Genomic DNA, 461373 nt, shown 5'->3' on the forward strand with positions numbered 1-461373 from the left:
TTCACCGCAACTGCATAAGGCCTCATAACGCCCCATGCCTGAGACCAGTTCTCCCAAACTTTCCACACTGTCAGCATTACCCAGCATCCCGTCGAGCATGGTAGATCCGCTGTGCCCCCGGCCTGCTATGTAGATCCATGCTTTCATTCTTTTCCATCACCTAACTGGAAAATTTTGACTTGTAGTTCTTTTGTCATAGGTATCGCGCGATCCCTTTTCATTCTATACAATAAACTCAAATAACCAATCAGCAAAGAGGCAATAATGAATAAGGGCCGTGCCTTATAAAAATCTCCAGATTTAGAGCCTTCGAGCAATGCCCATAAGTATGCGGCTAAAAAAGCTGCAGGTAAAGGATCCCTTATGATAATGGATTGCGCCCAGGCCTTATAAAAAATTGCCAACGGAATTGATACAACAATCATCAAAAGGATAATGCCAGTAATGCCCCCGTCTATACCTACTTGCAAAAAGAGGTTGTGAGGATAAATGTTTACGACGCTTGCTTCTCCGAGCCCATGGCCAAGAACCGGAGCTTGTAAAATCTTATTGAGGGATTGAGCCCATATCTCTCCACGCCCTCCTGCTTGAATTTCATCTCCTAAAAACAACCTTTGTAATCTGCTGAGAGTCCTTGCCGGAATTAGGGTAAAAACAAAGTAACCAGCTAAGGCCATGGCAATAAGCCTGGCGGCTAAGGAAGAAATAACTTTCTTAATTGTCTTCCTTTGGGGCCAATAGTAAATCATGTATAAAGTTCCTACAAGTCCGCTGAAAAGAAGAGCGCCTCTAGATAATACAGTGATGAGCCCTAAACCATTTATAAATAATATCAAGAGCCAAAGTAACTTTTTTTTCCCGCTATCTGTGAAAACAAACGGCAAAGCTATACAAAATGCAAGTGATATAAACGACCCTAAAGCCAAGTAGCCTAACGCATCTTCGTTAAATAACTTCCGATAATCCCCCTCGGTTTTCATAAATCCGTAAAGAACAATTAGCGACAAGGCCGAACCTGAAAAAATGATAATCCAAGCAATTGTGTGGAAAAACTTTTCAGACCATGACAAACTGCAAAGGATTCCGATGCTTAAACTTGATATTAAAAAACAACCTGCGATTAAAACTTCTCTATAGTTCGTAAAAGGAAAGGAGGTTGCAAGCAAATATATGAACAAAAGAAACAGAAAAAACCACCATGATAACTGCCAAGAATTAACTGACCAGTTTCGATTTGACAGAACAGCAAAATTAAAAAGAGCTATTGCTAAAAAAAAATAAAGGGATTCCGAAAAGCCTAGCAATCCGCGAAGGGCTGGAGCTACAATCAATAAGGCTCCTGCTATTGCTGCTAAGTAATGACCCATAACAGATGGTTTTCGTGATATACTTATGACTTATTGTGCTTCAAAAGATGACATTTACGCCTAAGGCTCAGTGCCGGATAATTGTAATCATATTATTGCTCGGCACTCGAACCAGCTTGGCCAAGAATAGGCAGCGATTTTTTTATTCTGGTGGCTATAAGTGCCACTTTATCCATAACTTCCTGTTTATAATAAAATTCTGTTTATTCCCCAAGCTCAACTATTTTCATTGCGTGACTCAGAGGTTAACACTTTTCCTGGTTTTCGGGACAACCTTGAAAGGGAAAATGTTTCCAGGCCACTAAGCTTCTACTAAAAATGCGTTCTAATTTTTCGATCTGGGGCATAAATTTATCGTACATGTCTTTCAATACATCATTTTTAATTATCGGCTTTTCTAATTTTTGGGTGGAAACAGCACTAGCGACTCGCTTTGCAATGCCAAATGACTTGTATATACCAAAATTTCTTTTTTGTTTTCCCAGAAATTTAATTGCATCAGTTACAAATTTTAAACGTATTCGGCTGCTTACATTTAGAACGGGGAAACTACTTGCTTCAAAACATGGAACATCTAAAAAATCATAAATTTTCTCGTAAAATTTTACAGGATTCTCTTTTAAATCGTCAAAAAGCACTATACAAACTTTATCAGGAGAAACAAGCTGATACAATTTTTCAATCTGATCTCCTAAAGCACACCTATTTTCATACAATAACATTAAATGGCTTGGGCATCTTTTTGGAATATTGAGCCCCATCCTACGATTCTTTTGAAGCTTCCAAGCGATGTTAAAATTATTCTGATTTTCATATCCACCGCGGAGGGCTTGACCATGCAATGAAATAGCCATCTCATAGGGATTCCTGATTGAAACCAAAAATTTCGCATTTGTGGAATATTTTAGTATTTCAGGTACTGCCGTTTGAGAATAAAGGTAACCGGTTGATGCTTCTCCTACAATTATATGATGCTTTTTTGCTTTTGAGAAAAGGGATTCGTAAACTTTTAACGAATTAATTCCCCTTGGTATTTCTTTTTCAAAAAAATGTGGCTCCTTTGGATCTGAAATAAAAATATTAGGGTGCTGAGAAATTTGAAATGCGATAGATGTCGTGCCGCACTTGGGGGCACCTATAAAAAAGAAATTTGGTTTTATCAATCAATCCCTCCAGATAAAAGACCCTTTTCGAATCAGGCTATTTTGGGAAAATACCCAGTAGTCTTGCCGAACTTCAATTTTATATAGCCCAGCGTAGCGATGTTCCAAGTCATAAGGCTGAACATTGCTGCCGTGGCTGCCCCATGAATTCCATAGGAGGGTATGAGCATAAAATTAAGGCCTACATTGGCAAAAGCAGTAGCGAAAACAATATTTCTGAAAACCCTCTGGTTGCCCGTCATGTTCATGAAAAGGCCGGTTGCGCCAGATATGGAATTAACGAACTGCCCTAGTACAACCAGCAAAAGGGCCGGGTAAGCAACAGTAAATTCGGGTCCAAAGGCTATATGCAATACCGGTTTCCCGACAATAACAAGGGACAGCAGAATCGGTGTAGTCGTCCAGAAAATTAGTTTTGCTGATCTCTTAGCTACATAAAATAGCTCATCCGTCTTTCCAGAATGAAAAAGTTCGGAAAATTTTGGTCCAGCCATGGAATTTACTGCAGTTAAGACAAAGGATGTCAAGGTTGCAAGCTTTACAGCAATAGCATAATAGCCCACCTCAGCCTCGCTGCGAAACATGCCCAGCATGATTACTCCGGTCTGGCCGATGACAAATGTCATCGTCGCCGTCATGAGCATAGGAAAAGAGATGGAAAGAATATCAAAGATTGACATGGTCTGAACGGGATCATCCGTATACATCCTTTTCCTGAATGAATAGTCCATAATGATCCAGCCAAGAATCCCGGTCATCGCAAACCCACCAAGCAGAGCATAAACCGGCACATCCCGGGTAGGCAACAATAGGCCTATCGATATGAGTAGCAGGAGGTTAAATCCCTGTGGCAGAATCTGCATGATAGCAAAAGTCTTTATCAGCCGAAGCCCCCGAACGGCCTGGGTGTTTAGCTCTGTCAATGATTTAAAGACCACAAAAATCGCCGCCATGGAAAAATAAGAAGACAGATGAGGCTTGGAAAAAATCCTATCCGAGATAAAGTCTGCGGCAAGTAAAAACAGAGTTGCAGTTAACACAGATGCAGTGATAACGATCCATTGGGTTTTGCGATAGACTTTAAATGCAGAAGTGGGGGAATATTTTACTAAGTGCTCCGGGATTAACCGAAGCAGAGATGTTTTGGTGCCCAAGACAGTAAAAATACTTACAAGCATCAGAAAGGACTGCATAACTGCAACAATTCCCATAACTTCTGCGCCGTAAACTCGGGCAATGATAATGCTGGCAACAAGCCCCAAGGCAGTAGCTGCTACACGGGCTGACAGTGCCCAGACAGATCCGGTCAAGATTTCTGAGAAACGCTGATCAGTTGTGAGGTTATGGAGTGTTTGTTTGAGTATTCTGATCATGTAAAAATCCGATGATAATCTTGTCAAAAACGGCAACCCCAAAAAAAATCTCCCGCGATATTGAATCCGACTGAACCATAAAAAACGATGTCTCCCATTCCGGTAAAAAAACATGCCGCAGTCGAGGTGGAAAATAGACTAATTTTGCCAACCACCCTCACCTCAGGCTCTCACAGCGACTCGACCTATCTGCCCTATGCCACCATCTACAGCATGCACACCGATCAGAAAATCGATGCCGTCTATGCCGGCAAGGGCTATGCGGGCGCCCCGAATCGAAACTTTCCTGCCATGAACGAAATCGCTGACGGCATCATGCGAAAAAACAATATCAACGCTTGCCTTACCGAAACCGAAATTGCCAGAAACAAATCCATCTCCAAAAAACGATACATTGTCGAACAGTACTTTGGCCTGGCTACCCTGTTTGATGATCGCAGTCGGGCACGGTTTACCACCATTTTTAAAAACGCATCGATGCCATGTTCAGACAATTTGCCTTTAACTTGTGCAAAGGGGCCGGCATCCTAAGGCGCTTTCCCGCATAAGCGGTGGAAGAGGTGCGGCCTGGTGCCTTAAAACCAGGTAAATCGGCCCCAGACGGGGTCGATATGAGAGGAAAATGGGCCTCTTCTGATCCACAAAACCCCCTTCCCCGTTCGATGGGATGGGGCTGCAAATCGAAAAATTCTCTCCTGAAATCCAATATCGGCGATATGAGATTTCAATTCAAACCTCTCTTTTTATTATAGCTCCGCTTGGTGGCTTACAAAACCTGTACCCATTCAAAAGGCTGATAGCGTTTACTTACAGGGAAGATGCGGCGAGACAGTCCTAACCAGACAGGTTGATTTCTATGCCTTGCTATCGTTCGACTTTTCCGGCAGCCATTTATCGTTTTTTGAATAGGTTCAATTGATTGCAGCCGATTCTAAATGACCGCTTATTCAACACTTTTTATGTGCGTCTGTCAATAATATGGTTTGGGGAATTGCGATTGTTCGCAGATAGGCTGGGATTCTAAGGAGTAATGGATTGATTTGAAGAGACCGGAAACCCGCCGAACGGGTTTCCGGGGCCGCATGTTTGATCTTTTTCTGCTAAGTGTCTTTTACAACGATCCTGCCTTTGTTGAGTTCGAGTATTCGCTCTCCGATGCCTTTGATCTTCGTCAGGTCTTGGGGATTTTTAAAGGGACCGTTCTTGTCCCGAAATTCGACGATGCGTTGCGCATAGGCCTTGCCAATGCCTTCAAGCGTCATCAGTTTTTCCACATTAGCGGTGTTGATGTTCACGATTCCCAACTCCTCGGAAATGGCTGGAACCGCCCATGACATTACCAAAGCCATCGTCAGCATCGTTGCAAAAATCATGGTCGCTCTTTTCATTCATCCTCCTTTTCTGGTTTTTTCTCTTTCTCGCAGTAATTTTCTTGCGCTTTCCGGACGCACCCTATTGCGCGGACTATTTGGCAATAAAAAATTTCATGGTCAATACTAAAAAATTCGGTATTTTTTGTGGTACTAAATTACGTAGTTTAGTGATAATGATCGATTTTTGGTGGTTTTATAATCCACATTATCAGTATGATATGATTTTTTGTGCGATTTGGTCAAAATATATAACTATATGACATAAGCCTATAATTAGAGGGAGGCCCACTGCGATTTTTTTTGAAAATCCGATGATTGTTTGGCCCCAATGGCACCAACAAGAGCCTTTCCCGCAAAAATTCATTTGCAGGTACCGCTAAAGAAATGATTCATGGCATTTTAAAAAGAGATCCAGGTGCCATGCCGGCGGTCGTCGTCATTCTGACTTTTAAGCGATGCAGGGACTTTTTCGAGTTATCATGCGTTTGGGCTTGCCAAAATTTAGAACGTCGGTTATATGTCATATTTTTTAATCAAATCAATGTAATATGGTTGATTTATGAACGATAAACCCTTGATTGCCATTGTGGGCATGTCGGGCGTATTCCCAAAAGCGACCGGCCTTTCCATGTTTTGGCACAATATCGTGAATAAGGTCGATGCAACGGTCGAGATTCCGGACAACCGTTGGCCGGTTGCAGCGGATTGGACCCTTGATGACACCCCTATTCCGGACAAGGCCTATTCCCGGCGCGCCTGTTTGATCCAAAATTTCAGCTTTGACGCGGACCGTTTTTTCAAGGACGGATGCTCATATGGCGAGTTAGAACCGCTGCATCAGTGGGTGTTGCACGCGGTCGACGATGCCGTCCTCCAATGCAGCCTGGATGCCATCAACAAACAACGGATTGGCACCATCCTCGCGGCCATCGCTTTACCCACGGCAGCCTCATCAGCAATGACCGGACGGTTTTATGGCGATCGATTATTGAATTCGGCGGCACCTGAAATTGAGGATTGCCTAAAAACTCATAGCGGTGCCATGCCGGCGGATGCCTGCATCCAGAATAGATCGAAAGTTATGGATCCCAGCGTTCGCCGGGATGTCGGAGGAGGGTCGCGCATCGTCAGCGCACCGGCGGCCCTGGTCGCCCGTGTCTTTGGGTTCGGAGGTGGGACCTTCACCCTGGATGCGGCCTGCGCCTCATCGATTTTTGCCGTCAAACTGGCCTGCGACGAGTTGCAGGCCTTTCGGGCCGATGCCATGATCGCCGGCGGCGTCTCGGGGGCCGACACGGTATACACGCAGATCGGCTTCAGCCAACTGCGGGCCTTGTCGCGTTCCGGCCGTTGCGCGCCTTTCGATGCTTCGGCCGACGGCCTGCTGGTGGGCGAAGGGGCCGGCATCCTCGTGTTGAAACGGCTGGACGACGCCCTGCGTGACGGCGATACGGTATATGGGGTCATCCACGGCATCGGACTGTCCAACGACATGCGCGGCAACTTACTGGCGCCCGATTCCGAGGGCCAGTTGCGGGCCATGCGCAGCGCCTATGCGGCAGCCGGCTGGCAGCCCTGGGAGGTGGATTACATCGAATGCCATGGCGCAGGCACGCCGGTGGGAGATGCCACGGAGCTCAAGAGCCTGTGCGAGCTATGGCGGGAAGCGCCGGCCGACCACGGTCCATGCGGCATCGGATCTGTGAAATCCATGATCGGACATCTGCTTACCGGGGCCGGCGCGGCCGGCATGATCAAGACCTTGCTGGCACTCCATCACGGCACCCTGCCCCCCTCCCTGAAGTTCGAAAAGCCGGGCGCAAACAGCCCCCTGATCGGTGCACCCTTCCACGTTCAAACCGAACCAGCCGACTGGCCGCTTAACCCTGCGGGTAGACCGCCCCGTGCGGCCGTGAGCGCCTTTGGTTTCGGCGGTATCAACGGGCACGTTCTCTTCGAAAAGTTGGACGCCAAAAGAGCCATCAAATCGTCGCCGAGCCCGGCAAACATTTCTGCCGCGCCATCCATCCGCCACGACATCGATGTGACGGGCGTGGCCCCTGCGCCATGCGATATCGCCATCGTGGGCATTGAGGTCGCTCTCGGCCCCCTCGCCTCGCGAACGGCATTCCAGCAGGCTGTTTTCAATGGCAAACAGGCGTTGATCGACCCTCCTCAAACGCGCTGGCGCATCTCCGAGACGTTTGCCCAACTCAATGGAAAACCGTTGCGGTCCGGCGGCTTTGTCGCTGAGGTCAGTGTGGAATTGGGAGAATTTCAGATTCCCCCGGGTGAAATTCCCGACATTCTACCCCAGCAGCTTTTGATGCTCAAAGTGGCGGCCGGGGCCATGGCAGACGCCGGGCTGCCCTTGCGCCAGCCGCGCGTCCGCATGGGAACGATCATCGGCATCGGATTCGATTACGAGGCCACCAATTTCCACCTGCGCTGGGTCCTGCCCGAGTGGGTGCCTCGGTGGCGGGAAGCATTCGGATTGCGGATCGACGATCGCCTCGATGATCAACGAATAGACGCATGGCTGATCGAGGCCAGGGACACGTGCGGACCGCCGTTGACGCCGACGCGGACCCTGGGGGCATTGGGCGGCATCGTGGCCAGCCGCATCGCACGTGAATTCCGCTTCGGCGGGCCTTCGTTCGTCGTCTCCGCCGAGGAGGCTTCGGGCCTGCGCGCCGTGGAGTTGGCCGTGCGGTTGCTGCAATCCGGCCAAACGGACGCCATGCTGGTGGGCGCCGTGGACCTGAACTGTGACGAACGCAATCTGGCGTCACGGTTCTCTCCCCAATCGCTCAGTGCCGGCGGTCGAATTCATTCTTTTGACCGGAATGCCGACGGCACCCTGCCAGGTGAGGGGGCCGTGGCCCTGGTGCTCAAACGCCTGGCTGACGCCCAGGCCCACGGCGACCGGATCTATGCCGTAATCAAGGGCATTGCCGGCGCGCATGCCGGAGAAGGCGACACGACCGGTGGCCGGACCGCCGCCTACGTCCGCTCGATGTCTCAGGCGCTCTCCGAAGGTGGAGTCTCAGCCTCTCATCTCGGTCTGGTGGAGACCCATGGCAGCGCCATCCCCGAAGAAGATGACGTCGAATCTGCCGCGCTTCATAGTTTATTTGCCGGCCGTCTCAAGGAAAAAGGCTGCGCCATCGCGGTGGGCGCCCTCCAACCCATCGTGGGCCACACCGGGGCCGTGGCTGGTTTGGGCTCTTTGGTCAAAGCCGCTCTCTGCCTGCATCATTGTCTGCTGCCGGCCATGCCCCATTTCCAGGCGCCCCGCAGCGACCTATGGCGCGATGGCCCCTTTCACTTTCCACGGCAGACGGTTTTCTGGACCCGTAACCGCAAGGATGGTCCCCGACATGCCTGCGTCGCGAGCATGACCGCGGACGGCAACTGCATGCAGGTCGTCATGAGCGAAGCCGAAGCACTAGGTCAACCTGCAGAGATGGCAACCTCCCAGGTGAGCCGGCCCATGGGCGCCCTGCCCTATGGTCTCTTCGTGGTCAGGGGCATGGATGCGGCGGATGTACTGCAGCGTCTGGATCTTCTGCATACCCGCGTGGGAGAGTTACACCGACCGGAGAGTCAACCGATCGACGCCATCATGGAAACCTTGGCCCACCAGTGGCACCTCCATCAACCGGCCGCGCCGCATCCCGGGCACGCAGTCGCCATAGTGGCCTCTTCCCCGGACGACTTAATCGACTCCATCCAGGAGGCGCGCTCCGCCCTGCACTCCGGCACACAACGCCAGATGGGCCCGCGCGGCGGTCTCTGCCACTTTCCGGAAGAGCGATTCGTCGGCGGGCGGTTGGCCTTCGTCTTTCCCGGTTCGGGCAACCACGAGGTCGGCATGGGCCGCACTCTTGGGGCCCATTGGCCGGAGGTACTGCAGGCCATGGACGCCGGAACGGACCGGCTGCACGACCAGATGCTGCCCCACCTCTATGATCCCCGCCGCATCGATTGGCCCGATGGCTGGCAGGCTGAAAGCTACCGGGCCATCGCGTCCGATCCCCTGCACATGATCTTCGGCCAGGTGATCTTCGGGGTTCAAATGGCCCGTTTGCTGAAAAAATTTCTTCCCCGGCCCGAGGCCGCCATCGGCTATAGCCTGGGGGAGTCCGCTGCCCTTTTCGGACTGGGCGCCTGGCCCGATCACGGCCAGATGCTCGAACGGCTGGCCGCCTCGGACCTTTTTAAAACCGAACTCTCCGGCCCCTGCCGCGCCCTGCAGCAAGCCTGGGGGCTTACCGGTGATCAACCGGTGGACTGGCGCGTGGCGGTGGTCAACCGGCCGGTCGATCAGGTGGACCGCGCCATCGCCGACACCCCCCATGTGCGCCGCCTGATCATCAATACCCCCAACGAGTGCGTGATCGGAGGTCTGGCCGGCCAGATCCAAAAGGTCGTCGCCACGCTCAAATGCGAGGCGCTCTACCTGGACGGCGTGGTCACCGTCCATTGCGATGCGGCCCGGCCCGTGGCCGACGCCTACCGGGCGCTGCACCATTTCCCCGAGACCAAACCGGTGGATGGGGTGCGATTTTACAGCTGCGCTGGAGCCCAGGCTTATACGGTTACGCCCGATGCGGCCGCCGACGCCATCCTGGCCCAGGCCCTTCACGGCTTCGATTATCCCCGCACCATCGAACAAGCCTATGCCGACGGGGTGCGCATCTTCGTGGAAGCCGGCCCTCAATCCTCCTGCACCCGAATGATCCGGCAGATCCTCGGCGACCGGCCCCACCTGGCCGTCGCCGCCCATGTGCGCGGCGAGCACGAATGCCTGACCCTGCTCAAATGTCTGGGCACCCTGGCGGCAGCCGGAGTGGCGGTCGATCTGGATGCCCTCTATTGCTACCCGGAAGATGATTTCAAGGCCGGGAAAAAGCCGAGCGACACGGCCATACGGGTGACGGTGGGCGGACCGCCCATCACCCTTCCGCCGCTGCCTCGGGTGGCCGACGCCGCCGAACCCCAATCCGTCGCGGTATCCGTTCCGGTGGCCGATCGGACAACGCCCAGGCCTGGTGTTTCCAAGCCTGACGCCCTGGAAGGGGACGCCGCAGATTCGAACGCTTCCATACCATTGCCAAACAACGCCCAGACTCAGGAATTGTCCGGCATGCTCGCCGAGCTCAAAGCCAACGTGGCTGCCATGGCCCGCGCACACCAGGCGTATCTCGATCTCTCTCAAGAGATGACCCGCGAATTCGGCAAGGCCTTCGAGATGCAGAACACGCTCATGCAGGCCCTCGCCGGGCTTCAGGAGGGCGCCTCTGCCTCGACGCCTCCGCCGGAACCTGCAGCGCCCCCTGAGCGTACGCCGGCGCCGGCAGCCTCGCCCGTCGCCTTTGACCGGGATCAGTGCCTGGCCTTTGCCATCGGCTCGGTGGGCGCGGTCCTGGGACCGGAGTTCGACGTGGTGGACACCTACAAGGTGCGCGTGCGGCTGCCCGACGAACCGCTGATGCTGGTGGACCGCATTGTATCGGTCGAAGGGGAAAAATGCAGCCTCGGATCGGGCCGCGTGGTCACCGAGCACGACGTGCTTCCAGGTGCCTGGTACCTGGACGGCGGTCGGGCGCCGGTTTGCATCTCGGTGGAAGCCGGCCAGGCCGACCTCTTCTTGTGCAGCTACCTGGGCATCGATCATCAGGTCAAGGGCGAACGCAGCTATCGCCTGCTCGACGCCAAAATTCGGTTTCACCGGGGCCTGCCGCAGCCAGGCGAAACCATTCGTTACGACATTCACATCGACCGCTTCGTCAAACAGGGGCCCACTTACCTCTTCTTCTTCCGCTATGAAGGTCACATCAGCGATCAGCACCTGATCACCATGACCGACGGGTGCGCCGGGTTTTTCACGGAGGAGGAGGTGCGCAATTCCGGCGGCATCATTCTCACCGACGAGGACCGCAGTCCGGCAGTCCGCGTCGACGGCGAATCGTTCGCCCCGCTGGTGCCCGTGAGCCGAGAATCCTATGATGACCGGCAGGTGGAGGCCCTGCGCACCGGCCGAGCTGAAACCTGTTTCGGGGAGTCATTCAAAGGGATCGGCCTGCCGCCCGCCCTGCGCCTGCCCGGCGGCAGAATGCGCCTGATCGATAGGGTGGTGGCGCTGGATCCCAAAGGCGGCCCCTGGGGGTTGGGTACCATCCGGGCCGAAGCCGACATTCACCCCGACGACTGGTTTCTCACCTGCCATTTCGTGGACGACAAAGTGATGCCCGGCACCTTGATGTACGAATGCTGCGCCCACACCCTGCGCGTGCTGCTGCTCCGCCTGGGCTGGATCACCGACCGCACCGATGCCTGCTACGAGCCGGTCCTCGGCATTCCATGCCGCCTCAAGTGCCGCGGACCGGTGACCCCAAGCACCCGGCAAGTGCACTACGAGCTGGAAATCAAGGAGATCGGCTACAAGCCGGAACCCTATGTGATCGCCGATGCCCACATGTATGCCGACGGCCACAACATCGTCTTTTTCAAGGACATGTCCATGCAGATGAGCGGCGTCTCGGCCCAAGAAATCCGCCGCTTTTGGCAAGCGCGCGCAAAGGGCGCTGCCGCTGGACCGGTCCAGGCCCCATCCAAACCCGCCCTCTACACCCAGGCCCAGATCCTGGCCTTTGCCGTGGGCCGCCCCTCCGAGGCGTTCGGCGACAAGTACCGAATTTTCGACAGCGAACGGCGCATCGCCCGCCTGCCCGGCCCGCCTTACTGCTTCATGGACCGGGTCATCGCGGTGGAGCCGGAACCCTGGATCGTGCGAGCCGGCGGCTGGGTCGAAGCGCAATACGACGTGCCGGCCGACGCCTGGTATTTCGCGGCAGACCGCAGTGGGGTCATGCCCTTTTGTGTGCTGCTCGAAATCGCCCTGCAGCCTTGCGGCTGGTTGGCCGCCTACGCCGGATCGGCCCTGAAGAGCCAAAGGGATCTGAAATTCCGCAACCTGGGCGGACAAGGCACCGTACATGCCAATCTCCTGCCAGGAAATCAGATCCTGACCATGCGCACGCGCATGACCAAGGTCTCCGAAGCGGCCGACATGATCATCGAGCATTTCGATTTCGAGGTATGGAGTGAGCGCGGCAAAGTTTACACGGGCAACACCTATTTCGGCTTTTTCACCGCGCAGGCGCTGGCCCAACAGGTTGGCCTGCGCGAGTCTGTGTTTACACCCGACGCCGCCGATATTGCGACAGCCCAACGGCGACCGTTCCCCGATGAAGCGCCCTTCGTGCCCGACGAGGTGCCCGGAGGTGTGCGCTACCGTCCCGAGGGGTTGGCCCTGCCCGCCAAGAGCCTGCTCATGATCGATGCCATCGAGGTCTTCAATCACAACGGCGGGCCGCATGGCCTGGGGTTTGTGCGCGGGTCCAAGCTGGTCGATCCGTCCGAATGGTTCTTCAAGGCCCATTTTTACCAGGACCCGGTCTGTCCTGGCTCTCTGGGTGTGGAATCCTTCCTGCAACTGGTCAAGTTTGCGGCGATGCGGCGCTGGCCCGAACTCAACGCTACCCACCGGTTCGAAACGCTTTGCGGGCGATCCCACGATTGGCAGTATCGTGGCCAGGTGATTCCCGCCAACAAGATGGTGCAAGTGGACGCGGTCATCACCCGTATTGAGGAGGGGGACGAACCGGTCATCATGGCTGACGGCTGGTTGCATGTGGATGGGATTTGCATATATAAGATGAAGGATTTCGGGATTAGGTTGGCGAGATTGTAATTGGGGTTGGGGGTTTTGGCGGTGTGGGGGCGGGGTTTATCCCCGCCCGTCAATATGAATATTAATTTATCAGGCTAGCGGTATTTATTCATGTTTTACAATAAGGTCAGGATTGCCGGCTTCGGCTATGAACTGGCGCCCAATGTGGTGACCTCCGAGGATTTGGAACACCGGTTGGCGCCTCTGTATGAAAAGCTGCATCTGCAGCCAGGACAGCTCGAAGCGCTCACCGGCATTGCGGAGCGACGCTTCTGGGATGTGGGCTTTCGACTTTCCGAAGGGGCCATCATCGCCGGGCGGAAGGCATTGGCCGCGGCGCAGGTCACCCCCCAACAGGTGGGCATGCTCATCTACGGCGGGGTCTGCCGCGAAAACCTGGAACCCGCCACGGCCTGTGCGGTGGCGGATGGATTGGGCGTCGCACCCGGCACCCAGATTTACGATGTCTCTAATGCTTGCCTGGGCGTGCTCAACGGGATGGTGCAGGTGGCCAACGCCATCGAACTGGGCCAAATCCGGGCCGGCCTGGTGGTCTCCTGCGAAGCGGCCCGCGAGATCGTGGAAAGCACGATACGACGCATGCTGGCGGCGCCGGACATGACGATGTTCAAAGACACCATCGCCACCCTTACCGGCGGATCGGGCGCCGTGGCGGTGGTGCTGAGCGACGCCGACCTGGCGCCGGAAGGCCATCGCCTGCTGGGCGGCGTGACCCGCAGCGCCACCCAGCACCATCGCCTATGCACCTGGGGCCCCACCGGCGGTTTTCCCAGCGGCGGGCCGCTGGTCATGAAGACCGATTCCGTTGGTGTGCTGCAAAACGGCGTCACCCTGGGCATCGAGACCTTTGAGGCCTTTCGGCGGGAACTCTCCCTGCCGCCGGACAAACCGGACAAAGTGGTCTGCCACCAGGTGGGGGCCGCACACCAGCGCACCATCCTGGAGGCCTTCGGCATCGACGAATCCAGGGATTTCACCACCTTTCGCTTTCTGGGCAACATCGGCACCGTATCACTGCCCATCACGGCGGCCATCGCGGACGAGCGCCATTTCTTCGAACGCGGCGATCTGGTGGGGTTTTTGGGGATCGGCAGCGGGTTGAATTGCCTCATGCTGGCAATGGATTGGTAACGGCAGGACACTCTCGATGAATCGAAACGATGTCGCGGATCTCTACCCTTTTGAATCCCATTTCGTGCGCATCGACGGGCTGCGCTACCACTACCTGGACGAAGGTCGAGGCGCGCCGTTGCTGATGCTGCACGGCAATCCGACCTGGTCGTTTTATTTCCGGCGCCTGGTATCGGCCTTCCGGGAGCGCTATCGCGTCATCGTGCCCGACCACATGGGCTGCGGACTGTCCGACAAGCCGGACGAGACCCAATACGATTTCAGGCTGAAAAGCCGCATCAAGGATCTGGATGCGCTGATGACCCGCCTGGCCCCGGATCAAAAGCTCACGCTCGTGGTCCACGACTGGGGTGGTATGATCGGCCTGGGTTGGGCCATGGACCACCTGGAGCGCATCGACCGGCTGATCGTCATGAACACGGCCGGCTTCTTCCCGCCCAGAGGCAAGACGATCCCGCAACGCTTGCGGCTGCTTCGCACGCCCAACCCCATCATGGATCGGGCCGTGCTGCATCTGAACCTGTTCGCCCGCGCCGCGATCCACATGGCCCCCCGGCGTCGACTCGAACCCAAGGTGCGGACCGGTTTGCTGGCGCCTTACGACACGCCCCACAACCGCCTGGCCACGCTGAAATTCGTCCAGGATATCCCCCTGAGCCCCCGGGATCCCAGCGGCCCCATCGTAGAGCGGGTCGATGCCCGACTCGAACGGATTACCCAGCGGCCGGTGCTGCTCATCTGGGGGGCGCATGACTTTGTGTTCGACCGCGCCTACTTCGACGAGTGGCGGCGCCGGGTGCCCCACGCCGAAGCCCATTGGCTGACAGAGGCGGGTCACTACCTGCTCGAAGATGCACCGGATAACATCATCGGCCTAATGCAGAGGTTTTTGCGTCAACCCCCGCAAGGGCAAGCGTAAAGCCAGCCCGACGAACTTTAGACGAACAGATAAATGGACGACATCAAGGAAAATCCCGATCGCCAGCGATCTGAAGCCGATCCCCAAACCGTGAATGTGGCCCTGCATTTGAGAACCATGGCCCGCATTCAGCCCTACCGGCGGGCGGTGGTCTATCCGGCATCGCGCGATTACAACGGCCGGGTGGCCTACAGCCATCTCACCTTCCGGCAGCTCGACCGCGAGTCGGACTGTTTTGCCCATGGCCTGGAGGCGGCCGGCATCCGGCGGGGCACGCGCACCATCCTCATGGTTCGGCCGAGCCTGGAGCTGTTTGCGATCATTTACGCCATGCTAAAGGTGGGGGCCGTCTTCGTGATGGTCGATCCCGGCATGGGGGTGCAACGCATGCTGGCCTGCTTGAAGGAGAGCCGGGCCGAGGCCCTCATCGGCATACCACCGGCCCATGTCCTCAGAACCTTGCAACCCAAATATTTCAAGGGCATCCGAAAAGTGGTGACCATCGGCCGCCGCTGGTTCTGGGGTGGATTGACCTTGAAGGATATCCGCCGGTTGCCGTGGCAACCATACACCATCGCCGATACCCGACGGGACGAAACGGCCGCCATCCTCTTCACCACCGGCTCCACGGGCGCAGCCAAGGGCGCCATCTACACCCACGGCATTTTCGATGCCCAGGTACGGCTGATCAAGTCCCAGTTCGGCATCTCCCCGGACGAGATCGATTTGCCGACCTTTCCGCTCTTCTCTCTGTTCGACGCGGCCCTGGGCATGACCGCCGTCATTCCGGACATGGATCCCACCCGGCCGGCGCACGTGAACCCCGACAAAATCATCGAGGCCGTTCTCAACCATGGTGTCACCAACATGTTCGCATCTCCGGCCCTGCTCAACCGGGTCGGGCGTTACGGTCAGGAGAACAACATCAAGTTGCCTTCCCTGAAGCGCATCATCACCTCCGGGGCGCCAGTCTCGCCTGACAACCTGGCCCGTTTTACGACCCTGCTGGAGGAGGATGCCGAAATCCACACCGGGTACGGCGCCACCGAGGCCATGCCGGTTTCGTCGTTCGGCAGCAAGCAGATCCTCGGTGAAACCGCACAGTTGACCGAACAGGGGTTCGGTATGTGCGTAGGCCCGCCGATCCAGTCCCTGGCCGTGCAGATCATCACAATTACGGATACGCCCATCGAATCCTGGTCCGACAACCTGCTGATGCCCGACGGCGAAATCGGTGAAATTGCGGTTTACGGCGATATCGTCACCCAGGGCTATTTCGATCGGCCGTTGGACGACAAGCATTCCAAAATCGAGGACGGCCAGCGTTTCTGGCATCGCATGGGCGATCTGGCCTGGAAGGACAAAAAGGGTCGCATCTGGTATTGCGGCCGCAAGACACACCGCGTGATCACGCCTTACGGGACATTGTTCACCATTCCCTGCGAGGCGATTTTCAACAACCACCCTGCCGTGTTCCGCAGCGCACTGGTGGGCGTGGGACAGGCGCCTAGACACCGCGCGGTCATCTGCATCGAACTCGAGCCCGAGCATCGGCATGCCGACCGGCAAACGATGATTAAAGAGCTGCAGGAAATGGCCGCGGCCAATCCCCAGACCGAAAAGATCGACACCTTCCTTTTTCACCCGGGTTTTCCCGTGGATATCCGGCACAATTCCAAGATATTCCGAGAGAAGCTGGCGGATTGGGCGCGCAACAAGTTGGGATGATTGAGCTGAGTGGATGGATATGGAATCGAATAAGACGGTTTTGGTTACCGGCGGGGGCGGATTCCTGGGTAATGCTATCGTGCGGATGCTCGTTGACCGTGGCGACCGTGTGTGCAGCTTCTCGCGGCAACGCTATCCGGAATTGGATCGGCTGGGCGTTTTCCAGCATACCGGGGATCTGGGCGATGCGGATGCGGTCCGGCGCGCCTGCCGGGGCGTGGCGGCGGTCTTTCATGTGGCGGCCAAACCCGGGGTCTGGGGCCCCTACGAGGCCTATTACCAGGCCAATGTCCAAGGGACGCTCAACGTCATCGCGGCATGCCGGGCGGAAGGGGTCCGGCGCCTGATCTATACCAGTTCACCCAGCGCGGTCTTCGACGGCCGGGACATGGAAGGGGTCGACGAATCGGTGCCCTATCCGGCCCGCTACGAGGCCCACTATCCCAGGACCAAGGCATTGGCCGAGCAGGCCGTGCTCGATGCGGCCCGGAACGGGTTGCCGGCCATCGTTCTGCGGCCCCACCTCATTTGGGGCCCCGGCGACAATCATCTCGCGCCCCGGCTCCTGGCGCGGGCCGCGAAGCTGAGGCGGGTCGGTACCGGCGACAACAAGGTTGACACCATTTACGTCGACAACGCGGCCAGGGCGCATGTGCTGGCCGAGCGGCGATTGGCTGAAAGCCCGGAGCTCTCCGGCCGCATCTATTTCATCAGTCAGGATGATCCCATCCCGTTGTGGGAGATGGTCGATCACATTCTGGCCGCCGGCGGACTGCCGCCAGTCCGGAAAAAAATCTCCCCGGCCCTGGCCCGATTCGCCGGCACGCTGTGCGAGGCCCTATTTCATCTGTTTCGGATCAAAAGCGAGCCGCCCATGACCCGCTTCGTGGCCAACGAATTGGCCACGGCCCACTGGTTCGACATTTCGGCGGCCAAACGGGATCTGGGGTATCGGGTCGAGGTGAGCACCGAGCAGGGGTTGCGGCGGCTGGCCGAATGGTTGAAAACGCACCAGACGCAAGCAGAGGTTCAGATAGTACCCATCCAAAAATAGGCAAATTGGGTCGAGATCAAGGCGCACGAAAAATTTAACCGCAGGCATATGACGAATATTCCGAAGGTTAAATTTTCGCGCAACGCCGATATCAGGCCAATTGGCCATTTGTGGATGGGTACTATGTATCAATCGGGCAGCAGGTCGTAGAAATAGCACATCACATCCGATCGGGTCACGATGCCGATCAGGCGGTCGTCCTCCACGATGGGCAGCCGGCCGATATCCTGGCGGATCATGATTCGGGCGGCCTGCAAGGGGCTCACGCCCGGGTGGATGGTCTCCACCGGATAACGCATGTAGGCCTTTACCGGAGACTTCATCCGGTTTTCTCCCCGCACCTTCTGAAAGTCGCGGCGTGAAATCATTCCCACCAATCGGTCCCCTTCGGTCACCGGCAAGCCGGTGCACCCCTTGGATCGCATGATTTTAGCGGCCTCCTCCATCGTGGCGGTGGGCTCCACCGTGACCACCGGAAAGGACATCAAATCGCTGATTTGCACCGACGCCTGCTGGTTGCCTTCCACCAGGCTGGAGATCATTTCGATGATGGTATCCGGGTTGACTTGCTTCAGCATGGCCGATCCGGCCCCGGGATGTCCGCCGCCGCCCATGCTTCGCATGATGTCGCCGATGTTGAGGCTTTCCACATCGCTGCGGCCGATCACCATGCAGCGTTCGTTGTCCGGCAGGCAAAAAATGCCGAATGCGGCATCCACGTTCATGATGTCACGGTACATGTTCACCACCAGCGCCAGACCGCTCACATGGCCTTCTATGGGCAGCTTGCTGATGCTGATTCTGTGACCGTTGATTTTCTGGCGCCGCGCCGACTGGAGCATCTCGAACAGGATATCTTTCTGTTTTTCGCCGTAGGCCGGGCGAAGAAACTTGCTCAAAATTTTCAGGTCCGCGCCTTGGGTGAGAAGGTCACCGGCCGCATGGGCATCCTCGGCCGTGGTGTTCGTAAATGTGAGGTGTCCGGTATCTTCGTATAATCCGGCCAGGAAAAGGGTGGCCTGGATCGGTGTCAATCCAATCCCCTTCTCGTTAAGATAGCGCATCATCAGAGTGATATTGGCGCCTACCGGTTCGATGCATTGCCAATCGGATCGAATCGGTTCGCTCGATGCATGGTGATCCCAGACCCGGACCTCCAGGTCCTTCATTTTTTGAAGGGCCTTGGCGCTGGGGATCCGGTGCCATTCGGCCGTATCGACCACGATCAATCGGCTGGCGTCCTCGACGGACGGCGCCGGTTTTTCGCTCCAGGGGAAAACGTCCTTGTGAAGCGACAGAAACGCCTTCACATTGGGGTTGAGAGGTTTGGGGATCAGCGGCGAGGCGTCGGGATAGAGCAGCAACGCGGCCGTTACCGAAGCCACGCCATCGAAATCGGTGTTTTTGTGGGTCGTGATCAGTGTGGCCATGAATCCCATGAAAGGAAAATCGGTTAACGGAAAAATACCTTCAACCACGTAAGACTTACATCGACCGTCAGCGGTCAGACTTTAAGAGACCATGAACGATCCATGTGCGCATCGATCCTGCCACATGCCGATTGACAGGTGCCCGGATTTCCTCCATATAGACACTTTATGGCCGCGCCTGTCAACTGCAACCGGCGTCATTGCCGCGTATATCAAGAGCACGGGGATGTCACCCGATGAAAAAATTCATCATTTCGGTTTTGGGAAAGGACCGGCCGGGCATCATCGCCGCGGTCACCCGGGTCCTGTTTGAAAACGAGTTCAATATCGAGGACGTCAGCCAGACCATCCTTCAGTCCCAATTTTCCGGCATCTTCATCGTCACCGGGCCCGACGCCACCGATCCTGGGAGGTTGTGCGGCGCGTTGCAGGAAGGCACCAGTGGCATGCAGATGCATTACCATGTCAGGGAAATGGACCCCGCGCCCTTCACCTGGACCGCGTGCGCCTGTGAATCTTTCGTGATCACCACGCGGGGGCCGGACCGCAAGGGCCTGGTGGCCCAGATCACGGCCGTGCTGGCCAGGCACAACGTCAATGTCACCCAGCTCGAGGCCGTGTTCAGGGGCGGCAGCGAACCCGGCAAAAACATGATGATTTATGAGGTGGATATTCCCCTGGACATCGACCTGCAACAACTTCGCGCCGACCTCAAAGACAAGGGTGCGGAATTGCAGCTCGAGGTCAACATTCAACACAAGAACATCTTCGAGGCCATGAACCGGATATAAACAGAGGATCTTTGTGCCATGCTCAGCCATAGTGAAATTTTGTCGGTTCTGGAAATGTTGCGCGACGAACACCTCGATCTGCGCACCGTGACCCTGGGCGTCAGCCTGTTGAATTGCGCCAGCGATGACCTGAAGCGTTTCAATGACAAGATCTACGATCGTATCGTGCACAAGGCCGAACATCTGGTTCGCACGTGCGACCTGATCGGGGAAAAATACGGCATTCCGGTGGTCAACAAGCGGGTTTCCATCAGCCCGATCGCCGTTGCCGCAGCCCCCTTCTCCAGCGAGCAGATGGTGGCCGTGGCCCAGACCCTGGATCGCGCCGCACACACGGTGAATGTCGATTTCATCGGCGGGTTTTCTGCCTTGGTTGAAAAGGGCATCGCGGCCGGGGACCGGGCCCTGATCGATGCCCTGCCCCAGGCCCTGACCCACACCGAGCGAGTGTGCGCATCGATCAACGTGGCCTCGACCCGGGCCGGCATCAACATGGATGCCATTCTGCTGATGGGCCGCCGGATCAAGGAAGCCGCCGAAATGAGTGCGGCAAAGGATGGCATCGCCTGCGCCAAGCTGTGCGTTTTCGCCAATATCCCCCAAGACATCCCCTTCATGGCCGGCGCTTATCTAGGCATCGGCGAGCCGGATGCGGTCATCAATGTGGGAGTCAGCGGACCGGGAGTGGTCAAAAAGGCCATCGACCGGGCGTTGGAAGGATCGCCGGCGCTGGATTTGCAGCAGCTTTCGGAACTGATCAAGCGCACGGCCTACAAGGTGACGCGGGCCGGCGAACTGATCGGGCGCGAGGTCGCCGAACGACTGGGCGTGCCTTTCGGCGTGGTTGACCTTTCCCTGGCCCCCACACCCAACGTGGGCGACAGCGTGGGAGAAATATTTCAAAGCCTGGGCATCGTCAATATCGGCATGCCCGGCAGCACGGCTGCCCTGGCCCTGCTCAACGACGCTGTCAAAAAGGGGGGCGCATTTGCCAGCTCCAACGTCGGGGGCCTGAGCGGCGCTTTCATTCCGGTGAGCGAGGACTTGAATATTTCCGAATCGGCCCGCGCCGGCCACCTGTGCCTTGAAAAGCTCGAAGCCATGACCAGTGTCTGCTCGGTGGGATTGGATATGGTCGCCCTGCCGGGAGATACTTCGGCCGAAACCCTGGCCGCGATCATCGCCGATGAGATGGCTATCGGGGTCATCAATCGCAAGACCACGGCCGCGCGTCTCATTCCCGTGCCAGGCAAACGGGCGGGCGACAACGCCTATTTCGGCGGATTGCTGGGTGAATCGGTCATCATGCCGGTCAATAATGCATCCGGCGCCAACCTGTTTGTGAAACGCGGGGGTTTGATTCCATCGCCGATTCAGAGCCTCACCAATTAGCGTCCATCCACAAATGGCCAATTGGCAATTTGTGGATGGACGCTAAATAAAAAAACCACCTGCAGTCCACAGGTGGTTTTTTTTGTATGTAACTCTATCGGTTTTATTTTACGGTGATCACCGGGCAGTGGGCATTTAAAATCAGGTATTGGGCCGTGGAACCGAAAATCAGTTTGCCCACTTTGGAGCGTTTGCGAATGCCGATGGCGATCTCGTCGATCCCCTGCTCTTTGGCGTAGGCGACCAGATCTTCGTCGGGGGTCATGCCGCGCACCAGCAAGTGGGTTTCGCAGGCGATGCCCTCTTTTTCCAACTTCTCCTTGGCATTTTTCAATTCCAGTTCGAGCTGCTGGATCACCTTCTGCTCATCTTCGGTGCCCTTTTCCATGGAGGCCACCAGATAGACCTTTGCATCCAAGGCCTTGGCGTGTTTGATGGCCACCCGCAATGCGGATCGCGATGCGCCGGAACCGTCGTAACAAACCATGATCTTCATGTTCGTTTCTCCTTTAACTTTATTTGACTAACTGTTTTATATGATAGCAAAGATTTTATGAATCCTGGAACGATTCGTTATCGTAACCATCCGGCAGGGGAACGCGTTTGGCAATAGAGCTTTAATATCATATTCCCGGCCGCTTGCATAGCAGTGGATTGGCACTACTTGTTCCATGAAAAAAGCAATGCACCCACCGACAGAAACAGAAGGGTAAAACCGGCGAGCACCATCAGTTCCAGTTGCACTTCCGCCAATCCTGCACCGTCGTTCATGATTTTGCGCACGCCGGTTAACAAATGGGTCAGGGGCAACGCTTCGGATGCCATTCTGAGCCATCGGGGAGCGCCTTCCAGAGAGAACCACACTTCGGATAAAAACATCATTGGCCAGGTCATGAAATTGAGCAAACCGTTGGCGAACTCCTCGCTCGTACCCCGGGAGGCGATGATCAGACCCAGGGCGGTCAAGCTCAGGTTGCCCAGCATGAACACGATGGCCAGATCGAGGTAGGACCCCTCCACGTGAAAATCGAAGATGAGATCGCATCCGATCCACAGAATGGTGAGCGAGAAGGCGATGACGAAAATACGCGAGAGCATCTGGGCGCTCAGATACTCGAAGGCGGTCAGCGGGGTGGCTTTGAGCCGTTTGAGTACGCCGTTCTTACGATAGCGCACCACTACGAAGCCGACACCGTAAAGGGCCGAAAACATGATGTTCATGCCGATGACACCGGGAAAAAACCAGTCGATGTAGCGAATGGGTCGGTCCGCAACCGATGCCTGGCGGGCCAGAAGATCGGCGGTGACGGGGTTCAAGTGGCCGGCGATCATCTTCTCCACAATGTAGCCTTTGGGCGCGGTATCGCTGACCCAATAGCGCAGCGGATCGGATCCCCCCTGAATCAGCATATCGATCTTGTGGTATTTGAGCCGTTGCAGCCCCTCTTCCTGGTTTTGAAACCCGATGAATTGAATGGGTTTGATGCCTTGCAGGGCAGGCGGCACGCAGCTGTCGATCTGGCCGGTTTCGCCCGGAGGGCAAGGAAAAATCCCAACCTTGAACTCCTTGCGGTCGTCGCCGCCGAAAATGACGGCAAAACCGGCGAGCAGCAGGAAAGGGAAGAGCAGGTTCCAGCCGAAGGCCGCTTTGTCTCGAAAAAACTCCCGGTTGCGCGATACGAAGATGGCCCACATGCGTTTGAAGTTCATGATCAATCTCTCAATTGCCGGCCGGTCAGATTTAAAAAGACGGTTTCCAGGGTCGGGTTCTGGACCTGCATGTCGGTGAGATCGATCCGTCGCTGCAGAAACGTCTCGATGGCCGTGTTCATGTTCTTGACTTGGATCGCCAGGCGCCCGTCCATGGGCTCTGTTTCAAGGGCAATACCGGCCAGCTTGTCCTGAACGGCTGCTTCCGGCAGGATCACGCGAACCCCCTGGGCATGATGCGTGATCAGTTCCTGGGGGGTGCCCTGGGCGATGATCTTGCCTTTGTCCACGACGGCCACGATGTCGCACAACTGCTGGGCCTCTTCCATGTAATGGGTGGTCAGGATGATCGTCTTGCCATCCTGTTTGACCCGATCGACGATGTCCCACAGATTGCGTCGCGCCTGGGGGTCCAGACCGGTGCTCGGTTCATCCAGGAAAAGCAGTTGCGGCTGATTGATCAATGCCAGAGCCAGCAACAATCGTTGACGCTGGCCGCCGGAAATTCTATCGTTAAGCTGTTTGCGGATGTCATCCAGGTGGCACAGGTCGATCAGCGCTTCGATGTCATGGGCGTAGTGGTAAAGCGCGTGGAAGGTCTTCAGCGTCTCCTGCACGGTCATGAACCCCATCAGGGCCGTCTGCTGAAACATGATGCCGATCTCTTCACGGAACGAGGCGGCGCGGGGTTTGCCCCGATAGCGCACCTCGCCGGAGCTGGGAGGGATGATATCCTCGATGATCTCGATGAGCGTGGTTTTGCCTGCACCGTTGGGGCCGAGCAGTCCGAAACAGACGCCGGCCGGGACCGACATGTCGAGGTGGTCCACGGCGGTTAAAGATCCGTAATGTTTCGAAACGTCGATCGCTTCAATGATAGGGGGACCGCTCATAAGACGCCAGTGCATTTTAGGGTTGCAATACGTTCACATCGATCTTGATGGATTCGTCAAAAAACTTTTGCCGAACGGCGCCGTAAGAAGTTTAAGGTCAAGGCGTGCGAAATTCCGTGTCCTGAGTCGAACTTGTCGTACGCCGCAAGGACCGCGGGATGAGCGCAACGCAGATATTGGGCTTCTTACGGTGCCGTAAATCCTGTCACAGGAGGTAAGCCACATGAGCCAAACCTTGTTCCGCGCCATGGTCGTGGAAGAAACCGCCGACCATCGTTATACCAGCAGCATCCAGTCCCGAGCGGTGTCTGATTTACCCAAAGGAGAGGTATTAATCAAGGTGCATTATTCATCGCTGAACTACAAAGATGCCCTCTCCGCCAACGGCAACAAGGGCGTCACGCGGCGATATCCGCACACCCCGGGAATCGATGCGGCCGGCGAGGTGGCCGACAGCACGAGTGACGACTTTGCCATCGGCGAACCGGTCTTAGTCACCGGGTACGACTTGGGCATGAACACCTCCGGCGGGTTGGCGGAGTATATCCGCGTGCCGGCCAGTTGGGTGGTCCGCTTGCCCGAGGGCATGACCCTGAAACAGAGCATGATATATGGAACGGCGGGGTTTACGGCCGCCCTGAGCCTGCTCAAACTCGAAGAGAGCGGCATTACCCCCCAAAGCGGCGACATCCTGGTCACCGGTGCCAGCGGCGGGGTGGGCAGCCTGGCCGTGGGCATTTTGGCCACAGCCGGCTATTCGGTGGTGGCCGCTTCGGGTAAGGCGGCGGCCGCCGATTTGCTCACCCGCATGGGCGCCAAGGAGATCCTGGGACGCAGCTCGGTCATCGACACTTCGGGCAAGCCGTTGTTGCGCACGCGATTTGCCGGGGCCATCGATACGGTGGGCGGTGATATCCTTTCGTTCGCCCTGCGATCGGTCCAATACGGCGGCGCTGTCACCTGCTGCGGCAACGTGGCTTCTCCCGAACTGCACCTCACGGTCTACCCGTTCATCCTGAGAAGCATCAGCCTGTTTGGCATCGATTCGGCCGAATGTCCCATGCCCCTGCGCAAAGCCGTTTGGGAACGCCTGGCCGGCGACTGGCATTTGAGCGCCTTGGACAACCTGACGACGGAGATCACCCTGGAGGCGGTCCCCGAGCATTTCGATGCCATGCTCAAGGGGCAACACATGGGGCGTTGCGTCGTGAAATTTCAACCGTGATGAACGCTAAAGGCGGTGCCAGGTCACGCACGCCCACGTGTCTGAAAGGAGCTTTGCGACTCATGCGTTGGAGTTTTTCTATCCGGTGGGACTGGTGGGCGCTCCGGACGGCCCGGAAACTCGCATGCGCTCAAACAGTCCGGGCCGCTTTTCCTCCGCTGCACCCGACCGGCACCAACACGACATGCGAACGAGGGAGCAGATCGCCCACCAGTCCCACCTCCTCCTTTGAAGGATTCGACATCAGGCCGTTATGCCGTGATAGTGATCATTTTGTTGCATAGAAATTCACGCGGGACCATGACGATGGCAAACGTCGGGAGCAAAAACTAATTTTAAATACTTGATTCCGCGTGAAGTTCACATCGGGGTATCAGTTCTATTTGAATGTGACTCACCCAGAAGGGCATGCTTTCCAGAGGTTGATTGATGAAAAAATTCGCTTGGCAATGTTTATGGCAGGCCTGGGTGGGGCAGGTGGCCAGGGCCACGTGAGCCATGCGGTTTAGTGCCGCTTGAATGCAAACGGCGGACAAGTGGCCCAGACTGTTTGAGCGCAGCGAGTTTCTGGGCCGCCCGCCGTGCATTTTACCGGCACTTGACCGCTTGGCGGGTGGCATCGGTCACCTGCCCCACCCAGGCCGGATTTAATGAATAGTGATCATTTAAACATTTAAACTAGATATATTAATTTATCATACTGATATGTTTGACTTTGAAACCGTCATCGACAGGTCGAACTCGGACAGCCACAAGTGGCAAAAGTACAGTGGCCGGGACGTCATCCCCATGTGGGTGGCCGATATGGATTTTCCATCGCCACCGGCCATCGTCGATGCACTCCGCCGCAGAATCGATCACGCCATATTCGGATATGGCAGCCCTTCACCGCAACTCAAGGAGGCCGTCATTGCCTATCTCCATGAGAGCTATTCCTGGGATGTCTCCGGGGATTGGATCGTGTGGCTTCCCGGCTTGGTGACGGGCCTGAATGTGGCCTGTCGCAGCTGGGGCCGGCCGGGCGCCGGCATAATGACCGCCCTGCCCGTCTACCCGCCTTTTTTGACGGCACCAGGACTTGCAGGCAAGCGACTGCGGACAACCCGGCTTTCTTTCGAAGACCAACACTGGCAATTCGATTGGGATGCGCTGCAAAATACCATCGACGCCCGGACCGCCATGTTTCTCCTCTGTTCGCCGCACAATCCCACGGGCAGGGTGTGGACCCGCGCCGAGCTTGAAACCCTGTCCGCCATGTGCCTGAAATCGGGAATGGTGATCTGCTCGGATGAGATCCACTGCGACCTGGTGCTGGAACCGGGATGCCGCCACATTCCCACCGCCACCATCGATCCTGAGGTGGCCGATCGTACGATTACATTGATGGCACCGAGCAAGACCTATAACATTCCAGGACTCGGATGCGCCTTTGCCATCGTCTCCAACCCTAAACTGCGCATGCGGTTCAAGCGGGCCATGGCCGGCATCGTGCCCCACGTCAATGTATTGGGCTTCGTGGCTGCCCAGGCCGCTTATCAGCACGGCAAACCTTGGCTGGCGGCCGTCATCGACTATTTGCGGCGGAATCGGGACCAGGTCGTCGATCGGGTACGCCAATGGCCGGGCGTCACAATGGGGCCGGTCGAGGCGACTTACCTGGCCTGGATGGACATGCGGGCCCTGGGTGGAAAAAATGTCGCTGAGCGATTCGAAGAAGCGGGAGTCGGGCTGTCCGATGGCGCGGCATTCGGCGCGCCGGGCTTCGTTCGGCTGAACTTCGGCTGTTCCCGCAACTTGCTGGTCGAGGCCCTGGCCCGTATGACCCGTGCCATCGAGAAGTGGGATATCCCATGTTCCGCCATCGACAGCAATTTTGACTGAATGTGATTCGCCTTGAAGGGCATGGATGACAGAAGTTGTTTGATAAAAAATTCGCATCGAAACGGCCATGGCAGGCGTGTGTGGGGCAGGTGGCCAGGGCCACGTGAGCCAGAGGTCGTAGAGCCAGTTGAATGCAGACGGCGGACAAGCGGCCCAGACTGTTTGAGCGCAGCGAGTTTCTGGGCCGCCCGCCGTGCATTTTACTGGCTCTTGACCGCTTGGCGTGTGGCATCGGCCACCTGTTCCACACACGCCGGGTTTAATGAATTGCATTCAGATAGAATAGCTGGCCCATCGACAAGGTTGTTGACAACTGACTTGAAATAATCGAAAAAATAATTCCGTAAGCAGGTAACGGGGTCCCGCGTCCTTGCCGGCGCAGGTCAATAGGACTTAGGATAAATTGCGACGAGAGAGGCAGTGTCATGTATTTCATAGGCAATTTTCAGTACTTGTCCAATCAGCAGAGCGAGTCCGAAACCGAACGGCGACACGGCGTTTTTTCGATGATGGTCCAGGCCGGCACCTCGCGGGAGGCGCTTGAAAAGTTCCGCGATCGATTGACCGCCTTTCGTCAATCCTCTTCTTTTTTCGAAGGCAGCTGCAATATTTTCATCAGCCAGCTCCTGGAATTCGACCAGGTGCCGAGAGATCATGCGACCATGTTGAACTTCCGATCCTATGCCGGTGACCCGATGATGCCGTTTATCGGTTGTATCGTGCCCACAGAGGCAAACAACTCGTGCACAATTCACGAATGGAAAGAGGATCACCCCACCACGGAGGGGCGTGCGGACAATCTCTTCCTGACTTTCGAGGCATAACCCGAAGGGAAGTCCCGCTCTTCGATGGCAAAGACAAGATGAGCCAACCCGCATACATTCAACTCGGCGACGACAATCTGCGAGCCAAAGCGCAGAAGGCGGCACAGGCCATGTCGTGCTGCACCCTGTGCCCCCGCGAGTGTCGGGTCAATCGCAATGAGGGCGAGACTGGTTTCTGCCGGACCGGAAAACTGGCCCTGGTTTCCAGCTATAACGCCCATTTCGGTGAAGAGGCCCCCCTGGTCGGCCAGAACGGATCGGGCACCATCTTCTTCACGCACTGCAACCTGCGCTGCAATTTCTGTCAGAACTTCGAAATCAGTCACCTGGGACAAGGGGTGGAGGTGACCGGTCGGCAGCTGGCCGACATCATGCTCCATCTCCAGGAGGAGGGGTGCCACAACATCAATTTCGTCACCCCGAGCCATGTGGTTCCCCAGATTTTGGCCGCCACCCTGCTCGCAGCCAGAAACGGCCTTTCGATTCCCCTGGTTTACAACACGGGCGGTTACGACAAGGTGGAAACATTGGCGCTGCTCGACGGGGTGATCGATATCTACATGCCGGATTTCAAATTCTGGGACAATGCCGTCGCTGAAAAGACTTGCCAGGCGCCCGACTATCGTGAGGTGGCCTGCGCTGCGCTTCGGGAGATGTATCGCCAGGTCGGGGATCTCGAGATGGACGAAAACAACCTCGCGCGCCGGGGCCTTCTGGTGCGCCATCTCGTGCTGCCCGGCGGCCTGGCCGGCACCCGTGAAGTGATGCGCTTTATCGCCCAAGAAATCTCCAAGCGCACCTATGTCAACATCATGCCCCAATACAGACCATGCGGCCTTGCCGGCCAGGTGGCGGAGTTGGCCAGGTCGCTGTCTCCCAACACATTCCGGGCGGCGGTACAGGCCGCCATCGAGGAGGGCGTCACCCGCCTGGACAACCGCAGGCCCATATTTTTTAAAAAATGAAAATAAGGAGCGTATCATGACCGCGATCATCAAGTGGCTTATGGCCATCGTCCTGTTGACGATCACCACTGCCGATGCTCAAACCGAAACACCACGGGTGCGTATGGAAACTTCCAAGGGCGCTATTGTCATTGCCCTGGATCCCCAAGCGGCTCCGAAGACCGTTGCCAATTTTCTTGCCTATGTGGAGAGCGGGTTTTACGACAACACCATTTTTCATCGGGTCATCAAAGGCTTCATGATCCAGGGCGGCGGATTTGAGGCGGATATGCGCCAGAAGCGCACCCAGGCGGCCATCGTGAATGAAGCCGACAACCGCCTGAAGAACTTGGCCGGCACCATCGCCATGGCCCGCACGTCGGCACCCCACTCCGCCACCTCCCAATTTTTCATCAACACCGTGGACAACGCCTTTCTCGACTTCAAAAGAAAAACCAACAGAGAGTATGGCTATTGCGTGTTCGGCCGAGTCGTAGAAGGCATGGAGGTCGTAAAAGCCATCGAAAATGTGGCCACCGCCATGAGGGGCGGCCACCGGGACGTGCCCGTCGAACCGGTCATCATCCAGAAAACGGCATTGGTTACCCAGCAACTTCAACCCAGTCAGCCGGAAGAACCGACACAGAAAAAAGAATAACCGCCCAAAACCATAAAGCCCATGCACACATTAAAAGCTTGACACGGCGTGCATCCGGAGATTAGTTTTGTCATATATAAACACCATCGATTCCCACAGTGATATAGCTGCTGAGCGCACCTCTAAACTACGCCACAAACGCGTCATCCGAAACCGAGCATCGGTTGATGCGTATCCTGTTTGAGCTAAAAATTTCCTTTGAGTTCTGCTCAGAACAGAGAACCGCCTGCACGGGCACGGAAATCAACACAGGTCCCACCGGGACCAGACGGTCAACGCCATGGAAAAAGACCGACGCCGACATAAACGCTATTCGCTCAACCATCGCGTATTCGCGATCGTCCGATCCGATGCGCACGCACTTGAGCGCATCGACGACATGAGCAAAGGCAAGCTCGGTATGGCGATCATCAAATCGAACCCGATGCGTATGGGCGAGATCCTGGATATCAGCCGCAGCGGGCTCTCTTTTCGCTACATCGCCACGAGTCGCATCCTGACCAGCCCCTGTGAAATGGACATTCTCTGCAGCGACGGCCATTACCACCTGAGCCGGCTTCCGATCCAGACCGTGAAAGACACCTTCATCGCACCGGAGTCGCCTTTCGAAGTTTTGAAAATGAAACGCCTGACCGTCAAATTCGGCGGGCTGACGAATCGACAAAAAAACAAGCTGAATCAACTCCTCGAGAACATTTCAACAGGGAGACGGGGAAAAATTGGGGCAAACAAGCGCGGGGTAGCAGGACCGATCAGCACCAACATGTAGCTTCCACTATCCCATGGCCTTCTGGCGATCGCCATATCCACCGAAACCATCCGGTGGTCACGGCCGGAGGGAAAGGCCGTGAATCTTTCATGTTGTTGGCTCAAAATGGCTGCTACCCCACGCTTGTTCCTATTTCGTGTCCGTCCACTACCCAGCATCAATTTCCCAATCGATCTTGCCGCTGCGTTGCATCTTCGAATAAATCTTCTGGCGGGCCAGGGCCGCAGCCTTCAACGGCGCCACCTGCCCGTCCACATAATCGTAGACCTTGGCGCGTTCAACCCCTTCCGATGGCCTCAACACGCGACCCAGATACTGAATGATACGGCCGCTGAAACGCACCGGAGTGGCCAGAAAGAGGGTCGACAGCCGGGGGCAGTCGAACCCTTCCCCAATCAGCTGGCCTGTGGCAACGAGCACCTGGATATCACCGGCATTCAGCCTCTGGAGGACGGCATCACGCTGCTCGGTGGACAGGTCCCCGGTCAACGCCTCGACGCGGATATGATATTTGTGCTGCAGGAGGGCTTTAAGCACCTGGCAATGGTGTTTGCGGTCCGACAATACGAGGCTGACGCCCGGTCGGTTTTCCACTTGCACCGCTCGATGCACGTCGGCAACGATCAACCGGTTGCGCTCGTCATGCTGGGTCAGTTCCGACAGCATTTTACTGTATTCACTGACCGGGTCGGCGTACGATGCGAAGGGGGTGGTTCTGAACACCACATCGATATCGAGCAGATGCCCCGCTGCCACCAGGTCCCCGGCCTTGACCTCATGGTGAACGTCGCCCAGGTGGCAGAAGATCAATTTAGAAAGACCGTCGCGGCGCCAGGGCGTAGCTGACAATCCCAGCATATAGTGGGCATCAAAGGCAGTGACCGCTTCGGTAAAGGTCCGGCTCGGGGCGCGGTGACACTCATCCACCACGAGATGACCGATGGCGGGCGCCACATGCTCGGCGCACTTGTAGAGCGACTGAACCATCGCCACGGTGACGGATGCCCCCAACCGCTGTTTTCCCCCACCGATAAACCCGATGTGCTCCGGCGGGATACCCAGATGCATCTCGATTCTCTCGATCCACTGCTTGGCGAGTTCATTGGAATGAACGACGATCAGTGTCGTTTGCCTGCGCCGGGCGATCATCCACAAGGCCATGATGGTCTTGCCACTACCCGTGGGGGCACTCAGGGTACCAAAATCCCTGGCCAGCATGCGGGTAACGGCGAGCTTTTGAAACGGCCGCAACGCACCCTTGAAATCGAAGGCCACCTCATCCACTTTCCGCCTGCGATCATCGATATCCACGGGCTCGTCGTGTTCCCTGGCCAAAAGAATCAACTGCCGCATCAGGCCCCGCGGAACGACCAGACCATTGGGACCCCTGCGCCTGAAAAACTGGAGTGTCTTGGGCACCCCCCTGTTCCAACGGCCCATGCGTTCGTTTTCGACCCACTTGGGATTGAGAAATTGCAGCCTGGAGACCAACTCGGCACGAATCGCCTCCGGCACCGCGGTGAGGTGCAACTGATTGGTGATACGAATGTTCATCCAGAATATTCCGAGGAAAGAAATGAGGACACCTTTTATCACATTTTTCGTGATTCCAATACCCGGTGAACTCGCAAATAGTCGATTTCGGACGGCGCCGTTAATACTTCAGGCGGGCATAGAGGCTTTTCTGAGAGGCCTGACTGGCTTCCTGGAAGGTGTGGATGCCTTGGGCCGCCAGCAGTGGAATCAGGCGCAGGAAAATTTCACCGGTCGCAATGGCGTCTCCGAGGGCGGTATGTCTTCCCATGATACGGATTCCCAATCGTTCGGCAACCGCCTGGAGACTGTGTTTGGGGTGGGCGGGATGGACCACATCAGAAAGCAGCATGGTGTCGAGAATCGGGTTGGTAAAACAGATGTGGGTCTGATTCTCTTTCATCTGCAGCATGCGCATGTCGAAGGCCACGTTATGGCCTACCAGCACGGTGTCCCGGACAAAGGCGTGAAAACGCGGCAGGACCTTGTCGATGGTGGGTTGATTGACCAGCATTTCCGGCCGGATGCCGTGAAATTTAACCGAGGCCCAAGGCAGCGAGCGCCCGGGGTTGACCAGTTGCTCGAATTTCTCGCCTTGCAGCAATCGGCCGTTGACGATGCGAACGGCACCGATGGATATGATTTCATCGCCGCCCTGGGGATCGAGACCGGTCGTTTCCGTATCGAACACTGTGAAGGTCAATTCGGTCAACAGGCGATCGTTAAAATCGGTGAATTGCAGATTGCCCTTGAATAAATCGAAATCATAAAATTCGGGACGCGAATCGGGCAGCACGGTCGTCAATCCATCCACCATGACGATATCCGCACTGTCGAGCATGGGGATCAAAAAGCGCAAACCGGATTTGCCCGGAGCCTGATCCTCGGAAAGAACCCAGAGTTTGGCGCCGTGGACCACCAGCATTTCCGTCAGCGGTATGGTGGTTTCACTCCCCTGAATTTTCGAAACCCCCTGCTTCCATCGCGCGAGGAGGTCCGGATCGATAGCGGTCCCTTCCCAACCCAGGTCGAGGTAGATCCAACTTCCTTTGGCATACAGGACACCATCGATGCAGGTCACATTCACCGTTTGCTGGACATTGGCCAGCACATAGAGCAAGGCACACGTCAAGTGGTGCATGTCCACGCTCACCTGGCCGACCTGATCCACACCCCCGACCGTTTCGAGACGCACTTTCAACTGCAGCACATGCTCGGCACGAAACGCGAGAAATCGCGCCCATTCCATGGCATCGACCGGGGTCAGAGGCAACGGCTGATCCGGCGACCACCGATTGGTGATGTCCTGTCGCGACAACAGGGCCGCGGCCAGGTTGGCTTGTTTGTCCACCAGCTGAATCAGCATTCGGATTTGATCCGACACGCCCTCCGATTCGTCCACGAGCAATTCCGCCGTCGATTTGATCACCGATACGGCCTGGGTCAGCTCATGTTGCCATGAGAGCAATAGGGTGGAAAGCTCCCTCTCCTTTTTCAGTTGCTCCACCTGGTCTTCGATATAGAGAATAAATCCGGATAAATGGTGCTGGCTGTCGAGCACGGGAAGAATCTGGGCCGGTAGCAACGCCTTGGACTGGGTCTCCAGTAAAAATCTTTCGCTGACCGCTGAGTGGCCGAGGGACAGCTTTTCGGCGATGCGGTCGAGGGCCGGGAGAACCAATCCCTTGTCCAGGAAGGTGTACACCGAACGACCGAGTCCGATCAGGCCGATTTCACCCGGTAAAGATTGCGATTCGGCCAACTGGTGCTGTCGGAAGAGGACACTGATTTTTCGATTATAAAAAACAATATGCCCTTCCATATTACAGACCAGAATGCCTTGGGGCAGGTCCTCCAGCATGGCGGCCAGAACGTTTCGTTCGGCTTCGCTGCCGGCTCGCGCCTTTCTCAGTTGTTCCTGGACATTATTACGAAATTCAACCTGTGCGATGGCGTTTTCGTTGATGATGGCCGCCAGACGCATCACATCGTAGCTGCCGTCCACATCGATTTTATGGGAGGGATTGACCGTATAGAGCAATCGGGTCTCATCGGCCAGTTGGTTGACCGGGATAATGTAGAATCGAAATATCCAGTCGAGGAGAAAACCCAGGAATGTAAAAAAAAGAAACAGGATGGTGAACAGGTAAGCAAAATATCTTTTGAAAATTTTGAGGATGAGCGTCTTCTCTTCAGGCGACAATTGCTGCCAGAACAGAACGCTGATGGTCAACAGAACCATGGCCGTCGCCGTCAACGCCACGACAACGAACCACCAGAATTTATTTTGCGTCTTCAAGCCTCTGCCCTCCTCGCCGTTCCCTGGCGCACAAGGTTTCGACGGCCTGAGTGATGCGGTGCAAAGGCAGGACCGGCACGTGCTGTCGGCGCATCGACGCGCTACTGCATGGAAAGAAGCGGCGAGGCGATCATTTCGACGAAAAGATAGGCGATGAACATCAGGACCATGGCCATCACGCCGATCATATAAATGTTGTTGATCTTGTAACGCCGCTGATCGCTGTCATGATAGAAAACGGGTCGGCAGCACTTCTCACACCATGACTTGGCCCGGCTGGACTCGAAGGTGTGGCCGCATTGACAGGTCACCATTTTGGGTACAAGCACAGCCTTCATTTCATTTCTCCTTTGAGTGCCGCCGGCGGCAAAGGGCAGGACACGCTTTGCCACCGGCGGCGTTAGTGGATTCCACCAGGGGTTCTTATCCGAAGAGCCCCCATCCAAACGATGCCGTCCAAAGCACGCAGAAGGCAACGATACCGATCATCCAATAATCTTCCTGTTTCATGGCATGATCCTCCTTGGTAAAAGGTTAGGCTTCTTTGACCACGATCATGGTCTCTTTTTCCGCCCGGTCGATCTGGGTGGCCGTGGTGGTGGCCATCTCGGCCTTGAAGCAAAGCCCCCACATCATGATGATACCCAGGATCCACCAGGCGATCTGCCAGGACCACAGCGGCGGGAAGCCGGCGAACGAGAAGGCGTTGTTGCCGAGAATACAGGCCGGGCCGATGGCGAAGAAGTACCACAGGGGAACGATGATCTTCATGGCGTTGCGCCACTTCTGGCCGGTTTCCGAGGGTGCGTCGATGTCGTCGAGGAAGGCGCGCACCTCCGCCTGGCGCTTGATCGTCTCCTCTTTGTCTTTGATGCCCAGTCCGCGGCACAGGTAGGCCACGACCAGACCGATGAAAGTTCCCCAGAAGGCGCTATGCATGGAGAGCGGGTTGGGCCAGACATAATAGGTCAGGAAGACCGATGCCATGCCGGCCAGCACACCCAGCACCGCGCCGACGCTGGGGAAACGGAACCCCCAGATCACGCCCATGAGGAGCACGTACATGACGAAGCCGAAGGCTGTGGCCAGGGCTCCCAGAATAACCAGCGCGGCCTTGGAGTTGAGCCCCACGACCAGAGCTGCAACGGTCACCAGGGTGGCCAGCAGCCGGTTCATCCAGATCTGCTCGGCATGTCCGGCCTTCTCGTGGCGGATGTACTTATAGTAGATGTCGCGCAGCAGAATGGACCCGCCAGTGCCGATGTAAGGCGCGGCCGTGGAGTGAATGGCGGCGATGGCGCCCATAAAGACCAACCCCAACGCAAGCCCAGGCAGGTACTTGGTCATCAGGAGCGGCACCACATCCGAATCCTTGGCGAATTGCATGATCCCCTTAACTTCCATGATCTTGGCACCCATGCCCTGGAAAGCGGTGAAGAAGAACAGGGCGAAGCCGACCACGAAGGTGGACATGAAGGCCTGCTGCCAGGCCAAGGGTTTGGGCGACTTGATGCCGAAGGTCCACATGGTGAAGGCCGGCGACGACTGGATGCCCATCAGGGCGAACATGTAGGTCAGCACCATAACACCAGTCCAGGCGACCTCACCCTTGGCACCGCCCAGCCCGAAGTTGATGACGCGCGGCACTTCGAGTTGTCTGGCCGGCAATTCGGCGACACGTGCCGAAAATTCGGTCCAGCCGGTCCAGGCATCGGGGGGCGCGATCATGTAGGCGCCCAGGAGAATGATGCCGCCGACCAGCAGGATGAACTGGATGACGCCGACCCAGGTACTGGCCTTGAGGCCGCCGGTACACACGTAGAACCAGACGATGAAGGCCATGAAGATGGCGCCGAAGGTGACCGGCACGCCGGCGACGTAGTGAAACAGTGCCGCCGAGGCCATCAGTTGCACCGCGGAGTAGAACATGGAATAGAGAAATGCGGTGAAGACTACCAGAAAACGGATGGCTTCCGAGTTGAAGTAGTAGGCGTACATGTCGCCCGGTGTGATGAAGCCGTAACGTTTGCCCAGCAACCACGTTCTCTTGGAGAAGAAGGTGCCGGTGATCGGAATGGTCAATACGTAGAACGAGGCAAATGCATACGACAAACCGTCGCGCCAGATCAGTCCCGGATGGCCGATGAAGGTCCACCCGCTGAACGACGCGGCCGTAGCAGCCATTAGGAAGGCGAAAAATGGAATCGAACGCCCGGCGATGGCATAGCCCGAAGATGTTTTTTCAGTAAAATAACCTTTTAACCCCCAATAAAAGCAATAGATGATGTAAACTCCCAAAAAGATATAGACCCATGTGGTGTTATGCATGGTCCTTTCCTCCTGTGCCCGGAATCAAGAGTCCGACCGACCGTCCAAGGCGGTCAGCCACCATTGTTCGGCCCCTCCCCCATCGATCACCCCCCTTCACTCGCTTGCAATGTGTTTTTGAAAACATCGTTCCCTGCCTTTCCATGAGCTTCAGCAAGGTTGCCCCTCGGTTCCGGCTGCCGCCCGACTTGCTGCAGGCGGCAGCCCCTCAAACGCACCCTGTTCGCTTTTACTTCACCATTTGCTGGATCTCTTCGACCACGTCCGGATTGGCCAGGGTGGTCACGTCGCCCACATCTTTCCGGTTGGAGATGGCCCCGAGCACACGCCGCATGATCTTACCCGATCGGGTCTTGGGCATGTCGCGCACGATCCAGACCTTGCGAGGCTTGGCGATCTTTCCGATTTCGTTGCATATCGCATCGGAAATCTTCTTGGCCAGAGCGTCGGATGCACTAAAGCCCGGTTTCAATGCAATATAGAGGTCGGGTTCGCGCCCCTTGATCTCGTGAGCCACCGGCACCACGGCCGCCTCCGCGACTTCCGGCACCACCAATGCCGCCGATTCGATCTCCTTGGTACCGAGACGGTGGCCGGAAACATTGATGACGTCGTCGATGCGGCCCAGGATGCGGTAGTAGCCGTCCTTGGCCTCGACCGCCGCGTCACCGGTCAGATAGGGCCAGTCGCGCCAATCCTTGCTGTCCGGGTTCTTGCAGTAACGGGCATAGTAATTGGTCACAAAACGATTGCGATCGCCCCAGATGGTCTGAAAGGCACCCGGCCAGGGGTTCTGAATGCAGATATTGCCCGCCTTACCGGCGCCCTGGGGAAGGATATTCCCGTCTTCATCGAAGATAATTGGATGGATGCCCGGCATGCCTGGGCCGGCGCTGCCCGGTTTCATCGGGGTGAGGGCGGGCAGCGTGCTGCAGAGGAATCCTCCGGTTTCGGTCTGCCACCAGGTATCCACGATGATCGCTTCGCCTTTGCCGACCTCCTTGTGGTACCATTTCCATACCTCGGGTTCGATGGGCTCGCCGACTGTGGTCATGTGTTTGAAATGATAATTGTATTTGGCTGGTTCGTCCGGTCCGATTTTCCGCAGGGCACGAATGGCGGTGGGAGCGGTGTGGAAGATATTCACGTCCAGATCCTGAGCGATGCGCCACGGCCGTCCCGCATCCGGGAACGTGGGCACGCCTTCGTAAATCACGCTCGAGGCGCAAATGGCCAACGGTCCGTAAACGATGTAGGAGTGTCCGGTGATCCAGCCGATGTCTGCCATGCACCAGTAGACATCTTCGGGATGGATATCCTGCACATACTTTGAAGTGCCGGCCACATAGGCGAGGTAACCTCCGGTGCTGTGCTGGCACCCCTTGGGTTTGCCGGTGGTCCCACTGGTGTACATCAGGAACAATGGCGCTTCAGCCGGCATCGGGACCGGTTCCACGCGCGCGCCGTAGAAATCCTTGAGTACCCCGTTGACGAAATAATCACGCCCTTCCACCATCGTAGTCGGAGAGGAGTTTTTGCCGGGATAGCGTTGCCACACCAGAACCTTATCCACCTTTTGCCCGGCCTTGGCGGCATGTTCGACGGCCACATCCGCGTTCTTTTTATGATCGATCAGGCTGCCGCTACGATAGTAGGCATCCATGGTGATCAGGACATGGCTGCCCGAATCGATGATACGGTCGGCGCACGCCGTTCCGCTGAATCCGCCGAAAACCTGGGAATGGATTACGCCGAGACGCGCACAGGCCAGCATGGTGATGGGCAACTCCGGAACCATGGGCATATGCAAAGTGACCCGGTCGCCTGCCTTCAGGCCGCAAAAATCCCTGAGCAGGGCAGCGAACTCATTCACCCGCACAAACAGATCCTGGTAGGTAATATGCTCGTATTTTTCCTCGATGGGTTCCGGCACGAAATGGATAGCGGTCTTGTTTTTGTTTTTCGCCAGATGTCGATCGATACAGTTGTAGCTGGCGTTGATCTTGCCACCCACAAACCACTTCCAACACGGCGCATCGCTGGTGTCGAGCATGGTGTGCCAATACTCGTACCAGTCCAGCATATCGGCGTACTCCTTGAAGCAGTTTGGAAAATTATCCAGGCTGAAACGTTGGTAAATCGATGGATCGGTCATGTTGGCTTGGGCAATGAACTGCGGGGAAGGATGGTAATAGTCTTCCTCCTGCCAATGTACGGCAATTTCGGCCTCCGAAGTTTCGACGATTTCCTTTTCTGTCATGTTGCACACCCCTTGATTCAAATTATTGATTTAAAATTGGGCCACTGCCATCCACGGGTGAAAAAACAGTGCGTTGATTGCATCACCAGGCATGACCACCGCCCCTGACAGCACCGAATTGAATGAAGTCTTATCGCCTCCTTTCCCAATTGCGCCATTGGCTGAATTATTGCTGTTCTAATCTACATAAGGATCGTATGGACGTGGAACGGAAGTGCAGTTGTAGATCTGTTATCGAGGAAGAGAGCTGCCAGGCCTGTGAGAAGAGAGCTTACTGCCGGCCTTTGATGTGTTCGGCACAAAAGCCTTCCTCGTTCATCTACGAATACCTCGTTCAAAAACCTGAAAGGCACGATCGACCAAGGGACCGAGCTGGACGACATCCGGCTCGCTTCCGGTCGTACCCTTTTCCCAAAGCACGATGCCATAAAACGTCGACCAGATCGTTTTGGCCAAACCTTCCGGAGACCAGTCCATGCAGGTTCCCTCTTCGATGGCCTTTTCGAATATCGATGAAATTTTGCCCAAGGCCGTACCACTCAATTTGTCTATCTCAGCCTTGAGTTCCGGACTCAGCGCGTTAATCGTGTCATTGGATTGCAAATAAAACAAATTGGTAAGAATCGATGGATCAAATTCGTACACATCTAACAGGGCTTTTTTCAGTTGCACAATTTTTTCGAATGGTGTCAATTGCTTGTCGTCGTTCAAATGTTCCATTCGGATCAACAGGTATTCGAGCACGCGCAACGAGAGCGAAACGCACAGTTCATCCTTGCTTCTGAAATAGAGATACAGGGTGCCAGGGCTGAGCTCGGCCTCGTTGGCAATATCTTCCATGGTGGCGCGTCCGAACCCCTTGTTTGCAAAAATCCGCTTGGCCGCCACCATGATCTGTTGCCTGCGGCGCTCTTTTTCGCGCTCTTTTCGCTCTTGAATGCCCATTTTATGAATCTCATTTATTTCATATTTTTGTTTTATTTTCTTTATCATTATTTTGTCAACATCTTTTTCTTCATTTTTTTATTTCCAACCATTTTATGTTGTTATGAACATCCCATCCTTCTGCAACGGCTTTGTTAGCCTGTCCGTCCATTGAAAATGCTGGTTTTCGGACCACTCGAAGTTCTGGGTCAATCGCAGCCAGGATCCTGTATTTTGTGAAATTTTGGTTTCAATTTCTTTAACTTGCTCAGGGATTACGGGCGGGCATAAAGCCCACCCCTACGAAGTTGGGCTGTAATGCAGGCATTTTTCATAGACGGGCGTCGTAGGGGCGGAATTTAACCCCGCCCATATGGAAACCTGATCGCCATAGGCTAGTGCCCATCCACAAATGACCAATTGGCCCGATATCGGCGTTGCGCGAAAAATTCAATCCTCGGAATATCGACCATATGCCTGCGGTTAAATTTCCCGCGCGCCTTGATCTCGACCCAATTTGCCTATTTGTGGACGGACACTATGCTAACGGATTGAATTTTATATACCAACAAACAGAGGCGGATCAGTCTTGTTTGATAATTGGTTCCAGAAGTGACGCCATGGTGTTAGATTCAGCCAGTCTATGGGCACTCTTGAGTCTTTCCTTTAAATCGTCGAGCGTCGTGAAATTGATGTGTAAGCTATAGGATGGATGTTCGAAGTGTGGTGACGGATGGAGTTGGATGCCGTTGGGGACCTTCAGGGCTTTGATGGATTGGGCATAACGTTGCTCATAAGCGCTGATTGCCGGATAACGCCGCCGCCTTAAGAATTGACGGATCTGATTGGACACCTTGGGGCGGTCGCATTCGATATCGTCCATTCGATGCCCGGCAAGCACATCCGTCAGCAGCTGGGATATGTCGGTTCTTTCTCGATGAACAATGGCCTGAACCCACTCCAGCACCTCGCGCTGACGGCTCAGGCTCAGCTGCATTTTCAAAAAAAATTCAGCCAGCGCTTGAGCACCGTCGTTATCCCCCATTTCGTGAAGTTCGATGGCCGTAGGGAGTGCGATGGTTCCTTCGATCAGCCCGCGCTGCAATCTCTCATTCATGCAACCCACTCTGTTAAGTTTGCCTACAAGGTCATCATTGAGTTTGAAGCCGATCGACGCCAGCAGATCAAAGGTCTCCGTGCGGCCGGCATCCGTTCGTTCAACCAAGGCAGCAGCGCGGGCCATTTCGACCACGTTCAGGGGGCGGTGGAGATTGTCGGCTATGGCCATCACGGTACAGCGATGGACCGGCGCATCGGGTGGCAGGCAATGTGCCTGGATCACATCCCAACCCAGTTCCTGGCAGGCCTCGACACGCGCAAAACCGCTCACAATGACGAATCGGGGCGTATTTGATGCCAAGACGGGTGAAGCATCGGTTTTTGAAAGTAACAGAGGCGGGTGCAACAGGCCTATCTGCCGGATGGAGGCCTTTAACCGATCGGTCAGGCTGTCCGTGCTGATTCGAAACGTCGAATCAGCACGGTCGATTTGAGCCAGTTCGATGCACCTGCATTCAAATCCCATAGGTCGTGCCGGTGATGGCCTGCAATGCTTCCAAATACTTTTTGCGGGTATTGGCAATCACATCCTCGGGAAGATGCGGCGCTGGCGGTTGTTTGTTCCATTTTATGGAATCGAGGTAGTCCCGCAAATACTGCTTGTCGAAGCTGGGCTGAGGACCACCGGGGGCATACTGGTTGCTCGGCCAGAAACGGCTCGAATCGGGTGTCAGCACTTCGTCGATCAAGATGAGGTTCCCGTCGACGATGCCGAATTCAAATTTCGTGTCGGCAATGATGATGCCTTTTTCAAGAGCCAATCGGGCCCCCTTTTTATAGATGGCGAGCGATACGTCGCGGACCTTTTCGGCCATTGATCTGCCCACCCGCCGGGCGGCCTCTTCGAAATCGATGTTGATATCGTGAACCCCTACCTCCTCCTTGGTGGAGGGCGTAAAAATAGGTTCGGGCAGTCGGTCGGACTCCTTGAGGCCGGCAGGCAGTCCTATCCCACAAACGCTCTGCTCTTTCTGGTATGATTTCCAGCCAGAACCGGAAATATATCCCCGTACCACGCACTCGATGGGCAATGGTTCACACTTTTTCACCAACATGGATCGCCCGGCCAAAAGGTCGGCATAGGGACGGCAACTCTCTGGGAATGCTTTAACATCGCCCGTTATCACATGGTTGGGCACCAGGTCGGACATGATATCGAACCAATAAAGGGAGATCAGGTTCAAAATTTTGCCCTTGTCCGGAACGATTTCCGGCATGACCACATCGAATGCCGAAATGCGGTCCGAGGCGACCATCAACAGGGCGTCGCCCAGGTCGAAAATATCTCTCACTTTTCCCCGCTTGACCAGATTCAGCGTCTTTATTTCCGTTTCCATGACCATTGGATAAACATTTCCTTTTTTCTCAATAGATGGCCCGATACTTAAGGATCAGGGCTGAGAATTCTCGTTGAATGCCTCGATATATTTCTTCAAGACAATGTTGGCCGACTGGTCTATATCGAAGAACTCGATGCCGGATTCGAACATGTTGTTTTCCATTTTTCTCATGTAAACCACCTTGCCCTTGATATCGACCACGTCCTCCTTGAAACCGATGGTCAGAGAAACCGTTCGCCGGGCATCCATAGGGCTATGCGTTTCCAGCAGAATTCCGGACTCCGAGACATTGAGCGTTCGCCCCATGCCCTGGTTTTCCTCTTCCTCGTTTTCGTCGAAATAGACATAGTTGAGCAGATTGACGGAATCGATACGAGAATGCTTCCTCTTTTCTTCGTTTGTCATAATGTATTCACCTGATTGAGTTATCCATTCGATTCAATAGCTATTTCTTCAGGCCATATTTTTGATAGTAGTTGCAGACAACCCTCGTACTGACGGATATGCAGGACGATACATTGTCGATGAAATTTTTGAAGGTCGTGGATAGATTGTTGTACTCCTTCTGGAGCTGCGATAGTTCGGCCTTGCGGACTTTCAGATCTTTGTTGGCCAGAACCGATGCAAACTCGGGTTCGTGCCCGAGATCCAGAAACGGGATGCTTCCGAAATAGTCTCCCTTGAAGAGCTGGACGAGTGGAATCTGGCCGATATCGTCATTGCGCACGATGGAGCCGCTGCCTTCACGAATGACGTACAGATCTTCTTCGGTTGTGCCCTGCTTCATCACCGGCTTTTTATTGTCCACGTAAGCTTCGGGGCTCAACTTCTTTTGGCGCAACTCGATGACGCGCTCATTGAGCTGCTTCAACCGCTTGTCCAGGCTGATGAGCAACCCCCTGAATTCCGGGGTCAACTTCGCGAACTCCTGAGCCAGCCTCTGGGAATCGAGCACGCCCAGTTGGACGTTACCGACCGCCACGGCCGTCGCGGTGCGGATGTGTCCCTGAATCAAAAAAGAAGCCAGACTGCCGATGAATGAGCCATCCCCCAACCGCACAATCGGCAGCTGCCCCTCGGGTGTCTCCCTGACGATCTCCACGACCCCCTCGAGAATGACCCAAATCCAGCTCCCGTGCTTGCCCTCTTCGACGATATACTCTCCGTCGAAGAAATCTTCTTCATCGGCAACATACATGTAATCGACCATTGGCCCCTTGACGATGGGAATCGCATCCGCTGAACCTCCGGCCGACTGTTTGCGAACTGCCGCGCCTGGCCCCACTCTTTTAATTTGACCGTCATCGACCATTTTTAAGCCCTCTAAAATGATACCCATGCGGCTTTTGGTAATCACCCGTTGGGTCAGTACATTTTCTTTGTTGAATTCGAATTCTCCATCGGTCCAGCCGAATAATTCGAACACGGCTTCCAACCCGGTCGTCGAGCCACAGGCGGCGTTGATTGGATTCCCGTTTTCAAAATAGATGAATCCGGGTTCGGCGGCATACCTGCTGATCAAGCGCAATACCCCTGTGCTGCCGTTGGCTCCCAGCAACTGCATGATGTCGCCCAAGGCGAGAAAACTGAGGCTTCCTGCCAGTACAACGCTATCCCGCATGGTTCTATCTTACTGCGCCCATTTAAATTCCCTTTGGAGCGATTGAAGGGTCAACTTTAAACACTCCTTCAGCGTTACCCCCACACCATCACCTTTAACGGCACTCCCCTCAAAGGCAGGCACTTGCAGCTGGCGGTTGAGATCTTTTTGCATCTGTTCGACCGACATCAGCGGGATGCCTTGCTCCGCCAAGTCTCTCTTGTTGAACTGCATGACAAGCGGCACTTTGAAAATGCTCTTGCCATATTCTTTCAAATTACTCTGAAGGTCCTTCAACGACAGCATGTTTTTTTCACGCCGCACTTCAAGAGAATCGGCGACAAAGACGATACCGTCCACTCCTCGTAACACGAGCTTTCGGGTGGAACTGTACTTTACCTGCCCGGGGACCGTGTATAATTGAACGCGCACATCGCACCCCCTGATCTGGCCGAGGCCAATGGGCAGAAAATCGAAAAACAGGGTCCGATCCCCCTCTGTGTTGATGGAAACCATCTCCCCCTTGACCTGCTTTTTATAGGCTCCGAATATATATTCCAGATTCGTCGTCTTGCCGCACCGACCCGGTCCGTAGTACACAACCTTGCACTCAATTTCTCGCTTCTTCAAATTAAAAATCGCCATAACTCAAGGCCCCCAGGAAAAACTCGGATAAAATTTCGTGACGCCGCATTTATGTGCTCACGATACGAATATCGACGCAGTAATCACCCTGTTTCGGTCCAGTCTTAATTTTGGTTTTCGACGCAACCATGCCGGCACCGTTAAAGATGGCGATGGGCGAAAAAAACTGAACATCTTTCAGCTCCATGCGCTCTTCTAGTGTTTCGATCAATTCACTCTCTTGTTTGGAAATGATCAGGCTCAACATGTTTCCAGACTGGAAATTTACATCGAACTCGACCATCTTCCCTTTTCGTGGGCCCGCATCGAAAGTAATCCCGATGGAGGTAATATCCAGAAACTCCTCTTCAACTTCGGCTTGAGGTTGTACTTCCACCACCGATTCTTCGAGCTGCGGGTCGATGGTCTCCAGCAGGGAAGGCAGGTTAGCTTCGACGCCTTTTTTGGCCAGAACCTCTTCGAGAAAGGTCCTCACGGCCTCAAGCTGGTTGGCGTGAAAAATATCGCCGGTGTACCACTGTTGGTATTGGTTGATCGCCTCATCGGCGCCGGCCGACGCCAGATGGCATTGGAGGATGTTCTTGGCGGCTTCGACGCGAACCTTTTCCTTTTTCAGCAACCCATTGAGTTCGGTGAGCGCACGATCGAACTGTCCGAACTTGGCCAATGCCACGGCGCCTTCCAATGCGGCGCTATCCTGGTCCGTGCTTTCCGAAAACGCGAACAGGTTCTTGATCAGATCCTGGGCCTTCTGGGAAAGCTCAGGGGTCGTGGGCCCCTTTTCAACCTTTTCTTTGGTCGTCCTCAAGGCGTTGATTTTTTCTGAAATCGCCTTGATGAGACTCTCCTTGTTTTTCAGCTTTTCGATGGAATTGACGATATTTACCGCATCCTTGTATTTGCTCTGCGCTTCGGAGATCAATCCTTGGGAACGATAAATTTCAGCTTCTTGCAGCACCGCCTTAAGTCGCTGTTTAATGTCCATTAAAGCCCCCATCCGAGTCAAACCGTATCGCCATTGCCGGCCACCATCTTCCGCGTCTGATTGTATGTTGCCTATCCCTGTACAAAGGCCCGACTCTCGTGCATGAGTGACGCACGTGGCCATTCGTTGGGTGCGTACAGAAATATACTTTTATCGCGCTTGCCGCTTAAAAGTCAATATTTAATAGTTATTTAAATAAGCTATAACCACACGGGATTAAGTTCGGCCAAATCGCGAATGGGTTTAGTACATTTTTTAGAATGCACCAAACCCATTCTTTTCATGGCCGTGCTGCCCGACCTGCCACACGAGCCGTCCCAACCAGATGAAAAACGGCTATCGCCCTCTAAAACAAAGCGGAAACAGCGGCTCTCTCGTCCAAAAGTTCCTTTTCGGTGAGCTTCATACGTTCACGGCTGAAATCACCGACCTTCAGTCCGGGGACCTCTTGCCATTTGCCGTTCTCGCAGACGATGGGAAACGAATAGATGATGTCGCCATCAATGCCGTAGGAATTACCGGAACTGTAAACGCCCATGCTGACCCATTTGCCGTTGGTGCCCAACGCCCAATCGTGCATGTGGTCGATGGCCGCCGATGCGGCCGATGCCGCGCTGGAAGCGCCACGGGCTTTGATAACGGCAGCGCCGCGCTGTTGGATGGTCGGGATGAATTCCTTTACGTACCACTCCTGGTCGACTTTCCCAGCGATGGCCTGGCCATCGACCATGGCATAACTGATGTCCGGATACTGGGTGGCCGAATGGTTGCCCCAGACCACCATTTTTTCGATGTTTGTCGTGTGACTTCCGAGTTTGTCGGCCAACTGGGAAAGCGAACGGTTGTGGTCCAGACGCATCATGGCCGTAATGTTGCGTGGATTTAAACTAGGGGCGTTTTTCAATGTAATCAGAGCATTGGTATTGGCCGGGTTTCCCACTACCAGCACCTTGACGTCGCGATTGGCATGTTTGTCGAGGGCCTTGCCCTGCACCGAAAAAATCTCGGCATTCACTTTGAGCAGGTCCGATCGTTCCATGCCCGCACTTCGTGGACGAGCGCCGACCAAAAACGCATAATCCGCATCCTTGAAGGCCACGTTGGGGTCGTCGGTGGGGACCATGTCGGACAACAGCGGAAAGGCGCAATCCTGCAGTTCCATCACGACACCCTTCAGGGCATTCATCGCCGGTGGGATTTCCAGCAATTGCAGAATGACAGGCTGGTCCGGGCCCAGCAAATCGCCGTGGGCGATACGGAAAATGAGTGAATAGCTGATTTGTCCAGCTGCTCCAGTGATGGTGACGCGTACAGGGCTTTTCATGTTTGCTCTCCATTCAGGGTTTTAAGGTTGTCACTTGGTTGAGGTTTTTTTTGATACTTTCAGCTACTTTCATTGAAATACCCTCGACCGATTGCAGCTCCTCCAAGCTTGCGGCCCGTATCTGCTCTATGCCTCCAAATCGCTTCAGGAGCAACGCTTTTCGCTTCGAGCCGACTCCTTGAATACCATCCAGCATCGATTGCATCGCACTTGTCTGTCTGCGTCGACGCTGAAAGGTCACCGCGCAGCGATGCGCCTCGTCCCGGACGTGCTGCAATAATAAGAGTGCCTCTTGGTCCCGACCGAACTGGACGGCGTTGGTGCGTCCCGGCAGGTAGATCTTATCCTGTGTCTGGCCGGCGGCCGGGTCCTTTTTGGCGATGCCCGCCAGATCGAAGGCATCGGCCAGTCCCAGCTGCATCAAAACGGCCTGGGCCGCGCCGATTTGCCCCTTGCCGCCATCGACCAGCAACAGGTCCGGCCATGGTCGGCTCGCCTCGCCTTTTTCGAATCGCCGCCGGATCACTTCGGCCATATGGGCATAGTCGTCCGGTTTGTCTCCGGATCGGATCTTATAGCGACGATAGGCCGACGGCAAGGGCTTTCCATTCTCAAAAACCACCATGGCGGCCACCGGGTCCGAGCCGAAGAGGTTCGAGTTGTCGAAACACTCGATGCGCCGCGGCAGTCGCTTGAGATGCATGCATCGACCCAGCGCCTCGAGCAATTCAAAACGCGTATCCTTGAGCTGGCGATGCTCGATCAACGCCTGTCTGGCGTTCTGGAACGCCATCTGGACCAGCTTTTCCTTGTCACCGCGCTGTGGCGCGCTGACGATCACCCTGCCCCCCCGGCTGTGGCTCAGCCGCTTTTCGACCCCATCTTTTTCCATCGGCAGGTGGCTGACCAGGATTTCCCTGGGAACCGATGTCGCGGTTTGATAGTACTGACCCAGGAAGCTGCCCATTTGTTCTTCGGGCGTCCCGATGGCCTCTTCGAATGCAAAGTTACGGCCACCCAGCAGAAATCCACCCCGGACGCGCAGCAAGGCGATGGCGGAAAGTTGCTGCTCCTCGACCAGGGCGAACACATCGCGGTCCTTATGATCGGCCGTCACGGAAACCTGCTTTTCGAGGGTCTTTTCCAGGGCGAATATTTTGTCCCGCAATGCGGCCGCTTTTTCGAACGCCTGGTTGGCCGCGGCGGCCAGCATCTGCTTTTTGAGCCTGCGGATCAGGGCCGGCGTTCGCCCTCTTAAAAATGCGACCACCTCCTTGACCGCTTCCTGGTAGGCCTCGGGTGCCACCTCCAACACGCAAGGCCCCATGCATAAACCCATTTGATAATTCAGGCAAGGGCGTGTTCTTTTTTTTTGCTGTTCACATCGACATTTGCATAATTTAAAGGTCTTGTTGATGAACTTCAAAGCCTGGCGCACCGCCCCGGCCGATCCGTAAGGGCCGAAATAGATCGCGCCGTCATCTTTTATTTTGCGAACGATACTCAAATTGGGATATTTTTCGGTGATGTCCAGCCGCAATGAGGGATAGCGTTTGTCATCCTTCAATACCACGTTATACCGGGGCCGGTGGCGTTTGATCAGGTTGGATTCGAGTATCAGCGCCTCATTTTCCGTATGGGTGATGATCGTCTCGAAATCCATTACCTTGCCCAGCAGCAGCCGGGTCTTGGGGTCATGGGGGCGATGCCTCTGAAAATAGGACTGCAGCCGTTTTTTCAAGTTGCGCGCCTTGCCGACATAGAGCACCTTGCCCTGGGGATCGCGCATGATATACACCCCGGGATCGGTCGAGACGTGCGTCACCTGTTCGGTCAATCGATCGAAGGCTTCCGAAGCTGATTGGCTGTTTTCCGTATGAAAATCCACCATATCATCAAGACTCGAACATCATCTTGGTTTTCAACAATTTGATTCTGTCCCGCAGTTCCGCGGCCCGTTCGAATTCGAGCTCGCCGGCCGCCGCATGCATCCGCTTTTCGAGATCTTCGATGGTCTCGGTCAGCTGCTCGACACTCTGATAGCCTGCCATAGCCTCCCGGACCTCTCTGGCGCCGGTGTCGGCGCCTTCGCAGGCCACATCAAAACCGGCACCGATCCCTTTCCGAATGCTCTGGGGCACAATGCCGTGTCGGACATTGTATTGGGACTGAATGGTTCGCCGGCGGTTCGTCTCCCCGATAGCCTGACGCATGGCGTCGGTTTCCTTGTCTGCGTATAAAATAACGGTACCATTCACGTTGCGGGCGGCGCGTCCGAAGGTCTGGATCAACGAGCGGGCCGACCGCAGGAAACCCTCCTTGTCCGCATCCAATATGGCCACCAGGCTGACTTCCGGTATGTCGAGTCCCTCGCGCAGCAGGTTGATGCCCACCAGCACATCGAACTTGCCCATGCGTAATTCCCGTATAATCTCCATGCGTTCCAGGGTGGTGATGTCCGAGTGCAGGTAGCGTACGGCAATCCCCAGGTCCGCATAATATTCGGACAGGTCCTCGGCCATGCGCTTGGTCAAGGTGGTGATCAGCACCCGCTCGTTGCGCTCTTTGCACTGCACGATCTCACCGAAGAGGTCATCCACCTGGTGTTGCGCGGGCCGGATCACGATTTGCGGATCCACCAGTCCGGTGGGGCGCACGATCTGCTCGACCACCGCCCCCCGGGCCATTTCGTTTTCATATTCGGCCGGTGTGGCCGACACATAGATCACCTGGCCCACCCTTTGGCGCCACTCTTCGAAGGTCAACGGCCGGTTGTCCAGGGCCGACGGCAGCCGGAAGCCGTAGTTGACAAGGGTCTCCTTGCGCGAGCGGTCCCCCCGATACATGGCCCGCAATTGGGGAATGGCGATATGACTCTCGTCGATGAACATCAAATAGTCGTCCGGGAAATAGTCAAGCAGGGTCGGCGGCGGTTCGCCGGCCCGGCGGCCGGTCAGATGACGGGAATAGTTTTCGATGCCGTTGCAATAGCCCAACTCCTGGATCATCTCCAGGTCGAACCGGGTGCGCTCCTCCACGCGCTGGGATTCGATGAATTTTTTTTCTTCGCGGAAATATTCGACCCGGAGTTTAAGCTCTGCCATTATAGTTTCGACGGCACGTTTGAGGGTCTGCCGGGAGGTCACATAGTGGCTGGCCGGGAAAATGGTGGCCTTGTCCAGCTTTCGCAGGGTGACACCGCGTAGGGGATCGACTTGGGCGATGCTCTCGATGGTGTCTCCGAAGAAATCGATGCGCAGGGACTGGCTCTCCTCGTAAGCCGGGAAAATCTCGACGCGATCTCCCCGCACCCGAAACGTGCCGCGATGAAAATCGATATCGTTGCGTTCATAATGCATGGCCACCAGATCGCGCAGGAGTTTGTCCCTGGGAAAATCAAGGTCGCTCGCCACATCCACGCGCATACCCAGATAGTCCTCGGGTGCGCCCAGGCCGAATATGCACGAAACGCTGGCTACCACGACGACATCGCGCCGGGAGAGCACCGATCGGGTGGCCGAATGGCGCATCTTGTCGATCATGTCATTGATCGAAGAGTCTTTCTGGATATAGGTATCCGAGCTCGGGATGTAGGCTTCGGGTTGGTAGTAATCGTAATAACTGACGAAATATTCGACTGCGTTTTCCGGAAAAAGCTGCTTGAATTCCTGATACAACTGGGCAGCCAGGGTCTTGTTGGGAGCGATGACGATGGTCGGACGGTTAACTGCCGCGATCACATTGGCCATCGTGAAGGTTTTTCCGGAACCGGTCACGCCCAGCAACACCTGGTCGGTCAACTGTCGGTCGAGCCCTGCACGGAGCTGCTCGATGGCCGCAGGTTGATCCCCCTTGGGGCTCATGTCTGAAATCAGATTAAAATCCATGTCGTTAACTCACGAGGATGTTCCGGGCGGGCATAAAGCCCGCCCCTACGAGATTCGGGTGGTAATACGGGACGTTGCCATAATCCGGCGATGTAGGGGCGGGGTTTATCCCCGCCCGTATGGAAACCTTAAAATTTTAATTTAACGACAATACGTTTAAAGTCCATGAAACCAATCCTATTCAATCAGGACGATGCACATGGCGGCAATACCCTCGCCCGCTCCGATGTAACCCAGCCGCTCGGTGGTCGTGGCCTTGACGCTGATTTGGGTGATGTTGCATTCGAGTGCCGCGGCCAGGGTCTGACGCATGCGCTCTTTGTAGGGCGATAACTTCGGCGCCTGGGCCATCACGGTGGCATCGAGATTGACCAAAATGTATCCCTCGGCCCTGACCAGCCTCAAACAATGCTTCAACAATTCGATGCTATCTATACCTTTATATTTAGTATCCGTATCAGGAAAGTGTTGTCCGATATCCCCCAACGCGGCCGCCCCCAGCAGGGCATCGCATATCGCGTGAGTAAGTGCGTCCGCATCGGAATGCCCCAGCAACCCCTTTTCAAAAGGTATATCGACGCCTCCCAGAATCAGCCGCCGCCCGTCGACCAGGCGGTGCACGTCATATCCCATACCGATACGCATTCCTCCTCCTGAGTGTCCATCCAGAAATGGCCAATTGGCCCGATATCTGCGTTATGCTCAAAATTTTATCCTCGTAATATTCACCATATGCCTGCAGTAAAATTTTTCGCAGGCCTTGATCTCGACCCAATTAGCCTATTTCTGGATCGACACTAAATATTGCGCGCATTTTACGAAAAGGAAGGGCTTCAGGTCAAACTGGTTGTTGGCTGGCGTCCTGTTGAGCTTCCGAAGCGCTCTTTTTCAATCCCAATACGGAATAAGCCTTGATCGGCAGATCTTTGCCCTTTGCGATCACGGCCTTTCGGGGTCTGACCTGAAAAAGATGCTGAACGAGATGTTGGGTATATTCCGACAAGACGATTTCGCCCGGCATGGCCGCGGCACAAAGCCGGGAGGCGATATTGACCGTGTCGCCGACGACCGAGTAACTCATGGTGCGGCTCGATCCCAGATAGCCGGCCACCACTTCTCCGGTGTTGATGCCGATGCCCACCTTGATCGGCGGCTTGTCAAGAGAAGCACGGTCGAAGTTGAACGCCTCCAACGCTCTTTGGATATCCAATGCCGCACGGACCGCGCGTGCGGGGTCATCCTCGTGGGTAACCGGCGCGCCCCACAGAACCATCATGCCGTCGCCGATGAACTTGTCCACCGTTCCCACGTGACGGAACACGATTTCGACCAAAATTTCGTAATAGTCATTGAGCATCTGCAATATTTCAGGTGCCTCCGCCTCGCTGCTCAATTGCGTGAAGCCCCGGATATCCGCGAACATGACCGTGACCAAGCGGACCTCGCCCCCCTGCTTCACCGCCAGTTGCCCATTGACCACCATTTCCGCCACATCGGGAGAGAGCAACCGCCTGAATCTTTCGCGCGTGGCCGCGTCCCGTTCCATTTTCTCGGCGGCCTTCTTGCGCTCGTTCATCGTGAACTGGGCGTGAGAGCCGAATACGGCGAACAGGCACAATACGATAATCCGGCCCCACACATTGTCCAACTCGACACCGGTCATTTTTTCCAAGAAATTGTCGTAAGCTAAAAACAGGGAGAGAAACGAGTCGAGCAGCCAATAGATCACGGCCAGGGCAAAACCGATCAACACCATGTGATCGGTCACGATGGATCGTCGGCTGTCGTTTTCCGAGGTTGTTTTATTCGAAGCCATTTCAGGGACTGGAAAGCAGACCACAACATTGCAAACAAATGTCGTCCACGCGTCCGGCGGGTTCATTTTTTGAACAGCCGTCTGCGGTAACGTTGACAATCTTTTAAGTACACTGCAAAGCGCCTTTTTTCAAGCCGGTAGTTTCTTGGCCGGTGAATCTGATCGAAGGGAATTTCCCGGTGCTTTTGATAGTGTAATATAGCTTGACAAAACAGGTACTTTGTGGACAAAAAACAATTACACCCAACTTATCGCCCATCCGGAAATGGACCGGGGGTTGCCGACGTTGAGCTGCATTGACCTGTACGTCGCCAGGAGGAGATTTAATTTGACCAAGCCCAACGACATCCATTCCACCGAAAAACTCCTCGAATTGATTCGCAGTCCAAACCCGGACGCGCCGCCGGATGTAAGCCCCAACGAAACCGAAAAGCCTTCCAACACTCTTACATCGGTTCTCAAACCGTCGCTCCCCCTGAAGAGAAAACATATTGTCGGGGTGGACATCGGGCACACTTATATCAAAATCGCAAAAACGGTCTGTTTGAAAGACAAGAGCTACGAGTTGCTGGATTACCTCAACATCCCCTTCAATGCGCAGATATCCTTCAACGATCCGTCGTTCAGCGAACGCCTGAAGGAGGGACTCGATCGAATTTGCTCGGAACGCACCAATTGCGATATCTGGAGCACGATTCCCTCGGCCAAGGTCGAAACCCGCCGGTTGCGAATTCCCAAACTGCCTCGCAAACAAATCGCCAACGCCGTGTACTGGACCTTCACCAACAAGGTCGAGTTCAATGAAAGCGATGAGATTCTGGATTACGAAGTGTTGGGGGACATTACCGAAGGCGGTATCAAAAAAACCGATGTCATGGCCTTCAAAACCCCAAAAGCGGAAGTCGTTCAGCTCAAACAGGTGTTCAACCAAATCGGTTATCCGCTCAAAGGCATTTCCATCGTACCGTTTGCCATCCAGAATCTATTCCGATCCCGGATCATCAGCCAACCGGAACAGGACGTGTGCGCCCTCTTCATAGGACGTGACTGGTCACGTATCGCCATATACAGCGACGGGGACCTGGTGCTCTCCAGGGGGATCAAAGCCGGCATGCGCAGTATGGTCGAGGCGATCCATCTCTCCATGAAGGACCAGCAGGAATCCTTTGACAATGGCGCACAACGGGATCAGGAGGCCGCTACTCAGGGCAGCGAGCCATCCGATACGATCCCACCCGAAGCCCAAAAACTCTTTTTTGATTTTCTGCACCAGAAACTGAGGCCCTCCCAATCATCGAACGGCAATGGAGGGCCGGTTGCCCGCGACGTTTTTCAAATGATCCTGCCGGCCATGGAGCGACTGATCCGTCAAGTCGAACGCACCTTCGAGCACTATCTGCTCAACTTTCAAGGCAATGGGGTCAAGCGCATCTATCTTTCCGGCCAGGTTACGGCCAATCCGATGATCGTCGACCATATCGGTCATCAGCTGGACATGGCCATCGAGGTGATGAATCCCTTTCCCAAAGGGTCTGCATTCATTCGCCAGGTCAATGTGCCCGAGACCCAGGCCGAGCGGGAGAGCTACCTGCCGGCCATCGGCCTGGCGCTTTCCAACAATCGCACGACGCCCAATGTGCTCTTTACCCACAAAGATAAAGACCGGCTGGAAAGCATTCGCGCCTTCAATCAACGCGTGCTGATCGGCACCATGATCGGCCTGCTGTTCATGATCGGCCTCTTTTCATGGCAGGAGCGTCAACTGGACGACAGACGGGAGCAAATCAACAAGCTCAACCACAAATTACTCTCTTTCAATCCGGTCGCAGAAAAGCAGACCCTGCTGACCCTCTTTTCTCAGACCAAGCAAAAACGCCAGGGATTCGAAAGAATCGTTCACCGTTACGCGCCGGTCGCGGTGATCAACGAACTGTCCCAGATCACGCCTGCAAACATTCGTCTGCTCGAGATCGATGGCATGTTCACGGAGGGTTCGGCCGGAAAGACGCCCGCCCAGAAAGCGATCATCGTAAGCGGCATCGTCTTTGCCGATCCGGCCAGCGCCGAGGCCCTGCTGACAGGGTACCTGCTCACTTTGAAAAATTCGCCGCTGTTTAACAAGCCGGCGCTTCAGAACAAGGGAAAAGCTTTTTACAACAACCAGGAGGTGTTGCGTTTCACGGCCAGACTGGAAGTCCTCTAGTCCGGTCATCGGGGCGCGCCTCTTTAACGAATGCGAGCACTGCACATGTCCAAGCTTCATCCCCAAAACCTGGTCTATCTGATCATCTGTGGCGCAGCCATCCTCGTCTTCGGCCTGTTGTTCATCCTGCCCAATGCGACCGCTATGTCCGAAATGGACGCCGAGATAGAGGAGCTTCAGACCAAGATCCAGGAACAGGAACTTCTCAATCCGATTTACCGCGAACTGATCCGGCAGGCGCAGAAAAAGATGCCCGGCGATTTGCCGCTGCCCCAAACCGGCAAAATCGAACAGCGAACGCTGGCCGAGATCAACGATGTGTTCAATGAAATGGCCCGTAAAAGCGGCGTGTTATTCGAAAGTGCGGTACCCGATGCGAGCAGCTATATGGATGAGTCCGGGCAGCTGACCATGAGCGTCACCTTCAGCGGGGACTTCTTCCAGTTCAGGGAGCTGTTGCTGGACGTCTGCAAATTACCCTATCTCAAGTCCATGGACGAATTCAAACTGGTAACGGAAAAAGCCGTCAAACGTTTGCAGCTCAAGTTGCGACTCAACCAGGGATAGCGAAAAATGACGACACGTGAAAAAATCATCGTCGGGGTGATGTGCCTGACCATTGCTTACGGCGCCTACGAGCTCATCGGCCAGAACAACGGCAAAAAGCGCGTGGTCAGCTCCCCCAAAGCCAGTCCGATGGAAGAGCTGCGCGGCTTCGTGGCCGAAGTGACCCAGAAAATGGTGAGGAAAAGATGGCCGACGAGTACCAGCACATGGTCGAACGCGCCGGAACGGCTTGGGTCAAGGACCCGTTCATCCCCTCCAGTGCGCCGCTCAACGAGCAGCCGGCGCCACCGGCCGGCAGGGAACCGTCCGCCGAAGCCCCCTCACAGGGCCCCGAGCTGGCCTACACGGGTTATCTGCAACTGGGCGACCGGCGGCTGGCGGTGATCAACGGGTTGGAGTATATGACCGGAGAGTCCATTGGAACACGCGGGTATTACATCAAAAGCATTCGTCCCGACATGGTGGTAATCGGCCATGTCAGGGAACCGGAGACGATCCAGCTGACCATTGAGGAAATGGAATAACATGATGCGCCGGTTTTTTCACGACAAACCCTGTAAAATGGAAATGGACATGATACCTACCCATCGAAAATTGACTGCCGTGTTGGCCATCGGGCTGGTTATGGGAATTTTTTGGGGATGCGCCAACAGCCGGGAAAAACAGCCGTCGGCCATCGAGCAATGGAAGCAACTGGTCGAACAGAGCAAGGGCTACTCACCCACCGCGCGCGACAGATCATTGGAAGCCATGCCCAAAAAAATCGAAACCATGGGACCGGATGTGCCGGCGGCGACCTCCGGACGAACCCTGCCGAGTCGTAAAATCACCATGAAAATGCACATGACCGACGTGCCGGTCCTGCTGCGCGCGCTGGCGCGCTCCGTGGATCTGAACATCATGATCAACGAAAGCGTGAAGGGCAAGATCAGCATCAACGTCAAGGATGCCCGCTGGGACCAGGTGTTCACCGGCATCTTGAATTCCCAGGGGCTGGCCTACGAGTGGGAAGGCAACATCGTGCGAATCGTCACCATCGAGGACCGCGACCGCAACCTGAAAAACCTCGAAGCCCAGGAAAAAATACTGGTCAAGCAGCGGGAACTCGAGACCCGCGCCCCAATGGTCACCAAAATCATCCCAATCGACTTTGCCAGTGCGGAAAAGCTGAAAGACAACGTTCAAAAGGTGCTGGACGCCAAGAAACAGGATGAATTCACCGGTTCGGTGCTGGTGGACACCCATACCAATTCGCTCATCGTCCAGGCCACCCCCACCGACATCGAACGGATCATTCCCATGATCATGGAGCTGGACCGGCCCACGCCCCAGGTGCTCATCGAGGCGCACATCGTGGAAACCACCACCAGCACGGCGCGTGAACTGGGTGTGCAGTGGGGCGGCGTCTATAACAAGCGCGCTTTCGGTGTCTCGCCTAACGCCATCAGCGATATCAGCGGCGTCGCCTCGGGCGCCTCGGTCGATCCCAAGGCCGGCACCGCCATCAATTTCCCATCCGGTTTCCAGGCCAACACGGACAACGCCGCCCAAACCGCAGGCATGGTCCTCGGATTTCTCACCCAAGGCACCGACGGCATCCTGGCCCTGCAGCTTTCGGCCCTGGAGGAGGAGGGCAAACTCAACATCCTCTCCAGTCCCTCAATCACCACCCTGGACAATGCCAAGGCGGTCATCGAGAGCGGCGACGAAGTGCCCATTCCCGTGTTTCTGAGCGACACCTCTAACGTCATCTACAAGGAGGCCCTGCTGAGCCTGGAAGTGACGCCACACGTGATCCAGAACGACGCCCTCAAACTGGAGATCATCACCACCAAAAACGAAGTCGATTTTTCGCGCACAGTGCAGACCTATCCCACCATCGTTGCCAAAAAAAGCCGAAACCAACGTCATATTGTTCGACGGCGAAACCACGGTCATCGGTGGGCTGAAAAAGAACACGAACCAGGACACCGAGGCCGGCGTGCCCTGGCTACGGAAAATTCCCGTACTCGGTTACTTTTTCAAGAGCGAGGGCCGAAGCGAGGAGATGCAGGAGTTGCTCATATTCATCACGCCGCACATTCTCGGGGCCAAGCCCGCGGCGGCGGCCCAGCCTGCCGCGCCGGCCGCCGGCACCCCTTAAACGGCATCGCTCCGTCTCTTCAGAGATGGCGCCATCACCAGGTCGGCGCTCTCGATGGACCCTTTAATAACAGACGTTCCGGCACACCATGGATTATTTCAAGCTACTGCAGCTAAAGAAGGAACCCTTTTCCAACTCACCGGACCCGGATTTCTTCTACCATTCCAAACAACACGAAGCGTGTGCGCAAAAGCTGGAATTGGCCATACGGCTGCGCCGGGGGCTCAATGTGATCATCGGCGATATCGGCACCGGCAAGACCACGCTTTGCCGTGAGCTGATCCGCCGCTTCGATGACGATGCGGACATCCGCACCCACCTCATCCTCGATCCATCGTTTGGCAGTGCCACCGAATGTCTGAGGCAGCTCTTTTCGATCTTTTGCAGGGAGACGGTGGAGATCCTGGCCACCGACATGGCCCTCAAGGAAGCCATCAAGCAGCACCTCTTTTCCGAAGGCATCGATCACCAGCGCACCACGGTGTTGGTCATCGACGAAGGCCAGAAAATCACCCCCGAGGGCATCGAAATCCTGCGCGAATTGCTCAACTACGAAACCAACAGCTTCAAGCTGCTCCAGATTGTCATCTTCGCCCAACCTGAAATCGAGGACATCCTTAGGGAGCATGCCAACTTCGCCGATCGCATCAACCTGTTGCACTATCTGGCGCCCATGAATTTCGGCGACACGCGCCGGATGATCCATCACCGCCTGAAGCTCTCGAGCCAAACGCCCAAACCGCGCACCATTTTCACGCTGCCGGCGCTATGGGCAATCTACCGTTTCAGCAAGGGCTATCCGCGAAAAATCGTTCATCTGTGCCACCAGAGCGTGCTGACCATGATCATCCAGAATCGGTCCAAAGCCGGCTGGGCCATGATCCGTTCGTGCAAGAACCGCTTGCGGCCCCAACGCCAGTGGCTGCGCAGGAGCCTGCTCTACGGCGGCGCGGCGCTCCTGATCGCCGTGGCGGCGGCTGCGACCGTGGGTCCCTATCGCGGGATCTTACCGTTTAAAAAAGCGCCGGATTTGGTTTTCAAAGTCCCGGCCGAAACGTTCCGTGTCGATGCCGTAACGAAACCAGGACCTTCGCCGACGGCGACGGCAGCCATCCTTTCATCCCCGCCCGTGCCGCCTGTGCAAACGGATGCCCAGCAAGCGGACGCGGGTTTCGCGAAGGCATCGGAGCCGGCGCCGCCGGAGCCGGCTGCGGAATCCACCATCGCCGAATCTGCCCGCCAGGCGGCCATAGCGGTACTGAGCGAACCGGCCGTGGCCGCCCTGCCGGTGGCACCTGCCGAGCCGCCGGAACTGCTTGGCCAAATCAAGGTCAAACCCGGCGACACCCTTTTTAAAATGGTCAGCCACATCTACGGCATCGCCAGCAACCGCAATATGCGCGCCGTGATCGAAGCCAATCCGCACATACGGGACCCCAATGCCATCGACCTGGGCGATGTGATCGCGTTTCCGGTCGTGCGGCACCGCCTGGACCCGTCCAAAGGCACCTGTTACTGGATCGTGGCAGACGAACAATCGCATCTGGAGGCGGCGTTTCAAAGGCTTTATGCAAGCAACACATCGAGGCCGCGCCACATGCGCTTGATTGCTTACTGGCACCCCGATCAGGGGCTGCGTTTCTGGCTGGCTGCCAGAGAATATTTTCAAACAGCGGAAGCGGCCGCGGCCTATCTCGGGGCGCTGCCCAGCGAGATGGCGACCGGAAGTCGGATCGAGTCACAACTACCGGAAGGCGCGACCCTCTTATCATACCCCTACTGACAAGAGATGCAACGGGCCAGACGACGAATCTGCGAGGCAAGAAAGTGAAACACAAAAAACGACTGGGTGAGATGCTGGTGGAAGCCGGCCTGATGACCGAAGATCAGCTCAAACAGGCCATCCTCGACCACAAACGCAACAATATGAAACTGGGCCAGTTCCTGGTGCGCGAAGGCATCGTGGCCGGCGCCCAGATCGCGGACCTGATCTCACGCCAATTGAAAATCCAGAAATACCATCCGGACAATTTTCCCATCGACATGACGCTGACCGAACTGATTCCCGTGGAACTGGCCCAACGGCTGCAGGCCATCCCATTGTCCAAAACCAACTACCTGCTCACCCTGGCCATGACCGATCCCACGGACATCAATGCCCTGGACGCCATCGAGGTTCACACCAACATGGAGGTCGAACCGGTCATCTGCACCTACCAGGAGTGGAACCATCTGCTCGGCAGCCTCTACGGCACTTACTCGAGCATGGGCGGCGTGCTCGAACACATGGAAGAGATGGAGGTCGAGCGGGTCCAGAACGGCGACCGGGAACGCAGCAGCGAGGACCTGGAGGTCAAATCCCTGCACGATATGGCCGAAGAGGCCCCGGTGATCCGGCTGGTCAACTCCATTCTTTCGCAGGCGGTCCGCGACGGGGCCAGCGACGTGCATATCAGCCCGGAAAAGGACCGCGTCCAGGTGCGCTTCCGGGTGGACGGCAAGCTTCACGACGTGCCGGCACCGCCCAAATCCATGCACATGCTGATCGTGTCACGCTTCAAAATCCTGGCCAACATGGACATTTCGCTATCCCGCGTGCCCCAGGACGGCCGATTTACCATCCGCATGGACAACAAGGAAATCAATATCCGCGCCTCGACCATTCCCACGATCCACGGGGAAAACCTGGTGCTGCGCCTGCTCGACACCAGCAGCGGCGTCTTTTCCCTCGAAGAGCTAGGCATGAGCGATACCGACATCCAGAAGCTCGAATCCATGATATACAAGCCTTACGGCATGATCCTGAGCACCGGACCGACCGGCAGTGGAAAAAGCACCACGCTCTATTCGATTCTCAAACGAATCAACCAGCCCGACATCAACATCATCACCCTTGAAGACCCGGTGGAATACCGGGTGAACAAGATCCGGCAGATCCAACTCAACCGCAGGGCAGGCATGACCTTTGCCAGCGGCCTGCGTGCCATCATGCGTCAGGACCCGGATGTCATCATGGTCGGCGAGACGCGCGATGCCGAAACGGCCGGCATTTCCGTCCAGGCGGCCCTTACCGGCCACCGGGTGCTCAGCACGGTGCATACCAACGACGCCGCCGGGGCCATCACACGTTTGATGGACATGGGGGTGGAACCCTTCCTGGTTTCGTCGGTCATGCTCGTCTCCATCGCCCAGCGCCTGGTGCGCAAGGTGTGCCCCTATTGCAGCAAACCCCAGAAACCGCCCAAGGAAGCACTGAAATTCTGGGGGATCGACCGCATCCCGGACGCCCACCTGGTCAAGGGCAGCGGCTGCTTCAACTGCATGGACAAGGGCTATAAAGGACGCACCGGTATCTTTGAAGTCCTGATCATCGATGATATGGTGCAGGACATGATCCTCAAACGTCATTCGGCCCAGGAGATCACCCGCGCCGCCCACCAGGCCGGACGCCTCAGGACCCTGAAGGAGGACGCCGCCGACAAGGTGGCCCGGGGCATCACGACCCTGGACGAGGCCGCTTCGGCGGTCATGATGTAAGAATAGAAGTTTAAAGTGTTAAGTTTAAAGTTTAAAGCTAATGCCATTAATTTAAGGTATATTCCGGGCGGGCGTAAAGCCCGCCCCTACGAGATTCGGGTTGCACAATTCAGGCCGTTGCCATAACCCGGCGGCGTACGGGCGGGGTTTATCCCCGCCCGTGTGGAAACCAAAACGCCTGTATTACATTCCAAACATTGTAGGGGCGGGGTTCATCCCCGCCCGTATAAAAACCTGAACGCCCTGAGTGAACGGCACTGAGTTTAAAGTGTTAAGTGGAAATAGCCATGCCGACCTTTTCCTATCAAGCGATCAATGAGAGTGGGGCGACGATTTCGGGCACCCTGGAGGCCGAATCCCTCGATGCGGCCGCCAGCCTTCTGGTGGGCAACGGCCTGATTCCCAGCAAGGTCAGACCGCGAACAGCGGCCGAACCCATGCTTTGGATGGGGCACCTGCTCAAGTGGATTCATCCGGTCAAAATGCCGGAATTGATCCTGTTCACCAAGCAGTTCCGCACCATGGTGCGCGCGGGTATTCCCATGCTATCCCTGCTCAAGACCCTGGAGTCCCAGACTGAAAACAGGGTGCTGAAAAAAGTGATCCTCAACATGAGTCACGACATCTCCCAGGGATCCAGCATGCACGAGACATTCCGCAAGCACCCGGCCATCTTCTCGTCGCTCTACTGCAGCATGGTGCGCGCCGGGGAGGCCAGCGGCGCCCTGCCCGAAGTGCTCGAACGGCTGATCTACATTCTGGAGCACGAATACAAGATCCGCTCCGAAATCCGTTCCGCACTGCAATATCCGGCCCTGGTATTCGCCTTTTTGATCGTGGCCTTCTTCGTGCTGCTGACCTACGTCATCCCTAAATTTTCCACCATATTCATGAAATCCGGCCTGGAATTGCCCCTGTTGACGCGAATCTGCATCATGATCTACGATGCCATGGTCAATTACTGGTACCTGGTTTTGATCGGCATCGTGGCCATTGTCGGCACCTTGACCGTGTACCTCAGAACCAGCGAGGGACGCCTCGCCCGGGACAAATTATTGCTTCACATGCCCCTCCTGGGCCCCCTCTTTCTCAAGGCCGCCATGGCCCGGTTCGCCAGCATCTTTTCCATTCTGCAATCCAGCGGCGTCGGGGTGATGGATTCCATGCGGATTCTGGCCGATACCGTGAACAACGAGGCCATCGCGCAGGAATTCATAGAGTTGCAGGACCGACTGGAGGAGGGCCGCGGCATCGCCGCGCCACTGCGCCAATCCCAGTATTTCACCCCCATCGTCATCAACATGACCGCCATCGGCGAGGAGACCGGCAACCTGGAGGAGATGCTCGACGACATCGCCGCCCACTACGATTGGGAATTGTCTTACGCCGTGAAACGCTTCAACGATTCCCTTGGGCCGATTCTCATCGTCGGCATGGCCGCCGTTATCGGCTTTTTCGCCCTGGCCATCTATATGCCCATGTGGGATTTGTCGCGCGTTGTGCAATAGGCTTACCGCGTCATGTCCATCCGGAGCCCCATAGAAATCAACATGCGCGACATCCGTTTTCACATCAATCTCTATATTCTGATACCGGTGATCTTCGCCGGCTTCACGACCTTGTCCTTTCTCGTCGCCTATCAGTTGACCAGCTTTTACATCTCCAAGAGTCTGCCGCCCCAATGGCCCCTGGCCTTCTGGGGAGCCCTCCTGGTGATCTTCACTTTTGTGTGCGGCCTGCTGGTGGTCAAGTTCGTCATTTCGCCGGTGGAACGCTTTGTCGACAAGACCCAGACCATGGGGGTCCTCAAGGACATCGATAGCAGCCAAAAAGGATCTGACGTCTCGGTCGGGGAAATCAACCGCTTTTCTCGCGTTTTTGATCAGGTCACCGAAATCCTGAGTAAAATGGAGGCCAGCGCCCTTTTTCCCGAAATCGTGGGACACAGCACCGCCATGCGTGCCGTGCTGAACCAGATCGTCAAGGTGGCCCCCACCGATTCCATGGTGCTGGTGGCCGGTGAAACCGGTACCGGCAAGGAGCTGATCGCCCACGCCATCCACGGCCACAGCCGCCGCCGGAGCCAGCCGTTCCTGGCCTTGAACTGCGCCGCCATCCCGGAAGGATTACTCGAAAGTGAGCTGTTCGGTCATGAAAAAGGGGCCTTCACCGGTGCCGTCAATCGTAAAATCGGAAAGATCGAACAGGCCCACCAAGGCACCCTGTTCCTGGATGAAATCGGAGACATGTCCCTGGAAACCCAGGCCAAACTGCTCAGGGCCCTGGAAGAACGCCAGGTCGTGCGGTTAGGCGGCACGCAGCCGGTCAAGGTGGACGTGCGTTTCATCGCCGCCACCAACAAGAACCTGCCGGAACGCGTGAAAAAAGGGCTTTTCAGGGAAGACCTGTACTATCGGCTCAACGTCTTTCTCATTCACCTGCCCCCCCTGCGGGAGCGCCGCGAGGACATTCCCCTGTTGGCCGAACATTTTCTTAGCACCGTCAACGATACTCAAAAACTATCCACCGCCTGTATCCAGCGCCTCATGGCCCACGACTGGCCGGGCAATGTGCGTGAGCTGCAAAATGCCATCCAATCCGCCGCTGTCATGTCCGGCGCCGACATCGTCGAGCCGGTCCACCTGCCCTCGGCCATCACGAACCACTGGCCGGCAATGCAAAATGAACCGGCCTGTCCGGACACCACCGATGCCACATCGGACGGACAGGATCTCGATCATCAGTTAAGGGAATTTGAAAAGAACATGCTCATCCATGCCCTGTCCCAGAGCCGCGGCATTCAGAAACAGGCCGCCAAGCTGCTCGGCATCAAAGAGCGCAGCCTCTGGCACCGGTTGAAAAAACACGACATCGACGCATCGGCCTATAAGATGTGACCCAACGATCCCAGCTTCGCCACCCCCCAAAAAACAACCCACAATGGCCCTTTAAAAACCATTATTTTTGACGATTTTTCTACATAATTTGGAGTTCAAGACCCCAAACCAACCCGAAGGCGCGATTCGATAAAACCTATTAACCCCACATCCACTTGTAATAAATATAAATTCTTTCTTTAAAAATTATTTGCCTTTGTTTTTCGTTCATGGCATATTAAGTGCACGCTTTTACGCAAGACAAAAACCCATCTCAATGGAGAATTCAATGCATACAGAGCATCAAAATCGCAAAACACGCCCCACCCTCGATGAAGCCGGCTTCACTCTATTGGAGATTATCGCGGTGCTCGTCATCATGAGCATCCTGGCCGTTGTCGCCGTACCCAAGTATTTCGACATTCAGGAGCAGGCGCGCGAGAAGGCCATGGGTATGGGAATTGCCGAAGCAGTGGGGCGGGTCAACGGCTACTTCGCCCAGCAGGTTTTAAATAATCAGCTACCTGGCGACATCGAGTATTCAGATACCACCTTGGGTACGGATTTAGGAGATTTCACCTTAAGTGTCACTGAGACCGGACCAACTGGATCAACAACTCAAACGGGCACCCTTAACCTGACAGTGAGGGGCAAAGATGGCACCCCCGTAGAAAATCTAACGTCCACAATATCAATAGCGAGGCCTGGTCTCTAAAATACTCTTTTTTTTATTGGGATACACGCTGTCTCAATTTGTCGGGCAGCGGTCCATGCAACGGCTACTGAGCACACTGCGAACCAACTGCATATCTGGCAGATACGGCATCATATTTGGATTTTGAACCGTGAGACCGATACAGTCGGCCAATTGATCTCCTCCAACTATTCTGTTTAGCCGGCAGACATAGTCATCCAGCCCTTCCGTATGATTCAATTTCGCATTTATCTCGATAATGGCTATTAAGGCCGCCATGTTGCTGGCGTCGTTCTTGAACAGTGCTTTCCAGCATGATAGTGCCGCCTGGATATCGCCCAACAGTCTGTGGCTTTCGGCCATGATCATCCAGGCGATCTTGTCGTGTTTTGACCGCATCCCCAATAGCCTTCCTGAGAGCTTCAATGCCTCTTTTAATCTTTGCGTTTTTAATAATGAGAGCGCTTTGAGACTGAGAAGATCCGTGTCATCGGGCCATCGTTCCAAGCCCTTTTCAATGATTTCTAGCCCTTTTGAAAAATCGCCCATTTTTACGTTAACCTGTGCCAGTTCATGCCATACCTGGGGATTAATGTCATAAAAAAACCTGGCCTTTTGAAACCAAAATAGCGCTTCTTTCAGATCATGTTGTTTATCCGAGGCATACAACCCTAAATTATAATAAGCTACACCCTTTTGGTGCAGGTTTTCGAAATTGTCATTTTCGGTGGCCTTAAGGTTTAGTTTGTACGAAGCCTCATGTTCCCCTGCTATCCAAAATATCTTGCCAAGGTTTACATAGGGTAGACTTAACATCGGATAAAGCGCTATGGCATGCCGCCATAAATTGTATTCACTGCGAAATATTCGGTTGTAGTTCCAAGTCGTGTGCATAACGGACATGCACCACAGGGTCAGGCCTGCAACCAAGCTGCTTTGCAACCATCTTCGGTAATAGAAATGATCGAGACTTCGAACCGATGCCAAGGCAAGTGGCAAAAATAGCAACATGCTGGGGACATAGTTGCGATGTTCATAAATCAATTCGAGGTTGAGAAATGAGCTTTCAACGGCATGATTCAAAAAGAAAAAAAACCGCAATAGGCGAATAAACGATGTCGGCGTGCCAAGTGGCAAAGGAGGCTAATCATGGCCACCAAACCGATAATAGCGGCAACCGCTGTCCAGGGTGACCACAGAGAATCAGAATAGGCGACATCATGCAGCATGGACATGCGCATGGTCATAGGCAAGACAATCAAGGATAGGTAGAAAAAAAGTACCCGGGGCTGGGTCAACAGGCGCTGGACCATGGTAAATGGTCTGTTTTCGTATGGTTTAAATAAATCCTGCGGGTCGAGATAAAGCAAACTCAAACCGCCTAAAATCATAGTCAGACCCAGACATAACAGAAAGGTCCGTCGCAGGGTGCGCAAATCCATTTTTTGAAAAAAAAACAGATCATAGAGCAAAAGCGCGTAGATCAGCATCACTGCATTTTCCTTGCTGAGCAATGCACCGATGCCACCTAAGACGCACCAAGCATAACCGACCTTACGCGAGCGGCCACTTGATGCACCTCGGCCGACCATGTATCCATACATGGCCGAAACATAGAACATCCCCTCCATGGAAGTCATGCGCTGCACGATATAGGTGACGGCGGTGACCTGAATCGGATGGCAGGCCCAGAACACGGCAGCCAACCAGGCGATGAGTGTCGCTTTAGAGTCATAGCGATGCTGAAAAACAGGCAGGGTCAGGGTGCCGCGAATCCATAGAAACAAAAAGAAAGCGGCCAGCCAGTGAATCGCGAAATTGACCACATGGTAGCCAAAGACATTCAGCTTCCCTACCCGGTAATTGAGGGCAAACGACAGATAGGCCAAGGGTCTGGCGATGACCTGTTTTGGTGGGCCGGCATTGAGTGCCGACATCACCTGCTCGCCATTCACCCGGGTCATGTGAACCCGCTCGTTATGGATAATGTTGGGATAGTCGTCGTATTGCCATGAGGCCTGAAAACTGTTGCCGTAACAAACCAACAGCAGCAAGAGGAGGGACAATGCCGACAGGCAGATCGTGATGTTGCGGGGGGGGCGGTGGACTCCCATAGGGTGGTTTTTCCTATCTGGACCTTCTAAAAAAAAATCTGTGAAAATGCCAAGCCTCCCTAAAACCATGGAACGCTGCCAAATTCAAGCCCGCACGTCTGCAACGGCTTTGTTCTTTATCACGCATCAAGGCTGTTTCTTTCTCGGCAGCCATTTGGTATGAAGGAAAACATGCGGATAAAAATCAACAACAACGACGACGGCTTCACACTGTTGGAGGTCATCCTGGTGCTGATCTTTATCAGCATCTTCGCCACCATTGCCGTCTCCCGCCAGGCCAACCCGGACGTGTCCCTGACGGCAGCCGCGGAAGTGCTCAAGGCCCACATTCGTTACGCCCAGATGCGTGCCATGAACAGCACCATACCCTGGGGAGTCCATGCAGAGGCGGGAACCTCCTACTGGCTGTTTAACGGCACCGACACCGGAAACCGCCAATATTTCCCCGGCGAAAGCGAGGACGAGGTAGACCTCACAGCCGACTACCTCAACATCGCCCCCGAAAGTTTTACCCTTCGATTCGATCAGTGGGGCACACCCTCCGGGATAACCTTTGTTGGGGGAGAGGCGGCGATCAATTTGTGGAGCGGTGCCGAAACCGCCAACATAACGATCATCGAAAACACAGGATTCGTGAGATGAGTGACCCCATCCAATCTGCCATCAGCCCCAATCGCCGAAACGGCCGTGCAGTCCAATCGATCGCTTGCAAGTCATCGCCATTCAATCAAAATCGACAGAAAACCTCAACTTTCATACTTTCATACTTTCATACTTTAAACTTCTTTCCTTATTTCCATCCCCGCCATCCGATCCGCAACCAACGAGGTTTTACACTCCTCGAAATCATCGTCACCATCATCATTTCTGCCGTGCTGGCCACCATCCTGGCCGAAGTGATGTCGGGTCAGACCTGGCGCAGTTATCAACCGGTCCAGGTCATCGAGGAGAACCTGGCCCTGCGGGCTGTGATGGATAACGTCACCTCGGACTACCGTGCTTCATTAAAAGCCCGCAGTGAAGATGCCACTCGATTGATCACCCTTCAGGATCGAATCCGAACGAGCGGGTACTATTGGGACGCGAGTGATCCTTACACCAATGGGGTTTCACTCGAGGCTAAGGCGACCTGTATTGCTTTTGATACGAACAACAATGAAGACCCCACGGCTGCCGAGGAAAATTGTGATTTGGCGGATACGCTGCTCAAGGTGACCCTATCCGTTGCCGGTACGCAGCATCAGTTGACAGCCCTTTTTTCAAGGTAGGATCGCACGGAGTACCGAAAAATGGCATTTCACCCGGGCAGTTGCACCAACCGAAGCCGTCATCTTGGAAACAGCGGTGGGTTTACATTCATAGAGGTGCTCCTGTCCCTTGTTTTAATGGCAATTCTCGCATCTATTTTTGGCATGGGCCTGGTGGCCGCTATGGAAGGGTATGACTTCAGCCGGGCCAACACGAATGTCAGCCAGAAGGGACAATTGGCCATGGCGCGGGTGATACGAGAGTTGACCGAATTGTCCTACATTCATCATATCGTAGGTGAAAACACCATCATCTATCAACGGATCCAGGATAATGCCAGCGGCATTCCCACACCTCGGAACTTTGCCATTCAATTCAGTGCATCGGACCAAACCCTTCGCCTCCATACGGATGTCGAACCCGATATCGAAACACTCATTCCTGATAGTGGGGACATCCTCGTCAATGATGTTCAAAATTTCGCCCTTCAATATCACCAGGGCGAAAACCTTCTGGCCTGGGAGTTCGACTTGAACCTCCTGTCCACCATCCAAATCCGCTTGAACCTCAACCGACCGGATGCACCCGGCCGTACCCAAAATTTCGTTACGCTGGTCCATATGCGCAACACCGACAACCTTGGGGGGGCAGCCCCATGATAACACGCGTTAAAACAATACGCGGCAGCGCCCTGATTGCGATCATCGCCGCTATTCTGATTTTTTCGGTGCTGGCCGCCAGCTTGATTCCCATGATCGGTTCCTCCAGCCGCCAGGCGGCCATCTCCGCATTGGCGGATAGGGCCTACTTTTTAGCCGAATCCGGATATCGTTTCTTAGACGGCCAGTATCGCAATCCCGTGCTAAACGAAGTCGGCCGGAATACCGCCCTGGAAGCCCTGGATGACGAAACATTCACCCTTCGAAATGAGGAGCTTGATCAGGAGGGGCAGTTTCACCTTCGAGTTTACAGCTATTTTTACCCGATCGCCGTCAGTGCACCGGCTGGGCAAACCCAAATCACGACCACCCCCCCTGGCCGTCTGCCACTCAACATCGACGATGACGAAGATGCAATACAGATTCAAAGCGGGGCCATGCTCAATGTCGACGGCACCATACTATCAATAACGGGATTAGGGGGCCCATTGACCCAGGACGGCGACGTGATCTTCACGGTCAATCCGCTTCAAGAGGAGGTTGCCGTTGGTCAAATGGCTTTTCCCGTCGCGTTGTCAGAAGCGGTGACCCTTACCACCGATGGCAACCTGCCATACCAATCCGGGCACGGAGGGATGTTCCCGCTTCGTAACGGCAATGTTTTCGTCGACTACAGCATCAAACTCAATTATCGCTATAACAACAGAGAAGAAAACCGTTTCGAAGGAGTTACTTCCTGAATTTTGCACGCATACGGCCGTAACGGCTCATGCCCGCTAAATTCTCGAGATGGATCAAATCTACCGCGCTCGTCCTCAGGCCGCCGTCAGTACCAATAAAGAGAGCGACCTGAAGTAGAACTGCCCGACAGAATGCGTCGTATGTATTTATAATGAATCATCATATTTCCATGCAAGAAATTTTGTGCATTAACAACAGATCTACCCGCCAGGTGCCTGGAGTATACCGCCAGCCCATGGCCTGGGCTTGAACCTTTTTTCGTCAATGTATTTCAGGAAAGACATCAATGCCGGCGTTCGGCTGTCATGGATAGAATAACGAACCTTATCTCTATTTGAAGCCGTAACCACCTTGGCCGCGATCATTAACAGGCGCAACCGCGCAATGCGCACCGTGTTGGTTTGGATGCCTTCAAATCCATGGCCTCCGGCCGCTTGTCTGGGGTATGCGCTCTGCTCGGCCAATATCTTCAAATAGCGCCAGATATTGTAGGCCAGCATGACGATTTGGAAATAGGCATAGTTGTTTTTAAAGCGAGACGAGGGGATGGCATCCAGACCTTCGCGCTTGGCTTCTCCCACAAGATTTTCGACGTCGGCCCGCTTGTCATACTCGGCGATGACCTTGTGAGCCGCACGGCGTAAATCCGTGCAAAAGATGCGGTACTCATAACGATCAGCCTCAAACAGTTCGTATTGCACGCATCGATCTTTGGCAACATTTTTATCTTTGGGGATTCGCATGGCCACGAATCGAACCGGCATCTGCCATCCCATTGGCTGGTAAACACAGCTGTTGAACTCATAGGCGTTGCGCTTGTGCGGGCGGTACCAGCGCCGTGGATCAAATGGCGGTTCGCACCCTTTGTTGGCGATGATGAAATTGTAACCGGCCTTGATGCATTCATGGATGCTTTCCCAGCTTTGAAACTCGGCATCCGCGCGGATCAACACCTGCCTCACACAGCCGGGAAGGTATTGTTTGATTTTGGCGATAAACGAGGCGGTTTGCTCGCCGCTGATGGTTTCGCCCTTGCGAAGTTTGCCCAGCAGGTACTCACGGCTTTGTTCGATGAAGCATAACACCGGGCGGTATCCCTTTTTGCCCCGATTTCTTGGATTGTGGCCTTTTTTCGCCCCCTGCTGGTTGCCGAAAACCGTTTCCACGGTCGTATCGATATCCAGGCAGATGCGGTAGTACGATAGATCGCAAAGCCGCCAGACCCGCTCACGTAAATGGGCCATCACAGCCAGCAGTGAATTGGCTTGGTTGATACCCAGGCTGTTGACATAGCGCCAAAATGTGCTGGCCACCGGAAGCCGCGTCAGGTTGAAAAATCCGCACAGCATCGCATCCAGCCGCAGGTAGGAAAAATGCCAAATTCGGTTGAACCCTATAAACAGTAGCATCAGCAAGCCTGTCATCATCGAATAATGGCCCAGTTTGGGTTCACGGGCCGGCGCTTTATAGGCGAAGTCAAAAATTTCTCGAAAACCAACCAGATCAAAAAATTTGATCAGCGGCAAAACACCGCCAAATGCGCTCAGCTGCTCGCTGCACGTATCATAAGCGGTTGACGCATTGATTTTCTTGGCCTTCGCGCCATTTGGGCTAAATCCTTTAGGGTTGCGGTTTTTGCTGAAATCTGATTTCTTGGATTTTACCATCTGGGTACCTCCCTGCTTTTATGGGTTGGCTTCGTAACCCCCATTGTAGCAAGGGTTCCCAGATGGTTTCTACCCTTTCTCGCTATTCAGGTGCAAAATTCAGGTACTTACTCGGATGACTATGGCGCAAACCCGGTAATCGACGCCGGCAGCCATATCATCCTGACTAACTATTCACGGGTGCATGCCACCGGTATTTCCGGCGATGCCGAGCGGGAAGTAATCTATTTTAATGCCCTGTCCTCTTCACGTGAGCCTTCCCGGAAAATTGAAAATATCACCTCAGACGACCTTACCCCCGCAGAACCGGATTCAGTAACGATCGCAAATGGTGATCCGGAATCGACCGGCAACCAGGCCATTCAGATCACATCCGCAGATGGCAGTGCCCTCCTTTCGTTGGATCGGCCAAGTACTCAACGGGCTTTCGATTACTACCGCAGCAGGGCTGGTGGATTTTTAAGCTATGATGCTCAGGTGAAAGTTGGATTTCCTGGGAGCACTATTCCATTTAATTCGGCTGCCGGCCTTTCTTTCCGACTGAACAATTTAACGTCCAACCTCAATTACAACGGTTATGGACTTTCATTTGCCCGTGGTGGCGCTGATCTTTTAGGAGGTCTTCTTCCTGTTGAAGTATACAATCATCCGCTCATGGTGCTTTGGTATCAGACGATCGATCCTGACAATAATGTCTCCCGCCAATGGATAGGATATAAGAAATTGATTTCTTATATATATCCAGCACCAGATAACTTTGATGATGTCATCAATAATTGGACGAGCACCTCGGCTTTGTGGAATGTTGCTTCCATATCTAATCGCGACGGTGAGCTCACCCAAGCTTGGAGGTATTATGGGAGTGCCGGAGGCGTACTCACATCACCAGGAATTGTCATCGATTGCCCTACAGATCTGACCTCCTGTGACCAGGGAGCACCAGTAATTCTAAAATTCTGGTGCAATAGACCTTTAGATAGCAGGCGCATATTAAGGGTCTTTTCGAATGGAAGCCCAGTTTATGGAGAATCCCCTACATCCGCTGGAGGATATAATGGTTGGTATTCTTACGTCATAGATCTGACCGGGAGCATTAATTCCGGGGACTCGATCCAAATTGAGTTTGAAAGAACCCCAAGCACCTACCCTTGGGCCGAATGGATTATTGATGATGTGGCTCTGTTTTACGAATGGCCTGCACACAATTCCACCCTCGCAGTTCGCCTACAGGAAGCCGCAGTGGTTAAATTTACTTCGGGTGGAACCGAACCGTTTGAAGTGGGTGACCGCGTCTATGCTCAAACCAGCGGTGTGATTGGAACAATAATCGCAGATCCACTGGTTAATGACCCGAGTTGGTCGACCGGCAATGCCACGGGTGCCATTTTGTTGAACGATCTCTCTTCCAACAACCCCTTTGATCCCGGCGAACGAATTATTTCTATCGGGCACACCAACAGGGGTGCGAATGTTGATTCCCTCTACAGCCCTGCGATTGATGTCGAGCCCTATGATGCCGAGCCCTATAATGTCATCAAAGTGTATTACGCCAGCGAGGCAGGCAATCCACCGCCAGACCCCGACAATCCACCCGATCCCGCCACCCCCCTTGACGCCTATTCGCTCCCCTACCCGAGACGTACAACAAATGAAAGCTTGATATGGCCCGTTCCCGAAGGCGGTGAATGGACAGCGGCACGGGACTATTTTCGCCTCATTCAATGGGATGAAATTAACGAAGATATAAGTACTGGAAATCGTGTTGAACGACTGACCGACCACGCCATTCGTCATTATAATTCCGCCCTGCAGTCCCAACCCCTCACTGCTGGCGCGATCGGTGAGCTCGGTCTGCACGCCTACGGCACCGGCACCACCAACATCTACTTCGATGATTTCGGCCTGAAATTGGTTGCTCCGCCGGCTCGCGGAGGGTTCACCGCTCCGTTCCAGCAATAGCTTCATACGAAACCATTTTTCCATTTCTTTGGTGACCGATCGGCCTGCCTCCCAACAGCCACTACTGACCGAAAAAAAATCTCTTTGACGGGTATACTTTCCCCCCCTTTTTTTAAAAAATTCTCATCGCAACCGGCATGGCAGGCGTGGGTGGGACAGGTGGCCAGGGCCACGTGAGCCGTGCGGTTTAGTGCCGCTTTAATGCAAACGGCGGACAAGCGGCCCAGACTGTTTGAGCGCAGCGAGTTTCTGGGCCGCCCGCCGTGCATTTTAGCGGCACTTGACCGCTTGGCGTGTGGCATCGGCCACCTGTTCCGCCCACGCCGGGTTTAACGAATGGCAGTCAGTTCCGTCCACTGGCATGCCCGTGGCTTATGCTTATTCCTTCGGGATAGAATAGCCCTCCGCCTCCCAATCCCGTTTCATCCCAAGCCAGTTTATGCTATGGAATCGACCCTATCGTTGCCGTTGGATCATTCGGTTTGATTATTCGGTTTTCGGATATGTTTTTGATTTTGGATTTCAATATTCCAGTTCAATCAAAGCGTCAGAGAGGTTTCGTGTGAACCCCCATATCGCCACCCCTCCCCTGCCCCCCGGCCCACTGAACGAGCACGAGGCCAAACGCCTCTTACGCCGATTCGACATCCCGGTGGTCGAAGAAATTGCCGTCGACCATGTCGACCAGGCCGTTTCCGCCGCCGATCGTCTCGGCTACCCGGTGGTGCTCAAGGGGTTGGGGAAATCGCTGCAGCACAAGACAGAGATGGGCCTGGTGCGCCTGCATCTGCACACCGAGGACGATGTGCGTGCGGCCGCCGCGCAAATCACCAAAGCGGGCGGAGAGGCCCTCGAAGGGCTGCTTGTCCAGCCCCAGATTACCGGCCAGCGTGAATTGATGGCCGGTCTGTTCCGCGACCCCCAATTCGGACCGGTGGTCTTGTTCGGCCTGGGCGGCACCCTGACCGAGGCCATCGACGACGTTACCCTGGCGCTGTCCCCCCTGGATCAAAAAGATGTGGAGCGGATGATCAGCGAGGTCCACGCTCAGAAACTGTTCGGTCCGTTCCGTGGCGAACAGCCCGTGGATCGCGACGCACTCGGCCGTATCCTGTCCGGCGTGTCACGCATGGCCGTGGCGCACCCGGAGATCGCCGAAATCGACATCAATCCGCTGCGGGTGACGCCCGATGGCCGCATCGTGGCGGTGGATGCCCTGATCGTGGTGGGGGCGCCGCCCCAAGAACCGGCGCACACACCGCCGGTGCCGGCCCGGGAGATCGGGGCCCTGTTCCACCCCCAATCCATCGCCTTCATCGGCGCATCGAATCAACTGGGCAAATGGGGCAACATGCTGGTGAGCAACACCATTGCCGGTGGTTATGCGGGCAAGATTTTCCTGGTCAATCCCAAAGGGGGAACCATGTTCGGCCGACCGGTCTACGCCCGGGTCAGCGACATCCCCGAGACCGTGGACCTGGCCGTGGTCACGGTGCCGGCGGCGGCCGTGATCGACCTGATCCCCGATTGCCGGGCCAAGGGTATCCGATACATGGTGCTGATCAGCTCGGGCTTCGCCGAGACCGGCGCCGATGGCAAAGACCTCGAAGCGCGCCTGGTCGAGGCCGCCCGCGAAGCCGGAATCCTGGTGCTGGGGCCCAACACCATGGGCATCGCCAATCCCCACATCCGCTTGTTCGCCACCGGCGCCACGGTCACCCCGACCCCGGGGCACAGCGCCATCGTGGCGCAGTCGGGCAATATGGGCAGCCAGTTGCTGGGGTTTGCCGAACAGCAGGGCATCGGCATCCGCGCATTTTCCGGCAGCGGCAACGAGGCCATGATCACCATGGCCGACTATCTCGAAGGTTTGGAGCGCGACGAGACCACCCGCACGGTATTGATCTATGCCGAGGGATTCAAAAACGGCCGCCGCTTTTTCGACAGCGCCCGCCGCATCAGCCGGCAAAAGCCCATCGTCCTGCTCAAGGGCGGTCAGACCCAAGCCGGCCAGAAGGCGGCGGCCAGCCACAGCGGCGCCATGACCACGGACAGCCGGGTCTTCGACGCTCTGTGCCGGCAGGCGGGCATCACCCGTGTCTACCGCCCCATGGATCTGCTCGATCTGGCTGCGGCCTTCGATTCGGTACCTCTGCCCCGCGGCCCGCGGGTCGCCATCATGACCTTCGGCGGTGGCTGGGGTGTGGTGACCACCGACCTGTGTCAGTACCAGGGGCTGACCATTCCGGATCTGGACCCCGGCATCGTGGCCGAAATCGACCGCCTGCTGCCCCCGTACTGGAGCCGGGCCAACCCCGTGGACCTGGTGGGCGATTTCAACCCGGAGATGACCCTCAAGGTATTGGACATGCTCATGCGCTGGGAGGGGTGCGATGCGGTCATCAACCTGGGCATCATGGGCCGTCGCATGTTGATCGAGCGATTGACCGACGCGGTTTCCACAGCCGACCCCGACTATCCCAGGGATTTTCTGGAACCGGTCGGACAGCTGCTCATCCAGTTCGAAAAGGAATTCATGGCCCGCAGCATCGAACTGATGACTGAACTGAAAAAACCGGTGATCGGCGTCAGCCTCCGCGCCGATTCGGATTACCAGACCGTGATGGGGCTGCCCGGCGCTCGTTACAAGGGGGTTTACTACCAGACCCCCGAACGGGCCGTGTTGGCCCTGGCCAAGATGGTGGCCTACCATCGCTATCGAACGGGATAGACAAAAGACTTGTCAACGTTCTTTACCTTGCTTACATAGGACAGATTCATGAGAGGTCGTTGCCGGACAACGACGTAAAAGATACATCGAAAAGGGACCCTATGAACCACCGCAAATTCCATACCCGGCGCGTCATGGACTACGACATCGGCCACCTGGTCAAAAGCCCGTGCCGGGACTGCGCCACCCGCTACCAGTTTCCGCGCTGCAGCGCGACCTGCGACATCCTCGACCGCGTCCAGACCTATCTATCCCAAAGCATCTCCAGTTGCCGCTCGTTTTCTGCCCTGGAACCCTATCTGATTCAACTGGATGAACGGCCGTCGAAATAGGCCACCTCATTTATTGGTCCTCATTTATTGGTTTGGCAAGCGGTTCTCAAATCTGTTACTATCACGGCCATATCATTGGACGAATCCATTCATCATCTCTAAATGGCACCGGAGGATCAATGCCCGACTCCTTGCCACCCGATGCCGATCTATACCATCTGATGGCCGGTCCGGAAGGCGCCATAGGCATTCAACTGCTGGGCCGCATCGACCATCGGGTGGCCGCCCGGTTGCTCAAGCGTCTGCTTGCCGACATCACGTCCAGGGATCCCCGGCAGGTGACCTTCGACCTGAACCGAGTCACCTATTTCGACGATTTCGGCGTCCTGGTGTTGTCTGAGCTGCGGGACCGCCTGCATGCCGACCAGGTTCCTGTCCGCATCGTCCAGCCGCCTCCCAAGGTGGCCGAAATCCTGGCCATGACCCATTTCGATCAACCCGAGCGATGTGCGGCGCTGGTTCCCAAGGGGTCGGGCAACCTGGTCCTCCGCCTGGGCGATGCAGCACTCAAGATGGCCGACAATCTCCGCTTTCTCGTCTCCTTTCTCGGTTCCGTGGCCCTGTGTTCAATTCAGGTGGTGCGTCATCCCCGCAAACTGCGCCTGGGCGACACCATCGTGTTGATGCAGAAAACCGGCGTGGACGCGATTCCCATCGTGGGCATGATCAGTTTTCTGCTGGGTCTGATCATGGCCTTTGTCTCCAGCCTTCAGCTCGAACAATTCGGCGCCAGCGTCTATGTGGCACGCCTGGTGGCGCTGGCCATGGTTTCGGAGTTGGGGCCGATCATGACCGCCATCATCGTGGCCGGCCGATCCGGCTCAGCCTTCGCGGCCGAGATCGGCACCATGAAAATATCCGAAGAGGTCGATGCGCTCTTTACCATGGGGTTTTCGCCCACCTTGTTCCTGGTGATTCCCCGGATGGCCGCCGCCATGCTGGTGGTGCCCCTGCTGACGCTTTTTTCCGATTTTTTCGCCATAATGGGCGGCATGGTGATCAGCGTCTCGATGCTGGATTTGACGGTGAGCACCTATGTGGACCAGACCATCAAGGCCTTGTCGCTCTTCGAATTTTTTTGGGGATTGGCCAAAAGCGTGGTGTTTGCCGCCCTGATCGCCTGGATCGGCTGCCTGCGCGGTTTCGAGGTGCGCGGCGGTTCGGCCGAGGTAGGCAATGCGGCCACATCGGCGGTGGTCAGCGGCATTTTTTTGATCATTCTTTTCGACTCGATTTTCGCGGTCATCCGCAGCTATTGGTAACATGACAGAACAGACGCCCCCAGCCATGATTCAAGTCCGCAACCTCGAGGCGCGTTATGGCGACACGCCGATTCTCGAGGATGTCACTTTCGATGTTCAGCGCAGCGAAATTCTGGCCATCATCGGCGGCAGCGGTTGTGGCAAGACCACCTTGCTGCGTCACCTGGTGGGACTGAGACGCCCCCATAACGGACAGATCGTCATCGCCGGCCACGATATCACCCAAGCCGACGAAGAAAAATTCGGCGAGGCGCAGCGCAGCATCGGAATTCTGTTCCAAGGCGGCGCCCTGTTCGGCTCCATGACCATTGCCGAGAACGTGGCCCTGCCGATCCAGGAGTACACCGATCTGTCGCCACAGGCCGTCTCCGCCCTGGTGCGCATGAAGTTGAGCAGCGTGGATCTGGCCGGTTATGAAAACCACCTGCCTTCGGAACTGAGCGGCGGCATGATCAAGCGCGCGGCACTGGCCAGGGCGCTGGCCCTCAATCCCGAGATCCTCTTTCTGGACGAACCCACGGCCGGACTGGACCCGGTCATATCGGCCGAAATCGAAGAGCTGATCATGCGCATCAACCACAGCATCGGCACGACCATGGTGATCATCACCCACTCGCTCAATATCATCTTTAAGGTTGCGCATCGCATCATAATGCTCGATAAATCGGTGAAAGGCATCCTGGCCGAAGGCGATCCCAACGTACTCAAAGACAAGAGCCCGAACCCGGCGGTTCGCCGGTTCTTCAACCGTCAGGCGACGATTTCGCAACGAAACGTATGGCCACGTTAAAAACGAAATTCAGCGTCGGTTTGTTCCTGATCATAGGGATGGCGATCATCATCGTCGGCGTGGTCTGGCTGGGCATGTCCAACTACCTGGAAAAGGGGCGCATGTTCGTCGCCTACTTCGACGAGTCGGTGCAGGGGCTGGACAAGGATTCTCCGGTCAAATACCGCGGGGTCTACATCGGCCGGGTACATCACATCGGCGTGGCCGACGACGAGCGGCTCATCGAGGTGGTCATGAAAATCGAGTCGGATTTGAGACCCAACGGCCCGGACGGCCGCCAGATCGTGGCCCAGCTCAAATCCGTGGGTATCACCGGCCTGATGTTCATCGAGCTGGAACAAAACAAAGACGACGAACCGCTGATTTTCCCACCGCCCGGCGTGACCCCGCCCTATCCCGTGCTGCCCACCCGGCCGTCGGAGATCAGCAAATTCTTCAAGGGGCTGGAGGACATGTTCGCCATTTTCAGGGCCCTGGACACGCGGACCATCTCCGACGAGCTCACCCAGGCCCTCAAGAAAATCAACAGCGCCATCGACGAGGCACAACTGGATGCCATGGTGGCCGATGTGCGCGGTACCCTGCAGCATTTTCAACGCTTGCTGGCCGCCGAAAAGCTCGAGCGCCTGATAGCTTCCTTTGAACGAACCTCCGGCACCCTGAACCAGATGGGGGACAATGCGGACGGCGGCATCGATGAGATCCGCCGGACGGTCGGCCGCATCGACGCGCTGGTGGCCACCGGCGGCAGCGACCTTCAGGAGGCTGCCGGGGAGCTGAAAGCAGCGGCCCGTGACGTCGGCCATGCCCTTCAAAACGCCGCGGTCATGCTGGGAAACACAGACCGCCATGTGGACAGCGTTCAACGAAATATCAACCAGACGCTGGAACGCATCGAACGCGCCAGCGATACCCTGAACCTGCTCCTCGAACGGCTTGCCGCCGAACCTTCCCGGCTCGTGTTCGGTGGTTCGGTGGAGGAAAAACCATCTGCCCCGTAACGACCGGCATTGGAAAGGAAGACACGCTGCGATGAAACGGCCAAACCACCCGAAGTACTGGCCCTGCCTGCTGATCGCCATGGCCATGCTCACCGGCTGCGCCGCCAGCAGGACGTCCAAGCCGACCTATTACTACACCCTCGATTACCCGCCGCCAGGCATCACTGCGACGGAAAGGCTTCCTTTTGTGCTTCGCGTCGACCGCTTTGCCGTCACGCCGCCGTTTGAAACGCGGCGCATGATCTATGCGGACAAAGGCCTGCATCGTAACGCCTACGCCCATTTCCAGTGGGTGGCCGCCCCGGGAGAGATGCTGTCTTTTTTTCTGGGCCGCGATTTGCGTGAGAGCCAGGCATTCGATGCCGTGTTGCCGCCCGACACCGCCGCACCAGCCACTCACGTGATCAAGGGCTGGATCGATACCTTCCTGGAGGAGGATTTTGCGACCACCGGCCAGGCCAGCCTGGCGCTGAGCATCATTCTGATGGATGCCCGCGAGACCGACGCCACCCGCCGCATCCTCTTTCAACAATCGTATGCCGCCAAAACCGACTGCGCCGCCAAGACGCCGGCAGCCCTGGCCGAGGCCATGAGCCGGGCCGCCTCCAGCGTATCGGCCCGGATGGCACAAGACATTTATGACACCCTCGGACGAATGAAAAAAAACATCAACCAGACAGGAATCAGACCATGACAGCCCCCATCCACACCAAGCGATTGGATCAACTGGATCTTCACAACACCCTGAAGGCACGCGCCGCCGCCATGCAGCGCCCAGAAAACCATTTGAAACGGCTGTTGGCCGAGCCGGATCGCTTCGAGTACTTTTCGGCCAACGGCGGCGGCCTGTTTTTCGATTATGCCCGTCAGCGGCTCGATCAGGAGACCGTCAAAGATCTGGTGAGCCTGGACGGCCGCCTGGGTCTGCGTGAACGCTTCGCCCGGATGTGCGACGGCGCCAAGCTCAACGTGACCGAAAACCGGGCCGTGCTGCACACCGCCACGCGGGAGTTCGGCAACGTCTCCATCCAGGTGGATGGTCGCGATGTGATGCCCGAGATTCGCGACGTCCGCGAACAGATCCGGATCTTCAGCGAGCGGATTCACCAGGGAGAGCTGCGCAGCGCCGGCGGCCGGCCGTTCACGGATGTCGTGGTCATCGGCATCGGCGGCTCCTATCTGGGCACCGAATTCGTCTCCACGGCCCTGGCCGCATTTGCCGACAAGAAGATTCGCCTCCACTATCTGGCCAACGTGGACATTCACAACTTCGGTGCCGTGGCGCGGGCCATCGACCCCCAAAGCACCCTCTGGGTCGTCATTTCCAAGAGCTACACCACGGCCGAAACATCGGCCAACACCCACCTGGCCGAAGAGTTCATGCTCGACAACGGCATCGAACCCGCGCGCCACATGGTCACGGTAACGGCCAAGGGAAGCCCCGGCGACGATCCCGATCGGCCGGTTCTGCGAACGTTCCACATGTTCGACTACATCGGCGGGCGCTACAGCGTGACTTCGGCAGTGGGCGGCGTACCGCTGAGCCTCTACCTCGGATACGATCGCTTCGAGGCGTTTTTAAGAGGTGCGGCCGAAATGGATGCCCATGCCCGCACCGCAACCCCCGAAGAGAACCTGCCCTTGCTTGCGGCCCTCATCTCGGTGTGGAACACCACCTACCTGGGTTACGGCCAGCAAGGCATCATCCCCTATGCGTCTCCCCTGGCCAAACTGGCGCCGCACGTCCAGCAACTCAACATGGAGAGCAACGGCAAGGCGGTGGATACTCAAGGAAAAATGTTACCAGAGCCTGCCGGCGTGGTCATCTTCGGCGAACCGGGCACCAATGCCCAGCACTCGTTCTTTCAGCTCGCCCATCAGGGCAAGGCTTTTCCCATCGATTTCATCGGCGTTCGCCAGCCCCAGTACACCCAGTACACGGTCCGCTCCAAGGGGGTGACCCATCACCAGGAGTTGTGGGCCAACCTGCTGGCCCAGGCCCGTGCCCTGGCCGAGGGGCAGGACAATCCCGACCGGGCGCGCCATTTCGACGGCAATCGGCCTTCATCGATTCTGCTGCTCGACGATCTCGGGCCGATCAACGTGGGGCGTCTGCTTGCCTTCTACGAGGCGCGCACGGTCTACGAAGGCTTTATCTGGGGTATTAACTCGTTCGACCAGTTCGGCGTGGAGTTGGGCAAAAAGGTGGCCGACAGCCTGCGCGCCCAGATCGCCTTGAGAAACGACGATCCGGACCACCGATTCGCTGGGATCGACCCCATCTCCGAAGACTACTTGGAGATGTTGTTCGAGTAAATTCTCGATCATGACGCAAGAGAGAGAGAGGAGGCTGCCATGCTGCCCGTTCGTATGCTTTTGGTGGATGATGAAAAGGATTTCATCGAAACCCTGGCCCAGCGTTTGCTGGGACGAGGGTATCAGGCCGACTATGTGCTGAACGGAACTGAAGCCCTTCGATACCTGGAAACGTACAAGGATGAGATTGACGTCGTTCTGCTGGATCTCAAGATGCCGGGCCTGGATGGCGTCGAAACCCTAAGGCGCATCAAGGCCATGGACCCTCTGATCGAGACCATCATGCTCACCGCTCATGGCACCATTCCCACGGGTGTGGAAGCGATGCGCATCGGCGCCCGCGATTTTCTGGAAAAGCCGTGTGATCTTGAGCAACTGACCGCCAAGGTAGAGGCTGCCGCCAAGCGCAAAAGGGAGCGTGAAAGCAAGATTTGGGATGTACGCACCCGGCCCTATATCACCGATCGTGAAAAGGAGGAGCTGATCGCTGCCATTCTGAATTCATAGAAACCGGCTGGCATCGAGAGGCCGTCTGGTTTCCATTGCATCAGCCTATGCAACATAAAGATCCGAAACATCATTTCGAAATATCTGAGCGAGTACCCTGCCCGACACTCAATTGGGTCGGCACGAGTCCTAACCCACCTAAAAGATGTGAAAAATATTAATTATCCCGATTCCTTGAAAAATCTCATCCAGGCGTTCGATGGCCATCCAACACCAATTCGCTTTGACTCTGTAATCATATTGTGTTTTATAGGAAAGCTTTCGTTGAGCAGTGGACGAGCCCTCCGGGGCCACGCGCTCGTTTGCTTAGGAGATATGCATGTGTTTAATTCTATTTCTGGAGTAGGTACTTACCATGCCTTTTGCACATATCATCGGAACCGGATCGGCCGTTCCGGAACGTGTCCTGACCAATCAAGATCTTGAACAAATTGTCGATACCACCGACGAGTGGATCGTTCGACGCTCGGGTATCAAAGAGAGACGCATTGCCAGGCAAGACAAAAACGAGACCACGACGGAACTCGGCCTCTCCGCAGCGCGCCGAGCCATGCAAACAGCGGGTGTCACTGCCGATCAAATCGATGGTATCATCGCCGCCACCGTAACCGGCGATCGCCTCTTTCCATCGACCGCCTGCATGATTCAAAAAGAACTCGGCGCCGACAATGCCGCCGCCTATGACATTTCTGCCGGTTGTTCCGGTTTTGTTTATGGATTGGAACAGGCCAATAACGGCATCCGTATGGGGGTCTCCAGGACGGTACTGGTCGTGGGCACCGAGCGCTTGTCATCGGTTTTGAATTGGGAGGACCGCAGTACATGCGTCTTGCTGGGCGATGGCGCCGGCGCCGTGCTGCTCCACGGCTCGGACGAGCCGGGGGGCATACTGTCCACGCACATCAAATCGGACGGTCGCCTCTGGGACTTGCTTTATGCCGAGGCAGGCAACAATCCTCCGCCCGCCATGCTCGAAAGTCTGGCCTTCCTTCCGCACCACTTGAAGATGGAGGGCAACCGGCTATTCAAGCAGGCCGTACCCTCCATGGTCAAAATTGCCGAGCAGGCGATCGAACATAACAAATTGAGCCGCGAGGATATCCAATTGATGGTACCCCACCAGGCCAATGTGCGCATTTTACAAGCAGTGGCCGAGCGGCTGCAGATACCGATGGAGAAAGTCTACACCAACCTCCACAAATATGGGAACACATCGTCCGCTTCCATACCCATCGCGTTGGACGAGGCCTATCAGGAAGGTCGGATCAAAAAGGGCGATTATGTGTTGGTGGTTGCCTTTGGCGCAGGACTGACCTGGGGGGCATCGATCATCCAATGGAGCCTCTGACCTGCTGGCTGAACGGGTGGCCGCAGGTCACCAGCAGCAGGTCAATCGATGAATCCCAAATGCTGCCAGAGATCTTCGATCCCCACCCTTTTGAGGCGAAGCCGCAGGAACTCCGAGATGGTGGGCTGGTGGGGTGGGCGCTTGAGAAACATACCGGCTTCCGAAGGCAACCGGTTACCTTTGCGCGTATTACAGATGCGACAACTGCAAACACAATTTTCGAACGTGGTCGAACCGCCTCTCGACCGGGGAATGATGTGGTCGATGGTCATCTTGCCTTTGCCCTCCCCACAATAGCAGCAGCGAAAGCCATCCCGAATGAGCACATTGCGTTTGCTGAAGGGGACCCTGGATCGGTAAACGGACCGAATCAATTTGATCAGCTTCAGGACGGACGGAATCCGCATGACCATCCCGCCGGCCGCTTGGACGATCTGCTCGGAATAGCGCAATACGGTGACCTTGTTGTTGACCACCAGACGCATGGCACGCTTCCAGTGGACCACGTTCATAAAAGAGTAGTCTGCGTTCAATAAAACACACTGTGTCATAGAGGCCGTATTTCCTCCAGGGCTACAGCTGTCGCTGGACTGCCTGTTCAATAGTGCCCATCCACAAATGACCAATTTGCCCGATATCTGCGTTGCGCGAAAAATTTAATCCTCAGGATACCAAATAGATGCCTGCGGTTAAATTTTGCGTGCGCCTTGATCTCGACCAAATTTGCCTATCTGTGGACGGGCACTAAATATGGATGCCAGCCCTTCAGGCCGTCATCCGGAATTGATACGAGTCAAGTTTTGATCCATTGATTGCAGCTATATTGATATGCCTGCCGCCGACCTGTCAACTATTTCCAAGCGAATCCCCGGAAACGAATCGCTCCGCCAGTGGCGAAAGGCCGATGATTCTCTGAACCGCTTATCCTGCCGAAAAGGAGCCACCTTTTGCCAATTCTCGGCAATTTGTGAGACAAACGGCATCGGAAAACAATCATAACTATTTATAATATTTACGTTTTACCACTGAAATAAAATCAGGCACGGATAGTGCAGAGGCAGACGAAAGCAGTGCCGAATAACCGATACTATACCGGGATTGTTAAAAAAACATGAGCCTGGAATCGATGGATAACAGCGTGAAGCAAACCAGAGAAAAAAATGAGAGCCGGATAATCGAATTCAAAGGTACCTATCACCAGGGATCGGACGATAGGTCGATGGTCGTCCTGGTACAGTTTGACGGTGTGTTACTGCATGTCTGGCATCAATCTGATCCATTTTATCGCATCGTGTCATGCGATGTGTTTCAAATCGCGGGATCCCTCACCAAAAGAAGGCGCTGTATCAAACTCTCGAACGGGGATCGAATTCTCACCGATGACATCCCTGCGCTACGGGCCCTATCGCAGTGCCATGCCGGTGCAGACCCATCGAATGACTCCCCTTCCAAATCAGTATGGGTGGCGGCGACATTGGGCTTCATATCGCTGCTGGTGGCCGTCTGGTGGTTCTCCCTCCACACCGCCCAGTTTTGAAATCAATGTCTTACTGATATTCGCGGTCCGTTTTGCCCACGAGGCTCGACCGGATGTTTTTATGAATCTGAAGAAGCGTGTTGGTATCCCCCATGTGGGATTCAATCCATTCCACGGGCACGCCGTATTGATCAGCCAGGGCGTCGAGCGCCTCCTTCAGCGTACCGAATTGAATTCCGGGGTCGATCCAGTATCTCTTTTCACGGCGGGGGTCATAGAATTGCAGGTCGACCGCAATATTCAGGGGCGGCCATTGATCGTGCGGTGTGAAATTTTCCGGTCTTTCCGGTGCCCTTTCGCCGCCGGGAACCGGATCTTCCTCTGCCGCGCCCGGCACGCCGGGCGACGGATTGTCTTTCGGATCGATGAATCGCGTGTTTTCTGAATCCAACGCGGTCAGCAAGCGTGAATGAATCAGGCCCAAGTCATTTTCTTCCCCCATATTGGCTTCGACCCATTCGTTCGATTGGCCATAGATTCCGGCCAACGCCGAGACGGCATCTTTCAAGGCTTTGTGGCGGGAATTACGGCTTGCCCAATACTTTTGAGGCCGATGGGGATCGTAAAAGGTCAATTTCCTGTTTTTTTCAACGATGCCGCGATCGATGGCGATTGGCGCATCCGCCCTCCTGGACGGTGTTTCGATGTCCGATGGGGGCTCTTGCGGAATGGGGGTTACAGGTTTCGGCGCCGACGCCGTATTTCCAGCGGTCGCGGTGGCATTGGGCGGATTCGGACCAGGGCCGGGTTTGGTCCCGCTCTTTTCTATACGGGCCACAATCTCTTTGGCATACCGCACTTCAACGGTTTTCGTGCCGTGAAGAATAAAATGCACGTACTTTTCAGATTCCCAGACCCGCTCCGAGATCTCGATCGTTCCATCTTTCAAAACGATCCGATCACTGCCGACATCACCTGGGAACAGGGCCATCCAGCAGGCCGATATCAAAATGGATATACTTCGAAAATTGTCGGGCATGATCAAATCAATGGAATGGTAATTCGTCCCTAGTTCGTGGTTTGATTTCCAGTCTGAAAGTCAATCTCAACCCGTCGGTTCAGCCGCCTGCCTTCTGCCGTTTCGTTTGAAGCGACAGGATTCTCGGCGCCCATGGCAAAAATCTCGATATTTTCCGGTGGCGCACCTTTTCCCACAAGGTAGGATTTTACGACGCTGGCACGAAAACGCGATACGCTCTCATTATAGCCCGCAGAACCGCTTGCGTCGGTGTAACCGCGAACATGCACCACTTTATCGGGTTGCCGTACCAGGTAGTTGGCGATGCGGTCCAGGACGGCATAGGAACCGTCTTCAATCTCATTGGAATTGATCGTAAAATGAACCATAATCGTCTCGTCCATCAGGGGGAGGGGTTCGATCTCCCCAACACCGCTCGTCGGGTTTTCCTTAACTTTAACTTTAGGCGCTTGGCTTTCTTTGGCGGTCTGCCCCACGCTCGATTCGGCCACATTGCTTTTAGCTGGGGTGGCGGCAACGCCGTTGGCCGCAGATGACGATGGTTTCTCAGCCCCTGCCCCGCCAGCGGCCGTCATGTTTTCCATGCTCTGGCTCAACAACGCCTGCTCCTTTTCCAAGGTCGATCGGTATTGTTGCGGGGTGAGATCTTCGGCATCGTATTTTGGGCGTTCCTTGCTGGTAATCTGGGTGATTGCATATCCTCCAAGCAACACCAGCGCGATGACGATACACGAATAAAAAATCTTCCACAGAGGCGATCTTGCCGTCGCATTCGTCTCCCCTTCTTCGTCTTTTGGGGATGCCGGTGTATCCGTTATCTCTGCCATATCTGCCGGACCAGGAGGCGTCACATGTCCACCGGATTGTCTGGAGGCTGCATTGCCAATCGTTTTAGACTCGATCGTGTTCATGGTGGCGACCATCCCTTTGACACTCGATTTAATCGGAATGCGCAACTCCTGGGCGCACTCTTCAATGATTCGGGCATCGATTGTCTTGGCGTTGCGCGCATATCCGGTCAGTAGCGCGTGGTCGCAAAGAATATTGATCAGTCGGGGAATGCCTCCGGAAAATTGATAAATGCCATCTATCGCCGATGCATTAAAAATCTTCTGGGTCGTACCCGCGACACTTAAACGATGCTGAACATATTCACCGACCTCCTTCTTCTCGAGGGGGGTGATATGGTAACGCACCGTAATCCGCTGCGCCAGGGCCCTGTTCTGTGGCGCTGTGAGAATCGTATTGAATTCCTGCTGGCCGACAAAGAAGATATTGATCAGTTTACGGTCTTGCAGCTCGATATTGGAAAGCACGCGGATATCTTCCATGAGCCGATGATTTAATCGCTGGCTCTCATCAATGATCAACAGGACTTGCTTTTGGTCTGCATAGCTTTTGTGTAAAAAATCACGCAGGTGAAGTAAAAACGCACCCTTGCTGTCAAAGGTGCGATTCATTTTAAACCCGTCGGCGAGAATGTTGTAGAAGTCCATGCTCGTCAGGTCGGGGTCGGGCAAGGTGGCCACTGCCGTGTCCATGTCGAGCATTGAAATCAGGCGGTTGATGAGCAGTGTTTTGCCTGTGCCCACCTCACCGGTGAGAAGCAAAAAGCCCCGATTATCGAGAATCCCGTAACGAAGCGTCGCCAATGCTTCTTTGTGCTTTTCCCCCAACCACAAAAATTTTGGATCGGCAGTGATCTGAAATGGTTTGGTTTTAAGCTGATAATGGTCCAGGTACATGGCGAGTCCGTTTGTTTGGGTATTTAATCCTGATCCGATTTTTTGAAGATAATTCCCCGACTGTAATAAAGATAGATCATGATCCAGAAAACGATAAACAAAACGATATATGCGGTACGCTGTCGAACCAGCTTCTGGCGTTTTTTCTCGATCAGGTTCGCCGAGTTTTTCAGCTCTCGCTTGACCACTTCCAGTTCATCCATGAGGCTTTTGACGTCAGAATTTTCCGTATACCCCATCATACGTTTCAGCTGAGTTTCAAAACTTCGCACATTATAGGCATCAAACAACATGCGTTGCTTTTCGGTGAGACCCGATAAGTCGTGAATCTCCTTGGCCAACTCGATGGCATAAAATTTTCGAAATGGATTCTTTTCCGGCACCTCCCCGAGCTTGGCGAGTCTCTGGGCAATGCCGCCTTCCAGCTCCGCGTTGATCTGTTGAATCAGCAGTTCGCTGTTCTTGATTTCCGTGTTGTTTTTCAACAGATCTTCCCCGGAAAGGGATGAGATGAAAAAAATGAGTGCAATGGCCGTCGCACAGCTGGCCACGATTCTAAAAAGTACAAACACCTCACGTTTGACCAGAAAAATCATATCGCCTTCCTTTTTCAGAAACAGGCACGCTTTGCGTCATCTTGTTCAACAGTTGAATCGGTTAGGTCTAACCCACTTATTTTACAGGGCGGATTAATATTATGGGTGGTAACCCAATTTCTCTCGATTGTCAATAAAACCAACTGGGTACCAAGCCCAAAGGATATTTTCATCCGCTTGCTGAGATACCCGATCCAATTCCTGTCCCGCGGTTACCTGATCGTTCTTTCTTTTTTTATGGTTTCGTATGCGTTTTGAATTTCTCGGAACTTTTCATGAGCCAACTGAATAAATTCATCCGGCAATCCCTTGCTGGCGATTTTATCCGGATGATATTCCTGGACCAGTTTTCGATATCGCTGCTTAATCATGTCATCGCTGTCATCCGGCCGACAGCCGAGAACCTGGTAGGGTACGTCGCCGGTTCCGGCATAAGCAGCCCGTACCTGTTGATATCGCTGCTCGCTCATCCGGAATATGCGCACCGCACCGAGAATCAAGCTCTCCTCGGTGGCATTGAGAGCGCCGTCGGCCACGCTGACCCGCAATAGAATATCGACCATCATCTCGATAAGATGGGGTTGTCCTTGAAAATGATTGTAAAACTGAAGGGCAAAGTCGTTAAAGCTGGCGGGCGATTCGAGCGCCGTGCGAAAAATGTTCAGGGCAACCGACTTGGCTTCGGGAGACAGACGCAAATCTCTGACCGCAAAAGCTTCGATGGTATCCATCTCCTCCGGGCTCACCCGGCCGTCGGATTGCGTTAACTTAGCCAGCATTGAAAATGCGCCCACGAAAAAAGCGAGTTGAGATGCCTCCAGTCCGGAAAAGTGAGGTATCTGGTCCTCCTGCAAATCCCTGGTACTGCTATCGAAGGCGTGTCCGAAAACAGCGCCTGCAATAGCCCCCAACGGACCGCCCAAGGCGAAACCAATCGTACCCCCCAATAATTTGCCGACAATTCCCATATCGCACTCCGAGCCGATGTACGGCGTAAATTCAAAAAAATGTACCTACTGCCCCACCACAAATGGCCAATTTTCCCGATAACTGCGTTCTGCTCAAATTTTATCCTTAGAACATCAATTACATGCCTGCGGCAAAATTTTTCGCACGCCTTGATCTCAACCCAATTTGCCTGTTTGTGGACGGACACTACCTATCATACTTGACCGGCTTTGATAAAGCGCTAACCCGGGCGCCTCGCAACCGTTCCTTCGGCCAGGAATCTTTTTCCGGTCCGTGTCGCCAAGATCGATTCCCAAGGTGGATTGTTTCAATTTAGTCCTTGATAAACATTCAATTCATCGGTATTATTAGTAAATTATATTTATTACGACTCATTGTGGTTAACCTGTTTGAAAGGGAATTCGATGTTTACATGGTGGCAAAATTTAGATTCAGTCATTGTCTTCAACAGTTGGCTGCAATTGATTACCATGATCGGCGCCGCACTGACCACCATCAGCATCCTGCTGCTATGGATCAATGGCAATCGTATGTCCCGATATCTCATCGAACGGGAACAAAGCGCGAGTAAAAAGATCAAGGCCGTTGAAAAAGCGGCCGAAGAAATCCGCAAAGAACTTCTGGCAACCCAGCAGAACCAGGACATTGCCGATCAACGCAGGCGCCTGGCCGAAATGGATGCCGGCTCACTGCGCAAAGAGATGGAAAAAATTCGCAGCCGATATGCCTCGGCGGAAAGTGTCTTAAAAGACCGCATTGACGAACTGAAGGATATGAACATCACCAGCAGCGGCATAACGACCCAAAACATCGAGCCGGCAGCTCAAAAGGGCGCACTCGACAGTGAGCAGAAAAAAATGCTGGCCAAGCTGCTCAATTCCGGTCCCAAGGGAGAAATGGACATCATTTCGGTGTTGGAAGACCCCACCTCACACGAGACCGCCATTGAGCTGAAGGAACTGTTTGACAGCCATGGATGGTCCACCTCGGAAATCATCCAGAGCGCCTTTACCCATCCGCCGGAAGGTTTTGTACTGGTGATCCACAGCAAACAGACCGCTCCATCCTATGCCAAATTCCTTCAACGGAGTTTGACCACCATTGGCCTGCCCGTGTCTGCCCAGGTCAATACCAAATACCGTGAATGGTCCATTTCCCTTATCGTCGGCCAAATCGATCAATGACATCAGGACGCCTGAACACACAACCTTCGGCCATTCAAAACGACCGAACACATCGGTAAAATGAGACAGCAAACGACTCACATTCCATCAACGTCAAAAAGGCACGACGCCATCCAGCGGGTGCCGATGTGGGAGGACGAATGACACGCATCGTTCATACGGCCAAATATATAAAAGAACGCTATCGCAAATTCCAACTGATCGCATTTGCATGTGCGGTGGTCACCGTGGCGGCAGCGCTGCTGGCCGCATTCTCGGGGCTGCAGGTGAACAAGCTTCAAAAGGCCCAGGCCCAAAAGAGTGCCGATACGTCCCCAAACTCTGAAAAGGTCCTCAAGGTCTGGATGGAAAAGGAGATAGAGAGCCTCAAGGCGATACTCACAAAGACCCAAAGTGAACTGGCAAAAGAAAGAGAGGCCGCTGCCACCCAGCAGAAGACCATCGATGATTTGAAACGACAATTGGCGACCATCACCGCAAAGGCACGCGCTCTGGAAGCAGAATTGGAAAAGCCATCGCCGCCGAAAAGCGACACCGGCTCAAAGGGGATCCCCACACCCCCGACGGGCACACCGACGGCCCCTTTATCACAAGAACCCCGGCTAACGCCCGGCGCCGGCACATCGAACGACACGGAACCAAATACCATCCGGGAACCCGAAAGTCAGCCGACGGCTCAACCGCCGGCGCCACAACCTTCGCAGCCCGTCGCCCCAGCAAACGATACGCAATCGGCGCCTGCCCAAAAACCCGATGCAGCGACAACGCCACAACCTCAACCATCGCCCCTGCCCATTACGACGCAGACCTCCACTTCAGGCAATGCCGCAACCCCATCACCGCAGCCCGATAGCGGTGCACAAAGTCAAGGGGCCCTTACGCCTGCGGCCGTTCCCTCGGGCGAAAGCAATGCGGATCGATCCAAGACAATTTCTGAAGAGCCGTTGACGCCCGCCCAACAGCAATAACAGGCTTTATCTGCACTCTCGGTTTGCAGGAAGCATCTCACCAACAAAACAAGCCTCCCCGATTCACACCGCCAGGGAGGCCTGTTGTTTACTCGATATCTCTAAGTTGGTGTCCACCCAGAAATTGACCGTTTGTGGATGGACGGAAGACAAGGGGCGGTCGTCGGTGCCTATCCGCGCCACTCGGTATCATCCACCGTGGTTTTGAAGTCGGGCTTGACGATGTCTGGTGCTTCGAATTCTTCGGCAGCGGCCGCCTCTTCCGGCGTGGGTTTGCCGACAAAAACGAGACGGTGCCGCGGGCATTTTTCACATGCTTTCATCAAATCGGGCATGCATTCGGGTGTATAATGGTCATAATCGATCGTCGAAAGATTGTCTTTTATGGAAATCACCTGTGAAATTCGTGCACACGCCTTGCAGCCGATACAGCCGACATTGCAAACGGCCATGACATCCTTACCCTTGTCCTTGTTCGAGCATGTCACGGCCATGATTCTTTCGGACCGAAACGGCGTCATGGTGATGATGTTTCTCGGGCAGACCTTGGCACATGCACCGCAACCGATGCATTTGTCGTAGTCGACGACCGCCAGACCGTCCACAATATGAATTGCATCGTATTTGCAAGCACGCGTGCAATCACCGAAACCCAGGCAACCATAGGTGCATCCCTGAACGTCGGCCACAAGATTGGCCGCACGACAGCGTTGTTCACCCTCATATGCGGTACGTCCCAGCCGATCCTCCAGGTGGGCGCCGCAATGCACGACGGGGCGGAACGGCAGGGCTTCGCCGATCTCGACACCCATGATCGTGGCCACCTTGGCGGCACACGCCTCCCCGCCCACGGGACATTTATTGACCGGGGCATTGTCAGCAACCACCGCGACAGCGTAATCGCTGCACCCTAAAAATCCGCACCCACCGCAATTGGCACCGGGCAGCGCTTCGAGCACTGCCTCTACTTTGGGGTCGACTTCGACGGCAAACTTCCTGTTTGCCCATCCAAGCACGTAGGATACAATGAACGCCATTGCCAGCATGGTTCCAGCGGCAAGGCCTATAGTCACTTCAATCATGACGACCTTAAACTCCTATCTGCTCCCGTTCACATCAATCGGCGGTGGTGTGGTGTTGACAATCCGCACCCCTTTAGTCCATGGACCCTTATCGAAAGCTTGTTCTCGCGCCAAGCGTCAGCACTTTTTCTCCCCCGATCAATTCTGCCGCATCTCATCGATCCGACTTTGCACATTTCGATCCTGCGCAGATGCGTTCTGTTCCACCTGGGCGACTGGCTGGTCGAATGTAAGCACTTTGCGAAGCCCTGAGTTGACACCGGTAAACCCCATGAAGGCGAAGGCCAGGATACCTCCGACGACCAGTGTGATGGCCGCTCCCCTGAACGGTTTGGGGATATCACACAAATCGAGCTCTTCCCGAATGCCTGCCATCACGACAATGGCGATCGTAAAACCTACCCCGCCGAAAAATGCGAGAGACAAAGCGCGCCCCAGGTCCCAGGCATCGGCCGGGTTTTCGACGCCGCTCACGTGGCTCATGATGGTCAGACATGCAAACAGAATCGCACAATTGGTGGTAATCAAGGGCAGAAACACGCCGAACGATTTGTATAGCGAAGGGAAGAACTTACGCACATACATCTCCACGAACTGCACCGATGAGGCAATGACAAAAATGTAGATAATGTAGCTGAGAATCGTCAGATCGATCTTTTGAGCGGCTTCCGCGGTCATAAAAAATCCGCCGATATAGGCCGAAATCGGCGCCCCGGGAATAAGGACCAGGCTGGTGATGGTCCAACTGACAAAAGCCGCGATGCTCATGACGAAAGTGACGGCACATCCCATACCAAAGGCCATGTCCACGTTCCGGGAAACGCCGATGAACGGACAGATGCCGACAAAATAGTAGAAGATAAAGTTGTTGATGAGCGCGGCGCCGATGGCGATCAACATGATGTCTATGACATAGTTCATAGCGTGTATCCGTTTCTTCTCAAAATACTACCCAACCGATCTAATGATTCCCCTACTCGATGCTTTCAGCCTTTACTTTCGCGTTATTTGGCCCCTCGGCCTGAATACCAGTTCACAGCCCCGAGAAGCAGACCCAGCGTGATAAAAGCACCTGGCGGCAGGACCATGACGGCCCAGTCGGGCCAAGTGGCAGGAAGTACCCGAAAACCAAAAAACATACCGGTCCCCAATATTTCACGCACCCCGGCGACGCTGGCCAAAGCGAGACCGTAGCCCAGGGATTGGCCTGTCGCATCGGAAATGGCAGTAAAAACAGGCTGTTTCGATGCGCACACCTCACAACGACAGATGATCAGGCAGTTGACGATGATCAACGGGATATAAGGTCCCAGCGTCTTGCTCATTTGGTACATGTATGCGGCCAACATTCGATCCGCAATGGTGACAAACGTCGCGATGGTCAGGGTGAAGACGACGATGCGCAGGTGTGGCTTGAGCAGATTGCGAATCAGACTCGTCACCGTGTTGGCGCACAAGAGCACAAAGGCGACGGCTGCCGCCATGGTGATAGCTGCCTTCATGCTGTTGGTCACGGCCAGCGTCGGGCACAGCCCCAGCAATTGACGATACACAGGGTTCTCCGGCAGAATCCCCCGAATAAATCTTTCCAGTGGAGTAGGTTGATCAGCCAAAGCGTTATTCCTTTTGGGTTCGGCCGGCGTCCATTAACGGCTGCCGTAAATCATTGATAGTTTTATTGATGATGGCCACCACACTGTCCGAAGAGATGGTCGCCCCGGTCACGGCGTCAATTTCGTTCGCCGCCTTCGCGCCACCTTTGACTACCTTGAGTTGATCGCCAGTGGATTTGCCGGCAAATTGACCCCGCCAAACGACCTCGATGATTTTGTTACCCAGGCCGGGAGTCTCTTTCTGGTCGAGGATAAAGAGGCCGGTGATGGTTTCGATAGATGGATCCAACCCCATCAAAAGTTCGATTTTATCCGCGTAACCCTGACCGTCCACCTTCGTCACCCATCCGCCGAGACGACCGCCTTCGAATCTCGCCTCGAAAACACTGTAGAATTTTTGGATGCCGTTTTTTTCGACGACGATGGATCTTGGCGTAATCTTGAAGGCTTGGTTCGCTGCCGCCATTTTCTCTGCGGCCTCAGTGCCGAGCAGTAGTTCTGGGACCTTCTCTTTGGTTTCATTGAGCTTGTTTTCGATGATAACCGGGCCAAGCGCCGCTTGAACCGCTGCCAATGAGATACCGAAGATCAGGGCCAGGGAAATACACAGCCAGGCCTGTAGAATATAGTTGTTCTGAAACCGGTTTTTCATTTCCGCTGGATCTTTTTCTGTTTCCGCCATGTCTCTTTATCCTGAATCGGCTTCGCCGGAAATGGGCGCGTTAACGTTTAATATTCACCGAAGGTTCTTGGAATCGTCCATCTATTGATCAACGGCGTCACGGCATTCATCAATAACACGGCAAACATGACGCCTTCCGGGTAACCGCTCAGAAAACGCAGCAGCATCACCAATGCACCAATGCCGATTCCGAAAATGGCTTTTCCGCGGGGTGTTAAAGGGCTGGACACGGGGTCTGTGGCGATGAAAAAAGCGCCGAAAAGCAGTGCGCCGCCAAACAGGTGGTGTAGAATCAACCTTCCGCCATGACCGCCGACCAGATCGACGATGCCCGTAATCACCAGGACGGTGGCAATCATGCCCGCGGGAATTTCCCATGAAGCGGTCCGCCGGTAACACAGGTAAAGCCCTCCCAACAGGCAGGCCAATGCGCTGGTCTCGCCCAGGGAGCCGTTGGTCAACCCCAGAAACATATCGCCGATCGGCGTCAAGGCCCCGGCCTGTTTGAGTGCATTCATGGGTGTGGCCTGTGAGATGGCATCGACCCAACCGGCACCGCTCTCGTAGGCTGCAGCGCCCATGGCGCCGGCGAATGAGATCATGACAAAGGCACGGCCGACCATCGCCGGGTTAAAAATATTCATTCCCAACCCGCCGAAAATGATCTTCCCCAAGCCAATGGCGACGGCCGAAGCGATGACCGAGGCATACCAGGGTGCCGTGGCGGGCATGGAGAGTGCCAGAATAACACCGGTCACCGCAGCCGAAAAATCGTTCAGGGAAATCGATTTGCCACGCATGCGGACGAATAGATACTCCGCAGCCAGGCAGGTGGCAACGCACAGTCCCAAATGAATCAGTGCATACACCCGAAACATGTAAATGGCCATGGCCACCGCAGGCGTCAGCGCGATCAGCACATCGATCATCATTCTTCTGGTGGAGTTGGATGTACTGCCGATATGGGGTGAAGGGGACACGTTAATAGCCGGTGCCGCATCCTTCACACGATTTGTTTCCGTCAGATCAACTTTCGCATTCATCATGTTCGCCAATAGTAGAGTCCTGTCATGCCCTGTTTGGCAATCCACCGCAGTCCGGGCAAATCGAATGATATTATCTTGTGTTTCGTGTGGGCCCTTTTCCTTTTACTTCCTGCTTGCGACAACCATTGCCTTGCCCATTCGGATGAGCTGTACCAGTTTGATATGGGCCGGACAAACGTATGTACAACACCCACACTCAAAACACGCCATGATATTGTATTGGTGTGCCAGGGAGAGATTTCCGTGGCGGGAGGCCATAGCCAGTTTGGTAGGCACCAGTTGCATTGGACAGACGTCCACGCAACGGCCGCAGCGCACGCACGATGTTTCGTTTTCTTTCCGAACATCGTCATGGGTCAAAACGGTAATACCGCTTGTACCTTTTGTGACGGGCATGCTGAGGTTGGAAAAAGCAAATCCCATCATCGGACCGCCGGCAATGATGCGGGCGGCATCCTTGGTCAAACCACCGCAGTAATCGATGGCATCCTGCATGCTCAAGCCGATGGGGACAAGAAGGTTTTTGGGATTGCTCACGCCCCGCCCTGTCACAGTGATCACCCGATGGGTCAAAGGCTTTTCCCTGATCACCCCCCTGGCGATGGCCGCCATGGTGCCCACATTGCTCATGGCCACCCCGACATCCGAGGGCAGACCCCCCAAAGGTACTTCCAGCCCCAGTACTGCTTTTATCAACTGCTTTTCACTGCCCTGCGGATACTTGGTTTTGAGTACCGCAATCTTGATGACCGTGCCTTCGGCTTCTTTTTTCAGCCGTTCGATGGCAGCGGGCTTATTGTCCTCGACACCAATGATAATCTCCCGTGCGGAAACGGCGCGGGCCCCATGCAGTGCTCCGGCGATGATCGCACCCGGCGCCTCCAACATGACCCGATAATCGTTGGTCAAGTAAGGCTCGCATTCGCACCCGTTGATCATGAGGGTATCGATCATTTTGGTGTCGTCGGGTCTGACTTTGACATGTGTCGGAAAAGCCGCCCCACCCAAACCCACGATGCCGGCTTCATGAATCGCTTTGGAAATGGTCGAAGGGTAGTAGATTGCGGGACAGTCCTTGGGCCAAGGCCCGCCCAGCACGTCCTCATACAACGCCTGCCCGGACAACTGCTCTCCCTCGGCTTTAATATATATGGCCGGTAAGTGCCGCCCGTTGGGCAGCGTGCACACACCGGTATTTTCGACGACACCATTAATCGGGCTGTGCAGGTTGGTAGAGATGAATGCTTCCCCCACACCGATCGCTTCACCCGCCACGACCTGTTTTTTGGGCTGGACGATGGACTTTGAGGGTACGCCGATGTTCTGCAGCAGGGGCAAAACGACCCTTTTCGGAGTTGGAACAACCTCTATGGCCGCATCGCGCGATAGCGATTTGTTGTCAGGAGGGTGAATTCCGTGCGAAAAACTGCCTTTACCTGGTAGGTCCTTGCTTTGTAACAATTCCATATGATCACAACGCCATCCTCTGAGTATCTTACCAATGGTGCCGCACTGATGGCCCGGCTTCAAAAAACCAGGGTTTATATTACGAAAACCGAGGAGTCGTCAAGGCAAAATCGAAGCTGGAAAAACCTGAACTGGCAGGGGTGGTTCGGCATTTGGATAGACAACATAACGAGGCGGCACCTCCGGGTGAATCGGTGCGCCGATTCGGCGAATATAGAACGTTGCGGCGCACCTGTTCAGCTGCGCCCAAGGCGAATCAGCTCAGCACCCAGACGGTGAGGTGTTGTGCCTGCTGAAAAATCTTTTCTCCGACACGCCGAGAAACAAAGTCCTGATAAACGCTGAGTCCCCTTCTTCCGATCACGATCGTGTCATATCCATCATGGTTGGCCTTCTCAACGATTCGGGTCGACAGATCCTGCGGGGCGTCGATCATTTCAAAACTGATCTGATTGAAAGACAAGCCCGCATCCACCAGGCACTCCTTGGCCTTGTTGATCATCGGCTCGATGTGCTTGCGCGCGTTATCTTCCTCGGCGGGCGATCGCTTACCCTGAATGACATGATAGAAAGCGATCTTGCAGTCCGATGCGCCGATCAAGGCGCTCATGGACCTTACCGCCCGCATGACCTCCTTGGATCCGTCGAATGAAACCAATATACGGTTCTGACGCACCGCGCCGCCGACGATGATCATCGGAATGCCTTGAATTTTCTTGAGCAGCTTATTGGGAACGCTTCCGAGAAGCATGTCTTTAATCTTGCTCTCGCCCTTTCTCCCGAGCACGACGGCATGATAGCCTTCATGAGATTCCCGAAAGATATCGTTGACTATTCCCAGGTTCTTGGCCTGGATTTTCTTTGAAATGGAATCCGGATCAAAACCCGCTTCGGTCAATATGGATTGGGCTTTTTCCATTGCGGCATTGATGCGCTTGTGCTGGGCAGCGATACAGGCCCTGATGTTGCCGCCGCTGAACCTGAAATCCATATCATGCTCGACTTGCCAAAAGGAGCTGGTCATCCGGGTCTCGATATGAAACAAAACGACTTCCGTGTACTTCGCGGGCATGAGGTTTGCCACATATTTGACTGCTTCCAGCGCTAAATCAGATCCATCAAATGCAATGAGAATTCTCAACCCTCGCCTGCTGTCGTCCCTTTCCTCCATCCGATCCTCCTTGATGAGATTCGTTGAAGCTTGCGTCGGCATCGTCCTTTGTTAATTTTAAAAATATTATAAGGTTGTTCGACCATTATTGACAACAAAAAACGGACGCAACGAGGGACCCGCAAAAAGGAAACACCAAAAGCCTGCAATATAGATCAGAAATTGACCTCTTCGATGAAAGAGAGGATACAGCTGTTCACCAATTCCGGCTGTTCATGGATCACCCAGTGGGTGCCGTCAGGTATACGTTTGACCTCCAATCGCTCCACATACAACCCTAATCCTTCAAGGTTTCCAGGCAACAGGGCCTCGTCCAGTTCACCCCAGATCACCAGTGTCGGCACGCGAACTTCAAACATGGCACGAGGCGCCTCCGCGATTTGTCGTATGATCACCGTTTCCGCTTCAGTGGTTGGAGGATGCAGCGGTGAAATGCGATAGTAGTTCAGACCACCCGTCAAGGCACCCGGCTGCGACCAGGCTGACACATAGTCTTGCATCAGCGCATCGGAGGGGCGCCACCGGGATTGACCTTTCGTCAGTGCATCTTTCAAGTACTGATAATCATTTCTTGACAGGATCTCTTCTGAATCCGGTGACCGAAACAGATTCATGTAGGCGCTGGCATTCTGCTGGGCGGGATTTTCCAAAAGCTCGCGCGCAAAAACTCCTGGATGGGGCGAATTGATGATGACGAGCTTTTCGACCATCTCCGGATAGCGGTTGGCAAAAGCCCAGGCGACCCCTCCCCCCCAATCATGTGCGACCAATATCATCTCCTTTTTGCCAAAATGGTAAACGAGGTTGCGGATATCCTCGACAAGCAACTTGACATGATACTGTTGGGGCAGAGACGGTTTGTCGGAAAGATTGAATCCCCTCAAGTCCGGTGCCACTGCCTGGTATTTGGTGCAGAAGGTGGTTAACTGATGTTCCCAGGCGGCCCAGAATTCGGGAAAACCATGCAGAAAAAGGATGAGTTTTCCTTGTCCCTTGGCGGCATAATGGATTTTGATGTCTTTGGAAACGGCATAGCCATGATCGAATGTATCTTTCATGCTGGGCATTGTCCTCCTCCTTGAGATCTTAGGGGTGGTGGCAAAAATTCGGATCGATTTTCTCCGGTTTCGGCATCATTGACAATAGCACTTTTTTTGAGCGAACGCTCGCTTTTTCTAATTGACAGTTCACCGGCACTTTCTCTATGATAAAAACTTCCATATTGTCTGCTTGGATCCATCATCCAGTGGTGGCAGGATCCGGCACAACTGCATAAAGGAGAGATCATGGGTGAATTGGACGCATTGTTATCGCCGTTTCGCATCAAAAGCATGACCGTACCCAATCGTGCGGTCCTCCCCCCCATGGGCACCGGACTGGCCAACCCAGACGGAACGGTCAGCGATGCCCTCCTGGCCTACATGAAGCGCCAGGCCCAAGGTGGCGTGGGCCTGTTGATTTCCGAAATAACAGGCATCGCGCCCAATGGTGTGGTGCTCAAAAAACAACTCGCCGCCTGGGATGACGCATTTCTTCCCGGGTTGAAGCAATTGGCCGCCGTTATGCACTCAGGTGGGGGCAAGGCGGCCATGCAACTGCACCATAGCGGACGCGAGAGCGCCTACATGCTGAAAAAGGGCATGGCCATCGGTCCGTCTCCCCTGCCCAGTTTGATCTATGGACAGCCCCCCCGGGAGATGACACTTCAAGACATTGACGAAATTGTGGCCGCATATGGTTCTGCAGCCGCCAGGGCCAAGGCCGCCGGCTTTGACGCCGTAGAGATTCACGGCGCACATGGATACCTGATCACTCAGTTTCTTTCCGCTATTTCCAATCAACGGTCCGATGAATTTGGCGGTGATTTCAAGAGCCGCGCACGGTTCCTTTTCGAGGTGGTCCGTTCGGTGAGAAAAAGCGTGGGCGATGATTTTCCCGTTCTGCTTCGAATCTCGGCCGAAGAGTATATCAAAAACGGATACACGGTGGATGACGTTCTCACCATTCTTCCCGATTTGATCGGCAGCGGAGTGGATATCGTCCATGCGTCCGTGGGCACCCATGGCAGTCCGGCAGGCATCACCAGCGCGCCCCCGGAGTTCGATGTGGGATTCAATGTGTGGCGTGCCGAAAAAATCAAAAAAGCCGGCCCGATTCCCGTCATTGCGGTCGGCCGCTTCAACGATCCGCGCCTGGCCAACGACGTGATTGCCCGGGGAGAGGCCGACATGGTGGCATTCGGCCGCCAGGCGCTGTGCGATCCCGATTATCTGTTAAAGGCCAGACAAGGGCGGTACGAGGATATCCGCCGTTGCATCGCATGCAACCAGGGGTGCATCGAAAGAGAGATGTTCGAAGGCAAATCGGTCCGTTGTGCCATCAATCCGGAAACCGGTATGGAGATCGACTGTCCGACGGGTCCGGTGGCCAATCCGCGTAAGGTTTGGATCGTTGGGTCCGGGCCGGCCGGCCTGACGGCCGCAGTCGAAGCCAAACGTCTCGGACATGACGTCACCGTTTTTGAAAAAGAGGCGCACACCGGTGGCAACATCCGTTACGCTTGCAAGGCGCCGCACAAGGAAATCTATCTGGACTGGATTGAATTTTTGGCGAAACAGGCAAAGGACGCCGGGGTTAGGATACAAACGAAGTCCCCGGTAACCGAAGCCATGCTGATCGAAAATCGTCCCGATGCGGTCATCGTTGCGACCGGAGGGGAAAAAATCGTTCCTCGAATCGATGGCATGGATCAGCCCCATGTGTTCGATGCCTGGCAAATCCTCGGGGAAACCGTCAAACCCGCAAAAGCTATCCTCGTGGTGGGCGGTGGGTTGATCGGCATGGAGACCGCATGTTTTGCCGCTGCCCGCGGAAGTGACGTCACCCTCATCGAACAGCTCCCCTCCTCCCCGGTGCCGAAATTTACTTCCCATGGATACAGCTTGCATAAGTACCTGCGCCAAGCCGGCGCACTGTTGCGTTTCGGTTGCGCGCTTAAAAGCATCAACCCCGATGGCGTCATCATAGAATGTGACGGCCGGGAAGAGAGGCTTTCGAGCTTTGATCAGGTCGTCATCGCAGTGGGCATGAAACCCCGAAACGAGCTGAAAACATTCCTGACAGAAAATCACATTCGCCATGTTGTGGTCGGAGATGCCTTGAAGGTCAGAAGAATCATGGAGGCGACCGAAGAAGGCGCCAGGGCTGCCTGGGAACTATAGCCGCAGCCTGCTATCCAGCACATCGCAGCACAACCGGGCGGGCCATGCGGCCAGCCCGGTTGATATTCCTTCCCGCCATCTCAAAAATCGGATGTTGTTTCTATATCGAGGCACCGACAAAGATAGGGGGCCGATTCAGGTCGTTGCCACCTCATGGATGACCGTTCTCAGGATGGCCATCTCATTAATCGAGGCCCTCCCGAATTCAATTCCGAGCCCATCGGCGTCCCTTCGGACAATTTGTCCCCTGATTTGACATCCCTTGCCCAGGCTCTGGCTGTAAAAGGATATCTGGATATCCTTGCCCACGGAAAAGGGACCCTTGGTCGCCAGATAGGCACCACTCAGGCTTATGTTCCAGATCTCACCCTGGTGGGTCCATTCATCATAGACGAAAGAGGCCGGCAAGGCGCATCTGAATCTTCTGTACCTTCGCTTCTCATTTTTCTTTTCAGGACTTTCATCCTTGATTCGACCGCTTTCGAGCAGCAGGCTCATCAAGGGAGCCTCGATGCGCCTGGGCCGCTCGGGCAGACGATATTCGAAGATGATCAACGGGTTTTCCATACCAAGGATTTCAAAGGCGCCCTCCTTGCCGCAATGTTCCCCTATTTCGGCATCGATCAACTCGCCCCGGCGGCAGTAAAGATAGCCTTTCCTGCCCCCCGACAACACTTCGATGGTGCAGGTCTTGTCCTCGAGTTCGATCATTTGAAGAAATGCAGGGATGCTGATGCCGCGCAATTGACCGCCGCTCTCGATGTCGAACTCGGTCAACAGCATGTCGAGCAGCAAATTGACATCCACCGGCAATTCGAACTGGACCTTGTATTCAAAGGCCTTGAACAAATTTGCGATCTTGGATTTCCGTTCCGCCATCACGATGAGCTTGGTCGCCTTGTGTTGCCGCAACCCTTGATCGAGAAGATCCACCTCCTTGGTGGTGATTTTGGTCCCGGCGATCACGATGTCGACCTGGATCCTCTCCAGCAGGTCGATGGCCTCCAATACCGTCCCGGCTGCGATGACTTTGAAGAAGCCTCCGGCACCGCCGAGCAACTTGATCACATTTTCGCGGACATTGGGCCGTTCTTCAATGTAAAGGAGAATCTTCATGTGTGCTTCCACCAAAAAGTCGATATTTTAGTGCTTTTCAGCGCTACACGTCCTGCCCCGCGCGAAACCCCTGGTGAATGGCGTCGATGGCCTGAGCCACCCGGCGGGCATCACCGACGCTGACACAATCGATTCCCTTCTTGGTGACGACGTCGGCCAAGGCGTTGACCGACTTGGAGCCAATGGCCAGCACCACGCTATCGGCGGCCACCATCTGTCTGCCTTCGGGCCCCTCGATCAGGATGCCTTCGGGCGTGATTTCAACCGCCTTGGTCACGGTCAATTTTTTCAAACCCGTTCGATCCATCTCCTGAAACATGCACCACTTGGTCGATCGCCCGATATCCTTTCCAATCTTATCGAGCATTTCGATCAACAAGATCTCTTTCGTGCCCTTAATCGCCAACTCATAAAGGGTTTGCGGGTCCTCTGCACGATTCACCAGAAGAAACTTGACGGCATCGCCCGACAAGGTTCCCTTTTCGGCGAGAAATAATGCGGTTTCCACGCCCACAGCACCGCCGCCGACCACCACCACCCGACGGCCGACATAGACCTTGTTCTGCAGGACGTCCCAGGCCTGAACCACATTGGGTAGGTTGGCCCCCGGTATGGCCGGCTGGATAGGCTCGGCACCCGTGGCCACGATCACGGCATCCGGTCGTTCGGCGTCGATGAGAGCTTCGTCGACCTCCTTCCCGAGGCGCACCGTCACCGGACTTACCGCCACCTGCCGGGCCAGATCTTTCGCCAATTCGCCGAATTCATCGCGTCCCGGAGGCGCCGCTGCGAGATAAAGCTGGCCACCCAGCCGGTTGCTGCGCTCGTAGAGAGTCACCTGGTGACCGCGTTCTGCGGCGGCCAGGGCCGCACTCATGCCGGCAGGGCCGCCACCGACAACCATGATCTTGCGCGGCGTTTTGACCAGGACAGGGCGCGTCTCGGCCTCCCGACCGGCCCTGGGGTTGCACAGGCACTCTACGGGCTTGAGTTTGAACAGATTATCGAAGCATCCCTGGGCGCAGGCGATGCAATGAATGATCTGGTCCTCTTTTCCAGTGCGCGATTTTTCCGGCAGGTAGGGATCCGCAATCAGGCTGCGCCCCATGGCGACCATGTCACACATGCCATCGCCGATCATGTCCCTTGCCGTATAGGGATCGTTGATGCGATGGCTGGCGATGACCGGCACCGACACCCGCTCCTTGATCCCCCTGGCCAAGTATCCGAAGACGCCCCTGGGTACTTCGGTGATGATTTGCGGGACACGCGCCTCGTGCCATCCAACGTTGATACATAGCGCGTCGACACCGGCGTTCTCCACCAGTGCCTGGGCATAGGCCTGCAATTCCAGCCGCCCCTGCCCTTTCGGCATGAAATCGTTACCATTCATCCGGACGATCACCGGAAAATCATCTCCCACTTCGCGGCGAATGGCCTGCATCACCTCCAGACCGAAGCGCATCCGGTTCTCCAGATCCCCGCCATATCGATCGTCGCGGGTATTGGTCAGCGGCGAAAGAAATTCACTGATCAGATAACCGGTGCCGCTGAGGATCTCCACGCCGTCATATCCGGCCTTTTTGACGCGCAGTGCGGCCTGGGCGAAGTGATCGATGACCTGCTCGATCTCTTCAAGCGTCAAGGCCCTGGGCGTCTCCCGGGTCATTCGCGATGCAATGGCCGATGGCGCCACCGGTTGCTTGCCATCCAAGAAGAAAGAAGAATTGTACCGCCCGGCGTGGTTGATCTGGACGGCCGCCCGGGCGCCGTTCTCCCTGATGGCCGACGCGAGCCGGGCGAGACCGGGTATGAATTCATCTTTGTGGGCGCCGATGTTTTGAGTATTGCCGGAGAGCTCATCCACCGTGGCATAGCCGACGACAATCATGCCGGCACCGCCCTTTGCCCGCTCGGCATAAAAATCGACCAACTGGTCGGTCACTTCGAAATTCACGGCCATATTCATGTGCATGGCCGGCATATAAATCCTGTTCTTGACTTCCAGATGGTTGATGACAATCGGCTCAAATAACGGATCCCGCATATCTTCCCCCTTTTTTACCTCATGGCTGGCATTGGAAATGGGTACCGCTTACCCGGTTCGTTTGTATGCCAAATAATTGGAAATCTAAGCTACTGTCAAGTCATTTGCCAAAACAAGCGCGTCTCCGTGCGGCGACCGCCGGCACGGCATCCGATCATCGATCGATGGGTCTACTTCTGCAGCGACGCAATGGTCTCGTCGACGACCGTCAATACAGGCTTCAGGGTTTCCAGTTTCATTCGCTGGATAATGTCGCGTGGTTTGTTCAATGATTTGGCGAAGGCGACCGCCTCTCCGATCAATGTCTCCAAGGTGCAGACGCGCGTGATGATTTGCCGTTCCGCGCACTCCTGGGCCGTCAAACGTCTTGCGCAATACTGCATCTCTTCCAGCAAGGGGACGGGCATCACCTTTTTCGATATGGCCATGAATACCGGTCCCAGAGTCATCCCCAAGTCCACCTCGGGCAGCGATATCCAGCCGCGATCGGCCCGCATGAATCGAAAGTCATGGGAAAAGGCCAGAAATGCGCCGCCGGCGAAAGCGTGGCCGTTGATGGCGGCAACGGTTGGCATCGGCATGGTGAGCAGGCGTTTGAACAACTTGTACATGTTGCAAAGAAAACGATTCATGGACGTTTCGCCCCCGGTTTGAACCTCCGGCAACAGCCAGTCCAGATCGATGCCATTGCACCAGATCTTGGGGTGTGCGCTGGTGACGACCAGGGCATTGGCGCCGCTGTGATCGACAATGTCATCCAATACTTCGCCGAACGCCTGGATCGAAGCGAGATTAAAGCGGTTTTCACCGTTGTTCATGGTCAATACGGCTACGTTGTCATCCATTCGGTACGCGTACATTGTGCTGTGTTCTCCTTTCTTCAGAAGCATTGCGTGCAGAGATGTATTCACTTGAATATTCCATGAGATCCGGGAAGAAAAACAGGAAATCCCTTTCCAGATCTTTGTAACTGGCTAGTATTTCCGTGACTGCCCCCAAAAAACGGTCACCGCGCGTGAGACGTCCGGCAACGCGATCGAGTACAATGGCGATCTTTTCTATATGGCGGTATCCCCCGAGCCAATCGTAAGCCACCATCCGCTTTAACAGCGGTTGAATCACCTCCGTGGATCGACCTTGTTCCGATGCTAATTGACCATACACCCTTTGACAAAAACCGGCCAAGGGTTCCTCGCTGTACCGGTGCCAATGGCGCGCCAGAAAATGATCATAGCAGACATCGATGATCACGCCCGCAAATCGCCGGCGCTGGGGACTGATCCGGGACCGACTGGCACGGGTCACTGCATGGGAATCGGAATAAGCGTCTATTTTTCGATGGAAAGCGATCCCATGTCTGATATCCGGCTCAAATCCCTCTATGGCCCTGCCTTTGACAATGTCTCCCAGCAATTGACCGCTCAGGGAGTCGTTGTTCCTGTCGGCCAGAAACAGGTGGGCTAGAAAATTCACATCGATTATCCTTAGGGCGAAACCGCAGTCATCTGTCGTGCCGCCATTTTCTCTCCTGCGTTTCCACATTGTGGAACCCGGGGCCGTGCGCGATACAGGCCCGGTTCCCAGGGAATTTAGATCTTATGGTGCTTGTATTGCAACCCTTTTCGGCGCATGAAACTGCTTTTGACGTTTAACGCCACAGCCGCTTTGCCGCAAAAGCTGTAATATGTTATGAAGATGGAGAGATCGATTGATGATCGATTGATGATCTGTGCAACCCAGCATCGCGAGGCATGCCATGAAATCCCATAAAATTCATCCCATCGTCATGGGAACAAAACAATTCGACAAGAGCATGATGACCCACCAATATGGCGCCGGAACCCCCTATACGATACCGATCTACAGTTGGTATATCGAGGGCCCGGACCAAATCGTTCTGGTGGATACCGGTGAGATGAATCCCATTCAATCCGAAGATCGCCAGAAGGCCATCAACGGGCGCATCTACACCTTCGAAGAGGGCCTTTCCCGGTGGGGCCTCACGCCCGACGATGTCGACATCGTCATCCACACCCACCTGCATAACGACCATTGCGAAAACGATTATAAATGCAGCCGTGCCAAATTTTACGTTCACGAACTGGAATTGCATCAAATCCACAATCCGCACCCCTTGGATTTCCGTTACCTCGAGGACTACATCCTGGATGTGGAGGAAAAGGGTCAGATGATCACCGTCGATGACGGCACCCAGATCTGCCCGGGAATTCGCGTCCTGCATACCCCGGCGCACACCCCCGGCGGCCTCTCCGTGGAAATCGAGACGGCACAGGGCAAAGCGGTGATTACCGGTTTCTGCATCATCGACGAAAATCTCAATCCGCCCAAGGAGATCAGGGCGATGGAAATGGAGGTCATCCCTCCGGGAACCCACGTCAATGCATACGACGCCTATGATATCCTCATGGATGTCAAGGCCAACGCGGACGTGCTGATTCCCTTGCACGAACCGCGTTTTGCAGCCATCGACACCATCGGATAACAGGGCCGGCCTCTGTCCGAATCGGCACTCCCCTTCTTCACCACCCCTACAGCAAGGAGATCTGCTTCATGAGATCCATCAGAGAGGTGCTGGAATCAAAAAACATCGCTATTTTCGGCGCGTCCCGGGAAGCCGCCAAGCCTGGTTCGCTGCTGATCGCCACCCTTCAGCAGAACGGCTTCAAAGGACGCATCGCCGGCATCAATCCCAAGGGAGGCGATTTCCAGGGCGTTGCGTTTTATCGCACCATCGAAGAGGTCCCCTTTGACGTGGACCTGGTTTCAATGATCATTCCACCTGCGGCGGTGCCCGAAGCACTCCGGTCCTGCGCCCGGAAAGGCGTCAAAGGCGTGGTGATTTCCTCGGAGGGGTTTTCAGAATCCGGTGATGCCGGCCGTGCCATCCAGGAAGAAATCCGGACCATCCTGCGCGAAGCCGATATGCGCGGATTTGGTCCCAACACCCTGGGCCTGGTGAATACCGAAACAGGGATGACGACCTCCTATTTCGCCAACCGGAACATGCTGACTCCCGGGTCCGTGGGATTTGCCGCCCAGTCGGGCATCTTCGTGGGGGCCTTGCTCATGCATATGAGCGCATTTCCAGTCTACCGAATTTCCAAGGGTCTGGGATTGGGAAACAAAGTGGATGTGGATGAAAGCGACGCCTTGGAATATCTCGCCGATGACGAGCAAACCCGAATCATAGGAATGTACCTGGAAGATATTCACGACGGTCAGCGCTTTTTCGAAGTGGCCCGCAATGCGGTCAGGCGCAAGCCCGTGATCCTGGTCAAGGGTGGAAGAAGTGAGGCGGGGGGCATGGCCACCGCGTCCCACACGGCCAGCATGGCCGTAAACGATGTGGTTCTCGATGGAGTCCTTCGTCAGGCCGGCATTTTGCGGGCAAAGACGATAGACCAAATGCTTTCCATGATCATGGGCTTCCAATGGTCGCCTCTCCCTCTGGGCAACCGGATCGCCCTGGTCACCTTCAGCGGTGCGCAGGCCATCATGTCCATTGACCGTGCTTCTGAAGTCGGTCTTGAACTGGCGCGTTTCAGTCCACAAACCCTGGATCGGATAGGCAAGGTGATATCCACGATGCCGAAACGGAAAAACCCCGTGGATACCTACCCGGACATGAACATCCACGGTTTCGAGAAAACATCGCTCACCATTCTGGAAGCCCTCTTTGAAGACGACGGTGTGGACGGCATTTTCTTTATCTCCTTTGCCTCCTATGGCGCGGACACGCTTCGGCCGCTGGCGCAGATGATCAGGGAAAAGGCCAATAAACCCGTCTTTGTTTCGCTGTTGGGAGATCCCGGGCAGGAGGATCTTTGCCGATCATTTCTCATGGAACAGGAAATTCCCTTCTTCAATTACCCCGAAACAGGCATCGAGGTATTCGCCCGCATGTGGCGGTACGCCCAGCACTTAAGAGGGTGTAAATGACGCGGGCAACGAGCGCTGTATGAAGATAACATTTGGCGCACAAGGGAGTTGTCGGGCAACTCGGCCACCTGTGGATGAGCAACAGCGAGTCGTCGTACGACCCCCTAATCCATATAGAAACCGCAAAAACGGAGAGGCTGTAACCTTTAAGGTTACAGCCTCTTGGTTTCATTTGGTGCCGCAGGGGAGATTACTTTAGACCACGTAACCTGTTGTATTTATTATTGTGGAATCTGAGTGGGTGCATGTTTTTTGCCTCTACTTGCAACCTATATGCACCCTTTTTACTCATTTTGCATAGCTCGAGAGACGCCATAAATATTGGCCGAGCGGTTCCGCGAAAATCAGTCCTTAACTCACCCTATATAGCCAATTTCATAGCAATTGCCATCTCACCTACACTGCCCTGCTCAGAACCTGAAACACCATCGCCTTTCTTGATCCTCGGAGTGCGGGAAAGCGATCTTGAGATCGCAGGTGCTTGGCCCCCTTATGATCCAGTTAATCGCCTTTATTTCCGGTAGGTTGGCGAGTGTGGCCCTATGGGGCGGGCGTCTTTCGATCAATTTCACTCGTTATCCTCACCAATGAGTAACCCCTCCTATGGTGAGTAGGAAGGTTGCAGTCTTATTGCCTCACCGCCCTTGCCAGCGCATCCCAAGCTTTAAGGGTGTATGCATGAGTGAAAGCGGCACTGGCCACGGGATGGGAGGATAGCTTAATCACGACCATCTCGGCCGCCGGGTTGATGTGAATCATCTGGCCATGGATGCCTGCTGCCTCAAAGGCGCCATCGGCGTTGTGCAGGATCCACCACTGGCTTCGATAGCTGTAACCCGGTCGAAAGCCCATGCCAGAGGCCTTGAATTTTTCGCGATCACCGCCTTTGCGCAGATCGTCGATCACTGCCTGATCAAAAATACGCTTGCCGTTGAATTCACCGCCACGTCGCACCATTTCACCGAAGCGCGCCAGATCGCGTGCGGTCGCGCACAAGCCGGCGCCTTGCAGGGGGGTGCCCGCCTTATCGATCATCACATATGCATCCGCTTCCATCCCCAATATCTGCCAGATCTGTTCAGACATCAAATCGGCCCAGTGTTCACCCGTGACGCGCGAGATGATCCAGCCCAGCACCTCGGAGTGGACCGTACGGTACACAAAGCCCGCACCGTGCTCGCCCTCTTTATGTAGGGTTTGCAAAAAGCTGTAGATGGTCGATGGACCAGCGTAATTGGGCGGCGGCGGCAGCATGCCCGCGGCAAAGGCGTAGCCGAAAATTTCAGTTGTCGGATCGGTATAGACCTCCCTGAAGCGGACCGCACCGGTCATATCCATCACTTGTCGTACGGTCATGTCGCCCCACGCGCTGTTTGCCAGTTCCGGCACATAACGAGGAACCGTGGCATTGTCATCAAGCCGGCCTTCATGGACCAGTTGCGCGGCCATCAGGCCGGTGACCGATTTTGTCATCGAAAAGAGCAGGTGAGGATTTGTGTCCGCGCCCTCGTTGTGGTAGCGCTCATAGATCAGTTTCCCCTTATGCATTACGATCAACGCATCGGTATAGGTATCGGTCATCCACTTGCCAACGGTGGTGGGCTGGCCCTTATCGTCCTCAAATGCAAAATTGGTCAAATCCCTTTCGGCGACCGGCAAGGGCGATACGGCGGTGTCGCCGCGGCGGATGTTGCGGGTGGGAACCAGCTCCCGTGTGTGCTGGAGGGTCCATCGCAACTGGGGATACTTGTTCTTGTTCTGATTGGTTATGATTTTGTCATCGGCGGGCGGGAATCCTGTCATGTACTTTAAATCGTCGAGCCGCACACTTTCCGGGGGCGGGAGCTGTTGGGCATGAAGGGTGGCGATGGACAGCATGCTAAAACTTAATGATAGTAACAACAGCGCACTAAAAAAACCTTTGTTTGGTTTCATACCTCTGATCTCCTTTGCGAGCAGGTTGTAAAGGGTGGTCTTGAAGATTTTCGATGGGGCGGGTCTGAATACTACTTAGTAACTAATGCTGGATATTTCCAGAGATTGTCAATCGGATTTTTGGCAAGAGGAATGAGGGCGGGAACACACTCGAGCTCTACCGGGGCCTTCCTTTCGCACAGAATTCAGTGGGAGTCCTCAGTGCGAATCTGCTGGATCCGCCGATTCATGTACCTGATCCCGAGGGGCAGCCCGAAACCATGAGGAACCGGTACCACCTCACAAACGGGCCTCACCGCGCCGGCTCTGATGTATCTGTTTCAGCTAAGTTGTAGCTCTTACCAGTGAAAGCGGGGGAAACCAATCCCTGTTTCCCCCATTTTTGCACACAACAAACCTCTGTGGTAATGACTATTTGTGGTAATGACTATTTAATGATCGACTCGCCGCTGACCTTGCTAAGGATTTCGTAGTTGCCGTCCTTGACCTGAATGAGGTATTCGTCAAGCACGATCTGGTTGTTTTCGTCAAAGTAGATTTCTCTTCCCTGCACGCTTTTGTATCGAATTTTGGTCAAGGCTTCTCGCACATCCGCTGGAGCCGAGCTGCCGGCCATCTCAATGGCCTGGCCGATAATTTTCAGGGTTTCATAGCCACTCATCGCGAATTTGTCAGGGTATTGGTTGTTGACTTTGTAATATTCATCGACAAACTTCTTGTTCTCGGGAGTGTCGATGATATGCACATACCTGGTGGGCCCGACCAATCCGTTGGAGTTATCGCCGGTCAGCTTCATGAAGTCCGGATTGAAATATGCGCTGGTCGGGTCCATGAGCCGGGCTTCCTTGGTCATGCCGATCTCAGCCATTTGGTTGGTCGCCACTGAATGTTCCGCAGTATTAGCAATCAACGCAACACCGTCAGGCTTTTTTGCCCTGATCTTGGTCAACAGGGTGTAATAATCCGTTGCGCCCTGGGGGTGGTACTCGACAGCGACCACTTCACCACCCTCTTTTTTTACGAGGGATCCCAAAGATTCAACGCCGCCCCTACCGTAGTCGTCATTTCGGGCAAGAAAAGCCCAGCGTTTGATACCCAACGAATTGACGGCATCCTTGACGAAGGCGCGTGCCATCATGTCGGAGTTATCGCAGTTGCGGAAAATCCATATGTTGCCCTGCTGGGTGATCGGTGGTGCGATGGAAATGGGTGTGATCTGAGGAACCTCATTGCGTTTTGCCACCTCTGCGTCAGCCAGGGTGGAAGTGCTGCAAAAATCACCTATCACTGAAGAGACCTTGTCGCGGGTCATCAATTTTTCGACGGCCGTGACGGACATCCGCGGGTTACAAGTGCTATCCTCCCGGACCAGTTCAATCTGCCGCATTTCATTCTTAACCTTGATGCCCCCACTGGCGTTGATCTGATCCGCCGCGAGCTGAATGCCGCTAAAAGTACGCTGTCCATCGGCCCCCACCGGGCCGGAAAATGGGAGTACCACGCCAATTTTAACCGGCTCTGCTGCCCAGGCTGAAACAGCCAGAAGAACCACACACGCAACAATCAATACTTTTTTCATCGACCTACCTCCTCTTTTATTTTGGCACTTTCCTTTTTAAAGACAAACGCCCCACCAGATTATCCATCCAGCACCGGGCAGTCCGCGAGGCTATGATGCGCGATTATGAGGTTCAGAGGTTCTGCGACATCTCCATAATTCGTCGACTGAGCGGCGTAAGGGGAACAATGTTTGCGTCACGCAGATCAATCTGCCAAGATAAAACCCTTCGATCGCACCCAATTTCCTCGTACTCGTAGGTCACCCGGTAGATGGCCGCTTCGACTTTTTGTGCCTGCCAACCGTAGATCTCGATGCCCCGACTCGACTGTGGTTTCCACTGGCGCATGTTCAACTCGATCAGGCTTCCAATCGTTTCAGCGCCACCGGATGCCTCCCCAAACTGGCAGACGAGCCGACAGGCCAGGGCTTGCGCATCTTCCTCGATGACGTTCTTGTCACCGGCCGTCGCTGGAAAAATGCTGAAAAGCATCATCCAGCATCCCAGCAGTCTATATGCCCAGGTATGCCTGCCGAACATGCTCATTGTCCATCAATTCCTCAGAGAAGCCGGATAGCTGTATCTCACCGTTTTCGATCACATAAGCACGGGTAGAATTCTCCAAAGCCATATAGGCATTCTGCTCCACCAGCAAGATGGAGATCCCCTGCTCGTTGATCGCCTTGATCATACTGAAAATAGATTCGACCAGGATGGGCGCCAGCCCCATGGAGGGTTCATCGAGCATCAGAAGCTTGGGGCTGGCCATCAGAGCCCGGCCGATGGCCAGCATCTGCTGCTCACCGCCGGATAAGCTTCCTGCGAATTGGCGTTTGCGTTCGGCCAGGCGCGGAAATCGCTCATAGACATAGGCCAAGAGCTCCTTCTTGCGTTCATGATTGGCAAGAGATGTGGCGCCCATGTTTAGATTCTCTTCGACCGTCATGCTTGGAAAAACCTGACGTCCTTCCGGACAATGGGCAATTCCTTTTTGAACAACCTTGTGGGGCGGCGTACCGGTGATCCGGCTTCCCTCCCAGAAGATATCCCCTTTCCCGGTTTTTACGATCCCCTGTATCGCCCTGAGGGTCGTCGATTTCCCAGCTCCATTTGCACCGATGAGCGCCACAATTTCCCCTGGTTCGACACCCAACGAGACACCCCGCAGGGCAGGCACGTGGTCATAGGCAACGTGGATATCCTTAAGCTCCAGCACGGCTCTGTCTCCCGAGATAGACTTCTACCACCTTTTGATTGTTGCGGATCTCTTCAGGGCGCCCTTCGGCGATGAGTTCCCCATAATTTAAGACAAATACCCGTTCCGAGATGTTCATCACCAGCCGCATGTTGTGTTCGACCAGGCCCACGGTAATTCCTGTCTCTTTGATTCTGCGAATGGTTTCCATCATGCGCATGGATTCCGTGGGATTCATTCCTGCCGCAGGTTCGTCCATCAGAAGCAGCTTGGGTTTTGCCGCCAGGGCGATGGCGATATTGAGCAGCTTTTGTTCCCCATAGGGCAGGTTCTGTGTAATTGAGTCTTTCCGATCGGCCATCCCGATGAACTCGAGAATTTCGAGAGCGATTTCGAGCTTCTTTTTCCGCTGCTCCCGGGCAAAACGGTTCGACAAAAACGCCCCTAACAAGCCTGTGCGGTCATGGAGATGATGACCGATCATCACGGCCTCGACCACGGTGAGATCGCGGAAAATCTTGGTTTGTTGAAATGTGCGAACCAATCCGAGCCGGGCGATTTCTGGCGTGGCCATCGCGGTGATATCCGCACCGGCAAACCTGACAGAACCTGAATCGGAAGGCTCCACTCCGGTGATGATATTGAAGAGGGTGGTCTTTCCAGCACCGTTTGGGCCAATGATGCTGACAATTTCATGTTCTTTTATCGACAGCGTGATCTCTCGGTTGGCACTCAGGCCGCCGAATGACTTCGATATGTTGTCAATGCTCAAAAAAGCCATAGTTGCTCTCAACCCGCATGGTTATTTTGTTGCGTCCGAGGCTGTTTCAAATGGTCGAATATCCCGATTACCCCCTTTGGCATGAAAACGACCACCAGCATCAGCATCAATCCGTACAAGACAAATTGCAGGTCTCCTGTAAAACGCAGGGCCTCGGGCAGGGTCGTCAGGAGTATGGCGCCGACGAGTGGTCCGAGAATCGTACCGCGGCCGCCGATAATCACCATGGTAGCGATATAAATCGATTCACCCAGGTGAAACGAATCCGGACTGATAAACAGCGTATAGTGGGAATAGAGACTTCCAGCAGCACCGGCCATGGCCGTGCTGATCACAAAGGCCAGCATTCGGTACTTGCGTGGTTTGACGCCGATGGAGGCCGCCAGCAGGGGATCCTCCCGGGTGGCAATAAAAGCCTGGCCGTATTTGTAACCGATGAGATTGCGCGTCAAAAGCAGGACGACGGACATTACGGCAACGGTCAGGTAGTAAAATGGGATTTTATCCTGAAACGAGATCGTGATGCCGAAAAGGTCGAAGGCCCCTGGCGAAGGGATACCCGACAGGCCCATCGGTCCTCGGGTCAGATCGACCATGTTAATGATCAGCAAGATGACGATCCCTTGAAAACCCAGTGTAGCAATGGCGAAGTAATGGCCGCTGAGTCTCAGGGCGGGGATGCCAATCAAAAACCCCATCAACCCCGTAAAGATGATTGCCAGGGGAAATGCGAGCACAAAAGGCAGGCTCAGCTTGGTCATGAGAAGCGCCGAGGTATAGGCCCCGATGCCGTAAAAAGCGCCGTGACTTAAGGAGAGCTCTCCCAGATAGCCAACAATGATACCCAGACTGACGGCCAGAATAATATTGATGCCCGCAGCGATCATTATGTGTTGATAAAAGGGCTCGCTGAATACCACGGGCAACAAGAGCACCGCAACGAACAGGGCCGCTGTTATTCCGCTTTTATGCACTGACATTCCCCTTCGTCCCGAATATTCCAGTGGGTTTGGTGAGCAGCACGATGATCATGATCGAAAAACCGATGATATCCAAGAATTCCGCCGGCATCACGGCACCAGCTAGGGTCTCCACCAGGCCGAGGCCCAGCCCGGTAACAATGGAGCCCTTGATGCTACCCATACCGCCGACGATCACGACGATGAATGCCTTGACGATGATGTGAATTCCCATGGTGGGCTCGGTGACAAACATCGCACCGACGAGAGCGCCGGCGATTCCCGCAAGCATGGATCCAATCAGAAATGTTAAGGAAAAGATGCGATCGGTGTTAACCCCGACGATTTTTGCGGCTTGGAAATTCTGGGCAGTGGCCCGCATCTGATTACCCAAAGAGGTGTACTTGATAAAGTAGCCCAGAGCCCCAACCAGGATAGCTGCAACGAGGACAACGAGTATTCGGTGCGTCGTGATGTAAACGTTTCCAAGATGCAGCACCTGTTTCATGAAAGGTGACGGAATCTGCCTGAGGTCCGGCCCGAAAACAAAATTGATTCCGTATAGCAAAAAGCTGGAGAGCCCGACGGTGACCAACACATAATTGATTGGGTGTGGGTTGCGCTTTCTTAAGGAACGAATGAGAATTTTTTCCGTGGCTAACCCAAAGACTGAAATGATTACGGCTGTCGCCACGATAGCTGGCAGATACGGAATTCCGAGTTTAACGACGCACATAAGCGCAATGAACGCACCGAGCATGTAAAACTCACCGTGGGCGAAGTTGACGACGTCCACGATGCCGAAGATGAGGGTCAAACCGAGGGCCACCATGACGTAAATGCTTCCGAGTACGATCCCGTTGGCGATGAGCTGGGGGATGAATTCAACCATACTTAGCCCTCCTGCGTGACAGTCCCGTACAGTTCCGGGCGGCGATCCATGAAAAGATCGATCTCGTACGCCTTCGGTTTTCTTACAAAGTGTTTTGCTTTTGAAATCGACAGGTCCAAATCGGCGCTGACGGTCTCCTCGTTGCCCTCTGGTAGACTGGCAATGATCTGACCATCGGGATCGATGATCATCGACTTTCCGATAAACCTGGATCCTTGCTCCAGCCCGACCCTATTGGACGAGACGATCCATACATGGTTTTCCGCAGCCCGCGCCGCCACCAAAAGAGTCGGTATAACCATGGCTCCTACAGGCCAGTTGCTCAGCCCAATCAGAAGATCAGCCCCCTGCAGGGACATGCTTCGCGCCACCTCTGGAAATCGGCACTCGTAGCAGATGATCATCCCGACCCGCCCAAAAGCAGTCTGAAATATTGGCAGCTCAGATCCTGGCGTGACGAATCGATCCACGCCGAGATACGGCAGATGACTTTTCCGGTAGACGCGAAGATTACCTTCCGGTGTGGCAAGCACGGCCGTATTTCTTAACGCCGCGCCTTTCTTTTCGAGGATGCCAACAGCGAGGCTGCGGCCCATATCCCGTGCAACGGAGAGCAAGCTATCGGTGAACGCTCCGGGAACAACCTCCGCATGGGGCATCGCATCCTCCAGGCTGTTAAAACAATACCCGGAATTGGCACATTCAGGAAACACCAACAGATCGGCCGGCGTGTTTTGGGCATAGGCAAGAATACGTTCCTTGTTCAGGTGCGTCTGGCCTAATTGGATATCCATCTGAACGGCTGCCGCCTTTACCATGTGAACACCTCCTTTGGCAGCTCATACGCGGCTGTAACATCACCATTTACCAACTGGCAAATACGGGCATTGCCGGTGAGGGAGGCCACCATGTAGGCTTCTTTTTTAGTGAACCCATTTCGGATGACCAAGGCTTCAACCGCTCTACCGAGTGCTGATCGAGCGGCTTGCAGGAACTCGGATGCAGATGCCAGAAAAACTGTCTTTCTAGGGGTAACGATGACTGGTCCGTCTATGAGGACTCCGGGATGCAAATTGAGCGTGACCGTGACTTCGGCGTCTATCTCCACGCCAGTGCCACTGACCTCGCCTTCTCCCATGGCCGCGTGGACGTCTCCAAAAGAAATGTTGGCACCTGGGATCAATGCCGGCAGCCAGAGCGTATTGCCCGGTGCCACGTCCACACAGTCCATGTTCCCGCCGTGGCGTCCCGGAAGGCGGGTCGTAATCTCCTCCGGGGTACCCACCCCGATAATTCCGACCATCGGTCGGAGAGGAATTTTGTGGTCGTCAGCCAGGCAAAACCCTTCCGATGTCACTTCTATGCGTTTGGCGTAATAAGGGCCTTCGGTGTCAATATTTAGAATTCCCAATCCAGGCCGAACCCATGCATATCCGGCCTCCGCAAAATCGATCTTTTCAATATGAATTGAGACGGCATCTCCTGGTTGGGCACCTTCCATCGCCACAGGGCCAGTCACCGGAAGAAGACGAGAGCGGTCCACCGGTGTGTTCAGGTCCGGCCGGATTTGGCCATTTGAGGCATCGCGGGTCTCCACTGTGAGCCTGGTCCCAGACCGGATGGAAAGGACCGGCGCGACGACATCAGCAAAGCAATAATGGGTATGATCCTCAATTCTTGAAAGCTGCATCTTTTACAACACCATAACCGCAATAGGATGAGATCTCGGAAACGGCTTTTCTGAGACGCTCTCCAAGTTCTTTTACTCTCTGGTCCGTCATCTTGACATGCAGCGAGGCAATCGCAACACCGGCCGAGGGGTATCCTGTCCTGTCCAGGATGCAGGCACCCAGTGCCGAAACCCCCTCGTCTACCTCCTGGTTGCTGAAGGAATAACCTTTTTGCCGGATTGCGTTGCGTTCCATTCGGATCTGGCTGGCGGACTTGATGGTGTAAGGCGTCAACTCGACCGGTGAAAGGTCTTTTAGAGATGTTTCGAATTCATTGTCCGGAAGTTGGGCCAGAATCGCTTTGGCGGCGGCCCCCACATGCAAGGGAAGACGCCTGCCCACATCGCAGTAAAAGCTGATGCGAGCTTCACCGTATATTCTGTCCACGAAAATGACCTCTTTATGGCTATCGTCCACTACTGCAACGGTAATGTCTTCGCCAATTGCCAAAGCGAGTTCCTGGAGGATATCATGGGAAAGTATTCGAATGCTTTGCTCGTTCTGGAATTTACGGGCGAGTGCACACCGAATGATGTAAGCGGATTTGAGGACAGCTGTCTCCTGGTGTTGTTCGACGTCTTGTATCATATGCTGTTACCTAGTATCTATATTTGAAATGTGTCAAGTTTCAAATGCCGTATCTGTTCTTTTCTGGTACAAAGTTTAGACACTTATGAATACCGGTAGCCCCGTCTGAACCCATATCAGAATCAGGCACGATGAACTGCCTGCAGGAGAAAAGAAGGCCCCGTGAAAAATCACTTTGCCACCCACCGTCCCCTTTTAATGAGCACCAGCTGGATGATCACCGCCGACCACCCGCTTGCCGTCCAGGCCGGTGCGGCCGTATTGGAAGCCGGAGGGAATGCCGTGGATGCGGCCATTGCCGCTAACCTGGTGATGACCACGGTTCGGCCGCACATGTGTGGCATCGGCGGCGACCTGTTCATGCTGATCTACAACGCTTCTGATGAGCGCCTGGATGCTCTGAACGCCTCGGGGCGCTCACCGGCCCGGGCAACGCTGAAGGCCTATCAGGATATGGGCTACAACAGCGTGCCCGAGACCGGGATTCACACCTGCACCGTACCAGGCGCTCTTGCCGGCTGGCAGGCAGCCTTGGAAAGACATGGCACTCTCGGCCTGGATACCCTGCTGGCCAGGGCCCTGCCCTATGCCCGGGATGGTTTTCCGGTGTACCCGGAGCTGATCCGCTGCATAAAAGAAAAGAGAGAGATCCTGCTGGCCGACGGGGCAGCGGGAGAAACTTTCCTGCCGGGCGGTCGCGTTCCGCAGGTCGGCCAATTGCTGGTTCAGCCCAGGCTGGCTCAATCATATCAAGTGCTGATGGAACATGGACCGGACGCTTTTTACAAAGGCCCTCTGGGAGAAGCTTTGGTGGCCCGTTCGGACGCCTTGGGCGGCTTTTTCAGCATGGACGATCTGGCCCACCACACGGTGGAGTGGACGGCACCGATCGCCAGCGACTACCGCGGGTTCACCATCGCCACGGCCCCACCCAATTCCCAGGGCATCGCCTTGCTGATGCAGGCCAAAATGCTGGTCCATCAGGATTTGACAGCCTTTAGCGTCGACTCTGCGGAATTGGTCCACTTGATGGTCGAGGCGAAAAAACTGGCCTTTGCCGACCGAGACGCCTGCGTGTGCGATCCTGCCTTTAGCCGGATCCCGATTGAAGCAATGCTGTCGAAAACCCAAGCCAAAGAACGCATCAGCCTGATCGATCCCGACCGGGCGCACGCTGGCTATGCCACCCGGGATTTTGCGCGCGGCGGAGATGATACCGTCTATGTCACCGCGGTGGATGGCGATGGCAATGCCGTAACCCTGATCCAGTCGCTTTACGAGGCTTTCGGTTCATGCCTGATGGTGCCTCAGACAGGCATGGTGCTGCAGAACCGGGCCAGAGGGTTCACCCTTGAAGAATCTCATCCCAATGTGCTGGCGCCTGATAAGCGGCCCTACCACACATTGCATCCGGTCATGATTCTCAAGGAAGATCAGCCTGCGATCTTGCTCGGGACCCCCGGCGCCGATGGCCAGACCCAAACCAACATGCAGCTGATCGTCGATCTGATCGATTACGGCGCCGATGCGCAGCAGGCCAACGAGGCGCCGCGATGGCGATCCAATCCGGACGGCTCACTGATGATAGAGTGCCGTTTCCCGGATGAAACCATCGCCAGGCTCAAAGCAAGGGGGCATGACGTAAGGGTTGTGGACGCCTATTCGGAAATGATGGGATCATCGCAGATCATCGTGATCGACCACGCGAACGGAGTCCTCAAGGCGGGTGCCGACCCACGCCGGCAGGCGTATGCCATCGGTAAGTAGTAAAACCGAACATATGGCTTAACCGAAAAAATTAGCAACCTCCTCGTTGAACCGATCGGCGAATTCCATGAAAAAGCAGTGGCGCCCCTTTGGAAAAACGGACAGCTGCGCATGGGGAAGCAGATCTTTGAGGATGAAAGAGTTCTCCGGCGGAACCAGAGGGTCGTCGTCGCCCGTCATAACCAAGGTGGGGTGGATAATGCGGCCGATGCGTGCCACCGTATCGTGGTTCCGGCAAGCCTCATACTGTCTTAAAAAAGCATCGGCGGGCTGGTAATACCGCATGGATATTTCACAAAATTGCGCAATCGCCGCCGGGTTTCCGGCAACGTATTCATCGGAAAAGTAAATGTCCATGTCCTTTTTGAGGATCTCTTCGGGCGTCAGGTTCTGATTGGCCGTAAATTTTTCCATTCTGTCGGCACTCATCAATATTGCCTTTTCACCGCCGCAACTGGTGCATCCTAACACGAGGTCCTTCACCTTTTGTGGATAATTGATCGCAAGTTCCTGTGCGATGTATCCCCCCATAGAGACCCCCAGCACATGGGCGCGCTCGATGTGCAATGCCTCCATTAACGCCGCCGTATCATCAGCAAACAGCCCGATGGTATAGTCCATGGCCGGCTTTTCGGAGCGCCCGGCCCCCCGGTTGTCGAATACAACCACCCTGAAGTGCTTCTCCAGCGTCGGGATCTGAGGGTACCACCACTCGATATTGCGGCGCAAACCCATGATCATCAGCAGGGGATCGCCTTGTCCGTGGATTTCATAGTAGATATCGCAGTCATTGACTTTTATTGTGGGCATCCTGGTCTTCCTTTCTGAAGTCTGAAAGAATCCCTTCTTTTATATCCCAAACAAGGCAAACAAACATGGTGGACCGATTGAAACACCATCTAATTCAAAATCGATGAGTAAGGCAACTGTAGCCCTTGATCAACGAACGTCTGCGTGCACCGGCCTTAGCGTCCACCCGGCCTATAATGCTACGCAACATATGCCGACGATGCAGGATAAAACACCTGCTACAGTGGTGCCGCCGGGCCTTTCTTTAAGAAATATGATCGAGAAAGGCAATACAAGCATGGGAGCCGTGGTGGTCACCAGAACTGTCTTGGCCGCACCGATCATTTGAATGGCGGTGACATAGCCAACCGCCGCCACGCCATAGGTCAACACCCCGGCCACGACAACCATCGCCAGGGTTCTGGGTTCATGTTTGGGGGGTCTTATAACGGTGCCTAGTCGCCGACTGCACATCAGCAAGGTCAGCACGGTTGCGGCCACCGGGATCCTGATGCCTGCGGCGACGATGGCGTCCATCGCAACGGTGCCGATCTTTATAGAGATGGTCGCGGCCGTCCATGCCGTGGCTGCGGCCAGGGCAAACGCCACGCCGTGGGGTCCTCCTGTTTGAGTGGGTATAGGATCCGGTGTACGTTTGTCCTTGGCGGCTATCAAGTAGATACCGCAAACCACCAGCACGGCGCCGGCAGCAGTCAGCCAGGTGAAGGCTTCCCCCAGGACGACCACGGCGACGATCGTGGCCATGATGGGAAAAGAGCACTGGGCGATGGTAAAAGCCTTTGATGCATCGATCAAAGATAGGCTCTTCATGTACAAGGTGTCTCCGACCGCCATGGCAATTACACCCGATGACGCGACCAGTAGAAACGGAACTAGTGGGGTATCGATGAGCGCGCCGGCCCGGCCCGAGATCCCGATAATCATCAGCAAGAGCAGGGAACCCACCCACAACCGAATGGTGTTAAGCGTGAAGATATCGATTTTGGCAACGATCATCTTGATTATGATGGTGCTGGTGGCCCAGGCCAGGGCGGTAATCAAGGCGATGCCAACACCCAATAGGTCATTAATACCAGTTGCGGGCAACGACAGTTCCTTCCCCTTGATGAATGCGCATGTATGATCTCAAGCCGATGTTGCGGTGACCTCCCGTATAATGCCTTCAAGGTGCCTGGCCCAATGCGAATACGCCGCAGGACCCGGGTGAAATCCATCGGCGGCCATGAAAGCCGGTTCCGGAGGAAAGCCGGGAGACACCACTCGGCAGGCGGGACGACCAGCCAAATGCTGTTCCAATGCAAAGTTCAAACGCCTGGCGCGCTCGCCCAGGTACCATCTCAATGGCTGCGGCAGCGCTGGAAACAGATGCATCGGCGGGATGCTGGACAGCAGGATGTGCCGGCAATCGAGTTGACTTGTCGCAATATCGATAAGCTTTTCATGGCGGGAGATCCAATTTTTCACGGGGGTTCCCCGGGTGACGTCGTTGACACCCACGGACGCTACGAGGACATCCACCTTTTTGGGCGTCGCCGCCTCGAGAAGGGCCACCACATCCTTTATGGTGCGGCCAGTCTGGGCATCCAGCTTCCAGGTGACCCTGAAATTCCCGCCGAGAAAATAAACGAGTTGACCCGACAAGGCCTGGCGCTGACACCCTGCCCCCACACCCGAGGCCGCCGAGTCGCCGATGATCAACAGACGCAGGTCCCGTCCGGAGCCGAAAATGCCAGAGCGATCACCCGACGGCTCGGGAAGTCTGGGGGTCACCCGGCGCACATGAATTGCCTGAGCGAGCAGCACGGGCATCATAAAGATTGCAAAAGCGTTTCCATAGCCCCGCATCATCGCATTGCCTCTGGTATCTCGAACTGCTTATGTTTAGATAGTCTTAGCATCCGACTGGGTTCCTCGAGGTTGCAACCGATTGGATTGGCTTAGCAAACTCAAGGCCGGCAAGAAGCGATTGGTGGATCTTCCTCTCTTCTTGCCTGAAGAGATGGCCGAATACTGCCATCAGGGTGCCGGGAGAGGGCCGGGGTGATCTGGAGGCGGCGCCGGGCGGGGGGTCGGGGCGGGGTTGCGCATGCACCAAACCCAGGCGAAAATCCCCCTATATTCCCCTATAAGAAAGAGCGACCCCAGTAACTTTCTGAAATCGCTCTTTATATTAGCGTTTGGTGCCGAAGGGGAGACTCGAACTCCCACCGCCGTACGGCGACTAGACCCTGAACCTAGCGCGTCTACCAGTTCCGCCACTTCGGCTGCTGCTGGCAACCATCAAGAAGGTTGCTTTCGTGCAGAGGATGCATTACATATATGGATTCGATTTGGGTGTCAAGATCTAAAATCGTGCATATTGGATGAACATAATGGAAATTGTATCTCGTTTGGAGGCGATCCAGGAGCCGTTCCACAATGCCGTCATCACCATCGGAAACTTTGACGGTGTTCACATCGGGCACCAGGCGCTGTTCCACACGGTAGTGGAAAAAGCGCACCATATCGGCGGCAAGGCGATTGCCATGACGTTTGATCCGCATCCCATGAAAGTGCTCGCTCCAAAACGGCAACCGCCGAAGATCACCCTGGCCGAACAAAAGGCCGAATTGATCGCCAAGACCGGAATGGATGTGATGATCAGTATTCCGTTCACCAAATCATTTGCTTCGATTCCGGCCCGGAGTTTTGTCGAAGACGTACTGTTTAAAAAGGTCGGCATGCGCGCCATCGTCGTCGGCAAAGATTACTCGTTCGGACGCGACCGCGAAGGCAACTTGGAGATGCTCCGCGCCATGTCCGAGGAACTCGGGTTTGAAGTGATCGTTGTGGATTGGATCCAGGGCAATGGCAAGAGAGATCGCATCAGCAGCACGCAGATCCGCAAGTTGGTGATGGCAGGGAAAATGGAAGAAGCCAGGCGAATGCTGGGCCGGTACTATCAAATACGCGGCATCGTGGCCGGGGGCCGCAACCGGGGCGGTCGGCTGTTGGGTTTCCCTACTGCCAACCTCAACCTCCAGGATGAGTTGTGCCCAAAACAGGGCATCTATGCCGTGACCGTCGAGCACGATGGAAAGAGCTACCAGGGAGTGGCCAACATCGGTTACAGTCCCACCTTTGACGATCGTCTCTTTACCATAGAGGTCCATATTATGGATTTTAACCAAGACATCTACAGTGACCGCATACGTGTCAACTTCATTCAACGTTTGCGCGACGAAATCAAATTTGAAAGCATCGATGCCCTTGCGGCGCAAATCAAAAAAGATGTGGATCATGCGCGCAGTATTCTGGCCAGCCTGCTATAACAAAAATCGCCGCTTGGATTTTTCTGACGACCAGAGGGACGCCCGAACAGTTCATGGTGCGTGTCGCTGTTATCTATATTTTTAAAGGAGCTCTTTAAGTGAGCACGCTTGAAATCATCACCTATCCCCACGAGCTTTTGAAAAGCGCCGCCCAGCCGGTCGAACAGATCGATGGCAAACTTCAATCCCTCATCGACAAAATGGCCGAAACCATGTACGAGGCGCCGGGGATTGGCCTGGCCGCCGTACAGGTCAATGTGGACCAGAGCCTTTTGATCTACGACCTCGCGCCCAGGGAAGAACGACGGGATTTACAGGTCTTGATCAATCCTAGAATCATCGAACGTGAAGGGGACATCATTTCCGAAAACGAAGGTTGCCTGAGTGTCCCGGACTTCAGGGCCGATGTGAAACGTTCGGGCCGTATTCTGGTCGAGGGCTTTGATCGGGAGGGCAAACCGCTTCGTTTCGAATCCGAGGGCATGCTGGCCATCGTATTGCAGCATGAAATCGACCACCTGAATGGAACCCTTTTTATCGATCGCATCAGCAAGCTGAAACGTCAACTCTACACCCGGCGTATCCAGAAAATGATCAAACATCAGAATCAATGACGCCTTCTCCCGTTATCGTCTTTATGGGCACCCCGGATTTTTCGGTGCCGTGCCTGTTGGCGCTGCATGAAGCGGGTCACGCGCTGCCATTGGTCGTCACCCAACCCGATCGTCCCAAGGGACGCGGCCGCAGCCTTGCCCCTCCACCCGTAAAAATGGCAGCCGAAGGTATAGGCCTTGCCGTCGAACAACCCGTTACGGTGCGCGATGAGGGGTTTATTGAGAGGATCAGGGCTGTGGCACCCGATTTCCTGGTGGTTGTGGCCTTCGGTCAGATCCTTCCGAAAGCTCTCTTGGATATCCCCCGCAGGGGCGCCGTCAACGTACACGCATCCCTGCTGCCCAAATACCGGGGGCCGGCCCCTATTCAGTGGGCAATGATCCGGGGGGAGACTGAAACCGGCGTCACGACCATGTTGATGGACATCGGCGTGGACACCGGGGACATTCTGCTCCAGAGATCCACGATCATCGGGCCGGAAGATACGGCCGACAGCATGCATACGCGTCTTTCGCACATGGGTTCTCGATTGTTGGTCGAGACCATACACGGCATGTGGCAAGGCACCTTGTATCCCCGCGCCCAACCGGCCGTCGGTGCGACGTATGCACCGATGTTAAAAAAAGATGACGGGCGCATCGATTGGCGTGGACAGCCCGGAAAAATTGACATATTCATCCGTGCCATGACCCCGTGGCCTGGCGCCTTTTGCTTTCTCGGGGAACGACGCCTGAAGGTCATCAGCGCCCGTCCGCTGCCCGGTGTCACCCACCAGGAAGCACCCGGAACGATCATTCCCGGTTTCCCGGACGAATTGCGAGTGGCATGCGAGGACGGCGCCGTATTGATAACCGAACTTCAGGGCGCTTCAGGAAAGCGCCTGCGAACCGCGGATTTCCTGCGCGGCCATCCCATTGCACCGGGTACACGGCTCACATGAATGCCGTCGCCTGCCACGGACCCACCTTATGAAGAATGCCCGCCAGGTTGCCCTCGATATTCTCGATCGTCTTCAACGAGGGGATCAACCACTGGACTATTGGCTGGAGAAGGCCGAACCGCAGATCGCTGAATTGAAGCGTCAAGATCGGGCCCTCGTCCATGCCCTGGTCTATGGTACCATGCGATGGAAAGGTCGATTGGATTTCATCATCGATCAACTGGCCCAAAAAACTGCCAAAATCGATCCCCTTGTGCGCACCATTCTTGAAATGGCGCTGTTTCAGATGAACCATCTGGATCGTGTACCTGATTCGGCCGTTGTTCATACAGCCGTCGACCTCGCCAAAACCAACGGGCGGAAATGGGCGGCCGGCTTTGTCAACGGCCTGCTGCGACGTTCTACCGCAGCGCCCGACCCGATCCGGTGGCCTGGAGAAAAAGCAGCTCCCCACGAAGCCTTGAGCATCGAAATAGCATTGCCGGCCTGGCTGACCCGGCGCTGGACCGAACGCTATGGACTGGACCAGACCCACCTGCTGGGCAGCGCGATCAACACCATTCCCCGGGTTACCCTTCGTACCAACACGCTCAAGACCGATCGTTCGGATTTGATGCGACGCATCGAAGCCGAAGCCCAAACAGTCACGGCCACCCGATACAGCCCGGAGGGGATCCAAATTGCATCCTTGACCCGTCCCCTCAGCCAGTGGCCGGCGTATCGGGACGGCTGGTTTCAGGTGCAGGACGAGGCGGCTCAGTTGATTTCCCACCTGCTCGCCCCCGTGCCCGGCGAGACGGTCTGGGATGCATGTGCCGGTCTGGGCACGAAAACCGCTCATGTCGCGCAACTGATGAACAACCAGGGCGTGATTGTGGCTTCCGATGTCCATCCGCATCGACTGGCGCACTTAAAGGCTGACATGCAGCGTCTCGGGGTCGCCATCGTCACCCCGCGTGTCATGGACCTGACCGGAATATCAGGCGGCGCCGCACTGCCCGAATTCGACCGCATTCTAGTCGATGCGCCCTGCTCGGGTCTGGGCGTGCTGCAAAAAAATCCGGACGGCAAATGGCGCGTCTCCGAAGCGGATATTTCACGATCGGCCCAACGCCAAAAGGCCATTCTCGAACGGGTCGCCCCCCACCTGCGGCCAGGCGGCCGTCTGGTTTATGCAGTCTGCAGTTTCGAGCCCGAGGAAAATGAAGGCGTTATCGAAGCTTTTTTGCAAAAACACCCTGAGTTTGCTATAGATAATCCAAAAATCGCCGGCACGGCGAAGGCCAACCGGTTCATCACGCCGCAAGGATATTTCAAAACCCTGCCCCACCTCGAGGGAATGGATGGTTTCTTCGCGGCGTTGTTGATCAAAGCCCCCTGATGCGGCACAACCGGCCATCCGTGGGACCGAGGGGATTCGGCGCACAAAAACTGAACAATTGCCGTTAATAAACAGACCAAAAGCAGATATCGGGCCTATCGGCCATTTGTGGACGAACACGAGATCACGCGGGATGTCAACCCATGCCAGTCTATGATTACACGGCCTACGATGCCAAAGGCAAAACCATTTCGGGAATCATCGATGCCGACGGCGCCGCGGCCGCGCGTCAGAAAATCAGGACTTCCGGGTATTACCCGGTGGAGCTTCGGGAGGTCGTCGACGGGGTGGCCCAAGCCGGCGATCGCGGCCGACGCCCCTTTGCCCAGCGGTTCACGCGAATCCGGCCCGTGGAAGTCTCTATCATGACGCGGCAACTGGCCACCCTGATCGGCGCGGGATTTCCCCTTGTGTCCGCTCTGGATTCCCTGATCTCCCAGACCAACAAGCCTGCCTTGAAAAAGGTCGTGGCCGGCATCAAGGAGTCCGTCGTCGAAGGGACCCCTTTTGCAAAGGCCCTGGGCAAATACCCCAACATCTTTTCCTCGATCTATGTCAACATGGTCGATGCGGGAGAGTCTTCCGGTACCCTGGAAATTGTATTGGAGCGTCTCGCCGACATCATGGAAAAGCAGGAAGCACTGAAGAATCGCATGATCACGGCGATGATCTACCCTATACTGATCCTGATGATCAGCGCCGTGATCATCTCGTTCATGCTGATCTATGTGACGCCCAAGATCATGTCCATGTTTGAAAGCCTGAAACAGGAACTGCCCCTGCCGACACAGATCCTGATCGCCATCAGCGAGTTCTTTCAATCCTATTGGTGGGCCCTGGTGTTGTTGGTCATTGCGGCCTTGCTTGGCCTGCGGGCCATCGGTAAAAGCAAGGAGGGGCGCCGATGGATGGATACCCACGTGCTCGGCATGCCGCTGTTTGGCTCCCTGATCCGCCGCATGGCGGCCGCTCGATTTTCAAGGACGCTTGGATCTCTGCTTGAAAACGGGATCTCCATGCTGCCGGCCCTGGGCATTGTGCAAAACATCGTGGGAAATGTCTTTATCAGCCAGTCGATCGCCAACGCCTCCGAAGAGGTCGGTAAAGGTCAGGGGCTGGGAAAGTCCCTGGACAAGGACGGTGCGTTCCCACCGATGGCGATCCAAATGATCCAGGTGGGCGAACAAAGCGGCAATTTGGAGGAGATGCTCAACAAGGTCGCCGATGTGTTCGAAAAAGAAGTCGAAACCACGGCCATGCGCCTCACGGCTCTGGTGGAGCCGGTCATGATACTTGTGATGGCCTGCCTGGTCACCTTCATCGTGCTGGCTATATGCCTGCCCATCTTTGAAATGAACCAGCTTATACGTTAGTCCGACGCCCATACGATGGGGTTGAACAGCAAACGGAGGATACAAAGGAAAAATGAAAGCGATACGATTAGATCGAAACAACCAGGGTTTCTCGCTCATCGAGCTGATGGTGGTGATTCTCATTCTCGGCTTGTTGATCGGCATCGTGGGCCCGAGATTGATCGGTCGAACCGACGACGCCAAAGTCAGCACCGCAAAGATTCAAATCGAAAGCCTGGTCTCTGCACTCAAAATGTACAAACTGGACAACGGCACCTATCCGAGCACCGAACAGGGACTCGAGGCGCTCGTGACGATGCCCCAAGGCGGCGATACCCCCAAAAAATGGAAGAAAGGCGGCTACCTGGAAAAGGGTTCGGTGCCGAAAGACCCCTGGGGCAACGATTATATCTACCTGTTTCCGGGCGCCCACGATGACTTTGACATCGTCTCGTATGGCGCAGACGGCGTGGCCGGCGGGGAAGAGTACAACAAAGATATCACCAGCTGGTCCCTGAATGAATAACTGCCTTCACCTGCCGTTGGCGATGACGCATCGCCAGGCCACTCCGAATTCCATGCCCCGTGCCAAGGCGTCGCCCGTCCAGGGATGCCATGGAGATGGGCCAGGAGGGTTTACCCTGATGGAGTTGATGGTGGTCATGTTACTGATGACCATCGTCATGTCCGTCGCCGTCCCCAGGTTGGGCGAGGGGATGCTGCAAAATCCACAAAAACATCTCAACCGCTGGATGGTCAATACCGTGCGCACCCTGCGCGCCATGGCCATGGAAAAGCAAGTCATCCAACTCCTCGTGCTGGACCTGGACGAGCAACGCATGTGGGTTGCCGATGCGCAGATGGATGAAATGGCCATGGCGGCGGCCGCGGAAAAGGCCTTCAAATTGCCGGATTCCATCAAATTGGTTGGCGTGGCGTTCCCCGAAGCGGATCGGGCCACATCCGGCAAGGTCACCCTGCAGTTTTACCCCAGCGGTTATGCGGATCAGGCGTTGGTGCATGTACAATACGCCGACAACATTCGTTTCTCATATAAAATCGAGCCATTGCTGCCAAAGGTGAAACGTCTCGAACAATGGGTCACCTATTAATAGAAGATCGTCCGCCTCAGAAAGAGGCGATCCATCGTATGGGTTTTTCCCTGATCGAGGTGCTGGTCGCACTGGCGATCCTCACGATCGCGCTGACCAGTGTCTATCGGCTTCAAAGCCTCACCTATTCGATGACCGCGGAGGCCCGCTTCCACACCGTTGCGCCCAAACTGGCCCAGGAGCGGCTGGCCGCCATCGAGCGGGAAGGGTTGAAAAATGGGTCCGATAACTCGGGAGACTTCGGGCAAGCCTATCCGGGCTACGGCTGGACCGTGAGGATGGAGGACGTGCCGTCCGATGTGATCACCAGTGACAATCAGCGTCTCACCCGCATCGATGTGACCATCAGGCATAACGAAGAACGCAGCTATCTCCTCAGGACCTATCGGTTTCATGTGCAATAAAGCCAAACGCCAGGCCAAATATTCGGCCAAATCCAAATCGATCGGCCGGGGCGCTTTCACCCTGCTCGAAATCCTCGTGGCGATGTTCATTCTTACCCTGATCATGGGATTGGTGTTCGGATCGTTCAACGGCGTCTTTTCAAATGCCGACCGCTTGAATGCCAGCGGCGATCTTTACGAAATGGCCGATGTCTGCCTGGGCCGGATGATCGACGACCTTCAGGCCATTCATGTGTTGCAGGCCCCTCGGCATAAGACGCCGGACATGGACGAAACACCGGACATTTTTCGCGTCGTGGGGACGAACGAAATCATGGGGGGGTACGCTTTCGCCACACTGCGCTTCACCTCTCTGGCAGGTCTGGCGGCCGATGAAAATGGCGGCGGCATCTTCGAAATCGTCTACTATGTCCAGGGGGACGACGATGGTGTGTACCGTCTCTACAGGGCGGAAAATCGTTACCCTTATCCGGAATTCGAACCCAAAGAGACGGATCCAGTCGTGTGCGAACAACTGTTATCGCTCAAATTGACCTATTACGACAAAGAGGGCCGTGAATTCGAGGCGTGGGACTCGGATAACGATGATTACGAATACAGCACCCCCCGGGCCATCCGGATCGAACTCAGGCTGGGCAGCGAGGAAAATGCATATGAATTCCAGACCGGCATCAGCCTGGCGGTTTTCCGTGATGTTTCACCCAAGCGATGAGCCATGAACGAGCGCATCTTGAGAAAACGTAGTGGCATGGCCGTCATTCTCGCGTTGACCACCATTTTGCTGGTGGTAACGGCGGCGCTGGAGCTGCACATGAACGCCCGCGAAACCATGCTGCAATCCGCTGTCAAACGAGATCGGATCACCCTGATGCAAATGGGTGCTTCCGGCGTCCACCTGGCCATGGCCCTGCTGATCAAGGACAGGTTGGAATCGGAAAGCGATTCGCTGCAGGAGGACTGGGCCGACGAAGAAGTCATTGCCGGACTGCTCGAAGAAATTCCATTCGAGCGGGGTACGTTGGAGGTAAAAATCTTCGACGAAATGGGTAAAATCCAGATCAATGCCCTGGTGCAGTTCCCCGAGGGACAGCAGTTCAACACCGTCCAGCGTGCGCTGTGGGAGCGCTTCGCCCTGGGCATGCTGGCCGCCCTCGAAAACCTGGAAGGCGCCGGAGATATTGAGGAAACCGATCCAGCGACGATTATCAACGCCATGAAGGATTGGCTGGACTCGGGAGACGATGATGCCATCACCGGGCTCAGCGGGGCTGAATCGGATTACTACGAAAGCCTCGATCCGCCTTACGCATGCAAGAACGGACCGTTCGATCATCTCTCGGAGGTCGCCTTGGTCAAAGGCATTACCTCTGTTCTCTTTTCGGGTCTGGGGGGCAGTGCCGGCCTCGAACAATATGTGACGGTCTATGGTGCCGAAGAGGCCGGCGAAGAAAAATTCACCTTCCCGGGAAAGATCAACATCAACACCGCCGAACTGCCGGTTCTTTCCGCCATGCTGCCCCTGGAAAGCGCCGACTTCGCGCCGCTGTTGATCGAGCACCGGGAGGCGACCAGTGGATCCCTCTACATCAATGACCTGACCCGACCGGACTGGTATCGCAGCGTGCCGGGGTTGTCCGGCACCACCATCGACACCGGCCTCGTCACCGTGGCGACCCACGTTTTCCGCATCGTGGCCACGGCCGCCATCGATAAATCCCAAGTGAAAACCACGGCCGTGGTCGAACGCAACAAACCGTCAGAAACCGAACCGTGGCAATGCAAGGTCTTGAATTGGAAGGTTGAATAGCTTATATACATCTTAAATACACGGATTTGGAATCGATACAGCGAAGCTGGCCATAACCGGAGGCATCACATCGGACCGGAAGTGCGGCGGGTAATGGAAGCCAGCCGACACCTTCCGGGTTGAAGAAAACGCATGAGCCGTCAAGTCCTCGCCATAGATATTCGTCACCAGTCGATCGCCGCGGTGCTTTTAAGTGCAGGCCTTAAGAGTACATCCATCGTTGCGTGTCAGCGCGTGCCCATCGACACGGCCGAAGAAAACCAGAAGGCCCTCGCGTCGGCTTTGACGACCCTCACCCGCCAGTTTTCGATGACGACCCCCGATGTCGTGGTCGGCTTACCGGCCGATCAAGCGATTTACCGCAATATTCAGGTGCCGTTCAAAGAAGAAAAAAAAATCAGGCAGGTGCTGCCCTTTGAGTTGGAACCCAATCTTCCCGTCCCGGTGGACCGTCTGGTCATCGATTATATCGCCACCGACGACACGAGCATTGGCACGCTTCTGACCGCAGCCATCGATCGCCAGCATGTCGATGATGCCATCGAAGCCCTTGAAACCGTCGGCCTGCGACCGCAACTGATCGTACCGGGGGATTTTCCGTTGGCCTCGGCCATCCTCTCTTTCGGGGATCAGGTTCCGGATCAGGCGCTTTTTTTGTCTCTGGACACGGACACCGCCACGCTCTTTCTGTTGGATCGAAAGAACATCACCCTGGCCAGATCCATGGTGGCCAACCCAACCATGGGCTCCGGACTGGACAACCTGGCTTCAAAAATTCGACAGACGCTCATCGCCTCCGCCGAAAGCGCCGCCGAAGGGTTTGATCCCCATATCCTTTACATCGGCGGCCCGGCATGCGCAGACCCGACCGTGGTCGAGCGGTTGGCGGCCGCCATGGAAATGCAACCCCAACCGGTCGATTTGCAGCGGATGACGTCGATCGAGGATGCCGGTGCCGTGACTGAACAATGGTCGGCGCCGCTGATGGATGGTGCCTTGGCCTTGGCCATGGTGGAGATCGAGCGATTGCCCTGCCCGGCTTTCCATCGCACCGGGTCGGCTCTCCGTAATTACTGGACCGCTTACCGGCAATATATCCGGATGCCGGCCATTTTAATGGCGATGGTCCTGCTTTTGGGGCTGGGGGGCGTTTTCATCGAAAACCACCTGCTTCAAAACCAGGTGGATGCCCTGGACCGCCAGATCGAGGAGATTTTCAAAGAGACATTTCCACAAACCCGGCGAGTCGGTGACGCCGCCGATCAAATGAGAAGCGAACTGAAAAAACACCGCACTGGAAGTATCGATGTTGCCGAGGATGTACCACAGGTCAAAACGATCGACATCTTGATGCAACTCAGCCGTTCGATTCCCAAGGAGATCGAGGTTCTGTTCACCCGTCTGGTGCTGGGCGGGGATGGGTTGACCTTATCCGGCGAAACGACCGCTTTCAACGTGGTGGATGAAATTAAAAATGCATTGGAGCAAAACGGCATGTTCCAGGCGGTGACCATCGCTTCGGCCAACATGGAGAAATCGGGCAGCAAAGTTCGTTTCATATTAAAGTTGACACTATGACTTCTTTCTCGTTGAAATCGGCGGCTGCCTCGATACGTGCGCTCACGTTGCCGTTCAATCTGCAACGGCGCGATAAAATCGCTTTGTCCATTGCAGGCGCGGCACTGCTGCTGTTTATCTTTCTGCAGCTCATCATTTTTCCCATCCTCGACCGGGGTGAACGGCTGCAAAACCAGATCAAGGCCAAGCAGAAAACGTTGCAGGAGATAAAACAGCTCCAGGCCGAGTTTCAATCCCTGACCCAAAACGTGCGGAACAGCCAGGCTCAACTCGACACGCGGGCCAAAGGATTCCGGCTCTTCTCCTTTCTGGACGACCTGGCTGGCAAAGGCAATATCAAGCCCAATATCATTTACATGAAACCGTCGACCACGAATCTCAAAAACAGTCCCTATTCCCTCTCGATGGTGGAGATGAAAATCGACGGGCTGACGATGGAACAACTGCTCAACTTCCTGCACGGTGTCGAAAGCTCGCCCAACATGGTATGGATCAAGCGCATCTCCATCTCCAGGGGCGAAAAGGAAGATGACGTGTTAAATGCAACCTTACAAGTGGAAACTTACCAGTCTTAAGCGATGATCATGTCCAAAAAGACATTTCTCTATGTTCTCTTTGCTCTGGCGGCGGTGCTTGTCTTTCTCTACCTGCGCTTTCCGTCCCAGACGGCACGTGATCTGATCGTCACCCGGATCGCCCAGGCACAGCCGGGGTTGCAAGTGACCGCAGACGGCGCCTATCCGGTCTTTCCGCCGGGGATCCGACTGGCACCGCTCGGATTGGCTTACGATGACATCCCCATCGTTCGCATGGCCTATTTGAGGATTGTACCCGGCTTGATCTCCTTATTCCGCCAGCAGAAAGAGATGCACTTCAGTGGGCCTATCGGATCCGGATCCCTCAAAGGACGCGCTGACATGCTCCTCGACGAGCGGCAACCCAAAATCAATGTCGCCATAACCCTGGCGCGGGTTCCGGTCGAATCCATGGAGTTTTTGAACCTCTGGCCTCAATATAAACTGTTAGGGGAGATGAATTCCCAAATCGATTTCGACAACCGCAAGGGCGCCGATGGATCCACGGCCGTCAATATGGATATCTCGCCGGCCAGAATTGTTTTCAACACCCCGCTCCTGGGCATCGAGCAGATGGATTTCAACCAGATCTTGGCGGAAATGACCGTTACCCCACGCATGCTCCAAATCACCCGCTGCGAAGCCCTTGGCGCTCAGATCGAGGGGAAAATAACGGGGTCGATCGTTTTCCGGGAGCCCTTACAAAACAGCAGGATCACCTTGTCGTGCGTGCTGAAACCCCAACCCGCCTTTGCCGCCGAACATAAGAGCGACATGCTCGGTACGTTGCTGGGTTCGGAATCCGCCCAAAAGAGAGGGGTCGTTTTTCGAATCAGTGGCACCCTGGGAAACCCAAGCTATGTGGTACGATAAAATCATTTCCGTTCAACGGATCTCTACCCTCGCCAATCTGGTGCTGATCGCCATGGTGGCTTATATCGGCGTCGGTTTGTGTTACCAATGGATCGGTTTGAAAATCCAGCCCAAGGCACCCATCGATGAGGCCATGGTGCCCTCGGACAATCAAGGTCGGACGGAATCCCGGCCGGTTTCATTTTACCAGCCTGTCGTCGACCGCGATCTTTTCAAGACTCGGAAAGCGGTCGCCACCAGACCCCAAGCCAAGCCGGTGGATCTTGAAGGCCTCGAAGAAACACAGCTCAATCTCAAACTCTGGGGCACGGTTTCGGGCGATATCAAAACCGCCTACGCCGTCATCGAGGACTTGCAAAAACGGGAACAGAACCTCTACCGGGTGGGCGACAGCGTTCAGGATGCCACCGTGAAGATGATCCTGAGGGAGAAAGTGGTGCTGACTGTGGCCGGAAGGGACGAGGTGCTGGCCATGGAAGAGATGAGCCAGGCCGGTTCGACAACCGCGCGGCCCGCTCTACCGGCAGCCCAGATGCCGCGCCCTTTTCCAAACGCCCCGCCCAGGGAACAAAGGATTTCCATTCAACGCAGCATGATCGACGAATCATTACAGGATGTGAACAAACTGATGAGCGAAATCGCCATCCGTCCCCACGAAGAAGGCTTGTCGCTGAGCAATATCAAACCCAATTCGGTATTCAGACGCATGGGGCTGCGCAACGGGGATATTCTGCTTGGCATCAATGGAAAAGAGATTCGCTCGGTTGAGGATGCCATGCAATTATACGACGGTCTCCGATCGGCTTCCGAGGTCCAGGTTCAGCTCAAGCGGCGGGGGCAGGAGCGTTCGATCAGTTATAATATTCGGTAGTTATTATATAATTTAAATTTCTGGCAACACCGATATCGGGCCAATTGGCCATTTGTGGACGGGCACGAAAATCAATTGAAACCCATATGGACACGCAGCGTTCGGCGTGACAACGCATAAAACGGATGAATTGACGCCTATGAAACCTGACACACGAATATACGCCTTATGTGCGATGGTCACGATGATCTGCGTCGCCGCCGGCCTGTGGGCAGCGTCGCCGGTCCGGGCACAGCAGCCATCGAGCCCCGGCACCCCGCCTGGGGCAAACGCCCAGCCGCCGGCCGTCAAGAGAAGCGGCGAGCAGTTGGTCTCCATCGACTTCAACAATGTGGACATCGGTGTTCTGATCAAATTCATCAGCGACCTGACCAAGAGGAACTTCATCGTCGATGATAAGGTTCGGGGGAAGGTCACCATCATTTCGCCGGGCAAAATCACGGTCGCCGAGGCGTATCGGGTCTTCGAGTCGGTGCTGGAAGTATATGGCTATACGACTGTTCCCAGCGGCAGCATCACCAAAATCGTACCATCGCCGGAAGCGCGCTCCAAAAGCATCAAGACCCGCCTCCAGGAAGAGGCCGGAACGGCCGACGATGCGGTCATCACGCAGATCATCCCCTTACGTTACGCCGACCCCAACGAAATCAAAAACCTCTTTACACCCCTGGTTTCCAGAAACAGCGTCATCCAGGCATATGCCCCCACCAACACCTTGATCATCACCGACGTACACTCCAACATCAAGCGCCTGCTCAGCATTCTCAAGGCCATCGATATCACGGGCGTCGGACAACAGATCGCCATCATCCCCGTGGAAAACGCCAGCGCGGCCAAGATGGTGACGCTGTTGCAATCGGTCTTCAAACCTTCGGCCGCCAGAGGCCGAACCGCCGGTGCCAGGGATATCACCTTTGTCGCCGACGAACGCACCAATTCCATCGTGGTGTTGGCCAGCGAAGGCGAAGTGGACAACATCCGGCAGTTGATTGCCAGCCTGGACGAGGACACGCCCAAGGGCCAGGGCAACATCAATGTCTACTACCTCGAGCATGCCACGGCCGAAGATATCGCCAAGGTGCTGCAGGATATTCCCCAAAAAAGCGGCGACGCCCAGCAGACCGGCAAACCCACTGAACCGGTGGTATCGAGCAAGGTCCGCATTACGGCCGACAAGGCCACCAACAGCCTGATCATCACCGCCGAACCCGACGATTACCTGGTACTCGAGGCGATCATCAAAAAAATCGATATCCCGCGGGCCATGGTCTATATTGAAGCGTTGATCATGGAGGTCAATGTCACCAAAGACTTTGAACTGGGCACCGAGTGGCGCATCGGAGAAGATTCTTCCATCGACGGCAAAGATGTTGTTTACGGCGGCGGCTTCAGCGGCGAATCGTCGATCATCAGCGGCACGACGGCAGGCACGACCTTCGTCCCCACGCTGCCGTCGGGGTTCGCCCTCGGCGTTTTCGGAGAGGCGCTGAGCATTTCGGGCATCACCTTTCCCAGCATCCAGGCCGTGGTGAACGCCTATAAGAAAGACCGCGACGTGCGCATCCTGTCGACCCCACAGATCCTGACCACTGACAACCAGGAGGCCAAGATCTACGTGGGTAAAAACATCCCCTTTCAAACCACCGCCACCCTGTCCACATCGAGCGCCGGTGAAGTCTACAACTCGTTCGAGTACCGCGACGTCGGCAAAACCCTCAAGATCACCCCGCAGATCAGTAAGGACCGCATGGTCCGCCTCCTGCTCTCATTGGAGGTCACGGCCCTGGAGTCGAGCGTGGATAACCGCCCCACCACTCTCAAACGCACCATCGAAACCACCGCCATCGTTCGCGACGGCCACTCGGTGGTTCTCGGCGGCTTGATCGACGATACCCAGGGGGCCACGGTTTACAAGGTCCCTTGCCTGGGCGATATTCCAGGCATAGGGTATCTCTTCAGCACCCGTTCCACCGGATTCGACAAGTCAAATCTGTATGTCTTTATGACTCCACGAGTCATTCAGAAGCCCGATGAAATAAAAGCGGTGTCTCGCGACAAACGGGAAGAAATCGAAAAACTGCGCAGCAAAAACATCGATCTGTTCGACCGCAACGATCCACCGCCAATGGAAGAGCTGCAGATACCGGCACCGGAGGGGGAGTTGAATGAAGCGCCGGCGGACCGCCAATCCATGGCCCCGGTCGATTCAGACGGGCAGAATCCTCCCTCCGCGACCGGCGAGGCGCAGATCGTTCCAACCAAATCGTCCAGTGGGATCGAAGAGCAGGTGCCGGCCGGCAACACCACCCAGCCGGATGTTACGGTTCCGAGCGCACTGGACGCCCGAGCGTCCGCTGTTTCGCCAACCGACATCGAAAATACGGCAAACACCTCCGCTTCGGTCCCAAGCGTGCCAGGCCCGGAAGTCGCCACCGCACAGGAATCGACCCGAGACGCCCGTGCCAGGGGTGCCGCCGCTTCGTTAAATGATCGTGCAGGGAGTGAAAAACCCATTGCCGATACGAGTACCATCGCAGGGTACACGCTGCAGGTGGCCTCCGTCCTGGACCCGGACAAGGCCGCCGAGCTGCTGCAGGAACTCACCGGAAAAGGGTATGCCGCCTATACGGTGCGTTCCGAGATCAACGGAAAAACCTGGTATCGGTTGCGGATCGGATATTTTGCCAGTCAGACCGACGCCGAACAGATGATTCAGCGGCTCAGGACCGACGCGTATGATCCCATTCTGATAAAGTTATAGTGAACCCCCATGGAACTGAACCATATTCTCAAACATCGTTTCGGCATCGCGGAAGATGCGCTCTCCGATGCCCGCCACCTGCAGCAGGAAAAAGGCGGCCGCCTGGGTGACATTCTGTTGCAGCGTGAAGCGATCACCGAGACCCAACTGTTGGAAGCGCTGAGCATCCAATATGAAATTCCGTTCTGGCCGGAACTGCCCATGGAAAACATCATGGGCGGCGATTTCGCCAAGAAAATCTCGATCCAGTTTCTCAAGCGGCACCACATGGTCCCCTTGCTGGTCCCCAACCCAGCCAGAGTCCCCCAGGCCGATGCGCCTGCAACGGAAGAGGCAAGGACGCAGGACGCCGCCTTCATCGTTGCGGTCAACGATCCAGGCAACTTCAATGCGGTGGACGATCTGGTCCGTCTTCTGAATTTGGACAATTACCGACTGGTGCTCTCGACCAAACAAGCCATCCTGGCCGCCATCAACCTCTCTTTCGATCTGAACCAGGATTCCGCACAGCAGCTGGTACAGAACATGGAGGACGAGAGCGACATTATCAGCCAGATCGAAGATACCGCCGATCTGCTGGAAGACACCAGCGACGCCCCCATCATCAAACTGGTCAACCATATCCTCTCCCAGTCCATCAAGGCGCGTGCCAGCGATATCCACATCGAGCCCTACCAGGACAGCTTCAAAGTGCGCTACCGGGTGGATGGCATTCTTTACGACCTGTTATCGCCGCCCAAGTGGATTCAACCGGCCCTGACATCGCGCATCAAGGTCATGTCCAAACTCAACATCGCCGAAAAACGGCTGCCCCAGGACGGCCGCTTCGAGGTCCGCATCGGCTCCCAGATGATCGATGTGCGCGTATCGACCCTGCCCACCTCGTTCGGCGAACGGGTGGTCATGCGCTTGCTGAACAAGTCATCCTCGATATTCCAGCTGAACGAAATCGGCCTCTCCACAGTCCAGCTGAAACAGATCAAGGACCTGGTGAGCTCTCCCAATGGCATCATCCTGGTGACCGGCCCCACCGGAAGCGGCAAAACCACGACCCTGTATTCGGTGCTCTCTTCGATCAACACGCCGGACATCAATATCATTACCATCGAAGATCCGGTGGAGTACCAGCTCAAGGGCATCAGCCAGATACAGGTCAACCCCAAGATCGAATTGACCTTTGCGCGGGGTTTGCGGTCCATTGTACGCCAGGATCCGGACGTGATTCTCATCGGGGAGATCCGCGATCGGGAAACCGCCGAAATCGCGGTGCAGTCGGCCCTGACCGGCCATCTGGTCTTCTCGACGCTGCACACCAACGACTCGGCCAGTGCCATCACACGCCTGGTGGATATCGGGGTCGAACCGTTCCTGATCTCTTCGTCTTTACTCGCCGTCATCGCCCAGCGCCTGGTCCGCGTGCTTTGCGAGCACTGCAAGGAGCCCTACAAACCCGATATGGAGTTGCAGACACTGGGCGTGCGCCCCGATCGACTTGGCAAGTATACCTTTTACCGGGCCAAGGGGTGTGACAAATGTTTTCATACCGGATATCGCGGCCGTATCGGTATTTACGAGATCATGATCATGGGCCACAAACTCAAGACACTGATCCAGCGCACCTTCGATTCATACCAGATCAAGCAGGAAGCGTTGAAGCTGGGAATGGTCACCTTGCGACGCGACGGCATCGAAAAGGTGCTCCGCGGCATCACCACCATCGAAGAGGTGATCCGCGTCACTCAAAAATAGCCTTTTCTGCTTTGTACTTTACTTCAAACCATGATGAAAATGAGACGTTTCATGACACCCCCGCACCCATCGCTGCCGCGCATCACCGGATGGATCGTCTTTTTGCTGGCCGCCGCGTGCGGCCTGCCGCCCCTGCTTCTGGCCGATGGGATTTTTGACCCGCCCAAGCGGCAAACCGGTTCGATCCCTGGAAACGAACGGCCGGCTGCGGTCACACCCATCGGCCTTTACCAGAGGATTATCTCCAGAGCCGACGGAGACCGCTGCCCCATGTATCCCAGCTGCTCCCACTATGCGAAAGAGGCCTTTGCGAAGGAAGGTCTTTTGATCGGATGGATCCTGACCTGCGACCGGCTTTTGCGCTGCGGCCGGGACGAGACACGGTTGGCGGCCAAAGTGACCCAAAACGGCACGGTTTCCAGTTATGACCCACTATACGCCAACACCTTCTGGTGGGATGAGCCTTAAAAGATGCCGATCAAGCCGCCATTTCCTGTCGATCTGTGCTTGAGGCAGTGCCTGTGGATCGTTTTCTCCACTTGCCTGACCGTGTCCATCTCGTGTGCCGATGCGATCGTGATCGACGCCGAGCAGCAATATCGTTATGCCGAAAAGCTTTACGAGGAGCAGCAGTATCGGCGCGCGGCCGAGGAATTTGACCGCTTCACCCACTTTTTCCCCACTCATCCCGACCGGCGCACAGCTGGGTTCAAAGCCGGCACATCTCTTTTCCAAGCGGGCGACAGCGACACAGCCTTGCGACGGTTCAATCAACTGACCCAGGTGGATCCGCTGGATGACATCGCCGTCGAATCCTTCTTCATGATGACCGAATGCCATCTTTATCGTAAGGAACATGGCCGCGCGATACTGCAGATGCACAACCTGATCGCGCTATCCGACCATCCCCAGGTGAAGGATCGTGCCTTGGCGCGAATGGGCTGGATTCATGTCGACCAGATGGAATGGGAAGAGGCCAGAGGGGCATTCCGCCGCATGTCGGCCGCAGCACGCGCGGACACCCGGATGGAACGATTGGACAGCGGCCTCGAACAGGCTTCCCGCATTCCCCGAAAAAACCCTTCGCTTGCCGGTATGCTCTCTGTTATTCCCGGTGCGGGTCAACTCTACACGGAACGATACGAAGACGCCCTTATGGCATTTTTGGTCAATGGCGCGCTGATGTGGGCCGCATATGAATCGTTCGACCAGGACCTCAATGCCCTCGGTGGGCTGCTGTCGTTTGTCAGTCTCGGATTCTACGCGAGCAATATCTACGGGGCCATGTCAGGTGCCCATAAGTACAATCTCCGGCAGAAGCAACGTTATGCCGACCAACTCCGGCAGGACTATCTGGATGGCCTTCCTTCTGACCCCTTAACGCAAGGCCGATCCGGCGACCGATTTATTCTGGCCTTTCGCATTCCTTTCTGAAGGATAACGCCTGGTGTTGAAACGATTGATGACCTTCTCGATTCTGGTCCTTTTGTTCATCATGGCGGCCGGCATCGGCACCTATCTGACCGTAAATTTGCTTATTCGCAGTGAAAATGTGGTCGTGGTCCCCGATCTGGAAGGCAAGGAGGTGGTCTATGCGCTGGAAATTCTCAGCGATCTCAAACTCAACACCAAGGTAAAAGCCTCGCAATACGACCCCATAGTGCCCAAGCATCATGTGATTGCACAAGATCCGGAGCCAGGTACCGAAATCAAACAGGGACGGGACGTGCGACTTGTCATTTCAAGAGGCGCCCAGGCCGTGGTGCTGCCCAATCTGACCGGCATGAGTGTGGCCCAGGCCCGCATCCTTCTGGCCGAAAACGATTTGGGCATCGGCCATTTGAGCCACACCAGCGATGCTATCAGACCCAAAGAAGAGATCCTGGCCCAATCCCCGCCCGGCGGCGCGACCCGGTTGCGAGGAAGCGACATTGACCTGCTGATCAGTGCCGGGCCGCCTCCAACGACGATCACTATGGCCGACTTGCAGGGGTTGACCTTGAACCAGGCCATCGCCGTTCTGGAGTCCCACCATCTGCTGACCGGCCAGATCCGCTACCTTAGGGACCCGTCCAAACCCGACGACATGGTGGTGGCCCATCATCCCAAGTCTGGATATCCAGTGAATACCGGCACCAGCGTCGATCTGTCGGTCAACCAGCAAAGCGGCTACGCCACTGGGGAACAACGGGATGGCGTCGTCCTCTTCCGGCATCGGGCGCCCAACGGTTTCTTGAGACAGCATGTCCGCATTATTGTCGTGCGTCTGCTGTCCACGATCGAGATGTTCAACGGATTCGTCCGCCCCGGACGCGACGTCTGGCTTTTAATACCGTACGATCAACCCATGACGATCCTGCGTTACGTGGATGATGAACTGGTGGAGACACAACGTTACCAGTGAGGCATCAATTCTATCGGAGTGTGATTCATCCTGAAGGGCATCCTTTCCAGGCATGGTTTGTTAACAAAAATTCACATGGCAACGGTATTGGCAGGCCCGGGTGGGGCAGGTGGCCAGGGCCACGTACGCCAGCGGTCAATAGTGCCGGTTGAATGCAAACGGCGGACAAGCGGCCCAGACTGTTTGAGCACAGCGAGTTTCTGGGCCGCCCGCCGTGCATTTTACCGGCACTTGACCGCTGGCGTGTGGCATCGGCCACCTGTTCCACCCGGGACGAGTTTAATGAATAGTATTTAGTTGGAATCGGGGCCAAAGAGGCATAGTCATGACATCGGGTTGGGAGCGAGTTCCATTTGCCATTTGACAATCGGCGGTCTGTGCGGCAATAAAATGCGGCCAGGATAGCCTGAAAGACCATCCAGAAGCGCCACACTTCTTTTTGTGAGGATGCTGGCGGGATGGCATGTCTGACATCATCTGCATAAAGGAGATTTCGTAAATGCCTTTGATCGCCCCATCCATTCTGTCAGCGGATTTTTCGAAACTTGGCGCGGAAGTTCAAGCTGTGGAGGCGGCAGGCGCCGACTGGATTCATATCGATGTCATGGATGGCCATTTTGTTCCCAATATCACCATGGGCCCCCTCGTCGTCGAAGCGGTCCGGCGCTCCACGGCCCTGCCGCTGGATGTGCATTTGATGATCGAAAACCCGGATCAATATGTGGCCGAATTCTCAAAGGCGGGGGCCGATTACATTTCCGTTCAGGTGGAGACCTGCACGCACCTGCACCGAACCCTCCATCTCATCAAAGAGCACAGCGTGAAGGCAGGCGCCGTGCTGAATCCGGCCACGCCCCTGACGGCGCTGGACTGGGTACTCGACGATCTGGATCTGGTGCTGGTGATGAGCGTCAATCCTGGCTTCGGTGGGCAGAAATTTATTGCCAGCAGCCTCGAAAAAATTCGCGCCCTGCGCCGGCTGATCGATGAAAACCACCTGAAAACGTTGATTCAAGTCGATGGGGGCGTAAACCGCGGAACGGTCGGCGACATCACCCGGGCCGGGGCAGACGTGCTGGTCGCCGGATCGGCCATATTCGGCAGCGATGATTACCAGGCCACCATCGCCGAGTTGAAAGCTGCACACTAAAGTGAAGGACTACAGTCATGAACACCCCGAATAGCGGCCATCAGGTCCTGGTCATCCACGGTCCCAATCTGAATATGCTCGGCTTGCGAGAGCCCGGCATTTACGGGTCCACCCGGCTCGATGAAATAGATGCCCAGCTAAAAGCGCTGGGCAGACAATGGGGAATTACCGTCCATTGCTTTCAGTCCAACCACGAGGGGGCCATCGTGGATCGGATCCAATCGGCCGCCACCATCATGGGTGGCCTGATCATCAATCCGGCTGCCTACACCCATACCAGCATCGCCATACGCGACGCGCTGTTGCTGCTGCCGATCCCGATCATCGAGGTGCATCTGTCCAATATTCACAAAAGAGAGCCGTTCCGACGCCATTCCTTTGTCTCTGATGTAGCTACCGGACAGATCGTAGGCCTCGGTGTAAACGGGTACTATCTGGCGTTGCGCGCGATTGCCGATATCATCGGCGCAACTGCCAGCACTTGACGGCGGCGTAAGAAGCCCAAAATTAAACACCGGATCATGCAGCTATAACTTGCGCACTTTTTCCGCTTCCGGACCCCGTTTGGTCATGGCAATTTCAAACAGAACCTTGTCGCCTCGCCGAAGCGTACGAAATCCTTCCATTTCTATGGACCTGTGATGGACGAAAAACTGATCCCCTTCGTCCGTCTCGATAAATCCGTATCCCTGCTCCTCGTTAAAAGAGCGAACGATTCCAACTGCCATGCCCCCAATCCTCGCTGCACATGGGTTTAAGACGCCTTGTCCTGCTTCCAGTAGGGATTGATGATATCTTCAAAAATCGTCATGGCCGCCGCTGCCCCCTGTCCCGTGGCGGTAACGATCTGTTTGTATCCGCCCTCGACATCACCGGCCGAGTAGATGCCGGGGACATTGGTCCGATGAAAGGCATCGTGCCGAATATAACCATCCTCGTTCAACTCGATACCGATTTTCTTCGCCAAAGCAACGGCCGGCTGATAACCGATGGCAATAAAGACGCCGTCCACGGCCATCTCCGTCGTTTCTCCGGTCTGGGAGTTAAACAGCGTCACCCGTTCAACCCGTTCTTTTCCGTCGATGGCCTTTACTTCCGTATTCCATATCACGGGAATATCGTTCTGAGGCAATTGATTGGCCAGCACATCCTGCGCCCTCAGCTTGTCTCGCCGGTGTACCAGGGTCACTTGAACGCCCATATGCTTCAGGTAAAGTGCTTCGGTCACCGCCGAATTGCCGCCGCCGACCATGATGACCTTGCGTCCCTTGAACAGGGGGCCGTCGCACGTGGCACAATAACTGACGCCACGACCCGAGAAGCGCTGTTCGCCCGTTACGCCCAGATGTCGATGGGTGGCGCCGGTCGCCAGAAGAATGGTCTTGGTCCGGAAAGTGCGTCGCGTGGTCGCCACTTCCATGATCTCGCCCGGTTTGATGTCCAGCACCTCTTCGCCCTGAAAAATCTGGACATACTGCAGGGCATGGCTGACCATGATGTCGACCAGCGTTTTACCGCCCACCTGGGCAAATCCGGGATAGTTTTCCACCACCGGGGTCAGCGCCACCTGGCCGCCCAGCGCTTCCCTTTCGACCACCGCAGTCTTCAACCCGCTGCGAACGGTATAGATGCCGGCCGTCAAGCCAGCCGGCCCCCCGCCCACGATGAGAACGTCGACATCCACCACCTTGGCCGTGCTTTCGGGTATGAAAATCGTTTGAGGTTCCAGCTTCAACAGAGATGAGAGAAACACCTCCTCCTGCTGGGCGCCCTGGCCGATCAGCACATCATTGGCATAGGCCTGGGGAACGCTGTGCGCCTCGTACTGTTCAGCCAGATCAGGACGACATTGAATATCGATAATTTCAAGGGCAATCATGTCCGGGCGTTCGATGGCCGCCTTCAGTCCATTGACCGCCTGCTGAGGACAATAGGGACATGTCGGGCTGACGAAGATCTTGACGGTTCGCGGGGTGTCCAACCTTCGGATCACCTGAAGCGATTGATCGCTCAAATCGCTCTTGCCCATGCCCACCAGCAGCATGGCCTCGAGAAAAGATCGTCCCTCTTCTCCCATGGGTGCCCCCATCCATCGGATATTGTATCGCTCCGGATCGATTAAAAGTGTCGGCGAACTGTCCACTTTCCATTTCCGGGCCATTTCGTGATCCAGATAATACTCCTTGATCTTGATTTTATCGGTCAGCTCGCGAAATGCGCGAACCACTTGGCGGCAGGCGTCCACATAGACGTCGTCTCTGCCTTTTTGCACAAAAAGGAAGAGCGGGATCTCGTTGGGAAGTGACGCAAAGGTCTGTTGCAGTTGACGGATAAAGGCTTGTTGCGTATTGCGATTCGCTTCGCCGGTTTGATTCGTTCCTGGGGCCATGCTCGAACTCCTTCCTTTTTTCAATACCTTATCGAAATTCAAACGGCCATAAGATGGGATGCCGCAACGCCGTTGTCAACTCCTGGGTACAAAACCCGGAGCAATGGCGGTCGATCATGTGCCCGGGTTTTCTTGAAGGTCAAGAGAGACATTTTTGATCTCTTTTTGATTTGTGGATCTTGATATTCTTCGCCACCGTTGCTAATCAATTAAAGTTAGCGAATGGCGAAACAATCCGTCAAGACGGAATATCGCCCGCAGCTGAAAATTTCCCGAGACTGCGGCACAATGGCTTGAAACCCAATGGTTTGATACCCAATGGATCAAAAATAGATCGTCCAAGATGCCAGACATAAAAATCACCCACCCCCAGCGGATTGTCACCATCGGCGGCGGCAGTGGCCAATTCGCCCTCCTTTCCGCACTGCGTGACATGGAGGGCATTTCGATCACCGCCGTGGTTTCGATGATGGACAGCGGTGGCAGCACCGGACGACTTCGTGACGAACTCGGCACCCTGCCGCCGGGAGACATTCTGAAGTGTATCGTCGCCCTTTCGCCCCACCAATCGTTTTCCAGAGCCATTCTACAGAAACGCTTTCAGAAAGACCGCCGTCTCAAGGGGCATAATGCGGGCAATATGCTGTTGACCATGCTATCGCGGTATACAGGCAGCTTTCCCAGCGGCGTAGCGGCCCTTTCGGAAATACTCGATGCCCAAGGCACCATCCTGCCCGTGACCACCGACCAAGCCACCCTCGTGGCCGAGTTGACCGATGGCCAGCGGATTTTCGGCGAGCAGGCCATCGACGTGCCGCGCGGACACCAGCGGGAGAAAATATGTGATGTATTTCTGGTGCCGCACCACACCGACACCATACACGTCCATCCCCCGGTGGTATCGGCAATTGCCGCCGCAGACTACGTGGTCATCGGTCCGGGCGACCTGTTCACCAGCATCATCCCCAATCTCATCGTTCCAGGGGTGGCTGAAGCACTCCGCAAGGCCTCCGCAAAGCTCATCTACATCATCAACATCATGACCAAATATGGTGAGACCCACAATTTCAACGCCAGGGATTTTGTCGAACGTCTGGAGAATTACATCGGCAAAAGCGTCGATGGCATCGTCTACAATACCAGCAGGCCCGAAGATGCCACCTGTGAAGCCTATCGGACTCAGAAATCGGATTATGTCACCCTGGACCGGCACGATCCCTTCTGGCATCGACGCGTGCTCTACGAGGCGGATTTGCTGGACAGCGACGGCAAGGTGGTGCGACACGATTCGCGCAAATTGGCCGGCATGTTTGCATCGATCTTTTTTCCCGGAAAGGATGGCGCCTGATGCCCGCCATCCGATCAGTAGCAACGGGCACATCCAAGCGGCCGTTCATCGTCGGGGTGATGGGCGGCGCCCAGGCGGATGAAGCCGCGATGCGCACGGCCTATCGTCTGGGCGAATTGATTGCCGGACGCGGCTGGGTATTGCTCAACGGCGGTCGCAATGCAGGGGTCATGGACGCCTCTGCAAGAGGAGCGGCCGAGCATGGCGGGTTGACCATCGGTATTCTACCGGATGCCACCCCCGACCAGGCGAGCGCCTATGTCCGGGTGCCGATCTGCACCGGCATGGGCAGCGCGCGCAATTCGATCAACGTGTTGAGCAGCGATGTCGTCGTAGCCTGCCCGGGCGGCGCAGGCACGCTCTCGGAAATTGCGCTGGCCCTCAAGCACGGCAAATCGGTCATCACCATTGGCTATGACGCAAGGCCCTGCTTCGGCAACGACGATTACGCGCATCGGTTGTTCGAAGCTGCCAGTGCAGAAGAGGCCGTCGCAATTATTGAAAAGCGTTTTTCCCTGACTGAAGAAGAATCCATTCGGCTCGGTTGAGATCGTCCGGTGTGGTGATTTTAATGTTGTGGACGTCGCCGGTGATGGTGTGAACGTCGTATCCCAGCCGCTCCACAAGGCTGGCGTCGTCGGTCGCTTGCCACCCCTTTTCAAGCGCCATCTGATGTGCAGTCTGGATCAATTGCAAGTCAAATGCCTGGGGGGTCTGGATGGACCGCAGGGTATCCCGCGGCAAGGTGCCGCGGATGATGCCGGAATCGTCGATCTGTTTGATGGTGTCCGTCACCTCAACTGCCGGTATGCACGCCCGCCAACGTTTTGCCCCCGATATGCAGGCCGCGATCAGTCGGCCGGAAACGAAGGGCCGCACGCCGTCATGAATCAGTACAATGGCGTATTCCCCGTTTCCGATGGCTTTAAGTCCATTGTAAACGGAGTCCTGCCGGCTCACGCCTCCCGCCACGACGGTCACACCGTGATGCAACCCGGCTTCTGCGACGATCGTATGTCTGCAAAATTCAATCTCCGCTTCGGGAACCGCCAGAACGATATCGTCGATTTGCCGGCATCCATCGAATGCCTTCAAGGTCCACTGAAGAACGGGACGGCCGCCTATTTCCATGTACTGCTTTCGCCGGGCGCCGCCCATGCGCTTCCCCTGCCCGGCGGCCACGATCAAAGCGGTAATCATCGCAGGTATTTCAACTCTTTGGGCAGCGGGACGCCCTTTCCCATGGTATCCTCTCCGTAATTGGCGGCGGCCAGCACCTCGATGTCTTTCAGCGCCCTGACATCGCCTTCGAAGGCGACCCGGGTGATGTTTTCCTTTTGTATCTTTCCGCCGGCCCATTGGATGTCCAGTACACTGCTGGCATCGAAGCGATCATCGCCGATGACCAGTTCGACCTGGCCGCCGTAGTATTGGACGATCTTGGCCACCAACAGGCTCGGGCGGCTGTGAAACCCGAGCTGCATGGGAATACTCACTTCAATCCGACCGCGCTCGATGTTTTCATTCAAGATTTGGTGGGCCACTTCCTTGCCGGTGCCCAGATAGTGGCAGGCATAGTAAAGACCGTAGTTCACCGTGACCTTGAGCAAGTCATCCGGGTCGACCAACGAGGAGAGCCGATCCTGTACCTGTTTGTAAATGTTCTTATATCCGGCATGATGCAAATGGCGTTCATAGAAATGCAGCAGGCGCCCCATCATCTGAAGCAGATGGAAGACGACCGAAAAATAGCTCCGCAGCTGTTTCAGCTTCCGGTCTCCAAAACGAAAACCACCGTGAATAACATAGGTGTCGAAAGAGGACTGCAAATTGTGAACGACCATTTCAAACCGGCGTACTTCGACTTCATTCACTTTCGCCGGTACAAGATTTCGGATTTCTTCGACGTTATATGGCTCATAGAAGCCCAGCTGGTCGAACCTCGAGGAGATCCCCAGAAATTCACTGGCGATATTGACGATGTGCTTCTTTTGTACGTCTTTGGCCTGGTCTTCGATGCTGTAGGGAAGCATTTCGGTCGTGGTCGTTCCCGGAAAATCCTCGGGACCGAACCTGCTTTCGGGGATGGGGATATTCAGCTGTCGGGCCTCATCGATGATGACCGGCGCCAATTTCATGAGAGATGCATTTAAAAAAGCCGATCCCTGATGCCCGCTGGCGCGAAATTCCTCGCTTTCCGGCAGATCGTAAAAAATGAGCCGATTGGCGATGTGTTTTTGGGAATAGGCCCCCAGGCTGAGGTGCCTGACGGCTGCGGCCAATTCGCGATAAAAGTACCATTCCGCGCTGTTTTTGGCCCCGTGAAAATCCAAAAAATCCTCCAACACCTGGGACGTGGAGATCAGCTCGGAGTAGAGTTTTTTGGTAAATACATAGCCGGGCAGAGACCCACTGGACAGATAGATGCAGCATTTCAAATAATCGTGCGAAAAGAGACGCACCTTTTCGGCAAAAGAGATCTCACAATAATTACTATCGTCGTTGTATTGCGTTTCCATTTACATCATATCTTTTTGGGTCTCATTGATGATCTTGTCGATGTTCTGTCTCAAACCGGGCGGCAATCCTTCGATATCCACATTCATAAATCCGCGCACGATCATGGATATGGCCTCTTCCTCGTTGACCCCCCGCGCCATCAGGTATTCGATGTCGCCCCGGTCGATTTTGCCGACGGCGGCCTCGTGGGACATTTCCACGCCCGGCACATAACCGCGCAACTCGGGAATGGCGTGCATCAATCCCTCTTTGAGGATGAGGCCCTTGCACTCCAAATGGGCTTTGATGCCCGGCGCTTTGCCCACCAGTTCTCCCCTGGCCACAATCGTGCCGCCGGCTGCAATAGCGCGTGAAATGATCTCCGCACGCGTCCCTGGGGCACTCAATATGACGCGGGACCCGACATCCATGAGGCACCCCTTGTTGGCCACCAGCACACTGTTGAAACGCGCCACGGCACCCTCTCCGGCCAAATGGGTGACGGGATTCATCTGCAAGGACCCCACCGGTTTGAGGGAGATATAGTTGGAGACAAATTCTCCTCCGGCTTCGACATGCACATGGGTCCTGGGCCGGACATTGACCTTCTCCCCCCACTCGTGGATCATGGTGAAATGGAGTTTTGCCCCCTTTTTGACATAGAACTCGGACACGCCCACATGCAAACCGGATAGTAAATGCGCAGAACTGGCACAGCCCGTAATGACCTGCAGGTAGGAACCCTCTTCGGCAATAACCACGTTATGCACATTCTGGGAAAACCGCTCTTTGGCGATGTAAAGGCAGGACTGGACGGGGTCCTTGACCTGGGCGCCTGGTTCTGTTCGGATAAAATAACCCTCATGTGGTGCGGATTTGGCACGGCTGGTAAAGGCATCTTTACCCGGATCAATGTACCGCCACAGGTAATCGGCCAACCAGGAGTGTTTGGACAGTGCCTTTGAGATGGACATGACCTCAACGCCTTCCTGGCGCGCATGCGAGTGAATGACCGACATGTCTTTTTGGATAAATGTCCCGGCACGTCCGATTTCGGCTGTATCGATGCCTACATCGAGAAACCGGCTGGCATCCTCGGCCTGGATTTGATCCAAACTCTCCACATAGGCATGCGTCTCCGCTTCCACGTCATATTGGTTGACATCCACATCGGCCGGATTTTTCTCTATGTCAGCATTTCCATTTGACATCGAACACACTCCTCGTAACCGTATTCCCCGATCCATTTGAGAATTTCGCGGGCGTTGCGGGTGCAACACAAAACGCCGTTGTATAAGACCTGCCCTTTGTCTGCAGTAATATAATCCAATATGTGACCGGTATGGGTGATGATCAAGGCAGATTTGCTACGCTCGGCGATGGTGGCGCGGTGGGATTTCCCCTTCATGTATGTAACGCCCCGATGTAACAATGAATTAATCGTCTCTCCGATCAACGCCATGTTTTCCAGATCCACGCCTGATTCCGGTTCATCCAGCAGGACAAGGTCCGGATCCTGGGCCTTGAGCTGCAGCAGCTCGCTACGCTTGATCTCTCCGCCGGAAAACTTGTGGTTGACATCCCGATCCAGAAAACTCGAAAAGTTTACTTCCGCCGCTAACCGTTCGATATCGATCGTGCGGCCGCTCTGTTTGGCGCATACGTTGACCAGGTCCCGAGTTTTCAGTCCATTGATCGTCGGCGGCCGTTGGACCGATACCCCGATGCCCATGCGCGCTCTTTCGTCTATGGGCATATGGGTGATGTCCACCCCCTTGAACACGATTCTGCCATGGGTCACCATATAACCGGAAAACCCCATGATGGTCATCATCAGGCTGGTTTTACCGGACCCATTGGGACCGAAAAGGAGATGGGTCTCACCCTCGGGAATCTCCATATTCACATTGCTCAGTATTCTTTTTCCCCCGACTTCGACCTGCAGTTCTTCTATGAGTAACATGGGATCACCTCTTACCCACTCCACTGGTTTGCCGATCCCTCTTCCGAGGCATTGGCATCCCCTGGTTTTCCTGGCCCTGCGCCGATCAGTATCGCAGACTCCAGGTTATCGATGGCATTAAGAAAGGGCCGGAGCAGGCCATAAGCCGAATTCTGTCTCCCGGGGCGGTTACCCGCCATCGGGATGGCGATCATTCATCTGGGATGGCGGTTACCCGCCACCTCGAGCGACCTACCCGGAAACTTGGACGGGCCGTCCTCAAGCGTTCCCCTATTTGGTCTTGCACCGGGTGGGGTTTACCTAGCTTCCCCGGTCACCCGGAGAACTGGTGCGCTCTTACCGCACCGTTTCACCCTTACCCCGCCGAGGCGGGGCGGTTTGCTTTCTGTTGCACTTGCCTTCGCGTCGCCGCGACTCCACGTTATGGAGCACCCTGCCCTGTGGTGTTCGGACTTTCCTCCGGCATGGTGTTACCCACGCCAGCGATCGCCCGGCCTGCTCCGGCCGCATTTCCTCCTCTTCTCAAAAAGAGATCAATCATCCTCTATGATCTCTGTCGGGTCTATCATTGCCGCTGGGTAGATCAATCGCTGGCACACCGGGCACATCTCCAGGCTGTTCATCCGCATCAGTTCGATGTACGCCTGGGGTGGAAGATTCATTCGGCATACCTGACATACCCCATCAACGACCGCTGCAACCGCGACCCCATGACCTTGTTGGAGGGCCCGATTGTATATCTTCTGCATTTTTGCATCCAGCGAGGCCCAAACGGTATGACGCCTTTCATCGAGCGCATCGAACACGCTGCGGTGACTGTCCGCTTCGGCACGAATGGAGGCCTGATTCTCCTCGATCTCTTTCTGCATGTCGACCAAATCGGCCTTGAGAACGGCCACCTGTTTCTCGGCCGCTTCGATGGCCTCCAACGCCGTCAGCATCTGATCCTGAACAATGGACGCTTTAAGCTTCAAATCGTCGATCTCTTTGAGCGTGCTCTGGTATTCCTTGTTGGTTTTGACTGCATGCAGCTTTTGTTCGCTCTTTAAAACAGACGATTCGATGGTTTTCAGCTCGGACTCGTCCCGGCGGTATTGTTTCCTCAGATCTTCCAGGTGGCGCAACCCGTCGTCGACCTGTGCCTCGAACGACACGAGTTGCCGGCCCAGTGAATCCACCCGCTCCGACACTCCCGACAAGAACTTTTCGATAGATGCCCGTTGGGTGTCTATCCGTTGCAGGGCAGCCAATATGGCGAGACTCTCTTTAATGCTTGTGGTCATCATCATGTCTCTTTCACTGAAGCCTTCACAACCAGGCTCGTGGGCAAGTGCCTATTCAATCCACTTGAAAGGATCACGTTCGATGCGACAGGGTTCGATGTCAACCGACCAGCCTGCATGGCGGGCCGCCTGCCTCAAATGGGCGACCAACGGATCGATGAAAATGTGCTCCGATGCAAAATGGCCCACATCGATCATCGCCCGGCCATCATCTTCGACCCTTCTGGCGTCATGATATCGCAGATCGCCGGTCAGGTAGACCTGGGCGTCGCTGTCGAGAAACGCATCGAGTAAACTCGATCCCGAACCGGAACAGACCGCGATGCGATCGACCATCGATTCGGGCTCCCCGACGATTTTCACGGCCCGAAGCTTGAACCGGATCCTGATCCTATGGGCCAACTCAGCCAGGGTCAGCGGCTGCGCCAATCGCCCGAGGCGTCCCATTCCAGCCGTCGCCCCGCCCTGCCCGCCGGCTTCGCTGGCATCCAAAGGCACCATCGGCACGAGATCGTGAAGTCCGATGAGGCCGGCCAAAATATGATTCAGCCCTTCTGATGCACTGTCCAGGTTGGTATGGGCCGAATAGATAGCCATACGGCCGGTCAGGGCAGTCTCGACGATTTTACCGACGGGCGTTTCCACATCTATGGACCGCAACGGTTTGAAAAGCAAGGGGTGGTGAGTAACAAGTAGATCGACTTTTTGGTCGGCCGCCTCCCGTACCACCTCCAGAAGCGGATCCAAGGCGATCCAGACCTTTTTGACCGGCCATTGCAAGGAACCCACCTGCAGGCCGCAGTTGTCCCATTGCTCAGCCAATACAGGCGGCGCAAGGTCTTCGATCACACTGACGATATCGCCGGCCACGGGCTGAATGGCGGAATCTGTGCTCATGCGGCGCTCTCCTTTTTGGCACTGGCTCTATATCATTTTAAACATCTATTGCAATGACATATTGAAATCGACCGACCGGAGGAAAAACCGCCCTCCATGCCCGGCCCCTATCTGGACAACGGGTGGCAAAAGCGAAACGGTGTGCTGGGAGACCCGGTGATCGGGCTTTTGAAGGGAAGACGAAGCGCAGCTTGGACAAAGCAAATGATCAGAACGAAAAGTGGGCCCACCTGGGCTCGAACCAGGGACCGACCGGTTATGAGCCGGTGGCTCTACCAACTGAGCTATGGGCCCTTTGAAAATGCAGGCTTCTATTATCGGTCGCCTGCCGCTTTGTCAAGCATCCTAGTTTTCGATGAAGCTTTTGAGCTTCCGGCTTCGCGTCGGATGCCTCAATTTACGCAAGGCCTTGGCTTCGATCTGGCGAATACGCTCCCGGGTGACGGTAAAATCCTGACCGACCTCCTCCAGAGTGTGGTCCGCTTTCTCTCCGATACCGAACCGCATGCGCAGCACTTTTTCCTCCCTGGGCGTTAGGGTGGCCAACACCTTGCGGGTCTGTTCGGCGAGGTTCAGGCTGACCGCTGCATCGGAGGGCAGCATAAACTTCTTGTCTTCGATAAAGTCGCCTAAATGGCTGTCTTCCTCCTCGCCGATGGGCGTCTCCAGGGAAATGGGTTCACGGGCGATCTTCAGCACCTTGCGAACCTTGTCCAATGGGATCTCCATCTTCTCCGCGATCTCTTCGGGACGAGGCTCACGCCCCATCTCCTGCACCAGGTATCGGGAGGTGCGTATCAGCTTATTGATCGTCTCGATCATATGAACGGGTATACGAATCGTACGCGCCTGATCGGCAATGGCCCGGGTGATAGCTTGTCTAATCCACCACGTGGCGTAGGTGCTGAATTTGTAGCCGCGCCGGTATTCGAACTTGTCCACCGCTTTCATCAGGCCGATGTTGCCTTCCTGAATCAGGTCAAGGAATTGAAGTCCCCGATTGGTGTATTTTTTGGCGATGCTGACCACGAGGCGGAGGTTGGCCTTTATGAGTTCGCTTTTGGCCAACTTGGCCCGTGTGCGCCCCTCATCCACATTGGACAATATACGCTTGAGAATTCGACTGTTGGCTTTTATCTCGTTTTCACGAGAGAGGATCTGCGTCTGCATATCGCTCAGGTGGCCGAAAAGCGACTCCAGATCCTTGCGGGTCATATCACACTGCCCGGAGGCCATTTTGACGAAACGCGTTTTGGAGGCCAGATTTTCGCGAAAACTGGCCACCGGCACATTCAAAGACTCGGCGGTTGCGGTGATCACTCTGTTCATGGCGTCGAACCAATCGATCAGGTTGCGAATATCCTCTTCGATCTGATCGATGATACTCCCTTCGAGACGCCAATCTTTGAGCATATCGAATATTTTCTGGTTTCGACGCGAAATGCAACGTCGAATCCGGCGTTGCTCTTCGGTTTTCATTTTACCGTTGGCATCGAACAACTGCTCCCTGAAGCCCATGTTTTCCGAATGGATCTCGGAGATGCCCTTGATCGTCGTCATGAAAGACTCGATTTGAACGACCTCGTCCTGATAGGTATCCCCTTCGTCCACATCTCTCAGCACATGCTTGGGTCGCAACAGGCCGCTTTCGATCCGACGCCCGAGATCCAGTATAAAATCGACACCGATGGTGGTTTCCAGCAATGCCTTAAGGACATCCTGCTCGCCAGCCTCGATCTTTTTCGCTATCTCGACTTCGCCCTCGCGACTGAGCAAGGTGACCAGTCCCATTTCGCGTAGATACATCTTTACCGGATCGGTCACCGAACCATAATCGGACATGCCCGAATCGTCCAACTTGGCTTCTGCAGCCGCCTTTTTGGACTTGGTCTTGGTCAGGTTCTGATTGTTCTCATCGATGATATCGATACCCAAATCGTCAAACATAATCAGTGTTTCGTCCATCTGTTCGCCCGAGAGCATGTCGTCGGGCAGTGCACCGTTGATTTCATCATATGTGAGAAAACCTTGTTTTTTACCCTGTGCGATCAGCGCTTTCATGGCCTTTTCGCTCACACTTTTTGCGCTTTTGGCATCTCCGGTCGAATCTGACATCGCTTCTATCTCGGTCGCTTCAGTCTGCGAAGTTGTCCCTTTCTTGGCCGAACCTTGACGGGTCGCATCCTTGCCGGCAGCATTCTTGGTCTGGGTATCAAGCTTGGTCTTTTTTGCCATTTGAATGAGCCTCCTGCACACTGCTTACGAATTGATCAATCCCCTTGCCGCCTGTCGTTGTTTCTCCATCAGCAACGTTTCCACCAATTCCCTGTCATTATTTTTTTCAGCGAGCTCTATCTTGCGCTGCAAATCCTGTGTGATCCGTCGTTTGGACCGGGATTCGAATTGTGCGAGCACGCGCTCGCATCCTTGCCGGTCCCACCGGCATTCTGTCATGGCCAGCTGGGCCACGAGGTTTCTGTAGTGCGGATCTTCGATCGCCGATACAAGATTCGATGTACGTTCTTGTTCGATATTGCCCTGATTCGCGATCATCTGCCCAATCAGTTTCAGTTTGGCATCTTCGAAGGCATCCAGCAGATTCCTTCCGATGATCTCCGAAATCATCGGCGGGTAGCAGAGCATCATCCCAATGATTTGCAGCTCGAGACGGCTTGCCTCCGGCATCGACACCCCCGGTCGAACGTTCGTTTGAGACCGTCCAGATCCCTGAAGCTTTCCCGCCGCTTGGCGGATCTTCTCCAGCAGCGCCGTCTCATCGATGTCGAGTCGTTCAGAGAGCTGCTTGATATATAACGTTCGCACCACAGCGTCCTGGACCGATGCCAATACCTCCTGGACGTCGTTAATGACCCGAATTTTACCCTCCAGGGTCAGACCGTGCCGTTTGATCGCCGCTTCCATGAGGAACTGCACCATTCCCAGGCCGTTATCGGCGAATTTCAGAAAATCATCAGGGCCGAATTCTCTCAAAAAGGTATCCGGATCATGCCCCGTCGGCAAAACGATCACGCGGGCATCCAGGAATCCTTCCTCAAAAATCGGCACGCTGCGTTGGGCGGCCTTAATGCCTGCCTGGTCCGAATCAAATACCAGGTAGACCCTGCCCTCCTGGCCGACCATCCCCTTCAGTGCCTGCACATGCTCCGGTGTCAGGGCCGTGCCCAGGGTCGCCACACTGTTTTCCAGACCATACAAATGCATGGCCAATACGTCAAAATAGCCCTCGACGACGAAAACCCGACCCGAAGCACGGGCGGCCTGATTGGCCTTCTGAATACCGTAAAGTCCCCTTCCCTTGTTAAAAATCGGGGTTTCAGGCGAATTGAGATACTTCGGCTTTTCGTCGGTCATGATCCGTCCGCCGAATCCCAACACCTGCTGGTTGACATTCATGATCGGGAACAGCACACGGTCGCGAAACCGATCGTAATACCCATTGCCGTCCTTACGGGGGATGACCAGCCCCGCCTTTTCCAACAGCGTCGCGGGTACGTTTTTGCCACTGAAATAGTTGAGTAGACCATCCCATCGGGGCGGTGCATACCCCAATTGATAACCGGTGATGATCTTGCGGGTCATCCCCCGCCCGATCAGGTAGCTCATCGCCTTGGCGCCCTTTTGGGCGTCCGTGAGATTCGCATGGAAAAAATGCATGGCCATCTCGTTGATGCGAAAGAGCTTTTCCTTCTCGCTGGCCTGGATTTTCTGGGCGGGCGTGAGCTGATCATCGGGCACCTCGATGCCATATTTTCCCGCAACCGCGCGAACCGCGTCGGGGAATGAAAGCCCCTCTTTCTGCATCAAAAAACTGAAGACATTCCCGCCCACATGACATCCGAAACAATAGAACATCTGCTTTTCGGGGCTTACGGTAAAGGAGGGAGTTTTCTCGGCATGAAATGGACACAATCCCAAATGGTTACGACCTGCCTTTTTAAGTACGACGTATTCTGAAATCACATCGACAATATTGGCGGCATTTTTTATTCTCTGGATTGTGTCGTCTGGAATAGAACGTACCAAGAACCGCGCCCTCCATTCTGACGGACCAGGGTCAAGCCTTAAACCAGGGCAGGAGCATCGATTGATGCCGGTTCGAATCGTATTAAGGGTCCGCCAAGGGACCGAATTCTGTTTGTTTCAAAGCTGTCGCCGGCATGGGCACACCATCCTGAAAATTAAAATTCGCGATACTATCCAATCCGCGAAGCTCTGTCAATAGTCCGCTTGAAACGCGAATATAATCACGATTCAAATCGATGTAACCGTCATCGAAGGATTTTTTACATCGTGCCCTTGGACGAAGGCACCCCTTTGACGCTGCTGTCCATTGACGACGCCTGACGCAGAGCGCGTCCCAGGCCCTTGAAAGCCGCTTCGATCATATGGTGCCAATTATCCCCATATGCAAAATGCAGGTGCAGGTTCAAGCCTGCTTTATATGCAAATGCCCTGAAAAACTCCGACGCGAGAGTCGTGTCGAAATCGTTCTGACGAGGTACGCGCTCCGGTAAAAGGAACTTAAGGTAGGGCCTGTTGGATAAATCGATGATGACCGTTGTCAGGGCATCGTCCATGGGGATGGCCGCGTAGCCGTATCTGCATATGCCGCGGCGATCTCCAAGCGCCTGACTGAGCGCATCCCCCAAAACCAGACCGACATCCTCGACCGTATGGTGAAAATCCACCTGGATATCACCCCGGGCCGCGATTTCGAGATCCAATTGCCCATGCACCGCCAGCAATGTCAGCATGTGATCGAAAAAACCGATCCCCGTGTCGATTTCATAGAATCCGGTGCCATCCAGGTTCAATTTGATGCGGATCTGGGTCTCCTTGGTCTTTCGTTCAAGTTCGGCGTTGCGCTTCATGAATCATCCTTTTATATGGAAGATTTTGGTGCTGGCAGGCTGGCATCTGTTTTCCGACGCATCGTGGGTATTCTTCTAACCCATTGTGTTTTATAAAGCAAGTGGATAGCCGGACCGTTCCAGACCAAAAGAAGAGGGTTGATTTCATTCCTCCGTACCAGTAAGTCGGAGCGGTTGCTTCCAAAACGCGGTGCGTCGCTTTTGAAGGCATGCTAAACAGTGTCCGTCCACAAATAGGCAAATTGGGTCGAGATCAAGGCGCGCGGGAAATTTAACCGCAGGCATATGGTCGATATTCCGAGGATTGAATTTTTCGCGCAACGCCGATATCGGGCCAATTGGTCATTTGTGGATGGGCACTGAATAATTTCAGGAGACACGAACGATGAAAATGAATCCCATCCACCTCAACGATGCCCACAAAACCTACCAGCATGACCAGGATAAGGTCATGACGCCCGAAACCACCATTGCCCGCTTCAAGCAGCGGCTCGCCGAAAGCGGGCTGCATATCCTCGAGGACATTGTGCGCATCGACAACGGTCGTCTCGGCATTCCGGTCTACTTCAGCGTGTGCGGCGACGAGGCGCGGGAAATCATAGGTAAAAACAAACAGATGGGAAAAGGTGCCACGCCGCTTCAGTCCCAGGCCAGCGCGGTCATGGAATTGGGGGAGCGATTCAGCCTTTTCAGTTTCATGCGCGACGGTGACAATTTTATGACCGCTCCGCGAAACGCCCTTCGTGAACCGGCAATGAGTCTTGACCAGATCGCGCTTTCCGTTTCAGACCAATCGGAGGATCTGCCGATCGCCCTCGATATCTTCGATACGTTGCCGCTCAAATGGACCTGGTCCTATAACCTGACCTTGGACAGGTCCGTGCTCGTACCGTTTGACTGGTTCTGGACCATCAACGAGTTCAACGGCTCTTCGGCCGGCAACTGTGTCGAGGAGGCCGTCTGCCAGGGCATATGCGAAGTGGTCGAACGCCATGTATCTGCCCTGGTCAGCAGAAATCGGCTAAAGGTGCCGCGCATTGCAGAACATTCCATCAAAGACCCTGTGGCGCTGGAATTGTTGTCCAAATTTAAACAGGCTGGAGTTGAACTGTGCCTGTCTGATTTCACTCTTGAAATGGGCATCCCCTCCATTGCTGCGCTGGCCTGGGACCCGGGGACGTTCCCTGAAAAAAGCGAAATCGTCTGGACCGCCGGCACCACACCGAACCCGGCCAAAGCGCTCTGCCGTGCTCTGACGGAAGTCGCCCAACTGGCGGGCGATTTCAACAGCGGCGGAAATTACGTGGCCAGTGGGCTGCCAAAATTCAACGCGTTGGCGCAAGCCGATTATGTCATCGATCCAGGGCATGACATCGAATTACATAAATTGCCGGATTTGAGCGATATCAACATTAAAATCGAAGTCCAGCGCCTGGTCGGCACCCTGGCTGAAAAAGGGATGCAGGTCAACGTGATCGATGTTCACCACCCAAAGCTCAAGATTCCTGCCTTTTACACCATCATTCCCGGCGCCCTGTTCCGAGAGCGCGCGGCGCAACCGACGGTCGCCATGATCTGTGCGAAAATCATCTATCAAAACTTCGCCCCGGCATCGGCAAGAAAGGCGTTGCTGGACATGGAAAAAAAATTACCGAATAAGTACTACCTCCATTTCTACCTGTCCCAGATCGACCTGAACACAGGAAATTATCCCGGGGCGATCGCCCGGCTGAACCGGGCCGTTGAGCTGGGGCCTGGGAACGAAGATCTGGCTAGTATTTATACGTATTTAGGGGTGTGTCACAAGGAGCTGGGTAACTATGGAGAAGCGCTGGCGGCATTGAATCATGCCGATGGAATCGACTCCGAGCGCACCGACACACTCAACTTGATGGGTGTATGCCATTACAAGTTGTCCGCTTTTGAGGAGGCTATTGCCAGCTTTAAACGGGTCGTCGCCTTGAATCCGAGCTCGGCCATCGATTATGCCAACCTGGGGGTGAACTACCGCGCCATCGGCGACAAGGCCAGAGCCATCGAATATTTTCAACTGGCCCTGAGCCTGGATCCCAACATCGAGTTCGCACAGAGCCATCTGGCGGAATTGGGGGGTGCGCCGAAATAACGTTATTCCGTGCTATCCGCCAAGATGCCAAACTTTTCCAGGAGCTCATCGGCCAGGTTTCTATAATCCACCGACCCAAAACTGCCTTTGCGGTAGAAAACGACCGGCCGGCAGACATCGGCGCTCTCCGCAATGGTGGTGTTGGCTCGCACGGCCGTGCGAAATACCAGATCCCGGTAATTCTCATCCGTTTTCAACTGATCGAGAATCCGCTGACTCACGCGCGTGCGAGAATCATAAAATGTCGGTACGATGCCCAGAATGGAAATGTACGGATTGATGGTTTCCTTTACCGCAGAGATGGTATCGAACAGTTCTTCAAGGGCGGCATAGGCGTAAGGATGAGTCTGGCACGGCACCAACACATGCCGGGCATAGGTAAAAACATTGACCGTCAACAGGGACAGACTGGGTGGCGTATCCAGAAGGACGAAGTCATACTCCTCGGGTAAATCCGCCAGGGCTTCCTTGAGCAGGTTTTCTCTTCCGACCACATCCGCCAGCTCGACTTCCGACCCGGAAAGATCGACATGGGATGGCAGTAAATCCAGTCCCTGCCAGGCGGTTTGGACAATCGCCTCGGCCGCCTTCGCCGGCGATTCCCGATCGAGGATGTCATACACCGTCGGGGCACCTTCTTCCGGCTCAACCCCCAACCCTTTGGTCGCGTTCGCCTGGGGATCCATGTCGACCAGCAGCACCTTCTGCTGCTTAAGCGAAAGAGCCGCGCCCAGGTTGATGACCGTGACGGTTTTGCCAACGCCCCCTTTTTCGTTCGCAACAGCAATGGTCCGAGTCTTCATTCTCTGCTCCTCCTAATGTGTGTCAACGATCAATTTCCCTACATCCCCGCGGATCCCCTCCAGTTTTCCAAGCACCTCGGCGACAGCCTCCTCGATGACTTGCAAGGCCTGGTCGGTGCGCGCTTTGTCCTCGTGCTGATCTTCAACCGTACCAACGATGCCCTTCAAATCGCCCAGATAGGCGCCGAATTGTTCGGTAAGCGTTTCGTGCAAACGGTTTCCCGCCATTTCGGTCAGTCGCTGCACGTACTGGAACTTGATATTCTCCTTATAGTCTCTAAAATGAGCTTCGATGGAACGCTCGGTTTCGGACTTCATTCTGCGGATGCCATCCTTCAGCGCCTTGAGTTCCTCGACCCTTTTTGAATCGATCGACTGACGCAACAGCTTGCGAATGAGACGGGCCAAAGAGTAAAAACCAAGCCGCATGACGGCCTCGGTTTTGATGTAGGCGCCATATCTCATGGTGGCGGCAGCCGGCGGCAGCGTGATGCCGTTCATCTGCTTGACATTTTCGAGCTCGTCAAATGGTCGCAAAGCGCCTTTGACCGACGAACCGGGAATACCCATCTGCCTGAGCACTTCGTCGAAGCGTTCCAATGCATCGACCACCATGGCCTCATAAGGCTCTCCGATCATGTGGAGCTCTTCCTGTAAACGCTTCTCCACCTGCTGAATCTCCCCCATGATATCCGGGTTCACCTTTTCGGCCATGAATCCGTCCACGGCCTGCTTCAGATCCTGAAAAACGAGATAGAGGGTGTGGGTGAAACCCGAATTGGCCAGTTGTTCCTGGTAATGGGACAAGTCGATCTGGTATTCACGAACAAAGGCGCCGACCTTTTTGACAATCGGTCCGCTGGACGGATCGAGAAATCGGTCCACCTCTTTTTTCAGGTCCTGGCTGAGTTTACGGGCGGCGCCGTTGAGGGTGGTTTGAATCAAAGATTGAACTTGCAGCATGTGCAGTTGATGCATCTGCAATTTTTCCACCATGGCACGCGCTTCCCCGGCGTCCCGCCGAAAAAGGTCCCGATGGAGCTGGACCCACTGGTTGAGCCCGTTGGCCGTCAAGTTCATATGCGACAGCTGGTTTTGGAGCAGCAGCGCCCAGCGCTCGCGCGACAACTTGTTCTCCAAAAACGAAGTCAATCGAGCCGTTTCCTGGTTTGAAAACGCGACCAGTTCCTCTGCCTTGCGCCACTGCTCCAGCCGATCCTGGTCTCTGGGGCTCAGCGGTGAACGCGATCGATCGAACAGGTTATACAGGGCTGAAATGGTGAATATCTCAGGCGCCTCGACGACCAGCGACAACTCCTCCCGAACGCGTTTGACCAGGGTTTGCAGGTCCTCCAGGCTGTCGTGTTCGCTCAGATCGCAATTGCAGACAAACAGCATATTGCCGGCAATGCCCATTCTCTTGATGATGGATAAGAAGCGGATATCGGCCTGGCGCAACCCGGTCCGGCTGCTGATGACGTAAACGATCAAATGCGCTTTGAGTAAATAATCCTGAATCATCGCGAGGTGAAGCGGATTGGGCGAGTCGCTGCCCTGGCAATCCGCCAACTCGATGTCTCGCTTCAGGATATCCCCGGGGACAGACAATTGCACATCCTTGAGATAGACGGCCAACGCGTCGCTGCCGACGAAATCGCGATGATCGGCAAATTGCCCATTATCGAATTCACGTGTCGAACTATCGGCCGAAATATACGACTGGATCTGCTCATAGCCTTTGACGTAGGAGGAAAGCAGCACCCCGTTTGCATTGAGACGGTCCTGGGAAATACGCATCTCGTGATCCAAGGCATCCAATGCCTTGGCCAGGTCTTCCCGATCCTGGGTTCGGCGGATGTCGAAATCATGATGCTCGGTGCGCCACTCTTCTGTAGGGAAAAGCACCAAAGCGTGTTTGATCTCCTCGTTTACTTCATCCCATGATTTAAAATAGAGGCGTGCACGCAGTAGCTCGCCCTGACGGACCCGGGTCACGAACGAGGTGACCACGCCGGCACCCCGTTTGAGGTAATCATCACTCAACAGAGCATTGACCAGAGTACTTTTACCCGACTTGATGGCGCCGACCGCGGCTATCCGAACCACATGCTCCCGCAAATGGCTGTCGATGTTGCCACACGATCGCTTCCATTGTTCGAAAACGGCCTGGTTCCCGTCGAGAATCGTTTCCGCCCGCTCGATCAATGCTTGCACTTCATGGTTGATATCGAGCATTGCTTCCTTGTATTTTTCGTAAGCATCCATTCATCCATCCGCCATAGGCATAGTTGAGCCCTCAGAATAGGTAACACTTCAATCCTGCAGCATATAGCAACGCTCGCATACCCTTGTCAAAACCTTAACCTTTGCCACGTTCGGTGTGCTATCCTCGGGCTAACCTCGGGCTATCCTCGAATTGATCGGCAAGTCCCGGCCCGACCAAATATAATGGTTTGTTAATTCTATGATTTTATGATATTAAGATCTTCAATCGATCGGAGATGGAGACCTGATAAGGCGCCATTCAAATTATGCGAGGACTGCAAATTCATGTCTGAAAAGAATCCCGAGTGCCCCTTGTATAACCCTTTAAACTGCAAGGAATATTACAATCCGAAACTGTGCGCTTTCGTGCGTAAAGATAAAATGTGCTTGAAAAAGAAAAAGCCCAAGCAAAAGCATAAAATATCAGAGGACGAGGATGAATGATTCATTGTCCGAGGTTTTTCCCCATGCGCTCTAACCCCCATTTTTAGTTCAAAAGCATTCCGCCATCGCCATCCCCCATCCAGCCATAACAACCTCTCCCTTGTCGATCATGATCGAGGATACGCGCAACTCAGGCATGCCCGCCGCTGTCGGAAAGCAGCTGCGGATCGATGCCCAATCGACGGATGGCGCGTTCCCACTTCTCTTCCTCAGGGCATTTGAAAATGATCTCATCATCACATTCGCTGACCAGCCATGCATTCTGTGAGAGCTCCCATTCAAGTTGACCGGGAGCCCATCCGGCGCATCCGAGGCAGACCAGAAAATCGCCCGGCCCCACGCCCTTGGCAATGGCTTCCAGGATGGCGATCGAATTGCTCAGGGCCAGGGTGTCATTGATCTTGAGGCTCGTACCCCAGTCGAGGGGCGGGCCATGGAGGACGAATAGTTCATTCGAATGAACCGGCCCACCGACGTGGACGGGGATGGATGCAGCGCCTTCCACCGACACCATGCCCAACTCGTCGAAAATCATCTTGCCATTCAGTCCATCATGGAGTTGGTTGATCACTATGCCGACCGCCCCCTCATCGGTGTGCTCTGAAATGCACGTCACGGATTGACGAAAATTGGGATCCTGGAGGGCCGGCATGGCCATGATGAAACAACCTTTGAACGAAGTGGGTTTAAAATCATCCATCTCGAAAGCGACTTTCTTTGGGGTTGGGTTAGGTTTCTTATATCAGATAAGGGCGATAAAGAAAACTTGGGGGGTATTGAATACTTCAGGCTGGACGTCGTCACCTTCAGTTGCCCACGCGGTGTGACCAGACCAATGCCAGGTGAAGATTGAAATCCGGAGCGGTTTGGGTGAAGAGGTCTTCACAGAATGCGACCTCGACACTCACGCGCTCGCTCAGAATCCGTCTGAATCCCAAGGTGAGTTCTACCGCGCCGTCGTCCAGAAGGGAAATGCCGGTTTCCTCTATGGGTGTGGAAGAGTAATTGAGCTGTGCGTACCAGCGCCAACGGGGCCCGGCGATATAGGACGCTCCGCCAAAAAGGCTGAAGCTCTCCTTTGCGGACACATCCGCGCCGCGGGTTTCAGGATCGGCGTGCCAAATATAACCCGGCATTAGATAAAACGCCCAACGCCTTCCCTCCCACTGGGTCGGCACAAAGAGACCGGCGTCAACACGGCCGCTGCCGTATCCCCGCTTTTCATCGCCGATCGGCAATTTGATGCTGCCCACCAACGAACCGATCCAGCTGCCGGATCCATTGATCTCGAACAGATGCATTTGGCCGGAAAGAGTAGCGTCCGCCCAACTGAAGCCATCCGTATCGCCTTGAATCCAGGTGCGTCCGTTCTTGCGCATCTCGTAGGCAAAACGGTTGTCCGGCCGCTCTTCCCGGCCGTAATTGGAAAACCCGAAAGCATCGTGATAGTTTTCGAGAAATCCGTCCAGGAAACCGCTGTTCATGCTTACCAGGGGCACCTGGACGCCGATGGAAAACTTCCGTGTCAAGCCATATACCATGGATACGTCTACCACACCCAACTCCATATCCACCAGGGCCGACCAACCGTCTTGCCGTTCGTTGACATAGACGCTGCTGTAATCGACGGCGATGGTGGTTTGAAATGCGCCCTTTGCGGGCAAGCGGGCATCGGTGGGCCTCGGGGTCAAAAAAATCAAGTGGAGTGGAAACCGGTTCTGAACTTGCAGGGGACCTTGAGCCTGCGCACCGGCGGCACTTCCGAACAGGATCAGTACGATCACGCAGCGGATCAAGCCATTCATGGGTCGCATAAGGATAAGACCTGTGCATGGGAGAATCGCGTCCAGTAAAGCCTCAGTGCCCATCCACAAATGTCCAATTGGCCCGATATCGGCGTTGCACGAAAAATTTAATCCTCGGAATATCCGTCATATGCCTGCGGTCAAATTTTTCGTGCGCCTTGATCTCGACCCAATTTGCCTATTTGTGGACGGACACTGTTATGCCTCAAACCACAGCCAGGGCAAAACCGCAAGCCGAATGACGGTCGACATTGTGCTGATTGGAGATTTGTGAATGGTCAGCAACAGCAATTTCAAAATGAACATGATTCGTCCGAAGGGGATACCTTCCAGAAGTCGTTTGATAAAAAAACTCGCAAGGCAACGGTTATGGCAGGCGCGGGTGGGGCAGGTGGCCAGGGCCACATACGCCTTCGGTCAATAGTGCCGGTTTAATGCAAACGGCGGAAAAGCGGCCCAGACTGTTTGAGCGCAGCGAGTTTCTGGGCCGCCCGCCGTGCATTTTACCGGCACTTGACCGCTTGGCGTGTGGCATCGGCCACCTGTTCCACCCGGGCCGGATTAAAGGAATACTATTTATTTAGAATCGCTGGGACACGAATTAAAAGCTTGACAGCTTAGGGGCATATTGTTAAAGACCGCTAAATTGCTCAGGTGACTATAATTATGAATTTCATCGCCATCCGACTTATTCTCGTCGAAATTATTATTCTCGTACTCGGTGTCCTTGAGAACACCGGGTCCAGGGGGGCGATAATGGTGTAAGATAAATCCCCGGTGAAACCAACAATCCGTTATCGGCCCCACGTCGATAACGGATTTTTTTTTGGAGGAAAGCAGCCCATGAAAAGCAGCCAGGTCAAAGAAGGCATCGAACGCGCCCCCCATCGTGCATTGCTCAAGGCATGCGGCTATACCGATGCGGAAATCAAACGCCCCCTCATCGGCGTCGCCAATTCGGCCAACACGGTGGTTCCAGGCCATGTCCATCTGAACACCCTCGCCGACGCCGTCAAGGCCGGCATTTACATGGCCGGCGGCACCCCAGTGGAGTTCGGCGTCATCGGCGTCTGCGATGGCATCGCCATGAACCATGAGGGAATGAAGTATTCTTTGGCCAGCCGTGAACTCATCGCCGACTCCGTCGAAATCATGGCCAGGGCCCATGGGCTCGACGCCCTGGTGCTGATCCCCAACTGCGACAAGATCGTTCCGGGCATGCTGATGGCAGCCGCCCGTCTCGACCTGCCGGCCATCTTCGTCAGCGGCGGTGCCATGCTCGCAGGCCGCCATCCCAATCAGCCCAACGGTCCCAAAATCGACCTGATCACCGTGTTCGAATCCGTGGGGGCGGTTCGATCCGGACGCATGAGCGAAGCCGAACTGGCCGAAGTGGAAGACGCCGCCTGCCCGACCTGCGGTTCGTGTTCCGGCATGTTCACCGCCAACTCCATGAACTGCCTGACCGAAGCCATCGGCATGGGGCTGCCGGGCAACGGCACCATTCCAGCCGTCATGTCGGCCCGCACACGATTGGCCAAACTGGCCGGCATGCAAATCCTCACCCTGTGGAAAGAGCAGATCACACCGAGCCGCATCATGACGCCGCAGGCATTTGCCAACGCCCTGGCCGTGGATATGGCACTGGGCTGTTCGACCAACACCGTGTTGCATCTCTCCGCCATCGCCCAGGAAGCGGGTGTTCCCTTTGACCTGAACCAGATTAACGAGATCAGCGGCCGAACGCCCCATTTGTGCTCGATGAGCCCGGGCGGAAGCCATCATATCGAAGATCTGAATCGCGCCGGCGGCATCCAGGCGGTGATCAAAGAGTTGGCCAAAGGCGGCTTCATCGACGAAACCTGCATCACGGCCACCGCCAGAACCGTGGGCGAAAACATCCAAAATGCCGACATAAAAGATCCGGAAGTGATCCGTTCACTGGGCAATCCTTACCATCAAACCGGCGGTCTGGCCGTGCTTTATGGCAATCTGGCGCCCAATGGCTGCGTGGTCAAACAAACGGCGGTGCGTGAAGAGATGCTGCGGCATCAGGGACCGGCCAGAGTATTCGATTCCGAGGACGATGCCACGAAGGCCATTCTGGACGGTCATATCAAAGGCGGCGATGTGGTCGTGGTGCGCTACGAAGGGCCCAAGGGCGGACCGGGCATGCGTGAAATGCTGACGCCGACCTCGGCCATCGCCGGCATGCAGCTCGACGGACAGGTGGCCCTGTTGACCGACGGCCGATTTTCCGGCGGGACGCGCGGCGCCGCCATCGGCCACATCTCTCCCGAAGCGGCCCAAGGCGGACCTATCGCCCTGGTCGAAGAAGGAGATCACATCGCCATCGACATTCCCGCCAGAAAGATCGTGCTTAAAGTTGAAGACACCGTATTGGAGGAACGGCGCAGCCGATGGCAGCCGCCGGAACCCAAAATTCGGACGGGCTATCTTTCGCGCTACGCGCAACTCGTCGGGTCGGCCGATTGCGGCGCGGTCTTCAGTGCGAAATCATAGAATCCCACTCATAGGATAAAACGGGTGATAAAATGGAACTGACAGGTGCACAAATTTTGATGACCATCCTCAAAGAGGAAGGCGTGGACACGATCTTCGGATTTCCGGGAGGCGCCGTCATCGACTTGTATGACGAGTTGATCCGCAGCGACCTGCGACACATCCTGGTGCGGCACGAACAGGGCGCGGTGCACGCCGCGGACGGCTATGCCAGGGCTTCGGGCAAGGTCGGCGTCTGTCTTGTCACCTCAGGACCCGGCGCCACGAACACGGTCACGGGTATCGCCACGGCCTACATGGACTCCATTCCGCTGGTCATCATCACCGGCCAGGTTCCCACACAGCTCATCGGCAACGACGCCTTTCAGGAAGTGGACATCGTGGGCATCACGCGGCCCTGCACCAAACACAACTACCTGGTCAATCATGTCGAAGACCTGGCCAGGATATTGAAAGAGGCCTTCCACATCGCGCGCAGTGGACGTCCCGGGCCCGTTCTGGTGGACATTCCCAAGAATATCGGCGTGGCCAAAACAGACTACCAGCCGATCACGGAAGTGAATATCAAGTCCTACAACCCGACCTATCATCCCAACACCAAACAGCTCAAAAAAGCGCTGAACCTGCTGAAAGCCGCCCAGCGGCCGCTCATCTTCAGCGGAGGCGGTGTCATTCTATCCAAGGCGTCCGACGAGTTGGCCGATTTGGCCCATCGACTCAAGATTCCAGTCACCAGCTCGTTGATGGGGCTGGGTGCATTTCCGGGTTCAGATCCGCTCTGGCTTGGCATGCTGGGCATGCACGGCACCTATCGGGCCAACATGGCGGTCTCCCAATGCGATCTGATGGTTGCCGTGGGCGTGCGTTTCGACGACCGCGTCACTGGCAAAACCGACTGCTTTGCGAGCGGGGCCAAGATCATTCATATCGATATCGATCCCACCTCGATCCGCAAAAACATACCGGTCACCGTTCCGGTGGTCGGAGATTGTCGCAGCAGCCTGACCGAACTCAACCGTATGATCGTCGAGGAAGGGATTCAAGCCGACGAAACCACGCGCAGGGGGTGGCTGGATCAAATCGTCTTCTGGCGGGATGAGCACAAGCTGGCCTACGAACAGAAGGAGACCATCAAGCCCCAGTTCGTCATCGAAAAGCTCTACGAGTTGACCCGTGGCCAGGCCATCGTCACCACGGAAGTGGGGCAAAACCAGATGTGGGCGGCCCAATTCTACCATTTCGATCGCCCCCAGCAGTTCATCACGTCGGGCGGCCTGGGCACCATGGGATTCGGGCTGCCGGCCGCCATCGGCGCCCAAGTGGCTTTTCCGGAAAAAATGGTAGTCGACATCGCCGGGGACGGCAGCATTCAGATGAATATCCAGGAGATGGCCACTGCGGTTCAATACAACCTGCCGGTCAAGGTGGTCATTCTCAATAACCGCTGCCTGGGCATGGTGCGCCAGTGGCAAGAGCTTTTTTACGATAAACGCTACGCCCACACGATTTTGGAACACGCACCGGATTTCGTTAAATTGGCCGAAGCGTTCGGCGCCAGGGGACTCCGCGCCTCGCACCCTGACGAAGTAGAGGCGACGCTGGCCGAAGGTCTGGAGACCAAAGGCCCGGTGATCATGGAGTTCATCGTGGCTTCCGAAGAGTGCGTCTATCCCATGGTACCGGCCGGCAAGGCGATCACGGACATGTTGTTGGTCTAGCCCTGGGTGCATCTTTTGAGCAGATGCGACCCGGGAACATATGCATCAATACCGGCCCATGCCGGTCCAAACCGACAAGCAGCAGAAAACGAGAACCGACCATGAACTCAAACAAACATACCTTGACCATGTTGGTCGACAACGAACCGGGCGTTCTATCCCGTGTGGTGGGACTGTTCAGCGGCAGAGGATTCAACATCGACAGTCTGTGCGTAGCCGAAACCCTGGATCCCAAAGTATCGCGCGTCACGATCGTCACCCAGGCCAACAAACCGCTCCTCGAACAAATCGAAAAGCAATTGCGCAAACTCATCAATGTCGTCAAGCTGCGCGACATGTCCGATGATCGTGCCGTTCGCAGGGAAATGGCCCTGATCTGCGTGCACGCGCGGCCCGAAAACCGCGACGAGATTCTGCGGCTCGTCAATTTATTTCGCGCAAAAGTCATCGACGTGGCCTCCAATTACTACACCATCGAGGCCAGCGGAGACGCAGATAAGATGACCGCCCTCATCGGTCTTTTAAAACCCATGGGCATCAAAAAAATCGCCCGCACCGGCACGGTGGCTTTGTATCGTGAACCCAAGCGCGGCATATAACTTATGAATCGTTACAACACCGGCCGACCACATGGCACCGGTTCATCTATTTTATAGTGTTTCAGGTTCACAATGTTTCAGGTTCATCACGTATCCGGGCCAGCAGGCCCATCCCAATCATTTGAAGGAGAAAAAAATGGCAAAAATCGATTTCGGCGGTGTCGTAGAAGAGGTTATCACTTCTGAAGAATTTACCCTCGAAAAGGCCCGCCAGGTCCTGGCAAACGAAACCATCGTGGTCTTGGGTTATGGCGTACAGGGCCCGGCCCAGGCACTGAATATGCGCGACAACGGCTTCAACGTCATCGTGGGGCAGCGCGAAGGCAACAAGTCCTGCTGGGACAAAGCCGTCGCCGACGGCTTCGTGCCCGGAAAGACCCTGTTCCCCATCGAAGAAGCGGCCAGGCGGGGAACCCTCATCCAATACCTGCTCTCCGATGCCGGCCAGATGGCCACCTGGCCCCAGATCAAACAATGTTTGAATCCCGGAGACGCCCTCTACTTTTCCCATGGCTTTTCCATCGTCTACAAAGACCAGACCCACATCATCCCGCCCAAGGATGTCGATGTGATCCTCGTGGCGCCCAAGGGCTCGGGCCGCAATGTGCGTCTGAATTTTCTGGACGGCAGCGGCATCAACTCGAGCTACGCCGTGTTCCAGGATGCCACCGGCCGTGCCGCCGAGCGCACCATTGCCGCGGGCATTGCCATCGGTTCGGGATATCTGTTCCCCACCACTTTCGAAAAAGAGGTGTTCAGCGATCTGACCGGCGAGCGCGGTGTGCTGATGGGATGTCTGGCCGGTGTGATGGAGGCCCAATACACGCTCTTGCGCAAACATGGTCACAGCCCGAGCGAAGCCTTCAATGAGACCGTCGAGGAGTTGACCCAGAGTCTGATCCGGCTGGTGGCCGAAAACGGCATGGACTGGATGTATGCCAACTGCAGCACCACGGCCCAGCGAGGCGCGTTGGATTGGGCGCCCAAGTTCCGCAAAGCCGTGGAGCCCGTATTCGACGATCTTTATGAAAGCGTGGCCAACGGCACCGAAACCCGGCGCGTTCTGGATGTCAACACTGCCCCGGACTACCGGGAAAAACTCAACGCCGAACTGAAAATCATCGGCGACAGCGAAATGTGGCGGGCCGGGCGTGCGGTTCGCAGTCTGCGGCCGGAGAACCGCGCAAAAAAATAGGATAGGAAAATCATGAAACAGGTGCTCATCTACGACACCACGCTTCGGGACGGCAGTCAGGGTGAAAACATCAACTTCTCGTCGGAGGAGATGATCAAAATCGCCAAAAGGCTCGATCAGACCGGGGTTCACTATATCGAAGGCGGGTGGCCGGGATCCAATTTAAGGGATGCCCGTTTCTTCGAACTGGCCCGCAGGGAAAAATTCACCCACGCACGCCTTACCGCGTTCGGTTCGACACGCAAAGCCAACACGGCCGCCGAAGAGGATCCCAATCTCAAGGCCTTGATCGACTGCCAGGCGCCGGCCGTGGCCATTGTCGGCAAATCCTGGCCCCTGCATGTCGAAGAGGTGATGGGCAATACACGAGAAGAGAACCTGGCCATGATCCAGGAGAGCGTAGCGCTTCTAAAATCCCACGGCCGGGAGGTCATCTACGATGCCGAGCACTTTTTTGACGCCTGCAAAGAAGATGCACCCTACGCCCTTGAAACCCTCTTCGCGGCGGCCCGGGCCGGCGCCGATGTCCTGGTGTTGTGCGATACCAACGGCGGCACCCTGCCCCACGACATCGAATCGATCGTGGGTCAAATCCATCAGGAGTTGACCGCTAACGGCATCGAACCTCGCCTGGGCATTCATGCCCACAACGACTGCGGCTTGGCCGTGGCCAACACCATTGCCGCACTGCGTGCCGGTGCGGTTCTGGCCCAGGGAACCGTAAACGGATATGGGGAACGCTGCGGCAACGCCGACCTGATCACCGTCATCCCGCTGTTGAGTCTTAAAATGGGGATGCGCACCATTCCCGAAGATAAATTCGTGCACTTGAAGAACCTGTCCCGTTTTGTCAGCGAAACGGCCAACATCGTGCCGCTCAATTCCAGACCCTTCGTGGGGCGCAGCGCCTTTGCGCACAAAGGCGGACTGCACGTCAATGCCATCATGAAAGTGCCGCGGGCTTACGAACACATGGACCCGGCGCTGGTCGGCAATCAACGCCGCGTGCTGGTATCGGACCTGGGAGGCAGGAGCAACATCATCTACAAGGCCAAAGAGCTGGGGGTCGAACTGGGCGGCAATGGCTTCGACAGCCATCAGATCGCCGCAGAGATCAAGGCGCTCGAAGATAAAGGGTATCAATTCGATGTGGCCGATGGCTCCATGAAGATCCTGCTGCAGAAATTCACGGAACAGTTCGTCCCGCTCTTCGCGCTGGAGAAGTTCCGGGTCTCCATCGAAAAAGACAAAGATCAACCTTGCCGGGCCTACGCCACCATCAAGATCAATGTGGGGGGTACCTCAGAAATCACCGCCGCCGAAGGAAAGGGACCGGTGAGCGCCCTAGACAACGCCTTGCGCAAGGCACTGGCCAAATTCTATCCCGATCTGGGGAGTATGGGTCTGGTGGATTTCAAGGTGCGCGTCATCGACGGCCGAAGCGGCACCCAAGCCAAGGTGCGCGTGTTTATCGAATCCCGGGACAGCGACGATATCTGGAGCACCATCGGCGTCTCGGAAGACATCATTGAAGCGAGTTGGCAGGCCCTGGCCGACAGCTTCCAGTACAAGCTGGCCAAACAGGAGGAATCCAACCCATTATGAACAGCCCCATGAGAAAGGCAGGACCTCACGCCGCAGGGACATCTCCCCTGCGGCCCATGCTTTCGTTTCGTTCATGTGAGTGAATCGAAGCGCATCGGTCCGGCAGGTGGACCGGATCCAACCTGACACATGATGAACGAAACAGACGACTGAGGTAAAAAAATGACCGAACTGGTTAAAATTTTCGACACGACGTTGCGCGACGGCGAGCAATCGCCCGGTGCAAGTATGAACACGGCGGAGAAGTTGCGACTGGCCATCCAACTGGAAAAGTTGGGTGTGGATATCATCGAAGCCGGTTTTCCGGCAGCCTCGGAAGGCGATTTTGATGCCGTCTCCCAAATTGCCGGCCGACTCAAGGTAACGGAAGTCGCCGGATTGGCCCGAGCCGACAAAGCGGACATCGACTGCGCCTGGGGCGCCATCAAAGATGCCGCCAAACCCAGGATCCACACCTTTCTGGCCACTTCCGACATCCACCTGGAATACAAGCTGCGGATGAATCGTGATCAGGTGCTGGCCCAAGTCAAGGATGCCGTGACCTACGCCAAAAGCCTGACCGACAACGTGGAGTTTTCTGCGGAAGACGGCTCCCGCAGCGACCGCGATTTTCTCTGTAAAGTCTTCGAAGCCGCCATCGCGGCCGGTGCGACCACGGTCAACCTGCCCGACACGGTCGGCTATGCCATTCCCAATGAGTTTGCCGACCTGGTCCAATATGTCATGCAGCATACGCCGAACATCCACAAGGCGATCGTCAGCATCCATTGCCACAACGATCTGGGTCTGGCCACGGCCAATACCCTGGCCGCCCTGGCGGTCGGTGCCCGGCAAGCCGAGGTGACGGTCAACGGCATCGGCGAACGGGCCGGCAACACCTCCCTGGAAGAGGTGGTGATGGCCTTGCGGACACGCAACAACTACATGCCGCTGCACACCAACATCAAGACCGAGCACATTTACCCCACCAGTCGATTGGTCAGCATGATCACCGGTATCATGGTACAGCCCAACAAGGCCATCGTGGGCGCCAATGCCTTCTCCCACGAAGCCGGCATCCACCAGGACGGCGTACTCAAGAATCCCATGACGTACGAAATCATGAAACCGGAAACCATCGGCCTGAACGCCAACAAACTGGTGCTGGGCAAACACTCGGGCCGCCATGCCTTGCGGGAGCATCTCAAGGATCTGGGCTACGATCTGTCCGACGAAGAACTGCGCCTGGTCTTCGATAAATTCAAGGCCCTGGCCGACAAAAAGAAACATGTGGTCGACGAGGACCTGGAAGCCATCGTCACCGAAGGCGTCCTGCGCACCACGGAAACCTTCTCCCTGGAGTACCTGCATGTTTCGGCAGGTACCACCGTCATGCCCATGGCCAGCGTGCAGCTCTCCATCAACGGCCGCTCGATCAAAGGCGCCGGATACGGTAATGGTCCCATCGACGCCGCCTACAACACTATTGCCAAGCTCACCCACACCGAATCCGAACTGCTGCGCTTCACGGTCAGCGCCTTGACCGGCGGCACCGATGCCCAGGGTGAAGTGACCGTGAGGCTCAAGGAAAATGGACTGGTGGCCCTCGGCCGGGGATCGGACCCCGACATCATCACGGCCAGCGCCCTTGCGTATATCAATGGCTTGAACCGCATGGAGTACCTGAAATCCCACCCGATAGAACGCGCCCAAAGTTTGTAGCAGCTAAAAAGCCCCCGTCCCATCGGGCCGGGGGCTTATGACATGAAATATCTGCTTGATCAGGGCTGCGATCACACCTTGAAGCTGTTGACCACCGTATTGAGCTTTTGAGCGATGGATCGAAGATCTTCGGCGCTGACCTTGACTTGACCGCTGCTGTTGGCCATCTCGCTGGCCGACTGGTTCACCAGGCCGACGTCTTGAGCGATCTGCGTAGCCACCGAAGAGCTCTGACTGACGTTTTCGTTGACCTCCTGGATGCCGTTGGATGCCTGGGCGATGTTATTGGCGATTTCCTGGGTGGCCGAGGATTGCTGCTCGACTGCCGCCGCAATGGTGCCGACGATATCGTTGATGGTTTTGATGACCTTGGAGATCTCATCGATTCCCGAAACCGCTCCGGTCGTGCTGGACTGGATATTGGCGATCTTGCCCTTGATATCCAATGTGGCCTCCGACGTCTGCTTGGCCAGCTCCTTGATCTCGTTGGCCACCACGGCAAAGCCCTTGCCCGCTTCGCCGGCGCGCGCCGCCTCGATGGTGGCGTTCAATGCCAACAAGTTGACCTGCTCGGAAATGTCGGTAATGGTCTCGACCACTTTGCCGACACCGGCGGCGGCCTGCCCCAGGGCATCCATCTGCTCGGAAGAGGCCACAGCCGTATTCACGGCGCCATCGGAAATTTTTCGAGCTTTCTCGGCATTCTGGGCGATTTCGTTTATCGTGGAGCTCATCTCCTCGGCCGATGCGGCCACGACACCGGCATTGGTGCTCGACTGTTCCATGGCCGCCGCCACATTGTTGATGTTGGCGCTCATCTCTTCGACTGCTGCCGCGACGGTATTCGACTTGCCGAACATATCTTCGGCACTGGTCGACATATGCTTGGACAGCTCAGCCAGGGTACCTGAGGCGTTGTCCAGGGTGGCCGCATTCCCGGCCATCTCCTTGATCATTCCCTGCAGCTTGTCCATAAAGGTGTTGAACCAACCGGCCAGATCCCCCAACTCGTCTTTGGAGACATCGTCCAGGCGCTTGGTCAGATCACCCTCGCCTTGGGCGATATCTTTCAGACCAAAGACCATGGCATTGACCGGACGGGTGATCATGCGCGCAATGGACCATGCCAGCAGCACGCCGACGGCCACGCCCAAGGCCACGACCAATAGCAGTATGGTCACGGCGGATCTGTATGTGCTCTGGGCATTCGCGCTGGCTTTCTCGGCCAGGGCCAGATTGATTTCGGTCAGCTTGTCCAGTTGGTTCCGCATCTGCTCGAAATGTTCTTTTGCCTTTCCAAGGGTCAACGCCTGGGCCTGCTGAATCGACTCCGCTGTCCCCTTTCGAGCCAAGTCCACCACTTTGCGGGACTCCAGCTGCCACTTTTTTCTGGCCTCATCGTAAACCGGAAACAGCGCCTTCTCCTCTGCGGTCTGGGCCAGGGCCACATATTTGTTCCAACGCGAATCCGACTGCTTCAGGTTGGTATCGTATTCTTCGACGAACTGCTTGAAGAGCTCGGATTTTGGATCGGTGAAGATCATGGACCGCTCGGCCACCAGCAACTGCTGCAAATCGCGATCAGCCTCGATCAAAAAGTCGATGCTCGGCATCTGAATCCCGTAAATCGCCTTTAAATCAGTTTGAACCCCTCGAACGCTGCGATAACCGGTGTAACCGATCACCGCCATGAACACGACCATGATGCCGAAGCCGGCCAACAACTTGACTCTGATTTTCAAATTTTTGATGAATGCCATTCCCCACCCCTTGAGTTCGATGATATCAACCGCTATGATGCTTATCAGTATTGCCTATTATCTAGAAAAGTTGAGCGATTTTATGGAAACACCAATAGAAAAATTGGCAGGGTTGAGAACCATGATAGACGAAAGCCGGCGATTGGTCGTGTTCACCGGCGCCGGCATCAGCACCGAATCGGGCATTCCCGATTTCAGGAGCAAGGGGGGCATCTGGACGCAATACAAGCCGATCGACTTCCGGGATTTCATGGCCGATGAAGAGCAGCGACGGGCGTCTTGGCGCATGAAGTTCGCCACGGAACGCCTGATCGCCGATGCCAGCCCCAACGCCGGACACCTCGCCATCGCCCAACTCTACCGATCGGGCAAGCTCACTGGCGTAATCACCCAGAATATCGACGGGCTGCATCAGGCCTCGGGCATCCCGGACGAGGCGGTCATCGAACTGCACGGCAACAGCACCTACGCCGTATGTCTCGACTGCGGCAAGCGATATGAACTGGACCACATCCGCAGCATTTTCCTTCCCGACGAAACCCTGCCGCATTGCGACGCCTGCGGCGGGATCATCAAGACCGCCACCATCTCCTTCGGTCAGTCGATGCCCGTGCGTGAGATGAAGTTGGCCGAAGAACACGCCCTGGCATGCGACCTGTTCATTGCCGTCGGCTCGTCCCTGGTCGTCTATCCTGCGGCCGGATTCCCTCTTTTAGCCAAGCGCAATGGCGCAAGACTGGTGATCATCAACCGTGATCCCACAGAGCTGGATCGCTATGCAGATCTGGTGATCCATGCCGAGATCGGCGAGACGTTCAAGGCGGTTCTGGGAGTGGACGAAGGATAGGTGTGCCCGTCCACGGCTGCACGGCATTTGACAGAAAATTCGCAAGGCATCGGCAATGGCAGGCGTGTGTGGAACAGGTGGCCGATGCCACACGCCAAGCGGTCAAGTGCCGCTAAGAATGCACGGCGGGCGGCCCAGAAACTCGCTGCGCTCAAACAGTCTGGGCCGCTTGTCCGCCGTTTGCATTCGAGCGGCACTAGGACCGCAGGCGTACGTGGCCCTGGCCACCTGCTCCACAAACGCCGAGTCTATTGTAAAGCATTCAGTTAAAATCGCGGGATCTCGATGCTGCCGACAAGCTCCCTCACCGAGGCGATTCCCTTTTCACGAAGATAGTCTTCGATACCGTCGATGATCTCCATGGTGCAACGCGGGTTCACGAAATTGGCCGTACCGACCTGCACCGCACTGGCGCCGGCGATGATAAACTCCAGGGCATCTTCGGCGTTCATGATGCCGCCGATGCCGATCACGGGCACATCGACCGCCTGGGCGACCTGCCAGACCATGCGCAGCGCCACCGGTTTGATGGCCGGCCCTGAAAGGCCACCGGTGATGTTGGCCAGTCTGGGGCGGCGGGTATGAATGTCAACGGCCATTCCGGTGAGGGTGTTGATCAGTGAAACGGCGTCTGCACCCCCATCGACGACGCTGCGCGCGATCAGGGTGACGTCGGTGACGTTGGGTGAAAGCTTGACGATCAGCGGCCCCTGGTAACGGCGCCGCACCGCTTGAGTGACTTTTTGGGCAGTGTGGGCATCGGCACCGAAGGCCACCCCACCCTGCTTGACGTTCGGGCACGAGATGTTGACCTCGATGCCGGAAATCCCTTCAATGCCGTCGAGCCTGGCCGCCAGTTCGGCATAGGATTCGATATCGGTTCCATAAATATTGGCCAGCACCGGCGCCTCGAGTTTTGCCAGGTACGGCAATTTTTCCCTGATAAAGGCATCGACGCCCACATTTTCAAGACCGATGGCATTGAGCATCCCGCAGGCGGTTTCCACGATGCGCGGCGGGGGATTGCCCTTCGAAGGTGCCAGCGACAATCCTTTGACCACAACCGCGCCCAGTCGATCCAGGGACAGCAGGGACTCGAACTCTTTGGCATACCCGAAGGTGCCGGAAGCGGTCATGACCGGGTTTTTCAGCCTCAACCGCCCCATATCGACAGACAGATCAGGATTCATTCAGTTTTCCAATCGTTTTGCCACGCAAAGTGGCGCCACACTCATCTATTGAAGGGTTAACCTGGTGAAGGGATAGCCTGGCGCATCAAAGCGATTTAATATACCTCATGGCTGTACCCTAGCGCAATACCATCTATGGAGCGATCCATTCGCTTTTAATATAGAATACGGATGCTTGCCTTCCTATTACGCCTTGAGGCCGAATCCATAAATATCCCTGAACGACCGTAAAGTTCCGAACAAAGGGGGCGATAGTACCTATGAGCCGATACGGCCTTAGTGACCATTTTCGAAAACAGGTATTGCGCCATGATCAAACTTCTCAAACGCGGGGATAAACCTTTATCGGAAAACAACTCCGACGCCGTGATTCAGTCGGCGACGGATATAAAAGAACGCGCTGAGATGTTGTTTCGAAGCGTCGATGTACTCTTGCATTTTTTAAAGGCCTTTGCCCTCGATATCAAAGAGATCAATGCGGAACGATACAAGCAGGAGGTCCAGGAGTTAAACGATCTGTATCATTCCGACGAACGTTCGAAGCGCATCGAGATGCACTTCGAGCGCCAAAAGGAGCGTATTCTCGCATTCATCGAGCGTCAACGCAGCTATGTCCATGACAAAGAGAAAGAGCTCCGCGACATCATCGATCTGCTGACCAAGGCCATGGCCAACCTGAACGTGGAAAACCTGGAATTCTATCGCCGCATTCACGACCAGGGCGAAAAGATGATCGAGATCAGCGGGCTCGATGACATCAAAAAGATTAAAAACGCCCTCAAGGTCGAGGTCGAGCAGATGTGGGAAATGGTCGAGCTCAAGCAGGACCAGGAAAAACGTCAGATTCAATCATTGGCCAATCAGGTCCATACCCTGCAAGCCGAATTGGCAGCCGCCAAAAAGAAATCCATGACAGACGGTCTTACCGGAGTATACAATCGCCACGCCCTGGATCACTATCTTGCGGAGAGAATCGATCGCAACCGTATGGTTCATGAGGACTTCAGCCTGATGATGGTCGACATTGACAACTTTAAGCAGATCAATGACAAATATGGCCACCTGATCGGAGACAGGGTGCTGGTGGCGCTGGCTCAAAAATGCCATGGCGCCATACGGGGGGATGATTTTCTGGCGCGCTACGGTGGCGAAGAATTCACCATTATTCTGGAAGGAACGAGCTTTCGGAACGCGCTCAAAAAAGCGCGCACCATTTGTACCAGTGTCGCTGCAGTGCGTTATGCCACCAGCGAAGTTCAAAAGGATGATTATTTGAGCATGACGGTCAGCATTGGCATGACCCAGTTTAAAAAAGGCGACACGCCCGAAAAGCTGGTCGCCCGTGCGGACAAGGCCTTGTACGAAGCGAAACGCAAGGGGAAAAATTGCGTGGTCGGCCAGAGATGACCGCCACTTCAAAACTGGATGTACCATCGGCATATTTTTGACGATTCTGACAATGATCGTCTTCCTGCAGCATCTCCGCCGCCAAACGGATCATTGACAAATCTGTGGCGGCCGATTAGTTTTACCAGTTGCGCACGGACGGCAGAGCTTTTGCATCACCCTGCGCCAGCGCAGTCTGAGACCACTCCAGGAGGAGCCCTTAATGTCCATCAGTGATCGTGTTCGATTTGAGAAACCTGATCTTGAAATCCTGAATCAAACGCATACCGTAGTGGATCTTCATTTCCACTCGACCTATTCCGACGGACTGAATCGTATTGACAAGATTGCCGCCAAAGTTCGCAAATTGGGTATCGGCATCGCCATCACCGATCACAATGAGATTCGTGGGGCGCTGGAAATCGATCAATATGATGATATTTTTTCCATCCCCGGCATCGAATTGACGGTCGCCGAAGGATCGCATTTGCTCGTCTATTTTTATGAGACAGCCGAATTGATACGATTTTACGAGCGCGAGGTGGTGCCTCACATGGGCGCCGGCGTCATGAGTTCCCTGAGTCTCACCATGGCCCAGGCCATAGAAAAAAGCCGCCGTTACCGATGTGTCGTTATTTTCGCCCACCCATACTGCGCCATGTACACCGGCGTCTGTAACGTGCAATTCTCGCCAGGTGAGCTGCAGCATTTGCTGGCCCTGGGCGACGGCGTCGAATCGATCAATGCCAACAATCTGAATCGCTGGAACCTCAAATGCACGGTTTTGGGATTCAATCTCGACAAAGCTATGGTGGGCGGCAGTGACGGGCACGCCTTAAATCACATGGGACGAGCGGTGAGCTACGCGAAATGCGCCCGAACGCGGGAGGACTTTCTGGATGCCATCAAGAGCAAGCGCAACCAGGTCGTTGGCAAGGAGATCACCTTCCTGCGCAAAGTGACCACCAACAGTCTCAAGCTGCGCTCGAATATCGGCAACTGCCCGGACCTCATTGAAAAAAACATTCGCTATGGCCGCAAGGTGATTCAGTTCAAGTCGTGCGCCCTGCGCGACCAAATGAAAAGACGCATCGAACACCACTTCAGACAGGAGCGTTTGCGCAGCTACTTCGGCATCTGAAAACCGAGCGTATACAAAGGATCAAATTTCGCGCAACGCGGATATCGGGTCAACTGGCCATTTGTGGCCGGGTACTAACGGACCCGGCTCATAAACTTACCCGTTTCCGTATTGATGCGGACCCGATCGCCGGGAGCCATATATTCGGGCACCAGCACCACCCGGCCATTGGACAGGGTCGCGGGCTTGTTGCGGTTGGTGGCCGTCGCCCCCTTGATGACCGGTGCGGTCTCCACGATTTCAAATTCCACGGAAGCCGGGAGCTCGATGGCGGCCAACTGACCTTCGAGCATCAATGCGGTCAACCCTTCCATATTATCCAGCAACCAGTCCTTCTGCTCTACCAACTGGTCCACATGAAGGCTGTACTGCTCGTAGTTTTCCGCATCCATGAAATGAAAGGTGTCCTGGTCCGAATAGAGATAGGTCATCGGCCGCCTTTCGAGGACCAGCTCTTCCAGCACATCGTTGCTTTTATACGTCTGCTCCAGATTCTGGCCGCCGGGAATCGTGGTGAAACGAACTCGGTAAAGTGTATTGGCACCCCGAGCGGAAGGCGTTTGCATATCGATATCGCGCACTTGACAGGCAACGCCATTAATGCTGACCACATTGCCTTTGCGCAGCTGTGATGCTTTCACGTGAGGTTACTCCTTCTTATACGGTTCGAACCCATGATGGTTTCGTCAAAAGCCGGGTGGATCAAATATCATAGCCCGCGTAACAGATAAAACGAAATCTGTACCCACGCCTCTATCGTTTTGGTAGCACATCTTTCAAAAATGTCCTGTTTTATTTCATTATTGAAAGCTCTTCGGGATAGCCCATCGACCATATCCGCCCCGGTAAGGGTTCATGTGCGCGCTATATTGACTTTCGGGGGGCTTGAAAATTTTTTCAATAAATGCACAAAGTGGGCATGTGTGTTGCATCGATTATTTTAGGATTCTTTCCAAGCGAAGAATCGATGCAATTGCATGAAAGAACGTGATCAAAAGGAGCGTTAGAACCAGGAATGATTGACCGTTTTCAGAGATTCAGACTGCCAAGGACTGTCGACGAGGCTGTCGACATATTGATATCCGATTTGACGACCCAGCAGATGAATACTATGGGCCACATGAGCGACGAGGCGTTCGACCAACTGTGCAGGCAACTGACCCCTCACTTGCAACACGACTTTGGTTTGTGGAGAGGCAATGACCGATTGCTGATGGATTGCTTCGATAAGGTCGACAACCATACCGACACGGACCCGATGCGTATCATTTTGGAGCGCATGCGTGAACGCCTCAAAGTGGATCACGGGGTATTCATCGCCACATAGGTCAAGGATTCACTTAAGCTATCGTTTACATTATGTAAAATTTATTGACAGGGATATGTTTGCGCCTTTTTGAAGCCTTCTCGCCATTCAATATTTTTTACATTTATTTCTGATAGTTAATCAACATTTTCAAAATTCAGAAACAGGCATCGAGTTTGCTCAGATCATTTTGAAGATTTGGATGTTATCTAAAAACCGATGAGCCTTGCGTCTATGAACCCTACCGAACGTATCAAACTGTTGTCCATGGCAGGCATGTTGACGCTGGCCACCTCCCTGACAATCTATTTCCACGCGGTACTGCAGAGCGGATTGGTCTTTACCCATCTTTTTTACATTCCTGTGATTCTCGGCGCTTTATGGTGGGGTCGCAAGGGATTGAGCATCGCCATTTACCTGGGACTCATGCTGACGGTGTGCCACTGGGCATTAAGACCCGATATGGCAGGCCCCAATGACCATTTCAGAGCCGTCATGTTTGTCGTGGTCTCGTTGCTGGTCTTGATGATGCGCAAGAAAATTCTCGCCTCCGAAGCAGCCTTAAAGCAACAGTCATCGGAATTGCAGCAACGGGTGCAGGCCCTGAGCTGCCTTTACGCCATAAACCGCCTGAGGGAAAAAAGCACCCTTTCCTTGCCGGATATTTTCCGAAAAACGATCCATCTGTTGGAAGAGGTCGGTTTCGGGGGAGGGTCAGCCCGAGCGCGTATCACCTATGAGGGGCGCGCATTCGGAAACGAAACGCCATCGGATTATTCTTTCAGCTTTTCGAGCCCCATCATCCTGGGGCAACAGGTTTCGGGGAAACTCGATCTGGGCCTTTGTGAGAAACCATCGGTGGACACGGCCACCTTTTTCGATAATGCCCGGGAATTGACAGAAGAAGTAGCCAGAAGGCTGGCCATCATTATCGATCACGAAAACGCCCGCTCCGAACTGGAACGCCACCGGCATCACATGGAAACATTGGTGCAGGAGCGGACGGAAGAGCTGATCGTGGTCAATCGGCGGCTCAGGGAAGAGATTGCCGAACGCCTGAAAACAGAACTTTCATTGCGGGAGTCGGAATACAAGTACCGACTCCTGTTTGAAAACGCCAATGAAGCGATCTATATATCCCAGGAGGATCGCATCCTGTTCCCGAATCCCGCACTGACCAAACTGAGCGGATACAGCGGCGAGCAATTGCTGGGGCGTGAATTCATAACCCTGGTACACCCCGATGATGCCGACATGGTCTACCATCACTACCGTCGACGTATAGAGGGTGGCAGCGTCCCCAATACCTACGCATTTCGTCTGGTAACAGCCAATGGCGCCACTTGCTGGGTTGAAATCAACGCCGTGGCGATCGAATGGCGGGAGAAACCCGCTACCCTGAACTTTCTGAGAGATATCTCCTCCCGCAAAAAAATCGAAGCCACCCTTGGACAGATTCAGAAAATGGAAGCCATCGGCGTTCTGGCGGCCGGTATTGCACACAAATTCAACAACGCGCTCGCAAGCATCACCGGCAGCATCGATCTTCTCAAACTCTGCTTTCCAGACCACCCGGAGGTCACAAGATATTGCCAGACCATGTTTCACTCCGTAGAGACCATGACCGGATTGACACGACAACTCCTGGCCTATGCCCGCGGCGGCAAATACCAGGCGCGGCGTCAACAGCTCTCGGCCCTGACGATGGAAACACTTCAGATGCTCGACGCACCCAAGGACAAAAACATACAGATCGAAACCCTGTTTGCACCGAATACACCCGACATCGAAGGCGATGCCGTCCAGCTTCGCATGGTTCTCCAGGCGATCCTCAGCAATTCTGCTGAAGCGGTGCAAACCGGCGGTCGCATTCGAATTCACGCCTTTCGATGCCATATGGATGCATACGATGCATCGGCGTTCGAAGGCTTACCCTCGGGTGAATATGCCGGATTGTGCGTGGCCGACAATGGCATCGGCATGACTGAAGAGACCAGTTCCCGGATATTCGAACCTTTCTTCACCACCAAATTCCTGGGCCGCGGCATGGGCATGGCCGCAGTTTACGGCATCATCAAAAATCATGGCGGCTATGTCTACGTCGACTCGGAAATCAACCACGGAACGGTGGTACATATCTTCCTGCCCGCCATCTCTTGACGCCACCGTCCGGCAGCGACGTTTTACATGGTCGTCATCGCTTGATTGCATCATGGAAAACATGCGTTATGATACAAGTCCATAACGTTTGTCAGAATCAAAGGAGGAAGTCGACATGTCTACACCCGGCAAACCCATTGCCCCGCTCGATAAAATAACGCTCCACATTCAGGCCGTGCCCCGGGACGGCAATTCCGGCCCCAAACCCGCAGAAGCGGAATTTACATTTATTTTCGGTATTGGATCCTCCGGACTGATACCCTTTGAACACCAACTGATCGAAAAAACAGTAGGTGAGACCGTGACCATGCCCGTGGAACCAGGCGCAGCCGAAGTCCTTTTCGGTCACCTCAACTGCATGTTGCATCAAGCCATCGGGATCAGGCCGCCCTATGACCTCCATGCCTCCGTCGTTTCCGTGACGACACCAGAGGGACGCGAAGTGGTCAAGGCCATGGCCCAGATGACCGGCGGTTGCGGCGGCGGTTGTTCCTGTGGATGTGGTTGTTGATACCCTTCCCGACCATTATGGCTATACCTACGGTTCAATTTTTCTATATATTTTCAATCAGTTTCGACTTACTGCCAAGGAAAGCGTCCCACCTGCGCCCACGACGCAAACGCGCTTTGTGAAGGCGATGGGCACCCCACACCGGGGCCATATTTAATTCATTGATTTAATTCGTTGAATTTCATATATACATTTTGAGGCCAACTCTGAGTGCCAACGATCCGGTAAAAAGGAGAATCGGACGGATATTGTACGCGCATCGGTCCAAGTGGAAATCGACGGCGAACCATCTGGAGCCATACATGTATCGAGACAATTACATTAAAGCCCTTCGCACCGAGATGCTGGAGATGGTCGCCGAGCAACTGACGCCCGTGGCCATTCGCTACGGGTACAGCGATGTTCCCCTGGAAACTACCATCAAGTGGCGTCCCCAGGTCTTGGTTTTAGGCGGGTATTCTTCGGGCAAATCCACCCTGATCAATGAATTTCTCGGGGCCGAAATCCAGGCTACCGGTCAGGCGCCCACCGACGACTCGTTCACGATCATCACCTATGACGACTCGCTGCCACCCGACGAACCGATCAAGGTGACCGAGTCACGGGATGGAAAATTTCTGCTCAACGACAGCGAATACCCCTTTGAAACGTTAAAGAAGCACGGCCAACGGTTTGCGGCCCATTTCCGCCTGAAAAAAGTCAATTCGCCATTCCTCAAGAATCTGGCCCTCATCGACACCCCGGGCATGCTCGACAGCATCACCGAAAGGGACCGCGGGTATAACTACCAGGAGGTCATTGGAGATCTGGCTCAAATCGCCGACCTGGTCCTCGTTCTCTTCGATCCCCACAAGGCCGGTACCGTTCGCGAGATTCACACCAGCCTGCGTGAAACCTTGCCATCCAGAACCTTTGAGGACCGGGTACTGTTCGTTCTCAACCGGATCGACGAGTGTGCCTCCATGATCGACCTGTTGCGCGTCTACGGGACCTTATGTTGGAACCTTTCCCAAATTACCGGGCGCAAAGATATCCCCATGATCCATTTGAGCTACTCCCTGAAAAAAAGCAGGGAGATATCAAAGGATCAGGAGATGAGCTACTTGCGCTTCCTGGAAAATCAGCGCGATGTGCTCAAATTGGCGGTGTTGCAAGCGCCGCGGTACCGACTGGACAACCTGGCCGCCTTCGTGGAAACCCATGGCGAACGATTGGCCCATTTTCTCGAAGCCCTCATCAGCTATCGCAAAAGGGCCCGCAAATTCGGTCTCAAAAATTTCCTGGTTGCCTTCCTGTGCTGCCTCGCACTGGGCAGCGCCGTCTTTATGATCACCATGACGGCGCCGCCCCTGGCGGGAACCGACCTGATCATAAAAGGCGTCATCGCCGGAGGTGCCGTCATCGCGGGCCTGTTGGCATGGGCCTTTTCCTTGCGCCGCTTTTTCTATAAACGTTTCCTGAAGAAAGCACTGAAGAACACCAGCAGCTTGACCGCCCTTTTCAATCAAACCCGTAAAGACAACTGGGAAGCGGTGCGGGACGCGGTGATCCGTTATCTGCGCAATACGGAAGGGAAGTTTTCGTTGCGGGATGTGCGCAACGACTTCAGTGTGGTTTGGCAGGTCTATGAACGCGGCTCCAAGGAAATCCGCGAAGCATTGAAAGAACTCGAGGGCTTGTCCATAGAAGAAGAAACCGAATTTTTCAAAGCACGTCTCAACCTGGATGACCAGGGAAACCCAAGGGGTGTGACGGCTTAACGCGCGATATCACCGGTCGCATCCCCCCCCCCAACTGGATGCCGCGATCATGAACATCCGAAACCCACTGCAAGGGCCCTCCGATGACCCGCTGGCTCCTGAAGTTCTTCACCGCCATGCCTGTGCATTGATCCACTCCATGCGCACCATGGTGCTGGCCACCCAGGATCATCAAGGCCCCTGGGCGGCGCCTGTTTATTATGTCTACGTCGAGCCCTCTTTCTGTTTTTTTTCGAGCCCCAACGCACGCCATGTCCAGCGCACACAGCCGGACGACCTCGTTGCGGCGGCCATTTTCGCAGACAGTGACCAGTGGCAGGAAATCCAGGGGTTGCAGATGAGCGGCTATCTTCGTGAGATCAGCAAACGAACCGATCAACTGAAAAGTATCGGGCGATTTCTGGCCCGATTCCCGTTTGCGGTGCCGTTTCTGCGGCCTTCGAAATCGGAATCGGCAGATGTCGTTCCGGAGGTCGCTGAAAAGGTCAGGATCTACGCCTTCACCCCCCAGGAAAGCTACTACGTCAACAACCACCTGGCCTTTGGCAAGCGGTTACCCGTCGAATTGAGGAGGAGAAAGAAATGACCGCAGCGGATCGCCATGCGTATGCCGAACTGGACCGCCCCGAAATCCTGCGCGCCATTTTTCATCCGCGGCCCGAACCGGCAGGGATTGACCGGCGCGGCCAAGGCCAGGACCACCTCATCCCGGTCGCCCGGGAGATCGCCATCGGATCACGGTTCCACCTGTGCGATCGATCGGGCGCCACAATCCTCTTTTTTCACGGCAACGGGGAGATCGTGGCCGATTACGATGACCTGGCGCCCTTGTACAACCAGATGGGGATCAACTTTATCGTGACCGACTACCGCGGTTACGGCCGATCCACCGGATACCCGACGATCAGCGGAATGATGGCCGATTGCCACCTGGTGTTCGACTATGCGCGCGACTGGCTGACGAAAAGTGGCTACCAGGGCCCACTGGTGGTCATGGGCCGCTCCCTGGGCAGCGCGTCCGCTCTGGAACTGGCGGCTGACCCAGATAAAAATATCGACGGCCTGATCATCGAAAGCGGTTTCGCCTATGCAGCGCCGCTGTTGCGCCTGCTGGGCGTCGATGTGGATCGTATCGGATTCAATGAGGAGGATTGTTTCGGGAATGTGGATAAGATCACGAAATTCCTCGGTCCCACCCTCGTCATTCATGCCGAATACGATCACATCATTCCATTCAGCGACGGGCAGGCGCTTTACAATGCCAGCCCGGCGCCTCAAAAACGGTTGATCCAGATCGAAGATGCCAACCACAACGATATCTTCTTCCGTGGGATGGCGGTCTACATGCGGGCAATCCGTGAGTTCATAAAGCTGACGGCGCCGTAAGAATCTCAATATCTGCGTTGCGCTCATCCCGCGGTTCTTGCGGCGTACGACGAGTGCGCCTCAGGACACGGAATTTCGCGCACCTTGATCTTGAACTTCTTACGGCGCCGTCCGGCCGCGACGATTTACGAATCCATCAACGAGGAGAGGCCAGGAAAGATGCGCTACGCCATATCGGCCCTGTAGTCCGAGGAGAGTTCGAGATAGATACCCGCCTCTCGCACATGGGTCTGGGCCCGGTCCTGTTCGTACCGCTTCTTGATCTTGGCCGGCACGCCCGCGGCCAACTCCAGAGGGCCCACCACCATGCCCTCGGGCACGACACTGCCGGCCGCGACAACGCTGCCCTCATGAATCAGGGCATCGTTCAAGACCACCGCGCCGATGCCGATCAGGACCCGATCGGCAATCGTACACCCATGGATGACGGCATTGTGACCGATGGTGGTCTGAGCCCCGATTCGCAACGGGTGGTTGCTGTCGACGTGCAAGGTGCAGTTGTCCTGAACATTGCTGCCGGAGCCGACGGTGATATTGTCCCGATCGCCGCGGACGACCGCGCCGAACCATATGCTGGCATCGTCTTCGATGACGACGTCACCGATGATCACGGCGGTCGGGGCGATAAACACGTTTTTGCCGATGATCGGCATCTTTCCTTTGTATGGCAGAATCATACATGCTCCTGTGCAAGGGCTTGCCTATTGCGACCAAAATGGTATGGTTTAACCCAAACACGGCTTGTCGGCAAGGTCGAACCGGACCCAATCTGCCGGGCGCCCATCGGATTCAATCTCGCCCTGGTCCCGTTCGGGAGCCGCCGCAACGTCGTTAGGCCGGACATCATTTGGGGAGATCCCTATGAAAAATAGCATAAATCGTTTTGTGAACGACCATCAACCCTGCACCTTCAGTGACGATTTGGGCAAAGCCGTTCTCAACTCGCTCTCCGCCCATATCGCCATCCTCGACGACCAGGGCACCATCCTGGAAACCAACCGCGCGTGGCAGGCGTTCGGGGGCGGCACGCTCGCCGATCACGCCAACCATTTCATCGGAACCAATTATTTGAAAGTTTGCGACTCGGCCGAAGGTGAAGGGGCCGAAGATGCCCACGCGGTGGCGGAAGGGATTCGCCAGGTGATTACCGGCGAGGTATCCGAGTTTTTGCATGATTATCCCTGTCATGGTCCCGCCGAACACCATTGGTTCTACATGCGCGCCATCCGCATGGAAGGTGATGGCCCGGCACGCGTCGTGGTCAGCCACGAGGAGATCACCCAACTGAAACTGACCGAAGAGGCCCTGAAACAGAGCAAAGTGGCCTTGGAAGAACAGAAACAGTACCTGGAAGAGGCGAACATCGCTCTCAAGGTCCTTCTCAAACAGCGGGAAAACGACAGGACCGACCTTGAGCAAAAGGTCCTGTCCAATATCAAAAACCTGGTCCTGCCCTATGTCGAAAAGCTCAAGCGCGCGCCGCTGCGACCCAAGGACAAGACGGCCGTGGAAATCGTCGACGCTCATTTGAACGATATCATCTCCCCCCTCATGCAGCGCTTGACCAATATCAACATTTTGCTCACGCCCCAGGAGTTGCAAGTCGCCACCCTGGTCAAAGACGGTCGTAGCAGCAAGGAGATCGCCGAAATCCTGTCGGTGTCCGAGACCACCGTCCATTTTCATCGCAAAAACCTGCGCCACAAATTCGGCATCAAGAACAGCAGCACAAACCTGCGTTCCTATCTTATGTCGATCGGATAGATCCACTATCAAAATGCAACAAATGGCAGTATAGACCTACCAATCAGCTCTTGAAGTGCCCGTGTTGTGATTGGCCTCCGATGATCTACTATGAGGTGAAAAAGGAGGTCGGAAATGAATCATATTAACATCAACAATGTTGCGGATATTTTTTTCCAGTTGGGATGGACCAGTGAACTGGCGCGCCACACAGATGCCTATGCCGCACGCGGCGTGAATTTCTGGAGAGACCTGTTTCCCCACCGGTTGAGAACAAGCCTGGAAAACAAACAGGCCGGGGACCAGTTGTCCATCGATTTTGCGCCCGAAGAGTTGTTCCGTAATGGTCAGTCCCGCTCGGTCCAAACCTTCAAACGCGCCCAATTCGACCCGGTCCTTATCGGAAAACCCGATCTGAGGCCGCTGTTCGGCAGGTTCTATCCCAAGGGCCTGCTCCGAGACGTTGCGGGAGTTTTCAGCGCCAACAGACAGCCGTTCAGATGTGTGGATGTCAATGACAGAAGCCTCCAGGGCGACCTGGGGCATCCGTTGTCCGAGCGGCCGGTGTCGTTGAAGGTATCGGTGGGATCGGTCGGCCCCAAGTTCGAGGAACGCGGCGGCGGCATGCGGGATTGGATCGAAACCATTTGCGATGGGGTCGGCATGCAGGCCCCCTGGATGGGCCGGCCCACCGACTTTTTCGAGGGAAACCCCTTCGCCCGCCAGGATGAAAGCGCGGATCAAGAGTTCTACGCCAAACCTCGCCTGGTACAGCATCTGGACGATGCGGCACTGGGCGTGATCCAGGATCTATATGGTCGTTTTATAAAAGACGGTATGAACGTCCTCGATCTGATGGGCAGCTGGGATTCCCATTTGCCCTCATCCGTACGGTTGTCCCATCTGGCCGGCCTGGGACTGAACGCATATGAGCTCGAAAAAAACGAACGGCTCACCGACCGCAGGGTGCAAGACTTGAACCAGGACCTTGGACTCGACTTCCCGGAAAACCATTTCGATGCGGTCGTATGCACGGCTTCTGTGGAATACTTGATCGATCCGATTTCGGTTTTCTCCGAGGTGGCCCGTGTGCTGCGTCCGGGGGGCCCGTTTGTTGTCACCTTTTCCAACCGTTGGTTCGAGCCCAAGGCCGTGGCGATATGGAAAGAGCTGCACGAATTCGAACGCATGGGACTGGTCCTGGAGTATTTCCGAAGATCCGGAAAATTTCAAAAATTGCAGACCTATTCGCTCAGGGGACTTGGCCGGCCCGTTCAAGATAAATATTATATGCAACTGCCCTACGCCGACCCAGTGTATGCCGTGTGGGGCGAGAAGATAGGACTGAATGTTTGACGAAGGGTTGGACCAATGGTTGAGGTGAATCGCATACTGGTGACGGGCGCCACCGGCTATATCGGAGGGCGCCTGATTCCGCGGTTGCTGGCCCGGGGGTGTCGTGTCCGCGCCTTCGGCCGTTCTGTGGAAAAGATGGCCTGCCGGGCCTGGGCGTCGCATCCCAATGCGGAGTTGGCAGAGGGGGATGTTCTGGATGTGCGGGCCTTGTATGATGCGGCCCGGGGTTGTGATGCGGCTTACTACCTGGTTCACTCCATGGTGGCACAAAAGGGCCGATATGCGGAGGCCGACCGAAGAGGTGCGCTGAACATGCGTGCAGCCGCGGAAGCGGCGAACCTCAGACAGGTCATCTACCTGGGTGGCCTGGGTGACGGCCATCATCATGCCATCAGCCGCCATCTGAAATCCAGGCACGAGGTCGGTGACATTCTCCAATCGGGTTCGGTACCGACCACCGTGCTGCGGGCGGCCATGATCATCGGATCGGGCAGCGCGTCATTCGAGATCCTGCGTTACCTGGTCGAGCGCTTGCCGGTCATGATCACCCCGCGTTGGGTGCGCACACCCACCCAGCCGATAGCCATCGAAAATGTATTGGGTTACCTGGTCGGGTGTCTGGGCAACGATGGCGCCATAGGCAAAACTTTTGACATCGGCGGACCGGAGATCGTTAACTATGAAACCCTGATTCAACTCTACGCCGAGGAGGCTGGGTTGCCCCGACGCCGGGTGATACCTGTGCCGGTGCTCACGCCGACCCTCAGCGCGAGATGGATTCACCTGGTGACCCCGGTGCCTGCATCCATCGCCCTGCCTCTGACCGAAGGATTGAGCGTTCCGACGACCTGTGCCGACGATCAGGTTCGCGCGGTCGTCGAAGAGAAGCTGATCCCCTGTCGCCAGGCCATACGTACCGCTCTGGACCGCATCCTGGAAAAACAGGTGGAGACCTGCTGGTCCGATGCCGGTGCGCTTCAACCGCCGGCTTGGACGATCTGTGGAGATGCGCCCTATGCCGGCGGCACGGTTTTGAACTGCGGCTATCGCATGGTGCTGGATGCCTCCTGCGAGCAGACCTGGAGACACGTGGAGCGTATCGGTGGGAGGCAGGGTTACTACTTCGGCAATGGGCTGTGGTGGCTTCGCGGCCTGCTCGACCGCCTGGTCGGGGGTGTGGGGCTTCGACGGGGGAGACGCCATCCAGAGCGGCTGCGTACCGGAGATGCCCTCGATTTCTGGCGCGTGCTGAACCTCGATACTAACCGCCGCTTGACGCTGGTGGCCGAAATGAAAATGCCCGGCGAGGCATTGCTCGACATTCAACTGGCCCCCTCGGGTCAGAATCGTTGCGAACTCCGGATGGTCGCGCGGTTTCTGCCCAGGGGTCTGGGCGGCCTGGTCTACTGGTATGTGCTTTCCCCCTTTCATGTGTGGATTTATCAAGGTATGTTGAAGGCCATTGCACGGCGTGCCGGCGCCGCCCGAACGACCCGGCCCAAGCGATTCGATCCGGAAGACCGGAGGGCTTGCGCATGGACGCCTGGAACTTCCACCCGAGTGTTGTAGTGGCGGGCTTTACGCCGGCCCTTGAAATGAACCCTATCGGATATCACTGATAAGAGAGTCTCACCTTGAAACAAGAGATTAAGGAGAAGGATACCATGGATCTGAAACAATACTTCGAAGACAACAAAGGTTTTGGCGTGCTGTCCACCGCGGATGGCCAAGGCAATGTGGATTCGGCCGTATACAGCCGCCCGCATGTGATGGAAGACGGCACCATGGCATTCATCATGAACGACCGCCTCTCCCATCACTACCTGCAATCCAACCCCAAGGCCGCCTATCTGTTCAGGGAGGAAGGCGCTGGATATCGCGGCAAACGGTTCTTTTTGACCAAAGTGAGCGAGGAGCAGGATACCGAACGGCTCGCCGCACTCAAACGCCGTGTATATACGTCCGAGAAGCAATCTGCCGGACCCAAGTTTTTGGTCTTCTTCAAGATAGACAAGGAACTGCCTCTCATCGGCCCGGGCGAAGAGGAGGTATAGAGGCCGGTATTCCGAGCGCTATGATTCCAATTGGACGTGATGGGCGTCGTGGACGCCGTCGAGCAGTTGGAACGAATCGACCTGCACACTGATCCAGGCCACATCGGGCTGTTCGATGAGGCGTTTCAAGTGCGGGTGCCGAACGGCGAAGGCGTCACGGAGGTCTTTGATGGTTTCCGGGTCTGCAACTTCGGCCGCGTGCCCGGAAACCGTCAAGGCCCGTATCTCCTGGCGCGACGCCTTGTTACGCGAATCGATCATGAGGCTGACCCGAGGATCGCGGACCATGTTTTGGTACTTGAGAGTGTTCTTCGGCGTGACCAGAAACATCCGGGTGGCGTCTGAGGAAGCGGTATAGGCCATCAAGGAGGTGTGCGGTCCTTGGGGGCCTATGGTCGCCAGGACACACAGATCGTTTTGCCGAATCAGTTCCTTTATGGTATCAAGCATCTTGACCTCCATGGGAAATGAGACATATGGCGTACCCTAACATACTTGCGATCCACATAAAAGAAGGCCGCTCATATGACAGATAGTCTAACTCAATGCTTTTCATTGAACCCGGCGTGGGTGGGGCAGGTGGCCGATGCCACACGCCAAGCGGTCAAGTACCGCTAAAATGCACGGCGGGCCGCCCAGAAACTCGCTGCGCTCAAACAGTCTGGGCCGCTTGTCCGCCGTTTGCATTTAACTGGCACTACGACCGCAGGCTCACGTGGCCCTGGCCACCTGCTCCACCCACGCCTAACATGTTCGTTGCGATGCGAATTTTTTTATCAAACAACTTCTGGAAAACATGTCCCTCAAACTGAACTTCGAATTGCTGTTATTAAACCGACAATTAGACAGGCCGAATTCGGTCATCCCGGACTTGATACGGGATCCAGTATCTATACTGGTTCCGTCTATCGCCGGAAAGACAAGACAGGGCAAGAATTATTGCCAGGTTAATAATATGAAACCAAATAGACGTTTGGGGTTTCGGGTTTCCTAAAAATTTTTGTCGAAGAAGACAAACATTCCTGTCCATCATCGATGATACGGAGAACTGCCATGCCAGAGAAGTCCGACTTGTCCACAGAAAAAATCAAAATCGGCATCAGCAGCTGTTTAATGGGAAACAAGGTGCGTTATGATGGGGGGCACAAATTGGATCGTTTCCTCACAGACACCCTCGGGCAGTATTTCGACTATGTGCCCGTATGCCCGGAAGTCGAGTGCGGCCTTCCCGTGCCGCGGGAGAGCATGCATCTGGCCGGTTCGCCGGAAGCGCCCCGGCTGATCACCACGCGCAGCAAAATCGATCACACGGAGCGTATGCTCAAATGGGCCCACAAACGCGTCAGCGAGCTCGAAAAGGAAAACCTGTGCGGTTTCATATTTAAAAAGGGCTCTCCGAGCAGCGGCATGACCCGTGTCAAAATCTACAACGATGAGGGAATGCCCTATCAAACCGGCAGCGGCATGTTTGCCAAGGCCTTCATGGACCACTTCCCCCGCATCCCGGTGGAGGAGGAAGGCCGCCTGCACGACCCGCTGCTTCGTGAGAATTTCATCGAACACATCTTCGCCCTGCAACGGTGGCGTCGCCTGCTCGCCTCGGGACATAAACTCGGCAACCTGGTCGCCTTCCACACCCGTGAAAAACTCCTCCTGCTGGCCCACAGCCCCAATCACTACCGCGCTCTGGGCAAACTGGTGGCCGAGGGCAAGCAGCATCGCCCCGCCGAACTCTTTGACGCCTATGAGAGCGTCTTCGTGGAGGCCCTGCATCTAAAAACCACCATGGCCAAGAACAGCAACGTGCTCCAGCACATCATGGGATATTTTAAAAAGGTACTCAGCAGCGATGAAAAGCAGGAGATGGTCGACATCATCGGCGCTTACCGGGCCGGTCATGTGCCGCTGATCGTTCCCATCACCTTGTGCAATCACTATGTGCGCAAGTACGGTCAGGAGTATCTCGCCGGGCAAACCTATCTCAATCCGCATCCCATCGCCCTGAAACTGCGCAATCATGTCTAGGATGCTCCGCTTCGGCCTCTGCTGCATCTTTCGCGATGCGCCCATCGCCTTCCGGCGCACCACGGCCAAGCATCTGATGGGCATGCCGCGCGGCCGGCAATTGGAGAAAATCGCGAGCATCTGCCTGCACAACGCCCAATCCCTGATGGCGGCCCTCACCTATTGCCAGTCGCACGGCATCGGTGCGTTCCGCATCAACAGCCAGATCCTGCCTCTAAAGACCCATCCTGACGTGGGATACGAAATGAGCGACCTGCCCGGCGGGCAGGCCGTGGTGGATGCCTTTCGGGAATGCGGTCGATTCAGTCTCCGGTACGACATCCGGACGACCTTTCACCCCGATCAATTCATCGTTCTCAACTCGCCCTCCCCGGAGGTCGTGGTCCGATCCACGGCCGATCTCATTTATCATGCCCAGGTGGCCCAATGGGTCAATGCCGATGTGATCAACCTCCACGGCGGCGGTGCATACGGAGACAAAACCGCTGCGCTGGCCAGGCTGACCCAAAACATCGCGGGCTTGCCGGCGGAGGTCCGAAAGCGGCTGACACTTGAAAACGACGATCGGACCTTCACGCCTGGTGAATTGCTGCCGGTGTGTCGTGAAACCGGTGTGCCGCTGGTCTATGACGTTCACCATCACCGCTGTCTGCCCGACGGTCTGAGCATCGCCGAAGCGACCCGGCAGGCCTTGACCACCTGGGACAGGGAGCCGCTGTTCCATCTCTCGAGCCCCTTGTCGGCCTGGGGCGCCGGGGACGGACGCCCCCATCACGATTATATCGACCCTATGGATTTTCCCTGTGAATGGCGACACCTGAAAGCTACCATCGAGATCGAAGCCAAAGCCAAGGAGCTGGCTGTCGAAAAACTTGCCGCCGAACTGCCCGGCCATTTGCGCAAACATTGCAAAAATCAAAAGAGAGCACGAACGTGACCGATACGGCCGCCGATGCACGGCGAACTCGCCAATTAAACGATGCATCGCCGAACCCCAAGGGCGGATATGTGCTGTACTGGATGCAGCAATCCCAGCGGGTCCACGGCAATCATGCCCTCGACCTTGCCATCGAACAGGCCGACACACTCCGGTTGCCGGTGGTGGTGGTTTTTGGCCTGACGTCCGCATACCCGGAAGCCAACTGGCGTCATTTCGCCTTCATGCTGCAGGGTCTGGCCGAGGTGGATCAAGAGTTGGCCCGGATGGGCGTCGTGATGCACATTGCCGCAGGATCACCGCCGGACGTGGCGCTGGCCGCCGGCCGCGATGCCGCTCTGATCGTTTGCGACCGCGGCTATCTTCGTCATCAGCGCGGTTGGCGTGCCGACCTTGCGGCCCGATCCGCGTACCGGGTGGTCGAGGTGGAGAGCGATGCGATCGTACCGGTCGAGCTGGCCTCCGACAAAGCCGACTTTGCAGCACGCACCTTCCGCCCCAAGATCAACCGCCTTCTGCCGCAGTTCATGAAGCCGATCGGACCGGGAAAACCTCCCAGAAAAAGCTCGCTCGACCTCTTCGACCGAACCGATGTTTCCCGACTGGCTGACCGCCTGGACGTGGACCGGAGCGTTCGACCGGCTACACCATTACTTGACGGTGGATACTCGAACGCACTCATATTTCTCGATAATTTTATCGAAGTAAATTTATCGCGCTACACCGATCGCCGCTACAAGGTGGAAAACCAGGCCGCCTCCCAGTTAAGCCCTTATCTGCACTTCGGCCAGATCTCAGCCTTACAGGTTGCCCTTTCGGTTCAAAAGGCCGATGCGCCCGAGGAAACGAAGGCGGCGTTTCTGGAGGAGTTGATCGTCCGGCGCGAACTGGCCATCAATCATGTCTGGTTCAATCCCCACTACGACGCCTACGAGGGGTTGCCGGCCTGGGCGCGCCGAACCCTGGCCGACCACGCTTCGGATGCAAGGCGGCCGATCTATGACGACGAGACATTGGAGGCCGCCCAAACCCAGGACCCCTATTGGAATGCATGCATGCAGGAGATGCGCGCAACCGGCACCATGCCCGGCTACCTCCGCATGTACTGGGGGAAAAAGATCCTGCAATGGCAGCCCACGCCCCAACAGGCCTTTGCCACGGCGCTCAGGCTCAACAACAAATATTTCCTCGATGGCCGCGACCCCAACTCCTATGCCGGCGTGGGCTGGGTGTTCGGTTTGCATGACAGGCCATGGCAGGAGCGCCCCATATATGGTCAGATCCGATATATGGCGCGCTCCGGTCTTGAGCGTAAATTTGACATGGGGCGTTACATCGACGGCGCCATGCGACGCATCGCCAAAGTCTCATAACGGCCGATGATCCGACAAGCTACACGGGAAAACCCTGCGCTGCGCCGGCCCATACCCTATCAAGCCGCCGGATAGTTGATCTCTTTCAAGGTGGCGAGGATTTTCGCTTTATCCATAGGCGCTTCGTATTCAACGGTCACGGTTTTGGCCTGGATATCGCCTCGAACGGATTGGATGCCGTCGAGTTCCTTGAGCTCCCTTTCGATCGTGCCGGTACAATGACCGCAGGAAATATTGGGAATATGAAAAGTCTCTTTCGTCATGATGACCTTCCTTTCTGTTCGACTGGGTTGTTTCCGAACCGCTTTCCAATCGTCTGAAATCCTGTGGCATAGATTTTAATCACCCTGCCAAGCTTGTCCAAAAAAATCATCCCTTGGCGCATTATCGGCACCAAGGGATGAGCGTACACGTCACAACGTTCACCTCAACTCACGGTAAACAACACCCGGCCATTGTTGCTCTCACGCCGAATATTCCCCAGTTCCTCGAGATATCTCAAATGGGAGATGGCCTCGCCCGTGGCAAACCATTTCTGGGCGATGGGGAACTCCTCCCAGGAATCGCATTTGATGTCCCAGGTCATACGGGCCGCCACGTCGTAGGCACTCAGCATCTCGGTCTCCAGGATGTTCAATATTTCGTTGCAGCGATGCTGGTGATGGGTCATCAACTCTTCGATACGCGTCCGGTGATCTTCGATAAGACGCCGGTGCCCCGGCAGCGTCAGGTCGATCTCCAGCTCCCTGACACGGTCCAGGCTCTTGAGGTAGCTGCCCAGCGGATTGTGTGCATCCGACCAGCACTGAATGTTGGGTGTGATGTCGATCAGGATATGATCCCCTGCCACGAAGATCTTCTTCTCCCGATCATAGAGGCAGGTGTGCCCAACGGTGTGCCCTGGGGTCTGCACGCACTCGAATCGATAATTGCCCGCTTCGATCACATCACCGTCGTTGAGCATGCGCATATCAGGGATCCATTCGGAGCTGTGTTTGTAGCCGGGGTGCTGCTCGATGGCTTTTCGTAATTGCCCATCGGGGAAGCCGTGCAGGCCGGCATAGGCGAGCATGGGCTCCCACCAGCCCTTGGCTTCGACGATCTCGGCATCCGGCCGGTTGAAATAGACCCGACTGGACTCGGTCACCAACCGCGACACCAACCCGAAATGGTCGGCATGCAGATGGGTGATGAAAAAATCCGTTTTGTCGAGCTCAACGCCCAACTCGTGCAATCCACCGGTCAGGGCGTCGTAACAGGCCCTGCGATTCAATCCCGTATCGATCACCAGATGGCGGTCTTTGGCGCGCACCACGTATGAATTGAGATATTTGAGCGGGCTGTTGGGCAGAGGCACCTGGATGACAAACAGATCGGGGCCTATTTCCTGGATCATGGTATATCTTTAACTCCTTTACATGACATCATGGGTGGTTTCGGGCGCAAGTCCTGGCTCTCTTTTATTTGTCCAGGTTGGAACGAACCGTTTCCACCAGTGTTTTGACTTCCTGTTCGCTGAGCAAGCCCTCCTTTTTGAAGACCAGCTTCCCGGTTTTATCGAACACCAGCACATCGCTGGTATCGTCGGCGATGCCCCACTGGCCGACCAGTGCCTTTTTGTAGTCGCGCACATAAATGGTGTTGGGGTAAGCTTTCTGCTTTTTTTCAAGGCTGGAGGAGATGGCGAAGTTGGGCAGCCAGGTGGCGGCCATGTTGATAATGCCGTAGGACTGATATTTCTCCAGGGAAAATCCTTCGGCCTTCAGGGCCTCGCTGGCCGCGTTGTTCAAATCTTTTTCATCGGGATCCACATAGAAAATGACCGACACCTTTCCGGTCAACTCCGTACTGCTCCAGGGCGAGCCATCCAGCCGGCCGCCCAATTCGTCGGAAAGGGTCACCGTCTCGGGAACTTCTCCGATTTTCAACTCGGCAAATGCTTGGGGAATGAAGAGGTACAGCGATACCAGAATCAAGAAGCCAGCCACTTTTTTCATTTGTTCCTCCAGTTTAGGGGGTTTGGGCAAGGTGGCCCACCATAACGTTGGTCAGTGCGAAGACACCGGCCAGATCCAGATGAAAAAGCGCCCGATCGTCGATGCCGATCACGGCTCGGGCACCGAACTCCTCATCAGCAGTCCATAGCAACACATATAATGGAACAAACGGCAATCCAAGAATCCGCACGGCACAATCGGCGCCATCGATCGGCTCCCCGCCCATTTGTTCTGCCCGGCGAACCAATGCTTCGGGGGCGTTTCCGAAACGCCGGGCCAGCGGTTCAAGCGGCAGGCTGTGGGCGCCGGTAAAGAAAAGCGTACCGCCCTGCAGTTCCAGGGGCGTGACCATGCGGCCGCTGGGCGGCACACCCCTGGATTTCGCCAGGGCGGTCAGCAGCACGACACCGCTTTGATAGCTCACCCGGTGATCGGGTTCACCGGCCCGGTGGATGGTCCGTAAGCTTGGATCCAAAAGGTAAGTCAATCCCAGCAGCGGAACTTTGAACACGCCCGCTTCCCAACGGCCGCCCACCATGGCCGCCGCGTGGGCGCTCGGGCGCTCAGCCACGTCATCCCACAGCGGCGACGGGAGCTGGTCGGCCCACCTGAACAATTCATCCCGATTCGTATCGACCGGCAGAGACATGCGGCGAGTTCCCCGTTCGAATCAGATCGGAACGCCCGGTGCATTGAGCAGCGGAGCCAGCAGCACGCCGCCATCGATGACCACCTCGGTGCCGGTCGTATAGTCGGACGCCGGGGAAGCGAAGTAGACGGCGGCGCCGACGATGTCGTCGGGTTCGCCGATGCGGCCCATGGGCACCAACTCACCGGCAGCCGCCTTGGCCTTGGCCGCCTCTTCGGGCGTGAAGTTGATCCAGTGCGAATCCATCATCTTGGTGTGAATCGGGCCCGGTGCGATGGTGTTCACCTGAATGTTGAACTCGGCCAACTCGGAGGCGAAGGCCTTGGTGATCATGCGCACCCCGGCCTTGGAAATCGAGTAGATGCTCACCGTGCGTTCCGGATGAAACCCGTCGATACTGGCGATATTGATGATTTTGCCGCCCCCCTGCTTTTTCATGACCCGGGCGGCGGCCTGGCTGATGAAGTAGAGCCCCTTCATGTTCAGGTTCATGATGGTCTCCCACAGCCGCTCCTCCGAATCCAGCACCGAGGCCATGGCCGGGCTTGCGCCGGCGTTGTTGACCAGGATGTCGATTCTGCCGAACTTCTCCATGACGGTATCGATCATGGCCTGGATGCCCTCCATCTTTCCCAGATGGGCCTGAATCGGGACGGCCTCGCCCCCGAACGCCTTGATCTGGGCTGCGGTGTCCTCCAGGTCATTGATTTTTCGGCTGGTGATGGCCACCTTGGCGCCGGCCTTGGCGAACCCCATAGCGATGGCCTGTCCGATACCCCGGCCGCCACCGGTGACGACGGCAACCTTTCCTTCCAGAGAAAACCTGGCCAAATCAAACATGCGGATCTCCTTCCTGTTGCAGTAGATGAAAACGCTCAAATTTTTTGTATTTCAATATAATCGACAGAATTCCTTCACTTAAAACTTTAAACTTAACACTTAAAACTCTGAACTCCTAGAACCCGAAACCCGCCCCTGCTGCCAACCGCCGCTATTCCCCTTATCTCATCCGACCAAATAATCGACTGCATTTTTAAACATCCGCACGCCCGGGGTCACGCCTTGGGGGGCCGGAGACTTTCCACGTTTGACTTGCTCTTTCAACCGCGTCCAGTCCGGATGATTGGTCCAGTGGTTGTAGGCTTCCGGGTGGGGCATCAATCCGAAGACCCGTCCGCTGGGATCGCAAATGCCGGCCACATCGTCCAGGGAACCATTGGGATTGAAAGGGAATGCCCCCTTTGCGGCGCCACCGTCGGGCAGGGCGTAGCGCAGGACGATCTGACGTTGGGCTTGCAGTTGGCTGAACGTGTGCGGATCCGTGAAAAACTTGCCCTCCCCGTGACGAATCGGCAGTTCGATACGATCGATACCCTTGGTGAACACACAGGGGGATTGCTTTTCCTTCTCCAAAAAAACCCAATCATCTCGGAAGTTGCCGCAATCGTTGTAGGTCAGGGCCACCGACCGCCGCGTGTAATCGCCGTCCAGTCCCGGCAGCAATCCCAGGTTGACCAGACACTGAAACCCGTTGCAGATGCCGATCACCAGGTTGCCCTGTTCGATGAACCGCAGCAACCGGTCACCGATTTTGGTTTTCATGCGCACCGCTTGCACCACCCCGGCCCCGTGGTCGTCTCCCCAGCTGAAACCGCCGATGAATGCCATGATTTGAAACGGGTCGAGGCTCACCGATCCGTCGATCAACGCATTGATGTGAACCCGTTGCGCCTCGGCCCCCGCCTGTTCGAACGCATAGGCGGTTTCCATGTCGCAGTTCAGGCCATAGCCGGTCAACACGAGAGCTTTGGGTCGCGTCATATCAGGTCACCAAATGTGCTTTGCCAGGCCTTTTTGAGCGCCGGCACGGTTAATTCAAGAACGGGTTCGCTGTCCCTGCGGATATTCAGGACAGGGGACCCGGTCACCTGGCCCACGCACGCCACGGGCAGGCCTTGGAACAGCGATTCGAATGCCTCTCGACGTTCGGATGCCACGGTGACGATGAAGCGTCCGGCCGATTCGGAGTAGAGCAAACGGTCGGATCGAAGCGGGGTTCTAACCGGGACGGCAGCCAGATCCACCGCCAGGCCGAGCCCGCCGGCCATTGCGGTCAATGCCAGGTGAACGCCAAGCCCGCCGCGATAGACGCCGTGCACCGAAGCGACCAGCCGGTCCTGGATGGCGCGATGTACGGCACGATAAGATTTCAGAAACGCCGCTGGATCCACCTGGGGCACGTTGCATCCCACGGCATTGAACATGTCGTAGTATTCCGAACCGCCCAATTCATCGCCGGTCCAACCGATCACGTATACCAGGTCCCCGACGAATTTGGGATCCAAGGCCACACAGCGCTCGATATCGGCGATCACGCTGCTGGCCGAAAACTGCAGACTCTCCAAGGCCGACACCTTGTGGGTTTCGCCGTACCGGCCGGCCAGATGGCCGTCCACGTACATGCTGTCTTTGCCGGAAAGCAGGGGGATTTCGTAGGCCAGGCACATATCCCGCAACGCCCGGCAGGACCGGACCAGCTGGGCGGCCTTGAACCGGCCGTCCGGATTCTTGCCCGGATCATACTGGATCGTGGGCCAGCAAAAGTTATCCACGCCGCCGATGTGCTCCGGATCGCCGCCCACGGCGATCAACCGACGCACGGCCTCGTCGATGGTGCAGGCCGTCATGTGATAGGCATCGATACGGGAATAAAACGGCAACAAAGCCTGGGAGAAGGCCAGGCCGCGACGGGAGCCGAGCACCGGCCGCAGGACGGCCGCATCGCTGTTCACATCCCGGCCCACGCCGACCAGCGGCTTGATGACGCTGGTGCCCTGGACTTCGTGGTCGTATTGGCGGCTGATCCAGGCCTTGGAACAGATGTTGGGCCGGGCCAGCATGTCGAGCAGGAGCCGGTTGTGATCCTGGGGTTCGCCGATGACCGGCTCGTAAAGGCCGCGTTCCTCTGGGGTGCGCCATTCGGCGTCGAAGACCCACTGGGGAAAACCGGTGGTGAGCAGATCCAGATCCACATAGGCGCAGGAGGTGCCGTTGTAGGTGATGTGCAGTTTGCCCGTATCGGTGTAGCGGCCGATCACCGTGCTCTCCACCGCGTGTTGGGTGGAAAGCTGGAAAAACCGCGCCTCGTTTTCCGGCGCGATGGCCACGGTCATGCGCTCCTGGGATTCCGAGACCCATATTTCCCACTGGTCCAGGCCGTCGTACTTGAGCGGCACCTTTTCCAGCTCGATCCGGCAGCCGTTGGAAAATCGCGCGCTCTCACCGATGGAACTGGAGAGGCCGCCCCCGCCGTTGTCGGTGATGAACCGTATCAGGCCTTCGTCCCGGGCCTCGAGCAGAAAATCCTGCATCTTCTTCTGGGTATACGGGTCACCGATCTGGACGTGCCCCGCGGGGGTGTGCTCGGAGAAGGTTTCCGAGGAGGCGGTGACCCCGTGGATGCCGTCTTTGCCCACCCGTCCGCCGCACATCACAACCAGATCGCCGGGCAAAATGGTCTTCTGTTCGGACGGCGCACCCTTGACCCGGGCCGGCATGATCCCCAGGGCCGTCACATACACGAGGCATTTGCCCATGTATCCGTCGTCGAACAGCACCTGCCCGCAAGGTGTGGGGATGCCGCTCTTGTTGCCGCCGTCCCGGACCCCTTCGATCACGCCGTCCAACAGACGCCTCGGGTGCAGGTGGGGTTTCAGATCGCCGTCATAGTCGCGATGGCCGACGCAAAACCCGTAGCTGCCCATGATCAGCCGCGATCCCAGGCCCGTGCCCATGGGATCACGGTAGATGCCCACGATACCAGTGATGGCGCCGCCGTAGGCCTCCATGTTGGAGGGAGAGTTGTGGGTCTCGCCAGTGATGGTGTAGTAGGTGTCGTCATCGAAGCGGCCCACGCCGGCATTGTCCCACAGCACGGAAACGACCCAGGACTTCTTCTCCTTCAACGCCAGGGTCGGTGCCTCGATGCAGGTCTTGAAAAGGCTGTTGATGGTGTCGCGCTCGCCGCTGGAAAGATCGGCATAATTGAAAAGACCACGAAACGTGTTGTGATTGCAGTGATCGCTGCGGGCCTGGGAAATGTATTCCAACTCCACGTCGGTCGGCTCGTCCAACCCGACAGCCTTTCGCTGGGCCTTTACCGCAGGATTCAAAAAATAATTGCGGATAATCGGAATATCGTTGGTGTTGAGCGCCAGGTTGCGTTCCACACTCAAGCGCTGCAGCGTCTCGTCGCTGTCGATGGAGAGCGCGGAGACGGTCGGGGTGTGGTCCAGTTTCACCTTGGGGATGATGAACCCCACGCCCTGCGTCGGGTCCCAATCCCTTGCGTCGAAGATCATCCACTGCTGGATGATGTCGTTGGCCAGCAGTTCGGAAGCGATTTTTTCAACTTCCGGCCGGGACAATCCCGGGCCTTTGAGGCAGTATCGCTTCGATGTATAGGCCGCTTCGTGGGGACCGAAGGTGATCCCCAACAGGTCTTCCATGGCTTCGACGGCCGTGGCGCCGGCATTGTCGCGCACCCCCGGCCGGAAACCCACCCAGATGATCCAGTCGGCCTCGACGGCCAGCGGCTGCAGGGAAGAGATCTGAGTGACCGGATTGGTAAACACGTCGCTGCGCACACGCTCGCACTGGGCTTCGGTCAGGTCGGAATCGATGGTGAGGATGTGAACCGTGCGAACGTTATCGACTTCGATGCCGAAATAGTCACGGGCCTTGCGCGACAATGCGAGGCCCTCGGCATCCAACATTTCTGGTTTTAAGGTGATCTCGATTCGGCTGGGCATGGCAGTCGTTGAATCCTTTTAATGTGCGGCCCCCGGTACAGGCACGCCTCGGTGCGCGATCCGGTCTCAATCCGGACCCGATCCGCGAGCGGGCCTTACCTGAACCAGGTGATCATAATATCATTATAAAAAACAAATATCATCAACAGAAGCAGGAGAAAAATGCCGATCTGCTGAGCGGTTTCGCGCATCTTCAAGCTGACCGGTTTACGCAGAACGGCCTCTATGGCAAAGAAGAGTAAATGGCCGCCGTCGAGCACCGGAATGGGCACCAGGTTGATCACCGCGAGATTGACGCTGATGATGGCAATGAAGTAGAGCCAGGCGAGCAACCCCTCTTGAGCCTGCTGGTTGGCCATCTGGGCAATTCGAATGGGCCCGCCGATGGCCTCGGACGGCACCTTGCGCTCGACCAGCTTGACGAAGAAATAACCGGTGGCCTTCACTACGTTCCAGGTCTGCTCCAGGCCCTTGCTCACTGCGCCCCAAACGCCGATATCGAGGGTGATCTGGTCCTCTTCGGGTATGGCGATGCCCGCCCGTCGGATGCCGATGCGATAGACGCTTTCCTTCACGCCCATCACGTTTTTCTCCTGCACCTCCTCGGGTTCGATGCGGGCTTCGAAAGTCTCCCCGTCCCGCAGGATGCGAAAGACAAGCGGACGCCCCTTTGAAGCCGAAACGATCTCCTGCATCGCCTCCCACCGTTCGATGGTGTGGCCGTCGATGGCGACGATGCGATCCCCTTTTTTAATGCCGCCTTTGTCGGCCGGCATGCCCTTGACCGTCTCGTCCACAATGGCGCTGGGCTCGGCATACCCTTTAATACCGAGGTCGAAATAGGTGATCGGATCCCCATAAATGTCTTTTGCCGTGGTCGGCTTGGGCGTGACGGTAAAGGCAAGCGGTTCGCCATTGCGTTTGATTTCGATGTTCAGCGGTAGACCCTGACTCTTATCGATCATCTCGTCGATGCCGCGCCAGGAGAAAACCCGTTCACCGTTGATCACTTCGATCAAGTCGCCGGTCTGCAACCCCGCCTCTTGGGCGGGACTCGCTTTCTCCACCGTTCGAATGACCGGTCGAATGCTTGGCAATCCGGAAAAGTAGAGCCCTCCTGTGAATATCAAGATCGCCAGCAACACGTTGAACAGCGGGCCGGCGGCCACGATCAAACTTCGTTTGGCCACATGTTTGTGATTGAAGGCGTAGGGAATATCCTCCGGTGGCAATGGGGCATCGGGTTCTTCGCCCACCATTTTGACATAGCCACCGAGGGGAATCAGCGAGATACGGTAATCGGTCCGGCCAATGGTCTTGCCCACGATCCGCGGGCCAAATCCCAGGGAGAATTTCTCCACCCCCACACCGAACAGTCTCGCGACCAGAAAATGGCCCAGTTCGTGGAAAAAAATAAGGATTCCCAAAACGATGACGAAATTTAAAAGTGTGCTCATATGTTGCCGTCTTCCTGAGGAGTCATAAAAAGGCGTAGCGAGGACGTCATGCCGCGCATTGTATTAAATTGCAGCCAACTCTTCAACCATGCTTTGCGATTTGAGCCGAGCCCATTGATCCGCGGCCAAAATTGCGGCGAGACCGGGCGTCGAATCGATCGCATGCGCGGACATGGTCTTTGCGACGACTGCGGCGATATCGGTAAACCTCAAACGCCCATCGAGAAAGGCCGCCACCGCGATCTCGTTGGCGGCATTCATGACGGCCGGCAGGGTACCACCCTTTTGAACGGCCTCGAAGGCCAGTCGCAGGCAGGGAAACTTCTGGGTATCCGGGGATTCGAAGGTCAAGGCATGGATCGCTGGAAGGTTCGGCATCGGCTGTTGCAATGCGAGCCGCTGCGGATACGAGAGCGCATAGGCGATGGCGCCCTGCATGTCTGGAATACCGAGCTGCGCGATGATCGCCCCATCACAAAAGGCCACCATGGAGTGGACGATGCTCTGGGGATGGACCACGACCTCGATCTGCTCGGGGTTCACGCCAAACAGCCACTTGGCCTCGATGACCTCCAGGCCCTTGTTCATCAGGGTCGCCGAATCGATGGTGATCTTTGCGCCCATGGACCAATTGGGGTGTTTGAGCGCCTGGGCCGGCAGGATCTCCTTGAACTGGCTCAAAGGTGTTTCTCGGAACGGGCCGCCCGAAGCGGTGAGCAGAATCTTGTCGACCTCCTGGGCGCGTTGTCCCTGGAGGCACTGAAAGATGGCGCTGTGCTCGCTATCGACCGGCAGCAGGCGAACGCCGTGATCGGCCACCGCCTGCATGACGATGGCACCGGCCATCACCAGGGTCTCCTTGTTGGCCAGGGCGACGTCCTTGCCCGCCTCGATGGCGGCCAGGGTGGGCGCCAGCCCGGCGGCACCGACCATGGCGCCGACCATCAGATCGACCCCTTCCATGCTCGCCGCCTGGCAATAGGCGTCTGCGCCCCAAAGAACTTCCGTCCGGTGGCCGGCGCCAATCCGCTCTTTGAGTTGCCCGGCGGCCCGCTCTTCCTCGACCACGGCCAACGCCGGCTCAAAGCGTCGAATCTGTTCGGCCAGCAGGGCCACATTGCTTTTCGCCGTCAGCGCCTTGACGCAGAAGCGGTCGCGGAATCTATCGACGATCTTCAGCGTGCTTTGGCCGATGGAACCAGTGGCCCCCAGTATGGCGAGCGCCTTCATGGCAGCAGGTAATCCTTGAGCAGAAAAGCGATCGGCGCCGCAAAAAGCAAGGCATCGATACGATCTAAAAAGCCGCCATGGCCCGGCAGCAATTTTCCCGAATCCTTCACCCCGGCCGCCCGTTTGAATTCCGACTCGAAAAGGTCCCCGGCCTGGCCCACGGCGCCGACGACGAGCGCGAACACAATCCCCAGCGCAAAAGGGAGCGATGGGATAAACAGCACCTGATACAGCGTGCCGATGATGACATTGGCCGCCAATCCGCCGATGGCCCCCTCGATCGTCTTTTTGGGGCTGACCGCCGGACACAGCTTGTGCTTTCCGAAGTACGACCCCACATAAAATGCACCGGTGTCGCCGGCTGCCACGACCAACAGCAACCAGAAAACCCAATGCACGCCATCTTCTTGTGCATAAAACCGGATCAGGAACGAAAGCAGAAAGGGAATGTACATCAGACCGAATGTCTGCTTCAGCACGAGCAGGGGCGCATCCTGGGAGTGTTTAAACCGGAAAATGGATAGAAACGCGGCGCCGAGAAGGTGAAGGGTAAAAATGGCGAGAACCGTTCGCAGGCTTTGGTAATGAAACGACAGGGCGACGCCGGCCGCGGCGGCATAGGTCCAGATTTCGAGCGCAAACGGAACGGGAAAGGGTTGCCCCTTGAAAACGATGCGAAAGTATTCCCAGAGGGAGATGATACTGACCAGAATGACGGCCAGGGTGAAAAGCAGCGCGCCGCCCTTGATAATCAACAAGAAGAGAAACGGCAATGCAACCAGCGCGGTTACCCATCTTTTCCAGTGCATGTGTCAATCACCCTTCAGGACGGCCGGCTATGACTTTTGAAATTCGCCCGTTCGAGACGCGACAGTCGCGATAGAGGTCCGAAATTCGCTTTCCCCCTCATCCCGCCTTTTTTCCGTCATCCCGGCAAAAGCCGGTATCCACTCATTTCCAATCGATTCTGTATGGGCGCTAACTCACTCGGCCGAATCGCCTGTCCCGCCGCTGATAATCCTGCAAGATAGTCAGAAACTCTTCCCGTGTAAAATCGGGCCACAGCGTAGGCGTGACGAATATCTCGCTGTATGCCAATTGCCACAACAAAAAGTTGCTGATGCGCATCTCGCCGCTGGTGCGAATCATCAAATCCGGATCCTGAATGCCTGCTGTGTACAGGTGGTCGGCCACGACCGATTCATCGATATCTTCCGGAGCAATGTCACCGGAGGCGACCTTGACTGCGACCGCCCGCACCATGTCGGTAATCTCCGTTCGCCCGCCGTAGCTGAGCGCCAGATTGAGGAGCATACCACTGTTCACGGCGGTCGCCTCACGGACCTGATCGATGGTGGCGCGCACATCCTCCGGCAGACGGTGCAGTTGCCCGATCACGTTCAGCCGAATGTTGTTTTTGGAGAGTTCGGGTGTTTCTTCGACAAGAAAACGCTTCAAGAGCCCCATCAGGGCCTTTACTTCACTTTGCGGTCGCTGCCAGTTTTCCGTGGAGAATGCATAGAGCGTCAGCACTGAGATATGGAGTTCACGACAGGCTTCTACGATCCGTCTGACGGCTTCTACGCCTTTCTCGTGTCCCTTCACGCGATTCAGAAGGCGCTTTTTGGCCCAGCGGCCATTTCCGTCCATGATAATGGCCACATGTCGAGGAAGCTTATCGTCTACTGAATACTCGACGTTAGAAGCCTTAGAACTCAAGGATCTCTTTCTCTTTGGCTTTGTAGATGTCGTCTATCTGCTTGATGTGCTCATCGGTGATTTTCTGGATCTCATCCTGGGCTTTAAAGGCATCGTCCTCGGAAATATCCCCGTCCTTTTTGAATCCCTTGATCAGCTCGTTGGAATCCCGGCGGATATTGCGAACGGCGACCTTGTATTCTTCGCTGGTTTTATGAATGACCTTGACCAACTCTTTGCGGCGCTGTTCGGTCAGGGGTGGAATGGCGATGCGGATCAATTTGCCATCATTGGACGGCGTCAAACCGAGGTCCGATTTGAGGATGGCTTTTTCGATATCCTTGATGGCGGTCGCATCCCACGGCTGGATGGTGATCAAACGGCTTTCCGGTATGGCCACGGTGGCCATCTGAGGGACCGGCGTGGGGGTACCGTAGTAGTCCACCTTGATGCCGTCCAGTAGAGAAGACGATGCCCTGCCGGTACGGATTCGCTTCAACTCCGATTTCAAGGCGGCGATGCTCTTGGTCATCCGGTCACGGGCTTCCTGATAGGTTTCTTGAATCATCATTGTCACCTTTCACGGACACGAGTTGCTGATTTGGGTTCCAACCTGATCTCCACAAATGACCCGATAGATATTCCCCGCTTTTTTAAGATCGAAAACGACCAGGGGCAGACCGTTGTCCATGGCCAGGGAAATTGCAGTCATGTCCATTACCCGGAGCTGTTTTTCGAGCACTTTCATATAGGAGGTGTTCGGGATGAACGTCGCATCGGGATGGGTGGCCGGGTCCGCATCGTACAATCCATCGACCTTGGTCGCCTTCAGCAGCACTTCGGCATGAACCTCCTCAGCGCGCAGAACGGCGGCCGTGTCGGTGGTGAAATAGGGATTGCCCGTTCCCGCTGCAAAGATGACCACCCTGCCCTTTTCGAGATGGCGAAGCGCGCGCCTGAGGATATACGGCTCGGCCACCTCGTGCATGGATATGGCCGTCTGAACCCGGGTCTGAACCCCCTTTTTTTCTAGAGCGTCTTGCAATGCCAGGCTGTTGATCACCGTGGCCAGCATGCCCATATGGTCTGCGGAGGTTCGCTCCATACCAAAAGAGGATGCCTTTACGCCCCTGAATATATTGCCGCCTCCCACGACAATGGCCAATTGTACGCCATTGTCGTGGGGTTTTTTTATCTCTTCGGCAACGTAAGCAAGCATATCGGGCGCAATGCCGAAACTCTGATCACCCATTAGGGCTTCGCCGCTCAGTTTCAGCAGGACGCGCTTATATCTCGGTTGCTTCAAGTTATTCAGCTCCCACCTGAAAACGGGCGAACCGCTTCACGGTGATCTTTTCACCCGTTTTGGCGATCACTTCATTGAGATAATCGGTAATGGTTTTATCCGGGTCTTTCACATAGGGCTGGTTGAGCAGGCAGCTGTCCTTGAAAAATTTGTTCAGCTTGCCGTCGACAATCTTGTCGATCATCTTTTCGGGCTTGCCCATCTCCAGAGCCTGGGCCTTGTAGATCTCCTTTTCCCGATTGAGAATCTCTTCGGGCACATCTTCCGGAACGATGGCGACCGGATTGGTGGCGGCGATATGCATGGCCAGGTTTTTGGCGAATTCCACGAAATCATCCGTCTTGGCCACAAAATCGGTTTCGCAGTCGACTTCCACCATGACGCCGATTTTACCCCCCAGGTGAATGTACGACTGGATGGTACCTTCACTGGTTGCCCGTCCCGCGCGTTTGGCGGCCGTCGCCAGACCTTTTTTGCGCAGGAAATCGACGGCCTTTTCCATATCCCCATCACAGGAAGCCAAGGCCTCCTTGCAATCCATTATGCCCGCTCCGGATTTTTCACGGAGCGCTTTGACCATAGCTGCACTGATGTCTGCCATTCTATTTTACTCTCCTGTTTGACCGGTTGTGGCTTCTTCGGCGGGTTTTGAATCCGCGGCCTCATCTCCGGATTTGCGAATAATTTCAACGATCGGGCCTTGGGAACCGTCGGATATCACTTTTCGCTCGCCCGGCTTCAGATCGACGCCTGCCGCTTCCGTCCCGGACGTGACATCTTCGGCCTTGTCTGTCTCGGCTTGCTTTTTCTCTTTGAGGCGCTTCTGGCCATCGATGCACGCATCGGCCATTCGTGAAGAGATCAGGCGGATGGCGCGAATGGCGTCGTCGTTGCCCGGAATGATAAAATCCACCTCATCCGGATCGCAATTGGTATCGACCACACCGACGATGGGAATATGCAATCGTCGGGCTTCACGAATGGCGATGGCTTCATTCTTCGGATCGATGACAAACATGGCCCCCGGCAGCTTGCCCATGTTGCGGATACCGCCCAGGGTGCTGTCCAGTTTGCCTCTTTCCTTGGCCATTTTAAGCCGCTCTTTTTTGGGAAAAAGCTCGATCGTGCCGTCCAACTCGATCTGGTTCAGATAGTTGAGGCGATCGATGCTCTTTTTAATCGTCTGGAAATTGGTGAGCATGCCGCCCAGCCAGCGGTTATGCACGTAGTACATTTCACAGCGGTTGGCCTCTTCGTAGATCGCTTCCCTGGCCTGCTTTTTGGTGCCGACAAAAAGAACCGATTTCCCCGAGGCCGCCGTATCGACGATGAAATCGTATGCCGTTTTGAACATACGCACCGTTTTTTGCAGGTCCACGATGTAAATTCCGTTGCGAGCGCCGAAAATGTACGGCTTCATCTTGGGATTCCAACGCTTGGTCTGGTGACCGAAATGAACACCGGCCTCCAGCAACTCCTTCATGGTCACATAAGCCATCTCATACTCCTTTACTTGTGGTTGTTCTTGCGTCCATATCATCCCCGGCTCCGACTTTCGTTCGAAAGCACCGGGAGCCGAGTCCATGAACGTGTGGGTTATAAGTTTAAGTTAACGACATTAAGTTAAAATCGGGGATTTGTAACAAATACCACACCGCTCTGCAATAGTTTTTTAGGCTGAACCGAACCCTCAATAGAGGCCCTGTCACCCTTCTTCCCAGTTCGATAGTGTCCGTCCACAAATAGGCAAATGGGGTCGAGATCAAGGCGCACGAAAAATTTAACCCTCTCACTTTCGGGCCAGGACCACCCGATCGTGGCCGCCATAGTCCTTGTAAAACGCCACAGACGAATAGTGCCCCAACCGGTCGATATACTTTTCAATGGCCGCTCTCTGGTCACTCCCCATCTCCAACAGGAGCGCACCTCCGGGTCTGAGATGAAGATGTGCCGTTTCCAGAATGCGCCTGATGGCATCCAGGCCGTCAGGGCCTCCGTCGAGGGCGGCGACGGGTTCGAATCGCCGGATATCTTCCGAAAGGGTGGCGATATCCGCAGTGGGGATGTAAGGCGGATTGCTGATGATCATGTCAAACAGCGCCCGGTCAGCGGACAGGGCATCCATCCAGTCTCCGGCGAAAAAATGAATGCGATGATCCCCCAGGTTGCGACCGGCATTTTTCTTTGCCAGACAGATGGCCGCCCACGAGCGATCTAAAGCGAAAAACCGACCGTTCCGATATTCGTGGGCCAACGCCACGGTGATTGCCCCGGACCCGACCCCCAGCTCAAGTGTGCGGGCCGAATCGCCAAAGCCTCGGTCCGTCAGTACCGAGACCGCCGTTTCCACCAGGCATTCCGTATCCGGCCTTGGAATCAGGACATCCGGGGTGACCTCGAACGGCAGGGACCAGAATTCCTTGATGCCGGTGATGTACGCAATCGGTTCGTGGGCGGCCCTGCGCCGGATGAGCCCTTTAAAGATCGACAATTCGTTCCCATCGAGCGGTTGATCGTGGCGGATGTACAAATCGATGCGCTGACACTTCAGAGCCTTGGCCAACAAGAGCTCTGCGTCGATCCGAGCAGTGTCCAGGTGATGTCGCTTGAAGAAATCGACGGTCCAGTGGAGGGTTTTTAAAATGGTCCACGGCTCGGTGTCGGAGGGGCTGTCACTGGGCATGCTGCAGGGCTTGGCTTTGATAATAGGTGACCAGGGCATCGATGATCTCATCCAGGTCGCCCTGAAGGATCATTTCCAGCTTGTAAAGCGTCAACCCAATCCGATGGTCGGTCACGCGCCCCTGGGGAAAATTATAGGTTCGGATGCGCTCGCTTCGATCGCCGCTGCCGACCTGGCTCTTGCGTTCCTCGTAGCGTTTGGCGTCCTGTTCCTGCGTCATTTTGTCCAGCAATCGCGAACGCAGCACCTTCATGGCTTTGGCCTTGTTCTTGTGCTGGGATTTTTCATCCTGGCAGCTGACCACCAGGCCGCTGGGCAGATGGGTGATGCGCACCGCCGAATCGGTCGTGTTGACCGACTGACCACCGGGTCCGGACGAGCGAAACACGTCGATTCGCAATTCACTGGGATCGATATCCACCTCGACCTCCTCGGCCTCCGGCAAAACGGCCACGGTGACCGCCGACGTATGAATCCGTCCCTGTGTCTCGGTCGTCGGTACGCGCTGCACACGATGGGTGCCGCTCTCGTATTTCAGCCGGCTGTAGGCCCCCTTGCCTTTCACCAGGACGATAATCTCTTTCAATCCGCCCACACCGGTGGTGTGGTGGTCGAGAACCTCCAGTTTCCACCCCAGCGACTCGGCGTATCGACTGTACATCTTGTATAGATCACCGGCGAAAAGACCGGCCTCGTCCCCTCCGGTGCCCGCCCGGATTTCGAGCAACACGTTCTTTTCATCCAACGGATCTTTGGGAATAAGGAGCTTTTTCAGTTCATCCTCGAGCTCCTCTTTGCGTTGATTCAGGCGATCGACCTCTTCCCTGGCCAGGTTCTTGATTTCGGGATCGCTGTCCTTCAAGAGCTCCAGGCTCTCGTCCAACTCCTGATCCACCTGCTGATAGGTCCGAAAGGCCGCGACGATATCGGAAATTTCCGAATGCTCGCGAGCGTACCGTTGATACGCGGCACGATCCTGCAGCACAGCCGGATCACTCAGCATCGCTTCCAACTGAAGAAACCGGTCTTCGACACCTTTTAATTTGTTATACATATCATCCTGACAACAGCTATGATTCTATTCGTTCAGTCCCTGCCGGCGCCAAATCGGCGCAGCGCCTTTCTCTGCGCCCTCCGCGCCTCTGCGGTGAAACACAAGAGCCTTTGCAGGACCCTCGACTTCAGCCTGACAACGGAAGAGGCCAAAACGCATCAAGCTGCCACCACGAGGGTCGACAGCTTGAAAACGATTCTCTGGACGCACCAGAATGAAGGGCGCTATTGCTCTTTCTGGAATTTCGCGTATTTTTTGCGAAACCGCTCGATACGGCCGGCCGTATCCACCAGTTTCTGCTTTCCAGTGAAAAACGGGTGGCAATGGGAACAAATTTCAACCGATATCTCTTTTTTGGTGGAGCCGACGGTAAAGGTGTTCCCGCAAGCGCACTTGATGGTCGCTTCTGCGTATTCTGGATGAATATCGGATTTCATAATAATTACAACCCCCTACAATCAATTAGGCATTCATTGAATCTAAAAACTCTTTATTATCTCTGGTTCCTTGCATTTTATCAAGAACAAATTCCAGTGCATCGGCAGGATTGAGCGAAGCCAGCAATTTTCTCAAGATCCAGACTCGATTGAGGGTTTGCTCATCGAGCAGCAACTCCTCCTTGCGGGTACCCGACTTTTTGATGTCGATGGCCGGGAAGATACGTTTGTCCGCAAGCCGTCTATCCAGCTGAATTTCCATGTTGCCCGTACCCTTGAACTCTTCGAATATGACCTCATCCATGCGGCTGCCGGTATCGATCAGCGCCGTGGCAATGATGGTCAGACTGCCGCCGTCTTCGATGTTTCGGGCTGCCCCGAAGAACCGTTTGGGCCGTTGCAGGGCATTGGAATCGACACCACCGGATAAAATCTTTCCCGAAGGCGGCATGACCGAGTTGTAGGCCCTCGCCAGACGGGTAATACTGTCGAGCAGGATAACGACGTTCTTTTTATGCTCGACGAGACGCTTGGCTTTTTCGATCACCATCTCGGCCACCTGCACATGCCGCTCGGCCGGTTCGTCGAAGGTCGAGCTGATCACTTCCCCCTTGACCGAACGCTGCATATCCGTCACCTCTTCGGGGCGTTCGTCGATGAGCAGCACAAACAAGGTAATGTCCTTGTGATTTTTGGTGATACTGTTGGCGATGCATTGCAGCAGCATGGTTTTACCGGATCGCGGGGGTGAAACGATCAACCCTCTCTGACCGAATCCCACCGGCGTCAATAAATCCATGATGCGGGCTGAATAATTTTCCGGATCGGTTTCGAGATTGATTTTTTGATCTGGATAGAGTGGGGTCAGGTTGTCGAAAAGGATCTTGTCCCGTGCACTCTCGGGATCCTCGTAATTGATGGCCTCGACCTTGAGCAACGCAAAGTAGCGCTCCGACTCTTTGGGTTGGCGGATTTGACCCGAAACCGTGTCGCCGGTGCGGATGTTGAATCTTCTGATTTGCGAGGGCGAAACATAAATATCGTCCGGCCCGGGCAGATAGTTGTAACTCGGTGCGCGCAAGAATCCAAACCCGTCGGGCAGAATTTCGAGGGTGCCTTCACCGTAAATCAGGCCGTTTTTTTCGATCTGGGCCTGAAGTAAAGAGAAGATCAACTCCTGTTTCCGCATCCCTGCGTACCCCTCGATCTTCAGCTTTTTGGCCATTTGGGTCAATTCATTGATTTTCATGCCTTTTAATTCGGAAACATTCATTGAACGCACTCCATTACAAAATCGTTTCTATTCCCCTTGGGACCCGTCCCGAGGGCTCTTTTATAGCGTGATGGTTTACGGCATTGCAGGCCGAATCAGACAACTACGCCGAACGCTCAAAACCCGTGTTAAACCGCTCGAATAATCCTGTTAATCCGTCTACTTGGGTGTTTCGCCCCTCTTGGTGATGGTGGAACAGTTGATCGCTATGGAGGAATATGAAGTTACTTTGTTTTCGGAGAAAATTGCTTCCAAATTCTCTCCAGCAGGGCGGGCTCCAACATACTGTCAAGCTGATTATATCAAGGCATTTCAGCTGTCAAGCATTTTTGGCAGGCCTGAAACGCTTGAATTATCAGACCTTCGTCACAAGATCCCGGCGTCTCCTTACATCAACGGGCCTTCTGATCAAAACGCCCACAACACTCGCGGTGTCATGGGCGTTCGTGAATTGCCGTTTCAAAAAACAGATCGTTTTACTGGAGTTTGTCGCAGGCGGCGAAGATCTGGTCGCGAATCTGTTCGACCTTGCCCACGCCTTCGATCCGGATATGCTTTGGAGCGCCGGCCTGGCCGGAGGTAGCCCATTTTTTGTAGTAATTCACCAGCGGCTCGGTTTGGGCATGGTACACATCGAGGCGCTTTTTCACCGTCTCTTCCTTGTCGTCATCGCGCTGGATCAGAGGCTCGCCGGTCACATCGTCCTTGCCTTCGACTTTAGGCGGATTGAAAACCACATGATAGGTTCTGCCGCTGGCCAAATGAACCCGGCGACCGCTCATGCGTTTGATGATCTCCCCGTCCGGCACATCGATTTCCACCACCGCGTCAATGGGAACGCCCGCATCTTTCATGGCATCCGCCTGGGGAATGGTGCGCGGGAAGCCGTCAAACAGGAAGCCCTTCTGGCAATCCGCCTCCTTGATGCGCTCCTTGACCAGGCCGATGATGATATCATCGGGCACCAGACCGCCGGTATCCATGACCTGCTTGGCCTTCTTGCCAAGCTCAGTGCCGGCCTTTACCGCAGCCCGCAGCATGTCGCCCGTGGAGATCTGGGGGATCTGATACCTTTCTTTGATGTAATTGGCCTGGGTTCCCTTACCGGCACCTGGTCCGCCTAAAAGAATTAAACGCATACAACCTCCTTATAGTTTGACGTATTATGGGGCCTCGATCGTGAGCCAGATCGGGTTCAGAATCTCGTAAAGGTGGTGAATATTACCGAAACATAGTACGGTGTCAACCCATTAATAAAAATGAAATCCATTAAGTGAGATGAACCCTCAAAAAGGCGCAGAAGCGTCATGCCGGACCCCGGATCGTGGTCCGGGGCCGGCTTTGATCCGGCATCCAGAACATATTGAAAATACAGGGCCGCGGCTTTCACCCGGATGACGGGAAAGATAGATTTCGGACTTCTATTCGGACTCCTATGTGATGAGCATAACGCAGATATCGGGGTTTTTCGTTGACGTCAAATTAAAGTTGCAATCCTTTTTGAAAGTGTATATATGGTCGGTTTCATTTACCTGCTGCACCAATACTAACCATCCTTATATATAGCCAAATACGCGGATGGAACGAAGGGGGCGAGATTTTTGAAGGAAATTACCGTACGGGTGCAAGATAACGACCTTGAAAAAGCCATGCGGATTTTAAAGAAAAAAATTCAGAACGACGGCCTTTTCAAGCGCTTGAAACTGAAAAAAAGTTATGAAAAACCAAGCGAGTACCGCCGTCGTAAAGAGCGCGAGGCGCTCAGGCGTCAGCGTATTGCCGCGGCACGCAGAAAACGCTTTCAGTAAAAAACCGCAAGACTGAGGATTCAACCCGGCTGTCACGCGTGATGACGCCGGGTTTTTCTATTAAGACCCATCGACATGCTGCATCTTCAAATCATAATGAGTACGGGAGATCATCGTGGAAGATACCGCCTATCATAGCTGCTTGGAATCCATGTATCGGCTGCACCGGTTCGGCATCAAACTGGGCCTCGATACGATCCGCGCCATGCTCTCCGCCTTGGACAATCCTCAAACCCATTTCAAATGCATCCACATTGCCGGCACAAACGGCAAGGGATCCGTCGCCGCCATGCTTTCAGCCATACTGAACGCAGCGGGCTATAAGGTCGGCCGCTACACCTCGCCGCACCTCGAACGCTTCAACGAACGGATCTGCATTGACGACCGACCCATTGCCGACGACGAGGTGATCGCCGGTTGCCAACGGGTCATGGCCATCGATGGGTTGCCGCGGCAACCCACCTTTTTCGAATTTACCACAGCCATGGCCTTCGATGCCTTTGCCCGCCACCAGGTCCAGTGGGCCGTCATTGAAACCGGCATGGGCGGACGCCTGGATGCCACCAATATTGTCCAACCCCGACTGGCCGTCATCACCAACATATCATTGGAACACAAACAGTATCTGGGCAAAACCCTCCCCCTGATCGCATACGAAAAAGCCGGCATCATCAAACCCGGCATCGCCGTGGTGAGCGGTGTGCGCCAGAAAAGCGCCCGGCAGGTCATCGAACGGCAGGCATCGGCCCAGCATGCCGAACTCTTTTTCTGGGGGCGCGATTTCAGAACCCGACGCAGGCCGGATGCCGGATTCAACTATATCGGACTGGACCACCGGTGGTCCGATATCCAACTGAAATTGACCGGAGAACACCAGGTCGAAAACGCGGCCCTGGTGCTTGCCGGCTGCGAATTGCTGGTCAAAGGCAACCATGCGCAGATCACCGAAAGCGCCATCCGCAGCGGCCTGAGCAATGCCTCCTGGCCGGGGCGTCTCGAAATCGCACGCGAAACACCCTATTTGATCCTGGACGGTGCCCACAACCTCATGTCCGCGCGGGTTCTCGGCCGATATCTGACCCGGCATCTCGCCGACCGCCACATCACCCTGGTCGTCGGCATACTCGATGACAAACCCTACCATTCCATTCTCAAGGATCTCATCACACCGTGCGAACGCGTGATCGTGACCCAGCCCAAAATCGACCGGGCCATTCCCGTCGAGCGCCTGGCAACCATCGCGAAGGCATTCAACCCCAATGTCATCGTTAAAAAAGACGTCGCGGAGGCGGTCCGCTACGCCCTGGACACCACCGACCCACAGGATGCGATCTGCGTGGCGGGCTCGCTCTATGTCGTCGGGGAGGCCAAGACCGCATTGTCCAGGTTGAGCGGTGCTCAGGCAAAATCGCCGGCAGCGCAACCGACGCCTTGACTTAACCGGACAGATCCATTATTCTCCGCGATCGATAAAGCGCCCGTAGCTCAGTGGATAGAGCACCAGCCTCCGGAGCTGGGAGTCGTTGGTTCGATCCCAACCGGGCGTACCACAAATAAAAACAAGGGCTTGGATGGTTTCTCCAGGCCCTTCTTTTTTGCCTCAAATTTTTAATACCCAACACTATACCCAACACGCAGACTATAAATTGGGGTAACCCCAAGTGAGCAGCGGTTGTCATTTTCAAAGTGAATATAATTCAGCAATGTCGAATTTTAAAGACGATTTTACCCAGGGAACTATTGAGCGACGTAAACGCCCCCGAATTGCATTTCATATTCATGTCAGCGTGATGGGTTATAATGAAAAAGCAAGCACCGTCATCAAGGCCAAAGTGGTTCGTACGGACCAAACCGGTTTTGGGTGCCAGTTTGTTGATCTGAGCCCAGCTATCATTGATCTGCTGGAAAAAAATTTCGATATTTACAGTGCCACCCATCCAATTGAGTAGTTCTGCTGGCGTGTTTTTTTAAAAACCTATATCCTCAAAAGTTTCAGGAGCCCGGTTGTTTGCATCCTTCTGCTCAGATTCTGCAGCCTGTTGTGAATCACAACTCTCATCTTCGAAAAACTCGTCCATTAACTGCGGGCCTATCGCTGGCTGGCTATTTTTATCGATAGCCAGTGCCATGTCGGTTATTTCTACCCAAAGAGATTCGGGTGGACTCGGCGCTGCGGCCGGTTCCACCCATATGGATTCCGGCCCAGATGGCGCCGAAAAATGTATAGGTTCTTTTAATGTCTTGATGTCAGACTCATTTCCCCATTGGTCTACCGCTGTGATCCCGAACATATAATCTCCTTGTTCTCGCACAAAATTTTCCAATGCATTCGGTATAACGATTTCCGTTAAATCCCCTACATAAGCGGATTCTGACTCGTAGGAGACGCTTTTTCCTTTCGACCAGTAGACCTTATATCCAACCACCTGTTCGGACTCGACCTCCTTCCAGTACAGCGTGCGCGATCTGAATTTCGACATGATTTGCCTCCCCTTGCTATTTTATTTGGTCGTCTTAACGATACATGCACGTTGAAAACTTTGATTGGTGATTGGTGTAATTCTTGGCGTGGGGCAATATGACAAAAACATAGCGCAAATAACTATATGACACCATTCACATTTTAATGCTAAATTAAATTTAATTTTATCCAAAGTCCATATTCGCCTGATGTCCACGTCGTGCTACAAATTTCCTCTCTTGCTCGTTTTCGGAGGGACCTCGGATGAATACCAACGCGAATCATATCGTTCTCACATGGCTGACTTTGGCCTGGATTGGATCGGTGAATGAAAAAAATAAAGCCGTTTGAAAGCGGGCAAAGGGATGATTTTTTCTACTCCATTCCAATGCCCATTTTGGTTGTGGACAAGGACCTTAATGTGGTCGATGCCAACAAGGAGGCGAGAAGCGTTTTCCAAAAAGGGGTGGCGTTTGAATCCGACCGGTCCTGCGGAGAAACGATCCGATGCTACTATAAATTTGACTCAGGGCAAGAGTGTGGAAAAACAAAACATTGCTCTGAATGTGTCGTTCGAAACGTTGTGATGAAGGTGTTTTCTGAAAAGCGCATCATTCGCAAAAGATCCCAGATGTCCGTACAGCATCAAAATCATGCCAGGCAGATAAATTTTCTGATGACAGCGTGGCCGGTCACGGCCGGAGGGCTTCAATTGGCCATGGTCATGATGGAGGACCTTGCCGATTTATTTCAGGTCGGCCAGATTTTACCCATGTGTGCCGCATGTAAACGAATTAAGATCGGTGAAGACCAATGGGAAACCGTTGAAATCTACATCAACCGAAACCTGGGATCGGATCTGTCCCATGGCATCTGCCCGGAGTGTCGAAAAAAATTGTACTCAGATATAGAGTAGTGCCAGGGTTTACATGAAAGATGCTCCCCCGCTATACAACAGCCGCATATTCCAAAGCTATGTCGATTACTTGCGTATTGCCCGGCCGGATCTCAAATCCCAGGAGTTCCTTGATTATGCTGGCATCACGCCTGAGGAGTTGGCGGATACCGCCCATTGGTTCACCCAGGAACAAGCGGATCGGTTCCATCAAATTATTGCCGAAAAGAGCGGTGAATCCGACATCGCCCGCAAAGCGGGTCGATTCAGCGCGTCATCGGCCGGCATGGCCCTGTTCCAGCAGTATGTGATCGGACTTTTGACTACCGAGACCGCCCTGCTCTCCATGGCGAAAATATTTCCTCTGTTCACAAAGGGGGCGACCGTCAAGGTCAAACGGTTGGCCCCTGGCAAAATCGAAATCATTTCCGCGCCCAATGCCGATGTCGATGAAAAGCCCTATCAGTGTGAAAACCGCATGGGCAGCATCGAAGCGCTGCCGAAGCTGTTTACCAATCTGTATGCTCATATCGAACACCCACTGTGTTTTCACAGGGGCGACGAGGCGTGCCACTATATTGTCTCCTGGGTCGATCCGAAGTCGCTTACCATAAAGTTGTGGCGCAACTATTCACTGATCGGTTCATCGATACTGCTCGCCATTTTGTGTCTCTTTTTGCCGCTAGGATATTTTTTGTCCCTTGCCGCTATTTTCATCTGCCTGAATGTCACAATGGAGATCGCCTATGCCCGAACCAAAATAAAAGAGCTTGAAAAAATCGTGGAGCACAGCCACCAGGCGGCCGAAGAGCGCATCGAGACGGCGCATACCAGCTATAATAATTCCCTGCTGGTCCAGGAGATCGGTCAAGCCACGGCCGTCATTCTCAACGTCGACGATCTGATGCACAAGCTGGCCGAACTGATGCACCAGCGACTGAGTTTTGACCGAGGGCTGATCCTGCTGGCCGACGAAGCTGAAACGCGCCTGTTCTATAAGGCAGGCTATGGATATTCCGAGGAGGAGCAAACCTATCTCGAAAAAACAACGTTTCATTTGGACAAGCCGGATTCCAGGGGTTTTTTTGTCAGGTCGTTTCTGGATAAAAAGAATCTGACGATTTCCGATGCAAATGAAATGGTGGATTCATTGTCGGCCAGGAGCAGGAATCTGTTGGAGACATTCGGCGTGCGTTCGCTCTTGTGCATACCAATCATTTACAAGGACAAAGCGGTCGGCATCCTGGCCGTGGACAACGTCAACTCCCAAGCGCCATTAAAAAAGAGCGATGTCAATTTGCTCGAAGGGATTGCGTCACACATCGCCATCGGCATCAACAACGCACGCTCTTTCCAAAAGCTGCAAGAAAGCGAAGACAGATACCGGCAAACGCTGGAAAGCATCGAAGAGGGATATTTCGAGATCGATTTGAACCGACGACTCCTGTTTGCCAACAAAGCGTTTGCTCGGCTCGCCGGCGGGGTTTTAGATGAATTGCAAGCAAGTCGCTTCGAATACTTCTTCAGCCCGGATTCCATTGCACAGTTGGAAAAACTGTTCCAACCAATCCTTGATACCAGGGAGCCCGTGCGATTTGTCCAACTCGAGTTGGCCGCTGGCAAGGACAAGGTCCTTCCCGTTGACCTTTCGATCTCCTTAATTCTTGATCATCATCAACAACCGGCCGGATATCGCGGCTTTTTACGCGATGCGCAGGATCGGCTGAAACTGGAGATGGAACGCAAGGAACTTGAAAAGAGGTTGCAGCGGGCGCAGAAGATGGAATCCATCGGCACTCTGGCAGGTGGCATTGCCCACAATTTCAACAACTGGCTGGGAGGCATCCTGGGCAACATCACTTTGATCAAGATGGCCGTTCCGGACAACACGGCATTTGAGCGGATCACAAAAATCGAACACATCATCGATAACGCGGCAAAGATGAACCGTCAACTGCTCAGCTACGCCCGGGGCGGAAATTATGAAATCAAGGCCATCGACCTGAACGAGATGATCCAGGACGTTTCGGATACGTTTGCGGCGGCCAGAAAGGATGTTGTCGTCAGGCTGAAACTCGATCCTGCGCTTCCTACCGTAGAAGCAGACCGGAGCCAGATCGAGCAGGTGTTGTGGAACCTGTATGCGAATGCAGCCGATGCCATGCCAAACGGCGGCACCTTTACCATTTGCACTCACAATATCGCATCAGAAACAATCAAAGGGCGATATCATGATATCCCATCTGGAAATTACGCCAAGATCAGTTGCACCGATACGGGATCCGGCATTTCGGCCGAACATATGGAAACCATTTTTGAACCCTTTTTCACCACCAAAAAGAACAAAGGCACGGGCTTAGGGCTGGCTTCAGTTTACGGCATCGTCAACGCCCATAAAGGTTTTTTAGATGTATCATCAGAAATTGGGGCCGGCAGTACATTTTCCATTTATCTGCCTTCGGTCGATGCAACCCCTTCGGTGAACCTTGAGCAACGCCAGACCGCTCAAAAGGGTGAAGGCACTATTTTGATCGTTGACGATGAAATCATGATGCTGGAGACCAGCATCGCGCTTTTAACAGGGTTGGGGTATACCGCCTTGGGTGCATCCAGCGGCGAGGAGACATTGGAAAAATACTCGGACAAATTGGATATTCTGGATGTGATCATTATCGACATGGTGATGCCCGGCATGAACGGAGGGGAGCTTTACAAACGGCTCAAAAAAATCAAACCGAACTTAAAAGCCCTGCTATGCAGCGGATACAGCGTAAACGAGAGCATACAGGCGGTTTTGGATCAAGGCTGTCAAGGTTTTTTGCAAAAACCCTTCAGTGTCGGTCAACTCTCCGAAGCGGTTCAAAAGTTGTTCACAGAGGATGCATGATCGACGCCCCATATCAAACTATCATAGGCGTCTGTTGGTTTATGTTTGAAAAAAGCAACTGCTAAAGGTTGTGTTTAGCTGTCAAATGTTAGTCAACATTTGGCGTGCACGGCCGTAGTCCCGAAAATGAACCTGGGTTTTGCTGAACGGATTTTACCCAAACATTCTGGCAAATACACTTCATTGATAGTGCAGATTTCTTTTGCGTTTGAATTATCATCGATATCAGGATCTTCTGTCCAATATAGGTTATAGCCGACGACTTGATCGGAAGGAGATGGTTTCCAATTTGATCATGCACATCACGATGAGAGAAATCGCCTTAGGGCTTACGGTTCTCTACAAAGCCAGTGCAGAATGATTGGCTGCCGAAATTGTAGTCTAAAATACTAAATCAACAAAAAAGTCTTTCCAATCCTGGATATAGAAAATTTGACAATATTTTTTTGCATGCCGCCAATTTTTCGCGCTTATCCCTATTAAATGGTCGTGATTAAAATCTAACCGTCCGGAATTATGTATTAAAATATTTTAAGAATACATATGGCATTTTTATTGCTTAAAATCTCCCAAGAATCAAATTTTTTTACTTTTCAAGTGAATGTTTTTGCAATGGAAATCAAAAGACACATTTTAGTCGTTGACGATGAAATCAGCACGCTGGCACTGGTTTGCCAACTACTTGAAAAACTCGGTTATCACACCACATCAGCCAGCAGCGGCGATGAAGCACTCAGTTATTTGAAAGAAAACGATAGGATTGATTTTGTGTTGACCGATATCAACATGCCAAAAATGGATGGCTGGGAACTTACAATTCGCATAAAGGCGATTTATCCAAAGCTGCCGATCATCGCCATGACCGGAGAGAGCCCGGCAATAGTAATTCCCCGGCTCCATAACGATGGAATCAGCGGTGCGCTTTTCAAACCCTTTAAAACACATCAGCTGATAGAGGCCATCTCGAACGTTCTGGAGTTTGCCTAAGAGCTGTGGGTTGCAGGAGAAGGCGTCTAATTTCATCAATTGGTAACTGATTGTCATACGTATTTGCTTCGGCAAAGCTCTTTAATGCCATTTCATATAAAAAACTATCACATGCATGGAATGCAAATTAAAGGAGTTACCACCGATGGGCGTAGTTCGGGTCACCTTTCCTGATGGACGTATTGTTGACGGCGTTTTCAGCACACAGTGTGAAGGACACTATTCGGGGCCAGTACTCATAGCAGGCGGCGAACTATTTTCGGGTTTAGACGCAATAAGTCAGGGCTTATCGGTACATCCCATTAGTGATCCAGAAATTGACAATTGGTTAAATACTTTTCAAAGCGCTGGATAAGAATACAATTCAAACGTATTGAATCGCTCGGCAATCCCCCAACCATCGACCCAAATGAATGCCGCACTATAGAAATTTCCCTGCCCCAGCCGCCTGACAACAATTGTCAAATTCCTGCCAATTTTTGTCAATCAGCATCTCAAATGGCCTGCAATTCAATCTCGATGGATTCATGAAAAGTACGGAATTCGCTTTTACCGTTATCCCGGCGAAAGCCGGAATCCGCCAGCCGCGCCATCCCGGCGAAAGCCGGCATCCAGTATTTTCAATAGGTTCTGGATGCCGGATCAAAGCCTGCCCCGGACCACGATCCGGGGTACGGCATGCCGCCTCTGTGCGGCTTTTTACGGTACCGACAACCTTATGTTATTGTTTTTTTGCACTTTGTTTATTGGCATGGAAGATGCTGTGAATTGCTCGGAAGGCCCGGAGGAGAGATAAGAGACTTTATCGGTTCGGGGCTGACATTTGATCTGCTTGGCTCAGCTGGATCGACCGATAGCCATAACGGGAGTTAATCGATTTGGTCGCTTTTGCACGGTTGAAATCACTATCCATCACCTTCGCTCTGGTTTCCCTTTTGATTTGGGCTTGCGCCTGGTCATGCCTTGCGGACCAAATCCCTGCCCAACAGCCGCCACCGGTGCCGGAGGCGGCGACTGGACCAGAACAAAAACCGGAACAAGAAACGCAACAGGAGATTGATATACAGGACACACCCGTCATGGCCCAAGAGACGATCCGGGTCACAATCCAGCGTCGGGATGAGGGTTTCACTCTCTATCGCGGCGGCGAACCCTACTACATCAAAGGCATCGGCGGCAGCCGCTTTCTGGAAGGTGCCGCGGCCGCGGGGGCCAATTCGGTGCGCACCTGGGACGCCGGCGATGCGGACGAAGTGCTGGAACGGGCCCACGGACTGGGCATGACCGTCATGCTCGGCATCTGGCTCTCCCACGACCCGGCGGACTACGAAGACCCCTCCTATCGCCAGATGAAAATCGACCAGGTGCAAGACCTGGCGCAACGCCATCGCAACCATCCGGCGCTGCTCATGTGGGCCCTGGGCAACGAGATCAACCTGGAGGGCGCCGACACCGAGTCGGCCTGGCGATTCGTCGATGACCTGGCCCGCCTCATCCGGCAGCACGACGATGCCCACCCGGTGGTTTCGGTCATCGCCTGCAATCCGGACACCCTGGAAAACATCGCCATTTTCGCACCGGCCCTGGATGCCGTGGGCATCAATGCCTACGGAACCCTGGCCGACATCCGGGCCATGGTGGACAGCTCCCCTTACACGGGGCCCTACATGATCACCGAATGGGGCGTCAAAGGCCACTGGGAGGCCCAGCACACCGCCTGGGGCCGACCCCTTGAGCCCACCAGCGCGTGGAAGGCCGATTTCCAGCTGGCCGGCTACGAACGCGACATCCTGGCCAACCGGGACCGGTGCATCGGCGCCTACGTCTTTCTCTGGGGCCAAAAACAGGAACGCACCCCCACCTGGTACAGCATGATCCTGGAAGAGCTGCCCGGCATCGCCCAGGCCGGCCTGTTCAGCCCCGCGGTCGACGCCATGCACTACAACTGGACCGGCTCCTGGCCGGCCAACCGCGCTCCCGAGGTGCTCGACATGCTGATCAACGGCATTCCGGCCGAACAGGGCGTCGTCGTTGCCCCCGGAGAAGCGTTGAGCTCATGGGTCAACGCCCGCGATCCCGAAGCCGATCGCCTGACCTATGTGTGGGAGCTGCTCGAAGAGCCCTCGGTGTTGGGCAGCGGCGGCTCGTTTGAACCCCGGCCGGCCAGCCTGGCCCGCATCACCCAGGACCAGTCGCCGGAGCTCAACCTCTCGGCGCCCCTGTCGGCCGGTGAATATCGTCTCTTCGTCTACGTCCTGGACAACAACGGCCACGCGGCCACGGCCAACATCCCTTTCCAGGTGCGCCCAACAAAAGAAGGGGACGCCCTTCATATTTCCATATTCAATAGTTCTGAAAGAACCAATCCCTCCTCTTTTGCAATGGACTGGCCCTTATTGACTGCAGCACTGACCGTCGAAACCGCTATTTTCAACTTCTCCCCGATCTCAGTCATGGACATTCCCAGTTCACGCACAGCCCAGTAACAGATGATCGCTCTGGCTTTTACAACCCTTCGCGCCTTAGAAGGCCCAACAAGCTCTTCGAGTGAAATCGGCACCACTTTCGACACAGCGTCTGCAAGATCTTTAAACTCGATCCCCTTGGAAGCCAAGACGTATTGAAGACGCATCTGCTCCTGAGCTTCCACAAGCACTGTTTCTACAAAATCGCCGTCCCCCAGGATGCGCTCGTCACTTTTTTGGAAATCACCAACCCTACGCATTGCACAAACAACATCCCAGCCTCCTGCACTGCGTACCAAACCACCCCCAACCAAGTCCGGTTGCCGCCCAAGGGTAATCCCTTGAATCAAATAGTTTCGATAGCCCAAGCGAGCTCGAGCAAGCCGGTCATCGAAGATAGATAAGACCTCCGAAACCGCCTGCCAGTCATTGCTCATTTTTCCTGCAACATAGCTGTGTCCTGAAAACCGATACCGATCCAGTTCATCCATATTTTCCACCAATCCAGCCCTTAACGGATTCAAATGGATGTAGCGGACCAACTCTTTTAAGTAGGCATCCTTCTGGCACAGAATCGATTTGTACCTGTTTTGAAAGAGGTGGCCGCTACGGTCGTGGCGACGGTTATGTCCAACAGCATAGCCCGTCAGCAGGCGACGCATGACAGTGGACACGGGGGCAGCGCCGGTCTGAAGCAGTAGATGAAAATGATTAGGGATCAGGGCCCAGGCAAAACACCGGGTTTCGGTTTCTGTCACAACTTTGCCAAGCCGATGGACAAAATCGTCGCGATCCTGATCGTCGCGAAATATGATTCCGCGCTCAATTCCCCTCGCGATAATGTGATGTATGGCTCCCGGGGCATCTATTCTGGCTTTTCTTGGCATGCCGTATCAATAGCACTGTGTGAAAGTGTTGTAAATATAGAAATATGAAGGGCGTCCCCTCTATTGGTTCGAATTTTTCCCTCGAATGTGCAGTTTTGGGGCATTCGGCTTTGGCAAGTCATACGGGACATCTACTTGGATAGGATCCAACAAGTCGACATTTACAATCATATCTGGGACATAGATTTTAGAATCGGAAAGCTTTTTGGGGCCAGGCAAAAGCGGCATTCAAATTGCTCTATCAAAGGATGCGTAGCAGAAGTTGAACAGCCTTAAAACCCCGAAACCTAACTGAATGGAAAAATGAAGCCACAAAAATTATCTTTAACCCCACTCACAACAGCAATTGCCCTTTTCATCATTTTAATCGCATATTCATCAGTGGCCGGCGCAGCACAAGTCACGCTCGCATGGGATACAAACAACCCAGCACCCGACGGCTATAGAGTCTACCGCCGTGCAGAAGGAGGGAGTTACAATTACAGCTCGCCCTCCTGGACCGGGGCCGCCACTACGGCAACCCTCGCCAACCTGGCAGACAACACCACCTACTACTGCGTCGTGCGCGCCTATGTCGGCAGCCAGGAAAGCGGCAATTCCAACGAGGTCAAAATCAGCCCCCAGACCTCGAGTACGTCCTCATCCGGCACCACTTCCTCATCAACCACCACCGTCACCTTGGACAATGGTTCCAGCCGCACGTCCGCGACCGGCAGCTGGCCCGTGTCTGGCGGAACTAGCCCGTATGGAGCCAACTCGCTGTACAGCAAGGAGTCCGGCGCCAGGTACACTTTCGCCCCCCAGTCGTCGGGCCGATGCCAGGTGCGGTTGTGGTGGACGGATTACAGCTCGCGCTGCGGCAACGTGCCCGTCTACATTTACGACGGCAGCAGCCGCATCGATACCGTGTACGTGGATCAGCGTCAAAACGGCGGCCGTTGGAACACCCTGGGAGAATACACCTTTTCCGGATCGCCCCGCGTGGTGATCGCCGCCAGCGGTTCGAGCTGCAGCACCTGTGCCGATGCGGCTCAGTTCGCTTACACAACGACCGCGAGTGGCACCACGAGTTCGACGACATCCACCAGCACCTCGACCACCAACACCTCTTCAAGCAGCACAACCAGCAATACGTCCGGCAGCACCTCGTCGAGCACCTCCGGCACCACCTCCGGTTCTACCAGTACCACTTCCAACAACAGTGCAGTCATCGTTCTCGACGACGGCAAGACGGGCACCACCGCATCGGGTAGCTGGAAGGTCTCCGGCGGCACCAATCCCTACGGTTCCCAGTCCCTGTACAGCAAAGATACCAGCGGCCGATACACCTTCTCATCCGAACTTTCAGGGCGCTACGAGGTCTCCCTCTGGTGGACCGAGTACTCCTCCCGCTGCGGCAGCGTGCCGGTCTATATTTACGACGACAACGACCTGCTGAAAACGATCTACGTGGATCAACGCGAGAATGGCGGCCTATGGAACGTTCTGGGCAGCTTCGAATTTTCCGGCAAGGCCCGGGTCGTGGTCGCCTCCCGCGACAGCAGTTGCAGCACCTGCGCCGACGCCGCCGAATTCAGCCTCGACATCGATGATGACGACTCGCTCCGTGTCATCGATGACGGCGAAAGGGGCACCCTGGAGGTCGGCAAGTGGTCCGTATCCGGTGGGACCGGTGCCTACGGCTCCCAATCCCTGTACAGCAAAGATACCAGCGGAAAATACAGCTACTCGGCCCAGCTTTCCGGCAACTACGGGGTCTCCCTGTGGTGGTCCGCTTATTCCTCACGCTGCGGCAGCGTACCGGTCAACGTCTACAACGGCAGCACAAAGGTTGGCACCGTCTATGTCAACCAGCGTCAAAACGGCGGGAAGTGGAACTCCCTGGGCAGATACAATTTCACGGGATCGGCCCGGGTAGAAGTGGTATCCCGTGACAGCAGCTGCAGCACCTGCGCAGATGCAGTACAGTATGTAAAGTAGAATTCAAAAAACCAACTCCCCGTTTTCAAACGATTCACACCATTTGAAAACGGGGAGTTTTCTTTAACCTCTTAAGAAAGATCCCGCCCAAGCAGATACCGCCCCACCTCCTCGAACGAAGCCAGATCGCCTTTGCCTTGGTAAGCTTCAATCCGCCGCATCTCCTCATGGATCAGATCGATCCGCTTGGCCTGCAGCATGCCTTGTGAGTGCACCGCCGCCTCGTGCCAAGGCAGGGCGACGCCCGGGAAACTATATATATTGATCTCCGGCCACCCCCATATCGCCACGCTGGCCGCCGTCATCAAGGCCCTGAGCTGATGAAACGGGGAGGAAACGATCATGATTGTCTTATAATCCTGCAACCTGGCATACGATATCAGCGCCCTTGACTCGATGAGGGTATGAAGCATCCGGACCGCGCCGACCGGCACCCGTTCCAAAACATCGCCATCGATCCCAAGGCCGGCCAATTCCCTCTGCCAGTCCGCGAATCCAGGATAGCCGCTCACCGGTGGCGCATCGCAAATCAGTATGTGCTTTGCCAGCCCTTGACGAACGATCGACTGCGCCGCTCCAAACACCGAAGCCTGATTGTCCTGCGTCTGGCAATAGAGATAAGCTGCGTCCACCGGCGGTGCCGGTCGCTGATCGCAAAGCGCCCAAACGAGCAGTTCCATCAATTTGTCTGTCATTCTCACAACTCCGTTACCATGACAGTGCACTCCAAACAACAACCTGGCAGATTCCAATAATCAACCCGTCACACGCGACGACATCCTGCAACCATATGATTTTCAAACCTTCCCCGCATGTCTATCCCCTCTTCCCTCTTGAAGAAAACGAGAAAATGCCGTATAAGAGATTTATTAATGGCGAACTCGTCAAAAGGTCTAACGTCGTCATGCAGAAGAACGCCGGCATCCAGGCCATTTTTGAAAACACTGGGCCCGGCTTTCTCCGGGATGACGGTAAAACATGATTCCAGGCTTTTAACAAAGCCACCAGAAATATTTAAAACACAATTTACAACAATCACATCCGGTTCAAGCCCAATTTCGGCGACGACTTCAACGTGCATTCTGCAAACTGGCCCAAATTCCCCGGCGCACCGTCATCCCCGATTGCCAATTAGGAGATCGCCAATGAAAAACTTCACCACTCTGGTCATCCTGGCAGCACTTGCTGTAGTTTCCTGCTCGACCTTCGGCTCCCCGTCTTCTTCCCAAAAGGAGGCCGAATTGCTGGAGAACGGCTACATCGCCCTATCCGCCGGAGATTACAACACCGCCGAACATCTCCTGAACCAGGCCCTGTACATCAACGACAAGAATCCCTACACGCTTTTGAACTTAGGCGTGGTCTACCAGGACACCCAGCGCTACAAACAAGCCCGCGATGCCTACCAGGCGGTGATCGACATGAATCCTTCGGACACGGCGGCCTCCGCCAACGTAAAGGGATACTCCGGCCGCAATCTGGTCGAGATCGCCAAGGTCAACCTGGCCAACTTGCCGCCGGCCGAAACCCAGACCCCGCCCGACGCGGATGGCGATGGGGTGCCGGACGACTCGGATTGGTGCAAGAACACCCCGCCCCAGGCGGCCGTCGATGCCAACGGCTGTTGGAACCTGACCGACATTTTCATCGTAAGCGGCGTGGAGTTGAAGCCTGACGCGCTTACCCAGCTCGACGATGCCGTGCTGGTGTTGATGGCCAACCCGTCGCTGCGCATGGAAATCCAGGGCCACACCGACAACAGCGGCTCGGACGAGTTGAACCAGCGCCTGTCGGAAAAACGGGCAAAGGCAATCTACGACTACCTGGTCCGGAAAGGCGTGCCGGCGGACCGTCTGACCTACAAGGGATATGGCGAAAGCCGTCCCATCGCATCCAACCTCAAACCCGAAGGCCGCGAACAGAACCGACGCATCGAACTGGTACCGTTGCCATGACTCAATATTGAAGGCAGCGTAAAAAGTCGTTGAGGCGTCATCCCGGTGGTTTTACCGTCACCCCACCACATACCCTCTCTGTTCCAGCGCCGCCGCCAGCGCCGATCGGGCATCATCTTCCCCGTGCACCAGACGGATCATCTTCGGACGTCCGCCCATTGCCGCCACCCAATCCAGCAAGCCCTTTTGATCGGCATGGGCCGAATAGCCGCTCAACACATGCACACCGGCGTTCACTCGCCGCTCCACCCCGTCCAGCACCACCGTGCCATGGCTTTCGGCCTGCGCCTGAATGCATCTGCCCGGCGTTCCCTTTGCCGTATAGCCCACAAAGACGACATCGTTCCGCGGCTCCTCGATCCCGTGCACCAGATGATCCACAATGCGCCCGCCCGCACACATGCCGCTGCCGGCGATAATGATCGCCGGGCCATCGACCCCCAGCAGCTGCTCATGCTGGTAATGCCTGGGCACGGCAAACAACCTGTCAAAATCCAGCGGATCTTCCCCGCGCATCAACAGCGCCCGCGCCTCCTCGTCCCAATAGGCGTGAAGCCCGGAATAGATCTGCGTGATATCCAGCCCCAGGGGCGAATCCACGAAAACCGGCGGCTGGGCTTCGCCACGCAGCTGAGGATACATTTCCCGATACGCATCGTCGGAAAAGATCCTGTCCAACTCGTACAAAACCTCCTGGGTGCGTCCCAGCGCAAACGCCGGGATGAACACCTTGCCCCCGTCGGCCAGGCAATGCGCGAGAACACCCGCCAATTGCCGGACCCGCTGCGTCCGGTCCCCGTGCAACCGATTGCCGTAAGTGGATTCGAGAATCAAAAAGTCCGCCGGATCCGCCGTCTCCGGATCCAGCAACAGCGGTGTGCCCCGGTTCCCCAGATCCCCGGAAAACAGGATGGAGAAGCCATCGCGGGCGCTCTCCAGCCGAACGAAACAGGAACCGAGAATATGCCCGGCCCGTCCGAGCTTGAATGAAATACCCCGCTTCAAATCAAAAGAAGGACCGCATTCGAAACCCCACGACAAATCGTCGATCCGGCGCGCAACATCCTCCCGGGCATCGTCCGACAGGTGCTCGAAGCGCATGGCATCGTTCAGCATGGGAACGATCAGCGCCTGGGTCGGATGCGTGCAGATGATCTCTCCCCCAAACCCATCGGCGATCAAACGGGGCAGCATCCCGATGTGATCCACATGGGCATGCGTGAGGAAAATGAAATCCAGCTCTGAGGCCCGCACCGGCCACTGTGACGGATCCACCCCCCGGTCCTCGCCCTGGGTCATGCCGCAGTCCACGAGGAGGTTCAGCCCCTGCAGCTGCATGAAATGGCACGAGCCCGTCACACACCGCTCGCCGCCCAGATGGACGACCGGAAATTTCATCAGAGTTTCTCCAACACGGCCCGGACCTCCTCGGCCTTTTCGAACTTAGGCGCCAGCACCATCACCCGCTCCAAAACCGCCTTGGCCCTGGCCGGCTCGCCGGCCTTATAGTAGGCCATCCCCAGATGAAAATGCACCATGGCATTGTCCTTCAGCTTCTCCGCGCTGTCGTTCAACTCCGCGATGGCGCTGTCGTACAAACCCTTTTTGTAGTACACCCAGCCCAGGGTATCCATCACGCCGGGATCGTTCGGCAATTTCTCCTTGGCCAGCCGCGCCAGATCGAGCGCCTCGTTCAGCTCCCGGTCCGTATCTGCCAGCCGATACGCCAGATTGTTGGCCGCCGGCGAGAACGCCGGATCGATCTTCAGGGCCTCCCGGTAGTGCTGCTCGGCCGGTTCGTACTTCTGCTGCATCTCATAGAGCGTGCCCAACAGCATGTGCGCCTGAACCTGATTGGGGTTTTGGGCCAGCACGGCGTTGTACTGCCCGATCGCCCGGTCGATGTCGTTTCTCTTCCAGTACACCTTGGCCAGCTCGAAATAGGGCGGCATGTAGTTCTCGTAGGTATCGATGGCCTCCTTGTACGCCGCCTCGGCCGCCGCATCCTTTCCCTGGGCACCGTAGGCCCGCCCCTTGAGGTGGGAAATCACGGCCACATGCAGCGCCGAGTCCTTGACCTGTTCCAGATGCGCGTCGCAACGGTCAATGGCCGCCGTGAAATCCTTGCGCCCCACATAAATACTCACGATCTGCGCGAAGACATCCATGAGTTTTGGATTGATCTGCAGGGCCTGGTCAAAGGCCGCCAGGGCGCCCTCGTCATCCCTGAGCATCCGCCGGGCGATGCCCAACTGGTAATAGCCCTGGGGATCGTCCTGCCGCATGGCGATCATCCGCTCGAAAACCTCGGCCGCCTGCGCCGGCTGACCTTTGGCCAGATAGGTCTGACCGAGAATGGCATGGGCCTGATAGTGGTCGGGCAGCTCCTCGATCACCTCCTTGCTCAACCGTTCGGCCGAATCCACATCCCTCAATCGCAGGGCAATATCGGCCAGCAGCAATCTGGCCTGCAGATTTCGGGCATCCAGCTCGACGGCCCTGTTCAGGGAAGCCTTGGCCACCTGCATCTCCCCCTTGGAAAAATGAGCCAACCCCTTGTAGTAATGGGCCTGTTCCGCCTTCGGCTCCTGGGCGACGATCGCGTCGAAAACCGCCAGCGCCCCATTCCAGTCTCTCTTTGCGATCAGAATCTCGCCCTTGAGCATCCGGGCCGGCATAAAACCCGGGCGGCTGGCCAGGATCTTCTCGTTGTAAGATTCGGCCGGGTCGATCTCATTGGTTTTGAAATGGTGGCGCGCCACCTCGTAGAGCACCGCGACATCGTCGGCATCCACCTCCAGCGCCTTGGCATACATCTCCCTGGCCTTGTCCGTGCTGCCGATCGTCTCGTAGAAGCGCGCCGCCGCAATGTAGCGCTTGCTGTTCCCGGGCTCGAGTTCGACCGCCTTCAGCACGGACGCCTCGGCCGCCTCCATCTTCTTCTGGCGCAGATAGAAATTGCCTTGGGCCATGTACAATTCCGAACTTTGCGGATTGGCCTCGATAGCCGCTGCAAATTCTTTTTCGGCCTGGTCGATATCGTTCCGGCCTGCATAAAACCCAATCAATGCCAGCCGCGTCCTGACGTCCTTGGGATCGACCGCCACGGCCTTCTTCAAATTGATTTCGGCCTCCTCCATCTTGCCCTGTTGGGCCAGAACACGCGCCAGACCGACATACGCGCGCGTCTGGGTGCCGTCCAGCCGGATGATCCGCCTGAAGGTTTCGGCCGCCTCGGGAAGGTTCTTGTCGATATCCTCCAGACCGGATTTGAGGTAAAGCGCCTCGATGTTCTCCGGATCGCTGCCCAGCACCGCATCCACCCTGGTTCGCGAATCGTCGAACTGCTTTCCCAGCATGTAGAATGTGGCCAGCTTCAGCAAAGCGTCCGTGTTGTCAGGATCCAGCTGAACCACCGTCGAATACGCACGGAAAGCGCCCTGGGCATCCCCCATCTTCAAATAGGTCTCAGCCAGTTTCGAGTGGGCCGCCGTGTATTGCGGATCGATCTGAATGGCGTTTTTGAGCTCGATCTCGGCGGCCTTGTACTCCGCCTTATCAAAATAACCCACCCCTCTCTCGTAGTGCGACAGCTTCTTCTCCTCATCCGAGGCGCATCCGCCAACCACAAGCGAAACCATCAACACCAAGCCACACCATTCCCAAAAGGACCTCATCAGAACCCTCCCAATGTGCATTTATCGTCTTCCCGGCGAACGCCGGAATCCAGTGCTTTCAATATTTTCCACCGCAGAGACGCGGAGTGCACAGAGAAAAGATTTGTATCTAAATAAACGCATCTGCGGTCTCTGCACCTCTGCGGTGAGTTGTAATCTCTTTGGAACTTATCCAACTCGACGGTTTCGCAAAAAACCCCATAATCAGGTATCACCGTCTTCACGGCGAACGCCGGGATCCAGTCGGTCAAACGCCGCATCCTTATCATCCTTTACACCATGGATGCAAACAGCCGCCCCCTACCATCATCCCCCCACCAACCGAACATGATCCAAATATAGCTCCTGCCTTTCCACCGGCGACGCCATGAACAGCAACAACCGATAAATGCGCTTCAAATCGAGCGGCCGGCGCCCTTCGGAGGTCACCAATTCGTCGAACCCGATCACCACCGGGTTCTCTCCCGGCGCCAACACCAGGCGCCGATTGAACCGCTCCCCATAATCCGGATAATCCTTGCGATCGTCGATGCGCACCGTCACCGACACCGGCGCTTCCTGCGGATTGAAAACGTCAAACGCCAACGCACCGTATCCCCGCCAATCGTTGCCGTACAACCTCGCCGACCATCCAGGCCACTGCGAAGGAAACAGCGACATCTTAAGCGACCGCTCCCCATGGGTCGCATGCGCCTCCGACAGCGAAAACAGCGTGAAACAGTGCCAATGCATCCGATCCAGATCAGCATCGGTCTCGAAATCGAACAGCACCCGCTCGGCCGGCCGCTCCGCGACGCATCCCGACGCCAACACCATCCCCAAGACAACCACCAACGCCTTCAGCACCTGGCACGTCCCCCTATATAAAATGACGGATCACCTTCGCCCGATCCACCCGACCATTCGCACCACTTCCACAATTCCCGACATTCCCTCAATTCCATCTCCCAATCACCGAAAGTGCAACACCACCACCTCCGGCCGCCGCAGCAACCTCACCGACCAATGGCTCGTCCCAACCCCCCGACTCACAAACATGCGGCTCCGGCCCTTTTGGAACCACCCCTGGCTGTATCGCGCAGTCTTCTCGTATCCCAACATCCCCCAAGCCCACCCGGGCAACGGAATCTGCCCGCCATGCGTATCCCCGGCCAACACCAAAATCGGCTGGGACCCATCGATCTCATCGAAAACCAACGGACTGTGGCTGAGCAAAACCGCGGGCAACTCCCCATCGCCCCCCAAAAACGACCGCCACCCATCGAACTCCCGAAACGCCTGCCCGTCCACACCCCCCACCAAAACCGGGACGCCGCCCATCTGCACCCTTTCACCGGAATTCCTCAAAAACCGCACCCCATGGGCCTCGGTGGGGGCACCACTGCCCCTTGCATGGCAAAACAGGCAACTCTGCCGGTCATCGCTGTAATCGTAATCCCCCATCACGGCCCAAACCCCATCCGGGGCACCCAAACGCCCCAAAAACGCCAAGGCCGGCCCCGCATCACCCCGCCAGTGAATGTAATCGCCCGTCAGGAAAATCATGTCCGGGCCGACATCCCCCACAATTTCCAAAACCCGGGCCTCCCGCTTGCCCATCCGCCCGATGTGCAAATCCGTCAAATGAACCGCGGTCTTGCCCCGCAACGCATCGAACGGCGGTTGCACATCCACGGTCACGTGCCGCACCGCAATCCAATCCGGCTCCACTCGAAATCCATAATAGGCCGCCAATCCCGCCAAAATGAAAATCAGCAAGCCCCAAGTCTTTCTCATTCCAGCTTTTTTCCCTCCCACTTGATACCCGCCCCTAATAGTGCTACCAGACACCATCACCCATGTCAGTGCCCGACCACAAACATGTCGTTTGGCCATTTGTGGATGGGCCCTAACCACCACTCAACACCAGACGGCCCGTCATGCCCCTAAAACTCTTCTATGTCTTCGACCTCCTGCTGCTCCTATCCTGCGCCGTCGCCCCGCGCCTCCGCAACAGCGAACAGCGGGTTTCCCTGTCACTCATTCAAATACTGGCCGCCCTGCCCCTGCTGGCCGCACAATACATTTACTGCGCCACCGAATTGTGGTCACCAGCCACTTACCTCCTGATCTTGTTTACCGAAGGCCTCTTCAGCCTCGTGTGGCTCACCCTGGCCGTCCGCCTCTCCATGCCGCCGGTCGAAGACACACCGGAAACACCAATCGTCATCACTGGACAACTCCTCGCGGCCGCCGCCCTCATTGCACTGACCCTCTATTTCCAGTACCATCCACCCGACGTCCAATCCGCAACGAACGACCTGGTATTTGCCCCATACGGCGCCATCTATTTCCACGCCCTCGCGCTTCTGCTCGCCATGCTCGCCACCGCCTGGCGACTGGAGACCTTCTGGCGCCGGCTCTCCCTATCCGACCGCTGGGCATACAAATTCCTCATCATGGGCTGCTTCCTCGCCACCGCCGCCCTGATCTGGGCCGGCTCCTACCGGCTCACTTACCAGCGGCTGGCCACACACCACCTGGCCCTGATGGCCGCCCTTGCCGTGCTCTCCTGGCTGCTCATCGTTTACGCGGTCGCACGCCACCGGCTGCTCAACCGTAAAATCTTCATTTCGCGCAAGATCATCTACTCTTTCGTGGCCCCCACGATTTTTGCCGCCTATCTGTTCACACTCGGTGTCATCGGGCTGATCATGCGCGCCTTCGGGCTGTCCCTGCCCTTTTTGCTGCAATGGCTGGCCTTCTCCATAGGGCTTCTGGCCGTCGCCATCTTTCTCTTTTCGCCCGGGCTGCGCCGCCGGGTCCATTTTTTCATCAGCACCCATTTCTACATCAACAAATACGAATACCGCGACGAATGGCTGGCCCTTTCCATCCGGCTGCAAAACGCCGCCACCGAACGGGACGTGGTCGTTGCCCTTTACGACGTACTCTCCGACAGCCTTTACGCCACCCACATCACCATCTGGATCGGAGACGACGACAGGGGATACATCGCCATCCCCTCCCAATCGCCGAACCCACCGACATCCAACGCCCCGGCCATCGCCCCGAACGATCCCCTGGTGCAATACCTCAAAACCCATCCCCACTTCTATATCGATGACAACACCGCTGACGCCACCCATCGAGCCCTTGCGTTTGAACATAAAGCCCTCTTCGAAAGCTCGGACCTCGTTCTGCTGGCTCCCCTCCAGGCCGGCGAACAATTGATGGGCATCATCGGGCTGGGCCGGGAGTTCACCGGAGGACGCTACGGTCAAGACGACTTCGACCTGCTCGCCGCATTGGGCACCCAAACCGCATCGGCCCTCATGGCCGTGCGCATGGCCGAAAAACTGGCCAACGCCAGGGAGCGCCAGGCCTGGCATCGCCTCTCCGCCTTCGTGCTCCATGACATCAAAAATGCCGCCGCCATGCTCGCCCTGGTCCGGGCCAACGCCCCCGCCAACATCCACAACCCCGAATTCCAGCAGGACATGCTCGAAGCCATGGACGACGCCCTGGCCCGCATGGGCAAAGTTCAAACCCGGCTGGACATGCTGAAAGAAGAGATCGTCCCCGAATGGACCGATGTGGAAATTCACCAGTTTTTAGACGACTGCTGCAATACAATCAACAAACGATTGAAAGGCATGGCCATTGATCTCATTTGCCCGCCCGAGATCCACATCCAGACCGACCCCAATTTTCTCTCCCGGATCGTCGAAAATCTTCTCATCAATGCCTTCGAAGCAGGCGGCCAACCACCCACGGCGTGCGTTCGGGTCGACGCAAATCATTCCCAGCACCAAGTCACCATCTGCATCGAGGACAACGGCCCCGGCATAGACCAGGACCTTCTGCCCGAGGCCCTCTTCCAACCCCTCAAGACCACCAAAGCCAGCGGCAGCGGAATCGGCCTCTGGCAAGTCAAGCAACTGGTAGCAAGCCTCAACGGCACGATCCACGCCGAAAATATTCCCGATGGCGGTGCCTCGTTCACCATCCAGATTCCAAAATAGCAACCGTAAACACCGTAAACTGTGATACCGCTGCACGGGATCAACCCAGAAACTCAAAAACGGGTTCATCCAACTCGAAGGATTGGCAACAACCCCTGAATCAAGTGTTTTCGTCTTCCCGGCGAACGCCGGGATCCAGTAGGCTCACCAAGTGCTTGAATCCTGGATGCCGGATCGAGTCCGGCATGACGGGGCCCTGCCTGGACGCCGGACCGAGTCCAATGCGAGGGGGCTTGGTCCAAAACCCTAATCAAAACCTGCCCCGACCACGATCCAGTGCCCGGCACAACTCCTCCACGATCCATGTTCCGGCACCACGCCTCTACCCCCTATTACGTGTTCATCCAACTCGAGGGCTTCGCAACAACCCCTGAATCAGGTGTTACCGTCTTCCCGGCGAACGCCGGGATCCAGTAAGCTCCACGGGTGCTCGAATCCTGGATGCCGGATCGAGTCCGGCATGACGGGGACCTGCCTGGATGCCGGATCGAGCCCTGCATCCACAATCTTCCTAAAGACGGGCTCCCCGTCTGCAGTTTGTCGCGGGCTTCGAGCGCAGCCAGGATGACGGAAAATCGAATTGCGGACTTTACGAGACGGTTATGATTTTCCTATACAGTAAAAAAATACCAACAAGCCGATTGCTTCATAATTCCTCCAAGAATCGTTTTCATTCCTGGAAAAAATCTATAATCATTTGTTATTATAACAATATTGCCAAATCGGCATTCAACCCGCCATTCACTCATCTGTCGTAAAATTTTACACATCCACTTCCACAAACCACAGGCCAATTCCCACAACCAGTCGATTATCCACATATCTTATAGTTTTTTTTGATTTTTTTAATACGGCATGTTTATTGCTTTATCCTTAAAGAAACGCGTTAAAAACTCTATTTGGAGACAGAACATGAAGAGAATCGCACCACTTACGATCATGATCATCTTGGCAATGTCATTCAGCGCACACGCATTGTCCATCACAACTGTCAGCTATAGCGGAAGCGACTATGACGGCACCTACATGTTTACCGTCATTCCCGATCCCCCAACGACCACACCAACGAGCGATCCCGCACTCAGTTGGCTTCAGAGCCAAATTAATACTTGGTTCTCCGCTAATGAATCAGGTTACCAAATCGATTCGCTCACATATTACGATAAATATGAATTCGATGAGGGCACAAGCGAGAATGGACTGTTGTCTATAACCGGTGGCACATGGTATGCGCCGGTTCCGGTCGAATTCTATGCTGTTAAAGGCTCAACCAGTTATGCCATGTATTGGCTCGGTTTTGACGGCGCTTCATCCGCCCAATGGACGACCGGGCACCTTGTAGGGACAGCCGATCAAGACAGCGTCGGCATATCACACCTGACCGGCTACAACCCCGCAGTCGCACCGGTTCCGGAGCCTGCCACCCTCCTGCTCCTGGGCAGCGGCCTCCTGGGCCTCTTGGGCGTGAGCCGCAAAAAGTTCAAGAAGTAGTTTCTATTTTCACGAGTTTGAAAACAAGAAGATCCCCGTAACACAAACCGGGGATCTTTTTTTATCGTATCTTCCTCACAATCCCATTCACGAGATACCATGCTTCTTGATCAAATCGTGCATGGTCGGCCGGCTGATCTCCAGCAGCTGCGCGGCCTGGCTGATGTTGTTCCCGCAGATCGCCAATGCCTGCCTTACCACCTTGATTTCCGCCGCATTCCGCGCCTCTTTCAAGGTGGGCAGCCGTTGCGTCCCATTGTCCTCCGGCCGGTTCTCCTCCAAACCCAAATCAGACGCTGACAAGATCCGGCCCCTGGTCATCCCCAAGGCCCGTCGAATACGGTTTTGCAGTTCGCGCACATTGCCCGGCCAATCGTAAGCCGTCATGGCCGAAAGGGCGCCGGGAAGAAAAGAAACCTGGCCGCGTTTCAACGCAGCCGCCTCGGTTTGCAGAATATGCTGTGCCAGGTACAAGATATCTTCGGCCCTCTCCTTCAAGGCGGGCATACGCACCGGAAAGACATTGAGCCTGAAGAAAAGATCTTCGCGAAACGCCCCCTGCTTCACCGCCGCTTCCAGGTCAACATTGGTGGCGGCGATGATACGGGCGTCCACACTGAGGGTTTTTTCGCCGCCCAACCGATCGATCGTCCCCTCCTGAAGAAATCTCAATATCTTGACCTGCAGCATAAGGGGCAGTTCCCCGATCTCGTCCAGGAACAGCGTGCCCCCATCCGCCTGCTCGAAGCGCCCGGTTTTGCGCCCCACAGCGCCGGTAAAGGCTCCCTTCTCATGTCCGAAAAGCTCGCTTTCCAGCAGGTTTTCAGGAATCGCCCCGCAGTTGATAATCACCAGGGGGCGCTTGGCCCGTCGGCTCAGTGCATGCACCGCTCGCGCGGCCATCTCCTTGCCTGTCCCGCTGGCGCCGGTGATCAACACCGGATAATCGGTGGCGCTGACATTTCGTATCTGCTTGAACAAGCCTTTCATCACCTCGGAAATTCCCAGCATACCGCAAAGGGAACCGCCCTGGTCCACCTGATGCCTCAGCCGGCGGTTGTCCGTTTCCAAGGCATGGAGCCTGAAGGCACGGCGCAAAATAAAATCCAGCACCTTTAAATCCACTGGCTTGGCATAAAAATCTGCCGCCCCCAGCGCGACAGCCCGCATCGCGTTTTCATGTTCTGCATTGCCAGTAGTGACAATCACTTTTGTGTCCGGAGAGACAGACGCAATCTCTTCAAGCAGCAGCAATCCCTCCTGTGCCGTGTCCGGGTGTGGCGGCAGCCCAAGATCCAGCACCACGACCGGAAAGCTGCCTGAGGCCAAAAACGGCCTCGCCTGCTCCGCATCATAAGCGATGCTGATGTCGTAATCCTCCCCAAGCCCCCACTTCAGCTGCTTGGCCACGGACTTCTCATCTTCGATTATCAATAGTTTCTGAACCATCTCATCCCGCAACCGAACAAAAAGGTTAACCCGATTTTTCAAACACCATCATCATTACAATGCGATGTGCACAACCGGCAACCCCTTTCTATCCTGCCGCCCGTCCTGCACCGCACTCGACGAGCGCAGGATGCATTTGGTAGCATCTTAAGGTAAATCAAGCGCAACGGTTCCGCATCCCTTTTTGATATTGGCAATCCTTGATGGCTTCGTAAAAAGCCCGGAATCAGGTTTTACCGTCATTCCGGCGAAAGCCGGAATCCAGTATTTCAATAAGTACTGGATGCCGGATCAAAGCCTGCCCCGGACCACGATCCGGGGGCCGGTATGACGCTTCTGCGACTTTTTACGGTTTTATCACTCCTTGAATTTACTTACCGCTACGCCTGAACCACATGGCATCTTTTATAAAGATTTCCAAATAATAAGGCGCCAAACACACAAAAGAGTTTTTTGTGTGTTTGGCGCCTATATAGTCAAAACCAGTTTACTCTTCTATTCCGACCGCAATGAAATGACGACAACTCAAGCGATCGAATTATGATTCCAGGCTGCTTCTTTTTTTTCTCATTCGACTGAAACCCGCCAATCCAAGTAATCCCGTACCAAACAGCAGCATCGTAGCCGGCTCAGGCACGGGAGCTCCCACGAGCTGACTTTGGTTATCGATAATACTGCCATTTTTCGTAATCAAATTTACTGCTATCACTGTCCAACCGCTGTCATCAAATTGGTTTTGGTACGCACTCAGGGTATTCCAGTCGCTGCCATTAGTGATCTCTTGTTCCAGATACCAGATCGCGTTTTGCACCATCTGGGCAGCGTTGCTGATTTGATCAAAGACACCAGACATATAGGCTGCATAAAGCCACTTGGATTCACTGGAAACCGGATCTTTACCATCTACTCCGCCAACCCCACCACCTGATGCATAATCGCCAACAGAAGACACATAATAGGTTTTGCCTGGTTCAAAATAATTATTCTTTTCCAAACAAAATGTACCGTAAGTGTTACCTTCAGCATCCGTCATTGTATAAGGCACATCCCAATCATTTTCCATTGTTACATAGGTATCGGCCATCGGCAGTGCCCATACATTCCCAGCAATAAAAACAACCGTAAGCGAAACCAATAAAAACATCATAGCTTTCTTCATCAGATTCAACCCCTCCTTAGAGCTTCGATTTGAGTTTTGAGCATCAGTTTAAATAACCACAAGAAAAATTCGATCCGAGCCATACATTGCAACGCATTTTCAAATACACAACGAAGCATTAAGCAGGTTGTATGCCATTTAAATTTATTCTTAAATTTCTTGTAGTTAGTTTGATTAAACCCGATGCACACAAAAAGAGGGGCTCCAAAGAGCTAAAATTGAGTAAAACAAACCTCAGATATGTGGAATTCAGGTCTTCGCTATGAAAAATATTCCACAACTGCCCGCCCTCGGCGAAACCATCATGACACACGACACACGCCAACTATCCAATTAAACTTTTTATTTTTTCGAATATATAGTACCTAACCGGGCAATCATACTTGATAAAACCGTAAAAAGAAGCAGAGGCGTCATGCCGGCGAACGCCGGCATCCAGAACATATTGAAAATACAGGATCCCGGCGTCCGCCGGGATGACGGGAAAAACGCATTCCGGACTTTTTACGGTCCCGTCATACTTAATGGTTTACTAAAAATCCTCAAGGCGTTCACAGCGCCAACATTTGACAGGGGGAAAAAATGAGCCATTCTCAGCGCCACCCAGCCATCACGATCGCTGCAACACTTTTCATTGGCCTGCTGCTACTCAATGGATGCGCCTCGGACGAGGACAAAAAAGCGGCTCACCTGCAAAAAGGAATCGCCTATTTTGAAAAGGGCGAATTCAAGAGCGCCGAAATCGAACTCCGCAACGCCATCCAGATCGATCCCCAATATCTGGCGGCCCACCTCCAGTTGGCCGAAACCTACGTCAAGCTCGGCGACCCCAAAAGCGCCTTCCAAGAGTATTCGCGCATCGCCCAGCTCGATCCCGAAAACAGCGACGCCAACCTTAAACTGGCCACGTTTCTGCTCTTGGGCAAACAGCTCGATCAGGCAAGAATACACGCCGAAAAGGTGCTTGCCGCATCCCCGCAGAATATCGACGCCATGATCATCCTGGCCGCCATCAGCGACCTTTCGGACAACCCGACCGAAGCCGCCGACCTATACAAACAAGTTCTTGCCATCGACATTACCCACATTGGCGCCTACACCGGTTTGGCGCGCGCCTACGCCAAACTGGGGGATACGGCGCAGGCCGAACACACCCTGAAAAAAGCCGTCGCCGCCGCCCCCGGATCTGCAAAGCCCCATTTAACCCTGGCGGCCTTTTATGCCCAGCAGCAGCGTTTTGATATGGCCGAGCAGGAAATGCAAACGGCCGTCGCCAAAGAGCCCGGCAATGCCGAACTCCATACCACCCTGGGCAACTATTACATGTCCCGCGGCCAAACCGGCAACGCCGAAACCGCCTTCCTCGAAGCGGTCAAACTGCAGCCCAAAGAGACCAGGCCTTACCTGACCCTGGCCGCCTTTTACGAGGGTAGCCAAAAAAGCGACCAGGCAGAAGCCATGCTCAAACAAGCACTCGAGTTCAAGCCCGATGATGTCCAGTCCATGGACGCCGCGGCGCGGTTCTACCACCGCCACGACCAGACCGACCAGGCGGCGGCCCTGATCGACCAGGCACTGGCCCTGCGCCCCGGCTACACCCCGACGCGCCTGCTGAAAAGCGAACTTCTCATCGCCCAAAAGCAATATCCCGAAGCCATCGAACTGCTGGACCGCCTGATCGCCGAAGCCCCGAACCTCGCACCCGCACACCACCTCAAGGGAGCGGCCCTGCTCGCTAAGAACGACCTCAACCTGGCCAAGACCGCCCTGCTCAAAGCCGAAGAACTCAACCCGCAGATGCAGTCCACCAAGCTGATGCTGGCCGACATCTTCCTCAAACAACGCGATTTCAATTCTGCGCAGCAATATGCCCGCGGCATCGTCGCTACCCAGCCGGAAAATTTCCAGGCCAACCTCATCCTCGGCAGCGCCCTGCTAGGCCAGCAGAAAACCGCCGAAGCCCTGCCCTATTTCAACAAGTTGATCGCGATCGAACCGGACAACCCCATCGGCTACTACCAACTCGGAAACCTCCAGGCCGCCACAGGCGACTACCCGTCCGCCCAGGCCAACTATGAACAGGCGCTTCGCATCAACCCCAACCTCATGGACGTGTTTACCAATCTGATCCGCGTCTATGTCGCCCAGAAGCAGCACGATGCCGCCCTGGCCAGATGCGACCGGCAACTGCAAAGCGTGGCCCCAGGTACATTGCAGCGCGCCGTCATACACGACCTGAAAGGCAGCTTGTATGCATCCCAAAACAATATGGCCGCGGCCGAGCGCTCCTTCGAAGCCGCACTCGCCGAAAACCCCCAGTACCTGAAGCCATACTACGCCCTGGCCCGCATTTTCATGGCCAGGAACCAAAGCGACAAAGCCATCGCCCAGTACCAAACCATCCTGGCCAAAAAGCCCGACCAGCCGGGCGTGCGCATGCTCCTGGGCATCATCTACGAAATGCAGAATCAGCCGCAGTCGGCCGAGGAACAGTATCGCCAGGCGCTGCAGATCGATCCCGGCTTCGCCCCGGCAGCCAACAACCTGGCCTACATGCTGGCCTCCAATGACGGAGACCTCAACGAAGCCCTCAACCTGGCCCGCCTCGCCCGGGAAAAGCAGCCCGAGGATCCATCCGTGATGGACACCCTGGGATGGGTCCTCCTCAAACGCGGCCTCTACGACAGCGCCATCCGCGAGTTTTCGGAAAGCCTGGCCAAACTGCCCCGCAATGCCACCATCCATTATCATCTGGGGTTGGCCTACTATCAAAAACAGGAAATCGCGCTCGCCAGAAAGGCCCTGGAAACCGCCTTGAGCATCGATCAGGATTTCCAAGAGGCCGCGGCCGCCAAAAAACTACTGGCAGAAATGTAACATGAAGCACCTGTCATTCAAACTTCTGGCGTTGTGCATCCTCCTGCCGCCCTTCCTCTACGCTTTCAGCCTGAGCGGCCTGGAGAATCTCCTTCAGAAGCGCTACCTCGCGCAGATCCAGTCCGTCTACACCGCCGGCACCTCGCCCTCGCTCATGGCGCGCCGGCCGCTGGAGGAGATCATCGCCGCCAACATCGACGCCTACCTGGAAAAGGTATGGCTCCGGCGGGTCGGCGTCGTGGTACAGGTTACGGTGAGAACCGGTCAGGGCAACCCTGTCTATCCGGCAGCCTACGCCGACCATTCGCAGGAGTGGCGCATGCCAGACCCCCTGGCCCTGGCCAGCACCAACTACCAACTGCTGAGCCAGGGCCTGCAACTGGATTTATCCGTCATCATTCCTCACAACACCCTGTTTGCCAACGCGATCCTGCTGCTGTTGACCATGGCCGCGCTGCTCGCGTTATGGCATTTCTACCGTGCGAGCGCCAAAACTGCCCAGGCCGAAGCCGACCGCAGCAATACGGAAATCCAACGCCTGCATGGCATCAAGTCGGAATTCGAACGCCACCTGGAATCCCTGCAACAGCAACGCACCGAACTCGAAGGCCAACTGAAACAGATCCGGGATGAGCTGCAGGCCGAAAAGTCAAAGGCTGACGCCACGGAAAACGAGATGCTCGAGGCGCTGACCGCCCTGGAGATACAGCTCCTTCGCAAAGTCGATCGCCAGCAGGAACTCGAAAATGAAATCGACCAACTCAAAGGTCGGCTGGAGACGCTGGACAACGAAGAGATAAGCAACAACCGCAGCAAATCCAAGCCTGCCGAATCCGCAGCCCGACGGTTCGGCACCCTTTACAAACAGCTGACCCTCAACGAGCGCGCCGTCAAGGGCTTTCTCGAACTGCCGGAGGATATGAAAATAAAAGCCGAAGAGATGCTCCAGCAACTCAACTACGAACCGGACAAAGTGCTGGTCAAGCGCAAGGTGTTTGGCAAGAAAAACAGCGCCACTGTCCTCGAATCCCTGTTTGCCTACAAAGGCCGCATCTACTACCGCAAAACCGCCAACAAGATCGAAATCCTGGCCATCGGCACCAAACACACCCAAACCAGGGACTTGGCTTTCCTGGAAAAAATTTAGCTACCATCCTTGCCAGTTGCGTAAAAATCCAAAATTCGCTTCCCCTGTCATCCCGGCAAAAGTCGGATCCCACTGCCCCCGTCATCCCGGCGAACGCCGGGATCCAGAAAAAGAAGGGCCCCATACCCTCAGAATGGCCGGTACAACGGATCCCCAACCAAGACCATCTGCCACGACAAATAGGGCAGACTGGCAAAATAGCACTCCACCAGACTCCAGCGTCCGCTGACCAGCATCCCGAAAAAAATCTCCGGCAACGGAAACGCCTGAAGATAAGGTTCCCAAACCGGCCCGATGGTTGCAGCCGCCCCCTCCTCCAGCATCCGTTTGCACCATACCTGGCTTCCGGGCCGCTTCAACGTAGCGCACTCTGCACTGGCGATATGAAACCCCACCGACCCCTTCTGCCACTTAAAGGCAGGTACATATCTCCCCAAACTGTACCACCCACAGTACAGCGCCGTCTCCGGACACTCATTTTTCTGAAACAGCCGCTCCTCACTGTCAATGACCACCCCCAAACGGCCACTCTCCCTGACCCGCATCGCAGCCCGGTGGATCGATTTGTCATAAAGCCCATAGGCGCCCTCCCCCTTCTTGCTATCAAAGGCCCACCGGGCATCGAAATAAGCCATCCCCTTCAAGCCGGACTTTTCAGCCGCAAGGCTGTCATCGATCATCCGTTGGACAACTTCAGGTGAAGAGCCGTCCAAACGGGCCACCTGCTTCACCTGCAACCAGTCGACCAGGCCCTCCCTCCCGGCAAAACCGGCAAACAGCGGATTGGCCACCCAACCCGCCAACGGATAATCTTCCACCATCACCAGCGCCAATTCCGAATCGAGGGCAGCCCTCTTACTATCAGCGCCTGAAGCTTTCAGCCGAGCATCAATATCCCTCAACTCCCGCTCTATCTCCTCTGCTACCGCCCCATTCGCCTCCCCAGCCAGCGACAGCCTCTTTTCCAATTCCTTTTTCGTCTCACTCAGTTGCTCCAACTGACGCGCCTCATCATCTGTCGGTGCAGGCCCCTCGATTTTCAATGGCAAACCATACATGGTTAACAGGCACTTAATCGCCCTCTTTCTGGACAGGGTCTCGATGTGCGCCCGAGCAGGCCTTAAAATATGCGCCTCATAACCTTCCCGACTGCACGTCTCATCCTCCTGAATTTTCACCTTCAAAAGGTTGGAAGCAGGAATAGCTCGTTTTTCCATATAATACGCAGCCAAACGCAAACTCTCATTCGAACGCGCATTGCATATCACCATAACCTCAGCCGGTCCCAGGGCCCAGGCCTGCCCCACGAATATGAACCAAACGACCCAAAGCCTCATATCAGTATGCCCAGTGGATAATCATGCCCCAAGAAAGAGCCTCGAATAGCAAGAATACAACCGTTTTCTTAGGAGTGGGTCAATTAAAGCGGGACCCACCATGCACTCCTCTCTCTCGTTAAGCCTATTATTTGACCATGCTCCTCACCAAGAAAATCAAGTGAATCATAGAAGTTGTAAAATTTTTCGACGTACCATGACACAATTTTCTCCCAAAACAATTTCCAATTTTCTATAACATAATAATCCCGTTTAAATACAGATAAGTAAAAGGCGATTAAACGATCTAAATTGTAGCTACACCGAAAGATTATGTCGAAAATTCTTACACCTCTTCATTTTAAGTCCATTAATATCAAGGTTTCTTCTTTGTTAACAGTAATTTAGTGATTTTGGCACGCATCTTGATTGTAATGCCTTCAAAATCGTCCTTCACCTTAAAACCTGATAGGAGGTAAGTATGAAAAAATTTAGTGTCTTTTTATGTAGTTTGGTAATGTTTTTCAGCATGGCAGGTTTAGCGAGTGCAGTGCCAGCAACATGGTCTGATTTTATCGATTGGACCCCCGACGAAGAAATCTCGCTTCTTTCAAACAACCCCTTTTCCTACTTTCATGATATTAGTGATACAAGTTTTAATAGCGATTCTACAATTGATTATTTTGAACTCACTGTAGCGCTATATGACGATAATCAAGGCTATTGGTTTTTTGGGTACCACCCTGATGGTAGCGAAACTGCTAATGTATCAGTTTTTGGTGATTATATTTCTTACGATTTTTCCTTAACGTCTAATACAATGGAATCGACATCTCTTCTTGCCAGACTTGATATATATCACGACGGAACGTTAAACGTACTTATTACGTCTTTTGGCGGCGACTTTTTAGCGGATTACTCACAACTTACAGTATACGGTGATGATGGCACTGCCCCAGTTCCCGAACCGGCCACTATGCTTCTCCTCGGCACCGGTCTACTCGGGATGGTTGTCGTTGGCCGCAAACGCTTCAAAAAGTAGCATCGAGTCACCTCAACAGACCAAAAAAAACCCCCGAGGATTCACCCCGGGGGTTTTTGATTTTCTCCCTAACGAACATTCAAAATTTCAACTTTTACAGTCTCGAAAAATGTTGAAATTCGTCTTTCCCGTCATTTCGGCGAAGGCCGGGATCCAGTTTTTTTCAACAATTTCTGGATACCGGATCAAGTCCGGCATGACGACTTTGCGGCTATTTACGAGTTCATCAAACATGCATGTATGAATTTTTATATAGTAGGGTAGATTAAGCGTAGCGGATCCGCCGCCTTAACCAATTAGCTCTTATCCCTTCAGCCCAAGATACTGTCAATTTGAATCGCCGCACCAAGCTACTGCCACCTCACAGCCAGGAAGGGCCACCATGCAAGCATTTAAACATAGCGGCAACGGCAACTACGATAGAATAATCTCCAAGAAAAACCCCAAATACCTAATCGAAAAACCATGGATACCCTATGCGATGCCCTTCATCCTCTTCCTACTCCTTACCGCACCAGCCAAATATTTTCCCATTTACACCCCTTACTTCTACATCACAAAAACCATACTGGTCGCCTACCTTCTCTGGCATTGGCGCCATGCATTTTCCGCCGATATCTCCCTCAGAATTAAACCTGCAGAATATCTCCTGTCCATCGCCGCCGGATTAGTCGTACTCGTCCTCTGGATCACACCCGAAGATATTCTGCCGAAAATTGGCACTCCCTCCGGCTTCAACCCATATGCATTCCAATGGCCAGCCGCCGCCACCGTCGGCCTAATCGCCGTTCGCTTGGCCGGCGCCTCCATAGTAGTGCCTATAATGGAAGAGCTGTTCTGGCGCTCCTTTATCATGCGCTATGCCATCAACCCCGATTTCCGCAAAGTCCCTCTTGGCACATTTTCTCTGTTTTCCTTTGCGGCCGTCGTGATCCTGTTCGGATTGGAACATTACCGGGTCATCCAAGGTATAATAGCAGGCATCATTTACACCCTACTCGTCATCCGCCAGAAAAGCCTTCGGGGCTGCATTCTTGCGCATGGCGTTACCAATTTAGGATTGGGCATTTACGTCCTTTCCACTGAAGAATGGCTTTTCTGGTAATCTACTTGGATACAAAAACACCTCGTGCCAATCCTCTCTACAATTAAATGAAGACCTTTCCCCACCCTCCTTCCAGCCGTTTAATCTGCTTTCAGGAGGCATCATGGCATACCGTAAACCCCAACGCTACTTTTCCTTCGCCGACCTTGCCGTCGAAATACATGCCGATAAAAACCGCGCCCTGGCCGTGCTCAAGCAGCTCAATCTGACCATCGACTGGAACCCTCTCAAAAAACTCCTGGATCAATTCTACCAAACCGGCAAACAGATCGAAGGCGGCAAGGCCTACCCGCCGTTATTGCTGTTCAAATGCCTGCTGCTTCAAAAATGGTTTCAGATCCCCTCCGACCCCGAACTCTAAAGCCAGATCAACGACCGCATCTCCTTCAAATCCTTCCTGGGATTGCCCCAGGATCAGGCCGCTCCGGATCACTCCACCTTTTCCAGATTCCGCAGCCGTCTGTCCAAGCAAGCCATGATAAAGCTCAACAGCGCGCTGCTTGCCCAGCTGCATCAGCACGGGATCACAAGTCAATGAAGGCGTCGCCATCGATGCCCGCCTCGTTAAATCCGCTTCAAAGCCCATCTCAAACGATAAGCTCACCGGGCTGCGCGACAAACAAGCAGAAGCTGACGGCAACCTGGATAAAAACGGCAATCCCAAAAAAATTCTCCCGCGATCTTGAATCCGACTGGACCATTAAAAACGATGCCCCCCATTTCGGCCTGAAAGAGCATGCCGCAGTCGATGTGGAAAATGGACTGATTTGTCGACCACCCTTACCCCGGCCTCCCACAGCGACTCGACCTATCTGCCCTATGCCACCATCTACAGCATGCATACCGATCAGAAAATCAATGTGGTCTATGCCGACAAGGGCTATGCCGGCGCCCCGAATCGAAACTTTCTTTCCATGAACAAAATCGCCGACGGCATCATGCGTAAAACAATATCAATGCTTCCCTTACCGAAGCCGAAATCGCCAGAAACAAATCCATCTCCAAAAAACGATACGTTGTCGAACAGTACTTTGGCCTGGCCACCCTGTTTGATGATCGCAGCCGGGCACGTTTTTCCACCATTATTAAGAACAGCATCGATGCCATGTTCAGGCAGTTTGCCTTTAACTTGCGCAAAGGGGCCGGGGTTTTAAGGCGCTTTCCCGCATAGCGGGGGAATAGGTGTGCCTGGAGCCTCAGATCCAGGCAAATCGGCTCCGGGACGGGGCCAACATGGGGCGGTCGAGCCGCTCCGAAATCGAAATTAGTGCTCCGAACCTCCGACCAGTCGGCGGCAAATTGAAAAATTCGCTCCAAAAATAAAAAATGGAGGAATGCAACCTCAATTCAAAGCTCTCGACACAGGGGGCATACTCGCGGCAATAGGCTGCCTGGCTCAGACCACTATCCCGCCAGGCGCGAATATGCCGTTGCCAAAATTGGCGCCTCGCCGCCCGATCCTGCTTCAAGGTATTGCCATCTGTCATCAGTGCACCTCCTTTGGTAAGTTGGGCGCACTATGACATGCTTTAGACCGCGCGTGAAGATGGGGTTAAATTGACGCGTACAAAATTATAAAAATGGCTATATCTGCTTCACTCTGCCTTTTTTTCAGAGGCAATTTCTATAGAGGAGGCCGCCGGTAAACCCTTGCGTTGAGCCTGTCGAAAAAGTATAGAATTTCTTCTTATTTATTGGATTCTGAGGTCTTCTGTGGTATGTAACAGCCCATAATCAAAGTGAATATCCCACCGGAGTATCACAGATGGCAAGCTACAAGCACTACGATTACGAGCAACTCATCATGGCGCCGATCAGCCTGGAGGAGCAGTTGATACCTGAATTTTGCACCTGAATAGCGAGAAAGGGTAGAAACCATCTGGGAACCCTTGCTACAATGGGGGTTACGAAGCCAACCCATAAAAGCAGGGAGGTACCCAGATGGTAAAATCCAAGAAATCAGATTTCAGCAAAAACCGCAACCCTAAAGGATTTAGCCCAAATGGCGCGAAGGCCAAGAAAATCAATGCGTCAACCGCTTATGATACGTGCAGCGAGCAGCTGAGCGCATTTGGCGGTGTTTTGCCGCTGATCAAATTTTTTGATCTGGTTGGTTTTCGAGAAATTTTTGACTTCGCCTATAAAGCGCCGGCCCGTGAACCCAAACTGGGCCATTATTCGATGATGACAGGCTTGCTGATGCTACTGTTTATAGGGTTCAACCGAATTTGGCATTTTTCCTACCTGCGGCTGGATGCGATGCTGTGCGGATTTTTCAACCTGACGCGGCTTCCGGTGGCCAGCACATTTTGGCGCTATGTCAACAGCCTGGGTATCAACCAAGCCAATTCACTGCTGGCTGTGATGGCCCATTTACGTGAGCGGGTCTGGCGGCTTTGCGATCTATCGTACTACCGCATCTGCCTGGATATCGATACGACCGTGGAAACGGTTTTCGGCAACCAGCAGGGGGCGAAAAAAGGCCACAATCCAAGAAATCGGGGCAAAAAGGGATACCGCCCGGTGTTATGCTTCATCGAACAAAGCCGTGAGTACCTGCTGGGCAAACTTCGCAAGGGCGAAACCATCAGCGGCGAGCAAACCGCCTCGTTTATCGCCAAAATCAAACAATACCTTCCCGGCTGTGTGAGGCAGGTGTTGATCCGCGCGGATGCCGAGTTTCAAAGCTGGGAAAGCATCCATGAATGCATCAAGGCCGGTTACAATTTCATCATCGCCAACAAAGGGTGCGAACCGCCATTTGATCCACGGCGCTGGTACCGCCCGCACAAGCGCAACGCCTATGAGTTCAACAGCTGTGTTTACCAGCCAATGGGATGGCAGATGCCGGTTCGATTCGTGGCCATGCGAATCCCCAAAGATAAAAATGTTGCCAAAGATCGATGCGTGCAATACGAACTGTTTGAGGCTGATCGTTATGAGTACCGCATCTTTTGCACGGATTTACGCCGTGCGGCTCACAAGGTCATCGCCGAGTATGACAAGCGGGCCGACGTCGAAAATCTTGTGGGAGAAGCCAAGCGCGAAGGTCTGGATGCCATCCCCTCGTCTCGCTTTAAAAACAACTATGCCTATTTCCAAATCGTCATGCTGGCCTACAATATCTGGCGCTATTTGAAGATATTGGCCGAGCAGAGCGCATACCCCAGACAAGCGGCCGGAGGCCATGGATTTGAAGGCATCCAAACCAACACGGTGCGCATTGCGCGGTTGCGCCTGTTAATGATCGCGGCCAAGGTGGTTACGGCTTCAAATAGAGATAAGGTTCGTTATTCTATCCATGACAGCCGAACGCCGGCATTGATGTCTTTCCTGAAATACATTGACGAAAAAAGGTTCAAGCCCAGGCCATGGGCTGGCGGTATACTCCAGGCACCTGGCGGGTAGATCTGTTGTTAATGCACAAAATTTCTTGCATGGAAATATGATGATTCATTATAAATACATACGACGCATTCTGTCGGGCAGTTCTACTTCAGGTCGCTCTCTTTATTGGTACTGACGGCGGCCTGAGGACGAGCGCGGTAGATTTGATCCATCTCGAGAATTTAGCGGGCATGAGCCGTTACGGCCGTATGCGTGCAAAATTCAGGTGATACCAGGCACGCTTGAATATGCGATCCACTATATCGTTGAAGAGCGCCTCGACGTGCGCATTTTCGATGCCCGCTACAACAATGATGATACGGGTCGCAAGGCGATCAATCCCAAACTGCTGATCAAGATCATTCTGTTCGGGTACTCGATGGGCATGATATCCTCACGCAGCTTGGAAAAGGCCTGTCAGAAGCACACCACTTTTATGGCCCTGGCCTGCGGCAGAACACCGGATCACAGCACAATTGCGGCGTTTGTATCATCCATCGATCTGGAAATAGAGGAGCTTTTTACAAAAATATTGTTGATTTGCCAGGAAGAGGGACTGCTTAGCGGCACCCACTTCAGCATTGATGGGTGCAAGCTTTCCTCAAACGCCAGCAAAGAGTGGAGTGGGACCTTCGCCGATTTAAAGAAAAAGCAGGAAGCTTTGCAGCGCAAGGTCAAGGAGGCAATTCAGGAACATAGAAAAACCGACAAAAAAGAAAAAGCATCCGTAACCGATAATGAGCGATTGGCCAAACGCATCAAGCACCTTAAGCAAAAGGCGGATCGAATCGAAAAATTTCTCAGCGAAAACAAACCCCGGATCGGATCTACCGGCAAAGAGATCCAAAGCAACGCTACTGACAACGAATCCGCTAAACAAGCTACATCCCATGGCGTGGTGCAAGGCTACAACGCCAATGCCATGGTCGATGCCAAACGCCAGGTCGTTACCCATGCTCAGGTATTTGGCAGCGGATCGGACACCAGCAACATGCAACCCATGCTGGAAGGGGCAAAGCAGCGGCTGGAAAAGATCGGAAACAAAAATCCCCTCAAAGGAAAGCAAATTAGTGCAGATACAGGCTACTACAGTGTCGAAAACCTAAAGGCCTGCGAGCCCATGAAAGTCGATGCATACGTGCCCGATCCGCAATTTCGAAAAAGAGACATACGGTTTATTGATGCCGAAAGACACCGCCGGTCCGTGGACAAGCGCAAAGAAAAATATAAATCTAAAAAGCGTTTCTTCAGTGTTGAAGACTTCAGATACGATGACCGCACGGGAAGGCTGATCTGTCCTGCTGGGAACGCTCTTTATGTAAGAAACAGAAATTTCAAAACCACGGATGGGTATAAGGCCATTGCCTATCAGGCACCAAAGACGGCCTGCCGTGCATGCCACCTTCGATCCAAATGTCTGCGCAATCAGATTACGGAGTCAAGACAGGTACATATCTTTTCGGATCATCGCCCTGGCAGTTTAACCGATGCGATGAGAAAGAAGATAGACACGCCTGAAGGGCGCCACCAATACAGTAAACGGATAGCCATAGTGGAGCCGGTATTTGGAAACATCAGATCATGCAAGAAAATGGATCGGTTCACTTTAAGAGGTAAGGTCAAGGTAAACATCCAATGGCTGCTATATTGCATGGTGCACAATATAGAAAAGATAATGAACTATGGTAGAAGTTTCGCAGTGACATAAAGGGATGGGAAAGGGTGTAGAAAAGTTCATACGCATGAGAAAAGATTTCAAAATGGGGCTGCATATGGAACTTGATCTACATGTTTATTCGCAAACAAAAATGGTCGACTGAAGTATAAATGATTTATCACTAAAAGAATGAAAGAAGATGAGGGCCCGAAAAGGCGTTTTTAGACAGGCTCGTTAGTTGTCAGTGCCTAAAAATCCAGATCTATGGATGGGTACTAATTATTGGGATCCGCCAGTACAATAAGGAATTTCATCGCCATTCGACGACCTATACAATAAAGCCAATGCCGTCATTAACGGAATTTATTATTCTTTCTCGTTTGATATCGTTTAATCGTTCTATATAGTAATCTTGCCCGAATACGAGCTTCAAAGAAGATGCTTGTTTTAACCTGATAAGATAATCTTCTGTAGAACAAATGATTTTTGCCGGGCTACCGGCAACGACACTTTTTTCTGGCACGTCTTTAGTTACAACTGATCCTGCACCAATAATGCATTCCGCTCCTATGATCGTATTAGGCAATACAATTACTGAATCACCTAAGAAACATCGCGGGCCGATATGGATCCTTCCGATTTTGGTAAAGCCTAAATGCTTTTTTGTACTTGCATCATGCGCAATCAATCTAACGTTCGGGCAAATAGTGCAATCATCACCAATGGTAATTAAAAAACAGTGTGATGGATCAAAAAAGAAATCTGCAATTATTTCTACATTTTTACCGAGATTTAAGCCGCGGTGTACTAGCGAAAGCAGGTATCTTTCACGCTTTTTTCTTAGAATTGCTTCGTATATGGATTTAATTGAATTGACAATCATCAGAGAAACCCCGTTATCAAGATTTTAAGGGCATAACTTCTTCATATGACTTCATAATAAATGATACGAAATGAGATAGCACACCCATGTTCACAGTTCTATGAAGCGACTCCGACTTTATAATCTATACTATTCGTCAAGGGCGATTAAAGAAACTCAACCAGAAAGGGTACGAGGGCACCAAGAAATCTGGTTAGCCGCTCACTACCTAAATCTACATTTTCCTGTTGTATTCTTGTTGAAACTCTAATCAATGCACCGCTCTTATTGGAGCTGACAAGCTTATTCTTTGCAATATTAAGCCTCAATTTGAAGTAGCTTCTTCCCATATATGATCCGGATTTGTAAAAATAAAATACCAAATCACTGAAATTCCCATTATTGGTTACAAGCTGATTAACCTCAAGCTTTAGTGTTTTTCTATTGCTATTAATTTCCAATGTTTGAGGAGATTTTAATAATCTTTCTCCCGCGCCTCCCAGACATGCTTCTGGAGCGTGGAGATCAACTTTAGTATCCGGATAGTAAACAAGCGATAAAAACACCTCACCTTGATTTGATTTATAATTTCGATGGATAATAGATTTTGTCTCTAGGATTTCATATATTGAGGGCTCCAAATAGCTGTCAGTTCCCAGCCATCCATCAATTACCTTGGGGATATTATTAATTGCTGCTACCCCTTCATCAGCTTTTGAAAACACATCGTAATCAAAACAATTAATGGTGACAGCCATCAACGCAAGGGCACCAATAATTATCAAATAGCGGTTTCTTATTTTTTCCATTTGAGCATCCAATTTAGAGAAATCATCAAAATTAACCCTAAGGCGAATACAAATATTCCTGTTGCGCTATGCCAAACCGTGTCAGGTGCGGCCGCATCCAGGCCCCAAAAATCCGATATCAGGATCAACATTGGGACCCTAACAATATTTGAAAAAATAGCGATAGGTATGGATAGAACGAATAGTATCAGTTTCCTTAAATTTGAAACCTCGCTAATATAAGCCATCACCGCACCCAATGCTAAAAAAGCAATAAGTGATCGTAATCCGCTACAAGGGTTATCCACCAATAACTGCCCTGCGGGTATGAATATTTGGAACCCTTCACGATAAATAGGGATGCCAAACATACTTACGATCATTACACCTGTCTGTGCCACAAGCATTTTCATTGGGAAAGAGATAGCGAGGATAAGCGCTAAGGGAACCGGGAACATAAAAAGTAAGAACAACAAAGGGAACGCGACAATTCGTGTTATTTTTTTGCCGAAAATGAACAAAACGCATCCAAAAACTAAAAAGAAAATGGAGAAACCTGATATTGAGAAAATATAAAAAACCGTTCCCATAAGATGCAGAAACATTGCAAATGCGATTAAAATAAGTCCCCACATGGAGGGACTTTGTTTGGCCGATTTCAAACAACCGAGCTTGTTCCAAATCAGATATCCTGTAACAAAGGGGATAATAAATCCATGTGAATAATATGAATCTGGGCTCACATAACGAGCATACATCCATTGAAGAGTCGAATGATAGGTTGTAAAAAACAGCAGTAGTAGGACAGGGAAAAAGATCAAATGAGATTTTCGCTTATTGAAAGATTTAAAATTATACATTATGAGTGGCCGTATTTAAAAGTCAAAGTCTTCCCGAACAGTTCACTCTCTCGGGAGGAGAATTTTAAGCGGATTTCTCCATCAATTCTTCTCGCTATTTTTCTGCGTTTTCAACGGTTTCAAATGGTCTGCGCCCCAGGTTACAATAGCCGCGGTGGGCCGCTCATAGTTGCAGTGGTGCAGCCAAGCATCCAGGACTGTTTGAAGGGCCTGCGCCGACTCATAGAGCTTTTTACGAAAGCAGAATCTAAAAAACTCATCGAGCAAGGTGCGGTTAAACCGTTCGACAAAGCCATTGGTCCTGGGGGTTGCCACTTTGGTGGTGCGGTGTTCGATGTCGTTGAACTCAAGAATGATTTCATACATGTGGATCATCGCGCGACCCTTGGAGCGGTGATGTGGTCAAACAAAAAAGTACACTCCGTTAAGCCGCTTTTGAAATAGTGATTTGCATTTCATACTCGTTTGGATTCTTGTGATCGATAGACGAGTGAAGCCGATGATTGTTGTAAAACATTTCGATGTAATCCATGACATCGGCCCTGGCTTTGTCTCTTGTATGGTAGAGTGTATCTTTTATCCATTCTGTTTTCAGCGAGTGAAAGAAGCTACCGGCAACAGCATTATCCCAACAGTCCGCCTTACGGCTCATGCTGCATATCATGCCGTATGATTCAAGCATCTGTTGATATTCCCGTGAAGCGTACTGGCTGCCGCGACCCGAGTGGTGGAGCAACCCCTTTGGCGGCTTGCGCCGAAAGTAGGCCATCGATAGGGCCTCTATTACCAGAGCCGTTTTCATGCGTTCACTCATTGCCCAACCCACAACCTTACGCGAGTATAAAACGATGATCACGGCCAAATGCAACCACCATTGAACGGTCCACAGATCAGGTTGAGTAGACCAAGGGAGTTTCACCCCCAGCCCCTCCGAGAACCGGACGTGAACCTCTCAGCTCATCCGGCTCCTATCACTCAGCCTTTACGGCAAGCACCCAAGCTTCCAATGTATGAAAAGCCTCTGATTCTGTTTTGCCAGCTTCCGCAAGTACTGCCATGCCCGCGTTCTATGCGAGGCCAGGCGTTTATATCTGCGCCGCAACCAGCGAACCAGATACTCATTGATGTTGCGCCAAATTCGGTACATCGCCGATGAATAGAATCGTCCATAGTACGCATACCAGCCCTGCAGCTTCGGGTTAAACATCTTCGATAGATCTTTTAGAGACTTGTCGTTCTTCAACTGCATATGCCAGCTACGGACTTCCCGATTAACTGATTTCATGGATTGGCGGCTGATTGCAGGCAGAAAATTCGGATGAATGCCATGCACTTTTGATACGCATCGCCGCGGGCGGAACGTAAAACCCAGAAAGTCGAAACTGATGATTTCATGGGCTTCTGAGCGTTTGGCATCCTTGCAATATATAATCCGAGATTTCTCTGGATGCATTTCAAGTCCACAATCCTTGAAACGCCGGTCAATCACTGCCATCACATATTGCGCCTGCCGTCTGCTTTTACAATGTAGCAGGCCATCATCAGCATACCTGCAAAACGGAACAGTTGGTAAAGTTCGTCGAACCCATGCGTCAAAAGCATAATGCAAGAACAGATTGGCCAAAAGGGGACTGACTACCCCGCCTTGCGGGGTGCCAACAGTTCGTGCAGTGATCTCACCGTTGCCATTCTGCAGCGGTGCCTTTAACCAGCGCTCAACATAAAGCAAAACCCAGCGAATCTTACAGTGATAGCGCAGGGCCTTCATCAAAAGCGCATGGTCAATATTGTCAAACAGGCCTTTGATGTCGAACTCTACCACCCAATCGTACCGCCAGCAGCGCTGCCGCGTGACATCGACAGCATCGTGCGCCGACTTTCCGGGACGGTATCCGAAGGAGTTTTCGTCGAAAATGGGATCCAGAATCGGCTCAATAACCCCCTTTACCACCGCTTGGGCAATACGATCGCCAACCGTTGGCACCCCGAGAACGCGAGTGCCTCCTGATTTCTTCGGGATCGGCACAGCTTTTACCGGTGGTGGAAAGTAACTCCCCGATGACATTCGGTTCCACAGGCGATACAAGTTGTCCTTCAGATTGGCCTCGAACATTTCTATGGATTCATCATCTACACCGGCAGCACCTCCATTGGCTTTCACATCCTGAAAGGCTTCCCATAAAAGAATTTTAGGTATGTCGAATGGCTTTACAGGCTTCACTGGCTCCTCCTGATATTCAGTTGGCCCATGAAACCTTGCTGAGTGACCAAGTCCCTTCGCTCCACCCCCATTACAGGGGCTTCATTGCTACTACGAACTTGTCCGTCCCTGTGCCGCGCATCGATACTGTCAGCCTCGCGGGTTCTCCGCTTGTGCCTTTCTCTTGAACATCGCGGCGACAGGTTCCCGCAGTTCAGCGTAAAAGCCCGGACCAAGCTCACGCCACCTCTATGCCGGGCGCCACCTGGACAGTCAGCAGGCATCTTCCAGGCTCATCCCGGGGCAACATCAACTCCCCGGTTTTGACACCATCTGTGCTCTTTCGACACTTGTGCGGTGGTTCACTTGTGTTCGTCTTCTTGATCCACACCTGATGCATTGATTGCACCTTTTCCGTGACGCTCACGACGACCGGCTCTTTACCAGCGCCGCTTACGGTGGTTTACAGCCTGCTCCTGCAAGCCGACTGTGAGGGGCCTACCCTCATCTCTTACGCCGCTTGCTGCGGCACACTGACGTCTGAACACCAAGCGGTATTGGGACGATCAATCGAAAAATCCGATCCAACAGACTGGGAGCAACAGGCAGCTTATGATTGCTATCGGTCGTTTTCCTGAACCTTTTTCGATACTTTACTGCAACGCCAGCCTTTTTCATCAGACTGCGTGCGCGGTACCGACCTACATCCTGGCCATCCTCCCGCAGCTGCTTGGACATCCGACGAGAACCATAACTTCCACGTGTGCTCGAATGGATCTGTCGGACCCTGGAAATCAAAAGGAAATCAGTATCAATGATGACCCCACGCCCATATCTCATATACTGGTAAAACCCGCTCCGGCTTACCCTCATCACCTTGCACAAAACGGTGACAGGGAAGGCCCTCTTTTGCTGCTGGATAAAGTCGAATCTCACTTCGACAGGTTGGCAAAGAAGGCCGTGGCCTTTTTTAATATGTCGCGCTCCATCTCGAGCCGTTTGACCTCTTTGCGAAGCCGGTGCAGCTCCTCTTTTTCCGGCGTCATGCACCCCTTGCCGGGAAAAGCCTGCATGCCTTCCTTTTCGATCTGTCCCTTCCAGCGCCTTAAAACGCTGGAATCAATCCCAAGGTTGCGAGCGGCCCCTGAGAGCCTTTACCCTTGCTCGGTGACCAGTTTGACAGCGTCAACTTTGAATTCCTTTGTGAATCCTCTACGGTTTTGACCCATTTTTCATCTCCAAAAAGATGATTGTTTATACCTCATGCTTTTCGGAGTGTCCATTTTGTAACCGTCAATTTAACCCCATCTTCACGCGCGGTCTAAAGCATGTCATAGTGCGCCCAACTTACCAAAGGAGGTGAACTGATGACAGATGGCAATACCTTGAAGCAGGATCGGGCGGCGCGGCGCCAATTTTGGCAACGACATATTCGCGCCTGGCGGGATAGTGGCCTGAGCCAGGCAGCCTATTGCCGCGAGTATGGGCTCAAGCACTACCAATTATGCTACTGGAAAACCCGTCTATCCGAAGATCAAGCCGGCGTCTCTTTCGTGCCGCTGCAACTTTCATCCAATTTGCCCGTGCCGGTCAACCATGCAGCGTTGCGACTACATACCCCCAATGGGTTCAGAATCGATGTGGCCGGCAGCTTCGATCCAAACGTTTTAAAACAACTTATTTTCACGGTGCAGCAGATATGATGCTGCCGAAAAATCCCCAGCGCGTCTATCTGGCCGTGGGCCACACGGATATGCGAAAGGCCATCAACGGTCTTTCGATCATGGTCGAGCAGGCCATGGCCCTAAACCCTTTTTCAGGGGATCTGTTTGTCTTTTGCAATCGGACTCGGACCATTATCAAGATCCTTTACTGGGATCGAAATGGTTTTTGCCTGTGGCACAAGCGTCTTGAAAAGCACCGGTTCAAATGGCCCATGGTGCCCGACGAGGTGGTAACCATCGGGGCAAGTCAGCTCAACTGGCTGCTTGCCGGCCTTGATTTTACCAGCGCTCACGAACAATTATACTATTCGGCGGTGGCATAACTTTTTACTTCTTTTAGCATAAAAAATCTTTAAAAAGTCAGCCGGTTATGCTATACAGGCGGGCATGAACTCGGACCTTTCCAGCCTGCCTGATGATGCTCGCTTATCCAAGAACGATATTGCTTCTTTGATCGAATTCGTCGAACAAAAGTACGAGGAAAAGATCCATTATCTTGAAGAGCGCATCCGCTTGCTGCAAAACGAGCTGTTCGGCCGAAAGAGTGAAAACGCTATCCTGAAGATCACCGCCAGCTTCCCATTTTTACTTCATCCGAGGGCGAATCCGAAGCCCAGACGACACCTGTTGATGATACGACCGTGATCCCGGCGCACACGCGCAAAAAGCGTGGCCGCAAACCGCTGCCTGAGCATCTGCCACGTGTTGAGATCATCCACGATCTGCCCGAGGAACAAAAGGTGTGTGCCTGCGGCGCAGCGTTAAGCCGCATCGGCCAGGACACCTGCGAAAAGCTGGACTATGTGCCGGCCAAAGTGCGCGTGCTTCGCCACATTCGCTACAAGTATGCGTGCAAATGCTGCGAAGGGGTTGAAGACGACGGCCCCACGGTCAAGATCGCGCCGGCTCCCGTGCAATTGATCGAAAAATCGATGGCCACCGATGGCCTTTTGGCCCACATTATCGTGTCCAAGTTTGCCGATGCCCTGCCGCTGTACCGCCAACAAAAGATATTTGCCCGCCTGGGTGTGGATTTATCCCGGGCGGCCATGGCCAATTGGGTGGTTCAAGCGGCCGAGCGGTGCGCTCCCTTAATCGAACTTTTGGAACAAGAGATCCGCAGCGGTCCTTTGATCCAGATGGACGAAACGCCGCTTCAGGTTTTAAAAGAGCCGGGCCGCGCCAATACCAAAACCCTGGCCGACGAGGCCCTGGACTATATCGGCAAACTGTACCAGATCGAAAAGCTGGCGCGTGAATCCCAGATGAGCATCGAACAGATCCACGTCCTTCGTCAGGAAAAGACCCAGCCCATCCTGGAAGCGTTTGAAAAATGGCTCCAAAAGACCCAACCGCTGACACCCCCTCAGGGCCTTTTGGGCATAGCCATCAACTATGCCTTGCGCAACTGGGACAAACTGACGGTATACACCGGCGATGGCCGTTTAAAACCGGACAACAACGCTGCTGAAAATGCCATCCGGCCGTTCGTTCTAGGTCGAAAGAATTGGCTCTTTGCAGGCGCCCCCAATGGTGCAGATGCCGCCGCCAACTTCTTTAGCCTGATCGAGACCGCCAGGGCCAATGGGTTGGAGCCTCATTCCTATCTTCGCTGTCTTTTTGAACAACTTCCGATTGTCAAAGATCCAAACGAGTATCGCGCCCTGCTGCCTCAGAATATCGATCCGGAATTGATCAGCGCATCCCGCGCATAGCCGCACGTGTACTTCCTTTGACGCTTACTCCATTTTGGCTATACCACCTCAAAGTTGTCCGAAAAGATCTTAACAAATTCAGATCAACCTTGGTCATTTGAATAAATACAAGTTACATTTTCTGCACTGCAATTACGATTTTTTGCACCTAAAAATAATCATCGATAAAGCAAAGCTATAATCCTATAATATTGAGTACCTGTGCTTTTAAAGCTTCAATTCTTCCAATCCAGTCCTTTTCCAGATTCGATTTAAGTGTTGAAATCCCATATTGCAGATTCTCAATATTTGCAGATGCTTGTTTAACCCCCGAGGCAATTGATTCTGCCGAGGCATCAACATAAATGCAGCCGGAACTGAAATACTCTCTTAGAGCCTTTGTATTTGACAAAATTAGAGGTTTAGAAAGAGCCATGGCTTCATAAGCTCCACAGACCAAGCAATTCTCCCGCAAAGTCAGATCCATGACGAGGTCCGCCGAGTTTAATAATGCCCAATAATCTTGCTCTGGGATGAATCCAAGCAGGGTCACATTGTCTGGCACGCTAATAGCATCAATTATATTATTATATCTGCCCGTTATATGTATTGTGATATCTGGTGGTAATAATTTCGATGCCTTTATGACATCCATGTATGGCTCATCATCACTAAATGTGCAAATATATGCAATTGACACCTTTCCTGGCAAGTTGTATTTGTTGACACCTTTAACGACCGGAATTTTATCTGGCAAAACAAAGCCCTTCCCACCATTTTTTTCAACAGCCCGCTTTAATTGATTATTCGTCACTATTGTAAGGTCAGAATTCCTCTGAATCCATCTTGCAATAGCCATAACCGTTGTATTCTTTCCTTCCAAAGGATAGATACCACTATTGTGAGCGTCGATAATCACTTTGAAATGAAAAATTTTGCTAACCAGAATTATTAAAATTGCCAATACAATTGATGGGTTTTGAGCTGCGACAATGTCAGGCGAAGCATTAAATATTGCTGAGATGGTTTTAAAGGACGATTTAAAATATCTATAGAAAAATGGTACTTTAAAATCAAATTCATATAATTGCCAACCTAAAGAGGAACTGATACCATAATTTCGACGTTGAAACTCCCACGTAATCCAGAGCCCATTTATGTTATTCATGATGCTCCTACAATAACAAAAAGGCATCCGCGGCGGATGCCTTTTGTGAACTGAAATAAATGATCTATGCAATACATAATCTCGTAGTATAGAAGAACGAAATATTTATTTGTGTTGACCAATTCATTGCGTCACCATTTTTAGGTTTTCCGGCGGTTTAACTACGGTTTTAATGACACTCCAATATGACCACTCGGAGTTGTTACCCCCCGAGTCTGACTGGCGCACTCTTATAAAATAAACTGTATTTTCATGTAATTTTGTATTTCCTGCAAGGGCTCCTTGAAACTCACCTGTTGAACTGTTAACTGTTAACGAATTGCCATCCCCAAGGGTCTCCCCTGCCCATACCAACCCAGTCTCGCCCTTTGATGAACTGACTTGTACCTCAAAACCGCCTTGGGAATCTCCGGAATCAGGATCTTCAAAACCGGATTTAGTCAGAGTTGGATTAACAGGTGATAATACAGGTCCAATAGGAGCCGTTGAAATAACGATGTTATCTAAATATCTTTCTCTATAACCTGGTGCACCGCCATTCCAATAATTTCCAAATAAAATGGCATTGATACCATATTCCTGCCACTCGCCTGTCCAATCAAGATTGGAATAACCGCCTTCCAAACGTCCGTCTATCCAGCATTCAAATACTCCGTCTGCAAGACCTGGTGTGTTAAGTTTTACATGAATTTCAACCAGATGCCATGAATTGCTCATCACAGAATCATATATCGGAGTGCCCCCTTTTTTTGCCCCTAACCATGTTAAGCCATTAAAATCATTGTAACCGGAGGTGGCTAATGAGTTACCGGAAATACCAGTGGCTGGATCCATCTTGATGACAGTATCACCGTCTTCCCCCCATAAATGGGCAACCATTGCTTGGGACCAATCTGATCGGGCGAAACTGGTTGCACGGGTCAGCTTGAAGGGATTGCCTGTCCATCCTTCTGATGTTTTGAGATAGAACCTCCAGTAGATTTCACGAAAATCAGTTTCAGTATTTCCTTTGGATGCTACTGGATTACGTCCAAACATATACCAAAATGACCCCGCATCTACCTGACCAGTATTCCACCTGACACGCAACCCGTTCGTGGCTCCGACGCCTATACCGCTAACGACCGCACAGTCGCCATTATTGCTATTATAAAAAATGTATTTATCAGTCATGGTTTCAGGACCATCAAAATCGTCTTGGAAAAGAATGGCATTACTATGCACATCGCGATCTATTTCCACAGCGAGGAACTGAGGTGTAAAAGGTGGATTGGAACTTGATATGGGAACCGGTGTTGGGGTCGGCTCTACTGGGGTTGAACTACCCAAACCTACCGCTGAAATGTCAGCCCCCATATCCTTCCCGTCGCTTGCTGCACGGTACCCCAATGAGGTTGAATTAAGCGCAAAACCTTCAATTGAGCTTGGAGAGTCACCGCCAACAAATGTGAGCTCTCCTGACAATGATCCATCATCCTGTCGGAAATACGATTGCCAGCTTGATAGGTTGTAATTCACACGATTGTTAATCACTGCTGTACCAGATGGGTATAAATTATGATGCAATGTTGAATAGTGGGGCCAACTGCCATATCTGAACACTTCGACTGTATTTGAAAAAACATTGTCACGCATAGTATTGTACTGGGCTCCGGATCCATCATTGCTTGAAGATCGAATTAACTGGATGGCGCCTCCGTAGAAAGTATTGTGCCTTATAATATTATGGTCGCCACCTGCATTGCTGCCGTCATCACCAGTCCCACCATCTTCCCCTATGAGCATACCGCAGTTTACAAATAAATTATCATGAATGTCAGCGTACTGTGATACGGTAACAATTCCACTGCTATTATTATAAAAGTAGTTATAGGCAAACTCAATCCCTGTATTTTCGGGAATACATGTATGCTTATAATAAATGGCTCTGGGAAAATTATTAAAAACAGTTCGAAAAACCTTAATACCCTGAGATCTAAAGACAAAAACACCAGCAGTGTTGATATTTCCCCATCTGTTAGGGCCTGTAAAATCACAATTTTCAACTTGCCCGTAACTTGCCCTTGCAGCCTGAAACCGAACGAGGCCTATGTTTTCACTTCCACCTTCACCAGTAAGCACTCCCCTACAGTCAGAGATTTTAAAATGAGTTGCATTGTTTGTGTTGCCGATGTACCAGAAAGTACCAGGCCCTGTGAATGCAATCCCTTGCACCTCATAGTAATCTCTATCAATGTAGATGGCCCTGTTAACGGAACTAATAAATGAGACTGTTTGATTAGAATAATTTGTGAAAAGAACGCGATTTGAACTCGATGAAGGATTAGGGTTTGATTTTGTTTCAATTGTTGACTGGATTGGATATTCACCTTGAGTAAAATAGACTGTATCACCCGGATTTACAGATGAAAAAGCCCTTGATACAGTACGCCAAGGATGGCTGATATCATTTTGTTCATAAGAGTAATTATCGTTTCCTCCTTGTGATACATACAAATCTTTGGCATAAACAATATTTCCACTTATCATGATTATAAAGAATAATTCAAAGATTCTAAGAAAAATAGAGCGCATAGTTTCCTCCAGCTAATAAATTCTAAATCAAGCCTATTTCGAGAACGTTTTGCTCATGGCCTGAAATATGATATGCAAAAATATTGCCATAAACCCAATTGATATATATTCCGTTGCATTTAGTGGGAATACTCGCAACTGTAATTGTTACGATTCTCTCTCCCATAAAAGCTTTATTTTGGGCAATAGAACCGTATCATTATAATCGGTAAAGGATATACAAATACGAATTATTTATTTCTGCTGGGCAATGACAGCCATCGTTATTCATAAATTACCCAATACTGATTTGTATATTTCGCAGTATTTTTCAGTCATTTGCATTGATGAAAATCTTTCTTTAATTGTTTTGCGAGCTTCTTTTCCGTACCTTGTTATCAATGATTGATCATAAACAAGTGTCTCTATGCAAGATCCTAATTCTAAAACATTATTTGGAGCTATACTCAGCCCGTTAATTCCATGCCCAATAACATTTACAATCTCACCAACTTTGGCAGCGATAACAGCTTTTTCGCAGGCCATGGCCTCCAGCATGGCCATAGGCAAACCTTCAGCAAGTGATGGTATCAGGAAAATATCAATCACAGATAAGATTTGCGATATGTTTTCCTGCCTTCCGGCAAAAATGATGATATTTTCTAGATTCTTATTTTTAACTTCTACTTTTAGGTATCGTTCAAATGGCCCATCGCCAACAATTAACAACCGAATATTAGGTAAATTCTTTTTAGACAAACACTCAATAACAATTTTATGGTTCTTTTCCGGCGTGAGACTGGAAATCATACCTAAAACGATTTCGCTCTCGGAAATGCCAAACTTTTTTAACAAATCTAAATTCTTTGAACGCTTATAAAAACGACTGATATCAATGCCATTAGAAACCTCAGCAGTATTATTCAATCCAAATTTATGCATCTCCTGCACTAATTCCCTTGAAACGCCAACAACCATATCAAAAAAATAGAGGAACATTATATCCATCAGTCGGTAGATTTTTAATCGGCAGGTGGATTTTTTCCATAAATGATTGGTGGATATCTTAGGGAGCCCTGTAAGGGAGGCGATACCATAGAAATCTTCTTTATAGCCGTGGCAATGAAGGACATCGACTGAATTCTTGTGAACAAATTTATTAATCTCTGAAGCACAATTCAGTGGAAAAGCTTTATTGCTTTCAAATACTGCATATTGCAAATCATTGGCTCGGGCATGATCTAAAAATTGGGGATTCGGGTCTGAAAATTCTTTAATAATACCGATGATCGAATTAAAACCAAATTTGTGCGAATTCTTGGCGATTTCCAGTATAACATTTTCCGCCCCAAGCATTGATCCTGAGCTTCTTAAGTGCAAAACTTTTTTTTTAAATTCCATAGTATTTTCTTTTTCAAAATTATATCTGTATGATCAGCGACAGTTATAGTTATCGAAGAAAAAATAGTTGAGACCTTTGCACAACCACCCTCCCCAGCCGTGCGCATTACCTGGGGTGGCCGCATATTTTACTTCTATCTCGCTTTAAAAATTCGCATAAATACTACGAAATACGTTTATCCTATTGTTATCTATGTTTATTTATGTCATAATGCTTCTAAATTTCAATCTATCAGGAGGCATCATGGCATACCGTAAACCCCAACGCTACTTTTCCTTCGCCGACCTTGCCGTCGAAAAGCATGCCGATAAAAACCGCGCCCTGGCCGTGCTCAAGCAGCTCAATTTGACCATCGACTGGAATCCTATCAAAAAACTCCTGGACCAATTCTACCAAACCGGCAAACAGATCGAAGGCGGCAAGGCCTACCCGCCCCTTTTGCTATTCAAATGCCTGCTGCTTTTAAAAATGGTTTCAGATCCCCTCCGACCCGGAGCTCGAAAGCCAGATCAACGACCGCATCTCCTTTAAATCCTTCCTGGGATTGCCCCTGGATCAGGCCGCTCCGGATCACTCCACCTTTTCCAGATTCCGCAGCCGCCTGTCCAAGCAAGCCATGATAAAGCTCAACAGCGCGCTGCTTGCCCAGCTGCATCAGCACGGGATCACCGTCAATGAAGGCGTCGCCATCGATGCCCGCCTCGTTAAATCCGCTTCAAAACCAGTCTCAAACGATAAGCTCACCGAGCTTCGCGACAAAAACGCCGGCCCCGACGGCAACCTGGATAAAAACGGCAATCCGAAAAAATTCTCCCGCGATCTTGAATCCGACTGGACCATCAAAAACGATCTCCCCCATTTCGGCCTGAAAGAACATGCCGCAGTCGAGGTGGAAAATGGACTGATTTTGTCAACCACCCTCACCCCGGCCTCCCACAGCGACTCGACCTATCTGCCCTATGCCACCATCTACAGCATGCATACCGATCAGAAAATCGATGTGGTCTATGCCGACAAGGGCTATGCCGGCGCCCCGAATCGAAACTTTCTTGCCATGAACCAAATCGCCGACGGCATCATGCGAAAAAACAATATCAACGCTTCCCTTACCGAAGCCGAAATCGCCAGAAACAAATCCATCTCCAAAAAACGATACATTGTCGAACAGTATTTTGGCCTGGCCACCCTGTTTGATGATCGCAGCCGGGCACGGTTTACCACCATTGTGAAAAACAGCATCGATGCCATGTTTAGGCAGTTTGCCTTCTGCAACCTGCAAAAAGGGGCCCGGATTTTAAGGCGCCTTCCCGCATAGCGGGGGCATAGGTGCGCCTGGAGCCTCAGATCCAGGCAAATCGGCTCTGGGACAGGGCCAATATGGGGCAGTCGAGCCATTCCGAAAGCGAAAAAAGTGCTCCGAACCGCCGACCAGTCGGCCGCAAGTTGAAAAATTGGCTCCGAAAATGAAAAACTTGAGGAATGTGAGCTCAATTCAAACCTCTCTTCACGGAGCGGTCGATCATCTTTTTCCTGTCCTGCCGCTTTAAAAGCCGAGCTTGCGTGATAAAAAATCGTTGTCCACCTTCAGTTTACCGATCTGCCGGTGCAGTTTGCCGACCTGGGAAGCACTTTGCTTCTTTGTCTTTTGGTGTTTGTCAAAGATGTCCGCCGCACCGTCGAGCAACGATTTTTTCCAGGTGGCGATCATTGTGGGGTGGACACCAAAGCGTTGAGCCAGTTCGGCGGTGGTCTCCTCGTTGCGGATGGCCGCCAAGGCCACTTTGGCCTTGAAATCGGCACTGTACTTTTTACGCTTGTTGCTCATTTCAGCTCCTTTCCGATCCTGCTGACTTCAAGCTTAACATATTGTCCAAATTTTGGGGACCGCCGCCAACTAAAACTTTGCCTACAATTTACTCAAAGGCGAAACCTACAACTATCGTCAGTCGATGGGAATGCGAAAATGTACGAAAATCGGGAATGAAAAGTGTACCACCCTCCAGAAGCAATCATGGTAAATCTCTATTTTAAGCAGGGTTGCGTCATGACCGCAGTGGAGGTTTTACTGGATGATAAAAAGAAGGAATTCAATACTTGTTATCATTTCGATTTTATTTCACGACCTGTTTGCTTCGATTTGTTTAGCTACTTTCACTGTCGCAGCGATTAATCCAGTAAGGTACCAATAATGTGCATAATACAATACAGATATAAAGGTTCCTGTTACGAAAAAGGCGAAGAGTGATACCATAAAGGATAAACCGAGTGCGGAAAAATAACCGTTATTGCAAATATCACCTATTCCATCGTCACGTAAATTCTTTAACCAAATAATATCTTTTAGATTCAATTGAAGTAATCTGAAATAAATAAATATACCAAGAATTCCAAGCTCCGGAATTAATGTGAACCAAAGGGAATGGGCAACACGTCCATACATTCCCCTCGTAAAACGGTCTCCCTGATACTCGTGAAATCGTATCTGAAAGTTATTCCCACCAACCCCAAGTGGATTATCAATAAACATGTCCCAGGCCGATAACCAAGAATTAATTCGCTCGGATCCTGTATTGTCTTCAGTATTGGCAATTGTTTCTATTTCGGCCCAATACTTGTCGCTAACACATAGGATCATAATTATTGCAATTAAACTTAAAATTATTAGTGTTACTATTTTTTTTTTGACATTGTCCATACGGCGAAACAGATAGCCAAAAGGCCAACAAATCCTCCTCGTGAAAAGGATGTCACAACTGCCATAACGCCTACTATTGCAGCAAACAGATAAATATATTTATATACTTTTCGTTTTTCTTTAAAAAACAGGAAATAACAAAATGGAATCCATGTGTTCAGATATAGGCTCAGGTCATTTTCATCAGTAAAATAATTGCCCGGCCCCTTGCCACCGTGAGTAAGGCTATAAATAGAAACATAAGCCATTAGGATTATGAAAAGAAATACCAATTTCTTGAGGCGATTAATAGAATCGAGACAGAATATCATTGATAGAGTAAATGGCAAGTACAACATTTGAGCTAAGGTTGTTTTATACGCATAATAACCATTTTTTGCAAATGGTATGTAGCACCCTAGTAGCACGACAAAAAGCCAAAGATACCGAATCTGAGGTGCGGGAATTTTAAATATAGCATTGCGAGTAATAAGAAAAAATGACAATAAAAGTATCAAAATCATCGATGGCTTAATATTGCTGATTACAGGTAGTACTGTCTGAGGCCTACCATAGTCGAAAATTATATATAAGCAAATAAAGAAGAACCAAGCTTCTTTTTCAGGTTCAATCTTTCTATTTTCTATATTCCCAAACACTATAATAAGTCTTCAAGCATAGATTTATATTTGTTAATATATACTCGTTCGGACAGCTTTTTTTGAACATAATCATGACCATTTTTTGATATTTGCTGCGCAAATTTTTTATCCGATAGAATAATTGTAAGCTTTTCGGCCAAATCAGTATAGTCTTCTTTCTTGAACAAAAGTCCGTTGAAACCGTCAATAATTAATTCCGGCACGCCATCAATGTTTGAAGCAATTATCGGTTTATGTGAGGCCATAGCCTCCCTCAGAACGCGCGGTGAAGAATCGGTTCGAGATGCCAATACATAAACTGAGCAATTAGCCATCAACTGAACGACTTCATTGTAGTAGACAGGATCACACAATTCAATTTTCGGGTTATTGTTTGCCAATTTTTCAAAATATTCGCGCCCCTCAGGGCACCAACCGACAATTTTCAATTTGTATTGAGGAAAATTAGGAGATATTTTTTTAAACGCCTTTATAAGGACATCAACACCTTTTAGATACCAGGGGTATCCAACTAGGAGTATATATTTATGATCATTTTTTTGAGCATCAAGAAAATTTTTAATGGGCACAAAATTTGGGAAGACGACGGTATTTATATTATATTTTAATTTCAACGGTTTTAGTTGTAAGGCATAAACCAATTTTACTATCCCAGCTCTTTTAAGTGAATAGCGAATCATCGATTGTGCAAGCCTATGCTTTAGTTTATCGGTAAAACTTGGTGCTACCCCCCCCCCCAACCAAAGGTAAAGGCTGCTTCAAAATTTCCATTAACTTCGATAACCACTTTCGCGCCAATATAATTGCCTATTAATAGAGCTAACATACCGGATAATAAAGGATTAGGAGAGACTATGATATCAATTTTGTTCTTTTGTGTATAGAAACAAACAAATCTGATGATATTAAAAATATAAAATAAATTGCGCTTTAATGCCCCCCCCTGGTGATATAAAAAAGGGTGATATTGAAAATTACCAATATTCTTTAACTTCAAATATTTTTTTTCACAAACAGGAGTGATAATTATACCCGATGAAAACTCGGAAAAGTAGTGGTACTTACTTTTAATTTTTCCTGATATATCGGGTAGATCTGGCCCTGAATGTAAAAAGAGTATATTTAGGGAATCCATTTCTACACACTCGTTACTTTTTTATGATTATTTTAATTTTTTGCAACATCGGCTTATCAAAAGATAATATATAAAAAATATACACGCTGCCTCCGAGCACCACTTTTATAATCAAGTGCACCGCATTTTCATATTGTGAGCTCATCTTTAAGAAATTTAATAATGATCCAGAAAGTAATACCACAAGTGACATCAATATAACGCCCATTAGCGGTGTTTTAAGATTTAGGATATAATCCTTGTAAGATAACCCAATTTGCCTAAGGGTAAAATGATTCCAACCAATGCATAGCAGCAAATAACTTGTAAACCATGGATAAACCATAGCGTTAAGTCCATAGGGTGCGGCCAGAAAGAAGGAAGCCGGCATAAATATCAACATTACAATATTAAAACCCAAATAGAATTTGGGCCTTCCTTGGGCACCATGAACCATGCTGTTAACAGCACTCAGCGGCGTAACTATTTCTGTAAGACACATCATTTTAAAAATGAATATCATAGGGTACCATTTTTTATCGAGCAGTAGCCGTACCAATTCATCTCCTATCAAAAAACCACCAATAAATAATGGCAGGACCAAACAAGTAATTGTTTTTACAATATCAAGATAGAAGGTATTGAAACGATTTTTATCAGTATTCAATTTGGCAAATGCGGGGAATGCCACCTGATTTATCAAACTAACAATTTTATCATTTGGAATCCGCGATAATTGTTTTGCAAAGCTATAGATCCCTAAGGTGCCAGGATTCCATAATCGACCTGCAAAAAAGGAATCTGATTTTTTATTGATATATCCGATGGAGTTGCCTAATGCGATCTGGTATCCAAAGTTAAAATACTCAATTGCTTCCTTGTAGACAAACTTAAAAGAGGGGCGCCAATCCTGTAGTATAATGACCAATATTAAACAGGTAAAATTTTTTACAATTGTGCCCCCAATCAAGGTCCAGACCCCCCAACCTATATAAGCCGTTGCGATCATAAATATGCATGATACAATGATCCCAGTGGCGTCAATAAACCCCGATGCCTTAAATTTAAATTGTTTCCTAAGTAGATTTAGAGGTACAATTTGAATGCCAGTTAATATAAAGACTATTGAGACGGTTTGTGTAATTGATATAACTCGCGACTCTTTGAATATCCATGCAGTGGGATAGGCAAGGAAAAAGCAACAGCATGCAAAAAAAAGACTAATTGCGATGCTGCTCCAAAAAACTGATGATAGTTCACTATTGGTTGGATGGGGACGTTGGATAATTGCAGCCCCTAATCCAAGCTCACTAAACATCATGGCATAGCCGGTGATAAATGTGGCCATTTCCATCAATCCATAATCTGCGGGGACTAGCATTCTAGCCACAAAAATAGTTGAAATCCAGGAGACTATCTGGCTAATCATTTTGAATAAAGCTAACCAAGTCGCACCTTTAAAGGCTTTTACTTCAGTTGTATCTATCATAGTTTTAGCCAATGGATATTTTTGGTCCCTGATATGAGCACGATCAAATTGCCTAATCCCTTGACCCGTGTTCGTGCCCATGTGAATGAAAAGTGTACCACTTTCAGGAAAATAAAAATGTACCACCACACGAGGTTGGAATTTACAATGGCCCCTTGCATCTGGGACTGTACGCTGACTAGGGTGGTTAAAGAACTGGGCTGCGTCCCTGGGGAGACCCGCCTCTTGTAAAGACGGTAATAGGCACTACGAAGTTCTAAGCGAAAAGATGACGTAGGCTGCTTAATCTGAAAACCGTAGTCGTGATCATCACTTGATAATTATTCGATGCATGTAATTGATACTATGAGCAATCTCAAAAAAACGACCAAATTTATACCAAGCATAAATGTTTGAAATTACGCATATTTAAACATGCGATAACTATCTGTAAAAATTGTAAATAAATCTAGACATGATATCTGAATATGTAATAAAATAAGGATGGAACTAACAAACGAACAATGGAAACGGATAGAGCCGATACTCTTATCTTCAGCATTAACCAAAGATCCAAGAGGACGCCCAGCACGCGATCCCCGGGAGGTGCTCAACGGTATTTTGTGGATCATGCGCACTAGAGCGCCTTGGAAAGACTTGCCGCAGCGGTATCCGCCGTACCAGACATGCCATCGACGGTTCCAGCAGTTGGTCAAACAAGGGGTTTCCCGACGTATTGCCCAAGAGTTGCTCGAAGACCTGAATGAACGCGGTAAAAGCGATATCACAGAGGCGTTTATAGACGTGTCCTTCGCACCGGTAAAAAAGGGGTGCTTGCTGTCGCCAAGACAAAGCGTGACAAAGGCACCAAGATCATGGCAATCGCAGACGCTGCTGGTCTTCCTGTCGCCGCTTTCGTTGAAAGCGCTTCGCCCCACGAAGTAAAACTTGTCGAAGATACGATTGACAGCAGCTTTACACAGTATGCCCCTGATAAGCTGATTGGTGACAAGTCGTACGACAGCGATAAACATAACGATCAGCTCCTTGACGAACGTGGTGTTGAAATGATTGCACCACATCGTAAAGTAAGGAAAAAACCGAATACCCAAGCCGGCAGGAAACTCAGACGCTATAGGCGCCTATGGGGAAGGTCGAGCGTCTGTTCGTTTGGCTGGCTTCAGAATTACAGGCGATTGATTGTCCGCTACGAATACCATGTGGAAAATTTCCTGGCTATGGTTCAACTTGGTTGCATTAAAATACTACTTCGATTTTTTTGAGATGGCTTCTAATCAAGAAAGAAGTGTGCTTTCACTTTTTTATCTTTAATACTTTCATCGAAATGATTTACACGAATTGTGTTTTTATTTGATAACAGCATTTTTTTGTATAATGAGACTTTCATTATTACTTTGGCAGGATTCCCCATAATTACCGAGTTTGATGCAATCTTACCGCGGACAACAGATCCTGCGCCTATTACACAATTATCACCAATCTCTGTGCCAGGAAGGATTGTACAATTCATACCAATAAAACAATTATTCCCTACAATTATGCGATTATAATTGTTCATATCATTAGAATGATCATTCCAATTATAAAACAACCAGGCGCCCCCGTCATGTGTTATAAAGTATGTCCCTGATGCAATAACAACATTATTACCAATAGTTATAAGATAAGGTTCTGAAGAAAACTCTATAGTATATAACCTGCAATTTAAACCAAGTTTAACGCCCATTCTTTTAGCTTTTTCTGTTCTCCAGCGAAAAATTTCGAACTTTCTAAGGTAAGATAGATAAATTTTATCATAAACCACTATCGGAAAAATTCTAATATTGAACTTGATTTCTAGTAGTTGGTAAAGTTTGTATAGTGACTTTAAAATTAATTTTTTCATTGTATGGGCTTCTTTCGAGCTTATTCATCATTTTCTATTCAAACTCACTATTGTCCGGTTAAGTTTCAAATAAATTCAATTGGATATGTTGGTAGTCATTTTCGTTTCTGTAACTAGTCATTGTAAGCAACTGTTGTAATGGCACTTTTTCAAATAAAGTCAAACTCAGTAGCTGTAAAATTGTGTAGAGGCTGTGCTCAATCCGAAGACGCTTTTTCAATATTGCGACCAAAACGTATACAGATATAGCGATCCAGATCTGAGTCTTGACAGCGTTTTCTGATGTGCCGAAAAATGCTTTGATTCGCAGATGCTGCTTGATCCACTTGAAAAATAGTTCTACCTGCCAGCGACATCGGTATAAATCGGAGATCGTTAGTGCAGGCAGCGTAAAGTGGTTTGCCAGAAAAATTAATTGAAGCGCCTGTTGCTCGTCGACGTACCGGATCCTGCGAAGCTTCTGCGGATAATCTCTGCGACTGTTGTAACCTGTTAATACAACGGTCTGGTCACAACGAAGACCGCAGGATACATCAACAGGGTGGGAGTACAGTCGCCGCATTTTCGTATTCGTCTTGGAGCGGATTATGAAAAAAGCCGGCGTTTGATTTAGTGAAAATAGGCGGCTGAAATCCAAGTAGCTACGGTCCATGACATAAATAGCACCAGCTTCTGGGATCAAAATGTCCAATACGTTGACATCATGGACCTTGCCCTCAGTGATATCTACAAACGAGGGAATGTTTCCCCGCAGATCCAGCAAGGTATGCAGCGTAACGGCGCTTTTGGTTTTACGGAAACGAGCCCATGGAAATACCGAAAGACAAAGATCGATCGTGCTGGCATCCAGCGCGTAGACTGTTTCATCGAGTTCCACTCCGAAGTCTTCGCCGGCATAGAGGTCCTTTGCAATCAGAATCAGCAGCTGAGCAAAATCGCGATAAATTCTCCAATCGCGGGTCTCGTTTGCATCTGCCAAGGTACTACGGGAGACTTTACCACGAAATCCGGTGTGGTATAGCTTTTTATCCATGGCTCGCAGGCAGCATTCGATGTCCCGTAAGCTCTCCCGGTAAGTCAGTTGGGCAAAGGCCATACAAAGGTACTGATCAAAACATGTGAAAGAACGAACCCGGTAGTTACCTTGATACCGGTCAACGCACCGTCGGAATTGGTGCATTGGAAGATTGTCCAAAACTTGAGCGAATACGGTGCTCCCTCTGTTCATGACAAGGATCCTCCCGCAAGATTATTGTCCTCCCGGGAGGGGTATCGCTCATTGAGGCAAATTTCAAATCGATTACGATCAAAATGGCAATATTTCTATATTATATCTATAAGTTGAGTGCTATTTGAAAAACTTTAACCGGACATTAGTGATTCAAACTAAAATGATAATCGGAACTGATATCGGTTACAACTCAACAGCCTATTGCCTTATTGAAGGTACAAGTCTTCATACCGTTTAACCATCTTTTCTGCAGTGAAATCTTGTTCAAATAATTGTCGCCCATTTTGTATACAGCTATTTCGTAAACAATCATTATCAAGAAGATTTATAACTGCTGCAGAAATTCTATCAGGCTCTCCGGGAGGCACTAAAAGTCCGGTGATTCCATTTTTGATTGCAGTACTGACTCCTCCAACATCGGTTGCTACCACAGGAATCCCGACTGCCAAGGCTTCAAGCAGAACCATTGGCAGACCCTCCCATAAAGACGGTAGTACATATATATCCAGAACTGATAATATTTCGGTCATATCAAGGCGAGGTCCCAGAAAAAGAACGTGACTACTGATGCCAAGTTTTTTGGCTTCTTTTAGCAAATTTTGCCTCAAAGGGCCATCACCTGCAATTAAAAGGGTTATTTCTGCATAACGCCTAATGAGATTGGGCATGGCACGCAATAAATAAATAATACCTTTTTGCTCAGTGAGTCGGACTCCAAGACCTATAATCGGACCTTTACGAGTTAAGCCAAGCTCGTCTCGTTTCAATTTGGGGTTGAAATTATATTGGAAGAGTTTTCTATCGATTCCATTAGGGATCATTACAATTTTTTTGCGTGATATTTTTTCATAACGATTTAAGTTTTCACATGTATGATCAGATACACCGACGATTTTAGAAACAAAATGTGATAAAAACCACTCAGAAAACATATAACGTTTTTTGTCCGGAAAAGCCCTTGCGTGATCAGTGTGAATAATTTTACGAACTCCGGTTAACAATCCGGCAATGGTTCCGTCAATCATTGCCTGAGTATTGTGAGTATGAATAACTTTAAATGCACCTTCACGAACAAATCTTGAAACTTTAATGAAAGATAGATAATCGGGTTTTGAACTATTCTTTGGCAACAAGAAAAGAGGGATTTTCAATTGATTAATTTTTGTAGCTAATTCCCCCATCTCGTTTAGGCAGAGTACTGTAACGTTAAATTTGTTTTTATTAATACAACGGCAAATATTGACGACAACCTGCTGCAATCCACCTATGGCGAGATCATGCGTAATGATTAAAAGATTTTTCATTGTTGATTTAATAGTCCTTTATAAATTTTTTCTATCTTTTCAATTGTGCGAACCATGGTGAATTTATTTACTCGCAAGAGTGCATTTTTTGATATGCTTTTCCGTATGGAGCTATTTTTTATCAACACCAATATCTTTTCGGCAATTTGTTCACTTTCCGGTGGCACTAGAAAACCACTGACACCATGTTCTATACTTTCCACTGCGCCGCCTAAATTAGTAGCAATAATAGGCTTACCTGAAGACATCCCCTCTAAAATGACATGAGGAAAAGGGTCGGGTTTTATAGAGGCATTAATCTGAATATCTAATGCGTTAATGATATCGGGTATATCATTCCTATACCCTGTTAGAATGACTTTATGCTCAAGTCCATGTGTTGTAATCTTATTCAAGAGATGTTTTTCGAACTCAGTGTCAGTTGATGAATTCTTGCCTGTATCACCAACCAATAGACAATAAAAATCTGACATCTCCTCATTTACGAGATTTAAAGCATCGATTAAAAGTTCTTGTCCTTTCCAACGACGAATATTTCCGATTAAACCGATGATAGTAAAGTTTGAAGGTATATTGAATTCAACTCTTATATTTTCCGCAGTTTTTTTAATTTTATTTCGGAATACATCGGGTGATATCCCATCATGAACGGTTTCCACTATTTCGGGGGCTATACCTTGTCTTTTAATATTGATTGCAATTACATCTGAAACTGGCAAAATCTTCTTATACTTTTTAACCATAAATCGAAAAAAGAGTGTTCTGGGGTAATTTGTAAAGTTTCTTTCGTGAGTTACGCATGGTATGTTGGCCAAAGCGCATGCCACCAACCAATTGAAATACCCTCCGCTGACAGAATTATTTAAGTGAACTATCTTAATTCTATTTTTTTTGATATAAACAAGGCATTTAAATACAATAAAAAAATTTATTAGAAGATTAATAACTTTGCGTATTACACTTATTCTGAGCTTTGAAAAAGGCTTCACATGAAATATTTCAGTCCTGCACTCTTTTTTGAAAGTATCAATTAAGGAGTGAGATTCATAAAATAACGCAATGGGCTCAAATTGCATTTTATTGAGATGTTGAATAAGGTACAAAAGACAATAATGGGAACCGCCAATTGTGCCATCGGCAGTTTGTTCAACAAAAAGAATTTTATTCCGCATATAATGCCATCATCTTATGATTTGAACAGAAATTAGGTTCATCCGGCTAAAGCGTACCTTAGGTTGAAAAAAGTGGACATCCATGTCTTTCAAAAGGCACCACAACAATTAGAAAGGCGTCTCGGATGTCCACAAGCTGAGACCTTTGCACAACCACCCTCCCCAGCCGTGCGCATTACCTGGGGTGGCCGCATATTTTACTTCTATCTCGCTTTAAAAATTCGCATAAATACTACGAAATACGTTTATCCTATTGTTATCTATGTTTATTTATGTCATAATGCTTCTAAATTTCAATCTATCAGGAGGCATCATGGCATACCGTAAACCCCAACGCTACTTTTCCTTCGCCGACCTTGCCGTCGAAAAGCATGCCGATAAAAACCGCGCCCTGGCCGTGCTCAAGCAGCTCAATTTGACCATCGACTGGAATCCTATCAAAAAACTCCTGGACCAATTCTACCAAACCGGCAAACAGATCGAAGGCGGCAAGGCCTACCCGCCCCTTTTGCTATTCAAATGCCTGCTGCTTTTAAAAATGGTTTCAGATCCCCTCCGACCCGGAGCTCGAAAGCCAGATCAACGACCGCATCTCCTTTAAATCCTTCCTGGGATTGCCCCTGGATCAGGCCGCTCCGGATCACTCCACCTTTTCCAGATTCCGCAGCCGCCTGTCCAAGCAAGCCATGATAAAGCTCAACAGCGCGCTGCTTGCCCAGCTGCATCAGCACGGGATCACCGTCAATGAAGGCGTCGCCATCGATGCCCGCCTCGTTAAATCCGCTTCAAAACCAGTCTCAAACGATAAGCTCACCGAGCTTCGCGACAAAAACGCCGGCCCCGACGGCAACCTGGATAAAAACGGCAATCCGAAAAAATTCTCCCGCGATCTTGAATCCGACTGGACCATCAAAAACGATCTCCCCCATTTCGGCCTGAAAGAACATGCCGCAGTCGAGGTGGAAAATGGACTGATTTTGTCAACCACCCTCACCCCGGCCTCCCACAGCGACTCGACCTATCTGCCCTATGCCACCATCTACAGCATGCATACCGATCAGAAAATCGATGTGGTCTATGCCGACAAGGGCTATGCCGGCGCCCCGAATCGAAACTTTCTTGCCATGAACCAAATCGCCGACGGCATCATGCGAAAAAACAATATCAACGCTTCCCTTACCGAAGCCGAAATCGCCAGAAACAAATCCATCTCCAAAAAACGATACATTGTCGAACAGTATTTTGGCCTGGCCACCCTGTTTGATGATCGCAGCCGGGCACGGTTTACCACCATTGTGAAAAACAGCATCGATGCCATGTTTAGGCAGTTTGCCTTCTGCAACCTGCAAAAAGGGGCCCGGATTTTAAGGCGCCTTCCCGCATAGCGGGGGCATAGGTGCGCCTGGAGCCTCAGATCCAGGCAAATCGGCTCTGGGACAGGGCCAATATGGGGCAGTCGAGCCATTCCGAAAGCGAAAAAAGTGCTCCGAACCGCCGACCAGTCGGCCGCAAGTTGAAAAGTGCGCTCCGAAAATAATAAACTTGAGGAATGCAACCTCAATTCAAACCTCTCAGGGGCAATGAAACCAGTCCAATGATCGATATCGGCACCGGGATCATGAATAGAAGAAAAAAAGGGGAAATGCTAGTTTCTTGAAAATGACCGGGCCATAGTTGTAAAGCACCAAGCCGATCAGTGAGAACACGATCATGCTGCGCGCAGCAACCGCAATGGCACCCGCAAAACTGAGGATGTATACAACCAGGCTGGCAATGAACAGCAACGCCCCCCGCAAATCCATTTGGGGCGAGAGGTCCTTGACTTCGTCCCGCTTCTGCCAAATGAAGAAGGCGGCGATGAACGGCACCAATATCCCGTGGGAGTTGTTGGAATCATTCAGCCATGTCTCGAAAAGGCCGGGGTATAGCGGGAAAAATACGGCGGCCCACAGCAAAAGCAGCAGCCCGGTTTTGATGCTTATCGTTTTGAAGGTTCCCACAAGGTGGCCCTTTCACCTTTGAAGTATTTGAACCACGCCCAGGCGATGGCCATATTGACAGATGAAAAATAATAGGCGATGCGGGCAATCTGATCCAACACAGATCGCAGATAGATTGCCGCAGTAGCTCGTTCAGGGGGTTTTGCTTTTGTTGAAGAGTTTCGGGATTGATTTTGGAACCTGAACCATAGTGCGGCGATATACAAACTGAGTTGCAGCACAAGGAGCGCGACATAAATCGCGCCGGCATCAAGCAGCACGGCATTGCTCACCAGGGCCAGGGCAAGGAACAGGGGCACTGCCCAGCGGCAGAGTTTGTGGCTGACCAACTGCCACGCAAACAGCCCGTGCCGGAAAGGGTTCATCAGTTGGCGGTTGCGTAACAACACTGTGATTCCACGCAAAACGGTCCTGACTTTGCGCTGAAACTCTTTACGCTCGTCGGCGATGTTTTCGTAATAGCCGATGCTGTCAGGATCGGATATGCCCTTCATGCCGTGCTTCACGGTGTTCAGGAGCGTGTTGAAGTCGCTTTGCAGGTCTGGAGCCCAGTCGCGGCAGACTTCACTGCGGGCGGCGAAGAAAGAGCCGCTCATTCCGACGAGGGTGTTGACCCTGGACTCAAGCGCCCGCAGGAACATTTCATATCGAACGTAGAGGCCCTCGCCGCTGACACGGCCATCCTGATCGATAAATCGGTCTTCGCTGCTGACGCATCCGATGGCAGGATCCTGGAAGTTGCTGACGATCCGTTGCAAGGCATCGGGCTGCAGCACGGTGGCCACATCCGAAAAAACAAGGATATCGCCGACGGCGGCCCGGACAGCATGCATCTGGGCGTGCTCTTTGCCTTTGCGTTTGGGCGCCCTTACAAGCTTGACGCCTCGGTCTGCGTAGCTGCTGACGATCCCGTCGGTTCCATCACTAGAACAGTCCGAGGCTACGATTATTTCCAGCTTCTCCGCAGGATAGTCCAATGACAGCGAATTTTCCATTTTCCGGGTGATGCGTTGTTCCTCGTTGTATGCAGTGACGATAAAGGATACGCGGGGCAATTCATGGGAGGCTCGCGGGCCATGCGTGTCATCGGAAGTCCGCGCGTTCCTGTCAGTTTTGAACAGGCGCTGCCAGGCATCGATTAACATAAGGAAAATCACATAGCCAAAATAAGCATAGAATACAACGAACAAGCTGAACCAAAAGATGAATTTCATAGATATTTGAGCCTTAAAGGTATCGTCGTCTGGGTGTGCGATTTTTGCGGCTAATGCATATTTGATGGACTCGTAAACAGTCGCAGAAGCGTCATGCCGGCGAACGCCGGCATCCAGAAGCTTATTGCAAACACTGGTTCCCGGCTTTCGCCGGGATGACGGTAAAAAACTGATTCCGGGCTTTTTACGAGCCTTTCATATTTGGATGCTGGATAGATGCATCGAAGACTAATCCCCTTTTATCCAGCGGGAAACATTTCGAGCAATCTTCCTGGCCATGTCTGCACCGATGGCGTGATGGGTAGGCAGGGTGATAAGCTGCTGCCCCAGTATTGCCGCGCCATCACACTGCTGGGAGGTATCAACGGCAAAGGCCATTATTTCTGGCTCCTGGTGAAGTGCATGGGGATAAAGGCGGCGTACACCCAGTTGCCGGAGTCTTGCGGTTAGGCGCCCCGCTCGGCCCAGCACCGGGAAGCGCGGGAATACCGGCGTGCATGTTTCCTGCAAAGACACCAGGTGGCGCGCTGGGATCTCCCTTTGGTATATGGCGGCGATGGTCCGCCGATGGTGATTGAGTTGAGGCAAGGTGGCCATCATGGGTTTGATCAATTTCATCAAGGCGGTCGGGGTTCGCCCCACCGGAAAACCAGCGTTAAATTCGGTCTGCCCAAGTCCCAGGGGCAACGCTTCGGCAAGGCCATAAAGAAGCGGGTGGGCTGCAGGCTGTGTTATAAAGCTTGCAAGAATGGTTTTCCAGCCTGTGCCTTTTCGTATGCCTGATACAATCTGCGCCGGGTTGAACCGCCGGGAGATCAATGCGCCGCCGCCGCCAAGGGGCAAAGGTTTGCCGCGACCGAAACTGAGCAGCCCAAAGTCGCCGATGGCACCGATGGGCTTTCCATTCAAGTCTCCACCCAAGGCCTGGGCGGCGTCCTCAATATGCCAGGCCCCTGTCTCCCTGGCCATTTGGCCAACGGTGCTCACATCTGTGGGGACCCCCAGTAGGTGTTGGGTGATAACGGCCAATGTGTTTCGGCCCAGGTTTTTCGACACCGAGTCAGTTACTGGTGCGAAGGTCTGCGGGTGCAGGTCATAGAGCCGGATTTTCAGTTTGGCCTTGGCTACTGCCGCAGCCACAGAGTAACAGGTGTAGGCCGGCATCAATACTTCGTTGCGTTGACCCGGGTCTTTTTCCGATAGACCAACAAGCAAACGGCACAGCAATGCCCTTCCGCTTGGACCCAACAGGCAGTAGGTGGTGCCCATGGCCTGGCACAGCGCCTGCTCCGCATCAGCGCTGTTGCATTTTGTACTCTGAAAAAAAACAGTGAGCGGAATTTTCGATTCAGCTGGCGGGTACCGCTGCAGGCGGCTGTAAACACTGGTGCTCATTTGTGTGTCACCCATATGCCTTGTCGGACGCTGGCCTTCATCAAAGGTCGATGTGCTTGCGGATCATGGGGCCAACGATGCGGGAAATCGCAACGGGCAGTCGGGACCAGAGGGATGCAACCATTTCGCGACGCTTGCCATTTTCTTGTTCAAGAGGGCCGGATTGGTGCATTTTGCCCTCATCGAGCCAAATCGTATACCAATACATTGGTTGCGGTTGTGCGCCCCACTGGGTTTTGAACCGGTAGGTACCTTCGCCCGGTGTGGAACGGCCGAAATCGAAGAAGCGATACCCCTTGTCGGCGGCAAATTCCAGCATGTGCCAGTAGAGCAGCATGTTGGGGCTGTCTTTGCTAAACTCGCGCAGGGCCGAGGCCCATGGGTTGATCATGACATCTTTGAATCCTGCCATGAGTGAGGCAGCCACGGGAGTATCGGCCTTGTAAACCACTACGATCCATGCCTGGTTTGGCAGGTAGTCCATCACACTGCGCGGCAATGCCTTGTTGTGTACCGGCGAGCCTAAGTCGCGCATGTTGTTGCTGAAAACATGATAGAAATCGCCAAAGAGTTCCACCCCCCCAACGCTGGCGCGCAGACCGGCCTTGGTTGCACGATTGATTTGGCTGCGCAGCTTGGATTTGAACGATTTCATCAATTCTTCGGCACTGCGCGGCAGGTGCAGTACCATACGGGCTTTGTGGCATTTTAAGGTCCAACTGGCTTCTGGGGGCATTTGCCCGTCGGCAGGTGCATTAATGAACTTACCCCAACTCACCGGATGATTCGTGGCCGATGCAACCCCATTCTCCAGCGTGTTGAGTTTGTACAATTGGCGCAGCTCGATCCTTTTGACGCGAAGCGTTTGGCCAAGGCGTACAGCCGCTTGAATGAGTTGCCGTTCTGTCTCCTCAGTATCTGAAAGAATGCCGCCGTGATCGAAATATGGCATGGATACCAAGCGGTTCCCGAACAGTGGGCTTCTCAGGTGCACCAGCGGTAAAAGGCCTTTTAAGTTGGATTCAACCTGTCCAGGTGCTGGATGTGGATCATTACTCACCGCTGCCAGTGCATAGGATGTATAGCCATATGCGCTTGTGATTATTTTCTGCCAATGGGAAGTCAGGTAGGCATGAGACATAGGGTGCCCAGCCACGTATTGGTCCCATTTGGCATCGTCTTGCATTTGTATGACTTGTATCATAGAGCGGTTTGGGCTCGCGGTTCGGGACCTTTGATATTATTATGTTTTTTGAGTTATTCGAGGTTACTCGGCTTTATAGGGTGTTTACCAGTAAAAGCAGCAGCTGTTCGGCGACCCGCTTCCTGCCGGCTTCGTTCAAATGACCTCCATCGTAGGTATAGGCAGGCACGAGGTGGTAATAGGTTTTGCCATTGGACTCGAAGGTGGCCCGACGACCATCGGGAAATGTCGATTCGATGGTTGCGATATCGAGCACAGGCTCTTTTCCGACGTATGTTTTGCGAATCATTTCGTTGTATTCATGCCTTTTGCTGTTCTCCACGATTCCACCTAAAGACCGGCCTAATATTTTTTTTGCCCATGCTTTGGGTCCGTCTTGTATGGTAGTCAGGGGGGCGGTCGTGTGGATGAAGGTTGTATCCGGGTGATTGCTCTTCAGCTGTTCGAACGTATTTTTATATGCATCGAAAAGCGCCTTTACATCTGTTTTTCCGTTAATATCGACATAGCAAAATTTAAAAAACATAATATCCGCTTTGGCGGCACCACCTGATTTAGCGATAAAAGCGAACATATCCAGTTTGGATTTGGGATCCGTGTTGTAACCGATCCTCGAGTGGGCGATGGTCCCCTGCTTAAATGATTCGGGGTCGAAGTTCTCTTCGATGGCCAGCTGTATTTGCTGGTTTTCCTTCAAAAGCGCCTGTATTCCGTCGAGGATATTGTAGCCAACGGACTGATGCCCGAAGTAAATTTTCTTGCTGGATAACTTTTGCCAGACGGAATTGGGCACATCGGTGAGTTGTTGATATTGAATGATTTTATCTTCCACTTGTCCTCCGTTGCATGCGATAGGAATCAGTGACAAAAAGAGGGTTAGAAGCAATATAGGTTTCATGGTTTGAATCATTGTTAACTCCTGGTGTTTATCAGTTCTATTGGGTTGATGCCAGTTGGATGCATCCTTGGCGATCAATTTTACCGTTTGCGTTTTTCGGGAGTGCTCGTAATGAGATAATAGTTGTTGGCCTTTTGTGGTTGGGCAGGCTGCCGGCGCAGTTTTCCATTAATGTTTTGACTGAGCATCCTTCGTCTTTTGGAACAATCAATGCTACCAGTTTGTTTCCCATCAAGTCGTCTGGCAGGCCAAGTACCGCGGTTTCGATTAAAAGATCGGTGGAGATTAAAAAATCTTCGATTTCTACGGGATTTACGCGATGCCCGCTGACTTTTACTAATCCATCCTTTCGCCCTGTGACGTAGAGAAACCCTTCATTATCTCGATAGCCGGTATCGCCCGTGTAATAACCATGTTTATTAAGAACGCGCGCGGTGTCTCGCGGGCCTTTCCAATACCCCATCATGATGTTGGGCCCATCTGCTACGAGAACGCCTTCTTTGCCATCTGGCACTTCCTGGTTTTGCTCGTTTATGACGCGAACAGTCACATTTGGGATGGGCTTGCCGATGGATTCTATTTTGGTTTCAAAATATTCCGGCGGCAGATACGTGAGGCGCGCGGCAGCTTCGGTGGCGCCGTACATGATGACGATTTGGGTGTGGGGCGGCAGCGCTTGGCGCAGGGCCAGCTTGATCGATTTGGCCATATGGCCGCCGGCTTGACTGCAGTAACGAAGTGCGTAAAGTTCGGATTTGCGGCTGGCCAGGGGTGATCGGTTGAGCAGGTAGGCGTAGGTTGAAGGTACGCCGGAGAAGCTGGTGACCTGCTCTTGTATCATTTGGTTGACGACGTCGGCCGGGTACATGAAACGGTTGTTTATGACGATGGTTGCGCCGGCGGCGATATGGGTGTTGAGGAGCGATTTGCCCATTACGTAGAAGAATGGGAGGACGACCATTTGGATGTCGGATGGAGTGATGCTCAAATAGCTGCAGATGGAGTTGGTATTGGATACGATGTTTTTGTGGCTGAGCATAACGCCTTTTGGTTTACCTGTTGAGCCTGAGGTGTAGATTATTGAGGATAGGTCATCTGGAGAAATATTAGCCACAGACACACACTGACACACACTGACAGGGCCTTCGACTATTGTGGTTTCTTCGAGGGTTTGGACTTTGTAGGGGGTGCCGGCCCATTTTTGTTTTGGATTGCTGATGATCAGTGTTTTCAGGTTCAGGTGGTCGAGGTTGACGGCTTTGAGGAGTCGCTCGGCTTTGAAGTTGGTGATGATTGCCGAGGGTTCGAGGTCGTTGAGCAGGTATTGGAGGCCGTCGGGTTTCAGGCCTGGGTTGAGCGGTGCGGCGGCTGCGCCGGATTTTAGGGTGGCGTAGTAGGCTGTGATGTAGTCGGTGCAGTTTTCTAGGAGCAGGGCTACCCGGTGGCCTTTGGTGATGCCGTTGGCTTGTAAGTGGGTTGCAAGGTTTGTGGCCTGGATGTTGACCTGGGCGTAAGTGGTCCTTTGGTCGTCGTGGATTACGGCGACTTTGTCGGGGTGATTTGCTGCTGAATTTTCCAGGAAATTGTGGATTAGCATTGGATTAGCCACAGACACACACGGACTTACACAGACGATAAAGAAAAAGATTCACCGCTGAGGCGCAGAGTTCGCAGAGGGTTTTGGGTTGCCTGCGGCGCTTTTTTCCCAGATGGGCATTCCATCGATATATCAGATGCTGGGTTAGCCTATTGCGGCGGTTTTGAGTTCGGGGTTGGCTTTCCTTTGGAGGAAGGCGGTGACGTTGTTGATTGAATCGAGGTTTTCGGGGATGAGTTCGTCGTCCTCGATTTTGATGTTGAATTCCTCTTCGAGGTAGGTGACGAGTTCGAGGACACCGGTAGAGTCGATGATGCCTTCTTCCAGGAAGGAGGTGTCGTCGGTCAGGCCTTCGTCGTTGCCGAAGAGGAAGTTTTCCAGGATGAAGGATTTGATTTTTTGTTTGATCTCGGTCATTTTATGCTCCTGATATTATTAGCCACAGACACACACAGACTCACACGGACAAAGTGAAAAAACACACACTGACTTCATTGGCCACAGACACACTCAGACTCACACGGACAAAGTAAAAAAACACACACTGACTTCATTGGCCACAGACACACTCAGACTCACACGGACAAAGTAAAAAAACACACACTGACTTCATTGGCCACAGACACACATGGACTTACACGGACACAATAAAAAAAAGCACATGATAACTTTGCTACAGGATGAACCGCTTGATCTGGGCTTTTGGATAGGTGAAATTTACTAACATGCCTATTTCGTAAGGTGTTGCTTTCAGGTAGTTCAGGATTTGGGCTTCGTGTATTTTTTGCAGGTGATCGACAGATTTCAGCTCCAGGATGACCCTGTTTTCCACCACTATATCGGCGAAATATTCACCGACCATTTTTCTTTTATAGGTTACCTTGATCGGGACTTGATTTTGCGCTTCCAAGTTTCTTTCTCTTAGTTCGATCAAGAGCGCATTTTCGTATACTTTCTCCAGAAAGCCTGGCCCAAGGACTTTGTTTACCTCGAATATGGCTCCGTTGATTTGGTATGTGAGTTGATTGATTTCCATAAATGAAATTGGCCACGGACACACACGGACTTACACAGACGAATTTACTGTGTGTGGCTAATTCTTGATCTCTGGTACTGGTTCGATGAGCTGGGCCGGCAGATGGAGGTAGCGGGTGGTGGTGCGTTTGGTGTCGATGTCGTCGTAGACGCGTTGCACCTGATCTGGTGTCAGGTCTACGGTGGGTGCTACCTCATCTGGTGTATAGCCGTTGTTTTTGCCGTAAAGGCACAGGTCCATTTTGTCGTAGGGCAGCGAGAAGTAAAACTCGTCCTGGCCTTGCGGCATGGAGTAGGTGTCTGTAGTCGGCGCCCGATGGCAGATGGCCTGGGGGACGCCGAGATGGGCGGCCAATTTGTAGACCTGGGTTTTGTATAAGTGGGCGATGGGTTTGATGTCGGCTGCACCGTCGCCGAGTTTGACGAAAAAGCCCTGGTCGTACTCGAGTCGGTTTGGGGTGCCGGTGACGGCATAGTTGAGCCGGTCGGCGTGATAGTATTCGAGCATCTTACGGGTGCGCTGTTTGAAATTGGTGGCGGCAACGATTTCAAGATAAGCTTTGAGCGGGAGCCGCTCCTTGACGATAGTGCCGTCCGGGGATTGGGCGACGATGGAAAAAAGGTTGAAGCCTTTGGTTTCGGTGGCGTTGGGGATGACGATTTTGGATTTCCAGCCGTGGTCGTATTGGGGGATGGCCTGGCGCACGGCTTCGTCGTAGCGATTGTAAAATCCGAGGGCTTCCAGGATGCCGGAGATGTCTTCGTGGGCTCGGTCGACGTGGAAGGTATCTGCGACGGCGGTGCTCAGGTCGAGGGTGTCGTCCGAGGAGTGGCGTTCGGGCATCAGGAGGCCAAAGACGCGTTCCGGTCCGATGGCTTTGACTGCAAGGGCTAAACAGGTGCTGCTGTCGATGCCGCCGGAGAGGGCGACGACCAGGCCGCGGCGTTTGAGTTGCTTGCTCAGGATGGCGCGGATCTGGGAGGTGATTTTTTGGGCTTCTTGTTCCAGATCGAGGTCCAGGAGGTTTTTGGAGAAGGGCTTGTTTGGCATTTGGGGGCCTATTTGTGTTTTTTTCTGGATCCCGGCGTTCGCCGGGATGACGGTAAAAGCGAATTCCGTACTTTTCACGAATCCATCAAGTTTTTCAGGTACTGGGTGCAGGTTATGAAGTTGGATGTTTCAAATTGGGTCAGGAGATTTTTCAGGCGCTGCTGGGTTTTGTCTAAGTTCAGGTAGTGGCGCCAGCGCTGGAGGATTTGCTTGACTATATCCACCCTGCGATCTTGCTCCATTCTGCCGGTTCCTACCCTGGGTTGTTGGGGATCGATCTCCCAGGGGTGCATGTAAAAGAGATAGGCGTTTTGCCTGGATAGGATTCTGCGGACGCCTTTGGTAAAGAGTGCCGGGGGATAGAGACGGAAATAGCCGCCGCCGCCCCAGGGGATGGTTTGGTTCAGTATACTTAAGTTGCTGATTGGCAGCTCCGTGAATTTTTCTTCGAGCTTGATGGCAATGCCTTTTCTTGGGGATCCGTTGGTACTGATTTTGCCGTATCGGCCGTGTTTGTCAAAGGAGTTGTAGCTGGAGTCGTAGGTGTACCCGGCTTGTTTGATCAGGGTTAAGATTTGATCGTTTATAGAGAAATTGGGGGCACGATAGCCGTGGATGCTTGTGCCTGTAATGTCTTCGAGGCGTTTCTTGCTGATTTCAAGATCCTGGCGAAGGGTGGCTTCGTCCAGGTGGGCATTTAACAGGTGGCCCTCTCCGTGAGAGGCGACTTCGTGGCCCCGGGACTGGATTTCACGGACCATGGATGGGAACCTTCTGGCGATCCAGCCGAGCAAGAAGAAGGTGGCCTTGGGGGCTGGATTGAAGCTGTCGAACAGGTCGAGCAGGCGCATGGTGTTGTTTTCCACGCGGCAGGTCTGGTGTTCCCATGTGTGGGGTGGGAACCAGGGGCGGAGGTTTTCCACTTGGAACCAGTCTTCGACGTCGATGGTTAGCAGGATGTCGGTTTGTTTGGTTAAATGCATTGGGGGTTTGTGGGTGGATGCGCTTGGTTTGATTCGGTCTTCTTGCTTTTGGTTCTTTTGATCGTCATGCCGGGGGGAGCCGGGGTTCAGTATTTCAGAATTCTGGATGCCGGCCTTCGCCGGCATGACGGGGTTGGGACTGCATGCTGGATCGAGTCCGGCATGACGCCTCTGCGAACTCCGCGCCTCTGCGGTGATTTGCAGATTTTTACGAGACTGTCAATTTGGATCAATTCAGGCGGAATGGGGTTGCGGGGGCCATTACGACGCCCAGGAAAACACGGTTTTCTACGTATTCTTCGGTGACCAGGTCGGATTGGCTGTCCCTGTAGCTGTAGGTCAGCTCGATGTTCATCCATTGGAGCGCTTGATATCTGAGGGTTGCGCCGGCATCCCAGAGTTGGTCTTCCCTTTCCGGCGTCTCGTCCGGATATTCGTCGTAGCGATAGCCGCCGTACAATTCGCCGATGGCACGAGTCGAGAAATTGTAGCCGATGGTTGCGCGGCCGGTGTAATAAATGTTGAGGCCGAGATCCTCGACGCCCCTGTCTGCGATCTGATAGCCGCTGCCGCCGATCAGTTCCAGGTAGCTTCTGCGGAACGACCAGCGTTTGGCGATTTCGGAGTTGACCAGCCAGCCGTAATCGTCTTCATCGTCCACGCCTTTCAAATCCTGGAACAGGTAGCCGACGGACAGGGTGAAACGGGCGTCCTCCTGGAATTCCCACCTGAACCCGATGGCCGGTTCATAGAGCTTGTAGTCGATATCGGCAGCCGGATCTTCGTCGCGGTCGAAATCCAGTTCGGTGTGCCGGTATTCCAGGTAGCCGGATACATGGCGGGTGAAGGCATGCAGCAATCTCATGTAGCCGGTGTATTCTTCGCGGTCGTTGCGTTCGTCGTAGCTTCTGTTGGAGTAGAATCCGTCGGCCTCCACTCCCCAGCGCTGGGTGAACCAATATTCCAGGCCGATCCGAGGGCTCACCTCGTTGTAGTCTTCGGCCGTTTCGCCGATCGGGGTGTCGATGTCCTCACGATAGTTGAAGCGGACGGCGGTTTCGATGTTGTCGCGTGTGCCGAACTGGTGCCGTAAGGATGCGTCGGCGCTGTAGGTGCGGTAGCGGCTGCGGCCGCGGCGGTTGGGATCGGCTTCGATGGGCGCGCCTTGGGTCGGGTCATCGGGGGTGTAATCCGGCGCCTCATCCAAGGGATCTTCGGTTTCCAGGTAGTCGTTGACGAACTCGAAGCGTGTGTTGCGGCCAAGCTGTTTGTAGACGAGCAGCCGCGCGCTGTGCCGCCAGTAGTCCAGGTCCGAGTTGTCGGCAAAGGTGCTGTAGGTGGGGGTGTAGTTCAGTTCCAGGCCAGCCGTGCGTCCGACGATCTGGCCGGTCAGGCCGAGACCCGCGGTGGTGATGAAATCGTCTTGTTCGTTGTCCGGGGTCAGGTAGATGTTATCGTTGTATTCGCCGCTGACGATCAGTTCCGGCCTGAACAGGAATTGGGCGGCCTCTGTGCTGGTCGTCAAGGACATGATGGCGATGAGTGTCAGAAGGATCAGATGGGTCAGCCGCTTTGGATTCACCGTGGTTTCCTTTCGATAAAATCGATTTTATGGAACGATGATGGTGTCGTCGGCCAGGATTTTTACGTTCTGACTGAAATCTTTGTCGTTGACAATATCTTTGTAGTTGATGCGGATCACCTTTTCTTTGCCGTCCACCTGGCGGAAGAGGATGATCTCTTTTTTGGAGGCCCATTCGGTGAACCCGCCGGCCAGGGCAAAGGCCTGCAGGACGGTAAGGTTTTTGGTCAGGGGGTACTCGCCGGTGTTCACGACTTCGCCCAGGATGTAAAAGCGCTGGCTGGCGGCGTTGGTGACGGTGACCGTGACGGTTGGTGCCGAGACGTACTCTTTTAATGCCTTCTCGATGGTGCTTTTCAGCTCGGTGGTGGTTCTGCCGGCCGCTTGCACGTCGTTGAGCAAGGGGAAGGATATTTTTCCGTCCAGGCGCACCACGATTTCTTCCCTGGAAAAGTCGGGTTCTTTCCAGGTGACAATTTCAAGGATATCGCCTTTGCCGATGCGGTATTCGTCGGTGGAGAGGCTCTGGTCCTGGGCGTAGAGGATGTTTGCCGTCAGAAGCAGGGTCAGGATGGCGAAGACGGCGGTTTTGGATTGCGGGGGTCTGATGTGCTGCATGGTTTCGGCCTCCCTGGGGTTGATTGGTGGGGGGAGATGAACTGGGACTTTTTTTCTGGATCCCGGCTTTCGCCGGGATGACAAATGAATTAAAGCCGGGCTTAGGCATTTCAGCTGGGTTCCAGAATTTATAAAGGTTCTGGATGCCGGCGTTCGCCGGCATGACGGGGCTGGGACTGGATGCCGGGTGAAAGCCTGCCCCGGACCACGATCCAAGGTCCGGGAAGACGGTAAAACCTGATTCCAGTGTTATCAGGAATCCATCGGTAATGCGTTTAAAGGATCATTACTATGGAATAGATGATCGCTGGTTCTTTGATACAGCTCCGCCTGGTCGATTCCATTTGAACCGATTCGGCGGTGTTGTTGGGATTGCAGCCGGCGGCGGGGGGTCGCCGGTTTCAGGTTATGGCGGTGTCATCTTCCGTGACCGAAGATGACGGTCTTAACTGTTTTTGCGATAATCATAAAGTCCATCAGGGTGGACATGTTCTTGATGTAAAAAAGATCGTAATTCAGCTTTTCGATGGCATCCTCCACCGAGGCGCCGTAGCCGTAGCTGACCTGGGCCCATCCGGTCAGGCCGGGTTTTACGGTAAACCGCTCGCCGTAGTAGGGGATGATGGCCTCCAGCTCTTTGACGAAATGTTCCCGCTCGGGTCTGGGGCCGACGAAACTCATTTCGCCTTTGAGCACGTTCCACAGCTGCGGCAATTCGTCGACCCGCCATTTGCGTATGAAATGGCCGACTCGGGTAATCCGGCTGTCGTTGTCCTGGGCCCACACAGGGCCTGTCATGGCTTCGGCATCGCTGACCATGGAACGAAATTTGTGCACCATGTAGGGTTTTCGGTTTTCACCGACGCGTTCTTGAGAAAAAAGGACAGGACCCTTGGAATCCAGTTTGATGATCAGGGCCACGACGGCGATGAAGGGTGCCAGAACGATCAGCATCAGAAAGGCGACAATGAGATCCGTTGTCCGTTTTATCAGCCTTCTGGCTTTCGATTTATGAAAACCTTCGGAATAGATGAGCCAGCTGGGGTTGATGGATTCGACGGTGAGCTTGCCGGTCAGCATTTCGTAGAAGGTGTTGCCCTCCAGGATTTCGATGCCCTGAACACGGCAGTTGAGCAGTTCTTTGACAGGCAGGAATCCACGCTTTTCCTTCAAGGCCACGATAATCTTCCGGACCCCGGACTGGTGTGCCAGTTCGCAGATATTTTCGTACACCTCCTGGCGGATGACGTTGGTCCTCTGGCCTGCTTTTTGACCGTCCCAGCCATGTCGGGTAACGATATCCGTAATTTGATAGCCGCAGTCTTTCTTATCCGTGACCTGTGCAAAGATCTCCCTGGCGATGTCACTGGAGCCCAGCAGCATGATCTTTTGGTTGAACAGGCCTCGGTTCAGTATCTTGGTGTACCCGATGCGCCAGGAGACGATCATGATGATGACGATGGCCGTGCTGATGATGAATATGCCCTCGGTGATCATGCACACCGGGAAGGTGAAATAGATCAAGGCCAGTATGATGGCCGAGGCCCCCAGGGCCTGAAGCAGGCGAATGCTCAATTCTGTGAGGGTGTCGGTGATTTTTAGATCGTAGAGGTCGTTGTAAAACAGGCACACCTGGCAGGTGATGGTGATGAGCAAGGCTTTGAGCAATAGCGTGTACTCGAAAATGCCGAATGATTCTCCTAAAAGCAGCCGTGTCGCAATGATCACGGAAGTAAAGATGGCGATCCCTTCTCCAAAAACGAACAATGCATTGCGTATGGGGTAGTATTGTTTGAATATTCGCAGCATAGGGATTTTTTTAAGTTCGAGGTTTTAAGTGAAGAATCTTTGTCGGCCGGTGTCTCCGTTCATGTGGGTTGTTCTGGTGTTGATTTGTAATAGGATTTTCCGTAGCCGTAGTATTTTTTGACGGTGTGATCCGAGTGATTCATGACAATGCCCAAGATTTTCTCTTTTCCGAGTTGTTCGATCAGTTCCGAAACGGCGTTGCGGGGCGTCCGGCCGGCTTTCACGACGATGATGATGCCGTCCACGTAGTTGGCGATGGCAGCCGTCTCTGTGGCCAGGGACGGCGGGGCCGAGTCGATGACGATGTAGCGGTCTTCGTACCGTTGGGCCACTTCTTCGAGCAACGCCTTCATTTTCTGGGTGGTCAACAGCTCCGTGGGGTTTTCCGGCGGCTTCCCGGCCGGCAGAATCGTAAGCTTGGGGACGGTCGACTTGGCGAAATACTTGGACACGTCGGATCCGGTGACCAGATACTGGCTCAGCCCGCTGGTTGGCTCCAATCCGAAGATGGTGTGGATCGTGGGCTTGCGGATATCGGCATCGATGAGCAGCACGTGCTCTTCTATGCCCTTGGCGATACTGACCGCCAGGTTAGCGCAGACAAATGATTTTCCCTCTCCCGGCAGGGCGCTGGTGACCATGATGCTTTTGGGCGGCCGGCCGGCGGAAGGAAACAGCAGGTTGGTTCTGAGCACCTTGAACAGCTCTGCCTCCGCGGATTGGGGGCTGTGCAGCGTGACCAGGTTGGGATCGATGCCTTCCGGCGCGGACGGCAGCGGCTGCTTGTGGGTGGCGAGCGGCACCACGTTGCCGTTGCCGGTCTTTTCGGCTTTCGGCTTGCGCTCCGCCACGGATTTGTTCCGTCCGGTCTCCATTGATTTGCCCGCTTTTTCCAAGGCGTCGAATATTTTGCCCATGTTGTATCCTGATCCGGTTAACCCGGGTTTTAATGTAAAGCCTTAGTGTTACTAACCCATGGGTAACAACTTCTTTACGGCACCCACCAACTGCTCCGGCCCTCGGAGGCATACGAATGCGAAAACCGCCAGGAAGGCCAGGGTGATCATCGAAAAAGCGATACTCCCTGCGACATCGAGTTTTCTAAAGAGTATCTGTTTGGGACGAAAGACGGTCGGGATCGAGGTGAGCACCGGCAATTCGAAAAACGTCTCCACATCGTCTGGTTTTCGAAGTGAGGTATTCAGATATTCCAGGAGAAATGCCGCTCCACCGCCGATGCCCAATCCCACGGCGACGACCATCAGAAAGAGCTTGCGCAAGTCAGGCGCAACCGGCTTTTGCGGTACTTTTGCGGAATCGATGATTCTGAATTGCTCGCCCTTCTGTTTACGCTCCATGTTGACGGCAATATCGGCTTCCAATTTCCGGCTCAGCAGGGAATCGTAGGACGCTTGAATATTTTGGTAATCCCTTCTCAGCCCCAATAGCTCCTGTTCTCTTTTGGGGGTGTTCTCCACCCGCTTCTGGTATTCGGCGATCTGGTTCTTCAAATTCACAATTTCGCCTTCAGCGAGTTGGATTTCTCTACGGGCGTCACCGATCTGGCGTCGCAACTCGGGAGAGAGCGATGCGCTTTGCGGCAGTTGGCTGTTTCCATCCGCTGCCTCGGATGATTGCTTGGCTTCGAGTTCTTCGATGAGCTTTTTTGTTCTTAAAAGGTCCGGATGCTTTTCCGTATACCTTGACCTCAGACTCTCGTACTGTTCTTTCAGCTCCTCGAGGCTGGCGCCACCTTCAGCAGGCCTTGTGCCCTCGCCGATAACCACCACGGATTGGCTTCTCGCCGAGGCCTGATTGCTCAGATCCGAGATCCTGGCGCGGGCGTCCCTGAGGTTTTGCTGCTGATCATTCAGGTTCTCCTGCAAGCGATCCAGAATACGCAGATTGGTTTCGAGCTGCTCCGGAAGCTCTCCCATATAGGTTTTGCGATACTCTTTCATGCTTTCCTCGAGTTGCTCGAGGCGGGATCGCATTGACAACAATTCCGAATCCAGGAACTCGCTGGTTCCTATTGCCTGGGATTCTCTGACCTTCAAATTTTCGTCTATAAAATAGGAGGCCAGGCCATTGGCGACACTGGCGATCTTATTCGGGTCCTTGCCTTTAAAGGTGATCGAAAAAGCGTCCGTGCCTCTTCTGTGATCGGAAATCACATCGATGGTGATTTGTCTGCGCAGAATGTCGATTTTTTCTTCCGTGAAGAGATCTCTTTGCGGCGGTTCGCTAAATAAACTGAAGTCATTGATGATTTTCTCCAGATTCGAGCGGCTCAGGATCTGTTGAGACAACGTGTTGATGCGCTCGCCGGGGTCGACGGTCACGATGGATTGCACGAATTGCTGGGGCACCCTTTGGGGTTCTATCAAAATGAGGGTCTTGGCCTCGTATATTTTGGGCAGGGTTATGGACAAATAGATTCCGGCGATCAACGCCAGAAAAAAGGGAATCAGAATCAGCCACCGCCGCCGAAGAACCAGTTCGAGGATGAATTCCGGTGTTATTTTGAATGTCGATTTTTCGTTGGTCTCATTCATGGCTCAACCTTGCTTTGGATGCGGATAAGCGCTGCTTAAGGATTTGGAAACAATACCATATGGATTCATCCCGTTCAACATGGTTTGCCATCTGATATTAAATAGTTCCGCAGTGTTGGCGGATTTGTCGGATTACGAGAGACGCGATGGGCGGCAAATTCGCCATGGCATGCATCGGGGCTTCGCGTGGGCGTGTTTTCTGGCCACGGGGGCAGGGCCGGATCAGGTTGAAGCCTGACGACCTTGGGCCCAACCGGTGACAAAATGTCGTCGGCCATGGTCTTGTTTTGAGTGCCGGCTGGTTTTGGAGCCGAGGGTATGATCCGATTTACCGGCTGACATCCGACTTCATGGAATCTTGTAAAGTGCCTGAAATTGCAGGTTTGCCTGGTAGCTGTCATTGTCCGGTCGTCTTCGATTAAGTTGGTCTTAGGGTCGCTCAGGCCTGTTTACTCCAGTGGCCATCTCAACAATCGATGGTATTACAGCAAGTAATATGCCTGTTATCCGATTCCGCTTCGATTCGATTCCCGTGATTTTCTGCCAAATCGCGTTTATATGTAATTATAGTTAATTATCGGCATCGAAGGGAATTAGATAAGGTTGGGTCGCCACATTTTTTCTGTTTTTGGGTTTTACGATTATGTAAAACGATACCACTTTTTAGAATAAATTATCTTTGGCTGAGAGAAATTTTATCCACACCGTGGTGTTGTTTGCACTGTCACCCCGGCGACTATTATTGCCCCGTCACTCCGGCGAACGCCGGAGTCCAGCAAATACTCTGGAACAGCAACAAGCCCGGGTTCTGGATCCCGGCGTTCGCCGGGAAGACGGGTCGCTGGCATCGGGGCCAGTTTCAACCAACCCTCATTTTCAACAAACCCCTATGACTGGTCGTGGACATCGGGACCGGGTGCAGGCGACCTTGATGACGGGTCGCGGATATCGAGGCTATTCTCAACCAACTTTTTGGTGGGATTTAGAGTGGTGCTGATAGCGGATATGTGTAAGTCTGTGCCATCGTGAAGAAGCCTGGTTGAGCGACGATTCGTTAGACTTGAATCAGAGGAGAATTAGGAACGAGGAAAAGGATCGATACACATATATTTTTGCTGGCAAAGGCAATTTGGCACATAAAACTCCACCCCCCCAAAAAACCATCGATTGGGTTTTCAGGGGCTGGAACGAGTATATTGATTATTGAATTGCCAGTTTCACACAAGCCGTTTGTTACTACAGCACGCCTCCAATCCCAACGCCGCCAGGCGCCACGCGCCTGGCACCGACCTTTTTACCGTTCAGCCATCGATATCGAGCGATTCACATAGCCCTGATAAAAACTCACTATCTGGTTTTAGATATTTTCAACAAAGTCCCGAATCCGATGAGACCAAAACCGATCATTAACATTTTAACGGGTTCTGAGATTCCCAGCAGTAGGCTTTTTTCGGGAATGGTGGTGGGTACTGCACCACTCACACAGAACAGCATCACCATAAACAATGTGCCTAACATAAAAATCAATTTAAACTTCTTACCCATCCCAACCCCCCAGAAGCTACATGATGCAGCATCAACCATTCAATTTGGTATAAGAAAATTACTTGCTATTGTTTAATCAGATGGACGCACTTAGCCGTATAGCATAGGAAGTGCCATATTTGCTCAGGTTGGCATAAATGGTTTATTTTATATTTATTACAGTTGGTTGCTTGGATAGGAGAGTTGAGGAGACTGCCCGCGGAGATCCAAAAGCTATGTAGTTAAATTCACAATTACAGTCTCTGTGTGTAGTTTTATTTCTATGGGACGGGCTTCTATAGTCTGGGATGGGGAAAAAAGGGAAGCGTCCTGCAAAAAGTCGCATAAGCGTCATACCGGCGAACGCCGGCATCCAGAACCTATTGAAAATACTGGATCCCGGATTCCGTTGGGGTGACGGGGAAAGTGAATTCCGGTCTGTTTAGATCGCCGTCATTATCGAGGCGGTCTACTTGAATTCGTATTTCAGGATGTCCAACAGATAGCTGCCGTAGCTGTTTTTGCAAAGGGGTTCGGCCAGTTCTTCGAGCCGGGCGGGCGAAATGTATCCCATGCGGTAGGCGATTTCTTCGATGCAGGCGATTTTCAATCCCTGGCGCTGTTCTATGGTTTCGATAAAGTTGGAGGCTTGCATCAGGCTTTCGTGGGTGCCGGTGTCGAGCCAGGCAATTCCCCGGCCGAGCTTTTCGACGTAAAGTTCACCCATGCGCAGGTAGGTGTTGTTCACGTCGGTGATTTCCAGTTCACCGCGTTGGGAGGGTTTGAGACCGGCGGCGATGTCCAGCACGCGGTTGTCGTAAAAGTAGAGCCCGGTGATGGCCCAATTGGATTTTGGCGCCTGGGGTTTTTCCTCGATGTCGGTCACTTTGCCGGATTCGTCGAACACGGCCACACCGTAGCGCTGCGGCTGCTTGACCCAGTAACCGAATACGGTGGCGCCGGATGTTTTTCGGGCGGCCCTGCGGACTTGGTCGGTCAGGCCGTGGCCGTAATAGATGTTGTCGCCCAGGATGAGGCTGACAGGATCGTCGCCGACGAACTGCCGGCCGATGATGAAAGCCTGGGCCAGGCCTTCGGGATGCGGCTGCTGGGCATAGGAAAAATTCAAGCCCCACTGGGAGCCGTCGCCGAGAAGCCGTTCGAAGTTGGGCAGGTCGTATGGGGTGGAGATGATCAGTATGTCCCTGAAGCCGGCCAGCATAAGCACGGACAAAGGGTAGTAGATCATGGGCTTGTCGTAGATCGGCAGCAACTGCTTGCTGACGGAGCGGGTCAGGGGATAGAGGCGGGTGCCGGAACCGCCGGCGAGGATAATGGCTTTCATGGATTCGGATGCTTTCTCAGGAAATATTATAGGCTGGCATGACGCCTCTGCGATGTCTACGAGTTCACCGGTCAATTGGATCAATTGACTTTTATCGCTTTTTACAAAGGCAGGTCAAGGGGTTGCTGAGTGTTTGATTTGAAGGGGCTCCGGTCACTGAGGGGGCAGCGGTGCCCATGCAAATGCAGGCGTCAGTGACCGGAGACGGGGCGAAGCGGGGCAATCCAACCCCTATTTTGAATACAGGACGGCATCCGCACAGGTGGTGCAGGTGCTGGAGCGGGATTCCACGACGATTTTGGCCGTACCTGAAAAATCGTAGTCGCCCAGATAATTCCAACGGCCGCCGTCGTCACGCTGGTCCACGTAAATGGTTTCCAAAAGACGGGTCCCGTCATAGATTTTTACGGGCACATTCGAGCACCGCGAGCTGTATTCGGTCCACCAGACGGAGACGCCGTAACTGCCGCTCAACGCGGACTGGTAAGTGTAGCTTGTCCCCGATTGTTTGCTGTACAACGATTGGGCGCCATAGGGGTTCGTACCGCCGGAAGCCTTCCAGGTGCCGATCGCCGAGGTTCCGGATTTGCCGTCGTCAACGACGACATTTGTGCCGCCGGTCGCGGCGCTTCCAGCTTTGGTCAGCTCAACCGCATCCGCACAGGTGGTGCAGGTGCTGGAGCGGGATTCCACGACGATTTTGGCCTTGCCCGAGAAATCGTAATTGCCCAGGTAATTCCAGCGGCCGCCGTCGTCACGCTGGTCCACGTAAACGGTTTCCAACAGGTCGCTGCCGTCATAGATTTTTACGGGCACGTTCGAGCAGCGTGAGCTGTATTCGGTCCACCAGATGGAGACCTCGTAACTGCCGCTCAATGAAGACTGGTAGGTGTAGCTGGTCCCCGATGCTTTGCTGTACAACGATCGGCCGCCATAGGGGTTCGTGCCGCCGGAAGCCTTCCAGGTGCCAACCGCGGAGGTCCCGGATTTGCCATCGTCGATAATGACGGTGCTCGTTCCGCTGGTCGAGGTCGTTGGTGATGTCGTAGAGGTGGATGAACCGCCGGACGAACTGGAGTGAAAGGCCACTTCGTTGGAATCGTCGCTTTCCTCGCTTCCTTTGAAAGAGCGCACGATGAAATAATAGGTCGTATTGTCATTGAGATTGGTAATCGTGGTGGAGGTGGCACGCCCTGTCCAGGCCGGATATCGATAATCGTACTGACTGCTCTGAGTCCGACGATAAACGCAATAGCCATCGGGAACCGGAGAGCTCTTGGCTTGCCAGGACAGGGATACTTGTGCAGCGAAGGCCGTTGAGGCGCCCAAGCACCAAAGGGAAAACACCAGGAGAAGACATAACGACCACCAGTGGAAAGGGAATGTCCCTGCCCGAGTGAAAATTTTGGGGCGATGCCCCAATCTTAAATTTGAGTTGTAATTGCAGGCTGTTTGGGGAGTGGTACCGTTTTCAGGACAAGGCATCGAAAGGCGGCCTCCATTTCTTTAAAAATTATTCTATTTTTTACAAGGGATTAACTGAACGGAAGGTCCGTGGCAGAATCACCTTTTAAGTAAACTCTGAGCTTGCAAAGCTCTCTGCAAATTAGGTGCCGTTTAACCATTCGGTAGGGTGTGGGTCGGTGGTCCAAACACTATATATTGCGATTTTAACGGCTTGGCCGGGATGGTGGGATACCGGAGAGGATGGATTCGATTTTACTGCTGTCACTATTTCGGCGTGGGGTTGGGATTGCGACAAAATTTTGCACCCTGCACGGGCAAAATTGGTTATTGCTCTTGACGGAAATGTAATTTGCCCCGGCACCTGGTACCTGCCCCGTCACTCCGGCGAACGCCGGAATCCAGGAAACGCTCTGGGCTGCAAACCGGTAAATGTGCGTTGATCTTGCAAACATTTTTATAGGTGATTATAGTCCGTTCATTATGAACATACGTGATGAGAAATTTCCGGATCCCAAAGAGTTGGAAAAAGAGTTGGGCGACTTTCTGGCCAAGAAGTTCGGCGGATCGGTCAAATTGGCGACACCCATCGTGGTGCCCCAGACCGAGACGAGCGACACGGTGGAAAAGCCCATCGATCATGCGGTGGATATCAATTTTGATTTGAAGCCCGAAGAGCTGATCGCCTACCTGGATCAGTACATCATCAAACAACGGCAGGCCAAAGCGATCCTGGCCACCAAAATCTGCACCCATTTCAACCGCATCCGCCACCGGCAGGCGTCCCCTGACAGCATGAGCGACATGGTGGGCAGTATCAAGAACAACATCTTGATGCTCGGCCCCACGGGTGTGGGCAAGACCTATATGATCCGCCTGATCGCCCACAAGATCGGCGTGCCGTTCGTGAAGGGGGATGCCACCAAGTTCAGCGAAACGGGTTATGTGGGCGGTGACGTGGAGGACCTGGTTAGAGACCTGGTTCGTGAAGCGGATGGGGATCTCGATCGGGCCCAATACGGCATCATTTATATAGATGAAATCGACAAGATCGCCTCGGCCCACAACCTGATCGGGGCGGATGTGTCGCGCACCGGGGTGCAGCGGGCGCTGCTCAAGCCCATGGAAGAGACCGATGTCGATTTGAAGGTGCCCCACGATCCGATCTCGATGCTGCAGGAGATCGAACGGTTCCGAAAGACGGGAAGCCGGGACAAGTCCTCGATCAATACCAAAAATATCCTTTTTATCATGAGCGGCGCTTTTTCCGGGCTGGAGGCCATCATCAGAAAGCGCCTGACCGAACAGCCCATTGGTTTCGGGGCGCACCTGGGGAGGCATCGAGAGGCGTCGGAGATGTTGAGCCTGGTCAAGTCCGAGGATTTGATCGGGTATGGCTTCGAATCCGAGTTCGTGGGCCGGCTGCCGGTGCGCGCCGTTTTCGAACAACTGTCCGAAGGGGATCTGTACGATATTCTGAGCAATCCCAACAATCCAATCATTCTCGGGAAAAAGGTGGATTTCGCCTCCTACGGCATCGGGGTCACGTTCAGCGATGATGGCTTGCGACTGCTGGCCGAACACGCCTTTGCGGAGAGCACGGGCGCACGAGGTTTGGTCAGTGCCGTGGAGCGGGCTTTGCTGAGCTTCGAAACGCGGCTGCCTTCGACCAAGGTGAAGCGATTTGCGGTGACCCGGGAGGTGATCGAATCGCCTCAGGTGTGGTTGGCCAAGCTCGAATCTGAACCGGATGATCCTGAAATGAAGGCGATTTTCGAGCGGGTCAGAATTGAAGAGCGTCAGAAGATCGAGCGCTACGTGAATGAGAACAAGACACACCTGAGCGATAAATACGGGCTGCCCTTGACGCCGCTGCGCGTGACCTTGATCGCGGATTATTACACCGTTCATACGACGGATATCAATGGTGTCTTTGAACGCTTCACCCATTTCTGCGAACAGGTCAAAAGTATCGAGATGCAATTTCTCAAAAAACACGGTATCAACATCGTGTTCGAGGAAGAGGCCATCGATTTCATCATTATGCGCTGGCTGGAAGGCGCCACGAACCTCGATGCCGTCTACAAGCAGTTGAGCGACAACCTGGAGTATGGGTTCAAGCTGGTGCGGGAAAAAACGGGGCGCAACCGTTTTTTCCTGACGCGCCAGGCGCTCGATGCGCCGGACCAGTTCATCAGCCAACTGCTCAAAGAGGCCCAGGTGCCGAACAACGCCCCCCTGCCCCCGGCCGACACCAACAGAAAAGATTAAAGCAGAACTTGAAAGGATAAATTGAAATGATCGGAATTTCAAAGCTCTACTGCGGCACGGTAGAGCCCAGCGATGCGTTGCGCTACGGCCGCCACTCCTCGAAACTGCCCAGTCACCTGCTCCAATTTTCTGAAGACAAACGCCCGGTGGTCGTTTGGAACGTCACCAAGGCGTGCAATCTCAGGTGCGTTCACTGTTATGCACATGCCACCGAACAAGGCACCTCGGACGAGCTGACCACCGAGGAGGGGTTTCGCCTGATTGATGATCTGGCGGCTTTCGGTGCGCCGGTGATGCTGTTCTCGGGCGGAGAGCCTCTGGTGCGCAAGGATTTGCCGGACCTTGCCGCGTATGCGGTGGACAAGGGCATGCGGGCCGTGATCAGCACCAACGGCACGCTGATCGATGGCAAAACGGCCCGAACTCTAAAGGAAATAGGACTATCCTACGTGGGCATCAGCCTCGACGGCCTGGAACCGGTCAACGATCATTTCCGGGGGGTCAAAGGGGCTTTCGCAAAAGCGCTCAAAGGGATTCGCAACTGCCAGGCGGCCGGCATCAAGGTGGGCCTTCGCTTTACCATGAACAAACAGAATGTCCGGGAAATCCCTGGCATTTTCGACCTGTTGGAAGAGATGGATATTCCACGCATCTGTTTTTACCATCTCGTTTATGCGGGTCGCGGTTCGGCCCTTCTGGCAGACGATCTTTCGCATGCGGAGACGCGCGCGGCAGTGGATCTGATCATGGAGCGCACCCGGGAACTGCACGCCAAGGGCAAACCCAAAGAGGTGCTCACGGTAGACAATCATGCCGACGGCCCCTACCTCTATTTGCGTATGAAGGAAAAAGATCCCGAGCGGGCCGCAGAGGTGCTCGAGCTGTTGAAGATGAACGAAGGCAACAGCTCGGGGCGCGGTATCGGCTGTGTCAGCTGGGATGGAGAGGTCTATGCGGACCAGTTCTGGCGCCATCACAGTTTCGGCAACGTTCGGCAGAGGCCTTTTTCCAAGATCTGGACCGAGCCCGAAGATCCGCTGCTGCTGCACCTCAAGGATAAAAAGAAATATGTCCAGGGACGTTGCGCTTCGTGCCGCTGGCTGGACGTCTGCGGCGGCAATTTCCGGGTTAGGGCCGAGGCGGTCAGCGGCAATGTCTGGGCGGCGGATCCGGCATGCTATTTGACGGATGAGGAGATTGCGCAGACGGTTTAACGGTCGCCACTTGAATTTCAATGTTTGCTTGAATCTTCAAAACCCTCTTAACGGAACGGAGTCGACGATGCTTTTTCCCGATTATCGGCCGCGGCGCATGCGCCAGAGCGAGGCTTTCAGGCGAATGGTACGTGAGACCCATTTGCGGGTGGACGATCTCATCCTGCCATTGTTCGCCATTCACGGCAAGGATGTGAAAAATCCCATTCCCTCCATGCCCGGTCATTTTCAGCTTTCGGTCAATCATGTGGTCAAGGCGGCCGAGGAGGCTTTCAAACTCGGCATCCCCGGCGTCATTCTCTTTGGCATTCCCCCCAAAAAGGATGCGTTGGGCACCCAGGCCTATGCCAAAGACGGCATCGTGCAAAAAGCGGTGCGCGCCATCAAGGATAAGCTGCCGGATCTGGCCGTCATCACCGATGTGTGCTTGTGCGAATATACCGACCATGGCCATTGCGGCGTGGTCGAGGGGCACACCATTGACAACGACGCCACGCTGGACCTTTTGGCCAGGACGGCGCTGTCCCACGTCAAGGCCGGCGCCGACATGGTGGCGCCGTCGGACATGATGGACGGCAGGGTGACGGAAATACGCAATGCCCTGGACGAGGCCGACTTCAGTCACATTCCGATCATGTCCTACGCGGCCAAGTATTGTTCGGCATTTTACGGCCCATTCAGGGAAGCCGCCGATTCGGCGCCCAAATTCGGTGATCGACGATCCTATCAGATGGATCCGGCCAACTCCCTGGAAGCGATCCGCGAAGTGGCCATGGATGTGGAGGAAGGGGCCGACATCATCATGGTGAAACCGGCCATGCCCTATCTGGATATCATCTGCCGGGTCAGGGAGGAATTCGATCTCCCTGTGGCCGCCTATAACGTGAGCGGGGAGTTTGCCATGGTCAAGGCCGCGGCGGAACGCGGGTGGCTGGACGAAAAGCGAACCATGATGGAGATGCTGACCGCCATTAAACGGGCCGGTGCGGATATCATCATCACCTACTTCGCCATGGATGCAGCAAAGGAGATAAAACCGTAAAAAGTGATCCAAAAACTTTAGATAATCCATAAAAACATTCTGTTTTTACAACTTAAATAGACAGGCAAAAGATCATGCAACATCCCCCACACCATCCCCATGCGGTTCGTGCCGATCATATGAAAACAGAACCTGGCGTACCGCCGTTGCGTCTGGTCGCATGGGAAACGACGCGCAATTGCAATCTGTCCTGCATCCATTGCCGGGCTTCAGCGACTTGCGGGCCCTATAGCGGCGAACTGGACACCCAGGCATCATTTCGATTGCTGGAACAAATTGCCGAAGTCGCCAAACCGATCGTCATTCTCACCGGCGGGGAACCGCTGCTGAGGGAGGACATCTTCGATATCGCCAAGTATGGCGACACGCTGGGCTTGAAAATGGTCATGGCCCCCAACGGCACGTTGCTGACGGCCGATATTGCCGGGCGTCTTGCCGAATCGGGGATCCAGCGCATCAGCATCAGTCTCGATGGGGCCGACGCCGAGAGCCACGATCGTTTCCGGGGGGTTCAAGGCGCCTTCGAAGGTGCGCTGCGGGGCATCGCCCATGCCAAATCAGCGGGCATCCAGTTCCAAATCAACACGACGGTCACCAAGACCAACCTCGATCAGATTCCGCTGATCCTGAAATTGGCGGAGCAACTCGGGGCCGTGGCCCACCATATTTTCCTACTGGTGCCCACCGGCCGGGGCAAATACATCGTGGACCAGGAGATCGACGCCCGGGAATACGAGGAGACACTCAACTGGTTTTACGACCAACGCGATAAGACCCAGCTTCAGCTGAAGGCCACCTGCGCCCCGCATTATCATCGTATTTTGCGCCAGCGGGCCAAGGCGGACGGACAAACGGTGACATTCGAGACCCATGGCCTCGATGCGGTCACGCGCGGCTGCCTGGCCGGCACCGGGTTTTGCTTCATCTCCCATCGGGGGATCGTTCAGCCCTGTGGATTCCTCGATCTGAAGTGCGGCGACGTCACCAAGGAGCCGTTCGGCCACATATGGATCCATTCGCCCCAATTCAAACAGCTGCGCGATGTCGATCAACTCCAGGGGAAATGCGGGATATGTGAATATCGCAGGGTGTGCGGCGGTTGCCGCGCCCGGGCCTACGAGGCCACCGGCGACTTCATGGCTCAAGAGCCGCTGTGCCTGTATCAGCCGACAGATAGATAGTGCCCATAAATAGCTTTCCGTCACCGTCCAAGCCATCAACTCAGGTGGATGTTGCGGGCGGGCGTAGAGCCCGCCCCTACGACGCTTTACCAGTTCCTCCCCTTCTCCGCCGCCCGGCAAAAAAGAGCTTGTTTGTTCTGTTTTTTCAGTGCTAAATAGTAATCGACGCACCCATTTAGAAAGGGCCGTTCGATGAAAATCAGATCCCTTATGGTTCCCGATCCGATCACCGTCACTGCCAAAAAGACAGTCGGCGAGGCATTGGAAGTGATGAAACTCAATTCGATCCGGCACCTGCCCGTAGTGGACGAAAAGATGAACCTGAAGGGACTTCTCACGCTGGCCGATCTCAAACAGGCGCTGATACCCTCCATGATCGGGGATTTCACCCTCTCGGACCTGATGATCAAGAACCCCATTACCATATCTCCGGAAAGCGATGTCGAAATCGCGGCCCAGCTGATTTACAAACACAAAATCGGTGGACTGCCCGTGACGCGCGGACAAAAACTCGTCGGCATCATCACGGAATCGGATTTATTGCGGACCTTCATCGATATGATGGGCATTTTGTCCAGCAGTGCCCGGATCGATGTGACCACGGGAGAGGGACCGGGGGGGCTGAACAAAGCGATACAGATCATCCACAGCCTGGGCGGGGATATCATCAATGTCGGCATGACGGCTGAGCGAACGGCCAAACGCACCTATTATTTCAGATTGACACCATGTGACACCCAATCGATCAAGAAAGCATTGGAGGAGGATGGCTTCACCGTTCAGGCAGACATGGATTGATCATCGCCCTGTTTTAAAAAACCCTCCCCAAAGTCAAACTGAAATACCCCTTATACGCACCATCTTATCGAGATTTAAAGAAATTCTTCCGATCTCATTCTCAACCGGCGCTTGACATTTCTCACCATTTATGGATAATTTCGAAGCTTGCAGCATGATGTGCGCGTGCTTTGCCTGTCCGTCGTATCTTGATCACAAAATGGGCTTGATCTTATCGACAATGAGATGGTGGATGCATTGATTTCTATTCGTAGGGGTTGCGTTTACTGGGTCAGCATCGGCATCCTGTTGTTTGCAGCCCCCTGCCTGTCCTTCGCTGCACGACTCAAAGACATCCGCATTGGAGAATACGAAAAATTCACGCGAATTGTCTTTGAGTCGGACATCGAACCGGTAGACGCGCAAATCCGCGCTTTACCATCCGGACAACTCACGCTGGTCTTCAAGGAAACCCAGCCCGCCTTTATTCGAAAAATTCCCATCGACCGCGGCCATTTTATCCAGGATCTTCAAGTTCTCGTCCAGAAGGGTCAACTGGCGATCGTACTGGATTTCAACCGGCCATACGAGCGATGGAAAACGTTCGAACTGGACAGTCCCCCGCGCTTTGCGCTGGATATTTTCTGGCAGGCGGGGGCATCCATCCCGGAACCGGCCCGGGATTTACAGCCCCATCCCGAACCGCAGTCCATCGGCGACGGGCAAGCCAATCCAGCACCCGGATTTACCGAACCGCCTTTTGACAGCACAATTCCGGGAATCGACAGCGAGACCGCACCGCCCCCTGCATCCACCGAAAACTTACACTCAGATGTTTTGGACAATGAAACCATCATTACCGCCCAAGACCGCAACGCTTCGGCCCCACCTGAAAATGAAATAACACACGAAAGCACGGATCGCGCCCCGGCCAACGGCCAATCGGCGACACCCTCGGATGCCGAAAAGGGCATCGACAAATCGAGACCATCCGGGGTCGGACGCTTTCAATATTTTCTGATCCTCGCGTTGGTCGTTATCACGGTCGGTATTCTCTTTATCCTCATTTGGATGCTGGTGTCGAATCAGATATCGAGAAGAAAAGCAACGCCTCCAAAGATCGATGAGTCCCTGAAACACCAGGACGAGCGTATTGCCTCGATCAATGCACGCGTCCGGGAACAATTAAAGCGTTATGACGAGGTCTGATTCCGGAATGGGCGAACAAGACTTTGCATTGAACATGGGTCTCTCCGAAGAAGAACGGCGCGATCTTGAACGAATGATCGGGGAGTTCCGGCAGGCCCGCCCCTATGTCGAGCCGGATATGGCCTCGGTTCAGAAACAGATCGACGCGATCAACAAACGGATGGCCCATCTCACCAACATGTTTTTGATCATCGACCGCCGTATGAAGCCTTTATATGAAATCATGCGGCTGACATTCGAGAAAAGTGAAATATTAAACGAGCGTATAGACACGATACTGGAAGCCCTACGCAAGGGAGAGCCACTGTGACGTTGAAAATCCCTCTCGCACTTCCCACAGACCATCAATTCAGCATTATGCAGCGCATTCTCGACGGCACCCTGCCCATCGAGTCTCCTGAAGAGTTCGAAGAGATCCTCAAGATCTACACCGATGACCCGTTTTTATATCGAAGCTATGGGGATCTGCTCCAACGCCTTGGACGTGATGACGAAGCGGTTTCTATGTACGAGGAGGCGGCCGTTTTTTTCATTGCGAGAGGGTTGAACCTCCAGGCAATCGTATCCAAAATACTCGAATGGAGCATCCAAAAGCCCACGCACGAAGAAGGCCGGGCCTTCCATGCCCTGCTGCATGAAACGGGCAGCAACGAAACGCCGCTGCAACGGTTCTGGGCGGGGATGAGCTATGCCGAGTTGGTGGCCGTGATGCGTCGGATGGTCAGGGTAAAGGAGCGATCAGGGAAAACGATGCTGCGGGTCGATCAACCCAACAATGAGATCTTCTTCGTCGTCTCGGGTTTCCTGGCGGAAATGCCCTCGCCGGAATGTGTGATCGAAGCCCGCATGGCGGGTATCGATTACGAGCCGAAGCTGTTGGGTCCCAACGATATTTTCGGTAACATCTTCCCGCTGGATCGCGACAGCACGTCGGATACCGAAATCCGATCCGTTACGGACGTCGAACTGGTCAAGGTCACCAGGGCCGTGCTTCGCAACGCCGCCCAAAAGTATCCGAACATCGAAAGGCGGCTTCGGGCCTTGTACAAGCCCGAGTCCCGGGGAGTTTGCGACCGGGCATGGCAGACCGTTCGGCGGGCGATGCGCTACGGACTTCCCACCAAGGTGGAACTGCGCTGCCCGACCATGGCCGCCGGCCAAAACGAGATCGAAGAAACCGGAATCGCCATAGATCTTTCTATAGGGGGCATCTGTGTCGACCTGGGGGAAAAAGCAATCGACACAGATACGCCTGTGTTGAAAGGCCGGCTGGTGAACATGACATTGGATTTGCTCAACAAGGAAGCCGTCCTGAATCTGACCGGCAAAATTGTCTGGCAAAGGCACCAACCGACTGCCCAGGGCACATCGATACTCATCGGTATACGGTTCGACACCCTTAATCCCGTGGACCAGGAGGTGCTGATCGAATACTGCTCGGGCAGTGTCGGCGAGCAGAACCTGCTGCTCAGTCTATGGGACACGATGGTCAAAAACGAATAAGCCCCACACCGGAATGGAAGGACGCACGTGACGACTCACACACAGCAGAAATCGAGGCGAAAGCCGACCATTTGGGCCATCGGCGGCGGCAAAGGCGGTGTCGGCAAAAGCGTGGTCAGCATTTTACTGGCAATGGGGATCGCCAATCAGCAGATGAAAACCGTGCTGGTGGACACCGACCTGGGCGGGGCGAATCTGCATACCATGCTGGGGATCAAAACACCGGTACGGACGTTGAACGATTTCGTAACGCGCAAATACAATACCATCGAAGATATTTGCATCCCAACCCAGGTGCCTCATCTCTCCCTGGTGTGCGGCGCCAGCGAAATTCTCTCCCTGGCCAATCCCCAATACGCCCAAAAGACCAAAATCATGCAGAGTATCGCCAGCCTGCCGGTCGACCACGTCATTCTCGACCTGGGCGCCGGCAACTCGTACAATGTTTTGGACTTTTTTCTGATTGCCGACTATCCCATCGTCGTGCTGACCCCCCAACCCATCTCGATACAGAATGCGTATGCCTTTATCCGCAACACCGTGTATCGCAAGCTCAGCCGGGAAACCAGCCAGCAAACGTCACTGCAACATATCATCAGAAGCGCCATGGATCCCAAAAACGAAAGCCACATGAGGACATTCCGGGATCTGTACCAAACGGTTCGCAAATCTCACGGCGTCAAGATCGCGAATCACCTGGCCGGGGCCATCGGCACCATCAAACCGATGTTGATCACCAATATGGCAAAGGATGAACGGGACGACAACGCCGCCAGGATCATCAAATTGGTTGCGGAAAAGTATCTGACCGTTCAATCCACAGAGCTGGGCACGATTGAATACGACCTGCTCATCGACAAGATGATCTCCCAGATGACGCCGTTTTCCGAATTGTCACAAGGCAGCATCGCGCTTTCCAGTGTCGAACGAATTCTGTCTGAATTGAGGATTGTTTCTCATTAGATTTTTTTGATCAGGGTGTCCAATATCTCACGCTGATAGTAAGTCGTCTGATCGTACTGGATCCCGATACCATCGGGATAGATCTGGGAGACATGCCCCTTCACCTTGAATGGCAAGGGTTCATTGGCATTTGAGAGGGTGAAACACAAAGAGACAACCTGCCCTTCCTGGAACTTTTCTGCGGTTTCGATGAAGACCCCGCTGGCACTGATGTCTCGAATATAGCTTCGATAGGCTCTTCCCTGGGAGGCAAAATCGACCAGCAGGTAACAGGCCATGCGCGGATATGCCCGCACCCAATTGAAAGCGGGATCTTTCAATGCCCTTAGTCGTTTTAACAGCGTTCCTGTATCGGATTGCTTGAGCAGAACGAAGATCCTGGCCAGCATCATTTGCCTTTGCATCGGATCGTCGGTTACCGATTGCGATCTCACAGGATGGCCGCCGGATGAGCCCGGAGTGTTGCCGCCGTCCGGGTCCAGCGTTTCGAGCAGTAGTTTGAGCTCGTCATCTTTCATTTTATAGATGGATACGGCCAACCGCAAAAAGAGCGTGTGTTTTTCGACCTGGTCAGCTGAATCTGCCATGGCAGGGATCCCTTTCTACACCGTTACAAGGTTGCAGGGCGTTGCATATGTTTTCTCATATCGCACACTTGCGAGGAAAATCAAGCCCAACTGTTTGAAATCTCCCCAACCGTTCGCGCAAAACATCAAAAATCTGTTTTTGTTTGACACAAATCTCTGAATTCCCTATACTTCACTGAACTAAAAGGGGATTCTGCTCAACTTGGGAATAAAGGAGGAAGATCATTGTCCTATATACTCGATCAAGAACAGCTGGATGGTATCGAAGAGGTCTTGCAGAAGGACTTGATGGACCTTGGTCTAAAGTGCGTCATTCTTATTGACATGGCCGGCAACATCATTGCCAACCTGGACAATGGTCAGGTGGGTCATGACGTTTATTCCCTGGCGGCTCTGGCCGCTGGCAACTTCGGCGCGGTTTGCGCCATGGCTGCCATTATCGGCGAAGATGACTTTTCACTTCTTTTCCACAAGGGGAAAAGCGAGAACATCCATTTCAGCAAGGTGATGGATGATTTCCTTTTGGTGACCATTTTTGGAAACGACGTCTCGTTGGGTTATCTGCGTTTAAAGGTCGATGAGTCCATCGGCAAAATCAGCAAGATATTCGAATCGACCAAAAAGATCTGATTGCAGGCATATCCGTTGGTCTTCGAATAGACTCAGCAGCTAACCCAAAGGCGAGGATGCCCGCGTGGCAGTTATCAATATTCGCAAAAGCGAAGTCCAGATAAAGATCGTATACGTTGGACCGGGCCGTGGGGGTAAGACCAGTAATCTGGATTTTATCTTTGCAAGTATCCGGCATCGAATTCAGTCTGACATGGTCAGCATCAAGACGCATGGTGATCGAACGCTGTTCTTCGATTTTCTTCCTTTTGAGCTCGGGCAAATCCAGGGATACAAAATCAAGACCCAGCTTTACACCGTGCCGGGACAAGTCAAATACAATGCGACCCGGAAACTGGTCCTCAAGGGAGTCGACGGGATCGTGTTCGTAGCAGATTCCATGCAGGTGATGCGCGAAAAAAATATCATGGCCATGGAAAACCTCAAAGAGAATCTGGCATTTTACGGCATCGATCTATACAACAAATTTCCGATTGTGCTTCAGTACAATAAACGTGATCTCGCCGACGAGGGAATCGCCCTGCTCGATATCGAGACGATGGAAAAGGACTTGAATTCGGTCTTGAAGGCGCCCTGCTTCGAGGCCAGCGCCATTAAAGGCCACAACGTGATCCCCACGGTGAAGAAGGCGATTTCTTTAACGATTGTATCTCTCCAGGAACATTTGAAATAGGAGGACGGTATTGGAAAATTCTCAGAAATCAAAACTGGTGAACGACATCGAAAACAGCTTGGATGATTTCTTTGGCGAGAAAGACCAGACCGCGCCGGCAACTCCTCCCCATACCGGCAGTTCCCTGGAAAGACTCAAGTCCGCCGTGCTGTCCATCGACTGGGAGATCACGGACCAGTGCCTTTCCGATCTGATCGGCGAAACAGACGCCCTGCTGCCCACTTACCGGAAAGAGCCGGAAACCCACGCCCTCTTGCGAATGCTTCGCGCCTTGTCGCGATACATCCAGCAGCGAAAGGCTCAAGCCCACCAGGATGCCATAAAGCGGGTGATGTCTGTATTTGCCAGTATCGAATCCCTGGTCAATGACAAACAGATGCACCAGACCAATAGAAAGCGTCTTGTGGCCAAAGAAATATCGGCATTCAAGAAACTCAAGGAACAGATCGAATCCCAGCGAAAGTCCACGGTTCCCATCGGCGCAACCTCAGCCGCCGAAGCTGCTGCCGAGGCAGCCGGCACCATGGGAAATGGCGCTTTTCAAGCGGCGATGGCCGAGTTGGAAGGGCGATTCAATGCCCGGATCGAAGAGATGAAAGGGCAGATCGAAAGCTTGCGAAAAGAGTTGGATCGTCTGCGCAAGGGTTGATGCGCGTTGCGTGTGCGACCTTTTACGGCAACGATAAAATAGAATCAAAGCCTTGGATGTGGGTTAAATCCGCCTGTTTTGCAAATCGATCCACAACCAGATCTCCGATGGCCTCTTTTTCTGCAAGTCCGCAGGTCACCATCATTTTTGCCAATTCTCGCAATTCGGTTTCACTGGGAACAAAGCGATCGTACACGATGCGATGATCGGGTGTGGTCAGCGCGTATTCAACCAAATCCACCGGCTGTCCCCAATATTTGGAAGCGATCCGTGCCGCCTGTGCGACGTTTTCCTGGGCCCAAATCCCTGAACGGGCGGCGCTTTCCACCAATGCTTGAACCCGATCCGGATGGGCATCGATATAGCTTTGTTTGACCAGAAGCAGATTGCAGATAAAACCGGGCCAGACGCTTTCCACGTAAAACAGGAGCTTGCCGGTGCCGTGTTTCAATGTCTGGGCAGCGAACGGCTCGCCGACAAAATAGGCATCCAATGATCCGGCCGCCAATGCAGACGCCATGTCGGGCGGATTCATCTCTACGATATGGATCTGATTTTCGATACCCGCTTCAGTGCTCAGTTTTCGGATGGCGATGTGATGTCCTGAATAGCGCATGGGTACGGCCACCGTCCTTCCCGACAAATCGGCAAACGAAGAAGCCGTCAAATCTTTACGGACGACCATGGTGCTTTCATGTCGATTCCCGATATAGACGACCCGCACGTCTTCGCCTTGCTGATGCAAGACAACCGAAAGGGGCGCGATGATAAATGCCGCCTCGATCTCCCTGTTGCGCAACGCCTCCGCCATTTCCGCGAACGAGGCGAATTTGATGGCTTTAAATCGTAGTGTCGATGGAAACTCCAAGCTGGCCGCATCCAGGAGGGGGGCCGCCAGATTGGTGACGACGGGCATGTATCCCATTTTTATCAAGGGTCTGGCTTCACGCTCCGTGTTCAAGGTCAGATGCAACACCGCGATAACGATCAACCACGTGAAGGCCAGCGAAGCTATCCTGACCGGATAAGAGCGCCATGATGTCAAGAGCTCTGGGGCCTTAAACGGCATAAGGCACCCCCAGCATGAGAAAGATCTCACTCCTCAGCCGGCTCAGCTCCTGATCCCGCTCAAAATCCCGCGGCCGCGGGAAGTCTAGCTTATGGGCCAGTTTGATGACTGATGGCCTGCCGCTGAGAACGACGATGCGATCCCCCATGATCAGCGCATCATCGATATCATGGGTGACCACCAGCGTCGTTTTGCGGATGAACTCGTGCATGTTGACCACTTCTTCACGCATCTTCATATGCGTTAAAAAATCCAGGCCGCTGAAAGGCTCATCCATGATCAAAAGGTTTGGGTTGACGGCAATGGCACGCGCCAGTTCGGCTCGCCGCTGCATGCCTCCGGACAGTTGGTGGGGATAATAGGCTTCGAACCCTTCCAACTCCACCATCTCGATATATTCTTGAATCTGATTTTTTTTCTCGCTCACATCGGCCACGCCTCTGAGTGCGAGCCCGACATTTTCGGCCACGGTCAGCCAGGGCAGAAGCCCGCTGTGCTGAAACACGAAAATCGAGTGGTCCGAAGGCCCCCTCACCCGTTCACTCGCCACCCTCACGGATCCGTAGGTCGGTTTTTCGAAGCCTGCGATGATGCGCAGCAGGGTCGACTTGCCGCATCCGGACGGGCCCAGGACGCATACCATCTCTCCCTCTTCGAAAGACATACTGACGTTGTTCAACACCAGGATGTTGTCGCCCGATTGTTCCACAGGATCAGAGATACTGCGCGGCTTGCTGCGCCGGCCCATGTAAATCTTGGTGAGATTTTGAATCTGAATATAGCTCATGACCCTTATCTGCTTTTTATGCCCCAACTCGCCGATTCGATGTTTCCCAGCCGCCGCACCAGCCAATCCAGCACGATGCCGATCAATCCGATGACGATCATCCCGTCCATGACATAATCCATGCGCAATGCATTGCGCGCATCGAGGATCAGATAGCCCAAACCCGATTGTACCGCGATCATTTCGGCCGCCACGACGACCAGCCACGCGATGGTGATCGTCAATCTCAAGGCCGTGACCACTTCGGGAACGATCGCGGGGATGATCAGCATGGTCAACATTTCCCGGCGCGTGAATTTAAAATTGGCGGCGACCTGGAAATAGGTCGGGTTGATGCTTTGAACGGCGACGGTGGTGGAAACCACCATGGGGAAAAAACTCGAAAGAAAAATCAAAAAAATGGCCGGCGGATCGCCGATACCAAACCACAGCATGGCCAGGGGGATCCATGCCAAAGGAGAAATGGGACGCAAGAACTGTATGACCGGATTCAGAAACGATCTGGCCATCCACATCCTGCCCAGAAGAATACCCAGAGGCACGCCCAGCAAAACAGCGAGATAAAAGCCGGCCGTGACGCGGAACAGGCTGGCCACGGTGTGGCGCAACAAGGTGCCGTCCCTCACCAACTGGCCCATGCTGATCACCACGGTGAATGGATCGGGAAAAATCTGGGCGCTCCAACCGCTGAACCGCGCCAACACCTCCCAGGCCATGACGATTAGAAGAAATGTGAGCAACCCCAGCCATACCGGTCTTCTGCTGGGTGCCGGGGCCTGGTGTTCGAATGGGTGCTGCTCGCTTCGTTCGGATGTCATAGCCATCAGTAGGAATTATAAATAAGGTGAATACCAATCAGCGTCAAAAGAAAGATAAAGATCTCCTTCAACACGCGATCATTGATGCGTTCAGCCAATCGCGGGCCCAATTGCCCCCCTATCAAAACGCCGGGGACGGCCCAGGCGACGATCGGCCAATCCGCTCGCGCACCACCCATGATGTGAAAAATGGTGGCAAGCAGACAGACGCCAAAGATCGTCGCGATGCTTGTGGCGACGGCCACGCCCATGCGCAACGACATCTTGTTGCGCATCAGTGGCACCACCCACTCCCCGATACTCACGCTGAGCATGCCGCTGGCAACAGCCATCAGGCTGACCGCCCAACCATACCGTCGAGCCCTTCTCATATCGACCCGGGCGTCTCCGCTATCCCCATACTTCTGATTGGCGGAGACAAAAATCAGCGCAGTGAACAACGTCAAGAGACCTAATACCAGTTCGAGATTGGAAGGCGCCACCGATTGCGTCAACCAGGCGCCGAAAGCGATACCGGGCAGTGTCAATAAGAGCAGGAAGGCGGCAAGGCGCTTGTCGATTTGGCGTTGGCGCCAGTAAGCCAAGGTGCCCGATCCCATGCCGACCGTTTGAATCATGAGACTGGTCAAAACCGCGGTACCGGGTCCCAGCCCGACGAAAATCAACAAAAAAGGCATCCACAGGATACCGCCGCCGATGCCTACGGTGGAAGAAATCATCGCGATGAGCACGCCGAATGGGAAGGACCACCAATTATCCATCATGATGTCGTTTATCCACCGAGTAGAAGTTGAAACAGGAGATGACCTCTTCCAAGGCGACCAATTCATTTTTGATTCTCAGGACCAACGATTCCATCCGGGGAAGATGATCGTCGGAAAAGGGCCTTTGGTTCAGCAGTCCGATGGCCTCCTCCACGTATTGCTTTCCGCCCTCGGACATGCGTTGCGAAAGAAGGATAATTTCCTGGAGGTTCGTGGCCATCTCGTTGATCACGTTTCCCAATTCCGCCAGCTCGTTATTGGCTTCGATTCGGACGCTCTGACTAAGATCGCCGGCCGAAATCTTTTCGGACACTTTGATCATGTGCTGCAATGGTTCAGTGATATTCTTGATGAACATGGTCAGTACGATGAGCATCACCGCCAATATGATGGCCACCATCAGCATGGCTTTGCTTCTCATCCGATCGATAGGCGCAAAAATCTCTTTCTGGTGGTGATCCGAATTTCCAAACCGCTGCAGGTTGTCCCATATCTCGGATTTAAGGCTGCCACTGTGGAAATCCGCCATGAACTCGACACTGACCAGAACGGAAGCGAATCCGATGAGCAGAAAGTAGATGATCATGGTTCGCTGCAGACTATATCTCGATTTGGCGCCCATAACGAGTTGCTACCATAGCATTTGCTGAGATTTAAAGAACTTACGCAACTTCTTGGAAATCATAGAGGTGGGGATTCGGCCCGCCATCACAGACCGATCGTCAAATCTCGAGGTCACCGCTACTGATTTCCAGACAGCTGGGCGATGATATCCCTGGCCACTTCGGCGTACTGCATCCCAGCCACACTCTCCTTGTTGTATTCCAATACCGGCAGACTCAATATCTGTGCTTCACGCACACGAGCATCCAACTCGATCATGGTGTCGAAGGTGAGGCCGGCGTAAAGCCGCTTGAGCTTGTTGCATATCATCTTCGATGCCGTGCTCTGCTTATCGAACATCGTGATCAGCACCCGCGGCTTGATGGATGGGTTGGTTTTGGCCTTGATCAGCTGTATGAGCTTGAGAATCTGGTCGATCCCATGGGTCGACAGATAGTCGCACTGACTGGGAATCACGATAAGGTGCGATGCGGTCAGGGCATTTAAAGTAAAGAATTCTATCGATGGGGGTGTATCGATGAGGATGAAGTCGAAACGATCTTTGATGGGCAACAGGCGATCTTTTAAAAGAAATTCGAAATTGCGCGCTCCGAAATACTTTTTATTGAGCAATACCATATTCTTGTTGGAGGGAAGGAGAAACAGATGGTTGTATTTCGTTTGAATAATCAGCTTTTCCAAGCTATTCGGGCCACCGTTCAAAGCTTCGTAAAAGGAGGTGGTTTCTTTGTACCCAAGCGATATGGTCAAGTTGGCCTGGACATCGAAGTCGATAAGCAGCACCCGCTTGTTTTGTTGCGCAAGAGACAGCCCCAGGTTCAAGCATGTCGAGGTTTTCGCCACGCCGCCTTTCTGGTTGCTGATCGCCACGATGTTCCCATGGTCGTTTCTTTTTTTCGCCGCTGCCAGATCAATAAACGATATCTCTTCAACCCGGACAGGCCGGTAGGCTGTGAATATATGCTGGCACCTTGAACAGCGTGCGATGAAGTTCGGCTCTTCGACGACCTGGTCGTTCAAATCATACTGGGTCTGGCAGTTCGGGCAGACGACAATCATGGAAGTTTCCCCCATTCATAAAACGACTAAGCGATAGATGCGACGATGGCATCCGGCAACTGCGTCTCATCGACGATTTTACTCACGGTTCCTCTTTCAATCGCATGCTGTGTCAGATTGGGATACACGCAGCATTGCGAGTCTTGTGCAATGGTGCTGCCTCCCAGTTCCCTGATTCGTGCAAATCCATCCGCGCCATCATCGCCCACACCCGTGAGCAGCACGCCGACGGTGTTGTTGTTGAAGACCTCCGCAGCGGAGCGAAACAATGCATTTAAGGGTTGGTCCGCCGCATCTTCCAAGCGGATGCAGGGCTGGTCGTTCTCATTCCGATCGATGGACATGGTTTTTTCATTGGAACAGACGTAGCAAACCCCTTGTTCCAAAATCCGACCGTCCTCTGCGACCTCGATCGTCCAGGGCACATGTTCGTTAAATTTTTTGACAAATGCCGGAAGAATCTGGGGGGCGATCTCCTGAACCACAACCATGGCGGCCGGCAAGGTCGGCGATAATCGCGTGAGCAGCCGTATAACGGTGTTCGGGCCACTCAAGCTGGTACCCAGGGCGACCAGATACTCCAGCGGATGAAAGCCGGTGCGAACCGACAAATTTTCATCCGTAACGCCTTCATTCATCCGCACGCGGCGAATATTGTCGAAATTGACACTGCTGGCGATTTTGACACGATCGATGATTTTGCGTCTGGATTGATCCATGTCCTCGGAGATACCGCCGGAAGGTTTGGGCACGAAATCGACAACGCCCAACCGCAAAGCCTCGAATGTGACGGCGCCATCGCTGAACAGGGAGCTGAGCACCACTACCGGAACAGGTGACTCGATCATGATATGGCGGATGGCAGCCAGGCCATCCATTCGCGGCATGTCGATATCGAGTGTCACAACGTGCGGCCGGAGGGCCTTTATCTTTTCCAACCCATCCAATCCGTCCCTGGCTGTACCCACCACATTCAGGGAACGATCCGTCTGAAGAATTTCCGTAATGGCCTTACGCATAAACAGCGCATCATCGACAATGAGCACTTTAATCGGTTCATCCATGGAATATTCCCATTCCTTTCACCCGGTATCGATGTTTGCTTTCTCTTACTTCAGGAACAATAACGCGTTAACATCTGCCCGATCTCTTTGGGGCTGAATATCTCCGTAACCAAACCCTTCTCCACTACAGGTGTGATGGTGGTCGGCAAGATGCATTTTTCCAATTGGGGTGCGACGATTTGACCACCGTTCTCCTTAACTTTTTCCAAACCCTGCATGGTGCCTATCTCGCATCCGGAAAGCAACACGATCACGACACGATCCAAATAGAGTTCTGAAACAGCACCCAGCAATCGATCGAAATTGGTGGATCCATCGGCATGTGGGGTTGGATCGGCGTCTTTAAAAACCCAAACGGCTTCATCCAGGTCGATATCGATGGCCCGCTCGCTGGTACCGATGTAACAGCGCCCCGCGCATAAACGGGCACCCGCCTGAAAAGGCATGACGTCGAACCGGCTGCGAACATTTAAATATTCAGACAAGGTTGGCGCGAAAGGGGGCGGTATGGATTGCAATGACAACAGGCATGCCGAAGGCTTGCTGGGCAAGGAAGTAATCAGGTTGACCATTTCCAAGTGCCCCCCGACGCCGGAAATGGCAATCATTAATTTCTCGCAAGGCTTCTTTTCGTTGACCTTGATGTAGTCATCCGCTGTCAGTTTTGGAGGCCGTACGCGCTGAAAACGCTTGATGTTTGCCGTGACCGCCAGTTGGACCCGATCGACCATTCGTTGTTGTTGCTGGACGATGTTGCGGTTTTTCACGGGCTTGCTCATGAAATCGACCGCGCCGAGGTTCAAAAACGATAGAATCGTTGCATAAGAAGAAGGGCCTAAATTGCTCATGATCAGCACCGGGCAGGGGCTTTCGATCATAATGTGTTTCAAGGCGGTACTGCCGTCCATGACCGGCATATTGACATCCATGGTGATCAAATCAGGAGAGAGCTCTTTCATTTTAGACAATGCTTCCTCTCCATTTTTGGCACTTCCGATCACTTCGATGCCAGGGTCGGCCGACAACATGCTGTTCAGAATCTTGGACATGATGGCGCTGTCGTCGACGATCAGCACGCGCAATTTCCGACTGGCTTCCGCCTCAGGCGCTGCGGGTGCTTCACGCCTGGTCTGGGCCTGTTCATCGGCCATGCGGGCCGCTTCCATGAGCAGGAACTGGTAAGGCTCCTTTATCGTTCGCGGCGAAGATGCAGAGGCATCCAGGGTTTCAAACTGCCCACTGGGCCAGCCTAGAATTGTAAGAAATGCTTTTGTACCCGATATCGCCCCGCATTGGGCATGAACGATGTCACCGTCCTGGATGTATATATTGCCCTGATTTTGGTCCTGCCGCACACGGACACAAATACTGGTGCCCGCCAGACAACACATTTGAATAATATCTGTGAGTTGAATGTTGCGCAGGGTCCCAGCGAATCCACCACCGCCTTGATCCTGGTTAGGGCTTTTCAAATGGTCGGTCATAGTTGATCTTTTCTTCGCTATATCGCAGCGGCTTTCACGCGTTTGGCATGTTGATCGATAGCCATGTAGACCAGGTCGGATACATCCAATATCAAAGAAATGCTGCCGTCTCCTAAAATGGTTGCGCCGGAGAATCCGCTTTTTTCCTGCAGATAATCTTCCAGAGGTTTGATGACGACTTCTTCGCGTCCTTTGAGCTGATCCACGACGAGTCCCACTTGACGCGCGCCGGTATTGACCACGACCACGAACAGCTCTTCGGCGACAGTCTCGCTAAGCTGCATTTTAAACAACTGCGCCAGGCGAATTAACGGAAGTGTCGTCTCCCTTAAAGAGTAAATTTCCAATCCTTCTATGGTGGATATGTCGCTCTTGCGGATGCGGATGGTCTCGTCCACGGCAGACAGTGGAATTGTGAAAAGTTCATTGCCGATCCGGACCATAAGCGCCTGAATAATGGCAAGGGTCAGCGGAATCTTGATTCTGAACAGCGCCCCCCGGCCGGGCCGGCCCTCGATTTCAAGCGTACCGTTGAGTTTTTCGATGTTGTCTTTGACAACATCCATTCCCACGCCGCGCCCCGACGTATGGGTGACCTCATCGGCTGTCGAAAAGCCGGGTCTGGTGATCAGTGCCACCCAGTCATCGTCATCCATGCGCTCGGCGGTTTCAGGGTCGACGATTCCCTGGTTCAAGGCTTTGGCCTTTATCTTTGCGGCGTCGATACCCCGGCCGTCGTCGCTGACCTCGATGACCACATAGTTGCCCTCGTGATAGGCTTCGAGACGCAGAACGCCCGTTTCGTTTTTGCCTTTCCGCTGTCTTTCCTCTTTGGGTTCGATGCCGTGGTCCACGGCATTTCGGATGATATGAAGCAGAGGATCGGAAATTTGCTCGATGACCATTCGATCCAATTCGGTCTCTTCACCCTTGATATCCAGTTCTACCTTTTTGTTCGTATTTCGCACCAGGTCATAGACCACACGCGGATAGCGACTGAAAAGTTGTGCGATGGGAAGCATCCGGACCTTCATGACGTTTTCCTGGAGCTCGGAAGTGACCCGGCCTAAAGATACGGTTGCCTCGTTGATGCGATTGGTCAAATCCTTGATCAACTGATTTTCGCGGCTATCCAGCTTTTGGGCCTGTTTAAAAATGAGCTGCAACTCTCGCATCTCAAGAAAAAGCTGGTTGAAACCCGCGCGGGTAACGACCAACTCGCCGACCTGATTCATCAGGGTGTCAATTTTGCCGGCGTCCACCCGAATGCTCTGTTTAAAGTGCCGTTCTCGAAATTTGTCTGTCTGGCGCCTTCCCATGATCGAAGGGGAACGGTGATCTTCTGACTCGGCAACCGTTTCCAATCGTTGTTCGGCCGGCGAAACCTTCGAGGCCAGAGGCAAGGGCGGCGAGGGAGAACGGGACGGCTGAAGTGTTGAGGTATCGGAGAACAGGAACGCTTCTACGGTATCTGTGCCGACTCCTCCGGCCGTTTCCGGTGACGCATGGACATCTTTCGAACCTATTGGATGGATGGCCGAGGATTCGCTTTCCGGAGTTTCATCGGAAAACAGCTCTTTAACTACGTCGAGCTGCGAATCAACAGTAAAATCCGTATTCACGTGCTCTTCAAACCGGGCGTCAAAGGCACTTTCCAACCGGGCCAAAAGACTTTGATCCTCGATGATGTCGTTTTCATAGGTTTCCAGTAGAACGGATGCGCCGTTGTCCTGGATATCACTTTCAGCATCTATCTCAATGGGCGTGGCGAGATCATCCACCGGGACCAATGGGTCCTCGATGGGAATTGATCCGACGGACGCGTTCGTTTCCAGATCGGACAGGGATTGTTCGGGCGCTACCGAGACAGCCCCCTCGGAGACGTCGCTCACAATAGGTTCTTCGGGAAGATCGAACAATTGTCTGACCCGAATGGCATTACCGGCCATGACAATTCGGCACCAAGCGTCAATATCTTCGTCCGTTCCCGCTTCAATACCGTTTCGCAGCGCATCCACTGCGGCAATCCATTGATCGAAAATTGCCTTGAGTTCGTCATACTCCATGTAATTGGCGGAGGATTTGAGACGCGACAGCCACTCTTTGCCTCGTGCCAGCGCCCCATTGATGTCTGCTCCACGCTTCAGGCGTTCAGTCACCTGAACCAACTCTTTCAGACCTTCTTTGAGTTGGGATACGAAAATGGCGAACAGTTCTTTATCGTAGGACTCTTCATAGTAGGTCGGGGTGGCGACATTTTCGAACGCGTCCGCTTTGGATGGTTCATCGAATCGTTCCTCGATCGGTTTTGGCGTCACCAACGCTTCGATACGCGCAGCCAGATCCCCTATTGTCGATTGTTCCTTCTGTGTATCGGATATCTCTTTGACCAATTGCGCAATGCGGTCATGGCCCTTTATCAGGGTGTCGATGATCTCAAGGTCTGCGTTGAGTTTTTGCTGCCGGAGTAAATCCAACAAACTTTCCAGCTTGTGGGACAGTTCGGCGATACGCAACAATCCCAGATATTCCGCGGAACCTTTAATCGTATGCACCGAGCGAAACAAATCGTTAAGCACCTCGACGCTGTCGGGCTGCCTTTCCAGCAAGAGAAGATTGTGTTCGATCTCATCGAGGTGTTCGCCGGCTTCTTCAATAAAATCTCCCAAAAGGCCATCGTCGGTTACTTCCGGAAAGACGACCTGTTCATCCGGTTCAACCGCCACATCCGGCGGTTGGACGGGGGCTTGGTCTTCGACTTCGACGGCATCGGTGCGCGCCTCCGGCGGTGTTTCCAGGACCATATTCTGGACGGCCGGGACCTTGGCGAAAAACTTTTTCACCCGCTCGATATTGGCCGACGTCACCTCCTTGGCGAATGCGTTCCAATCCCGAAGCTGGTCTGAAGGCATCCCCACATCCCACTCGGCAACCACCTGCGACCACTTGGCATATATCTGCTTGAGCTTGTCGTACCCCATATAGTTGGCCGAAGAACTCAGCGTGTTGAGCCGATCCGCATACCGCCCCAGCACCGCATCGGCCGATTCCCCGGACAGCAGCTTGCCGGTCTCGTTCAACAACACCTGCAGACCATCGCGAAGTTGATCGACAAAGATACCGAACAACTCCTCGTCGTATTCATCTTCAAACGCCTCGCTCTCCCCTTCTGCCCCTGCATCGCCCTCGACCGTCTCCACCGACACCGGCGCAACGTGACCCAACCGACCCTCGATCCGAGATACCAGATCGTCTATCTCGACACGCTCGGTCTGATGCTTGGATAAATCATCCACCAATTGGCCAATCCGATCGTTGGCGGCAATCAATATGTCGATTACCCCGGCGTCCACCTTGCGCTCGCCGCGACGCAACAAATCCAACAGGCTCTCAAGTTTGTGGGACAGCTCCGCTACACGCTCCAGCCCCAAATACTCCGATGAACCCTTTATCGTATGAATCGAACGAAATATCTCGTTGAGCACATCCCCATCGTCGGGCTGCTGCTCCAATCGCAGCAAATTGCGCTCGGTCTCCTCTAAATGCTCTCCCGTCTCGATGATGAAATCCTGTAACAAGGAGTTGTCGATCATACGTGTCTCCTATTCGTGGTCACCCGCCACAATAAGTCAATCCAACGGTGCATCTCCGGTTTCTCAGATCGCCCCACACTGCATTAGCGCCCAGTGGGTTTCATTCAATCCGCTGCCGTGCCATGTGATGCTGTTCCCGGCGGGCGATCGGGAACACTTTAAAGGCTATTGATCAATTCCACGATGGCCTTGGCGTTGTGTTTGTTAACATAACCAACGGCGCCTAGACGCTTTGCGTCCTCGCTATACTTATCCTCGTCGAGATTGGACAAAAAAATAATTCTCGCCTCGGGATCCACAGCCAATATCTCCTTGGCCGCCTCAAACCCGTCCATTTCCCTCATGGTGATGTCCATGGTGACGATGTCGGGCCTTAAGGATTTGTACATTTCTACAGCATCCCTGCCATTTTTAGCTTCCCCGGCGACCATGTGCTGCTGGTCTTGAAGCGTCTGTTTGATCATTTTGCGCATGATCGAGGAATCATCGACAATCAATATCTTCTTGCCCATGGATGTACACCCTGCAAATTGACCGGATTATTTCACTTGCTGACGTTTTAATGCAGCAATCTTTTTAAATTCATCCACCACAAGGATACGGTTAAAATCCAGGATGGCCATCAGCTTTTGATCGAGTTTGCACACGCCGCTGATATACTGGCTTTTTAATGCACTGATGACCATTTCCGGCGGGGGTTGAACGGCACCTTGAGGAATTTTCAGCACGCGGGTCACCTGATCGACGATCACCCCCGTGACCCGTCCACCGATGTTGAGAATAATCGTCCAGGTCCCCGATCGATCGTCTTTATCGGATGGCATCAAGTTCAATCGTTTGCGCAAGTCAATGATGGGGATGATGTTACCCCGTAGATTGATGACGCCTTCGATGAAATCTGGTGAATCGGGTATCCCGGTAATCGGTATTTCCTTCAGGATCTCCTGGACCATCAAGATGTCGACGCCGAAAAGCTCACCGGCCAGAACAAAGCCGACCATCTGGACTACATCTTCTGCTTCAGATTGCTTATCTATGGCGAGGCTCTCATTCATACGCACATCTCCTTGATTGACTTGTTTTGAGCCATTAGAAAAGCGTTGATAGCTCCGGCCATCTGTTTATCGCTGATCAGATTCGAAACATGATAGGTATCGATCGCCCTGACAGGCGTCTCTTTAAAAAGGCAGCTTCTCGGATCCTGCACGAATACCGTCCCTCCATTTCCCATGATGGCCCCGAGCCCGTCGATCCCGTCCACACCCGTTCCCGTCAGGATGACGCCGGCGGCATCTTCCTGCATGACTGTCGCTGCGGACCTCATCATGTGATCGATGGCACCACCTTCGGAGGCACCGGCCGATGGAGCCAGTTGCAACCGGATCTGACCGTCCGCTTTGGTGACCTGGAAACGCTCGCAATCGGCCGACAAATAGCAATTGCCGCCCTTCATGACCAGGCCGTCAGAAGCGCGGCCCACGGCCAACTGGCTGCATTGGTCCAGATATCGGACGAATCCATCTACATGATGAGGCGCTTGATGCATGATCGCGACATAGGCGGCCGGTATGTCAGCTTTAAGCCTCGGGATCACATTCAACAGCGCCCCGTATCCCCCCTCGGCCACGCCGAGAACCACAACGCACTGACATGGTAGTTGGACGTCGGATTCTTTTGCGTTGTCCTTTGCAGGCCGCCTCAAATAGCGGATGGATTCGACCTGTACGCCTGACACCAATCCAATTTTACGAAGGATTTCCTCCCGCTGGATGTTCAGATCGGCGCCTTTCACCTGGGAAGGCTTGGGCAAAAAGTCGATAGCCCCATATTTGAGGGAATCGAATGTTTCCGTCGCCCCTTCCTTGGTCAAGGCGCTGATCATCACCGTGGGAATGGGATGGCTGATCATGATGTGTTTGAGTGTGGTCAAGCCATCCATTACCGGCATATTAATGTCCAGCGTAATCACATCCGGACGCTCGGCTGCGATCATATCCAGGGCCATTTTTCCGTTCTCGGCCTCGCCGATGACTTTATTTTTACCGCTCGACTCGATAATGCCGCGCAACACTTTGCGAATCATCCTGGAATCATCGACGACGAGCACCTTGACTATTCTATCAGGTGCGGGGGCACCACCAGATCGCGCATCGCCGTCGTCATGCAGGGCGGCTTGAGCGTTTTTCATGTATTGTCGGTTATTCAGAGTCACACATAGCATTTCATGACAGACGGAACAGGAGAACTTGTAGTCGCCCACCTTGATCAGGTTCTCATCGATATCATGCCGCGTGCCGCATTCTTCGCAGAACAGTATCATTTAACTCGCCCTTATCATTACAAATATGACATACTTGTCGGCCACAAAAAACCGGTTTCAGCAACGCGCCGATGTGCTCTTTTTAGGTATCGGTAATTTGGTCGGAATTCTTTAATGTGCAGGTGATAATTGATGGGATTGACACAGGACAACTACACTTCGACGCGCTCATCCACCCTTCGCAAGCCTTCCATCAGCAATTCCATAAACATGCCGAGCTCCGGCATGGCCAACTCCTGCTCCGGCAATCCGGGTTCAAAATGAAAACGTCCTGTCTTCTCGGACAGAATGGCAAAAAAAGCCGATTTCCCCCTTTTGCGACCATATTTGGCCTGAACGACCGCGCCGCCGCGGAACATCACACTCGCCGGACCTTTCGATAGATTTAACCGTAAAGTGCCTGTTTTCAGGTTATAATTCAGCGTTTGAAACAACTCCACCGGCGGCATTTGGGCCAGCGTTCCGGTCATTCCGGATGAAAATTCTTTTGATATCAGAATGTTCGATTTTGCCAAGCGACGTGAAAGCAATTTCGCGAAATACATCTGCAGAGGGGGGAAACGATTGAGCACCTTGAGGAAATCCTGCCCCCTGATAAATAGCACCGTGGTGGGCTCGACGACCTTGATGGTGGCACCGACCGGATCGCCGCTGATCAGGCTCATTTCGCCAAAGACCTCACCATTGCGCAATTTTGTAATGCTGATACCATCCTCGTCGACGACGTTCACCAGACCGGAGAGGATTATGTATAAGTTCCTGCCGGGCTCCCCTTTTGAGATGATGCATTCATTACGAGTGTATTTTCTAAGGCGAAGGAGAGAAACGAAGTCCCGCAAGCTGACCTCATCGAGGGTCCTGAATATCGAAAAGTTGCTCAATAAGCTGGCAATGGTGGTCACATCGGTGCTGTGCTGCTTGATATCTTCAACAAGTGCGATGGAAGCACCCTTCTTGTGCTCCAGTCGTATCTCACTGTGGCACTCCCCGCATGAGATGATGCGATCTGGAATACGATCCACCCTTTCGTGTTCGACCAGGATCTTTGTCAGTTCCGCGATAAGTATCCTGCACTCTCTCCGGTTTGAGGGCAAATCGATGATCGCGGTCGAGATAAACTTGCTTCCCTTGTTGTGTTCCAGGAGCAATGCATTGCCAGAAATTTTAAACTCGTCCCTCTTCTTGTAATAGGGGCACCCAAAAACATCTACAACTTTGAATATGGCTTCACTGAAACTCATCTGGCCTTCCAAGAGCTGTTTGGATTTGAAATCAAAGCATGCATAACAACTTCCATCGGCTGTTGCAATGCAACACTAAAGCCTTTAACTGAATGATATTCATTAAACCCGACGTGGATGGGGCAGGTGACCGATGCCAAACGATTTTTTTATCAAACAACTTCTGACGGCGCCGTCCGGCAACCAATTTTTACGAGTCCATCAGCTTCTGGGGGGTATGACAACAATCGAAAAACACGGAGGGTCAAAAAAGAAAAGCCTGTGGGTGGGATTCCAGCATTTTTAAAGCGCACCCTTACTTCACACCCATCCATACTTACAAAGCAACTGAAAGCCACACCCACAGGCCAAAACGGGTAATTTCTCGATTCAATTCGATGCTGATGCAAATTTGAGTCAAACGAACCTATTTGTGCAAGGTATGGATTAGCGCACAATCAGTAAAAAAGCATGATTTATGCCAGCATTAAAATCCGATTCCGGCTTAGCCAATTACATGATTATTTTACAATTCTGCAGTCCCGCAAAAGCTCCGGAATTGCCTCTTCCCATCATCCGGGGTAATCAGAATTCCAGTATTTTCTATAGGTTCGGCATGCCGAACGTCGCCAGCAGGACCTTTCCAGGAATGCTTACGGCGTCATCAAATGTTCGAGCCGGAATCGATCAACAGGAAATGTAAAAAGCGTTGGAGGCAACACCTTCCATGTCATTTTGACATGGTGGAAATGGCCGAACTTCCTTTGTTTGTAGGATCGGATGCATGTCAGCAGGTGCGCCATTATGGCGTGCCCCTATGACTTTTTGCCGCACCTCCATCTTGAATATCGGTGGATTTGAGCTTTCGCTGCAATGTCCGCAGTCCAATACCCAGAAGCTTGGCGGCATGCGTGCGGTTGTCCCCGGTGAGTTTCAATGCCTGACGGATATGATTCATCTGCACTTCCGCCAATGTGGGAAACCCCTCTTTCGCAGAAACTTGATTTCCGCTGAAGGAGATCAAGCTGCTGGCCGAGGCCAAGGAAAGTTCACGTTCTGTCTCGATCAGGACCGCGGAAGAGATAATATTTTCGAGTTCGCGAACGTTTCCGGGGAAGGTGTAACTCTGCAACACGTCCAGCAGTTTCGGTGACACCCGGACGATATCTTTTCCATTCTTTTTTGCATGGAACTTCAGAAAATGGTTTGCCAGCGCACGGATATCTTTTGGCCGTCTCCTCAAAGGGGGTATATGGATGTGATATTCGTTTAGACGATAGTAGACATCTCTTCGGAAATGGCCGGATGCCATCGCCTCCTCGATGTTTCTGTTCGAAGCAGATAAAATTCGTAAATCCACGTTGGTCAGATCGGTGCTGCCCAGACGATAAAACTCCTTTTCTTCAATCACCCGGAGCAGTTTCCCCTGCATAACTGTATCCAACTCACTGATTTCATCCAGAAAAAGGGTCCCCCCCTGGGCAGCTTCGAAAAACCCGCGCTTATCGGACACGGCCCCTGTATAGGCACCGCGAACATGCCCGAAGACATCGTCTTCGAATAGGGTCCGGCTGAAAGCAGACATATTCACCGCAACGAACGGCCCGTTTCGGCGTGCGCTCAGACGGTGGACGATCCTGGCCAACTTGCCTTTCCCGACACCGGTCTCTCCTGTGATCATGACGTTATAATCACTCATGGCGCAGGTTTCCGCCTGGCGGAATACCAGCGCCATCGCTTCATCCTCCGCGACCATGTCGTCAAAGACTTCCGGGTGACGAAGATCCTCGAAACTTTGAGGACGCTCGAAAAGTGCGATTCCCCGTTTGAGTTGAAAACGTTCGAGTGCGTGGTCGATGGCGATGGTGGTACGTTCCAGATTCAAAGGCTTGACGAGGTAGTCGTAGGCGCCGTAACGCATGGCCGATACCGCCATTTCCACATCGTCTATGGCGGTGATGATAATGCATTCCGTATCCGGGGCTCTGAGTTTGATCTGTTTGAGAACCTCCATGCCACCCAAATGCGGCATCATCAAATCCAATAGAACCAGTTGAAAATTTTTGGCGACGACAAGTTCGACGGCCCTGCGACTGTCCGATAGCAATGCGGGATCCGGCAGGCCGCCGCTCAGCAGGGCCGTGCGAATCGAGAACAGCAGGCCTTCATCATCGTCAACAATCAATATTGGGGAATGCTCAGGCAGATATTCCATCGAGCTCGTTTCTGGCGATCTGAATAAACCGAGGCATGTCAAGGGGCTTGGTGACCACCTGACGAAACCCCATCCGGACGGCCTCACCAATGTTGGGATGCTCCGGAAACCCGGTGACGATGATCACCTTTATCCGCTCGAGGCCCAGTTCGTTTTTAATGGCACGACAAACCCCCAGGCCATCGATCTCGGGCATGAACATATCCAGCACCAACAAGTCGGGCGGATCGCTGCCCAGACGAATCAACGCCTCGGTGCCATTGGCGAATCCCTCCACCAAACCGGCCGTTTGCCTGGTGAGGACCTGAACCAGCAACGCGCGAAAGCTTGCATCATCGTCCACCACCATGATTCTCGAAGTCTTGTGCCGTCTGGAAACCGGAAATGAGACGACGAACTCGCTGCCCTCGTCGGGTATCGAACGAAACGCGATGTCGCCATTGTGGGCCTTGACCAGGTTATAGGTCACCGATAGGCCTAATCCCGTGCCACCCTCGGCCTGTCTGTCGGTGACGAAAGGATCGAAGATCCTGTCGGCGACGAGGGGGCTGATCCCTCGCCCGTTATCCGAGACAAGGATTTGAATGGCCTGTTCCTTTTCTTGCCACTTGGTCTCCACCCGCACCCACCCTTTATCGTGGCGAATCGATTCGTGTGCGTTGATGATCAAATTCAGCACAATCTGCTCGAGATGCTGCAGATTGGCGCGCAACAACGGCAAGTCGGGACACAGCGTGATCTGAAGCTCCGCTTTGGATTTGGAAAATGTGGAGGACGCCAGGCGGGCCGCATTTTCAACGGCGACATTGACCTGGATGTCGGATTTTTCGGCCGGGTTGTTTTTCCGCGAAAAGGCCTTGAGTCCTTTCACGATTCGGGCGACGCGATTGGCCGCCATTTCCATATCGGTAATCAGACGAAGGGCATTCTGCTTGATGAAATCCAGTGTGAGCCCCCCGAATTTCGTATGCGTCGATTCGGAGGGCGTGTGGCCTTCGATGATGGGAAGCAAATCTGTCCACATCTTTTTAAAGAGTGGCAGATTGAGCAGCATCAGATTGATCGGATTGTTTATCTCGTGGGCGACGCCGGCCACCAGCGTGCCCAGGGATTCCATCTTTTGGGCTTGGAAGAGTCTATTCTCGATTTTTCGCTGGGCCGACATGTCACGACAAATGCCGCCCACCGCCCAGATGGATTCTTCTTTGAAAAGCGGATAGAGCATCACCAGATCGTACCTGGCGCCCTGGCCCGTCGACACTTCGTGCCAGAAAGAGACCGCCTGGCCGGTTTCATAGACCGCGGCAAGTTTCTCACGGTACAAGGACGATGCATCGAAGGGATAGACCTCCTGCAACCGGCGGCCGGTCAATTCGCCACCCTTGCTCAAGCCGAACGACGACACGTTGTCATTGCTGAACAGGTAGGTCCCCTTGCGGTCCAGCATAAATAGATGATCACCCGAGAACTGTGCCAATGCCTTGAACTGCAGGGCCTCGTTTTGCAGTTCGGCGTTGGCTTGTTTCAAGGCGGCCAAAGCGTCTCTTAAACTTTGGTTTTCCTGCAGTAGATGGGCCGCTGGGGCCGATTCTGTTTGCATTTGTTTCTTCGGGGACCTTGCCTGTCCCGCCGGGCTCGGGCGAAAAAAACGACTCAATTCGCCTGATTCTGGATAAGCATGCGTTCGGATCTTGATCTGAATCCGCTCAATTCGTTATCACTTCGTAATAGCATTGATCAGCAGTGTGATCGGCCGGTCCTCTTCATATTCGCCTTCCAGCGAGATAGGCCCCGGACGCCGGTACTGGTCATCACCCGGCAACGCCGCGAGCCATTTCTCCCGAAGGGCCTCCACGACTCTAAAGGCCTGTGAATTGACATCCACCAGGCTCTTTTCCAATACCAGGGTCAAGCGCCCCTTTCTCTCCTCCAGGCGCATCAACGGTGCAATGGGAATCCCCACAGGCTCCCATTTTTCAAACCCGTGTTCGAGATTGCGTATGGCCGCCATCTGCCCGGTGGCCCCGCCGGCAATCAGACTGAAAACCGTCAGGCCGAGGTTATAGGCGTAGGTGCAATCGAACATCGTGGGATCCGTGCCACGTCCATCGTAACCGTAAAAATGGGACTGTGTCTTGAACTTGGGAACCGACAGCCCATAAATCTTCTCAACCGCCGGCGGTATGGCGCCATCTGCCGTGATGGCACCGGCCTGCACCAGCGCGCTCCTCAATGTCCGGAGGGATATGATGTTGCTTTTGACGAGAAGGTACCTGTCCGTGCCGTAGTTTTTAAAAAGCATCGGCCCGTAAAAATCGGGCTCCAGGCCCGCCTTTTTCATTGATTTGACATAGTATCCGCTCTCGATCCCGATTTTGTATTTTCCCTGATCGCGCAAAATCTTCAGATAATCCTTCACCAGTTCGAGCAGGACTTTTTCAGTGGGCACCTGGGAAAATTGAAAATTCCCATGACTGTCCCGCTCGGTGAGCAGGCCATCCTGGAAAAAGGCGGGCAGATCGTTGAAAAGCTCGTCGTCCCTGGCGTTCCAGATATTGGGGGCCAAACCCGGAGGTGCGTCGCGAACCAGGTTTCTGAGATAATCCAGCTTTTGTTCGAGCAGGGGGAAGCTGGTGTGGAAATCCCCATCGTGGGTTGAATTGTACTCGGCGATAATCGTGTTGAGCTTGATGATAAACAGCTCGATTTCATTGATAAATTCCAATATTCCTTCAGGGATGACGGCGATGCCGTAATTTTTTCCCACCGCCGCGCGTCTTACGATTGCGTCACATATCACGCGGGACAGGTGCCGTAACGTCATGCCGTAGGCCGTATAGTCTGTAGTCCCTTCGGCCCTGGCTTTCTCGAGCCTTTGCGTGTCGACATAATCCGCCAGATCTTCACCGATAAGGGTGATATTGGCGTGGGTCTGCAAAGCGACCTCCAGCGCCAGATGGCTGGCCACACGGCCCATCACCCGGCACACATGCCAATATTTGATGTCCGAGCTGCTGTCATTGCTCAAGTTGCTGATTGCTTCGGCAAAAGCGCGCGCAGCCGAGTGAAATCCGAATGAGACGGCGCAAAGAGCATGATTGTCCGCATCGCGCACCTGAATATCCCCATCGATGGTTTTGGGAACCCCGATGACCTGAACGTGTTCCTTGAAAAGCTCCTGGGCGAGAAACGCGGCGTTGGTGTTCGAGTCATCCCCCCCGACCACCACTAGTGCATCCAAGCCCAGCGCCAGAATGTTCTCTTTTGCCATGGCCATCTTCTTGGTGGTATCGATTTTGGTGCGGCCGGTTTTGATCATCGTGAAACCGCCCAGGTTGCGATACGCATCGACAAGAGCGTCGTTCAATTCGACATATTCATTCTCGATAATGCCGTCGGGGCCGACCAGAAAACCGAACACCCGGGACTCTCGATTGGCTCGTTTGGCTGCGTCATAAAGGCCGGCAATGACATTATGACCTCCAGGGGCGGGACCTCCCGAAAAAACGATACCGATTTTTCGAGGCCTCTCAAAGGAATCGTCGACAGAGGCTGCGCCAGCCTCCGCCATTGTGACGACTTGCACCTTATTATTTATGATGTCCGGCAGTTGCCGTCCTGCTTCCGGATCGATATCGAATCGATACGCATCGGTTTTCGAAACCTGCGTCGCCTCCCCCTCGAAGGCTTTGCAGACGGCGGGGCGAAAAGCCCTGCGCGCCTTCACCGAGGCGCTGTCCGGCGATGTGACGCGCTGGATCTCTGGACGGTCGAAAAGCGGATGAATATCGTCATAGGATGTATTGGACACGATAACCTCCCTGGCTCATGCAATAAGCGGTGAAAGGTTGGATGGAGATGGCCCGATATGGCCGGCACACCGAATATCTGTATTTAATACCGGCCGTTGCGTCGGTAAGTCAAGCTATTTGCTTATGACTCAGTAATTCTAACTGAACGCTATTCATTAAACCCGGCGTGGATGGAACAGGTGGCCGATGCCACACGCCAAGCGGTCAAGTGCCAGTAAAATGCAACTTCAATTGAATGGCGGCGACAACCACCAGATATAGTATGCCATATTCTCATTCAGCACCCTCCGTTGGGCTTTTCGCTTTACAAGAAAGGGCTGAATTGATATGAGACACCCATTACATCAGCCTGCCAGGCGGACCGAATAAATTCGCCCCTTATCGGAGATCCACTCCATGAAGATCAAAAAACTGGATATTGTCGGTTTCAAATCGTTTCAGGACAAGGCCAGTATTGCTTTTCCCCCCGGCATTACCGCCATCGTGGGGCCGAACGGGTGCGGCAAAAGCAACGTCATCGATGCCTTTCGCTGGGTCATGGGCGAACAAAGCGTCAAACAGCTGCGCGGCAAAAGCATGGAGGATATCATATTTTCAGGTGCCAACGGCAAACCGCCATTGAACATGGCGGAAGTGACGATGACCCTGACCAACGACAACGGCAACGCCCCTGAGGAATTCCGCGATTATGCCGAAATCAGCGTGACCCGACGGCTTTTCCGCTCCGGAGAAAGCGCCTACCTGATCAACAAACAGCCGTGCCGATTGAAAGACATCTATAACCTCTTTATGGGCAGCGGCGTGGGGACACGAACCTTTGCCATCATCCAGCAAGGCAATATCGGCGCGATCATAGACGCCGGTCCGGACGAAAGGCGTCTTTTTATCGAAGAGGCAGCCGGGGTGACGCGGTATAAATTCCGCAAAAACGAGGCGTTGAGAAAGGTTAAGGCCACAGAACAAAACCTGCTGCGGCTCAACGATATTATCTCAGAGGTCAATCGCCAAATGGCCGGGTTGCGTCGTCAGGCCAAAAAGGCGGAACGCTACAAACAGTATCAGGACCGGATTAAAGCCGTCGATACCCGATTGCTGCTTCACTATTTCGACGATTTCAACCAAAAGATTAACGAGGCCGAATCCTTTATCAAAGCACTGAAGGATGAAGACCTGGCACATGTTACGCAGTTGAAAAAAATCGATGCCGCCGTCGAGGACATCAAGCTCAAACGATGGCAGAAAAACCAGGAAATCTCCACCCAGAAAGCCAATCGGTTCGAAAGTCAGCGCAATATCGATCGCCTCGAGGCAGAAAGAGAGCATCTCAAAAACGAAGCCAATCGACTGATCGGTGAAATTGAGGCCATGGAGCAGGCCAGACAGGATCTGATGGCCAGATCGACCACCATTGGGACCGAAATCGGGCAGGTCGAAACGCAAAACCAGCGTTTGCAGGCCACTATCAGCGACATCAAGTCCAAGATAGACTCCGAGCGCACTGGTGCGCAACATCTTCAAGCGGAATTGAGCCGTCTGAACCAGATCGCGGAAGAGCACAAAAACAGCCTCATGAATCTGGTTGCCGAAGAAGCCCGCTATAAAAACATCTATCAAACCGTCACCAGCAACAAGGAAAACCTGAAGCGGCGCCTCAAGCGAATCGACGAGGAGGTGGCGCTGGCCGCTAAAAAAGTCGGCGCGACAGAAAGAGAGCAGGACGAAGCCCGAGCCCAGTTGGACGAAACCAAGGCGGTGATCGCCGACTATGAGGCCCAAATTACCAATTTGAAAGAGCAGCTCTCTGCCCATGCGGCGCAATTGGGCAACCAGGTGAAAAAGACCCAATCCCTTGAGCTGGAAAAAAATAAAACCCGAACGCAGTTGGCCGCCCTCAAGAAAATGGCCGCCAATTTCGAGTGGTACCGGGACGGCGTTAAAGCAGTCATGCAGGCACGACGATCCGAAAATGCTGAAAGCGGTCATGCAGCGGCTGCAGGTCAACAGCTCGAAGGCATCGTCGGCCTGATGGCCGACATTCTGGATCCGGCGCCTGGATACGAAACGGCGGTGGAAGCCGTATTGGGAGAAGCGCTGCAATATATTCTGGTGGAAAACCAGGAAGCGGGAACGGCGGCGATCGAGTACCTGCAACATAGCGCTGCCGGCCGCAGCGGCTTTATCCCCGTGTCGCGGATCAAGTCCGTGTCGTCCGATGGCGGGACAACGATCCCGACCGAACAGAGACTGCTCCATCACGTCACCGTCTCCAAAGAACACCGTCCCATCGCCGAAGCATTGCTGGGCCATGTGGCTGTCGCGCCCTCTCTGGCCGAGGCCCTGGCGCTGTTCAACCGCAACGGACGCGTGCAGAGTATCGTCACCCTGGACGGCAATGTCGTCTCACATCAAGGCATTCTCGTCGGCGGAAGCCAGGAGCAGTTGGCCGGTATTTTGTCCAAAAAGCAGGAGTTGAAGGAGTTGACCCGTCACGCCGAGCAGCTCGACCGGGAGCTTGCCGTCTGTCAGGACGATCTGCGTGAAATGGAAGCCAAGGTCAGGTCTCTTGAGTCCGATCTCCAACAGGCCATCGCAAATAAAAGCATTGCCGCCGAAGATGCCATGGCAGCGGAAAAACAGCTCTACCGCATCGGAGAAGATCTGAAAAATGCAAGGCGGCACCAGGAAATCGTTCTGCTGGAACAGGAGCAGCTGCTTGGCGAAGAAAGCGATCTGGACGAGGAGATCGGAAAATACAACCAAGCCCTTGCCAAAATCGAGGGGCAAGTCAAAGAAATAAACGACCGGACCGCTGAAAACACCCGCCAGATCAGCACGGTGGCCAGTCGCCTCGAATCCTTCAACCAAAAGGTCGTGGACTTCAAGCTGGAGCTCACCGCCTTGCAGGCAAAATACGAAAACGGCGCCCACACATTGCAGCGCCTGAGAGAGTTCGAACAGGACAGCAAGACCCGACTCGAGCAGCTGAACGTCGATATCTCTCAAAAGAGGGAGAAATACCAGGGGGCGCTCTCCAGGGAAGCATCTCATGAATCGACACTGAAAAGGCTGTATGGTGAGTTGAGGCAACTCGAAGAGGTGATGGCGACCAACGAGACCGAATACCACAGCATCGATGCAGCCCTCCAGGAAAGCGATGAAAAGCAGGCGGTGATTCAATCGGAACGTGAAAAAATATTAGGGAAGATGCGGCTTCTGGAGCTCGATTTGTCCGAAAAAAGGGTCATGCGGGACAACATTGGTGCCAAAGCGAACGAACGATATCATATGAGCATCGGGGAACTTCGCGTTCAAGTGGCACAACTGGCGGAAGTGCACATGACGCTCTCCGAAATGGAGCAGGAGGTGGAGCGGTTGCGCAGCCAGGTGGCCGGCATCGGCGATGTCAATCTGGGGGCGATCAAAGAGTATGAAGAGCTGACGCAGCGTTTCGATTTTCTCAGCACCCAGCGCGACGATCTGGTCAAGGCCATCGAGGACCTGCATAGGGTGATCCGCAAAATCAACCGCATCACCCAGGAACGTTTCATGGAGACCTATGAGCAGGTCAATGCCAAACTCAAAGAGGTTTTCCCGAGGCTTTTCGAGGGTGGTTCGGCCAGCCTGGAGCTGACAGATCCGGACAAGCCCCTGGAAACCGGTGTGGAGTACATGGTTCACCCGCCGGGGAAAAAACTGACACGGATGAGCCTGCTCTCCGGCGGTGAAAAGGCGCTATCCGCCATTGCCTTCATTTTTGCCATCTTTTTGATCCGCCCGACTTCTTTTTGTCTGCTGGATGAAATCGATGCACCTCTGGACGAAGCCAATGTCGTTCGCTTCAACAACCTGATGCGGGTGATCGGGCAGAAGTCACAAATCATCATGATCACCCACAATAAAAAGAGCATGGAATTCGCGGAGATGCTGTTCGGGGTCACCATGGAACAGAAAGGCATATCCAAGGTCGTATCCGTCAACTTGCAAGGCAAAGCGGCCTGAGGCTTCGCCCAAGGCTTCACCCAAATCTTCTATAGGTCAACCCATGGCATTCTGGTTTAAAAAGAAGAACAAACCCGACGCACCCGCCAAGGCGGAGTCGACTTCCGCCGACAAAGACGGCACTGCCCATGATTCCGGAATTGGACCCCCTGATGACACCGATGAAAGCGAGCCGCTCGATCCAAGCGCCCGGGCGATGGACGATGGTCGAAAGAAGCTGGAGAAATCGGCCCCGTCGTCAGAACGAACGACAGAAGAAAAATCAGGCTTTTTTTTACGCCTGAAAAGGGGCCTGACCAAAACCAGAGAAATTCTGACGACCGACATACAGGATATTTTCGCTGGGAAAAGGCAGATCGACGAGGAGATGCTCGAGGAGATCGAAGAACTCCTGATTACATCGGACATCGGCGTCCAGACCACCATGGCGCTGATGAACGACATTTCGCGCAAAGCCCACAAAATCGCAACGCCCGGCCAATTGAAAGAGACGATCAAGCAATCGATCCTTTCCCTGATGGAAAGCGCCGTGCCCCAGGCTTCCCGCGAACACCACGCCAAACCCCATGTCATCATGGTGGTGGGTGTCAATGGCGTGGGCAAAACCACCACCATCGGCAAATTGGCGTCGCGCGAGATACGCAAGGGTCAAAAGGTTCTCATCGCTGCCGCAGATACCTTCCGGGCGGCTGCGGTCGAACAGCTGGCGATATGGGCGGAACGCGCAGGGGCGGACTTCGTCAGGCATAAAGACAACGCCGATCCTGCCGCTGTCGCCTACGACGGCATAGAAGCCGCCCTGGCCCGCGGCATCGATACCGTCTTTGTCGATACGGCCGGAAGGCTTCATACCAAGATCAATCTGATGGAAGAACTGAAGAAAATCCAACGTACCATTTCAAAGAAAATACCCGATGCGCCCCATGAGATCCTTCTGGTCCTGGACGCCACAACCGGCCAGAACGCACTTTCCCAGGCCAAGCTGTTCCATGAATCCATGGGGATTACCGGATTGGCGCTGACCAAACTGGACGGTACCGCAAAGGGCGGTATCGTCATCAGCATTTGTCAGCAGCTCAAACTTCCCCTGCTTTATGTAGGGGTTGGAGAAGGCATCGACGACCTGCAGCCTTTCGATGCGAAACAGTTCGTCGATGCGCTTTTTTGACGATCGCTGGGTCCGTTCCATCCTTTCCCCGGACGGGTTGGACCGCCGCTACCTTTGCCCGAGGCAGGTGATATGGCCCTCCCCGAGGGTATCATCAAAAAATCCTATGCAGCGTAAGGCTTTTTGTGTTGACACGGTATACGCGCTACTATAAGAGGATCGAAAAATGGCAAGTTTGGCGTAAAAACTCAAAAAAGGGGGAACCGCGTCATGACCAAAGCAGAAATCGTTGAACAGATGGCCAAGGATGCAACTATTTCAAAAACCGCAGCTGCGGCAGCACTTGATTCCTTCATCGACGCCGTAGCCAAAGCACTGAAGAAGAAAGACGGCAAAGTGACACTCGTTGGATTCGGCACTTTTGCCAAGGTACGACGGAAAGCGAGAAAAGGTCGTAATCCGCAAACCGGCGAAGAGATCAAGATCAAGGCCGGCAACGTGGTGAAGTTTCGGGCAGGTAAAAAACTCAAGGAAGCAATCTGATTTTTTTCTTTTGGGTCTTGAAATCTATTCAGCGAGTAAGGGCGGCGTGGCGTTCGGGTGCCCAGCCGCCTTTTCATTCATCGACGTATCGTAAAATCATTCATGTCTCCAACGTACGCCTGTTTCTCCACCTGCACGTCAGCCACCCGGGAGTGTGGAGAGCCTTGGTGACACCATTGGATCATGGCATCCACGGCCGCGGCCTGACCTTCAAAAAGGGCTTCAACCGTACCGTCCGGCAGATTGCGAACCCATCCGGCCACACCGTTCTTCTCAGCGGCGCGCCGCGTCTCATCTCTGAAAAAAACGCCTTGCACCCGCCCCGAAACGATCACGTGCGCTCTTGCGTTTGCTTCCATTCTTAATCCCCCCTCCTTCCGGTCCAAGAAATGCGATGCCCGGACAACCCGGCATGTCTACGTCCAGTCAAGCGATGTTTCATTCGTGCACATCTTGGCCGATGAGCCGAAAATAGTCCTTCTCGGATAGGCGATCGACACCCAGTGCGATGGCTTTATCCAATTTGGTTTGTCCCACTTTGTCTCCACAAACCAGAAGGTCGGTGCTCTTGTTGACCGCGGTCTGAACCTGTGCGCCGAGACGTTGCGCATCGGCTTCCATCTTTTCGCGGTTGCCGAATTGCATTTTCCCGGTAAAGACAATTCTTTTGCCGGCAATCGGGCTTTTCACGGCGCTCTCCTCTGACGCCAGCGGCGTGCGCTGCAGATTGAATCCCAGGGAAAGCAGATGCAGCAGGGTATCGCGCACCTCATCGACGCCTTGGGCGATGGCCTTGCCGGTGATCTGCCCGAACCCATTGATTTGGGAAATCCGGTCGGCGGTGACGCCGATCAGCGAATCGAGGCCGATGTAACGAAGCAGCTTGCGGCTGTCCCCAGTCCCCAGATCCGATATTCCCAAGGCGGCTAGAAAACGCCAATCTTCCACCGGCTTGGTCCTGCTCGTTTCAAGTGCTGCCGCGAGATTCCGGGACTGCACCGGGCCGAATCCCAGGCCAACGAAATCGGACTCGGCCATGGCATAAATCTTTTCGAGTGAATCGTACCCGGCAGCCACCAGTTTTTCGATGGTCTTAATACCGAACCAGTCGGCGGTACCCAATGTTTTAAACCAATGGCTGATGCGTTGAATGGTCTGGGCCGGGCAATGCATATGGGTGCAGCGCAGAAAATCACCCTTCCAGGTCAGCCCCAATCCGCAGGCCGGACAAACCTCCGGCAAGTGAACTTCATCGACCGGTTTCAGAACACGTTCTAGCTTGGGAATCACCTCCCCGCTGCGGATGATTTCGATTTGTGCCCCCGGGCCGATGTTGTGCTTGGCCACCATGCCGGCGTGGTGCGCGGTCACCCGTCTGATGGTCGCCCCGGAGAGAGGAACAGGCTCGACTTCCAGAACAGGAGTTATATTGCCGGTGCGGCCGACTTGCCACTGGATGCCGATGACCGTGGTGACTGCGGTTTCGCCCCTGGTTTTTACGGCGATCTGCCATCGATAGTGATGGCTGGTGGCTCCCATGCGGGCCTTGAGGGTTGGATCGCACACCTCGACGACCATGCCATCCATGGGATAATCCACATCCGCGGCCACCTCCTGGGAGATCTGATCCCACCTCTCCAGCAACTGTTTCCCATCTCCCCGCCAGGCGCGCATTTGGCTGTAGGGGACGAATCTCACCCGCCCATCGGAGAGGGCCTGCTGCGCATCCGCATTCAATGTATCCGATGAGACGATGCCCACCACCATGTTGCGCGGGTGCTCGAACTTGGTCGCCATATTTTCGTCGAAGTAGGATTTGACGACCACGACTTCACCCAGTCCCTGGCCTCGACCACCAACGGGAATAACGCCCTTATCAAAGGCACTGGTGATGTCATAGCCCACCATCCCGTTGCCACGACTGGCCAGGATCACACCATCATCGCGGCCGGCCAGGCCATCGAGTTTCGGCGTCACCTGGAAGATGACCTCTTCGAGGCCGATGCTTTTGGCTTCTTTTAAAACCCGTTGGACAAAGCGCTCGAGCTGGCTGCGGTCATAGGCTTTCTCGGTAGAGAGCATGGGATCGGGATGGCGAACTTCTCGACGACCGGGAAGCCTTTCCGGCTCGACGTGCTGCAAAAAGGGGTGGTGCGGGTCGATCTCACGAAGCTGCTCCACCAACCGATCATAGGTGGCGTCATCGACAATCGGGCGACCACTGCGGTAGGCATCGTTGTACTCTTGCAGTTGAGCGACGAGCTCTTCGATTTGCGGCATCGGATTAACCCGGACCGACCCGTTTGGTCATCTCCTCTTTGATCTCATCGATAATATCATACAGGAACATCAGGTCTTCGATGGTTAACCGTCCCGCCTTGGCCGGCGCACGTTCGCTGCCGTCCTTCTTGCGCAGGATGCGCGGCCCGATCTGAACCTTGGCCTCGCCGCCATCGTAACGCTGTATGGAAATCAACAGCCCCGTCTCATCACAACGCCACTGTTTGATCACTTCATCCTTATTTGCATCATAAGGCATAAGTAAACCTCCCGTGAATCGTTCGTGCCCCTCCACAAATGCCCAATTGGCCTATTTGTGGACGGACATTCGTTTGGAACCATTGCACCCGTAAGACTCGCATGCTGCGCCAAGCGCTGCCGGCAATGGAGATTATGTCGCAATTTTGGAAAAATCCGCAATCTGGTTAAATAGACCTGCGATGGCTTTCAGCAGCGCCAGGCGATTGTGGCGGGTCTCTTTCTCTTCTGCCATCACCATGACATCCTCAAAAAAGTGATCCACCGGAGCCCTCAAGGTGGCAATGCGTTTCAACACGGAGTGAACGTCTCCGGAAACGAGGCTGGACTGGACTTCCTCCCTGACCTTGAGGAAAGCGCGGTACAACTCCTCTTCAGCAGCCTCCCTCAAAAGCGCCGCGTCCGGAACCTCTGGGATGGTTTCCTCTGTTTTGCGCAAAATATTGACCGCCCGCTTAAAGGCCACGGCCAATGGTTCAAAGCCCGGCTCTCCTTTGAGGCTTTGCAGCGCCGCGACACGCTGCCGAACATTGGGGATATGATCGACCGAGACGCTGATCACTGATGCCACCACGTCTTTGGCAAAGCCCTCTTCGGTCAGCATATGGCTGATGCGTTGTTGTATGAAGCCGTAGACCGCTGATCGCGTGTCGTCCAGATCGGCCGGCGAATAGGGCTTCAAGGCTTCTTCAATGGCCGCTTGCAACGAAAAGCCAAGCTGGAAGGTTGACATGATTTGAACGATGCCGATGCCTTGTCTCCGCAGTGCATATGGATCGGAGGCGCCCGTGGGAATGAGCCCCACCGAAAAGCAGCCACAGATGGTATCGAGCTTGTCGGCAATGGCCACCAGCGCACCGGTCATGTTGTCCGGCAACGGCCCGCCCGAATATGTCGGCCGGTAGTGTGCTTCAATGGCGGCCGCCACAACCTCGGGCTCTCCGGCCGCTGCGGCATAAACGCGCCCCATCCTGCCCTGCAACTCGGGAAATTCGCCCACGACCTGAGAAACGAGATCGACCTTGCACAGATGGGCGGCCCGTGAAACCGACGCCAGGGTCTCGGGTGCGGCCACGCCGGCCAGGTATTCGGCCATCTTCTGCACGCGATCGGACTTGGCGCGCATGGTCCCCAGTTTGGCCTGGAAAAGCACGCCCTCGAGGTGCGTGTACCATGTCTCCAGGCTTTGCTTCAAATCGGCTCTGAAAAAAAACTGGGCGTCGGACAGGCGTGCGCGCAGCACCCGCTCGTGTCCCTTGGCCACCAGGGCCATGTCTTTTGTGCGCGTATTGTTAACGGCCACGAAGCATGGCAGCAGATGCCCGTCGGCATCCTTGACGGCGAAGTATTTCTGATGTTCGCGCATGGAGGTGATCAAAATCTCACGCGGCAATTCCAAAAAAACGTCGTCGAAACGGCCGGCCGAGGCGATGGGAATCTCGACCAGATGGGTCACCGTATCGATCAGGGCTTCGTCTTCCACGATCGTGCCACCCAACTTCTTAGCCGCGGCGTCGACCTCATCGCGCACCATCTGTCTGCGTCTCTCAATGTCGACGATGACGTTCTCTTTGCGAAGTTCATCCACATAGGAACCGGCGTCGCCGATCCGCACCCGCCTGCGGTTCATGAACATGTGCCCCCAGGTCATGCGGCCGCTTTTGAGGTGGCCACCCAAAGTAAAGGAGATGACCGAAGATCCCAACAACGCCACAAGTGTCTGGATCGGTCGGGCAAAGGAGATCGTCAAATCCGACCATCGCATGGTTTTGGGAAAAGGGATGCCCAGTATGATATCGGGCAGCTTTTGTTTCAAAAAGCTCTTTGTGGTCGTGCCCTTGTCGGTCATGGCGGCGCACAGGTAACGCCCCTTGTCCGTTTCGACCACCTCGAGGCGTTCGGCCGGCAGACCGACTTTTTCGGCAAACTTCAGGGCCGGTACCGTATAGCGGCCTTGTTCATCTATTCCAATTCTTTCAGGCGGTCCCATCACCTGTTCGGTGTGGGGCTTTTGGCGCAGGGCCACATCATCGACCAGGGCTACCAGTCGGCGCGGCGTGCCATACGACCGCACGGTGCCGTGATCGATGCGGGCATCTGTCAATACCCTGGACAGATTCGCGGACAAGGCGTCCAGTGCGGGTTGAATGTAGCCGGCCGGAATCTCTTCGGTGCCAATTTCAAGTAGTAAGCGTTCCATATCGTCCTCAATCCATGGTAAAACGGCCCATCGACACGCACCGAACATCTCCACGGCACGCCGACAGAGGATGCGATGTTAGCGTTCGAGCAGCGGGAACCCCAGTTCCTCGCGCTGTTTGAGATAGGCTTCCGCCGATGCCCGGGCCAGATTTCTGATGCGCCCGATATACCCGGTGCGCTCGGTGACGCTGATGGCGCCGCGCGCGTCCAGCAGGTTGAAGGCATGGGAGCATTTCAAACAATATTCATATGCCGGCAGGACCATTCCAGCCTCGGCGACGCGCTGCGATTCGGCCTCGTAAAGGTTGAACAGGGACAGCAGCATGTTGACATCGGCCAATTCAAAATTATAGGTCGACTGCTCGACCTCCTGCTGGTGATGTACATGACCGTAAGTCGTTCCTTCATTCCACTTCAGGTCGTAGACATTGTCCACGCCCTGCAGGTACATGGTGATGCGTTCCAGGCCATAGGTCAATTCAACTGAGACGGGTGAAAGCTCGATGCTGCCGGCCTGTTGAAAGTAGGTGAACTGAGTGATCTCCATACCATCCAGCCAAACTTCCCAACCCAGACCCGAAGCGCCCAGGGTGGGTGATTCCCAATCGTCTTCCACGAAGCGGATGTCGTGCTCCAGGGGGTCGATGCCCAGCACTTTCATGCTGTCCAGGTAAATCTTCTGGACATCCTGAGGGGAGGGTTTCAAAATGACTTGATACTGATAGTAATGCTGAAGCCTGTTGGGATTTTCACCATAACGTCCGTCGGTGGGGCGCCTGGAGGGTTGGACATAGGCCACATTCCATGGTTCGGGTCCCAAGGCGCGCAAAAGGGTGGTGGGATGAAACGTGCCGGCACCGACTTCCATATCGTAGGGTTGCACCAGCAGACACCCCTTGCGGGCCCAAAATTTGTGCAAAGCCAAAATCACATCCTGAAAATACATCGCATTGCCTCACGCGGGTAAAGTGGTTTCATATGCCAATGGTCGGCCTGTTTACCATCAATCCTCGGGAATCACAAGATGCCGTTGGGGTCGAGGGACACATCCAAGAGGGCGGCTTCGGGCCGGGTTGCGAGTATGGCCTGCCAGTCCGAACGCAACGATGCGATGTCGGACGGCGCCCCCATTGCCCATATGCAGCCACCCCCGCCTGCGCCGGTAAACCGGGCGCCGCACTGCTGCCGCCGGGCGGCGGCCACGAGTCGGCTACCCATTGCGTCCAACACCTCTGGCGTCATCTCGACCCTTAAATCGGTTTCCGCGTTCATCGCCGTTACGGCGCCCTGATCGTCGCCACCGGCCAAAGACGCGATGAACGCCTGACTGTGATGGATAATTCGTTCCCACTCGTCCCGGTGGCGCCCGGCTAAAAATTCCCGCACCCAGGTGCCGTTGATGTCCTTGGATACATGGGGCACACCGCAATAGGCCACCAGAAGACGTTGCTCAAAATCCGAATAGCCGTCTGCCAGGATAATTGCTTTTCGCACATAACCGGGGTCATCGACATGACCGGTCCAATACCAGCCATTGACACCTCCGTACACGGCCGCCAGATGATCCTGGAGTCCGCACGGCACACCGGCGATGCTTTGCTCGATGGCATGCGCCAAGGCGGCCACGGCATCCGGGCTCGGCATGGCCCGCCCCTGGTGCGCCAGCACTTTACCGATCGCCCAAACGAGCGCGGCGGCCGCCACCGAGGACCCACCGAGTGCGCTGCGCGGCGGTGAGGTGGAATCGATGTGGATATGCACACCGTCGATGTTGAAATAAGATGCCACGGCCAGCATCAGACCCACCGGCGAAGTAAAAGGGGCCGACCTGCTCTCCACGTCGACAGGCTCGAAACCGCGTGAACTGACCTTGATTCTTCCATCGCGGTGAGGAAGCAACCGGACGCGGGTCCGCATGTTCAAGGCGGCATTGAAGGTGCAAGGCGCCAAGTGGTGCAGCGGCAGATAAAAGGTGCTCAGATCCAGTGTCCCGCCCATGTCGATACGGCAAGGCGCCGAAGCCTCGATCGGTGTCCTTTCAAGAAATTCACGGATGGAAGGCATATCTGTCCTACCCTTTCATGAGTCGTCATTGGAAGTCATGCGAATTTGACGCAAGAAGGCAAGGCTTTTGGGCACGCGACCGATATGATAGGGAACGAAAGCCTCCAAAAAGGCGGTCGCCTCGGCCATGGAATGGGGTGCAAACCTTACCCGCAGTGCCTTACCCAGGTCCTCTCTGGCCATCCAGATCAATTGCTTGAGCGTCCCTTTGCCGATAGCGACATGATGGTTGTCCGGACCCGGGCACTGATTGCAGACGATGCCTCCCTGGCGCAAATCAATGCAGAATTCATTCTGAGCCAGTTGCTCGATCTCTTTTTGGCAGCAGGTGCATCGCTCCAGCACCGGTCGAAGGCCTTCGTATCCGATAAAACGCATCTGGAACAGCAGGCTCAAGATAGCGGGTGGGACTTTTCCGCAGGATAGTGCTTCGAGCACAAATGCCAACAGGTCATAAATGTCCTGGCGCGGCTCATCGGCTTCCAGCCACAAGACGACCAGTTCCGACCAATAGCTGGCGTATGCGGTTTTCAACACATCGGATCGGACAACCCCGAAATTTCTCTCCAGGGTGGCTTCTTCGAGGATCGGCAGACCTTTGCCGCGCGATTGACGATACACGATGCCGAGTCCGTCGAAGTGCTCGAGAATGCCGCCAAAACGTTTGGTGCTCTTTTTGGCGGCCTTGGCAATCATCGTACTGACCCCATGATCTTTGGTAAGAACCGTAAGGATCAGGTCAAAATCGCCATAGGCCCGCCGGCGCAGTACGATCGCAGATGTGGACAAATGGCTCATTTCAGCGGCACCGGACTTGACGTCTCAACCGGATGCGACGCGTCGTCATTTCGCCGAAGGATCGGAGCGTTTCCCATAGTCTCCGGATTAAGGAAGCCTCATGGTGACCACCTGCCCGCTCTTGCCTGGAACGGGCACCGGACGGCCGTTTAGTTGCAGGTCAACGCCTCCGGCATTGCCGATGATCAGATCGAATTGCTCCCTGGCCGTAAACACGACGCGATCATTCGGTTCGATGGTCACCTCTCTGACTTCATTTTTGTCGATTTGAACCTTGAACCATGTCAACTCTGAGGCCTCAACCTCCAGAACCAACGCTTCGGCTGCATCGGAGACTTCTGCTTCCGGCGCCTGTGAAGATGCGGCTTCCGGAGCGACGGCATTGACGGCGCTTTCTGGAGACGGCTGCGGTGTTGACGACATTTCTTTAACTTCATCCTGAGGATCCAAAGGAACGGTCTCCTTTTGAACCGATTCATCTTGAGTCGATTCACCAGGAGCTGGACCTGACGCCGCGCCTTGCTGCGGCGGCTCTTCGGATGGCGCTTCTATAGATGGATCGGATTTGGGCGCATCTGCCGGACCAGCGGTCGCTCCCTTTTGGGTGGACGTCTCTCCAACTCTCGGTGGTGTCGACGCCGTTCGGTTAAAATAGGCTGTTAAGGAAAAAATCACGCCCAACAAAAGCACAAGCCCCAATCCCAAAAACACAAATCGGCGCCAGGGATATGCCGCAGTGGCGGGCGGCACGATCTCCGCTTCCGAGTGTTTGGATTGCATGGCGAGCATGTCTTCATATCGTTTGATGGCTTCCTGTACGTCCACCCCGACAACCTGTCCATACCCGCGGATGAAGCCTTTTACGAAAGCCGGGGCCGGCAAAGCCTCGAAGTTATCGTTTTCCAAATGCCGCAACATCGCTACATTGATTTTCGTTCTTTGGGACACCTCTTCTATGGAAATCCCTTTTGAACGGCGGTGTGTTCTCAGATATCGACCGAATTCCGGATTTTTTTCATCAGGTTCCATAGGTTTTTCCCAACCGCATCAGTTCAGAATTTCTATATGAGCACGTTGGCGAAGCTCTTCCAGCCATGCCTGAAACCTTTTCTCCCTGGCTTCGGCGAGCAACTTTTCTTCGATCTCCTGGGATGCCTGCTCGAGACTTCTTCCCGTGCTGGAAATCTCTTCAACGTAAAATATCTGATATCCCTGCTCGGTTTCCACGATCGAGGTGAACTGTCCTGCCTTCAGAACACTGAGAGCCTCACGGATGGGTGCCGCCAACAACCGCGCTTCGAAAAACCCCAGGTCGCCGCCATCGTCGGCAGTGGCAGCCTGCGAATGTGCCTTTGCCAGCTCGACGAAGGAAGCACCGTTTTTCAGTTGCTTTTCAATTGTCTCCATCTGCCGGCGAACGCGCTCGCGTTCGGCGTCCAGAGGCGAATCGACCCGAAGCAGGAGCTGACGCAGATGGTACTTCGTCTGCCCTGCATACTGTGCATGGTTGGCATCATAATAGGCCTGGATGTCTTGATCGGTGACCACGATTTTTGATTTGACTTCGATGTTGATCAGCCTGGACTGCAGCATCTGGGTCTTGATTTGCTTGCGGTAGGCGTCGTAGCTCAACCCCTCCATCTCCAATACCCGTTTCAGATCGGCGTCGGTCATGTTGTTGACCGCTTTGATACGTTCAATGCTGTTGTCGACCTGTTCATCACTTACCGAAATGCCGTATTTTTTATTTGCTGATCGGTGAGTTTTTGGTCGATCAGGCCCTTGATCGCGATCTTCTTTTGATTCTCCAGGATGATATTCCGCTCGACCTCCGGATATCCCGCCTTTTCAAGTTGCATGCGCACGGGGGCCAAGGCCTGATCGAGTTCCGAAAGCAGGATGATATCGTCATTGACAACAGCGGCAATACGATCGATCAGTTCGGCGGCACACATCCTCGGCGCAACGGCGATGCCGATGATCACAGCCAGCGCACCGACCATCCATGCGGCCCATCGGTTCTTCAAGGCTCCCAACCGTGGACAGGTCATCGTTTTCAACGCTCCTTTTCTCCCCTTGCTCGTCTCAGCGCAGGTTACGATCTGTGGCGCCGATATGAACGGCGCCTCATGCCAACCCGCAACCCGGCCATATATGAGTAGGGACTAACGACGATTTTTCGTCACGTTTTCCCAAAGCTTCTGGTTGATGTCAACGGGGTAGGTTCGGCGTAATGTTTCGATCCACTCTTTATAGCCGATTTCGGCTTTCTGCTGTCGAAGATGCCTCACGATTTTTTTATTGATGGCATCTGAATCCTCATCGGCGGCAACCCCATCCGGATACTGGGTCTTGTAATAGTCGGCCACATCATCCGTCGTGATCTGAACTTTCTCGACAAGCTCCCTATCGATGACTTTATTGATCAGCAACCGGTTCGCCAGTTTTTCCTTCCAATAGTCAAAAGAGACAGCATTCTCCAGCAGTGTTTCTTCGAAAGTATTATCCGGGTAATCGGCCTTGATCTCTTCGACCGCCGTCTCCAGTTCCGTTTCCGAAACCATAATGCCATTGGCCTTTGCAAAAGCGATGATCATCATTTCCTCGCTCAATTGATTCAACACCCTGATGCGCAAATCATTGAGCGCTTCGATATCGATCTCACGTTCGCCCGGAAAGGCCTCCTCGTGCGCCGCTTCCACAGCTTGCTCATACTCGGCCAGGGATAGCGATATATCCTGGACACGAATCAAGTAGTCGTTCCCCGGATTGTCGCGTGAACATCCGCCGGCGGTCACCATCCCGATAAACACGACGAGTACGGCGAGAATCAAAACCTTCCGATCCTTCTGAATTACGGCCATCAACCTGCCACCTTCCCTCAAGCCATCTATTTTGTTAGAAATTTATTGGTTAACATGCCGATTTATTTCTATCAAGATGTTTTTGGCCTGGGCAATCAGGGCATTGGGCGTCCCGCCGGTCAGGGTGGCCTTGAAAACACCATCCGGGGAAAAACGATATTTGCCGTCGGCAGCGGCAACCATGTCAACGATACCGAACGGACGCTTCTGGTACGTCTCTGAAAAAAGCAGCTGCAGCTGATTGTCGGTCAAATCCAATCGAACACAACCGGCACGCGTGGCAAGGACCTTGAGCATGATTTTCAATAGAAGATTCGAGGCCTCATCGGGGAGCTGGCCGAAGCGGTCTTCCAACTCGGTTTTCAGTGCGCCGATCTCTTTGATGTCTCCCATGCGCGCCAATCTGCGGTAAATGGAAAGCCGTTGATCGATATCTACGATGTACTGTTCCGGGAGAAAGGCGGATACCTGAAGATTGATCTCCGGCTCCAGCACCTCTTGTTGGGGTTCGCCCTTGAGCTCCGAAATGGAGTTCTCCATGAGCCTCAGAAACATGTCGTAACCGACCGCTGCGATATGTCCGGACTGGGAGGCGCCCAGAATCGTGCCGCCACCCCGTATTTTCAAATCGCTCATGGCGATCTGGAAACCGGATCCCAGGTCGCTGTACTCCATGAGCACTTTGAGCCTTTTTTGGGCCGTCTTGGTCAAGACCGTCTCGTTGGGAATCACCAGGTAGGCATACGCCTGTTCCTCTGCCCGCCCTACCCGGCCGCGCAACTGATAAATCTGGGCCAGGCCGAAATGGTCGGCCCGGTTGATAATGATGGTATTGGCCGATGCGACATCGAGGCCGGACTCCACGATCGTTGTGCAAACCAGCATGTCGACGCGCTGTTGCATGAAATCGAGCATGGCCTTTTCAAGTCGATCTTCGGACATCTGGCCATGCGCCACCACGAGCCGGACTTCGGGAACAAGTTTTTTGAGATGTCCGGCGATGCGCTCGAGACTTTGCACCTTGTTGTGCACGAAAAAAATCTGTCCTTTGCGCGACAGTTCCTTGCGGATGGCTTCGGTGATCATGATATCGTCCCATTCGGTGATGTAGGTGGCGATGGGACGCCGCTGCTCCGGCGGCGTGGAGATAAGACTGATATCCCTGATGCCCAACAGCGACAGATGAAGTGTCCTGGGGATCGGTGTCGCGGTGAGCGTCAATACATCCACCGTCTCCCTGAGCCGTTTGATCTTCTCCTTGTGCTTGACGCCGAAGCGTTGCTCCTCATCGAGGATCAGCAGACCGAGGTCCTTGAACTTGACATCTTTTTGAAGCAGGCGATGCGTGCCGATCACGATGTCCACGCGCCCCTCTTTGAGATCGGCCACGATGCGGCTCTGTTCCTTGGCGTTTCGAAATCGATTGAGCGATTCGACCTGGACCGGGAATCGTTTGAACCGCTCGCAGAAAGTGGCGTAATGCTGCTCGGCGAGCACCGTGGTGGGCACCAGCACGGCCACCTGCTTGGCCTCGCTGACCGCCAGAAAAGCCGCCCGAAGAGCGACTTCGGTTTTGCCATATCCCACATCGCCACAAACCAGACGATCCATGGGAGCCTGCCTGCGCATGTCATCGAGCACTTCTTCGATGGCCCTGCGCTGGTCGGGCGTCTCTTCATAGGGAAAACCATCCTCGAAATCCCTGAAGTAAGTGTCCATTGCGCCGAAGGCATGGCCCTTTTGAACCCTGCGGGCGGCATAGAGCTGCAACAACTCGCCGGCAATCTTTTCGGCCGAACGTTTGACCTTCCCCCTGACCTTTTCCCAGGTGACGCCCCCCATCTTATCAAGCACCGGCGCGACGCCGTCCACACCCATGTATCTATGCACCAGGTTCATTCGTTCCACGGGAAGATACAACTTGTCGTCGTCACGATAGACGATCAGCAGGTAATCGTTGAACGAGCGGTCCACCCCCAGTTTGACGAGCCCTTCGTAACGGCCGATCCCGTGTTCATCATGCACTACCGCATCCCCGATTTTCAGGTCCTCGATGCTCAGCAGCTCCGCGACCTTTGCCCGGGCAGGCGCTTTGCGAGTACGATAGCCGGTGCCAAAAATCTCCTCATCGCCGATCATGGCGATGGCGGCGTCAGGCCAGGCAAATCCAGCTGCGATGCCACCCGCGGCCAGACCGACGCGATCCGTATGCGCGGACATATGCCAAGGGGCGTCGAGCTTGACCGCACGAACGCCATAACCGGCCAACAACCCTTCCAGGCGGCCGATGTGAGAAGGGCGCCGGCAGAGGATCAACGTGCGTGTTCCTTTCTGCTGCTGGGACGATAACCAATCGGCCAGGGGTTGAAGCGGCCGGTCGGAGGGTCGGGCCGTGTTCAAGGAGAGTTGAACCTCCTCGATGCCCGACATCCCGGTGCGGCACACCTGCTGCGCCGATTCTTGTCCATCCGCCTGATCGACTTCCAGCGGTTTGACATTGATCCTGTCGTAAACCGACAATCGTTGTCGGATTTGCGTCCATTTAAGGTAAAGACTCTCCGGGGGCACCACTAGACGCTGATTTGAAATGGCGCTATTGTAGTTCTGTTCGGTCTGGGACTGGTATTCCACCGCAGCTTGTCGCAGTGCTGTGGGCTCGATGAGGACCGGTACTGTATGTCGCGGCAGATAATCGAACAGGGTATCGGTCTGATCGAAAATGAGGGGCAACAGGCTCTCCATGCCAGGGAAGATGCCTTCCGCTTTGATGCGTTGGACGATCTCCCTGACTTTGGTGACCGCAAGACCTTGTTCGGCCGCCTGAATCCGGATGCGCCCCAACACATCATTCAATTTGGACGGCTGCAGGATGGCCTCGCGAGCCGGCAGCAGCACGATTTCATCTAGATTTTTAATGGTTCGCTGGGTGTCCACCGAAAAAAGGCGTATCGATTCGACCAGGTCCCCGTAAAACTCGATACGCAAGGGATCGGAATAGGACGGGGCGTAGACGTCGAGTATGCCGCCGCGCACCGAGAAATCACCCAACTCCTCCACCATCGCCACGCGGCTGTACCCACCGGCCACAAGTTTTGCAATCAGATCGTCTCGATGAACCTCCTCCTCGCAAACTAAAAGCTCGGCGTATCGCATGAGTTCAGCCTTGGGCAGCAAGCGCTGCATCACACCGCTCAAGGAGGTCACCACTACAGGGGACGATTGACTCTCTACCAATTCATAGAGCGCCTGAATCCGTCTTGCGGCCGTTTCGTTGTGATAGGCCATGAACTTGAAAGGCATCAAATTGTAGGGCGGGAAAAACAGGATCGGCGTTGAATCAGCGTCTAAAAAAAGGCGCATTTCAGCGTAAAAATGTTCCGCTGCTTTTAGAGACGGCAGAATGGCCAATATAGGAGACCGGCAGGCACGATAGACCTGTGCCAGCGCATAGGCGCTAGCCGTCGAATTGAGACCGATAACATCGACCGCCCCCCGGATCTCGGGAAGCTGTGCCAGAAGCTGTTGCCAGGAAATTTCCTCTTGATTTTGTCGCATAAAAACAGTAGTTGAATTCTTTTTATTGGCCGGCGTAGCTCAGCTGGTAGAGCAGCTGATTCGTAATCAGCAGGTCCGCGGTTCAAGTCCGCGCGCCGGCTCCATTCTTCAACGCAAAGGATTCAGGGATTTCAATTCCTCGAGCCCAAGCCGCCTTTGCAAAAGCATCATCTTTCCCCTGGTCCATTTGTTGACTTGACACTTCCAAACAGCCCGTATATTCTTCCATCCATATGAATTTATTCCCAAACAAAAGAGTTATGGGCTGCGTCCGGCACGGTCACCTGTTTATGCCCATCCGGATAAACCAAACACATATAGCCATTTTATAACGAGGTTTCAATGAAATGCATCGATGTCATCGAAGGCGCCGTAAAAAGCATTCTCACCCAGGTGCATGCGGCGATCATCGAAGACCGGCTCGATGACACAGATTATGTTCGTATGACCCGATCCATCATCGATGGGACGGAACAATTCGTGAGCAAGAACCCTGAATTGGTCGACGATCCGCAACTGCTGAAGCAGGTCCTTTACGATTTTGCCCGTAATCTGTGGCTGATGAATCAAAAATCCGAAGTGGAAGCGGCGGGTGGCCAGTCGGTGCCCGACTCACCCGAAAACGACGAGTATCAAACCTATTATTACGATTATCTTTATCATCGGGGCCTTTATCCGCGATAGGCGATAAACCCCATACGCCCATAGGTCGATGATGGCACATCAGCCACATGATCGTTCAAAGGCTAAAAAATAAGGAACACTCCAGATGAAAGAGATTGATGACCAGGATCTGAAAAACGAAATCGATCAGATTTCCAAGCGCATCGATGCCATTGTACAACAGGTGGAAAAACTCGATCCCGCCAAAAAAGAGGAGGCCGGTACGGATCGAGAGTAATTTCTCGCGCAGCCCAGAGCCAGAACCACAATGCTCCGCATTACCCAGGCAGGGGCACATATTTTACTGTCGAGGAGGCGCCATGGCACTCACGAAAAATGATATTGTCACACGTGTCAATGACTTGGGCTTTACCCAGAAAAAGTCCGCGGAGGTCGTCGAATCATTGCTTGAAATCATCAAGCGTTGTCTGGCGGAGGGCGAAGACCTCCTTGTGTCGGGTTTTGGAAAATTTTGCGTTAAGACCAAAAGGCCCCGGCGTGGACGCAACCCGGCGACCGGCGAAGACCTGATTTTGGACCAGCGTCGGGTCGTGACCTTTAAGTGTTCGGGTAAATTGAGAGACAAAATCAATTAGGGACGGCGCCGTAAAAAGCCCAATATCCGCGTTGCGCTCATTTCGTAATCCTTGCGGCGTACGACAAGTACGCCTCAGGATACGGAATTTCGCGCGCCTTGATCTTGAACTTCTTACGGCGCCGTCCATCAAAGACTTCTAATGAACTCATTGATCAAAAATACTTGCAACTTCCTTTTTTAAAAGCCTTTCCTTTGTATTTAGCGAATAACCAATTTGACCGGGAATGATCAGCGCTGATTCGACGTCAGGTCAAGCCAAACCGTCTGGTAGGGCGCCAGCTCGATGGCATCTGCAGGGCAGGCGCGCCCGGTCAGCAAATCTATCAATGCATCTTGAGCCACATATCCTGCCAAAGATACGGTTTGCCCATGCTCGCTGACAGAGGTGAGCGCATAGATGGTCTGGGCTTCGCAGCTTCGGCGCACACCAAAAAGGCCGGGGCCTATATCGAGCATCTCGAAAACTGCATTGGGATGAAACGCCGGTTGTTTTCGCCGCATCCGCAACAAGGCCCTGTAAGCCCTGAACACCAGGGAGCGGAAACTGCGGCTGTCATCGAGTTCCCGTTGCAACTGGTCGATATTCAGGGGTTGGCGATTGATTGTCCGAAGACGCCCGGTTTGAAGGACGCCCTCATTCCAATTTCGAGATCCCAGCAGGCTGTGTACATACACCGCCGGAACCCCGGGCAAGGATAATGCGATGGCTTGCGAGGCTAAAAATCTTTTGGCATGAGTTCGGGTTCCCCCCTGCCCTTCCTGCGCCATCATATCCACATAGGTGATATTCAGCTCATAGGGACTGCTGCTGCCATCTGCATTTCGCTTGCTCGAAACGTCACCGCCGCATCGTCGCGCATGCTGGATCAGGTCCTGGATCTGCGCTTCGCTGAGAATCCCCTCCAATGGTCTGATGCCGATGCCGTCATGGGATGCCGTAAAATTCAGAAAGGTGGTCTCGCTGGTTGGTGTTGCGAGCTGACTTGCCCAGCGGCAGAGATATTCGGTGTCGGACGTCAGGAAGGTGTGCGCCAATAACGGCGGCAACGAAAAATTATAGACCATCTGCGCCTCATCGAATCCATTGCCGAAATAACGAATGTTTTCATCGTGGGGTACATTGGTTTCGGTAATAATGACCACATCGGGCGCCACCATATCCAAGACGGCTCGAAACAACTTCACCAAGGCATGCGCCTGGGGGCGGTGGATGCAATCGGTCCCCACCTCTTTCCAAACGTAGGCCACCGCATCCATGCGAACGAAACGCGCGCCCTTTTCGACGTAAAACAGGAGTACTTCCACCATTCGACATAACACATCGATACTCTTGTAATTCAAATCGATCTGGTCGGCACTGAAGGTGGTCCATAGAAATACCTTTCGGTCCGTGAATTTGGTAAACGGCGTCAACAAAGGGTGGGTGCGCGGCCTGACGACTGCAGACAGATCGATGTGCGGATCGACTTCGATCGCCAGTTCGCGATACCCATCCAAGCCTTTCAAGTACTTGTAGAACCATGGGCTTTGAGCGGAAATATGGTTCAGTACGAAATCGACCATCAGGTCAAAAGCCCCTCCCAATCGCGATATGTCCTCCCATGTCCCGATCGATGGGTCGACCCGCTCATAGTCGATGACAGAGAAGCCGTCATCCGACGAAAAGGGGAAAAAAGGCAAAAGGTGGATCGTTGAAATTGCCTGCTCGAGATTGGCGGCACAAAACCGGTGCAAGGTTTGCAGAGGACGTTCACCGGAGCCGCGCAGCGTGTCGCCGTAAGTGATCAAGACCACGTCTTTTTCGGAAAAGCGCTCGAACCTCGAACCGGCTTCCGCTTGGAAACGCGACAATAGCGCCATGAGCCGTTCGAACGCCGACGCGCTGTGATCACCATATATATGGTTCAACTGCCGCGCTATGCTCAGTTCAGGTGACATGGGGAAGCCCCCTTCATTTTTGCCTGGGTGGATACCAGCTAGCCTTCTCAGACGGATTCAGGGCTGATCAGGAAGCCCCTCTTTTTTAAAGGCCTCCAATGCAGACGGCAGCATGCGCCGGATAAACACCTGCCGATCTCTGGCGGTCAAAGATTGGTATTCGGCGTAACCCGAATGGTGCTCGGACAACGCTGGCGGATCTTGCTGGCAGAGGGTTCGGATTTGATCGAATTGGCGAATCAATTCAAAGAGCGCATATCGGGTCGCACAAAACCGTGACAGCCATCCCAAGCGACGCATAATTTCGAAACGGATCTGATCGGTCAAAAACAGATGAACGTCGACAATCCTGATCTGGATGCGCCTGTCGACCGTGTAAAAGGACGCCTGGTGGCCGTATCCCCAAAAGGCAAGAATCAGGTTGTACAGAAACTGATTGTTGGCCTCCGAAGGATCGGCCAACCGGCACAGGACCTGGGCATCGAGTTGATCCAGGCGCGTAGTTGGCCCGATCATCACCTTGAAACGCCGGCGCCAAAGCGTCAACCCCTCTTTGAAGGCGATTTTTTCACGATACTCCGATAAACGAACAATCTCACCCATGGCAGTACCGGCAGCGGCTTTTTATGATTCGATTACATTCGATAAAACCGTAAACAGTTGCAGAGGCGTCATGCCGGCGAACGCCGGCATCCAGAACGTATTGAAAATACGGGATCCTGGCTTCCGCCGGGATGACGGGAAAAGCAAATTCCGGGCTTTTTACGGTGCCGTCAAATTTAATGCACAATATATCATAATGAATTCGTAATGTTAAACAACTTCTTGAAATTATGGCGCTGTTGGTTTATCGTCTTTAAATTGGCGCTGATTGTGCAGTGGGCAAATTTGTTAAGGAACGGACCGCCGGACGATGCCGCAAACAGATGACCATCCTAAAGAACTTCTCCTACAAACGGCGAGACAGATACTGTTTGCTTTAAGTGGTGCCTATAAAAAACTCAATCTATATTCCGAAACTCATAACGTTTACAAGGAGGCCTTGCGACATCTCCAGACCCTTGTTGCGCCATTTGTCCAAGAGTTCGACCGTCTGCGGCTGCACATTGAAAGAGACCGGATTACTTTTAACGGTGAATCGGTTTACGAAGGCACTTTGGAGCCAACGGACTTTGTATCCGTGCTTCATCGTGACGGTTTTCTGTGGGTCGAATTCAAAGAGGGAATTGAATCCTGGGAAATCGATACGTTTCTCAAGGCCATGCGCGACCATAGCGTTCTTGGCGAAGATGCCGAAGACGATATCGTAACGGCCCTATGGGAATTTGACCTGCCGTCGATCGCCTATGAGGCGGACGAACTGGTTCTGGGGCTGAACGACGATCTTGTGATAGAAGAATTACCCTGCCACCCTCCTGAAGGTGACGATGCACCTGCCCATGATGATGAATACCAGTCTAAAGGCCGGTCCGCTCCGGCGGGGAACTTGTCTGAAGAGGCGGCGGCATCTTTGAAGGCGCCTGCTCAGCTTTATCGTCTAAACCAGGAGGAACGTGAACAACTTGCAAAAATGATAGCCGCCGAAGAGCGGATGGATGGGTCCGACCACGTCGTCGATGTATTGCTTTACATCATTGGAAATCACTGTCTGCCCGAAGATGTGGATGAGCTGTTGACCTATATGGGGCATGAACTGCGAGAGGCCCTGTTGCAGGGACGTTTTTTATATTTGCATACGGTCCTGATCAAATTCAGGAAACAGCTCAAATCATATCAATCGAGGTCGCATTGGGCCGCCCCCTATCTCGAGCGTTTCATTTTGAAACTTTCGAATGTCTCTTTTCTAGAAAACTTGCTGGAGATTTCCACGCTGATCGATGAAAGCGAGCCCCAGGGGCTCATTGATTTGAAGGCGTTCTTATCCTTGTTGGATCCAGAGGCCATTTCATCGCTTGCACCCATCATGTTGAAAGTTCGCTCGGCGAAGCTGCAACGCATCTTGATCAATGCGATTGCGACCCTGTCGAAACGCGATATTCGACCATTGGAAAAGCTGTTGCTCGCATCGGACAAGATCCTGGCGGGTCGCCTGGTCTTTATTCTGAAATTCTTCAACGAGGCTCATTCCCGCAAGCTCTTATCCAGGCTCCTGTGCGATGAATCGGCCGCCATTCGTCTTCAGGCGTTAAAAGCGGTTCTTGCCGCAAAAGAGCAATCCATTGACCCCGAGGAAGCAGCGACACTCCTTGGTGATCCGGATGAGGAGGTCCGCAAATTACTGCTCCAATCTCTGGCAGGTGAAAAAAGCGTGCAATCGGAAAAACTTCTGCTGGATCATCTCAAATCATTGACACCAGAGCAGGAGGACCCGGACTATTACCTGAGCGTATGCCGGTCGCTGGGTAAATGCGGCTCGTACCGCTGTGTCCCTTTTTTGAGATCATTGCTTTTCAAATGGCCTCAATTCGGTATCTTAAGACCGAGCAACAGCATACAGCGACGCGGGGCCATCCTGGCACTTGAGTCACTGGGAACAACAGAGGCTGCCGACTTGATCAAAAAAGTGGAACGGGGCTTTTTGGGTAACTTTCTTCGCGCGGAGTAATCTTTTGCAGCTGAAAACAGAGGGGAAAAATCAATGACCGCCAACTATCAGCAATGGATTAACCGCTCAGGTGAATCCTTTCTTAAGGCGATCAACGGCTTGACCCAAATTGCCAAAATTCATGCCGACAACAACGACATATTGGCCGATTCGATTCAGAAATTCGTTCGGTTGTTAAAAAAGCTGGGACAAGACGACAGCGAGGTTGCGATCCATCTTTCCGAAGGACGGTTTTACTTTCAGGGAGAAAAACTCTATCTGCGGCCTGCCAATGCGGCCTTGTTCAATCGGATGGTCAGATACATGGAAGAACGCGGCCTCTATGGGTTGCAGATAGACGCCGACCTGCAAGGTGTAGCTCCTCAACACATTGTTGCATTCTTCCGGCAGCTCGATCAGTGCGTCAAACAAGACGATCCCTCTACCTGGCTCACAGATCAAATCGTGAGGCGCCATATGCAGTGGGTATCTGTGGCCCAGACACCTTATCGTCCAAACACGGACGACGACGCTCCATTGGACGACCTTACCCAGAAGAAGGCAGCAGTGCGGAAAACCTATGCCGGCACCCTGAGCTCCATAAAAGAGATTGCAGGCAAGCTTGCGACCAATCAACGCGTGGGCATGCGGAATTCAGTTCGTCTTGTTCAAAAAATGGTCGATATCATCACCGAGGATGAAACTCTTTTTCTCGGAATCAGCACGATTCGCATCTATGATGATTATACCTATACGCATTCACTGAATGTGGCCATTTTGGCCATGTGTCTTGGCAAGCACATCGGCTTGAACCGGCTCATGCTCGAGAGACTTGGATTGTGCGGCTTGTTTCACGATCTGGGGAAAGTGGCCATTCCAAGAGAATTGCTAAACAAACAAGGTTCATTGAACGAAGATGAATATGCCGTTCTCAAAACCCACTCCATGCACAGTGCCAGGCTGATCCTCAGGCTGAAGTCCAAGGATGATCGCAAAAGCAAGATCCTCGTGCCTCCGTTCGAACACCATATGGGATACGACCACTCAGGCTACCCGAAAGTCCTCACCGGTCCCAAAATCAGTCTGTTTGGGCGAATTCTCACCATCGTGGATGTTTATGACGCCATCACTTCGCCGCGCATTTACCGGAAGAATGCATTGAGTCCCGATAAAGCCATCGCACAGATGGCGACCCAATCCGGCACCCATTTTGACCCCATTTTGTTTAAAGTCTTTGTTGGCATGATGGGCGTCTATCCGGTGGGCACATTGGTCAAGCTGGATAGCGGCGAGCTTGGGATCGTCAAGCAGTCCTCCAAGAGAACCGGCCGCAGCCGCCCGATTGTTCAATGCATCATCCGCGACGACGATCAATCCTATAGCAAAGGCGCCGTGGTCGATCTTGCCGATCGCGATGATGCCACTGGAGAATATTTCCATAACATCATCGCTACCATGCACCCTTCCACCATTGGCGTTCAGGCCGCTGCCTTTTTACTTTAGCGCCATCTGCAAAATCCCAACTTTGCCAATAATGGCCGTTTACGTCGGCGCCTCTCAGGCAAGTTGCTCGCCCGCCTCGGCGTCCCTGACTTTGCCCAACTGATCTTTCAGCTGTGTCAGTGCGAGCATTAGGTTATCGTGGTCTATGGCCGGGCACCAGCGGTTGCAAAAACGGTCCGAACCCGAGACCATCAATCGGTGTAAAACAGTGAGAAAAACGGTACGTTCAACATCAAATTCAAACAGACGACCTTCCAGCGGCCGTTTGATGGCGGCCTGGATGCGGGTTTCTTTCTAAAGCCGTTCAAAGATCAGCACCGGACCTATGTTTTGGGCGTCAGCGGCGATATCGCTTTGGCCCGAGATAATCAGCAAGGCCTGTTCAGAGAATTTGGACAACCAGCGGATCAGTGTTTCGATGCACCCCTTTGGCTGCAGCTGGTCCATGCGACCCACAGTTGCATTAACACGCTGCTTGACCTTGCCCTTTTCTTTGTTGTTTTCGACAATCTGCAGGTACTGGTATTTGCTGGATGATTAGTTGGTGCAGATTCCATTTTAGAATCAACTCGTAGAGGGTCCGATAACCGGCAAAAACCGGAAAATGGATTTAATCGCAGAATACTTTGACAATAAAGTGGAAGATAGGGGATAAGTTTATTTTTAACGGATGTAACCCGGAAAGTATTCGATAACATAAAATTCCCCTTGTGGCGGATATAGAATATGGAGGATGCACATGATCGAATCTGCGAAACACGACGAGGAGTTCACCAAAATGGCCCACAGCCTGATGCCCTTTACCAGGGAGCTGGGCTTCGAGGTTGTAGAAGCAAAAGCGGAAAAAGTTTCAGCTCGCGCCCAGTGGGCTGCTGATCGCTGCACCTCGGGGGGTATGCTCCACGGCGGATATCTGATGGCCGTGGCCGACGCGGCGGGTGCGGGATGCGCCGGCCTCAATCTGCCCCAGGGGTCCTGGATGACCACCATGGAATCGAAAACCAATTTTTTCCGAGGGGTGTCGGAGGGCGTTATTGAAATCGTGGCCGTCCCCGTCAACATCGGCCGGACGACGATTACGGTCCAGACGGATATTTTCAACGACAAGGGGAAGCTTGTCAGCCGGACGACGCAGACCCAATATATTATCCCTCCTCGATGACGAACCGACAACAGGGGAGGTTTTATGGAAGAAAGGGGACAGACTTAGTTTTTTTAAAGAAGAGCGATCTTTGCCGCAGAATTGTTCAGCGCCCTGGCCTTTGGTTGGCGCAGCGCCGTGATCGACTGGCGGTCGCCGCTCCAGGATGACGATTACGTGGAATACTTCGACCAGGCGTTTCTTGACCGCCTGGGTGCAGGCGAACTGACCATGCCGCTTGATGAGTTTTGGCCCAGGAGCGGGCCGCGCTGGGACGGCCTGGCCCGCACAATGGACGGCAAACTGATCCTGGTCGAAGCCAAGGCCCATATTGACGAGGCCGTCGATTACCGGAGCAAGTCTTCACCCGGAGCACGCCAGGAATGGACGCCCTTCACATTTATACATTACACCAGCGATATCGCAGAAGATGGATTGCAAATTTACAAATGTGAAGGGCGTCCCCCATCCACCGCCAGGGCGTCCCCCATCCACCGCTACGATTATCTGGTCGGCGTCGGCCACATCGCCGTATCTCAGCCTCCGCCCGAGGGCCGGCAGCCCGACGACGAGCAGGTGGCCGTCCGGTCCCAGCTACCTGACGGGGGACCGCCGAGACTTATCTCTACGTGCAGACCGGGGCCAGCCGCATGAAGTGCAGCGACAAGACCGTCTACCGCCTCATCCAGGAAGTCAAGCTGCCCGCCGTTGGCATCGGCGGACGGGCCCTGCGCATCCCGGCATCCACCTTCAACGATTACCTTAAAAGCCGGGTGGTGGATCCCGATGAGTCAATCATAATGGATCGATGAAGAGGCGCGATGGAAAATCGGCGCAACCCAATCCAGAAATCCAGCCTGCTATTCGCAGGTTCCGCCGCAGTCTATCGCTGCCGGAGGTCGGCAGAACTGCCGACCTTGCCCCGTGCCATTTAAAAATTCCGGCATCAGGATGCCATCTTTCAGTATTGCTTTTGGCCTTGACAACAGTACTATTATTGATACTATTCATGCATGCTGAAAATCGATAACCTGTTATCGAAATTGCAACAAGACCCTAAAAATGTTCGGTTTTTGGATTTGTGCAGGATATGCGATCACTATTTCGGCGAACCCCACCAGCAGAAAAGCAGCCACCGCATCTTTAAAACACCCTGGCAAGGGGACCCGAGGGTAAATATTCAAAACGACCAGGGAAAGGCCAAAGCCTATCAAGTAAAACAGGTGCTTTTGGCGACAGAGAAATTGGAGGTTGGCCATGGCCCAAAAAAATGACAAATATACGTACCGGGTAACCTGGTCCGAAGATGACAACGAGTATGTCGGCCTGTGCGCCGAGTTTCCCAGCCTGAGCTGGCTGGCCGATACACCGGAAAAGGCCTTGAAAGGCATCCGCAAACTCGTAGCCGACGTGTTGCTTGACATGGCGCAAAATAATGAGCCCATTCCCGAAGCCATCGCAAGCAAACACTTCAGCGGAAAGTTCGTGGTCCGGGTCCCGCCTGAAGTTCACAGAAGACTGGCCCTGCAGGCAGCTGAATCCGGCGTGAGCCTCAACCGCCTTGCCAGCTCCAAATTGAGCCAATAAACAATCCGGACAACAGACGACGGCGCACTGCGCCCATATGAAATGTACCAGTTAAAACTAAAGAAATTGATCATATGGAAGAATATTTAAAAGAAATCCAGACGATCATCGAAACCAACCGGAAACCGTTTGTCATATTGGATCCGGACCTTCGGATCATTATGGCGAACCACCGATTTTACAAAACATTCGATGTTAGTCCCGATCAGGTGTTGGAGAAAATCCTCTATTCCATCGATAACGATGATTGGGATATCGATGCCCTGCACGCTCTGCTTGAAACCGACCTGCCCAAAGGCAAGGTGATGGATGATATCGAAATCGACCACACCTATTCACGCCTGGGCAGGAGGATCCTGCGGATAAACGCGCAATCCTATTGCCATGAAAAAATCGGTAAAACGCTGATCCTGCTCTCCATCGAAGATTTTACAAAACGAAAGCTGCTGGAAGAACAATTGAAGGAATCGGAAGAGCGCTTTCGGCGCATGTTCGAAACCTCCAGGGACGGCCTGATGTTGATCAACAAGGTCAACGGCGCCGTCAAGCATATCAACCACGCTATCACCGACCTTTTGGGCATCGAGCCATACGAAATCATTGAAAAATCATTCTTGGATACCGGAATTTTGGGAAAAGAGGTTAATTTCCAGGGAGTTTTGGAACATCTTGAAGTCGATGGGTTTTTTACGCGAGAGACAACGCTGCTGAACAGACGGTCGAAGGCCGAATTTCATGCCGAAATCTTTCTTGTGAACAGGGCCTCCCTGATTCAGTGCAATGTTCGCGATATCACAGAACGTAGAAGGATAGAGGATGAGCGCCAAAGACTTCACGATCAATTATTGCAGGCTCAAAGATTGGAATCCGTGGGGCGGTTGGCCGGCGGTATCGCGCACGATTTCAACAATATTCTATCGGTCATCGTGGGATACAGCCAACTGATGCTGGAAAATCTGGCGGCGGACCACCCCCATCATGAAGCACTTGAGGAAGTTTTAAAGGCAGCTTTCCGCGCAAGTGCTCTGACCAGACAGATGCTGGCATTCGGCCGCAAGCAAGTACTCGAAATAAACAAGGAGGATCTCAATGGCATCATAAAGGGTTTTAAAAAACTGATACGGAGGGTGATCGGCGAGGATCTCGAACTTCAATTATCTCTGACACCCCAGAAGCTTCTAGTCGAAGTGGACGTTACCCAAATTGAACAGGTGTTGATGAATCTGGCGGTCAATGCCAGGGATGCCATGCCGAACGGTGGCGTCTTGAAATTCGAAACGGCCGTCGTTGAACTGGATTCCAGTTATGCTAAAGGACGTCCGGGTGTGACCCCTGGCACATATGCCATGTTTGCTATCACCGATACAGGCATGGGCATGGACAAAGAGACCTTGGCCCAAATATTCGATCCATTTTTCACGACAAAGGGAAAGGACAAAGGGACAGGCCTGGGCCTGGCGACGTGCTACGGTATCGTCAAGCAACACGGCGGCAATATCTGGGTGTACAGTGAGCCCGGGCATGGCACCACTTTCAAAATCTATCTTCCGATCGCCACCGGATCGCCGAAACCATCAAGACGAAAGTCTTCGTTGGAAGAATCGCCCGGAGGGGGCGAAACAGTGATGGTGATAGAGGATGATGAGTCTGTTCGCACATTGACTTGCGCAATACTGACGCGGTGCGGATATCGCGTGATTGAATCGAAAAGCGCCATGGAAGCTATCGCACAATCCAATCAGACGGAAGGGCTCATAGATCTGGTCCTCACGGATGTGATCATGCCCGACATGAAGGGGCCGGAAGCTTTTCATCGTATCCGGGAGCGCCACCCCAAAGCCAAAGTCTTATACATGTCCGGATACACGGACGAGGTGATCGTGCACAAAGGGATTTTAAATCAAGAGGTGCAATTCATACAAAAACCGTTCAGCCTCCAATCGCTCTCAAACAAGGTAAAAGAGGCGCTGCGGAACTAAAAAAGCCGGGTGGTGGATCCCGACGAAGAGATCCTGGAGGATCGATGATGTATTGCCAGCGCTACCGCTGAAAAATATCCGCGACCGCCTGCGCCATTCGCCAATCCAACGCACAGATCAGCTGCGGCCGAAGGCCGTCGGCTGGATTTTCTTGTTCGGGTTTTTACTCTTTTAATAAACCAGCTTCTATCATAGCTTTCTTAGCGCACTCTGGACAATAGCTGTGAGAAAATTGCGTGTTTGAATGTTCACTAATGTATTTTTCCAATTGTTGCCAGTTCCCTCTTTCATCTCGGATCTTTTTGCATTGGCTGCATATGGGAATAAATGCCTCAAGAATCTTAACCTCAGAAAGGGATACTTGTAATTGTTCAGACAACTTTCGTTGATGATCAAGCAACTGCTGTATATGGGATAACACCCACCCGATAAAAATGAAAGAAGAAAGGCGGATCAGAGTGTTCCAGACTGCATAGAAGTGCAAAGAATGAGTGTGTCCTGAAAATACATCTGCCACTAACCATACGATGGCAGAAAGAACAGACAATCCAATAGAGGCTCCAAGTCCAATAAACCAAGCTGCAAGTGATACTGGTAAAAAGTAGAACAAGAAGAAATTCAACTCGTACCCTGTTATCAGGTCGATAAATCCAATAATTATTATGTTTGATACAGTGATTAGTCCCCATAACCATTTTGGGATCTTCTTCATGATATGTTCTCTCTACCAAAATCGAACATATTGCTCACCGGAGAAGGCCTCTTTTTGACCCGAATCCGGTGTAGCAAATGGTTGGCAATCAAGAGTTAGCTTGGACTGCTTCAGCGCGCAATCTTAGACCCAGGGCACCGATTACTTTGAGTATTGTATCAAAACCAGGCGTTCGTTCTCCCGAAAGAGCCTTATAGAGACTTTCGCGGGATAAGCCAGCCTCACGTGCGACTTGTGTCATGCCTTTTGCCCGAGCAATATCCCCAAGAGCTTTTGCTATAAATGCTGCATCACCATTCGCCTCCTCAAGGCAGGCCTCGAGATAAGCAGCCATTTCCTCGGGGGTGCGAAGGTGTTCTGCGACATCGAATTTTGAAGTGCTGGTCTTTTCCATGATTGGCTCCTACAAACTACGAGATGATCGCAAGGCGGCTTTGATGTTTTTGGACTGGGTATTTTTATCGCCGCCAGCCAATAAGACGACCACCTTTTGCCCTATCTTTTTAAAATAAGCCCGTTACCCAGGGCCATAATCAATCCGCATTTCCGACACCCCTTCACCAACTGGTTTAACATCTCCCGGGTTGCCTGCCGCTAATCGTTCGATTCTGACAAGGATGCGAGCACGAGCGCGGATGTCTTGCAATCCCTCGATCTATTTGGCAAAAGTATTGGTTTTGCACATTTCAATCATGACAATATTGTAGCCATTGGGCTACATAAGTCAAGGGATTTAGATTTTCGGGGGATGCCCAACCTGCCCGCACCCTCGCCCTGCCGGCGGCTGGTGGAGATACCATATTATTCCCTGGTGCGCCTCAGCGGCGAGAGCACCACGTTCTGGGACGGGTTCGAGGAGACGTCCGACATTCGGGATTATCCTAAGGCCATCGCGGGCGCCCTGTCCCTCACCTGAGCCCACCGTGACCGCATCCAGCAGACCGCCTGCATCGTGGAGCAGGACGAGGGCAACATCGGCCCCGAGCCGGGCACCGCCTAACCCTGCGAAAAGCAGGCAGAACATGAGGCTAACATCTGGCTGGAGCTGACGGCTGCTGCGCAGCCGCGGCTCAGCCAGGGCGTTGGCCCCTAAAATTGACAAATTACCATCGATGATGATACTGTAATACGAAAATGATATCGATGGAGGTTGCGACATGCAAACAGTAACGGTTTCTCCAAAATATCAGGTTGTTATACCTAAACCTATTAGAGAAGCGATGAGACTCCGCCCTGGGCAAAAATTAAAGGTCATTGAGTATGAAGGGCGAATCGAATTGATTCCTGATCGAGATATTTCAGAACTCAAAGGATTTCTAAAAGGAATAAATACAAACTTTACCCGCGAGGATGACAGGGTATGAATATTGTTGATTCCTCTGGATGGCTTGAATATTTTTCTGGAGGGCCAAATGCAGATCACTTCTTGCCACCGCTTCAAGAGCCTTCCTCCTTAATCGTTCCTACCATAATTATTTATGAGGTTTTCAAAGTCGTATTACGAGAAACTGACGAAAACCAAGCGTTTCAATCAATAGCAGCCATGCAAAAAGGATCTGTTATTGATCTAACTGCGGGTATTGCAATAAATGCGTCAAAGCTAAGCCTGCAATACAATTTGCCAATGGCTGATAGCATTATTTTAGCAACAGCCAAATCATATGAATGCGTGATATGGACACAAGATTCTGATTTTGCAAATTTTGAGCAAGTTAAATTCTTTCCAAAGAAAAACATTGGCCAACAAAAGTATTGAGCAGGACGCTCCTATCGTCGCGCCTCTCATGCTTGGCGTAATCTTTCAGCCCTTGAACCAAATATGTGAATAATGGAATTTTTACCACAGCAGCATTTGATAATCTGCCCTGAAAAAAAAGGGCCTAACAAACTGCTAAAACAAAGTTTTCCACTTAGATTTGGCAGATATTCAGAAATCAGGACACCGGACTTTGAGTTCTGCTTTAATCTGAATGGAGAAATCAAATCCATTCGGGGGCTTCGGCCGGACTGGCCTCACCCGGCAGAACAGTTTAAGCGGACAGCCGGTAATGATTGGATATATTATACAGTAGGCGATAAAAGCGGCAGTGACGGGATCATATCCTGGATGGCAGAATATTATCTGCCCTGCCTGCCATATAGCAGTAATCCTGTTTGGGAGATAAATTATTTATCTAATCCTGCGGTTATGAATGCCATGGGACAATGGTCCCGGCTGTTTGGCACTCTGTACATGGCAAATAAAAAAGGTCTGAATTCCAAGGCAAGGGATCTTATTGAGCGGATATTGGCTAATGATGATCAGACGCTTTATCAGCGATCCAAACAGCTGAATGAAATCATTGGAGGACGGGTTTCTGTTCTCCCGCCGGATACACGGCATGTCGATTATGATATCATTCCCCTGACCATAGCCGACGGATGTCTGTATCATTGTAAATTTTGTTGTGTAAAATCAAATCAGATATTTCGAAAAAGGTCTCAAAAGAGTATCCGGGAGCAGATTGCCGCTCTGAAAAATCATTTCAGTTCAGATATTGTCAATTACCATGCGCTTTTTCTCGGAAATCATGATGCACTGGCTGCGGGACCGGAGTTAATCTGTTATGCAGCACAGGAAGCTTACGATGCATTCGGGTTCAGGCCACGGGTGGATCAAAAACCGTTTCTATTTCTTTTTGGCAGCGTGGACTCTTTGTTAAAATCCGGTCAAAATGTATTTGAGGAATTGAACGGGCTTCCTTTCTACACATATATCAATATCGGGTTTGAATCTGTTGATGCAAATACCCTGGCCGATATCGGCAAACCGGTTACGGTTGAAAAGGTAAAACAAGCATTTTTGAAAATGCTTAAAATAAATGCTGCATATTCCCGGATTGAAGTCACAGGCAATTTTATTGCGGGAGATAACTTATCACCGGATCATGAAGAATCCCTTGGCGACCTGTTAAAAAACGCTGATACGGCAGGGAAGAAAAAAGGTCCGATATACCTGTCCCCGATTAAAGACAGCCCTAAAAAAAGAGAGCTTTTGGCCCGGTTTTATAGGATAAAGGAGGAGAGCAGGTTACCGGTTTTGGTCTACCTAATACAGAGATTGTAAGACCAAAATATAGTTGAGGAGAGTAGGACTCATAAATTTTTTAAGGCCTACCTCTTTGGCGGTTATGTGGCAATAAAAGATAATAAAACAAATGCAGCTGACGCCAAAAGCGCTGCGGCTCTGCAGTCGCAGTGTTATCCATTCAGAACGATTCCTATGCGGATGGTTGAGAATGATTTGAATGAATCGCGTTCTGTGCGAGATGAACGAGGAAGGGAAAATGAGGGGACGGAAAATGAGGGGACGTCCATTCATTTATTATTTTACCTTTTATTCATTTTCCACTATACGGGAAAAATGCCGAGAAAAGCCCGCATAGACGCTCCCGGCGCCCTGCATCATATCATCCTTAGAGGCATTGAGCGCCGCAAGATATTTTATGATGATCAAGACCGGGACAACTTTCTCGACCGGTTGGAAACGGTCCTGACCGATACCGAAACGCCTTGTTTCGCCTGGGCATTGATGCCGAATCACGTTCACCTGTTGCTGAAAACCAGTGCCACGCCAATCCCTACAGTGATGCGACGACTGTTGACCGGATATGCGGTGAGCTTCAACCGCCGCCACCATCGGCACGGCCAGCTTTTCCAAAACCGCTATAAATCCATTTTGTGTCAAGAGGATCTGTATTTTTTGCAACTGGTGCGCTACATTCATCTGAATCCATTTCGGGCCAGGCTCGTGCCGGATATGAAGGGTTTGGATTACTACGCGTATGCCGGACACAGCACCGTGATGGGCAATCACGATCGACCTTGGCAGAAAACGGATTTCGTTCTCAGGTATTACGATGAAAAACGATCACTTGCCCGCAGGGCTTATCGTGAATACGTGAAAAATGGCATCGAAGATGGTCGCAGACCGGAATTGGTAGGCGGCGGGCTTGTCCGCAGCGCCGGTGGGTGGACGGCGGTTAAAGCACTGCGCAAAGGAACTGACCGTGTTAAAGGAGATGAGCGCATCCTGGGAGATGGGAAGTTTGTCGAAGCGGCCTTGACAGAGGCCCAGGAAAATTTGGAACGACGATACCGCCTCCGGGCCAATGGCTGCGATTTCGAGTGGTTGGTTGGCCGTGTCGCGGAGCAGTTGGTGATAGCGCCTGAAGACGTGTTGGCTCCGGGTAAGTACCCCCAAAACGTAAAAGCCCGCAGTCTGTTGTGTTTTTGGGCGACGCGCGAACTTGGCATGAAGACCGTTGAACTGGCCGAAAAACTGAACCTCTCGCAACCAACCGTGAGTCAATCGGTCCAAAGAGGGCAAAAGATAGCCCGGCAGCAAGGATTTTGTCTCATTGAGACTCAAAAACAATAAACCAATGGACGTCCCCCATAACGTATGGACGTCCCCCATAACGTACCATAACGCCCTGCGGTTAAATTTTTCGCGGGCCTTGATCTCGACCCAATTTACCCATTTGTGGACGGACACCAAATAGTAAAGGAAGACTGATGGACAAAAAAGCCTGCCTTAAAACGATCAGCGCCAACGGCCAGACGTATCATTGTTACGACATCCAGCAACTCGCGGCCCAGGGCGTGGCCGACATCAAGCGCCTGCCCTTCTCCATACGCATCCTGGTGGAAAACCTGCTGCGCAAGCTCGACGACCGCGTGGTCAAAGAAGACGACCTGAAAGCCGTGGCCAACTGGCAAAAAACCTACGATGCGCCGGTGGAGATCCCCCACCACCCGGCCCGCGTGCTCATGCAGGATTTCACAGGCGTTCCGGCCGTCGTGGATCTGGCCGCCATGCGCGATGCGGTGAAGCAGCTGGGCGGCGACGCCACCCGGATCAACCCGCTTGTCCCCGTGGAGCTGGTCGTGGACCACTCGGTCCAGGTGGACTACTTCGGCACCACCCGTTCGCTTGAAAAGAACGTGGCCAAGGAGTACGAGCGCAACGGCGAGCGCTATAAGCTTCTCAAGTGGGCCCAGAAGAGTTTCGACAACTTCAAGGTGGTGCCGCCCAACTCAGGCATCTGCCACCAGGTCAACCTCGAATACCTGGGCCGCGGGGTGATCGCCGAAGAGACCTCCGAAGGCGTCTTGGCCTACCCCGACTCCCTGGTGGGCACCGACTCCCACACCACCATGATCAATGCCATCGGCGTCATGGGTTGGGGCGTGGGCGGCATCGAAGCCGAGGCTGTCATGCTCGGCCAGCCCTACTACATGTCCATTCCCGAAGTGATCGGCGTGAAACTCTTTGGCCGCCTCAAGGAGGGGGTCACCGCTACGGATCTGGTCCTCAGGGTCACCGAGATGCTGCGCAAGCGGGGTGTGGTGGAGAAATTCGTGGAGTTCTCCGGCCCCGGCCTGAAAAACCTGTCGGTGCCCGATAGGGCCACCATCGCCAACATGTCGCCCGAATACGGCGCCACCATGGGCTTTTTCCCGGTGGACGAAAAGACCCTCGAATACCTTCGCATGACCCACCGTGAGGACCGGGCCGCCCTCACCGAGGCCTACACCAAGGCCGTCGGCCTCTTCTACACCGAAGCCGAAACCCCCGAATACACGGACTTACTCGAGCTCGACCTGGCCGCCGTGGAACCCTCCCTGGCCGGCCCGGCCCGGCCCCAGGACCGCATCGCCCTGTCGGCCATGAAAGGCGCCTTCGCCAAGATCCTGGGCTGCGACTACGACCGCGATGCCGAACTGGCCGCCATCTCCACCTTCCTCGACGAATCGGGCAACCAGACCCGGAGGCCACTCAAATGCAAGCCGTTGGCCCAACGCGAAATCGATATCAACCTGAACGGCCTCGACACCAAGATCGGCGACGGCCATGTAGTGATCGCCGCCATCACCTCATGCACCAACACCTCCAACCCCCACGTGCTCATCGGCGCCGGTCTGTTAGCCAAAGCCGCCGTGGAGCGCGGCCTGAAGGTGCCGCCCATCGTCAAGACCTCCCTGGCCCCCGGATCCAAGGTCGTCACCGACTATCTTCAGGCAGCGGGCCTCCTGCCCTATCTCGAAGCCTTGGGGTTTCACCTCACCGCCTTCGGCTGCACCACCTGCATCGGCAACAGCGGCCCGTTAAACCCGGTCATCGAAAACACGATCAAGGAAAACGATCTCAATGTGGCGGCGGTCCTCTCCGGCAACCGCAACTTCGAGGCGCGCATTCACCAGCAAGTCAAATCCAACTTCCTGGCCTCGCCCATGCTGGTCGTGGCCTATGCTCTGGCCGGCCGCATGGACGTGGACCTCACCATCGAACCCATCGGCCAGGATCCCAACGGCGAACCGGTCTACCTGGACGAGTTGTGGCCCGATTTCAAGGAGATCGACGCGCTCGTCAAGGCCCACGTCAAGCAATCGCTCTATGAAAAAGAGTACGGCCGCATCTTCGACGGCGACCGGTTCTGGAAAGCCCTGGACATCACCGAAAGCACCACCTATGCCTGGGACGACGCCTCCACCTACATCAAAAATCCGCCCTACTTCGAAGGCTTCCAGCTCGACCCCCAGGCACCCGGCCGCATCGAAAACGCCCGCGCCTTTCTTCTCCTCGGCGACTCGGTCACCACCGACCACATCTCGCCCGCCGGCGCCATACCCAAAGACTACCCTGCCGGCCGCCATCTCATCGAAAAGGGAGTCCAACCGGCCCAGTTCAACTCCTACGGCTCGCGCCGCGGCAACCACGAGGTGATGATGCGCGGCACCTTCGGCAACGTGCGCATCAAGAATAAATTGGTCGCGTCAAAAGAAGGGGGCGTGACCCTGAAGTTCCCTGAAAAGAAGGAGATGTTCAACTACGACGCCGCCATACTTTACCAGAACGAATGCACCCCCCTGATCGTCATTGGCGGCAAGGAGTACGGCACCGGTTCGTCGCGCGACTGGGCCGCCAAGGGCACCAACCTGCTGGGCATCCGGGCCGTGCTGGCCGAATCCTTCGAGCGTATCCATCGCAACAACCTTGTGGGCATGGGCGTGCTGCCCATGGTCTTCAAACCCGGTGACAATGCCGAAAAACTTGGACTCGACGGTAGCGAAACCTACACCATCGAAGGAATTGGCGGCATCACCCCGCGTAAGGCCCTGACGGTTCGCGCCGTGAAGGAAGATGGAAAGGAGATCACCTTCGAAGTCATCGCCCGCCTGGACACCGATGTGGATATAACCTATTTCCAAAATGGTGGTATCTTACCCACTGTATTGCGAACCTTAATGAAATAGACAAAAAAAAGCTGCGGCCATATTGCCAAGGCCGCAGCTTAATCTATGTTCACCCGGAATTTTTAATTCTGAAAGCGGTTCAAATCTTCTCCAACAGTGCGACTGCTTCGATGTGGTAAGTATGGGGAAACATGTCTACGGGTTGAACTTCAACCAAGCGATAACTGTTTTTCAACAAAAGCAAGTCTCGAGCCAAAGTGGCCGGATTACATGAGACATAAACGATTCTTGGGGGACCCAACTTAATGACCTGATGAACGACATCCTCGTGCATGCCGACTCTAGGAGGATCGATAATCATGACATCGGGTATGATGTCCAATTGTGACAGCGTAAAACGGACGTCTCCTGAAATAAAACGGCAGTTATCAATACCATTTTTAATGCAATTTCGATTGGCGTCCGCCACTGCACCCGGGTTTGATTCCAAGCCGATGATTTGTTGTGCGTCCATTGCAAGAAAAATACTGATCGTGCCGGCTCCACAATACAAATCCACAACGATCTCCCGCCCTGTCAATCCCGCATACCCCTTTACCGTTTCGTAAAGCAATTCAGCGCCCTTGCTGTTGGTCTGGAAAAATGAATTGGCGGAAATATCGAACTCGAAAGGGCCAATGCCTTCTGTGATATTTTCTCTGCCCGCCAATAAAACTTCATGATCCCCAATTGCAACAGCTGCCTTTTTAGCACTGATGTTGTTAATGACAGACACTATGTTGGGATATTTTTTTACTAAAAAATCCGCCAATGGCTGAATCTGTTCATGAACCAAAGTGGATGTGACCATGTTGACCATCCACTGATCATACCTTTCGGAGTGTCTCAAAACCAAAAAACGCCAATACCCTTCGTGGCTGCGCAATTCGTAGACTGGCATCGAAGAAGATTTAATGTAACGACGCACGTCTGAAAGAATCTCGTTTCCGTCTGGGGCCTGGAGCAGGCACATATCTATATCAATAATTTTGTTGAAGGTTCCTGGAACGTGCAAGCCCAAGGCAATATCCGGAACGATATCTTCACGACCAAGTTCGTCTGGTGTGAGCCATCTTCGTGTGGCACAGGAAAATTCCATCTTATTGCGATAACCGAATATTTTTTGTGTGGTCAAGGTCTGCAGCACCGAAATTCCTTTTATGAGAGCGATGTGCTCAAGGGACTCTCTCACATGCTGCTGCTTATAAAACAACTGCTGCTCATAATTAAGAAATTGCCATGAACAACCGCCGCAGATCCCGCTGTATTTGCATGGCGGGGATATTCTATACTCAGACGCTTTAATAACCTCAATGGATCTTGCTTCTGCATAGTTTTTCTTTTTCTTGGTGATTTTCGCAAGTATCCGATCACCGGGCAGGGCCTGTTCAATAAAAACGGCAAGCCCATCGACACGCGCCAATCCTTTGCCCCCAAATGCAAGTCCTTCTACATCCAATTCTATCAGTTGTCCCTTTTTAATTACCATGTTAACCTGTCATTTATACAAAATGGAGCTGGAGAACCAACTCATGTTTACATCCCAAAATATTTTCTTTTCCGTAGACGGTGCTCTCCTGATTGGCACACTGCACCTGCCCGGCGTCCATCAACCACCTTTTGTCATCGGCTGTCATGGGCTTTTATCAGATCGACAATCGCCCAAGCAGATTGCCTTAGCCGAGGCCTTAAACCGAATCGGCATAGCCTATTTCCGATTCGATCATCGCGGTTGCGGTGAGAGTGGAGGAAAATTTGATATCAGCCACCTTTTATCGTCCCGGTGCAAAGACCTTTTAGGGGCGATTCGATACATCCAGTCACACTCCCAGGTGGGTCAAATTGCAGGGCTTTTCGGAAGCAGCTTCGGCGGCACAGTGTGTTTATGCGTCGCTTCCGGCATCAGTGTTCCTGCAGTGGTCACTTATGCCGCACCCATCGATAGTCTAATTATCAAAAAACCAACACTTGGTGAAATTAATTCCGTCTATAGAGACCAACTGTCTGCTCAACCTGACTTTGACTTTGATATTCGTGAAATTCTATCGAAATTAAACCACATATTGATCATGCACGGCGAGAAAGATGAGGTTGTGCCGCTTGAACATGCACACAAGATTTACGAGAAAGCGAAGGACCCTAAAAAACTGATCATCCATAAAGGAGGAGATCACAGAATGAGCAATCCAGACCACCAAGACGCTTTTATTGTGGAGTGCGTTTCGTGGTTTAAAAAATTCTATAATCGAACAGGCTCCAATCGTTCAGACACTTAGGTGTAGAAGTTCAGATTTGATCTGACAAATACCGATTTTGAGAAGGTATCTGTCAGTTCAAATTCAAGCTACTTTTTTTTCTGCCCAGAGTCGTTTTCCATCTTCAAGCGTTTCCATCGGGGTTCTGCCGCAACACATTTTCCCCTGATGGGTTCGCTCATGATTGTACTCTTCAAGCCACAGGTCAAGATCAAACTGAAGCGTTTCGATATCCCGGTAGATCTTCTTTCTGAAGGTAACCTGATAAAATTCCTGCAGCATGGTTTTATGGAACCGTTCGCAGATGCCGTTGGTTTGCGGTGATTTGGCCCTGGTCTTGGTGTGCTCAATGTCATTAATGGCCATGTAAAGCTGATAATCATGGGTTTCGGCTTTACCGCAGTACTCGGTGCCCCTGTCGGTCAAAATGCGCAGTAACGGCAGTTCGTGTTTTTCATAAAACGGCAGCACCTTGTCATTGAGAAGGTCGGCAGCGGTGATCGGAGTTTTGGTGGTATAGAGTTTGGCAAAGCCAACCTTGGCATACGTATCTATAAAGGTCTGCTGATAGATCCGACCGACGCCCTTGAGCGTGCCGACATAAAAGGTATCTTGTGACCCCAGATAGCCGGGATGCGCGGTCTCGATCTCTCCTGGAGCGATGTCGTCGTGCTTTTTGCGCTCCAAGGCCTGGACTTGGCTTTCGGTAAGAATCAGATTCTCCTTGGCCATTTCATCCTCAAGGGCTTTCAGGCGGTCCTTAAAGCGCGCCAATTGGTGGCGCAGCCACACACACCTTACACCGCTGGGAGAAATGAAAACCCCTCGCTTACGCAGCTCGTTGCTGGCACGGACCTGCCCATGCGCTGGCTGCTCAACGGCATAGGCCACGACAGCAGCCTCGATCGTTTCCTCTGTGCGGTTCTTGATATTAGGTTTGCGGCGGCTTTGATCGACGAGGGCATCAATACCGCCTTGTTCAACAGCATTCTGGTAGCGGTAAAAGGTGTCACGAGAAAGGCCCATGATCCGGCAGGCTTTGGATACGTTGCCAAGCTCCTCGGCCAGGTTCAACAATCCAATCTTGTGTTTGATGACGGTTTTGGTACCATTCAGCATGAGGGTTACCTCCTATGGTTTTGATGGTTTTGGTTGCCACCTTCATCAAAACCGGTAACCCTCACTTTTTCAAGTGCGGTGTCAGATCAAATCAAAACTAATCCAACTTAGGGGAAAAATTATCTGCTTTAGAAGGTGATCATTATGAAAAACCCCCTTTCGGGTCTATGTCTTTTCGTATGATTTCTTCCTGGTATTTGCTCAACTTATTGGAAAATCGAATGCCGATCCCCTTTGCGCTGGTACGAACGATTTCACCAGTGGTTTTGAAATGAGTCTGGGAGGAAGGCAGAGTAAAGGTAAGAGAAATCTTCTGCCCCTGCTCGAAAGATTCTTTGGTTTCTATGAACACGCCGCCTCTGCTTAAATCTTGAATAAAATCTCGGTAAATCTTGCGTTGATCGTAGTAATCTACTGCAACCAGGCACGGAATTCTCCTATCATTCCTTTGCTCCTTTTGCTGCCACTCCAGGAGCAAATCCAATAATAAGGACTTTTTTTCCTCTGTTAAATTGTCAATTAACGATTTGAGTCTTTCAGTCAAACTTAAAGAGTTTCCATTTTTCAGCCCATTTTCCATAACCCCTCCTCTCATTCAACTGCAAGAATTTTCGTGAATCGACGACAAATCAAGTCCTCTCTACAATAAACCACGGGTTCAAAAGGTTGGGTTTGTTGTAACCCAGCTCTTCGTTGGTATTATAATCAAATATTTTAGCCCCGGCATACTGTGCTACTGCGTGCCCTGCAGCAGTATCCCACTCCATCGTTGGACCTAAGCGAGGATAGATATCTGCACCGCCTTCTGCAACAAGACAAATCTTTAAAGAACTTCCGGCCTGGATAAAATCCACCTGCCCCTTTTCCTGCTTCATCCTTTCTACAAACTCTACCAATTCAGAGCTGGCATGGGAACGGCTGCCTACAATAGTGTACCTTGATGGATTATTTTTGTTAAAAGGCAACCTTCTTGCGGAAGATAGCAGTATATCCAGAACCTTCTCGGGGGCTCTTTTTGTGAAAATGTCGAGCCATGTTTCGGAAGGGCAATCAATCTTATACGACCCTAAATTGCGGCTGGCAAAGTACAGTAACCGGGGAATCGGTGCAAATACAACTCCCAGAACGGGTTTCCCATTTTCGATCAATGCAATATTAACGGTGAATTCACCATTTCTTTTGACAAATTCCTTTGTTCCATCCAAAGGATCCACAATCCAGAGCCTCTCCCAGGATTGTCGCTGCTGAAAGGGGATATCTCTACCCTCTTCGCTGATCATGGGAAGACGATAATCCATCAGCATTGACTTTATAATCTCATGGGATTGCCGGTCCGCTAAGGTTAAAGGGGACTCATCAGATTTGGTTTCAACTTCGAAATCTGTATTGTAAATCTCGATAATAGCCTGCCCGGCTTTTAGGGCCGCAATGACGGCGGTAATCATCGGTCCGACTAAATCAAATTGCTTTTCCATAAGCCATAATCCAATCATGACAGGCATGCCATTCACGAATTCTTTCCAAATAAGCCTATATATAACCCCGTTGCCCTAAGAGAAGTAAAATTTCATGGGCAGCTTCGTCAGGCGTTATGTTGGATGTGTCGATACTCAATTCAGGCGCCTTAGGCGCTTCATAAGGGTCGTCAATTCCAGTGTAACCTTTTATCAATCCGGCTCGGGCTTTCGCATACATGCCTTTACGATCACGTTTTTCACATTCATTCAGTGGTGTCGAGACATGAACCTCGAAAAATCCTCCATACGCTTCTATAGATCGTCTGATTTCCATACGTGTGTTTTCATAAGGTGCAATTGGCGCACAAATTGCGATGCCCCTGTTCTTCGTTATCTCGCTGGCCACAAAGCCGATTCGGCGCACATTGAGATCACGATGCTCTTTTGAAAAGCTCAGTTCACTCGATAAATTTTGCCTCACGATATCACCATCGAGCAAGGTTACCGGACGTTCACCGATCTCCAACATTTTTGAAAAAAGAACCTTGGCAATAGTTGATTTGCCAGCACCCGACAGACCGGTCAAAAAAATGGTGAACCCTTGCCTTCCAGGTGGAGGATAGGCTTTGCGCAGTTCATCTAGAACCTCAGGAAACGAAACCCACCCTGGCACCTGTCGACCACTGGTAATCCTGTATCGGATGTCGACACCACTCATTTTCATTGTTTTGGTATCTTTATTCAAATCGGTAGCAAATCGATGCTCATCCTCAAATGGCAGATAAACCATTTCATCGAAGAGTAATAATGAGATACCAAGTCCAGCACCGTATTTTTCCAACCATGATTTCGATGCGTTCCAGTCATAAAAGTTATCATATCCCTTATTGCGCCCTGGATCGGCATGGTTATGACTTACCGCGAAATGAGTGCATCCGTAATTTTTGGCCACGATGGCACCCATTAGAGCTTCTCTGGGGCCTGCAAAACGCATGAAGTAAGGCAAAAGGGATAATATATTGGAATCGGGTGGGTAGTGTTTGATGACCTCTTTGTAGCAGCGCACCCGTGTGTAGTAGTCGAAATCCTCAGTTCTCATGACGCCGACGATCGGGAGCAACAACAGATTCGCTTTGGCCCGCCGCATCGCCTCGAGGGTCAACTCGAATTGAGGTCGGTGCATCACACTGTTGGTTTGGTACCCAACGACTCGCTGCCAACCCAATTTATAGATTTCCCCGCGAACCTCATGCGGCGTAGAGCGCAGCAGCTTGAAATCATAGTGCAGCGGGAGACTGATCACCTCCAGCTTCCCACCGACATAATAGTCCCCCGTGTTAGTTAAAATGTGTTGAATACCCGGATGGTTATCATCTTTTTGGCCATAGAGGATTTTCATCTCTTTTTCATGATCAATCGGCCATATATCCTCGACGTGCATAACACCCAGCAAAAAACCCTCTGGATCGCGCAGCGCAATGGACTGACCGGCTTCAAGGTTGCGTGCTCGAGTTTCGGTAATATCCAGGCATATCGGAAGTGGCCAGGTTGTACCGTCTCTTAATTGCAATCGATCTAATACGGGTTCATAATCCGCCCTGATCATAAAGCCCTCTAAGGGTGAAAATGCACCAGTGGCAAGTAATTCAAAATCGCATAGATGATGGTCTTTCAGTATGACATCGGGCAGGTTTAACGAAAGTTCCTTTAAAATAACTGCACGATCCGCTTCAACCAGAAGATTTTTTAGTTCATTACCGTGTGGCTTAGTCGAAAAGCTGGGCTGCATACGACCACTCCTTAACAAATGCGCTTTTTATGAAAAGATATATAATACTTGACCCGGCTATTGCATTGACATTATCGTATGATGCATATCAAAACCAGTATTTTGTTAAATATTTCAAACAAGATGCACTATTATGATTAACACATCAAAAAATTACTCGTTTTCAGAAATGGCGAGCCTGATTGGCCTGGACGAAAAAAAAATCCATGTTTATTTCCATAAGGGCCTGATTGGTCTGAACGATTACAAAAACAGATTGGGTTTCAGCGATATTGATTATGCGCGATTGAGAATCATCAAACACGCTGATGATCTGGGCTATCAACACGAAGAGATCAAAAGTTTAATAGGATCTGCCGATGACCTTTCTTCTGCCAACGATCCACTTATGTTTTGTAAAAACTTCGCAATTCAAAGGTACAAACAGATTATTAAAGAATTGGACCATTGCGAGCCCTTAGAGCAGGTCAAAAAGCAATGTGATTTAAAATTGATCAGCACCTATATCAAAGAGCTTAAAAACTCAACTTTCGGGAATGGATTAGGGGATGAAAATATGGTCTATCCTGTTGAATTCATGAAGAAATAACTTGAAGAGCCCTGTCTTTTGATTTATAGTGGATTTGCGAGAATTCACAATAAATACAAACAGAAAGGGCTCAAATGGACCATATCAGCATCGCCTCCCAATCGCAAGACCCTGTTCACGTTCAAGGCAAAATTGATGACTTCTTTGGCCGTTTTAAAATCGCAACGCTCATGCATCGATGTGGCGTGCGCAAACATCACGGCCATAGTGTTCGCTCTTTGACAAAAGCCATATTCACACTGCCCTTTGTCGGTAAGAACTTCTTCCGCGGCATCGTACTCAACAGCGAATTGCCTTTCGGCAAAGACGCCGCCTACGAGTTGCTCAAGGGCGGGACCTACAACTGGAGGCGTCTGCTTCTCGCCTTAGGCCTGCGGCTGTTTGGTGTTTTTAACCGCCTGACCAGCGAGGATCGCGATTCAGTGCTCATCATCGATGACAGTCCCTATGACCGCTCCCGCTCCAAGTGGGTCGAACTGCTCGCAAGGGTCTGGGATCACAGCACCGGCCGCTTTTTGAAAGGCTTTCGGATGCTCACCATCTGCTGGTCGGATGGAGCCAGTTGTCTGCCGATGGATTTTGCCCTGTTGTCTTCCGCGGATGCCAAAAAGCGCTTGTGCGAGAGCCAAAAGGCCCTGGATAAACGCTGCTGCGCATACCAGCGTCGCAAAGAAGCCACCGAAAAGGCCACCGCGCATCTTGAGACCATGGTAAAGCGTATTCTTTCAACGGGTGTCACGGCCAAATACCTGCTGATGGACAGCTGGTTTACCATGCCGGCAACCGTGATATCCCTGGCCCAGCACATCAAGATCATCGGTATGGTGAAAAGGTCGCCTAAGATTCACTACCTTTTCAACGGCCAATCTTTGGATCTGATGGCCATCTACCGCAGACTTGTAAAACGCCGTGGCCGCGCCAAGATCCTGGCCAGCACCCAAGTGATGCTCAATGATTCGGTTGCAGCCAAGCTGGTGTTTGTGCGCGATAGACGAAAGAAGCAGTGGCTTACGCTGCTGTCGACCGACACTGGGCTGGCCGATGAGGATATCGTGCGCATCTACGGGAAACGTTGGGATATCGAGGTGTTTTTCAAGATGGCCAAACAGCACTTGAAACTGGCCAAGGAAATTCAGTGTCGGGACTTCGATGCCTTGATCGCTCACACCACCATCGTCTTTATGCGCTATATGTTCCTGGCCTACCATTGCCGCATGGAGACAGATCATCGCACCTTTGGAGACCTGTTCTACGCCTGCTGCGATGAGGTGGCCGATATCTCATTTATCGAGGCGCTATGTCGCATTTTGACGCTGGCCGCCGATAGGCTCAGGCAGATGGGCACTTTCTGCGAAAAGACGGCGGCTGCCTTCTTCGATGCGATCATGGACGCAGCGTTGCAGTGTGTTGGCTTGTCAAAGAACAAATTGGCGATCGCTTAAAAACCGATCCCGAAAGTTGAATTAAAAAGATTGAACCAGAGCGGATAGCTAAAAAAGAGGTTAAAAAAAAGATTGTAGCAGGTAAAATTCAGCCTGTTGAAAACATCGTCCAGAAGGTGTCGACAGTCGTCGAGCATACCTCAACATCAGAAAAGGACACGCTGCCGCAGCATCATTCTGCTGCAAAAGATTCACACTCACTGTTTTACACCATCCCTTTCAAGCTGAAATGGATTCTTATCGCTGCCGCGAGTATTGCAATCGTTATAGCCCTATCAACCCTTTTTGTTTCTACACCCGATGTCGACGAAATTCAAACTGCCGCCGAACCCTCTCCTCCACCGCAACTTCAAAAAATACACAAAGGCAGGAAGGAAGAAGCCATCAAGCCGGTTAAAACCAGTTCATCCGATGTCTCTCCTCTTAAGTTGAACACCCCTGCGGGGGAGGACGATCCTGAAAATAAAAATACTTCACCGGTACCGGCCAGTCCGCCGAGTAAAAATATGGCCGAGAATAATCCTTCACGAAGCACTTTTTCATCCATGGAATCTTCGGAAAATTCTTTTCCCATTTCAGAAGTCCAACGACCAGAACAACCCCTCGCCCCAATAGTCATGATTGAAGATTTCAACCTATGGCATGACAGTGTTAAACAAACATATCAGGCTGAATTTAAAATCGTTAAAAATCAGACCGCCAATGCCCCTGAAACGGTTTCAGGATGGGTATTTGTAGCCTTGGAAGTAGATAAAGAAGATGGCGATAACACCGATGGTTTTATCATTCCGTCCGTTGAATTCTCGTCAGGCAAACCCGCTTGGTTACCAAGATCTGGCCAGTTCATCATTAAGAACTATAAGCCAATGTTTTTAAACGCATTTTCATCAGTTACCCCTGACCAGGTCAGCTCCATCCAAGTTCTGGTCTACTCTTCTGACAAACAGCTCCTGCTCCAAAAATTTATCAACTCTCCAATCCAACGGTCCATTTCTTTGTCCGAAAAGACTAAAACCGCATCTGAAGATAATAACGACCAATCAATACAAAGCACGCCGATTTTACCTTTACCTCCGAAATCTGAATCGCATTCTTCGATACCTGTCCCCTTTAAGGAAGAATCTCTCTCCAAACCCTCCAAGATGTCAAAAACATCGGCCGTCAAGCCCCAAAAGACTGATAATCCAGAGGCTGTTACCTGGGAACAGAGAAGCTATGATGCAGCCGTTAATGGATATTTCGATCAAGCCATCGCCCATGCCACCAAAGCCATCGAGCTTGACCCAGGAAGGGTCAACCCATATATCAATCGCTCATGGGCATATATAGAAAAAGGCCTGCTGGACCAGGCTATTGAGGACGGGAAAACAGCTCTTTTGATCGATCCAAAAAATGCATACGCATTGAACAACCTTGGACTCGCCCATCATCGCCACTCACAAATTTCCGAAGCCAAAGACTACTATCAGAGATCATGCGAATTGGGACTCAAGCTTGGCTGTGATAACTTCAAAACATTAACCAATCGATCACGCCTTGAACAGTTGATTGATCAGAGTCAAGCTGCATTTGAAAATGGGGATTGGGCATTGGTTATTCGCACCGCCACTGAGGCCATCGAATTGGACCCCCAAAATGCCGTCCCATATACAAACAGATCTGCAGCATACGCAAAGCTGAATTACCTTAACAAGGCATTAAAAGACAGTAATGATGCAATCAAGTACAATCCCAATTTTTCACTATCCTACAACAATAGAGGATACGTATATGAGTTACTAGGCGAAAACAAAAAGGCTGCAGCGGATTACCGTAAAAGCTGCAGCCTCGGGCTTGAGTTGGGATGCCAGAACTTCGAACGCCTTTCAAAAGCGCCATGAGGATGATAAAATTTTGTGCACAACGCAGGTATGGGGCCGGTGGGTCACTTTTGGAAGGCACTAACTATTTGATGTGATATGTTTTAATTCTTTGCTTTAATGCGAGCGACATTCAATAAGGTATCATAGCGGCTTTCCATGCTGCTTTTGAGCAGTTTGAATAGCTCTAAAACCACGGCATCTTTTTCATCTCGAACATTCATTAATGAATTTAAACGCTTATCTACACTTTTGAGCATTGTCTCCAGATTTTGTATTCGAGCCTCTAGTAGGTCAATGCGTTCTGCAGCCGTCCCTCCTTGAGTAATAACTGCGCCTTCGGATGGCGGCGGGCTAATTTCACCTATTCCTGGATGGGATTTTGCCAACTTGAACGATCTGGTGGACCAACTGCTGCTGGAGGGCGACAAACGCTCCCATGCCGATCGGCGCCAAGCTTTTAACGCTTCTTTAAAATCCTGTTTCAGTATCGATCCTTTGGTCAAAGAGCTTGTCGGATGATTTAAGATAGAGACAACTTTCGAGTTCATCAATTTCTACTGGGGAGGCAACACCTCTTATGACTCAAGGTTCCAATAAGGTCTTTAATTATTTGCAACGCTGCTTAGATCTGTTCATCATCTTTTTCATAACAGTTTTAGCAGGTGACCGCCTGATACCCGGTGAGTTGGTCAAAGTACTTTTGATTTATTGCAGTCTGTTGATGATGGTGGTTTTTTCCCTTTTCCCAGTGTACTCCCCTTGGGCTAAATCCGGCACGATACAACAGGTTTCCGCCTTAGCCGCTGCATGGCTGGTCGTGCTCATTGGCTTGAATATCATAATTCTTCTGCTGAGCGACAAAGAACAATTGACAGTTCTTTCACCGTTCGGGCTGTTTTCTCTATCCGGATTCAACTTTTGGGCGTTTTTCATCTTCTGCGGGCTCGCGGCCATCCGGCTGGCCTTGCATGGATTCCTTTTGATCATGCGAAGCACAGGATATATTCAACAGACTGCGATTGTTATTGGCGCCACCGAAACCGGACAAAAACTGGCCCAGTATTTAATGGCCAATCCATTCCTCGGTATCGAGGTCGCTGGGTTTTTCGATGACACCCAGCCGGTCGGCGTGGATGTAAAAGTAGGCCGTGGGCATCGGGTGAAGGTATTGGGTCGGATAAATGATTGTCAGGAATACATGCGAAACGAAGAAATCGATCTGGCCTTTTTGGCATTGCCCATGCGTGAAGAAAAAACGATCACCGAAATCCTTTGCAAGTTGGGAAACTCCTGGCATGGCATGCTCATGGTCCAGGACATATTCAGCAACGTGATTCAGAAGGCTAGGCTCCAACCTCTGGGCGAGTTGCAGGTAATGAATTTCTGCCTCTTCCCCAGGTGGAAAAGGGTATTCGACATCGTTTTTTCACTCATTGTTCTTCTGATCACTCTGCCTCTGTGGCTGATCATCCTGCTGGCTATCAAGGCCGAAGATGGCGGACCGATATTTTTTCACCAGACGAGGGTGGCCGAAGGCGGTAAATGTTTCAACAGTCTGAAATTCAGATCCATGCATCCCGATGCACAAGAGCGCCTCGAATATTTATTACACAAAGATCCGCTGCTTCAGGAGGAGTGGCTGGCGCGATCCAAACTCAAAAACGATCCCAGGGAGACCCGAGTTGGAAAAATCATGAGGCGTTTCAGCGTTGACGAGCTGCCTCAGTTGCTCAATGTCCTCTCCGGTGAAATGAGCATCGTCGGGGCCAGACCGGTCATATATGAAGAGTTGGAGAAGTACTATCGAGAAGCCACATTGACCTATTGTGCCATGAAACCCGGCATAACGGGTCCGTGGCAGGTGGTTTCCCATAATGAGGGATTGAATTATGCCGACCGGGTCGAGATGGACCGTAGGTATATCCTGCAATGTTCAATATGGAACGATTTGGGTATCATTCTAAAAACGATCTGGCGCATCATTTTTGCGAAAGGCACCTGACGCCTTGACGCTGCACTTTCCAACCCGGTGAGTACCGGGGCCTAAAGCCTGACAGGTGTTGTCAGTATGTGGGCGAATAGAAAGGACTGTAAAGCCGCAGCCAACTGATCTTTCCCAACTCGGAGAATACCCATTTCACATCGACCCGGCTGGTAAACCATGGTTTATTTGGCGGAGCATAGGCTGTGGGTACGAAGGCGACAGTATAAATATGCGGGTCTAATACCAAGTCGGCGATGACCTGGATACGCCGCATGTGATAGGGTGAGCTAACGATGATAGCCCGCGATGCTTGGATGTATGCCAATAGCTTCAACGTCTGCAGCATCTCGATGTGGGTCTCCTCCACATAGAACCGGAGGTTCTTCGAACGGATTTCTCTGACAATAGCGGTGGTCTGAGTCGGAGCTATAAGTGTATTGGCCTTTCGAGTGGCGTAGATCCTCCCTTGAAACGGCACAATCATAAAACTTACTCGCCCTTTGTCGATCAACTCCTGAGCTTGTCTCTTGCGTGCTTCGAAATCGTTACCCCCAAACACCACAACCACATCAGCGTCTATCGGTGGCGTCTCATAGAGCAGGTAACTGGGTAGAAATAATGTGGCCCATACAGATACCAATACGGCTATGAAAACAATTACGGCTAATATGAATGAGCGTTTTTGATAAAAGATTTGGGCAGATGGCACCATGATCAACTTTTACTATGCGATAAGATGATAAAAAGAACGACGGTGTGTCAAGGACGGCAGCAGCCCTAAGGGGCTGGCTGCCTTTTTTGTTTTTGAGCGGAATCGTGTCCGCTTAACTATAGAGGAATAGTTTGGATTAATGGCTTGGTGTGGAACCACCGCCGCCACCGCCACCGCCGCCGCCACCGCCGGCTAAAAGTCCCACCAGAAGTCCAACGCCCAATACTCCCCCTGCGATCTTCCAGCCCAAAGCAATACCACCGCCGGATTCGGCAGTGGCAACGCCGGCGGTTCCTGCCGATGCGCCGATGCCTTTGGGAACCTCGACCACCTCTGTCGTCTGCTCAGTATCAGGCTCGCTTGGGACCGCTGTTTGGGGCGGGGGGGCCAAGGCACCTTTCCCCGTGGACGGGGGGGCCGGGGTCGGCCCCGAGACACCGACGCCGGCGGCAGCTCCGGCCGGTGGTTCAACAGATCCCGAACCGGCGGCGCCAGCGGCCTCCTGGGCCTGCACGTGGGGCGACAGAACCGGCGCCAGAATCAACATCAGGACCAGGAGTGCTATCGTGGAATAGGATGTAAGGGGTCGACGCTTGAGTTTCATATCCACCTCCATTTGAAAATTTAGCGACTCTTGGCACATTATTCAAGAGCTGTTTTCAATGACTGATGATGGGCGGCCGGAGGGCGTGCTATTTTTCGATCTCATCCAGATTGCGTCTGAAATAGGCCGGGCTCAAATCGGCGGCGATGTCGTAAACACTCCTCCAGTGGTCGATGGTCACACCAACGTCCCGGGTCCATGGCGATATCTGGTAGTGTATTGTCCTGCGTGTCGGCCGGTCGGTGAACATGGTGAAGGGCAGTTTGAGAAAAATGCCCTGATCGTTGTATCCCTTGTTAAATCCTGTCAAATCATCTGTATCTGTGATGCTGTACCAGAAGCCGATTTGCGCGCCCGTGTCGAAGCGTCGCCGATATTCGAACCGCACGCCCTGGTCTCCGGCCAGGAAACGGCCGACCTGCATCTTCAAGGTGATGTCCAAGGGTAGATAGCGATAGTAAACATTACCCAGCAAGGTGTATTCCACCTGATCTGTAAGCGTCCAGCTGTCATCCGGATCGCGTTTGCGAACCCAGTCGCCTTCCAAGCCGAGTGCCCAACGCCCCTGGTCGAGGAAAGCCAACACCTCCCCGCCCACCCCGGCATACATGCGCTCGAGGTATCCGGCGCTGATACGCGCAAAAACGGGCGGTCCAAGCTTGATGAGTTGATCAAAAACAAGCCGGTTTACCGCTGTCTCGCTGCCGAGGTATTTCCAAAAATCGCTGCGGACGGCCTCGGGCGGGGGGACGTTCGACGACTCGATATCCGAAAACAGGGGGATGTCAAAACTGCCATGGATCGCGGCCCCCGGCCAGACGTGAGCAGTACCGTAGGGCCTGAGCGTGAGGCGGGCTTGGTAAACGCCGGAGGGATCGTTGAAAAAGGATTCCAGAACAGGATCTACTCCGTAGTCCAACGCTTGGCGCTTCTCGCGATGATTGATCGCCGTGTCCATGGCCTGGGCCGTAGCAGAGGGATCAGCATTGACTATCGAAAGCGACTGCGCAAACTGATCGGGCGCCAATTGGCCCACCAGATAACGCCGAAGATCCTCGGAGTCTACCGATATCCTCAATATTTTCAGTCCACTACGCTTCATCACAATGGTGAGTTGAATATCATGGTGTTGTGAGTGCGCCAACATCAACCGCATCACACGACCCGCAGCCTGACTGTCGGAGGGATAACGGTTGTTTTCGAATTCGACGATCAGCTCACGGTCTGACAGCGTTACCGACACATTATCGAGCCCGGCCTTTTTCACATCCGATGTCAATCGTTGAACTGTTTCGATGCGGGCTTCGGTCGCAGGCGCCAGGCAACCGGCGAAGCGCCATGACGGTGGATCGGGCTTGGGCGGCAGGATGGGACGGCCCAGACCGAATTGAAGGTGAACTGAAAAACCGAGGGTGTCGCCACGCTGATAGGAAAGCCCGAGATCGCATCCGAACCATGTCCGGTATCGCAGCCCCGCATTCAGTGGAAAATCACTGCCCTCGGGAACGCCTTTAATCGGTAATGGATCTTTTTCGTAGTCGATGGGATTGTACTCCAGCAACAAGTGCAGGCGATCTGTGATGGCCCATTCGACGCCGCCCCAAAATCCAATCTCATCGCCGATGGACAGTTGTCCCTTCAAGCGTTTGCGGCCCACGCCCAAGGTGATGTCCAAAGGATAGAGCTGCCGGCTGATGACCAGATACTGGGATTCGAAAAGCCGGGTGCCCTGAAAGTCGTTTAGACCGATAGCGATCGCAGGGACGAGTTTGGATTCGGGCAGCAGCTGGTATTTCAGATCGAACGCTTTGTCTTTGTACGATCCGAAATCCGATCCCAGGCCCGATGGGAGATTGGTCACATCCGTATATCGGGCCGTAAACTCCAGGCCGGGGAAGGCCCCAAACCCGAAGCTGTACCATCTATAGGGATCTGCATTGGCGAAGCCCAGGCGCATGGCGCCGTCGGGTAAAATCCTGGCCGTGGGGATCTCCATCAGACCGGTCCCACCCCAATTGGCACTCATATCATACGGTTTGTCAGCAGCCGCCACTTCGGCGCAAAGAAGACAAATGAGCAAAAGCGATAGGATCAGAATGGACGTTCCGGTAAGGACACGGCAGGATGGGGTGCTGCTGTGCAATAGCATCAGCGGAACCGTTCCATTCGGTCGCACGGCCATGGTTATTTCGCCGAAGTTTTGGATAGCGGTCTGATGCGTGAACAAAAGGGATGGCTCCAGATCTTGATTCGTGTCGCTCAGGGTTATCCCACGAGGCTCGATCCCATTGCCAAAAGTAGGGGGAACGTGTTAATTTTCGGCACAAGCTTGTGATATGAAATTAAAGAGCTCTTAAACCAACGGAGCAGGAATATCAAATCGAAACATATCGCTACACCCCTGCTGGCGGTATTGTGCTGGTGGATGCTCGAGGGATGCGCGCTCAGCCCATTGCCGCGTGATCTCGCGATTTATCTGAATCGGGACATTTACGCGATTTCAGAACTGGAAACGATTGCGCTGAGTTGCTATGCCGGGCAAACCGGGGCAAACTATGTTTCCGATCAATCCTTGAGCTCGGCGTTGTCATCCAATATTATTCCGGTCTATGAGCGGTTCTTCCAATTAGCCGGCCGTATCGAACCGCAGACCCGACCTGTGCAAGCGTTGCATTCATTGTATCTCGAAGCGGCGTCACTTCGTATGCGGGGCTTTCGCACGATCTTGCTCGCCCTCGAGACACAGGATTCACTCCTTGTTCAGGAAGCAAACCGCATGCTGGCGCAAGGTGAGCATCATGTGGTCCTCTGGCGGTCTGAAATGGCCGATTTAGCAAAAGGGTACGGGCTGAACTTGGAGGGCATGACAGCAGGCCCATCCAATCAAAATTGATAAAACCGTAAAAAGCGGCTTACCCCGTTTCGCGGCGAAACATTTGAACATAGGAAGCGGCCCAAAAGCATAACGCTTCCTTAGAAGTTGCAGTAGCGTCATACCGGCGAACGCCGGTATCCAGAACATATTGAGAATACTGGATCCCGGCTTCCGCCGGGATGACGATAAAAGCGCGAGGATGACGATAAATCCGCCGGGATGCCGGTAAAACCTGATTCCGGACGTATTGCGAAGCCATCAAAATTCATGGTTGCAAAATTGATCCATCGAAACCGAATATTCCGGCTCATCGCAACCGACCCTCTTTAAACTGTATATTTATACAATTGTCGTAACCAGGCGGATCCGATGCATTCAAACAACACTGTTTCAAAGAGGCTTTACGGCGCATTTTTTCTCATCGCGCTGCTGTTCATGACCGCCATGTCGCATGCGGCCGATCTTTCTGTCCAAGAAAAAATGGCGACCGACAAACTCAGTGACACGGATGTTGAACGACTGCTCAAGGGGGGGTCGAACGAAGATAGGCGTCGATTGTTCAGGCAACTGACACCTGAGCAGAAGATAGCGGCCTTTCGGCATCTGGATCTGGAAGAAAAAGTTCTGGCCTTCAAATTGCTCAACAGTAAGGAGAAAAAGACGGTATTTATGGCATTGGAAGATCCAGTGAAACCAGAACTGTTTTCACGTCTGGACGAGGCGGATCAGGAACTCATATTCATCGGCCTGGAAGACCGCGTCAAATCTGAAATCCTGGCCGGAATGAGAGATGAACAGCGTCAAAAATGGATGTCGCGCTATCCGGGATTGCGGCTGATGATGCCGACAGAGACCGAGGTCGAACGCAAAACCGAAACAACGATAGCGCCGAGCTTGGAAGAAAAACCCTCACGCATCGAGGAAATCTTGTCAGGGGCATTTCCCCAAACCATTGATCGTGAATTGCGGCAATTCGGTTACGATTTCTTCGGCGCATCCCCGGCGGCGTTCACGCCCTTTACCGATGTTCCCGTGGGCGAGGATTACATATTGGGGCCGGGAGATATATTTATCATCTATTTATGGGGAAATGTAGAAGATCAATATACGGTCAAGGTCACGCCCGAGGGGGCCATCGTCATCCCACGCGTAGGCAGTCTCACCGTTGCTGGACTCACCTTCAGGGAAACCAGACGACTGCTTGAAAGTAAATTCAAAGAGTACTATGCGGATTTCTCCATGAGTATCACCATGGATCAGTTAAGATCGATCCAGGTTTTTGTCATCGGGGAAGTCCAGCGCCCCGGCGCTTATCTTGTGAGCGGCTTATCGACGATCGTCGATGCCCTTTACGCCGCCGGCGGACCGCGCAAGACAGGCAGCCTGCGCGCCGTCAAGGTGGCCCGTGGTGCAACAGAGCTCGCCACGATGGACTTATACACGTTTTTAATCGACGGCCGAAAGATCGAAGACATCCGGTTGCGCTCAGGAGACACTGTGCTGGTGCCCGTCATTGGCGGGGTGGCCGGTGTTGCAGGCAATGTGCGAAGGCCGGGCATATATGAAATGAAGGGGGCAACCACCTTAAGACAGCTTTTCGAGATGGCCGGTGGGATTATGCCCACCGGCCATTTGCAGAATGTGGTGGTCGAACGCATGTCCGCCAACAGTCGCCGGATTGTCAAAAGCTTTAACATGCAGGACAAACCTGGTACCGGACAAGATCAGATGGACACCCTTCTGGTCGACGGTGATGTGGTCAAGGTATTTCCCATTCATCGCCAAATGCGTCAGGTGGTGTTTCTGGAGGGTCATGTGAAGTACCCCAGGGAATACGAGTTCAAGGAGGGTATGCGCATCGGAGATTTGATCCCGTCATATGACGCCCTTTTGCCCGAACCCTTTTTACACCGGGCTGAAATCGTGCGCCTGACGCCTCCGGACCTGCACCCGGAAATCATCGAGTTCGATCTTGGCGCACTCCTAGACGGCGATGCCGACCAGAACATCGCTCTTCGTGATATGGACCGCATCATGGTTTACGATCTTGCCGAAAAATCCAGTCTTCCTCAGGTGACGATCAACGGCGCCGTGAGAGTACCGGGTACCTATCGCCTGTACCAGGGCATGCGGGTGAAGGATTTGATTTTCAGGGCCGGCAGCTTTTTGCCCTCTGCCTACATGGAAAACGCGTCGTTATCCCGGATCTCTGTAGGCAGGGAAACCACGGATATGACGGCAATCGATTTTTCACCCTCGAAAGCCATTGCCGGCAACCCCCAGGATGACATCGCCCTAAGGCCTTACGACGCTATCTATATTCGGGAAATCCCACGCTTCAAAGAAGTTTTAGAGCGAAAATTGACCGTGGAAGGCGAATTCGCCTTTCCCGGTGAATATACGTTCACCGAAGGAGAACGACTCAGCTCGGTCATAGAGCGCGCCGGGGGGTTGACCAAAGACGCTTATCTGTTCGGTGCCGTTTACATCCGTGAAGATGTCAAAACGCTGCAAAAAGAACGCCTGAAAGAGTATGTCAACCAGCTTGAGGAAGACATCCTGACGTTGACCAGCCAGTCGGCCGAGACTTCTTTAGAGCAGGAGGAAACCGCGATTATATTGAAAACACTGGCGGCTAAAAAACAGCTGCTGGAAAAGATAAGGAACAGTGAACCCACAGGAAGAATGGTGGTGGATCTTGAAAAAATAATCCATTCGCCTCAATCCGAACAGGATTTGAAAGTGCAGCCCGGCGACCGGCTGATCGTCAAGAAAAGACCCGATTATGTCAATGTGCTGGGGGAGGTTTACAATCCCACTGCCTTGCTCTGGACGGACAACAGGACAACTGGAAATTATCTTGATCAGGTCGGCGGCCCCAACGATAATGCCGACGAAAAGCAGATATACCTGGTCAAGGCCAACGGGACGGTCATCAGCAAAAAGCAGGAGGGTTTCTGGGGTATTGCGACCTGGGATACGGACAATCATCGATGGGCATTGGGCAGTTTCGAAAGCATCGAGGTCGAGGCCGGAGATACTATTATTGTGCCAAAACGGGTGGAGAAATATCCGTGGCTGAGGGTGGTCAAAAGCATCACCGAAATCACCTTCCAGATCGCCGTTTCAGCCGGTGTGTTGATCGCCGCATTTTAAGAAGAGTGCTGGCAGGCTCGCAAAAAATGGTTGCGGGACGGCGTCGTAAGAAGCTCAAGATCAAGGCGCTCGAAATTCCGTGTCCTGAGGCGTACTTATTGTACGCTGCAAGGACGACGGGATGAGCGCAACACAGATATTGGGCTTCTTACGACGCCGTCAATGTTGGCTCCGATGCCATCGCCAGGCACTCTCGATGATAGCTTCCAGATTTTCATAGACCGGTGACCATCCCAAAATACGCCGGGCCTTGCTTGAATCGGCGACCAGTACAGCCGGATCCCCAGGGCGCCGATCGTGCTCGACGGCTTCAATCGCCCTGCCCGTCACCTGACGTGCCAACTCGATGACCTGCCGTACGGAAAAACCAACGCTGTTGCCGAGATTGAAGACTTGACTCCCGCCCCCTTCCAACAGGGTCTGAAGGGCGAGCAAGTGGGCTTGAGCGAGGTCACAGACATGGACGTAATCTCTGATGCACGTGCCGTCCGGTGTGGGATAGTCGCTTCCGAAAATCTTTATCGGGACGTGCGATAAGACGGCCCTAAGGACCAGCGGAATGAGATGCGACTCAGGTTCGTGCATTTCGCCGATCATTCCTGACGGGTGTGCGCCTGCCGCATTGAAATAGCGCAGGCTGATGGATTTCAAGCCGTGGGCCGTGTCGCAATCCGCCAGCATGCGCTCAACGGTGAGCTTCGTGCTGCCGTATGGATTGGTAGGATTGAGAGGGTGGTTTTCGGCGATGGGAATTTTCTCCGGTTCTCCATACACAGCGGCAGTGGAAGAAAAAATAAAACGTTTGATCCCGTGACCGATCATCGTTTCAATCAGGTTGATCGTTTCTGCCACATTGTTACGGTAGTATTTGAGAGGCGCCTGGACAGATTCCCCTACGAGTGAGAAGGCCGCAAAGTGCATCACGGCATCGATAGGATACTTGGAAAAAATATCTCGCAAAAGATCGACGTTTCCCAACCCACCCTCGATGAGTTGACCACCTGTGACGAGTTGCCGATGGCCTGTAGAAAAGTTATCTAGAACGACAACCGAATAATTCTTCTCGATCAGTTCCCTGACCATGTGACTGCCGATGTAACCTGCTCCACCTATCACCAGAACGGTTGGATTGGACGCACTCATATCAACGACGATGCTCCCTGATGATCCTTCCGGTTTCGGCTCCCCATCGGCGTAAACGGATGGTCATGACTTCGATGCAATTACCGGACGCCCAATACCGAAATAGGCAAACCCTAAGCCGGCCAGGTGGGATGACGAGAACAAATTACGACCATCGAAAATGATCGGCACCTTCAGCTTTTCCCTGATTTTATTAAAATCTGGATTTCTGAACTGGTTCCAGTCGGTAATCACGGCCAAGGCATCGGCATCGTCCAGCACCTGGTACTGGTCGTCCATTATGGTCACTAGATCATTGTCCTTTAATGCCTGTCGGGCATTCGGTCCTGCCTCCGGGTCGAAAGCCTTGACGATCATACCGTCGGCGGTGAGATGCGAGATGATTTCAATGGCTGCCGAGTCTCGAATGTCATCCGTGCTGGCCTTAAAAGCCAGTCCCCACATGGCAAGTGTCTTGCCGCGAACACCACCAAGATTTTCGAAATAGGATCTGATTTTTTCCACGATCACGACTTTCTGTCTGTTATTGACGCTGTCCACGGCGCTGACCAGTTCGGCAGCGTAACCATGTTCTTTGGCCGTATGAATCAACGCCTTCACGTCCTTAGGGAAACAAGATCCCCCGTAACCGACGCCCGGATAAATGAAGCTGTAACCGATTCTTCGATCAGATCCCAATCCGATTCGGACATCTTTGACATCGGCACCGACCCGCTCGCAAATATTGGCGATCTCATTGATAAAGGAAATCTTGGTGGCCAGCATGCAGTTGGCAGCATACTTGGTCATTTCAGCGGAACGCACACCCATGACGATCATTTTTTCGCGGCTGCGCGCAAAAGGCGCATAGAGCGTTTCCAACAACTTTGCGGTTCGCACATCATCGGTTCCGACAATGACGCGGTCGGGCTTCATGAAATCACCGACCGCATCGCCTTCTTTCAAAAACTCCGGGTTCGACACCACATCGAATTCAAGGTTGAGCCCGCGGTTCTCAAGCTCTTCCTTGATGATCTTTTTGACCGTATCGGCGGTACCGACCGGAACGGTCGATTTATTGATGATAATTTTGTACTCTTCCATGCATCTGCCGATATCGCGGGCGACTTGTTTCACATGCGTCAGGTCACAGGATCCATCCGCATTGGGCGGCGTGCCGACGCAGTTAAACACGAACAAGGCATCCTTCATGCCCTCTTCAAGCAAGGAACTGAACTTGAGCCGGCCCTCTTCATGATTTCTTTTGACCAAAGGTTCCAGCCCCGGCTCATAGATGTGAATCTTCCCGTTGTTGAGGGATTCCACGATGCGGGAATTCTTATCGATGCAGGTCACGTTGTTTCCCATTTCCGAAAAACAGGCGGCTGCCACAAGGCCGACATAACCGGTGCCGATGATACAAACGTTCATTTAGGTAATCCCCCTGTTGCTTATTGCTGATGATAGTACGAACGATACCATTCGATAAATTTGCGGATACCCTCCCTGAGGGGTGTGTCCGGTCTGAAACCGACATCTTGCGTGAGGGCATCCACATCAGCATAAGTGGCCGGAACATCGCCGGGTTGTAAATCCATGTAGTCTTTTTGAGCCTTTTTTCCCAACGCGGATTCAATCTCTTCGATGAAGGTTGAAAGCTCTACAGGATTATTGTTCCCGATATTGTACAGGCGGTATGGTGTATAAGATGTTCCTGGATCCGGGGCGTCGCCGGACCATTTCGGGTTGGGTTCGGGTTGATGCGCCATGACACGAACGACGCCTTCAACAATATCGTCTATGTAAGTAAAATCCCTTTTCATCTTCCCGTGATTGAAAACTTTGATGGGACGGTCTTCCAGGATGGCTTTGGTAAAAAGAAACAGCGCCATGTCGGGTCGGCCCCATGGACCGTAAACCGTAAAGAAGCGCAATCCGGTGCATGGCAGGCCGAACAGATGGCTGTATGTATGCGCCATGAGTTCATTGGCTTTCTTGCTGGCGGCGTATAGGGATACCGGATGATCGACGTTGTCATGGATCGAAAAAGGCATCTTGGTGTTTGCGCCATAAACTGAACTCGAAGAGGCGAAGACGAGGTGCTTGACCTTGCTGTGCCGGCATGCTTCGAGAATGTTTACAAATCCGACGAGGTTGGCATTCACATAGGCCCCCGGGTTCTCGAGGGAGTAACGAACGCCGGCCTGGGCGGCCAGGTTGACGACGACATCGAATCGGTGTTTCGAGAATACCGTCTGCACACTGGCGCTGTCTGACAGGTCTGCCTTGTGGAATTGGAAAGAAGAATGAAGGCGCAACTTCTCCAGTCGCGCCTCTTTAAGCAAGGGGTCATAATAAGAATTCATATTGTCCAGCCCAACGACTCGTTTCCCCTCCGCCAAGAGCCGTTCAGACAGATGATAACCGATGAAACCAGCAGCCCCGGTCACCAGTACCTGATCATAGTCCATTCGCATTTTTCTATCCTTAAAAAATGATAAAACTAAAAAAAGTCGCAGATGCGTCATGCCGGCGAACGCCGGCATCCAGAACATGTTGAAAATACTGGATCCCGGCTTCCCCCGGGATGACGGGAAAAGCGAGTTCCGAACTTTTTACGGTGCCGTCAAAAATATAAATAAAAATCTACCCATGCAGCTAAACGCGGTTACACAATTTCATACATTTTCAACTTATTCAACATGGATTTGTAACTGATATTGAGCAACGCCGCTGCTTTCTTTCGATTCCAGTTGGTTTTTTCCATTGCCTTTTCTATCAGGTTCTTTTCAATACGGGCCGCAAACACATGGCAAACATTTTTCAACGAAATTTCTTTTGCGGTAGTCAAAAAATCCTCAATTTCCGGCGTTTCAGGCATAGGCGCGGAACTCAGCGGAAAATCGTACAATTCGGCTTCAGGTTCTGCTGAAACTGGGAAAATATCCTCTTGCAGGACAACGGACTCATCTCGATCATGCACAATGCGATACACGATGGATTGCAGTTCCTTCAAGTTGCGGGGCCATTCATAGCGTAAGAACCGTTTTTGCACCTCAGTGGAGAGAGGCATCAAGTTCGAACTTAAATCCGCACACGTATGAATGACATAATAGTCCACGAGAACCGGTATGTCCTCTCGGCGTTCCCTGATCGGAGGAATGCACAAGGGAATGACATTCAGTCTATGGTATACATCAGACCTCACAGGATAGGCCTGTGTAAATGAAGTCGGCGTATGGTTCGTTGTGGCCACTATCCTGAGTTGTTTATTCGAATGTTTGAAAAGGTCAAAAAAGTCTTGTGAGTAATCATCAAGCACCAGGAGCAGTTTGGATTGAATCTTTCTATCGAGCCTTTCGATCCGATCCAGGTAAAGCACCAGGGGATTAGGTCCGCTTCTGTTTCGGTCAAAAAAACCGGCATATTTTTCCTGGATCCGCTGAATAAAAGCCCCTTTCGCATCTATTGTCTCTAAACTTACTCCCGAACAATCCACTTTTACGATGACAGCGTCTGGTCCAAGATCTTTAAATATTCGCCGAACCAGTAATTCCTTACCGACACCAGGTTCCCCGTAAATCAAAATGGGGCTGTTGTTTTCAACAATCGTAGGTAAAATTGATCTGATGTGCTTGATATTCGGGTGATTACCCACCAATACCGGATCTTGTCTGCCGATAGGCAAGTTCGGAACATGACCTGTATCATTGTAATTGTCCAATATTTTATGCATTTCTCCGATAGAACGGAATGTGGAGATGGGCAGTGGGGTTATACCTGTTTGATCGCTCAACTGCTGTTCACACTTTTTGATCGATGAGGGGGCCAAAACCAGGCAAGACAGTTTGTAGGCTTGTATCGCAAAAAGAAACCGCCAAATTATTTTTTTTGTTTGGGTTTTGATTACAATCACATCCGGATCGATAGCCTCGAGATTATCAATGCATGTCAACTCGTTTTCAAAACAGAAAACCTTCTGGCTGCGCCGAACGACACTGTTTTTAAGCAGTTCTCTATCCAAAACAGTTTCCGCAAAAATAACGGTGCTTTTGTTACGGATGTCTTGGGTTTTTGGATCGTCAGGCATCACACAATCTCATATGATTTTTTAACTCTCTGGTCTCTTTTCAAATATCGGAAAATCAGCAATAGTCGTGCCCAGCATATGAAAAACGCTTATCAAAAACAAAATTGTTATTAACCCGTTAATTTTTTACTATTTTCTGACCTTTTAGGAAGGATATCCTCCAAGTTGCCAATCTTAGATGTGAATCATAATGCTGCTTTTTCCTCTTATTATGTGAACCATGGTTCCACTTTTTAGGAATTATTTGCTATATTTTATAAATTTGGAATCGAACCCGGATACCACCCTCAAAGACGCCAAATTACAGTCTAAGGTCTCATTATTCTTGCAAATGAATAGCATGTAGGCTATGTGTAATTTATTTCACCCTGATATTGCAAAATTCGATTCAATTGTTCGCACTCATTGATGAGGAACGACAGAGCGTCTTTTGTCGATTCAAATGGAATCTGAAGGAGCGCATGATGGGTTCTATGCCAAAAATCTTGATCATTGAAGACACTGATGAAGTGCTCTCCGCATTATATAAATATTTCAGGCAAAAGAACTATGAAGTCATTTCAGCTTCCAATGGACTGGACGGATTAAAAGCGATTGAAACAGAGCAGGAATCGCTGAATCTTATCATCACAGATTTAGTTCTTCCCAATATCAGCGGTGTTGCCGTAATTTCCATCGTGAAAAAAAAATTTCCAAATATTCCAGTCATCGCAATTACCGGTTGGGGCGAGCATCCTGAAGCCTTGGCCAAAGAGGCCAAGGCAAATCTCGTAATGGAAAAACCATTCAAATTAAATGAATTGGAAAAAGCAGTCAGAGAGCTGCTTAATATGTAAAGATTGGCGAAAAATGGGACCTCCAATTATTGGCGTGAGCGAAAATATCAGGCGCGTTAGAGAACTCATCGAACACGTCGCGCATACAGGATTAAATACAGTTATTCTTGGCGAAAGCGGCGTTGGCAAAGAGGTGGTGGCTCAAAACCTTTATCAATTGTCGCCACGATTGGGAAAGCCGTTTATCAAAATCAATTGCGCTGCTTTGCCGGAAGGTCTCCTGGAAAGCGAGCTTTTTGGTTATGAGAGGGGCGCATTCACCGGGGCGGAACAAAAAAGAAAGGGAAAATTTCAGTTGGCCCATGGAGGTGTCCTGCTCCTCGATGAAATAGGTGACATGTCACTGGCCCTCCAAGCCAAATTGTTGCATGTGCTTCAAAGCGGCGAGTTTGCCCCCCTTGGATCAGAAAAAGATTTTAAAACAGATACCTGGGTAATTGCTGCAACCAACCACGATCTAAAACAGGACATCGGCGAAGGCAAATTCAGGGAAGATCTCTATTACCGCCTCAATATTATCACCATTTTCATTGCACCACTGCGTGAAAGGTTGGAAGATATACCGCCGCTCATCGACTATTATTTGAATGAATATGCCCCCCAGCTAAAAGGAGAGCACCTTGTGAGACCGGCCCGTGAATTGATCGAACAACTCAAAAGTTACCATTGGCCGGGCAATGTCAGGGAGCTGCAAAATGTACTGAAAAGAATGCTGGTATTAGGTGATCCGGAAAAGATTGTTTATGAACTTCTTAGCGGATCTCTGACGAACAGCCGGGCAACCAGTGCACAGGGAACGATACATACAGAGTCCGGTGGTCACTTATTTCCATCTGTTATGGAATTCGACAAGGAAAACCTGATTGGAAACAGCTCTTTTTCTTTGAAATCCATAAAGAAGAAAGCCGTAGACAAAGTTGAGAGAGAGGTTATCCTGTACATTTTAGAGAAAACCGACTGGAACAGGAGTAAGGCATCGAAAATCCTGAAAGTCAGCTACAAAACACTGCTCAATAAAATTACAGAATTGGCCATTACGCCACCATCTGGAAGAAACTTAAATGACTAGAACATAATATTCTTAAATTTTATAACATAACATTCATATCTTTTTGCCTTTTCATGATGATTCCATTGCTCAAAAATAATATATTCAAAAATATCTATTTGTTTTCAAATGAATTCTAGAAAATCAAATCCCTCAACACAGACAACGCAATTGAAAATTAGACAAGGCACTATTGTTGCATCGATTACTGATTATTTATATTGAAAGAGGACATGGATTCGGGTCAAATGCAAACATATATAATGGCCTCTGGAATGGAGCACCTTGTCTCAATGCTAACTAAAGTTATTAATAGTAAAGATAATTGCGGCAGACGGAAGAAACCTGATCGCAGGCAATTCACCTATACATTTCACATTCCTGAAAGACGTAAAGGCGACGATAGGAGAACGGGTGATGATCGTCGCCAGATAGATAGAAACCATGATGAAGCGATATCATCACCTATGTGAAACCATAATGCTTGCTTGTGACGTCAATAGAATCTTATTTATCTGAAAATATTCCGCTTTTATCCAGACTTGGCCATTTCAATTGCGCCTGTATCAGTCCAACTGCCCGAGTGTGTTGGAAATTTGATAAGTTTCTGCAGTTGTTCAAGAAACTCGCCACGGCCGATGAAAACCCCGCCTAAAGTCCGTAAGTGCTCAGAAGGCACCTGACAGTCGATTAGAGAAAACTTTTTTATTAATAGAAAGGCGTTGAGGTGATACAGGCACACCTTCGAGGCGTCATTCATGGTGGAGAACATGGATTCGCCGAAGAAGATGTGGCCTATAGCGATACCGTAAAGGCCACCAACCAGCTGCCCATCGTGCCAGGCCTCCACGCTGTGAGCATACCCCAGCATATGAAGCTTTTTATAAGCGGCCTCCATTTCCGGCGTGATCCAGGTGCCTTCTCCATTTTTGGTTCGAAGACGGCCGCAGTTGTGGATCACCTGGTCGAAGGCGGTATCGAAGCTGACCTGATAGATAGTCCTGCGGATCGTCCTTTTTAATGATTTGGATGGCCTGAATTCATGCGGGTAGAGCACCATGCGCGGATCAGGAGACCACCACAAGATGGGATCGCCTTGAGAATACCAGGGGAAGATGCCCTGGCGATAGGCGGCCAAGATCCTGCCGGGGTTCAGGTCGCCACCCACGGCCAGCAGGCCTTCCCGGGTGGCCAGATGGGGTGGCGGAAAGACGTATTCTTCGGGTAGCGTGAATACGGGCATGAGCGATACTTGCGGTGCGAAATGGTAAAAGGAGTGGTCGGTCGGTAAAACCGTCTTGTACCAGGCGGGTATAAACCCGCCCCTGCACATTCTGGAATATGATGTGGGCTGTCAACCGTAGGGGCGGGCTTTATACCCGCTCGAAAGCCACCCCGTTTGTCAATTGGATCGACCTAATTGTATTCGAAGGTCAGTTTCTCATCCTTCAGATCGATGGTCACCTTGCCGCCCTTCTCCAACTTTCCGAACAGGATTTCGTCGGCCAGGATATCCTTCACGTTGGTCTGTAGAATCCTGGCCAGCGGACGGGCGCCGTAATCCGGATCGTAGCCCTTCTTGGCCATCCATTTGCGGGCCGCGTCGGTGTAAGCCAACTCGACCTTCTTGGCGGCCAGCTGAACGGCGAATTCGGACATGAACTTGTCCACGATCTGCTCCATGATGTCCGTGTTCAGTCCGTTAAATGTGATGGTGGCGTCCAGGCGATTGCGGAATTCCGGGCTGAAGTATTTCTCCACGGCTGTCTTGCTTTTGCGCGAGGCATCCTTCTTGGGGTCTCCGAATCCGATGGTGGATGCGGCCATTTCCCGGCTGCCGGCGTTGGAGGTCATGATCAGGATGACGTTGCGAAAATCGGCCTTCTTGCCGTTGTTGTCGGTCAAGGTGGCGTGGTCCATCACCTGCAGCAGGATGTTGAACAGGTCGGGATGGGCCTTTTCGATTTCGTCGAGCAGCAGCACGCTGTAAGGGTGCTTGCGGATGCCGTCGGTGAGCAGACCGCCCTGGTCGAACCCGATATAGCCTGGCGGCGCACCGATGAGGCGGGCCACGGCGTGCTTTTCCATGTACTCGCTCATGTCGTAGCGGATAAACTCCACGTTCATGTTGAGCGCGATCTGGCGGGCCACTTCGGTCTTGCCCACGCCGGTGGGGCCGGTGAAGAGAAACGATCCGACCGGTTTTTCAGGGTGACCCAACCCTGCACGCTGACGCTTGATGGCGGTAACCAGGGCCGTGATGGCATCGTCCTGGCCGAAGACCACCTGCTTGAGCCGACCGTCCAGCGTCTCGAGCTTGGCCTTGTCCGGGGTGGAGACGCTGACGGTGGGTACGCGGGCCATCTTGGCCACGATCTTTTCGATATCGGCCGGATTGATCTTGGTGCGGTGGGCGCCGCCCGACAGCCGCACGAAGGCGCCCGCCTCGTCGATCACGTCGATGGCCTTGTCCGGCAGGAAACGGTCGTTGAGATATTTGGCGGAAAGGTCACAGGCCGCTTTCAGGGCCGTGTCGGTATAGACGATGTCGTGGTGCTCCTCATAGCGCGTGCGCAGGCCCTTTAGGATCTTCACGCTCTCGGCGATGGACGGTTCGGAAATTTCGATCTTTTCGAAACGACGGGACAGGGCGCGATCCTTTTCGAAGTGGTTCTTGTATTCCTCGTAGGTGGTCGAACCGATGCAGCGAATTTCGCCGTTGGCCAGAACGGGCTTGAGGATGTTGGACGCATCCATGGAACCGCTGCTGGTCGCACCGGCACCGACGATGGTGTGGATTTCGTCGATGAACAGGATGACGTTCCTACGCTTCTGGAGTTCGCTGATGACGCCTTTCAAACGTTGCTCGAAATCGCCCCTGAACTTGGAGCCGGCCAGCATGCCGCCCAGGTCCAGGCTGTAGATCCGCATCTCTTTGAGCATGTCGGGCACTTCGGCGTTGAAAATCTTCTGGGCCAACCCCTCGGCCATGGCGGTTTTGCCCACACCCGGCTCGCCGACGAAGACCGGATTGTTCTTACGTCGCCGGCAAAGCACCTGCATGGTTCGCTGGAGTTCGTCCTCACGCCCGATGAGCGGATCGAGCTTTCCCTCGCCGGCCATCTGCACCAGGTCCGTGGTGTAGGTCTCCAGAAAACTGGCCTTTTTCTTCTCCTTGTCGGTCTCGGCCTCTTTTTCGGTCTTGCCGAAACCGAGCTGATCCGGACGCGGCGGCTCGACCGGTATGTCGTGGGAAATGTAATTCAGAACATCCAGGCGGGTGATGCCTTCCTGGTTGAGAAAGAAGACGGCGTGGGAATCCTTCTCCATAAAAATGGAGGCCAGGATGTCGCCGACCGACACCTCCGATTTTTCGGCCGAGCGCACATGATTGACGGCGCGCTGGATCACCCGCTGGAATCCGATGGTCTGCTGCAGTACGTACTCGCTGCCATCGGGGATCACTTCCATCTTTTCGCTGAAAAAATTCTCCAGCGCCTGTTTGAGATGCTCCACGTCTCCGCCGCAACCGCCCACGATTTCCAGGCCGTTGCTGTCGTGCAGGATGGCGTAAAGGATATGTTCGATGCCCACATATTCGTGGCGCCGGCGCTTGGCCTCTCGAACGGCGAATCCCAATGTAACGCTGAGTTCTTTGCTGATCATGGTCTTATGCTTTCTCCATGGTGCATTTTAAAGGATGCCCGTTGTCACGGGCCATGCGAACGACCGTATCGACTTTGGTTTCGGCGATCTCGTAAGTAAACAGGCCGCATACGCCAATGCCCTGCTTGTGGACATTGAGCATGATGCGGGTCGCGTCCTCGATGGACTTGTGAAACACCACCATGAGCACCTGCACGACGAATTCCATGGTTGTATAATCGTCGTTGTGAAGCAAGACCTTGTACATGGCCGGTTCGCGGAGGTCATGTTCGGTCTTTGCATTAACATCCCCTATGGTTTCGGGTAGATACTCACTCATGAGATCAAAATTTTATCGATACATGCTTTCATCTCATCTCGCTTTTTTGAAAATCATTATAAGCATCAGGGTCGGAGTTTGTAAAGAGCCTGGATAGGGCGGACGCTCTGCAAAAACACCGGGCCGGATGCAGGCGCGCGGGGTCTGTATGGATTATCGCTCCGAAGGGTCAGATTCTTGAGAGTAGTGTCTTTTTGGTGTTGCGTTGGCAGGGGATAGAGGCCGACAGATGTTGGGATTGGAAACGGGCGGGGATAAACCCCGGACCTACTGCGCCCGTAAATGGCCACGATCTGGATCTAATCCAAACCTTGTAGGGGCGGGCTTTACGCCCGCCCGATCAAATTTTTCATCCCTTCAGGTCCACGATCTCCGGCTTCAGGCCGTCTTGGGAGATGTCGATGCGGGCAAGGCTCAGCCCGTTGCCGTTTCTGGACTGGCTGGCCGATCCGGGGTTGAGGTACAGAACGGCGCCGGTGGATCTGATTTCGGCGCGGTGGGTGTGGCCGCTGACGACCACCTGGACGCCGGCGGCGACCGGGTCGAGATCGAGGACCAAGATGTCGTGAAGCACGTAGAAGGTGATGCCGGCCAAGGTCACCATGTTCACGGCCGGCAGTTTCTTGGCCAGGTAGCCGCCGTCGGTGTTGCCGCGCACGGCGGTGACGGGTGCGATCTGTTCGAGGGCGGTGATGACATCGGGGGCCCCCACGTCTCCGGCGTGGATGATGTGATCGACCCCGGCTAGCGCCTCCGCGGCCGGTCGGTTCAAGGATCCGTGCGTATCTGAAATAATCCCGATGATCATGCTACCGTCCTATCGGCCGCAACACTTTTTGTACTTCTTGCCGCTGCCGCACGGGCAGGGATCGTTGCGCCCCACCTTTTCGTTGGCCCGCCGGATGGGTTTCTTTTTGGGCGGACCGGACTCCCCTGCCCCGGAAAAGACCAGCTCCTGGTCCTGCTTTTTCTGCATCTCCTCTAGCGAGGCCGGTTCGGCCAACTGGATGCGGAACAGGATGCCGAGGGTCTCCTCCTTGATGCGCTCGATGAGCGCCTGGAACATGTCGAATCCCTCTTTCTTGTACACGAGCAGGGGATTTTGCTGGGCGTAGCCGCGCAGGCCGATGCCCTCCTTGAGATGATCCATGCTGAGCAAGTGATCTTTCCACAGGTTGTCCACGGTCTGCAGCATGACGATCCGTTCCAGGTGGCGCATGGCGTCCGTACCGAATTGGGTCTCGCGCGCCTGGTGGACCGCCACGGTCTGATCATAGATCTCCTGGGCCAGGCCCTCCTCGTTCAGTCCATCGAGGGTGTCGGCGTCGAATGGTTTGATGCGGTAGTTGAACTGTTTGAAGACCGCGTCGGAGATCCCCTGCCAGTCCCAATCTTCGGCCAGGGCCCGCTCGTCGGCGAATTGCGCGGCGATCTGATCGGCCCGTTCGCCGATCGTATCCAGGATGGTCTCCTTGATGTCGTTGCCCATGAGCAGTTCGCGGCGCTGACGATAGATAACCTCGCGCTGCTGGTTCATCACGTCGTCATATTCCAGCAGGTGCTTGCGGATATCGAAGTTGTGGGCCTCGACCTTGGTCTGGGCGTTTTCGATGGCACGGCTGATCAGGTTGTGCTCAATGGGTTCGCCGTCTTGCAGCCCAAGCCGCTCCATGATGCTGCCGATGCGCTGGCCGCCGAAGATGCGCAGCAAGTCGTCTTCCAGGGAGAGGTAAAACCTCGACGAGCCGGGATCGCCCTGGCGGCCGGAACGGCCGCGCAACTGGTTGTCGATGCGGCGGCTTTCGTGCCTTTCGGTGCCGAGGATGTGCAGGCCGCCCAGCTCGGTGACCCCTTCGCCCAGCTTGATGTCCGTGCCGCGGCCGGCCATGTTGGTGGAGATCGTCACGGCGGCCCTCTGGCCGGCCATGGAGATGATCTCGGCTTCGGCCTCATGGTTCTTGGCGTTGAGCACGGCGTGCTTGATGCCGCGCTTTTTGAGCTTCTCGGCAATCTGTTCGGAGACATCGATGGAGATGGTGCCCACCAGCACCGGCTGCCCCTTGGTGTGCAGGGCCTCGATCTCGTCGAGCACGGCTTCGTACTTCTCGCGGCGGGTCTTGTAGATTACGTCCGGATTGTCGATGCGGATCATGGGCATGTTGGTCGGCACGACATTGACTTCGAGATTGTATATCTTCTTGAATTCCGCGGCTTCGGTATCGGCCGTACCGGTCATGCCGGCCAGCTTGTCGTACATGCGGAAATAGTTCTGGAAGGTGATGGTGGCCAGGGTCTGGTTTTCGTTCTCGATCCGGACGCCCTCCTTGGCCTCCAGCGCCTGGTGCAGCCCCTCGCTGTAGCGCCGCCCGGGCATGAGCCGGCCGGTGAATTCATCGACGATGATCACCTGCCCTTCCTTGACGATGTAGTCTACGTCCCGTTTGAAAAGGGTGTGGGCCTTGAGGGCCTGGTTGACATGGTGCAGCGTCTCGATGTTGCGCGGGTCATACAGGTTTTCCACCTGCAGCAGCCGTTCGGCGGCGGCCACGCCCTCCTCGGTCAGGGCCACACTGCGCGCCTTTTCATCCTTGGTGTAGTGCTGCTCGGCCTTGAGGCTGGGGATGATGCCGTTGACCTGGTAGTACAGATGGGTCGACTTTTCGGCCGGACCGGAGATGATCAGCGGGGTCCGGGCCTCGTCGATGAGGATGCTGTCCACCTCGTCCACGATGGCATAGTGCAGGTCGCCCTGGACGATGGTGTCGATGTCGAACTTCATGTTGTCGCGCAGGTAGTCGAAGCCGAACTCGTTGTTGGTGCCGTAGGTGATATCGGCGCCGTAGGCTCTCTTGCGCTCCTGGTCGTCCATGCCGTGCACGATGGTGCCGACCTCGAGACCCAGGAAGGTATAGATCTGCCCCATCCATTCGGTGTCGCGGCGGGCCAAATAATCGTTTACGGTGATGATATGCACGCCTTTTCCGGTCAGGGCATTGAGATAGGCGGGCAAGGTGGCCACCAGGGTCTTGCCCTCGCCGGTTTTCATCTCGGCGATACGCCCCATATTCAGGATCATGCCGCCGATCAGCTGGCAGTCGAAGTGGCGCATCTTCAGGGTGCGCACCGATGCCTCGCGAACCGTGGCAAACGCCTCAGGAAGCAGGTCGTCGAGCGATGCACCGTTTTCCAGCGCCGTTTTTAATTTTGCGGTCTGGGCCTTGAGGTCCGCATCGCTCAGCCCCTGCATCCGCGCTTCGAGCTGGTTGATCTGGTCCACGAGGGGTTGCAGCCGCTTTATTTCACGCTCATTTTTGCTGCCGAAAAGGCTGGTGAGCAGTTTCAATACCATGGGATTGTAGGTCCTTCCTCTGTTTTGGAACCAGGCTTAAACAAAACAACGCCAACCTAAAATATTTTCCAGGCATACTCAAGGCAATTTTAGGAGATGAAAAACGGCGCTTGCGGACCTGTTTCGTTGCGATGGGGTTAGGTTGATAAACCCGTGAAAAGTCGCAGAGGCGTCATGCCGGCGAACGCCGGCATCCAGAGCATAATGAAAATACGGGATCCCGGCTTTCGCAAGGATGAAGGGAAACGCGAATTTCGGACTTTTTACCAGACTGTCAAGGTTGCGTTGTTTGGAAAGGGGTTGATGAGATCGGCCCGCGGTTCTGCCAGGTGAGTGCAGGGACGCGATTTTTGCCTCCATTGAGGCTGCCACCAGGTTCATGGCATTGGATTTTGACGGTTAATTGAGGATATATTTTTCTGGATTGACTGGAACACCGTTCAACCGCACCTCGTAATGCAGGTGGGGGCCGGTGCTGCGGCCGGTATTACCCATGAGTGCGATCTTGTCTCCCCGGCGGACCCGTTCGCCGCGCTTCTTCAAGGTTTTTTGGACATGAGCGTAGCGGGTGACCACGCCGTAGCCATGGTCGATGACCACCACCTGGCCCAGTGCGCCGTTTTCCCCTGAAAACGAGACCACACCATCGCCGGTGGCGACAATCGGGGTACCGTGCCGGTTGGCGATATCGATGCCCTTGTGAAATTCCCGCCGGCCGGTAAACGGGGATTGGCGGTAATCGAAGCGCGAGGTGATAAATCCCTGTGCGGGACGGATGGCAGGGGTATGCGCCATCATATTCTTTTGCTCTTCCAGATGATCGATCAGGCGCGTGAGTGTATTTTCCTTCTTTTCGGAGGCGCTGGCCAACTGTTTGACCTGGCGATGCATGTCCGTCACGAGGTGTTTTGGTGTCTCGTGCAATTCCATGCCTGGATTCAGATCTTCGGGAGCCGACCCCCCGACACCGAACAAACCATCCGTATCTCCCGGTTGTTTGATATCGGCCAGCAACCGTATCTGCTGCTCGAACTGATCGAGCACGACCATGCGCTCTTTTAAGGCGTTAATCTCCTCTGCGAACTTCACTATCTGGCGCCGCTGGTTGACCACTTCCTCGCTTTGATGGGCCAGCTGGCGTTCGAGCATTCCCTTTTCATGGATCTCGGACCGCATGGAAATATAAGCGATAGCACCATAAACCAGACTTGCCGCTGCCAGACAAACGATAAACATCAATGCATAAGCCTGCCTGTCCGAAAAGTGAACTTGTCTGATTTTGGAACCTGAACCCCCCAAGACAATGAAAGAGAGCTTATGTTTCATGATCAACCCTGTAATGATGGTGTCTGCTCTGTTTTTATTGGCGCTTGGAAAATCGGAATGCAATCTAACTATATGACATCAATGGAAAATATGACAATTAAGGCTTGAAAAATACCATGCGTCTGAGAATCTGTCAACCTTGGTCATGCTTGCGATCTGATTTTGTTAGGTTTTCTAATCGCGGGCGGGGTGTTGCCCGCCCGCGACAGGATTCGATAAACGGCTTGTGGTACAGGCCCGCGTGAACAGGCAGGATGGCGTGTCGGCGCCCGGTTCCACACGGATGTTGCAATCTACATCAAGCCCAGTTTGAACTTGAGCGACTTGAGGGTGTTGAGCATCAGCATGGTGATGGTCATGGGCCCTACCCCACCGGGCACGGGCGTGATGTAGCCGGCGATCTCCTTGGCGGCGTCGAAATCAACGTCACCACGCAGAATGGCCACCTTCTTGCCGGTCTTTTCGCTGATCTTTTCACCGACGCGGTTCACCCCGACGTCGATGACGCAGGCGCCCGGTTTGATCCACTCGGGTTTGACCAGGCCCGGAACGCCGGCCGCGACGATCAGGATGTCGGCGCGTTTGCAGTGTGCGGCCAGATCCTTGGTGCGGGTGTGCACGATGGTGACGGTGGCGTTGGCACCCGGTCCTTTTTGGACCATCATGTTGGCGATAGGTTTGCCCACGATGTTGGAACGTCCCACGACCACGACTTCGGCGCCGCTGGTCTCAACGCCGGCGCGTACGATCATCTCCTGGATGCCGAAGGGCGTGCAGGGCGGGAACTTGACTTCCTTGCCGCCGATCATCAGCCGGCCCACGTTGACCGGGTGGAAGCCGTCCACGTCCTTGTCCGGATCGATGGCGTTGAGCACCTTTTTCTCGTCGATGTGCTTGGGCAGGGGCAGCTGAACCAGGATGCCGTTGATTTTGTCATCCTTGTTGTACTTGTCGATCAGGGCGAGCAGCGCTTCCTCGGAGATGTCTGCGGGCTGGCTGTCCTGGATCTCCGTGAAACCGACCCGGTGAGCGGTTTGAATCTTCAGGGTGACATAGGAGATAGACGCCGGGTTTTCGCCCACGAGGATGGTGACCAGCCCGGGGACCACGCCGTGCTTTTCCTTGATCTGCTTCACTTCGGCCGTAATCTCTTCAAGGATTTGCTCCCTAATCTCTGTGCCCATGATAAGCTTTGCAGTCATTTGCTTCTCTCTCCTTTCAAAGTCGTAAATAGGGTTGTGTTATCGGATCTCCCCGATCTGTATGGATGAAAGTTGTTGCATCGGTGGCGGCTGGTTTTCGGTGAACGAGAGACGCCCCAAAAAGGCGGATGTCACCCCATATTGCATATCCGGTGTGATGTCAAGGAATCAGCGATGGGGCAAAAATTCGAAATAGAGACTATTCATTGAACCCGGCGTGGGTGGAGCAGGCGACCGATGCCACACGCCAAGCGGTCAAGTGGCCCTGGCCACCTGCCCCTCCCACGCCTACCATGCCCGTTCCCATGCGCTTTTTTTATCAAATGCCTTCTGTAATGCTTGCCGCTCAGGGTGAATCACATTCAGTTGGGTTTACTGCGGCCAGGCATCACAGCGGATAGGGGCACGGTCCGAGGCCTTCGGTTTCCGGCAGGCCCAGCATGATATTCATGTTCTGAACGGCCTGTCCCGCGGCGCCTTTGACCAGGTTGTCGATGGCGGACATGAGGATCAGCCGGCCGTTGCACCGGTCGATCTTGTAGCCGATATCGCAGAAATTGGTGCCTTTGACGTGCAGGGTATCGGCCGGGGTTTCGCCGCGCAGCCGAACAAACGGCCGCCCGGCATAAAAGGTGTGCAGGCACTCGGCGATCTGCTCGATGGTGACGCCACTACGCGGTTGGGTGTAGATCGTGGTCTCCATGCCGCGCGTCATGGGCACCAGGTGGGGCACGAAGTTGAGGTGCAACGGCCGGCCTGCGGCATCGCTCAAGATCGCTTCCATCTCGGGGGTGTGGCGGTGGCCGCCGACCTTGTACGCCTTGAAGGATTCGTTCACGTGGCAGAAGTGGGTGGTTGCGTTGGCGCCGCGGCCGGCGCCGCTGACGCCCGATTTGGCATCGGCGATGAGCAGGTCGGTATCGATCAGATCGGCCTTGACTATCGGCACGAGGGGGAGCAGCACGCTGGTGGGATAGCACCCCGGATTGCCGACCAGGTCGGCGCCGCGGATCTGATCGCCATAGACCTCGCAAAGACCGTAGACCGCCCGGTCGAGCAGTTCCCTGGCCGTGTGCGGCTGATAGTGGGCCTCGTATGCCTCGGCGCTTTTGAAGCGGAAATCGGCCGACAGATCCACCACCCGCAGCCCCTTGGCCAGGAGCTCGGGAACGATGGCCATGGGCAGTTTGTGCGGGAGGGCCGTGAAGACCACATCCACGGATTTGGCCAGCCGTTCGGCATCGTAGGCCTCGCACACCAGTTCAACCCACCCGGTCATGCTCGGGTAAATCTGATCGAAACGCTGGCCGGCATCGGTCCGGCAGGTCAAGGCGGTCAATGTAACTTTAGGGTGGCTCGCAAGAATGCGCACCAGCTCGGCCCCGGCATATCCCGAGGCACCGATGACACCGACTCTGATCATGATTAATTATCCTCCCAGATAGGCCTTCTTGACTTCCGGGTTCTCAAGCAAGGCCCGGGATTCGCCTTCCAAAACAATCCGTCCGTTTTCGATCACATAGCCGCGCTGGGCGAATTTGAGGGCCAGGCGCGCGTTCTGTTCGACCAGCAGGATGGTGGTGCCGGCGCGGTTGATCTCCTTGAGGGCATCGAACATGGAGAGCATCATCAGCGGCGCCAGCCCCATGGAGGGTTCGTCGAGCAGCATCATCTTCCGGCCGGTCATATAGGCCCTTCCCACGGCCAGCATCTGTTGTTCACCGCCGCTGAGGGTGGCGGAGAGTTGCGATTCGCGTTCGAGCAGCCTGGGAAAAATCTCGAATACGGTCTCCAGGTTCTCCTTGATCGATCCCCGGTCCCGGCGGGCGAAGGTGGCCAGTTGCAGGTTTTCCATGACGGTCAGGTTGCCGAACAGGCGGCGGCCTTCGGGCACATGGGAAATGCCCAGCTCACTGACCACCTTGTCCGGTTGATATTTGAGCAGGTCTTTGCCCTCAAAGACCATGTGCGACCCTTTTTCCGCATCCACCAGCCGGGATATGGCCCGCAAGGTCGTGCTTTTGCCCGCCCCGTTGGCGCCGATAATACAGACGATCTCACCCTGGGCGATGGAAAAGCCGAGCCCGTGCAGCGCCTTGATCTGGCCGTAGGATACATGCAAATTTTCCACTGTCAACTGCATCAGGCGACCTCTTCCTTGCCCAGATAGGCCTCGATGACATCCGGGTTGTTCTTGATCTCTTCGGGCGTCCCCTCGGCGATCACTTCGCCAAACACGAGGGTCTGGATGCGTTCGCAAAGCTCCATGACGAACTTGAGCCGGTGCTCGATGAGCAGAATGGCCACCTTGAACTCCTGGTGGATCTTGCGGATGATGCCGATCATCTGCACCAGTTCCTCGGGCGTCATGCCGGCCGTGGGTTCGTCCAGGAAAAGCACCTTGGGCTCGGTAGCCATGGCCCGGGCCATCTCCACCCGGCGCTGCACGCCGTAAGGCAGATTGGTGACGATCTGATCGGCAAACCGGGCCACATCGAAGGTTTCCAGCAGACGCATGGAATTGTCCTCCACGCGCTGCTCTTCGGCATACCTCAGCCGCGATCCGAAAAAGGCGCCGGCCAGGCCGTACTTGAGTTGGGCGTAGTGGGCCAGCCTGACATGCTCGAGCACGGTCATATGGCGCCACAGCAGCATGTTCTGAAAAGTGCGTCCCAGGCCACTGGCCGCGATCTGGTGCGGCCGCAGTCCCACGAGGCTGCGGCCTTCCAACTCGACCCGTCCCCCCGTGGGGGTATGAATGCCGGTGATCAGGTTGAAAATCGTGGTCTTGCCCGCGCCGTTGGGGCCGATCAAGCCCCGGATCTGGCCGGGCAAGAGGGTCAGGTTGTAGTCGTGAACCGCCCGCAGTCCTCCGAAGAAATGGGTCATCTCGATGACCTCGAGCAGCGGCGGATGGTTGTGTGCGGCGGCGTTCATCGTCTGGCCCCCAGGATGCGTTTGATGTCGAAATCACGGAAGGCCACCAGTCCCGTGGGCCTGAAAATCATCACCAGGATCAAGATCAGCGGAATGATGATCCATTTGTAAAGCTGCAGTGGTTTGAGGATCTCGCTGATCATGCTGATACTCACCGCACCGACGATGGAACCGACCACGGAATTGAGCCCGCCGAAGTAGACCATGGCCAGGATTTCGGCCAGCATCTGGATGCCGAAGCTTCCCGGCGTGACATGTCGCACCTCGTGGGCGTAGAAACCGCCGGCCACTCCGGCCCAGAAGGCGCCGAACATGAAGGCCACCATCTTGGTACGCCGGGTGTTGACTGTCATGGCGTCGGCCGCGATTTCATTGTCGCGCACGGCGTTGAGGGCCTTGCCCATGGTCGAGCGCACGAAATTATTGATGATCCATATGCATATGGCCATGCCGGCGAAAACGGCCGGCAGGGTCGACCAGTGGGGCTGACCGCCCATGCCGCGCGGACCGCCGATGGGCTCGATGTTCTCGATGGCGCTTTTCACGATGAACATGAAGGCCAGGGAGATGATCGCCAGGTAGTCGCCCCGGGTGCGAAACGATGGGATGGCCACCACCAGCGCACCCAGTGCTGCCGCCGCGCCGCCAATGACCAGGGCGATAGGAAAGAAGTACGGCCCCAGGCTCTCGGGCAGCAGGGCCGCACCGAACAGGCGGTCCTGCTTGAACAGCAAAAGAGTAAACACCGAACTGGCATAGGCGCCCAGCGCCATGAAGCCGGGGTGGGAGCAGGAAAACTCCCCCATATAGCCGTTGATCACGTTGATGCTCAGGGTGAGCATGACGGCGATCATGATCAGCTTGGCCACCTGCAGCCGATAGTCGCTGGCCTCGGTCCAGACGTGCAGCACTGCGTAAAGCAGGCCCAGGTGCACCAGGACCGACAACCAGATGGGGACACGCTCCAGAGCAACGGCCGCACGGTTGGTCCATCCGGCCGACAGCCGCGCCACCGCACCGATGGGCAGCACGTAGACCAGGAGAACGAACAGCAGCGCGGATGGGAAAAGCAGCGGTTGTTTCAGCACCAGGGTGGTGCCGAAGAGGGCCGGCACCTTGGGCAGATAGAGCATGACGGCCAGCGTGTCGCCGATGACGTATTCGATGATCACCGCGCACAAGACGCCGACCAGCCATCCGAGCGCAGGCACCGTGGCCAGCGAACGGCCGATGCGCGGCAATAATCCGGCGGTAGCATGTTCAGATGTTGCGGTTTGGGGTATTTGTGTTGCCATGAGATGCCTTGTCTTCCCCTGATCAGAGCCTCAATTGAGCGCTGTGGGCCTGTCCAAAAAACCCGTAGGGCCGGAAAGTTAAAATCAACAGGATGATGCTGTAGGCGATGAGGTCCCTGAAGGTCGAGGGAAAAACCATGGCGGTGAAGATCTCGATGAAACCCAGTAGAAACCCGGCCAGAGCCGCACCCAGAATCGACCCCCGGCCACCGAGGATCGCGGCCACGAAAGACTTCCAGCCGAGGAGAATGCCCATGAAGGGGTCGAGCACCGGGTAGGCCATGCCGTACAAGATTCCGCCGGCGGCGGCCAGGGCCGAGCCGATGGCAAAGGTCATGGGTGCGATGACATTGAGCGAGACCCCCATCAGCGGCACCACTTGAAAGTCATAGGACATGGCGCGCATGGCCATGCCCCAGCGGGTCTTGTGGATGAACTGGTGCAGGGCGATCATCAACAGCAGGGCCACGCCCACGATCAGGATCTTCTTGTTGGTCAAGAACACCCCGCCGACATCATAGGTGGCCGTCTCGATGATCGAGGGGAAGTTATACCGCTGGGTGCCGAGAATGGCCAGATTGCCATATTCGAGCATGATGCCGATCATCAGGCCCGTGATGGCCGCCGAGGCCCGCGGCGCCTCGCGCAGGGGACGATAACCCACGCGCTCGACCACCACGCCCAAAATCGATGTGAGAAACATGGCGATAATGATGGTGAGCACCAGCAGCAGCCACCCGGGCATGGACCAGCTCAGGGCGGTGGCCAGGGCCACAAGGGCCGTGGCCACGCCGAAACCGATATAGGTCCCGGTCATGAAGATATCGCCATGGGTGAAGTTGAACAGCATCAGGATGCTGTACACCATGGAGTAGCCCAGAGCGATCAGGGCATAGAAGCTGCCCCACTGCAGCGCATTGATCACATTTTGAAGAAAGAAAGCCATTGGCGCTCCCGGTTCCACCTCCCTGTAACAGTCCTGGACGTGATTTCGGGCGGGGGCAAACCCCGCCCCTACACATCCGCAGGAAAATACACAGGCCTTTTTTGACTTCCGGCCTTGAAGGGGCGGGGTTTATCCCCGCCCCAATGTTCCCAACAAACAATCGGGCTGAAACCCGTCAGCCTGTTCTACCCCCGAAGGCCGCCGCCGATCCGCCAAATCGAATAGACAGCATACCTTCAATTTAAACTTCAAACTTTACACTTTAAACTTCTATCTTTAACTTTCGGGCGCAGCCCGAACTACGGACACACCTGCTTGTAGAACTCGTATTCGCCCTGATCGCTGATGCGCACGATCACCGCGCATTTGATCGGGTCGCCCTCTTCGGTGAAGGTCATGTTGCCGGTGATGCCCGCAAAGTCCTTGATCTTGGCGAGTTGGTCGCGCACGGCGATGCGATCCTTCTTGACGTCGCCGGTCAATCCGCCGGTGTTCTCGATGGCCTGCTGGGCCAGTCGGATGGCATCCCATGTCAGGGCCGCTACATCGTCGGGCACGTAGCCATGCTTCTGCTGATACCGGTCGATGAATTCCTTGGTCGCGCCCTGGGCGCCTGCAGCCGCGTAATGGGTGCTGAAGAAGAGGCCGTAGCAATCTTCTCCGCACAGGCTGACGGTCTCGGCCGAGCCCCAGCTGTCGGAGCCGATGATCGGGTTGTTGAAACCGAGTTCATGAGCCTGCTTCACGATCAAGGCCACTTCGTTGTAGTACTGCGGGGTGAAGAGAAACTCGGCGCCGCTGTCCTTGATCTTGGTCAGCTGGGAGCTGAAGTCGGTGTCCTTGGTGGTAAAACTCTCGTAGGCCACCACTGAATCGGGGCCATTGATCTCTTCCCACGCCTTTTTGAAGAACTCGGCCAGCCCCTTGGGATAATCACTGGCCACGTCGTACAATACCGCCGCCCTGGTGAACCCGAACTCTTCCTTGACGAACTTGGCCGCAACCGGCCCCTGGAACGGATCGAGGAAACAGGCGCGGAACACGAAGGGACGATCCTTGGTGGTATCGGGGTTGGTGGACCAGGGGCTGATCATAGGCGTCTGGTAGTCGTTGGCCACGCCGCCGGCCGGGACCGCCTGCTTGGAGGATTGCGGGCCGATGATCACCATCACGCCGTCTTCGGTGATCATTTTGGTGTTGGCCTTGACCGCGGATTCGGCCTTGGACTCGTTGTCCTCGATGACCAGGGCCACCGGGTACTTCTTATCGCCCACCTGAAGGCCTCCGGCCTTTTCGATGTCTTCGAGCCACATCTGGGCCGCGAACTTACTGCCCTCGCCCACCTTGGGAATGTCGCCGGTGATGGGGGCGTTGATGCCGATTTTGATGATGGTTTCGCGCTTCTTGCCGCAGGAGATGAAAACCATCACGAGCATGACCGAAAAAACCAGAACCAGGACCGTCGATAATTTACGCATAACCTCCTCCTTCTCTTTGCATCTACGGTGAGATGAACGACATTTCCCGGATGGGTGGCTGATGGCAGGGAAATGATTCGGGGACTGATAGCATAGGGCGGACGGTGGTTTCAATGTTTAAAGTCACAGTACCTTGACCCACAGCATATTGGTCGTTCCCGTCTCCCAGATCGGACGGCCGGCCGTGATCACCAGCTTGTCGCCCTTATGCAGGTAACCCTTTTCCAGGGCGGCCGTGGCGGCCTGCTCGACCATGGCGTCGGTATCCTCGATGTTATCGAGAAATGCGGGAATACAGCCCCAGAAGAGGGCCAGTCGACGCACGGCGTTCGCGTCCGGAGAGAGGGCCACGATGGGTTGCGCGGGCCGATAGCGGGCGATCTGGGCTGCCGTTGAACCGCTGCGGGTGGTGGCGGCGATGGCGGCCGCATTGAGATTTTTAGCCAGGGTGCAGGCGGCCAGGGCCACCGATCCGGCGATGTCGATCTTGGAGGGCGTCGTTCGCAGGTAATAGGAGTGCGGGTAGTTCTGTTCGGCGCTGTGTGCGATCAATGCCATGTAACGCACGGCCTCGACCGGGTGCTGTCCGCTGGCCGTCTCCTCGGAGAGCATCACGGCATCGGCGCCGTCCAGGACGCCGTTCGCCACGTCGGCCGCTTCGGCCCGGGTGGGACGCGGGGCGTCGACCATCGAGCGCAGCATCTGGGTGGCGATGATCACCGGCTTTCCCAGATTGTTGGCCTTGCGCACCAGCTGCTTCTGGATCGTGGGGACGTTTTCCAGAGGAATTTCGACGCCAAGGTCGCCGCGGGCCACCATGATGCCGTCGGCAGCGGCCAGTATGGCGTCGGCATTGGTGACGGCTTCGTGCTTTTCGATCTTGGCGATCACCGGGGTCTGTTTGTTGTGCTGGTGGATGATCCTTTTGATGGCATGCACGTCCCCGGCAGTACGCACGAATGAAAGGGCCACGAAATCCACGTCGTTCTCAAGCCCGAAGATAAGGTCCCTGCGGTCCTTTTCCGTCATGGCGGGGATGGAAAGCGTGCTGGTGGGCAGGTTGATCCCTTTGTGGGATGTCAGCAGCCCGCCGGTGATCACCCGGCACAGGATCTCCGAGGTCGATGTGCGTTCCACGCTCAGTTCCATGAGGCCGTCGGCCAACAAAATCCTGTCGCCGACCTTCACCTGCGACGGCAGATCCCCATAGCTCACGGGCACATGCAGCGGCTGCTGCGGCGCCTTGTCGTTGGTCAGGGTGATGATTTGGCCGGGGGCGAGCGGGATGCCGGCCTCGGGCAGTTCGCCCACACGGATTTTGGGCCCGCACAAATCCTGCAGGATCGCGATGGGACGTCCGGCCTTGACCGATGCCGCACGCAGATCACGGATGATCCGCCCGTGATCCTCATGGGTGCCATGGGAGAAATTGAGGCGCGCCACGCTCATGCCTCTTTCCATGAGCGCCTCCAGAATCTGCGGCGAACGGCTCGCCGGCCCGATGGTACAAACGATTTTGGTCTTAGGTAGGGTCATGCGGTCAGGTTCCTCCTGTTCGGTGGCAAACCGCCATCACCAGGTGCTTGACGACCAGGACCGGGTCCTGGCTCGAGGATTTGAGACGGATGTCGGCCTCGCCCAGTTGTGCCAAAACGGCGATCAATTCTTCCTGGGTGAAATTTTCGGATTTGAGCAGCGTTTGGAAGACAGGATACGCGCTACCGATGCCGGATGCAAGGGCCAGTTCGGCCGAGGGCTTTTTGGCCCCCTTGCCGCCGCCCTGCCGCAGGTCTTTGGATTCAGCCGGTTCCCACTGGGACCTTTCCGATGCGATGTGGGCATCGTACTGCTGGATGGCCGGAAAGACGCTGTTTTGGAATTGCGGGAAAGACATACTTTTTTGCCAGTCGCGGCCGTAGGTACTTCGAACAAAATCCTTGGCGATCAAGAGCCGGCGCATCTGGTTGGCCAGGGCCGACACTACCTGAAGCGGGTGGAATTCGTTGGCCAGCAGGGTATTGAGATAAAAAAGGGCGGATTGGAGATTGCGTTCGGCCACAGCATTGGTCAATTCAAAGATCGGATCGCTTTTAGAGCGATTCAGGATACTGTCGATATCCTCCCGCGTGATTTCCGGTCGCGGGCCGCTGTAATCGATCAGTTTTTCGATATTGTTCCGAAAGGTGGCCGGATCGAATCCTGTTAGTCGGACCACCTGGGCCAACAGGCCGGGATTCATTTCTTTGCCGGCGCCGCGAAGAGCGCGATCCGCAATCTCCCTGAGCACGGTCTCCTGGGCCGCCTTATCGGCTTTGCGCTCACCCAGCGGGACGTGGCAGTCGACGACGAGACCCCGGCCCTCGACACATTTGTAGAATTTACGGTTTTTGGGTACCTTCGTGCCGGCGGTGATCATCAAGTAATGGTTGGGTGGAAATCCTTTCTCGATGGCGTCGACAAGGTTTTGAACATCGTCGGATGCTTTTGAAAGGGACCATCCCTGCGCCTGCATGTGATCGATCAACCGGCGCAGGCCTCCCTCGCCCAAGGCTTCCTGAAAGGGCTCCAGCTCCGCCGGCAGTTGACGATAGCCGGCGCCGGCCGGATCGAACCCCACTTCCACACAGAGGCTGAATAACAGTTTCGCCGCCTGTGGGATGTTGTCGCCCTCGTAAGCCTGCTGCGTCTGATCGAATATGCGTTGATGGCGGCCGGCGGTGTCGAAAAGCCTGGCCTCCTTGAACCAGTACACCTTCGGACCCGCCACCAGGGCATAGGTGTTGAGGCGTTCGATCAAATCGGGGATATTTTCGGAGAGGCCATCGATGACATCGCAGCACAGATCCCGGGCGCCGGGATCTGTGCCCAGCAGATGGTCGAGCAGTGCGGCCGCGGACTGGGCAACCAGTTCAGGTTCGCCATGAATCAGGCAAACCCGCGGCGTTTTGGACACGGCCGTCTTTTGCAGATAGGCGCCGATCTGGTTGTAGGCGATTTCGGTCATGGCGTAGTGCGAACGCCGTTCATAGCGGCACTTTTTTGGTAACCAGATGGAGCAGGAAAATGATCACGCCAACGGTCACGGCACTGTCGGCCATGTTGAATGTGGGCCAGTGCAGATAGCCCACATACACGTCGAGGAAGTCGACCACTTCACCGAACCGCAGGCGGTCGATGAGATTTCCGATGGCGCCGCCGAAGATCAGGGCCAGCGCAAATCCGAAAAAGGGCCGCGAGCGGGGAGTCTGATGGTACAAATAGAGAATCATGCCCAGGGCGAACACCGCGGCCAGCAGGAACAGCCAATGCCGCAGGGGTGAGTCGTTCTGGGCCAGGAAACCGAATGCGCCGCCGGGGTTTCGCACGTGGGTGAGGCTGAAAAAACCGGGGATGACGGCGACCGAATTGTGCAACGGCAGGTAGCGCAGCACCAGCATCTTGGTGAGTTGATCCAGGATGACCACGCCCGATGCGAAAAGGGTGAACCACAGGTATTTCGAGAACACCTGTCTGCCAACGCCTGCCGGTACGGAGTCGGCCATCATGAGGCCTTTCCCATGGCCTTCAGGTGGCCGTAACAGCGTTCACAGATGCCCGGGTGATCGGCGCTGCCCCCCACGGACGGATCGTGTACCCAGCAGCGTTCGCACTTCTGGGCGGCCGCCGCGGTCACCCTTACGGTGACGCCCGGTGTCTCAGGATTGCGATAGCCGTCCTCGAACTCGCCGAGCTGCATGTCGGCCTTGGAGACGATCAGGATTGAACGCAGCTCTTCCTGGTAGGGAAGCAGCTGTTCGTAGAGCCCTTGGCTCAGTCCCAGCGTCACTTCCGCAGCCAGGGAGTGACCGATGCGTTTGTCGGCGCGCGCCTCTTCCAGGGCCTTGGTCACCTCGGCGCGCACCGATTTGATGGCCTGCCACTGTTCGGCCAGCCGTTCGTCGCGCAGCCCGTCGTCGGCCTGGGGCATATCGGTCAGATGGATGCTTGCGGCGCGCCGGGCCGCGCCGGGCAGGTATCGCCAGATCTCCTCGGCCGTGAAGACCATGATCGGGGCCATGAGCCGCGCCAGGTTGTCGGCGATCCGGTACAGCGCCGTCTGGGCGCTGCGGCGTTCGGGCGATTCGGGCGGCGAGGTGTAGAGCCGGTCCTTGAGAATATCGAGGTAGAAGGCCGACAGGTCCAGCGTGCAGTAGTTGTAGAGGCTGTGGTAGATCACGTGGAATTCAAAGGCATCGTAGGCCTTGCGGCAACGGCCGATGAGGGTCTGCAGGCTGTGCAGCGCATAGCGGTCGATGGGCAGCATCTGTTCGGTCGGCACGCCGTGCGCGGCCGGATCGAAATCGTTCAGGTTGCCCAGCAGGAATCGGCTCGTATTGCGGATGCGGCGATAAGCGTCGGTCAATTGCTTGAGGATCTTGTCGGAGATACGGATGTCGTCCCGGTAATCCGAAGCCGATACCCACAGGCGCAGGATTTCGGCGCCGTATTTGTCGATCACCTCCTTGGGCGCCACCACGTTGCCCAGGGATTTGGACTGCTTCTTGCCCTCGGCGTCGACCACGAAACCGTGGGTGAGCACGGCCTTGTAAGGGGCCTGGTTCCGCGTGCCGATGGCGGTGAGCAGCGAGCTGTGAAACCAGCCGCGGTGCTGGTCCGAGCCTTCCAGGTAGAGATCGGCCGGCCAGCGAAGGTTCTCGCGCGCCTCGAGCACGGCCACATGGCTCACGCCGGAATCGAACCACACGTCCAGGATATCGGTCTCCCGCTCGAAGCTGTCGCCGCCGCACTGGCTGCAGGTGGTGCCGGGGGGCAGCAATCCATCGGCTTCGGGCCCGAACCAGGCATCGGCGCCGTGGACCGCGAAGAGGTCGTGGATCTTCTCCATCAGGTCCGTTGTCATATGGGTGGCGCCGCAACGCGTGCAGTAGTATACCGTGATGGGCACACCCCAGGCACGCTGGCGCGACACGCACCAGTCCGGCCGGTTCTCGATCATGCCGTAGATGCGCTCCCGGCCCCAGTGGGGAATCCATTTGACCTGATCGATGGCCTTCAGGGCCGCCTTGCGCAGTCCGGTCTTGTCCATGGAGATGAACCATTGAGGGGTGGCCCGGAAGATCACCGGCCGCTTGCAGCGCCAGCAGTGGGGATAGGAGTGGGTGATGTGCTCCTTGGCCAGCAATGTCCCGTTTTCCTGGAGCGCGGCGGTGATCGTCTCGTTGGCTTTGAAAACGAATTGACCGGCAAAGAGGCCGACCTCGTCGGTGAAAAGCCCCCGGTCGTCGACCGGCGAGTAGGCATCCAGGTCGTACTTCAATCCCACTTCGTAGTCTTCGCGGCCGTGACCCGGTGCGGTGTGCACGCAGCCGGTGCCGGTATCCAGGGTGACATGGTCGCCGAGGACGATGATCGATTCGCGGTCGTAGAGGGGATGCCGGCAGCGCTTTTTCTCCAGGAAGGCCGGCGCCAAATCGCCGAGGACCCGGTAATCGGAAATGCCGAAGGCGGCCATGCAGGCCGCGATGCGCTCCCGTGCGAGGATCAGGACCTCGCCGCCATCGATCTCCACTGCGGCGTAATCGAACTCGGGATGCAGGGCGATGGCCAGGTTGGCCGGCAGGGTCCAGGGCGTGGTGGTCCAGATCACCACCGAAACCTTCCGTCCGGCCAGGCCCGGCAGCTGCGCCGACAGGTCGTCGAGCAGTTCGAATTTCACGTAGATCGATGGCGAGGTCTCGTCCTTGTACTCGATTTCGGCTTCGGCCAGGGCGGTCTGGCAGCTGCAGCACCAGTAGATCGGCTTCTTGCTGCGGAACAGGCCGCCGTTCAATGCGAATTTGCAGCACTCCTTCGCAATGACCGCCTCATAGGGGTAGTTCATGGTCAGATAAGGGTCTTCCCAATCGCCCTGTACGCCGAGGCGCTTGAACTCGCTGCGCTGGATGTCGATAAATTTTTCCGCATAGGCGCGGCAGTGGCGCCGAATCTCGGCCTGGCTCATCTCCTGTTTACGTGGCCCCAGCTCTTTTTCCACGTTGTGCTCGATGGGCAGGCCGTGGCAATCCCAGCCGGGTACGTATACGGCGTCAAAGCCGAACATCTGGCGGGATCGGACGATGAAATCCTTAAGGATCTTGTTCAGGGCGGTGCCGATGTGAATGTGGCCGTTGGCGTATGGCGGGCCATCGTGGAGGATAAACGGCGGCCGGCCGGTCGAAGCGCTACGTGTCACGGTGTAGAGCTTTTGGGTTTCCCATTGCTTGAGTTGCTCCGGTTCGCGCTGCGAAAGATTCGCCTTCATGGGAAACGCGGTGTCCGGTAAATTGAGGGTCTGCTTGTAGTCCATTGCATCCTCCAAGGTGCGTACGTGATAATAAACTGGCATTTTTAATGTCAATCAATGCCCATGTCAAGGAATGAGATTGTCGGGAAAGGCTGGCGCGCCGGCCGGTGCGGACGGACATTTAGTGAGGGATGGGACTGGAGGATACAATGGGCGGGGATAAACCCCGCCCCTACGAGGCCGCGTCAATTGGCAACCGCATCGCAAAATGGCCCCCAATTGTGCAGGGGCGGGCTTTACGCCCGCCCGGGAGTTGGGTTTCGACAAAAGCGGTGACATCCGAGGCTTTTGAAACCAGGGTGGCGGATGGTCGACCATCCGCCACCCAGGATTTCCAGTTAGAGCCCTCCTCGCTACCGCCAAATGCCCGCGAATACCAGGAGCCGGGCCGATTGCTGGTTTCCGGCGGCGTCGTAGGCCGTCACGGTGATGGTGTTGAACCAGCGGCTCAGCTTGATCTCGGGGATTTCCCAGGCCGTTGTCCCAATGGCCTGGCCGCTGCCGCCGCGGTCATTTTGCCACACCACGCGCACGACCTGTTGGTTGTCGGACGCCAGACCTTTCAAGGCGATCTTGGAGGTCCTTATCATATAAAAAGACGCATCGGGAGATGTGATGTCGACTTCCGGAGCGGTCGTATCGATGACCGGCGCCGCCGCGTGAACCAGGACGCGGGAGCGATCCACGCTTTGCAGACCGCCGCTGTCCTTCACCGTCAACTCGAACTCAAGGGAGGTGTCCATGGTAACCAACGGGGCCATGAAGCGGGTAACGGCCGAAGTCGTGTTGTCCAGGGTCACCGAGGTGCCGGAGACTTGGCGCCACCGATAGGTGCCGATGCCATCGTCGCCGTCCCAGGAGGCCGATCCGTCGATGGTCACCACATTTCCGGCTGCCGCTTCCTGGTCTTCACCGGCATCGGCCACCGGCGGCACGTTTTGCCAGGTCACGTTGACGATGCAATCGTCCTCACGCTGCAATCCACTGTAATCGACGACGGTCAGTTGGAAAGTCAACGACGCACCCTCCGGACCGACATCCGGCGCCTGGAAGGTGGGCCGGGCGGCCTGGGCGTCGGAAAAGGCGACGGCCGGTCCGCTGATCTGATGCCAACGATAGGCGCTGATACCGTCATCCGGATCGCTCGAAGCAGTGCCGTCCAAATGTACCGTCACGCCTTCGCTCACCGTCTGGTCTGGTCCGGCATCGGCCGTGGGGGCGATGTTTTCCCAGGAGATGTTGACCATACAAGTGTCGTCATGCTGCAGCCCCCCCTGATCGGTCACGGTCAATTGAAAGGTCAGCGTTGCCCCTTCGGGCCCGACATTAGGAGCGACGAACATGGGTTGAACTGCCGTTGCATCGGACAGGACCACCGGCAGACCCTTGGTCTGGCGCCATTGGTAGGCGGCGATGCCGTCATCCGGATCGCTGGAGTTGGAACCGTCCAGGTAGACCTCCTGCCCTTCAACCACTTGCTGATCCGGGCCGGCGTCGGCCGCCGGTTGGGTGTTGTTCCACCCCACGGTGACGATGCAGCGGTCGGTATCCTGCAGCCCGCCGCCGTCGGTCACGGTCAGTTCGAACAGGAGCGAAATGCCTTGCAGATCCACATCCGGGGCCGTGAAGGCGGGCCGCACCGCCGTGCTATCGGATAATGCCACCACCGGTCCTTGGATCTGGCGCCATTGGTAAAGGGAGATGCCGTTATCCGGGTCGACCGAGTTGCTGCCGTCGAGCACCACCACCTGGCCTTCGGTGACGGTTTGATCGGCACCGGCCTGCGCTGTCGGCGCTTCGTTGACCCAGGAGACGTTGACGATGCAACTGTCAGCGGCCACGGCGCCGCTGTGATCGGTAACGGTGAGTTCGAAAACCAGGGCCTGGCCTTCGACGTCGACATCGGGTGCGATGAAGGATGTCTCGGCTGCCGTGGGATCGCTCAATGCCACCGGGGTGCCCTGGGTCTGTTGCCAGGCAAAGGTGGCGATGCCATCGTCCAGGTCTACGCAGTTGCGCCCGCTCAAGGTCACTTCCATGGCCTCCTCCACGGTCTGATCCGGTCCGGCATCGGCCGTGGGCGGTTGATTGGATTGCACGAACGTCACGCCGATCGCATGGTTGCCCGACACCGTGCTGAAGGTATAACTCTCCACGGCTCCCACGTCCCGGCCGTCGACCATGACCGCCTCGACGTCATATCCGTTGTCGGCACGGATGGTGAACGCCTGACTGGCACCGCTGTTGACGGTCACCTGCCCGGTCGGTTCGATCGATCCCCCCTGGCCGGCCGAGGCCGAAATCGTATAGGTGTTGACTGCGAAAGTCGCTGCGATGGTGTGGTTGCTGCTGACCGTACGGAAAGTATAGCTGGTCACCGCGCCCACCGACACCCCGTCCACCGTCACGTTGCTCACGCGATAGCCGCTGGCCGGCGAAATCGAGTAGGTCTGATTGCCGCCATAAACCACGCTCGTAGTGCCGGACGGGCTGATCGTGCCGTTGGATCCGCACGAAGATGCGACCGTATAAGTATTGGCCGCAAACGTCGCGCTGATGGTGTGACCGGCGCTGACCGAACTGAACGTGTAGCTGGTCACCGCGCCCACCGACACCCCGTCCACCGTCACGTTGCTCACGCGATAGCCGCTGGCCGGCGAAATCGAGTAGGTCTGATTGCCGCCATAAACCACGCTCGTATTGCCGGACGGGCTGATCGTGCCGTTGGATCCGCACGAGGATGCGATCGTGTAAGTATTGGCCGCAAAGGTCGCGCTGATGGTGTGACCGGCGCTGACCGAACTGAACGTGTAGCTGGTCACCGCACCCACCGACACTCCGTCAATGAGGACATCGGCAACGTGGAAACCCGCCAAGGCGGTGATTGCGTAGACCTGGCTTTCGCCGGCGTTCACCGTCGTTACACCGGCCGGCGAAATCTGGCCGTAAGCGCCGGCGGACGCCGTTATGGTGTAAGTCGGTGGCGCAGGCGGCTCGGACCGGAAGGAGGCTTCATTGGAGTCGCCGCTTTCATTCGTCCCGACGTAAGCCCGCACCACGTAATAGTAAGTGGTGTCGTCAACAAGATTGTCCAGGCTGGCACTTGTCGTAGCGCCGCTCCAGGCCGGCGTCGCGTAGTCATATGTACCGCCTTCGGTGCGCTGGTAAAGTCTGTATCCGTCCGGGGCGGGGTCGTTGGCGTCCCAGGCCAGGGTGACCTGGGCGGCCTGAGCCGTTGCAAACAAGGTAAAGACAATTCCGATGGCCAAGACCCAGGCGAACGATCTCCTGGCGGCCATCCCCAATGGTGCTGACATAGTGCTACCTCCGAGGTGCATTTATTTAGACAACCGATGCAACCTCTGAGGTAGCCATCGTTTGCCTTCGGCAACCCTGCTACCTTGTCCTCGGATGCCGAGGATTTAGGCCAGTGGCTTTGCGTCCCACCCTTTCGGATGGTTTGCCGTTTCGGGCAGTTCGATCTGAACTGACGCCGGACAAATTTTTAGCAAATATGGTGCCATCAAATCTGAGCGATACCCTATATAGGGGTAACTTGCAAAGATCACACATTTTTCGAATTCAACTGGGAGCGCCGTGCAGCCTCAAATTTGCGTTAAACCGGCAGGGGCGTATTGTAAAGGAGACAGGGTTTTCCGGGATGTGAACAGCGCGCTTGGACGGCACCGTAAGAAGCCCAATATCTGCGTTGCGCTCATGCCGTGGTCCTTGCGGCGTACGACAAGTACGCCTCAGGACACGGAACTTCGCGCGCCTTGATCTTGAACTTCTTACGGTGCCGTCCGACAAGGGCTTTTTAATGAATTGGTCAACATTAAACCCGCTGCAGCAGCGAGACTTTTCTTCTATCGTCGAGAAACGGCAGTTGGTAGTAAACTGTTTCTATGGGAATCATTCGAAGGTCTGTGGCATCTCTTGCCAGGCCCTCGGCTGAGCTGTCGTTGGGCCCTTGGTAGGCGATGAGCCGGCCCTGGGGCGCGAGCAGGGGCAATGCCAGGCTGACGGCGGTCGTCAGGTCGGTGAGGGCCCGGCAAACCACCACCTGATAGCGTGCTTTGCGATCCGTCTGTTCCGCAAGGGTTTGAGCCCTCGCATGGAGCGCCTCGATGCGCGTCAGGCGCAACTGGCGGATCACATGATTCACGAAACTGATTTTTTTGCGCACGCTGTCGATGAGCGTCATGTCCAGATCGGGCCGCATGATCTTGAGGGGAATCCCCGGAAAACCGCCGCCCGTGCCGATATCGAGCAACGCCCCCTCTTCCGGGAGCAAATGAAGGGGGGCGATGGCATCCAGGCAATGTTTGACGGCAACGTGCACGGGATCGGTGATGGCGGTCAGGTTGGTGCGCTGGTTCCACTCGAGGAGCAATTGCACATGCAGGGCCATTTGGCGCGCCTGGTCCGGGGAGAGGGAATGTCCCAGCCGGTCAGCGCCCTGAACCAACAGGTCGATCCATGCGTCGGAGCCGATGCGGGTCGTCATTTCGTTTCAGAGGGTGCCTCGGCGGCATCATCGAAATCCATGATGACGGTGGTATCGATCCCCCCGCTGAGGTCGACTTTGGCATTGGGATAGCGCTTTTTGAATACCCGCAGCATGGCCTTATTTTCCTTGAGGACCGTGGCGGTGAAACCTTTGAAGCCGTTTTCCATGGCGATCTTCTCCAATTGGGGCAGCATGTGAGAGGTCACGCCCATGCCCTGGAAATCTTCCCGGACCACGAAGGCCACTTCGGCACGACCGGTGCCTTCATCGGCATACGAGCCGATGGCCACGATCTCCTGGTGGCCGCCTTTCTGGGTGAGTCCGATCAGTGACATGTTTTTACGGTAATCCACGCTGGCCCACTGCTGTTGGGCGTGCTCGTGCGAAAACAGGCGCATCTTGTAGAAAAACCGAAGATAGATGGTCTCTTCCTTCAGTGAATAGAAGAAGTTGCGGTATTCGAACTCGTCGGAGGGCAGCAGGGGCCGGAATTCGATGGTCTTTCCGTTGCGCAGGGTCACCCGTGATTTGTAGCTTTCCAGGAAGATCAGGTCGTCCTGGGCCGGTGGGAGCTGGTCGCCGAAGATGTAATGGCGTTTCTTGGCGACATCGATCAGCTCTTCGCGGAATTTGGGATGGGCGATCTGGGCCAGTTCCATGACCCGCTGGTAGATGCTCTTGCCTTTCAATTCGGCAATGCCATATTCGGTCACCACGAAATTGACGTCGCCGCGGGTGGTCGCCACGCCGGCCCCCTCGCTCAGATGGGGGACGATACGCGACACCTTACCGCCCTGGGCCGTGGAAGGCAGTGCGATGATGGAAAAGCCGCCTTTCGACATGGCGCTGCCCCGCAGAAAGTCGACCTGGTCGCCGATGCCGCTGTAGAACAGGTAGCCCATGGAGTCGGTGCAGACCTGACCGGTCAGATCGACCTCCAGGGCCGAAGATATGGAGACCAGATTGTCGTTGCGGGCAATCACGGTGGGATCGTTTACAAAGTCCGAGGAACGGAAATAAAATTGGGGATTGTCATCCACATAACGGTAGAGTTTCTCCGATCCCATGCACAGCGAGGCCACCACCCGGCCGGGCAGCAGGGTCTTCTTCTTGTTGGTGATCACCCCCCTTTCCAGAAGCGGAACAAAGGCGTCGGTGATCACCTGAGTGTGCACCCCCAGATCCTTTTTGTCGGACAGGTAAGGCAGGATGGCATCGGGCAGATGGCCGAAGCCGATCTGGATGGTGGCGCCGTCGTCCACGAGCTGATTGACGTAATATCCGATACGGCTGGCCACCTCCTGGTTTTTGGACAGAGAGACGGCTTCTACGAGCGGTTCCTCGTGCAGAACGAAGTAATCGATGTCATCCACATGCACGATACAGTCGCCCCAGGTCCGGGGCATCATGGGGTTGACCTGGGCGATGACCATCTTGGCGGCCTCCAGGCCGGCCTTGGTGATATCCACCGACACCCCCAGGCTGCAATACCCGAATCGATCCGGCGGACTGACCTGTACCAGGGCGACATCGAGACCGATGCGATTGCTGGCGAACATGTTGGGGATTTGCGACAGATAGGTGGGCAGATAGTCTATCTTGCCCTCGAAGGCCGCCTTGCGCATGCTGGTGCTGATAAAAAAAAGCTTCAGGGCGAATCTACGGAGAAATTTGGGGTCATCGACATATTTGGACAGGGTGAAAGAGAGCATCTGGTAAATGACCGCATCCTGAATGATCGGATTGGCAACCAGCGATCGAATCAGATGCTGAGGCTCGCCGCATCCGGTGCCGATGAAAATCCGGCTGCCGTTTTTTATGTGCGAAAGGGCCTCTTTGGTACTCGCCACCTTATCGGGACAGTATTCCCTGACGTCCATCCATGTCTCCTTCTTGTCTGTGCCATCCCCCCATGGCTGATAGGTGCCATATCGGGCCAGCTGTTCCCGGGGCGACCGCTGGCGCCGGACCGCACGGTGTTTTGAAATTTGGCGCTAATTTGACTTGAATTGTCGGCAAGTGTCAAGCGGCCATTTCTGAAAACAGGCATTCTAACGAAATGCTATTCATTAAACCCGGCGTGAGTTGAGCAGGCGGTCGATGCCACACGCCAAGCGGTCAAGTGTCGCTAAAATGCACGGCGGGCGGCCCAGAAACTCGCTGCGCTCAAACAGTCTGGGCCGCTTGTCCGCTGTTTGCATTCTAGCGACACTAAACCGCATGGCTCACGTGGCCCTGGCCACCTGTCCAACTCACGCCTATCATGTCCGTGCACTGCGATTTTTTTATCAAACGCCTTCCGCAAGGCCTGCCCTTAAAGGCGAATCACTTTCAGTTGGAATAGATGTTCTGAAAATTTATTATTTTTTTATTGACAATCTATATTACGACCACTATTAATGCGTTTTTAATTGTTGTTATTCCCTCATTTGGTGGTTTTCCAAATGAGGGTTTTATTTTGCCCGTATGGTAAAAACCATGGAATCGGCTCATCATCGGCTAACCTTTCTCCTGTAATTCCCTAAAGCACATTGCGGGTAAAGGAACACCGTATCCATCGCTCCGGATGATGGAAAAGAGGAAAGCTGTTTTAACCCATCAGCCCAGCTGGGTTGGGGCCATAGTTGACCCGCGGGACGGCCGGCACACGGCAGATGGATTGTGAAGATCGTATTAAAGGAAAAGAGAAATGAACACCAACACCCAATTCGTACGCAACATCGGCATCAGCGCTCATATCGATTCCGGCAAGACCACATTGACCGAGCGCATCCTTTTCTACACCCAGCGCATTCATGCCATCCACGATGTCAAGGGCAAGGATGGGGTGGGCGCCACCATGGACTCCATGGAACTGGAAAAGGAGCGGGGCATCACCATCGCCTCGGCGGCCACCTTTTGCCAATGGAAAAACAATGAAATCAACATCATCGACACGCCGGGGCATGTGGACTTCACCATCGAGGTGGAGCGCTCCCTGCGGGTGCTCGACGGTGCCATTCTCGTGTTGTGTTCGGTGGGTGGTGTCCAGTCCCAATCCATCACCGTCGATCAGCAGATGAAACGCTACAATGTCCCGTGCATTGCTTTCATAAACAAGTGCGACCGCAGCGGTGCCAATCCGTTCCGGGTGATCGAACAGCTCAACAGCAAGTTGGGGCACAATGCCGTGGCCATGCAGATCCCCATCGGCCTGGAGGCCGGCCATCAGGGCCTGGTGGATCTCGTCACCATGAAAGCCTTCTATTTCGAAGGAGACAATGGCGAAAAGATCATCGAGAAAGAGATTCCGACCGAGTTGCAGGAGGCGGCCCGTGAAAAACGCGAGGCGTTGATCGATGCGGCGACCATGTTTTCAGATGATCTTACCGAGACGGTCCTGGAAGAAAAGCCCGTATCGGCCCAGATGCTCCTGGAAGCGGTCCGCACCGGCACCCTGCAGCGCAAACTGACCCCGGTCTTCATGGGCTCGGCTTACAAAAACAAGGGCGTACAACTACTCTTGGATGCGGTCGTTTCTCTGCTGCCCTGCCCCGAGGAAGTGGTCAACCAGGCCCTGGACCTGAATGCCGATGAAACGCCGGTCGTCCTGAAAACCGATCCCAAGCTGCCCACCGTGTCGCTGGCCTTCAAGCTCGAGGATGGTCAATATGGACAATTGACCTATATCCGGGTGTACCAGGGCAAACTGGCCAAGGGCGATACGGTGGTCAACGTGCGCACCGGTAAAAAGATAAAAATCGGTCGACTGGTGCGCATGCATGCCAACCAGATGGAAGACATCCCCGAGCTTCCGGCCGGGTTCATCGGGGCCATGTTCGGCGTCGACTGCGCCTCGGGCGACACCTTCGTCTCTCCGGAGGTGCGCCTGACCATGACCTCCATGTATGTGCCCGAACCGGTCATCTCCCTGGCCATATCCCCCAAGGATCACAAGGCCGAGATCAATATGTCCAAGGCCTTGAACCGTTTCAGCAAAGAAGACCCGACCTTCAAGACCCATGTGAACGAAGAGACCGGAGAGACGATCATTTCGGGCATGGGCGAATTGCACCTGGAGGTCTATATCGAGCGCATGCGCCGGGAATACAGCGCCGAGGTGATCACGGGCGCTCCCCAGGTCGCCTATCGGGAAACCATTACCCAGATGGCCGAATACGACTATATCCATAAAAAACAGACCGGCGGCTCGGGACAATACGGCCGCGTGGCCGGCTACATCGAGCCGTGCAGCGAAGCGGATTTCATTTTTGACAACAAGGTGGTCGGCGGTACGGTCCCGACCCAGTATATCCCCGCTTGTGAAAAGGGGTTCCGGGCCTGCATGGCCAAGGGCCCCAAACTTGAATTCCCGGTGACCGGCGTGCGCGTGGTACTCAACGATGGCGCCTCGCACAGCGTGGACTCCTCGGACATGGCATTCCAAGCGGCTGCGAGGGGCGGCTTCCTGCAGGCCTATGCCAAGGCCAAACCGGTGATCCAGGAGCCGATCATGAAGGTGGTGGTCGAGACGCCCACCGAATTCCAAGGGCCGGTCATGGGTTCGTTGAATCAGCGTCGCGGCATGATCGTCGGCACCCAGGACGAAGGGGTCATGTGCGCCATCGAATCCCAGGTGCCCTTGGCCGAGATGTTCGGATACTCGACGGTGCTGCGCTCGTTGACCCAGGGCAAGGCCCAGTTCACTATGGAGTTCGCCCAATACAAACAGGTGCCGCAATCCATTGCCGAAGAGATTGCAAAGAAGGTCGGCGAAAAGAAAAAGAATGTGGCCTAGTGCCCATCCACAAATGGCCCATTGGCCCGATATCGGCGTCGCACGAAAAATATAATCCTCGGAATATCAACTACATGCCTGCGGTTTTATTTTTCGTGCGCCTTGATCTCGAACCAATTTGCCTATATGTGGACGCGTACCAGTTAAGACAACCCCTGGAACGATCACGAATATGTCGCAGATAGAATCGGAGGCGGTCCCGACGGACCGCAACACCCGCCGTTGGACGCCTGCCATGTCCATGCAAAGGGACGGCAGCAACGGTCGGGTGATCCTTCTGAAGGAGAGGAGCATGGCCATGTTGAAACAAGACCTTATCTTGCGCAATCCGCTGCGGTTGCTGGGGCATGAAAACGATGACATTCTCGAACCCGGCCAATTCGGCGCCGTGCTGGCGCGGGCGGGTGTGGGCAAAACCGCATTGATCGTGCAAATCGCCCTCAACACCATGCTGCGCAGCAAGAACGTGCTCCATATCAGCCTGAACGAGCCGGTCGGCAAGGTAGACCTGTGGTATCAAGAGGTGTTGGGACGGCTGGCCCAGCAATACCAGGTGACCCACCTGGATCAATTGTGGGACGCCATTGTACCGCACCGTTTTATCATGACGTTTCAGGTTGAAGGGTTCAGTGCGCCCAAACTCGAAGAGCGCCTCACCGATTTGACGCTGCAGAATATTTTCAAACCGGATATTCTCTTGATCGACGGTCAGCCGTTCGACCAGGACGTTCCCGAGGTGCTCAAGGAACTGAAGGCGCTCGCAACCCGCCTGAACCTGCCCATCTGGTTCACCATCACGACCCACCGGCACGAGGCGCCGGCCCCGGACGGGCTTCCGGTGCAACTGTCCTCGGTGCAGGAGCTGTTCGAGGTGGCGATCTCCCTGCAACCCGAGGAGCAGACCGTGCACATCAAAGCGTTAAAAGGCTGCTCACTTTCCGAAGCACAGCCTCCGCTGGTGCTGGATCCATCCACCATGCTGATCCAGGGGGTTTAGTACCAAGCGGCCCTGAAAATGTCTGCCGAATTCACTACGGGCGGGGATAAACCCCGCCCCTACAACGCCCGGCCATGGCGACTGCTTGTATTATGACAAATCCTCATAGGGGGGGTGAAGGCAATATCTTTAGCCTCCGAGCGAATTCGTGTTCCCCGAATGTGTAAGGGCGGGCTTTACGCCCGCCGGCAACGGCCGCTTAAGTTAATGACATCGCTTTAAAAAGCGTCTCGACTGTTTTCAACAGATGCGTTGGAATTGCCGGGCGGATCCAACCCTTCGGCAGGTGTCGCCTGCTTTCGAACTATAAACCAGCCAGGGCTTCGATACGTTGCAGCACCGGCGGATGCGAATAGTTCAAGAAAACGTAGAAGGGATGGGGCTGCAGATTGGACAGGTTGTCTACGGTCAATTTCTTCAACGCCGCAGCCAGGGCCCTCCCCCCTTCCCGCGCCGTCTGCATGGCAAATCGGTCGGCCTCGAACTCGTGACGCCGGGACAACCCATTTACGGCAATGCTCAGCACCATATCCATGGGCGCATAGAGCAATCCGAAAAAGACCAATCCTGCATGGACGGAAACCTCCGGAACGTAAAACGCGGCAAACAACCCCGGGTAGGAGATGAACCGGGATAGCACGAAAAACATCAATCCCGCCTGAGCGGTGCCGATGAGCAGCATCTTGACGATGTGATGCCGTTTGAAGTGGCCCATTTCGTGGGCCAGGACCGCCACAAGCTCTTCCACCGTGTGTTTGTCGACCAGGGTATCGAACAGCACGATCCGCCGATACCGGCCGAATCCACTGAAAAAGGCATTGGCCTTGGTGGATCGTTTCGAACCATCCATGACGAAAATATTGTCCAATGCGAAACCGATGCTGTTCGCATAAGCCGTGATGGCATCGCGCAACGGGCCGTCGGGCAATGGTTTGAACCTGTTGAACAGCGGCATGATCCAGGTCGGGGCTATGTATTGCATCAACAGCATCACCCCCACGGTGAATCCCCATGCGTAGCACCAGGCGCGGTCACCGGCATGGTTGAAGAAGAAGAGAACGGCGGCCAGCAGGGGGCCGCCGATGACGATACCCAGCAGCAAGGCCTTGAGCTTGTCCGCCAGATAGATCCGCCAGGTGGTCTTGTTGAATCCGAATCGGGCCTCGATCCCAAAAGTGGCATAGAGCCCGAACGGCAGCGTCAACAGGCCCTTTAAAAGGACCAGAACGCCGATATAGATCAACCCACTGGGAACTGGAGAGAGGACGAGGCCGCTCACCCAACCGTCCAGCCAGGCGAATCCGCCTCCGAACCAGAAGAGCAGCAGTACGGCCAGGTCGAAAATCTCCACCCCCCAACCGAGATGTGTATTGGCGCGCAGATAGGCCTGGCTGCGGGCGTATTGTGCCGGGTCGTACCAGCCGGTGAACTGGTCCGGCAGCTGGTGGCGCAACGCCTTGAGGTTGAGATAGTCCGCTATCGACGAAATCAACGAACGGGTTACCAGCAGGGCCAGGATAAGGATTCCCAGTGCATTCATGACTGGGACATCTCTTCGGCCGGCATCGTCGCGGGAGCCGGACGCTCGGGCACCGCTGCCTTGGCGAAGACCTGGTCCACGAAGTCCGCGATGACCCGATGGACGCGCTCGGAGCCTTCGCCGAGCAGAATGCCATGGCGGTTGAAATTAAAGGCCATGTACTGCTTGTCCCTGGATCCGAGCATCTGGAAGATACGCTCGGACCCTTTGGGATCCACCACCGGATCCTGCTGGGATTGGGCCACCAGGGCGGGCGCCTGAACGTTGGCCAGACGCGGTTCCAGGTAATCCATCAGGCGTTCGAGCTCCACGACACCGGCGATGGGATTGCGGGAATAGTTGATGTGCGGATTTTCCGGCCGATTTTCCACGAACTCTTTTTTGGCTTCTTCCCAGCGCATCCGATCCATCAAGCGGTTCCAGGTGTCGACCACCGGCGCCAGGCGCGAAGCGGCATATTGTAGACGCAAGGGCGTGGAAACGGCGAATACGCCGGCGATGTCGCTCACCCGGCTGGCCAGTTCCAGGGCCAGGGCGGCCCCGGTGGAAAACCCGCCGATCACCGCGCGACGGCAGGTGTTGCGGATCAGGATGTAGCCCTCTTCTAACGATCGAATCCAATCCTGGTAGCTGCAGCGCGCCAGGTCCTCCGGTGAGGTGCCGTGGCCCTTGAGGCGCGGCAGATAGACCCAGTAGCCTCTCCTGGACAAATAGTCGGCCAGGGTCCTCACCTCCGCCGGTGCGGCCATGTACCCGTGGCACAGCAGGATACCCAGCCGGCGGCGGTTGCCGCGCAGCAACACCGGACGCCCGATGTGTCTTGGCCTGGTTTCGCCTTGAATGAAAAAACGCTGGTAATCCGCCTCGAACGCTCGTTCGGCGCGTTGGTGCATCTGGCGGGCGATTCGGGAGCGAAGAATGACATCGGGTGTCCAGCACAACCGGGATATTTTTCGTTGAAGCCGCTTCAGCGGTTCGACTTCGTTGGCCATGACGGCCACCGGATTGTCGATACGGGCCAGATGAAAGTCGAAAGGCGATCCCAGTTTATGTCGGTTCCGGACGATAAAAGACGATTCCCGGCGCAGCACCTTGCTCTGTTCGGCGACGGTCAGAAAATCCTCCAGCTTGCTGTACCGGTCATCGACCAGGAGGTGGTTCTGGCTCTCCTCGATGCTGTGATGCAAATGGGTCGCACCGGGCGATGCGCCCCGTTCAATGGCCAGGAAGGCGCGCCGGCAGAAGCGGCTGAGTCGAATCCTATCACGAATGCTGTGTTGCAAAACAGAAGCGAAAATATGGTCGTGATTCACGGTGGTCATGCTGTAAATGGCCTCCATGTACCGCTGCATGATCTTCAGAGCCGCTTTGCGCAAATCGCCGACGCTCGGCAGGGGATCATCGAACTCGAAGGAGGCCGGGTTATGCATATCCGCCTGGATCGATCGGGTCTGCAGGTAAGGCGCCGCTTCGATGGCTTTGCCGAAGCGGATGTCGATGTCCACACCGGAAGTCAGCATGGCCCCTTCGGTCATGAGCTCTTCGGTGAGCTTCTCGGGTAGATCCTCCACCAGTCGTTCGGCGATCTTTTTCAGGAGGTTTTCCCTGGCCCGCAGGGGATAGTAGGTGATGTTCACCGGAACGATACAGGTGCCTAAAGGACTCACATCGGACATGGCCTCCAGATTGAACAGGGGCAACAGCCGTTGCATCTCCAACGGTGCATGCTCGGCCAGCCACATGAAACGTTGGCGGTAAAACTCGGTTCGCAGGGCCAGGTGGGCGGCGCCGGTGTGGGGCGGGTGTTTGCCGCCCGCATATGAAACCATGTAGCGGCCCTTCTCGATGATCTTCTTATTTTTCACCATGCGCCCCTCGGGGAAAATGATCCAACCGGCCTCGTTGGTCAAGAGGGTCTTGACGATCAGACGGTCCCGATGGGGATCCTTGGTGGAGACGGCGCCCACGGATTCCAGGAAGCGGCCGACGGCACCGATGAAAAACTCCGAGGAGGCCAACGACCAGATCGGTGTCTGCACCAGTTTGTGCAGATAGTAGGGCATCAAAAAGGTTTCCAGGCGCGTAAAGTGATTGATCACGAAAATCTTTGCGCCTTCGGGGATGTTCTCCGTGCCGTGCAGGGCCACCTTTGCCTTGGAAAGATTGGCGAGGGTTTTGAACACCATGCTGGTGGTGCGATACGCAAATGGATTCATAATCTAAGTATTGACAGGTTTGGGGCTAACCTTTAGATTGCGACCGAATTCATGCGTCGTCGGTGCTTCCCGTTCAGTCTGTGCCCGCCCAGCGAGGACAAGCGGCACCACGAATCACAGAGCGTAGATGTACAGAACAGATTTCAAGAAGTCAAACAGGCATTCATCCTGATGCAACCGTTCCTTGCCGTTGCCTTAAGTGGCGGGATTGACTCTCTGGTGTCCGCCGCCCTTCTGAAGGAACAAGGCCACCGGTTGATCGGTCTGCATTTCCTCACCGGTTACGAAGCGGGTTTCCCCGTGCCGGAATCCGCGTCTGTGCCCGGCGGATCAGACGCCATCGCCGCTTTTGCCCGCAAGTCGATGGATCTTCTGGCCGCACAGATTGATATTCCTATTTACGTCATTGACTTGCGGTCACACTTTCAACGCCAGGTGGTGCGCTATTTTGTGGATACCTATGCCGGGGGCCGGACCCCCAACCCGTGTCTTGTCTGCAATCCCACAATTAAATACGGCTTGCTTCTCTCCGAGGCCATACGCCTGGGGGCGTCCGGAATAGCGACCGGCCACTACGCTCGAATCGAGCGCTCGACGGATGGCCGTATTCACCTGTTGCGCGGCAGGGATGCGAAGAAAGAGCAGTCCTATTTCCTCTCACGGTTGACCCAACTCCAATTGGCCGCCGCCACGCTGCCGTTGGGCCACCTGACCAAGGCCCAAACGCGCCATATCGCCCAGCAGATGGGGCTCGTGCCCGTCAGCAGGCAGGAAAGCCAGGACATCTGTTTTATCCGGAGCAAGGGCTATGCGGATTTTTTAATGCAGCAACCCGGCTTTGCGTTCAGCCCGGGTCCCATCGAAAACAGCGAAGGGGAGACGATCGGCCGCCATAACGGGTTGCATCGTTTCACCATCGGCCAGCGCCGTGGGATCAACTGTCCGGCGGCGCGTCCTTATTATGTGATCCGAATCGACATGGCCCGCAATTGCCTGATCGTCGGCCATAAAGAGCAGTTGCTGAGCCGTCAATGCCACGTCCGAGACATCAATTGGATCGGCCCGCCGCCCACAAGACCCATTGCGGTCGAAACCAAGGTGCGCTACCGCCACGAGGCCGTGAAGGCGATAGTTGCACCCATCGGAGAATCCGATGCCCGGGTTGTGTTTGAAACGCCTGAACCTGCTGTGACACCCGGGCAGGGGGCGGTCTTTTACCAAGGCGATGAAGTGCTCGGCGGAGGATGGATCGAATGAGATCCTATCTCATCGTCACGCTGGGATGCAAAGTGAATCAATGTGAATCCGCGGCACTGGGGCACGCCTTGGAGACGGCGGGGTATGCCCGGACCGACGACAAAGGCGCACCGGATGTCATCGTCGTCAATACCTGTACGGTCACGGGCAAGGCAGCCATGCAGTCGCGCCAGACTATTCGGCAGGCCAGGCGCAGGCACCCCGCCGCCCGGATCGTGGTGACCGGCTGTTATGCCCAGACAGCTCCCGACGAAATAAAGGCCATCGCAGGGGTCGATATGATCGTCGGCCATGATAGCAAATTGCGCATCGCCGACCTGCTCGCTCGCGAACACCGTGCCGCCGATGCGTTGCCCTTCGTACACCACAGGAGCCTTTACGGCTGCAATTTTTCATCGATGCCGTCGGTCGCTTTCGAAGATCGCACCCGCGCCTTTTTAAAAATCCAGGACGGATGCAATACCCGTTGCACATACTGCATCGTTCCCTATGCGCGTGGACAAAGCCGCAGCATGCCGGTCCAGGACGTCCTCGACCATATGCATTCCCTGGCGGGCAAAGCGGTTCGGGAAGTGGTTCTCACCGGAATCCACCTGGGGGTCTATGGTGCGGACCTGACGCCGAGCACTTCGCTGGCGACCGTCATCGAGACGATCCTGGCGAGCACCGCCATCGAACGTATCCGGCTCAGTTCCATAGAACCGGCCGAAGTGGAAGAACGTATCGTAGCGTTAGCCGCGAAGTCCGGTGGCAGGCTATGCCGCCACTTTCATATTCCTTTGCAAAGCGGCGACAACGACGTTTTGGGGCGCATGGGAAGGCCTTATACCCGCCAGGCCTTTTTTGACCTCGTCAGCCGGATACATGCTCATGTGCCGGGCGCGGCCATTGGTGTGGATGTCATGGCCGGATTTCCGGGGGAGAGCGAGGCCGCTTTCGACAACACCTACCGACTGCTTGACGCGCTGCCCATCACCTATCTGCACGTGTTTCCCTATTCACCGCGGAAGGGAACGCCAGCGGCGACCTATCCGCAAAAAGTTCCGGAAAGCACGACCAAAGAGCGATGCCGTCGGTTACGCGATCTCGGCGACAGGAAGCGGACCGCATTTTACCATACCATGATCGGTCAACGTCTCCAGGTGCTCACCGAAACCCGCACCGATCCGGAAACAGGCCAGGCCTTGGGATTGAGCGACAACTATATCCCGGTGGCGGTTGTGGGTGGAGATGTCGAAGCAAACCGGATGATATCGGTCCGCATCACGGCAATCGCGCCCGATGGCAGGGCCGTCGGCCTAATTTAGTGTGCGAAGATACTCTCCAACCGTTCAAGGTCATTGATAACGCGCCAATTACCGCCGCCCTTTTCCGTTTTGCCACGCCATTTTTCGACCCGGTCCAGGTATTTTTTCGGGTCCCGGATGTCGTCGCGCAGTTTGGTGACATTCAAGGCAATGACGTTGAATCCGGAGAGTTGAAACGGCACATCCCGCACATACCCTTTGGCCAACTCTTCCTGGAGATCGGAAAAAATCAGGATATACTTCTGCCCTGCGCCGGCCTCATTAAGATATTCGACGGCTTGCAACAGACCACCCGAAATGTCCGTGTAATTGCTCCCTCTGACAGTCGTCACGAATTGCTCGATGGTTTGCTGAAACGATCGCTTCTGGTTATTGGCCACCGAAGGCCTGGGATCGAAACGGACCTTGGCGACGATGTCTTTTTCGCTGAAACTTCCGGTATCGATTCGTCCGACCGCCAGGGTATCTCCCGGTTGAAGCGTACCCAGCAGATAGTTGATAATGGTCTGAGCCTTTTTCAATTCAGTAGTATAGGTCCCGGAGGTATCGAGCAGCATATAAACACCCCGGCTGCGGTCGACACCTTGGGAACAGCTGGTCATCATCATCCAGCCGATCAATAGCAAAAGAAGGCCTGCTGGTCTCATTCGATCGCCTCCTTTTGCTGGGCGTTGTTTTCCGTCCTCCGACGCCTTTCCCTGGCCTCTCTATCGATCTGATCCCGGCTGTCTCCAGTATCCTTTGTCTGCGATCTCTTTTGTATGATGACACCTTCAAGCCAGAGTGCAGGTACAATGACAAGATCATAGGCATTGATGATCAGCCGCGATATGTAAAAACCCATGTTTCCCAAAAGCCGCAGAACGAATGCAATGATCCGCAGGGCGAAGGCGGCCAGGAGGCCGAGTACCGTTCTGGAGGAGGATATAAAAGATTCAAAAGGAATCGCAACGAAGGTGAGAATAAATGGCAGAATAAATCCCATGATCATCTGGCCGTAGGTTGGAATATTGCTCGTCACGGTCTGGGACGTGTCAATTCCGGCCAATGATTGCCGGAGCGCCTCCATGTCGGCCGCTATGCGATCGCGCATGAAAGCCAGGGAAGATTCGACGCACGCCAGAATAAACAGAAAACTGAACAGGACCCAGAAGATGGTCTTTCTTTTGTTGTCTTCCATGCTGCCGATGATGGAAAACAACCGGGTGATGCGCAGCGCATCCATGACGAAGAATCCCAGAACAATCTCCAAGGACACGATAAACATGCCGGCCACATCGGAAGTCTTGAAATTGCCGATATAGCTGTTGCCGCCAACCATTTCCGACATGGGCAGCGCCACCAAGTTGAAATTGATCATGGCACCGACGACCGCGACGGCCAGGACCACACCGGAAATAAAAAATTGGGTCAGAGAGGATGAAGAGAGCTGCCGTGCGGCTGTTTCGCTTTGATTCAATGTCTTTTCATAGTTATCCATGTATCGATCGATCTTCTTCGATCGCTGATTCAAATTGGAAATGGCTTTTTCCACGCCGCTGAGAGTCTTTTTCACATTGCGCCAAAAAGGCAGCATGCGACTGAGAATGCTGTGACGTTCGGCGACATCGCGGCGGTGCCTCTCAACAGCCGCTTTGTGCTGTTCGTTAAGTGTCTGGTGAATTTCCTCCAGCATGTTCACGACCATACGATCGCCGGTGGGCTTGATGTTGGCAATTGCATCGATCACCTTGACCCAATCGGGCAAGGTCTGGGGAATTTCCGCACTCTTTTGGTAGTCTTCTTCCAGTTTGAGCAGATCTTCGGAAAGCATGCGCTGGACCTTGGGGTATCCTTCCAGGTCCCGGCGGACGGCATCGCTGATCCGATCGAACTCGCGCTCGACCTTTCGTTCCGCCAGTTCCAAACCGGCGGTCATCAGTACCTCCTGGTTGCGCAGCTGAAGCCTTTTTTCGGCCAGTTTTACGGAAGAAGCGGCTAAGCGCATGGCATTGTAGATAATTCTTCCAAATGAAGCCATGGAACGATGAAACGGTTTGCGGGCGAAATACATGGCCAATAACAACAGCACCAGCCAAAGAATACCGGAAAGCAACGGGATGGGTGTGATGGATAATATATGCGCCATGAGAACCTCCACGATTTGGTGTCCATCCACAAAACACGCTTATTCAAAACAGGATCTGTTCTATAACCAACTCAATTATAAATGCAATATATGCGCCAGCGCCCACGCTTCCTGTTATGATATGCGAATTCACAATTCTCAACTGTTTGAGCGATTTTTGTACATAATCCATACAATATTTGACAGTCTCGTAAAATGCGCCTGGGGATACAAAAGTGAACAAGTTCAGTTCGTCGGGTGCGTTGGGTCTATCGGGGCCTGGGAGAATCGATTTGGAGTCGTGAGGTTCACTCGTCGGCCGGAAATTTGCTACCGGGAAGGTCCTCTTTACCAGGACTGTTTATGGCCAGCGCCTTGTCTCCCTCCAGCCGCACATCATAAAAGACGTAAGCCTTTGCCATTTCGCGCAAGTTCTCCACGGATTCCTTTAATTGCAGAATGTGTCCATCCGTACACCGGTTTGCCGTTTCGCTTGCACGACTGCCGCCATTGGGAGCGATCTCATCGATGATGTGCATGCATTGTCCGGTCTGCTTCCATATATACAAAAGCAACTCCTGCAAATTGGCGGCAAGCTCATTGATGCCCGATCCAATCTGCCCGAACTCATCGGAACCGGAAATGTCCACCGTCTCGTTGAGTTTTCCCTGGGCGAGGTTATAGACTGCACGCTGGATTTTTTGGAGGGGATGATGGATTCGGCGCGTGGCGGTTCGCACCCATATGACCGATAAAATCAGGGCAGAAAAATAGCCGGCCGTTAGAAGCAGAAAAACCCGCAGCTTTATGCCGGAATAAGGCGTTTGCGCCGCCTGGGCGTTGCCGAGCGTCTGATCTGACGCAGTAAGGTGGTAATGATCCAAGCCGCTGGATATTTCATTATATACCAGGATAAAGGCCAAGGCAGCGGTGAGCAATACGATCAGTAGTAGCGACCACATCCATCGGCGAATATAGGACAATCCATTATTCATGAGCGGCCAAATCAAAGGCTGACTATCTGTATGAAGTCAAATTCACCGTACTCTTGCATGATGACGGGATTCACAACCGATCCAGGGCGGCGACCTCCTCATCATTGAGCATACGCTCGAGGTCAACGACCACAAGAAGGCCTCTCTGTGTTTCGGTGACGCCGCGGATATACTTGCTTCTAAGACCCGACAAGATAATGTCCGGCGCCGGTAAAATGGTATCTTCACGAACCCTCAATATCGGCGTCACCGAATCCACTCGATATCCTACCTGTCGGCTACCGGCCTGGGCGACTAAAACCCATGATTTTTCTTGGCCCACGGTCGACGGGGATACGCCCATCAGGTGACCCAGGTTGACGATGGGAATGACTTGCCCCCTGAGCTGTGTGATCCCCTCTACGAACCGCGGTGCAGCAATTGCTTCTCCCACTTCCGGTTCACGGAGGATTTCACGAATGGTCAGGATATCGGCACCCAGCAATTTGGGACCGACATGGAAACCGATGAGTTGAACGATATTTTCCTGGTCTAGACTCAGCGCCATAGCGACTCATCCAAAAAGAGGCGGCGTGCCGCAAAGGGCCTGAGGCACGCCGCTCTTTTGTTCATTCAGCGATTACTACTCGCCCGGGTTTTCCCGTTCGCCGGGATTACTGCTGCTCGCGGCATCGAATCCTTCGACGACCTCACCCCTGCGGATCTTGAACTGGGCCACCTGTCGTGTCAGGTTGGCAGACAAGCGCTGCATCTCCAGGGTAATACCCACAACCTGGCTTGCACCGGACGCCGTCTGTTTGGCGCGTTCCGCAGATTCGGTGGTCACCTCTCGCAGATGCTGGGATCGACCGGCCTGGGCATCGGTCAATTGCTTCACATGTTCCGAACGCTGTACGATGCCGCGCATCTCTTCACCCACGGTATTGGATCGCTCCGTGGCCTTGGCCACCTGTTGGGAAATGTGGTTGGCTTTTTCCACCAGCGCGGAGAGCGCCTTTTGGGCCGCTTCACGCCGAGCGCCCTGCTGGCCAGCCATGCCGGCGATATCTTTTGCCAAACGGCTCAGGTCGTCGACCAGTTTATTGACTTCGGATGTATTGTCAGCCAGCAAGTCGGATGCCCGGGCGATCTCTTCGATGGCACGCATGTTGATTTCACCACCCTGGGCAATTTTGTGCAGAGCACCTTGGGAACGGTCGGTCAGACGGGTCCCCTCTTCAACCTTATTGGTCGAATCCTTGATCAGTTGGGTAATCTCCTTGGCAGCTTCGGAAGATCGCTGGGCCAGCTTACCGACTTCGTCCGCGACCACTGCAAAACCACGTCCGTGCACACCAGCTCTGGCCGCTTCGATGGCCGCGTTAAGCGCCAGCAAGTTCGTTTGTTCCGCAATTTCGGTGATGACGCCGATGATGTCTGCAATCTGCTCGGACGAACTCTTAATGGCCTGCATACCTTTAACGGTGGCGTCTACCGTGTTTCGACCTTCTTCGGCTGCATCAAGCACCATGCGGCCTTGCTCGGTGGCCCGGTTGGCGGCCCGAGTCATCTCTTCCACCGATTTTGCAATCTGGCGCATCGACTCGGTCATCTGCAGCACCTGTTCGCTCTGGCGCTGTGCGATGGCGGTAACCTTGCCGCCGGTTTCACCCATGGCCGCCACACGTTCCGTCGCAACGCTCGCTTCCTGGATCTGCTCGCTGCTCGCATCGTCCATCTGTTTCATCTCTTGAATCAGTTGGGTCAACCTTTCAAAAGATTTGTTGGCCACCTCCGCCTGGCTGTTGGAAGCCTGTTGCACCTGGCTGGCAGTTTCACCCATCTGCGCCACGGTCTCGAGCACCGCGACCATCTGTTTTTCTTCCTGCTCGGCACGGTCGCGGTTGGCCGTCGCGCGTTTGGCCACATCTGCGGACTGGCTGTTCACGCCTTTGGCAGCATCTTCAACCATGCCGAATGAATCGCGCATGGCTTTCATCATGTTGTTGAACTCACGACCCATCATGCCGATCTCGTCCCTCGAACTGACGGGTACGTCGAGGGTCAAATCGCGTTCCCGGGCCACCTGACGAATCGTGTTGGCCATGCCGAGAATCGGGCGCGTGATGTTACCAACCAGCAACCAGATGACGCCTGCCAGAACGAGGACGGCCAGCAGGCCGATCATGCCTGCCTGGATTGAAATCTGACGCGCGGGCGCGGTGATGGTTTTCTCCGGGATGTTCGTGGCCAGACTCCAAGGTTTATCAGAAAAGCCGATCTGGATGGGTGAGAAAGCGTAAAAGGCCACCTGGCCAGACGTCTTGGAAAGTTTTCTTTCGGTGGCTTCCATACCGTTTTTCACCGCCTGGATGCTCTCCGGCAGGAACTCGAAAAACTCCATCGGTTTGCCGACGTTGCTCCAACGGGTGGGATGGGCGGCAAAAATGCCGTTGTTGGCGATCATAAATCCATACCCATCCTCGTAAAATCTCACGCGTTTGATGATGGCTTCAAATGATTTCAGAGGGATATCGATGCCGACGACGCCCACGACCTGGTCATTGAAACGAATGGGAACGGCCATGACGGTCTTGTATTGTTGTTCGCCATTGATTTCAAAAATGGTGGGATCGAAAACGACCTCACGTCCTGTACTCAGGGGGTTCAGATAATAATCTCCCTTGCCCGGGACATTGTACTCTTGCAGGGGCATCAACTCCGGCAGACCCGTCAGGCGGTTCCAATACGGCACGAAACGGCCCGTTTCATCATGGCCGGCGGCGTTGGCAAACTCCTTGTCCTTATTGTCCAAGGCATTGGGCTCCCAACAGGTCCAAACCGCCACGAAGCTGGGGTATTCCTCCAGAATATTCTTAAGAATGCTGTTGATCGTACCCCGGTCCGGCACACCCCGGTTTTTCATACCCTGCATGGTTTGGGCCAGAGTTCGGGCCGTGTCGATGGCCACCTGCATGTCGGCCTGCACCACCGTGGCCCAATGGCGGCCAACCTCCTTGGCAGCCTCTTCGGCCTGCGCTAATGCATTGTCGCGTGCTTTCCACCAGATATAGGCAATGGACAAAGAAAGCGCCAAAATAGCTACTAAAAGGATCTGAGCCATCATTTTGGGCCTTAACCCCAGTGATCTGATCTTATCCAACATGTTTCTTGCCTCCTGTCCGTAGTTGCCGAAATTTTTCCCGGGCAATTTCCATCCGATTCTAAATTCCTTTTAGTCCGTCAATCCGTGAGCAACATGTCTCACTGGGATTGATTTGCAAAATTTCCCCCCCTCTGAATGAACTCGACCTTTTCAGGTTTCCAGGGGAGTCCAAATACAAATTGGTAATGCTTTTTCGATTATCGGTTCATTAAAAAAAATCTTTAATATGGGAGGGAAGAATTAAATCGATTCGGTTGTGTGTTCAATGAATATAGATAAATCTAAAAGCAATTAAATTATGTATAAAAGCATGGAGCCATAAAATATCATCCGGGTTATTGTCAAACAAAAGATGGACGGCGAATTTCTTGAAAATTAAATAATATTTGAAACTTGCCAGGTAAAAGGGGCAGGGTTAAGTGTGAGGGGGACCTGTTTTTGAAAGATAAAAAGCAATGCCGTTGACGTTAGGCGTTTGGTTTCCATTCGGGCGGGGCTGAACCCCGCCCCTGCAACGCCCGGTCATGACAGCTGCTTGTATTATAACAAGATCTCGTAGGGGCGGGCTTTATGCCCGCCCGCAACGCCCGCGTAAGTTACTGACATTGAGATAAAAGCTGAATCGATAAAGAGGGATTTGTCCGCCGATCGCTACCGCTGTCGAATTGATTTCTTGTCTATGAGCTAAGGGGGGCAGGCCTATCATGACCCCAGAGCCGATGACATCATGTCATTTTGGCGACGAATGAGTGAATTGATCTGCACTTGTTGAGATAGGGACAACGAGCCGAATTCCACGCCGATCCTTTTAATCATTAAAGAAGCGAAGGATCCATTCAGCGCACTGTCGATGGTCGAAACCAACCTGGCGGGCAGATTGCGGATAAAATAGCCTTTGCCGGTTGCAAACAGGTCCACATGGAGGTCGCGGCGGCCGCTCAATCTGTTGGAAACCGCATCCAAATCGACAAACGTGAATGCCATGCCGGTCGAGCTGATCTCCACCATTTGCCCCATCATCTCGGGTTGGGTGTCAACGACGACGTAGACATTTTCATCGACCTGGGTTCGTTTTTCTTTGCGACGGTTGTCTTCGGAAATCTTTTCCATGTACACTCTTTTTCCCCCGCCCCTGACATTTAATACATGAATGGCGTTTATCTTTGAAAACACGTAACGGCCGGGAATAATACGGCATCGCATTTAAGCAATAGCCATACCAAAACGTTATCACGTTGTTATTTATGATATTTACTGTAACTTGATGGCCCTTTTCAGCTCAAAAAATTGCACCCATAGGGATAAATGCACCTTTTTTGCGCACTTTGAAAAAATCCCGATCAAATTTTGTCCATTGGCTTTTGGCACCAATTTCTGTATTCGACCCTGTGAATTGGAACGGGACTCAGAATCATTTTGTGGGGGCGCAACGACATGCAAGCTTTCTGGGATTGGTGGCAGCATCTGCCGGAACATATCGACCCGGTCATTTTCCAAATCGGCAGTTTCCGCCTCCAGTATTATGGCCTGATGTACCTATTGGCCTTCGGCACGACCTACCTCATCGCCCGATACCGCCTTAAAAATGAAACCCGCTGGCATGTATCGATCGAACATTTACAAGGCCTCATGACGGCCATGATCCTCGGACTGATCCTGGGGGCAAGGCTGGGATATGTCGTGTTTTATAATTTTTCTTACTACGCGGTAAATCCTCTGGAAATATTCCTGCCTTTCGAATTTCGCGATGGCATCCGCTTCACCGGCATATCCGGGATGTCCTATCATGGGGGGTTGGTCGGAACCTTTTTGGGTATGTGGTGGTATTCGCGCAAATATCGGTTGGGCGCATTCACCGCCCTGGATCTGCTTCCCCCCTGTGCGGCAGCAGGATATACGTTCGGTCGCATCGGCAACTTTCTCAACGGCGAGTTGTGGGGGCGAGTCACCAGCGCACCGATCGGCATGCATTTTCCCAATGCGGGAGACCATGCCTTGCGCCATCCCTCGCAACTCTACGAGGCTTTCGGCGAAGGCATACTTCTGTTTATCTTGTTGTGGTCGTTACGCCATCGCATCCGCACACCGGGCGTCATGTTCAGCTGCTACCTGATCGGTTACGGCGTGATCCGTTTTGTCATAGAGTTCTTCAGGGAGCCAGATGCGCATCTTGGTTTCGTCTTTTTCACCCTCTCCATGGGCCAGATGCTATGCGGCACCATGATATTGATCGGTCTGGCATCGATGATTTTCTTTTTTAAACTTTCAGGAAATAGTCGTGGAAGCAATCGTCCTGATTAAGCTCGGGATGAAAGGTGGTGGCCATGATCTTATCTTTTTGTATAAATACCGGATCGTTACCACGGCTGGCGTGAACGGTCACCTCTTCACCGACGCGATCGATGCGCGGTGCCCGGATAAAAACCGCGGGGTAGCGTTCTTGTTTCATCACCGGGATGTCGATGAAGTGAACGCTGCTGGCAATTTGTCGCCCGTAGGCATTGCGGATGACCGATATGGGCAATGCGGCGAGGCTCCCCGCATTGCCATCGACCTGTTCCGCCAAAAGAATCGAGCCGGCACACACCCCCCATACCGGCATGCCCTCACGGATTCTTTGGTACAGCGGTGTCCGCATATCGAATTCTTCGAGAAACTTGGCCATCACCGTGCTTTCGCCACCCGGTATGATCAAGCGGTCAATGGCGTTCAACGCCATGCTGTCCCGCACGATCCGATAGGACACGGCACAACGCTTTAAGTGGGGAATATGGTCCAGAAAAGCGCCTTGCAGTCCCAATAAACCGACAATCGTCATACCACACCCCCTGCAAGCCCGCCAAACGATCGAGCCTGTCTATCACCCGCTTTGCCGGTTTGTGCGGCCGGACGGATCAAACACCGCGTTCCGCCATTTTAATGTCGAGGGCCTCTTTCTCGAGGCCGATCATGGCGGTACCGAGGTTTTTGGATATCTCCACCAGCCTGGCAGGATCCTGATAATGGATGACGGCCTGTACGATGGCATGGGCCATTTTAGGCGGATTCTGGGACTTGAAAACGCCGGACCCGACAAATACGCCATCCGAGCCCAACGCCATCATCAACGCCGCGTCGGCCGGTGTCGCAACACCGCCGGCCGCAAAATTCACCACGCTCAGTCGGCCCAAATCCCGGGTCTCCTTGACAAGCGCCACCGGAACGCGCATCTGGCCGGCCAATTGAATCAACTGGTGCTCGTCCAATCCCTTGAGGGCATCGATCTCCTCGTTGATGGCGCGCATATGACGCACTGCCTCGACGATGTTTCCGGTGCCGGCTTCACCCTTGGTCCGGATCATGGCCGCCCCTTCGTTGATCCGTCTCAAAGCCTCACCCAGATTCCGGGCGCCGCACACGAAAGGCACCTTAAACCGATGCTTCTCCACATGGCGGCTCTCGTCGGCGGGCGTCAACACCTCGCTCTCATCGACGAAATCCACACCGATGGCTTCCAAGATACGGGCCTCCATGAAATGGCCGATGCGCACCTTGGCCATTACCGGAACACTCACCGCATCCATGATCGCCTGGATCATGGCCGGATCGCTCATGCGTGCCACCTGCCCATCCTTGCGAATGTCTGCGGGCACCCTCTCCAGGGCCATTACCGCGCAAGCCCCTGCCTCCTGAGCGATACGCGCTTGTTCCGGGGTCGTCACGTCCATGATGACGCCGTTTTTAAACATTTCTGCAAAGCCCTTGTTAATCTTTTCTCTTGCCATGTTGCTATCCCTCTTCCTGAATTGATGTTGCGCGATATTTGTCTCGCGCTGGATTTATAAAATGTCCGAACGATCTACTGTTGCATTTAAAGCAACAATCGTTTAAGTTGATTAGTACAATTAATGAATTGTATTATACGTGTCAAGCATGAATTCAAAAAAACCCCTCTATCGAAAGATCGCCGAAATTATCCAGGGACGGATCGCCGCCGGCCTCTACAAACCGGGTGAACGCATTCCGCCGATACGCACGTTCACAGGCGAGTTCGGCGTCAACAAGGCCACTGTCCACAAGGCCTTCGAACGGCTCAAGATCCAAGGATTGATCGAAAACAAGGTGGGCAGCGGTTCCTACGTGCGCTTTCCCGAAAAGATTGACTCGTTTGCCGGCCGCTTCGATTTCCGGACCGACTATTTGGCGCCCCACCTGTTTGCCCATGAAACGGCACACATCATCTTCAATGATATCTTCTCCAGAGAAAAGCATGGGGCCTTGGCCCCTACCCCGGCCGAGGGTGATCCAGAACTGTTACAGGTCCTGAGCCAGTATTACCATGTGCCGGACCACGGCATGCTGATGATATCTGGCGCCCAACAAGGCCTGGACCTGGTGTCAAAAGTGTTTTCAGCCAAAATCTCGGAATCGATTCTTTTCGAGGACCCGACCTATCCAGGCGCGATTTCCCTGTTCCGCGCGCGCCATTTTGTCCCCTTGCAAGATGACGGACCGGATATCGAACAATTCGATCTGCGCCTGACCGGCCAGATTCGGCTCTTTTATGCCATGCCATCCATTCACAACCCCACGGGGATGTCGTACAGCCGGGAAAAAAAGGAGGCTGTGGTCCAACGCGCCCGGCAACACCCGTTCTATATTATCGAAGACGATTACCTGGGCGAGTTGAGGCGGGCCACACCGCGTTTCATCGACATGGCACCGGATCGCACCATTCATATCAAGTCATTTTCACAAACCACGTCCGCCGGAATCCGCCTAGGGTTCATGGTTGTGCCGACAGATCTTTACGAAAAGTTTGTCTACGCCAAATTCTCATCCGATATCCATTCATTCGGCCTGCTTCAAAAATTTCTACGCGAGTTCATCAAACAGGGCCACTACGCGAAACATATCGAAATGGTCGATCGCGTCGCCCGGCATCGCCGGATGCGGCTGTCAACGTGCATCGAAGCGTTCCCGTTTCTCAAGATCCCACACGAGCAAAACGGATACAGCCTATGGGTCGAATCCCAACTTCCCATGGATTTGTCGCATGCCCCCTGGTGCAGTGGCGATGCGTTTTCTTTTTCGCCCCGCTTCAAAAACTACTTCAAACTTGCCTTCATGCATATGGACGAAGAGAGGTTCGAACAAAGCCTCTCCTATCTTACAGACTTGATACAACGGCATGTGGCCTGCAACTCCAAGGGTGGGTTTAATGAATAACGTTCATTCAGAATCGTCGGCCGGCCTCGCAGAGAGTTGTAATATTGCCCCTTCTGGATTAAAAGCAGATCCGTCGTTTTCACCTAAAGCCCGATTTCAAGGATCAAGTTTACTATGATTACCCTGTTGGACTATGGCGCCGGAAATGTGCGCAGCGTGATCAATGCCATCGAAAGTCTGGGGGAGAAGGTGCAGGTGGCTTCCCATCCCGACCATATCCATGGCGCCCGGAAGCTGGTTTTTCCCGGCGTCGGCGCCTTTGGCAACATGATGCAGATCTTGCACGACAAGCAACTGGTTGAACCGCTGAAGAGATACCTCGCTTCCGGACGTCCATTTCTGGGGATCTGTCTGGGCATGCATGCCTTGTTCGAAGCAAGCGAGGAGTCGCCGGGGATCCCTGGGCTAGCATTTTTCAAAGGTCAGGTCAACCGCTTCGACGTCCCCCTGGCCGTGCCGCATATCGGCTGGAACGGCATCAAGGCGCGTCAGTCGTCACGCCTCTTCAACGATGTGGACAAGGATGAAAAGTTTTATTTCGTCCATTCGTATCATGTGGTTCCCGATGACCAGGGTATCGTCCTCACCACCACGGATTACGGCTATGAATTTGTCAGCGCCATTCAGCAGGGCCAGATCATCGCCACCCAGTATCACCCCGAAAAAAGCGGTCCGGCGGGTTTGCGCCTTCTGCGGAATTTTTTAAATTCATCGCTTGAACCAGCGGCCTTGGCCACCGGCCATGATCGAACCCGGTTGGCCAAACGCATCATCGCCTGTTTGGATGTGCGTGCCAATGACAAAAATAATCTGGTGGTGACCAAGGGAGATCAGTACGACGTTCGGGCGCAGGGTGAGGTGCGTGATCTGGGAAACCCGGTGGATCTGGCTCAGCGCTACTATGAAGAGGGGGCCGATGAAATCACTTTTCTCAATATTACGGGTTTTCGCGACTTTCCATTGGCCGATATGCCTATGCTGGAAGTGCTCGAAAAGACCTCTCGGCGGGTATTCGTCCCACTGACCATCGGCGGCGGCATCCGGGATTTCACCGATGCCAATGGCCGTGCCTATTCCGCGCTGCAGGTGGCCGCGGCCTATTTTCGCTCCGGTGCGGACAAGATTTCCATTGGCAGCGATGCGGTGCCTGTCGTCGAGGCCTATCTTGAGAACGGCAAAGCCACCGGCCAGAGCGCCATAGAACAAATTTCCCGGGTCTACGGCAGCCAGGCCGTCGTCATTTCCATCGATCCGCGGCGCGTCTACGTCCCTTCACCCGCAGATGTTCCCTACCAGGTCATTCACACCGATGTGCCCGGCCCCAACGGTGAATCTTATTGCTGGTACCAATGCACGATCAAGGGGGGACGCGAGGGGCGACCGGTCGATGCCATCACCCTGGCCCAGACCTGTCAGACGCTGGGGGCCGGGGAAATCCTGCTGAATTGCATCGATCGTGACGGCACCAATTCCGGGTACGACCTCGAGCTCGTTCGAGCCGTCAAAAATGCCGTTTCCATACCGGTCATCGCCTCCAGCGGGGCTGGTGCATTGTCGCATTTTTACGACGTGTTCGCTCTCACCGATGCCGATGCCGCCCTTGCGGCAGGTATTTTTCATCGCCGTGAGGTACCGATTCAGGCCGTCAAGCAATTTTTAACCGGCAAGGTGGTGATCCGCAGGATTGCGTCATCGCCCCCAACCAGGCCCATACAGGCTTAAAGTCAATGTCGTCAACTCAAGGCGTTCAGGTTTCCATACGGCCGGGGTTAAACCCTGCCCCAACACCGCCTTTTTATAGCGATTGACTGTATTACAGTCCAAATCTCGAGGGGCGGGCTTTATGCCCGCCCGCAACATCCGCTTAAACTATCGAGATTGCCCCTCAAGTTGACAGTCCTGTAAAAATTCGTTTCTGGACGGCGCCGTAGAAAGGCCAAGATCAAGGCGCGCGACATTCCCTGTCCTGAGGCGTACTTGTCTTACGCTGCAAGGACCACGGGATGAGCGCAACGCAGATACTGGGCTTTTTGCGGCGCGGTCAAAGTTGCCCATGCTCCATCAGGCTGAAATACGACTCGAGATTGAAGATAATGTGGTCGAGCAGTTTAATGCCAAGCGTGTTGCCGGCGGCCTTGAGTTGTGCGGTCACATTCAGATCGTCCTGGCTGGGATTGAGGTTCCCGGATGGATGGTTATGAGCCACGATCACAGCCGAAGCCCTATCGGTGATGGGGTCAGCGAACACTTCACGGGGATGGACCAAAGCTCGATTGACCAATCCGACGGAAACCGTGCGTACCGCGATCACCTCGTTGGCGCCGTTCAGGGAGATGCATAAAAAATGTTCTTGGGTACGATCGGCAATGTGCCGAATAAGAGGATAGGCATCAGGGGGGAAAGCGATCTTGAATCCATGGGGGCGGATGCGCCGCCGGGCAAACTCCAGTCCGGCCACCAGCAGTGAAGCTTTGGCTTTACCGACGCCGTCGATACCCATGAGTTGCTCCACGGTGGCTGAATGGCCGAGGCGGTCCAACTCGTTCAATATTTTCGAGGCTAAGGTCATTACGCCCATTTTGCGATTCCCACTGCCGAGCAGAATCGCCAGGAGCTCCACATCCGAAAGTGCGTGCGCCCCTTTCTGAGCCAATTTTTCTCTGGGGCGCTCATGGATGGGTATATGCTGGATAGACTTCATGGTTGCGTCCTTTGTCACCGGAATCGGTTCTTGAAAAGGAATCACCGGTTATCATGTGTTCGACATTCGCCGAGAAACGATACGAATACCAGGATAGATAGTGTGTTTCCGAAAATGGCCCATTTGTCTGTTTCTGGCAGGGCACTGGATACACAATCCGGCGGCACGGTGCCGCCGCAGGCTGGAAAATCCACGAATATATAGAGATTGTTGACAGTTTTAGGGCTTTATATTTAAATATTTTTCAAGTCAAGGATCTTTCACCCTAGTGGTCGCGGGCAAAAATACAGGGACGCAACGAGATGGTCGAGGCGCCCGGCCCGCAAGGCGCGAGAAGCGAGAACAGCGGGCCTGTTTGAGTGCCGAGCAACGCAGTCGGGACGGGATGCATCGGCCATCGAATGCCGCTGTATTCATGCTTGCGACCACTTAGCTACCAAGGAGCAAATCAGCGTGGATGACCATGGATATGATTTCCGGCGGAAGCATGAGAGGAAAAACTACCTCGCTGATGTCGTTTTTGCATATAAAGGACGTGCATACGGTGGAACGATTAAAAACATCAGCCTCGGAGGGGCCTTCATTACGACGGCCAGTGTGAATCAATTCTCTTCAGGAGACATCATCACCATCAGCATCCCTTTTACGGATGGGTCCAAAAGCGTAAAACGCAGGGCTCGAGTCGGATGGCGGAATGAAATCGGCTTTGCGGTCGAGTTTATCTAAAATTTTTCGCATGCCTTGATCTCGACCTATCGATGCGAACTGAATGCTGTTCGTTAAACCCGTCGTGGGTGGGCACTTATTCAAGGCTATTCAAAAAAGGCGCAAAAATCGATTTAATATGCGCCAAGGAGTCCTCCACGGGTGGCATGAGAAATTTTGCGAACACATCGAGATGAACCAGCGCATTCACGACTGAATCCTTGGAGGAAGCTGCCCGCAATCGCTGAACCATGGCATCGTTGAGTCGTGCGATATCGTTGTATATCTTCACCAGGCCATCGAGGCTCACATCTGCCTGACCCATTCCGTTTGTTGTGAAATAGCGCCCCATGAGATAGGTGGCCGCAGCCCGCCAGAGAGTTTCATCCTTGCTGGCAAAGGGCAGGTGGAAGCGTGCCATGGGTTTGAAAAAATGGGTATACGGACAGCGACTTCCCGCGATCAGCAGGCCCATGAGAGAACTCAACCCCTCTTGAGCCGTGGTTTGCAGTTCCACCCGGCGTTCCGAGCTCACCACACTGACCGATATCTTGTCGAAAGACATCAAATGATCGAATTTGGTGATGGCCGGGACCAAATTCAAGGCGACCGGGCAATGGGGTTCTTTATTGGGTTGCAGGGGGCAATGAACGCATTTTTCGTATTCAAGACGCGTCCAAAAGAGTGCCTTTTTCGGGAGCTCCGTGATCAGTTCGGTTTTTCGTGCATCGAAAGCGAGGTCAAAGATTTCCAGATCCCCATTCGGCAATGTGAATGTGTAGGCAATACGAAAAGTTTTGGGCATGGCGCGATGTCCTCATCGATCGCGTGAAAGAGGTGGAGGATGGACACTGGTGCGATAGTCAGGTGGTGTGTTCAATTGAATGAAATAACCGTGTCTTTTTGTATAACATCCAGCCGCCGCGCGGCATCGTTTTGCCGTCCCTGCCATAGGTGGCAGGCTTGACAATGCAGCCCCAGGGCCCTATATCAATTCGGCCTGCAACCGCTCATTCCTTATATGCATTTTTATCTGCAAAAAACAGGCCGCCCTGTGATCGCGGCTTGGCAGGCGGATCATCACCCGGAAAAATAAACAGACCATGCAGGCATTCGTGCGTTAATGCTTTTCGCCACTACGATTTTTCTCCTATTTTTTCTTCCGGCAACAATCGGTAGTTACTACATCGAGAAATCATTTTTTGGCAACCGGTTCCGCAACATTGTCCTGCTGCTTTTCAGTTATTTGTTCTATGCCTACGGGGCTGCCGAATTCGTTTTTATCCTGTTCTTCTCCACGGTGTCAGATTACCTGATCGGGCTCGCTTTACGTGAATCCAAATACCACAGGAAATGGTGGGTTGGCATCTCCACCATACTGAATTTAGGCCTCATCACCTATTTCAAGTATGCCAATTTTTTAGTCACCGAGATAACCAGTTGGATAGCGGCGATGGGCGTCGATGCACCCCAGGATTGGGTTGCGGTGGCGCTGCCGATCGGCATCTCGTTTTTTACCTTTCAAAAAATGAGCTACATCATCGATATCTACAGAAGGCAAGCCGAGCCGATCACTCGATTCGTAGACTTTGCCCTCTATGTCGCCATGTTTCCCCAATTGATCGCCGGCCCCATCGTTCGATTCAAGGATATTGCAGTCCAGCTCGAACTTCGAGCGGAAACGTGGGAACGTTTCTATCTGGGCGCCATGCGATTTTGCTGGGGGCTTTCGAAAAAGGTGTTTATTGCCGACGCCTGCGGTCAGATTGCCGACGCGGTCTTCGAATTGAATATGGGAGCGTTGGACACCAAAAGCGCCTGGTTGGGAGCCGCGGCCTATACCCTGCAAATCTACTTTGATTTTTCGGCCTACTCGGATATGGCCATCGGTCTTGCCAGGCTCTTCGGTTTCGAATTGCGCGAAAACTTCAACCGCCCCTATGCCGCGGTGAGCATGACTGATTTTTGGCGCAGATGGCATATATCGCTCAGCACCTGGTTCAGAGACTATCTCTACATCCCCCTGGG

Annotated in this window: 393 protein-coding genes, 4 tRNA genes, 1 other RNA gene, 4 pseudogenes and 1 riboswitch (2 of these 403 running past the window's edge); of the genes and pseudogenes, 170 read left to right on the plus strand and 232 right to left on the minus strand. The window is 53.8% G+C overall.

Annotated elements, in window-relative coordinates; translation table 11 throughout:
• The 4 genes from DFT_RS11880 to DFT_RS11895 all read right to left on the minus strand — a co-directional run.
• On the minus strand, positions 1 to 147 hold the 5' portion of the coding sequence (locus DFT_RS11880) for a sulfotransferase family protein (RefSeq protein WP_054031401.1). 765 nt of this gene lie to the left of the window's left edge; the window shows 147 of its 912 coding nt (coding positions 1–147); the start codon lies at positions 145 to 147; its stop codon lies off the left edge, out of view.
• On the minus strand, positions 144 to 1367 hold the full coding sequence (locus tag DFT_RS11885; protein WP_083453460.1) for an O-antigen ligase family protein: 1224 nt from the start codon (positions 1365 to 1367) through the stop codon (positions 144 to 146). The genes DFT_RS11880 and DFT_RS11885 overlap by 4 nt, the downstream gene beginning before the upstream one ends.
• Before the next feature lie 245 nt (positions 1368 to 1612).
• Positions 1613 to 2530, minus strand: a complete 918-nt coding sequence (locus DFT_RS11890; protein ID WP_076750526.1) for a sulfotransferase domain-containing protein — start codon at positions 2528 to 2530, stop codon at positions 1613 to 1615.
• A gap of 32 nt (positions 2531 to 2562) precedes the next feature.
• Positions 2563 to 3903: a flippase gene (locus DFT_RS11895; RefSeq protein WP_054031404.1), complete on the minus strand. Its 1341-nt coding sequence runs from the start codon at positions 3901 to 3903 to the stop codon at positions 2563 to 2565.
• A gap of 87 nt (positions 3904 to 3990) precedes the next feature.
• Here DFT_RS11895 and DFT_RS11900 point away from each other — a divergent pair, with 87 nt between their 5' ends.
• On the plus strand, positions 3991 to 4434 hold the full coding sequence (locus DFT_RS11900) for a transposase (RefSeq protein WP_054031405.1): 444 nt from the start codon (positions 3991 to 3993) through the stop codon (positions 4432 to 4434).
• A gap of 569 nt (positions 4435 to 5003) precedes the next feature.
• Here the strand turns inward: DFT_RS11900 and DFT_RS11905 are convergent.
• Positions 5004 to 5291: a ComEA family DNA-binding protein gene (locus tag DFT_RS11905; protein ID WP_054031406.1), complete on the minus strand. Its 288-nt coding sequence runs from the start codon at positions 5289 to 5291 to the stop codon at positions 5004 to 5006.
• 544 nt (positions 5292 to 5835) lie between these two features.
• On the opposite strand from DFT_RS11905, the gene DFT_RS11910 reads away from it, so the two are divergent.
• The 5 genes from DFT_RS11910 to DFT_RS11930 all read left to right on the plus strand — a co-directional run bounded on the left by DFT_RS11910 (position 5836) and on the right by DFT_RS11930 (position 17867).
• On the plus strand, positions 5836 to 13035 hold the full coding sequence (locus DFT_RS11910) for a beta-ketoacyl synthase N-terminal-like domain-containing protein (RefSeq protein ID WP_054031407.1): 7200 nt from the start codon (positions 5836 to 5838) through the stop codon (positions 13033 to 13035).
• A gap of 90 nt (positions 13036 to 13125) precedes the next feature.
• Positions 13126 to 14166, plus strand: a complete 1041-nt coding sequence (locus tag DFT_RS11915; protein WP_054031408.1) for a 3-oxoacyl-ACP synthase III — start codon at positions 13126 to 13128, stop codon at positions 14164 to 14166.
• 16 nt (positions 14167 to 14182) lie between these two features.
• Positions 14183 to 15085 carry an alpha/beta fold hydrolase gene (locus tag DFT_RS11920; protein ID WP_054031409.1) on the plus strand — a complete coding sequence of 301 codons (903 nt, stop codon included), beginning with the start codon at positions 14183 to 14185 and terminating at the stop codon, positions 15083 to 15085.
• A 33-nt stretch (positions 15086 to 15118) separates the two neighbouring features.
• Positions 15119 to 16813 carry a fatty acid CoA ligase family protein gene (locus DFT_RS11925; protein ID WP_054031410.1) on the plus strand — a complete coding sequence of 565 codons (1695 nt, stop codon included), beginning with the start codon at positions 15119 to 15121 and terminating at the stop codon, positions 16811 to 16813.
• Between the two features lie 19 nt (positions 16814 to 16832).
• Entirely contained in the window at positions 16833 to 17867 is a 1035-nt protein-coding gene (locus DFT_RS11930; RefSeq protein WP_152971961.1) for an NAD-dependent epimerase/dehydratase family protein, read from the plus strand.
• A 128-nt stretch (positions 17868 to 17995) separates the two neighbouring features.
• Here the strand turns inward: DFT_RS11930 and DFT_RS11935 are convergent, their stop codons facing one another.
• The gene (locus tag DFT_RS11935) at positions 17996 to 19297 is read right to left on the minus strand and encodes a CBS domain-containing protein (protein ID WP_054032442.1); all 1302 of its coding nucleotides are present in this window, start codon (positions 19295 to 19297) and stop codon (positions 17996 to 17998) included.
• Positions 19298 to 19533: 236 nt separating this feature from the next.
• On the opposite strand from DFT_RS11935, the gene DFT_RS11940 reads away from it, so the two are divergent.
• Both DFT_RS11940 and DFT_RS11945 read left to right on the plus strand, forming a co-directional pair.
• A complete protein-coding gene (locus tag DFT_RS11940) occupies positions 19534 to 20088 on the plus strand; it encodes a glycine cleavage system transcriptional repressor (RefSeq protein ID WP_054031412.1) in 555 nt (184 codons plus the stop codon).
• A gap of 18 nt (positions 20089 to 20106) precedes the next feature.
• Positions 20107 to 21480, plus strand: a complete 1374-nt coding sequence (locus tag DFT_RS11945; RefSeq protein ID WP_054031413.1) for a PFL family protein — start codon at positions 20107 to 20109, stop codon at positions 21478 to 21480.
• Positions 21481 to 21583: 103 nt separating this feature from the next.
• On the opposite strand, the gene DFT_RS11950 is transcribed toward DFT_RS11945, so the two are convergent.
• From DFT_RS11950 to DFT_RS11960, 3 genes are all read right to left on the minus strand, one after another.
• Complete coding sequence (locus DFT_RS11950) at positions 21584 to 21976, minus strand: universal stress protein (RefSeq protein WP_054031414.1); 393 nt, start codon at positions 21974 to 21976, stop codon at positions 21584 to 21586.
• Positions 21977 to 22140: 164 nt separating this feature from the next.
• Entirely contained in the window at positions 22141 to 23190 is a 1050-nt protein-coding gene (locus DFT_RS11955) for an ABC transporter permease (protein WP_054031415.1), read from the minus strand.
• A gap of 2 nt (positions 23191 to 23192) precedes the next feature.
• Entirely contained in the window at positions 23193 to 24083 is an 891-nt protein-coding gene (locus DFT_RS11960; protein WP_054031416.1) for an ABC transporter ATP-binding protein, read from the minus strand.
• A 223-nt stretch (positions 24084 to 24306) separates the two neighbouring features.
• Between DFT_RS11960 and DFT_RS11965 the strand changes: the two genes are divergently transcribed.
• From DFT_RS11965 to DFT_RS11990, 6 genes are all read left to right on the plus strand, one after another.
• The gene (locus DFT_RS11965) at positions 24307 to 25308 is read left to right on the plus strand and encodes a YhdH/YhfP family quinone oxidoreductase (protein WP_054031417.1); all 1002 of its coding nucleotides are present in this window, start codon (positions 24307 to 24309) and stop codon (positions 25306 to 25308) included.
• A 705-nt stretch (positions 25309 to 26013) separates the two neighbouring features.
• A complete protein-coding gene (locus DFT_RS11970) occupies positions 26014 to 27189 on the plus strand; it encodes a MalY/PatB family protein (protein ID WP_054031418.1) in 1176 nt (391 codons plus the stop codon).
• Between the two features lie 425 nt (positions 27190 to 27614).
• Positions 27615 to 28013, plus strand: coding sequence for a hypothetical protein (locus tag DFT_RS11975; protein ID WP_054031419.1), 399 nt, complete (start codon positions 27615 to 27617; stop codon positions 28011 to 28013).
• Between the two features lie 38 nt (positions 28014 to 28051).
• A complete protein-coding gene (locus tag DFT_RS11980) occupies positions 28052 to 28978 on the plus strand; it encodes a radical SAM protein (protein ID WP_054031420.1) in 927 nt (308 codons plus the stop codon).
• Positions 28979 to 28994: 16 nt separating this feature from the next.
• Positions 28995 to 29615 (plus strand): peptidylprolyl isomerase, encoded by a 621-nt coding sequence (locus DFT_RS11985; protein ID WP_054031421.1) that lies wholly within the window; start codon positions 28995 to 28997, stop codon positions 29613 to 29615.
• 280 nt (positions 29616 to 29895) lie between these two features.
• A complete protein-coding gene (locus DFT_RS11990) occupies positions 29896 to 30384 on the plus strand; it encodes a hypothetical protein (protein WP_054031422.1) in 489 nt (162 codons plus the stop codon).
• Between the two features lie 147 nt (positions 30385 to 30531).
• Here DFT_RS11990 and DFT_RS11995 read toward each other — a convergent pair whose 3' ends face one another.
• The 17 genes from DFT_RS11995 to DFT_RS12075 all read right to left on the minus strand — a co-directional run bounded on the left by DFT_RS11995 (position 30532) and on the right by DFT_RS12075 (position 52444).
• Positions 30532 to 31938, minus strand: a complete 1407-nt coding sequence (locus DFT_RS11995) for a DEAD/DEAH box helicase (RefSeq protein ID WP_054031423.1) — start codon at positions 31936 to 31938, stop codon at positions 30532 to 30534.
• A 100-nt stretch (positions 31939 to 32038) separates the two neighbouring features.
• Entirely contained in the window at positions 32039 to 34216 is a 2178-nt protein-coding gene (locus DFT_RS12000; RefSeq protein WP_054031424.1) for an exonuclease domain-containing protein, read from the minus strand.
• 101 nt (positions 34217 to 34317) lie between these two features.
• Positions 34318 to 34554 carry a hypothetical protein gene (locus tag DFT_RS12005; RefSeq protein WP_054031425.1) on the minus strand — a complete coding sequence of 79 codons (237 nt, stop codon included), beginning with the start codon at positions 34552 to 34554 and terminating at the stop codon, positions 34318 to 34320.
• Between the two features lie 196 nt (positions 34555 to 34750).
• A complete protein-coding gene (locus DFT_RS12010; protein WP_054031426.1) occupies positions 34751 to 36544 on the minus strand; it encodes a sodium:solute symporter family protein in 1794 nt (597 codons plus the stop codon).
• Between the two features lie 229 nt (positions 36545 to 36773).
• On the minus strand, positions 36774 to 38804 hold the full coding sequence (acs, locus tag DFT_RS12015) for an acetate--CoA ligase (protein ID WP_054031427.1): 2031 nt from the start codon (positions 38802 to 38804) through the stop codon (positions 36774 to 36776).
• 315 nt (positions 38805 to 39119) lie between these two features.
• Positions 39120 to 39749 carry a TetR/AcrR family transcriptional regulator gene (locus tag DFT_RS12020; protein WP_054031428.1) on the minus strand — a complete coding sequence of 210 codons (630 nt, stop codon included), beginning with the start codon at positions 39747 to 39749 and terminating at the stop codon, positions 39120 to 39122.
• Between the two features lie 562 nt (positions 39750 to 40311).
• A complete protein-coding gene (locus tag DFT_RS12025; RefSeq protein WP_054031429.1) occupies positions 40312 to 41313 on the minus strand; it encodes a ParB/RepB/Spo0J family partition protein in 1002 nt (333 codons plus the stop codon).
• Positions 41303 to 42190, minus strand: coding sequence for a phosphoribosylaminoimidazolesuccinocarboxamide synthase (locus DFT_RS12030; protein ID WP_054031430.1), 888 nt, complete (start codon positions 42188 to 42190; stop codon positions 41303 to 41305). Before DFT_RS12030 ends, DFT_RS12025 begins: the two co-directional genes overlap by 11 nt.
• A gap of 48 nt (positions 42191 to 42238) precedes the next feature.
• Positions 42239 to 42592 (minus strand): PilZ domain-containing protein, encoded by a 354-nt coding sequence (locus DFT_RS12035; RefSeq protein ID WP_054031431.1) that lies wholly within the window; start codon positions 42590 to 42592, stop codon positions 42239 to 42241.
• A 40-nt stretch (positions 42593 to 42632) separates the two neighbouring features.
• Positions 42633 to 43808, minus strand: coding sequence for a cyclic nucleotide-binding domain-containing protein (locus DFT_RS12040; RefSeq protein WP_054031432.1), 1176 nt, complete (start codon positions 43806 to 43808; stop codon positions 42633 to 42635).
• A gap of 9 nt (positions 43809 to 43817) precedes the next feature.
• Positions 43818 to 44432, minus strand: coding sequence for a GTP-binding protein (locus DFT_RS12045; RefSeq protein ID WP_054031433.1), 615 nt, complete (start codon positions 44430 to 44432; stop codon positions 43818 to 43820).
• A 49-nt stretch (positions 44433 to 44481) separates the two neighbouring features.
• Positions 44482 to 45417 carry a tetratricopeptide repeat protein gene (locus DFT_RS12050; protein WP_054031434.1) on the minus strand — a complete coding sequence of 312 codons (936 nt, stop codon included), beginning with the start codon at positions 45415 to 45417 and terminating at the stop codon, positions 44482 to 44484.
• A gap of 346 nt (positions 45418 to 45763) precedes the next feature.
• Complete coding sequence (locus DFT_RS12055; RefSeq protein ID WP_054031435.1) at positions 45764 to 46741, minus strand: malate dehydrogenase; 978 nt, start codon at positions 46739 to 46741, stop codon at positions 45764 to 45766.
• Between the two features lie 13 nt (positions 46742 to 46754).
• Positions 46755 to 48632 carry an excinuclease ABC subunit UvrC gene (uvrC, locus tag DFT_RS12060; protein WP_054031436.1) on the minus strand — a complete coding sequence of 626 codons (1878 nt, stop codon included), beginning with the start codon at positions 48630 to 48632 and terminating at the stop codon, positions 46755 to 46757.
• 4 nt (positions 48633 to 48636) lie between these two features.
• A complete protein-coding gene (uvrB, locus tag DFT_RS12065; RefSeq protein ID WP_054031437.1) occupies positions 48637 to 50628 on the minus strand; it encodes an excinuclease ABC subunit UvrB in 1992 nt (663 codons plus the stop codon).
• Between the two features lie 177 nt (positions 50629 to 50805).
• Complete coding sequence (gene ispF, locus DFT_RS12070; RefSeq protein ID WP_054031438.1) at positions 50806 to 51273, minus strand: 2-C-methyl-D-erythritol 2,4-cyclodiphosphate synthase; 468 nt, start codon at positions 51271 to 51273, stop codon at positions 50806 to 50808.
• A gap of 193 nt (positions 51274 to 51466) precedes the next feature.
• The gene (locus DFT_RS12075; RefSeq protein WP_054031439.1) at positions 51467 to 52444 is read right to left on the minus strand and encodes an adenylate/guanylate cyclase domain-containing protein; all 978 of its coding nucleotides are present in this window, start codon (positions 52442 to 52444) and stop codon (positions 51467 to 51469) included.
• Positions 52445 to 52772: 328 nt separating this feature from the next.
• On the opposite strand from DFT_RS12075, the gene pilM reads away from it, so the two are divergent.
• From pilM to DFT_RS12120, 9 genes are all read left to right on the plus strand, one after another.
• Positions 52773 to 54647 (plus strand): pilus assembly protein PilM, encoded by a 1875-nt coding sequence (gene pilM / locus DFT_RS12080; RefSeq protein WP_054031440.1) that lies wholly within the window; start codon positions 52773 to 52775, stop codon positions 54645 to 54647.
• Positions 54648 to 54692: 45 nt separating this feature from the next.
• Positions 54693 to 55214, plus strand: a complete 522-nt coding sequence (locus DFT_RS12085; RefSeq protein WP_054031441.1) for a hypothetical protein — start codon at positions 54693 to 54695, stop codon at positions 55212 to 55214.
• Positions 55215 to 55399: 185 nt separating this feature from the next.
• The gene (locus DFT_RS12090; RefSeq protein ID WP_054031442.1) at positions 55400 to 55738 is read left to right on the plus strand and encodes a hypothetical protein; all 339 of its coding nucleotides are present in this window, start codon (positions 55400 to 55402) and stop codon (positions 55736 to 55738) included.
• Between the two features lie 49 nt (positions 55739 to 55787).
• On the plus strand, positions 55788 to 57473 hold the full coding sequence (locus DFT_RS27460; RefSeq protein ID WP_161807138.1) for a secretin GspD/PilQ domain-containing protein: 1686 nt from the start codon (positions 55788 to 55790) through the stop codon (positions 57471 to 57473).
• Positions 57446 to 59140: an AAA family ATPase gene (locus DFT_RS12100; RefSeq protein ID WP_054031444.1), complete on the plus strand. Its 1695-nt coding sequence runs from the start codon at positions 57446 to 57448 to the stop codon at positions 59138 to 59140. The genes DFT_RS27460 and DFT_RS12100 overlap by 28 nt, the downstream gene beginning before the upstream one ends.
• A 44-nt stretch (positions 59141 to 59184) precedes the next feature.
• Positions 59185 to 60894 (plus strand): GspE/PulE family protein, encoded by a 1710-nt coding sequence (locus DFT_RS12105; RefSeq protein ID WP_054031445.1) that lies wholly within the window; start codon positions 59185 to 59187, stop codon positions 60892 to 60894.
• A gap of 287 nt (positions 60895 to 61181) precedes the next feature.
• Positions 61182 to 62402 carry a type II secretion system F family protein gene (locus DFT_RS12110; protein WP_054031446.1) on the plus strand — a complete coding sequence of 407 codons (1221 nt, stop codon included), beginning with the start codon at positions 61182 to 61184 and terminating at the stop codon, positions 62400 to 62402.
• Between the two features lie 12 nt (positions 62403 to 62414).
• A complete protein-coding gene (locus DFT_RS27130) occupies positions 62415 to 63791 on the plus strand; it encodes a sigma-54 interaction domain-containing protein (protein ID WP_200907053.1) in 1377 nt (458 codons plus the stop codon).
• A gap of 268 nt (positions 63792 to 64059) precedes the next feature.
• Positions 64060 to 64485 carry a type IV pilin protein gene (locus DFT_RS12120; RefSeq protein WP_054031448.1) on the plus strand — a complete coding sequence of 142 codons (426 nt, stop codon included), beginning with the start codon at positions 64060 to 64062 and terminating at the stop codon, positions 64483 to 64485.
• 33 nt (positions 64486 to 64518) lie between these two features.
• Here the strand turns inward: DFT_RS12120 and DFT_RS12125 are convergent, their stop codons facing one another.
• Together DFT_RS12125 and DFT_RS12130 are read right to left on the minus strand one after the other, a co-directional pair.
• Entirely contained in the window at positions 64519 to 65547 is a 1029-nt protein-coding gene (locus DFT_RS12125) for a tetratricopeptide repeat protein (RefSeq protein ID WP_161807139.1), read from the minus strand.
• Positions 65544 to 66578, minus strand: coding sequence for a hypothetical protein (locus DFT_RS12130; RefSeq protein ID WP_054031450.1), 1035 nt, complete (start codon positions 66576 to 66578; stop codon positions 65544 to 65546). The genes DFT_RS12125 and DFT_RS12130 overlap by 4 nt, the downstream gene beginning before the upstream one ends.
• Before the next feature lie 171 nt (positions 66579 to 66749).
• On the opposite strand from DFT_RS12130, the gene DFT_RS12135 reads away from it, so the two are divergent.
• Genes DFT_RS12135 through DFT_RS12150 form a run of 4 tightly spaced genes read left to right on the plus strand, consistent with a single transcriptional unit; the run spans position 66750 to position 69225 of the window.
• Positions 66750 to 67220, plus strand: a complete 471-nt coding sequence (locus DFT_RS12135; protein ID WP_161807140.1) for a pilus assembly FimT family protein — start codon at positions 66750 to 66752, stop codon at positions 67218 to 67220.
• Entirely contained in the window at positions 67217 to 67846 is a 630-nt protein-coding gene (locus DFT_RS12140) for a type II secretion system protein (RefSeq protein WP_054031452.1), read from the plus strand. Before DFT_RS12135 ends, DFT_RS12140 begins: the two co-directional genes overlap by 4 nt.
• A gap of 21 nt (positions 67847 to 67867) precedes the next feature.
• Positions 67868 to 68485 (plus strand): PulJ/GspJ family protein, encoded by a 618-nt coding sequence (locus tag DFT_RS12145; protein ID WP_054031453.1) that lies wholly within the window; start codon positions 67868 to 67870, stop codon positions 68483 to 68485.
• Positions 68482 to 69225, plus strand: coding sequence for a hypothetical protein (locus DFT_RS12150; RefSeq protein ID WP_054031454.1), 744 nt, complete (start codon positions 68482 to 68484; stop codon positions 69223 to 69225). The genes DFT_RS12145 and DFT_RS12150 overlap by 4 nt, the downstream gene beginning before the upstream one ends.
• 201 nt (positions 69226 to 69426) lie before the next feature.
• On the opposite strand, the gene DFT_RS12155 is transcribed toward DFT_RS12150, so the two are convergent.
• Positions 69427 to 70893: an IS1380 family transposase gene (locus DFT_RS12155; protein WP_054030223.1), complete on the minus strand. Its 1467-nt coding sequence runs from the start codon at positions 70891 to 70893 to the stop codon at positions 69427 to 69429.
• 90 nt (positions 70894 to 70983) lie between these two features.
• Here DFT_RS12155 and DFT_RS25845 point away from each other — a divergent pair, with 90 nt between their 5' ends.
• The 10 genes from DFT_RS25845 to DFT_RS12205 all read left to right on the plus strand — a co-directional run bounded on the left by DFT_RS25845 (position 70984) and on the right by DFT_RS12205 (position 83139).
• On the plus strand, positions 70984 to 72852 hold the full coding sequence (locus tag DFT_RS25845) for a hypothetical protein (RefSeq protein ID WP_152971964.1): 1869 nt from the start codon (positions 70984 to 70986) through the stop codon (positions 72850 to 72852).
• A gap of 562 nt (positions 72853 to 73414) precedes the next feature.
• Entirely contained in the window at positions 73415 to 75583 is a 2169-nt protein-coding gene (locus DFT_RS12165) for an acetate--CoA ligase family protein (RefSeq protein WP_054031456.1), read from the plus strand.
• 101 nt (positions 75584 to 75684) lie between these two features.
• Positions 75685 to 75915: a hypothetical protein gene (locus DFT_RS12170; RefSeq protein ID WP_054031457.1), complete on the plus strand. Its 231-nt coding sequence runs from the start codon at positions 75685 to 75687 to the stop codon at positions 75913 to 75915.
• Between the two features lie 119 nt (positions 75916 to 76034).
• Positions 76035 to 77177, plus strand: coding sequence for an MlaE family lipid ABC transporter permease subunit (locus tag DFT_RS12175; RefSeq protein WP_054031458.1), 1143 nt, complete (start codon positions 76035 to 76037; stop codon positions 77175 to 77177).
• Position 77178: 1 nt separating this feature from the next.
• Positions 77179 to 77967 (plus strand): ABC transporter ATP-binding protein, encoded by a 789-nt coding sequence (locus DFT_RS12180; RefSeq protein WP_054031459.1) that lies wholly within the window; start codon positions 77179 to 77181, stop codon positions 77965 to 77967.
• Positions 77955 to 78968, plus strand: coding sequence for an MlaD family protein (locus DFT_RS12185; RefSeq protein WP_054031460.1), 1014 nt, complete (start codon positions 77955 to 77957; stop codon positions 78966 to 78968). Before DFT_RS12180 ends, DFT_RS12185 begins: the two co-directional genes overlap by 13 nt.
• A 31-nt stretch (positions 78969 to 78999) precedes the next feature.
• Entirely contained in the window at positions 79000 to 79662 is a 663-nt protein-coding gene (locus tag DFT_RS12190) for an ABC-type transport auxiliary lipoprotein family protein (protein ID WP_054031461.1), read from the plus strand.
• On the plus strand, positions 79659 to 81284 hold the full coding sequence (gene pgi, locus DFT_RS12195; RefSeq protein ID WP_235506217.1) for a glucose-6-phosphate isomerase: 1626 nt from the start codon (positions 79659 to 79661) through the stop codon (positions 81282 to 81284). Before DFT_RS12190 ends, pgi begins: the two co-directional genes overlap by 4 nt.
• Positions 81285 to 81323: 39 nt before the next feature.
• Entirely contained in the window at positions 81324 to 81791 is a 468-nt protein-coding gene (locus tag DFT_RS12200) for a response regulator (RefSeq protein WP_054031462.1), read from the plus strand.
• 355 nt (positions 81792 to 82146) lie between these two features.
• On the plus strand, positions 82147 to 83139 hold the full coding sequence (locus DFT_RS12205; RefSeq protein ID WP_054031463.1) for a beta-ketoacyl-ACP synthase III: 993 nt from the start codon (positions 82147 to 82149) through the stop codon (positions 83137 to 83139).
• 41 nt (positions 83140 to 83180) lie between these two features.
• On the opposite strand, the gene DFT_RS12210 is transcribed toward DFT_RS12205, so the two are convergent.
• Complete coding sequence (locus DFT_RS12210; RefSeq protein WP_076750528.1) at positions 83181 to 83690, minus strand: HNH endonuclease; 510 nt, start codon at positions 83688 to 83690, stop codon at positions 83181 to 83183.
• Between the two features lie 560 nt (positions 83691 to 84250).
• On the opposite strand from DFT_RS12210, the gene DFT_RS12215 reads away from it, so the two are divergent.
• Positions 84251 to 84676 carry a hypothetical protein gene (locus DFT_RS12215; RefSeq protein ID WP_152971965.1) on the plus strand — a complete coding sequence of 142 codons (426 nt, stop codon included), beginning with the start codon at positions 84251 to 84253 and terminating at the stop codon, positions 84674 to 84676.
• Between the two features lie 10 nt (positions 84677 to 84686).
• Here DFT_RS12215 and DFT_RS12220 read toward each other — a convergent pair whose 3' ends face one another.
• The 4 genes from DFT_RS12220 to djlA all read right to left on the minus strand — a co-directional run bounded on the left by DFT_RS12220 (position 84687) and on the right by djlA (position 88964).
• Positions 84687 to 85655, minus strand: a complete 969-nt coding sequence (locus DFT_RS12220; RefSeq protein WP_054031466.1) for a hypothetical protein — start codon at positions 85653 to 85655, stop codon at positions 84687 to 84689.
• A gap of 29 nt (positions 85656 to 85684) precedes the next feature.
• Positions 85685 to 87400, minus strand: a complete 1716-nt coding sequence (locus tag DFT_RS12225; protein ID WP_054031467.1) for an AAA family ATPase — start codon at positions 87398 to 87400, stop codon at positions 85685 to 85687.
• 23 nt (positions 87401 to 87423) lie between these two features.
• Positions 87424 to 87996 (minus strand): hypothetical protein, encoded by a 573-nt coding sequence (locus DFT_RS12230; RefSeq protein WP_054031468.1) that lies wholly within the window; start codon positions 87994 to 87996, stop codon positions 87424 to 87426.
• A 212-nt stretch (positions 87997 to 88208) separates the two neighbouring features.
• The gene (djlA, locus tag DFT_RS12235) at positions 88209 to 88964 is read right to left on the minus strand and encodes a co-chaperone DjlA (RefSeq protein WP_054031469.1); all 756 of its coding nucleotides are present in this window, start codon (positions 88962 to 88964) and stop codon (positions 88209 to 88211) included.
• 405 nt (positions 88965 to 89369) lie between these two features.
• On the opposite strand from djlA, the gene DFT_RS12240 reads away from it, so the two are divergent.
• Positions 89370 to 90149: a hypothetical protein gene (locus DFT_RS12240; RefSeq protein ID WP_054031470.1), complete on the plus strand. Its 780-nt coding sequence runs from the start codon at positions 89370 to 89372 to the stop codon at positions 90147 to 90149.
• A gap of 140 nt (positions 90150 to 90289) precedes the next feature.
• The gene (locus DFT_RS12245) at positions 90290 to 91117 is read left to right on the plus strand and encodes a hypothetical protein (RefSeq protein ID WP_054031471.1); all 828 of its coding nucleotides are present in this window, start codon (positions 90290 to 90292) and stop codon (positions 91115 to 91117) included.
• 170 nt (positions 91118 to 91287) lie between these two features.
• On the opposite strand, the gene DFT_RS12250 is transcribed toward DFT_RS12245, so the two are convergent.
• From DFT_RS12250 to DFT_RS12285, 8 genes are all read right to left on the minus strand, one after another.
• Positions 91288 to 92199, minus strand: coding sequence for an RnfABCDGE type electron transport complex subunit B (locus tag DFT_RS12250; RefSeq protein WP_054031472.1), 912 nt, complete (start codon positions 92197 to 92199; stop codon positions 91288 to 91290).
• 138 nt (positions 92200 to 92337) lie between these two features.
• Positions 92338 to 93120, minus strand: a complete 783-nt coding sequence (locus DFT_RS12255; RefSeq protein ID WP_054031473.1) for an electron transport complex protein RnfA — start codon at positions 93118 to 93120, stop codon at positions 92338 to 92340.
• An 83-nt stretch (positions 93121 to 93203) separates the two neighbouring features.
• Positions 93204 to 93812, minus strand: a complete 609-nt coding sequence (gene rsxE / locus DFT_RS12260; protein ID WP_054031474.1) for an electron transport complex subunit RsxE — start codon at positions 93810 to 93812, stop codon at positions 93204 to 93206.
• Between the two features lie 4 nt (positions 93813 to 93816).
• Entirely contained in the window at positions 93817 to 94494 is a 678-nt protein-coding gene (locus tag DFT_RS12265; RefSeq protein WP_235506219.1) for an RnfABCDGE type electron transport complex subunit G, read from the minus strand.
• A gap of 47 nt (positions 94495 to 94541) precedes the next feature.
• Positions 94542 to 95537 carry an RnfABCDGE type electron transport complex subunit D gene (locus DFT_RS12270; RefSeq protein ID WP_054032445.1) on the minus strand — a complete coding sequence of 332 codons (996 nt, stop codon included), beginning with the start codon at positions 95535 to 95537 and terminating at the stop codon, positions 94542 to 94544.
• A 105-nt stretch (positions 95538 to 95642) separates the two neighbouring features.
• Complete coding sequence (gene rsxC, locus DFT_RS12275) at positions 95643 to 97007, minus strand: electron transport complex subunit RsxC (protein WP_054031475.1); 1365 nt, start codon at positions 97005 to 97007, stop codon at positions 95643 to 95645.
• A gap of 256 nt (positions 97008 to 97263) precedes the next feature.
• A complete protein-coding gene (locus tag DFT_RS12280) occupies positions 97264 to 98178 on the minus strand; it encodes a universal stress protein (RefSeq protein ID WP_054031476.1) in 915 nt (304 codons plus the stop codon).
• 155 nt (positions 98179 to 98333) lie between these two features.
• Positions 98334 to 99245 (minus strand): alpha/beta fold hydrolase, encoded by a 912-nt coding sequence (locus tag DFT_RS12285; protein ID WP_054031477.1) that lies wholly within the window; start codon positions 99243 to 99245, stop codon positions 98334 to 98336.
• 219 nt (positions 99246 to 99464) lie between these two features.
• On the opposite strand from DFT_RS12285, the gene DFT_RS12290 reads away from it, so the two are divergent.
• The gene (locus DFT_RS12290; RefSeq protein ID WP_054031478.1) at positions 99465 to 101399 is read left to right on the plus strand and encodes an oxidoreductase; all 1935 of its coding nucleotides are present in this window, start codon (positions 99465 to 99467) and stop codon (positions 101397 to 101399) included.
• Positions 101400 to 101534: 135 nt separating this feature from the next.
• Here the strand turns inward: DFT_RS12290 and DFT_RS12295 are convergent, their stop codons facing one another.
• From DFT_RS12295 to DFT_RS27465, 4 genes are all read right to left on the minus strand, one after another.
• On the minus strand, positions 101535 to 102515 hold the full coding sequence (locus DFT_RS12295) for a PilZ domain-containing protein (RefSeq protein WP_054031479.1): 981 nt from the start codon (positions 102513 to 102515) through the stop codon (positions 101535 to 101537).
• Between the two features lie 43 nt (positions 102516 to 102558).
• Positions 102559 to 104562 (minus strand): FAD-dependent oxidoreductase, encoded by a 2004-nt coding sequence (locus tag DFT_RS12300; protein WP_054031480.1) that lies wholly within the window; start codon positions 104560 to 104562, stop codon positions 102559 to 102561.
• Positions 104563 to 104732: 170 nt separating this feature from the next.
• Positions 104733 to 105422 carry an enoyl-CoA hydratase/isomerase family protein gene (locus DFT_RS12305; RefSeq protein WP_054031481.1) on the minus strand — a complete coding sequence of 230 codons (690 nt, stop codon included), beginning with the start codon at positions 105420 to 105422 and terminating at the stop codon, positions 104733 to 104735.
• Positions 105400 to 106104, minus strand: coding sequence for an acyl carrier protein phosphodiesterase (locus DFT_RS27465; RefSeq protein ID WP_083453466.1), 705 nt, complete (start codon positions 106102 to 106104; stop codon positions 105400 to 105402). Before DFT_RS27465 ends, DFT_RS12305 begins: the two co-directional genes overlap by 23 nt.
• A 214-nt stretch (positions 106105 to 106318) precedes the next feature.
• Between DFT_RS27465 and DFT_RS12315 the strand changes: the two genes are divergently transcribed.
• A complete protein-coding gene (locus DFT_RS12315; protein ID WP_054032446.1) occupies positions 106319 to 107065 on the plus strand; it encodes an N-acyl homoserine lactonase family protein in 747 nt (248 codons plus the stop codon).
• A 68-nt stretch (positions 107066 to 107133) separates the two neighbouring features.
• Complete coding sequence (locus DFT_RS12320) at positions 107134 to 108522, plus strand: acetate--CoA ligase family protein (RefSeq protein WP_054031483.1); 1389 nt, start codon at positions 107134 to 107136, stop codon at positions 108520 to 108522.
• Positions 108523 to 109149: 627 nt separating this feature from the next.
• On the opposite strand, the gene DFT_RS12325 is transcribed toward DFT_RS12320, so the two are convergent.
• The 10 genes from DFT_RS12325 to DFT_RS12370 all read right to left on the minus strand — a co-directional run bounded on the left by DFT_RS12325 (position 109150) and on the right by DFT_RS12370 (position 118161).
• A complete protein-coding gene (locus DFT_RS12325) occupies positions 109150 to 110457 on the minus strand; it encodes a serine hydrolase domain-containing protein (RefSeq protein ID WP_076750532.1) in 1308 nt (435 codons plus the stop codon).
• 427 nt (positions 110458 to 110884) lie between these two features.
• A complete protein-coding gene (locus DFT_RS12330) occupies positions 110885 to 112036 on the minus strand; it encodes an ABC transporter substrate-binding protein (protein ID WP_054031484.1) in 1152 nt (383 codons plus the stop codon).
• Between the two features lie 112 nt (positions 112037 to 112148).
• Positions 112149 to 112511, minus strand: a complete 363-nt coding sequence (locus tag DFT_RS12335) for a hypothetical protein (RefSeq protein WP_054031485.1) — start codon at positions 112509 to 112511, stop codon at positions 112149 to 112151.
• 16 nt (positions 112512 to 112527) lie between these two features.
• Positions 112528 to 113232 (minus strand): ABC transporter ATP-binding protein, encoded by a 705-nt coding sequence (locus DFT_RS12340; RefSeq protein ID WP_200907054.1) that lies wholly within the window; start codon positions 113230 to 113232, stop codon positions 112528 to 112530.
• On the minus strand, positions 113219 to 113992 hold the full coding sequence (locus tag DFT_RS12345; protein ID WP_054031487.1) for an ABC transporter ATP-binding protein: 774 nt from the start codon (positions 113990 to 113992) through the stop codon (positions 113219 to 113221). The genes DFT_RS12340 and DFT_RS12345 overlap by 14 nt, the downstream gene beginning before the upstream one ends.
• An 8-nt stretch (positions 113993 to 114000) precedes the next feature.
• Positions 114001 to 114966 (minus strand): branched-chain amino acid ABC transporter permease, encoded by a 966-nt coding sequence (locus DFT_RS12350; RefSeq protein WP_076750533.1) that lies wholly within the window; start codon positions 114964 to 114966, stop codon positions 114001 to 114003.
• Entirely contained in the window at positions 114959 to 115843 is an 885-nt protein-coding gene (locus DFT_RS12355) for a branched-chain amino acid ABC transporter permease (RefSeq protein WP_054031488.1), read from the minus strand. Before DFT_RS12355 ends, DFT_RS12350 begins: the two co-directional genes overlap by 8 nt.
• Before the next feature lie 2 nt (positions 115844 to 115845).
• Positions 115846 to 116661 carry a carbon-nitrogen hydrolase family protein gene (locus DFT_RS12360; protein ID WP_054031489.1) on the minus strand — a complete coding sequence of 272 codons (816 nt, stop codon included), beginning with the start codon at positions 116659 to 116661 and terminating at the stop codon, positions 115846 to 115848.
• Positions 116655 to 117533: an acetamidase/formamidase family protein gene (locus DFT_RS12365; protein WP_054031490.1), complete on the minus strand. Its 879-nt coding sequence runs from the start codon at positions 117531 to 117533 to the stop codon at positions 116655 to 116657. The genes DFT_RS12360 and DFT_RS12365 overlap by 7 nt, the downstream gene beginning before the upstream one ends.
• Complete coding sequence (locus DFT_RS12370; RefSeq protein WP_054031491.1) at positions 117514 to 118161, minus strand: IclR family transcriptional regulator; 648 nt, start codon at positions 118159 to 118161, stop codon at positions 117514 to 117516. The genes DFT_RS12365 and DFT_RS12370 overlap by 20 nt, the downstream gene beginning before the upstream one ends.
• A 162-nt stretch (positions 118162 to 118323) precedes the next feature.
• Between DFT_RS12370 and ggt the strand changes: the two genes are divergently transcribed.
• Positions 118324 to 119928, plus strand: coding sequence for a gamma-glutamyltransferase (ggt, locus tag DFT_RS12375; RefSeq protein ID WP_076750535.1), 1605 nt, complete (start codon positions 118324 to 118326; stop codon positions 119926 to 119928).
• Positions 119929 to 119946: 18 nt separating this feature from the next.
• On the opposite strand, the gene DFT_RS12380 is transcribed toward ggt, so the two are convergent.
• The 4 genes from DFT_RS12380 to DFT_RS12395 all read right to left on the minus strand — a co-directional run bounded on the left by DFT_RS12380 (position 119947) and on the right by DFT_RS12395 (position 123003).
• Positions 119947 to 120738, minus strand: coding sequence for an alpha/beta fold hydrolase (locus DFT_RS12380; protein WP_054031493.1), 792 nt, complete (start codon positions 120736 to 120738; stop codon positions 119947 to 119949).
• 171 nt (positions 120739 to 120909) lie between these two features.
• The gene (locus DFT_RS12385; protein ID WP_083453468.1) at positions 120910 to 121824 is read right to left on the minus strand and encodes a DMT family transporter; all 915 of its coding nucleotides are present in this window, start codon (positions 121822 to 121824) and stop codon (positions 120910 to 120912) included.
• Between the two features lie 39 nt (positions 121825 to 121863).
• Positions 121864 to 122586 carry an SGNH/GDSL hydrolase family protein gene (locus DFT_RS12390; RefSeq protein ID WP_200907055.1) on the minus strand — a complete coding sequence of 241 codons (723 nt, stop codon included), beginning with the start codon at positions 122584 to 122586 and terminating at the stop codon, positions 121864 to 121866.
• Positions 122587 to 122916: 330 nt separating this feature from the next.
• Positions 122917 to 123003 (minus strand) — tRNA-Leu (locus tag DFT_RS12395).
• 107 nt (positions 123004 to 123110) lie between these two features.
• Between DFT_RS12395 and DFT_RS12400 the strand changes: the two genes are divergently transcribed.
• From DFT_RS12400 to aroQ, 21 genes are all read left to right on the plus strand, one after another.
• Entirely contained in the window at positions 123111 to 124049 is a 939-nt protein-coding gene (locus DFT_RS12400) for a bifunctional riboflavin kinase/FAD synthetase (RefSeq protein ID WP_054031495.1), read from the plus strand.
• 98 nt (positions 124050 to 124147) lie between these two features.
• Positions 124148 to 124663: a peptide deformylase gene (gene def, locus DFT_RS12405; protein WP_054031496.1), complete on the plus strand. Its 516-nt coding sequence runs from the start codon at positions 124148 to 124150 to the stop codon at positions 124661 to 124663.
• A complete protein-coding gene (gene fmt / locus DFT_RS12410; RefSeq protein WP_054031497.1) occupies positions 124660 to 125604 on the plus strand; it encodes a methionyl-tRNA formyltransferase in 945 nt (314 codons plus the stop codon). Before def ends, fmt begins: the two co-directional genes overlap by 4 nt.
• 28 nt (positions 125605 to 125632) lie before the next feature.
• Complete coding sequence (rsmB, locus tag DFT_RS12415) at positions 125633 to 126985, plus strand: 16S rRNA (cytosine(967)-C(5))-methyltransferase RsmB (RefSeq protein WP_054031498.1); 1353 nt, start codon at positions 125633 to 125635, stop codon at positions 126983 to 126985.
• A 143-nt stretch (positions 126986 to 127128) separates the two neighbouring features.
• Positions 127129 to 128358: a type II secretion system inner membrane protein GspF gene (gspF, locus tag DFT_RS12420; RefSeq protein WP_054031499.1), complete on the plus strand. Its 1230-nt coding sequence runs from the start codon at positions 127129 to 127131 to the stop codon at positions 128356 to 128358.
• Between the two features lie 52 nt (positions 128359 to 128410).
• Positions 128411 to 128863: a type II secretion system major pseudopilin GspG gene (gene gspG / locus DFT_RS12425; protein ID WP_054031500.1), complete on the plus strand. Its 453-nt coding sequence runs from the start codon at positions 128411 to 128413 to the stop codon at positions 128861 to 128863.
• Entirely contained in the window at positions 128856 to 129449 is a 594-nt protein-coding gene (locus DFT_RS12430; RefSeq protein ID WP_083453469.1) for a pilus assembly FimT family protein, read from the plus strand. The genes gspG and DFT_RS12430 overlap by 8 nt, the downstream gene beginning before the upstream one ends.
• A 38-nt stretch (positions 129450 to 129487) precedes the next feature.
• On the plus strand, positions 129488 to 129853 hold the full coding sequence (locus DFT_RS12435) for a prepilin-type N-terminal cleavage/methylation domain-containing protein (protein WP_054031502.1): 366 nt from the start codon (positions 129488 to 129490) through the stop codon (positions 129851 to 129853).
• Positions 129843 to 130565 (plus strand): PulJ/GspJ family protein, encoded by a 723-nt coding sequence (locus DFT_RS12440; RefSeq protein WP_054031503.1) that lies wholly within the window; start codon positions 129843 to 129845, stop codon positions 130563 to 130565. The genes DFT_RS12435 and DFT_RS12440 overlap by 11 nt, the downstream gene beginning before the upstream one ends.
• A gap of 3 nt (positions 130566 to 130568) precedes the next feature.
• The gene (locus DFT_RS12445; RefSeq protein ID WP_083453471.1) at positions 130569 to 131660 is read left to right on the plus strand and encodes a type II secretion system minor pseudopilin; all 1092 of its coding nucleotides are present in this window, start codon (positions 130569 to 130571) and stop codon (positions 131658 to 131660) included.
• A gap of 132 nt (positions 131661 to 131792) precedes the next feature.
• Positions 131793 to 133238 (plus strand): type II secretion system protein GspL, encoded by a 1446-nt coding sequence (gspL, locus tag DFT_RS12450; protein ID WP_054031505.1) that lies wholly within the window; start codon positions 131793 to 131795, stop codon positions 133236 to 133238.
• Complete coding sequence (locus DFT_RS12455) at positions 133235 to 133813, plus strand: type II secretion system protein GspM (RefSeq protein ID WP_054031506.1); 579 nt, start codon at positions 133235 to 133237, stop codon at positions 133811 to 133813. The genes gspL and DFT_RS12455 overlap by 4 nt, the downstream gene beginning before the upstream one ends.
• 9 nt (positions 133814 to 133822) lie before the next feature.
• Positions 133823 to 134686, plus strand: a complete 864-nt coding sequence (gene gspN / locus DFT_RS12460) for a type II secretion system protein GspN (protein WP_161807143.1) — start codon at positions 133823 to 133825, stop codon at positions 134684 to 134686.
• Positions 134673 to 135557 carry a type II secretion system protein GspC gene (gene gspC / locus DFT_RS12465; protein WP_054031508.1) on the plus strand — a complete coding sequence of 295 codons (885 nt, stop codon included), beginning with the start codon at positions 134673 to 134675 and terminating at the stop codon, positions 135555 to 135557. Before gspN ends, gspC begins: the two co-directional genes overlap by 14 nt.
• A gap of 139 nt (positions 135558 to 135696) precedes the next feature.
• Complete coding sequence (gene gspD / locus DFT_RS12470; protein WP_083453472.1) at positions 135697 to 138318, plus strand: type II secretion system secretin GspD; 2622 nt, start codon at positions 135697 to 135699, stop codon at positions 138316 to 138318.
• Between the two features lie 9 nt (positions 138319 to 138327).
• Complete coding sequence (gene gspE / locus DFT_RS12475) at positions 138328 to 140067, plus strand: type II secretion system ATPase GspE (protein ID WP_054031510.1); 1740 nt, start codon at positions 138328 to 138330, stop codon at positions 140065 to 140067.
• Positions 140068 to 140118: 51 nt separating this feature from the next.
• The gene (gene yidD, locus DFT_RS12480; protein WP_054031511.1) at positions 140119 to 140535 is read left to right on the plus strand and encodes a membrane protein insertion efficiency factor YidD; all 417 of its coding nucleotides are present in this window, start codon (positions 140119 to 140121) and stop codon (positions 140533 to 140535) included.
• A 3-nt stretch (positions 140536 to 140538) separates the two neighbouring features.
• Positions 140539 to 141501, plus strand: a complete 963-nt coding sequence (locus DFT_RS12485; RefSeq protein ID WP_054031512.1) for a tetratricopeptide repeat protein — start codon at positions 140539 to 140541, stop codon at positions 141499 to 141501.
• A 13-nt stretch (positions 141502 to 141514) separates the two neighbouring features.
• A complete protein-coding gene (locus tag DFT_RS12490) occupies positions 141515 to 142471 on the plus strand; it encodes a PASTA domain-containing protein (protein ID WP_054031513.1) in 957 nt (318 codons plus the stop codon).
• Positions 142472 to 142970: 499 nt separating this feature from the next.
• Positions 142971 to 143621: a ribulose-phosphate 3-epimerase gene (gene rpe, locus DFT_RS12495; RefSeq protein ID WP_054031514.1), complete on the plus strand. Its 651-nt coding sequence runs from the start codon at positions 142971 to 142973 to the stop codon at positions 143619 to 143621.
• Between the two features lie 17 nt (positions 143622 to 143638).
• The gene (gene aroQ, locus DFT_RS12500; RefSeq protein ID WP_054031515.1) at positions 143639 to 144106 is read left to right on the plus strand and encodes a type II 3-dehydroquinate dehydratase; all 468 of its coding nucleotides are present in this window, start codon (positions 143639 to 143641) and stop codon (positions 144104 to 144106) included.
• Positions 144107 to 144148: 42 nt separating this feature from the next.
• Here the strand turns inward: aroQ and DFT_RS12505 are convergent, their stop codons facing one another.
• Together DFT_RS12505 and trxB are read right to left on the minus strand one after the other, a co-directional pair.
• Positions 144149 to 144349 (minus strand): cold-shock protein, encoded by a 201-nt coding sequence (locus tag DFT_RS12505; RefSeq protein ID WP_054031516.1) that lies wholly within the window; start codon positions 144347 to 144349, stop codon positions 144149 to 144151.
• Between the two features lie 26 nt (positions 144350 to 144375).
• Entirely contained in the window at positions 144376 to 146010 is a 1635-nt protein-coding gene (trxB, locus tag DFT_RS12510) for a thioredoxin-disulfide reductase (protein WP_054031517.1), read from the minus strand.
• Positions 146011 to 146353: 343 nt separating this feature from the next.
• Here trxB and DFT_RS12515 point away from each other — a divergent pair, with 343 nt between their 5' ends.
• Positions 146354 to 147358 carry a gluconeogenesis factor YvcK family protein gene (locus DFT_RS12515; protein WP_054031518.1) on the plus strand — a complete coding sequence of 335 codons (1005 nt, stop codon included), beginning with the start codon at positions 146354 to 146356 and terminating at the stop codon, positions 147356 to 147358.
• Positions 147358 to 147906: a TIGR00725 family protein gene (locus tag DFT_RS12520; protein WP_083453474.1), complete on the plus strand. Its 549-nt coding sequence runs from the start codon at positions 147358 to 147360 to the stop codon at positions 147904 to 147906. The genes DFT_RS12515 and DFT_RS12520 overlap by 1 nt, the downstream gene beginning before the upstream one ends.
• On the opposite strand, the gene ispD is transcribed toward DFT_RS12520, so the two are convergent.
• The 11 genes from ispD to hisB all read right to left on the minus strand — a co-directional run bounded on the left by ispD (position 147854) and on the right by hisB (position 158892).
• On the minus strand, positions 147854 to 148558 hold the full coding sequence (gene ispD / locus DFT_RS12525; RefSeq protein WP_054031519.1) for a 2-C-methyl-D-erythritol 4-phosphate cytidylyltransferase: 705 nt from the start codon (positions 148556 to 148558) through the stop codon (positions 147854 to 147856). The genes DFT_RS12520 and ispD overlap by 53 nt on opposite strands.
• Positions 148555 to 149877 (minus strand): HPr family phosphocarrier protein, encoded by a 1323-nt coding sequence (locus DFT_RS12530; RefSeq protein ID WP_054031520.1) that lies wholly within the window; start codon positions 149875 to 149877, stop codon positions 148555 to 148557. The genes ispD and DFT_RS12530 overlap by 4 nt, the downstream gene beginning before the upstream one ends.
• Positions 149878 to 151068, minus strand: coding sequence for a SufB/SufD family protein (locus DFT_RS12535; RefSeq protein ID WP_054031521.1), 1191 nt, complete (start codon positions 151066 to 151068; stop codon positions 149878 to 149880).
• Complete coding sequence (locus DFT_RS12540) at positions 151044 to 151820, minus strand: ABC transporter ATP-binding protein (RefSeq protein ID WP_054031522.1); 777 nt, start codon at positions 151818 to 151820, stop codon at positions 151044 to 151046. Before DFT_RS12540 ends, DFT_RS12535 begins: the two co-directional genes overlap by 25 nt.
• Before the next feature lie 126 nt (positions 151821 to 151946).
• An RNA gene (gene rnpB, locus DFT_RS17140) (RNase P RNA component class A) lies at positions 151947 to 152322 on the minus strand.
• A 31-nt stretch (positions 152323 to 152353) separates the two neighbouring features.
• The gene (locus tag DFT_RS12550; RefSeq protein ID WP_161807144.1) at positions 152354 to 153103 is read right to left on the minus strand and encodes a zinc ribbon domain-containing protein; all 750 of its coding nucleotides are present in this window, start codon (positions 153101 to 153103) and stop codon (positions 152354 to 152356) included.
• Between the two features lie 51 nt (positions 153104 to 153154).
• Positions 153155 to 154000 carry a Nif3-like dinuclear metal center hexameric protein gene (locus DFT_RS12555; protein ID WP_054031525.1) on the minus strand — a complete coding sequence of 282 codons (846 nt, stop codon included), beginning with the start codon at positions 153998 to 154000 and terminating at the stop codon, positions 153155 to 153157.
• A gap of 221 nt (positions 154001 to 154221) precedes the next feature.
• Positions 154222 to 154294 (minus strand) — tRNA-Ile (locus tag DFT_RS12560).
• Between the two features lie 51 nt (positions 154295 to 154345).
• A complete protein-coding gene (gene rpoD, locus DFT_RS12565) occupies positions 154346 to 156115 on the minus strand; it encodes an RNA polymerase sigma factor RpoD (protein ID WP_054032450.1) in 1770 nt (589 codons plus the stop codon).
• Positions 156116 to 156259: 144 nt separating this feature from the next.
• Complete coding sequence (gene dnaG, locus DFT_RS12570) at positions 156260 to 158044, minus strand: DNA primase (protein WP_161807145.1); 1785 nt, start codon at positions 158042 to 158044, stop codon at positions 156260 to 156262.
• Positions 158045 to 158304: 260 nt separating this feature from the next.
• Positions 158305 to 158892, minus strand: a complete 588-nt coding sequence (gene hisB / locus DFT_RS12575) for an imidazoleglycerol-phosphate dehydratase HisB (protein ID WP_054031527.1) — start codon at positions 158890 to 158892, stop codon at positions 158305 to 158307.
• Between the two features lie 385 nt (positions 158893 to 159277).
• Here hisB and DFT_RS12580 point away from each other — a divergent pair, with 385 nt between their 5' ends.
• Entirely contained in the window at positions 159278 to 161017 is a 1740-nt protein-coding gene (locus DFT_RS12580) for a YcaO-like family protein (RefSeq protein WP_305791181.1), read from the plus strand.
• A gap of 2 nt (positions 161018 to 161019) precedes the next feature.
• Here DFT_RS12580 and DFT_RS12585 read toward each other — a convergent pair whose 3' ends face one another.
• From DFT_RS12585 to DFT_RS12600, 4 genes are all read right to left on the minus strand, one after another.
• Positions 161020 to 161820, minus strand: a complete 801-nt coding sequence (locus tag DFT_RS12585; protein ID WP_054031528.1) for a ParA family protein — start codon at positions 161818 to 161820, stop codon at positions 161020 to 161022.
• A 12-nt stretch (positions 161821 to 161832) separates the two neighbouring features.
• Positions 161833 to 164085, minus strand: coding sequence for a dynamin family protein (locus DFT_RS12590; RefSeq protein ID WP_054031529.1), 2253 nt, complete (start codon positions 164083 to 164085; stop codon positions 161833 to 161835).
• 574 nt (positions 164086 to 164659) lie between these two features.
• Positions 164660 to 165229, minus strand: a complete 570-nt coding sequence (locus DFT_RS12595) for a YqgE/AlgH family protein (RefSeq protein ID WP_054031530.1) — start codon at positions 165227 to 165229, stop codon at positions 164660 to 164662.
• Positions 165230 to 165335: 106 nt separating this feature from the next.
• Positions 165336 to 166343: a DUF3187 family protein gene (locus DFT_RS12600; protein WP_054031531.1), complete on the minus strand. Its 1008-nt coding sequence runs from the start codon at positions 166341 to 166343 to the stop codon at positions 165336 to 165338.
• Positions 166344 to 167177: 834 nt separating this feature from the next.
• Here DFT_RS12600 and ilvD point away from each other — a divergent pair.
• The 6 genes from ilvD to DFT_RS12635 all read left to right on the plus strand — a co-directional run bounded on the left by ilvD (position 167178) and on the right by DFT_RS12635 (position 175675).
• Positions 167178 to 168857: a dihydroxy-acid dehydratase gene (gene ilvD / locus DFT_RS12610; RefSeq protein WP_054031533.1), complete on the plus strand. Its 1680-nt coding sequence runs from the start codon at positions 167178 to 167180 to the stop codon at positions 168855 to 168857.
• Between the two features lie 32 nt (positions 168858 to 168889).
• The gene (gene ilvB, locus DFT_RS12615; protein ID WP_054031534.1) at positions 168890 to 170575 is read left to right on the plus strand and encodes a biosynthetic-type acetolactate synthase large subunit; all 1686 of its coding nucleotides are present in this window, start codon (positions 168890 to 168892) and stop codon (positions 170573 to 170575) included.
• A gap of 101 nt (positions 170576 to 170676) precedes the next feature.
• Complete coding sequence (ilvN, locus tag DFT_RS12620; RefSeq protein ID WP_054031535.1) at positions 170677 to 171174, plus strand: acetolactate synthase small subunit; 498 nt, start codon at positions 170677 to 170679, stop codon at positions 171172 to 171174.
• Positions 171175 to 171310: 136 nt separating this feature from the next.
• Positions 171311 to 172369 (plus strand): ketol-acid reductoisomerase, encoded by a 1059-nt coding sequence (gene ilvC / locus DFT_RS12625; RefSeq protein WP_054031536.1) that lies wholly within the window; start codon positions 171311 to 171313, stop codon positions 172367 to 172369.
• A 12-nt stretch (positions 172370 to 172381) separates the two neighbouring features.
• Positions 172382 to 173974, plus strand: a complete 1593-nt coding sequence (cimA, locus tag DFT_RS12630; RefSeq protein ID WP_054031537.1) for a citramalate synthase — start codon at positions 172382 to 172384, stop codon at positions 173972 to 173974.
• Positions 173975 to 174136: 162 nt separating this feature from the next.
• Positions 174137 to 175675, plus strand: coding sequence for a 2-isopropylmalate synthase (locus tag DFT_RS12635; RefSeq protein ID WP_054031538.1), 1539 nt, complete (start codon positions 174137 to 174139; stop codon positions 175673 to 175675).
• 71 nt (positions 175676 to 175746) lie between these two features.
• Here the strand turns inward: DFT_RS12635 and DFT_RS12640 are convergent, their stop codons facing one another.
• Positions 175747 to 177435 (minus strand): methyl-accepting chemotaxis protein, encoded by a 1689-nt coding sequence (locus DFT_RS12640; RefSeq protein ID WP_054031539.1) that lies wholly within the window; start codon positions 177433 to 177435, stop codon positions 175747 to 175749.
• A 121-nt stretch (positions 177436 to 177556) separates the two neighbouring features.
• Here DFT_RS12640 and DFT_RS12645 point away from each other — a divergent pair, with 121 nt between their 5' ends.
• Positions 177557 to 178282: an SIR2 family NAD-dependent protein deacylase gene (locus DFT_RS12645; protein WP_152971967.1), complete on the plus strand. Its 726-nt coding sequence runs from the start codon at positions 177557 to 177559 to the stop codon at positions 178280 to 178282.
• 266 nt (positions 178283 to 178548) lie between these two features.
• On the opposite strand, the gene DFT_RS12650 is transcribed toward DFT_RS12645, so the two are convergent.
• Positions 178549 to 179472: a dihydroorotate dehydrogenase gene (locus DFT_RS12650; protein ID WP_054031540.1), complete on the minus strand. Its 924-nt coding sequence runs from the start codon at positions 179470 to 179472 to the stop codon at positions 178549 to 178551.
• A 309-nt stretch (positions 179473 to 179781) separates the two neighbouring features.
• Between DFT_RS12650 and DFT_RS12655 the strand changes: the two genes are divergently transcribed.
• Together DFT_RS12655 and DFT_RS12660 are read left to right on the plus strand one after the other, a co-directional pair.
• Entirely contained in the window at positions 179782 to 180879 is a 1098-nt protein-coding gene (locus tag DFT_RS12655) for a GGDEF domain-containing protein (RefSeq protein WP_152971968.1), read from the plus strand.
• A 202-nt stretch (positions 180880 to 181081) separates the two neighbouring features.
• Positions 181082 to 181999, plus strand: a complete 918-nt coding sequence (locus DFT_RS12660; protein WP_054031542.1) for a PHP domain-containing protein — start codon at positions 181082 to 181084, stop codon at positions 181997 to 181999.
• Between the two features lie 74 nt (positions 182000 to 182073).
• On the opposite strand, the gene efpL is transcribed toward DFT_RS12660, so the two are convergent.
• Positions 182074 to 182640 carry an elongation factor P-like protein EfpL gene (gene efpL / locus DFT_RS12665; RefSeq protein ID WP_054031543.1) on the minus strand — a complete coding sequence of 189 codons (567 nt, stop codon included), beginning with the start codon at positions 182638 to 182640 and terminating at the stop codon, positions 182074 to 182076.
• A gap of 374 nt (positions 182641 to 183014) precedes the next feature.
• Here efpL and DFT_RS12670 point away from each other — a divergent pair, with 374 nt between their 5' ends.
• The 6 genes from DFT_RS12670 to DFT_RS12695 all read left to right on the plus strand — a co-directional run bounded on the left by DFT_RS12670 (position 183015) and on the right by DFT_RS12695 (position 189122).
• Positions 183015 to 183326, plus strand: a complete 312-nt coding sequence (locus DFT_RS12670; protein ID WP_054031544.1) for a DUF6794 domain-containing protein — start codon at positions 183015 to 183017, stop codon at positions 183324 to 183326.
• Between the two features lie 213 nt (positions 183327 to 183539).
• Positions 183540 to 185465 carry a two-component system sensor histidine kinase NtrB gene (locus tag DFT_RS12675; RefSeq protein ID WP_054031545.1) on the plus strand — a complete coding sequence of 642 codons (1926 nt, stop codon included), beginning with the start codon at positions 183540 to 183542 and terminating at the stop codon, positions 185463 to 185465.
• 115 nt (positions 185466 to 185580) lie between these two features.
• Positions 185581 to 185976, plus strand: a complete 396-nt coding sequence (locus tag DFT_RS12680) for a hypothetical protein (protein ID WP_054031546.1) — start codon at positions 185581 to 185583, stop codon at positions 185974 to 185976.
• A gap of 302 nt (positions 185977 to 186278) precedes the next feature.
• Positions 186279 to 187736, plus strand: a complete 1458-nt coding sequence (locus DFT_RS12685) for a dynamin family protein (RefSeq protein ID WP_054031547.1) — start codon at positions 186279 to 186281, stop codon at positions 187734 to 187736.
• A gap of 49 nt (positions 187737 to 187785) precedes the next feature.
• Positions 187786 to 188322: a pyridoxamine 5'-phosphate oxidase family protein gene (locus DFT_RS12690; protein WP_054031548.1), complete on the plus strand. Its 537-nt coding sequence runs from the start codon at positions 187786 to 187788 to the stop codon at positions 188320 to 188322.
• Positions 188319 to 189122 (plus strand): alpha/beta hydrolase, encoded by an 804-nt coding sequence (locus DFT_RS12695; RefSeq protein ID WP_054031549.1) that lies wholly within the window; start codon positions 188319 to 188321, stop codon positions 189120 to 189122. The genes DFT_RS12690 and DFT_RS12695 overlap by 4 nt, the downstream gene beginning before the upstream one ends.
• Positions 189123 to 189286: 164 nt before the next feature.
• On the opposite strand, the gene DFT_RS12700 is transcribed toward DFT_RS12695, so the two are convergent.
• Positions 189287 to 189799, minus strand: coding sequence for a gamma carbonic anhydrase family protein (locus DFT_RS12700; protein ID WP_054031550.1), 513 nt, complete (start codon positions 189797 to 189799; stop codon positions 189287 to 189289).
• Between the two features lie 184 nt (positions 189800 to 189983).
• Between DFT_RS12700 and DFT_RS12705 the strand changes: the two genes are divergently transcribed.
• The 4 genes from DFT_RS12705 to DFT_RS12720 all read left to right on the plus strand — a co-directional run bounded on the left by DFT_RS12705 (position 189984) and on the right by DFT_RS12720 (position 194275).
• Positions 189984 to 190886, plus strand: coding sequence for a PAS and helix-turn-helix domain-containing protein (locus DFT_RS12705; RefSeq protein WP_054031551.1), 903 nt, complete (start codon positions 189984 to 189986; stop codon positions 190884 to 190886).
• A 114-nt stretch (positions 190887 to 191000) separates the two neighbouring features.
• Positions 191001 to 192221 (plus strand): class I SAM-dependent methyltransferase, encoded by a 1221-nt coding sequence (locus tag DFT_RS12710; protein ID WP_054031552.1) that lies wholly within the window; start codon positions 191001 to 191003, stop codon positions 192219 to 192221.
• 15 nt (positions 192222 to 192236) lie between these two features.
• Positions 192237 to 193790: an SDR family oxidoreductase gene (locus tag DFT_RS12715; RefSeq protein ID WP_054031553.1), complete on the plus strand. Its 1554-nt coding sequence runs from the start codon at positions 192237 to 192239 to the stop codon at positions 193788 to 193790.
• 95 nt (positions 193791 to 193885) lie between these two features.
• A complete protein-coding gene (locus tag DFT_RS12720) occupies positions 193886 to 194275 on the plus strand; it encodes a pyridoxamine 5'-phosphate oxidase family protein (RefSeq protein ID WP_054031554.1) in 390 nt (129 codons plus the stop codon).
• A gap of 18 nt (positions 194276 to 194293) precedes the next feature.
• Here DFT_RS12720 and DFT_RS12725 read toward each other — a convergent pair whose 3' ends face one another.
• Positions 194294 to 194725: a pyridoxamine 5'-phosphate oxidase family protein gene (locus tag DFT_RS12725; protein WP_054031555.1), complete on the minus strand. Its 432-nt coding sequence runs from the start codon at positions 194723 to 194725 to the stop codon at positions 194294 to 194296.
• Positions 194726 to 195328: 603 nt separating this feature from the next.
• Here DFT_RS12725 and DFT_RS12730 point away from each other — a divergent pair.
• Genes DFT_RS12730 through DFT_RS12740 form a run of 3 tightly spaced genes read left to right on the plus strand, consistent with a single transcriptional unit; the run spans position 195329 to position 198610 of the window.
• A complete protein-coding gene (locus DFT_RS12730) occupies positions 195329 to 196300 on the plus strand; it encodes a YbgA family protein (protein WP_054031556.1) in 972 nt (323 codons plus the stop codon).
• On the plus strand, positions 196293 to 197237 hold the full coding sequence (gene uvsE / locus DFT_RS12735; RefSeq protein WP_235506220.1) for a UV DNA damage repair endonuclease UvsE: 945 nt from the start codon (positions 196293 to 196295) through the stop codon (positions 197235 to 197237). Before DFT_RS12730 ends, uvsE begins: the two co-directional genes overlap by 8 nt.
• The gene (locus tag DFT_RS12740; protein ID WP_054031558.1) at positions 197234 to 198610 is read left to right on the plus strand and encodes a deoxyribodipyrimidine photo-lyase; all 1377 of its coding nucleotides are present in this window, start codon (positions 197234 to 197236) and stop codon (positions 198608 to 198610) included. Before uvsE ends, DFT_RS12740 begins: the two co-directional genes overlap by 4 nt.
• A 59-nt stretch (positions 198611 to 198669) precedes the next feature.
• On the opposite strand, the gene DFT_RS12745 is transcribed toward DFT_RS12740, so the two are convergent.
• From DFT_RS12745 to adk, 20 genes are all read right to left on the minus strand, one after another.
• Positions 198670 to 198873, minus strand: a complete 204-nt coding sequence (locus DFT_RS12745) for a heavy-metal-associated domain-containing protein (protein ID WP_054031559.1) — start codon at positions 198871 to 198873, stop codon at positions 198670 to 198672.
• A gap of 164 nt (positions 198874 to 199037) precedes the next feature.
• A complete protein-coding gene (locus tag DFT_RS12750) occupies positions 199038 to 200006 on the minus strand; it encodes an MBL fold metallo-hydrolase (protein WP_054031560.1) in 969 nt (322 codons plus the stop codon).
• 64 nt (positions 200007 to 200070) lie between these two features.
• Positions 200071 to 200607, minus strand: coding sequence for a YtfJ family protein (locus DFT_RS12755; protein WP_076750537.1), 537 nt, complete (start codon positions 200605 to 200607; stop codon positions 200071 to 200073).
• A gap of 13 nt (positions 200608 to 200620) precedes the next feature.
• Complete coding sequence (locus DFT_RS12760) at positions 200621 to 201256, minus strand: DUF3786 domain-containing protein (protein ID WP_054031561.1); 636 nt, start codon at positions 201254 to 201256, stop codon at positions 200621 to 200623.
• Between the two features lie 21 nt (positions 201257 to 201277).
• Positions 201278 to 202096 carry an SDR family NAD(P)-dependent oxidoreductase gene (locus DFT_RS12765; protein ID WP_054031562.1) on the minus strand — a complete coding sequence of 273 codons (819 nt, stop codon included), beginning with the start codon at positions 202094 to 202096 and terminating at the stop codon, positions 201278 to 201280.
• 165 nt (positions 202097 to 202261) lie between these two features.
• On the minus strand, positions 202262 to 203077 hold the full coding sequence (locus tag DFT_RS12770) for a phosphoribosylformylglycinamidine synthase subunit PurQ (RefSeq protein ID WP_054031563.1): 816 nt from the start codon (positions 203075 to 203077) through the stop codon (positions 202262 to 202264).
• On the minus strand, positions 203074 to 206067 hold the full coding sequence (locus tag DFT_RS12775; RefSeq protein WP_054031564.1) for an AIR synthase-related protein: 2994 nt from the start codon (positions 206065 to 206067) through the stop codon (positions 203074 to 203076). The genes DFT_RS12770 and DFT_RS12775 overlap by 4 nt, the downstream gene beginning before the upstream one ends.
• Before the next feature lie 95 nt (positions 206068 to 206162).
• Positions 206163 to 207524, minus strand: a complete 1362-nt coding sequence (gene rseP, locus DFT_RS12780) for an RIP metalloprotease RseP (protein ID WP_054031565.1) — start codon at positions 207522 to 207524, stop codon at positions 206163 to 206165.
• Positions 207525 to 207587: 63 nt separating this feature from the next.
• Complete coding sequence (locus DFT_RS12785; protein WP_054031566.1) at positions 207588 to 208754, minus strand: 1-deoxy-D-xylulose-5-phosphate reductoisomerase; 1167 nt, start codon at positions 208752 to 208754, stop codon at positions 207588 to 207590.
• Positions 208751 to 209563, minus strand: a complete 813-nt coding sequence (locus DFT_RS12790) for a phosphatidate cytidylyltransferase (RefSeq protein ID WP_054031567.1) — start codon at positions 209561 to 209563, stop codon at positions 208751 to 208753. The genes DFT_RS12785 and DFT_RS12790 overlap by 4 nt, the downstream gene beginning before the upstream one ends.
• A 169-nt stretch (positions 209564 to 209732) precedes the next feature.
• Positions 209733 to 210473 (minus strand): undecaprenyl pyrophosphate synthase, encoded by a 741-nt coding sequence (gene uppS, locus DFT_RS12795; protein WP_054031568.1) that lies wholly within the window; start codon positions 210471 to 210473, stop codon positions 209733 to 209735.
• Entirely contained in the window at positions 210463 to 211020 is a 558-nt protein-coding gene (gene frr, locus DFT_RS12800) for a ribosome recycling factor (RefSeq protein WP_054031569.1), read from the minus strand. Before frr ends, uppS begins: the two co-directional genes overlap by 11 nt.
• Positions 211021 to 211032: 12 nt before the next feature.
• A complete protein-coding gene (gene pyrH, locus DFT_RS12805; RefSeq protein ID WP_152971969.1) occupies positions 211033 to 211758 on the minus strand; it encodes a UMP kinase in 726 nt (241 codons plus the stop codon).
• Position 211759: 1 nt separating this feature from the next.
• Positions 211760 to 212359 (minus strand): translation elongation factor Ts, encoded by a 600-nt coding sequence (gene tsf / locus DFT_RS12810; protein WP_054031571.1) that lies wholly within the window; start codon positions 212357 to 212359, stop codon positions 211760 to 211762.
• 6 nt (positions 212360 to 212365) lie between these two features.
• The gene (rpsB, locus tag DFT_RS12815; RefSeq protein WP_054031572.1) at positions 212366 to 213256 is read right to left on the minus strand and encodes a 30S ribosomal protein S2; all 891 of its coding nucleotides are present in this window, start codon (positions 213254 to 213256) and stop codon (positions 212366 to 212368) included.
• A gap of 291 nt (positions 213257 to 213547) precedes the next feature.
• Positions 213548 to 214480 (minus strand): peptide chain release factor N(5)-glutamine methyltransferase, encoded by a 933-nt coding sequence (prmC, locus tag DFT_RS12820; RefSeq protein WP_235506222.1) that lies wholly within the window; start codon positions 214478 to 214480, stop codon positions 213548 to 213550.
• A complete protein-coding gene (prfA, locus tag DFT_RS12825; protein WP_054031573.1) occupies positions 214431 to 215495 on the minus strand; it encodes a peptide chain release factor 1 in 1065 nt (354 codons plus the stop codon). Before prfA ends, prmC begins: the two co-directional genes overlap by 50 nt.
• Before the next feature lie 224 nt (positions 215496 to 215719).
• Positions 215720 to 215932: a 50S ribosomal protein L31 gene (gene rpmE / locus DFT_RS12830; protein ID WP_054031574.1), complete on the minus strand. Its 213-nt coding sequence runs from the start codon at positions 215930 to 215932 to the stop codon at positions 215720 to 215722.
• A gap of 25 nt (positions 215933 to 215957) precedes the next feature.
• Positions 215958 to 217205: a transcription termination factor Rho gene (rho, locus tag DFT_RS12835; RefSeq protein ID WP_054031575.1), complete on the minus strand. Its 1248-nt coding sequence runs from the start codon at positions 217203 to 217205 to the stop codon at positions 215958 to 215960.
• A gap of 476 nt (positions 217206 to 217681) precedes the next feature.
• Entirely contained in the window at positions 217682 to 218344 is a 663-nt protein-coding gene (gene adk, locus DFT_RS12840) for an adenylate kinase (RefSeq protein ID WP_054031576.1), read from the minus strand.
• A gap of 462 nt (positions 218345 to 218806) precedes the next feature.
• Here adk and rpsU point away from each other — a divergent pair, with 462 nt between their 5' ends.
• From rpsU to DFT_RS12860, 4 genes are all read left to right on the plus strand, one after another.
• A complete protein-coding gene (rpsU, locus tag DFT_RS12845) occupies positions 218807 to 219013 on the plus strand; it encodes a 30S ribosomal protein S21 (RefSeq protein ID WP_054031577.1) in 207 nt (68 codons plus the stop codon).
• 115 nt (positions 219014 to 219128) lie between these two features.
• Positions 219129 to 220448 (plus strand): bifunctional folylpolyglutamate synthase/dihydrofolate synthase, encoded by a 1320-nt coding sequence (locus DFT_RS12850; RefSeq protein WP_235506223.1) that lies wholly within the window; start codon positions 219129 to 219131, stop codon positions 220446 to 220448.
• Between the two features lie 39 nt (positions 220449 to 220487).
• Positions 220488 to 220563, plus strand: a tRNA-Arg gene (locus DFT_RS12855).
• A 111-nt stretch (positions 220564 to 220674) separates the two neighbouring features.
• Positions 220675 to 220962: a PilZ domain-containing protein gene (locus tag DFT_RS12860; RefSeq protein WP_152971970.1), complete on the plus strand. Its 288-nt coding sequence runs from the start codon at positions 220675 to 220677 to the stop codon at positions 220960 to 220962.
• Positions 220963 to 220980: 18 nt separating this feature from the next.
• On the opposite strand, the gene DFT_RS12865 is transcribed toward DFT_RS12860, so the two are convergent.
• A complete protein-coding gene (locus tag DFT_RS12865; RefSeq protein ID WP_054031579.1) occupies positions 220981 to 221493 on the minus strand; it encodes a hypothetical protein in 513 nt (170 codons plus the stop codon).
• A 657-nt stretch (positions 221494 to 222150) separates the two neighbouring features.
• Between DFT_RS12865 and DFT_RS25850 the strand changes: the two genes are divergently transcribed.
• The 4 genes and pseudogenes from DFT_RS25850 to DFT_RS26755 all read left to right on the plus strand — a co-directional run.
• A complete protein-coding gene (locus tag DFT_RS25850; protein ID WP_152971971.1) occupies positions 222151 to 222390 on the plus strand; it encodes a hypothetical protein in 240 nt (79 codons plus the stop codon).
• Between the two features lie 13 nt (positions 222391 to 222403).
• Entirely contained in the window at positions 222404 to 225256 is a 2853-nt protein-coding gene (locus DFT_RS12875) for a hybrid sensor histidine kinase/response regulator (protein ID WP_054031581.1), read from the plus strand.
• A 543-nt stretch (positions 225257 to 225799) separates the two neighbouring features.
• Positions 225800 to 226243, plus strand: coding sequence for a response regulator (locus DFT_RS12880; RefSeq protein WP_054031582.1), 444 nt, complete (start codon positions 225800 to 225802; stop codon positions 226241 to 226243).
• Between the two features lie 1289 nt (positions 226244 to 227532).
• Positions 227533 to 227919: pseudogene (locus DFT_RS26755) on the plus strand (glycoside hydrolase family 2 TIM barrel-domain containing protein); the annotation flags it as partial.
• A gap of 653 nt (positions 227920 to 228572) precedes the next feature.
• Here the strand turns inward: DFT_RS26755 and DFT_RS25065 are convergent.
• Entirely contained in the window at positions 228573 to 229595 is a 1023-nt protein-coding gene (locus DFT_RS25065) for a helix-turn-helix domain-containing protein (RefSeq protein WP_076750539.1), read from the minus strand.
• Positions 229596 to 229976: 381 nt separating this feature from the next.
• On the opposite strand from DFT_RS25065, the gene DFT_RS25855 reads away from it, so the two are divergent.
• Positions 229977 to 231575 (plus strand): golvesin C-terminal-like domain-containing protein, encoded by a 1599-nt coding sequence (locus DFT_RS25855; protein WP_152971972.1) that lies wholly within the window; start codon positions 229977 to 229979, stop codon positions 231573 to 231575.
• A gap of 71 nt (positions 231576 to 231646) precedes the next feature.
• Here DFT_RS25855 and DFT_RS12900 read toward each other — a convergent pair whose 3' ends face one another.
• Positions 231647 to 232270 carry a YdcF family protein gene (locus tag DFT_RS12900; protein ID WP_054031586.1) on the minus strand — a complete coding sequence of 208 codons (624 nt, stop codon included), beginning with the start codon at positions 232268 to 232270 and terminating at the stop codon, positions 231647 to 231649.
• 68 nt (positions 232271 to 232338) lie between these two features.
• The gene (locus tag DFT_RS26245) at positions 232339 to 232656 is read right to left on the minus strand and encodes a hypothetical protein (protein ID WP_054031587.1); all 318 of its coding nucleotides are present in this window, start codon (positions 232654 to 232656) and stop codon (positions 232339 to 232341) included.
• A 64-nt stretch (positions 232657 to 232720) separates the two neighbouring features.
• Here DFT_RS26245 and DFT_RS12910 point away from each other — a divergent pair, with 64 nt between their 5' ends.
• The gene (locus tag DFT_RS12910; RefSeq protein ID WP_054031588.1) at positions 232721 to 233530 is read left to right on the plus strand and encodes an OmpA family protein; all 810 of its coding nucleotides are present in this window, start codon (positions 232721 to 232723) and stop codon (positions 233528 to 233530) included.
• A 57-nt stretch (positions 233531 to 233587) separates the two neighbouring features.
• Here the strand turns inward: DFT_RS12910 and DFT_RS12915 are convergent, their stop codons facing one another.
• From DFT_RS12915 to DFT_RS12935, 4 genes are all read right to left on the minus strand, one after another.
• On the minus strand, positions 233588 to 234928 hold the full coding sequence (locus DFT_RS12915; RefSeq protein ID WP_054031589.1) for an MBL fold metallo-hydrolase RNA specificity domain-containing protein: 1341 nt from the start codon (positions 234926 to 234928) through the stop codon (positions 233588 to 233590).
• On the minus strand, positions 234928 to 237207 hold the full coding sequence (locus DFT_RS12920) for a tetratricopeptide repeat protein (protein ID WP_161807147.1): 2280 nt from the start codon (positions 237205 to 237207) through the stop codon (positions 234928 to 234930). Before DFT_RS12920 ends, DFT_RS12915 begins: the two co-directional genes overlap by 1 nt.
• A gap of 306 nt (positions 237208 to 237513) precedes the next feature.
• Positions 237514 to 238053: a hypothetical protein gene (locus tag DFT_RS12930; protein ID WP_054031592.1), complete on the minus strand. Its 540-nt coding sequence runs from the start codon at positions 238051 to 238053 to the stop codon at positions 237514 to 237516.
• 105 nt (positions 238054 to 238158) lie between these two features.
• Positions 238159 to 238983 carry a metallophosphoesterase gene (locus DFT_RS12935; RefSeq protein ID WP_152971973.1) on the minus strand — a complete coding sequence of 275 codons (825 nt, stop codon included), beginning with the start codon at positions 238981 to 238983 and terminating at the stop codon, positions 238159 to 238161.
• A gap of 143 nt (positions 238984 to 239126) precedes the next feature.
• On the opposite strand from DFT_RS12935, the gene prsK reads away from it, so the two are divergent.
• Together prsK and DFT_RS12945 are read left to right on the plus strand one after the other, a co-directional pair.
• Positions 239127 to 241211 carry an XrtA/PEP-CTERM system histidine kinase PrsK gene (gene prsK / locus DFT_RS12940; RefSeq protein ID WP_054031594.1) on the plus strand — a complete coding sequence of 695 codons (2085 nt, stop codon included), beginning with the start codon at positions 239127 to 239129 and terminating at the stop codon, positions 241209 to 241211.
• 912 nt (positions 241212 to 242123) lie between these two features.
• A complete protein-coding gene (locus DFT_RS12945; RefSeq protein WP_054031595.1) occupies positions 242124 to 242702 on the plus strand; it encodes a PEP-CTERM sorting domain-containing protein in 579 nt (192 codons plus the stop codon).
• Between the two features lie 87 nt (positions 242703 to 242789).
• Here the strand turns inward: DFT_RS12945 and prsR are convergent, their stop codons facing one another.
• Both prsR and DFT_RS12955 read right to left on the minus strand, forming a co-directional pair.
• Complete coding sequence (gene prsR / locus DFT_RS12950; protein WP_054032456.1) at positions 242790 to 244151, minus strand: PEP-CTERM-box response regulator transcription factor; 1362 nt, start codon at positions 244149 to 244151, stop codon at positions 242790 to 242792.
• Positions 244152 to 244689: 538 nt separating this feature from the next.
• Positions 244690 to 245310 carry a PEP-CTERM sorting domain-containing protein gene (locus tag DFT_RS12955; RefSeq protein ID WP_054031596.1) on the minus strand — a complete coding sequence of 207 codons (621 nt, stop codon included), beginning with the start codon at positions 245308 to 245310 and terminating at the stop codon, positions 244690 to 244692.
• Positions 245311 to 245892: 582 nt separating this feature from the next.
• On the opposite strand from DFT_RS12955, the gene DFT_RS12960 reads away from it, so the two are divergent.
• Together DFT_RS12960 and DFT_RS12965 are read left to right on the plus strand one after the other, a co-directional pair.
• Positions 245893 to 248187 carry a tetratricopeptide repeat protein gene (locus DFT_RS12960; RefSeq protein WP_054031597.1) on the plus strand — a complete coding sequence of 765 codons (2295 nt, stop codon included), beginning with the start codon at positions 245893 to 245895 and terminating at the stop codon, positions 248185 to 248187.
• Position 248188: 1 nt separating this feature from the next.
• A complete protein-coding gene (locus DFT_RS12965; protein ID WP_054031598.1) occupies positions 248189 to 249334 on the plus strand; it encodes a hypothetical protein in 1146 nt (381 codons plus the stop codon).
• Between the two features lie 128 nt (positions 249335 to 249462).
• Here the strand turns inward: DFT_RS12965 and DFT_RS12970 are convergent, their stop codons facing one another.
• On the minus strand, positions 249463 to 250605 hold the full coding sequence (locus DFT_RS12970; protein WP_235506224.1) for a TIGR03790 family protein: 1143 nt from the start codon (positions 250603 to 250605) through the stop codon (positions 249463 to 249465).
• Between the two features lie 526 nt (positions 250606 to 251131).
• Between DFT_RS12970 and DFT_RS12975 the strand changes: the two genes are divergently transcribed.
• The 3 genes from DFT_RS12975 (at position 251132) to DFT_RS27470 (ending at position 253158) form a co-directional block, all read left to right on the plus strand.
• On the plus strand, positions 251132 to 251692 hold the full coding sequence (locus DFT_RS12975) for a PEP-CTERM sorting domain-containing protein (protein ID WP_054031600.1): 561 nt from the start codon (positions 251132 to 251134) through the stop codon (positions 251690 to 251692).
• Positions 251693 to 252074: 382 nt separating this feature from the next.
• The gene (locus DFT_RS12980; protein WP_054031601.1) at positions 252075 to 252797 is read left to right on the plus strand and encodes a CAAX prenyl protease-related protein; all 723 of its coding nucleotides are present in this window, start codon (positions 252075 to 252077) and stop codon (positions 252795 to 252797) included.
• 103 nt (positions 252798 to 252900) lie between these two features.
• Positions 252901 to 253158 carry a transposase gene (locus tag DFT_RS27470; protein ID WP_054031602.1) on the plus strand — a complete coding sequence of 86 codons (258 nt, stop codon included), beginning with the start codon at positions 252901 to 252903 and terminating at the stop codon, positions 253156 to 253158.
• Here the strand turns inward: DFT_RS27470 and DFT_RS27475 are convergent.
• Positions 253093 to 253461 carry a hypothetical protein gene (locus tag DFT_RS27475; protein ID WP_235506225.1) on the minus strand — a complete coding sequence of 123 codons (369 nt, stop codon included), beginning with the start codon at positions 253459 to 253461 and terminating at the stop codon, positions 253093 to 253095. The genes DFT_RS27470 and DFT_RS27475 overlap by 66 nt on opposite strands.
• 103 nt (positions 253462 to 253564) lie before the next feature.
• Between DFT_RS27475 and DFT_RS25860 the strand changes: the two genes are divergently transcribed.
• A complete protein-coding gene (locus DFT_RS25860; RefSeq protein ID WP_152971974.1) occupies positions 253565 to 253951 on the plus strand; it encodes a hypothetical protein in 387 nt (128 codons plus the stop codon).
• A gap of 42 nt (positions 253952 to 253993) precedes the next feature.
• Here DFT_RS25860 and tnpA (DFT_RS27480) read toward each other — a convergent pair whose 3' ends face one another.
• Positions 253994 to 254284, minus strand: a complete 291-nt coding sequence (gene tnpA, locus DFT_RS27480; RefSeq protein ID WP_054031604.1) for an IS66 family insertion sequence element accessory protein TnpA — start codon at positions 254282 to 254284, stop codon at positions 253994 to 253996.
• A gap of 454 nt (positions 254285 to 254738) precedes the next feature.
• Between tnpA (DFT_RS27480) and DFT_RS13000 the strand changes: the two genes are divergently transcribed.
• Entirely contained in the window at positions 254739 to 256205 is a 1467-nt protein-coding gene (locus tag DFT_RS13000) for an IS1380 family transposase (RefSeq protein WP_054030223.1), read from the plus strand.
• A 205-nt stretch (positions 256206 to 256410) separates the two neighbouring features.
• Entirely contained in the window at positions 256411 to 257892 is a 1482-nt protein-coding gene (locus tag DFT_RS13005) for an IS1182 family transposase (protein ID WP_054031605.1), read from the plus strand.
• Between the two features lie 277 nt (positions 257893 to 258169).
• Here DFT_RS13005 and DFT_RS25075 read toward each other — a convergent pair whose 3' ends face one another.
• The 8 genes and pseudogenes from DFT_RS25075 to DFT_RS25085 form a co-directional block, all read right to left on the minus strand.
• The gene (locus tag DFT_RS25075) at positions 258170 to 258724 is read right to left on the minus strand and encodes an acyltransferase (RefSeq protein ID WP_083453486.1); all 555 of its coding nucleotides are present in this window, start codon (positions 258722 to 258724) and stop codon (positions 258170 to 258172) included.
• A gap of 146 nt (positions 258725 to 258870) precedes the next feature.
• Complete coding sequence (locus DFT_RS13010) at positions 258871 to 259512, minus strand: exosortase C-terminal domain/associated protein EpsI (protein WP_054031606.1); 642 nt, start codon at positions 259510 to 259512, stop codon at positions 258871 to 258873.
• Positions 259500 to 260234 (minus strand): exosortase/archaeosortase family protein, encoded by a 735-nt coding sequence (locus tag DFT_RS13015; RefSeq protein ID WP_235506226.1) that lies wholly within the window; start codon positions 260232 to 260234, stop codon positions 259500 to 259502. Before DFT_RS13015 ends, DFT_RS13010 begins: the two co-directional genes overlap by 13 nt.
• 211 nt (positions 260235 to 260445) lie before the next feature.
• Positions 260446 to 260720 (minus strand): annotated as a pseudogene (locus DFT_RS13020) (integrase core domain-containing protein); the annotation flags it as partial.
• A gap of 55 nt (positions 260721 to 260775) precedes the next feature.
• On the minus strand, positions 260776 to 261270 hold the full coding sequence (locus DFT_RS13025; protein ID WP_076750545.1) for an IS3 family transposase: 495 nt from the start codon (positions 261268 to 261270) through the stop codon (positions 260776 to 260778).
• Between the two features lie 63 nt (positions 261271 to 261333).
• Entirely contained in the window at positions 261334 to 262572 is a 1239-nt protein-coding gene (ltrA, locus tag DFT_RS13030) for a group II intron reverse transcriptase/maturase (RefSeq protein ID WP_054031610.1), read from the minus strand.
• Between the two features lie 483 nt (positions 262573 to 263055).
• On the minus strand, positions 263056 to 263424 hold the full coding sequence (locus DFT_RS27315) for an IS3 family transposase (RefSeq protein ID WP_369688309.1): 369 nt from the start codon (positions 263422 to 263424) through the stop codon (positions 263056 to 263058).
• Positions 263425 to 263483: 59 nt separating this feature from the next.
• A pseudogene (locus DFT_RS25085) lies at positions 263484 to 263684 on the minus strand (transposase); the annotation flags it as partial.
• 234 nt (positions 263685 to 263918) lie between these two features.
• On the opposite strand from DFT_RS25085, the gene tnpA (DFT_RS26250) reads away from it, so the two are divergent.
• The 4 genes from tnpA (DFT_RS26250) (at position 263919) to tnpC (ending at position 265990) form a co-directional block, all read left to right on the plus strand.
• The gene (gene tnpA, locus DFT_RS26250) at positions 263919 to 264254 is read left to right on the plus strand and encodes an IS66 family insertion sequence element accessory protein TnpA (RefSeq protein ID WP_054031611.1); all 336 of its coding nucleotides are present in this window, start codon (positions 263919 to 263921) and stop codon (positions 264252 to 264254) included.
• Entirely contained in the window at positions 264251 to 264598 is a 348-nt protein-coding gene (gene tnpB, locus DFT_RS26255) for an IS66 family insertion sequence element accessory protein TnpB (protein ID WP_054031612.1), read from the plus strand. Before tnpA (DFT_RS26250) ends, tnpB begins: the two co-directional genes overlap by 4 nt.
• A 64-nt stretch (positions 264599 to 264662) precedes the next feature.
• Positions 264663 to 264920, plus strand: a complete 258-nt coding sequence (locus tag DFT_RS26765; RefSeq protein ID WP_054031613.1) for a hypothetical protein — start codon at positions 264663 to 264665, stop codon at positions 264918 to 264920.
• Positions 264857 to 265990, plus strand: coding sequence for an IS66 family transposase (gene tnpC, locus DFT_RS13055; RefSeq protein ID WP_152971975.1), 1134 nt, complete (start codon positions 264857 to 264859; stop codon positions 265988 to 265990). Before DFT_RS26765 ends, tnpC begins: the two co-directional genes overlap by 64 nt.
• A 175-nt stretch (positions 265991 to 266165) precedes the next feature.
• On the opposite strand, the gene DFT_RS13060 is transcribed toward tnpC, so the two are convergent.
• The 3 genes from DFT_RS13060 to DFT_RS13065 form a co-directional block, all read right to left on the minus strand.
• A complete protein-coding gene (locus DFT_RS13060) occupies positions 266166 to 267137 on the minus strand; it encodes a glycosyltransferase (RefSeq protein ID WP_054031615.1) in 972 nt (323 codons plus the stop codon).
• Positions 267138 to 267260: 123 nt separating this feature from the next.
• A complete protein-coding gene (locus DFT_RS25870) occupies positions 267261 to 269711 on the minus strand; it encodes a right-handed parallel beta-helix repeat-containing protein (RefSeq protein ID WP_152971976.1) in 2451 nt (816 codons plus the stop codon).
• Between the two features lie 267 nt (positions 269712 to 269978).
• Positions 269979 to 271091 carry a glycosyltransferase family 4 protein gene (locus DFT_RS13065; RefSeq protein WP_054031616.1) on the minus strand — a complete coding sequence of 371 codons (1113 nt, stop codon included), beginning with the start codon at positions 271089 to 271091 and terminating at the stop codon, positions 269979 to 269981.
• A 244-nt stretch (positions 271092 to 271335) separates the two neighbouring features.
• Between DFT_RS13065 and DFT_RS26505 the strand changes: the two genes are divergently transcribed.
• Both DFT_RS26505 and DFT_RS13075 read left to right on the plus strand, forming a co-directional pair.
• The gene (locus tag DFT_RS26505) at positions 271336 to 271623 is read left to right on the plus strand and encodes a transposase (protein WP_054031617.1); all 288 of its coding nucleotides are present in this window, start codon (positions 271336 to 271338) and stop codon (positions 271621 to 271623) included.
• Positions 271613 to 272407, plus strand: a complete 795-nt coding sequence (locus DFT_RS13075) for a transposase (protein WP_235506258.1) — start codon at positions 271613 to 271615, stop codon at positions 272405 to 272407. Before DFT_RS26505 ends, DFT_RS13075 begins: the two co-directional genes overlap by 11 nt.
• 228 nt (positions 272408 to 272635) lie before the next feature.
• On the opposite strand, the gene DFT_RS13080 is transcribed toward DFT_RS13075, so the two are convergent.
• From DFT_RS13080 to DFT_RS13100, 5 genes are all read right to left on the minus strand, one after another.
• Positions 272636 to 272917 carry a transposase gene (locus DFT_RS13080; protein ID WP_054031619.1) on the minus strand — a complete coding sequence of 94 codons (282 nt, stop codon included), beginning with the start codon at positions 272915 to 272917 and terminating at the stop codon, positions 272636 to 272638.
• Between the two features lie 291 nt (positions 272918 to 273208).
• A complete protein-coding gene (locus tag DFT_RS13085) occupies positions 273209 to 273886 on the minus strand; it encodes an O-antigen ligase family protein (protein ID WP_369688330.1) in 678 nt (225 codons plus the stop codon).
• A 538-nt stretch (positions 273887 to 274424) separates the two neighbouring features.
• Positions 274425 to 275108 carry a glycosyltransferase family 4 protein gene (locus DFT_RS25090; protein WP_152971978.1) on the minus strand — a complete coding sequence of 228 codons (684 nt, stop codon included), beginning with the start codon at positions 275106 to 275108 and terminating at the stop codon, positions 274425 to 274427.
• Between the two features lie 44 nt (positions 275109 to 275152).
• A complete protein-coding gene (locus DFT_RS13095; protein ID WP_054031622.1) occupies positions 275153 to 275563 on the minus strand; it encodes a hypothetical protein in 411 nt (136 codons plus the stop codon).
• A gap of 13 nt (positions 275564 to 275576) precedes the next feature.
• A complete protein-coding gene (locus tag DFT_RS13100) occupies positions 275577 to 277031 on the minus strand; it encodes a lipopolysaccharide biosynthesis protein (protein ID WP_161807153.1) in 1455 nt (484 codons plus the stop codon).
• 483 nt (positions 277032 to 277514) lie between these two features.
• On the opposite strand from DFT_RS13100, the gene DFT_RS25520 reads away from it, so the two are divergent.
• Positions 277515 to 278293 (plus strand): IS5 family transposase gene (locus DFT_RS25520; RefSeq protein WP_200907056.1). Its coding sequence is split into 2 segments (ribosomal slippage): positions 277515 to 277854 and positions 277854 to 278293, totalling 780 coding nucleotides; the frame shifts between segments, so codons are not numbered across the junction.
• 8 nt (positions 278294 to 278301) lie between these two features.
• On the opposite strand, the gene DFT_RS27135 is transcribed toward DFT_RS25520, so the two are convergent.
• The 4 genes from DFT_RS27135 to DFT_RS13125 form a co-directional block, all read right to left on the minus strand.
• A complete protein-coding gene (locus DFT_RS27135; RefSeq protein WP_083453491.1) occupies positions 278302 to 278916 on the minus strand; it encodes an acyltransferase in 615 nt (204 codons plus the stop codon).
• A gap of 58 nt (positions 278917 to 278974) precedes the next feature.
• Positions 278975 to 280144, minus strand: a complete 1170-nt coding sequence (locus DFT_RS13115) for an IS4 family transposase (protein ID WP_054031625.1) — start codon at positions 280142 to 280144, stop codon at positions 278975 to 278977.
• Positions 280145 to 280353: 209 nt separating this feature from the next.
• Positions 280354 to 281451, minus strand: a complete 1098-nt coding sequence (locus tag DFT_RS13120; protein WP_054031626.1) for a glycosyltransferase family 4 protein — start codon at positions 281449 to 281451, stop codon at positions 280354 to 280356.
• On the minus strand, positions 281448 to 282623 hold the full coding sequence (locus DFT_RS13125) for a glycosyltransferase family 4 protein (RefSeq protein WP_054031627.1): 1176 nt from the start codon (positions 282621 to 282623) through the stop codon (positions 281448 to 281450). The genes DFT_RS13120 and DFT_RS13125 overlap by 4 nt, the downstream gene beginning before the upstream one ends.
• A 313-nt stretch (positions 282624 to 282936) precedes the next feature.
• Between DFT_RS13125 and DFT_RS26510 the strand changes: the two genes are divergently transcribed.
• Together DFT_RS26510 and DFT_RS13135 are read left to right on the plus strand one after the other, a co-directional pair.
• The gene (locus tag DFT_RS26510; protein WP_054031617.1) at positions 282937 to 283224 is read left to right on the plus strand and encodes a transposase; all 288 of its coding nucleotides are present in this window, start codon (positions 282937 to 282939) and stop codon (positions 283222 to 283224) included.
• A complete protein-coding gene (locus DFT_RS13135) occupies positions 283214 to 284008 on the plus strand; it encodes a transposase (RefSeq protein WP_235506258.1) in 795 nt (264 codons plus the stop codon). Before DFT_RS26510 ends, DFT_RS13135 begins: the two co-directional genes overlap by 11 nt.
• Positions 284009 to 284239: 231 nt before the next feature.
• On the opposite strand, the gene DFT_RS13140 is transcribed toward DFT_RS13135, so the two are convergent.
• The 18 genes from DFT_RS13140 to DFT_RS13225 all read right to left on the minus strand — a co-directional run bounded on the left by DFT_RS13140 (position 284240) and on the right by DFT_RS13225 (position 304762).
• A complete protein-coding gene (locus DFT_RS13140) occupies positions 284240 to 284623 on the minus strand; it encodes an archaeosortase/exosortase family protein (protein ID WP_054031628.1) in 384 nt (127 codons plus the stop codon).
• On the minus strand, positions 284602 to 285837 hold the full coding sequence (locus DFT_RS13145) for a glycosyltransferase family 2 protein (RefSeq protein WP_054031629.1): 1236 nt from the start codon (positions 285835 to 285837) through the stop codon (positions 284602 to 284604). The genes DFT_RS13140 and DFT_RS13145 overlap by 22 nt, the downstream gene beginning before the upstream one ends.
• A 228-nt stretch (positions 285838 to 286065) precedes the next feature.
• Positions 286066 to 287232, minus strand: coding sequence for a DegT/DnrJ/EryC1/StrS family aminotransferase (locus DFT_RS13150; protein ID WP_161807154.1), 1167 nt, complete (start codon positions 287230 to 287232; stop codon positions 286066 to 286068).
• Between the two features lie 40 nt (positions 287233 to 287272).
• Positions 287273 to 288418, minus strand: coding sequence for a GNAT family N-acetyltransferase (locus tag DFT_RS13155; RefSeq protein ID WP_152971979.1), 1146 nt, complete (start codon positions 288416 to 288418; stop codon positions 287273 to 287275).
• A 91-nt stretch (positions 288419 to 288509) separates the two neighbouring features.
• Positions 288510 to 289346: a hypothetical protein gene (locus DFT_RS13160; RefSeq protein ID WP_054031632.1), complete on the minus strand. Its 837-nt coding sequence runs from the start codon at positions 289344 to 289346 to the stop codon at positions 288510 to 288512.
• A gap of 25 nt (positions 289347 to 289371) precedes the next feature.
• Positions 289372 to 290931 (minus strand): class I adenylate-forming enzyme family protein, encoded by a 1560-nt coding sequence (locus tag DFT_RS13165; protein ID WP_054031633.1) that lies wholly within the window; start codon positions 290929 to 290931, stop codon positions 289372 to 289374.
• A 144-nt stretch (positions 290932 to 291075) separates the two neighbouring features.
• Complete coding sequence (locus tag DFT_RS13170) at positions 291076 to 291348, minus strand: acyl carrier protein (RefSeq protein WP_054031634.1); 273 nt, start codon at positions 291346 to 291348, stop codon at positions 291076 to 291078.
• Between the two features lie 256 nt (positions 291349 to 291604).
• The gene (locus DFT_RS13175) at positions 291605 to 291967 is read right to left on the minus strand and encodes a GxxExxY protein (RefSeq protein WP_054031635.1); all 363 of its coding nucleotides are present in this window, start codon (positions 291965 to 291967) and stop codon (positions 291605 to 291607) included.
• A gap of 57 nt (positions 291968 to 292024) precedes the next feature.
• A complete protein-coding gene (gene nadE, locus DFT_RS13180; RefSeq protein ID WP_054032458.1) occupies positions 292025 to 293017 on the minus strand; it encodes an NAD(+) synthase in 993 nt (330 codons plus the stop codon).
• A 74-nt stretch (positions 293018 to 293091) separates the two neighbouring features.
• Entirely contained in the window at positions 293092 to 294000 is a 909-nt protein-coding gene (locus DFT_RS13185; RefSeq protein ID WP_054032459.1) for a DUF3473 domain-containing protein, read from the minus strand.
• Between the two features lie 229 nt (positions 294001 to 294229).
• Complete coding sequence (locus tag DFT_RS13190; RefSeq protein WP_054031636.1) at positions 294230 to 295582, minus strand: outer membrane beta-barrel protein; 1353 nt, start codon at positions 295580 to 295582, stop codon at positions 294230 to 294232.
• A gap of 27 nt (positions 295583 to 295609) precedes the next feature.
• Positions 295610 to 296200 (minus strand): polysaccharide biosynthesis/export family protein, encoded by a 591-nt coding sequence (locus DFT_RS13195; protein ID WP_054031637.1) that lies wholly within the window; start codon positions 296198 to 296200, stop codon positions 295610 to 295612.
• Between the two features lie 417 nt (positions 296201 to 296617).
• A complete protein-coding gene (locus tag DFT_RS13200; protein WP_054031638.1) occupies positions 296618 to 298009 on the minus strand; it encodes a TIGR03013 family XrtA/PEP-CTERM system glycosyltransferase in 1392 nt (463 codons plus the stop codon).
• Positions 298010 to 298068: 59 nt separating this feature from the next.
• The gene (locus DFT_RS13205) at positions 298069 to 298926 is read right to left on the minus strand and encodes a polysaccharide biosynthesis tyrosine autokinase (protein ID WP_054031639.1); all 858 of its coding nucleotides are present in this window, start codon (positions 298924 to 298926) and stop codon (positions 298069 to 298071) included.
• Between the two features lie 51 nt (positions 298927 to 298977).
• On the minus strand, positions 298978 to 300564 hold the full coding sequence (locus DFT_RS13210; RefSeq protein ID WP_054031640.1) for an XrtA system polysaccharide chain length determinant: 1587 nt from the start codon (positions 300562 to 300564) through the stop codon (positions 298978 to 298980).
• A 1347-nt stretch (positions 300565 to 301911) separates the two neighbouring features.
• Positions 301912 to 302109, minus strand: coding sequence for a hypothetical protein (locus DFT_RS13215; protein ID WP_054031641.1), 198 nt, complete (start codon positions 302107 to 302109; stop codon positions 301912 to 301914).
• 448 nt (positions 302110 to 302557) lie between these two features.
• Positions 302558 to 303433 carry a glucose-1-phosphate thymidylyltransferase RfbA gene (rfbA, locus tag DFT_RS13220; protein ID WP_054031642.1) on the minus strand — a complete coding sequence of 292 codons (876 nt, stop codon included), beginning with the start codon at positions 303431 to 303433 and terminating at the stop codon, positions 302558 to 302560.
• A 231-nt stretch (positions 303434 to 303664) separates the two neighbouring features.
• The gene (locus DFT_RS13225; RefSeq protein WP_054031643.1) at positions 303665 to 304762 is read right to left on the minus strand and encodes a golvesin C-terminal-like domain-containing protein; all 1098 of its coding nucleotides are present in this window, start codon (positions 304760 to 304762) and stop codon (positions 303665 to 303667) included.
• Positions 304763 to 305380: 618 nt separating this feature from the next.
• Between DFT_RS13225 and DFT_RS13230 the strand changes: the two genes are divergently transcribed.
• From DFT_RS13230 to DFT_RS13270, 9 genes are all read left to right on the plus strand, one after another.
• On the plus strand, positions 305381 to 307168 hold the full coding sequence (locus DFT_RS13230; RefSeq protein ID WP_054031644.1) for an AAA family ATPase: 1788 nt from the start codon (positions 305381 to 305383) through the stop codon (positions 307166 to 307168).
• Between the two features lie 26 nt (positions 307169 to 307194).
• Positions 307195 to 308382 carry a 12,18-didecarboxysiroheme deacetylase gene (gene ahbC / locus DFT_RS13235; RefSeq protein ID WP_054031645.1) on the plus strand — a complete coding sequence of 396 codons (1188 nt, stop codon included), beginning with the start codon at positions 307195 to 307197 and terminating at the stop codon, positions 308380 to 308382.
• 67 nt (positions 308383 to 308449) lie between these two features.
• A complete protein-coding gene (hemB, locus tag DFT_RS13240) occupies positions 308450 to 309424 on the plus strand; it encodes a porphobilinogen synthase (RefSeq protein ID WP_054031646.1) in 975 nt (324 codons plus the stop codon).
• Positions 309425 to 309498: 74 nt separating this feature from the next.
• Positions 309499 to 310605 (plus strand): heme b synthase, encoded by a 1107-nt coding sequence (gene ahbD, locus DFT_RS13245; RefSeq protein ID WP_083453493.1) that lies wholly within the window; start codon positions 309499 to 309501, stop codon positions 310603 to 310605.
• A 192-nt stretch (positions 310606 to 310797) separates the two neighbouring features.
• The gene (locus DFT_RS13250) at positions 310798 to 311403 is read left to right on the plus strand and encodes a CBS domain-containing protein (protein WP_054031647.1); all 606 of its coding nucleotides are present in this window, start codon (positions 310798 to 310800) and stop codon (positions 311401 to 311403) included.
• A gap of 237 nt (positions 311404 to 311640) precedes the next feature.
• On the plus strand, positions 311641 to 312591 hold the full coding sequence (locus DFT_RS13255; RefSeq protein ID WP_152971980.1) for a hypothetical protein: 951 nt from the start codon (positions 311641 to 311643) through the stop codon (positions 312589 to 312591).
• A gap of 7 nt (positions 312592 to 312598) precedes the next feature.
• Positions 312599 to 312901, plus strand: a complete 303-nt coding sequence (locus DFT_RS13260) for a hypothetical protein (RefSeq protein WP_054031649.1) — start codon at positions 312599 to 312601, stop codon at positions 312899 to 312901.
• Positions 312898 to 314094, plus strand: a complete 1197-nt coding sequence (locus DFT_RS13265; protein WP_054031650.1) for a PilZ domain-containing protein — start codon at positions 312898 to 312900, stop codon at positions 314092 to 314094. The genes DFT_RS13260 and DFT_RS13265 overlap by 4 nt, the downstream gene beginning before the upstream one ends.
• A gap of 27 nt (positions 314095 to 314121) precedes the next feature.
• Positions 314122 to 315057 (plus strand): P-loop NTPase, encoded by a 936-nt coding sequence (locus tag DFT_RS13270; RefSeq protein WP_054031651.1) that lies wholly within the window; start codon positions 314122 to 314124, stop codon positions 315055 to 315057.
• On the opposite strand, the gene DFT_RS13275 is transcribed toward DFT_RS13270, so the two are convergent.
• Entirely contained in the window at positions 315054 to 315644 is a 591-nt protein-coding gene (locus DFT_RS13275; RefSeq protein WP_054031652.1) for a PilZ domain-containing protein, read from the minus strand. The genes DFT_RS13270 and DFT_RS13275 overlap by 4 nt on opposite strands.
• 225 nt (positions 315645 to 315869) lie before the next feature.
• Here DFT_RS13275 and DFT_RS13280 point away from each other — a divergent pair, with 225 nt between their 5' ends.
• The 3 genes from DFT_RS13280 to DFT_RS13290 all read left to right on the plus strand — a co-directional run bounded on the left by DFT_RS13280 (position 315870) and on the right by DFT_RS13290 (position 317596).
• The gene (locus DFT_RS13280; protein ID WP_235506227.1) at positions 315870 to 316274 is read left to right on the plus strand and encodes a roadblock/LC7 domain-containing protein; all 405 of its coding nucleotides are present in this window, start codon (positions 315870 to 315872) and stop codon (positions 316272 to 316274) included.
• Positions 316275 to 316338: 64 nt separating this feature from the next.
• Positions 316339 to 316947, plus strand: a complete 609-nt coding sequence (locus tag DFT_RS13285) for a GTP-binding protein (RefSeq protein ID WP_054031653.1) — start codon at positions 316339 to 316341, stop codon at positions 316945 to 316947.
• 10 nt (positions 316948 to 316957) lie between these two features.
• On the plus strand, positions 316958 to 317596 hold the full coding sequence (locus tag DFT_RS13290) for a hypothetical protein (RefSeq protein ID WP_054031654.1): 639 nt from the start codon (positions 316958 to 316960) through the stop codon (positions 317594 to 317596).
• 22 nt (positions 317597 to 317618) lie between these two features.
• Here DFT_RS13290 and DFT_RS13295 read toward each other — a convergent pair whose 3' ends face one another.
• The 16 genes from DFT_RS13295 to DFT_RS13370 form a co-directional block, all read right to left on the minus strand.
• The gene (locus DFT_RS13295; protein WP_076750555.1) at positions 317619 to 318665 is read right to left on the minus strand and encodes an ABC transporter substrate-binding protein; all 1047 of its coding nucleotides are present in this window, start codon (positions 318663 to 318665) and stop codon (positions 317619 to 317621) included.
• Complete coding sequence (locus DFT_RS13300) at positions 318655 to 319452, minus strand: ABC transporter ATP-binding protein (protein ID WP_054031656.1); 798 nt, start codon at positions 319450 to 319452, stop codon at positions 318655 to 318657. The genes DFT_RS13295 and DFT_RS13300 overlap by 11 nt, the downstream gene beginning before the upstream one ends.
• Before the next feature lie 5 nt (positions 319453 to 319457).
• A complete protein-coding gene (locus DFT_RS13305) occupies positions 319458 to 320270 on the minus strand; it encodes an ABC transporter permease (protein ID WP_083453494.1) in 813 nt (270 codons plus the stop codon).
• A gap of 5 nt (positions 320271 to 320275) precedes the next feature.
• On the minus strand, positions 320276 to 321100 hold the full coding sequence (locus DFT_RS13310) for a sulfite exporter TauE/SafE family protein (protein ID WP_083453495.1): 825 nt from the start codon (positions 321098 to 321100) through the stop codon (positions 320276 to 320278).
• The gene (locus DFT_RS13315) at positions 321024 to 321620 is read right to left on the minus strand and encodes a HAMP domain-containing protein (RefSeq protein WP_161807155.1); all 597 of its coding nucleotides are present in this window, start codon (positions 321618 to 321620) and stop codon (positions 321024 to 321026) included. Before DFT_RS13315 ends, DFT_RS13310 begins: the two co-directional genes overlap by 77 nt.
• A 155-nt stretch (positions 321621 to 321775) precedes the next feature.
• Entirely contained in the window at positions 321776 to 322717 is a 942-nt protein-coding gene (locus tag DFT_RS13320) for an AAA family ATPase (RefSeq protein ID WP_054031659.1), read from the minus strand.
• 26 nt (positions 322718 to 322743) lie between these two features.
• The gene (locus DFT_RS13325; protein ID WP_054031660.1) at positions 322744 to 323781 is read right to left on the minus strand and encodes a chemotaxis protein CheB; all 1038 of its coding nucleotides are present in this window, start codon (positions 323779 to 323781) and stop codon (positions 322744 to 322746) included.
• Positions 323782 to 323831: 50 nt separating this feature from the next.
• Positions 323832 to 325265 (minus strand): response regulator, encoded by a 1434-nt coding sequence (locus DFT_RS13330; protein WP_054031661.1) that lies wholly within the window; start codon positions 325263 to 325265, stop codon positions 323832 to 323834.
• Positions 325266 to 325282: 17 nt separating this feature from the next.
• Positions 325283 to 328858, minus strand: coding sequence for a chemotaxis protein CheA (locus DFT_RS13335; RefSeq protein WP_054031662.1), 3576 nt, complete (start codon positions 328856 to 328858; stop codon positions 325283 to 325285).
• A 158-nt stretch (positions 328859 to 329016) separates the two neighbouring features.
• Positions 329017 to 329370 (minus strand): response regulator, encoded by a 354-nt coding sequence (locus DFT_RS13340; protein ID WP_054031663.1) that lies wholly within the window; start codon positions 329368 to 329370, stop codon positions 329017 to 329019.
• A 27-nt stretch (positions 329371 to 329397) separates the two neighbouring features.
• Positions 329398 to 329913, minus strand: a complete 516-nt coding sequence (locus DFT_RS13345; RefSeq protein WP_054031664.1) for a chemotaxis protein CheW — start codon at positions 329911 to 329913, stop codon at positions 329398 to 329400.
• On the minus strand, positions 329910 to 331178 hold the full coding sequence (locus DFT_RS13350) for a chemotaxis protein CheB (RefSeq protein ID WP_054031665.1): 1269 nt from the start codon (positions 331176 to 331178) through the stop codon (positions 329910 to 329912). Before DFT_RS13350 ends, DFT_RS13345 begins: the two co-directional genes overlap by 4 nt.
• 152 nt (positions 331179 to 331330) lie before the next feature.
• Complete coding sequence (locus DFT_RS13355; RefSeq protein WP_054031666.1) at positions 331331 to 332419, minus strand: cyclic nucleotide-binding domain-containing protein; 1089 nt, start codon at positions 332417 to 332419, stop codon at positions 331331 to 331333.
• A 781-nt stretch (positions 332420 to 333200) separates the two neighbouring features.
• Complete coding sequence (locus DFT_RS13360) at positions 333201 to 334655, minus strand: sigma-54-dependent transcriptional regulator (RefSeq protein WP_152971981.1); 1455 nt, start codon at positions 334653 to 334655, stop codon at positions 333201 to 333203.
• Positions 334597 to 336213 carry an ATP-binding protein gene (locus DFT_RS13365; RefSeq protein WP_083453497.1) on the minus strand — a complete coding sequence of 539 codons (1617 nt, stop codon included), beginning with the start codon at positions 336211 to 336213 and terminating at the stop codon, positions 334597 to 334599. The genes DFT_RS13360 and DFT_RS13365 overlap by 59 nt, the downstream gene beginning before the upstream one ends.
• Positions 336214 to 336330: 117 nt before the next feature.
• Entirely contained in the window at positions 336331 to 338424 is a 2094-nt protein-coding gene (locus DFT_RS13370; RefSeq protein WP_054031669.1) for a 6-phosphofructokinase, read from the minus strand.
• 397 nt (positions 338425 to 338821) lie between these two features.
• Here DFT_RS13370 and smc point away from each other — a divergent pair, with 397 nt between their 5' ends.
• The 3 genes from smc to DFT_RS13385 all read left to right on the plus strand — a co-directional run bounded on the left by smc (position 338822) and on the right by DFT_RS13385 (position 344075).
• Entirely contained in the window at positions 338822 to 342424 is a 3603-nt protein-coding gene (gene smc, locus DFT_RS13375; protein WP_054031670.1) for a chromosome segregation protein SMC, read from the plus strand.
• A gap of 43 nt (positions 342425 to 342467) precedes the next feature.
• Complete coding sequence (ftsY, locus tag DFT_RS13380) at positions 342468 to 343592, plus strand: signal recognition particle-docking protein FtsY (RefSeq protein ID WP_076750557.1); 1125 nt, start codon at positions 342468 to 342470, stop codon at positions 343590 to 343592.
• Positions 343593 to 343802: 210 nt separating this feature from the next.
• Entirely contained in the window at positions 343803 to 344075 is a 273-nt protein-coding gene (locus DFT_RS13385; protein WP_054031671.1) for an HU family DNA-binding protein, read from the plus strand.
• A gap of 77 nt (positions 344076 to 344152) precedes the next feature.
• Here the strand turns inward: DFT_RS13385 and DFT_RS13390 are convergent, their stop codons facing one another.
• From DFT_RS13390 to mfd, 12 genes are all read right to left on the minus strand, one after another.
• Positions 344153 to 344434, minus strand: coding sequence for an acylphosphatase (locus DFT_RS13390; protein ID WP_054031672.1), 282 nt, complete (start codon positions 344432 to 344434; stop codon positions 344153 to 344155).
• 79 nt (positions 344435 to 344513) lie between these two features.
• On the minus strand, positions 344514 to 346355 hold the full coding sequence (locus tag DFT_RS13395) for a BRCT domain-containing protein (protein ID WP_054031673.1): 1842 nt from the start codon (positions 346353 to 346355) through the stop codon (positions 344514 to 344516).
• A gap of 4 nt (positions 346356 to 346359) precedes the next feature.
• A complete protein-coding gene (locus tag DFT_RS13400) occupies positions 346360 to 346614 on the minus strand; it encodes a hypothetical protein (RefSeq protein ID WP_054031674.1) in 255 nt (84 codons plus the stop codon).
• A gap of 132 nt (positions 346615 to 346746) precedes the next feature.
• Positions 346747 to 348813, minus strand: coding sequence for a glycine--tRNA ligase subunit beta (gene glyS, locus DFT_RS13405; protein ID WP_054031675.1), 2067 nt, complete (start codon positions 348811 to 348813; stop codon positions 346747 to 346749).
• Positions 348814 to 348891: 78 nt separating this feature from the next.
• Positions 348892 to 349761, minus strand: a complete 870-nt coding sequence (glyQ, locus tag DFT_RS13410) for a glycine--tRNA ligase subunit alpha (RefSeq protein WP_054031676.1) — start codon at positions 349759 to 349761, stop codon at positions 348892 to 348894.
• A gap of 71 nt (positions 349762 to 349832) precedes the next feature.
• Entirely contained in the window at positions 349833 to 350879 is a 1047-nt protein-coding gene (locus tag DFT_RS13415; RefSeq protein WP_054031677.1) for a GHMP family kinase ATP-binding protein, read from the minus strand.
• A gap of 15 nt (positions 350880 to 350894) precedes the next feature.
• Positions 350895 to 351677, minus strand: coding sequence for a DNA repair protein RecO (gene recO / locus DFT_RS13420; protein WP_054031678.1), 783 nt, complete (start codon positions 351675 to 351677; stop codon positions 350895 to 350897).
• An 87-nt stretch (positions 351678 to 351764) separates the two neighbouring features.
• Positions 351765 to 352706: a helix-turn-helix domain-containing protein gene (locus DFT_RS13425; RefSeq protein WP_054031679.1), complete on the minus strand. Its 942-nt coding sequence runs from the start codon at positions 352704 to 352706 to the stop codon at positions 351765 to 351767.
• 18 nt (positions 352707 to 352724) lie between these two features.
• Positions 352725 to 353516, minus strand: coding sequence for a peptidylprolyl isomerase (locus DFT_RS13430; protein WP_369688331.1), 792 nt, complete (start codon positions 353514 to 353516; stop codon positions 352725 to 352727).
• A complete protein-coding gene (locus DFT_RS13435) occupies positions 353402 to 353728 on the minus strand; it encodes a SurA N-terminal domain-containing protein (RefSeq protein WP_054031681.1) in 327 nt (108 codons plus the stop codon). Before DFT_RS13435 ends, DFT_RS13430 begins: the two co-directional genes overlap by 115 nt.
• A 114-nt stretch (positions 353729 to 353842) precedes the next feature.
• The gene (locus DFT_RS13440; protein WP_054031682.1) at positions 353843 to 354541 is read right to left on the minus strand and encodes a SurA N-terminal domain-containing protein; all 699 of its coding nucleotides are present in this window, start codon (positions 354539 to 354541) and stop codon (positions 353843 to 353845) included.
• Between the two features lie 42 nt (positions 354542 to 354583).
• The gene (mfd, locus tag DFT_RS13445) at positions 354584 to 358096 is read right to left on the minus strand and encodes a transcription-repair coupling factor (RefSeq protein WP_054031683.1); all 3513 of its coding nucleotides are present in this window, start codon (positions 358094 to 358096) and stop codon (positions 354584 to 354586) included.
• A gap of 28 nt (positions 358097 to 358124) precedes the next feature.
• Between mfd and DFT_RS13450 the strand changes: the two genes are divergently transcribed.
• The 4 genes from DFT_RS13450 to DFT_RS13460 all read left to right on the plus strand — a co-directional run bounded on the left by DFT_RS13450 (position 358125) and on the right by DFT_RS13460 (position 359355).
• Positions 358125 to 358200: transfer RNA gene (locus DFT_RS13450), tRNA-Thr, on the plus strand.
• A gap of 238 nt (positions 358201 to 358438) precedes the next feature.
• Positions 358439 to 358780, plus strand: a complete 342-nt coding sequence (locus tag DFT_RS13455; protein ID WP_054031684.1) for a hypothetical protein — start codon at positions 358439 to 358441, stop codon at positions 358778 to 358780.
• Between the two features lie 85 nt (positions 358781 to 358865).
• A complete protein-coding gene (locus tag DFT_RS26985) occupies positions 358866 to 358997 on the plus strand; it encodes a hypothetical protein (RefSeq protein WP_268750674.1) in 132 nt (43 codons plus the stop codon).
• 82 nt (positions 358998 to 359079) lie between these two features.
• Positions 359080 to 359355, plus strand: coding sequence for an integration host factor subunit alpha (locus tag DFT_RS13460; RefSeq protein WP_054031685.1), 276 nt, complete (start codon positions 359080 to 359082; stop codon positions 359353 to 359355).
• A gap of 230 nt (positions 359356 to 359585) precedes the next feature.
• On the opposite strand, the gene DFT_RS13465 is transcribed toward DFT_RS13460, so the two are convergent.
• Positions 359586 to 361295 (minus strand): sugar phosphorylase, encoded by a 1710-nt coding sequence (locus tag DFT_RS13465; RefSeq protein WP_054031686.1) that lies wholly within the window; start codon positions 361293 to 361295, stop codon positions 359586 to 359588.
• A gap of 57 nt (positions 361296 to 361352) precedes the next feature.
• Positions 361353 to 361898, minus strand: a complete 546-nt coding sequence (locus DFT_RS13470; protein WP_054031687.1) for a hypothetical protein — start codon at positions 361896 to 361898, stop codon at positions 361353 to 361355.
• A gap of 310 nt (positions 361899 to 362208) precedes the next feature.
• Between DFT_RS13470 and DFT_RS13480 the strand changes: the two genes are divergently transcribed.
• Positions 362209 to 363900, plus strand: a complete 1692-nt coding sequence (locus DFT_RS13480) for a HEAT repeat domain-containing protein (RefSeq protein ID WP_152971982.1) — start codon at positions 362209 to 362211, stop codon at positions 363898 to 363900.
• A gap of 303 nt (positions 363901 to 364203) precedes the next feature.
• Positions 364204 to 365382 (plus strand): HD-GYP domain-containing protein, encoded by a 1179-nt coding sequence (locus DFT_RS13485; RefSeq protein WP_161807156.1) that lies wholly within the window; start codon positions 364204 to 364206, stop codon positions 365380 to 365382.
• A gap of 156 nt (positions 365383 to 365538) precedes the next feature.
• Here DFT_RS13485 and DFT_RS27485 read toward each other — a convergent pair.
• Positions 365539 to 365898 (minus strand): annotated as a pseudogene (locus tag DFT_RS27485) (IS1634 family transposase N-terminal domain-related protein); the annotation flags it as partial.
• Between the two features lie 223 nt (positions 365899 to 366121).
• On the opposite strand from DFT_RS27485, the gene DFT_RS13490 reads away from it, so the two are divergent.
• From DFT_RS13490 to DFT_RS13510, 6 genes are all read left to right on the plus strand, one after another.
• The gene (locus DFT_RS13490) at positions 366122 to 366544 is read left to right on the plus strand and encodes a PaaI family thioesterase (protein ID WP_054031691.1); all 423 of its coding nucleotides are present in this window, start codon (positions 366122 to 366124) and stop codon (positions 366542 to 366544) included.
• 117 nt (positions 366545 to 366661) lie between these two features.
• Positions 366662 to 367177: a hypothetical protein gene (locus DFT_RS13495; protein WP_152971983.1), complete on the plus strand. Its 516-nt coding sequence runs from the start codon at positions 366662 to 366664 to the stop codon at positions 367175 to 367177.
• Positions 367174 to 367335, plus strand: a complete 162-nt coding sequence (locus DFT_RS25105; RefSeq protein ID WP_083453498.1) for a helix-turn-helix domain-containing protein — start codon at positions 367174 to 367176, stop codon at positions 367333 to 367335. The genes DFT_RS13495 and DFT_RS25105 overlap by 4 nt, the downstream gene beginning before the upstream one ends.
• A gap of 201 nt (positions 367336 to 367536) precedes the next feature.
• Positions 367537 to 367797, plus strand: coding sequence for a toxin HicA (locus DFT_RS13500; RefSeq protein WP_054031693.1), 261 nt, complete (start codon positions 367537 to 367539; stop codon positions 367795 to 367797).
• Positions 367781 to 368110, plus strand: coding sequence for a type II toxin-antitoxin system HicB family antitoxin (locus DFT_RS13505; RefSeq protein ID WP_054031694.1), 330 nt, complete (start codon positions 367781 to 367783; stop codon positions 368108 to 368110). The genes DFT_RS13500 and DFT_RS13505 overlap by 17 nt, the downstream gene beginning before the upstream one ends.
• A 74-nt stretch (positions 368111 to 368184) precedes the next feature.
• Positions 368185 to 370089 carry a hybrid sensor histidine kinase/response regulator gene (locus DFT_RS13510; protein WP_054031695.1) on the plus strand — a complete coding sequence of 635 codons (1905 nt, stop codon included), beginning with the start codon at positions 368185 to 368187 and terminating at the stop codon, positions 370087 to 370089.
• A gap of 163 nt (positions 370090 to 370252) precedes the next feature.
• Here the strand turns inward: DFT_RS13510 and DFT_RS13515 are convergent, their stop codons facing one another.
• Positions 370253 to 370801 carry a DUF4118 domain-containing protein gene (locus DFT_RS13515; protein WP_054031696.1) on the minus strand — a complete coding sequence of 183 codons (549 nt, stop codon included), beginning with the start codon at positions 370799 to 370801 and terminating at the stop codon, positions 370253 to 370255.
• Between the two features lie 88 nt (positions 370802 to 370889).
• A complete protein-coding gene (locus DFT_RS13520; protein ID WP_054031697.1) occupies positions 370890 to 371195 on the minus strand; it encodes an addiction module antidote protein in 306 nt (101 codons plus the stop codon).
• Between the two features lie 354 nt (positions 371196 to 371549).
• Here DFT_RS13520 and DFT_RS26515 point away from each other — a divergent pair, with 354 nt between their 5' ends.
• The 6 genes from DFT_RS26515 (at position 371550) to acnA (ending at position 378100) form a co-directional block, all read left to right on the plus strand.
• On the plus strand, positions 371550 to 371717 hold the full coding sequence (locus DFT_RS26515; RefSeq protein WP_200907057.1) for a hypothetical protein: 168 nt from the start codon (positions 371550 to 371552) through the stop codon (positions 371715 to 371717).
• Positions 371718 to 371958: 241 nt separating this feature from the next.
• Positions 371959 to 372165: an AbrB/MazE/SpoVT family DNA-binding domain-containing protein gene (locus tag DFT_RS13525; RefSeq protein ID WP_054031698.1), complete on the plus strand. Its 207-nt coding sequence runs from the start codon at positions 371959 to 371961 to the stop codon at positions 372163 to 372165.
• Complete coding sequence (locus DFT_RS13530) at positions 372162 to 372557, plus strand: type II toxin-antitoxin system VapC family toxin (RefSeq protein ID WP_054031699.1); 396 nt, start codon at positions 372162 to 372164, stop codon at positions 372555 to 372557. The genes DFT_RS13525 and DFT_RS13530 overlap by 4 nt, the downstream gene beginning before the upstream one ends.
• Before the next feature lie 72 nt (positions 372558 to 372629).
• A complete protein-coding gene (locus DFT_RS13535) occupies positions 372630 to 373907 on the plus strand; it encodes a radical SAM protein (RefSeq protein ID WP_054031700.1) in 1278 nt (425 codons plus the stop codon).
• Between the two features lie 66 nt (positions 373908 to 373973).
• Positions 373974 to 375221 carry a transposase gene (locus DFT_RS13540; RefSeq protein WP_235506230.1) on the plus strand — a complete coding sequence of 416 codons (1248 nt, stop codon included), beginning with the start codon at positions 373974 to 373976 and terminating at the stop codon, positions 375219 to 375221.
• Between the two features lie 137 nt (positions 375222 to 375358).
• Positions 375359 to 378100, plus strand: a complete 2742-nt coding sequence (gene acnA / locus DFT_RS13545; RefSeq protein WP_054031701.1) for an aconitate hydratase AcnA — start codon at positions 375359 to 375361, stop codon at positions 378098 to 378100.
• Positions 378101 to 378179: 79 nt separating this feature from the next.
• Here acnA and rlmD read toward each other — a convergent pair whose 3' ends face one another.
• Positions 378180 to 379568 carry a 23S rRNA (uracil(1939)-C(5))-methyltransferase RlmD gene (rlmD, locus tag DFT_RS13550; protein ID WP_054031702.1) on the minus strand — a complete coding sequence of 463 codons (1389 nt, stop codon included), beginning with the start codon at positions 379566 to 379568 and terminating at the stop codon, positions 378180 to 378182.
• A gap of 43 nt (positions 379569 to 379611) precedes the next feature.
• Here rlmD and DFT_RS13555 point away from each other — a divergent pair, with 43 nt between their 5' ends.
• Entirely contained in the window at positions 379612 to 380355 is a 744-nt protein-coding gene (locus DFT_RS13555) for an alpha/beta hydrolase (protein WP_054031703.1), read from the plus strand.
• 63 nt (positions 380356 to 380418) lie between these two features.
• On the opposite strand, the gene DFT_RS13560 is transcribed toward DFT_RS13555, so the two are convergent.
• The 4 genes from DFT_RS13560 to DFT_RS13575 form a co-directional block, all read right to left on the minus strand.
• Positions 380419 to 381453 (minus strand): IS481 family transposase, encoded by a 1035-nt coding sequence (locus DFT_RS13560; RefSeq protein WP_054031704.1) that lies wholly within the window; start codon positions 381451 to 381453, stop codon positions 380419 to 380421.
• A gap of 142 nt (positions 381454 to 381595) precedes the next feature.
• Positions 381596 to 382033, minus strand: a complete 438-nt coding sequence (locus DFT_RS13565; protein ID WP_054031705.1) for a PilZ domain-containing protein — start codon at positions 382031 to 382033, stop codon at positions 381596 to 381598.
• A gap of 49 nt (positions 382034 to 382082) precedes the next feature.
• Positions 382083 to 382928: a 3'(2'),5'-bisphosphate nucleotidase CysQ gene (gene cysQ / locus DFT_RS13570; RefSeq protein ID WP_054032465.1), complete on the minus strand. Its 846-nt coding sequence runs from the start codon at positions 382926 to 382928 to the stop codon at positions 382083 to 382085.
• A 55-nt stretch (positions 382929 to 382983) separates the two neighbouring features.
• On the minus strand, positions 382984 to 384699 hold the full coding sequence (locus DFT_RS13575) for a bifunctional sulfate adenylyltransferase/adenylylsulfate kinase (RefSeq protein WP_054031706.1): 1716 nt from the start codon (positions 384697 to 384699) through the stop codon (positions 382984 to 382986).
• Between the two features lie 133 nt (positions 384700 to 384832).
• Between DFT_RS13575 and DFT_RS13580 the strand changes: the two genes are divergently transcribed.
• The 3 genes from DFT_RS13580 to DFT_RS13595 all read left to right on the plus strand — a co-directional run bounded on the left by DFT_RS13580 (position 384833) and on the right by DFT_RS13595 (position 388610).
• Positions 384833 to 385288 (plus strand): MerR family transcriptional regulator, encoded by a 456-nt coding sequence (locus DFT_RS13580; protein WP_054031707.1) that lies wholly within the window; start codon positions 384833 to 384835, stop codon positions 385286 to 385288.
• A 74-nt stretch (positions 385289 to 385362) separates the two neighbouring features.
• Positions 385363 to 386730, plus strand: coding sequence for an IS4 family transposase (locus DFT_RS13585; protein WP_054031708.1), 1368 nt, complete (start codon positions 385363 to 385365; stop codon positions 386728 to 386730).
• Positions 386731 to 386846: 116 nt separating this feature from the next.
• Positions 386847 to 388610: a tetratricopeptide repeat protein gene (locus DFT_RS13595; protein WP_152971984.1), complete on the plus strand. Its 1764-nt coding sequence runs from the start codon at positions 386847 to 386849 to the stop codon at positions 388608 to 388610.
• An 83-nt stretch (positions 388611 to 388693) separates the two neighbouring features.
• Here DFT_RS13595 and DFT_RS25885 read toward each other — a convergent pair whose 3' ends face one another.
• On the minus strand, positions 388694 to 389140 hold the full coding sequence (locus tag DFT_RS25885; RefSeq protein WP_152971985.1) for a DUF5320 domain-containing protein: 447 nt from the start codon (positions 389138 to 389140) through the stop codon (positions 388694 to 388696).
• A gap of 29 nt (positions 389141 to 389169) precedes the next feature.
• Between DFT_RS25885 and DFT_RS25115 the strand changes: the two genes are divergently transcribed.
• A complete protein-coding gene (locus DFT_RS25115; protein WP_076750558.1) occupies positions 389170 to 390594 on the plus strand; it encodes a sugar transferase in 1425 nt (474 codons plus the stop codon).
• 61 nt (positions 390595 to 390655) lie between these two features.
• Here DFT_RS25115 and DFT_RS13605 read toward each other — a convergent pair whose 3' ends face one another.
• From DFT_RS13605 to DFT_RS13615, 3 genes are all read right to left on the minus strand, one after another.
• Positions 390656 to 391288 (minus strand): YdcF family protein, encoded by a 633-nt coding sequence (locus tag DFT_RS13605; RefSeq protein ID WP_054031711.1) that lies wholly within the window; start codon positions 391286 to 391288, stop codon positions 390656 to 390658.
• A gap of 136 nt (positions 391289 to 391424) precedes the next feature.
• On the minus strand, positions 391425 to 391892 hold the full coding sequence (locus tag DFT_RS13610) for a hypothetical protein (protein WP_054031712.1): 468 nt from the start codon (positions 391890 to 391892) through the stop codon (positions 391425 to 391427).
• A gap of 88 nt (positions 391893 to 391980) precedes the next feature.
• Positions 391981 to 394074 carry a YjbH domain-containing protein gene (locus tag DFT_RS13615; RefSeq protein ID WP_152971986.1) on the minus strand — a complete coding sequence of 698 codons (2094 nt, stop codon included), beginning with the start codon at positions 394072 to 394074 and terminating at the stop codon, positions 391981 to 391983.
• 243 nt (positions 394075 to 394317) lie between these two features.
• Between DFT_RS13615 and DFT_RS13620 the strand changes: the two genes are divergently transcribed.
• Entirely contained in the window at positions 394318 to 394785 is a 468-nt protein-coding gene (locus DFT_RS13620; protein ID WP_054031714.1) for a hypothetical protein, read from the plus strand.
• A gap of 351 nt (positions 394786 to 395136) precedes the next feature.
• Positions 395137 to 397923 (plus strand): SLBB domain-containing protein, encoded by a 2787-nt coding sequence (locus tag DFT_RS13625; protein ID WP_054031715.1) that lies wholly within the window; start codon positions 395137 to 395139, stop codon positions 397921 to 397923.
• Positions 397924 to 398082: 159 nt separating this feature from the next.
• Here the strand turns inward: DFT_RS13625 and galE are convergent, their stop codons facing one another.
• From galE to DFT_RS13645, 4 genes are all read right to left on the minus strand, one after another.
• Entirely contained in the window at positions 398083 to 399066 is a 984-nt protein-coding gene (galE, locus tag DFT_RS13630; RefSeq protein ID WP_054031716.1) for a UDP-glucose 4-epimerase GalE, read from the minus strand.
• Between the two features lie 63 nt (positions 399067 to 399129).
• A complete protein-coding gene (locus DFT_RS13635) occupies positions 399130 to 400476 on the minus strand; it encodes a UDP-glucose dehydrogenase family protein (protein WP_054031717.1) in 1347 nt (448 codons plus the stop codon).
• 20 nt (positions 400477 to 400496) lie between these two features.
• Entirely contained in the window at positions 400497 to 401522 is a 1026-nt protein-coding gene (locus tag DFT_RS13640; protein ID WP_083453502.1) for an NAD-dependent epimerase, read from the minus strand.
• A gap of 191 nt (positions 401523 to 401713) precedes the next feature.
• Positions 401714 to 403135: a sigma-54-dependent transcriptional regulator gene (locus DFT_RS13645; protein ID WP_054031718.1), complete on the minus strand. Its 1422-nt coding sequence runs from the start codon at positions 403133 to 403135 to the stop codon at positions 401714 to 401716.
• Between the two features lie 473 nt (positions 403136 to 403608).
• Between DFT_RS13645 and DFT_RS13650 the strand changes: the two genes are divergently transcribed.
• Entirely contained in the window at positions 403609 to 403971 is a 363-nt protein-coding gene (locus tag DFT_RS13650; protein ID WP_161807159.1) for a response regulator, read from the plus strand.
• Between the two features lie 13 nt (positions 403972 to 403984).
• Positions 403985 to 405040, plus strand: a complete 1056-nt coding sequence (locus DFT_RS13655; RefSeq protein ID WP_054031720.1) for a sigma-54 interaction domain-containing protein — start codon at positions 403985 to 403987, stop codon at positions 405038 to 405040.
• A 511-nt stretch (positions 405041 to 405551) separates the two neighbouring features.
• Here DFT_RS13655 and aat read toward each other — a convergent pair.
• The 20 genes from aat to DFT_RS13755 all read right to left on the minus strand — a co-directional run bounded on the left by aat (position 405552) and on the right by DFT_RS13755 (position 434270).
• Complete coding sequence (gene aat / locus DFT_RS13660) at positions 405552 to 406187, minus strand: leucyl/phenylalanyl-tRNA--protein transferase (protein WP_235506231.1); 636 nt, start codon at positions 406185 to 406187, stop codon at positions 405552 to 405554.
• Between the two features lie 248 nt (positions 406188 to 406435).
• Positions 406436 to 408685: an ATP-dependent Clp protease ATP-binding subunit ClpA gene (clpA, locus tag DFT_RS13665; RefSeq protein ID WP_054031721.1), complete on the minus strand. Its 2250-nt coding sequence runs from the start codon at positions 408683 to 408685 to the stop codon at positions 406436 to 406438.
• Positions 408686 to 408689: 4 nt separating this feature from the next.
• Positions 408690 to 409004, minus strand: a complete 315-nt coding sequence (clpS, locus tag DFT_RS13670; RefSeq protein ID WP_054031722.1) for an ATP-dependent Clp protease adapter ClpS — start codon at positions 409002 to 409004, stop codon at positions 408690 to 408692.
• A gap of 349 nt (positions 409005 to 409353) precedes the next feature.
• Positions 409354 to 409812 carry a metallophosphoesterase family protein gene (locus DFT_RS13675; RefSeq protein WP_054031723.1) on the minus strand — a complete coding sequence of 153 codons (459 nt, stop codon included), beginning with the start codon at positions 409810 to 409812 and terminating at the stop codon, positions 409354 to 409356.
• Positions 409813 to 409821: 9 nt separating this feature from the next.
• Entirely contained in the window at positions 409822 to 412353 is a 2532-nt protein-coding gene (gene secA, locus DFT_RS13680; protein ID WP_054031724.1) for a preprotein translocase subunit SecA, read from the minus strand.
• 399 nt (positions 412354 to 412752) lie between these two features.
• A complete protein-coding gene (locus DFT_RS13685; RefSeq protein ID WP_161807160.1) occupies positions 412753 to 413502 on the minus strand; it encodes a M23 family metallopeptidase in 750 nt (249 codons plus the stop codon).
• A gap of 470 nt (positions 413503 to 413972) precedes the next feature.
• Positions 413973 to 414881, minus strand: a complete 909-nt coding sequence (folD, locus tag DFT_RS13690) for a bifunctional methylenetetrahydrofolate dehydrogenase/methenyltetrahydrofolate cyclohydrolase FolD (protein WP_054031726.1) — start codon at positions 414879 to 414881, stop codon at positions 413973 to 413975.
• 388 nt (positions 414882 to 415269) lie between these two features.
• Positions 415270 to 416304 carry an N-acetyl-gamma-glutamyl-phosphate reductase gene (argC, locus tag DFT_RS13695; RefSeq protein ID WP_054031727.1) on the minus strand — a complete coding sequence of 345 codons (1035 nt, stop codon included), beginning with the start codon at positions 416302 to 416304 and terminating at the stop codon, positions 415270 to 415272.
• A 6-nt stretch (positions 416305 to 416310) separates the two neighbouring features.
• Positions 416311 to 417024: an ABC transporter ATP-binding protein gene (locus tag DFT_RS13700; protein ID WP_054031728.1), complete on the minus strand. Its 714-nt coding sequence runs from the start codon at positions 417022 to 417024 to the stop codon at positions 416311 to 416313.
• On the minus strand, positions 417024 to 417818 hold the full coding sequence (locus DFT_RS13705) for an ABC transporter ATP-binding protein (RefSeq protein ID WP_054031729.1): 795 nt from the start codon (positions 417816 to 417818) through the stop codon (positions 417024 to 417026). The genes DFT_RS13700 and DFT_RS13705 overlap by 1 nt, the downstream gene beginning before the upstream one ends.
• Positions 417815 to 419113 carry a branched-chain amino acid ABC transporter permease gene (locus DFT_RS13710; protein WP_054031730.1) on the minus strand — a complete coding sequence of 433 codons (1299 nt, stop codon included), beginning with the start codon at positions 419111 to 419113 and terminating at the stop codon, positions 417815 to 417817. Before DFT_RS13710 ends, DFT_RS13705 begins: the two co-directional genes overlap by 4 nt.
• Positions 419114 to 419135: 22 nt before the next feature.
• The gene (locus DFT_RS13715) at positions 419136 to 420059 is read right to left on the minus strand and encodes a branched-chain amino acid ABC transporter permease (protein WP_054031731.1); all 924 of its coding nucleotides are present in this window, start codon (positions 420057 to 420059) and stop codon (positions 419136 to 419138) included.
• 299 nt (positions 420060 to 420358) lie between these two features.
• The gene (locus DFT_RS13720; protein ID WP_054031732.1) at positions 420359 to 421537 is read right to left on the minus strand and encodes an ABC transporter substrate-binding protein; all 1179 of its coding nucleotides are present in this window, start codon (positions 421535 to 421537) and stop codon (positions 420359 to 420361) included.
• A gap of 123 nt (positions 421538 to 421660) precedes the next feature.
• The gene (gene pyk, locus DFT_RS13725) at positions 421661 to 423073 is read right to left on the minus strand and encodes a pyruvate kinase (RefSeq protein ID WP_054031733.1); all 1413 of its coding nucleotides are present in this window, start codon (positions 423071 to 423073) and stop codon (positions 421661 to 421663) included.
• Between the two features lie 4 nt (positions 423074 to 423077).
• Positions 423078 to 424541 carry a DNA polymerase III subunit delta gene (gene holA, locus DFT_RS13730; protein ID WP_054031734.1) on the minus strand — a complete coding sequence of 488 codons (1464 nt, stop codon included), beginning with the start codon at positions 424539 to 424541 and terminating at the stop codon, positions 423078 to 423080.
• Between the two features lie 19 nt (positions 424542 to 424560).
• The gene (gene lspA / locus DFT_RS13735) at positions 424561 to 425082 is read right to left on the minus strand and encodes a signal peptidase II (RefSeq protein ID WP_235506232.1); all 522 of its coding nucleotides are present in this window, start codon (positions 425080 to 425082) and stop codon (positions 424561 to 424563) included.
• Positions 425079 to 427883, minus strand: coding sequence for an isoleucine--tRNA ligase (gene ileS / locus DFT_RS13740; protein ID WP_054031735.1), 2805 nt, complete (start codon positions 427881 to 427883; stop codon positions 425079 to 425081). The genes lspA and ileS overlap by 4 nt, the downstream gene beginning before the upstream one ends.
• A gap of 350 nt (positions 427884 to 428233) precedes the next feature.
• Complete coding sequence (locus DFT_RS13745; protein WP_152971987.1) at positions 428234 to 431197, minus strand: PKD domain-containing protein; 2964 nt, start codon at positions 431195 to 431197, stop codon at positions 428234 to 428236.
• 66 nt (positions 431198 to 431263) lie between these two features.
• Positions 431264 to 431355, minus strand: a riboswitch (cyclic di-GMP riboswitch).
• Between the two features lie 360 nt (positions 431356 to 431715).
• Entirely contained in the window at positions 431716 to 432387 is a 672-nt protein-coding gene (rsmG, locus tag DFT_RS13750; RefSeq protein ID WP_054031737.1) for a 16S rRNA (guanine(527)-N(7))-methyltransferase RsmG, read from the minus strand.
• Positions 432384 to 434270: a bifunctional acetyl-CoA hydrolase/transferase family protein/GNAT family N-acetyltransferase gene (locus DFT_RS13755; protein ID WP_054031738.1), complete on the minus strand. Its 1887-nt coding sequence runs from the start codon at positions 434268 to 434270 to the stop codon at positions 432384 to 432386. Before DFT_RS13755 ends, rsmG begins: the two co-directional genes overlap by 4 nt.
• An 809-nt stretch (positions 434271 to 435079) precedes the next feature.
• On the opposite strand from DFT_RS13755, the gene fusA reads away from it, so the two are divergent.
• Both fusA and DFT_RS13765 read left to right on the plus strand, forming a co-directional pair.
• Positions 435080 to 437167: an elongation factor G gene (gene fusA, locus DFT_RS13760; protein WP_054031739.1), complete on the plus strand. Its 2088-nt coding sequence runs from the start codon at positions 435080 to 435082 to the stop codon at positions 437165 to 437167.
• A gap of 172 nt (positions 437168 to 437339) precedes the next feature.
• Positions 437340 to 438164 (plus strand): P-loop NTPase family protein, encoded by an 825-nt coding sequence (locus DFT_RS13765; protein WP_152971988.1) that lies wholly within the window; start codon positions 437340 to 437342, stop codon positions 438162 to 438164.
• Between the two features lie 304 nt (positions 438165 to 438468).
• On the opposite strand, the gene DFT_RS13770 is transcribed toward DFT_RS13765, so the two are convergent.
• Together DFT_RS13770 and DFT_RS13775 are read right to left on the minus strand one after the other, a co-directional pair.
• Positions 438469 to 439704 carry a M48 family metallopeptidase gene (locus DFT_RS13770; RefSeq protein WP_054031740.1) on the minus strand — a complete coding sequence of 412 codons (1236 nt, stop codon included), beginning with the start codon at positions 439702 to 439704 and terminating at the stop codon, positions 438469 to 438471.
• Positions 439701 to 441920 (minus strand): alpha/beta fold hydrolase, encoded by a 2220-nt coding sequence (locus tag DFT_RS13775; RefSeq protein WP_054031741.1) that lies wholly within the window; start codon positions 441918 to 441920, stop codon positions 439701 to 439703. The genes DFT_RS13770 and DFT_RS13775 overlap by 4 nt, the downstream gene beginning before the upstream one ends.
• A 171-nt stretch (positions 441921 to 442091) precedes the next feature.
• Between DFT_RS13775 and mnmA the strand changes: the two genes are divergently transcribed.
• Together mnmA and mtaB are read left to right on the plus strand one after the other, a co-directional pair.
• Entirely contained in the window at positions 442092 to 443177 is a 1086-nt protein-coding gene (gene mnmA, locus DFT_RS13780) for a tRNA 2-thiouridine(34) synthase MnmA (RefSeq protein ID WP_054031742.1), read from the plus strand.
• A complete protein-coding gene (mtaB, locus tag DFT_RS13785) occupies positions 443174 to 444484 on the plus strand; it encodes a tRNA (N(6)-L-threonylcarbamoyladenosine(37)-C(2))-methylthiotransferase MtaB (RefSeq protein WP_054031743.1) in 1311 nt (436 codons plus the stop codon). Before mnmA ends, mtaB begins: the two co-directional genes overlap by 4 nt.
• On the opposite strand, the gene DFT_RS13790 is transcribed toward mtaB, so the two are convergent.
• The 6 genes from DFT_RS13790 to DFT_RS13815 all read right to left on the minus strand — a co-directional run bounded on the left by DFT_RS13790 (position 444481) and on the right by DFT_RS13815 (position 451841).
• Positions 444481 to 445131 (minus strand): VWA domain-containing protein, encoded by a 651-nt coding sequence (locus DFT_RS13790; protein WP_054031744.1) that lies wholly within the window; start codon positions 445129 to 445131, stop codon positions 444481 to 444483. The genes mtaB and DFT_RS13790 overlap by 4 nt on opposite strands.
• The gene (locus tag DFT_RS13795; RefSeq protein ID WP_054031745.1) at positions 445128 to 446612 is read right to left on the minus strand and encodes a hypothetical protein; all 1485 of its coding nucleotides are present in this window, start codon (positions 446610 to 446612) and stop codon (positions 445128 to 445130) included. The genes DFT_RS13790 and DFT_RS13795 overlap by 4 nt, the downstream gene beginning before the upstream one ends.
• A 287-nt stretch (positions 446613 to 446899) precedes the next feature.
• Complete coding sequence (locus tag DFT_RS13800; RefSeq protein ID WP_161807161.1) at positions 446900 to 447514, minus strand: HAMP domain-containing protein; 615 nt, start codon at positions 447512 to 447514, stop codon at positions 446900 to 446902.
• Positions 447515 to 447656: 142 nt separating this feature from the next.
• Positions 447657 to 448133 carry a chemotaxis protein CheW gene (locus DFT_RS13805; RefSeq protein ID WP_054031747.1) on the minus strand — a complete coding sequence of 159 codons (477 nt, stop codon included), beginning with the start codon at positions 448131 to 448133 and terminating at the stop codon, positions 447657 to 447659.
• Positions 448134 to 448208: 75 nt separating this feature from the next.
• Positions 448209 to 450731 carry a methyl-accepting chemotaxis protein gene (locus DFT_RS27140; protein ID WP_054031748.1) on the minus strand — a complete coding sequence of 841 codons (2523 nt, stop codon included), beginning with the start codon at positions 450729 to 450731 and terminating at the stop codon, positions 448209 to 448211.
• Positions 450732 to 451433: 702 nt separating this feature from the next.
• Positions 451434 to 451841, minus strand: a complete 408-nt coding sequence (locus tag DFT_RS13815; protein WP_054031749.1) for a PilZ domain-containing protein — start codon at positions 451839 to 451841, stop codon at positions 451434 to 451436.
• Positions 451842 to 452165: 324 nt separating this feature from the next.
• On the opposite strand from DFT_RS13815, the gene lgt reads away from it, so the two are divergent.
• Positions 452166 to 453032: a prolipoprotein diacylglyceryl transferase gene (gene lgt, locus DFT_RS13820; RefSeq protein ID WP_054031750.1), complete on the plus strand. Its 867-nt coding sequence runs from the start codon at positions 452166 to 452168 to the stop codon at positions 453030 to 453032.
• On the opposite strand, the gene pdxT is transcribed toward lgt, so the two are convergent.
• The gene (pdxT, locus tag DFT_RS13825) at positions 452989 to 453549 is read right to left on the minus strand and encodes a pyridoxal 5'-phosphate synthase glutaminase subunit PdxT (protein ID WP_054031751.1); all 561 of its coding nucleotides are present in this window, start codon (positions 453547 to 453549) and stop codon (positions 452989 to 452991) included. The genes lgt and pdxT overlap by 44 nt on opposite strands.
• 76 nt (positions 453550 to 453625) lie before the next feature.
• Complete coding sequence (pdxS, locus tag DFT_RS13830) at positions 453626 to 454495, minus strand: pyridoxal 5'-phosphate synthase lyase subunit PdxS (RefSeq protein WP_054031752.1); 870 nt, start codon at positions 454493 to 454495, stop codon at positions 453626 to 453628.
• Positions 454496 to 454643: 148 nt separating this feature from the next.
• Here pdxS and DFT_RS13835 point away from each other — a divergent pair, with 148 nt between their 5' ends.
• On the plus strand, positions 454644 to 455939 hold the full coding sequence (locus DFT_RS13835; RefSeq protein WP_054031753.1) for an aminotransferase-like domain-containing protein: 1296 nt from the start codon (positions 454644 to 454646) through the stop codon (positions 455937 to 455939).
• Between the two features lie 114 nt (positions 455940 to 456053).
• Entirely contained in the window at positions 456054 to 457661 is a 1608-nt protein-coding gene (locus DFT_RS13840) for an imidazole glycerol phosphate synthase HisHF (RefSeq protein WP_054031754.1), read from the plus strand.
• Between the two features lie 319 nt (positions 457662 to 457980).
• Here the strand turns inward: DFT_RS13840 and radC are convergent, their stop codons facing one another.
• Positions 457981 to 458640 (minus strand): RadC family protein, encoded by a 660-nt coding sequence (gene radC, locus DFT_RS13845; protein WP_054031755.1) that lies wholly within the window; start codon positions 458638 to 458640, stop codon positions 457981 to 457983.
• Positions 458641 to 459093: 453 nt separating this feature from the next.
• Here radC and DFT_RS26260 point away from each other — a divergent pair, with 453 nt between their 5' ends.
• The gene (locus tag DFT_RS26260; protein ID WP_054031756.1) at positions 459094 to 459366 is read left to right on the plus strand and encodes a PilZ domain-containing protein; all 273 of its coding nucleotides are present in this window, start codon (positions 459094 to 459096) and stop codon (positions 459364 to 459366) included.
• 76 nt (positions 459367 to 459442) lie between these two features.
• On the opposite strand, the gene DFT_RS27490 is transcribed toward DFT_RS26260, so the two are convergent.
• On the minus strand, positions 459443 to 460150 hold the full coding sequence (locus DFT_RS27490; protein WP_054031757.1) for a DUF6901 family protein: 708 nt from the start codon (positions 460148 to 460150) through the stop codon (positions 459443 to 459445).
• A 318-nt stretch (positions 460151 to 460468) separates the two neighbouring features.
• Between DFT_RS27490 and DFT_RS13860 the strand changes: the two genes are divergently transcribed.
• On the plus strand, positions 460469 to 461373 hold the 5' portion of the coding sequence (locus tag DFT_RS13860; RefSeq protein ID WP_054031758.1) for an MBOAT family O-acyltransferase. It continues 526 nt past the right edge of the window; 905 of the gene's 1431 nt are visible here — the first part of the coding sequence; the start codon lies at positions 460469 to 460471; the stop codon falls past the right edge of the window.

The sequence above is a fragment of the Desulfatitalea tepidiphila genome (assembly GCF_001293685.1).
GTDB lineage: Bacteria > Desulfobacterota > Desulfobacteria > Desulfobacterales > Desulfosarcinaceae > Desulfatitalea > Desulfatitalea tepidiphila.

What these genes read in the sequence shown, in the direction of transcription:
- ahbC (WP_054031645.1), top strand. Translation starts at nt 307,195, where the DNA reads ATGATCGGAATTTCAAAGCTCTACTGCGGCACGGTAGAGCCCAGCGAT.
- DFT_RS12690 (WP_054031548.1), top strand. Translation starts at nt 187,786, where the DNA reads ATGAACATCCGAAACCCACTGCAAGGGCCCTCCGATGACCCGCTGGCT.
- DFT_RS11975 (WP_054031419.1), top strand. Translation starts at nt 27,615, where the DNA reads ATGTATTTCATAGGCAATTTTCAGTACTTGTCCAATCAGCAGAGCGAG.
- DFT_RS26505 (WP_054031617.1), top strand. Translation starts at nt 271,336, where the DNA reads ATGGCATACCGTAAACCCCAACGCTACTTTTCCTTCGCCGACCTTGCC.
- DFT_RS13390 (WP_054031672.1), bottom strand. Translation starts at nt 344,434, where the DNA reads ATGGAAGCAAACGCAAGAGCGCACGTGATCGTTTCGGGGCGGGTGCAA.
- DFT_RS12635 (WP_054031538.1), top strand. Translation starts at nt 174,137, where the DNA reads ATGACCGAACTGGTTAAAATTTTCGACACGACGTTGCGCGACGGCGAG.
- DFT_RS26510 (WP_054031617.1), top strand. Translation starts at nt 282,937, where the DNA reads ATGGCATACCGTAAACCCCAACGCTACTTTTCCTTCGCCGACCTTGCC.
- DFT_RS13755 (WP_054031738.1), bottom strand. Translation starts at nt 434,270, where the DNA reads ATGGACGTCAGGGAATACTGTCCCGATAAGGTGGCGAGTACCAAAGAG.
- radC (WP_054031755.1), bottom strand. Translation starts at nt 458,640, where the DNA reads ATGAAGTCTATCCAGCATATACCCATCCATGAGCGCCCCAGAGAAAAA.
- DFT_RS12290 (WP_054031478.1), top strand. Translation starts at nt 99,465, where the DNA reads ATGGGTGAATTGGACGCATTGTTATCGCCGTTTCGCATCAAAAGCATG.
- DFT_RS13795 (WP_054031745.1), bottom strand. Translation starts at nt 446,612, where the DNA reads ATGGCGCATATATTATCCATCACACCCATCCCGTTGCTTTCCGGTATT.
- DFT_RS12585 (WP_054031528.1), bottom strand. Translation starts at nt 161,820, where the DNA reads ATGAAGACTCGGACCATTGCTGTTGCGAACGAAAAAGGGGGCGTTGGC.
- DFT_RS12725 (WP_054031555.1), bottom strand. Translation starts at nt 194,725, where the DNA reads ATGCTTGATACCATAAAGGAACTGATTCGGCAAAACGATCTGTGTGTC.
- ilvN (WP_054031535.1), top strand. Translation starts at nt 170,677, where the DNA reads ATGAACTCAAACAAACATACCTTGACCATGTTGGTCGACAACGAACCG.
- DFT_RS26765 (WP_054031613.1), top strand. Translation starts at nt 264,663, where the DNA reads ATGAACTCGGACCTTTCCAGCCTGCCTGATGATGCTCGCTTATCCAAG.
- DFT_RS13215 (WP_054031641.1), bottom strand. Translation starts at nt 302,109, where the DNA reads ATGGGTAAGAAGTTTAAATTGATTTTTATGTTAGGCACATTGTTTATG.
- DFT_RS27490 (WP_054031757.1), bottom strand. Translation starts at nt 460,150, where the DNA reads ATGCCCAAAACTTTTCGTATTGCCTACACATTCACATTGCCGAATGGG.
- DFT_RS12520 (WP_083453474.1), top strand. Translation starts at nt 147,358, where the DNA reads ATGCCCGCCATCCGATCAGTAGCAACGGGCACATCCAAGCGGCCGTTC.
- DFT_RS12250 (WP_054031472.1), bottom strand. Translation starts at nt 92,199, where the DNA reads ATGATTGAAGTGACTATAGGCCTTGCCGCTGGAACCATGCTGGCAATG.
- DFT_RS12710 (WP_054031552.1), top strand. Translation starts at nt 191,001, where the DNA reads ATGAATCATATTAACATCAACAATGTTGCGGATATTTTTTTCCAGTTG.
- mnmA (WP_054031742.1), top strand. Translation starts at nt 442,092, where the DNA reads ATGCAACCGTTCCTTGCCGTTGCCTTAAGTGGCGGGATTGACTCTCTG.
- pdxS (WP_054031752.1), bottom strand. Translation starts at nt 454,495, where the DNA reads ATGGCAAGAGAAAAGATTAACAAGGGCTTTGCAGAAATGTTTAAAAAC.
- DFT_RS12210 (WP_076750528.1), bottom strand. Translation starts at nt 83,690, where the DNA reads ATGACACAGTGTGTTTTATTGAACGCAGACTACTCTTTTATGAACGTG.
- DFT_RS12150 (WP_054031454.1), top strand. Translation starts at nt 68,482, where the DNA reads ATGATAACACGCGTTAAAACAATACGCGGCAGCGCCCTGATTGCGATC.
- DFT_RS13345 (WP_054031664.1), bottom strand. Translation starts at nt 329,913, where the DNA reads ATGAATGAGAGCCTCGCCATAGATAAGCAATCTGAAGCAGAAGATGTA.
- rsmG (WP_054031737.1), bottom strand. Translation starts at nt 432,387, where the DNA reads ATGACGACCCGCATCGGCTCCGACGCATGGATCGACCTGTTGGTTCAG.
- uvrC (WP_054031436.1), bottom strand. Translation starts at nt 48,632, where the DNA reads ATGGTGGATTTTCATACGGAAAACAGCCAATCAGCTTCGGAAGCCTTC.
- recO (WP_054031678.1), bottom strand. Translation starts at nt 351,677, where the DNA reads ATGAGCCATTTGTCCACATCTGCGATCGTACTGCGCCGGCGGGCCTAT.
- DFT_RS11940 (WP_054031412.1), top strand. Translation starts at nt 19,534, where the DNA reads ATGAAAAAATTCATCATTTCGGTTTTGGGAAAGGACCGGCCGGGCATC.
- DFT_RS12945 (WP_054031595.1), top strand. Translation starts at nt 242,124, where the DNA reads ATGAAGAGAATCGCACCACTTACGATCATGATCATCTTGGCAATGTCA.
- DFT_RS12965 (WP_054031598.1), top strand. Translation starts at nt 248,189, where the DNA reads ATGAAGCACCTGTCATTCAAACTTCTGGCGTTGTGCATCCTCCTGCCG.
- DFT_RS13455 (WP_054031684.1), top strand. Translation starts at nt 358,439, where the DNA reads ATGAAATGCATCGATGTCATCGAAGGCGCCGTAAAAAGCATTCTCACC.
- DFT_RS13065 (WP_054031616.1), bottom strand. Translation starts at nt 271,091, where the DNA reads ATGGAATTTAAAAAAAAAGTTTTGCACTTAAGAAGCTCAGGATCAATG.
- DFT_RS13395 (WP_054031673.1), bottom strand. Translation starts at nt 346,355, where the DNA reads ATGCCGCAAATCGAAGAGCTCGTCGCTCAACTGCAAGAGTACAACGAT.
- DFT_RS12535 (WP_054031521.1), bottom strand. Translation starts at nt 151,068, where the DNA reads ATGTCAAATGGAAATGCTGACATAGAGAAAAATCCGGCCGATGTGGAT.
- DFT_RS12550 (WP_161807144.1), bottom strand. Translation starts at nt 153,103, where the DNA reads ATGACCACAAGCATTAAAGAGAGTCTCGCCATATTGGCTGCCCTGCAA.
- DFT_RS13835 (WP_054031753.1), top strand. Translation starts at nt 454,644, where the DNA reads ATGAATTCAAAAAAACCCCTCTATCGAAAGATCGCCGAAATTATCCAG.
- DFT_RS13605 (WP_054031711.1), bottom strand. Translation starts at nt 391,288, where the DNA reads ATGGTGCCATCTGCCCAAATCTTTTATCAAAAACGCTCATTCATATTA.
- DFT_RS12660 (WP_054031542.1), top strand. Translation starts at nt 181,082, where the DNA reads ATGTCCATCAGTGATCGTGTTCGATTTGAGAAACCTGATCTTGAAATC.
- DFT_RS13575 (WP_054031706.1), bottom strand. Translation starts at nt 384,699, where the DNA reads ATGCAGCCCAGCTTTTCGACTAAGCCACACGGTAATGAACTAAAAAAT.
- DFT_RS13585 (WP_054031708.1), top strand. Translation starts at nt 385,363, where the DNA reads ATGGACCATATCAGCATCGCCTCCCAATCGCAAGACCCTGTTCACGTT.
- lgt (WP_054031750.1), top strand. Translation starts at nt 452,166, where the DNA reads ATGCAAGCTTTCTGGGATTGGTGGCAGCATCTGCCGGAACATATCGAC.
- DFT_RS11980 (WP_054031420.1), top strand. Translation starts at nt 28,052, where the DNA reads ATGAGCCAACCCGCATACATTCAACTCGGCGACGACAATCTGCGAGCC.
- DFT_RS13580 (WP_054031707.1), top strand. Translation starts at nt 384,833, where the DNA reads ATGATTAACACATCAAAAAATTACTCGTTTTCAGAAATGGCGAGCCTG.
- pyk (WP_054031733.1), bottom strand. Translation starts at nt 423,073, where the DNA reads ATGACCCTACCTAAGACCAAAATCGTTTGTACCATCGGGCCGGCGAGC.
- DFT_RS25105 (WP_083453498.1), top strand. Translation starts at nt 367,174, where the DNA reads ATGAAGTGCAGCGACAAGACCGTCTACCGCCTCATCCAGGAAGTCAAG.
- DFT_RS27140 (WP_054031748.1), bottom strand. Translation starts at nt 450,731, where the DNA reads ATGTTGGATAAGATCAGATCACTGGGGTTAAGGCCCAAAATGATGGCT.
- glyQ (WP_054031676.1), bottom strand. Translation starts at nt 349,761, where the DNA reads ATGTATTTTCAGGATGTGATTTTGGCTTTGCACAAATTTTGGGCCCGC.
- ispD (WP_054031519.1), bottom strand. Translation starts at nt 148,558, where the DNA reads ATGATTACCGCTTTGATCGTGGCCGCCGGGCAGGGGAAGCGCATGGGC.
- DFT_RS11930 (WP_152971961.1), top strand. Translation starts at nt 16,833, where the DNA reads ATGGAATCGAATAAGACGGTTTTGGTTACCGGCGGGGGCGGATTCCTG.
- DFT_RS12135 (WP_161807140.1), top strand. Translation starts at nt 66,750, where the DNA reads ATGCGGATAAAAATCAACAACAACGACGACGGCTTCACACTGTTGGAG.
- DFT_RS12935 (WP_152971973.1), bottom strand. Translation starts at nt 238,983, where the DNA reads ATGAGAAAGACTTGGGGCTTGCTGATTTTCATTTTGGCGGGATTGGCG.
- galE (WP_054031716.1), bottom strand. Translation starts at nt 399,066, where the DNA reads ATGAGTGCGTCCAATCCAACCGTTCTGGTGATAGGTGGAGCAGGTTAC.
- DFT_RS13535 (WP_054031700.1), top strand. Translation starts at nt 372,630, where the DNA reads ATGGAATTTTTACCACAGCAGCATTTGATAATCTGCCCTGAAAAAAAA.
- DFT_RS12175 (WP_054031458.1), top strand. Translation starts at nt 76,035, where the DNA reads ATGCCCGACTCCTTGCCACCCGATGCCGATCTATACCATCTGATGGCC.
- DFT_RS12750 (WP_054031560.1), bottom strand. Translation starts at nt 200,006, where the DNA reads ATGATCCAGGAAATAGGCCCCGATCTGTTTGTCATCCAGGTGCCTCTG.
- DFT_RS13165 (WP_054031633.1), bottom strand. Translation starts at nt 290,931, where the DNA reads ATGCTAATCCACAATTTCCTGGAAAATTCAGCAGCAAATCACCCCGAC.
- DFT_RS13675 (WP_054031723.1), bottom strand. Translation starts at nt 409,812, where the DNA reads ATGATCATCGGGATTATTTCAGATACGCACGGATCCTTGAACCGACCG.
- glyS (WP_054031675.1), bottom strand. Translation starts at nt 348,813, where the DNA reads ATGGAACGCTTACTACTTGAAATTGGCACCGAAGAGATTCCGGCCGGC.
- pgi (WP_235506217.1), top strand. Translation starts at nt 79,659, where the DNA reads ATGACAGCCCCCATCCACACCAAGCGATTGGATCAACTGGATCTTCAC.
- DFT_RS11925 (WP_054031410.1), top strand. Translation starts at nt 15,119, where the DNA reads ATGGACGACATCAAGGAAAATCCCGATCGCCAGCGATCTGAAGCCGAT.
- DFT_RS13195 (WP_054031637.1), bottom strand. Translation starts at nt 296,200, where the DNA reads ATGCAGCACATCAGACCCCCGCAATCCAAAACCGCCGTCTTCGCCATC.
- aroQ (WP_054031515.1), top strand. Translation starts at nt 143,639, where the DNA reads ATGAACACCCCGAATAGCGGCCATCAGGTCCTGGTCATCCACGGTCCC.
- tnpB (WP_054031612.1), top strand. Translation starts at nt 264,251, where the DNA reads ATGATGCTGCCGAAAAATCCCCAGCGCGTCTATCTGGCCGTGGGCCAC.
- DFT_RS12455 (WP_054031506.1), top strand. Translation starts at nt 133,235, where the DNA reads ATGACTTCTTTCTCGTTGAAATCGGCGGCTGCCTCGATACGTGCGCTC.
- DFT_RS13010 (WP_054031606.1), bottom strand. Translation starts at nt 259,512, where the DNA reads ATGGAAAAAATAAGAAACCGCTATTTGATAATTATTGGTGCCCTTGCG.
- ftsY (WP_076750557.1), top strand. Translation starts at nt 342,468, where the DNA reads ATGGCATTCTGGTTTAAAAAGAAGAACAAACCCGACGCACCCGCCAAG.
- holA (WP_054031734.1), bottom strand. Translation starts at nt 424,541, where the DNA reads ATGACCGAAATCGCCTACAACCAGATCGGCGCCTATCTGCAAAAGACG.
- DFT_RS12025 (WP_054031429.1), bottom strand. Translation starts at nt 41,313, where the DNA reads ATGGGATTTGAATGCAGGTGCATCGAACTGGCTCAAATCGACCGTGCT.
- DFT_RS12515 (WP_054031518.1), top strand. Translation starts at nt 146,354, where the DNA reads ATGCCAGACATAAAAATCACCCACCCCCAGCGGATTGTCACCATCGGC.
- DFT_RS13210 (WP_054031640.1), bottom strand. Translation starts at nt 300,564, where the DNA reads ATGAATGAGACCAACGAAAAATCGACATTCAAAATAACACCGGAATTC.
- DFT_RS12185 (WP_054031460.1), top strand. Translation starts at nt 77,955, where the DNA reads ATGGCCACGTTAAAAACGAAATTCAGCGTCGGTTTGTTCCTGATCATA.
- DFT_RS13565 (WP_054031705.1), bottom strand. Translation starts at nt 382,033, where the DNA reads ATGGAAAATGGGCTGAAAAATGGAAACTCTTTAAGTTTGACTGAAAGA.
- DFT_RS11920 (WP_054031409.1), top strand. Translation starts at nt 14,183, where the DNA reads ATGAATCGAAACGATGTCGCGGATCTCTACCCTTTTGAATCCCATTTC.
- DFT_RS13685 (WP_161807160.1), bottom strand. Translation starts at nt 413,502, where the DNA reads ATGCTCGAACGCCAGCTGGCCCATCAAAGCGAGGAAGTGGTCAACCAG.
- DFT_RS11885 (WP_083453460.1), bottom strand. Translation starts at nt 1,367, where the DNA reads ATGGGTCATTACTTAGCAGCAATAGCAGGAGCCTTATTGATTGTAGCT.
- DFT_RS13470 (WP_054031687.1), bottom strand. Translation starts at nt 361,898, where the DNA reads ATGGGTGAGATTGTTCGTTTATCGGAGTATCGTGAAAAAATCGCCTTC.
- DFT_RS12155 (WP_054030223.1), bottom strand. Translation starts at nt 70,893, where the DNA reads ATGGTAAAATCCAAGAAATCAGATTTCAGCAAAAACCGCAACCCTAAA.
- cimA (WP_054031537.1), top strand. Translation starts at nt 172,382, where the DNA reads ATGAAACAGGTGCTCATCTACGACACCACGCTTCGGGACGGCAGTCAG.
- DFT_RS12075 (WP_054031439.1), bottom strand. Translation starts at nt 52,444, where the DNA reads ATGGCTTCGAATAAAACAACCTCGGAAAACGACAGCCGACGATCCATC.
- smc (WP_054031670.1), top strand. Translation starts at nt 338,822, where the DNA reads ATGAAGATCAAAAAACTGGATATTGTCGGTTTCAAATCGTTTCAGGAC.
- DFT_RS13745 (WP_152971987.1), bottom strand. Translation starts at nt 431,197, where the DNA reads ATGTCAGCACCATTGGGGATGGCCGCCAGGAGATCGTTCGCCTGGGTC.
- DFT_RS12245 (WP_054031471.1), top strand. Translation starts at nt 90,290, where the DNA reads ATGACACGCATCGTTCATACGGCCAAATATATAAAAGAACGCTATCGC.
- DFT_RS12980 (WP_054031601.1), top strand. Translation starts at nt 252,075, where the DNA reads ATGCAAGCATTTAAACATAGCGGCAACGGCAACTACGATAGAATAATC.
- DFT_RS12110 (WP_054031446.1), top strand. Translation starts at nt 61,182, where the DNA reads ATGCCGACCTTTTCCTATCAAGCGATCAATGAGAGTGGGGCGACGATT.
- fmt (WP_054031497.1), top strand. Translation starts at nt 124,660, where the DNA reads ATGACGCCTTCTCCCGTTATCGTCTTTATGGGCACCCCGGATTTTTCG.
- DFT_RS12325 (WP_076750532.1), bottom strand. Translation starts at nt 110,457, where the DNA reads ATGAAACCAAACAAAGGTTTTTTTAGTGCGCTGTTGTTACTATCATTA.
- DFT_RS26245 (WP_054031587.1), bottom strand. Translation starts at nt 232,656, where the DNA reads ATGCACGTTGAAGTCGTCGCCGAAATTGGGCTTGAACCGGATGTGATT.
- prfA (WP_054031573.1), bottom strand. Translation starts at nt 215,495, where the DNA reads ATGTATAACAAATTAAAAGGTGTCGAAGACCGGTTTCTTCAGTTGGAA.
- nadE (WP_054032458.1), bottom strand. Translation starts at nt 293,017, where the DNA reads ATGCCAAACAAGCCCTTCTCCAAAAACCTCCTGGACCTCGATCTGGAA.
- ilvD (WP_054031533.1), top strand. Translation starts at nt 167,178, where the DNA reads ATGAAAAGCAGCCAGGTCAAAGAAGGCATCGAACGCGCCCCCCATCGT.
- DFT_RS12050 (WP_054031434.1), bottom strand. Translation starts at nt 45,417, where the DNA reads ATGGACATTAAACAGCGACTTAAGGCGGTGCTGCAAGAAGCTGAAATT.
- gspD (WP_083453472.1), top strand. Translation starts at nt 135,697, where the DNA reads ATGAAACCTGACACACGAATATACGCCTTATGTGCGATGGTCACGATG.
- DFT_RS12790 (WP_054031567.1), bottom strand. Translation starts at nt 209,563, where the DNA reads ATGCACTGGAAAAGATGGGTAACCGCGCTGGTTGCATTGCCGTTTCTC.
- DFT_RS25075 (WP_083453486.1), bottom strand. Translation starts at nt 258,724, where the DNA reads ATGATTGTCAATTCAATTAAATCCATATACGAAGCAATTCTAAGAAAA.
- DFT_RS25885 (WP_152971985.1), bottom strand. Translation starts at nt 389,140, where the DNA reads ATGAACTCGAAAGTTGTCTCTATCTTAAATCATCCGACAAGCTCTTTG.
- DFT_RS13385 (WP_054031671.1), top strand. Translation starts at nt 343,803, where the DNA reads ATGACCAAAGCAGAAATCGTTGAACAGATGGCCAAGGATGCAACTATT.
- DFT_RS12645 (WP_152971967.1), top strand. Translation starts at nt 177,557, where the DNA reads ATGATAGACGAAAGCCGGCGATTGGTCGTGTTCACCGGCGCCGGCATC.
- DFT_RS12180 (WP_054031459.1), top strand. Translation starts at nt 77,179, where the DNA reads ATGACAGAACAGACGCCCCCAGCCATGATTCAAGTCCGCAACCTCGAG.
- rsxC (WP_054031475.1), bottom strand. Translation starts at nt 97,007, where the DNA reads ATGGAATTGTTACAAAGCAAGGACCTACCAGGTAAAGGCAGTTTTTCG.
- DFT_RS11900 (WP_054031405.1), top strand. Translation starts at nt 3,991, where the DNA reads ATGTCTCCCATTCCGGTAAAAAAACATGCCGCAGTCGAGGTGGAAAAT.
- DFT_RS12430 (WP_083453469.1), top strand. Translation starts at nt 128,856, where the DNA reads ATGAATAACTGCCTTCACCTGCCGTTGGCGATGACGCATCGCCAGGCC.
- DFT_RS12865 (WP_054031579.1), bottom strand. Translation starts at nt 221,493, where the DNA reads ATGTCGAAATTCAGATCGCGCACGCTGTACTGGAAGGAGGTCGAGTCC.
- trxB (WP_054031517.1), bottom strand. Translation starts at nt 146,010, where the DNA reads ATGGCCCCAGGAACGAATCAAACCGGCGAAGCGAATCGCAATACGCAA.
- DFT_RS13555 (WP_054031703.1), top strand. Translation starts at nt 379,612, where the DNA reads ATGTTTACATCCCAAAATATTTTCTTTTCCGTAGACGGTGCTCTCCTG.
- DFT_RS13720 (WP_054031732.1), bottom strand. Translation starts at nt 421,537, where the DNA reads ATGCGTAAATTATCGACGGTCCTGGTTCTGGTTTTTTCGGTCATGCTC.
- gspE (WP_054031510.1), top strand. Translation starts at nt 138,328, where the DNA reads ATGGAACTGAACCATATTCTCAAACATCGTTTCGGCATCGCGGAAGAT.
- tnpA (WP_054031611.1), top strand. Translation starts at nt 263,919, where the DNA reads ATGACAGATGGCAATACCTTGAAGCAGGATCGGGCGGCGCGGCGCCAA.
- DFT_RS12140 (WP_054031452.1), top strand. Translation starts at nt 67,217, where the DNA reads ATGAGTGACCCCATCCAATCTGCCATCAGCCCCAATCGCCGAAACGGC.
- DFT_RS11915 (WP_054031408.1), top strand. Translation starts at nt 13,126, where the DNA reads ATGTTTTACAATAAGGTCAGGATTGCCGGCTTCGGCTATGAACTGGCG.
- DFT_RS13765 (WP_152971988.1), top strand. Translation starts at nt 437,340, where the DNA reads ATGTCGCAGATAGAATCGGAGGCGGTCCCGACGGACCGCAACACCCGC.
- prsK (WP_054031594.1), top strand. Translation starts at nt 239,127, where the DNA reads ATGCCCCTAAAACTCTTCTATGTCTTCGACCTCCTGCTGCTCCTATCC.
- fusA (WP_054031739.1), top strand. Translation starts at nt 435,080, where the DNA reads ATGAACACCAACACCCAATTCGTACGCAACATCGGCATCAGCGCTCAT.
- DFT_RS13325 (WP_054031660.1), bottom strand. Translation starts at nt 323,781, where the DNA reads ATGGATGAACCGATTAAAGTGCTCATTGTCGATGATGCGCTGTTTATG.
- DFT_RS12650 (WP_054031540.1), bottom strand. Translation starts at nt 179,472, where the DNA reads ATGAATCCTGATCTGTCTGTCGATATGGGGCGGTTGAGGCTGAAAAAC.
- rlmD (WP_054031702.1), bottom strand. Translation starts at nt 379,568, where the DNA reads ATGGTAATTAAAAAGGGACAACTGATAGAATTGGATGTAGAAGGACTT.
- DFT_RS13200 (WP_054031638.1), bottom strand. Translation starts at nt 298,009, where the DNA reads ATGCTGCGAATATTCAAACAATACTACCCCATACGCAATGCATTGTTC.
- DFT_RS13710 (WP_054031730.1), bottom strand. Translation starts at nt 419,113, where the DNA reads ATGGCAACACAAATACCCCAAACCGCAACATCTGAACATGCTACCGCC.
- DFT_RS12775 (WP_054031564.1), bottom strand. Translation starts at nt 206,067, where the DNA reads ATGCCCAGCCGAATCGAGATCACCTTAAAACCAGAAATGTTGGATGCC.
- DFT_RS25870 (WP_152971976.1), bottom strand. Translation starts at nt 269,711, where the DNA reads ATGCGCTCTATTTTTCTTAGAATCTTTGAATTATTCTTTATAATCATG.
- djlA (WP_054031469.1), bottom strand. Translation starts at nt 88,964, where the DNA reads ATGGGAATTGTCGGCAAATTATTGGGGGGTACGATTGGTTTCGCCTTG.
- DFT_RS12955 (WP_054031596.1), bottom strand. Translation starts at nt 245,310, where the DNA reads ATGAAGAAAGCTATGATGTTTTTATTGGTTTCGCTTACGGTTGTTTTT.
- DFT_RS12880 (WP_054031582.1), top strand. Translation starts at nt 225,800, where the DNA reads ATGGCATTTTTATTGCTTAAAATCTCCCAAGAATCAAATTTTTTTACT.
- DFT_RS12720 (WP_054031554.1), top strand. Translation starts at nt 193,886, where the DNA reads ATGGATCTGAAACAATACTTCGAAGACAACAAAGGTTTTGGCGTGCTG.
- DFT_RS13335 (WP_054031662.1), bottom strand. Translation starts at nt 328,858, where the DNA reads ATGATCGACAACTCCTTGTTACAGGATTTCATCATCGAGACGGGAGAG.
- DFT_RS13640 (WP_083453502.1), bottom strand. Translation starts at nt 401,522, where the DNA reads ATGCGAATGGACTATGATCAGGTACTGGTGACCGGGGCTGCTGGTTTC.
- DFT_RS12295 (WP_054031479.1), bottom strand. Translation starts at nt 102,515, where the DNA reads ATGAAGATTCTCCTTTACATTGAAGAACGGCCCAATGTCCGCGAAAAT.
- DFT_RS13435 (WP_054031681.1), bottom strand. Translation starts at nt 353,728, where the DNA reads ATGACCTGTCCACGGTTGGGAGCCTTGAAGAACCGATGGGCCGCATGG.
- DFT_RS11960 (WP_054031416.1), bottom strand. Translation starts at nt 24,083, where the DNA reads ATGAGCGGTCCCCCTATCATTGAAGCGATCGACGTTTCGAAACATTAC.
- DFT_RS13705 (WP_054031729.1), bottom strand. Translation starts at nt 417,818, where the DNA reads ATGAACGCCGCCGCACACAACCATCCGCCGCTGCTCGAGGTCATCGAG.
- DFT_RS11955 (WP_054031415.1), bottom strand. Translation starts at nt 23,190, where the DNA reads ATGAACTTCAAACGCATGTGGGCCATCTTCGTATCGCGCAACCGGGAG.
- DFT_RS12230 (WP_054031468.1), bottom strand. Translation starts at nt 87,996, where the DNA reads ATGATTTTTCTGGTCAAACGTGAGGTGTTTGTACTTTTTAGAATCGTG.
- DFT_RS12130 (WP_054031450.1), bottom strand. Translation starts at nt 66,578, where the DNA reads ATGGGAGTCCACCGCCCCCCCCGCAACATCACGATCTGCCTGTCGGCA.
- DFT_RS12390 (WP_200907055.1), bottom strand. Translation starts at nt 122,586, where the DNA reads ATGATGCGGGGCTATGGAAACGCTTTTGCAATCTTTATGATGCCCGTG.
- DFT_RS13120 (WP_054031626.1), bottom strand. Translation starts at nt 281,451, where the DNA reads ATGAAAAATCTTTTAATCATTACGCATGATCTCGCCATAGGTGGATTG.
- DFT_RS13310 (WP_083453495.1), bottom strand. Translation starts at nt 321,100, where the DNA reads ATGAATTGGTCGCCTTGGAAGAGGTCATCTCCTGTTTCAACTTCTACT.
- DFT_RS12045 (WP_054031433.1), bottom strand. Translation starts at nt 44,432, where the DNA reads ATGGCGATTTTTAATTTGAAGAAGCGAGAAATTGAGTGCAAGGTTGTG.
- DFT_RS12590 (WP_054031529.1), bottom strand. Translation starts at nt 164,085, where the DNA reads ATGGATGCTTACGAAAAATACAAGGAAGCAATGCTCGATATCAACCAT.
- DFT_RS12370 (WP_054031491.1), bottom strand. Translation starts at nt 118,161, where the DNA reads ATGATACAAGACGTCGAACAACACCAGGAGACAGCTGTCCTCAAATCC.
- DFT_RS12220 (WP_054031466.1), bottom strand. Translation starts at nt 85,655, where the DNA reads ATGCCCGACAATTTTCGAAGTATATCCATTTTGATATCGGCCTGCTGG.
- cysQ (WP_054032465.1), bottom strand. Translation starts at nt 382,928, where the DNA reads ATGGAAAAGCAATTTGATTTAGTCGGACCGATGATTACCGCCGTCATT.
- rpsB (WP_054031572.1), bottom strand. Translation starts at nt 213,256, where the DNA reads ATGGCTTATGTGACCATGAAGGAGTTGCTGGAGGCCGGTGTTCATTTC.
- DFT_RS12485 (WP_054031512.1), top strand. Translation starts at nt 140,539, where the DNA reads ATGCCGATCAAGCCGCCATTTCCTGTCGATCTGTGCTTGAGGCAGTGC.
- DFT_RS11965 (WP_054031417.1), top strand. Translation starts at nt 24,307, where the DNA reads ATGAGCCAAACCTTGTTCCGCGCCATGGTCGTGGAAGAAACCGCCGAC.
- DFT_RS12345 (WP_054031487.1), bottom strand. Translation starts at nt 113,992, where the DNA reads ATGGCTTTTTTGAGCATTGACAACATATCGAAGTCATTCGGCGGCCTG.
- mtaB (WP_054031743.1), top strand. Translation starts at nt 443,174, where the DNA reads ATGAGATCCTATCTCATCGTCACGCTGGGATGCAAAGTGAATCAATGT.
- ilvB (WP_054031534.1), top strand. Translation starts at nt 168,890, where the DNA reads ATGGAACTGACAGGTGCACAAATTTTGATGACCATCCTCAAAGAGGAA.
- DFT_RS13625 (WP_054031715.1), top strand. Translation starts at nt 395,137, where the DNA reads ATGCATTCAAACAACACTGTTTCAAAGAGGCTTTACGGCGCATTTTTT.
- DFT_RS11995 (WP_054031423.1), bottom strand. Translation starts at nt 31,938, where the DNA reads ATGAACATTCGTATCACCAATCAGTTGCACCTCACCGCGGTGCCGGAG.
- DFT_RS12225 (WP_054031467.1), bottom strand. Translation starts at nt 87,400, where the DNA reads ATGTACCTGGACCATTATCAGCTTAAAACCAAACCATTTCAGATCACT.
- DFT_RS12355 (WP_054031488.1), bottom strand. Translation starts at nt 115,843, where the DNA reads ATGGTTGAATTCATCCCCCAGCTCATCGCCAACGGGATCGTACTCGGA.
- DFT_RS13205 (WP_054031639.1), bottom strand. Translation starts at nt 298,926, where the DNA reads ATGGGCAAAATATTCGACGCCTTGGAAAAAGCGGGCAAATCAATGGAG.
- yidD (WP_054031511.1), top strand. Translation starts at nt 140,119, where the DNA reads ATGACACCCCCGCACCCATCGCTGCCGCGCATCACCGGATGGATCGTC.
- DFT_RS13365 (WP_083453497.1), bottom strand. Translation starts at nt 336,213, where the DNA reads ATGCAAACAGAATCGGCCCCAGCGGCCCATCTACTGCAGGAAAACCAA.
- DFT_RS12675 (WP_054031545.1), top strand. Translation starts at nt 183,540, where the DNA reads ATGAACCCTACCGAACGTATCAAACTGTTGTCCATGGCAGGCATGTTG.
- DFT_RS12380 (WP_054031493.1), bottom strand. Translation starts at nt 120,738, where the DNA reads ATGCCCACAATAAAAGTCAATGACTGCGATATCTACTATGAAATCCAC.
- DFT_RS12715 (WP_054031553.1), top strand. Translation starts at nt 192,237, where the DNA reads ATGGTTGAGGTGAATCGCATACTGGTGACGGGCGCCACCGGCTATATC.
- DFT_RS13815 (WP_054031749.1), bottom strand. Translation starts at nt 451,841, where the DNA reads ATGGAAAAGATTTCCGAAGACAACCGTCGCAAAGAAAAACGAACCCAG.
- DFT_RS12400 (WP_054031495.1), top strand. Translation starts at nt 123,111, where the DNA reads ATGGAAATTGTATCTCGTTTGGAGGCGATCCAGGAGCCGTTCCACAAT.
- DFT_RS12280 (WP_054031476.1), bottom strand. Translation starts at nt 98,178, where the DNA reads ATGGAGGAAAGGGACGACAGCAGGCGAGGGTTGAGAATTCTCATTGCA.
- mfd (WP_054031683.1), bottom strand. Translation starts at nt 358,096, where the DNA reads ATGCGACAAAATCAAGAGGAAATTTCCTGGCAACAGCTTCTGGCACAG.
- DFT_RS12205 (WP_054031463.1), top strand. Translation starts at nt 82,147, where the DNA reads ATGCCTTTTGCACATATCATCGGAACCGGATCGGCCGTTCCGGAACGT.
- DFT_RS13525 (WP_054031698.1), top strand. Translation starts at nt 371,959, where the DNA reads ATGCAAACAGTAACGGTTTCTCCAAAATATCAGGTTGTTATACCTAAA.
- tnpA (WP_054031604.1), bottom strand. Translation starts at nt 254,284, where the DNA reads ATGACAGATGGCAATACCTTGAAGCAGGATCGGGCGGCGAGGCGCCAA.
- DFT_RS12035 (WP_054031431.1), bottom strand. Translation starts at nt 42,592, where the DNA reads ATGACAAACGAAGAAAAGAGGAAGCATTCTCGTATCGATTCCGTCAAT.
- DFT_RS13145 (WP_054031629.1), bottom strand. Translation starts at nt 285,837, where the DNA reads ATGAAATTCATCTTTTGGTTCAGCTTGTTCGTTGTATTCTATGCTTAT.
- DFT_RS27130 (WP_200907053.1), top strand. Translation starts at nt 62,415, where the DNA reads ATGTCCATCCGGAGCCCCATAGAAATCAACATGCGCGACATCCGTTTT.
- DFT_RS12685 (WP_054031547.1), top strand. Translation starts at nt 186,279, where the DNA reads ATGTATCGAGACAATTACATTAAAGCCCTTCGCACCGAGATGCTGGAG.
- secA (WP_054031724.1), bottom strand. Translation starts at nt 412,353, where the DNA reads ATGGTATTGAAACTGCTCACCAGCCTTTTCGGCAGCAAAAATGAGCGT.
- DFT_RS13150 (WP_161807154.1), bottom strand. Translation starts at nt 287,232, where the DNA reads ATGAGCACCAGTGTTTACAGCCGCCTGCAGCGGTACCCGCCAGCTGAA.
- DFT_RS13465 (WP_054031686.1), bottom strand. Translation starts at nt 361,295, where the DNA reads ATGTCACCTGAACTGAGCATAGCGCGGCAGTTGAACCATATATATGGT.
- DFT_RS12920 (WP_161807147.1), bottom strand. Translation starts at nt 237,207, where the DNA reads ATGAGGTCCTTTTGGGAATGGTGTGGCTTGGTGTTGATGGTTTCGCTT.
- DFT_RS13620 (WP_054031714.1), top strand. Translation starts at nt 394,318, where the DNA reads ATGCTCGAGGGATGCGCGCTCAGCCCATTGCCGCGTGATCTCGCGATT.
- DFT_RS12085 (WP_054031441.1), top strand. Translation starts at nt 54,693, where the DNA reads ATGTCCAAGCTTCATCCCCAAAACCTGGTCTATCTGATCATCTGTGGC.
- DFT_RS13275 (WP_054031652.1), bottom strand. Translation starts at nt 315,644, where the DNA reads ATGGCAGATTCAGCTGACCAGGTCGAAAAACACACGCTCTTTTTGCGG.
- DFT_RS13315 (WP_161807155.1), bottom strand. Translation starts at nt 321,620, where the DNA reads ATGATCATCTACTTTCTGCTCATCGGATTCGCTTCCGTTCTGGTCAGT.
- DFT_RS12640 (WP_054031539.1), bottom strand. Translation starts at nt 177,435, where the DNA reads ATGGCATTCATCAAAAATTTGAAAATCAGAGTCAAGTTGTTGGCCGGC.
- DFT_RS12330 (WP_054031484.1), bottom strand. Translation starts at nt 112,036, where the DNA reads ATGAAAAAAGTATTGATTGTTGCGTGTGTGGTTCTTCTGGCTGTTTCA.
- DFT_RS25850 (WP_152971971.1), top strand. Translation starts at nt 222,151, where the DNA reads ATGACAGCGTGGCCGGTCACGGCCGGAGGGCTTCAATTGGCCATGGTC.
- DFT_RS13155 (WP_152971979.1), bottom strand. Translation starts at nt 288,418, where the DNA reads ATGCAAGACGATGCCAAATGGGACCAATACGTGGCTGGGCACCCTATG.
- DFT_RS11950 (WP_054031414.1), bottom strand. Translation starts at nt 21,976, where the DNA reads ATGAAGATCATGGTTTGTTACGACGGTTCCGGCGCATCGCGATCCGCA.
- DFT_RS13560 (WP_054031704.1), bottom strand. Translation starts at nt 381,453, where the DNA reads ATGCTGAATGGTACCAAAACCGTCATCAAACACAAGATTGGATTGTTG.
- DFT_RS12700 (WP_054031550.1), bottom strand. Translation starts at nt 189,799, where the DNA reads ATGATTCTGCCATACAAAGGAAAGATGCCGATCATCGGCAAAAACGTG.
- DFT_RS12540 (WP_054031522.1), bottom strand. Translation starts at nt 151,820, where the DNA reads ATGTTACTCATAGAAGAACTGCAGGTCGAAGTCGGGGGAAAAAGAATA.
- DFT_RS13655 (WP_054031720.1), top strand. Translation starts at nt 403,985, where the DNA reads ATGGGACCTCCAATTATTGGCGTGAGCGAAAATATCAGGCGCGTTAGA.
- DFT_RS13160 (WP_054031632.1), bottom strand. Translation starts at nt 289,346, where the DNA reads ATGATTCAAACCATGAAACCTATATTGCTTCTAACCCTCTTTTTGTCA.
- DFT_RS13305 (WP_083453494.1), bottom strand. Translation starts at nt 320,270, where the DNA reads ATGACATCCGAACGAAGCGAGCAGCACCCATTCGAACACCAGGCCCCG.
- DFT_RS25090 (WP_152971978.1), bottom strand. Translation starts at nt 275,108, where the DNA reads ATGATTCGCTATTCACTTAAAAGAGCTGGGATAGTAAAATTGGTTTAT.
- DFT_RS13770 (WP_054031740.1), bottom strand. Translation starts at nt 439,704, where the DNA reads ATGAATGCACTGGGAATCCTTATCCTGGCCCTGCTGGTAACCCGTTCG.
- DFT_RS27470 (WP_054031602.1), top strand. Translation starts at nt 252,901, where the DNA reads ATGGCATACCGTAAACCCCAACGCTACTTTTCCTTCGCCGACCTTGCC.
- DFT_RS12240 (WP_054031470.1), top strand. Translation starts at nt 89,370, where the DNA reads ATGTTTACATGGTGGCAAAATTTAGATTCAGTCATTGTCTTCAACAGT.
- DFT_RS12960 (WP_054031597.1), top strand. Translation starts at nt 245,893, where the DNA reads ATGAGCCATTCTCAGCGCCACCCAGCCATCACGATCGCTGCAACACTT.
- DFT_RS13060 (WP_054031615.1), bottom strand. Translation starts at nt 267,137, where the DNA reads ATGAATAACATAAATGGGCTCTGGATTACGTGGGAGTTTCAACGTCGA.
- DFT_RS13340 (WP_054031663.1), bottom strand. Translation starts at nt 329,370, where the DNA reads ATGGGCAAGAAGATATTGATTGTCGATGATTCCTCGATCATGCGCAAA.
- DFT_RS12005 (WP_054031425.1), bottom strand. Translation starts at nt 34,554, where the DNA reads ATGAAGGCTGTGCTTGTACCCAAAATGGTGACCTGTCAATGCGGCCAC.
- hisB (WP_054031527.1), bottom strand. Translation starts at nt 158,892, where the DNA reads ATGAAGCGCAACGCCGAACTTGAACGAAAGACCAAGGAGACCCAGATC.
- DFT_RS12335 (WP_054031485.1), bottom strand. Translation starts at nt 112,511, where the DNA reads ATGATGCTTTTCAGCATTTTTCCAGCGACGGCCGGTGACAAGAACGTC.
- DFT_RS13520 (WP_054031697.1), bottom strand. Translation starts at nt 371,195, where the DNA reads ATGGAAAAGACCAGCACTTCAAAATTCGATGTCGCAGAACACCTTCGC.
- DFT_RS13230 (WP_054031644.1), top strand. Translation starts at nt 305,381, where the DNA reads ATGAACATACGTGATGAGAAATTTCCGGATCCCAAAGAGTTGGAAAAA.
- DFT_RS13425 (WP_054031679.1), bottom strand. Translation starts at nt 352,706, where the DNA reads ATGGAACCTGATGAAAAAAATCCGGAATTCGGTCGATATCTGAGAACA.
- rseP (WP_054031565.1), bottom strand. Translation starts at nt 207,524, where the DNA reads ATGAGCACACTTTTAAATTTCGTCATCGTTTTGGGAATCCTTATTTTT.
- DFT_RS12600 (WP_054031531.1), bottom strand. Translation starts at nt 166,343, where the DNA reads ATGCGACCCATGAATGGCTTGATCCGCTGCGTGATCGTACTGATCCTG.
- DFT_RS13840 (WP_054031754.1), top strand. Translation starts at nt 456,054, where the DNA reads ATGATTACCCTGTTGGACTATGGCGCCGGAAATGTGCGCAGCGTGATC.
- DFT_RS12305 (WP_054031481.1), bottom strand. Translation starts at nt 105,422, where the DNA reads ATGTACGCGTACCGAATGGATGACAACGTAGCCGTATTGACCATGAAC.
- DFT_RS13775 (WP_054031741.1), bottom strand. Translation starts at nt 441,920, where the DNA reads ATGAATCCATTTGCGTATCGCACCACCAGCATGGTGTTCAAAACCCTC.
- uvrB (WP_054031437.1), bottom strand. Translation starts at nt 50,628, where the DNA reads ATGGATTTTAATCTGATTTCAGACATGAGCCCCAAGGGGGATCAACCT.
- rpe (WP_054031514.1), top strand. Translation starts at nt 142,971, where the DNA reads ATGCCTTTGATCGCCCCATCCATTCTGTCAGCGGATTTTTCGAAACTT.
- adk (WP_054031576.1), bottom strand. Translation starts at nt 218,344, where the DNA reads ATGCGTTTAATTCTTTTAGGCGGACCAGGTGCCGGTAAGGGAACCCAG.
- DFT_RS11910 (WP_054031407.1), top strand. Translation starts at nt 5,836, where the DNA reads ATGAACGATAAACCCTTGATTGCCATTGTGGGCATGTCGGGCGTATTC.
- DFT_RS13615 (WP_152971986.1), bottom strand. Translation starts at nt 394,074, where the DNA reads ATGGCCGTGCGACCGAATGGAACGGTTCCGCTGATGCTATTGCACAGC.
- hemB (WP_054031646.1), top strand. Translation starts at nt 308,450, where the DNA reads ATGCTTTTTCCCGATTATCGGCCGCGGCGCATGCGCCAGAGCGAGGCT.
- DFT_RS12360 (WP_054031489.1), bottom strand. Translation starts at nt 116,661, where the DNA reads ATGGTAAAGGCGGCAGCCGTTCAGATGGATATCCAATTAGGCCAGACG.
- rpoD (WP_054032450.1), bottom strand. Translation starts at nt 156,115, where the DNA reads ATGTCAGATTCGACCGGAGATGCCAAAAGCGCAAAAAGTGTGAGCGAA.
- DFT_RS13095 (WP_054031622.1), bottom strand. Translation starts at nt 275,563, where the DNA reads ATGGATTCCCTAAATATACTCTTTTTACATTCAGGGCCAGATCTACCC.
- DFT_RS12030 (WP_054031430.1), bottom strand. Translation starts at nt 42,190, where the DNA reads ATGGTCATGGAAACGGAAATAAAGACGCTGAATCTGGTCAAGCGGGGA.
- prmC (WP_235506222.1), bottom strand. Translation starts at nt 214,480, where the DNA reads ATGCCCTGGTCACCTATTATCAAAGCCAAGCCCTGCAGCATGCCCAGT.
- DFT_RS13100 (WP_161807153.1), bottom strand. Translation starts at nt 277,031, where the DNA reads ATGATAGATACAACTGAAGTAAAAGCCTTTAAAGGTGCGACTTGGTTA.
- DFT_RS13635 (WP_054031717.1), bottom strand. Translation starts at nt 400,476, where the DNA reads ATGAACGTTTGTATCATCGGCACCGGTTATGTCGGCCTTGTGGCAGCC.
- DFT_RS12270 (WP_054032445.1), bottom strand. Translation starts at nt 95,537, where the DNA reads ATGAATGCGAAAGTTGATCTGACGGAAACAAATCGTGTGAAGGATGCG.
- DFT_RS12730 (WP_054031556.1), top strand. Translation starts at nt 195,329, where the DNA reads ATGCCAGAGAAGTCCGACTTGTCCACAGAAAAAATCAAAATCGGCATC.
- DFT_RS13805 (WP_054031747.1), bottom strand. Translation starts at nt 448,133, where the DNA reads ATGGCGCTGAGTCTAGACCAGGAAAATATCGTTCAACTCATCGGTTTC.
- DFT_RS12315 (WP_054032446.1), top strand. Translation starts at nt 106,319, where the DNA reads ATGAAATCCCATAAAATTCATCCCATCGTCATGGGAACAAAACAATTC.
- DFT_RS13490 (WP_054031691.1), top strand. Translation starts at nt 366,122, where the DNA reads ATGATCGAATCTGCGAAACACGACGAGGAGTTCACCAAAATGGCCCAC.
- gspN (WP_161807143.1), top strand. Translation starts at nt 133,823, where the DNA reads ATGTCCAAAAAGACATTTCTCTATGTTCTCTTTGCTCTGGCGGCGGTG.
- ileS (WP_054031735.1), bottom strand. Translation starts at nt 427,883, where the DNA reads ATGGACTACAAGCAGACCCTCAATTTACCGGACACCGCGTTTCCCATG.
- DFT_RS13000 (WP_054030223.1), top strand. Translation starts at nt 254,739, where the DNA reads ATGGTAAAATCCAAGAAATCAGATTTCAGCAAAAACCGCAACCCTAAA.
- DFT_RS11985 (WP_054031421.1), top strand. Translation starts at nt 28,995, where the DNA reads ATGACCGCGATCATCAAGTGGCTTATGGCCATCGTCCTGTTGACGATC.
- DFT_RS13460 (WP_054031685.1), top strand. Translation starts at nt 359,080, where the DNA reads ATGGCACTCACGAAAAATGATATTGTCACACGTGTCAATGACTTGGGC.
- DFT_RS11990 (WP_054031422.1), top strand. Translation starts at nt 29,896, where the DNA reads ATGGAAAAAGACCGACGCCGACATAAACGCTATTCGCTCAACCATCGC.
- gspG (WP_054031500.1), top strand. Translation starts at nt 128,411, where the DNA reads ATGAAAGCGATACGATTAGATCGAAACAACCAGGGTTTCTCGCTCATC.
- rsmB (WP_054031498.1), top strand. Translation starts at nt 125,633, where the DNA reads ATGAAGAATGCCCGCCAGGTTGCCCTCGATATTCTCGATCGTCTTCAA.
- DFT_RS12745 (WP_054031559.1), bottom strand. Translation starts at nt 198,873, where the DNA reads ATGACGAAAGAGACTTTTCATATTCCCAATATTTCCTGCGGTCATTGT.
- prsR (WP_054032456.1), bottom strand. Translation starts at nt 244,151, where the DNA reads ATGGTTCAGAAACTATTGATAATCGAAGATGAGAAGTCCGTGGCCAAG.
- DFT_RS12120 (WP_054031448.1), top strand. Translation starts at nt 64,060, where the DNA reads ATGCATACAGAGCATCAAAATCGCAAAACACGCCCCACCCTCGATGAA.
- DFT_RS12090 (WP_054031442.1), top strand. Translation starts at nt 55,400, where the DNA reads ATGGCCGACGAGTACCAGCACATGGTCGAACGCGCCGGAACGGCTTGG.
- gspF (WP_054031499.1), top strand. Translation starts at nt 127,129, where the DNA reads ATGCCAGTCTATGATTACACGGCCTACGATGCCAAAGGCAAAACCATT.
- DFT_RS12595 (WP_054031530.1), bottom strand. Translation starts at nt 165,229, where the DNA reads ATGGATGATTTTAAACCCACTTCGTTCAAAGGTTGTTTCATCATGGCC.
- uvsE (WP_235506220.1), top strand. Translation starts at nt 196,293, where the DNA reads ATGTCTAGGATGCTCCGCTTCGGCCTCTGCTGCATCTTTCGCGATGCG.
- rpmE (WP_054031574.1), bottom strand. Translation starts at nt 215,932, where the DNA reads ATGAAATCCGATATTCATCCAGAATACGCAGAAGCGACCATCAAGTGC.
- DFT_RS13175 (WP_054031635.1), bottom strand. Translation starts at nt 291,967, where the DNA reads ATGGAAATCAATCAACTCACATACCAAATCAACGGAGCCATATTCGAG.
- rfbA (WP_054031642.1), bottom strand. Translation starts at nt 303,433, where the DNA reads ATGAAAGCCATTATCCTCGCCGGCGGTTCCGGCACCCGCCTCTATCCC.
- DFT_RS13700 (WP_054031728.1), bottom strand. Translation starts at nt 417,024, where the DNA reads ATGCAGTTGACAGTGGAAAATTTGCATGTATCCTACGGCCAGATCAAG.
- acnA (WP_054031701.1), top strand. Translation starts at nt 375,359, where the DNA reads ATGGACAAAAAAGCCTGCCTTAAAACGATCAGCGCCAACGGCCAGACG.
- DFT_RS12900 (WP_054031586.1), bottom strand. Translation starts at nt 232,270, where the DNA reads ATGACAGACAAATTGATGGAACTGCTCGTTTGGGCGCTTTGCGATCAG.
- DFT_RS13260 (WP_054031649.1), top strand. Translation starts at nt 312,599, where the DNA reads ATGGGCGAACAAGACTTTGCATTGAACATGGGTCTCTCCGAAGAAGAA.
- pdxT (WP_054031751.1), bottom strand. Translation starts at nt 453,549, where the DNA reads ATGACGATTGTCGGTTTATTGGGACTGCAAGGCGCTTTTCTGGACCAT.
- rho (WP_054031575.1), bottom strand. Translation starts at nt 217,205, where the DNA reads ATGAATGTTTCCGAATTAAAAGGCATGAAAATCAATGAATTGACCCAA.
- DFT_RS12760 (WP_054031561.1), bottom strand. Translation starts at nt 201,256, where the DNA reads ATGTCTCTGCCGGTCGATACGAATCGGGATGAATTGTTCAGGTGGGCC.
- DFT_RS25115 (WP_076750558.1), top strand. Translation starts at nt 389,170, where the DNA reads ATGACTCAAGGTTCCAATAAGGTCTTTAATTATTTGCAACGCTGCTTA.
- DFT_RS12285 (WP_054031477.1), bottom strand. Translation starts at nt 99,245, where the DNA reads ATGCCCAGCATGAAAGATACATTCGATCATGGCTATGCCGTTTCCAAA.
- DFT_RS13320 (WP_054031659.1), bottom strand. Translation starts at nt 322,717, where the DNA reads ATGATTGTCGTCTGCCCGAACTGCCAGACCCAGTATGATTTGAACGAC.
- DFT_RS27135 (WP_083453491.1), bottom strand. Translation starts at nt 278,916, where the DNA reads ATGAAAAAATTAATTTTAAAGTCACTATACAAACTTTACCAACTACTA.
- gspL (WP_054031505.1), top strand. Translation starts at nt 131,793, where the DNA reads ATGAGCCGTCAAGTCCTCGCCATAGATATTCGTCACCAGTCGATCGCC.
- DFT_RS12695 (WP_054031549.1), top strand. Translation starts at nt 188,319, where the DNA reads ATGACCGCAGCGGATCGCCATGCGTATGCCGAACTGGACCGCCCCGAA.
- DFT_RS12365 (WP_054031490.1), bottom strand. Translation starts at nt 117,533, where the DNA reads ATGCAGCTTTCAAGAATTGAGGATCATACCCATTATTGCTTTGCTGAT.
- ispF (WP_054031438.1), bottom strand. Translation starts at nt 51,273, where the DNA reads ATGCGTATCGGTATGGGATATGACGTGCACCGCCTGGTCGACGGGCGG.
- argC (WP_054031727.1), bottom strand. Translation starts at nt 416,304, where the DNA reads ATGATCAGAGTCGGTGTCATCGGTGCCTCGGGATATGCCGGGGCCGAG.
- DFT_RS12755 (WP_076750537.1), bottom strand. Translation starts at nt 200,607, where the DNA reads ATGAAAAAAGTGGCTGGCTTCTTGATTCTGGTATCGCTGTACCTCTTC.
- DFT_RS13440 (WP_054031682.1), bottom strand. Translation starts at nt 354,541, where the DNA reads ATGGCCGTAATTCAGAAGGATCGGAAGGTTTTGATTCTCGCCGTACTC.
- DFT_RS13790 (WP_054031744.1), bottom strand. Translation starts at nt 445,131, where the DNA reads ATGAGACCAGCAGGCCTTCTTTTGCTATTGATCGGCTGGATGATGATG.
- DFT_RS12435 (WP_054031502.1), top strand. Translation starts at nt 129,488, where the DNA reads ATGGGTTTTTCCCTGATCGAGGTGCTGGTCGCACTGGCGATCCTCACG.
- DFT_RS12975 (WP_054031600.1), top strand. Translation starts at nt 251,132, where the DNA reads ATGAAAAAATTTAGTGTCTTTTTATGTAGTTTGGTAATGTTTTTCAGC.
- DFT_RS12170 (WP_054031457.1), top strand. Translation starts at nt 75,685, where the DNA reads ATGAACCACCGCAAATTCCATACCCGGCGCGTCATGGACTACGACATC.
- DFT_RS13485 (WP_161807156.1), top strand. Translation starts at nt 364,204, where the DNA reads ATGGAAGAACGCGGCCTCTATGGGTTGCAGATAGACGCCGACCTGCAA.
- DFT_RS13510 (WP_054031695.1), top strand. Translation starts at nt 368,185, where the DNA reads ATGGAAGAATATTTAAAAGAAATCCAGACGATCATCGAAACCAACCGG.
- tsf (WP_054031571.1), bottom strand. Translation starts at nt 212,359, where the DNA reads ATGGCAGACATCAGTGCAGCTATGGTCAAAGCGCTCCGTGAAAAATCC.
- frr (WP_054031569.1), bottom strand. Translation starts at nt 211,020, where the DNA reads ATGATTCAAGAAACCTATCAGGAAGCCCGTGACCGGATGACCAAGAGC.
- DFT_RS12445 (WP_083453471.1), top strand. Translation starts at nt 130,569, where the DNA reads ATGAACGAGCGCATCTTGAGAAAACGTAGTGGCATGGCCGTCATTCTC.
- DFT_RS13295 (WP_076750555.1), bottom strand. Translation starts at nt 318,665, where the DNA reads ATGCCGTTTAAGGCCCCAGAGCTCTTGACATCATGGCGCTCTTATCCG.
- ahbD (WP_083453493.1), top strand. Translation starts at nt 309,499, where the DNA reads ATGCAACATCCCCCACACCATCCCCATGCGGTTCGTGCCGATCATATG.
- gspC (WP_054031508.1), top strand. Translation starts at nt 134,673, where the DNA reads ATGTGGTACGATAAAATCATTTCCGTTCAACGGATCTCTACCCTCGCC.
- DFT_RS13715 (WP_054031731.1), bottom strand. Translation starts at nt 420,059, where the DNA reads ATGGCTTTCTTTCTTCAAAATGTGATCAATGCGCTGCAGTGGGGCAGC.
- DFT_RS13645 (WP_054031718.1), bottom strand. Translation starts at nt 403,135, where the DNA reads ATGCCTGACGATCCAAAAACCCAAGACATCCGTAACAAAAGCACCGTT.
- DFT_RS13530 (WP_054031699.1), top strand. Translation starts at nt 372,162, where the DNA reads ATGAATATTGTTGATTCCTCTGGATGGCTTGAATATTTTTCTGGAGGG.
- DFT_RS13480 (WP_152971982.1), top strand. Translation starts at nt 362,209, where the DNA reads ATGCCGCAAACAGATGACCATCCTAAAGAACTTCTCCTACAAACGGCG.
- DFT_RS11935 (WP_054032442.1), bottom strand. Translation starts at nt 19,297, where the DNA reads ATGGCCACACTGATCACGACCCACAAAAACACCGATTTCGATGGCGTG.
- DFT_RS12440 (WP_054031503.1), top strand. Translation starts at nt 129,843, where the DNA reads ATGTGCAATAAAGCCAAACGCCAGGCCAAATATTCGGCCAAATCCAAA.
- DFT_RS13300 (WP_054031656.1), bottom strand. Translation starts at nt 319,452, where the DNA reads ATGAGCTATATTCAGATTCAAAATCTCACCAAGATTTACATGGGCCGG.
- DFT_RS13125 (WP_054031627.1), bottom strand. Translation starts at nt 282,623, where the DNA reads ATGCGGAATAAAATTCTTTTTGTTGAACAAACTGCCGATGGCACAATT.
- DFT_RS12705 (WP_054031551.1), top strand. Translation starts at nt 189,984, where the DNA reads ATGAAAAATAGCATAAATCGTTTTGTGAACGACCATCAACCCTGCACC.
- DFT_RS13400 (WP_054031674.1), bottom strand. Translation starts at nt 346,614, where the DNA reads ATGCCTTATGATGCAAATAAGGATGAAGTGATCAAACAGTGGCGTTGT.
- DFT_RS11895 (WP_054031404.1), bottom strand. Translation starts at nt 3,903, where the DNA reads ATGATCAGAATACTCAAACAAACACTCCATAACCTCACAACTGATCAG.
- DFT_RS13500 (WP_054031693.1), top strand. Translation starts at nt 367,537, where the DNA reads ATGCTGAAAATCGATAACCTGTTATCGAAATTGCAACAAGACCCTAAA.
- DFT_RS12680 (WP_054031546.1), top strand. Translation starts at nt 185,581, where the DNA reads ATGTCTACACCCGGCAAACCCATTGCCCCGCTCGATAAAATAACGCTC.
- DFT_RS12670 (WP_054031544.1), top strand. Translation starts at nt 183,015, where the DNA reads ATGATTGACCGTTTTCAGAGATTCAGACTGCCAAGGACTGTCGACGAG.
- DFT_RS12320 (WP_054031483.1), top strand. Translation starts at nt 107,134, where the DNA reads ATGAGATCCATCAGAGAGGTGCTGGAATCAAAAAACATCGCTATTTTC.
- DFT_RS26985 (WP_268750674.1), top strand. Translation starts at nt 358,866, where the DNA reads ATGAAAGAGATTGATGACCAGGATCTGAAAAACGAAATCGATCAGATT.
- DFT_RS27465 (WP_083453466.1), bottom strand. Translation starts at nt 106,104, where the DNA reads ATGTGGAAACGCAGGAGAGAAAATGGCGGCACGACAGATGACTGCGGT.
- DFT_RS12200 (WP_054031462.1), top strand. Translation starts at nt 81,324, where the DNA reads ATGCTGCCCGTTCGTATGCTTTTGGTGGATGATGAAAAGGATTTCATC.
- DFT_RS12020 (WP_054031428.1), bottom strand. Translation starts at nt 39,749, where the DNA reads ATGGGCATTCAAGAGCGAAAAGAGCGCGAAAAAGAGCGCCGCAGGCAA.
- DFT_RS12145 (WP_054031453.1), top strand. Translation starts at nt 67,868, where the DNA reads ATGGCATTTCACCCGGGCAGTTGCACCAACCGAAGCCGTCATCTTGGA.
- DFT_RS12255 (WP_054031473.1), bottom strand. Translation starts at nt 93,120, where the DNA reads ATGAACTATGTCATAGACATCATGTTGATCGCCATCGGCGCCGCGCTC.
- DFT_RS12265 (WP_235506219.1), bottom strand. Translation starts at nt 94,494, where the DNA reads ATGGCGGAAACAGAAAAAGATCCAGCGGAAATGAAAAACCGGTTTCAG.
- acs (WP_054031427.1), bottom strand. Translation starts at nt 38,804, where the DNA reads ATGACAGAAAAGGAAATCGTCGAAACTTCGGAGGCCGAAATTGCCGTA.
- clpA (WP_054031721.1), bottom strand. Translation starts at nt 408,685, where the DNA reads ATGATCAGCAAAGAACTCAGCGTTACATTGGGATTCGCCGTTCGAGAG.
- DFT_RS26515 (WP_200907057.1), top strand. Translation starts at nt 371,550, where the DNA reads ATGCCCAACCTGCCCGCACCCTCGCCCTGCCGGCGGCTGGTGGAGATA.
- DFT_RS12215 (WP_152971965.1), top strand. Translation starts at nt 84,251, where the DNA reads ATGAGCCTGGAATCGATGGATAACAGCGTGAAGCAAACCAGAGAAAAA.
- DFT_RS12765 (WP_054031562.1), bottom strand. Translation starts at nt 202,096, where the DNA reads ATGTTTGATTTGGCCAGGTTTTCTCTGGAAGGAAAGGTTGCCGTCGTC.
- DFT_RS13115 (WP_054031625.1), bottom strand. Translation starts at nt 280,144, where the DNA reads ATGAACAGAGGGAGCACCGTATTCGCTCAAGTTTTGGACAATCTTCCA.
- clpS (WP_054031722.1), bottom strand. Translation starts at nt 409,004, where the DNA reads ATGAGTGAGTATCTACCCGAAACCATAGGGGATGTTAATGCAAAGACC.
- DFT_RS12010 (WP_054031426.1), bottom strand. Translation starts at nt 36,544, where the DNA reads ATGCATAACACCACATGGGTCTATATCTTTTTGGGAGTTTACATCATC.
- DFT_RS11945 (WP_054031413.1), top strand. Translation starts at nt 20,107, where the DNA reads ATGCTCAGCCATAGTGAAATTTTGTCGGTTCTGGAAATGTTGCGCGAC.
- DFT_RS13330 (WP_054031661.1), bottom strand. Translation starts at nt 325,265, where the DNA reads ATGACCGACCATTTGAAAAGCCCTAACCAGGATCAAGGCGGTGGTGGA.
- DFT_RS12100 (WP_054031444.1), top strand. Translation starts at nt 57,446, where the DNA reads ATGGATTATTTCAAGCTACTGCAGCTAAAGAAGGAACCCTTTTCCAAC.
- DFT_RS13415 (WP_054031677.1), bottom strand. Translation starts at nt 350,879, where the DNA reads ATGCCTTCCATCCGTGAATTTCTTGAAAGGACACCGATCGAGGCTTCG.
- DFT_RS12190 (WP_054031461.1), top strand. Translation starts at nt 79,000, where the DNA reads ATGAAACGGCCAAACCACCCGAAGTACTGGCCCTGCCTGCTGATCGCC.
- DFT_RS13185 (WP_054032459.1), bottom strand. Translation starts at nt 294,000, where the DNA reads ATGCATTTAACCAAACAAACCGACATCCTGCTAACCATCGACGTCGAA.
- DFT_RS13250 (WP_054031647.1), top strand. Translation starts at nt 310,798, where the DNA reads ATGAAAATCAGATCCCTTATGGTTCCCGATCCGATCACCGTCACTGCC.
- DFT_RS12505 (WP_054031516.1), bottom strand. Translation starts at nt 144,349, where the DNA reads ATGGCAGTTGGAATCGTTCGCTCTTTTAACGAGGAGCAGGGATACGGA.
- DFT_RS11970 (WP_054031418.1), top strand. Translation starts at nt 26,014, where the DNA reads ATGTTTGACTTTGAAACCGTCATCGACAGGTCGAACTCGGACAGCCAC.
- DFT_RS12910 (WP_054031588.1), top strand. Translation starts at nt 232,721, where the DNA reads ATGAAAAACTTCACCACTCTGGTCATCCTGGCAGCACTTGCTGTAGTT.
- DFT_RS13170 (WP_054031634.1), bottom strand. Translation starts at nt 291,348, where the DNA reads ATGACCGAGATCAAACAAAAAATCAAATCCTTCATCCTGGAAAACTTC.
- DFT_RS12915 (WP_054031589.1), bottom strand. Translation starts at nt 234,928, where the DNA reads ATGAAATTTCCGGTCGTCCATCTGGGCGGCGAGCGGTGTGTGACGGGC.
- DFT_RS13610 (WP_054031712.1), bottom strand. Translation starts at nt 391,892, where the DNA reads ATGAAACTCAAGCGTCGACCCCTTACATCCTATTCCACGATAGCACTC.
- DFT_RS25065 (WP_076750539.1), bottom strand. Translation starts at nt 229,595, where the DNA reads ATGCCAAGAAAAGCCAGAATAGATGCCCCGGGAGCCATACATCACATT.
- DFT_RS12655 (WP_152971968.1), top strand. Translation starts at nt 179,782, where the DNA reads ATGATCAAACTTCTCAAACGCGGGGATAAACCTTTATCGGAAAACAAC.
- DFT_RS13355 (WP_054031666.1), bottom strand. Translation starts at nt 332,419, where the DNA reads ATGAGTTTCAGTGAAGCCATATTCAAAGTTGTAGATGTTTTTGGGTGC.
- ilvC (WP_054031536.1), top strand. Translation starts at nt 171,311, where the DNA reads ATGGCAAAAATCGATTTCGGCGGTGTCGTAGAAGAGGTTATCACTTCT.
- DFT_RS27460 (WP_161807138.1), top strand. Translation starts at nt 55,788, where the DNA reads ATGATACCTACCCATCGAAAATTGACTGCCGTGTTGGCCATCGGGCTG.
- DFT_RS13350 (WP_054031665.1), bottom strand. Translation starts at nt 331,178, where the DNA reads ATGATACTGTTCTGCGAAGAATGCGGCACGCGGCATGATATCGATGAG.
- DFT_RS12555 (WP_054031525.1), bottom strand. Translation starts at nt 154,000, where the DNA reads ATGAGCACAGATTCCGCCATTCAGCCCGTGGCCGGCGATATCGTCAGT.
- DFT_RS12580 (WP_305791181.1), top strand. Translation starts at nt 159,278, where the DNA reads ATGAAAATGAATCCCATCCACCTCAACGATGCCCACAAAACCTACCAG.
- DFT_RS12970 (WP_235506224.1), bottom strand. Translation starts at nt 250,605, where the DNA reads ATGGTGATATGCAATGCGCGTTCGAATGAGAGTTTGCGTTTGGCTGCG.
- DFT_RS12875 (WP_054031581.1), top strand. Translation starts at nt 222,404, where the DNA reads ATGAAAGATGCTCCCCCGCTATACAACAGCCGCATATTCCAAAGCTAT.
- DFT_RS13650 (WP_161807159.1), top strand. Translation starts at nt 403,609, where the DNA reads ATGCCAAAAATCTTGATCATTGAAGACACTGATGAAGTGCTCTCCGCA.
- DFT_RS13505 (WP_054031694.1), top strand. Translation starts at nt 367,781, where the DNA reads ATGGCCCAAAAAAATGACAAATATACGTACCGGGTAACCTGGTCCGAA.
- DFT_RS13080 (WP_054031619.1), bottom strand. Translation starts at nt 272,917, where the DNA reads ATGAGCAACAAGCGTAAAAAGTACAGTGCCGATTTCAAGGCCAAAGTG.
- DFT_RS12300 (WP_054031480.1), bottom strand. Translation starts at nt 104,562, where the DNA reads ATGCGGGATCCGTTATTTGAGCCGATTGTCATCAACCATCTGGAAGTC.
- folD (WP_054031726.1), bottom strand. Translation starts at nt 414,881, where the DNA reads ATGACTGCAAAGCTTATCATGGGCACAGAGATTAGGGAGCAAATCCTT.
- DFT_RS12530 (WP_054031520.1), bottom strand. Translation starts at nt 149,877, where the DNA reads ATGGAAACGCAATACAACGACGATAGTAATTATTGTGAGATCTCTTTT.
- DFT_RS12055 (WP_054031435.1), bottom strand. Translation starts at nt 46,741, where the DNA reads ATGAAAAGCCCTGTACGCGTCACCATCACTGGAGCAGCTGGACAAATC.
- DFT_RS12785 (WP_054031566.1), bottom strand. Translation starts at nt 208,754, where the DNA reads ATGAAGGCGCTCGCCATACTGGGGGCCACTGGTTCCATCGGCCAAAGC.
- lspA (WP_235506232.1), bottom strand. Translation starts at nt 425,082, where the DNA reads ATGATGGCCGACTCCGTACCGGCAGGCGTTGGCAGACAGGTGTTCTCG.
- DFT_RS12770 (WP_054031563.1), bottom strand. Translation starts at nt 203,077, where the DNA reads ATGACGCGACCCAAAGCTCTCGTGTTGACCGGCTATGGCCTGAACTGC.
- DFT_RS11905 (WP_054031406.1), bottom strand. Translation starts at nt 5,291, where the DNA reads ATGAAAAGAGCGACCATGATTTTTGCAACGATGCTGACGATGGCTTTG.
- DFT_RS13515 (WP_054031696.1), bottom strand. Translation starts at nt 370,801, where the DNA reads ATGAAGAAGATCCCAAAATGGTTATGGGGACTAATCACTGTATCAAAC.
- DFT_RS12040 (WP_054031432.1), bottom strand. Translation starts at nt 43,808, where the DNA reads ATGCGGGATAGCGTTGTACTGGCAGGAAGCCTCAGTTTTCTCGCCTTG.
- DFT_RS27315 (WP_369688309.1), bottom strand. Translation starts at nt 263,424, where the DNA reads ATGAGGGTAAGCCGGAGCGGGTTTTACCAGTATATGAGATATGGGCGT.